Origin of the sequence: Nocardia yamanashiensis, assembly GCF_021183565.1 — a bacterium.
Lineage (GTDB): Bacteria > Actinomycetota > Actinomycetes > Mycobacteriales > Mycobacteriaceae > Nocardia > Nocardia yamanashiensis.
The window spans coordinates 341,913-803,285 of the sequence record NZ_CP089226.1; the positions used below are offsets into that span (position 1 = coordinate 341,913).

General features: G+C 68.5%; 420 protein-coding genes, 5 tRNA genes, 3 pseudogenes and 1 riboswitch (1 of these 429 cut by a window edge). Of the genes and pseudogenes, 244 read left to right on the forward strand and 184 right to left on the reverse strand.

Annotation, left to right across the window (positions count from 1 at the left end):
• The 5 genes from LTV02_RS01650 to LTV02_RS01670 all read right to left on the reverse strand — a co-directional run.
• Positions 1-139: the 5' portion of a helicase HerA domain-containing protein gene (locus LTV02_RS01650; RefSeq protein ID WP_233037372.1), read on the reverse strand. 3,011 nt of this gene lie to the left of the window's left edge; only the first 139 of its 3,150 coding nucleotides appear in the window; the start codon lies at positions 137-139; its stop codon lies off the left edge, out of view.
• A complete protein-coding gene (locus LTV02_RS01655) occupies positions 136-744 on the reverse strand; it encodes a hypothetical protein (protein WP_233037374.1) in 609 nt (202 codons plus the stop codon). The genes LTV02_RS01650 and LTV02_RS01655 overlap by 4 nt, the downstream gene beginning before the upstream one ends.
• Before the next feature lie 26 nt (positions 745-770).
• Positions 771-1,832, reverse strand: a complete 1,062-nt coding sequence (locus LTV02_RS01660; RefSeq protein WP_233037382.1) for a hypothetical protein — start codon at positions 1,830-1,832, stop codon at positions 771-773.
• 9 nt (positions 1,833-1,841) lie between these two features.
• Positions 1,842-2,354, reverse strand: a complete 513-nt coding sequence (locus LTV02_RS01665; protein WP_233037389.1) for a DUF4365 domain-containing protein — start codon at positions 2,352-2,354, stop codon at positions 1,842-1,844.
• Positions 2,355-2,554: 200 nt separating this feature from the next.
• The gene (locus LTV02_RS01670) at positions 2,555-2,992 is read right to left on the reverse strand and encodes a hypothetical protein (protein ID WP_233037391.1); all 438 of its coding nucleotides are present in this window, start codon (positions 2,990-2,992) and stop codon (positions 2,555-2,557) included.
• A gap of 132 nt (positions 2,993-3,124) precedes the next feature.
• Here LTV02_RS01670 and LTV02_RS01675 point away from each other — a divergent pair, with 132 nt between their 5' ends.
• The 4 genes from LTV02_RS01675 (at position 3,125) to LTV02_RS01690 (ending at position 7,245) form a co-directional block, all read left to right on the forward strand.
• Positions 3,125-4,288 carry a low temperature requirement protein A gene (locus tag LTV02_RS01675; protein WP_233037392.1) on the forward strand — a complete coding sequence of 388 codons (1,164 nt, stop codon included), beginning with the start codon at positions 3,125-3,127 and terminating at the stop codon, positions 4,286-4,288.
• 140 nt (positions 4,289-4,428) lie between these two features.
• Positions 4,429-5,325, forward strand: coding sequence for an SMP-30/gluconolactonase/LRE family protein (locus LTV02_RS01680; protein WP_233037394.1), 897 nt, complete (start codon positions 4,429-4,431; stop codon positions 5,323-5,325).
• Positions 5,326-5,569: 244 nt separating this feature from the next.
• Positions 5,570-6,307 carry a hypothetical protein gene (locus LTV02_RS01685; protein WP_233037396.1) on the forward strand — a complete coding sequence of 246 codons (738 nt, stop codon included), beginning with the start codon at positions 5,570-5,572 and terminating at the stop codon, positions 6,305-6,307.
• Between the two features lie 266 nt (positions 6,308-6,573).
• Positions 6,574-7,245: a hypothetical protein gene (locus LTV02_RS01690; RefSeq protein WP_233037398.1), complete on the forward strand. Its 672-nt coding sequence runs from the start codon at positions 6,574-6,576 to the stop codon at positions 7,243-7,245.
• 81 nt (positions 7,246-7,326) lie between these two features.
• Here the strand turns inward: LTV02_RS01690 and LTV02_RS01695 are convergent, their stop codons facing one another.
• Entirely contained in the window at positions 7,327-7,611 is a 285-nt protein-coding gene (locus LTV02_RS01695; RefSeq protein WP_233037406.1) for a DUF2631 domain-containing protein, read from the reverse strand.
• A 314-nt stretch (positions 7,612-7,925) separates the two neighbouring features.
• On the opposite strand from LTV02_RS01695, the gene dxr reads away from it, so the two are divergent.
• The 3 genes from dxr to LTV02_RS01710 all read left to right on the forward strand — a co-directional run bounded on the left by dxr (position 7,926) and on the right by LTV02_RS01710 (position 12,282).
• A complete protein-coding gene (dxr, locus tag LTV02_RS01700) occupies positions 7,926-9,065 on the forward strand; it encodes a 1-deoxy-D-xylulose-5-phosphate reductoisomerase (RefSeq protein WP_233037408.1) in 1,140 nt (379 codons plus the stop codon).
• Positions 9,066-9,088: 23 nt separating this feature from the next.
• Positions 9,089-10,294, forward strand: coding sequence for a M50 family metallopeptidase (locus tag LTV02_RS01705; RefSeq protein WP_067711609.1), 1,206 nt, complete (start codon positions 9,089-9,091; stop codon positions 10,292-10,294).
• Between the two features lie 200 nt (positions 10,295-10,494).
• The gene (locus LTV02_RS01710) at positions 10,495-12,282 is read left to right on the forward strand and encodes a TerD family protein (protein ID WP_233037410.1); all 1,788 of its coding nucleotides are present in this window, start codon (positions 10,495-10,497) and stop codon (positions 12,280-12,282) included.
• A 3-nt stretch (positions 12,283-12,285) separates the two neighbouring features.
• On the opposite strand, the gene LTV02_RS01715 is transcribed toward LTV02_RS01710, so the two are convergent.
• Positions 12,286-12,963 (reverse strand): endonuclease V, encoded by a 678-nt coding sequence (locus LTV02_RS01715; RefSeq protein ID WP_233037412.1) that lies wholly within the window; start codon positions 12,961-12,963, stop codon positions 12,286-12,288.
• Positions 12,964-13,168: 205 nt separating this feature from the next.
• On the opposite strand from LTV02_RS01715, the gene ispG reads away from it, so the two are divergent.
• The 3 genes from ispG (at position 13,169) to LTV02_RS01730 (ending at position 17,118) form a co-directional block, all read left to right on the forward strand.
• Entirely contained in the window at positions 13,169-14,302 is a 1,134-nt protein-coding gene (gene ispG / locus LTV02_RS01720; protein WP_408639382.1) for a flavodoxin-dependent (E)-4-hydroxy-3-methylbut-2-enyl-diphosphate synthase, read from the forward strand.
• A gap of 68 nt (positions 14,303-14,370) precedes the next feature.
• Positions 14,371-15,234, forward strand: a complete 864-nt coding sequence (locus LTV02_RS01725; protein WP_233037416.1) for a GNAT family N-acetyltransferase — start codon at positions 14,371-14,373, stop codon at positions 15,232-15,234.
• Between the two features lie 96 nt (positions 15,235-15,330).
• Positions 15,331-17,118 (forward strand): penicillin-binding transpeptidase domain-containing protein, encoded by a 1,788-nt coding sequence (locus tag LTV02_RS01730; protein ID WP_233037426.1) that lies wholly within the window; start codon positions 15,331-15,333, stop codon positions 17,116-17,118.
• 3 nt (positions 17,119-17,121) lie between these two features.
• Here the strand turns inward: LTV02_RS01730 and LTV02_RS01735 are convergent, their stop codons facing one another.
• The 8 genes from LTV02_RS01735 to LTV02_RS01770 all read right to left on the reverse strand — a co-directional run bounded on the left by LTV02_RS01735 (position 17,122) and on the right by LTV02_RS01770 (position 37,289).
• A complete protein-coding gene (locus tag LTV02_RS01735; RefSeq protein WP_067711405.1) occupies positions 17,122-17,340 on the reverse strand; it encodes a hypothetical protein in 219 nt (72 codons plus the stop codon).
• A gap of 213 nt (positions 17,341-17,553) precedes the next feature.
• Complete coding sequence (locus LTV02_RS01740; protein WP_067711616.1) at positions 17,554-18,063, reverse strand: peroxynitrite isomerase; 510 nt, start codon at positions 18,061-18,063, stop codon at positions 17,554-17,556.
• Between the two features lie 121 nt (positions 18,064-18,184).
• Complete coding sequence (locus LTV02_RS01745; RefSeq protein ID WP_408639325.1) at positions 18,185-19,006, reverse strand: ABC transporter permease; 822 nt, start codon at positions 19,004-19,006, stop codon at positions 18,185-18,187.
• 1 nt (position 19,007) lies between these two features.
• Positions 19,008-19,838, reverse strand: a complete 831-nt coding sequence (locus LTV02_RS01750) for an ABC transporter permease (protein WP_233037428.1) — start codon at positions 19,836-19,838, stop codon at positions 19,008-19,010.
• A complete protein-coding gene (locus LTV02_RS01755) occupies positions 19,835-20,827 on the reverse strand; it encodes an ATP-binding cassette domain-containing protein (protein ID WP_233037430.1) in 993 nt (330 codons plus the stop codon). The genes LTV02_RS01750 and LTV02_RS01755 overlap by 4 nt, the downstream gene beginning before the upstream one ends.
• Positions 20,824-35,778, reverse strand: coding sequence for a non-ribosomal peptide synthetase (locus LTV02_RS01760; protein ID WP_233037432.1), 14,955 nt, complete (start codon positions 35,776-35,778; stop codon positions 20,824-20,826). Before LTV02_RS01760 ends, LTV02_RS01755 begins: the two co-directional genes overlap by 4 nt.
• Before the next feature lie 33 nt (positions 35,779-35,811).
• Positions 35,812-36,276, reverse strand: coding sequence for an AMP-binding protein (locus LTV02_RS01765; RefSeq protein ID WP_067721936.1), 465 nt, complete (start codon positions 36,274-36,276; stop codon positions 35,812-35,814).
• Positions 36,277-36,425: 149 nt separating this feature from the next.
• Positions 36,426-37,289 carry a helix-turn-helix domain-containing protein gene (locus LTV02_RS01770; protein WP_067721935.1) on the reverse strand — a complete coding sequence of 288 codons (864 nt, stop codon included), beginning with the start codon at positions 37,287-37,289 and terminating at the stop codon, positions 36,426-36,428.
• Positions 37,290-37,467: 178 nt separating this feature from the next.
• Here LTV02_RS01770 and LTV02_RS01775 point away from each other — a divergent pair, with 178 nt between their 5' ends.
• Positions 37,468-37,911, forward strand: a complete 444-nt coding sequence (locus LTV02_RS01775; protein WP_067827400.1) for a DUF4254 domain-containing protein — start codon at positions 37,468-37,470, stop codon at positions 37,909-37,911.
• A gap of 278 nt (positions 37,912-38,189) precedes the next feature.
• The gene (locus tag LTV02_RS01780) at positions 38,190-38,558 is read left to right on the forward strand and encodes a hypothetical protein (protein WP_233037434.1); all 369 of its coding nucleotides are present in this window, start codon (positions 38,190-38,192) and stop codon (positions 38,556-38,558) included.
• A gap of 69 nt (positions 38,559-38,627) precedes the next feature.
• Here the strand turns inward: LTV02_RS01780 and LTV02_RS01785 are convergent, their stop codons facing one another.
• The 7 genes from LTV02_RS01785 to LTV02_RS01815 form a co-directional block, all read right to left on the reverse strand.
• A complete protein-coding gene (locus LTV02_RS01785) occupies positions 38,628-39,185 on the reverse strand; it encodes a hypothetical protein (protein ID WP_233037436.1) in 558 nt (185 codons plus the stop codon).
• 45 nt (positions 39,186-39,230) lie between these two features.
• Entirely contained in the window at positions 39,231-40,028 is a 798-nt protein-coding gene (locus tag LTV02_RS01790) for an ABC transporter permease (RefSeq protein ID WP_233037438.1), read from the reverse strand.
• 2 nt (positions 40,029-40,030) lie between these two features.
• The gene (locus LTV02_RS01795) at positions 40,031-40,921 is read right to left on the reverse strand and encodes a 2-aminoethylphosphonate ABC transporter permease subunit (protein ID WP_233037440.1); all 891 of its coding nucleotides are present in this window, start codon (positions 40,919-40,921) and stop codon (positions 40,031-40,033) included.
• A complete protein-coding gene (locus LTV02_RS01800) occupies positions 40,918-42,102 on the reverse strand; it encodes an ABC transporter ATP-binding protein (protein WP_233037442.1) in 1,185 nt (394 codons plus the stop codon). Before LTV02_RS01800 ends, LTV02_RS01795 begins: the two co-directional genes overlap by 4 nt.
• A gap of 34 nt (positions 42,103-42,136) precedes the next feature.
• Positions 42,137-43,204: a 2-aminoethylphosphonate ABC transporter substrate-binding protein gene (locus LTV02_RS01805; protein ID WP_067721926.1), complete on the reverse strand. Its 1,068-nt coding sequence runs from the start codon at positions 43,202-43,204 to the stop codon at positions 42,137-42,139.
• A 91-nt stretch (positions 43,205-43,295) separates the two neighbouring features.
• Positions 43,296-43,949, reverse strand: coding sequence for a phosphonatase-like hydrolase (locus tag LTV02_RS01810; protein WP_233041436.1), 654 nt, complete (start codon positions 43,947-43,949; stop codon positions 43,296-43,298).
• A 63-nt stretch (positions 43,950-44,012) separates the two neighbouring features.
• Entirely contained in the window at positions 44,013-45,125 is a 1,113-nt protein-coding gene (locus LTV02_RS01815; protein WP_233037444.1) for a TIGR03364 family FAD-dependent oxidoreductase, read from the reverse strand.
• Between the two features lie 160 nt (positions 45,126-45,285).
• Between LTV02_RS01815 and LTV02_RS01820 the strand changes: the two genes are divergently transcribed.
• Entirely contained in the window at positions 45,286-46,005 is a 720-nt protein-coding gene (locus LTV02_RS01820) for a GntR family transcriptional regulator (protein ID WP_233041438.1), read from the forward strand.
• 54 nt (positions 46,006-46,059) lie between these two features.
• Here the strand turns inward: LTV02_RS01820 and LTV02_RS01825 are convergent, their stop codons facing one another.
• Positions 46,060-47,073 (reverse strand): LLM class flavin-dependent oxidoreductase, encoded by a 1,014-nt coding sequence (locus LTV02_RS01825; RefSeq protein ID WP_233037446.1) that lies wholly within the window; start codon positions 47,071-47,073, stop codon positions 46,060-46,062.
• Positions 47,074-47,235: 162 nt separating this feature from the next.
• Here LTV02_RS01825 and map point away from each other — a divergent pair, with 162 nt between their 5' ends.
• The 3 genes from map to LTV02_RS01840 all read left to right on the forward strand — a co-directional run bounded on the left by map (position 47,236) and on the right by LTV02_RS01840 (position 50,321).
• Entirely contained in the window at positions 47,236-48,099 is an 864-nt protein-coding gene (gene map, locus LTV02_RS01830) for a type I methionyl aminopeptidase (RefSeq protein WP_233037448.1), read from the forward strand.
• Between the two features lie 49 nt (positions 48,100-48,148).
• On the forward strand, positions 48,149-49,666 hold the full coding sequence (locus tag LTV02_RS01835) for a cobyric acid synthase (protein ID WP_233037450.1): 1,518 nt from the start codon (positions 48,149-48,151) through the stop codon (positions 49,664-49,666).
• A 91-nt stretch (positions 49,667-49,757) separates the two neighbouring features.
• Positions 49,758-50,321: an alpha/beta fold hydrolase gene (locus tag LTV02_RS01840; RefSeq protein ID WP_067721918.1), complete on the forward strand. Its 564-nt coding sequence runs from the start codon at positions 49,758-49,760 to the stop codon at positions 50,319-50,321.
• Here LTV02_RS01840 and LTV02_RS01845 read toward each other — a convergent pair.
• Positions 50,301-51,353, reverse strand: a complete 1,053-nt coding sequence (locus LTV02_RS01845) for an alpha/beta hydrolase (protein ID WP_233037452.1) — start codon at positions 51,351-51,353, stop codon at positions 50,301-50,303. The genes LTV02_RS01840 and LTV02_RS01845 overlap by 21 nt on opposite strands.
• 230 nt (positions 51,354-51,583) lie before the next feature.
• On the opposite strand from LTV02_RS01845, the gene mqo reads away from it, so the two are divergent.
• From mqo to LTV02_RS01880, 7 genes are all read left to right on the forward strand, one after another.
• Positions 51,584-53,050 carry a malate dehydrogenase (quinone) gene (mqo, locus tag LTV02_RS01850; protein WP_233037454.1) on the forward strand — a complete coding sequence of 489 codons (1,467 nt, stop codon included), beginning with the start codon at positions 51,584-51,586 and terminating at the stop codon, positions 53,048-53,050.
• A gap of 18 nt (positions 53,051-53,068) precedes the next feature.
• Positions 53,069-53,518, forward strand: coding sequence for a GNAT family N-acetyltransferase (locus LTV02_RS01855; RefSeq protein WP_067721914.1), 450 nt, complete (start codon positions 53,069-53,071; stop codon positions 53,516-53,518).
• 203 nt (positions 53,519-53,721) lie between these two features.
• Positions 53,722-55,869 (forward strand): magnesium chelatase subunit D family protein, encoded by a 2,148-nt coding sequence (locus LTV02_RS01860; protein ID WP_233041440.1) that lies wholly within the window; start codon positions 53,722-53,724, stop codon positions 55,867-55,869.
• Between the two features lie 89 nt (positions 55,870-55,958).
• Positions 55,959-56,117 carry a hypothetical protein gene (locus LTV02_RS01865; RefSeq protein ID WP_233037456.1) on the forward strand — a complete coding sequence of 53 codons (159 nt, stop codon included), beginning with the start codon at positions 55,959-55,961 and terminating at the stop codon, positions 56,115-56,117.
• A 98-nt stretch (positions 56,118-56,215) separates the two neighbouring features.
• Complete coding sequence (gene cobO, locus LTV02_RS01870; RefSeq protein ID WP_233037467.1) at positions 56,216-56,836, forward strand: cob(I)yrinic acid a,c-diamide adenosyltransferase; 621 nt, start codon at positions 56,216-56,218, stop codon at positions 56,834-56,836.
• Positions 56,830-58,443, forward strand: coding sequence for a cobyrinate a,c-diamide synthase (locus LTV02_RS01875; protein WP_233037469.1), 1,614 nt, complete (start codon positions 56,830-56,832; stop codon positions 58,441-58,443). Before cobO ends, LTV02_RS01875 begins: the two co-directional genes overlap by 7 nt.
• A complete protein-coding gene (locus tag LTV02_RS01880; RefSeq protein WP_233037471.1) occupies positions 58,440-58,898 on the forward strand; it encodes a cobalamin biosynthesis protein in 459 nt (152 codons plus the stop codon). Before LTV02_RS01875 ends, LTV02_RS01880 begins: the two co-directional genes overlap by 4 nt.
• A gap of 109 nt (positions 58,899-59,007) precedes the next feature.
• Here LTV02_RS01880 and LTV02_RS01885 read toward each other — a convergent pair whose 3' ends face one another.
• Positions 59,008-60,108: a hypothetical protein gene (locus LTV02_RS01885; RefSeq protein WP_408639383.1), complete on the reverse strand. Its 1,101-nt coding sequence runs from the start codon at positions 60,106-60,108 to the stop codon at positions 59,008-59,010.
• A 14-nt stretch (positions 60,109-60,122) separates the two neighbouring features.
• Positions 60,123-61,250, reverse strand: a complete 1,128-nt coding sequence (locus tag LTV02_RS01890; RefSeq protein ID WP_233037482.1) for a phosphotransferase family protein — start codon at positions 61,248-61,250, stop codon at positions 60,123-60,125.
• A 329-nt stretch (positions 61,251-61,579) separates the two neighbouring features.
• Here LTV02_RS01890 and LTV02_RS01895 point away from each other — a divergent pair, with 329 nt between their 5' ends.
• Positions 61,580-62,932, forward strand: coding sequence for a DoxX family protein (locus LTV02_RS01895; RefSeq protein ID WP_233037492.1), 1,353 nt, complete (start codon positions 61,580-61,582; stop codon positions 62,930-62,932).
• A 17-nt stretch (positions 62,933-62,949) separates the two neighbouring features.
• Here the strand turns inward: LTV02_RS01895 and LTV02_RS01900 are convergent, their stop codons facing one another.
• On the reverse strand, positions 62,950-63,915 hold the full coding sequence (locus LTV02_RS01900) for an alpha/beta hydrolase (protein ID WP_233037494.1): 966 nt from the start codon (positions 63,913-63,915) through the stop codon (positions 62,950-62,952).
• Between the two features lie 196 nt (positions 63,916-64,111).
• Between LTV02_RS01900 and cobA the strand changes: the two genes are divergently transcribed.
• Both cobA and LTV02_RS01910 read left to right on the forward strand, forming a co-directional pair.
• A complete protein-coding gene (gene cobA / locus LTV02_RS01905) occupies positions 64,112-65,368 on the forward strand; it encodes a uroporphyrinogen-III C-methyltransferase (protein WP_233037496.1) in 1,257 nt (418 codons plus the stop codon).
• Between the two features lie 150 nt (positions 65,369-65,518).
• On the forward strand, positions 65,519-67,000 hold the full coding sequence (locus LTV02_RS01910; protein ID WP_233037505.1) for an MFS transporter: 1,482 nt from the start codon (positions 65,519-65,521) through the stop codon (positions 66,998-67,000).
• Positions 67,001-67,048: 48 nt separating this feature from the next.
• On the opposite strand, the gene LTV02_RS01915 is transcribed toward LTV02_RS01910, so the two are convergent.
• Entirely contained in the window at positions 67,049-67,969 is a 921-nt protein-coding gene (locus LTV02_RS01915; protein ID WP_233037507.1) for an SMP-30/gluconolactonase/LRE family protein, read from the reverse strand.
• 154 nt (positions 67,970-68,123) lie between these two features.
• Here LTV02_RS01915 and LTV02_RS01920 point away from each other — a divergent pair, with 154 nt between their 5' ends.
• From LTV02_RS01920 to LTV02_RS01930, 3 genes are all read left to right on the forward strand, one after another.
• A complete protein-coding gene (locus LTV02_RS01920) occupies positions 68,124-68,759 on the forward strand; it encodes an HD domain-containing protein (RefSeq protein WP_233037509.1) in 636 nt (211 codons plus the stop codon).
• A gap of 20 nt (positions 68,760-68,779) precedes the next feature.
• Entirely contained in the window at positions 68,780-69,292 is a 513-nt protein-coding gene (locus LTV02_RS01925; protein WP_233037518.1) for a nitroreductase/quinone reductase family protein, read from the forward strand.
• A gap of 114 nt (positions 69,293-69,406) precedes the next feature.
• Complete coding sequence (locus tag LTV02_RS01930) at positions 69,407-70,099, forward strand: hypothetical protein (RefSeq protein WP_233037520.1); 693 nt, start codon at positions 69,407-69,409, stop codon at positions 70,097-70,099.
• Between the two features lie 3 nt (positions 70,100-70,102).
• On the opposite strand, the gene LTV02_RS01935 is transcribed toward LTV02_RS01930, so the two are convergent.
• Positions 70,103-70,579: an Lrp/AsnC family transcriptional regulator gene (locus tag LTV02_RS01935; RefSeq protein WP_233037522.1), complete on the reverse strand. Its 477-nt coding sequence runs from the start codon at positions 70,577-70,579 to the stop codon at positions 70,103-70,105.
• A gap of 92 nt (positions 70,580-70,671) precedes the next feature.
• Between LTV02_RS01935 and LTV02_RS01940 the strand changes: the two genes are divergently transcribed.
• On the forward strand, positions 70,672-71,799 hold the full coding sequence (locus LTV02_RS01940; RefSeq protein WP_233037524.1) for a metallophosphoesterase: 1,128 nt from the start codon (positions 70,672-70,674) through the stop codon (positions 71,797-71,799).
• A gap of 121 nt (positions 71,800-71,920) precedes the next feature.
• Here the strand turns inward: LTV02_RS01940 and LTV02_RS01945 are convergent, their stop codons facing one another.
• The 8 genes from LTV02_RS01945 to LTV02_RS01980 form a co-directional block, all read right to left on the reverse strand.
• On the reverse strand, positions 71,921-73,339 hold the full coding sequence (locus LTV02_RS01945) for an NAD(P)/FAD-dependent oxidoreductase (RefSeq protein ID WP_233037526.1): 1,419 nt from the start codon (positions 73,337-73,339) through the stop codon (positions 71,921-71,923).
• 184 nt (positions 73,340-73,523) lie between these two features.
• Positions 73,524-74,330, reverse strand: a complete 807-nt coding sequence (locus LTV02_RS01950; RefSeq protein WP_233037536.1) for an ABC transporter permease — start codon at positions 74,328-74,330, stop codon at positions 73,524-73,526.
• Between the two features lie 88 nt (positions 74,331-74,418).
• Complete coding sequence (locus tag LTV02_RS01955) at positions 74,419-75,318, reverse strand: ABC transporter permease (RefSeq protein ID WP_067721887.1); 900 nt, start codon at positions 75,316-75,318, stop codon at positions 74,419-74,421.
• Positions 75,318-76,403, reverse strand: a complete 1,086-nt coding sequence (locus LTV02_RS01960; RefSeq protein ID WP_233037538.1) for an ABC transporter ATP-binding protein — start codon at positions 76,401-76,403, stop codon at positions 75,318-75,320. The genes LTV02_RS01955 and LTV02_RS01960 overlap by 1 nt, the downstream gene beginning before the upstream one ends.
• Position 76,404: 1 nt before the next feature.
• On the reverse strand, positions 76,405-77,598 hold the full coding sequence (locus LTV02_RS01965) for an ABC transporter substrate-binding protein (protein WP_233037540.1): 1,194 nt from the start codon (positions 77,596-77,598) through the stop codon (positions 76,405-76,407).
• Between the two features lie 212 nt (positions 77,599-77,810).
• On the reverse strand, positions 77,811-79,298 hold the full coding sequence (locus tag LTV02_RS01970) for a gamma-aminobutyraldehyde dehydrogenase (protein ID WP_233037542.1): 1,488 nt from the start codon (positions 79,296-79,298) through the stop codon (positions 77,811-77,813).
• Between the two features lie 112 nt (positions 79,299-79,410).
• Positions 79,411-80,775: an aspartate aminotransferase family protein gene (locus LTV02_RS01975; RefSeq protein ID WP_233037544.1), complete on the reverse strand. Its 1,365-nt coding sequence runs from the start codon at positions 80,773-80,775 to the stop codon at positions 79,411-79,413.
• 11 nt (positions 80,776-80,786) lie between these two features.
• A complete protein-coding gene (locus LTV02_RS01980) occupies positions 80,787-82,277 on the reverse strand; it encodes a CoA-acylating methylmalonate-semialdehyde dehydrogenase (RefSeq protein ID WP_233037546.1) in 1,491 nt (496 codons plus the stop codon).
• A 332-nt stretch (positions 82,278-82,609) separates the two neighbouring features.
• Between LTV02_RS01980 and LTV02_RS01985 the strand changes: the two genes are divergently transcribed.
• Positions 82,610-84,202 carry a PucR family transcriptional regulator gene (locus tag LTV02_RS01985; RefSeq protein WP_233037548.1) on the forward strand — a complete coding sequence of 531 codons (1,593 nt, stop codon included), beginning with the start codon at positions 82,610-82,612 and terminating at the stop codon, positions 84,200-84,202.
• Positions 84,203-84,344: 142 nt separating this feature from the next.
• Positions 84,345-84,542 carry a hypothetical protein gene (locus tag LTV02_RS01990; protein ID WP_067721869.1) on the forward strand — a complete coding sequence of 66 codons (198 nt, stop codon included), beginning with the start codon at positions 84,345-84,347 and terminating at the stop codon, positions 84,540-84,542.
• A 12-nt stretch (positions 84,543-84,554) separates the two neighbouring features.
• Here LTV02_RS01990 and LTV02_RS01995 read toward each other — a convergent pair whose 3' ends face one another.
• On the reverse strand, positions 84,555-85,013 hold the full coding sequence (locus LTV02_RS01995; protein WP_233037557.1) for a cupin domain-containing protein: 459 nt from the start codon (positions 85,011-85,013) through the stop codon (positions 84,555-84,557).
• A gap of 73 nt (positions 85,014-85,086) precedes the next feature.
• On the opposite strand from LTV02_RS01995, the gene LTV02_RS02000 reads away from it, so the two are divergent.
• The 5 genes from LTV02_RS02000 (at position 85,087) to LTV02_RS02020 (ending at position 91,212) form a co-directional block, all read left to right on the forward strand.
• A complete protein-coding gene (locus LTV02_RS02000; protein WP_233037559.1) occupies positions 85,087-85,671 on the forward strand; it encodes a TetR/AcrR family transcriptional regulator in 585 nt (194 codons plus the stop codon).
• Positions 85,672-85,746: 75 nt separating this feature from the next.
• Positions 85,747-87,645 (forward strand): glycoside hydrolase family 5 protein, encoded by a 1,899-nt coding sequence (locus tag LTV02_RS02005; RefSeq protein ID WP_233037561.1) that lies wholly within the window; start codon positions 85,747-85,749, stop codon positions 87,643-87,645.
• Between the two features lie 190 nt (positions 87,646-87,835).
• A complete protein-coding gene (locus tag LTV02_RS02010) occupies positions 87,836-89,353 on the forward strand; it encodes an APC family permease (protein WP_233037563.1) in 1,518 nt (505 codons plus the stop codon).
• A gap of 15 nt (positions 89,354-89,368) precedes the next feature.
• On the forward strand, positions 89,369-90,757 hold the full coding sequence (locus LTV02_RS02015; RefSeq protein WP_233037571.1) for a purine-cytosine permease family protein: 1,389 nt from the start codon (positions 89,369-89,371) through the stop codon (positions 90,755-90,757).
• Between the two features lie 5 nt (positions 90,758-90,762).
• Positions 90,763-91,212, forward strand: a complete 450-nt coding sequence (locus tag LTV02_RS02020; RefSeq protein WP_233037580.1) for a nucleoside deaminase — start codon at positions 90,763-90,765, stop codon at positions 91,210-91,212.
• Positions 91,213-91,311: 99 nt separating this feature from the next.
• On the opposite strand, the gene LTV02_RS02025 is transcribed toward LTV02_RS02020, so the two are convergent.
• Positions 91,312-91,791, reverse strand: a complete 480-nt coding sequence (locus LTV02_RS02025) for a nuclear transport factor 2 family protein (protein ID WP_233037582.1) — start codon at positions 91,789-91,791, stop codon at positions 91,312-91,314.
• Positions 91,792-91,861: 70 nt separating this feature from the next.
• Between LTV02_RS02025 and LTV02_RS02030 the strand changes: the two genes are divergently transcribed.
• The 3 genes from LTV02_RS02030 to LTV02_RS02040 all read left to right on the forward strand — a co-directional run bounded on the left by LTV02_RS02030 (position 91,862) and on the right by LTV02_RS02040 (position 94,256).
• Entirely contained in the window at positions 91,862-92,614 is a 753-nt protein-coding gene (locus tag LTV02_RS02030; protein WP_233037584.1) for a sporulation protein, read from the forward strand.
• Between the two features lie 80 nt (positions 92,615-92,694).
• Entirely contained in the window at positions 92,695-93,768 is a 1,074-nt protein-coding gene (locus LTV02_RS02035; protein WP_233037586.1) for an NAD(P)H-dependent amine dehydrogenase family protein, read from the forward strand.
• A complete protein-coding gene (locus LTV02_RS02040; protein ID WP_233037588.1) occupies positions 93,765-94,256 on the forward strand; it encodes a carboxymuconolactone decarboxylase family protein in 492 nt (163 codons plus the stop codon). Before LTV02_RS02035 ends, LTV02_RS02040 begins: the two co-directional genes overlap by 4 nt.
• 82 nt (positions 94,257-94,338) lie before the next feature.
• On the opposite strand, the gene LTV02_RS02045 is transcribed toward LTV02_RS02040, so the two are convergent.
• Together LTV02_RS02045 and yaaA are read right to left on the reverse strand one after the other, a co-directional pair.
• Positions 94,339-94,713: an ankyrin repeat domain-containing protein gene (locus LTV02_RS02045; RefSeq protein WP_067721852.1), complete on the reverse strand. Its 375-nt coding sequence runs from the start codon at positions 94,711-94,713 to the stop codon at positions 94,339-94,341.
• A gap of 27 nt (positions 94,714-94,740) precedes the next feature.
• Positions 94,741-95,484, reverse strand: a complete 744-nt coding sequence (yaaA, locus tag LTV02_RS02050) for a peroxide stress protein YaaA (RefSeq protein ID WP_233037590.1) — start codon at positions 95,482-95,484, stop codon at positions 94,741-94,743.
• A gap of 58 nt (positions 95,485-95,542) precedes the next feature.
• Here yaaA and LTV02_RS02055 point away from each other — a divergent pair, with 58 nt between their 5' ends.
• From LTV02_RS02055 to LTV02_RS02070, 4 genes are all read left to right on the forward strand, one after another.
• On the forward strand, positions 95,543-97,300 hold the full coding sequence (locus LTV02_RS02055) for a proline--tRNA ligase (protein ID WP_233037592.1): 1,758 nt from the start codon (positions 95,543-95,545) through the stop codon (positions 97,298-97,300).
• 229 nt (positions 97,301-97,529) lie between these two features.
• Positions 97,530-99,554 carry an NACHT domain-containing protein gene (locus tag LTV02_RS02060; RefSeq protein WP_233037594.1) on the forward strand — a complete coding sequence of 675 codons (2,025 nt, stop codon included), beginning with the start codon at positions 97,530-97,532 and terminating at the stop codon, positions 99,552-99,554.
• A 94-nt stretch (positions 99,555-99,648) separates the two neighbouring features.
• A complete protein-coding gene (locus LTV02_RS02065; protein ID WP_233037596.1) occupies positions 99,649-101,085 on the forward strand; it encodes a DHA2 family efflux MFS transporter permease subunit in 1,437 nt (478 codons plus the stop codon).
• 82 nt (positions 101,086-101,167) lie between these two features.
• A complete protein-coding gene (locus LTV02_RS02070) occupies positions 101,168-102,133 on the forward strand; it encodes a sigma-70 family RNA polymerase sigma factor (protein WP_233037598.1) in 966 nt (321 codons plus the stop codon).
• On the opposite strand, the gene LTV02_RS02075 is transcribed toward LTV02_RS02070, so the two are convergent.
• Positions 102,116-102,565, reverse strand: coding sequence for a MarR family winged helix-turn-helix transcriptional regulator (locus LTV02_RS02075; protein ID WP_233037600.1), 450 nt, complete (start codon positions 102,563-102,565; stop codon positions 102,116-102,118). The genes LTV02_RS02070 and LTV02_RS02075 overlap by 18 nt on opposite strands.
• A 69-nt stretch (positions 102,566-102,634) precedes the next feature.
• Here LTV02_RS02075 and LTV02_RS02080 point away from each other — a divergent pair, with 69 nt between their 5' ends.
• The gene (locus LTV02_RS02080; protein ID WP_233037602.1) at positions 102,635-104,206 is read left to right on the forward strand and encodes an MFS transporter; all 1,572 of its coding nucleotides are present in this window, start codon (positions 102,635-102,637) and stop codon (positions 104,204-104,206) included.
• Here the strand turns inward: LTV02_RS02080 and LTV02_RS02085 are convergent.
• From LTV02_RS02085 to LTV02_RS02105, 5 genes are all read right to left on the reverse strand, one after another.
• Positions 104,199-105,650, reverse strand: coding sequence for a three-helix bundle dimerization domain-containing protein (locus LTV02_RS02085; protein WP_233037604.1), 1,452 nt, complete (start codon positions 105,648-105,650; stop codon positions 104,199-104,201). The genes LTV02_RS02080 and LTV02_RS02085 overlap by 8 nt on opposite strands.
• Before the next feature lie 90 nt (positions 105,651-105,740).
• Complete coding sequence (locus LTV02_RS02090) at positions 105,741-106,556, reverse strand: endonuclease/exonuclease/phosphatase family protein (RefSeq protein WP_233037606.1); 816 nt, start codon at positions 106,554-106,556, stop codon at positions 105,741-105,743.
• A gap of 60 nt (positions 106,557-106,616) precedes the next feature.
• A complete protein-coding gene (locus LTV02_RS02095; RefSeq protein WP_408639384.1) occupies positions 106,617-107,270 on the reverse strand; it encodes a Uma2 family endonuclease in 654 nt (217 codons plus the stop codon).
• 136 nt (positions 107,271-107,406) lie between these two features.
• Positions 107,407-107,841 carry a ferritin-like domain-containing protein gene (locus LTV02_RS02100; RefSeq protein WP_233037608.1) on the reverse strand — a complete coding sequence of 145 codons (435 nt, stop codon included), beginning with the start codon at positions 107,839-107,841 and terminating at the stop codon, positions 107,407-107,409.
• Entirely contained in the window at positions 107,838-108,488 is a 651-nt protein-coding gene (locus LTV02_RS02105) for a hypothetical protein (protein ID WP_233037610.1), read from the reverse strand. The genes LTV02_RS02100 and LTV02_RS02105 overlap by 4 nt, the downstream gene beginning before the upstream one ends.
• Before the next feature lie 311 nt (positions 108,489-108,799).
• On the opposite strand from LTV02_RS02105, the gene rimP reads away from it, so the two are divergent.
• The 7 genes from rimP to LTV02_RS02140 all read left to right on the forward strand — a co-directional run bounded on the left by rimP (position 108,800) and on the right by LTV02_RS02140 (position 116,087).
• The gene (rimP, locus tag LTV02_RS02110) at positions 108,800-109,426 is read left to right on the forward strand and encodes a ribosome maturation factor RimP (RefSeq protein WP_233037612.1); all 627 of its coding nucleotides are present in this window, start codon (positions 108,800-108,802) and stop codon (positions 109,424-109,426) included.
• Positions 109,423-110,451 carry a transcription termination factor NusA gene (nusA, locus tag LTV02_RS02115; RefSeq protein ID WP_233037614.1) on the forward strand — a complete coding sequence of 343 codons (1,029 nt, stop codon included), beginning with the start codon at positions 109,423-109,425 and terminating at the stop codon, positions 110,449-110,451. Before rimP ends, nusA begins: the two co-directional genes overlap by 4 nt.
• 123 nt (positions 110,452-110,574) lie before the next feature.
• Positions 110,575-110,928 carry a YlxR family protein gene (locus LTV02_RS02120; RefSeq protein WP_408639326.1) on the forward strand — a complete coding sequence of 118 codons (354 nt, stop codon included), beginning with the start codon at positions 110,575-110,577 and terminating at the stop codon, positions 110,926-110,928.
• A gap of 106 nt (positions 110,929-111,034) precedes the next feature.
• On the forward strand, positions 111,035-114,145 hold the full coding sequence (infB, locus tag LTV02_RS02125) for a translation initiation factor IF-2 (RefSeq protein WP_233037622.1): 3,111 nt from the start codon (positions 111,035-111,037) through the stop codon (positions 114,143-114,145).
• Positions 114,146-114,268: 123 nt separating this feature from the next.
• The gene (locus LTV02_RS02130; protein WP_067706285.1) at positions 114,269-114,559 is read left to right on the forward strand and encodes a DUF503 domain-containing protein; all 291 of its coding nucleotides are present in this window, start codon (positions 114,269-114,271) and stop codon (positions 114,557-114,559) included.
• A gap of 19 nt (positions 114,560-114,578) precedes the next feature.
• Complete coding sequence (gene rbfA, locus LTV02_RS02135) at positions 114,579-115,028, forward strand: 30S ribosome-binding factor RbfA (RefSeq protein ID WP_067706288.1); 450 nt, start codon at positions 114,579-114,581, stop codon at positions 115,026-115,028.
• 54 nt (positions 115,029-115,082) lie between these two features.
• Positions 115,083-116,087 carry a DHH family phosphoesterase gene (locus LTV02_RS02140; RefSeq protein WP_233041446.1) on the forward strand — a complete coding sequence of 335 codons (1,005 nt, stop codon included), beginning with the start codon at positions 115,083-115,085 and terminating at the stop codon, positions 116,085-116,087.
• A 4-nt stretch (positions 116,088-116,091) separates the two neighbouring features.
• Here the strand turns inward: LTV02_RS02140 and LTV02_RS02145 are convergent, their stop codons facing one another.
• Positions 116,092-116,778 carry a nucleotide exchange factor GrpE gene (locus LTV02_RS02145; RefSeq protein ID WP_233037624.1) on the reverse strand — a complete coding sequence of 229 codons (687 nt, stop codon included), beginning with the start codon at positions 116,776-116,778 and terminating at the stop codon, positions 116,092-116,094.
• 435 nt (positions 116,779-117,213) lie between these two features.
• Between LTV02_RS02145 and LTV02_RS02150 the strand changes: the two genes are divergently transcribed.
• On the forward strand, positions 117,214-118,605 hold the full coding sequence (locus LTV02_RS02150; protein WP_233037626.1) for an MATE family efflux transporter: 1,392 nt from the start codon (positions 117,214-117,216) through the stop codon (positions 118,603-118,605).
• A 21-nt stretch (positions 118,606-118,626) separates the two neighbouring features.
• Here LTV02_RS02150 and LTV02_RS02155 read toward each other — a convergent pair whose 3' ends face one another.
• From LTV02_RS02155 to grpE, 3 genes are read right to left on the reverse strand one after another with little or no spacing between them, the layout of a single operon-like run.
• A complete protein-coding gene (locus tag LTV02_RS02155; RefSeq protein WP_067706301.1) occupies positions 118,627-119,769 on the reverse strand; it encodes a Rieske 2Fe-2S domain-containing protein in 1,143 nt (380 codons plus the stop codon).
• On the reverse strand, positions 119,766-120,554 hold the full coding sequence (locus LTV02_RS02160; RefSeq protein WP_067706304.1) for an SDR family NAD(P)-dependent oxidoreductase: 789 nt from the start codon (positions 120,552-120,554) through the stop codon (positions 119,766-119,768). Before LTV02_RS02160 ends, LTV02_RS02155 begins: the two co-directional genes overlap by 4 nt.
• A 45-nt stretch (positions 120,555-120,599) precedes the next feature.
• Positions 120,600-121,172, reverse strand: a complete 573-nt coding sequence (grpE, locus tag LTV02_RS02165; protein WP_233037635.1) for a nucleotide exchange factor GrpE — start codon at positions 121,170-121,172, stop codon at positions 120,600-120,602.
• 50 nt (positions 121,173-121,222) lie between these two features.
• Between grpE and LTV02_RS02170 the strand changes: the two genes are divergently transcribed.
• From LTV02_RS02170 to LTV02_RS02185, 4 genes are all read left to right on the forward strand, one after another.
• On the forward strand, positions 121,223-122,905 hold the full coding sequence (locus LTV02_RS02170) for an Hsp70 family protein (RefSeq protein ID WP_233037637.1): 1,683 nt from the start codon (positions 121,223-121,225) through the stop codon (positions 122,903-122,905).
• A 10-nt stretch (positions 122,906-122,915) separates the two neighbouring features.
• Positions 122,916-126,155: a hypothetical protein gene (locus LTV02_RS02175; protein WP_233037639.1), complete on the forward strand. Its 3,240-nt coding sequence runs from the start codon at positions 122,916-122,918 to the stop codon at positions 126,153-126,155.
• A 346-nt stretch (positions 126,156-126,501) separates the two neighbouring features.
• Complete coding sequence (locus LTV02_RS02180; protein WP_067706332.1) at positions 126,502-127,458, forward strand: metallophosphoesterase family protein; 957 nt, start codon at positions 126,502-126,504, stop codon at positions 127,456-127,458.
• Between the two features lie 79 nt (positions 127,459-127,537).
• Positions 127,538-128,614 carry an XdhC family protein gene (locus tag LTV02_RS02185; protein WP_233037641.1) on the forward strand — a complete coding sequence of 359 codons (1,077 nt, stop codon included), beginning with the start codon at positions 127,538-127,540 and terminating at the stop codon, positions 128,612-128,614.
• Positions 128,615-128,623: 9 nt separating this feature from the next.
• Here the strand turns inward: LTV02_RS02185 and LTV02_RS02190 are convergent, their stop codons facing one another.
• The 3 genes from LTV02_RS02190 to LTV02_RS02200 are packed head-to-tail and all read right to left on the reverse strand — an operon-like array spanning position 128,624 to position 132,422.
• A complete protein-coding gene (locus tag LTV02_RS02190) occupies positions 128,624-130,870 on the reverse strand; it encodes a xanthine dehydrogenase family protein molybdopterin-binding subunit (protein ID WP_233037643.1) in 2,247 nt (748 codons plus the stop codon).
• Positions 130,867-131,877, reverse strand: a complete 1,011-nt coding sequence (locus LTV02_RS02195; RefSeq protein ID WP_233037645.1) for an FAD binding domain-containing protein — start codon at positions 131,875-131,877, stop codon at positions 130,867-130,869. Before LTV02_RS02195 ends, LTV02_RS02190 begins: the two co-directional genes overlap by 4 nt.
• On the reverse strand, positions 131,874-132,422 hold the full coding sequence (locus LTV02_RS02200) for a (2Fe-2S)-binding protein (RefSeq protein WP_332909554.1): 549 nt from the start codon (positions 132,420-132,422) through the stop codon (positions 131,874-131,876). The genes LTV02_RS02195 and LTV02_RS02200 overlap by 4 nt, the downstream gene beginning before the upstream one ends.
• A gap of 237 nt (positions 132,423-132,659) precedes the next feature.
• On the opposite strand from LTV02_RS02200, the gene npt reads away from it, so the two are divergent.
• The 5 genes from npt to LTV02_RS02225 all read left to right on the forward strand — a co-directional run bounded on the left by npt (position 132,660) and on the right by LTV02_RS02225 (position 137,148).
• Positions 132,660-133,337, forward strand: a complete 678-nt coding sequence (npt, locus tag LTV02_RS02205) for a 4'-phosphopantetheinyl transferase Npt (RefSeq protein ID WP_067706344.1) — start codon at positions 132,660-132,662, stop codon at positions 133,335-133,337.
• Positions 133,337-134,272, forward strand: coding sequence for a tRNA pseudouridine(55) synthase TruB (truB, locus tag LTV02_RS02210; protein ID WP_233037646.1), 936 nt, complete (start codon positions 133,337-133,339; stop codon positions 134,270-134,272). Before npt ends, truB begins: the two co-directional genes overlap by 1 nt.
• A gap of 359 nt (positions 134,273-134,631) precedes the next feature.
• Positions 134,632-135,198 carry a hypothetical protein gene (locus tag LTV02_RS02215; RefSeq protein WP_233037647.1) on the forward strand — a complete coding sequence of 189 codons (567 nt, stop codon included), beginning with the start codon at positions 134,632-134,634 and terminating at the stop codon, positions 135,196-135,198.
• A gap of 35 nt (positions 135,199-135,233) precedes the next feature.
• Positions 135,234-136,109, forward strand: coding sequence for a LysR family transcriptional regulator (locus LTV02_RS02220; RefSeq protein WP_233037648.1), 876 nt, complete (start codon positions 135,234-135,236; stop codon positions 136,107-136,109).
• A gap of 307 nt (positions 136,110-136,416) precedes the next feature.
• Positions 136,417-137,148 (forward strand): SDR family oxidoreductase, encoded by a 732-nt coding sequence (locus LTV02_RS02225; protein ID WP_233037655.1) that lies wholly within the window; start codon positions 136,417-136,419, stop codon positions 137,146-137,148.
• Here the strand turns inward: LTV02_RS02225 and LTV02_RS02230 are convergent.
• Positions 137,145-137,810, reverse strand: a complete 666-nt coding sequence (locus LTV02_RS02230; RefSeq protein ID WP_157575230.1) for a metal-dependent transcriptional regulator — start codon at positions 137,808-137,810, stop codon at positions 137,145-137,147. The genes LTV02_RS02225 and LTV02_RS02230 overlap by 4 nt on opposite strands.
• 248 nt (positions 137,811-138,058) lie before the next feature.
• On the opposite strand from LTV02_RS02230, the gene LTV02_RS02235 reads away from it, so the two are divergent.
• The 6 genes from LTV02_RS02235 to LTV02_RS02260 all read left to right on the forward strand — a co-directional run bounded on the left by LTV02_RS02235 (position 138,059) and on the right by LTV02_RS02260 (position 146,871).
• Entirely contained in the window at positions 138,059-139,015 is a 957-nt protein-coding gene (locus LTV02_RS02235) for a bifunctional riboflavin kinase/FAD synthetase (protein WP_067706357.1), read from the forward strand.
• A gap of 92 nt (positions 139,016-139,107) precedes the next feature.
• On the forward strand, positions 139,108-139,377 hold the full coding sequence (rpsO, locus tag LTV02_RS02240) for a 30S ribosomal protein S15 (RefSeq protein ID WP_067706360.1): 270 nt from the start codon (positions 139,108-139,110) through the stop codon (positions 139,375-139,377).
• Positions 139,378-139,778: 401 nt separating this feature from the next.
• Complete coding sequence (locus tag LTV02_RS02245) at positions 139,779-142,040, forward strand: polyribonucleotide nucleotidyltransferase (protein WP_067706363.1); 2,262 nt, start codon at positions 139,779-139,781, stop codon at positions 142,038-142,040.
• 113 nt (positions 142,041-142,153) lie between these two features.
• Positions 142,154-143,431 (forward strand): M16 family metallopeptidase, encoded by a 1,278-nt coding sequence (locus LTV02_RS02250; RefSeq protein ID WP_233041448.1) that lies wholly within the window; start codon positions 142,154-142,156, stop codon positions 143,429-143,431.
• 76 nt (positions 143,432-143,507) lie between these two features.
• Positions 143,508-145,436, forward strand: coding sequence for a serine/threonine-protein kinase (locus LTV02_RS02255; protein ID WP_233037664.1), 1,929 nt, complete (start codon positions 143,508-143,510; stop codon positions 145,434-145,436).
• A 91-nt stretch (positions 145,437-145,527) separates the two neighbouring features.
• Complete coding sequence (locus LTV02_RS02260) at positions 145,528-146,871, forward strand: VWA domain-containing protein (protein ID WP_233037666.1); 1,344 nt, start codon at positions 145,528-145,530, stop codon at positions 146,869-146,871.
• 9 nt (positions 146,872-146,880) lie between these two features.
• Here LTV02_RS02260 and LTV02_RS02265 read toward each other — a convergent pair whose 3' ends face one another.
• Entirely contained in the window at positions 146,881-147,387 is a 507-nt protein-coding gene (locus tag LTV02_RS02265) for a GNAT family N-acetyltransferase (RefSeq protein WP_233037668.1), read from the reverse strand.
• Positions 147,388-147,424: 37 nt separating this feature from the next.
• A complete protein-coding gene (locus tag LTV02_RS02270) occupies positions 147,425-147,799 on the reverse strand; it encodes an ArsR/SmtB family transcription factor (protein WP_233037670.1) in 375 nt (124 codons plus the stop codon).
• A 92-nt stretch (positions 147,800-147,891) separates the two neighbouring features.
• Here LTV02_RS02270 and LTV02_RS02275 point away from each other — a divergent pair, with 92 nt between their 5' ends.
• The 4 genes from LTV02_RS02275 to LTV02_RS02290 all read left to right on the forward strand — a co-directional run bounded on the left by LTV02_RS02275 (position 147,892) and on the right by LTV02_RS02290 (position 152,681).
• Positions 147,892-149,097 carry an MFS transporter gene (locus LTV02_RS02275; protein ID WP_233037672.1) on the forward strand — a complete coding sequence of 402 codons (1,206 nt, stop codon included), beginning with the start codon at positions 147,892-147,894 and terminating at the stop codon, positions 149,095-149,097.
• Positions 149,098-149,243: 146 nt separating this feature from the next.
• Positions 149,244-150,581 (forward strand): pentapeptide repeat-containing protein, encoded by a 1,338-nt coding sequence (locus LTV02_RS02280; RefSeq protein ID WP_233037674.1) that lies wholly within the window; start codon positions 149,244-149,246, stop codon positions 150,579-150,581.
• A gap of 189 nt (positions 150,582-150,770) precedes the next feature.
• Positions 150,771-151,520 (forward strand): hypothetical protein, encoded by a 750-nt coding sequence (locus LTV02_RS02285; RefSeq protein WP_233037676.1) that lies wholly within the window; start codon positions 150,771-150,773, stop codon positions 151,518-151,520.
• A 45-nt stretch (positions 151,521-151,565) separates the two neighbouring features.
• Positions 151,566-152,681, forward strand: coding sequence for an alcohol dehydrogenase catalytic domain-containing protein (locus LTV02_RS02290; protein ID WP_233037678.1), 1,116 nt, complete (start codon positions 151,566-151,568; stop codon positions 152,679-152,681).
• Here LTV02_RS02290 and LTV02_RS02295 read toward each other — a convergent pair whose 3' ends face one another.
• Positions 152,682-154,244, reverse strand: a complete 1,563-nt coding sequence (locus LTV02_RS02295) for an esterase-like activity of phytase family protein (RefSeq protein ID WP_233037680.1) — start codon at positions 154,242-154,244, stop codon at positions 152,682-152,684.
• Positions 154,245-154,437: 193 nt separating this feature from the next.
• Between LTV02_RS02295 and dapB the strand changes: the two genes are divergently transcribed.
• Together dapB and LTV02_RS02305 are read left to right on the forward strand one after the other, a co-directional pair.
• Positions 154,438-155,178: a 4-hydroxy-tetrahydrodipicolinate reductase gene (gene dapB, locus LTV02_RS02300; protein ID WP_233041449.1), complete on the forward strand. Its 741-nt coding sequence runs from the start codon at positions 154,438-154,440 to the stop codon at positions 155,176-155,178.
• On the forward strand, positions 155,175-155,660 hold the full coding sequence (locus LTV02_RS02305; RefSeq protein WP_233037682.1) for a hypothetical protein: 486 nt from the start codon (positions 155,175-155,177) through the stop codon (positions 155,658-155,660). Before dapB ends, LTV02_RS02305 begins: the two co-directional genes overlap by 4 nt.
• A 120-nt stretch (positions 155,661-155,780) precedes the next feature.
• On the opposite strand, the gene LTV02_RS02310 is transcribed toward LTV02_RS02305, so the two are convergent.
• The 8 genes from LTV02_RS02310 to LTV02_RS02345 all read right to left on the reverse strand — a co-directional run bounded on the left by LTV02_RS02310 (position 155,781) and on the right by LTV02_RS02345 (position 163,840).
• Positions 155,781-156,908: an HNH endonuclease signature motif containing protein gene (locus tag LTV02_RS02310; RefSeq protein WP_233037684.1), complete on the reverse strand. Its 1,128-nt coding sequence runs from the start codon at positions 156,906-156,908 to the stop codon at positions 155,781-155,783.
• Between the two features lie 208 nt (positions 156,909-157,116).
• Positions 157,117-158,034: an allantoinase PuuE gene (gene puuE, locus LTV02_RS02315; protein ID WP_233037708.1), complete on the reverse strand. Its 918-nt coding sequence runs from the start codon at positions 158,032-158,034 to the stop codon at positions 157,117-157,119.
• Positions 158,035-158,040: 6 nt separating this feature from the next.
• Complete coding sequence (gene alc / locus LTV02_RS02320) at positions 158,041-159,063, reverse strand: allantoicase (protein ID WP_233037710.1); 1,023 nt, start codon at positions 159,061-159,063, stop codon at positions 158,041-158,043.
• Positions 159,060-160,274: a DUF6986 family protein gene (locus tag LTV02_RS02325; protein ID WP_233037712.1), complete on the reverse strand. Its 1,215-nt coding sequence runs from the start codon at positions 160,272-160,274 to the stop codon at positions 159,060-159,062. The genes alc and LTV02_RS02325 overlap by 4 nt, the downstream gene beginning before the upstream one ends.
• The gene (locus LTV02_RS02330) at positions 160,271-161,017 is read right to left on the reverse strand and encodes an aspartate/glutamate racemase family protein (protein WP_067706403.1); all 747 of its coding nucleotides are present in this window, start codon (positions 161,015-161,017) and stop codon (positions 160,271-160,273) included. Before LTV02_RS02330 ends, LTV02_RS02325 begins: the two co-directional genes overlap by 4 nt.
• A gap of 5 nt (positions 161,018-161,022) precedes the next feature.
• Positions 161,023-162,516, reverse strand: a complete 1,494-nt coding sequence (locus LTV02_RS02335; RefSeq protein ID WP_233037714.1) for an NCS1 family nucleobase:cation symporter-1 — start codon at positions 162,514-162,516, stop codon at positions 161,023-161,025.
• Positions 162,517-162,606: 90 nt separating this feature from the next.
• The gene (locus LTV02_RS02340; RefSeq protein ID WP_233037716.1) at positions 162,607-163,341 is read right to left on the reverse strand and encodes a GntR family transcriptional regulator; all 735 of its coding nucleotides are present in this window, start codon (positions 163,339-163,341) and stop codon (positions 162,607-162,609) included.
• Positions 163,342-163,399: 58 nt separating this feature from the next.
• Positions 163,400-163,840 carry a MarR family winged helix-turn-helix transcriptional regulator gene (locus tag LTV02_RS02345; protein ID WP_233037718.1) on the reverse strand — a complete coding sequence of 147 codons (441 nt, stop codon included), beginning with the start codon at positions 163,838-163,840 and terminating at the stop codon, positions 163,400-163,402.
• An 86-nt stretch (positions 163,841-163,926) separates the two neighbouring features.
• On the opposite strand from LTV02_RS02345, the gene LTV02_RS02350 reads away from it, so the two are divergent.
• The gene (locus tag LTV02_RS02350) at positions 163,927-165,354 is read left to right on the forward strand and encodes a DHA2 family efflux MFS transporter permease subunit (protein WP_233037725.1); all 1,428 of its coding nucleotides are present in this window, start codon (positions 163,927-163,929) and stop codon (positions 165,352-165,354) included.
• Here the strand turns inward: LTV02_RS02350 and LTV02_RS02355 are convergent.
• The 5 genes from LTV02_RS02355 to LTV02_RS02375 all read right to left on the reverse strand — a co-directional run bounded on the left by LTV02_RS02355 (position 165,332) and on the right by LTV02_RS02375 (position 168,036).
• Entirely contained in the window at positions 165,332-165,856 is a 525-nt protein-coding gene (locus LTV02_RS02355) for a hypothetical protein (RefSeq protein ID WP_233037727.1), read from the reverse strand. The genes LTV02_RS02350 and LTV02_RS02355 overlap by 23 nt on opposite strands.
• A 99-nt stretch (positions 165,857-165,955) precedes the next feature.
• The gene (locus LTV02_RS02360) at positions 165,956-166,327 is read right to left on the reverse strand and encodes a hypothetical protein (RefSeq protein ID WP_067706418.1); all 372 of its coding nucleotides are present in this window, start codon (positions 166,325-166,327) and stop codon (positions 165,956-165,958) included.
• An 11-nt stretch (positions 166,328-166,338) separates the two neighbouring features.
• Positions 166,339-166,809, reverse strand: coding sequence for a roadblock/LC7 domain-containing protein (locus LTV02_RS02365; protein WP_233037729.1), 471 nt, complete (start codon positions 166,807-166,809; stop codon positions 166,339-166,341).
• Complete coding sequence (locus LTV02_RS02370) at positions 166,806-167,630, reverse strand: hypothetical protein (protein WP_233037731.1); 825 nt, start codon at positions 167,628-167,630, stop codon at positions 166,806-166,808. Before LTV02_RS02370 ends, LTV02_RS02365 begins: the two co-directional genes overlap by 4 nt.
• Positions 167,620-168,036 (reverse strand): roadblock/LC7 domain-containing protein, encoded by a 417-nt coding sequence (locus tag LTV02_RS02375; RefSeq protein ID WP_233037733.1) that lies wholly within the window; start codon positions 168,034-168,036, stop codon positions 167,620-167,622. Before LTV02_RS02375 ends, LTV02_RS02370 begins: the two co-directional genes overlap by 11 nt.
• A gap of 371 nt (positions 168,037-168,407) precedes the next feature.
• Here LTV02_RS02375 and LTV02_RS02380 point away from each other — a divergent pair.
• Positions 168,408-169,435, forward strand: a pseudogene (locus tag LTV02_RS02380) (methionine--tRNA ligase); the annotation flags it as partial.
• A 3-nt stretch (positions 169,436-169,438) separates the two neighbouring features.
• Positions 169,439-169,894, forward strand: a complete 456-nt coding sequence (locus LTV02_RS02385) for a hypothetical protein (RefSeq protein WP_408639385.1) — start codon at positions 169,439-169,441, stop codon at positions 169,892-169,894.
• On the opposite strand, the gene LTV02_RS02390 is transcribed toward LTV02_RS02385, so the two are convergent.
• Entirely contained in the window at positions 169,891-170,346 is a 456-nt protein-coding gene (locus tag LTV02_RS02390) for a hypothetical protein (RefSeq protein WP_233037734.1), read from the reverse strand. The genes LTV02_RS02385 and LTV02_RS02390 overlap by 4 nt on opposite strands.
• A gap of 67 nt (positions 170,347-170,413) precedes the next feature.
• On the opposite strand from LTV02_RS02390, the gene LTV02_RS02395 reads away from it, so the two are divergent.
• The 5 genes from LTV02_RS02395 (at position 170,414) to LTV02_RS02415 (ending at position 174,582) form a co-directional block, all read left to right on the forward strand.
• Positions 170,414-171,010 (forward strand): hypothetical protein, encoded by a 597-nt coding sequence (locus LTV02_RS02395; RefSeq protein ID WP_233037736.1) that lies wholly within the window; start codon positions 170,414-170,416, stop codon positions 171,008-171,010.
• Positions 171,011-171,070: 60 nt separating this feature from the next.
• A complete protein-coding gene (locus LTV02_RS02400; protein ID WP_067707711.1) occupies positions 171,071-171,472 on the forward strand; it encodes a flavodoxin family protein in 402 nt (133 codons plus the stop codon).
• A gap of 98 nt (positions 171,473-171,570) precedes the next feature.
• Entirely contained in the window at positions 171,571-172,269 is a 699-nt protein-coding gene (locus LTV02_RS02405; RefSeq protein WP_233037738.1) for a response regulator transcription factor, read from the forward strand.
• Positions 172,266-173,552 (forward strand): sensor histidine kinase, encoded by a 1,287-nt coding sequence (locus LTV02_RS02410; protein ID WP_067706427.1) that lies wholly within the window; start codon positions 172,266-172,268, stop codon positions 173,550-173,552. Before LTV02_RS02405 ends, LTV02_RS02410 begins: the two co-directional genes overlap by 4 nt.
• Positions 173,539-174,582, forward strand: coding sequence for a hypothetical protein (locus LTV02_RS02415; protein WP_233037741.1), 1,044 nt, complete (start codon positions 173,539-173,541; stop codon positions 174,580-174,582). Before LTV02_RS02410 ends, LTV02_RS02415 begins: the two co-directional genes overlap by 14 nt.
• 6 nt (positions 174,583-174,588) lie before the next feature.
• Here LTV02_RS02415 and LTV02_RS02420 read toward each other — a convergent pair whose 3' ends face one another.
• Complete coding sequence (locus LTV02_RS02420; RefSeq protein ID WP_233037743.1) at positions 174,589-175,074, reverse strand: hypothetical protein; 486 nt, start codon at positions 175,072-175,074, stop codon at positions 174,589-174,591.
• 146 nt (positions 175,075-175,220) lie between these two features.
• On the opposite strand from LTV02_RS02420, the gene dapA reads away from it, so the two are divergent.
• Both dapA and LTV02_RS02430 read left to right on the forward strand, forming a co-directional pair.
• Positions 175,221-176,129 carry a 4-hydroxy-tetrahydrodipicolinate synthase gene (gene dapA / locus LTV02_RS02425; RefSeq protein WP_233037745.1) on the forward strand — a complete coding sequence of 303 codons (909 nt, stop codon included), beginning with the start codon at positions 175,221-175,223 and terminating at the stop codon, positions 176,127-176,129.
• A complete protein-coding gene (locus LTV02_RS02430; RefSeq protein ID WP_269821602.1) occupies positions 176,126-178,198 on the forward strand; it encodes a ribonuclease J in 2,073 nt (690 codons plus the stop codon). Before dapA ends, LTV02_RS02430 begins: the two co-directional genes overlap by 4 nt.
• A 195-nt stretch (positions 178,199-178,393) precedes the next feature.
• Here LTV02_RS02430 and LTV02_RS02435 read toward each other — a convergent pair whose 3' ends face one another.
• Together LTV02_RS02435 and LTV02_RS02440 are read right to left on the reverse strand one after the other, a co-directional pair.
• The gene (locus LTV02_RS02435) at positions 178,394-178,939 is read right to left on the reverse strand and encodes a hypothetical protein (protein ID WP_067706443.1); all 546 of its coding nucleotides are present in this window, start codon (positions 178,937-178,939) and stop codon (positions 178,394-178,396) included.
• A gap of 32 nt (positions 178,940-178,971) precedes the next feature.
• Positions 178,972-179,373 (reverse strand): DUF4189 domain-containing protein, encoded by a 402-nt coding sequence (locus LTV02_RS02440; RefSeq protein ID WP_233037748.1) that lies wholly within the window; start codon positions 179,371-179,373, stop codon positions 178,972-178,974.
• Positions 179,374-179,644: 271 nt separating this feature from the next.
• On the opposite strand from LTV02_RS02440, the gene LTV02_RS02445 reads away from it, so the two are divergent.
• The 3 genes from LTV02_RS02445 (at position 179,645) to LTV02_RS02455 (ending at position 186,256) form a co-directional block, all read left to right on the forward strand.
• Positions 179,645-180,262 carry a TIGR03085 family metal-binding protein gene (locus tag LTV02_RS02445; protein ID WP_233037750.1) on the forward strand — a complete coding sequence of 206 codons (618 nt, stop codon included), beginning with the start codon at positions 179,645-179,647 and terminating at the stop codon, positions 180,260-180,262.
• Positions 180,263-180,389: 127 nt separating this feature from the next.
• Positions 180,390-183,512 carry an AfsR/SARP family transcriptional regulator gene (locus LTV02_RS02450; protein WP_233037752.1) on the forward strand — a complete coding sequence of 1,041 codons (3,123 nt, stop codon included), beginning with the start codon at positions 180,390-180,392 and terminating at the stop codon, positions 183,510-183,512.
• A 134-nt stretch (positions 183,513-183,646) separates the two neighbouring features.
• Positions 183,647-186,256, forward strand: coding sequence for a DNA translocase FtsK (locus tag LTV02_RS02455; protein ID WP_233037753.1), 2,610 nt, complete (start codon positions 183,647-183,649; stop codon positions 186,254-186,256).
• A 3-nt stretch (positions 186,257-186,259) separates the two neighbouring features.
• Here the strand turns inward: LTV02_RS02455 and LTV02_RS02460 are convergent, their stop codons facing one another.
• Positions 186,260-187,447, reverse strand: a complete 1,188-nt coding sequence (locus LTV02_RS02460) for an ABC transporter permease (protein WP_233037755.1) — start codon at positions 187,445-187,447, stop codon at positions 186,260-186,262.
• The gene (locus tag LTV02_RS02465; protein ID WP_233037757.1) at positions 187,444-188,322 is read right to left on the reverse strand and encodes an ABC transporter ATP-binding protein; all 879 of its coding nucleotides are present in this window, start codon (positions 188,320-188,322) and stop codon (positions 187,444-187,446) included. The genes LTV02_RS02460 and LTV02_RS02465 overlap by 4 nt, the downstream gene beginning before the upstream one ends.
• Positions 188,323-188,419: 97 nt before the next feature.
• Here LTV02_RS02465 and LTV02_RS02470 point away from each other — a divergent pair, with 97 nt between their 5' ends.
• Both LTV02_RS02470 and LTV02_RS02475 read left to right on the forward strand, forming a co-directional pair.
• Positions 188,420-188,914, forward strand: coding sequence for a hypothetical protein (locus LTV02_RS02470; RefSeq protein WP_233037759.1), 495 nt, complete (start codon positions 188,420-188,422; stop codon positions 188,912-188,914).
• 20 nt (positions 188,915-188,934) lie between these two features.
• Positions 188,935-189,420: an FKBP-type peptidyl-prolyl cis-trans isomerase gene (locus tag LTV02_RS02475; protein WP_067706467.1), complete on the forward strand. Its 486-nt coding sequence runs from the start codon at positions 188,935-188,937 to the stop codon at positions 189,418-189,420.
• A 35-nt stretch (positions 189,421-189,455) separates the two neighbouring features.
• On the opposite strand, the gene LTV02_RS02480 is transcribed toward LTV02_RS02475, so the two are convergent.
• Positions 189,456-189,528, reverse strand: a tRNA-Arg gene (locus LTV02_RS02480).
• Positions 189,529-189,960: 432 nt separating this feature from the next.
• On the opposite strand from LTV02_RS02480, the gene LTV02_RS02485 reads away from it, so the two are divergent.
• A complete protein-coding gene (locus tag LTV02_RS02485; protein WP_233037768.1) occupies positions 189,961-191,205 on the forward strand; it encodes a sigma 54-interacting transcriptional regulator in 1,245 nt (414 codons plus the stop codon).
• Positions 191,202-192,464: a vWA domain-containing protein gene (locus LTV02_RS02490; protein WP_233037770.1), complete on the forward strand. Its 1,263-nt coding sequence runs from the start codon at positions 191,202-191,204 to the stop codon at positions 192,462-192,464. Before LTV02_RS02485 ends, LTV02_RS02490 begins: the two co-directional genes overlap by 4 nt.
• Before the next feature lie 7 nt (positions 192,465-192,471).
• Here LTV02_RS02490 and LTV02_RS02495 read toward each other — a convergent pair whose 3' ends face one another.
• On the reverse strand, positions 192,472-193,080 hold the full coding sequence (locus LTV02_RS02495; RefSeq protein WP_233037778.1) for an ankyrin repeat domain-containing protein: 609 nt from the start codon (positions 193,078-193,080) through the stop codon (positions 192,472-192,474).
• Between the two features lie 197 nt (positions 193,081-193,277).
• On the opposite strand from LTV02_RS02495, the gene LTV02_RS02500 reads away from it, so the two are divergent.
• The 3 genes from LTV02_RS02500 to LTV02_RS02510 are packed head-to-tail and all read left to right on the forward strand — an operon-like array spanning position 193,278 to position 195,554.
• Entirely contained in the window at positions 193,278-194,201 is a 924-nt protein-coding gene (locus LTV02_RS02500) for an LppP/LprE family lipoprotein (protein ID WP_233037780.1), read from the forward strand.
• A 49-nt stretch (positions 194,202-194,250) separates the two neighbouring features.
• On the forward strand, positions 194,251-195,093 hold the full coding sequence (locus LTV02_RS02505) for an acyl-CoA thioesterase (protein ID WP_233037789.1): 843 nt from the start codon (positions 194,251-194,253) through the stop codon (positions 195,091-195,093).
• Positions 195,094-195,140: 47 nt separating this feature from the next.
• Positions 195,141-195,554: a PPOX class F420-dependent oxidoreductase gene (locus tag LTV02_RS02510; protein ID WP_233037791.1), complete on the forward strand. Its 414-nt coding sequence runs from the start codon at positions 195,141-195,143 to the stop codon at positions 195,552-195,554.
• Here the strand turns inward: LTV02_RS02510 and LTV02_RS02515 are convergent.
• A complete protein-coding gene (locus tag LTV02_RS02515; RefSeq protein ID WP_233037793.1) occupies positions 195,551-196,147 on the reverse strand; it encodes a TetR-like C-terminal domain-containing protein in 597 nt (198 codons plus the stop codon). The genes LTV02_RS02510 and LTV02_RS02515 overlap by 4 nt on opposite strands.
• Positions 196,148-196,261: 114 nt before the next feature.
• On the opposite strand from LTV02_RS02515, the gene LTV02_RS02520 reads away from it, so the two are divergent.
• From LTV02_RS02520 to LTV02_RS02530, 3 genes are all read left to right on the forward strand, one after another.
• A complete protein-coding gene (locus tag LTV02_RS02520) occupies positions 196,262-197,455 on the forward strand; it encodes an alpha/beta hydrolase family protein (protein WP_233037795.1) in 1,194 nt (397 codons plus the stop codon).
• Between the two features lie 43 nt (positions 197,456-197,498).
• Positions 197,499-198,422 carry a D-alanyl-D-alanine carboxypeptidase family protein gene (locus LTV02_RS02525; protein WP_408639327.1) on the forward strand — a complete coding sequence of 308 codons (924 nt, stop codon included), beginning with the start codon at positions 197,499-197,501 and terminating at the stop codon, positions 198,420-198,422.
• A gap of 1,313 nt (positions 198,423-199,735) precedes the next feature.
• Positions 199,736-199,996: a hypothetical protein gene (locus LTV02_RS02530; RefSeq protein WP_233037799.1), complete on the forward strand. Its 261-nt coding sequence runs from the start codon at positions 199,736-199,738 to the stop codon at positions 199,994-199,996.
• An 8-nt stretch (positions 199,997-200,004) separates the two neighbouring features.
• Here the strand turns inward: LTV02_RS02530 and LTV02_RS02535 are convergent, their stop codons facing one another.
• The 5 genes from LTV02_RS02535 to LTV02_RS02555 all read right to left on the reverse strand — a co-directional run bounded on the left by LTV02_RS02535 (position 200,005) and on the right by LTV02_RS02555 (position 204,752).
• Positions 200,005-201,141, reverse strand: coding sequence for a S1 family peptidase (locus LTV02_RS02535; protein WP_233037808.1), 1,137 nt, complete (start codon positions 201,139-201,141; stop codon positions 200,005-200,007).
• Between the two features lie 117 nt (positions 201,142-201,258).
• Positions 201,259-201,750: a nuclear transport factor 2 family protein gene (locus LTV02_RS02540; protein WP_233037810.1), complete on the reverse strand. Its 492-nt coding sequence runs from the start codon at positions 201,748-201,750 to the stop codon at positions 201,259-201,261.
• A gap of 36 nt (positions 201,751-201,786) precedes the next feature.
• Positions 201,787-202,875: a TIGR03857 family LLM class F420-dependent oxidoreductase gene (locus LTV02_RS02545; protein WP_233037812.1), complete on the reverse strand. Its 1,089-nt coding sequence runs from the start codon at positions 202,873-202,875 to the stop codon at positions 201,787-201,789.
• A gap of 40 nt (positions 202,876-202,915) precedes the next feature.
• Positions 202,916-204,049: a phosphotransferase family protein gene (locus tag LTV02_RS02550; protein WP_233037814.1), complete on the reverse strand. Its 1,134-nt coding sequence runs from the start codon at positions 204,047-204,049 to the stop codon at positions 202,916-202,918.
• An 88-nt stretch (positions 204,050-204,137) separates the two neighbouring features.
• Complete coding sequence (locus LTV02_RS02555) at positions 204,138-204,752, reverse strand: TetR/AcrR family transcriptional regulator (RefSeq protein ID WP_233037816.1); 615 nt, start codon at positions 204,750-204,752, stop codon at positions 204,138-204,140.
• 166 nt (positions 204,753-204,918) lie between these two features.
• Here LTV02_RS02555 and LTV02_RS02560 point away from each other — a divergent pair, with 166 nt between their 5' ends.
• The gene (locus LTV02_RS02560; RefSeq protein WP_067706503.1) at positions 204,919-205,782 is read left to right on the forward strand and encodes an SDR family NAD(P)-dependent oxidoreductase; all 864 of its coding nucleotides are present in this window, start codon (positions 204,919-204,921) and stop codon (positions 205,780-205,782) included.
• Between the two features lie 249 nt (positions 205,783-206,031).
• On the opposite strand, the gene LTV02_RS02565 is transcribed toward LTV02_RS02560, so the two are convergent.
• Positions 206,032-206,910 (reverse strand): DMT family transporter, encoded by an 879-nt coding sequence (locus tag LTV02_RS02565; RefSeq protein WP_233037818.1) that lies wholly within the window; start codon positions 206,908-206,910, stop codon positions 206,032-206,034.
• A gap of 276 nt (positions 206,911-207,186) precedes the next feature.
• Between LTV02_RS02565 and LTV02_RS02570 the strand changes: the two genes are divergently transcribed.
• Genes LTV02_RS02570 through LTV02_RS02585 form a run of 4 tightly spaced genes read left to right on the forward strand, consistent with a single transcriptional unit; the run spans position 207,187 to position 212,294 of the window.
• Positions 207,187-208,389 (forward strand): MFS transporter, encoded by a 1,203-nt coding sequence (locus LTV02_RS02570; protein WP_233037820.1) that lies wholly within the window; start codon positions 207,187-207,189, stop codon positions 208,387-208,389.
• Positions 208,390-208,427: 38 nt separating this feature from the next.
• The gene (locus tag LTV02_RS02575) at positions 208,428-209,732 is read left to right on the forward strand and encodes a TetR/AcrR family transcriptional regulator (RefSeq protein ID WP_233037822.1); all 1,305 of its coding nucleotides are present in this window, start codon (positions 208,428-208,430) and stop codon (positions 209,730-209,732) included.
• Positions 209,729-210,670 carry an SDR family NAD(P)-dependent oxidoreductase gene (locus LTV02_RS02580; protein ID WP_233037824.1) on the forward strand — a complete coding sequence of 314 codons (942 nt, stop codon included), beginning with the start codon at positions 209,729-209,731 and terminating at the stop codon, positions 210,668-210,670. Before LTV02_RS02575 ends, LTV02_RS02580 begins: the two co-directional genes overlap by 4 nt.
• Positions 210,660-212,294, forward strand: coding sequence for an AMP-binding protein (locus LTV02_RS02585; protein ID WP_233037826.1), 1,635 nt, complete (start codon positions 210,660-210,662; stop codon positions 212,292-212,294). The genes LTV02_RS02580 and LTV02_RS02585 overlap by 11 nt, the downstream gene beginning before the upstream one ends.
• Positions 212,295-212,304: 10 nt before the next feature.
• Here the strand turns inward: LTV02_RS02585 and LTV02_RS02590 are convergent, their stop codons facing one another.
• Both LTV02_RS02590 and LTV02_RS02595 read right to left on the reverse strand, forming a co-directional pair.
• On the reverse strand, positions 212,305-213,765 hold the full coding sequence (locus tag LTV02_RS02590; protein WP_233037828.1) for a hypothetical protein: 1,461 nt from the start codon (positions 213,763-213,765) through the stop codon (positions 212,305-212,307).
• Positions 213,758-214,750 carry a hypothetical protein gene (locus LTV02_RS02595; protein WP_233037830.1) on the reverse strand — a complete coding sequence of 331 codons (993 nt, stop codon included), beginning with the start codon at positions 214,748-214,750 and terminating at the stop codon, positions 213,758-213,760. Before LTV02_RS02595 ends, LTV02_RS02590 begins: the two co-directional genes overlap by 8 nt.
• 145 nt (positions 214,751-214,895) lie before the next feature.
• Here LTV02_RS02595 and LTV02_RS02600 point away from each other — a divergent pair, with 145 nt between their 5' ends.
• Positions 214,896-215,897 (forward strand): TY-Chap domain-containing protein, encoded by a 1,002-nt coding sequence (locus tag LTV02_RS02600; RefSeq protein WP_233037833.1) that lies wholly within the window; start codon positions 214,896-214,898, stop codon positions 215,895-215,897.
• Positions 215,898-215,939: 42 nt separating this feature from the next.
• On the opposite strand, the gene LTV02_RS02605 is transcribed toward LTV02_RS02600, so the two are convergent.
• Entirely contained in the window at positions 215,940-216,527 is a 588-nt protein-coding gene (locus LTV02_RS02605) for a TetR/AcrR family transcriptional regulator (protein WP_233037835.1), read from the reverse strand.
• A 69-nt stretch (positions 216,528-216,596) separates the two neighbouring features.
• Here LTV02_RS02605 and LTV02_RS02610 point away from each other — a divergent pair, with 69 nt between their 5' ends.
• Positions 216,597-217,490 (forward strand): NADP-dependent oxidoreductase, encoded by an 894-nt coding sequence (locus LTV02_RS02610; protein WP_233037836.1) that lies wholly within the window; start codon positions 216,597-216,599, stop codon positions 217,488-217,490.
• 55 nt (positions 217,491-217,545) lie between these two features.
• Here the strand turns inward: LTV02_RS02610 and LTV02_RS02615 are convergent, their stop codons facing one another.
• The 7 genes from LTV02_RS02615 to LTV02_RS02645 form a co-directional block, all read right to left on the reverse strand.
• Entirely contained in the window at positions 217,546-218,088 is a 543-nt protein-coding gene (locus LTV02_RS02615; protein ID WP_233037838.1) for a Uma2 family endonuclease, read from the reverse strand.
• A gap of 107 nt (positions 218,089-218,195) precedes the next feature.
• Complete coding sequence (locus LTV02_RS02620; protein ID WP_233037840.1) at positions 218,196-218,576, reverse strand: hypothetical protein; 381 nt, start codon at positions 218,574-218,576, stop codon at positions 218,196-218,198.
• Positions 218,577-218,646: 70 nt separating this feature from the next.
• Positions 218,647-219,075, reverse strand: a complete 429-nt coding sequence (locus LTV02_RS02625) for a DUF4189 domain-containing protein (protein WP_233037842.1) — start codon at positions 219,073-219,075, stop codon at positions 218,647-218,649.
• A gap of 130 nt (positions 219,076-219,205) precedes the next feature.
• Positions 219,206-219,276: transfer RNA gene (locus tag LTV02_RS02630), tRNA-Gln, on the reverse strand.
• An 11-nt stretch (positions 219,277-219,287) separates the two neighbouring features.
• Positions 219,288-219,361: transfer RNA gene (locus tag LTV02_RS02635), tRNA-Arg, on the reverse strand.
• 12 nt (positions 219,362-219,373) lie between these two features.
• Positions 219,374-219,447, reverse strand: a tRNA-Leu gene (locus LTV02_RS02640).
• A gap of 212 nt (positions 219,448-219,659) precedes the next feature.
• On the reverse strand, positions 219,660-220,433 hold the full coding sequence (locus LTV02_RS02645) for a DUF3558 domain-containing protein (protein WP_332909555.1): 774 nt from the start codon (positions 220,431-220,433) through the stop codon (positions 219,660-219,662).
• Between the two features lie 61 nt (positions 220,434-220,494).
• Between LTV02_RS02645 and LTV02_RS02650 the strand changes: the two genes are divergently transcribed.
• From LTV02_RS02650 to LTV02_RS02665, 4 genes are read left to right on the forward strand one after another with little or no spacing between them, the layout of a single operon-like run.
• The gene (locus LTV02_RS02650) at positions 220,495-220,896 is read left to right on the forward strand and encodes a TOBE domain-containing protein (protein WP_067707725.1); all 402 of its coding nucleotides are present in this window, start codon (positions 220,495-220,497) and stop codon (positions 220,894-220,896) included.
• 11 nt (positions 220,897-220,907) lie between these two features.
• Complete coding sequence (modA, locus tag LTV02_RS02655) at positions 220,908-221,690, forward strand: molybdate ABC transporter substrate-binding protein (protein WP_233037844.1); 783 nt, start codon at positions 220,908-220,910, stop codon at positions 221,688-221,690.
• Positions 221,691-221,721: 31 nt separating this feature from the next.
• Positions 221,722-222,546, forward strand: a complete 825-nt coding sequence (gene modB / locus LTV02_RS02660; protein ID WP_233037860.1) for a molybdate ABC transporter permease subunit — start codon at positions 221,722-221,724, stop codon at positions 222,544-222,546.
• Positions 222,543-223,592, forward strand: a complete 1,050-nt coding sequence (locus tag LTV02_RS02665) for an ABC transporter ATP-binding protein (protein WP_233037862.1) — start codon at positions 222,543-222,545, stop codon at positions 223,590-223,592. Before modB ends, LTV02_RS02665 begins: the two co-directional genes overlap by 4 nt.
• 17 nt (positions 223,593-223,609) lie before the next feature.
• Here the strand turns inward: LTV02_RS02665 and mgrA are convergent, their stop codons facing one another.
• Positions 223,610-224,653, reverse strand: a complete 1,044-nt coding sequence (gene mgrA / locus LTV02_RS02670) for an L-glyceraldehyde 3-phosphate reductase (RefSeq protein WP_233037864.1) — start codon at positions 224,651-224,653, stop codon at positions 223,610-223,612.
• A 104-nt stretch (positions 224,654-224,757) separates the two neighbouring features.
• On the opposite strand from mgrA, the gene LTV02_RS02675 reads away from it, so the two are divergent.
• From LTV02_RS02675 to LTV02_RS02705, 7 genes are all read left to right on the forward strand, one after another.
• Positions 224,758-225,210, forward strand: a complete 453-nt coding sequence (locus LTV02_RS02675; protein WP_233037866.1) for a MarR family winged helix-turn-helix transcriptional regulator — start codon at positions 224,758-224,760, stop codon at positions 225,208-225,210.
• Positions 225,203-227,008 carry an AMP-dependent synthetase/ligase gene (locus LTV02_RS02680; RefSeq protein WP_233037868.1) on the forward strand — a complete coding sequence of 602 codons (1,806 nt, stop codon included), beginning with the start codon at positions 225,203-225,205 and terminating at the stop codon, positions 227,006-227,008. The genes LTV02_RS02675 and LTV02_RS02680 overlap by 8 nt, the downstream gene beginning before the upstream one ends.
• Positions 227,009-227,073: 65 nt before the next feature.
• A complete protein-coding gene (locus LTV02_RS02685) occupies positions 227,074-227,553 on the forward strand; it encodes a GtrA family protein (RefSeq protein WP_233037870.1) in 480 nt (159 codons plus the stop codon).
• Between the two features lie 141 nt (positions 227,554-227,694).
• On the forward strand, positions 227,695-228,549 hold the full coding sequence (locus tag LTV02_RS02690) for an alpha/beta fold hydrolase (RefSeq protein ID WP_233037872.1): 855 nt from the start codon (positions 227,695-227,697) through the stop codon (positions 228,547-228,549).
• Positions 228,550-228,582: 33 nt separating this feature from the next.
• Positions 228,583-229,029: a VOC family protein gene (locus LTV02_RS02695; protein WP_233037874.1), complete on the forward strand. Its 447-nt coding sequence runs from the start codon at positions 228,583-228,585 to the stop codon at positions 229,027-229,029.
• The gene (locus LTV02_RS02700; RefSeq protein ID WP_408639328.1) at positions 228,977-230,524 is read left to right on the forward strand and encodes a dihydrolipoyl dehydrogenase family protein; all 1,548 of its coding nucleotides are present in this window, start codon (positions 228,977-228,979) and stop codon (positions 230,522-230,524) included. Before LTV02_RS02695 ends, LTV02_RS02700 begins: the two co-directional genes overlap by 53 nt.
• Positions 230,525-230,664: 140 nt before the next feature.
• Complete coding sequence (locus tag LTV02_RS02705; protein ID WP_233037879.1) at positions 230,665-232,260, forward strand: ABC-F family ATP-binding cassette domain-containing protein; 1,596 nt, start codon at positions 230,665-230,667, stop codon at positions 232,258-232,260.
• 3 nt (positions 232,261-232,263) lie between these two features.
• On the opposite strand, the gene LTV02_RS02710 is transcribed toward LTV02_RS02705, so the two are convergent.
• The gene (locus tag LTV02_RS02710; RefSeq protein WP_233037880.1) at positions 232,264-233,304 is read right to left on the reverse strand and encodes an alpha/beta fold hydrolase; all 1,041 of its coding nucleotides are present in this window, start codon (positions 233,302-233,304) and stop codon (positions 232,264-232,266) included.
• Between the two features lie 152 nt (positions 233,305-233,456).
• On the opposite strand from LTV02_RS02710, the gene LTV02_RS02715 reads away from it, so the two are divergent.
• Positions 233,457-233,888: an SRPBCC family protein gene (locus LTV02_RS02715; protein WP_233037881.1), complete on the forward strand. Its 432-nt coding sequence runs from the start codon at positions 233,457-233,459 to the stop codon at positions 233,886-233,888.
• Between the two features lie 269 nt (positions 233,889-234,157).
• Positions 234,158-234,730 (forward strand): DUF308 domain-containing protein, encoded by a 573-nt coding sequence (locus tag LTV02_RS02720; RefSeq protein ID WP_233037885.1) that lies wholly within the window; start codon positions 234,158-234,160, stop codon positions 234,728-234,730.
• Here LTV02_RS02720 and trpA read toward each other — a convergent pair.
• From trpA to trpM, 3 genes are all read right to left on the reverse strand, one after another.
• On the reverse strand, positions 234,723-235,541 hold the full coding sequence (trpA, locus tag LTV02_RS02725) for a tryptophan synthase subunit alpha (protein ID WP_233037887.1): 819 nt from the start codon (positions 235,539-235,541) through the stop codon (positions 234,723-234,725). The two genes, LTV02_RS02720 and trpA, sit on opposite strands and share 8 nt — an antisense overlap.
• Positions 235,541-236,779, reverse strand: coding sequence for a tryptophan synthase subunit beta (gene trpB / locus LTV02_RS02730; protein ID WP_233037888.1), 1,239 nt, complete (start codon positions 236,777-236,779; stop codon positions 235,541-235,543). Before trpB ends, trpA begins: the two co-directional genes overlap by 1 nt.
• Before the next feature lie 146 nt (positions 236,780-236,925).
• Complete coding sequence (gene trpM / locus LTV02_RS02735; protein ID WP_233037890.1) at positions 236,926-237,090, reverse strand: tryptophan biosynthesis modulator TrpM; 165 nt, start codon at positions 237,088-237,090, stop codon at positions 236,926-236,928.
• 255 nt (positions 237,091-237,345) lie between these two features.
• On the opposite strand from trpM, the gene LTV02_RS02740 reads away from it, so the two are divergent.
• Positions 237,346-238,356 (forward strand): ATP-grasp domain-containing protein, encoded by a 1,011-nt coding sequence (locus LTV02_RS02740; protein ID WP_233037892.1) that lies wholly within the window; start codon positions 237,346-237,348, stop codon positions 238,354-238,356.
• A 31-nt stretch (positions 238,357-238,387) separates the two neighbouring features.
• A complete protein-coding gene (locus LTV02_RS02745) occupies positions 238,388-239,608 on the forward strand; it encodes an acyl-CoA dehydrogenase family protein (protein WP_233037894.1) in 1,221 nt (406 codons plus the stop codon).
• 18 nt (positions 239,609-239,626) lie between these two features.
• On the opposite strand, the gene LTV02_RS02750 is transcribed toward LTV02_RS02745, so the two are convergent.
• The gene (locus tag LTV02_RS02750) at positions 239,627-239,956 is read right to left on the reverse strand and encodes a hypothetical protein (protein ID WP_233037902.1); all 330 of its coding nucleotides are present in this window, start codon (positions 239,954-239,956) and stop codon (positions 239,627-239,629) included.
• A 400-nt stretch (positions 239,957-240,356) separates the two neighbouring features.
• Between LTV02_RS02750 and LTV02_RS02755 the strand changes: the two genes are divergently transcribed.
• Complete coding sequence (locus LTV02_RS02755) at positions 240,357-257,276, forward strand: amino acid adenylation domain-containing protein (protein ID WP_456299811.1); 16,920 nt, start codon at positions 240,357-240,359, stop codon at positions 257,274-257,276.
• 7 nt (positions 257,277-257,283) lie between these two features.
• Here the strand turns inward: LTV02_RS02755 and LTV02_RS02760 are convergent, their stop codons facing one another.
• The 5 genes and pseudogenes from LTV02_RS02760 to LTV02_RS39165 all read right to left on the reverse strand — a co-directional run.
• Positions 257,284-259,545, reverse strand: coding sequence for a serine/threonine-protein kinase (locus LTV02_RS02760; protein WP_233037906.1), 2,262 nt, complete (start codon positions 259,543-259,545; stop codon positions 257,284-257,286).
• A 90-nt stretch (positions 259,546-259,635) separates the two neighbouring features.
• On the reverse strand, positions 259,636-260,754 hold the full coding sequence (locus LTV02_RS02765) for a serine hydrolase domain-containing protein (RefSeq protein WP_233037908.1): 1,119 nt from the start codon (positions 260,752-260,754) through the stop codon (positions 259,636-259,638).
• Positions 260,755-260,761: 7 nt separating this feature from the next.
• Positions 260,762-261,631, reverse strand: a complete 870-nt coding sequence (locus LTV02_RS02770) for a helix-turn-helix domain-containing protein (RefSeq protein WP_233037910.1) — start codon at positions 261,629-261,631, stop codon at positions 260,762-260,764.
• 46 nt (positions 261,632-261,677) lie between these two features.
• Entirely contained in the window at positions 261,678-262,133 is a 456-nt protein-coding gene (locus LTV02_RS39160) for an SDR family NAD(P)-dependent oxidoreductase (protein ID WP_332909556.1), read from the reverse strand.
• Positions 262,134-262,185: 52 nt separating this feature from the next.
• Positions 262,186-262,380: pseudogene (locus LTV02_RS39165) on the reverse strand (SDR family NAD(P)-dependent oxidoreductase); the annotation flags it as partial.
• Between the two features lie 110 nt (positions 262,381-262,490).
• Here LTV02_RS39165 and LTV02_RS02780 point away from each other — a divergent pair.
• Positions 262,491-263,318, forward strand: a complete 828-nt coding sequence (locus LTV02_RS02780; RefSeq protein ID WP_233037912.1) for a helix-turn-helix domain-containing protein — start codon at positions 262,491-262,493, stop codon at positions 263,316-263,318.
• Between the two features lie 10 nt (positions 263,319-263,328).
• On the opposite strand, the gene LTV02_RS02785 is transcribed toward LTV02_RS02780, so the two are convergent.
• Positions 263,329-263,616: a YciI family protein gene (locus tag LTV02_RS02785; RefSeq protein WP_233037914.1), complete on the reverse strand. Its 288-nt coding sequence runs from the start codon at positions 263,614-263,616 to the stop codon at positions 263,329-263,331.
• Positions 263,617-263,654: 38 nt separating this feature from the next.
• Positions 263,655-264,197: an amino-acid N-acetyltransferase gene (locus LTV02_RS02790; RefSeq protein WP_233037924.1), complete on the reverse strand. Its 543-nt coding sequence runs from the start codon at positions 264,195-264,197 to the stop codon at positions 263,655-263,657.
• Between the two features lie 75 nt (positions 264,198-264,272).
• Between LTV02_RS02790 and pgsA the strand changes: the two genes are divergently transcribed.
• From pgsA to LTV02_RS02860, 14 genes are all read left to right on the forward strand, one after another.
• A complete protein-coding gene (gene pgsA, locus LTV02_RS02795; protein WP_233037926.1) occupies positions 264,273-265,022 on the forward strand; it encodes a CDP-diacylglycerol--glycerol-3-phosphate 3-phosphatidyltransferase in 750 nt (249 codons plus the stop codon).
• 19 nt (positions 265,023-265,041) lie between these two features.
• On the forward strand, positions 265,042-265,572 hold the full coding sequence (locus tag LTV02_RS02800; RefSeq protein WP_067706613.1) for a CinA family protein: 531 nt from the start codon (positions 265,042-265,044) through the stop codon (positions 265,570-265,572).
• A gap of 81 nt (positions 265,573-265,653) precedes the next feature.
• Positions 265,654-266,010, forward strand: a complete 357-nt coding sequence (locus tag LTV02_RS02805; protein ID WP_067706616.1) for a helix-turn-helix domain-containing protein — start codon at positions 265,654-265,656, stop codon at positions 266,008-266,010.
• 192 nt (positions 266,011-266,202) lie between these two features.
• On the forward strand, positions 266,203-267,030 hold the full coding sequence (gene pspA, locus LTV02_RS02810; RefSeq protein ID WP_067706618.1) for a phage shock protein PspA: 828 nt from the start codon (positions 266,203-266,205) through the stop codon (positions 267,028-267,030).
• A 30-nt stretch (positions 267,031-267,060) separates the two neighbouring features.
• The gene (gene pspM, locus LTV02_RS02815) at positions 267,061-268,485 is read left to right on the forward strand and encodes a phage shock envelope stress response protein PspM (RefSeq protein ID WP_233037928.1); all 1,425 of its coding nucleotides are present in this window, start codon (positions 267,061-267,063) and stop codon (positions 268,483-268,485) included.
• Positions 268,486-268,684: 199 nt separating this feature from the next.
• On the forward strand, positions 268,685-268,906 hold the full coding sequence (locus LTV02_RS02820; protein ID WP_067706621.1) for a hypothetical protein: 222 nt from the start codon (positions 268,685-268,687) through the stop codon (positions 268,904-268,906).
• 122 nt (positions 268,907-269,028) lie between these two features.
• Entirely contained in the window at positions 269,029-269,979 is a 951-nt protein-coding gene (locus LTV02_RS02825; RefSeq protein ID WP_233037930.1) for an NADP-dependent oxidoreductase, read from the forward strand.
• A 120-nt stretch (positions 269,980-270,099) separates the two neighbouring features.
• Positions 270,100-271,263 (forward strand): sugar ABC transporter substrate-binding protein, encoded by a 1,164-nt coding sequence (locus tag LTV02_RS02830; protein WP_233037940.1) that lies wholly within the window; start codon positions 270,100-270,102, stop codon positions 271,261-271,263.
• Between the two features lie 11 nt (positions 271,264-271,274).
• On the forward strand, positions 271,275-272,048 hold the full coding sequence (locus LTV02_RS02835; RefSeq protein ID WP_067706627.1) for an ATP-binding cassette domain-containing protein: 774 nt from the start codon (positions 271,275-271,277) through the stop codon (positions 272,046-272,048).
• Positions 272,045-273,478, forward strand: a complete 1,434-nt coding sequence (locus LTV02_RS02840) for a sugar ABC transporter permease (protein ID WP_233037942.1) — start codon at positions 272,045-272,047, stop codon at positions 273,476-273,478. The genes LTV02_RS02835 and LTV02_RS02840 overlap by 4 nt, the downstream gene beginning before the upstream one ends.
• A 45-nt stretch (positions 273,479-273,523) precedes the next feature.
• Entirely contained in the window at positions 273,524-274,675 is a 1,152-nt protein-coding gene (locus LTV02_RS02845; protein ID WP_233037944.1) for an ROK family transcriptional regulator, read from the forward strand.
• A gap of 311 nt (positions 274,676-274,986) precedes the next feature.
• Positions 274,987-275,700, forward strand: a complete 714-nt coding sequence (locus LTV02_RS02850; RefSeq protein WP_233037946.1) for a PIG-L deacetylase family protein — start codon at positions 274,987-274,989, stop codon at positions 275,698-275,700.
• 360 nt (positions 275,701-276,060) lie between these two features.
• Entirely contained in the window at positions 276,061-277,224 is a 1,164-nt protein-coding gene (locus LTV02_RS02855) for a glycosyltransferase (protein ID WP_233037948.1), read from the forward strand.
• A 93-nt stretch (positions 277,225-277,317) separates the two neighbouring features.
• On the forward strand, positions 277,318-277,509 hold the full coding sequence (locus LTV02_RS02860; protein ID WP_067706639.1) for a DUF3046 domain-containing protein: 192 nt from the start codon (positions 277,318-277,320) through the stop codon (positions 277,507-277,509).
• Position 277,510: 1 nt separating this feature from the next.
• Here the strand turns inward: LTV02_RS02860 and LTV02_RS02865 are convergent, their stop codons facing one another.
• Together LTV02_RS02865 and LTV02_RS02870 are read right to left on the reverse strand one after the other, a co-directional pair.
• Entirely contained in the window at positions 277,511-278,023 is a 513-nt protein-coding gene (locus LTV02_RS02865) for a CGNR zinc finger domain-containing protein (protein WP_067706641.1), read from the reverse strand.
• A 294-nt stretch (positions 278,024-278,317) separates the two neighbouring features.
• Complete coding sequence (locus LTV02_RS02870; RefSeq protein ID WP_233037950.1) at positions 278,318-279,724, reverse strand: MFS transporter; 1,407 nt, start codon at positions 279,722-279,724, stop codon at positions 278,318-278,320.
• Positions 279,725-279,820: 96 nt separating this feature from the next.
• Here LTV02_RS02870 and LTV02_RS02875 point away from each other — a divergent pair, with 96 nt between their 5' ends.
• The 6 genes from LTV02_RS02875 (at position 279,821) to LTV02_RS02895 (ending at position 285,034) form a co-directional block, all read left to right on the forward strand.
• Positions 279,821-280,843, forward strand: a complete 1,023-nt coding sequence (locus LTV02_RS02875; protein WP_233037952.1) for an Lrp/AsnC family transcriptional regulator — start codon at positions 279,821-279,823, stop codon at positions 280,841-280,843.
• Between the two features lie 166 nt (positions 280,844-281,009).
• Positions 281,010-282,044: a recombinase RecA gene (recA, locus tag LTV02_RS02880; RefSeq protein WP_067706651.1), complete on the forward strand. Its 1,035-nt coding sequence runs from the start codon at positions 281,010-281,012 to the stop codon at positions 282,042-282,044.
• Between the two features lie 960 nt (positions 282,045-283,004).
• Complete coding sequence (gene recX / locus LTV02_RS02885; RefSeq protein ID WP_233041452.1) at positions 283,005-283,628, forward strand: recombination regulator RecX; 624 nt, start codon at positions 283,005-283,007, stop codon at positions 283,626-283,628.
• Between the two features lie 74 nt (positions 283,629-283,702).
• Positions 283,703-283,825 (forward strand): hypothetical protein, encoded by a 123-nt coding sequence (locus LTV02_RS39170; RefSeq protein WP_269821603.1) that lies wholly within the window; start codon positions 283,703-283,705, stop codon positions 283,823-283,825.
• Between the two features lie 157 nt (positions 283,826-283,982).
• Complete coding sequence (locus LTV02_RS02890; protein ID WP_233037954.1) at positions 283,983-284,414, forward strand: hypothetical protein; 432 nt, start codon at positions 283,983-283,985, stop codon at positions 284,412-284,414.
• The gene (locus tag LTV02_RS02895; RefSeq protein ID WP_233037956.1) at positions 284,387-285,034 is read left to right on the forward strand and encodes a hypothetical protein; all 648 of its coding nucleotides are present in this window, start codon (positions 284,387-284,389) and stop codon (positions 285,032-285,034) included. Before LTV02_RS02890 ends, LTV02_RS02895 begins: the two co-directional genes overlap by 28 nt.
• A gap of 2 nt (positions 285,035-285,036) precedes the next feature.
• On the opposite strand, the gene LTV02_RS02900 is transcribed toward LTV02_RS02895, so the two are convergent.
• The 8 genes from LTV02_RS02900 to LTV02_RS02935 form a co-directional block, all read right to left on the reverse strand.
• Positions 285,037-285,987: an SDR family NAD(P)-dependent oxidoreductase gene (locus LTV02_RS02900; RefSeq protein WP_233037958.1), complete on the reverse strand. Its 951-nt coding sequence runs from the start codon at positions 285,985-285,987 to the stop codon at positions 285,037-285,039.
• A gap of 63 nt (positions 285,988-286,050) precedes the next feature.
• Complete coding sequence (gene kstD, locus LTV02_RS02905) at positions 286,051-287,742, reverse strand: 3-oxosteroid 1-dehydrogenase (RefSeq protein ID WP_233037960.1); 1,692 nt, start codon at positions 287,740-287,742, stop codon at positions 286,051-286,053.
• A 45-nt stretch (positions 287,743-287,787) separates the two neighbouring features.
• Positions 287,788-288,375 (reverse strand): TetR/AcrR family transcriptional regulator, encoded by a 588-nt coding sequence (locus LTV02_RS02910; RefSeq protein ID WP_233037963.1) that lies wholly within the window; start codon positions 288,373-288,375, stop codon positions 287,788-287,790.
• 181 nt (positions 288,376-288,556) lie between these two features.
• Positions 288,557-290,107, reverse strand: coding sequence for a bifunctional phosphatase PAP2/diacylglycerol kinase family protein (locus LTV02_RS02915; protein ID WP_233037964.1), 1,551 nt, complete (start codon positions 290,105-290,107; stop codon positions 288,557-288,559).
• Positions 290,108-290,289: 182 nt separating this feature from the next.
• Positions 290,290-291,189 (reverse strand): amino acid ABC transporter permease, encoded by a 900-nt coding sequence (locus LTV02_RS02920; protein ID WP_233037966.1) that lies wholly within the window; start codon positions 291,187-291,189, stop codon positions 290,290-290,292.
• Positions 291,186-291,866 (reverse strand): amino acid ABC transporter permease, encoded by a 681-nt coding sequence (locus LTV02_RS02925; RefSeq protein WP_067706672.1) that lies wholly within the window; start codon positions 291,864-291,866, stop codon positions 291,186-291,188. Before LTV02_RS02925 ends, LTV02_RS02920 begins: the two co-directional genes overlap by 4 nt.
• Before the next feature lie 70 nt (positions 291,867-291,936).
• Entirely contained in the window at positions 291,937-292,770 is an 834-nt protein-coding gene (locus LTV02_RS02930) for a glutamate ABC transporter substrate-binding protein (RefSeq protein WP_233037968.1), read from the reverse strand.
• Between the two features lie 34 nt (positions 292,771-292,804).
• A complete protein-coding gene (locus tag LTV02_RS02935; RefSeq protein WP_067707743.1) occupies positions 292,805-293,533 on the reverse strand; it encodes an amino acid ABC transporter ATP-binding protein in 729 nt (242 codons plus the stop codon).
• Between the two features lie 281 nt (positions 293,534-293,814).
• On the opposite strand from LTV02_RS02935, the gene miaB reads away from it, so the two are divergent.
• Both miaB and LTV02_RS02945 read left to right on the forward strand, forming a co-directional pair.
• The gene (miaB, locus tag LTV02_RS02940) at positions 293,815-295,290 is read left to right on the forward strand and encodes a tRNA (N6-isopentenyl adenosine(37)-C2)-methylthiotransferase MiaB (RefSeq protein ID WP_233041453.1); all 1,476 of its coding nucleotides are present in this window, start codon (positions 293,815-293,817) and stop codon (positions 295,288-295,290) included.
• A 251-nt stretch (positions 295,291-295,541) separates the two neighbouring features.
• Entirely contained in the window at positions 295,542-296,126 is a 585-nt protein-coding gene (locus LTV02_RS02945; protein WP_233041455.1) for an Rv2732c family membrane protein, read from the forward strand.
• A gap of 75 nt (positions 296,127-296,201) precedes the next feature.
• Here the strand turns inward: LTV02_RS02945 and LTV02_RS02950 are convergent, their stop codons facing one another.
• Both LTV02_RS02950 and LTV02_RS02955 read right to left on the reverse strand, forming a co-directional pair.
• Positions 296,202-297,002: a phosphatase gene (locus LTV02_RS02950; protein ID WP_233037970.1), complete on the reverse strand. Its 801-nt coding sequence runs from the start codon at positions 297,000-297,002 to the stop codon at positions 296,202-296,204.
• A gap of 152 nt (positions 297,003-297,154) precedes the next feature.
• Positions 297,155-298,597, reverse strand: coding sequence for a DUF349 domain-containing protein (locus LTV02_RS02955; protein WP_067706684.1), 1,443 nt, complete (start codon positions 298,595-298,597; stop codon positions 297,155-297,157).
• 176 nt (positions 298,598-298,773) lie between these two features.
• Here LTV02_RS02955 and LTV02_RS02960 point away from each other — a divergent pair, with 176 nt between their 5' ends.
• The 5 genes from LTV02_RS02960 (at position 298,774) to LTV02_RS02980 (ending at position 303,127) form a co-directional block, all read left to right on the forward strand.
• Positions 298,774-299,649, forward strand: a complete 876-nt coding sequence (locus tag LTV02_RS02960; protein ID WP_233037977.1) for a class III extradiol ring-cleavage dioxygenase family protein — start codon at positions 298,774-298,776, stop codon at positions 299,647-299,649.
• Positions 299,646-300,578, forward strand: coding sequence for a tRNA (adenosine(37)-N6)-dimethylallyltransferase MiaA (miaA, locus tag LTV02_RS02965; protein ID WP_233037986.1), 933 nt, complete (start codon positions 299,646-299,648; stop codon positions 300,576-300,578). The genes LTV02_RS02960 and miaA overlap by 4 nt, the downstream gene beginning before the upstream one ends.
• Complete coding sequence (locus LTV02_RS02970) at positions 300,579-301,400, forward strand: TrmH family RNA methyltransferase (RefSeq protein ID WP_233037988.1); 822 nt, start codon at positions 300,579-300,581, stop codon at positions 301,398-301,400.
• A 14-nt stretch (positions 301,401-301,414) separates the two neighbouring features.
• Positions 301,415-302,359: a diaminopimelate epimerase gene (gene dapF / locus LTV02_RS02975; RefSeq protein WP_233037990.1), complete on the forward strand. Its 945-nt coding sequence runs from the start codon at positions 301,415-301,417 to the stop codon at positions 302,357-302,359.
• A gap of 75 nt (positions 302,360-302,434) precedes the next feature.
• Positions 302,435-303,127 carry a nucleotidyltransferase domain-containing protein gene (locus tag LTV02_RS02980; protein WP_233037992.1) on the forward strand — a complete coding sequence of 231 codons (693 nt, stop codon included), beginning with the start codon at positions 302,435-302,437 and terminating at the stop codon, positions 303,125-303,127.
• A 4-nt stretch (positions 303,128-303,131) separates the two neighbouring features.
• Here the strand turns inward: LTV02_RS02980 and LTV02_RS02985 are convergent, their stop codons facing one another.
• Together LTV02_RS02985 and LTV02_RS02990 are read right to left on the reverse strand one after the other, a co-directional pair.
• The gene (locus LTV02_RS02985; protein ID WP_233037994.1) at positions 303,132-303,632 is read right to left on the reverse strand and encodes a hypothetical protein; all 501 of its coding nucleotides are present in this window, start codon (positions 303,630-303,632) and stop codon (positions 303,132-303,134) included.
• A 117-nt stretch (positions 303,633-303,749) separates the two neighbouring features.
• Complete coding sequence (locus LTV02_RS02990) at positions 303,750-304,856, reverse strand: alkene reductase (RefSeq protein ID WP_233037996.1); 1,107 nt, start codon at positions 304,854-304,856, stop codon at positions 303,750-303,752.
• A gap of 60 nt (positions 304,857-304,916) precedes the next feature.
• Here LTV02_RS02990 and LTV02_RS02995 point away from each other — a divergent pair, with 60 nt between their 5' ends.
• The 17 genes from LTV02_RS02995 (at position 304,917) to LTV02_RS03075 (ending at position 325,743) form a co-directional block, all read left to right on the forward strand.
• Positions 304,917-305,288 (forward strand): MerR family transcriptional regulator, encoded by a 372-nt coding sequence (locus LTV02_RS02995; protein WP_233038006.1) that lies wholly within the window; start codon positions 304,917-304,919, stop codon positions 305,286-305,288.
• 42 nt (positions 305,289-305,330) lie between these two features.
• Positions 305,331-306,818, forward strand: a complete 1,488-nt coding sequence (gene hflX, locus LTV02_RS03000) for a GTPase HflX (RefSeq protein ID WP_233038008.1) — start codon at positions 305,331-305,333, stop codon at positions 306,816-306,818.
• 115 nt (positions 306,819-306,933) lie between these two features.
• Complete coding sequence (locus LTV02_RS03005) at positions 306,934-308,268, forward strand: helix-turn-helix domain-containing protein (RefSeq protein ID WP_233038010.1); 1,335 nt, start codon at positions 306,934-306,936, stop codon at positions 308,266-308,268.
• Positions 308,269-308,385: 117 nt separating this feature from the next.
• Positions 308,386-308,934: a nuclear transport factor 2 family protein gene (locus tag LTV02_RS03010; protein ID WP_233038012.1), complete on the forward strand. Its 549-nt coding sequence runs from the start codon at positions 308,386-308,388 to the stop codon at positions 308,932-308,934.
• A gap of 36 nt (positions 308,935-308,970) precedes the next feature.
• The gene (locus LTV02_RS03015; RefSeq protein ID WP_233038014.1) at positions 308,971-310,626 is read left to right on the forward strand and encodes an AMP-binding protein; all 1,656 of its coding nucleotides are present in this window, start codon (positions 308,971-308,973) and stop codon (positions 310,624-310,626) included.
• A 116-nt stretch (positions 310,627-310,742) separates the two neighbouring features.
• Positions 310,743-311,612, forward strand: a complete 870-nt coding sequence (locus tag LTV02_RS03020) for a lysophospholipid acyltransferase family protein (RefSeq protein ID WP_233038016.1) — start codon at positions 310,743-310,745, stop codon at positions 311,610-311,612.
• A 167-nt stretch (positions 311,613-311,779) separates the two neighbouring features.
• The gene (locus tag LTV02_RS03025; protein ID WP_067707757.1) at positions 311,780-312,925 is read left to right on the forward strand and encodes an acyl-CoA dehydrogenase family protein; all 1,146 of its coding nucleotides are present in this window, start codon (positions 311,780-311,782) and stop codon (positions 312,923-312,925) included.
• A 123-nt stretch (positions 312,926-313,048) separates the two neighbouring features.
• Positions 313,049-314,305: an acyltransferase family protein gene (locus LTV02_RS03030; RefSeq protein WP_233038018.1), complete on the forward strand. Its 1,257-nt coding sequence runs from the start codon at positions 313,049-313,051 to the stop codon at positions 314,303-314,305.
• A 65-nt stretch (positions 314,306-314,370) separates the two neighbouring features.
• The gene (locus tag LTV02_RS03035; protein WP_233038020.1) at positions 314,371-317,124 is read left to right on the forward strand and encodes a tetratricopeptide repeat protein; all 2,754 of its coding nucleotides are present in this window, start codon (positions 314,371-314,373) and stop codon (positions 317,122-317,124) included.
• 23 nt (positions 317,125-317,147) lie between these two features.
• On the forward strand, positions 317,148-317,525 hold the full coding sequence (locus tag LTV02_RS03040) for a hypothetical protein (RefSeq protein WP_233038022.1): 378 nt from the start codon (positions 317,148-317,150) through the stop codon (positions 317,523-317,525).
• Positions 317,525-320,017, forward strand: a complete 2,493-nt coding sequence (locus LTV02_RS03045; RefSeq protein WP_233038032.1) for an Hsp70 family protein — start codon at positions 317,525-317,527, stop codon at positions 320,015-320,017. Before LTV02_RS03040 ends, LTV02_RS03045 begins: the two co-directional genes overlap by 1 nt.
• A 66-nt stretch (positions 320,018-320,083) precedes the next feature.
• Positions 320,084-320,461 (forward strand): cupredoxin domain-containing protein, encoded by a 378-nt coding sequence (locus tag LTV02_RS03050; RefSeq protein WP_233038034.1) that lies wholly within the window; start codon positions 320,084-320,086, stop codon positions 320,459-320,461.
• A gap of 100 nt (positions 320,462-320,561) precedes the next feature.
• A complete protein-coding gene (locus LTV02_RS03055) occupies positions 320,562-321,908 on the forward strand; it encodes a cytochrome P450 (RefSeq protein WP_233038036.1) in 1,347 nt (448 codons plus the stop codon).
• Complete coding sequence (locus LTV02_RS03060) at positions 321,905-322,816, forward strand: alpha/beta fold hydrolase (RefSeq protein ID WP_233038038.1); 912 nt, start codon at positions 321,905-321,907, stop codon at positions 322,814-322,816. Before LTV02_RS03055 ends, LTV02_RS03060 begins: the two co-directional genes overlap by 4 nt.
• Positions 322,800-323,657: an SDR family NAD(P)-dependent oxidoreductase gene (locus LTV02_RS03065; RefSeq protein ID WP_233038040.1), complete on the forward strand. Its 858-nt coding sequence runs from the start codon at positions 322,800-322,802 to the stop codon at positions 323,655-323,657. Before LTV02_RS03060 ends, LTV02_RS03065 begins: the two co-directional genes overlap by 17 nt.
• Positions 323,654-325,138 (forward strand): flavin-containing monooxygenase, encoded by a 1,485-nt coding sequence (locus LTV02_RS03070; RefSeq protein WP_233038042.1) that lies wholly within the window; start codon positions 323,654-323,656, stop codon positions 325,136-325,138. The genes LTV02_RS03065 and LTV02_RS03070 overlap by 4 nt, the downstream gene beginning before the upstream one ends.
• Positions 325,135-325,743, forward strand: coding sequence for a TetR/AcrR family transcriptional regulator (locus tag LTV02_RS03075; RefSeq protein WP_067706737.1), 609 nt, complete (start codon positions 325,135-325,137; stop codon positions 325,741-325,743). The genes LTV02_RS03070 and LTV02_RS03075 overlap by 4 nt, the downstream gene beginning before the upstream one ends.
• A gap of 3 nt (positions 325,744-325,746) precedes the next feature.
• Here the strand turns inward: LTV02_RS03075 and LTV02_RS03080 are convergent, their stop codons facing one another.
• On the reverse strand, positions 325,747-326,355 hold the full coding sequence (locus LTV02_RS03080; RefSeq protein WP_233038051.1) for a TetR/AcrR family transcriptional regulator: 609 nt from the start codon (positions 326,353-326,355) through the stop codon (positions 325,747-325,749).
• Positions 326,356-326,481: 126 nt separating this feature from the next.
• Between LTV02_RS03080 and LTV02_RS03085 the strand changes: the two genes are divergently transcribed.
• Positions 326,482-327,972, forward strand: a complete 1,491-nt coding sequence (locus tag LTV02_RS03085; protein ID WP_233038060.1) for an amidase — start codon at positions 326,482-326,484, stop codon at positions 327,970-327,972.
• Here the strand turns inward: LTV02_RS03085 and LTV02_RS03090 are convergent.
• Positions 327,959-328,420: an NUDIX domain-containing protein gene (locus LTV02_RS03090; RefSeq protein WP_233038062.1), complete on the reverse strand. Its 462-nt coding sequence runs from the start codon at positions 328,418-328,420 to the stop codon at positions 327,959-327,961. The two genes, LTV02_RS03085 and LTV02_RS03090, sit on opposite strands and share 14 nt — an antisense overlap.
• A gap of 10 nt (positions 328,421-328,430) precedes the next feature.
• Positions 328,431-329,048, reverse strand: coding sequence for a VC0807 family protein (locus LTV02_RS03095; protein WP_233038064.1), 618 nt, complete (start codon positions 329,046-329,048; stop codon positions 328,431-328,433).
• A 127-nt stretch (positions 329,049-329,175) separates the two neighbouring features.
• Here LTV02_RS03095 and LTV02_RS03100 point away from each other — a divergent pair, with 127 nt between their 5' ends.
• From LTV02_RS03100 to LTV02_RS03110, 3 genes are read left to right on the forward strand one after another with little or no spacing between them, the layout of a single operon-like run.
• Positions 329,176-329,478, forward strand: a complete 303-nt coding sequence (locus LTV02_RS03100) for a hypothetical protein (RefSeq protein WP_233038074.1) — start codon at positions 329,176-329,178, stop codon at positions 329,476-329,478.
• Positions 329,475-329,882: a hypothetical protein gene (locus tag LTV02_RS03105; protein ID WP_233038076.1), complete on the forward strand. Its 408-nt coding sequence runs from the start codon at positions 329,475-329,477 to the stop codon at positions 329,880-329,882. Before LTV02_RS03100 ends, LTV02_RS03105 begins: the two co-directional genes overlap by 4 nt.
• Positions 329,872-330,459, forward strand: a complete 588-nt coding sequence (locus LTV02_RS03110) for a TetR/AcrR family transcriptional regulator (protein WP_233038078.1) — start codon at positions 329,872-329,874, stop codon at positions 330,457-330,459. Before LTV02_RS03105 ends, LTV02_RS03110 begins: the two co-directional genes overlap by 11 nt.
• Positions 330,460-330,466: 7 nt before the next feature.
• Here LTV02_RS03110 and LTV02_RS03115 read toward each other — a convergent pair whose 3' ends face one another.
• Positions 330,467-331,363 carry a serine hydrolase gene (locus tag LTV02_RS03115; protein WP_233038080.1) on the reverse strand — a complete coding sequence of 299 codons (897 nt, stop codon included), beginning with the start codon at positions 331,361-331,363 and terminating at the stop codon, positions 330,467-330,469.
• 235 nt (positions 331,364-331,598) lie between these two features.
• Between LTV02_RS03115 and LTV02_RS03120 the strand changes: the two genes are divergently transcribed.
• A complete protein-coding gene (locus LTV02_RS03120; RefSeq protein WP_233038082.1) occupies positions 331,599-332,078 on the forward strand; it encodes a hypothetical protein in 480 nt (159 codons plus the stop codon).
• On the opposite strand, the gene LTV02_RS03125 is transcribed toward LTV02_RS03120, so the two are convergent.
• A complete protein-coding gene (locus tag LTV02_RS03125) occupies positions 332,079-332,735 on the reverse strand; it encodes an SDR family oxidoreductase (RefSeq protein ID WP_233038091.1) in 657 nt (218 codons plus the stop codon).
• Positions 332,736-332,814: 79 nt separating this feature from the next.
• Here LTV02_RS03125 and LTV02_RS03130 point away from each other — a divergent pair, with 79 nt between their 5' ends.
• The gene (locus LTV02_RS03130) at positions 332,815-333,720 is read left to right on the forward strand and encodes a LysR family transcriptional regulator (protein ID WP_067706761.1); all 906 of its coding nucleotides are present in this window, start codon (positions 332,815-332,817) and stop codon (positions 333,718-333,720) included.
• A gap of 187 nt (positions 333,721-333,907) precedes the next feature.
• Here LTV02_RS03130 and LTV02_RS03135 read toward each other — a convergent pair whose 3' ends face one another.
• Positions 333,908-334,300 (reverse strand): DoxX family protein, encoded by a 393-nt coding sequence (locus LTV02_RS03135; protein ID WP_233038093.1) that lies wholly within the window; start codon positions 334,298-334,300, stop codon positions 333,908-333,910.
• A gap of 117 nt (positions 334,301-334,417) precedes the next feature.
• On the opposite strand from LTV02_RS03135, the gene LTV02_RS03140 reads away from it, so the two are divergent.
• The 5 genes from LTV02_RS03140 (at position 334,418) to LTV02_RS03160 (ending at position 338,867) form a co-directional block, all read left to right on the forward strand.
• The gene (locus LTV02_RS03140) at positions 334,418-335,608 is read left to right on the forward strand and encodes an MFS transporter (RefSeq protein ID WP_233038095.1); all 1,191 of its coding nucleotides are present in this window, start codon (positions 334,418-334,420) and stop codon (positions 335,606-335,608) included.
• A 78-nt stretch (positions 335,609-335,686) separates the two neighbouring features.
• Positions 335,687-335,799: riboswitch (SAM riboswitch) on the forward strand.
• 14 nt (positions 335,800-335,813) lie between these two features.
• Positions 335,814-336,602 (forward strand): AfsA-related hotdog domain-containing protein, encoded by a 789-nt coding sequence (locus LTV02_RS03145; RefSeq protein WP_233038104.1) that lies wholly within the window; start codon positions 335,814-335,816, stop codon positions 336,600-336,602.
• A complete protein-coding gene (locus LTV02_RS03150; RefSeq protein ID WP_233038106.1) occupies positions 336,599-337,321 on the forward strand; it encodes an HAD family hydrolase in 723 nt (240 codons plus the stop codon). The genes LTV02_RS03145 and LTV02_RS03150 overlap by 4 nt, the downstream gene beginning before the upstream one ends.
• Positions 337,315-338,157 (forward strand): hypothetical protein, encoded by an 843-nt coding sequence (locus LTV02_RS03155; RefSeq protein ID WP_233038108.1) that lies wholly within the window; start codon positions 337,315-337,317, stop codon positions 338,155-338,157. The genes LTV02_RS03150 and LTV02_RS03155 overlap by 7 nt, the downstream gene beginning before the upstream one ends.
• 50 nt (positions 338,158-338,207) lie before the next feature.
• The gene (locus LTV02_RS03160) at positions 338,208-338,867 is read left to right on the forward strand and encodes a hypothetical protein (protein ID WP_233038110.1); all 660 of its coding nucleotides are present in this window, start codon (positions 338,208-338,210) and stop codon (positions 338,865-338,867) included.
• A 10-nt stretch (positions 338,868-338,877) separates the two neighbouring features.
• On the opposite strand, the gene LTV02_RS03165 is transcribed toward LTV02_RS03160, so the two are convergent.
• On the reverse strand, positions 338,878-339,483 hold the full coding sequence (locus LTV02_RS03165) for a class I SAM-dependent methyltransferase (protein WP_233038112.1): 606 nt from the start codon (positions 339,481-339,483) through the stop codon (positions 338,878-338,880).
• A 73-nt stretch (positions 339,484-339,556) separates the two neighbouring features.
• Between LTV02_RS03165 and LTV02_RS03170 the strand changes: the two genes are divergently transcribed.
• Positions 339,557-340,414: a helix-turn-helix transcriptional regulator gene (locus tag LTV02_RS03170; protein ID WP_233038114.1), complete on the forward strand. Its 858-nt coding sequence runs from the start codon at positions 339,557-339,559 to the stop codon at positions 340,412-340,414.
• Between the two features lie 13 nt (positions 340,415-340,427).
• Here LTV02_RS03170 and LTV02_RS03175 read toward each other — a convergent pair whose 3' ends face one another.
• Positions 340,428-341,441: an NADP-dependent oxidoreductase gene (locus LTV02_RS03175; protein WP_233038116.1), complete on the reverse strand. Its 1,014-nt coding sequence runs from the start codon at positions 341,439-341,441 to the stop codon at positions 340,428-340,430.
• A gap of 221 nt (positions 341,442-341,662) precedes the next feature.
• Between LTV02_RS03175 and LTV02_RS03180 the strand changes: the two genes are divergently transcribed.
• The gene (locus LTV02_RS03180) at positions 341,663-342,928 is read left to right on the forward strand and encodes a lipopolysaccharide biosynthesis protein (protein ID WP_233041457.1); all 1,266 of its coding nucleotides are present in this window, start codon (positions 341,663-341,665) and stop codon (positions 342,926-342,928) included.
• A gap of 1 nt (position 342,929) precedes the next feature.
• Here the strand turns inward: LTV02_RS03180 and LTV02_RS03185 are convergent, their stop codons facing one another.
• The 3 genes from LTV02_RS03185 to LTV02_RS03195 all read right to left on the reverse strand — a co-directional run bounded on the left by LTV02_RS03185 (position 342,930) and on the right by LTV02_RS03195 (position 347,078).
• The gene (locus tag LTV02_RS03185) at positions 342,930-344,153 is read right to left on the reverse strand and encodes a L,D-transpeptidase (RefSeq protein WP_233038118.1); all 1,224 of its coding nucleotides are present in this window, start codon (positions 344,151-344,153) and stop codon (positions 342,930-342,932) included.
• Positions 344,154-344,425: 272 nt separating this feature from the next.
• A complete protein-coding gene (locus tag LTV02_RS03190) occupies positions 344,426-345,583 on the reverse strand; it encodes a TDT family transporter (protein WP_233038120.1) in 1,158 nt (385 codons plus the stop codon).
• A gap of 97 nt (positions 345,584-345,680) precedes the next feature.
• Complete coding sequence (locus tag LTV02_RS03195; RefSeq protein ID WP_233038122.1) at positions 345,681-347,078, reverse strand: ABC1 kinase family protein; 1,398 nt, start codon at positions 347,076-347,078, stop codon at positions 345,681-345,683.
• Between the two features lie 148 nt (positions 347,079-347,226).
• On the opposite strand from LTV02_RS03195, the gene LTV02_RS03200 reads away from it, so the two are divergent.
• Together LTV02_RS03200 and LTV02_RS03205 are read left to right on the forward strand one after the other, a co-directional pair.
• Positions 347,227-347,994 (forward strand): GntR family transcriptional regulator, encoded by a 768-nt coding sequence (locus LTV02_RS03200; RefSeq protein WP_233038132.1) that lies wholly within the window; start codon positions 347,227-347,229, stop codon positions 347,992-347,994.
• Positions 347,995-348,087: 93 nt separating this feature from the next.
• A complete protein-coding gene (locus tag LTV02_RS03205; RefSeq protein ID WP_233038134.1) occupies positions 348,088-349,425 on the forward strand; it encodes an ABC1 kinase family protein in 1,338 nt (445 codons plus the stop codon).
• Position 349,426: 1 nt separating this feature from the next.
• Here the strand turns inward: LTV02_RS03205 and LTV02_RS39175 are convergent, their stop codons facing one another.
• Together LTV02_RS39175 and LTV02_RS03210 are read right to left on the reverse strand one after the other, a co-directional pair.
• Positions 349,427-349,549, reverse strand: a complete 123-nt coding sequence (locus tag LTV02_RS39175) for a hypothetical protein (RefSeq protein ID WP_267888388.1) — start codon at positions 349,547-349,549, stop codon at positions 349,427-349,429.
• 6 nt (positions 349,550-349,555) lie between these two features.
• Complete coding sequence (locus LTV02_RS03210; RefSeq protein WP_233038136.1) at positions 349,556-350,536, reverse strand: SDR family NAD(P)-dependent oxidoreductase; 981 nt, start codon at positions 350,534-350,536, stop codon at positions 349,556-349,558.
• A gap of 104 nt (positions 350,537-350,640) precedes the next feature.
• Between LTV02_RS03210 and LTV02_RS03215 the strand changes: the two genes are divergently transcribed.
• On the forward strand, positions 350,641-351,558 hold the full coding sequence (locus LTV02_RS03215; RefSeq protein WP_233038144.1) for an SDR family NAD(P)-dependent oxidoreductase: 918 nt from the start codon (positions 350,641-350,643) through the stop codon (positions 351,556-351,558).
• A gap of 56 nt (positions 351,559-351,614) precedes the next feature.
• On the opposite strand, the gene LTV02_RS03220 is transcribed toward LTV02_RS03215, so the two are convergent.
• The 3 genes from LTV02_RS03220 to LTV02_RS03230 all read right to left on the reverse strand — a co-directional run bounded on the left by LTV02_RS03220 (position 351,615) and on the right by LTV02_RS03230 (position 354,023).
• Positions 351,615-352,805, reverse strand: a complete 1,191-nt coding sequence (locus tag LTV02_RS03220; RefSeq protein WP_233041459.1) for a KasA/KasB family beta-ketoacyl-ACP synthase — start codon at positions 352,803-352,805, stop codon at positions 351,615-351,617.
• Between the two features lie 163 nt (positions 352,806-352,968).
• Positions 352,969-353,565 (reverse strand): SRPBCC family protein, encoded by a 597-nt coding sequence (locus tag LTV02_RS03225; RefSeq protein ID WP_233038146.1) that lies wholly within the window; start codon positions 353,563-353,565, stop codon positions 352,969-352,971.
• Between the two features lie 14 nt (positions 353,566-353,579).
• Positions 353,580-354,023, reverse strand: coding sequence for a hypothetical protein (locus LTV02_RS03230; protein WP_233038148.1), 444 nt, complete (start codon positions 354,021-354,023; stop codon positions 353,580-353,582).
• A gap of 118 nt (positions 354,024-354,141) precedes the next feature.
• Between LTV02_RS03230 and LTV02_RS03235 the strand changes: the two genes are divergently transcribed.
• Positions 354,142-355,125, forward strand: a complete 984-nt coding sequence (locus tag LTV02_RS03235) for an oxidoreductase (protein ID WP_233038150.1) — start codon at positions 354,142-354,144, stop codon at positions 355,123-355,125.
• Position 355,126: 1 nt separating this feature from the next.
• Here LTV02_RS03235 and LTV02_RS03240 read toward each other — a convergent pair whose 3' ends face one another.
• Complete coding sequence (locus LTV02_RS03240; protein WP_233038152.1) at positions 355,127-355,639, reverse strand: mycothiol transferase; 513 nt, start codon at positions 355,637-355,639, stop codon at positions 355,127-355,129.
• 325 nt (positions 355,640-355,964) lie between these two features.
• Between LTV02_RS03240 and LTV02_RS03245 the strand changes: the two are divergent.
• Positions 355,965-357,083: pseudogene (locus LTV02_RS03245) on the forward strand (transcription termination factor Rho, short form); the annotation flags it as partial.
• 9 nt (positions 357,084-357,092) lie between these two features.
• On the forward strand, positions 357,093-357,758 hold the full coding sequence (locus tag LTV02_RS03250; RefSeq protein WP_233038154.1) for a DNA alkylation repair protein: 666 nt from the start codon (positions 357,093-357,095) through the stop codon (positions 357,756-357,758).
• Here LTV02_RS03250 and LTV02_RS03255 read toward each other — a convergent pair.
• Entirely contained in the window at positions 357,755-358,030 is a 276-nt protein-coding gene (locus tag LTV02_RS03255) for a YggT family protein (protein WP_233038156.1), read from the reverse strand. The genes LTV02_RS03250 and LTV02_RS03255 overlap by 4 nt on opposite strands.
• Positions 358,031-358,184: 154 nt before the next feature.
• Here LTV02_RS03255 and LTV02_RS03260 point away from each other — a divergent pair, with 154 nt between their 5' ends.
• Complete coding sequence (locus tag LTV02_RS03260) at positions 358,185-358,433, forward strand: hypothetical protein (protein WP_157575176.1); 249 nt, start codon at positions 358,185-358,187, stop codon at positions 358,431-358,433.
• A gap of 4 nt (positions 358,434-358,437) precedes the next feature.
• Here LTV02_RS03260 and LTV02_RS03265 read toward each other — a convergent pair whose 3' ends face one another.
• From LTV02_RS03265 to LTV02_RS03285, 5 genes are all read right to left on the reverse strand, one after another.
• Entirely contained in the window at positions 358,438-359,544 is a 1,107-nt protein-coding gene (locus tag LTV02_RS03265) for a lysylphosphatidylglycerol synthase transmembrane domain-containing protein (RefSeq protein WP_067706824.1), read from the reverse strand.
• 294 nt (positions 359,545-359,838) lie between these two features.
• Positions 359,839-360,891 carry a hypothetical protein gene (locus LTV02_RS03270; RefSeq protein WP_233038159.1) on the reverse strand — a complete coding sequence of 351 codons (1,053 nt, stop codon included), beginning with the start codon at positions 360,889-360,891 and terminating at the stop codon, positions 359,839-359,841.
• Positions 360,892-360,970: 79 nt separating this feature from the next.
• On the reverse strand, positions 360,971-361,384 hold the full coding sequence (locus LTV02_RS03275; protein WP_233038161.1) for a hypothetical protein: 414 nt from the start codon (positions 361,382-361,384) through the stop codon (positions 360,971-360,973).
• The gene (locus LTV02_RS03280; RefSeq protein ID WP_233038170.1) at positions 361,381-363,579 is read right to left on the reverse strand and encodes an MMPL family transporter; all 2,199 of its coding nucleotides are present in this window, start codon (positions 363,577-363,579) and stop codon (positions 361,381-361,383) included. The genes LTV02_RS03275 and LTV02_RS03280 overlap by 4 nt, the downstream gene beginning before the upstream one ends.
• Positions 363,580-363,603: 24 nt before the next feature.
• On the reverse strand, positions 363,604-364,095 hold the full coding sequence (locus tag LTV02_RS03285; protein ID WP_233038172.1) for a hypothetical protein: 492 nt from the start codon (positions 364,093-364,095) through the stop codon (positions 363,604-363,606).
• A 147-nt stretch (positions 364,096-364,242) separates the two neighbouring features.
• Here LTV02_RS03285 and LTV02_RS03290 point away from each other — a divergent pair, with 147 nt between their 5' ends.
• The 16 genes from LTV02_RS03290 (at position 364,243) to LTV02_RS03365 (ending at position 379,562) form a co-directional block, all read left to right on the forward strand.
• Positions 364,243-364,851: a hypothetical protein gene (locus tag LTV02_RS03290; RefSeq protein WP_233038175.1), complete on the forward strand. Its 609-nt coding sequence runs from the start codon at positions 364,243-364,245 to the stop codon at positions 364,849-364,851.
• Positions 364,852-364,947: 96 nt separating this feature from the next.
• Positions 364,948-365,841 carry an MlaE family ABC transporter permease gene (locus LTV02_RS03295; RefSeq protein ID WP_233038178.1) on the forward strand — a complete coding sequence of 298 codons (894 nt, stop codon included), beginning with the start codon at positions 364,948-364,950 and terminating at the stop codon, positions 365,839-365,841.
• A gap of 1 nt (position 365,842) precedes the next feature.
• The gene (locus LTV02_RS03300) at positions 365,843-366,703 is read left to right on the forward strand and encodes an ABC transporter permease (protein WP_067706840.1); all 861 of its coding nucleotides are present in this window, start codon (positions 365,843-365,845) and stop codon (positions 366,701-366,703) included.
• Between the two features lie 3 nt (positions 366,704-366,706).
• Complete coding sequence (locus LTV02_RS03305) at positions 366,707-367,855, forward strand: MlaD family protein (protein WP_233038198.1); 1,149 nt, start codon at positions 366,707-366,709, stop codon at positions 367,853-367,855.
• The gene (locus LTV02_RS03310) at positions 367,852-368,856 is read left to right on the forward strand and encodes an MlaD family protein (RefSeq protein ID WP_233038200.1); all 1,005 of its coding nucleotides are present in this window, start codon (positions 367,852-367,854) and stop codon (positions 368,854-368,856) included. The genes LTV02_RS03305 and LTV02_RS03310 overlap by 4 nt, the downstream gene beginning before the upstream one ends.
• Positions 368,853-369,917 (forward strand): MCE family protein, encoded by a 1,065-nt coding sequence (locus tag LTV02_RS03315; protein ID WP_233038202.1) that lies wholly within the window; start codon positions 368,853-368,855, stop codon positions 369,915-369,917. The genes LTV02_RS03310 and LTV02_RS03315 overlap by 4 nt, the downstream gene beginning before the upstream one ends.
• Before the next feature lie 3 nt (positions 369,918-369,920).
• Complete coding sequence (locus LTV02_RS03320) at positions 369,921-371,093, forward strand: MlaD family protein (protein WP_233038210.1); 1,173 nt, start codon at positions 369,921-369,923, stop codon at positions 371,091-371,093.
• Between the two features lie 5 nt (positions 371,094-371,098).
• On the forward strand, positions 371,099-372,247 hold the full coding sequence (locus tag LTV02_RS03325; RefSeq protein WP_233038237.1) for an MlaD family protein: 1,149 nt from the start codon (positions 371,099-371,101) through the stop codon (positions 372,245-372,247).
• Positions 372,244-373,197 (forward strand): MlaD family protein, encoded by a 954-nt coding sequence (locus LTV02_RS03330; protein WP_233038239.1) that lies wholly within the window; start codon positions 372,244-372,246, stop codon positions 373,195-373,197. Before LTV02_RS03325 ends, LTV02_RS03330 begins: the two co-directional genes overlap by 4 nt.
• A 22-nt stretch (positions 373,198-373,219) precedes the next feature.
• Positions 373,220-373,852, forward strand: a complete 633-nt coding sequence (locus LTV02_RS03335; RefSeq protein WP_233038241.1) for a hypothetical protein — start codon at positions 373,220-373,222, stop codon at positions 373,850-373,852.
• 13 nt (positions 373,853-373,865) lie between these two features.
• Positions 373,866-374,483, forward strand: coding sequence for a hypothetical protein (locus LTV02_RS03340; RefSeq protein WP_233038243.1), 618 nt, complete (start codon positions 373,866-373,868; stop codon positions 374,481-374,483).
• A 109-nt stretch (positions 374,484-374,592) separates the two neighbouring features.
• Entirely contained in the window at positions 374,593-375,213 is a 621-nt protein-coding gene (locus LTV02_RS03345; RefSeq protein ID WP_233038250.1) for a hypothetical protein, read from the forward strand.
• A gap of 149 nt (positions 375,214-375,362) precedes the next feature.
• The gene (locus LTV02_RS03350; protein ID WP_233038252.1) at positions 375,363-376,322 is read left to right on the forward strand and encodes an acyl-ACP desaturase; all 960 of its coding nucleotides are present in this window, start codon (positions 375,363-375,365) and stop codon (positions 376,320-376,322) included.
• 110 nt (positions 376,323-376,432) lie between these two features.
• Positions 376,433-376,741, forward strand: coding sequence for a type VII secretion target (locus tag LTV02_RS03355; RefSeq protein WP_233038254.1), 309 nt, complete (start codon positions 376,433-376,435; stop codon positions 376,739-376,741).
• Between the two features lie 411 nt (positions 376,742-377,152).
• A complete protein-coding gene (locus LTV02_RS03360; RefSeq protein ID WP_233038256.1) occupies positions 377,153-378,721 on the forward strand; it encodes an alpha/beta hydrolase in 1,569 nt (522 codons plus the stop codon).
• A 160-nt stretch (positions 378,722-378,881) separates the two neighbouring features.
• The gene (locus LTV02_RS03365; RefSeq protein WP_233038258.1) at positions 378,882-379,562 is read left to right on the forward strand and encodes a hypothetical protein; all 681 of its coding nucleotides are present in this window, start codon (positions 378,882-378,884) and stop codon (positions 379,560-379,562) included.
• A gap of 7 nt (positions 379,563-379,569) precedes the next feature.
• On the opposite strand, the gene LTV02_RS03370 is transcribed toward LTV02_RS03365, so the two are convergent.
• The gene (locus LTV02_RS03370; protein ID WP_233038260.1) at positions 379,570-380,274 is read right to left on the reverse strand and encodes an NAD(P)-dependent oxidoreductase; all 705 of its coding nucleotides are present in this window, start codon (positions 380,272-380,274) and stop codon (positions 379,570-379,572) included.
• A 101-nt stretch (positions 380,275-380,375) separates the two neighbouring features.
• Here LTV02_RS03370 and LTV02_RS03375 point away from each other — a divergent pair, with 101 nt between their 5' ends.
• Complete coding sequence (locus LTV02_RS03375; protein WP_067706885.1) at positions 380,376-381,089, forward strand: TetR/AcrR family transcriptional regulator; 714 nt, start codon at positions 380,376-380,378, stop codon at positions 381,087-381,089.
• 78 nt (positions 381,090-381,167) lie between these two features.
• Entirely contained in the window at positions 381,168-381,629 is a 462-nt protein-coding gene (locus tag LTV02_RS03380; RefSeq protein WP_233038262.1) for a DUF2231 domain-containing protein, read from the forward strand.
• A 111-nt stretch (positions 381,630-381,740) separates the two neighbouring features.
• On the opposite strand, the gene lexA is transcribed toward LTV02_RS03380, so the two are convergent.
• Complete coding sequence (lexA, locus tag LTV02_RS03385) at positions 381,741-382,442, reverse strand: transcriptional repressor LexA (RefSeq protein ID WP_233041461.1); 702 nt, start codon at positions 382,440-382,442, stop codon at positions 381,741-381,743.
• Between the two features lie 311 nt (positions 382,443-382,753).
• Between lexA and LTV02_RS03390 the strand changes: the two genes are divergently transcribed.
• The 3 genes from LTV02_RS03390 to nrdR all read left to right on the forward strand — a co-directional run bounded on the left by LTV02_RS03390 (position 382,754) and on the right by nrdR (position 385,250).
• Positions 382,754-383,206, forward strand: a complete 453-nt coding sequence (locus LTV02_RS03390) for a hypothetical protein (RefSeq protein WP_233038264.1) — start codon at positions 382,754-382,756, stop codon at positions 383,204-383,206.
• A gap of 206 nt (positions 383,207-383,412) precedes the next feature.
• Positions 383,413-384,654, forward strand: a complete 1,242-nt coding sequence (locus tag LTV02_RS03395; protein ID WP_233038266.1) for a hypothetical protein — start codon at positions 383,413-383,415, stop codon at positions 384,652-384,654.
• 119 nt (positions 384,655-384,773) lie between these two features.
• On the forward strand, positions 384,774-385,250 hold the full coding sequence (gene nrdR / locus LTV02_RS03400; RefSeq protein ID WP_233038275.1) for a transcriptional regulator NrdR: 477 nt from the start codon (positions 384,774-384,776) through the stop codon (positions 385,248-385,250).
• A 64-nt stretch (positions 385,251-385,314) separates the two neighbouring features.
• Here nrdR and hrpA read toward each other — a convergent pair whose 3' ends face one another.
• The gene (gene hrpA / locus LTV02_RS03405) at positions 385,315-389,316 is read right to left on the reverse strand and encodes an ATP-dependent RNA helicase HrpA (RefSeq protein WP_233038277.1); all 4,002 of its coding nucleotides are present in this window, start codon (positions 389,314-389,316) and stop codon (positions 385,315-385,317) included.
• Between the two features lie 109 nt (positions 389,317-389,425).
• Between hrpA and LTV02_RS03410 the strand changes: the two genes are divergently transcribed.
• Positions 389,426-390,064, forward strand: coding sequence for a Pr6Pr family membrane protein (locus LTV02_RS03410; protein WP_233038279.1), 639 nt, complete (start codon positions 389,426-389,428; stop codon positions 390,062-390,064).
• Here LTV02_RS03410 and LTV02_RS03415 read toward each other — a convergent pair whose 3' ends face one another.
• The gene (locus LTV02_RS03415) at positions 390,065-390,523 is read right to left on the reverse strand and encodes a GNAT family N-acetyltransferase (protein ID WP_233038281.1); all 459 of its coding nucleotides are present in this window, start codon (positions 390,521-390,523) and stop codon (positions 390,065-390,067) included.
• Positions 390,524-390,532: 9 nt separating this feature from the next.
• A complete protein-coding gene (locus tag LTV02_RS03420; RefSeq protein ID WP_233038283.1) occupies positions 390,533-391,201 on the reverse strand; it encodes a TetR/AcrR family transcriptional regulator in 669 nt (222 codons plus the stop codon).
• 97 nt (positions 391,202-391,298) lie between these two features.
• On the opposite strand from LTV02_RS03420, the gene LTV02_RS03425 reads away from it, so the two are divergent.
• Positions 391,299-391,697 carry a nitroreductase family deazaflavin-dependent oxidoreductase gene (locus tag LTV02_RS03425; protein WP_233038285.1) on the forward strand — a complete coding sequence of 133 codons (399 nt, stop codon included), beginning with the start codon at positions 391,299-391,301 and terminating at the stop codon, positions 391,695-391,697.
• A 5-nt stretch (positions 391,698-391,702) separates the two neighbouring features.
• Here LTV02_RS03425 and LTV02_RS03430 read toward each other — a convergent pair whose 3' ends face one another.
• Positions 391,703-392,038, reverse strand: coding sequence for a hypothetical protein (locus tag LTV02_RS03430; protein ID WP_233038287.1), 336 nt, complete (start codon positions 392,036-392,038; stop codon positions 391,703-391,705).
• A 123-nt stretch (positions 392,039-392,161) separates the two neighbouring features.
• On the opposite strand from LTV02_RS03430, the gene LTV02_RS03435 reads away from it, so the two are divergent.
• From LTV02_RS03435 to LTV02_RS03445, 3 genes are all read left to right on the forward strand, one after another.
• Positions 392,162-393,220: an AAA family ATPase gene (locus LTV02_RS03435; protein ID WP_233038289.1), complete on the forward strand. Its 1,059-nt coding sequence runs from the start codon at positions 392,162-392,164 to the stop codon at positions 393,218-393,220.
• Between the two features lie 2 nt (positions 393,221-393,222).
• Positions 393,223-395,055 carry a vWA domain-containing protein gene (locus LTV02_RS03440; protein ID WP_233038291.1) on the forward strand — a complete coding sequence of 611 codons (1,833 nt, stop codon included), beginning with the start codon at positions 393,223-393,225 and terminating at the stop codon, positions 395,053-395,055.
• A gap of 109 nt (positions 395,056-395,164) precedes the next feature.
• Entirely contained in the window at positions 395,165-396,964 is a 1,800-nt protein-coding gene (locus LTV02_RS03445) for an LVIVD repeat-containing protein (RefSeq protein ID WP_233038293.1), read from the forward strand.
• 2 nt (positions 396,965-396,966) lie between these two features.
• On the opposite strand, the gene LTV02_RS03450 is transcribed toward LTV02_RS03445, so the two are convergent.
• Both LTV02_RS03450 and LTV02_RS03455 read right to left on the reverse strand, forming a co-directional pair.
• Positions 396,967-398,019, reverse strand: coding sequence for a DNA polymerase III subunit beta family protein (locus tag LTV02_RS03450; RefSeq protein WP_233038295.1), 1,053 nt, complete (start codon positions 398,017-398,019; stop codon positions 396,967-396,969).
• Positions 398,020-398,052: 33 nt separating this feature from the next.
• A complete protein-coding gene (locus tag LTV02_RS03455; protein WP_233038297.1) occupies positions 398,053-398,232 on the reverse strand; it encodes a hypothetical protein in 180 nt (59 codons plus the stop codon).
• Positions 398,233-398,435: 203 nt separating this feature from the next.
• Here LTV02_RS03455 and LTV02_RS03460 point away from each other — a divergent pair, with 203 nt between their 5' ends.
• The 4 genes from LTV02_RS03460 to LTV02_RS03475 all read left to right on the forward strand — a co-directional run bounded on the left by LTV02_RS03460 (position 398,436) and on the right by LTV02_RS03475 (position 403,318).
• Positions 398,436-399,044: a DUF5134 domain-containing protein gene (locus tag LTV02_RS03460; RefSeq protein WP_233038302.1), complete on the forward strand. Its 609-nt coding sequence runs from the start codon at positions 398,436-398,438 to the stop codon at positions 399,042-399,044.
• Between the two features lie 222 nt (positions 399,045-399,266).
• A complete protein-coding gene (locus LTV02_RS03465) occupies positions 399,267-400,496 on the forward strand; it encodes an aminotransferase family protein (protein ID WP_233038304.1) in 1,230 nt (409 codons plus the stop codon).
• 167 nt (positions 400,497-400,663) lie between these two features.
• Entirely contained in the window at positions 400,664-402,076 is a 1,413-nt protein-coding gene (locus LTV02_RS03470; RefSeq protein ID WP_233038306.1) for a DUF1254 domain-containing protein, read from the forward strand.
• 81 nt (positions 402,077-402,157) lie between these two features.
• A complete protein-coding gene (locus LTV02_RS03475; RefSeq protein ID WP_233038315.1) occupies positions 402,158-403,318 on the forward strand; it encodes a hypothetical protein in 1,161 nt (386 codons plus the stop codon).
• A 16-nt stretch (positions 403,319-403,334) separates the two neighbouring features.
• Here LTV02_RS03475 and LTV02_RS03480 read toward each other — a convergent pair whose 3' ends face one another.
• The gene (locus LTV02_RS03480; RefSeq protein WP_408639386.1) at positions 403,335-404,876 is read right to left on the reverse strand and encodes an MFS transporter; all 1,542 of its coding nucleotides are present in this window, start codon (positions 404,874-404,876) and stop codon (positions 403,335-403,337) included.
• A 220-nt stretch (positions 404,877-405,096) separates the two neighbouring features.
• Here LTV02_RS03480 and LTV02_RS03485 point away from each other — a divergent pair, with 220 nt between their 5' ends.
• Entirely contained in the window at positions 405,097-406,116 is a 1,020-nt protein-coding gene (locus LTV02_RS03485) for a M48 family metalloprotease (protein ID WP_233038337.1), read from the forward strand.
• A gap of 202 nt (positions 406,117-406,318) precedes the next feature.
• A complete protein-coding gene (locus LTV02_RS03490) occupies positions 406,319-407,542 on the forward strand; it encodes a hypothetical protein (protein ID WP_233038339.1) in 1,224 nt (407 codons plus the stop codon).
• On the opposite strand, the gene LTV02_RS03495 is transcribed toward LTV02_RS03490, so the two are convergent.
• The 4 genes from LTV02_RS03495 to LTV02_RS03510 form a co-directional block, all read right to left on the reverse strand.
• Positions 407,469-408,164, reverse strand: coding sequence for a PhzF family phenazine biosynthesis protein (locus LTV02_RS03495; protein ID WP_233038341.1), 696 nt, complete (start codon positions 408,162-408,164; stop codon positions 407,469-407,471). The genes LTV02_RS03490 and LTV02_RS03495 overlap by 74 nt on opposite strands.
• 21 nt (positions 408,165-408,185) lie before the next feature.
• Complete coding sequence (locus tag LTV02_RS03500; protein ID WP_233038343.1) at positions 408,186-408,932, reverse strand: HNH endonuclease family protein; 747 nt, start codon at positions 408,930-408,932, stop codon at positions 408,186-408,188.
• Positions 408,933-409,116: 184 nt separating this feature from the next.
• Positions 409,117-409,656 (reverse strand): carboxymuconolactone decarboxylase family protein, encoded by a 540-nt coding sequence (locus LTV02_RS03505; protein WP_233038355.1) that lies wholly within the window; start codon positions 409,654-409,656, stop codon positions 409,117-409,119.
• 28 nt (positions 409,657-409,684) lie between these two features.
• Positions 409,685-410,272, reverse strand: a complete 588-nt coding sequence (locus tag LTV02_RS03510; RefSeq protein WP_233038364.1) for a peroxiredoxin — start codon at positions 410,270-410,272, stop codon at positions 409,685-409,687.
• A 107-nt stretch (positions 410,273-410,379) separates the two neighbouring features.
• Between LTV02_RS03510 and LTV02_RS03515 the strand changes: the two genes are divergently transcribed.
• From LTV02_RS03515 to LTV02_RS03530, 4 genes are all read left to right on the forward strand, one after another.
• The gene (locus LTV02_RS03515; RefSeq protein WP_233038365.1) at positions 410,380-411,288 is read left to right on the forward strand and encodes a hydrogen peroxide-inducible genes activator; all 909 of its coding nucleotides are present in this window, start codon (positions 410,380-410,382) and stop codon (positions 411,286-411,288) included.
• 66 nt (positions 411,289-411,354) lie between these two features.
• Complete coding sequence (locus tag LTV02_RS03520) at positions 411,355-412,131, forward strand: MBL fold metallo-hydrolase (protein ID WP_067706946.1); 777 nt, start codon at positions 411,355-411,357, stop codon at positions 412,129-412,131.
• Positions 412,128-412,592, forward strand: a complete 465-nt coding sequence (locus LTV02_RS03525) for a gamma-glutamylcyclotransferase family protein (RefSeq protein WP_233038367.1) — start codon at positions 412,128-412,130, stop codon at positions 412,590-412,592. The genes LTV02_RS03520 and LTV02_RS03525 overlap by 4 nt, the downstream gene beginning before the upstream one ends.
• A 34-nt stretch (positions 412,593-412,626) precedes the next feature.
• Positions 412,627-414,234 carry an acyl-CoA synthetase gene (locus tag LTV02_RS03530; protein ID WP_233038369.1) on the forward strand — a complete coding sequence of 536 codons (1,608 nt, stop codon included), beginning with the start codon at positions 412,627-412,629 and terminating at the stop codon, positions 414,232-414,234.
• A gap of 5 nt (positions 414,235-414,239) precedes the next feature.
• On the opposite strand, the gene LTV02_RS03535 is transcribed toward LTV02_RS03530, so the two are convergent.
• Positions 414,240-414,605 (reverse strand): DUF6223 family protein, encoded by a 366-nt coding sequence (locus LTV02_RS03535; protein WP_233038371.1) that lies wholly within the window; start codon positions 414,603-414,605, stop codon positions 414,240-414,242.
• Positions 414,606-414,829: 224 nt separating this feature from the next.
• On the opposite strand from LTV02_RS03535, the gene LTV02_RS03540 reads away from it, so the two are divergent.
• Together LTV02_RS03540 and LTV02_RS03545 are read left to right on the forward strand one after the other, a co-directional pair.
• Positions 414,830-416,047 carry a sensor histidine kinase gene (locus LTV02_RS03540; protein ID WP_233038373.1) on the forward strand — a complete coding sequence of 406 codons (1,218 nt, stop codon included), beginning with the start codon at positions 414,830-414,832 and terminating at the stop codon, positions 416,045-416,047.
• Positions 416,044-416,724 (forward strand): response regulator transcription factor, encoded by a 681-nt coding sequence (locus LTV02_RS03545; RefSeq protein WP_233038375.1) that lies wholly within the window; start codon positions 416,044-416,046, stop codon positions 416,722-416,724. Before LTV02_RS03540 ends, LTV02_RS03545 begins: the two co-directional genes overlap by 4 nt.
• Here the strand turns inward: LTV02_RS03545 and LTV02_RS03550 are convergent.
• The 4 genes from LTV02_RS03550 to LTV02_RS03565 form a co-directional block, all read right to left on the reverse strand.
• Entirely contained in the window at positions 416,714-417,160 is a 447-nt protein-coding gene (locus LTV02_RS03550; protein WP_233038377.1) for an RpiB/LacA/LacB family sugar-phosphate isomerase, read from the reverse strand. The genes LTV02_RS03545 and LTV02_RS03550 overlap by 11 nt on opposite strands.
• Positions 417,161-417,170: 10 nt before the next feature.
• Positions 417,171-417,431, reverse strand: a complete 261-nt coding sequence (locus LTV02_RS03555) for a hypothetical protein (protein WP_233038379.1) — start codon at positions 417,429-417,431, stop codon at positions 417,171-417,173.
• A 148-nt stretch (positions 417,432-417,579) separates the two neighbouring features.
• A complete protein-coding gene (locus tag LTV02_RS03560; RefSeq protein WP_233038381.1) occupies positions 417,580-418,563 on the reverse strand; it encodes an aldo/keto reductase in 984 nt (327 codons plus the stop codon).
• An 84-nt stretch (positions 418,564-418,647) separates the two neighbouring features.
• The gene (locus LTV02_RS03565; protein WP_233038383.1) at positions 418,648-419,313 is read right to left on the reverse strand and encodes a TetR/AcrR family transcriptional regulator; all 666 of its coding nucleotides are present in this window, start codon (positions 419,311-419,313) and stop codon (positions 418,648-418,650) included.
• 103 nt (positions 419,314-419,416) lie between these two features.
• On the opposite strand from LTV02_RS03565, the gene LTV02_RS03570 reads away from it, so the two are divergent.
• Positions 419,417-420,199 (forward strand): hypothetical protein, encoded by a 783-nt coding sequence (locus LTV02_RS03570; RefSeq protein WP_233038384.1) that lies wholly within the window; start codon positions 419,417-419,419, stop codon positions 420,197-420,199.
• A 6-nt stretch (positions 420,200-420,205) separates the two neighbouring features.
• On the opposite strand, the gene LTV02_RS03575 is transcribed toward LTV02_RS03570, so the two are convergent.
• From LTV02_RS03575 to LTV02_RS03600, 6 genes are all read right to left on the reverse strand, one after another.
• Entirely contained in the window at positions 420,206-420,724 is a 519-nt protein-coding gene (locus tag LTV02_RS03575; protein WP_233038393.1) for an SRPBCC family protein, read from the reverse strand.
• A gap of 56 nt (positions 420,725-420,780) precedes the next feature.
• Complete coding sequence (locus LTV02_RS03580; RefSeq protein ID WP_233038395.1) at positions 420,781-421,098, reverse strand: hypothetical protein; 318 nt, start codon at positions 421,096-421,098, stop codon at positions 420,781-420,783.
• A gap of 196 nt (positions 421,099-421,294) precedes the next feature.
• The gene (speD, locus tag LTV02_RS03585; RefSeq protein WP_233038405.1) at positions 421,295-422,509 is read right to left on the reverse strand and encodes an adenosylmethionine decarboxylase; all 1,215 of its coding nucleotides are present in this window, start codon (positions 422,507-422,509) and stop codon (positions 421,295-421,297) included.
• Between the two features lie 8 nt (positions 422,510-422,517).
• Complete coding sequence (locus tag LTV02_RS03590) at positions 422,518-423,618, reverse strand: type III PLP-dependent enzyme (RefSeq protein ID WP_233041463.1); 1,101 nt, start codon at positions 423,616-423,618, stop codon at positions 422,518-422,520.
• A gap of 226 nt (positions 423,619-423,844) precedes the next feature.
• Positions 423,845-426,352: a DEAD/DEAH box helicase gene (locus LTV02_RS03595; protein ID WP_233038407.1), complete on the reverse strand. Its 2,508-nt coding sequence runs from the start codon at positions 426,350-426,352 to the stop codon at positions 423,845-423,847.
• Positions 426,353-426,424: 72 nt separating this feature from the next.
• Entirely contained in the window at positions 426,425-427,375 is a 951-nt protein-coding gene (locus tag LTV02_RS03600; RefSeq protein WP_067706974.1) for a proteasome assembly chaperone family protein, read from the reverse strand.
• A 309-nt stretch (positions 427,376-427,684) separates the two neighbouring features.
• Here LTV02_RS03600 and LTV02_RS03605 point away from each other — a divergent pair, with 309 nt between their 5' ends.
• Entirely contained in the window at positions 427,685-428,419 is a 735-nt protein-coding gene (locus tag LTV02_RS03605; protein ID WP_233038409.1) for a sensor domain-containing protein, read from the forward strand.
• Between the two features lie 54 nt (positions 428,420-428,473).
• Here the strand turns inward: LTV02_RS03605 and LTV02_RS03610 are convergent, their stop codons facing one another.
• Positions 428,474-428,983 carry a hypothetical protein gene (locus LTV02_RS03610; protein ID WP_233038411.1) on the reverse strand — a complete coding sequence of 170 codons (510 nt, stop codon included), beginning with the start codon at positions 428,981-428,983 and terminating at the stop codon, positions 428,474-428,476.
• 242 nt (positions 428,984-429,225) lie between these two features.
• Positions 429,226-430,188, reverse strand: coding sequence for a helix-turn-helix transcriptional regulator (locus tag LTV02_RS03615; RefSeq protein WP_233038413.1), 963 nt, complete (start codon positions 430,186-430,188; stop codon positions 429,226-429,228).
• A gap of 96 nt (positions 430,189-430,284) precedes the next feature.
• Here LTV02_RS03615 and LTV02_RS03620 point away from each other — a divergent pair, with 96 nt between their 5' ends.
• Positions 430,285-430,692, forward strand: coding sequence for a VOC family protein (locus LTV02_RS03620; RefSeq protein WP_233038415.1), 408 nt, complete (start codon positions 430,285-430,287; stop codon positions 430,690-430,692).
• Positions 430,693-430,776: 84 nt separating this feature from the next.
• On the opposite strand, the gene LTV02_RS03625 is transcribed toward LTV02_RS03620, so the two are convergent.
• A complete protein-coding gene (locus tag LTV02_RS03625) occupies positions 430,777-431,190 on the reverse strand; it encodes a hypothetical protein (RefSeq protein WP_233038417.1) in 414 nt (137 codons plus the stop codon).
• A gap of 596 nt (positions 431,191-431,786) precedes the next feature.
• On the opposite strand from LTV02_RS03625, the gene LTV02_RS03630 reads away from it, so the two are divergent.
• On the forward strand, positions 431,787-432,890 hold the full coding sequence (locus tag LTV02_RS03630; RefSeq protein WP_233038419.1) for a DUF4192 domain-containing protein: 1,104 nt from the start codon (positions 431,787-431,789) through the stop codon (positions 432,888-432,890).
• 4 nt (positions 432,891-432,894) lie between these two features.
• On the opposite strand, the gene galE is transcribed toward LTV02_RS03630, so the two are convergent.
• Positions 432,895-433,875, reverse strand: coding sequence for a UDP-glucose 4-epimerase GalE (gene galE / locus LTV02_RS03635; protein WP_233038421.1), 981 nt, complete (start codon positions 433,873-433,875; stop codon positions 432,895-432,897).
• A 3-nt stretch (positions 433,876-433,878) separates the two neighbouring features.
• Positions 433,879-434,565: a metal-dependent transcriptional regulator gene (locus LTV02_RS03640; RefSeq protein ID WP_233038437.1), complete on the reverse strand. Its 687-nt coding sequence runs from the start codon at positions 434,563-434,565 to the stop codon at positions 433,879-433,881.
• Between the two features lie 204 nt (positions 434,566-434,769).
• Between LTV02_RS03640 and LTV02_RS03645 the strand changes: the two genes are divergently transcribed.
• The 5 genes from LTV02_RS03645 to LTV02_RS03665 all read left to right on the forward strand — a co-directional run bounded on the left by LTV02_RS03645 (position 434,770) and on the right by LTV02_RS03665 (position 442,678).
• Positions 434,770-436,008, forward strand: a complete 1,239-nt coding sequence (locus LTV02_RS03645) for an acetoin utilization protein AcuC (protein ID WP_233038438.1) — start codon at positions 434,770-434,772, stop codon at positions 436,006-436,008.
• A 157-nt stretch (positions 436,009-436,165) separates the two neighbouring features.
• A complete protein-coding gene (locus LTV02_RS03650) occupies positions 436,166-438,847 on the forward strand; it encodes a bifunctional acetate--CoA ligase family protein/GNAT family N-acetyltransferase (protein ID WP_408639387.1) in 2,682 nt (893 codons plus the stop codon).
• Positions 438,848-438,929: 82 nt separating this feature from the next.
• Positions 438,930-441,698, forward strand: a complete 2,769-nt coding sequence (gene ppc, locus LTV02_RS03655) for a phosphoenolpyruvate carboxylase (RefSeq protein WP_233038440.1) — start codon at positions 438,930-438,932, stop codon at positions 441,696-441,698.
• Between the two features lie 171 nt (positions 441,699-441,869).
• On the forward strand, positions 441,870-442,238 hold the full coding sequence (locus LTV02_RS03660; RefSeq protein ID WP_233038442.1) for an ArsR/SmtB family transcription factor: 369 nt from the start codon (positions 441,870-441,872) through the stop codon (positions 442,236-442,238).
• On the forward strand, positions 442,235-442,678 hold the full coding sequence (locus LTV02_RS03665) for an SRPBCC family protein (protein WP_233038444.1): 444 nt from the start codon (positions 442,235-442,237) through the stop codon (positions 442,676-442,678). The genes LTV02_RS03660 and LTV02_RS03665 overlap by 4 nt, the downstream gene beginning before the upstream one ends.
• Positions 442,679-442,687: 9 nt before the next feature.
• Here the strand turns inward: LTV02_RS03665 and LTV02_RS03670 are convergent, their stop codons facing one another.
• Positions 442,688-443,554: an NAD(P)H-binding protein gene (locus LTV02_RS03670; protein WP_233038446.1), complete on the reverse strand. Its 867-nt coding sequence runs from the start codon at positions 443,552-443,554 to the stop codon at positions 442,688-442,690.
• Between the two features lie 86 nt (positions 443,555-443,640).
• Between LTV02_RS03670 and LTV02_RS03675 the strand changes: the two genes are divergently transcribed.
• Positions 443,641-444,459: a helix-turn-helix domain-containing protein gene (locus tag LTV02_RS03675; RefSeq protein ID WP_233038447.1), complete on the forward strand. Its 819-nt coding sequence runs from the start codon at positions 443,641-443,643 to the stop codon at positions 444,457-444,459.
• 124 nt (positions 444,460-444,583) lie between these two features.
• Here LTV02_RS03675 and LTV02_RS03680 read toward each other — a convergent pair whose 3' ends face one another.
• A complete protein-coding gene (locus LTV02_RS03680; RefSeq protein ID WP_067707005.1) occupies positions 444,584-445,552 on the reverse strand; it encodes a sigma-70 family RNA polymerase sigma factor in 969 nt (322 codons plus the stop codon).
• 423 nt (positions 445,553-445,975) lie between these two features.
• Complete coding sequence (locus LTV02_RS03685; RefSeq protein ID WP_233038449.1) at positions 445,976-447,511, reverse strand: DUF7782 domain-containing protein; 1,536 nt, start codon at positions 447,509-447,511, stop codon at positions 445,976-445,978.
• Positions 447,512-447,723: 212 nt separating this feature from the next.
• Between LTV02_RS03685 and LTV02_RS03690 the strand changes: the two genes are divergently transcribed.
• The 7 genes from LTV02_RS03690 (at position 447,724) to LTV02_RS03720 (ending at position 452,391) form a co-directional block, all read left to right on the forward strand.
• On the forward strand, positions 447,724-448,062 hold the full coding sequence (locus LTV02_RS03690) for a DUF485 domain-containing protein (RefSeq protein ID WP_067707011.1): 339 nt from the start codon (positions 447,724-447,726) through the stop codon (positions 448,060-448,062).
• On the forward strand, positions 448,059-449,672 hold the full coding sequence (locus LTV02_RS03695) for a solute symporter family protein (protein WP_233038451.1): 1,614 nt from the start codon (positions 448,059-448,061) through the stop codon (positions 449,670-449,672). Before LTV02_RS03690 ends, LTV02_RS03695 begins: the two co-directional genes overlap by 4 nt.
• 116 nt (positions 449,673-449,788) lie before the next feature.
• Positions 449,789-450,217: an ATP synthase subunit I gene (locus tag LTV02_RS03700; protein ID WP_233038453.1), complete on the forward strand. Its 429-nt coding sequence runs from the start codon at positions 449,789-449,791 to the stop codon at positions 450,215-450,217.
• The gene (atpB, locus tag LTV02_RS03705; RefSeq protein ID WP_233038455.1) at positions 450,214-451,005 is read left to right on the forward strand and encodes a F0F1 ATP synthase subunit A; all 792 of its coding nucleotides are present in this window, start codon (positions 450,214-450,216) and stop codon (positions 451,003-451,005) included. The genes LTV02_RS03700 and atpB overlap by 4 nt, the downstream gene beginning before the upstream one ends.
• Positions 451,006-451,049: 44 nt before the next feature.
• Positions 451,050-451,301 carry a F0F1 ATP synthase subunit C gene (locus LTV02_RS03710; protein WP_067707019.1) on the forward strand — a complete coding sequence of 84 codons (252 nt, stop codon included), beginning with the start codon at positions 451,050-451,052 and terminating at the stop codon, positions 451,299-451,301.
• Positions 451,302-451,309: 8 nt separating this feature from the next.
• Entirely contained in the window at positions 451,310-451,816 is a 507-nt protein-coding gene (locus LTV02_RS03715; protein ID WP_067707022.1) for a F0F1 ATP synthase subunit B, read from the forward strand.
• The gene (locus LTV02_RS03720) at positions 451,813-452,391 is read left to right on the forward strand and encodes a F0F1 ATP synthase subunit B family protein (RefSeq protein WP_233038464.1); all 579 of its coding nucleotides are present in this window, start codon (positions 451,813-451,815) and stop codon (positions 452,389-452,391) included. Before LTV02_RS03715 ends, LTV02_RS03720 begins: the two co-directional genes overlap by 4 nt.
• Before the next feature lie 11 nt (positions 452,392-452,402).
• On the opposite strand, the gene LTV02_RS03725 is transcribed toward LTV02_RS03720, so the two are convergent.
• Both LTV02_RS03725 and LTV02_RS03730 read right to left on the reverse strand, forming a co-directional pair.
• Positions 452,403-453,131, reverse strand: coding sequence for a VOC family protein (locus LTV02_RS03725; protein WP_233038466.1), 729 nt, complete (start codon positions 453,129-453,131; stop codon positions 452,403-452,405).
• Between the two features lie 36 nt (positions 453,132-453,167).
• Positions 453,168-454,172, reverse strand: a complete 1,005-nt coding sequence (locus LTV02_RS03730; RefSeq protein WP_233038468.1) for a GlxA family transcriptional regulator — start codon at positions 454,170-454,172, stop codon at positions 453,168-453,170.
• A gap of 257 nt (positions 454,173-454,429) precedes the next feature.
• On the opposite strand from LTV02_RS03730, the gene LTV02_RS03735 reads away from it, so the two are divergent.
• The gene (locus LTV02_RS03735) at positions 454,430-455,689 is read left to right on the forward strand and encodes an MFS transporter (protein WP_233041465.1); all 1,260 of its coding nucleotides are present in this window, start codon (positions 454,430-454,432) and stop codon (positions 455,687-455,689) included.
• Here the strand turns inward: LTV02_RS03735 and LTV02_RS03740 are convergent.
• Positions 455,660-456,097 (reverse strand): DUF3099 domain-containing protein, encoded by a 438-nt coding sequence (locus tag LTV02_RS03740; RefSeq protein ID WP_084534522.1) that lies wholly within the window; start codon positions 456,095-456,097, stop codon positions 455,660-455,662. The two genes, LTV02_RS03735 and LTV02_RS03740, sit on opposite strands and share 30 nt — an antisense overlap.
• A gap of 76 nt (positions 456,098-456,173) precedes the next feature.
• On the opposite strand from LTV02_RS03740, the gene LTV02_RS03745 reads away from it, so the two are divergent.
• Both LTV02_RS03745 and LTV02_RS03750 read left to right on the forward strand, forming a co-directional pair.
• On the forward strand, positions 456,174-456,404 hold the full coding sequence (locus LTV02_RS03745; protein WP_067707030.1) for a DUF3039 domain-containing protein: 231 nt from the start codon (positions 456,174-456,176) through the stop codon (positions 456,402-456,404).
• A 416-nt stretch (positions 456,405-456,820) separates the two neighbouring features.
• Positions 456,821-456,894 (forward strand) — tRNA-Met (locus tag LTV02_RS03750).
• Between the two features lie 379 nt (positions 456,895-457,273).
• Here the strand turns inward: LTV02_RS03750 and LTV02_RS03755 are convergent.
• The gene (locus LTV02_RS03755) at positions 457,274-458,584 is read right to left on the reverse strand and encodes a YhgE/Pip domain-containing protein (protein ID WP_233038470.1); all 1,311 of its coding nucleotides are present in this window, start codon (positions 458,582-458,584) and stop codon (positions 457,274-457,276) included.
• 108 nt (positions 458,585-458,692) lie between these two features.
• A complete protein-coding gene (locus LTV02_RS03760; protein WP_233038472.1) occupies positions 458,693-459,280 on the reverse strand; it encodes a TetR/AcrR family transcriptional regulator in 588 nt (195 codons plus the stop codon).
• A 245-nt stretch (positions 459,281-459,525) separates the two neighbouring features.
• On the opposite strand from LTV02_RS03760, the gene LTV02_RS03765 reads away from it, so the two are divergent.
• Positions 459,526-460,872 (forward strand): amidohydrolase family protein, encoded by a 1,347-nt coding sequence (locus LTV02_RS03765; RefSeq protein WP_233038474.1) that lies wholly within the window; start codon positions 459,526-459,528, stop codon positions 460,870-460,872.
• 55 nt (positions 460,873-460,927) lie between these two features.
• Here LTV02_RS03765 and LTV02_RS03770 read toward each other — a convergent pair whose 3' ends face one another.
• Positions 460,928-461,359, reverse strand: a complete 432-nt coding sequence (locus LTV02_RS03770; RefSeq protein ID WP_233038476.1) for a type II toxin-antitoxin system Rv0910 family toxin — start codon at positions 461,357-461,359, stop codon at positions 460,928-460,930.
• Positions 461,360-461,373 lie beyond the last annotated feature (14 nt).

Genomic DNA, 461,373 nt, shown 5'->3' on the forward strand with positions numbered 1-461,373 from the left:
GCACCGCGTGGGTGACCACTCGCACGGCGTTCGTGTGCAGTCCGTCGACGTGGTAGCGCATCGGGCTCCACACCTGGTCGGGGCCGAGCACACTGCTGAACTGCACAGCCGCGAGGGCCTGATACTGCTCTTCGTTCACCGTGACACCTCGATCATGAGCAGATGTCGTGGCGTGCCGCCCAGTACCAGTGCGGCCTCCCGATCCCGGTCGGTCAGCGTCTTCTGATCCGATTCCGCGCGGATATGGACGTTCTCCCGGCGGGCCAGCTCCTTGAGCGCGTGATCGACCTCCGCACGTGGCATTTCGCTCAGACGATCCCGGAGATCGGTCAGTCGCAGCGCGGTGCCACGGCCGCGCGTCAGTTCCGCGTAGGCGGCCTCGACTTGACCGGCCACGTCCGGCCGGAAGATTTCGGCGAGCGTGTGCCCGGTGTCGTCGAGATGTCGGCCGAGACCGGCCAGCACCGAGTACAGGGCGCCGCCCGCGCTACCGGATCGCGGCGGGCGTTCCGCTGCCAGCTCCGCCCGGCACCACAGTGCGCCGCGATCGGTGAGTTCGTGCACGTAGGCTCGGCGCACCAGGATGCTGGTAACCAGTTCGAGGTCGTTGAGGCGCCGGCGATTCCGGCCGTCGAGCCGAAGGCCTGCGATGGTGTACAGCTCGACATTGGTCAGCTCGCGCGCCTCTGCCATGAGGATGAAGAGAACGCAGCGTTCATTGAGCGTGAGCTGGTCGTCGGACATAGGGTCGTCTTGCCTTTCTCTGGATGTCAGATTCGGTGTTCCACGGTGAAGCTGTCCGGAGCGACGGTGATCTTGGCTCGTCGTCCCTTGAACGAAACGGTGCCCGCCGCGCGGATGCGATGTCCTTCGAGGTGCGCTGCCAGCGCTGTCGCGTAGTTCCGGCTGTCGCCGAGCGTGACCGTGACGGTGCGGGTCGGGGTGCGGTCGGCGCCGTCGGCCAGGAGCGTCCCGCGCACCTTCGCCTGCCAGCGAGCCCCGTCCGGGTCGTCGTGCAGCCCGACGATGGTTCCGGTGACCACACCCGCGGCCGAATAGTCGCGCTGCTGTTCGCTTCTACGTCCCAGGTATACGAGCCGCCCGCCGGCCCCGGCCGGGTATTCGATCGAGGTATCGGTGCGGGGTGCGGACCATGACCAGCGAAAGCCGAGCTCGAATCCGTGACCGTGATCGGGCCCGGCCAATCGGGCCAGCGCGGTGCATTCCGGCGCCGAGATCTCTTGTCGGGCAATGTTTTCCACGGCGATGGCATCGGCGGCGTCCAGTGCTTGCCTGAGCGTGGTGCAGGTCAGCTGCAAACGAGTCGCCGTCAGGCGGGCCAGAGATTCCGGATCGCCGGCTTCGATCGGGAGCGAAATCTCCAGCGCCGGAGCGTCATCACGCAGGGTCAGTGCCGCACGCTCGAGTAGTCGCTGGACCTGGCCGGGGACCGGCGTGCCACCGGCCGCGGTGGTCGCCCCGAGCGCGGTGTGCGCGGACGTCGCGATCAGGTCGTGTACGGCCACGATCGAATGGGTCATTGCGGCCGCGTTGCCGGGTATTCCGTCTGGCAGCCGCCGATAGGCGATGGTGTCGGCGGGTGCTGTCAGATCCCGCCAAACGGACTCGGGTGAACGATCCTCCGCGTCGGCGACGCAACGAGTGAGTTCCCGCAGCCGCGTCGTGAAGTCCGCGACCGTCGATGTCGGTGGCACCAGTACATCGAATTCCCGCAATGTCCATACGCTCGCGGTGCGCCATGTCCCGGTGGGGGACCATCCGCGTGCCCGCAGATAGCCGATCACCACTGCGATGTCGGGTGGAATGGTCATGGCGTCCCCCTATCCGGTGGGTAGCGCGGCGCTATCGACGACGAGCGCCCTAAGACTCGCGGCGGTGAGGATATTGCCGATCGGGACCTTCACCCGCACATGTCTTTTCCGGTCCGGTGCTGGCAGCGGCGTCTGATCCGCGAGCGACAGGTAGTACCCGATATGGCGCAGCAGCAGTCCCGCGGTGCGCAGGTCCGCGTAGTCGGTTGCGCTCGAGGGCACATGAATCAGGAAAAGATACCGCGGAACTGTGAAACCTGGTCCGGCCAATTTGTTGAACTGCACTTGGTCGAGATTGTCGAATGCGATCGTGCCCTGTCGCTCTCGAAGGGTTGCGACGGTCTTGACCTGGACATCGATGCGCGGTGAGAAGCCGCGGTCGGTGCGACCGGGTAGTTTCAGGCATAGGTCGACACCATCGAGGTCGACATCGTCCTGCATCCAGATGAGGCCCGCGGCGGACGCCAGCACGCGAACATAGTCGGCACCGAATTTTCCTTGATGATTTCGCGCGTCGAGCACGACCCCTCCCGACCGCATCAACTCCCACCACGACTGTCGGCCAACTTTAGGGTGGACGACTATGCGGCACACCGGTTTTGGGGAATTCGGCAGCGCGTCCGCTAGTTACCGTCCGGTATTCGGTGCGGTCGCTGCGGACCCGCGATGCTTCGGTTTCGCGGGCCCGCGCTGTTCGGTCGGGGTGGATCGAAGTCCGGAAATCAGACCGGCGTGATGGTCGCTTCGATGGTTTGGATCAAACCGTCTCGGACGACGAAGGTTTCGGTGATCTCGACCGTCGTGAGTTTGACGCCCGCGATGCCGGAGTCGAGTAGGTAGCGGGTGCTGACCAGGTCGCCGGATTCGGACATCTGGAGGTCGCGGATGGTTTGGATGACGCGGTATTGGATGCCGTGTTCGAGGTCGTAGGCGAGTTGGGGGCCCGAGTAGCCGGTTTTGAGGCCGGCTTCTACGCGGGTGGCGTCGGGGGCGAAGGGGACGGCGGAGGCGTCGTGGGTGACGAGGGCGTCGATGTAGGCGCGGGCGATGGCCGTGCGCGGGGTGTCCGCCGGGTTCGGCGCCGCGGAGGCGGAAGCCGAGCCGAGGCCGATCGCCGCGGCGGATGCTGCCGCGACGATTACGGCTTGTTCGATTCTCATGGGGTGCATGTTCTCGCGAACTGGACAGTCGCGCAGCGGAATCCGGCGGGCGGTGGTGCTGGGCGGGTCGGGGGTGGCGGTTGGCGCTACAGTTAGCGCCGCAGTTGGCGGGCTAGGCAGGGATTTACGGGTGTGACGGAACCTCTTCACGAGGCGCATGAGCGGGCCAGTTGGGCCGAGTTGTTCTTCGATCTGGTGCTGGTTTTCGCGGTGACGCAGGCGGCGCATCTGCCTATTTCGCATGAGGGGTGGGGGGCGGTCGGGCAGACCGTGCTGTTGCTCGCGGTCATGTGGTGGTCGTGGGTGGGGACCACGCTGGCGGTGCACGGGGTGGAGGATTCGAACAAGCAGCGGATATTCCTGTTCGCTTGCGGGTTGTGCATGTTCGCGATGGCTATTACGGCGGCGCATGCGTTCAGTGGGCATGGGCAGCCGTTGATTTTCGCGGTGGCGCATCTGGTGTTGCGGGTGCTGCTATGGGAGGAGATGCGGCGCAAGCGGGCGTTCTCGGAGGCCGGGACCTTCGCCAATTGGGTGAATCCGTTCACGGTGACGCTGGTGGCCGCGGTGCTGCTGGTGGTGGCCGCGGTGGCGCCGGAGGGCGCGGTGCGCAATTGGCTCTGGATTGTCGCGGTGCTCTTGGCTTTCGGCGGTCCGGCGGTGCTGGCGCCGCGGATGCGGAGCGTGCAGTTCGGGGCCTCGCACCTGCCGGAACGCTTCGCCACGTTCATCATCATCGCGCTCGGTGAGACGGTCGCGTCCGTCGGATCCGAAGCGGCGGCAGCGCATCTCGGCGTGCTGTCCTGGATCGCCATCGGTTTGATCTTCGTGCTCGGGTGCGGGCTGTGGTGGCTGTACTTCGCCTTCGGTTTCTCCGCCATCGAACATTCGCTGCGCACCAACCAGGTTCGCGGCGCGGTCGTCCGTGACGTGCTCAGCTACGGCCACATCCTGCTGGTAGTCGGCCTGGTCCTGGTCGCGGTCGGCGCGCGCAGCCTGGTCGAGCACCCGGCCGAAGTGCCGCACGGCGTCAACGGCTACCTGCTGCCGATGGGCGCGGCGCTGTTCGTCTCCGCGTTCTGCTACACCCGCTGGCGGATGTTCGGCGCGCCCACGGTCGGCCGGTTCACCGTGGCCGTGACGCTGGCCGCGCTCACCCTGATCGCGTTGCACCTCCCCGGTATCGCCACCCTCGCCATCGTGACCGCGCTGCTGATCGCCTTGAACGGCTACGAGCACTGGTCCGTCTCGACCGGCCGCCCGCTCCTGCTGGTCAAGGTTCCGGGCCGCGCCTGACCGCCGGCGAGCAGCCGAGTAGCGATTTCGGCCCGGCACCCCGATGCGCTACTGTCTGGGCCAGTACTCGGTCAAGTGGAAACGGGGGAATCGTGCCGAAGGGTCTGTCGTGCGTATCGGGTTGGGGTCGAGCGGGATTCGTGATTGCGCTGGCCGCAGCAGGCGTGCTGACGCCGGCCGGTGCGGTGGTGCACGGTGAGACCGTGAACTGCCCCGCCGCCGCGGTGCGCACCGTGATCGCGGCACCGGCGCCGCTCCTGGACTGGACCGAGAACGCCGGGTTCGACGCCACCGGTGCGCTCTGGGTATCGCGCCCGGGGCGGGGCGTGGTCGAGCGCTACGACGCCGCCGGGACCCTGACCGGGTCGGTGCCGGTCGAGCTTCCCGGCGCCGTGCGGCTCGGGCCGGACGGCCTGCTCTATGTCACCACCGGCAACTTCCCGACCAGTGCCCTGGTGGGCCGCGGCGGCGTGATCCGCTTCGATCCGGCCGCCGCGCAACCGATTCCGGAGACGGTGATTTCGGGGCTCGGCATGGCCAATGGCGCGGACTTCGACTCGCACGGGAATCTGTACGTGGGGGTGACCTATGCCGGACCGCTGCGGGTGCGCCCGGACGGCAGTGCCGATACCGCATGGACGGCGGCGGCGCGCGGCGCGCTGGGCTTGGACAATCTCGGTGTGGGCGGCCTCGCCGTGCACGGGGATTCGCTGTACGTGGCGCTGCTGCACAGCCCGACCGGGCGGATCATGCGGATTCCACTGGACGATCCGGGGCACCCGGTGGTGGCGGCGGACCTGTCGCCCGCGCTGTTCACCGCGCCCGCCCTGCCCGACGATCTGGCGGTCGGGCCCGATGGGCGGCTCTATGTCGGTACCGTGACCGGCCAGTTGGTACGCGTCGATCCTGAGACGCATCTGAGCTGCACGGTACTGACGGGCGAACCCGTTACGGCCGTGGTGGCTGTTCCCGGATCGCCGGATGAGCTGTATCTGACCTCCGAGGCAGGCGATCTGCGCCGGGTGCGGTTGCGCTGATCGGATTGCTGAGCGGCCCTGGTGTGCTTCGTGAGTTGCCCCGCGGACAACTCGGCAAGAGTCATACGTCCCGTGGCCCGATAGTGTGCTGGGCGACATTTACCGGCCGGTAAGTGAGATGCGCTATGAAAACGCATTCTTAGCTACCCTTCAGTAACACCTTTGCTGGACACTTGACTAGGGCGCTTGAGAAGCCTCCCACTCTGAACCCGGAGTGCCCTCGCAAGACAGCAAAGAAGTGGCTATGAAGTTGAAGAAGGCTGCCGCGACCTCGGCTTTGGTCATCGCGGCTCTCGGTATCACCGCCGGCACCGCTTACGCCGATCCGGCTCCCGCCGCTCCGTCGGCCCCCGGCGTCATCCCCTCGCTCCTCGACGGCATCAATCAGGGTGTCGGTCAGGTGCTGCCGAGCATTCACTGGAATGTGGCGCAGGAGGGCGACTCGGTCGTGGTCACCACCGATCATGGCTCGATGACCACCGACGACGGTCTGCTCCAGATCCGCGACGACGCGGGCACGGTGCTCGTCGGCTTCCCGCTCAACTACTCGCTCGGCGATCTCGAGTACCCGATCCAGGCCGGTGTGCAGGGTCTGCGCGCGGTGCTGACCCCGAGCACCAACCCGGCCGATGCCAAGCCGGCCTCGGACGCGTTCCGTCACGATGTGGTTCGTCAGGACGCCTTCGACGACGCGGTGTCCGCCGCGGCCACCCAGTTCGGCATCATCACCGCCATCGGCACCCTGGTCGGCACCATCGTCGGCGCGGGCGCGGGCTGCGTGCTCGGAATCATCGGCGGCGCGACCCTGAGCCTGCCGGTGTTCGAGGCCGCCGGTCTCGGCCCGATCCTGGGCTGCCTGGCCGGTGCGGGCATCGGCATCCCGCTCGGCGCCGCCGCCGGTCTGATCCTGACCGGTATTCCGGCCGCGATCATCGTCGGCATCGGTTTCGCGCAGCGGATCAACGCGCCCGAGAACCAGTAGTCGCGCGCATTCGCAAGGTCAAAGCCCGCTTCCGGTGGACGGAGCGGGCTTCTTGCTATCTAATGGCTACAGGGATTCGGTCTTGTTTCTGCAGGAAAACAGACTCCAAGAACATGAAATGTAACGAAATCATGCTTGATGAATCCTGATAGCCACGAATTGGCAACATTTTGGCAACAGGCGCTGACGACTCTATTCACGGGTGCTCGATGAGGACCTGCGATCCCCGCAGAGGACGCATCCGCTGAAGAAAGCGACGAGAAGTTATGCGTATCAAGAAGTTCGCCGCCACCTCGGCTCTGGTCATCGCGGCGCTGGGCGTCACCGCCGGCACCGTCAACGCGGCCCCGGCGCAGGCCGAAGCCACGGGCATCCACTGGAACACCGAGCTGGCCGGCAACTCCGTCATCGTCAAGACCGATATCGGCTCGCTCACCACCGAGGGCGACCAGCTGCAGGTGCGCGACGATGCCGGCACCATCGTCACCGCGTTCCCGCTGACCTTCGTCAAGAACGACGGCATGGCGGTTCCGGTCGCGGCGGCCATCGACGGCAATACCGCCACGCTGACCCCGAACCTGGATCCGTCGGCGCTGCGCCCGACCGGTCTGCTGCACGACGTGGTTCGTCAGGACGCCTTCGATGACGCCGTGTCCGCCGCCGCCACCCAGTTCGGCCTGGCCACCTCGGTCGGCACGCTGATCGGCACCGTCGTCGGCGCGGGCGCGGGCTGCGTGCTCGGTCTGATCGGTGGTGCGACCCTGAGCCTGCCGCTGCTGGAAGCCGCCGGATTCGGCCCGATCCTGGGTTGCCTGGCCGGTGCGGGCATCGGTATCCCGCTGGGCGCGGCCGCCGGTCTGATCCTGACCGGTATCCCCGCCGGTATCGCGGTCGGCATCGGGTTCTTCAACCGGATCAACCTGCCCGAGAACCAGTAGGGCACGGGCGAAAACAGCAATCGGGCCAGGTCATCGGAGGTGACCTGGCCCGATTTCTGTTGTCTCGGAGCTACATCCGCATCAGCGCGGCTTGCGCTGCAGGATGGAGTCGCGGATCAGGACGAACGCGAGGCCCGCCGCGAACAGGATCAGGAAGATGTAGCCGACATTGCCGGAACCCGAGGAGCTGCCCTGCTGGTTCTCGAAGAGCATGGCGAGCAGGATGACGACGACGACCCAGCCGGCCGCGCGGGCGGTACGACGGGATTCGCCGCTCCAGCCCCAAGCCGCGGAGGGAACCTCGGCGGTGTCGACCTTGGTGACGACGTCCGAGGGATGTGCGGCGTCCAGTTCCGACGAGGCCACTTTCGCTCCTTTATGGCTCGAATCCGATTGCTGGGTCATATCGTGACATACGACTCCACGTCGTAGCCAGCAGGGGCACGCCCAACTCTCGGGAGCTCTCAGGGGCAAGCCCCTGAAACCCCGAAGGAAGAGGGCAGCCCGAAACTCCCGGGTGGGGGAGTAGCGGTGGAACCGGAAGGGGAGGGCAGCCCGAAACTCTCGGTTGGGGAGTGGCGGGGAACCCGATGGCCGGGGCGGTCTGAAACCCCGGGCGGGGAAGTGGCGGGGAAACCCCGCTGGCACGAGTGGTGGGCCGCGCAGGAGAGAATGGGCTTGTGTCCGACGTTGTGAGAGTTCTGCTGCTGGGCAGCACCGGTTCCATTGGCACCCAGGCGCTCGAGGTGATCGCCGAGAATCCGGATCGGTTCGAAGTGGTCGGGCTGGCCGCGCGGGGCGGGAATACCGAACTGCTGGCGGCGCAGATCGCGGCTACCGGGACCGCGAACGTGGCGATCGCGGATGAGGCGGCTGCGGCGAAATTGGGTGTGGGGCTTGCGGGTCCGGGGGCGGCTACCGAACTGGTGCGGCGGACCGATGCGGATGTGGTGCTGAACGCGCTGGTGGGGTCGCTGGGGTTGGAGCCGACGCTCGCCACGCTGGAATCGGGGCGGCGACTTGCGCTGGCCAACAAGGAATCTCTGGTGGCGGGCGGGTCGCTGGTGACGCGGGCCGCCAAGCCGGGGCAGATCGTGCCGGTGGATTCGGAGCATTCGGCGCTGGCGCAGTGCCTGCGGGGCGGGCGGGCCGAAGAGGTCGACAAGCTGGTGCTGACGGCGTCCGGCGGGCCGTTCCGGGGGTGGACCGCGGAGATGCTGGAGTCGGTGAATCCGGCTGAGGCCAAGGCGCATCCGACCTGGTCGATGGGGCTGATGAACACGCTGAATTCGGCTTCGCTGGTGAACAAGGGCCTGGAGCTGATCGAGACGCATCTGCTGTTCGGGGTGCCCTACGACCGCATCGACGTGACCGTGCACCCGCAGTCCATCGTGCATTCGATGGTCACCTTCACCGACGGCTCCACCCTGGCCCAGGCCAGCCCGCCGGATATGAAACTGCCCATCGCGCTCGCGCTCGGCTGGCCCGATCGGGTGCCGGGCGCGGCGGCCGCCTGCGATTTCTCGACCGCCTCCACCTGGACCTTCGAACCGGTCGACAACGAGGTGTTCCCGGCGGTCGAGCTGGCCCGCCGGGCCGGTCAGGCGGGTGGTTGCGTGACCGCGGTCTACAACGCCGCCAATGAGATCGCGGTGCAGGCGTTTCTCGACGGGATCGTCAAGTTCCCGGATATCGTGCGCACCGTGACCCGGGTGGTGGAGTCAGCCGACCGCTGGACCGCCGAACCCGGTAGCTTGGACGAGGTGCTCGCGGCTGATGCGTGGGCGCGCGAGACCGCCGCCACGATCGTGCGCGGCTGATTCCAGGAGGGTTCGTAACCGGCATGGTGTACGCGATCGGCTTCATCCTGTTCGCCCTCGGCATCACGTTCTCGGTGGCCCTGCACGAATGCGGCCATATGTGGACGGCGCAGGCGACCGGCATGAAGGTGCGGCGTTACTTCATCGGCTTCGGCCCGAAGGTGTTCTCGTGGAAGCGTGGTGAGACCGAATACGGGTTGAAGGCGCTGCCGCTGGGCGGTTTCTGCGATATCGCGGGCATGACCGCGCTCGACGAACTCGAACCCGAGGAAGTCGATCGCGCCATGTACCGGCAGGCCACCTGGAAGCGCCTGCTGGTCATGTCCGGCGGCATCCTGATGAACTTCGTGCTCGGGTTCATCCTCATCATGATCCTGGCGGTGGCCTGGGGGCTGCCGCGTTTCGATCAGCCGCCGGAGACCCAGCTCAGCACCCCGACCTGCGTGTCGAACCAGGGCCCGGATCTGAAAGCGATCCCGTGTGAGGGTGAGGGCCCGGCGGCTAAGGCGGGCCTGAAGCGCGGCGATATCGTGACCGCCGTCAATGGCACCAAGATCACCACCTGGGCGCAGTTCCGCGAGCAGACCGAGAAGCAGACCGGTCCGTTCACCTACACCGTCGAACGCGACGGCAAGGTGCTCGATCCGATCACCGTCGTCCCGCAGCAGGCCACCGTCTACACCGAGAAGGACGGCAAGCCCAAGACCGTCTCCAAAGTCGGTGTCGGACACGACGTCTACGGCCCGGTGCAGTACAACGTGCTGGCCGCCATCCCGGCCTCGGCCGCCTTCACCGGCGATATCGCGGTCCGCACCGTGCAGGCCCTCGCGCAGATGCCGTCCAAGGTCGCCGACCTGTGGCACGCCATCACCGGCGGCGAACGCGATCCGGAGACCCCGGTGTCGGTCTACGGCGCCAGCCGGATCGGCGGCGAGACCGCCGAGCACGGCGCCTGGCCGGTGTTCATCCTGACCCTGGCCAGCCTGAACTTCTTCCTCGGCGCGTTCAACCTGCTGCCGCTGCTGCCCTTGGACGGCGGGCACATGGCGGTAGTGATCTACGAGAAGATCCGCAACACCCTGCGCGGGCGCAAGGGCCTGCCGGCGGGCCCGCCGGTCGACTACCTGAAGCTGTTGCCCGCCACCTACGTGGTGGTGGTGCTCGGCGGCGCGTACATGGTGCTGACCCTGGTCGCCGATATCGTCAACCCGGTCAAGCTCTTCCCCTGACCCACCGGATCCGGCAAACCGAACCGCGCCGACCGACAATGCGTGCCGCGTGAGCGCTCGGGCTCGCCGAGTGTCGGTGGCGCTCGGTAGTGTTCCGCATACGGGGCGTTGCTGAGCGCGGGTGGGGATTTCGGATCCAAAGTTCCTGGCGCGGTGGCGCTCTCACGGTCTCTGGCGTGAGAAGGAACGGTGTTTGCGTCGTGGAATTGACGCGGGGCGCGAACGCGCCGGTAGCGGCTTCGGCGGTATCGCTGGTGGTGGAGTGGAGTTCGGGCCGCGAGGTCGATCCACAGGCGCTGTTGCTGAACGGGACGGGGAAGATCCGGTCGAACGACGACTTCGTGTTCTTCAACGCGCCCCGGCATCCCTCCGGTGCGGTGGCGCTGGAGGAGGCGGGCGGCGGGCGGGCCACGATTCGCCTGGGGCTCAACGTGATCGAGCCCGGGGTGGACAAGGTCGTCATCACCGGGTCGATGGACGAGGGCTCGTTCCGGGACCTGCCCGGGCTGACCGTCTCGGTGCGCGATGGCGGCCGGGAACTGCTGCGCTATGTGGTGCAGCGGTCGGAAGCCGTGACGGCCATGGTGCTGGGCGAGTTCTACCGGCGCGGCGCGGAGTGGAAGTTCCGGGCCGTGGGCCAGGGCTGGGACAGCGGATTGCGTGGCCTGGCAGAGGAATTCGGCGTCGAGGTGGACGACGAGCCTGCCTCGCCCGCATCGACACCGGCTCCGCCGCCCGCACCTGCCCGGACTCCGGTCCCCGAACCGGCTCGGAGCCCGTCGTTTTCCGGAGCTCCCGCGCCGGCACCCGCTCCGCCGTCCGGAGCGCCCGTGCCCGTGCCCGATGTGACCTTGGGCGGCGCGCCGCGCTCGCCACACCTGGACCCGCCTGCGGCGTCAGCGCAGCCGGCCGGCTGGTATCCCGCGCCCGCCGATCCCAACCGCCTGCGCTGGTGGAGCGGGACCGGTTGGTCCGAGGACTATCGAAAGGCGTTCCCCGCCAACGATCCCGCTCATTGCGCGCGATGCGGCCGGCCGAAGAGCGTGCCGCGGTTCGGGGGCTACGGCGCGCCGCACGCTTGCCGCTGGTGTGAGAACGAGGTCGCCGAGCTGCTGGAGACGTGGCGGCAGCAGGCGTGGCAGGTGCTGGGCAGTACCGGTCCGGACGGTCCGCGCTGGGACGAACTGTGGGTCATGCTGCGGTTCCACATGATCAGCGAATCGACGGGGCGGGAAGCCTTGCAGCCCTTGGCGGTATCGCATCTGGAGCGGGTAGTGGCGTTCGCCTTCGCGGACGGTGAGATCGATCAGCAGGAGCTGGACAATTTCGAGCGCACGGTCGCCGCTCTGCGCGCCGCCACCGATCTGTCGCTCGCGAGCCAGCACATCGAGGGACTGCGCCAGCGCATGCTGCGCGGTCGCTCACTGACCCAGGTGAAGGTCGGCGAGCTGCCCCGGATCGAACGCGCGGACCTGCATCTGGAGGCCGACGAGCTGCTGTACGTGGACGTCAACTCGACTCAGATCAAGTACCTGGCCAGCGGGCCCAAGCACACCGGCGGCCGGCTCATCGGCAGCAGCAAGAAGCTGCGGTTCGTCGGCACCGGCGCGGGCACCGAGCTGACCTGGGCGAAGATCGTCTCGGTGCGCCACGAGTACGACACCGTGGTCATCTCCGCCACCACCGCGCGGGGCGGCGGCACCTATCGCGTGCCCGATGCCGAATACGTCGCGGCGGTGCTGGAGGGCGCGCTGCGGGTGGCCAAACGCCTGGTGCTCGCACCCGGCCAGCGCGATTCCCGGGCCATCCCGCAGGATGTGAAATCGCAGGTGTGGCAGCGCGACGGCGGCAAATGCACGGAGTGCGGCTCCAGCGAATACCTGGAGTTCGATCACATCATCCCGTGGAGCCGCGGTGGTGCGACCAGCGTCGACAATCTCCAGATCCTGTGCCGCCGTTGCAATCTGGCCAAGGGCGCGCGGATCTGAACGCTAAGCCGCCAGCTCCTTGAGCAGCTGGCGGCACAGCTGATCGGCGCGTCGCGTGGTCTCCGGCTGCCGGAACTCCGGCGTCAGCGAAAGCACCTGCGCGCACGCGGTTTCCAGATCGATGAGATGCCCGACCGACACGAACACCGGCTTGACCCCGGTCCGGGTGCGCAGTGCGCGCCCGACCGGATCGCCGTCGATGGTGATCTCCGAAGACGATCCGCGCTCGTCCCCGGGCGTCTCGTACCGCCCCCACGCGTTCTTGGCGACCCCGAACGTCGGCGTCTCGGTCACCAATCCCAGATGGCAGGCGAACCCGAACCGCCGCGGATGCGCCAGCCCCTGACTGTCGCAGACGAACAAATCGGGTGTGACGGTGAGCTTTTCGAGCGCCAGCAGCGTCGTCGGCAGTTCCCGGAAGCTCAGCAGCCCGGGCACGTACGGGAAATCGGTGCGCCCCCGCGCGGTCGCGATCTCCACGGTCTCGAGGGTCTCGGTGTCCAGCACCACGATGGCCGCCACCACATTGCCGTCCTCGTCATACGCCGAGTCAAGCCCCGCTACCGTGCGAAAATGCGGCGGCCGCGGATTGCTCGCCAGCACCCGCGAGCGCAGCCGATCCTGTAGCGCGATAGCCTCCTCGGGGCTGTCCGGCCACGGATCGGGATTCGCTACCTTCACATTTCGCTCCGTATACCTTCGCGCCATCTGCAACGAATAAGAACTGTAGGCCCCGGCCGGTTCCGGCCCGCGCACCCAGCACGGGTACCCTTGTCGCCGCCGTCACAGGGCGACCGGTATACGAGCGTCGGTAAGCTCGGGACCGGATGGGTGAGGACTTGACGAAAGAAGGCAACCGATCGTGAGCAGTGCCATCACATTGGGCATGCCGTCCGCACCGGCGGCTGTGCTCGCGCCGCGTCGTAAGACCCGTCAGCTGATGGTGGGCAATGTGGGCGTCGGCAGTGATTTCCCGGTGTCGGTGCAGTCGATGACGACCACCAAGACCCATGACGTGAACGCCACCCTGCAGCAGATCGCCGAACTCACCGCCTCGGGCTGTGACATCGTGCGCGTGGCCTGCCCGCGTCAGGAGGACGCGGACGCGCTGCCGATCATCGCCAAGAAGTCCGGCATCCCGGTCATCGCCGATATCCACTTCCAGCCGCGCTACATCTTCGCCGCCATCGACGCGGGATGCGCTGCGGTGCGGGTGAATCCGGGCAATATCAAGGAATTCGACGGCCGCGTCAAAGAGGTCGCCAAGGCGGCCGGCGCGGCGGGCATCCCGATCCGCATCGGCGTGAACGCGGGCTCGCTCGACAAGCGCATGATGGAGAAGTACGGCAAGGCCACCCCGGAGGCGCTGGTGGAGTCGGCGCTGTGGGAGGCGAGCCTGTTCGAGGAGCACGGCTTCGGCGATATCAAGATCTCGGTCAAGCACAACGACCCGGTGATCATGGTCGAGGCGTACCGCCAGCTGGCCGCGCAGTGCGACTACCCGCTGCACCTGGGCGTGACCGAGGCCGGTCCCGCCTTCCAGGGCACCATCAAGTCCGCGACCGCGTTCGGCGCGCTGCTCTCGCAGGGCATCGGCGACACCATCCGCGTCTCGCTGTCCGCGCCTCCGGCCGAGGAGGTGAAGGTCGGCGGTCAGATCCTGCAGTCGCTGAACCTGCGCCCGCGCAAGCTCGAGATCGTCTCCTGCCCGTCCTGCGGGCGCGCGCAGGTCGATGTGTACACCCTGGCCAACGAGGTCACCGCCGGTCTGGAAGGCATGGAAGTGCCGCTGCGGGTGGCCGTCATGGGCTGCGTCGTGAACGGTCCCGGCGAGGCCCGCGAGGCCGATCTGGGCGTGGCGTCCGGCAACGGCAAGGGGCAGATCTTCGTCAAGGGCGAGGTCATCAAGACCGTGCCCGAGCACCTCATCGTGGAGACGCTGATCGAGGAGGCCATGCGCCTCGCCGAGGAGATGGGCGAGGACACGCCCAGCGGAGCGCCGGTCGTCACCGCCGGATAAAACCTGGTCGGCATGTGGTCCGAGGCGATAGTGCGGCGCGTTTTCACTCTTTCTGGCAGGCTGTGAACGTGCGGAGTGTGCTGGAGCCGACTCGCCGGACCAAATCGTCCGGAACCCGTCAGCTCGCGAACCGCGATCTGACACATGTTTTGCGCGTGCTCGACACCGACCCGGTGGCGAGCTGCATGGTGGCCGCGCGCCTCCAGGAGTACGGGCTGGATGCGCGCGGCGTCTACGGCGAGCTGTGGAGCCGGGGCGGTCCGGAGGACTCGCTGTGCTTCTCGGGCGCCAATCTGGTGCCGTTGCGCGGCGGTCCGGAAGACCTGCGTGCCTTCGCCGATCGGGCCGTGCGCGGGGCGCGGGTGTGCTCGTCGGTGGTGGGCCGCCGCGAACTCGCGCTCCCGCTCTGGGAGTTGCTGACCGAGCACTGGGGTCAGCCGCGCGAGCTACGCGACGATCAACCGCTGCTGGCGCTGGAGAAGACCGCGGGCATCGCGCCCGATCTGAAGGTGCGCCGGGTGCGCCCGGAGGAGATCGACCGCTATCTGGTCGCCGCCGTCGCCATGTTCACCGAGGAGATCGGCGTCGATCCGCGCGCCGGGGACGGCGGGCGCAGTTACCGCCGCCGGGTCTCGAGCCTCATCGAATCCGGCCGCGCCTGGGCGCGATTCGAAGACGGTGAAGTGGTGTTCAAGGCCGAGGTCGGCGCCCTGTCCCGGCGCACCGGCCAGATCCAGGGCGTCTGGGTGCATCCCGAATATCGCGGCAAGGGCTTCGGCACCGCGGGCACGGCGGCCGTCGCGAACGTCGTGGTGGCCTCGGGCCGCACCGCCAGCCTGTACGTGAACTGCTACAACGAGGTCGCCCGCCGCGCCTATGACAAGGTCGGCTTCCAGCAGGTGGCGACCTTCGCGACGGTGCTGCTGGACTGACGCCGCGCCGGAACCGGCTGTGAGTTCGGCGTGAAATCCGTTCCGGCGCAGTGTGTCGCCGATGTTTGCCGGTAGTTGGCTCTACCATGTGTGCCGATGTCCACACGGGGTATGACCTTGCTGATCGCCGTCGCGATTTCGATAGCCGCGGCCGGGTGCGCCACCGGCCCCCAGGGCCCGGCGCAGGCCGCCGACGCTTTCGTCACCGCCTTCGCCGACCATGACGCCCAGGCGGCGGCCGACCTGACCAATCAGCCCGAAAAGGCCGCCCCCGCACTGAATTCCGCCTGGGAGAACCTGCAGGCCGAGAAACTGGTCGCGCACACCGGCGACGCCCGCGTCACCGGTGACACCGCCATCGTCGACTACAACTACGAATGGCATCTGCCCAAGGAACGGGTGTGGACCTACAAGGGCCAGCTGCAGATGGGCCGCAGCGACGGCAAATGGACGGTGCGCTGGAACTCGGCGAACATCCATCCGCAGCTGGGCAATACGCAGACCCTGCAACTGCGCTCCAATCCCGCCCCGCGCGCCCGCGTGAACGAGCGCTCCGGCAGCGATGTGCTGGTGCCGGGACCCATGTACCGGGTGACCTTCAAACGCGTCGCAGGGGCCGATACCGGCGCGGTGGCGCGGGCGCTGGCGGCGGCGCTGCAGCCCATCGACGAGAAGTTCACCGCGGACGCCATCTGGTCGGCGGTGCGCAAGGCCGACGGCCCGGTGACCATCGCCCAGCTCTCGGAATGGGAGTTCGGCCAGGTCGGTTCGGATCTGCTCGGGCTGGCCGGGGTGACCTACAACAAGGAATGGGACATGGTCCCCACCGATCGCCGCTTCGCGCCCGACCTGCTCACCCAGGTGCGCAAGACGGTGATCGACGAGGTGGACGGCAAGGCCGGCTGGAGCGTCGTCACCGTGAACTCCAACGGCGCGGATACCGACGTGCTGAAAGAGGTTGAGCCGCAGGCCTCCCCGTCGTTCTCGCTGAGCGTCGACCGCTTCGTGCAGAATGCCGCGCAGCGGGCCGTGGACCTGCGCCAGGAGCAGGCCATGATGGTGGTGATCCAGCCGTCCACGGGCGCCATCCTGGCCATCGCGCAGAACGCGGAGGCGGACAAGGACGGTCCGGTGGCGGCCTCGGGCATGTATCCGCCGGGTTCGACCTTCAAGACGGTGACCGCGGCGGCGGCCATCGCGAACGGGCTGGCCACCCCCGACACCGTGGTGCCGTGCCCGAGCCGGATCGTGGTGGGGGAGCGCACCATTCCGAACTACAACCTCTTCACCGTCGGTGACGTCCCGATGGCCACCGCCTACGAGCGCTCCTGCAATACCGCCTTCGCCAAGATCGCCTCCGAATTGGACGGCGCGGATCTGCGCACCGCCGCGGCGGCGCTGGGCATCGGCCCGGACTACACGATCGTGGGCCTGCCGACGGTGTCGGGTTCGGTGCCCGAGGACGACGATCTGGTGCAGCGCGCCGAGGACGGGATCGGCCAGGGCAAGGTGCTGGTGAGCCCGTTCGGGCTGGCGCTGGTGGCCGCGACGGTCGCCAATGGCGCTGTGCCGGTGCCGTTCCTGATCTCCGGCCATCCCACCAAGGTCGACGGCGATCGCCCGGCGCTGTCGCCGGAGGTGATCGACGGCCTGCGCATGATGATGCGCAAGGTGGTGCTGGGCGGCACCGCCGAACGCATCGCCGATCAGGGCGAGGTGTACGGCAAGACCGGGGAGGCCGAGGTGGACGGCGGTTCGCACTCGTGGTTCGTGGGCTACCGCGGCGATATGGCCTGGGCGACGCTGGTGGTGCGCGGGGGGAGTTCCGACAATGCGGTGGCGGTGACGCGGGATATGGTCACGGCATTACCGCCGGGGTACTGAGGGTCAGCGGTCGGCGGGGAACTGCGGGACGAAGGTCGATTCGCGCACGCAGGCCGCGGGTTGGATACCGCCGGTGAGGGATTCGTCGGAGACGTAGCGCTGCTGGGCCAGGGTCCGGGACGGCGGTCCGGCGCTGGACGCGTCGCCGAGGATCTCGGTGACGCCGGCGCCCGCGAGGATCATGCCCGCGGTGGTGAGTAGCAGTAGGGCCGAACGCTTCATATCCTGCTCCCTTGTTCGGGGATGACTCAGGAGACCCGAAAGGTCTGTTTCGGAGGACCAATGCTCATTAGGGTTGGCTGACTGTTTGCCGCCGGAAACAAACGGTAAACCGGGCCTCATGCCCCAGGCAAGGCCCGAGTGTGACCCCGCACACTCGTAGAACGAGAGTGGCGCAGGTCACAGCGGAATTCGGGCTCGAAAAAAAGAGACCGGTCAGTTCGACCGATGCAGGGTGGCGGCCAGGTGATGCTGCAGCGGCTGCTCCACCGCGGCCATGCGCAGCGTGTAGCCGAGGGTGTCCCCGGACAGGTCGAAGGTGCGGCCCAGTGCCGTAACCGATTTCGCGCTCGAGCTCAGGCCGATCGCGGTCGAGTCCAGTTCCAGGCGTAGATCCCCGCCCTCGGTGACCAGCCGCCCCTCGCAGATCTCGGTGATGCCGGTCGGATGCGCCAGGATCAGCTCCACCCGATCCCCGCCGATGGCCCGCAGATACCCGGTCTCGCTGTGCATGGGCCGGCTGCCGTCGGCGGCGCGGGTGCGCTGCCGGTAGGTCAGGAACGGCCGTCCGACGTGACCGAAATGCACTTCCTCCAGGTATTCGAAGGAGTCGATGGTCGGGTATTCGCCCTGCCCGCGCCCCTTCCAGGTGCCCAGCAGCGGGGCCAGATGAGCGATGTCGGGGTGGGGCGCGACGGCGGTTTCGGGTTCGAGCACGGCGGCCAGCTTAGTTCGCCGCCGGGCATCCGGCGGCGGGACGACGCGCCGTTGTCCCGGTATTTCCGGAAAGGGGGCTGGATCGGGGGTTTGTGATCTTCGGGTGGGGGCAAAGCGGGGAGTTCTGTGGTCAGCGGCGGCTCGCCCGGCGGTAGCCGTACGCGGCGGGCAGGGCGAAGACCGCGATCGCGCCGACCGACCACAGCACGGTGTGCACGAACGGTCCGGCGATCGGCCCGCCCTCGGCGAGCGCGCGCATGGTGTCGACGGTCACCGACATGGGCTGGTTGCGGACCACCGGCTGAATCCAGCTGGGATACGCGGCCAACGGCACGAATCCGGTGCTGAAGAACATGAGCAGCGAGGTCAGGATGGCGATGGCCTCCACCAGCGTGGACTTGGCGGTGAAGACGGCGATGGCGGTGACGATGGTCGCGAACGCCAGCCCGAACAGCACCGGCAGCCAGAGGAAGGCGAACGCGGCCAAGGGGCCCTGCTGGAACCGGAAGCCGAGCAGCATGCCGAAGCCGACAATGATCAGCGTTCCAGCGAATATCCGGCAACCTTCGGCGAGGATGCGGGCGGCCAGTCCGGAACCGCGGTGCACGGGCAGCACCCAGAACCGCGCGAGCAGTCCGGCATCGCGTTCCCGGCCCAGCATCACCCCGCTGGCCACCGTGCCCGAGAGCGCGCCGACCAGGGTGACCATCGGCACCGAACCGTAGAGGGCGCTGTGATGGGAGAACTTCTCGATCTGATTGCCCACCACGATGTCCAGCATGAGCAGCAGCAGGCACGGGACGATCAGCGTCTCGAGCAGCGTGATGGGATCGCGCACCCAGCGCAGCAGCAGCCGCTGGGTCTGGATCCAGGTGTGGCGCAGCAGGGCCGGGGCCGAGGCCTCGGGCATATCGATGGTGTCGGTGGGCGCGGTGGCGTCGAGGGTGGCCATGTCACGACCTCTTCATGTTCAGCCGGACGGTGAAATACAGCGACACCGCGATGATGGCGGCGCACCAGAGCAGCGGCGGGATCAGCACCGCGTCGGTGACCACGGTGAAGCGCGGCGGCTTGTCCCCGCCGAGCGCCCGTATCCCGTACGCGAATTGCGAGACCGGCTGATTGCGCACGAAAGCCTGCACCCAGTGCGGGAATTGCGAGGCCGGAGCGAGGCCGGTGGAGAGCATGCCGAGAATAAGCGGCGGCAGCACCAGCATCTGGGTGGTGGCCTCGGGGCTCTTGGTGACGGTGCCGATGACGTCCGCGCCGAGGCAGAACGCGATGCCGATCAGCATGCCCAGCGCCACGAAACCCACGGTGTGCGACCACGGTCCGTAGAAGCGGAAGCCGATGACGTGCACGCAGACCAGTGCCGTGATCATGGCGATGGTGAGCCGGAAGCCGTTGGCGGCCATGCGCGCCGCCGTCGGCACCAGCGGATGCATGGGCATGGCGTCGAAGCGGCGGTCCAGGCCGGACACCATATCGGTGGCCGCGCGGAACGCTGCGGAGATGGCGGTGAAGGCCGCGGCCTGCAGGATCACGATCGGGGCCATGAACTGCGCGTAGCTGCTGAATCCGGTGCCGGAGAACGACATCACGCGATTGAGCGGAATGTAGAAGCTCGCGGTGAACGAGATCGGCGCCAGGATCGAGGTGAGGATTTCGCCGGTGGTGATGGACGGCACGATGAGCCGCACCGTCAGCACCCACCACTGCTGCAAGGTGCCCGGGGCGGCGCGGGTGCTGGTGAGCCAGCCGCCCGGGGCGGTCGTGGCGGTCACGGCCGGACCTGCCCGTTGACCGGTTCCTTCTCGGTCATATGCCCGGTGAGGGTGAGGAACACGTCGTCGAGCGAGGGCCGCCGCAGGGCGATGTCGACCAGTTCCAGTCCGGCCCCGTCGAGCCGGCGCAGCGCCTCGGCCAGGGTCTTCGCGCCCTCGGGGGCCGGGATGGCGATGCGGTCCGAATCACCGGTCAGCGCTTCCCGATTGGCGGCCGGCAGCAGGTCGCCGAGCGCGGCCACGATGGTCGGCAGTTCCTCCATACGCAGCGGCACCACCTCGCAGTAGCTGCCGCCGGTGCGCGCCTTGAGTTCGTCGGCGGTGCCGTCGGCGATGACCACGCCCTGATCGATCACGATGATGCGGTCGCACAGCGCGTCCGCTTCCTCCAGGTACTGGGTGGTGAGCAGCGTGGTGATGCCGTGCTTGCGGAATCCGCCGACCAGATCCCAAACCCCTTGGCGGCTACGGGGATCCAGCCCGGTGGTGGGTTCGTCGAGGAACACCACCTCGGGCCGCACCACCAGCCCGCAGGCGATGTCGATGCGCCGGCGCATACCGCCGGAATAGGTGCCGACCCGTCGTCCCGCGGCCGCGGTGAGATCGAATTCGCCGATCAGTTCGTCGGCGCGGGTCTTGGCGGCGCGTTTGCGCAGCCCCATCAGCCGCCCGAACATGACCAGGTTCTCGTAGCCGCTCAGGGCGTCGTCGAGGGCGGCGAACTGCCCGGTCAGCATGATGCTGCGCCGCACCGCCGCCGCCTCGGAGGTGACGTCGTGTCCGGCCACCAGGGCGCGACCGGTATCGGGGGCGATCAGGGTGGACAGGATATTGACGGTGGTGGTCTTGCCCGCGCCGTTGGGCCCGAGAATGCCGAGCACCTCGCCGGGCGCGGCCTTGAAGGTGATGCCGCGCAAGGCCTGTACCGCACCGAAGGATTTCTCGACGCCTTCGACGACCACGCCGTCCACGCCGCTGCCGGGTTTCACTGTGTCTCTCCCAGATATTCGTCGAGGAGTGCGGCGATGGCCGCCAGCGCATCGGGCGCGGTGAGTTCCTCGTGGGTGGCTTCGATGTCGTGGCTGGTGATCTCGCCCGTGATCCAGGGGTGCCAGCCCTGCGGTCCGAAGATCTCCTGACGGTCCACGGTGGCGCTGAAATACAGTGCGTCACCGTGGTATACCGGCCGCTGGTAGCCGGTACGGGTGCGGGCGGACGCGTTGTAGGAGGCGGCCATGCGCTCCAGCGTGGTCGCGTCCACCAGGGATACGCCGCCCATGCGATCGCGGATCAGGTCGGCGGCCTCCTCGGCGGTGGCGTCCTCGGGCATATCGGTGATGCCGAAGACCGAGCCGAAGGTGGCGACGAACGAACCGGCGCTGAGCTTTTCGATGCTGTTGCCGTCGATATCGGTGCTGTCGGCGTCCAGCAGCACCAGCGCGCCCATGTCCGCGCCCTGCTCCTGCAGCTTGACCGCGACCGCGTGCGCGATGAGGCCGCCGAAGGACCAGCCGAGTACGTGATACGGGCCCTCGGGTTGCAGGCGGCGGATCTCGCGGACGTAGCGGTCGGCGAAGTCCTCGATGCTGTCGGCGTGCGCTTCGCCGGACAGGTCGGGAGCCTGCAGGCCGTAGACCGGACGCCCAGGACGCAGGTTCTCGGCGAAACCGAGGTAGGTCCAGGCGATTCCGGAGGAGGGGTGGATGCAGAACAGGGCGGGCTGATCGCCGCCGACCCGGATCGGCAGCACCACGTCCAGGCCGAGTCCGGGCGAGGAATCCGCCTGGGCGGCAGCGAGTTCCGCTTCCGCGGCGGCCCGGGCCCGCTCGGCCATGAACTCCGCCTCGGCGGCCGAGGCTTCCTGCGCCGCCGGTGACGCCGCGAAACTCGCTGCCGCGGTGAGGGTTTCCACCCACAGCCAGGCCAGCGCCGCCACATCACCGCGTCCCAGCAGGGTGCCGGGATAGGTGAAGGTGGCCTGCATGCGGTCGCCGACCACCACGGCATTGATCTCGACCTCGGCGGTCACCGGGACGTCCGGGCTCTCGGGGGCGTGCAGATCGCCGAGTTCGTCGGTGGGCAGCCAGCCCAGCCCCTCGAGTCCGGCGGGGATATCGGCGGCGGCATAGCGGCCCAGATAGTTGAACCCGATCCGCCCGGGCACCCGGTGCGGCAGTTGCGCGCCGGTCTCGGTGTTCAGGTAGCGCAGCAGCCCGTACCCGATGCCCTTGTCCGGTACATCGAGCAGTTGGTGCTTGACCGCGCGGATCACCTCGCCCATGCCGGGTCCGCCGACGCGCGCCGCCTCCAGATCGATGCCCGGCAGGTCCAGGCGCACCGGATACACGGTGGTGAACCAGCCGACGGTGCGGGACAGGTCCGCGCCCGGCACGATCTCCTGCTGTCGTCCATGTCCTTCCATACGGATCAGCACCGAATCGGGTTCGTCGCCGCTCGCCCCGCGCCAGCGCTGCACCGCCAGGGCCAGGGCCGCGAGCAGGGCGTCTTCCACGGTGCCGTCGAACAGGCCGGGCAGGGTGGTGAGCAGCGCCGTGGTGACCTCCTCGGGCACCGTGATGTCGATGGCCCGCACCCGGGCGGCGGTGTCGACGGCCGGATCGAGTTCGCGCGGGCCGATGGCCGGATCGGGGGTGGCGGCCACGGTGCGCCAATAGTCCAGCTCGGCCGTGCGCGCCGGGCTGTGCGCCTCCTCGTGCAGGGCGTGCGACCAGCGCCGCATCGAGGTGCCCGGTTCGGCGAGCACGGGATCGGCGCCGCCGGACAGCTGCGCCCAGGCCGCGATCAGATCGGGCACCAGGATGCGCCAGGAGACGCCGTCGATGACGAGATGGTGGGCGACCAGGATGAGCCGGCCGGTGCGCTGGGCGTCCACCGGGTCTAGCCACACCAGTTGCAGCATGACGCCCTCGGCCGGATCGAGGCGGTTGAGCGCCGAATCCAGTTCGGTGGCGGCGTATTCGCGCAGTTCGACGGTGCTGGCGGTGCTGAACTCGATGCGGTTGAGCACCTTGTCGACGTCGACGGTGCCGGGTTCGCCGGTGTGCAGCCGCCAGTCGCCGTCCTCCTGCCGCAGCCGCGCGCGCAGGATGTCGTGCCGGTCGACCACGGCGGTGACGGTGGCGACGATCTGCTCGCGGGTGATGCCGCGCGGCATCTCGAGTACCGCGGTCTGTGCGAACCGGCCGAAGTCGCCGCCGCGTTCGAGCATCCAGGACACGATCGGCGTGAGCGGGATGTCGCCGACGCCGCCGCCCGGGAGTTCTTCCAGCACAATGGCTTCCCCGGCGTCGTCGGCGAGGGCGGCCATGGCGGCGACGGTGCGATGTTCGAAGACCTGCATGGGGCTGAGTTCCAGGCCGTGCAGGCGGGCGCGGGACACCAGCTGGATGGCCAGGATGCTGTCGCCGCCGAGCGCGAAGAACGAATCGTGCACGCCGACGCGATCGCGGCCCAGCAGTTCGGCGACGATGGCCGCCAGGGCCTTCTCGGTCGGGGTTTGCGGGGCGCGGTAGTCGGTCTCGGCCTCGAACACCGGTTCCGGCAGGGCTTTCCGGTCCAGCTTGCCGACGGCATTGAGCGGTACGGCATCCAGTACGACGAACGCGGACGGGACCATATAGCCCGGCAGATTGTCGGCGGCGTGGGCGCGGACGGCGGCCATATCCAGTTCCCGTCCGTCCTCTGGCAGCAGGTAGGCGGCCAGCGCGGTGCCGCCGCCGGGTCCGGGAACACCGAGCGTGACAGCGAATTCCACGCCTTCGGCCCGGGCCAGCACCGCGTCGATCTCACCCAGTTCGATGCGCTGGCCGCGCACCTTCACCTGGAAGTCGGTGCGGCCCAGGTACTCCAGGGTCGGCAGATCGTGATCCCCGGTCCACCGCACCAGGTCGCCGGTGCGATACATCCGCTCGCCCGGTCCGCCGTACGGATTGGTGACGAACCGTGCGGCGGTCAGCGCGGCCCGCCGGTGATACCCGCGCGCCAGTGCCGGACCGGCCAGATACAGCTCGCCGGCGACGCCCATCGGCACCGGCCGCAACCGGTCGTCGAGGACCAGCGTCGCCGCCCCGCGAATCGGCCGCCCGATGGTGACCGGCTGTCCCGGCCGCAGCGGTGTGGAAGCCGTTGCCCAGATGGTGAATTCGGTGGGCCCGTACAGGTTCACCAGCATCCGTCCCGGAGCCCACTTCTCCACCAGCTCCGGACCGATCGCCTCACCGGCCACGGCCAGCACCCGCACACTGGTCACCGCGGCCGGATCCATGGTCGCCAGCGCCGACGGCGTGATCACCAGGTGCGTGACCTGGTGTGCCGCAATGAGATCCGACAGCGCCTCGCCACCGAACACGTCCGGCGGCGAAATCACCGCCGTCCCTCCGGCCCCGAACGCCATGAGCGCCTCGAACGCGGAAGCGTCGAAACTCGGCGAAGCCACCTGCAACACTCGCGAATTCGCATCCAGCCCCAGCAATTCCTGCTGCGCGGCGACCAGATCCGCGATCCCGGCATGCGATACCGACACGCCCTTCGGCATCCCGGTCGACCCGGACGTATAGATCAGCCACGCCGGATGTTCGGCCGCCGCGGTCCGTGGCCCGCGCATGCGCGGCCCATTCGGCCCGAGCCCGGATTGTCCGGTCCGCGTGACGAACTGCGGCGGCCGAGCGCCACCCAACGCCCGCGGCGCAGCCTGCGGCGGCCGCGGTCCCGACTGTGGTACCCGTGGCCCCGCTTGTGGTGCCCGTGGTTCTGGCTGTGCCCACCGGAACCCGCGCATCCCCGCGCGCGGTTCGAAATGCGGTGCCCGCGCACCGGACCCCGAGGGGCGAGGTCCGGTGCGCGGCGTCCCCGCCTGCGGCCGCATGGGCCGCGGCGGTGGGCCTGCGGGCGAATCGGGACCGAGGGGAGCGGACCCCCGCGGGTACGGCCGCGGCTCGGGGCGTGCGGAAGACTCTGGCATGTCGGGAGCGGACCCGCGGGGATCGGACTGTGGCCCCGCAGCCGGCTGCCCGCGCCGTCCCGCATCCGCCTGGGATTGCGCGCCTCCGGATTCCGGGGGCGAGTCCACCGGATGCGCATCCGCCGGTTGTGGTGACGCAGGTTGCGCATCGGGCCGGGCCGCAACCTGGGGCGATCGGAATTCCACGGACCGGGGTTGGTGGGCGGAATGCGGGCGGGGTTCGGGTTGGGTGTCGCGGCGTTCCGGCTGTTGGGTCCGGAGGGCCGGCGGCGGGGTGAGGGACTTCTTGTCGTCGAGGACCAGCCAGGTGACGGCGTCGGGCAGGGCCGCGCGGTGGGCGCCGACGGTCAGGCCCAGCAGGGCGCCGGAGTCGGAGAGCATGTGTTCGATGCGATCCTGTGGGTAGCGGGGATCGACGGGGACGAAGGCGGCGCCGACCTTGGCGGTGGCCCAGATGGCGGTGATCAGTTCGACGCTGCGGGAGAGGGCCAGTGCGACAACGGTTTCCGGGCCTGCTCCGGCGGCGGTGAGGTGGCGTGCGAGGCGGGCGGAGTCGGCGTCCAGGCGGCGGTAGGACAGGCTGCGGCCCGCGGCGATGACGGCGGTGTGGTCGGGTCGGGTCGCGGCAGCTTCCTTGAGGACATCCGCGAGGGTGCGGGTGCCGGTGCTGCGCGGGCCGCGGCGCGGGACCAGTGCGGCGCGTTCGGAGTCCTCGAGGAGGTCGATATCGGAGATCCGGATGTCCGGGTTCGCGGTGATCGCGGTGAGGATCCGCCGCCACCTGGTGAGCAGCAGGGCGGCTGTGGATTCGTCGAACAGGTCCACCGCGTAGGTGAGGGTGCCGTCCAGGCCGGTCGTCTCGCCGGGGGCGGGTTCGCGCAGGTCGAAGGTCAGGTCGAATTGTGAGGCGTCGCGCACGATCGGCTCGACCTCCACCCGCAGGCCGGGGAATTCGAGCACCGGCGCCGTGAAGTTCTGCAGCGACAACGACACCTGGAACAGCGGATGGTGCGCGGTCGAACGCGGCGGATCCAGCACCTGAACGAGGCGCTCGAACGGCACGTCCGCATTGGCGAACGCGTCGAGGTCGGTGGTGCGCACGCCGGTCAGGAACTCCCGGAAACCCAGACTCGGGTCCACGGTCGTCCGCAGCGCCAGGGTGTTGACGAACATGCCGACCATCTCGTCCAGCGCCGCGTCCCCGCGCCCGGACATGGCGGTGCCCACCAGCACATCCGGCGATCCGGACAGCCGCGCCAGCAGCACGGCGAGCGCGGCGTGCACGACCATGAACAAGCTGCTCTCGGTCCGCGCCGCCAAGGCGCCCAGCGCCCCGTGCATCTCGCTGTCGATCCCGAACGCCAGATCCGCGCTCCGCATGGTCTGCACGGCCGGCCGCGGCCGGTCGGCGGGCAGCTCCAGTGCGTCAGGGGTGCCGGCCAGCCGTTCGGACCAGTACCGAACCTGCTGCGCGGCAGCCGAATCAGCGTCCCGATCATCGCCCAGCAGCTCGCGCTGCCACAGCGAGTAATCGGAGTACTGCACCCGCAGCTCCGGCCGCACCGACTCGACCCCGGCGGTCCGCGCCAGATACGCCCCGACCAGATCGGCGGCTAGCGGCGCCATGGACGCACCATCGGCACTGATGTGATGCACCACGAGCACAACTACGTGCACGTCGTCCCCGCCCGAACCGTTCTCGGCCGTAATGGAATTCAGCCGACGCCGCTCGAATTCGCTCATGACCGACGCCCCGGGCGGGTTGTCGGCGGCGTGAGCGTCCGAACGAGACGCACTCGCACCAACCGTTTCCGGAGTGGCCGACCGGCCGAGACCCACCGCCTTACCCGGACTTGCCGCGCCGCGCCCAGCAGGCGCAGATGTGACGCCGGTGGAACCACGGAAATCGGCTGATTTGCCGGTGGAACGTGATCCCGCCTGGCCTGATGCCCGCCGCGATCCGAAATCGATGGTGGGTTCTGCCGCGCTGTCGGCAGCGTCGCGAGCAGGACCGGCAGCAGGTCCGATGGGGTCCGTGCCGTGTCGGGCGGAGTCGGGACAGCGTCCGCTGGAATCGGTTGTGTCCTTGGCGGATTGTGCCCGTCCGGCTCCGCGCGGCGACCCGAAATCGACCGTGGCATCCGCCTCGTCGTCGGCCGGGCCGCGCCGCGTGAAGCCCGGAGCGCGTCCACCGGCATCCGCCGGAGATCCGGCACGGGGCGTGGGATCGGCGGTGTCGCGAGCGGTGCGCTTGCCGGTTCGCCGGGCCGCCGCCGCGCGTTCCATCTCGGTGCGGGCGAACGACGCCGTGGCGGCCGCCCGATCCGCTTCGCTGAGCGCGAGTTTCACGGTGGACGATTCGGGGACGGCCGACGGCCGGACCTTGCCGCCGGGTGGCGGCGGGGGCGGCAGCATATCGACGAAGGTGCCCGGCTGGAGCGTCGCGTCCGGATCGTCGGCCGGAACATCGTGGGGTACAGCCGGTTCGGTCGATTCGACGATGCGCAGCAGGCCGACCCGGAGCGGGGATTCGCGGGTGAGGTCGAAGCCGGCGCCGGTGAGTTCCTCGATGCGTTCGCGCAGCGGGGCGCCGTCTTCGGTATCCAGCACTCGCAGATCGGGGATCGCCGCCTCGGCATTGAGCACGACCTGGCGCGGGCCTTCGGCATCGGCCGGGTAGATGGTGCGCAGGGTTTCGTGCCGGGCCACCACATCGGCGATGGCGAGGCGGAGGGCTTCGAGATCCAGTGCGCCGGTGAGGCGCAGGGCCGCGGTGATGTTGTATGCCGCCGAGCTGGGGTCCATGCGGTTGAGGACCCACATGCGCTGCTGGGCGGGGGAGAGGGGGACGCGATCGGGGCGGATGCGGGGTGCGAGGGCCGGACGGCCGGGCAGGTCACCGGCGGGGGTGATGCGCGCCGAGAGTTGCGCGACCGTCGGCGCGTCGAACAGGTCACGCAGGGCGATGGTCGCGCCGAGCGCGGCATTCACGCGCGCGACCACCTTGGTGGCGCTGAGCGAGTTGCCGCCCAGTTCGAAGAACGAGCGGTCGATGCTGACCTGGTCGGTGCCGAGGATTTCGGCGAACACCCCGGCCACCGCGGTCTCCACCGCGCTGCGCGGCGCGAGATAACGCTCCTGCAGGCTGCTGAAATCCGGTGGGGTAAGCGCGTTCCGGTCGAGTTTGCCGACCGGCGTCAGCGGGACGTCCTCGAGTTCGATGATGTAGCTGGGCACCATGTAACCGGGCAGCGCCCCCGCTACCCGGGTGCGCAGCAGTTCGGTATCGAGGTGCTCTCCGGCGACCGGCACCACGTAGGACACCAGCACGGTCTGCCCGCCGGGTCCCGGGCAGCCCAGGGTGGCGGCGTATTCGACCTGCTCATCGGCCGCGAGTACAGCGTCGATCTCCCCGAGTTCGATCCGCAACCCGCGGATCTTGACCTGGAAGTCGCTGCGCCCCTGGTATTCCAGCTCCAGCCGGGTCTCGTCACCGCTCTTGGTCTCGACCCAGCGCACCATATCGCCGGTGCGATACATGCGCGTCCCAGGCGCCCCGTACGGATTGGTCACGAAACGTGTTGCGGTGAGCGCGAATCGGTTGAAGTATCCGCGTGCCAGCGCCGGCCCCGCCAGATACAGCTCACCGGTGATACCCACCGGCACCGGCCGCAGCCAGGTGTCGAGCACCATGGCCTGCGCACCGCGAATCGGCGCGCCGATGGTGATCGGTTCCCCGGACCGCAGTTCGCCCGGCCCGGTCGCCCAGATGCTGAATTCCGTTGGCCCGTACAGGTTCACCATGCGCCGGTCCGGCGACCACGCCGCCACCAGTTCCGGTCCGGCCGCTTCGCCCGCGACCGCCAGATTGCGCAGATACGGCAGCCCGGCCGGGTTCATGGTGGCCAGCACCGACGGCGTGATCACCGCGTGCGTGACCCGCTGTTCGCGTAGCAGTGCTTCGAGTTCGCTGCCGCCGTACACATCCGGCGGCGAGATGACCAGCCGCCCGCCCATCGCATGCGCCATCAGCAGTTCGTGCACCGAGGCGTCGAAACTGGGCGAAGCCACCTGCAAAGGGCTGGAGGTCTCGTTCAGATCGAGCGCGGTCTCCTGCGAGGAGATCAGGTTCGCGATCCCGCGATGACTGAGCAGCACCGCCTTCGGCTTGCCGGTCGACCCGGAGGTGTAGATGAGATACGCGGTCTGGCTCAGGTCGATCGGCCCGCCGCGTTCGGCATCGGTGATCGGCGCGTCCGACACCGTCATGACCCGCCGGATGGTGTTCAGATCGTCCAGCAGCAGCCAGTCGATGGTGCCCGGCAGCGATTCGCCGACCGCGCACACCGTCACCCCGATCGGCGCCTGCGAATCGGTGAGAATGTGCTCGATGCGCTCCACCGGATAGTTCGGATCCAGCGGCAGGAACGCCGCACCGGTCTTGGCCAGCGCCCACACCGCCACCACCGATTCCACCGACCGGGTCAGCGCCAGCACCACGAATACCTCGCGGCCGACGCCGCGGCTCAGCAGCAGTCGCGCGAACCGGTTGGACCAGGCGTCGAGGTCGCGGTAGCTCATGCTGAGCGCACCGGAGCTGATGGCGATGGCGTCCGGGTTCACGCTCGCCCCGGCGGCCAGGATCTGCGGCAGGGTGCGCATGGGCACCGGGTCGCCGCCGCGCACCGGCAGCAGCGAACGCCGCTCGGACGGTTCGCAATGCTGCAGGTGGGCCACCCGGCGGTTCGGGTGTTCGGCGATCTGGTCGAGCAGGAACACGAAACGTTCCAGCAGCCGCCGCGCCGCCGCCTCGGGCAGCTGATCGGCCATGAATTTCACGCTGATCTGCAAGCTCTCGGCGCCGTCGGCGTCGCGCTGCGGGATCACCATGAGGTTGAGCGGGTACGGGGTGGCGTCGGTGCCGCTCACGTCCAGGATCCGCATGCCGGCGATATCCATTGCCCGCGAGAGGGTTTCGCGGTCGATGGGATAGGACTCGAACACGGTGAGCGTGTCGAAGAGCTCCGGCAGGCCCACCGCCTGGTGAATGGCGGCCAGCCCGACATGCTGATGGTCCAGCAGCCGCGCCTGCTCGCCCTGCACCCGGGCCAGCAGTTCGGATACGCGCTCACCGGGATCCAGCCGCACCCGCACCGGCAGGGTGTTGATGAACAGGCCCACCATTTCCTCGACGCCGGTCAGCTGCGGCGGGCGGCCGGAGACGGTGCCGCCGAACACCACGTCGGTGCGGCCGGTGAGCATGGTGAGCAGCAGCGCCCACGCGGCTTGCACACCGGTATTGACGGTCGCGCCCGCCGCGCGCACGGCCGCTTCGAGGCGGGTCAGGTGCGCGGTGCTGAAATCGGCTGTCACCATGCCGGATTCGGTGGAGGTGAGACCGGCCAGCGTGGGGATCGCGCGGGTGGGCGAGTCCACTCCGGCGAGGGCTGCGGTCCAGGCGGCGATCGATGCCGCATCGTCCTGTTCACCCAGCCAGGCCAGGAATTCCCGATAGGAATGCGCCGGCGCGGAACCGATCTCGTGCCCGGTGACGGCGGCGAGATATCCGGACAGCAACTCGCGCACCACCAGCGGCGTGGACCAGCCGTCCAGCACCAGATGGTGATTGGTCATGAGCAGCGTGTAGGTGTCCGCGCCGGAGCGGATGAGCGTGAACCGCAGCAGTGGCGGACGGGCCAGATCGAAGCGGGTGCCGCCGTCGACCGCGACCAGGCGCTCCAGTTCCCGCTGCCGTTCCGCGGCTTCCGGGATCTGGCTCAGGTCGAGTTCCTGCCACGGGATCTCGGCCGATCCGAGCACCAATTGCCGTGGCCCGTCCGAGGTTTCGGTGAACGCGACCCGCAGCACCTCGTGCCGGTCCAGCAGGGCTTGGGCGGCGGCCCGCAGCCGGGGCGCGTCCACCCGGCCGGCCAGCGACAGCCGGGTCTGCACCGTGTAACCGTCGGCGGTGTCGTTGTCGTAGCGGGCATGGAACAGCAGCCCGTATTGCAGCGGTGACAGCGGCCAGATGTCGGCCAGCGACGGGTAATCCCGCTCCCAGCCGTCGATCTGCGCTTGCCGCACCGGGACCAGCGCGAAATCGGACGGGGTATGCCCGCCCGCCTCGGCCGACCGGGCGTGGGTGACGAGCGCGGTCAGCGCCTGCGCCCAGAGCGCGGCGAACTCCCGCACCCGATCCTCGGTGAACAGCCGCGAGGCGTACGCCCAGGTGACCTCGAGCCCGGCATCGGTGAGGAAGGCGTTGATGTCGACGGCCGCGGCCAGGGGCGCGCGATCGTCATTGGTGGCGGTGAACCGTGCGGGCAGCCAAGGCGTTTCGGTGCCCTCGCCGCCGGTCCCGGTCCGCCCCAGATAGTTGAAGCTCAATTGCGGGGTGGGCGTGTGCCCGAGGCCGGAATCCGGGTCGAGATATCGCAGCATCCCGTACCCGACGCCCTTGTCCGGAATCTCCCGCAGCTGTTCCTTGACCGCCTTCAATGCCGCCCCGGCCGCCGCGCCGCCCCGGAACGCCTCATCGAGATCGATGCCGCCGAGGTCGAGGGCCACCGGATACACGCTGGTGAACCAGCCGGCCGTGCGTGAGACGTCCGCCCCGGGGAGCAGCGCTTCCTCGCGCCCGTGGCCTTCCAGGGTGAGCAGCGTGCGCGCCGTGCCCCGCAACCGTGCCGTGGCCATGGCCAGCGCGGTCAGCAGTGCGTCGTCCACGCCGCAGTGGAACCGCTCCGGGATGAGTTCCAAAGCCGCCGAGGCTGTTTCGGTGTGGATGACGGTCCTGGTCTGCCCCATGGTGGCGACGGTGTCCCGCCGCGGATCCAGCGGATAGGTGTCCAACGGCGGATCCGGCGTCGCCGAAATCCGCTGCCACAAAGCGATTTCGCCCCTCCGCTCCGCGACCTGCTCGGCCTGCCCGTGCGCCCACCGCCGGAACGAGGTCCCCACCGGCGGCAACTCGCCTCCGGCCCAGGCGGTAGCCAGATCCGGCAGCAGAATCCGCCAGGTGATTCCGTCGGTCACCAGGTGATGCAGCACCACCCACAGCAACGGCCCCGCCCCGTCCCGCTCCACCAGCACGAACCGCGCCATCACCCGCCCCGCCGGATCCAGTCGATCCGCCGCCCACTGCAACTCCGCCTCCACATCGGAGTCACCCGCCATCCGCACGACCTCGACCAGGTCCTCCGCCCGTACCGAGCCCACCGCTCCGACGGTCCACTCCCAGCCGCGGTCCGCGTCGATACCCGCAGATGTCGCTGCCGGGCCGAACGCCCCGACCATGCCCGCCGCGCGCCGGCCGGGGGCGGCGTCGTACCCGGCACCCGGCGCGGTCGTCGCGGACGGTCCCGTTTCCGGCCGGAAGTCCGCCCCGGCCGCGGCGGCAGGGCCGATCTCGGCGTCCTTCTCGCGGCCTGCGGTCTGCCCGGCCGCTGTCCCGGCGGTCTGCTTTTGGCCGGAACCCATGCCCTGTGCACCGCGAACCAGTTTGCTGCGCAACACATCGTGCCGGTCCAGCAGCGCCTGTACCGCAGGAACCAACCGGTCGCGATCCACAGCCGCCGGGAGCGGAATCAAGGCCGCCTGCGCATACCGCCGCCAGGTGGGCCCGTGCTCGAGCATGGCGTGCACCACCGGCGTCAGCGGAATCGGCCCGATTCCGCCGCCCGGCAATTCGTACACCTGCGGCCCGGTCGCATCCGTGGCCACCGCCGCCAGCGCGGCAACGGTCTTGTGCTCGAACACATCCCGCGCTCGCAACCCCAACCCGGCAGTCTTGGCCCGCGCCACCAACTGAATGGCGACGATGCTGTCCCCGCCGAGCGCGAAGAAATTGTCGTCCGCGCCGACCGCTTCCACGCCCAGCACCTCGGCAAACACGCGCGCCAAGAGCTGCTCCCGCTCGGTCACCGGCATTCGCCCGGTCGTGGCGCGGGCGGTGAAATCCGGCTCCGGCAACGCCCGCCGGTCCACCTTGCCCGCCGGAGTCAGCGGCAGCGAGTCCAGCACCATGACGACACTCGGCACCATATGCGCCGGAAGCTGCCGTGCGACAGTGGCTTTCACTGCTTCGGGGTCGATCGACGCCGAAGTGAGAGCGGCCGGAACAGCCGATCGGCTCTCCGCGCCGCCGGGTGTTGCCGGTGGCTCGACCGCGTCGGTCGTCGGCATCGGGGCCGAATCAGCGGCTGCGTCGGGTGCCGCTGTCGTTCCCGGCGCATCGAATTCGGCTGCATCCGGTCCCGCGAGTACGTAGGTCACCAGGGCGGTCGCGCCGCCCGGAGTGGTCGCGCCGACGGTGATGGCCACCTGGACGCCGGGGTGGCGGGCGACGGCGGCGTCCACTTCGCCGAGTTCGATGCGGAAGCCGCGGACCTTGACCTGGGTGTCGCTGCGGCCGCCGAACTCCAGTTCCCACTGGCTGTTGCGACGCACCCAGCGGACCAGATCGCCGGTGCGGTAGAGCCTTTCGCCCGCTGCGAAGGGGTTCGCGACGAAGCGTTCGGCGGTGAAGCCGATGCGCTGGTGATAGCCGCGGGCCAGGCCGTCGCCGCCGAGATACAGTTCGCCGGTCACGCCCGGCGGTACCGGGCGGAGCCAGGGATCGAGGACCACGGCGCGCGCACCGCGGGACGGGCCGCCGATGGTGATCCGGTCACCGGGTGCGAGCGGAGCGCTCAGCGTGGCTGTGACGGTGGTTTCGGTGGGGCCGTAACCGTTGAGGACGGTGCGGCCGGCCCAGCGGACGGGGAGTTCGGGCGGGCAGGCGTCGCCGCCGACCACCACCGTGCCGAGGCGGGGGAGGGTGTCGGGGTCCAGGGAGCCCGCTACGGCGGGGGTCACGTTCAGGTGGGTGACCTCGAGGGTGCGCAGTACCCGGGCCAGTTCGTCGCCCGCGTAGGCGGCGGGCGGCACCACCGCGACCGTCGCGCCGACCGCGAACGCGATCAGCAATTCCTCCACGGAAATGTCGAAACTCGGCGAAACGGCGTGCGCGACAACGGCGTCGGAGCCGACGCCGAACGCCGCCCCGGAGCCGGTGGCGAGGTTGGCCAGGCCGCGATGGGTCACGCCGACGCCCTTGGGCAGGCCGGTGGAACCCGAGGTGTAGATCAGGTAGGCGAGCTGGCCGAGGTGGACCGGCGTGATCCGGTCGGCGTCGGTGACCGGAGCGGGGCTCGCGGCGTCGAGCTGCCGCTGGGTATCCGGATCGTCGAGCACCAGCCATTGCACCCGGTCCGGCAGCGCCGCCCGCGATCCGGCGACCGTCACGCCCGCGACCACGCCGCTGTCGGCGATCATGTGCTCGATCCGGTCCGTCGGATAGCCGGGATCGATCGGCACGAATGCCGCACCGGTCTGCGCCACGGCCCAGGTCGCCAGCACCGACTCGGCGGAGCGGGGGATCGAAATCGCCACCGGCCGTTCGGGTCCCGCGCCGGAGGCGATCAGCACCCGGGCGAGCCGATGGCAGTATTCGCTCAGTTCCCGATAGGTGTACGCCTCCCCGTCCGCACGCAAGGCAATGGCCGAGGGCGCGTGCAGCGCTCCGGCCGTGAGGATCTCGGGCAGCGTACGAGGCTGCGCCGGGCTTCGCCCGTAGGCGGGCACCAGCTCGGCCCGTTCACCTTCCGACACCGCCGCCACCCCGGTCAGCGGTCCGTCCAGGCCCGCCGCCAGGAATCGGTGCAGGAAGTCCAGGAACCGCGCGTGCAATGCCGTCAGCTCGGCGTCGCCGTAGCGGTTCGGGTTGGCCTGGAAGTCGATGTGGGTGCGTTCGCCGCCGACGCCGGGATACACATTGACGAACAGGTCGTCGATCAATCCCGAGGTCAGCACGTTCAGCCGCCCGGTCACCTCGCCCAGGCGGATGCGGGTGTCGGCCAGCATGAGGTTGACGGTCGGCCCGAACCCGGCCATCTCGTCCATCGCCCAGCCGAGATCGCGGACGATGTCCTCCTGCCGGTACCGCTGCCGGCGCAGCGCCGCGGTCAGCTCGTTCTGGGTGGCCCGGATCAGCATGCCGACCGTGGCGGTGGGCATGGGGTGCAGGCGCAGCGGCACCACATTGGCCACCATGCCGCCCGAACGGCGCAGGGTGGCGGTGGTGCGGCCGGACACCGGCAGGCTCAGCACGATCTCGCCGCTGCCGGTCATGGCGCCGACGAACGCGCCGAACGCGGCCACGATGATCGGCGCGGCGCTGGTGGACAGTTCGGCGGCCACCGCGTCCAGCAGGGCGGCCGTCGCGTCGGGCAGCGCGCCCGAGAGCAGCCGCGGATGCGCGTCCACCGCACCGGTGCGCCGGCCCAGGAACGCCGGCTCGGCCATCCCCCGCAGATGCTCGCGCCAGTACTGCCGGTCCGCCGCCAGCTTGTCCGAATCCCGGTATGCCGCATCGGCTTCCACGATGTGCTCGAGCGGCTGCGCCTTGCCTTCCGGGATCTGCTCGTCGCGCGCGGCCGCGTTGTAGATCTCCCCGGTGCGCTGCAGCATGGTCAGCGCGCCCACGCCGTCGAGCAGGATGTGGTGGAACCGCGAATACCACCACCAGCGGTCGGCCCCGAGCCGCAGCATGGCGACCTTGCACAACCGGTCCCGCGTCATATCCAGCGGCGCGGTGTACTCGGTGCGCATCCAGGCCCGCGCCGCCGCCTCCGGATCGGCCTCGGACCGGAAGTCCACGGTGTCGATGCGATCGTCGAGGCTGGTGTCCACGAGTTGCCAAGGCAGCTCGTCGATTTCGAGCAGCCTCAGATATCCGGTGCCGAACTCGCGCCCGGCCCGGCGCGCGGCGTCGGCGAGCAGTTCGATGTCCACCGCCCCGTCGAACTCGACGTACTGGGCGATGGAAATCGGGGTCTCACCGGCCAGATGCTGCGCGAACCAGATGCCGCGTTGCGCCGCGGACAGGGCGAAGGCCGACGTGGGGGAGCTGGAAGCCATGTAACGTCCTGCGTGCTGGGGATATCGGGCGGGTCAGGAAGCCATCCGCGCCGTATGGAGCTCCGCGTCGGTGAGCGGTGCGTCGGAGCCGGTGAGGTACTGCAGCAGGGTCGAGCGCTCGTCCAGCACCAGCCAGTGGCTCGCATCGGTCAACCGGTCGCGGCCCGCCTTGGTGGTGATGCCGAAATCGACTCGCGCGGAGGTGGTTTCGGACAGCAGCGGCACGGGGGTGGCGCCGGTTTTGGTGATCGCCAGCCGGGAGACGACGGCCTCCAGTTGCGGCGTGTCGGCGATCGCGACCCGGGTGCCGGGGCGGGCTCCGAGCACCAGCAGCATGCGGGCCAGGCGATTGCTCCAGCGGTCGAGCTCGGCGTAGGTGAGGGCGCAGTCGGGAGCGGTGGCGGCCACGTCGGCCGGACCGGTCTGATGTGCAGCAGGTGACGCGCTGCCCCGCAGCGGAACGAGGGTGGCGGCGGTGGAGGTAACCGGCTTGCACATCGAACATCATCCTCTCGGAAGTGCGGCTTTGTGGTGCTGTTCGGGATGTATTCCACTGTCGCCGCATTCGGTTCACCTCGACAGCGACCTCAGTGCTGCCGATCTCCGATCCGAGGGTGAGGGTTTGCCCACCTAGGGTGGGTGGATGATCATTTGTCCAGTTCGATCATGGTGGCGTCGATCATTTCCAGGGAGTCGCGGGGGCTGAGCGCCATGGCGCGGAGTTGGTCGAACATGACGCCGTAGCGGCGGACCTCGGGGTGGCCCTCGATCAGCTCGTCATTGGCGATGCCCTCGACGTAGACCAGTTCCGGGTCGGCCGGATCGGGGAAGTCGAGCAGGGTGAAGGAGCCCAGCATGCCCGGGTGCGCGCCGGCGTCGAAGGGCAGGATCTGCAGGATCACGTTCCGCTTCTCGGTCTCGTCGCGTAAGCGCTGCAACTGTTCCCGCATGATCTCGCGGCCGCCCACGTTGCGGCGGATGACGGCTTCGTCCAGCACCACCCACAGTTCCAGGGCGTCCTCCTTGGTGAGCACCTTGGAGCGCTGCACGCGGGCCTGAATCCGTTGCTCGCGAACCTGTTCCGAGATTTTCGGCATGGTGGTCTCGTAGACGGCGTTGGCGTACGGCTCGGTCTGCAGCAGGCCGGGGATGAAGGTGGACTGGAAGAACCGGGCCGAGAGCGCCTCGGCTTCGAAGTTGATGTACGCGCCGTAGACCTCCGACACGGCGTCCTCGAAGGAGCGCGCCATGCCGGGGCGGAGCGCATCCACCAGCAACTGCAAGGCATCTGAACGTTGCGGCTCGCCGATGCCGTAGAGATCCAGCATGGCCGTGAGGGTTCGGCGCTGTGGCCTGGCCTGGGCCGTCTCGATCCGGTACAGGGTGGTGACATTGATCCCGGTTTTGGCGCTGACCACCTCTTTGCTGAGGTTGGCGCTCTCCCGCATCTCGTGCAGCATCGCCGCGAGGCGGCGCAAACGGACGGTGAGCACAGTGCGCTTGCCTGCCATGACATCCCTTTCGCTTGGCGCACTTGCTAGAACGCAGTATTGCGTTCTTGCATTTGTAAGAGCATGATCCAGCTAGCCTATTCGTGTTGAACCGATCCGTAGACCGGTATAGCTGAATCCGGAGACCAATCATGTTGGTGCGATTAGTGATGCTGTCTCGTGCGTTTGGGGAGTCGCGATGACCATGTCGATAGCCGGCGTGCTGCCGACAGCTCCGCAATTGCTCTGCGCCTTCCAGGGCCGCCGATTTCAAGATCGAGTTTTACTGCGATCGGCACATGCGCTCGCGGAGTTGCACGAACGCCGGGGGCAGGTCCGCGATCCGATGTTGATCACCGAGATCGATTGCCGCCGCGACGAACTCGTTGACGATATCAATGATTGGGTGGAGCAGGAACTCCCGCAACACCGCAACGGAGCTGCGCTACACACCGAAAGTCTGGGGGCCGTGGTCGACCGCATGGCCCGGAGCTGGGTGGAAGCGAATCAAGTGATAGACCACGAGGGTGCGGCCAGCGATAACACCCATAAACACTGGTACCATCTTGCCGAACTCGTTGACGGTTACACTGATCTCGTAATCGACGTGGCCGGAGGCCGTCGCCGTTTACCAGAACAATGATTCGAAATGCATTGACACAATTGATGCATTGCTACAGTGTCATTGTCGCCAGCGGTGACGTCATTCGATGCGCGGCTATCCGACCAGTAGCCCGCACGAACCCTAGGACGTCGCCCGCCACAAGACGGCGGGCGCAACGGGGCGCCCCGCCCGGCGTGCCGCGTGGTCGACTGGCGCGGCACGCCCGCCCCTGATCTCCCACGGCGGGGCGCCCGATCACACTTTCGCGAAATTGCAGGCGTAAAAAAGCATTTCACAATCCTCCCTGGAGTGCGTCCATGACCACGCCCAACCCCCCGGCCCCGCACCTCTACACCCAAGCGGCCGCCGGCACCTTCCACATGGACCCCGCGGCCGCCCGCAAGTGCGCCGCAACCTACCTGCGCTTCGCCGACTCCCTAACCCCCCAAATCCACCAAACCACAACAACTCACGCCCTAACCGGCTTCGGCGGCTTCGACTCGGCCCACCAACTCCAGTCGGGCTTCGAACGCAAAGGCCACCACCTGACCGCCACCCTCAGGGCCCTCCACCAATCAGCCCTCCACCTGGCAGCCGCCCACCTCCTGGCCGCCGGCCTGATAGAGGCCACCGACACCCACACCGCCCGCCTCCTCGCCGCCGCCACCCAGAACTCTCCGAGCTGATCCCTCCTCGGAGAAACCAGTTGGGCCGCTACCCACCCGGGTACCGGCCCAACTGTCATGCCCGGACGGCTACACCGGCGACCCGCCGATTCCCGGCGGCGCGAGCCAAGCCTGATCGCCGGGTGGCAGCGCGCCACTGGTGACGGCCAGATCCGCTCGCGCACAGAGGTAGAAGCGATCTCGCCGCCGGCCGGTTTCCTCGAACAGCCGGACATACGCGTCGTGGTCGGCGTGCAGCCCCCGCGCCACCAGACTGAGCTGCCAGGCCGCCTCGGTCCAGTTCCGCGCGGCGGCAACGGCTTCGGGGGAGCCGAGCAGCAGAACCTGCTCCCACTTGGTCGTCTTCGCCGTATCGGCCTCGGCCAGCGCCCGCAAACCTTCGTCGATGTCGATCGGCTGCGCGGCGGTGGGATACCCACGGGCAGCGGCGATTCGGACGGCCAACGTGGCATAGGTCCTGAGCGCGTTGGCGTACTCGCTATAGGCGGCCAGGCGCTTCTCGTCCCAGCGGGCGGTCAGGCCACGCCGCCACTTGGCCCGCTCGTGCAGCGCGGTGCCAGAGAAGGTCGCCGCCGCACCCAGGATGACCCCGGCCAGCGGAAGAAGTTGAATAACGATCGCCCCCACGAATCGCATTGTCCCAGTGGGGGCGATCGCGGGGGCGAGGTTCGGTCAGCGGAGGGCGGCGCGGCCCTTGAGGCGGCCGAGGATTACCAGGGCTAGGAGGGTTACCAGGACCAGGAGGGTGGTGCTGGCGGCGGCGTCGAAGACTTCGCCTCGGTCGGTGGCGGCGAAGATGCTGACGGGGAGGGTTTTCCAGGTGGCGGGGTAGACCATGATGGTGGCGCCCAGTTCGCCCATGGAGAGGGCTATGGCCAGGCCGGCGGCGGCGCCGAGGGCGGGGAGGAGGAGGGGGAGGGTGATTCGGGTGAGGACTCGGAAGGGGGAGGCGCCCAGGGATTCGGCGGCTTGCTGGTAGCCGGGGTCGAGGCGGTCGAGAGCGGCTGAGACGCCGGAGAAGGCGTAGGCGAGGACCAGGACGGTGTGGGCCAGGATGACTATCCACTTGGTGCCGCCGAGGAGGAGGGGGCGCTCGTTGAAGGTGATGAGGACGCCCAGGCCGATGGCTACCGAAGGGACGGCTACCGGGACGTGGAAGACGGCGTCGGTGGTGCGGCGCAGCCAGGCGGGGGTTTCGCGGGAGGCCAGGGCGGCCCAGGTGCCTAGGACGAGAGCGATGAGGCTGGCCAGGAGGGCGGTTTGCAGGCTCACCGAGAGGCTGGCGGATTGTTCGCCGGAGAGGGCGCGGTCGAAATTGGCGAAGCCGAGATCGGAAGGGAGGGGGCCGGTCCAGCTGCCGGCCAGGGCGGCGGCGACGACCGTGGCGATGGGGGCCACGAAGACGATCGCCACCACCAGGGCGAAAACGGCCAGGACGGCGAGGCGGCCGCGGCGGGTCCAGACGAGCATGGTCAGGCCTCCTTGCGGGTGCTGGTGAGGCGGGAGAACAGCAGGCGGTAGCCGAGGTAGAGGCTCAGGGAGAGCAGGACCTGGATGGAGGCCAGGACCGCGGCGCCGGGCAGGTCGAAGGTGACGATGCCGCGCGTGTAGATCAGCGCGGGCAGGGTGATCACGCCCTTGGCGCCGGTGAACAGGACGATGCCGAACTCGTTGAGAGTCAGCAGGAGTACGAGGCTGCCGCCCGCCGCGAGAGCGGGCCAAGCCTCGGGAAGCACCACCTGCCGGAAGACACGCCACGGCGACGCGCCGAGGCTGGAAGCGACGTCGAGTTGTTCACGGGGCAGCTGCGCGAAGGCGGCCAGCAGCGGCCGCACCACGAAGGGGGTGAAGAAGGTGATCTCGGCGAGAATCACGCCCCAGGGGGTGGCCAGGAAGTTCAGCGCTGGTTCCTTGTCCCCGGTCAGCTGGGTGATGAAAGCATTGACGGCACCGGCGGTTCCGTAGAGGAACGTGAACGCGAGCGTCACCAGGAACGACGGCAACGTCAGCACCGTGTCGATGAGCCGCCCGACCAGCTGCGAACCGGGGAACGGGATGAACGCCAGCACCACCGCGAGGAAAGTCCCGAGGATCAGACAGCCGAGAGTGGAACTGACCGCGATGGAAACGGTGCGCCACAAGGCATTCCGGAACGATTCCTCACCCAGCACCTTGCCCCAGGTGTCCGTCCCGCGCCCGGATTTCGTCTTGGTGGACTCCAGCAGCACCCGCACGATCGGATACACGGCGATGAGCAGCACCACCAGCACCGGCGGCAACGTCCACAGCACGGGCCGCAGACCGCTCCGGGCGGACGGCGGCTCGGCGGCCGGTTCCGCGGGCGATTCGAGCAGGGCGGTCATGCGCGCACCTCGGAATCGTCTGCGGCGGAATCGGTTCCGGGCGCGGGCGGAATCAGCACGCCCGCCGGATCAGGGAAGCGCACACCGACGTGATCGCCCGCCACGAGCTCGCTGTGCCCGGGCACATCGGCGGTGAACTCGCCGGGAATCCCCGGCACGGTCAGATGCAGGCGCGTCGAAGCGCCCTTCCAAACAGCGGTGATCACGGTGCCGCGCAGCACATCTCGCTCGGTGAGCGCAGCGATCGCGATGGTGTGCGGCCGGACCACCAGCTGCGCCTCGGCATTCACCGCCCACTCCGGCCGCCCGACCCCCGGCCGCGGCGCCTCCGCCCGCAAGGTGTGCTCACCCACGCTCACCAGCGCCGTCGTCCCCGAAACCCGATTCACCGTACAGGGCAGCAGATTCGCCCCACCCAGGAACGACGCCGTGAAATCGGTCGACGGCTGCTGCCACAACTGCTTGGCGGTATCGATATCGACCAGCCGCGCATCCCGCATGACCGCGATCCGGTCCGCCAGCGCCAGCGCCTCGGACTGATCGTGCGTCACATACAGCATCGCCGTGTCCGGCAACGCTTTTCGCAGCTGCTGCAACTCCCCGAGCATGTTCTGCCGCAACTGCGCGTCCAGCGCCGCGAGCGGCTCGTCGAGCAACAGCACCTTGGGCCGGATGGCCAGCGCCCGCGCGATCGCGACCCGCTGCTGCTGCCCGCCGGACAGTTCGCGCGGCAGCCGCTTGGCGTACGCCCCCATCCCGACCATCTCGAGCGCTTCGGCGACCCGATCGCCGATCTCGTTGCGCGGCACCCGATGCGCCTTCAACCCGAACGCCACATTGTCATGCACTCGCATGTGCGGGAACAGCGCGTACGACTGCACCACCACCCCGATCCCGCGCTTGGCGGGCGAGAGATGGGTGACGTCGCGCCCGGCCAGCCGCACCGTGCCCGAGGTCGGCTGGACGAATCCGGCCAGGGCCTTGAGCGCGGTGGATTTGCCGGACCCGCTGGGGCCCAGGAGCGCGACCGTTTCCCCCGCGGCGACCCGCAGGTTGAAATCGGCCAGGGCGACGGTGGTTCTGCGGCCGCGGCCGTAGGTGACACCCACCCGGTCGAACACGATGGCCGGTTCGGTGGTGGCGTGGTCGGCCACCGTGTTCGTCGTCAACGCGGAAGACATGGTTGCTGCTCCTGGGCTCGATGCGAAAGGGCGACTAGCTACCGGTGGCCTTGTTGTAGGCGGCCACGTCGGCATCCAGCTCGTCGAGCACCTTGTTCCAATCGGGATGCACGATCTCGACGTTCTTGATCAGCGAGGCCGGCGATACCGCACCGGCCGGGGCGGGCGTGCCCGCGAGGTCGGTGCGGGCCGGGACGGCATTGGCGTCGGGCAGGGTCTTCTGCGCCTCGGCGGACAACAGGAAGGTCATCAGCTTCTTGCCGGCGTCGGAGTGCGGCGCACCCTTGGCCAGGCCCATCAGGTACGGCAGGGCGACGGTGGACTGCTTGCCGTCGGCGGCGGCCGGGAAGAAGAGGCTGAACTTGGAGCCCTTCTCCTTGATGGTGGCCAGGTTCATCTGGATGTCGCCGTTGGCGACGACGATCTCGCCCTTGTCGACCTTGGCCTGCAGCTTGCCGGTGGAGGAGGACGGGCCGACATTGTTGGCCTGCAGTTTGGCCAGGTAGTCCAGCGCGCCCTGCTTGCCGTAGAGCGACTGCAGCAGGATCAGCACCGCGGTGCCGTCACCGGCCTGGCCGGGGGTGGAGTACTGCAGCTTGCCCTTGTACTCCGGCTTCAGCAGGTCGTCCCAGGTCAGCTTGGCGGCATCGACCGACGGGTTGGCGATGAAGCACAGGTAGTTGCCGGCCAGCGTGACCCAGTTGCCCTTGGCGTCCTTGTCGGCGGCCGCGACGGCGCTGAAGTCGACGCCGCTGGACTGCAGCAGGCCCTGCTTGTCGGCCTTCTGCATGAACGGCGGCAGCGTGACGATGACGTCGGCCTGCGCGTTGGACTGTTCCTTGTCGACCCGGTTGACGACCTCGGCGGAGCCGGCCTCGACCAGGTTGACCGAAATCCCGGTCTGGTCCTTGAATTTCGCGAACTGGGTCTTGTACCAGTCGCCGACGCCGTCGGCGGAGTAGACGGTGACCGTCTTGCCGTCGGCGGAATCGCTGCCGGTACCGCCGCACGCGGTCAGGCTGAACGCGACCGCGGTGGCGGAGGTGAGGATCAATGCGGTGCGGGCGATGGTGCGTGCGAGGCGGTTGTTCGGATTACGCACGGTGCAAGCAACTTTCAGTTCGTGGGACGAGAAACTCGAAGGGATGGGGGATATCCGCCGGTCCGGCCGTGGGCCGCGCCGGCGGAATTCTCTAGGCGCGTTCGGCCAGCAGCAGCCGCGCGAACTCGGTGACGGTCGGCACCACGTGGGTGGCGCCGGCCGCGCGCAGCTGGTCTTCGTCGTGCGCGCCGGTCAGCGTGCCCGCCACGATGCGCGCCCCGGCGGCGAGCCCGGTGCCGATATCGCTGGCGGTATCGCCCAGCACGGCAACGCGATCCACCGCGTCGATGCCCAGCCGCAGCACGGCCGCCAGCACCATGTCCGGGTAGGGGCGGCCGCGGCCGGCGTCGGAGGGCGCGAGGGTGAGGTCGGCGATCTCGTTCCAGCCCAGCGCGTTCAGCAGCTTGTCCTGGGTCTCGCGGCTGAACCCGGTGGTCAGCGCCACCTTGATCCCGGCGGCGCGCAATGCCGAAATGGCTTCGGCGGCACCGGGAATCGGGGTCACTCCGGCGTCGGCGAATTCGGCGTAGGCGGCCTCGAACGCGGCGTTCCCGGCCTGGGCCCGCTCCTCGTCGCCGCCGGTCAGCGCCCGGAAGACGACGATCTTGGACTGGCCCATGGTGTCGATGACGTACTGCCGCGCGGCTTCCCGCTCCGGACCCTCGGCCGGGATTCCGGCGGCGGTGGCGGCCACTTCGAACGCCTTCAATACGAGCCCGTCGTCGGCGACGGTGGTACCGGCCATATCGAGGACGGCGAGGTCGATCTGCTTGTCGGACACAGCGTTTCCTTCTCGATCGGTGGTCGGTCAGAGGTTGAGCAGGTCGGCGGTCTCTTCACCGAGCGCCGGGCCGAGGGTCATGCCGCGCCCGCCGGGACCGGTGATGACCCAGACGTCGTCGGCGGCCTGCGCACGGGTCACGATGGTGCCCGGATCGATGCTCTGGCTGTACACGCCCGCCCAGCGCCGCACCACCTGCGGCAGCTTGCGCCCGAGCAGTTCCTCCATCACGCCGATGAGGTGCTCGTACGGGGCTTCGTCCACGTCGAAGTTGAACGGTTCGTCGTATTCGTGGGTGTCGCCGATGGTCAGGCCGCCGTGCAGGCGCTGCACGGCCAGGAGCTGCATCTTGTGCTGGGCGGCCGTGAACGGCTGCGCCTCTTCGGCATTCAGCTTGTCCAGTTCCGGTCCCGCGAAGAATGGGTAGTAGCGGAAGCTGTCGCCGTCGGCGATGGCGGTGGTGAGCGCCTCGCCCAGCGGCGCGGTCTGCATCATCTGCAGCCGCACCCGGCGCACCGGGATATCGCCGACGAGTTCGCGGGTCAGGCCGGAGTGCGCGGCGCCCGGGCAGACCAGCACCAGGTCGCCTTCGTGGCGGCGGCCGCGATCGTCGACGACAGTGGAGCCGGTGATGGTGCGCGCCTCGGTGCCGCTGAAGAAGGAGTAGCGCCCGCTGGCCTCCATATACCGGCGCAGTGCGGGCAGCGCCTGCCGTGATTCCACCGCGGCATCGGCCGAACAGTGCAGTCCGGCAAGGAATTTGCCGCGCAGCGCCGGGTTGAGGGCGCGCACCCGGTCGGGATCGAGCAGTTCGAAACCGCGTTCCGGATCGGCGCTGCGCGCGGCGGCTTCGGCCACCGCGAGCTCGTTCTCGGTGCGCACCAGGGTGATCGAGCCGGCGGGCCGGAAGCCGACGCCCGGCACCTTGCCGCCGATCTCTTCCCACAGCTGCCGCGACTTCAGGGTGAGGTCGAGTTCATTGGCGCTGCGCCCGGAAACCCACACCAGCCCGAAGTTGCGGACGGTCGCGCCGCGCGCTTCCACCTCGCGTTCGAGATGGACCACCTCGTGTCCGCGTCCGATGGCGGCCAGGGCGTGGGCGGTGCCAAGGATGCCGCCTCCAATGATGACCAATCGCATGCCCAACATGGTGGCCAATGGTCTAGACCTACGAGTGTTTCGTACGCTAACGCTAGGTTAACAATTGGTATAGACCAATCTTGTGTACATTGGGGGCATGGACACAACGGACGTTGCCGGGGTGGGAACCCGGCGCGCGGGGGATGGCGTGGCGGACGAAATGTCCGGCGCGGGAACCGATCCCGCTCGAATGCCCAAGTCTTACCGGGTGCGCGCGGAACTGGAATCGCTGCTCCGCGAACTCTCCGAGGGTGATCCGCTGCCCTCGGAGCGCGATCTGGCGGTGCGGTGCGGGGTGGCGCGCGAGACCGTGCGGCAGGCGGTGCGGGAGCTGCTGGTGGAGGGCCGCATCCGGCGGCAGGGGCGCGGGACGGTGGTGTCGCGTCCGAAGATGGTGCAGCCCATGACTTTACGGTCCTACACCGAGGGGGCGATCCGGTTCGGGCGGGTGCCGGGGCGTTTGCTGGTGCGCTGGCCCGACGAGCCCGCCGATCCGGATACGGCGCGCGATCTGGGCATCGAGCCGGGCACGCTCGTCATGCATCTGGAACGAATCCTGCTGGCGGACGGCGAGAGAATCGGCCTGGAAAGCACTTTCATGCCGCTGCCGCGGTTCGCCGCGCTGCGCGACACGTACAACCCGGAGACGTCGCTGTACGCGGCGACCCGGGCGATGGGTGTGGTGTACGCGAACGCCACCGAACGCGTGGAGACGGTGCTGGCCTCACCCCGGGAGGCGGCGCTGCTCGAGTGCACGACGGCGCTGCCCATGCTGCTATTGCATCGCCGCAGTGTGGGGCCGGACGGTGTGCCCATCGAACGCGTGCGATCCCTCTATCGCGGCGATCGCATTGCGTTCCAAGCGAATCTGCACGACTGATCTGCCGAAAGCGCGCCGCGATGACGGCGCGCTTCTGGTCGGAACAGCGGGGTGTCAGCGCACCTGCGGGGCGACCTTCTCGCCGAGCAGTTCGATATTGCGCAGCACCTTCTCGTGCGGCAGCGTGCCCACGCTGGTGTGCAGCATGAAGCGGTCCAGGCCGAGCGTGTCGCGAATGTCGGCGATCTTGCCCGCCACATAGTCGGGCGTGCCGACGAACAGCGATCCGCTCTGCGATCGCAGGGCGTCGAACTGCTCGCGGGTCATCGGACCCCAGCCGCGTTCGCGCCCGATGCCGGACATGGCCGCCGCGTACGGCTTGTAGAAGTCGTTCACGGCCTGCGAATCCGTTTCGGCCACATAGCCGTGCGCGTGCACCGCGACCGGCTGCGGTTCGTGCCCGCCCTGTTCGAGCGCGCGATGGTAGAGGTCCACCAGCGGCTTGAACCGCGCCGGCTGCCCGCCGATGATGGCGATGGCCAGGGGCAGGCCCAGCAGGCCCGCGCGCACCACGGACTCGGGCGATCCGCCCACCGCGATCCACACCGGCAGCGGCCGGTTCTCGGTGCGCGGGTACACGATCGCGTTGTCGAGGGGCGCCCGGAACTTCCCGGACCAGGTGACCGGTTCGTCCTCGCGCAGCTTCAGCAGCAGCGCCAGCTTCTCCTCGAACAGTTCGTCGTAATCAGCCAGGTCGTACCCGAACAGCGGGAACGATTCGATGAACGAACCGCGCCCGGCCATCAGTTCGGCACGGCCATCGGACAATCCGTCCAGTGTCGCGAAGTCCTGGTACGCCCGCACCGGATCGACCGAGCTCAGTACGGTGACCGCGCTGGTCAGCTGAATCCGCTCGGTCCGCGACGCGATGGCCGCCAGCACCACGGCCGGTGAGGAGGCGGCGAAGTCCTTGCGGTGATGCTCGCCCACGCCGTACACGTCCAGCCCGGCCCGCTCGGTCACCACGGCTTCCTCGACCACCTGCCGCAGGCGTTCACCAGCGGTCGGCACCGGTCCGTCGCCACCGACCGGGTGCGTCTCGGCGAATGTCGTCAGTCCCAATTCCACGGCTCGCGCCCTTCTCTCACGTTGTTTCCAAGTCAACTACAGGGCTAAACGGACCACGGTCCGGAAAGATTCCCGGAGGATGGAGACCCTGGTCCGGGGCGGATCGGGGGCGAGGCCCCCGAGACTGCGAAGCGCGCCGCGCGGGCGGATAGTCTTGTTCGCATGTCAGTGCGCACCCGCAAACCCCTCGTTCCCGGCACCCAGTCGCCCATTCGTGAGGTGCCGAAATCGATCGAGCGACCCGAATACGCGTGGAAGAAGACCGCCAACGAGGGGCACGAGCCGTGGGTGCAGACCCCGGAGACCATCGAGAAGATGCGGCTGGCCAGCAAGCTGGCCGCGCAGGCGATGGAGGAAGCGGGCAAGGCGGTCGTGCCCGGTAATACGACCGACCAGCTCGACGCCATCGTGCACGAGTACCTGATCGACCACGGGGCCTACCCGTCGACCCTGGGCTACAAGGGTTTCCCCAAGTCCTGCTGCACCTCCATGAACGAGGTCATCTGCCACGGCATCCCGGACTCGACGGTCATCGAGGACGGCGACATCGTGAACATCGATGTGACGGCCTATATCAACGGCGTGCACGGCGACACCAACAAGACGTATCTCGCGGGCGATGTGGACGAAGAGGTGAAGCTGCTCGTCGAGCGCACCCACGAGGCCACCATGCGGTCGATCAAGGCCGTGAAGCCGGGCCGGGCGCTCAATGTCATCGGCCGCGTGATCGAGTCCTATGCCAATCGCTTCGGCTACGGCGTGGTCCGTGACTTCACCGGGCACGGCGTCGGCCCGACCTTCCACAGCGGACTGGTCATCCTGCATTACGACAACCCGGCGGTGGAGTCGGTGATCGAACCGGGCATGACCTTCACCATCGAGCCCATGATCAACCTCGGCGGCATCGATTACGAGATCTGGGACGACGGCTGGACCGTGGTCACCAAGGACAAGAAGTGGACTGCCCAGTTCGAGCACACGCTGGTGGTCACCGAGGACGGCGCAGAGATCCTCACGCTGCCGTGAGCAGGGGAGAAAGTGGGGGCCACGCCCCCACGCCCCCGATGGGCGAGCTGTGAAAGGCGCGCTGCTCATTGCCGGAACCACGTCCGACGCGGGCAAAAGCGTTGTCGTGGCCGGGCTCTGCCGGCTGCTGGCGCGACGCGGGGTCCGCGTCGCGCCGTTCAAGGCGCAGAACATGTCCAACAACTCCGTCGTCACCTTGGACGGCGGGGAGATCGGGCGTGCCCAGGCTTTGCAGGCGCGCGCCGCGGGTCTCGAGCCGAGCGTGCGATTCAATCCCATCCTGCTCAAGCCGGGCAGTGACCGCCGCTCGCAACTGGTGGTCCGGGGCAAGGCCGTCGACACGGTCGGGGCCAAGGACTACTTCCGGCACCGTCAGGCTCTGCGCGCCGTCGTCGCCGAGGAATTGGCCGCGCTGCGTGCGGAATTCGATGTCGTCATCTGTGAGGGCGCCGGATCACCCGCCGAAATCAACCTCCGGGCAACCGATCTGGCCAATATGGGCCTGGCCCGCGCCGCGAACCTGCCCGTGCTCGTGGTCGGCGATATCGATCGCGGGGGCGTGCTGGCCCACCTGTTCGGCACCGTCGCCATCCTGGAACCCGAAGACCAGCAACTCATTTCGGGCTTCATCGTCAACAAATTCCGCGGCGACGTGGACCTGCTGAAACCCGGTATCGATCAGCTGACCGCGCTCACCGGCCGCCCCACCCTCGGCGTCATCCCCTTCGCCGAGGACCTCTGGATCGATGCCGAGGACTCGCTCGGCACCGTCGCCGACGCCCCCGTCGGCCGCCCGCAACCCCCGCGCGGGACCGAATGGCTGACCGTCGCCGCCGTCCGCCTGCCCCGCATCTCCAACTCCACCGATGTCGAAGCCCTCGCTTGCGAACCGGGCGTCGCGGTGCGCTGGGTGCGCGATCCGTCCCGCCTCACCGGCGCGGACCTGGTCGTCGTCCCCGGCAGCAAATCCACCGTGAGCGATCTGGAATGGCTGCGCCGCACCGGAATCGCCGACGCCCTGACCGCCCGCGCGGCCGCCGGCGGACCCATCCTGGGCATCTGCGGCGGCTACCAGATGCTCGCCCGCACCATCACCGATCGCGTGGAATCGGGCGCGGGCACCGTCCCCGGTCTCGGCCTGCTCGACCTCGACATCGAATTCGGCGAGCCGAAGGTGCTGCGCCGCAACGCCGGTCACGCCGGACCGATTCCCGTGCACGGTTACGAGATCCACCACGGCCGCGTCACCCGCACCGGCGACGCACCCTGGCTGGAACTCGACGGCGTCCCGGAAGGCAGTGTGCGCGACGCCATCTGGGGCACCCATCTGCACGGCGCCCTGGAATCCGACGCATTCCGCCGCGCCTGGCTGGCCGAAGTCGCCGAACGCGCCGGCCGCACCGGTTTCCGTGTCGCCGAGGACGTTTCGGTCGCCGAAATCCGCACCGCCCAGCTGGACCTGCTCGCCGATCTACTGGACAAGCATCTCGACGCCGAAGCCCTGGACCGTCTCATCGCCACCGGCGCTCCCGGAAATCTCCCCGTCCTCACCGTGAACACACGTTGAACAGTGAACGCCCGGTAAACAAGTGACCCTGCTCACAGCAATCTGACCGAGACGCCGCGAGCGGTTTCCAGCGCCCTGTAGCGTGATCGCTATGGAATCTCGGCGGATCACGGTCGGTGACCGCGTGTGGACCGTGCGAGTCGGAGGACCCGAATCGCGACACCACGTGCTCCTACTCCCAGATGTGGGCGATCCGGCCGACGTATACGACCAGGTCTGCGCGCGTTTGCAGACCTCGGACCTGCACACCATCGTCATCGAACCCGGCGCCGGGCTCGACAGCGCCACGGTGCTGGCCATCCTCGACGAGCTGAAAGTGCCGTGGGCCAATCTGGTCGGCTGCGGCAGCGGCGCGCAACTGGCCTGGCAACTGGCCGCGCGCGGCTTCGGCCGTTTCATGAGCCTGATCGCCGCGGGCCACGGCCACCCGGCCGCCGCGGGCGCGGACGGCCAGGTCGCCGACCCGGGCTGCCCGCCGGTGGAGATCCCCACCACGCTGCTGGCCACCAAGAGCCTGCCGCGCGCCGTCGCCGAGGCCTCCGGGCGCTTCGTCTACGGCGAATTCCGGCTCGTCCCGGTGGATGTGGCGGACGTGGCCGGGGAAGCCGGCCACGAACTCGCCACCGAGGTAGTGCTACGCACCAGCTTCTGGTGAACCGGTGGCCGCGAGCCACGTCAGCCAGGAATCGAGCTCGGAGAACGCCTGTGCGCGAGGCTTTTCCGAGGACAGGAAGACATCGTGGCGGGCGCCTGAGATGGGCACGATATTGGTGCGATCGCCCAGGCAGCCCGCCCATTTCTGAATCTGCCGCACATCCAGCACCAGATCCGCGACATCGGCGGCCGGGCCGTACTCACGCATGAACTTGGTCACCTTGGACCGCAGGATCAGCGCGGGCACGCCGATGTCCAGGCCCCGGTGCAGCCGGAAATGCCCGCGCCGGATGGCCCGGATCCAGCCCGCGTGCACCGGGAAACCGGTCAGCGGCTTCCAATCCAGGTTGTAGTCCCACTCGCCGGACACGGTGCGGTGCAGGCTGTCTCCGTAGGCGGTGGACACGCCCAGCGGCAGCTTGGTGAATGCGCTCAGCCGGCCCAGGCCCTCCAGCAGCGGGGTGCCGATCGACCGGAAGTAGGCGGGGCCCTGCAGGTCGAACCACGGGCTGTTGAGCACCAGGCCCGAAATGCCCTGCGCGCCGCTGCCCTCGGCGGCATTGAGCCGGTGCAGCCACAGCGCGGTCACCAGGCCGCCGGTGGAATGCGCCATGACCAGGACCGGCAGCCCGGTCTCCTGGCGGATGATCTCCAGCGAGCGATTCAGTTCCGCGTCGTAGAGCGCCAGATCGCTCACGTAGTGCGGGGTCTGCCCGGGGCGCGTGGAACGACCGCACTTGCGCAGGTCCAGCGCATAGAAGGCATTGCCCTGCGCGGCCAGGTGCTCGGCCAGGTGTTCCTGGAAGAAGTAGTCGGTGAAACCGTGCACGTACAGCACGGCTTGGGTGGCCGCGGGCGCGGCGGCGGGCTGATAGCGGACCAGCGTGCCCACCACCTCGCCCTCGCCGTCCGGATCGGGCCCGAGCGGGATGGTGAGCTGCTGATAGTCGGCCCCGAGGACATCGGGTTGCCAGTCCCCGGCGGCCGGGATCGAGGTGGGCGAGACGGCTGCGGATGACGTATCAGAGGTCACATGCTCAATCTAAACGCCACCACTCCGCTTGAAAACCGCGAGGCATCTCTCACATTCGGGCTTTTCGTTGCGGGAAATCGTCGTGTCCAGGGGCACAATCGGACATAGGTGAACGACGGGTAACCTAACCGCTGCTGGGTTGCCCTACACAGACAAGGAAGTCGATCAACGCCGTGTCGAATGCTGCCACGATTGAAAAGACCGATGTAGTCCTCATCGGAGCCGGCATCATGAGCGCCACGCTCGGTGCCCTGCTGCGTCAGGTGCAGCCGGATTGGTCGATCACCGTTTTCGAGCGGCTCGAGGCCGCCGCCGCCGAGTCCTCGGACCCGTGGAACAACGCCGGCACCGGCCACTCCGCGCTCTGCGAGCTGAACTACACGCCGCAGAACGCCGCCGGTGAGGTGGAGATCTCCAAGGCCGTCGACATCAACGAGCGTTTCCAGGTGTCGCGCCAGTTCTGGTCGTACGCGGTCGAGAACGGCGTGCTGGCCGCGCCCTCGCACTTCATCAACCCGATTCCGCACGTGAGCTTCACGCACGGCGCCCATGGCGTCGAGTACCTGCGCAAGCGGCACGCGGCGCTCTCGCGGCACCCGCTCTTCGAGGGCATGGAGTTCATCGACGATTCGGCCGAGTTCGCCTCGCGACTACCGCTGATGGCCAAGGGCCGCGACTTCTCCGATCCGGTCGCCCTGAACTGGACCGACTACGGCACCGATATCGACTTCGGTGAGCTCACCAAGGAGCTGCTGGCCTACCTCGGCGCGTCCGGCGCGGATATCGCCTTCGGGCACCAGGTGCTGAACCTGACCAAGCAGTCCGATGGTTCGTGGCTGGTGAAGGTCCGCAACGAGCGCACCGGCAAGGTGCGCGTCGTGAACGCCAAGTTCGTGTTCGTCGGTGCGGGCGGCGGCGCGCTGCCGCTGCTGCAGAAGTCGGGCATCAAGGAGATCGCCGGCTTCGGCGGCTTCCCGGTGTCGGGCCTGTTCCTGCGCGCCACCAACCCGGAGCTGGTCGCCCAGCACGAGGCCAAGGTGTACGGCCAGGCGTCGGTCGGCGCGCCGCCGATGTCGGTGCCGCACTTGGACACTCGCGTCATCAACGGTGAGCGCGGCCTGCTGTTCGGCCCGTACGCCGGCTGGACGCCGAAGTTCCTCAAGGACGGCAAGTACACCGACCTGATCAAGTCGGTGAAGCCCAACAACCTGTTCTCCATGCTGGGCGTCGGCGTCACCGAGATGGGTCTGGTCAAGTACCTGGTCGAGGAGCTGCTCAAGTCGCAGGCCGGTCGCGTGGACTCCATGGAGGAGTTCATTCCGCGCGCCGACGGCAAGGACTGGGAGCTGATCATCGCCGGTCAGCGGGTGCAGATCATTCGCCGCAAGGGTGCGGGCGGTGTGCTGGAACTGGGCACCGCGGTCATCGCGGCCGAGGACGGCTCCATCGCCGGTCTGCTCGGCGCCTCCCCGGGCGCGTCGACCTGCGTGAGCGCCATGCTCGACGTCATGCAGAAGTGCTTCCCGCGCGAATTCGGTTCCTGGGAGCCGAAACTCAAGGAGATGGTGCCCTCGCTCGGCGTCAAGCTCTCGGAGAACCAGGCCCTGTTCAAGGAGGTCTGGGACTGGTCGCAGCAGGCCCTGCGGCTGGACGGCAACAACACGCCGAAGCACTCGGGGGTCGCTTCTCACGCGTAGTTGTGATAGCAAGACTCGATGATGTCAACGGTTGCTCTCAAACGGTCGTGGGCCGAGGATCTCGATACCGCGACGCTGTACAAGCTGTTGAAACTTCGTGTCGAGGTGTTCGTCGTCGAACAGAAGTGCGCGTACCCCGAGCTCGATGGTCTCGATCTGCTCCCGGAAACCCGGCACTTCTGGCTCGACGACGAGGGTGACGTGATCTGCACCCTGCGCCTGCTGGAAGAACACAACGACGGCGTGAAGTCGTTCCGCATCGGCCGCCTGTGCACCGCCCCCGAGGCACGCGGCCACGGCTACACCACCCGCCTGCTCCAGGCCGCCCTGGCCGAAGCCGGTTCCGCGACAGTGCGTTTGAACGCCCAGACCTACCTGGTCGACATGTACACCAAGCACGGTTTCAAGCTCGACGGCCCGGAGTACATCGAGGACGGGATCCCGCACATCCCGATGCGTCGCGGCTGACAACTGTTGTCCCGCAGCCCCTGGCCGATTGCCAGGGGCTGTGTTGTTTCCGGCGCCAGTCGCCGCGCGCAGGCGCCGTCGATCATGGAGCCGGGCGGAGCGCCGGGGTGCTGGTGCGGGGTGGATCTTCGGGGCGAGGAGGGCGGGCCTAGAGTTGGGGCGTGTCCGTTTCCTCTGCGACCGCGCATTTCGAATCCGCACAGCTGACCGGTTCCTCGGGTGAGGAGGCGGGGTTTCCGTTCTCGGCGGTGGTCGGGCAGGAGCGATTGCAGCTGGCGCTGGTGCTGAGCGCCGTGCACCCCGGTATCGGGGGCGTGCTGGTGCGGGGCGAGAAGGGGACGGCGAAATCCACGGTGGTGCGCGCGCTCGCGCAGCTGCTGCCGCCGGTGGTGGACGAGAGCGGCGCGCGCCCGGCGCGGCTGGTGGAGCTGCCGGTCGGCGCGACCGAGGATCGGGTGGTCGGATCGCTGGATCTCGAACGGGTGCTGCGTGATGGGGAGCAGGCGTTCAAACCGGGGTTGCTGGCGGCCGCGCATCACGGTGTGCTGTACGTGGACGAAGTGAACCTGCTGCACGATCATCTGGTGGACGTGCTGCTCGATGCCGCGGCCATGGGGCGCGTGCACATCGAGCGCGACGGCGTATCCCACACGCACCCGGCGCGATTCGTGCTCGTGGGCACCATGAACCCGGAGGAAGGCGAGCTGCGCCCGCAGTTGCTGGACCGGTTCGGCCTGACCGTGGACGTGGTGGCTTCGCGGAATGTGGACGTGCGCATGGCCGTGGTGCGGCGGCGGCTCGATTACGAGGCCGATCCCGCCGCCTTCGCCGATCGCTACGCCGCCGCGGATCGTGAAGTGGCCGAACGGATTCTGACCGCGCGCGACCGGCTCGCCGAGGTTGCCCTCGACAATGTGGAGCTGCGGCGGATCGCCGCCCTGTGCGCGGCCTTCGACGTGGACGGCATGCGCGCCGACCTGGTGGTGGCGCGCACCGCGACCGCGCACGCGGCCTGGCGGGGAGCCGCCGAGGTGACCGAAGCCGATGTGCGGATCGCGGCGGAACTCGCACTGCCGCATCGGCGTCGGCGAGACCCGTTCGATGAACCGGGCATCAGTCAGGAACAACTCGACGACGCCATGCGGCAGGCCGACGAGCAGGCGCGTCAGGGTGGTGACGACTCGGGAAAAGGTGACGCGGTCCCGCAGGACGAGACTGCGGGACCGCTGAACGAGACCGGGAACGGATCGGACGACGATCCGGACGGCGGGCCGGATTCGCCCGGGGGCGGACAGGATTCGCCGCAGGACGGCGGTTCCGGATCGGGCGAACAGGCGAACCCGCCGGGGACGGAGATCTCCGGATCCGATGCCCCGGAAACGGATTCGGCCCCGGAAGGCTCGGCCGACTCCGCCGAAACGCAAGACCCTCGCGCCGATTTCCTCGATCCGCGTACGGAAGAGGAACTGCTGCGCGGGTTGCAGTCGGAATCCACTGCTTCCGAAGGCGGCCGAGGCGGAGCGCGCGAAGGTCAGGTCGCGGCCCCGACCGGCGTCCTGCCCAAACCGCCGCGCTGGGAAGTCCCCGGCGTCGGCGAAGGCGCGTCCGGCCGCCGCTCCCGCGCCCGCACCCGTCAGGGCCGCGTGGTGCGCGCGACCGAAGACCACGGCACCGGCCTGCACCTGCTCGGCACCATCTTCGCCGCCGCCCCGCACCAGTTCTCCCGGGGCCGTCTCGCCGGCCCCCTCGCCTTCGAAGCGGACGACCTGCGCGGCGCGTATCGCGAAGGCCGCGAAGGCAATCTGATCGTCTTCGTCGTCGACGCCTCCGGTTCCATGGCCGCCCGCGACCGCCTCTCCGCCGTCACCGGCGCCATCGTCGCCCTGCTGCGCGACGCCTACCAGCGCCGCGACAAGGTCGCCGTCATCACCATGCGCGGCGCGGAAGCCACCCTGGCGCTGCCGCCCACCAACTCCATCGACATCGCCGTCCGCCGCCTCACCGATATGCGCACCGGCGGCAAAACCCCGCTCGCCCAAGGACTTCTGAAGGCCCGCGAGATCATCCACCGCGAACGCGTCCGCGACCCGCACCGCCGCCCCATGGTCGTCCTCCTCACCGACGGCCGCGCCACCGGCGGCACCGACCCCGTCCCGCGCGCCCGCGCCGCCGCCCGCCTGCTGGCCCGCGACTCCGTCACCTCGATGGTCGTCGACTGCGAACGCGGCATGATCCGCCTCGGCCTGGCCCGCGATATCGCCCGCGAACTCCGCGGCGGCTACCTGCAACTCGGTGAACTCACCGGCGAAACCGTCGCGGGCGTCGTCCGCGCGGGCGTGCGTGCGGCCTGAGCTCGTTCGGTGCGCTCGTGCGGTGAGTCCGCGGAATGAGTCCGCGTCCAGGCGCGGAACCGGCGCGGCGGCAGCGCCGTTGATACGGCATGGGGATATTCCGTCGCAAGAAGAACAAGCAGCGCGCGAACAACGAGCCGAGCCTGGCCGCCGAGGCCGGAATGGAAGTGGCCGGTGAGGGGATGTTCTGGTTGATCGCCGCGGGCATCCGCAAGCTGCTGTCCGCCGTGGCACACGCGCTGCCGTGACGCCGCGCTGCTGATCCGTGCCCGGCTTCGAGGCCGGTGGGGGCATGTGGCACCGTGGATCGGACGGCCGATCGGCCGGGCGCGAAAGGAGCTCATCGATGCCTCAGGGTGTTCCGCTGCCGGAGAGCATTCCGGACGACGGATTGACGACTCGGCAGCGGCGGAATCAGCCGGTGCTGGCCGTGCACACCGGGCCGGGCAAGGGGAAGTCGACCGCGGCGTTCGGGATGGCGTTGCGGGCCTGGAACCAGGGCTTCGATGTGGCGGTGTTCCAGTTCGTGAAGAGCGCCAAGTGGAAGGTGGGGGAGGAGGCCGCTTTCCGTACCCTCGGCGCGCTGCACGAGGAGAAGGGGCTCGGGGGCGCGGTGGAATGGCACAAGATGGGGGAAGGGTGGTCGTGGACCCGTAAGCAGGGGAGCGACGAGGATCATGCGGCCGCCGCGCTCGCGGGCTGGCAGGAGATCGCGCGCCGCCTGGCCGCCGAACAGCACCGCTTCTACGTGCTCGACGAATTCACCTATCCCCTGAAGTGGGGCTGGGTGGACGTCGACGAGGTCGTCGAGACCCTGCGCGACCGGCCCGGCAATCAGCACGTGGTCATCACCGGCCGGGACGCGCCGCAGGCGCTGATCGACGCCGCCGACCTGGTCACCGAAATGACCAAGGTCAAGCACCCGATGGACGCGGGCCGCAAGGGCCAGCGCGGCATCGAATGGTGACCACCCCCGCCGTGGTCATCGCCGCGCCCGCCTCGGGCAGCGGAAAGACCACCGTCGCAACCGGTTTGATCGGTGCGCTCCGCCGCGCCGGTCACCGCGTGGCCCCCTTCAAGGTTGGCCCCGACTACATCGACCCCGGTTACCACGGCCTCGCCGCCGGCCGCCCCGGCCGCAATCTGGACCCCGTCCTGGTGGGCGCGGACCGCGTGCTGCCGCTGTTCCACCACGGCAGCCGCGGCTGCGACCTCGCCGTGGTCGAAGGCGTCATGGGCCTGTTCGACGGCCGCATCGACGAGAACAACACGGCCCCCGTGGCCGAAGGCTCCACCGCCCAGATCGCCGCCATGCTCGGCGCGCCCGTGATTCTGGTGGTCGACGCGCGCGGCCACAGCCAATCGCTGGCCGCCCTCCTGCACGGTTTCGCCACCTTCGACACCGGAATCCGTTTGGGCGGAGTCATTCTCAACCGCGTCGGCAGCGAACGTCACGAACAAGTCCTCCGCGCCGCCTGCACCCGGGTCGGCCTCCCGGTCCTCGGCGCACTCCCGCGCCTGGCCGAACTGGAGGTCCCCTCCCGCCACCTCGGCCTCATCCCCGCCGTCGAACACGGAGCAGCCGCCCGCTCAGCCGTCGACGCCATGACCGACCTGGTCGCCGCGCACATCGACCTCGCTGCAATAGCGGCGTTGGCCGCACCGAGTGCCCTCGGTGCGTCATGGGATCCGGTTGCCGAAATCCACACCGCCGCAGAGACTGCCGGTCTCATTCATCGAATCCCGGCCGCGAGCGCGGTGGTGCGGGATCTGTCCGACGGAGGTCTCGACGGTTCGGGTTCGCCGGCTGCCGGCGTAGCCGGGCGGACTGGCCTTACGAACGATGACCGCGGTGTGGATTTGCCGAGCGGCGAGGCGTGGGCGAACGCAAACCTCGCGGGTGCCGGCCTGCCGGACGGTGCCTCGGCGACGGTGCTCGCCGGATCCGGTCCGGTGGTGGCCGTGGCGGGCGGCGCGGCATTCACCTTCGGGTACGCCGAACACCGTGAACTGCTCGAGGCGGCAGGCGCACAGGTCGCCGTCTTCGACCCGCTGCGCGACGAACTCCCCACCGGCACAGCCGCTCTGGTCCTCCCCGGCGGCTTCCCCGAAGAACACGCCGCCGGACTGGCCGCGAACACCGCCCTTCTCACGGCGATCGCCGAAGGCGCGGCGCGGGGCCTGCCCATCCACGCCGAATGCGCGGGCCTGCTCTACCTCACCCGTTCTCTCGACGGCCACCGCATGGCCGGAGTCATCGACGCCGAAGCCGAATTCGGCCCCCGCCTCACCCTCGGCTACCGAGACGCCGTGGCCCTCACCGATTCCCCGCTCTGGTCGGCAGGCGAACGCGTACGCGGCCACGAATTCCACCGCACCCGCCTGACCGCCGTCGGCACGGACCCGCTCGCCTGGGGCTGGCGCGCACCGTCCGGCGAAACCGTCCGCGAAGGCGCGATCCGCAATCGGGTCCACGCCTCCTACCTCCACACCCACCCCGCCGGCAACCCGGCCGCCATCGCCCGCTTCGTCACCGCCGCAGTCGATTTCGCCCGCGACCACGTCCCGGCATGAATCGCGATCCGGTGCTCGGCAGCGGCGGCGCCACACGCGAATGGGAGTCGAGTCGCGGCGCTCCGGCCGTCACCTTGCCCCCCGGTGAGTATGCCGTCGGGGTGGGACTGCGCCCGGGCGTCGCTGCCGATTCGGTGCTGGCGGCGATTCTGGAAGTGCTGGGGGACAGCAGGGTTCGTGTTCTGGCGACGGTTGATCGGCGGGCCGGGGAACCCGGGTTGACGGCTGCTGCCGCTCGGCTGGCGGCGCCGATCGTCGCGTTCACGCCGGAGCAGCTGGCCGGGGTGGTGGTGCCCAACCCCTCGATGCGCACCACCGCCGCCGTGGGTACCGCGAGTGTCGCGGAGGCTGCCGCCCTGCTGGCGGCGGAGGGCGGATCGCTGGTGGTTCCCAAACGGGTGGTCGGTGGAATGACCATTGCCGCAGCGATTTTCACGGGGAAGCAGGGTTCATAGCGGGGCAGGTCCGGAAACGAGGACGCCGCACCCGCCCACTGGTTGGGTTGTGGGCGGATGCGGCGGGGCGGGCCTCCTGCGCGTGGGTTGGAGGCCCGCTGATCGGGGGTTACGGCGCCACGGAGCCCCAGTCGGCGAAGCCGGTGGGATCGTGGCGGCCCAGGGAGCCGTGTTCGAAGAGGCCGTAGCCGATGTCGTCGCCGCAGCGGGCCTTGCCGACGTGGTCGATGACGCCGAAGGGGATACGTCCGGCGATGGCGGGGTCGGTGAGGTCGTAGAGCTTGGACTCGGACCAGTTGCGGCCCTTCCACTGGCCGTGCAGCCAGTCGGGGTCGCCGCCGTAGCCGCAGCCGACGTTCAGGGCGATGAAGGTGCCGGCCTCCACCTCGAGCTCGAGCGGCTTGCCGTCGGCGGCGGTGAGGTCGACGCGGACGCCGGTGGGGATGCGGGTGCCCGACTTGTAGGTGAAATGGGTTCGGGGCCAGCCCAATTGCTCCACGCGGCCGTCGTTCCAGACGCGGGTGGCGTCGTTGAGGGTGCGGAAGCCGTTGGGTTCTTCCTGCAGGATCACGATGATCGAGTAGTCGTCGAAGCGCAGCGGCAGATACAGCCACCAGAAACCTTCGGACGGCTCGTCTGCCACCCGGCCGGCGGGATCGGAGTCGCCGACGGGACGGATGCCCCAGGAGCGGTCGCGGGTGCCCATCCAGCTGGCGGGGTCGACGGTGAAATCGGTGCCGTCGACCTGCAAAGTGCCCGCCCAGGAACCGGTCTGGGCGAAGCGCTGCGCGTCGATCAGCGCCTTCTTCATCCCGGTGATGATGGTGTGCGGTTCCTCCTGGATGGCGGGGCCGGAACCCTCCCAGGTCAGGTCGAACGACAGGTCGTCGTGTTCGCAGACGACGCGCAGCTTCCGCAGCGGTTCGATCACCTCGATGCGGTAGCCGCCGACCGCCAGGTTCAGCGAACGCTGTTCGAGCGCGTCCGAGAACCGCACGGCGCGTTGGGTATCGCCCTTGCGCACGGTGGCGAAGGCATCGACCACACCCAGGTTCGGGTACACGCCGAACCCGGTGATGAGCATGGTCTCACCGGTGGTGTCGATGGCGTTGAAGTAGCTGCGATCGTAGAAGTTCTTGTCGCTGTGCACGACCCGGTTCACCGGCAGCGGGGCCTGGTGGATGGGGTATTCGTCCAGCGGTCCGATCAGGGAGTTCATCTCTCTCAATCCCAAGCGTAGGTGCCGTCGAGCAGAGCCTCGAGGAGCTTGCGGTGCATGACGTAGTCGTCGCGGTCGTCGGTGTCGGTGGCCTCGCCGAAGTGGATCATGCGGCGGCGGATGCGCGCCATCACGATGCCGTGCCGCAGCGCCGCGTAGATCAGGTACCAGTCCAGGTCGCGCACGGCGTGCCCGGTGGCTTCCTCGTACAGCTTCTCGACGTCGCTGCGCCGCAGGAAGTCCGGCAGCCCGGCCTGATCGAAGGTGGTGGCGATGTCCTGGAAGAACCGGTGGATCAGGATCGGCCAGGCCACATCCATCTCGCGCGGGCCGAGCGCGGCCATCTCCCAGTCGAGCACGGCCGAGGGCTTCCCGTCCTCGAACATGATGTTGCCGGGGCGGGCGTCGCCCCAGTTCAGCACGTCCGGTTCGGTGTCGTCCGGCCAGTTCGCCTCGAGCTGCTCGAAGGCCCGCTCCAGCACGGGAATCCGGAATCCGTCGCGCGCCAGCGCCCAGTCGTACCAGTCCTTCTGCGCCTGGAAATGCCGCCGCAGCGCCGAACCCTCACCATCGAGCATCGGGAATCGCTCGGCCGGCTTGTCGATCCCGTGCACCTTGGCGATGGCGTCCACGGTGTGCCGGGTGATCTCGAGCCGCTGCTCCGGCGTGGCGTCGAACACCCATCCGAAGAACACGTAGGGCGGATTGTCCTCGCACACGATGCCGTTCACCCGCCGCATGACGATGAACGGCGCGCCCAGCACGGACGCGTCCTCCTCCAGCCAGCACAGCGGCGGGATCGGCAGGTCGGTGTGCTCGGCGACCCCGGCCATGATCGCGTATTGCGTTGCCAGGTCGTACTTCTCGAAGACCGGGAAGGAGCTCTCGGTCGGTGGCATCCGGGCCACGAACGAACCGCCCGCGGGTTCCCCGTGCTCGGTCCATTCGGCATCGAAGAGCAGGGTGGTGCTGGACATGCCGCCGGTGGACGGTTTGGTCAGCGAGGTGACCCGCGGCGGTTCGTCGGCATCGACCCGGGTCGCCAGCCATTGGGCGAGTTTGCTCGCCAGCTCGGCGTCGTCGCCGTCGGAGACGGTGAGTTCCCATCTCTGGTTGGGGTCGTCGGCCGACATTCGGTTGCCTCCTGCGCACTGATGAGTCGAGCGTGTAGCGGCGGGCCGCAGTGGTATCGGGCCTGGTCCAGCCCGCTGTGACCCCGGTTACACGGGTGTGAGAAATGTAACTTGTTCCAATTCGAAAATGCAGGGATTCGGGCTTTCAGTACCGGTCACCGAGACGTGGTTTTTTCCGGGGTATTTCGACTAGGCACAGGACTCCGGTAGGGCTGGCACGTAGTCCTTGCGAGGTATGCGCGCCCGGAAAAACCAGGGCTACGGCCTGATGTGCCGCGCCGCGCCGCTTTCTACCGTCGAGTCAGTGAAACGGTGAGGGAGAGGACGGGATGAGTACACAGGTGATCGCCGATCCGGGCGACGATCTCGGCGTGCCGGAGCAGGATCCGAAGCCGGTTTGGAATCCCTTCGCGCGCATCGGATTCCGCTTCGTGGTCAGCTATCTGACCTTGTTCTGCGTCATCTACCCGCAGCCCATCTTCGCCTTCCTGGGCGTCATCGCCCGATGGTTGCCCGAGGGCGCGCAGGTGAAGATGGTGGCCTGGCCGGGCCCGCTGGTGGAATGGGTGGGCCGCACCGTCTTCGACGCGGACGCGACGCTGCGCTCGGATTCCGGCAGCGGCGATCAGACCTATCTGTGGGTGCTGTGCTTCTGCATTCTGATCACCGCCGTCCTGGTGACCGCGGTGTGGAGCGTGCTGGATCGCAAGCGCACCGAATACCGGCGGGTGGCCGCCTGGTTCCTGCTGTTCCTGCGCTTCGTGCTGGCCGGGCAGATGCTGGGTTACGGCTTCGCCAAACTGGTTCCGCTGCAGATGGCCGAACCGGGCCTGACCACCCTGCTCACCCCGTACGGCGACCTGACCCATATGGCGGTGCTGTGGAACCAGGTCGGCACCTCGCCGGTCTACGAAATGCTGCTCGGCGCCGCGGAAGTGCTGGGCGGCCTGCTGCTCCTGCTGCCGCGCACCGCGCTTGCCGGAGTATTGCTGAGCCTGGTGAGTATGGCCCAGGTGTGGGTGCTGAACATGACCTTCGACGTGCCGGTGAAGCTGCTGTCGTTCCATCTGCTGCTGATCAGCCTGGTGCTGCTGGCCCCGGACGCGCGCCGGTTGTTCACGGTGCTGAGCGGGCGCGCGACCGGGCCGTCGACCACGCCGGAGGTGGGACGCACCCAGCGCGGCAAGCGCATCGTGGCGATCGCGGGTGCGGTGCTGGCGGTCTGGTTCGTCATCGCGAATGTGGCCGAATGCTGGGAAGGCTGGCACAAGTGGGGTCCGGGGCAGCCGAAGTCGGAGCTGTACGGGATCTGGGTGGTCGGTGAATTCACTCGCGACGGGCAGCCGGTGCCGCCGTTGCAGACCGATGAGACCCGTTGGCAGCGGGTGGTTTTCGAGCGGCCGGAGATGGCGTTCTATCAGCGCATGGATGGCACGCTGGTGCCGATGCTCAGCGATCTGGACGCGGGCGCGCACCGGATCACGCTGAAGGCGCCGCCCGAAGGCACGCAAACCCTGGGCTCGTTCACCTTCGAACGCCCGTCGGAGGATCGGCTGATTCTCACCGGCGAGCTGGACGGGCATCCGGTGGTCGTCACCCTGACGGCGACGGATCTGAGCAAGGTGCCGGTGCGGCAGGGCGGCCTGCATCTGGTGCAGGACTACCCGAGGGGCGTGAGCTAGCGTCCGACCGCGGTGGGTCAGCCGATCGATCCGATCTGGTTGGCCCACTGCGGATTCGGCGCATAGAACTCGCCGCCCGGCGCGAAGGCTCGCCGCGCGTCGGCATCGCCGAGCAGGCGGCCCGCCAGCCAGGCGGTCGGGTAGCCGAGATAGCCGTAGACCCCGGTCGTGCAGGGCCAGGACGCGGCGGCGCAATCCGGCGCGCCTTGGACGTCATTGTGATTCGGCCCGACCAGGGTGCCCCACACCTTCGGGATGCCGCCGGGGATCGCCTCGTAGTACGCCCGCACCGACTGCAATCCGATGGTCTGCGCCGGCAGCCCCTGCTCCGACGGTGAGATGAACACGTCCTGGGAACCGTTGATCAGGAAGACCGATCCGGTGGTGAGGCGGCCGGTGTCCGGGCACCACGCTCCGGTGCCGCACAGCACCTGCATGGGCAGTTCGATCGGAATCGCCGTGCTGATCCGGCCTCCGGAGTTCAGCATGGCATTGAGTGCGCCACTGGCGCCCTGTGAATGTCCCACCGCGCCGACCGCTCCGGTGTCGAGTTTGCCGTGGAACACGCTCGCCGGATCGGCGGCCAGTGCGGTCAGCTTGTCCACCGCCCCCGCGATATCCACCCCGGACCCGGTCGAGGAACTCTCGGTCGCGATCACCACGAAGCCCCAGGACGCCAGATGGCCGAGCAGGTACTCGTATTGATTCGGGTGTGCGTTGGTCCCGTCGCCCCAGGTGAGGATCGGATGCCGGAACCCGCCCGCGCCCAGGTCCGCCGGATACCAGATGTCGTAGGCCGCCCCCGTCGAATCGCAGCAGGTGAAGGCCTGTTCCGCGGTGACGCTCCACGGGCCCGGTCGCGAGTACTTCGACTCGGTCCCGGCGGCGGCGAGATAGGACTCGGCGTGTGCCGGCGGAGTCACGGTGATCGAGAGAAGCAGCGCGAAGAGGGCCGCGAGCAGGACGAGAATGCGACGAGCCATAGCGGAAAAGCATAAGTACGTCCGGTCGGTATGTCCGGTAACCGCGCGCGCACGGCGAGAACCCGCGCGCTGCGGCCATTTCCGTGTTTCCGGCCGTGCGCACCCGGGCGGCGGCCGTCGTGAGCTCGATATCAGTTGCTGAACGGACGCCGGGCGATTGCGGCGCGCCCGGCGCCACGCCGTAGTCTCGAACCTTGTGCAGCACACGTCAGTCCCCTCCGAGGAACAGCCCGCCGGCGACCCGAACTACCTGGTCGGCCTGGATCTGAACGGCCGCCGCGTCGTCGTGGTGGGCGGCGGTACCGTCGCCCAGCGGCGGCTCGGACTGCTCATCGCCTCCGGTGCGGACGTCCACGTGATCAGCCGCGAGGTCACCCCGGCCGTCGAGGGCATGGCGACCTCCGGCCAGCTCACCCTGGAACTGCGCGAGTACGCCGACGGCGATCTGGACGGCGCCTGGTACGCCATGGCCTGCACCGACGAGACCGCCACCAACGAGGCCGTGGTCGCCGAGGCCACCCGCCGCCGCGTGTTCTGCGTGCGCGCCGATATCGCCCGCCTGGGCACCGCCGTCACCCCCGCCACCGCGCGCTACGACGGCATGAGCCTGGGCGTGCTGGCGGGCGGCCAGCACCGGCGGTCGGCCGCGGTGCGCAATGCGCTGCTCGAGGCGCTGCAATCCGGTGTGGTGACCGATGATTCGGCCCCCGTGGTCCCCGGCGTCGCGCTCATCGGCGGCGGCCCGGGCGATCCGGATCTGATCACCGTGCGCGGCCGCCGGCTGCTGGCGCGCGCGAATCTCGTTGTGGCGGACCGGCTCGCGCCGCCCGAACTGCTCGCCGAACTCGGCCCCGACGTCGAGGTGGTGGACGCCGCCAAGATCCCCTACGGGCGGGCGATGGCGCAGGAGCACATCAATGCCGCCCTCATCGAAGGGGCGAAGGCGGGCAAGTTCGTGGTCCGGCTCAAGGGCGGCGACAACTACGTATTCGGCCGCGGCTACGAGGAATTGGAAGCCTGCGTGGACGCCGGTATCCCCGTGACCGTGGTCCCCGGCGTCACCAGCGCCATCTCGGTCCCCGCCCTGGCGGGCATCCCGGTCACCCACCGCGGCGTCACCCACGAATTCGTGGTGGTCAGCGGCCACGTCGCCCCCGACCACCCGGACTCCCTCGTCGACTGGCCCGCGCTGGCCAAGCTGCGCGGCACCATCGTCCTGCTGATGGCGGTCGAGCGCATCGAGAAGTTCGCCGACGCCCTCATGACCGGGGGCCGCGCCGCCGACACCCCGGCCACCGTCATCCAGGAAGGCAGCCTGCGCACCCAGCGCATCCTGCGCGCCGATCTGGCCACCATCGCCGAACGCGTCCGCGCCGAGGGCATCCGCCCGCCCGCGATCATCGTCATCGGCCCGACCGCCGGATTCACGGCGGGCGCGCCGGATCTCGCCTGACCGCGCCCGATCGACCAGTCGCGCGCGGGCGGGACCGGATCTCGCTGCGGCGAGCGGAATCCCGCCCCGGCGACCGCGTGCACGCTGGGATGATGGGGCGGTGGATTCGGCGGGAGGGGGTTCGGTGAGACCATCCATTACAGTGGCTGGGTGCTCGAGAACCCCGCTGCGACGATGCAGTATCCGGTGACCAAGCGGGCGTTCGGGCTCGCGATTCTCGTTTTGAGCGGGTTGCAGCTGATGGTGGTGCTGGACGGCACCGTCATGATTCTGGCGCTGCCGCGGCTTCAGGAGCAGCTGGGCCTGTCCAGTGCGGGCAGTGCGTGGACGGTGACCGCCTACGGGCTGCCGTTCGCGGGGCTCATGCTGCTGGGCGGGCGGCTCGGCGACTCGTTCGGGCGGAAGAAGATGCTGATCTACGGCGTCGCCCTGTTCACGCTGGCGTCGGCGCTGTGCGGCACCGCCCAGAACGAAGCCTGGCTGATCGCGGCGCGCGCCCTGCAGGGCACCGGCGCCGCTATCGCCGCGCCGACCGCATTCGCTTTGGTGGCAAGCACTTACGCGCCGGGACCCGCGCGCAATCAAGCGGTCGCGATCTTCGGTTCGATGGTGGGCGTGGGCTCGGTGGGCGGCCTGGTGGTCGGCGGCGCGCTGACCGAAGTGGATTGGCGCTGGATCTTCTGGATCAACGTCCCGATCGGCATCCTCATCGTGCTCGGGGCCATCTATCAGCTGCGCGATACCGAGCACCACCGCATCAGCCTGGATATCCGGGGCGCGGTGCTGGGCACGCTCGCCTGCGTGGCCATCGTGTTCGGTGCGACCGAAGGCCCCGAGCTGGGCTGGGACAACCCGATCATCCTCGGTTCGGTGATCGGCGGCCTGCTGCTGCTGGTGGTCTTCGTCTTCGCCGAACGCGATGTGGAGAATCCGCTGCTGCCGTGGTCGCTGTTCGACAGCCGCGACCGGGTGATCACCTTCGCGGCGATCTTCCTGCTATCGGGCGTGCTCGGCGCGACCACCTTCTTCGTCGCGCAGTTCCTGCAGAACGTGCTGGGCTACAGCCCGCTCATGGCCGGTCTGGCCAGTATTCCGTTCACCCTCGGCGCGGGCGTCGGCACCGCGGTCGCCTCCAAGGCGGCCATGGTGGTGCGGGCCCGCTGGCTGCTGTTCGGCGCCGCCCTGCTGCTGGCCGCCGGCCTGTTCTTCGGCTCCACCCTGGATCGTTCGGCCGAATACTTCCCGACCCTGCTGATCCTGCTGTCGGTGGTCGGCTTCGCCGTCGGCATCGGTATCTGCGTGCTGCCGCTGTGCGTGCTGGTCGGCGTGGACATGGCGCATATCGGCCCGCTCTCGGCGGTCGGGCAGATGTTCATGAGCATGGGCACGCCGTTCGCGGTCGGCCTGCTCAGTCCCGTCGCGGCTTCGCGGACGCTCGCGGTCGGCGGCAGCACCAAGATCACCGATATGTCGCCGCTCCAGATCGACGCGCTGAGCAACGGGTACACGCTGGTGCTGTTCGTCTGCGCGATCGGCACCGCGGTGATGGGTTTGATCGCGCTCACCCTGCGGTACACGCCCGCGCAGCTGGCGCAGGCGCAGCACGCGCAGGACGAGGCGCAGAAGTCCTGACTTCGCTGCGACGACGCCCCCTTCCGGAAACGGAAGGGGGCGTTCGCTTTATCGGGGCAGGTGCGTGACCGCGATCGCCGATTCGCTGAGGCTGCCGAGATACAGCATCCCGTTGTGTTCGGCGACGGAGGTGACCATGGCGTAGTCGGTGCCCTCGCGTTGCAGGTCGTGCACGGGCGTGCCGTCCAGGCCGAACGCCATCGCCCAGACGGTGCGCTCCGGCTTCGGTTGCAGCGCTTCGGGAATCGTCCAGGTCAGCTGCCGCAGTAGGCCCGGGAGCGGAAGCAGCAGGTCCAGCAACGGTTTACGCGGCGAGGTGATCGAAACCCACACCAGGCCATCGCTGCCGAGCAGCATATTGTCCGGGAAGCCGGGCAGGTTCTCCACCAGCGGTTCGGCGGTCCCCGCGCGCGGTCCGGTCAGCCAGTACCGGGTGATGCGGTAGGCCCCGGTCTCGGCGACCAGCACGCTCGCGCCATCGGGTGCGACGACCAGCCCGTTCGCGAAATTCAAGCCGTCCAACAGGATTTCGATCCGCCCGTCGGCGGTGCGCCGCAGCAGCCGCCCGGTGCCGGAGTGCTCGAGGATGTCGCCCATCCACTGCTCGAGCGGCCAGCGGCGCGAGGACTGCGTGAAATAGACGACCCCGTCGGCGGTCTCGACCACATTGCTCGGGAATTCCAGCGGCTCGCCCTCGATCTTGTTCACCAGGGTTTCGAGCTTGCCGCCCGGCTTCTCCAGCCGCATCAGCCCGCCGACCGTATCGCAAATCAGCACGGACCCATCCGGATTCGCGTGGAGCCCGAGCGGCCGTCCGGGTGTCCGCGCGAGCTGCTCGATGGTGCCCAGCGCCGGATCCACCGCCAGTATCCCGCCGTCGTCGATACCGGTCAGCACCCGCCCGTCCGCCGCTATCACCACATCCTCCGGCCCGCGCCCGGGCAGTTCGATCCGCCGCAATTCCGGCATGGCCGGCACACTGCGCTTTTCCCGGGCGCGTGACGTGGCGCGCGGGGGCGTCCATCGGCGTGGCTGCATAAACATGCCTCACCGTAGCGCCGGTGTCGAATCACACGCCCCCGAAAGCCTGTTGTCCGCGACCGGGATTCGGCACACTGCCTGGATGGGGAGAAACACCGCCGCGGAACTGCTGGAGCGCTGGATCGAACTGGCCGGTCCCGACGCTCGCGAAATCGGGGAGGACCTGATCCACCGGTATCAGGAACCGCACCGCCGCTATCACACGGTCGACCATCTGGCCTACATGCTCACCGTCATCGACGATCTGGCCGCCGATGCCGAGGACCCGGACGCGGTGCGCTACGCGGCGTTCTTCCACGACGCCGTCTACGCGGTGGATCGCGGCGAAAACGAAGAGCGCAGTGCGCGATTGGCCGAATCGGTGCTGCCCGGCCTGGGCGTGGATCCGGCGACGGTGGCCGAGGTGGGCCGTCTGGTGCGGCTCACGGCGGGCCATCATCCCGACCCCGCCGATGCCAACGGCGCGGTGCTCTGCGATGCCGATCTGGCCATCCTCGCCGCCGACGAACCCACCTACGCCGCCTACGCCGCGGCCGTCCGCGCCGAATACGCCCATGTCCCGGACGAATTCTTCCGGCCCGGCCGCGCCGCGGTGCTGGAGGGGCTGGCCGGTCAGGAATTCCTGTTCCGCACGCCCACCGCCCGCGCCCGCTACGAATCGGCGGCCCGCGAAAATCTCGCGCACGAACTCGCCGAACTAGGACACGATCTGACCTAGTCCCCGGAAATACTGATCTCATGAGCGAAACGGAATTCACCGCGGCACAGTCGAATCGGACCGATATCACCAGCTACGACGATCCGAAAGCGCCCTGGAACCAGGCGTGGGACGAAGCGGGCAGCATCAACGGCTGGAACGACGGCGTGATCAAGGAGTTCCGCGAGAACGCGGGGCAGGTCGGCGGCGCGTACGCCGGCGGCGATCTCATCCTGCTGACCACGACCGGCGCCAAGAGCGGCAAACAGCACACGACCCCGCTCGGTCCGCTCTACCGGGGCGACACCCTCTACGTGAGCTCCTTCATCGAGGACAAGTACCCGGCCTGGGTCCACAACATCAAAGCCCACCCGCAGGTCACCATCGAACTGCGCGACAAGACCTACCAGGCCACCGGCAAGGTCCTCGAAGGCGCCGCCTACGACGAGTTCGCCGCCTGGGTTCTGGCCGACAATCCCCTGCTCGCCGATTACCAGTCCAAGGTCGACCGCCCGCTGCCGCTGGTCACGCTCACCCTCGATCGCGAAGCCTGATCGCACCCGGCGCCTGGGTGATGTCAGTAACGAACTGGCTAACCCAGGTGTCGAGTGGGTACCAGTACCGATGTGCACGCCTATGGTCGGACGGGTCGAGCGAAGGGGCTGGTGATGTTCGAGAAGATGCTGCAGAAATCCGTCGAGGTCGTACTGCGGGGCGGAACGAGCGTGCAGGTGCCGCTGGCAACCCGGTATGTGGGTCGGCTACGCCGAAAGCATCCCGACCGCACTCCCGCCGATCTCGCCGGCGGTTTGGAAACCCGCTACCTGACGGTGGTCACCGTCAGCGGTGCCCTGGCAGGTTTGAGCGCGGCGGTCCCCGGTGTGGGAACCCTGATCGGCTTGGTGGTCAGCGGCTTCGAATCGGTCTTCTTCCTCGAGGCCTCCGCGATGTACGCGGTATCGGCGGGCACTGTGCACGGCATCGAGAACCTGCCGCCCAAACAACGCCGGGCCATGGTGGTGACCGTCGTCCTCGGTGAAGCCGGCGCCGAGATGCTCGGCAAGAACGCCAGTCAATCCGCCCGCGATTGGGCGAGCGTCGTCGCCGACCATCTCCCGGTGATCCGCAATATCGACAATGCGCTGGCCCGCAAGTTCATCGTGTCGTTCCTGGCCAAACGCGCCGTGCTGCTGTTCGGCAAGACCCTGCCCGCCGGCATCGGCGCGGTGATCGGCGGCGTCGGCAACCGGGCCATGGCCAAGACCGTTGTCGCCAACGCCCGCAACAGTTTCGGGCCGCCGCCCGCGCGGTGGGGACAGGCCGATGATGCATCGGCCGCCGTGCTCACCGCCGGGCGCTGAGGCTCAGCGGGTGCCCCACTTGTAGGTCTGCTTGCGGAGTTTCAGGTAGACCATGATCTCGGCGTGCCGGACGCCCGCGAGGGCGCGGATGCGGGTGGAGACCAGTTCCAGCAGGGCTTCGTCGTCGGGGCAGACGGCTTCGCAGAGTATGTCGTAGCGTCCGGCCGCCACCACCACGTAGTTGATCTCGTCGATGGCGGCCAGCGCGTCCGCGACCGGTTGCACGGGGCCGTCGACGGTGATGGCGATCATGGCCTGGCGGAAGAGCCCGACCTGGAGGGGGTCGGTGACGGCGACGATCTGGATCACGCCGGCGTCGGAGAGTTTCTGGACGCGTTGCCGGACCGCGGCTTCCGACAGGCCCACCGCCTTGCCGATGGTGGCGTAGGCGCGGCGTCCGTCTTCCTGCAGCTGCGCGATGATGCGCTTGGAGATGTCGTCGAGCAGCGGGCCGCCCCGGCTGGAAGTCACATCGGTCACGCTGGCAATCCTCGCATCCGGATCGGGGGTTTGCTGGTTCGCCCACAGCGAGACGGGCGGCCGGGCGCGCCGGGAATCCCTAGGATGATCTGGTGAAGCATGTTCCACGGGCGGCATTCGTTCTCGCGATTCCGGCCCTGCTGTTCCTGGCCCCCTGGTTCGTACTCGTCGCGGGACCCCTGCACGGGGCGGCGTTCTGGGCCGGAACCGCCTTGTTCGTGGCCGGCTACCTGGCGCTGCCCGCGGGCATGCTGCTCGGGCACGGGCCGCCCCAGTCCGATGCGGCGTCGATCTTCGGCGACACATTGCTCGGCGTGATGTGGGTGCTGTTCAGCTGGTCGGTGCTCGGCGCGGTGGCGCGGGGCGTGCTGCGGCTGGCGGGCGTGCCCGGTACCGACGCGGCGCGGATCGCCGCGATCGGCGTACTCGGTATCTCGGCCGTCCTGGTGACCTGGGCGATCTACGAAGCCCGGCGTGTTCCCCGGGTGAAGACCGTCGAGGTCACCATTCCTGGCCTGGGCAAAGGTCTGGACGGACTGCGCATGGTGGTCGTCACCGACACCCACTATGCCGCGCTGAACCGCCTGCGCTGGTCCGAGCGGGTGGTCGATATCGTGAACGAACTCGAGCCCGATATCGCCTGCCACGCAGGCGATCTCGCGGACGGTTCGGTAGCGGCCCGGCATGCCCAGGTCGATCCGCTGGGCAAGGTGAACGCCGAATACGGCCGCTTCTACATCACCGGCAACCACGAGTACTTCGGCGATGCCCCCGGCTGGATCGAGCACATGTCCGGCCTCGGCTGGAAGCCCCTGCACAACGAGCACCAGGTGATCTCCCGCAACGGCGACAGCCTGATCATGGCCGGCGTCGACGACCCCACCGGCCGCGCCCTCCCCGGCCACGGCCCCGACCTGCCGGCCGCCCTCTCCGGCGCCGACCCGTCCCTCCCGGTGATCCTGCTCGCCCATCAACCCAAACAAATCCCCGACGCGGTGAAAGCCGGTGTAGCCCTGCAAATCTCGGGCCACACCCACGGCGGCCAGATCTGGCCCTTCCACTACCTCGTCCGCCTGGATCAACCGGTAGTAGCGGGCCTGAGCCGCCACGGCGCCCACACCCAGCTCTACACCAGCCGCGGCACCGGCTTCTGGGGCCCCCAACTACGCCTCTTCGCCCCGAGCGAAATCACCGTCCTGATATTGCGCAGCCCCGCCTGACAATTCGGCAAACGCCGATGGCCGCCACCGTCAGAGCCCGGCGGCCCGCGCCCAGGACGCCCACCGCGCCATCCGAACCCTGAAGCGCCCGCGCGCATTTCGATGCGCGCGGGCGCGCCGGTCAGCTGTCGAAGCCGAGGCCGGTGGCGTCCATTGCTTTCAGCCAGAGGTTGCGCCGGCCCTGGTGGGTGTCGGCGCGGGCCAGGGACCAGCGGGTCAGGTTGATGCCTGCGGAGCGGAGGGGCTCTGGGGGGAGGGGGAGGGGGCGGGAGCGGACCATGCGGAGGCGGGTGCGTTCGGTGTCGAGGCCGTAGAGCTGGTCGAGCATTACTTCGGCGCCGAATCTTGTTGCGCCTACGCCTAAGCCGGTGTAGCCGGCGGCGTAGACCAGGCGGCCTTTGTAGGCCGAGCCGAAGAAGGCGCAGAAGCGGCCGCAGGTGTCGATGATGCCGCCCCAGCGGTGGGTGAAGCGCAGGCCGTCCAATTGCGGGAAGGTCTGGAAGAAGTGCTGGGAGAGGGTTTCGAAGGTGGCTTCGTTGTACTCCAGACTCGGGGAGACGCGTCCGCCGAAATGGTAGATGGCGTCGTAACCGCCGAAGAGGATGCGGTTGTCGCCGGTCAGCCGGTAGTAGTGGAACCGGTAGGAGGCGTCGCCCAGGCCCATGCGATGGCGGCCCCAGCCGATGGAATCGAGCTGCTCGGGGGTGAGCGGCTCGGTCATCAGGGCGTAGTCGTAGACGGGGACCACGTGCCGCGACACCTTGGCCAGGGGGCCTTGGAAAGCGCTGGTGCACAGGGCGACCCGGGGCGCGCGGACTTCACCGTGCGGGGTGTGCAGGGTCAGCGCGCCGCCGTGCGACTTCGAGATGCGCTGCACCGGAGTGCCTTCGTAGATGCGCACCCCGGCTTCCAGGCAAGCCCGCCGCAATCCCCACGCCAGCCGCGCCGGATCGAGCATGGCGACGCCGTCGCGATCCCACCAGCCGCCGAGATAGGTGGGGGAGTGCACCATATTCTGCACCTGCCCGGCATCGAACAGCTCACTGCGATAACCGAGTTCGGCCGCCCCTTCATGGCTTTCCTGCAGCCATTCGAGTTCGTGCGGCGCGGTGGCGACTTCCATTTCCCCGGTGCGCTCGAAATCGCAGTCGATGCCGTAGCGGCGGATCGCGTCCTCGATATCGTCGAGGTTGTCCCGGCCCATGCGTTCCAGCTGGGCGATCTCGTCCGGGAACCGTTCCATGCCATTGGCCAGCCCGTGGGTGAGGCTGGCGGCGCAGAATCCGCCGTTGCGGCCCGAGGCCGCGTGCCCGCACAGGGCGGACTCGACCAGCACCACATCGGTGTCGGGATCGCGTTCCTTGGCCAAGAGCGCCGTCCACAGTCCGCTGTAACCGCCGCCGATGACGGCCAGATCGGCCTGGGTCGCGGTGGTCAAGGGGTCCGTGGGGGTCGGCCGCTCGGGCCGGTCGGTCCAAAACGGCGTCGGCGCTGCATCGTTCAGGGCCGACGCCCACAGTTTGCTTCCTTTAGCCTGCATGGCCGATCTCCTCCTTCTCTCTTGCCGGACGGTCCAGCCGATCCGGCCCAACTACTGACGTGTTGGTCTGTGATGTTTCCGGCCGGGCGGCCGGTGCGCGGATACGCGAAAGCCCCGAGTGGGTATGGCGAAAAACCGCCGGTCGATCCGCGCATGGGGCGACGACCGGCGGCTGCCGGGGGAATCAGCTGGTGGCGGCGCGGTCGTCGGAGCGGCGGCGCATGCGCAGCTGCCCGGCGATGACGAAGACCAGCGAGATCAGGAAGGTCGCGGAGGCGACCGCGTTCACCTGCGGCGGGATACCGCGCAGATTGATGCCCCAGACGTACATGGGGAAGGTCTGCGCCTGTCCGGCGGTGAAATTGGTGACGACGAGATCGTCGAAGGACAGCGAGAACGCGAGCAGCGCCGCCGCCATGATGCCGGGCCAGACCAGGGGGAGCACGACGGACCGGAACGCCTGGAAGGGCGTCGCGTAGAGGTCCATCGCGGCCTCCTGCAGCCGGGGGTCGAGTCCTGCCAGCCGGGCCTTGACGGTCACGACCACGAACGACAGGCAGAACATCACGTGTGCGATGAGAATAGCCCAGAAACCCAGCGGGATCCCGAACCCGATGAACAGTGTCAGCAGGGACGAGCCCATCACGATCTCGGGCGTGGCCATCGGCAGGAAGATCAGCGCCTGCACCGTGGAGCGCCCGCGGAAGCGATACCGCGCCAGCGCGAAGGCGATTCCGGTGCCCAGCACGGTGGCCACCAGCGCGGACAGCGCGCCGATCAGCAGGCTCATGCCGAGCGCGTCGCGCAGCCCGGCCGGGCCGAACATATCGGTCCAGTTGTGCCAGGTGAAATGGAAGTCGTCGAAATCCAGGATGTAGGTGGTGTTGCGGCTGCCGGGCTGATTGAACGACAGCAGCAGGATGACGGCGATGGGCGCGAGCATGTAGGCCAGCACCAGATAGCCGAGCAACAGCACCCAGTTGGTGCGCAACCACCGAACAACCCGCGGCTGTTGGGGTTTCAGGGGCGAAGCCCCGCCGCGGGGAGGCGGAGGCGCGAGTTCCGAGAGTTGGTCCATGTCACACCACCTCGTCGGTATCGGTCTTGCGCAGGTACAGGATGACGAGAACCAGGATGGCCACCATCAGCACCACGGACAATGCGGAACCGGTCGGGATGTCCTTGACGACCAGCAACCGCGATTGAATCACATTGCCGATCATGGTCGTATTGGTGTTTCCCAGTAGCTGGGCATTGACGTAATCACCGGTCGCCGGCACGAAGGTGAGCAGCGTGCCCGCCACGATCCCGGGCATGGTGAGCGGCAACGTGACCCGCCAGAACGTCCGCACCGGCCCGTGCGCGAGATCGGCCGACGCCTCCAGCAGTTTCGGATCCAGCTTGTCGAGACTGGTGAACAACGGCAGCACCATGAAGGGCAGGAAGTTGTAGACCAGCCCCGCGATCACCGCGAAAGGCGTTGCCAGCAACCGCCCGTCCGGCCCGAGCAGATGAATGGCGCGCAAGAACCCCACCAGCTCACCGGTATCGGCCAGAATCGCTTTCCACGCGAAGGTGCGCACCAGGAAACTGGTGAAGAACGGCGCGATCACCGCCACCAGCATGAGGTTCTTCCACCGCCCGCCCTTCAAGGCGATCGCATAGGCGAGCGGATACCCGATGACCACGCACAGCACGGTGCAGATCAGCGAATACCCAAGCGACCGCAGAATCTGCGGATGATAGGTCTCCCAGGCATAGCTGAAGTTGTCCAGCGAAAACGTCTGCGCGTACCCGGTTTCGATCGACCCGGACCGGTCGTACATGCTCGCCGCCAGCAATTGCACCGTCGGCACCGCGAAGAACACCAGCAGGAACAGCATGCCCGGCGCGAGCAGCAGATATGGCGCGAGACCGCGTTTGCGGCCGGGTTCGGTGACCGGCGCGCCGGTGGCGGCGGCCGGTAGCAGCGCGGGCATCACGACCTCCCGAGCAGGAAGGCGTGATCGGGATTCCAGTGCAGCGCCACTTGCGTTCCGGGGCCGATGATTTCGCCGTGACCCGCATTGGGCACGTGCGCGGTCAGCTCCTGCCCCCAGCTTGCCTGCACCAGGTACTGGGTGGACACGCCCAGGAAGATGGCGTCGGTGACCACGCCGGACACGCTCGCCCGCCCGTCCGGCACCTGCTCGGGATCGGTTGCGATACCGAGCTTTTCGGGCCGGATGCCGAGCAGCGCCGCACCGCTGGTGATCCGGCAGCGCGCCGCGGGCAAGGCCAGCCGATGCCCTTGCGCCTCGAGGCTCACCTGGTCCCCGCTCCCGGTGACCGTGGCCTCGATCAGATTCGACTGCCCGAGGAAATTCGCCACGAAAGCGCTGGCCGGGAAATCGTAGATGTCCTGCGGCGCACCGAATTGCTCCAGCTTGCCCCCGTTCATCACCGCCACGGTATCGGCCATGCTCATGGCCTCTTCCTGATCGTGCGTGATGTGCACGAAGGTGATCCCGACCTCGGTCTGCAACCGCTTGAGCTCGAGCTGCATCTGCCGCCGCAGCTTGAGATCCAATGCGCCCAAAGGCTCGTCGAGCAACAGCACTTCGGGATGGTTGACCAGCGCGCGGGCCAGGGCGACGCGCTGCTGCTGCCCGCCGGAGAGCTGGGCGGGCTTGCGGCTCGCGAAACCCTCCAGCTGCACCAGTTTCAGCATCTGCGCGGCCTGCTGCCGCGCCTGCGTCTTGCCGATGCCCTTGCGCCGCAACCCGTATCCGACATTGTCCTCGACGGTCAGATGCGGGAACAGCGCGTAACTCTGGAACACCGTATTGATCGGCCGCCGATACGGCCGCAGATGTGTGATGTCCTTGTCGCCCAGCGTGATCCGGCCGGACGACGGCTCGTCGAGTCCGGCGATCATGCGCAGCGTGGTGGTCTTCCCACAGCCCGACGCGCCGAGCACGGCGAAGAACGAGCCGTCGGGAATGGTCAATTCGAGGTTGTCGACCGCGGTGAACGCACCGAAACTCTTGGTCACACCCTCCAGGCGCAGGTCCTGCGTGGTCATATCACGCTCCCGTCAGGGCCTGGAACTTGCTCTGGTAATCCTTCTCCTGGGCCTCGGTGAGCGACATGAAGATCTCGAGCTTCTTCTGCATCTCGAGGCTCGGGAAGATGAGCGGGTTCTGGGCGAGTTCGGGATTGAACTTGGCCATTTCCTCCTGCGCGCCGGCGACCGGGCACACATAGTTCACGAAGGCGGCCAGTTTCGCGGCGACGGCGGGATCGTAGTAATAGTCCAGCAGCGCCATGGCATTGGTGGCCTTCGAGGAGGTCACCGGCAGCAGGGCATTGTCGGAGAACAGCATCGGGCCTTCGGCCGGGCTGATGAACTTGATCTTCGGATTCTCGTTCTGCAACTGGATGACGTCACCGGACCACGCCATACAGGCGGCGATATCGCCCTTGGCCAGATCCTGGACGTATTCGTTGCCGGTGAATTTGCGAATGTGCCCGGAGGACACCGCCTTCTGCAGCCGGTCCAGGGCATTGGCGTAATCGTCGTCGCTGAACTTGGCGGCGCTCTTGCCGATGGCGTGCAGCATCAGGCCCATGGTGTCGGGCATCTCGGTGAGGGCGGTGACCTTGCCCTTGAGATCGGCCCGGGTGAGCAATTCCTCGATGCTGCGGACCTCGCCGGTCACCTCGGTGTTCACGCCGATGCCGACCAGCCCGGACTGCCACGGCACCATGCGGTCGTTGGCCGGATCGATATCGTGCCCGCGCAGCATGGGATGCAGATTCTTGACGAAGTTCGGCATCTTGGACACGTCCAGCTTCTGGAAGTAGCCCTGCCGCACGATGCGCACCGCGGTCGAATCGGAGAACACCGTGATATCGCGGTCGATGCTCTTACAGGAGCTCAGCTGCGCGCCGACCTTGCCCCAGAATTCGTTGTTGTCATTGATATCCGCCACATAGTCGACCTTGATGCCGGTCTTGGCGGTGAATTCGGCCATGGTGGGATGCACTTCGGCATTCCCGGCGGCTTCGTCCATGTAGCCGGGCCAGTTGGAGAAGTTCAGCGTCTTGTCGGTCGCCGAGGTGTCGGCGGGGACGCTGCAGGCCAGGTCGCCGGTCTTGGTGGAGCCCTTGGTGCCGCAAGCGGCGAGGGCACCGCCTACCGCGAGCATTGCGCCGGCCTTGAGGAAGCCGCGACGGCTGGAGCGCAGGCCGCGCATTTCGGGGGGTGGCATGTTCATGGGGGTTCGCACCTTCACCAGACTGAGACGGGGAGCGCGGCGGGCGGTGCCGCGGCGTCAAGAAGATATTCCCACAAAGTTCTTTTCCGGCAAGGGATTCCATTGAAAAATTCGTGTTACGCGACGGATTTAGTTGTTTCACTTGAGAATTGCTGCGGGCATGCCAATGCGGGCGGATGCCGGATGGCATCCGCCCGCGCGGGTGCGGAACGCTACTGAGCTCGGAAGACCGTGTCGTGCCACGGTTTGTGCGCGGCGGCGGTGATATCGAACATCACGTGCTTGATATTGGTGTACTCGTCGAATGCGTAGGTGGACATGTCCTTTCCGAATCCCGAGGCTTTGTAGCCGCCGTGCGGCATTTCGCTGATGATCGGAATGTGATCGTTGATCCACACGCAACCGGCCTGGATTTCGCGGGACGCGCGGCCGGTCCGGTACACATCACGGGACCAGGCCGAGGCGGCCAGTCCGTAGGCGGTGTCATTGGCCAGGGCGATGGCCTCGTCATCGGTGTCGAAGGGCAGCACGACCAGCACCGGGCCGAAGACCTCCTGCTGCACGATCTCCGAATCCTGGGCGGCGCCGGTGATGAGCGTCGGCTCGTAGTACGCGCCGCCGGGATCGGTGTGCTCCGGAATCCGCCCGCCGCGTACGACTTTCGCCCCGGCGTCGCGGGCCCGGTCCACCATGCCGCGCACCTTGTCGCGATGCGATAGCGAGATGAGCGGGCCCAGATCGGTGTCCGGATCCTCCACCGGTCCCAGCGTGACCTGGTCCATGAGATCCGCTACCCGGCCCACGAATTCGTCGAAGAGCGGGCGCTGCACGTAGGCGCGGGTGGCGGCGGTGCAGTCCTGGCCGGTATTGATCAGCGCACCGGCCACCGCACCGCGCGCGGCGGCTTCGGGGTCGGCGTCGTCGAAGACCACGAACGGGGCCTTGCCGCCCAATTCGAGATGCACCCGCTTCACCGAACCCGCCGCGGTGGCGGCGACCCGGCGGCCCACGAGCGTGGAACCGGTGAACGACACCATGGCCACGTCCGGGTGCTCCACCAGCGCCTGGCCCGCGGTCGCGCCGAGCCCGGTCAGCACATTGATCACGCCCGCCGGAACACCGGCCTCGGTGGCGGTCTCGGCGAACAGCAGTGAACTGAGCGGCGTGAGCTCGGAAGGCTTGAGCACCACCGTGTTTCCGGCGGCGATGGCGGGCAGGATCTTCCAGGCCGCCATCTGGAGGGGATAGTTCCACGGCGAGATGGACCCGATCACGCCGAGCGGCTCCCGGCGGATCGAGGAGGTGTGATCGCCGGAGTACTCCGCCGCCGCCTTGCCCTCCAGATGCCGGGCCGCCCCGGCGAAGAACGCCGTGTTGTCGATGGTGCCCGGCACGTCGAATTCGCTGGCCAGCCGAATCGGCTTGCCCGCGTTCAGGCTTTCGACCGCCGCGAACTCCTCGGCGCGCTCGCGCAGCAGCTGCGCCCAGCGGTGCATGATGTCGGATCGGGCGCCGGGCGTCGCGCCCGCCCACCCCGGGAAGGCCGCGCGCGCGGCGGCCACGGCGGCCGCCACATCGCCGGCGTTCGCACCCGCGCCGGCGGCGATGACCGCGCCGGTCGCGGGGGCGGTGATCTCCAGCGGGTCACCCGACCCGGCGCGGCGCTCACCCCCGATGAATTGCAGATCTTGGGGACTCACTGCGCTCCTCGTGTTGTGTCGTGTTCACCGGCTGTGCATGAGACGTTCGCATCCTTTCCGCTACCGCGCATCCCGAGGAGTGCCCGGTGAGCGGGAAGGATGCGGATCTCATTCAGGCCAGATGGCTATCGGCCACGGTCAGCGCCTGATCCAGGATGGCCAGGCCCTCCTTGGCCTCGGCCTCGGAGACGGTGCACGGCGGCACCACGTGCAGGCGATTGAAATTGACGAACAGCAACAACCCGGCAGCCTTGGCGGCCGCGACCGTCTCGGCCATGGCCGGGCTGGTGCCGCCGTACGGGGCGAGCGGTTCGCGAGTGCCGCGATCCTTCACCAGTTCGACCGCCCAGAACACCCCGAGCCCGCGCACCTCACCGATGCTCGGATGCTGTTCGGCCAGTTCACGCAGGCCCGGACCGATCACCTCGGCGCCGATCGCGGCCGCGTTCTCCACAATGCCCTCCTCGGCCATCGCATTGATGGTCGCCACCGCCGCGGCCGTGGCCAGGGGATGCCCGGAGTAGGTGAGCCCGCCCGGATAGACGCGATCGTCGAAGGTGGCGGCGATATGCGGCGCGATAGCCACACCGCCGAGCGGCACGTAACCGGAGTTGACGCCCTTGGCGAAGGTGATGAGGTCCGGCGCCACCCCGAAATTGTCGATGGCGAACCACTTTCCGGTCCGCCCGAACCCGGCCATCACCTCGTCGGCGATGAACACGATCCCGTACTTGTCGCACAGTTCGCGCACTCCGGCCAGGTATCCCGGCGGCGGAACCATGATTCCGGCCGTGCCCGGCACCGATTCCAGAATGATGGCGGCGATGGTGCTCGGCCCCTCGAACTGGATGGTCTGCTCGAGATGTTCGAGGGCGCGCTGCGATTCCTGCTCCTCGTTCTCGGCATAGAACCGCGAGCGGTACAGGAACGGCCCGAAGAAGTGCACGATTCCGGCATTGCCGTGATCGTTCGGCCAGCGCCGCGGATCACCGGTCAGATTGACCGCGGTCTCGGTGCCGCCGTGATACGAGCGGTAGCGCGAGAGCACCTTGTACCGCCCGGTGTGCAGCCGCGCCATCCGCACGGCGTGCTCGACGGCGTCCGCGCCGCCATTGGTGAAGAAGATCTTGTCCAGCTCGCCGGGCGTGCGCTCGGCGATCAGCCGGGCCGCCTCCGACCGCGCGTCATTGGCGTGCGGGGGCGCGATGGTGCACAGCTTGGCGGCCTGCGCCTGAATGGCGGCCACCACCTTCGGATGCTGGTGCCCGATATTGGTGTTCACCATCTGCGAGGAGAAGTCCAGCAGCCGGTTGCCGTCCCCGTCCCACAGGTAGGAGCCCTGCGCGGCGGTCACCACCATCGGCTTCAGCGTCGCCTGGGCCGACCAGGAGTGGAAGACGTGCTTGCGATCCAGTTCGTAGGCGCGGGCCGCTTCGTCGCGCGCCACCTCGGGGGTCAATCCATTGGGCAGGGTCATCGCAGGTCCAATCAGTTGTTCTGCGGGAAGCCGAGATTCAGGCCGCCGTGGCTGGGGTCGAGCCAGCGGGTGGTGACGGCCTTGGTGCGGGTGAAGAAGTGCACGCCGTCGATGCCGTGCGCATGCGAGTCGCCGAAGAGCGAGTTCTTCCAGCCGCCGAAACTGTAGTAGGCCATGGGCACCGGGATCGGGACATTGATGCCGACCATGCCGACCTCGACCTCGTTGTGGAAGCGCCGGGCCGCGCCGCCGTCATTGGTGAAGATGGCGGTGCCGTTGCCGTACTGATTGGCGTTGATCAGTGCGAGGGCGTCGTCGTAGCTCTCCACGCGCACCACCGACAGCACCGGGCCGAAGATCTCGTCGGTGTAGACGGTCATCTCGGGGGTGACATTGTCGAGAATGGTGGGGCCGAGCCAGAACCCGTCCGCCGCGCCGTCGGCGTCCACGGTGCGGCCGTCGAGCACGACCTTCGCGCCGGCCGACTCGCCCGCGTCGATGTAGGACGCCACCTTGTCGCGATGCTGCTCGGTGACCAGCGGGCCCATATCGGTGCCCTTGGTGCCGTCGCCGGTGCGAATCGTCCTGGCGCGCTCCGCGATCCGGGCGACCAGATCGTCGGCGATATCGCCCACCGCGACCAGCGCGCTGATCGCCATGCAGCGTTCGCCCGCCGAACCGAAGCCCGCGTTCACCGCCGCGTCGGCGGCCAGATCCAGGTCGGCGTCCGGCAGCACCACCATGTGGTTCTTGGCCCCGCCGAGGGCCTGCACGCGCTTGCCGTGCGCGGTGCCGCGCTCGTACACGTACTTGGCGATCGGCGTGGAGCCCACGAACGAGACCGACTTGATGGCCGGGTTCTCCAGCAGTTCGTCCACGGCGACCTTGTCGCCCTGCACCACATTGAACACGCCGTCCGGCAGTCCGGCCTCGGCCCACAGTTCGGCGATCCACAGCGCGGCCGACGGATCCTTCTCACTCGGCTTGAGCACCACGGTGTTTCCGGCGGCGATGGCCAGCGGGAAGAACCACATGGGCACCATGGCCGGGAAGTTGAACGGCGAAATGATCGCCACCGGTCCCAGCGGCTGCCGCACCGAGAAGATGTCCACCTTGGTGGAGGCGTTCTCGGTGTACCCGCCCTTGAGCAGATGCGGTACGCCACAGGCGAATTCGACGACCTCCAGGCCGCGCGTCACCTCGCCCAGCGCATCCGCGAGCACCTTGCCGTGCTCGGAGGTGATGATGGCCGCCAGTTCTTCCTTGCGCTCGTTGAGCAGCTCCCGGAACTTGAACAGCACCTGCGTGCGCTTGGCCAGCGAGGCGTCGCGCCAGGCCGGGAACGCCGCCGCGGCGGCATCGACGACGGTTCGCACGTCGGCCACATTCGCCAGCGCGACCTGACCGGTCACCACCCCGGTGGCGGGATTGGTGACGGGCGCGGTAGCGGCGCTGGAGCCGGCAAAGGACTTCCCGTCGAGCCAGTGTGCGATGGTCGCCATATCTCCTCTGTTCCGCCGCTCCGCCTGGTCAGCGGGCGGCTGCGAGCCGTTGCGAATTGGGCACCCGTGCCGGCGGCCGGATGCCGAGACTTTTCTGGGCGTACCCGGGGAGTCACCCCGACCTTGCGAAATCAGTTGTCACGTGCGGCTACTCGCCTCGATCCGCCGAGTGGTCCGTCCCGTCGCCGGCACGAGGGGACGGACCGAGGAGGGCGTGCTGCGGCACCCGCACGGCGGGACTGCGGTGGCCCGGCTACTACTCTGCACCTCTCAGTCTCGTTTGCGTCCCGACGATCTGTACGCGATTCGCGATTTCGTATTACGATTCGTCGGTGCTCCTGTCTGTCGCCGAAATTCTGGCGATGCCCGTGGTGCGCGCCGGGCAGCCGGAAGTCGTCGGCGGCGGATCCTTGGATCGGCCGGTGCGGTGGGTGCACGTGAGCGAACTGCCGGACGTCGCGAAACTGCTGGTCGGTAGGGAATTGATTCTCACCACCGGGCAGGCGCTGGCCGCCGGGGACGCGGCCAGCGTCGAGTATCTGGAATCGCTGTCCGCCGCCGGGGTTTCGGGGCTGGTGATCGAATTGGGCACCTATGTGCGGGAATTGCCGCCGGTGGTGGCCGAGACGGCCGATCGGCTCGCGCTGCCCGTGGTCGCGCTGCGGCGGGTGGTGCGGTTCGTGGAAGTCACCGAGGCCGTACATCGCGTGATCGTGGCGGACCAGTACGCCGAGCTCGAATTCGCGCGCACGGTGCACGAGACGTTCACCGCGCTGAGCGTGCGCCGGGCCTCGCTGGCCGAGATCGTCAAGACTGCGGCGGGCATGCTGGACGCGTCGGTGGTGCTGGAGGACCTCACCCATCGGGTGCTGGCCTCGACCGCGCGCCACACCGCCACCTCCACGCTGCTCGAACACTGGGAGACCACCTCCCGGATGCTCGCCGATCACGATGCGAATGTGGTTCCGGTGGGCCCGCATACGCAACGCTGGGGGCGGCTCATCCTGCGCTCCAGCCGCGTCCCGAACGCGCGCGCCCGCATGGTCCTGGAACGCGCCGCGCAGACCCTGACCCTGCATCGCATGATCGAACGCGACCGCTTCGGCCTGCACCGGCAGGCCCAGACCGGCCTCATCGACGACATGATCACCGGGCGGCTCACCGACGAACGCGATGCCGTCGCCCTCGCCGCCGCCCTCGGGCTGGCCCGCCGCTCCCGCTACATTCCGCTCACCATCGACGTGCGCGCGCCCATCGAATCCGATCCGGTGGCCCATCAGCGCCGCACCGCCGCCATCCTGGACGCCGCCATGCACGGCGTGCAGCTGGCCCGCGTAACCGCTTTGGCCGCACCCGATCACGGCAATCGGGTCAACCTGGTCCTGGCCGTCTCCCGCACCGGCGAAGTCGACGAAACCCTCACCGTCGTCTGCACCGCCATGCTCGGCGAGATCCGCCGCGTCGCCGGCGTCGAGCACGCCGTCATCGGCGTCGGCGCCGACTCCGATTCCCTGCTGGACGCCGCTCGCGAACTCGCCCAAGCCGCCCACGTCGCGGAAGTCGCACTCGCCCTGGGCACTTCCTACCCTCGCCCCTACTACCGCAGCGGGGACGTCCGCCTGCGCGGCCTGCTCGCTCTCATCCGCGACGAACCCGGCGTGCAGCGCTTCGCCGAGACCGAACTGAGCGCCCTGCTCCGCCACGACATCCGCCAGGCCGCCGACCTCACCCGCACCCTCCGCCACTTCCTCGACCTGGCCGGCAACAAAACCGAACTGGCCAAACGCCTCAATATCAGCCGCCCCACCCTCTACGACCGCCTCTCCCGCATCGAACGCATCCTCGACGTGGACCTCGACGACGGCGAAACCCGCACCTCCCTGCACACCGCCCTGCTCATCCGCGACCTCACCGCCAACCTGTGAGCGCCGCGGGATCTTGACGGATCTCACACGACTTCCGCCGAAAGTCACTCCCGGCCCGGCGGCTTTGGAAACTACTCTATGTAGTAATCGTGCGACGGCGTGTGATCGGCCCGCCGTCGCACCCGTCGAGAAGAGGCTGGCGATGAATGACTTCGAGCGTGAGGTCCGGCTGTCCGCCGTGCATGTGCACTGGTCCGACCTGGACGATGCGTTCGTCGCGCACTCCGATCAGTATCCCGGCGTGGTGCATCACGACCACTGGTCCTCGCTCGCCGCGGTCAACGGCCTGATCGATCGCATCCGCGAGGGCCTGTTCGCGGTGCAGCCCAAGTCCGCCTGAGCGGCGGCGGCGCTACTCCTCGTAGCGAATGCCGTATTTCGCGGCAATCGGATTGATCTTGGCCGGGTCCAGCGCGCCGGCGGTCAGCACCGCCGGGCCCGCCTCGAACAGGTCCTCCAGATAGCACTCCCAGCCGCCCGGCGAGGAGATCTGCAGCACCCGGGGCGGTGGGGTGGAGGCGCAGCGCAGGGCGTGCGGAATGCCTTGCGGCAGTAGGACGAACATGCCGGCCGTGGCCCGCTCGACCCGATCGTCGAACTCCACCTCCAAGGTGCCGTCGAGCACGTAGACGCATTCGTCGGCCAGCTGGTGGGTGTGCCGCGGAATGTCGCGCGCCAGCGTCACTTCCAGCAGGGAGAAGCGGCCGCCGGTGTCGGCGGTGGTGGCTTTGACGGCGAAGGCGGGCGGCAGCGGGACGCGGCCGGGGCGGACGTCGCTGGGGGAGAGGAACAGGAAGCGATCATGGGTCATCGCTGATATCCTTTCGAAGGAAACGGAACCGGAATCCGACTCCGTTTAGAGTGTAGGACGAAAGGCGATCGCAGTGTCAAGACCGGATTCGGCGCCCCGGCGGGCGCGGGCCGATGCCTCGCGGAATCGGGATCGGATTCTCGAGGCGGCGCGAAACCTGTTCGCGGAGCGGGGAAGTCAGGTGCAGCTGCCCGAGGTGGCGCGCGCGGCCGGGGTCGGCATCGGCACCGTGTACCGGCATTTCCCGGCGCAGTCCGATCTCATCGAGGCCGCCGCCGAACAGCGCTTCGCCGAGATCGAATCCTTCGCGCGCACCGAATGCCTGCGCGCCGCACCGGGTCACGCCGTCCGCACCTATCTCACCCATGTCGGCGAACTCCTGGCCACCGATCGGGGCCTGTCCGCCGCCATCGAATCCAGCCGGCGCACCGCCACCAGCGAACCCCGCGGCGACACCCTCGCCCGCCTCGCCGACGCCCTCGCCCTGCTCATCGAATCCGACCGTGCCGCAGGCGCGCTCCGCTCCGACCTCACCCCCGCCGACGTCTACCTCCTGGTCGGGGCGCTCTCCGCTGCGATTCGCACCGGCTCCGGTGACTGGCGGCGTCTGCTCGAGCTGACGCTCACCGGCATTCAAACCCCTACTCGTCTCGAGTAGTGCAGCCGAGGCGAATTACCGGTTATCTGGAATTAACATGTTTCAGATCGCGATTCGGCCCTAAACTGCCGCGGCATGGACATGCATCCCCGGCGGCTCCGGCACTTCGCCCGTGCGACAACGGTTCTCGCCATTGCTTCGGCACTCGCCTCCGGTCTGCTCACCGTGCCCGCCGTCCACTTCACCCCCGCAGCCCGCGCCGATCCGGCCGGCCTCCACGGACCGCTGAGCACCCGCGGTCGCTACATCGTCGATGCCGCCGGCAATCGGGTGAAACTGAAATCCGGTAACTGGCACGGCTCCAGCGGCACCTGGAACGGCAGCGGCGACGACGAGGATCCGGCGAACAATTTCGCCCAGGAGACCGGTCATCGCGCCCCGCTGGGTCTGGACCGGGTGCCGATGACGAAGCTCATCGCCGACTTCAAAGCGCTGGGGCTCAACAGTATTCGGCTGCCGTTCTCCAACGAGATGATCACCGACAGCCGCCCGGTCCGGGGACTCACCGCCAACCCGGCATTGAACGGCCTGAAACCCCTGGAGGTCTACGACCGGGCCGTGCGGGCGCTCACCGGTGCCGGTCTCGGCGTCATCCTCAACAACCACACCACCTCCACCCGCTGGTGCTGCGCGGTGGACGGCAACGAGCGCTGGAACTCCGGTCAGGACACCGCGAAATGGGTGTCGGACTGGGCGTTCATGGCGGCCCGCTACCGGGACGACCCGGGCGTCGTCGGCGCGGACCTGCGCAACGAGGTGCGCCGCGACACCTGGAACGACCCGAACTGGGGCTGGGGCGACGAACACGACTGGGAGGCCGCCGCGCAGCAGGCCGGGGATCGAATCCTGAAGGACGCCAACCCGAACCTGCTCGTTATGATCGAGGGCATCAACTGGCAGGGCATCCCGACCGACCTGACCTCGCACAGCCGCCCGATCCTGAAGCCCGCGCGCACCTTGACGCCGACGCTGGTGCGTTCGCACAAGGTCGTCTACGCCGCGCACTTCTACGGCTACATCGGCCCGAACCACACCGGCGCGGACGGGCTCGGCGAAACCCACGATCCGCGCTTCCGCGATCTGTCGCGCCCGGACCTGTTCAAAGCCATGGACGAACTGGCCGGTTTCGTCGCCACCACCCCCGACCGCCACTTCACCGCGCCGGTCTGGGTGAGCGAGTTCGGCATCGGCAAGGACGCCGGCGACAAGGACCGCGCCTGGTTCCCGAACATGATCGACTATCTGATCGAACGCGATCTGGACTTCGCCTACTGGCCCGGCGTCGGATTCCAGCACGGAGACCAGGGCAATCAGTGGGCGCTGCTGCGCTACGACACGGACGGCAGCCTCCGCGGCATCGCCGATGCCGATGACTGGCGCGGCCCGCACTTCCAGCGGCTGCTGGCGGCGAACGGCCGTACCGGACAGGTCGATTCGGTGCGCACCTGGTCCGCGCTGGACGGTAAGCACGGCACGCACAATGCCTCGCTGCGCGCCGCGGGTGATTGGGATGCCCGGGCGAACAAGGTGGTCTGCCCCGATGATCAGCGGCTGATCGGCATCAGCTCCCGCGATCTCCGCGGCCTGTGCACCGATGCGGGCATCGCGGACCTCTGGCAGTCCGGAACCACCGCGGTCAAGGTCGACAAGGAGCAGGTCACCACCGACTGGGCGGGCGGCTTCACCAAATATCAGTGCGCCGCAGGCCAGTTCATGATCGGTTACAGCCTGCGCGGTGAGGCCATGTCCGCGATCCTCTGCGCCACCGGTCGGGTGCCGCTGGCCGGGGCGGGCCGCACCCTCTGGGATGACAAGGGCGACAACCGTCCGGCCTCCGGCGAAGGCGGCGACTACGCCGAGGGCTTCTACAAGGCCCAGTGCGAGGCCGATGAATACGCCGCGGGCATCGCCTTCTCGCGGGTCTGGTACCGCGGCGGCCATCCGGACGCGCTGTACTGCCGCAAGCTCGGCTGAGCGGCCGTGCGGGGCGGACGAACTGTAAAGCCGGGCACCGGATTTTCCGAGAAATGTAAGAATAGTGACCTGAGTCACAATTCTGGTTCCTGCTGGTAACTCCGTTTCATATCCAGGCAACAAACCGCCCCGCACAATCCCTCACAGGTCATGCGACCAAGTGTCATGCGACCTAGATGAGGAGTGACTTATGGAACCGGGTACGTCGACCGTACTTTCGGGGGGATCCGAGCCGGCCGGCAGCGATGTCTCGCGGCTCAAACCCAATGTCGTCGGCTTGCTCGGCGTGGTGTTCATGGCTGTCGCGACGGCAGCGCCCATTACGGCCATGACCGGCAACGTGCCGTTCATGATGTCGTCGGGCAGTGGAATCGGCACGCCCGCAGCCTTTCTGATCGCCATGGTGGTGCTGGCCATCTTCTCGGTGGGCTTCACCACCATGTCCAAGCACATCACCGCGACCGGCGCCTTCTACGGCTTCATCTCGTTCGGGCTCGGGCGCACCGCGGGCCTGGCGGCCGGACTGCTGGCGACCTTCGCCTACATGGTGTTCGAGCCGTCGCTGATCGGCATCTTCTCCTATTTCGCGCACACCACGGTGCTCGATCAGCTCGGCACCGACGTCCCCTGGTGGGTGTTCGCGATCCTCATGCTGGCGGTCAACGCGCTCGGCACCTGGTTCGGTATCGCGGTCGCCGAGCGGCTGCTGATCGGCCTGCTGGTGACCGAGGTGACGGTGCTGGCCATCATGGCGGTGTCGGTGCTCTTCCACGGCGGCGGCCCGGACGGCATCACCCTGGAACCGGTCAATCCGGTCAATGCCTTCAGTGGTGCGGCGTCCGCGGGCCTGGGTCTGTTCTTCGCCTTCTGGTCCTGGGTCGGCTTCGAATCGACCGCCATGTACGGCGAGGAGTCCAAGGACCCGAAGCGGATCATCCCGCGCGCCACCATGATCGCGGTGCTCGGCGTGGGCGTGTTCTACGTCTTCGTCTCCTGGATGGCCATTTCCGGCAGCGGTAGGGACAAGGCCCTCGAATACGCGGGCTCGGCCAATCCGATGGACGTCTTCTTCGCGCCCACCGAGTCCTATGTCGGGCACTGGGCCGTCACCACCATGCAGTGGCTGATGATCAGCGGATCGCTGGCCTGCGGCATGGCCTTCCACAACTGCGCCGCCCGCTATCTGTACGCGCTCGGCCGGGAAGGCGTCATCCCCGGCCTCAAGAACACCGTCGGCCGCACCCATCCCAAGCACGGCTCCCCGCACATCGCGGGTTTGGCGCAGACCGGCGTCGCCGCGGTGCTGGTGCTCGCGTTCGCACTGGCCGGCAAGGATCCGTACGCCGGCCTCTACACCCTGCTCGCCGTGCTCGGCACCATGGCCATCCTGGTCGTGCAGGCCGTCACCTCGTTCGCGGTCATGAACTACTTCCGCCACAACCACCCCGAATCCCGGCACTGGTTCAAGACCTTCCTGGCTCCGCTCATCGGCGGCGTCGCCATGCTCGGGGTGGTGCTGCTGCTGGTCACGAACATGGACACCGCCGCCGGAACCGAGGCCGGATCGCTGATCCTGAAGGCGACCCCGTGGCTGGTGGCCGCCGTCGCCGCGGCGGGCCTGGGTTACGCCACCTATCTGAAGAAGACCGATCCGGACCGTTACGCCCTGCTGGGCCGCACGGTGCTGGAAGAGACCCACGAGCGCTGAGAGGGCTGAGAAGCATTGACGGACAGCGAGACCCGGACCACCTACCGTGATCGAGTGATCGCCGTCGAACCCGGCGGCGACGACTACATCCCCGAGGACGCCCGGCACGGCACGCCACGCACCCTGTTCTGGACGTGGATGTCACCGAACCTGGAGTTCGCGACCATCTTCGTCGGCGTGCTCGCCGTCAGCGTCTACGGGATGAACTTCTGGCAGGCGAGCCTGGGTCTCGCACTCGGCATCGGCGTCGGCGCGGCGGCGCACTACCTGCTGTCCGCGCGCGGCCCGCTGCACGGCGTCCCGCAAATGGTGCTGGGGCGCTTGGGCTTCGGCTATCGCGGCAATGTGCTGCCCGCCGGGTTCATGTCGATCATGTGCGGGGTCGGCTGGTTCGCCACCAACAGCGTGAGCGGCGCGTTCGCCTTGAACTCGCTGACCGGGCTGCCCAAGGTCCCGGCGCTGCTGGTGATCGTGGTGGCGCAGACGGCCTTCGCCTTCTTCGGCCACAATCTGGTGCAGGCGTTCGAGCGGATCGCCTTCCCGCTCTTGGCGATCGTGTTCGCCATCGTCACGGTGGTGATCTTCAGCAAGGCCGATCCGGGCGCACCCGCACCGGCCGGCGGCATCGGCGGGATGGGCGGGTTCCTGCTCACCGTCGGCACCGCCTTCGGGTACGCGGCGGGCTGGAATCCCTACGCGGCGGACTACTCCCGCTATCTGCCGTCCTCGGTCTCCAAGACCGCCACCGGGCTGTACGCCTCGGCCGGGCTGTTCCTCTCCTGCCTGTGGCTGACCGTGCTCGGCGCGGCCTCGGCGACCGTGGCGAGCACGGTGCAGGGCAGCCCCACCGACGTGTTCACCGCCAACCTTCCCGATCTGCTGGCGAAGCTGACGCTGCTGGCCATCGCGGTCGGCGCGGTGGCGGCCAATGCGCTCAATGTCTATTCCGGCGCAATGGCTTTCGTGACCATGGGCTTCGAGCTGCCGGTGCGGACACAGCGCGCGCTGGTCTCGATCGCCTTCGGCGTGATCGGTTTCCTGGTCGCCTGGTGGGCGCTCGCCGATGCGGCCGCCAGCTACGAGGCGTTCCTGCTCATCGTGGCGTACTGGATCGGCCCGTGGCTGGGCGTGGTCTTCGCCGACGAGTTCCTGCGGCGCGGGCAGCGGGTGGACCATCTGCTCTACGACAAGACGTATTCGAACTGGAGCGGCGTAGTCGCCTTCGGTCTGGGTCTGATCGTGTCGGTCCTGTTGTTCTCCAACCAGGCCAAGTTCGTCGGCTATGCCGCGAAACAGGTCCCCGAACTCGGCGACATCACCTTCTTCGCCGGTTTCCTGATCTCCGGCGCGGCCTACCTGCTGCTCGCCCGCGCCCGGATCGCCCGGGAGGCGGTGCCAGCATGATCACCATGATCACTGCCGAGGAAATGTTGACCACCGCCTACACGGAAGCTCAGCTCGGCCTCGCCGAGGGCGGAATCCCCATCGGCGCGGCCCTGTTCGACAGCGCCGGCAACCTGCTCGGCCGCGGCCACAACCGCCGCGTCCAAGCCGGTGACCCCAGCCTGCACGCCGAGACCGACGCCTTCCGCAATGCCGGCCGCCGCCGCGACTACCGCGACACCATCATGGTCACCACTCTGTCCCCCTGCTGGTACTGCAGCGGCCTGGTCCGCCAGTTCGGCATCGGCGCGGTGGTGGTGGGGGAGGCGCGCACCTTCAGCGGCGGCCACGAATGGCTTGCGGAACACGGTGTTTCGATCACCCTGCTCGACGATCAGGAATGCGTCGACATGATGACGAAGTTCATCGCCGAACGGCCCGAGTTGTGGAACGAGGACATCGGCGTGGCGGAGTAACCCCCACGCCTACCGGCGCTCACCTGGACCATCCGGCGGGTTCCCGCGGCCGTCGCAATGCCGGCGGCTGCGGGGACGAATGCCGCTCGGCGGTGCGGGTCAGTGCGGGGCGGGTTCGGCCCAGCGGTTGGCGGTGAGGGTGAAGCCGGGGAGGGCGTCGGTGCCCATGACGGCTTCGAAGATGCGCTGGTAGCCGGTGGTGGCGATGCGCCAGACGCCGTTCTCGCGGCGGTAGGTGTCGTGGTAGTAGGCCGCGCCGCGGATGACCCGGTTGTAGTCGGGGATCATGACGGTGTCCTCGAGCAGCCAGCTGCCGGTCGCGGTGTCGCCGTCCACCTGGATCTCGGGGTGGGTGGCCACGTGCACGGTGATGATGTTGCCGCTCAGGGCGTTTCGCATGTACTCGGCGACCGCCTCGCGGCCGTGGAATTCGGGCGGCAGGTCACCGGAGGGGGAGCCGTAGGAGGCGACGACATCGGCGGTCAGGGTGTCCGCGAACTCCTCCCACCGCTTCAGGTCGAGGGTGCGCAGGTAGCGGTGCTTGAGTGCGCGGATCTGTTCTGATGCAACGACGTCCATACCGATGAATTGGACCACAGCGGCGAATAATCCGGAATCACATCGTCCGATCAGCGGCCAGACTGGGGGGATGTTCAGAAAATTGCTGGCAGCCGTCGGGGTGGGCGGGGCCGAGGTCGACACCGACCTCCACACGCCGGGCGTGCAGCCCGGCGGCACGGTGCACGGTGTGATCCGGTTACGGGGCGGCGATGTGCCGCAGGACATCTCCCGCGTGGCCTTGGAATTCGTCACCCGGGTCGAGTTCGAGCACACCGAGGACGAGTACCAGCGCGACCGCGGTTTCTACCTCACCGATATCCACGGGCCCTTCCAGCTGCCCGCGCACGCGCACTTCGACATTCCCTTCGCCCTGTACACGCCGCTGGAAGCGCCGATCACTTTCTTCAACGGCCGCCAGCTGCCGGGGATGCACGTCGCGATCCGCACGGTGGTGGAGATCGCCGGCGCGGTCGACGCCGGGGACAGCGATCCGGTCGGCATCGGCGCGCTGCCCGCCCAGCACGTGATCCTGGCTGCCATGGAGCAGCTCGGCTTCCCGCTGCACGCCGCCGATTGCGAATGGGGCAGGTTGCGCGGCATCGAGCACGAGCTGCCGTTCTATCAGGAGATCGAGTTCGGGCGTTCGCGCAACTATCCGCAATTCGATTCCGTCGAGATCACTTTCGTGGCCCACCCGCAGGGTGTGGAAGTGCTGCTCGAGATCGACAAGAAGCGGGGCGGCGACGGCTATCAGGTGCTGAGCGTGGGCCATCACGAGGTGGATCACGTGGACTGGACCGACGTGCTGCACCGGACCCTGATCGGCTTCGTTTCGCACTGATCCGGCGGCCGCTGGAATGGTGTCCGGGCGAGTATCCGAATCTCGCCCGGAACCTACCAAGCACTTGCTACCCTCCCGCCATGATTTCCACCGTGGTATGGGGGACCGGCAATGTCGGCCGGGCCGCCATCCGTGCCGTCACGGCGCATCCCGGCCTCGAACTCAGCGCCGTACTGGTCAGCAATCCCGCCAAGGTCGGCCGCGACGCCGGCGAACTGGCCGGGCTCGACACCGTGCTGGGCGTGGCGGCCACCGACGATATCGCCGCCGTCCTCGCCGCCGGGCCGCGCGCCGTGGTGTACGCGGCCTCCGGCGATATCCGTCCCGACGACGCGCTCGCCGATATCGTGCGCGCGGTCGGCGCGGGCGCGGTGGTGGTGACCCCGGCGCTCTACCCGCTCTACGACCAGCGCAACGCCCCCGCCGAAATGCGCGAGCCGGTGCTGAAAGCCGTTGCGGAGGGCGGTGGTTCGCTGTTCGTCTCCGGTATCGACCCGGGCTGGGGCAATGACGTGCTGCCGCTGCTGATGACCGGGCTGGGCAGCACCGTGGACGTGGTGCGGTGCCAGGAGATCTTCGACTACACCACCTACGATCAGCCCGATTCGGTGCGCTGGCTGGTCGGCATGGGCCAGCCGATGGACTACGAGCCGCCCATGCTCGCGCCCGGTATCCCGACCATGGTGTGGGGCGGGCAGATTCGGCTCATCGCGCGCGGTCTCGGCGTCGAGGTGGAGGAGATCCGCGAGGTGGTGGAACGCCGTCCGCTGGAAACCACCGTCGAGACCGAGCTGATGGGCAAGTTCGAAGCCGGCGGTCAGGGCGCCATCCGTTTCGAGGTGCAGGGCATCGTGGACGGCCGGGCCCGCATCGTCATCGAGCACGTCACCCGGATCCACGCCTCCTGCGCCACCGATTGGCCGCTGCCGCATTCCGGCGCGGGCGCGCATCGCGTGATCATCGAGGGCAATCCCCGCATCGAGGTCACCATCCAGGCCACCGCGGAGGGCGGCAATCACTCCGCGGGCGGAAACGCCACCGCCGTAGGCAGATTGGCCGGGGCCATCCCCTGGCTGACCACTGCCGAACCAGGGCTCTACGACGCCCTGGACGTTCCACTGCCCTTCGGCACACTCGACAGGAGCCACCCATGATCATCGACATTCCCGAGGGCAAGGACCCGATCGGTTACGTCTGGGGCGAAATGGTCCCCGGCATCGGCGTGGCCGCCGCGGGCTTCTCCCTCGCCGTCTACGAGCACACCACCCTCGGCCTGCGCGAATTCGAAGCCGCCCGCCTGCGCATCGCCCAGATCAACGGCTGCCTCTTCTGCCTCGACTGGCGCACCGACCGCAACGGCGAAAAGGTCGAGGAATCCTTCGAAGAAGACGTAACCAACTGGCGCACAACGGAGAACTTCGACGACCGCACCCGCCTGGCCGCCGAATACGCCGAGCGCTACGCCACCGACCACCACTCCCTCGACGACACCTTCTTCGAGCGCATGCTGAAGCACTACACCCAAACCGAGGTAGTCGAACTCTCCATGTGCCTCGGCTCCTGGCTGGCCTTCGGCCGCCTCAACCACGTCCTCGGCCTGGACGCCGTCTGCGTCCTGCCGAGCCACGCCGCCGGCAAATAACCGGGGCCAGATTCACATTGTTGGTGACACGCGGCGGATCGATGAAAAGCCGCGTGTCACAGGCGATCCGGCCGGATCGTGGCTAGCCGAAGAGCTTCAGGTATTTGGTTTGGCCGAACATTTCGGCGGCATCGCGGGCGGAGGGGGCGCCGGCGTTCGGGTCGGCGCCGGCGGCGAGGAGGGCGTTGACGATTTCGTCTTCGCCCTTGAAGACCGCGCCCGAGAGTGGGGTCTGGCCCTTGTCGTTGCCGAAGTTCGGGTCGGCTTTGTGCTCGAGGAGCACGTTCACCGCTGCGGGGTGGGCGTAATACGCCGCCAGCATGAGGAGGGTGTCGCCGTTCTCGTTGGTCAGGTTCACCGGTACGCCGGCGTCGAGGTATTGGGCCAGGGTGACCGCGTCACCGCTGCGAGCCAGGTCGAAGATCTTGCTCGCCAGCTCGACCAGTTCAGGATCCATGGGTTCCACCCTTCACTTCTACCAGGCTCAGGTGAGGATGAGGAGCTCGGTGGGGGAAGCGATCTCGGTGCGGAGACCGGATTTTTCGGCGATCTTGGCCAGGCCCTTGATATCGGCGGGTTCGCTGCGGGACAGCACCAGGGCGCGGGCCAGCAGGCCCTTGTGGTGTTTGTTGAAGTGGCTCACCACGGTTCGCGAACCGTCGGGGCGTTCGGTGAGCACGGTCGCGGTCACCGCGCCGGGGATGCGGCCCAGGTTCTGGTAGGTGCCCGAGCGCAGGTCCACGGTCAGCTCGTCGCCGGTCTCGGTACGCAGCGCTTCGGGCAGCACTTCCTTCCAGACCGCCTGCAATGTGGGCAGACCGGGCAGCTTCGAGCCGCCGGACAGGCGATACGCCGGGATCGGATCGCCCGCGCGGACCACGCCGAACAGCGCCGAGCCGATGCCCAGCCGCGCTTCGGCCTTGGCGCGCTGCGCCTTCGTGAACGAGGCGGCGTCGAGGGCGTCGTAGAGCACCCCGGTATAGCGATCCAGCGCCGGGCGGGTCGGAGAGGAACGCAGTGCGGCATTGCGCGCGATCTCCGCGTCAGCCCCCTTGCCCAGACCCAGCGCGGTGCGCGAGGCGCCGGGATCGGCGGCGAGTTTCGTCAACTGCGTGACGAGTCTCTCGCGCACCGCCGTGAGCTGCGGCATCGACAGCGAATCCAGATCCAGCGGACCGCCCGAGCCACCGTCGGACTTGGTTTCGGAAGGAGGCAGCAGCACCAGCACGAGGCGAAACAGTAATGCCTTTCGGATATGCCGCGAACAGCGGCTACGCTGTTCAGCCGTGATCACCCGTCTCTCGCACCTGTTCCTGCGCACCCTGCGTGACGACCCCGCAGACGCCGAGGTGCCCAGCCACAAGCTGTTGGTCCGCGCCGGTTACGTGCGTCGCATCGCCCCGGGCGTGTACTCGTGGCTGCCGCTCGGCCTGCGCACCCTGCGCAAGGTCGAGGATGTCGTGCGCGCCGAGATGAACGCCATCGGCGCGCAGGAGATCTCGCTGCCGGCGCTGCTGCCGCGCGAACCGTACGAGACCACCAACCGCTGGACCGAATACGGCGACGGCCTGTTCCGCCTGAAGGACCGCAAGGGCCAGGACTACCTGCTCGGCCCCACCCACGAGGAGCTGTTCGCGCTCACCGTGAAGGGTGAGTACAACTCCTACAAGGACCTGCCGGTCACGCTGTACCAGATCCAGACCAAGTACCGCGACGAAGGCCGCCCGCGCGCGGGCATCCTGCGCGGGCGCGAGTTCATCATGAAGGACTCCTACTCCTTCGACCTCGACGAAGACGGCCTGAAGAAGAGCTACAACGCCCACCGCGAGGCGTACCAGAAGATCTTCGATCGCCTGGGCGTGAAGTACGTGATCGTGGCCGCTACCTCCGGCGCCATGGGCGGTTCGGCGTCCGAGGAGTTCCTGGCCGACAGCCCCGTCGGCGAGGACACCTACGTCATCTGCCGCGAATCCGGTTACGCCGCCAACGTCGAAGCCGTGGTCACCGCCGCGCCGCCGGAGATCGCCATCGAGGGCCAGGCCGAGGCCGTCGCGCACGACACTCCCAACACCCCGACCATCGCCACCCTGGTCGACTGGGCCAATGGCGCGGGCATCGACAAGGTGCTGGGCCGTCCGGTCACCGCCGCCGACACCCTCAAGAACGTCATGGTCAAGCTGCGCTACCCCGACGGCAAGACCGAGATCCTCGGCATCGGCGTCCCCGGTGACCGCGAGGTCGACGACAAGCGCCTGGGCGCCTCCGTCGAACCGGCCGAGGTCGAACTGCTCGACGAAGCCGACTTCAAGGCCAACCCGTGGCTGGTCAAGGGCTACATCGGCCCGAAGGCGCTGCAGGCCAACGGCGTTCGCTACCTGGTCGATCCGCGCGTGGTGTCCGGCACCGCCTGGATCACCGGCGCGGACGAGCCCGGCAAGCATTACGTCGGCCTGGTCGCCGGTCGCGACTTCACCCCCGACGGCACCATCGAGGCCGCCGAGGTCCGTGACGGCGATCCCTCGCCCGACGGCCGCGGCGTGCTGGAGGCCGCCCGCGGCATCGAGATCGGCCACATCTTCCAGCTGGGCCAGAAGTACACCGACGCCTTCGAGGTCGACGTGCTGGGCGAGAACGGCAAGCCGGTCCGCCTCACCATGGGCTCCTACGGCGTCGGCGTCTCCCGCATGGTCGCCGTCCTCGCCGAACAGATGCACGACGAGAAGGGCCTGCGCTGGCCCCGCGAGGTCGCCCCGTTCGACGTCCACGTGGTCATCGCAAACAAGGACGAAGGCGCTCGCGCGGGCGCCGAACAGGTCGCCGCCGAACTCGACGCCATGGGCCTCGAGGTCCTGCTCGACGACCGCACCGCCTCCCCGGGCGTCAAGTTCAAGGACGCCGAACTCCTCGGCATGCCCTACGTCGTGGTCGTCGGCCGCGGCTGGGCCGACGGCAAGATCGAACTCCGCGACCGGTTCGCCGGCACCGCCGAGGAACTTCCCGCCGAGACGGCCGTCGCCGACGTGGTCGCCAAGATCCGCGGCTGAGGCGACCTGTCCAGACGGCAAACCTAGCCGGGCGTCTCGATCGGGGCGCCCGGTTTGTCGGGGCAGTCTCGAAAATGGCCGTTACACAGCTACTTCCGGGCTCCCGCTCTACTGTTGTCCGGCGGTATCCTTGCTGCGGGGATGATCGTCCCCGTCACCTCGGCGCGAAGGATGAGAGCGCTTGCGGCAAGGCGGAAAGTGGAGTTCTTGGTTCTCGGCCGCTGCTGCAGTGACGGTACTACTGTTCGCCCTACTCGTCGGTTTCCTGCAGTTGCCGGGAGCCGGGCGAGGTGAGGTGGATCCGGCATCTCTGGTGGTGGCGCTGACCTCCTTGGCTGTTTCCGGATGGTTCGGCTGGCAATCGGTGCGGTTCTCGAAACAGGCACAGCAGTGGAACGACACCGAGATCCCCGGTCTAGCCGAGCGTCTGGCCAACGCCGTCGCAGCGGAAGAACTCGACGCGCGGGCTGAACTGCTCGGCGGAACCAAGCTCGTAGACATCGACTTTCGATTCCGGGCCGCGCCCGCGCACAATGCCGAGAGCCCAGATATTGGCGGGGTGCTCACCGAGGTCGTGGCGGTTTACCAGCGGCTGCGACCGCAACGGCTGGTCATCACCGGCGCGGGTGGAGCCGGAAAGACCGTGCTGGCGCTGGAATTGTCGCTCGGTCTGCTCGCCAGCCGCGCTGCCACCGATATCGTGCCGGTTCGGATAAGCGCCCCTACCTGGAGTCCGGACCAGTCCATCGATGACTGGCTGGCCCGCTATCTGAGTGGCAACTATGGGCTCGGACCAATCGCCGCGCGAACACTGGTTCGGGCCCGGAAGATTCTGCCGGTGATCGATGGCGTCGACGAGATGGACTTCGATGAACCCGGCTTCTCCTCTCGGGCTGCCCGGCTGCTGCTCGCGCTCAATGGCTATCAGGATCTGCGTGGCAGGGCCCCAGTTGTGATCACTTGCCGGACCGAACAGTTAGAAGCGCTGGAAGGCGTCCGGGTTTGGCTGCTCGACGCCGCGACAATCGAGATCGACCCTGTCTCGACCATGAAAGCCGAAGCCTTCCTGCGGGACTGTGTCGGCGACGTCGGGCGGTGGCAACCGATTTTCACCAAGCTGCACTATCAACCGACGGGGGCACTCGCCACTGCATTGTCGACGCCGTGGCGCTTAGCGCTCGCGCGTACTGTCTACGAGCGGCGGGATTCCGAATCCGGTGTAGAGGAGCATCATCCGCCCCAACTGGTGTCAATCGCGTCGGCGGGCGCTGACCATGTTCGCGATCATCTGTTGTCGTTGCTTATTCCTACGATCGCGGCTGACGCCGGGACCATTCGATATCGGCCGGAGGACGTGCATCGTTGGCTGGCTACCTTGGCCAACGATTATCTGCACCGCCACGGTGGGACAAATGTGGGCGGGGTGTCGATCTCGAATACAGACCTGATTCTGCATCGACTGTGGCCGCTGGCCGGCGTGATCAAGACCCGTTTGGTCACAGTATGCCTGGCCTGGCTGTTGATGAGTGCTGCGCTGGCTGGTGAACTGGCTCGTGCACACGCAGATGTGCTGACGCCAGCCGCCGTTGTCGTGATCAGTGCGGCGACCGGCGCGCCTCTTGCGCTGATCACCCTTCTCTCGTTCTGGACGCATTCAGAGCCGTACCGAGTCTCATGGCCGTCGCCGCGACAGGTGGGAACCCAAAAGACGTTTCGACGTTTCGTCAAGCTCTCGCTACTGCTGTCGGGCGGGATCGCGGCGGCAGGGTATGGGGTGGCTGCACTGGCAGGGTGGTCGGGCGTGGGGTGGCAACTTTGGGCGATACCTTTGTGCGGCGTCGTCTTCGGCGTGATCGCGCTGGCGCGTGATGATGCTGGGGTATCCGCGCGGCATCCGAACGAGCTGCTGGCGGCGGACCTGCGCTCAACGTTGCTGCTTACCGCGGTGAGCGCTGCGTTCATGGCGGTCTTGGTGCGGACTTTTCCTCCGCCGGGGGCTCCGGCATTCGGGCTGTTCGTAGGACCAGCGCTTGGGGCGCTTGTCGCGTGCACTCTGGCTCCTACGTCGGTTCGGTATCTCTGCCTGTTGCTGGGTACCCGACGTGGATCCGGCAAGCCGTTGCCATGGAGGCTGTGCGCATTCATGGCCTGGTGTCAGGCACGGGGCCTGCTTCGCGCGGCCGGGATCGCCTATCAATTTCGGCATAGAGAGATCCAGGATTACCTGATCCGGAACCCGGTCGCGGATAGCTGATCAAAACACCACCGAAGGATTTCGCCGGCGGCGATGAATCGCGGCGGGGTCGCCGGTATGTACCTCCGACACCTTTCGGAGGAGGGCTTGCGATATGGCCATGACCGCTACGCAGCGCTGGGTGCTGGCGCTGACTTCACTCGCCGGGTTGATGATCGTGCTCGACGCACTGGTCGTCACCACGGCTACGCATGCCATTCAATTGGATTTGGGCGCTTCGCTCGGGGAGCTGGAGTGGACCGTCAATGCCTACAACTTGAGTTTCGCGGTGCTGCTGATGGCCGGGGCGGCGCTGGGGGATCGGTACGGGCGCAGGCGAATACTCGCGGGTGGGCTCACGTTGTTCGCCGCCGCTTCGGCGGGCTGCGCGCTGGCTCCGAGCCTGGGCTGGTTGATCACCGCGCGGGCCGTGCAGGGGATCGGCGCGGCCGCCGTCATGCCGGTGGCCATCGCCGTGCTGTCGGCGGCGTTCCCGCCGGAGCAGCGGACGCGGGCGCTCGGCATCTTCGCGGCGGTCACCGGATTGGCCACATTGGGCGGCCCGCTCGTCGGCGGCGCGATCACGCAGGGGCTGGCTTGGCAGTGGATCTTCTGGTTGAACGTGCCGATCGGGGCGGTGCTGGTGCCTTTGGTGCTGACTCGGCTCTCCGAAAGCTTCGGGGAGGCAAGGCGATTGGATTACGCCGGGATCGCGCTGGTGAGCATCGCCGCCTTCGGTGTGGTGTGGGGCCTGATCAGGGGGAACGAATCCGGTTGGGGGAGTGCTGAAGTCGTGGCCGCGTTCGTTCTCGGTGCAGCGGCGTTACTCGGATTCGTGCGCTGGGAACTGCGCACCCCCGCGCCGTTGATTCCCATGCGCTTCTTCGCCTCCCGCGCCTTCTCGGCGGGCAATGCGGCCGGATTCCTGCTCGCCGCATCGATTTTCGCGGGCGCGTTCTTCTTCGCCCAATACCTCCAGGTGGTGCTCGGCTACGGTCCCCTCGGCACCGGCCTCTGCCTGGCCCCGTGGACGGTGACCCTGTTCCTGGTCGCGCCGATCGCGGGCCGGCAGGTCAATCGCTTCGGCGAGCGCCCGCTGGTCGTGCTCGGCCTGCTCATGCACGCGATCGGCTACGCCTGGATCGCATTCATGGCCCGCCCGGACCTGCCGTACCCGGCCCTCATCGCCCCGTTCGTGCTTTCCGGCGTCGGCGTCTCCATGGCCATCCCGGCCGCGCAGAGCGCGGTCCTGCGCGCCGTCCCGATGCCCGCGGTCGGCGCGGCCTCCGGCACCTACAGCGCCCTCCGCCAGCTCGGCGGCGCTTTCGGAATCGCGGTACCCGCAGCGGTTTTCGCCGCCGTCGGCACCCTGTCGTCGCCCGCCGGATTCACCGACGGCTTCGCCGCCGCCATCGGCGCCGCCGCCCTGCTCGCGCTGCTGGGCGCACTCCTCGGCGCCCTGATCCCCTCCGGCGCACCCGCCGCCGCGAACCCGCAAGCAGCAGCTCCGCCGACACCGGTCGCGGCGGAGCAGCCGAGTGTGACCGCATGAGCTTTCGCCGAGACCCCCTAGGAGCTTTCGTATGAGCGCCACCGACCCCCACTCCGCAGCACTATCGGTAGATTTGCGAACCATGAGCGCCGGTACCGACTTCACCGCCCGCACCGAGGTGCATCGGCCCGAGCTGCTCGCACACTGCTATCGCATGCTCGGATCCATTCACGATGCCGAGGACCTGGTGCAGGAAACCCTGCTGCGGGCGTGGCGAGCCGCGGACAAGTTCGATGAGAGCCGCGCATCGCTGCGTACCTGGCTGTACCGCATCGCGACCAATGTCTGCCTGACGGCGCTCGAGCAGCGTGGGAGGCGGGCGCTGCCGACCGGGTTGGTCGGACCCAGCGAAACCATGATCGAACGTCCGCAGAAGCATCCCGAGATCACCTGGCTGGAGCCCATTCCCGATGCGCTGCTGGGCAATTCGGCCGATCCGGCGGCGGTGGTGGCGGCGCGCAGCGGAGTGCGGCTGGCATTCGTCGCCGCCCTGCAACTGCTCCCCGCCCGGCAGCGCGCCGTGCTGATCCTGCGCGATGTGCTCGCCTGGTCCGCCGCCGAGGTCGCCGACCTGCTGGAAACCTCACCCGCCGCGGTGAACAGCGCACTGCAACGCGCGCACGCGCAACTCGACAAGGCGGCACCGATGCTCGATCGCATGACCGAAACCCTGAGCCCTGCCGAGCGGACCGTCGTCGACCGGTACATGGACGTGTTCGGCAAGGCCGATATGGACGAACTGGCCGCCCTGCTGCGCGATGACGCCGTGCTCGAGATGCCGCCCGCCCTGGTGTGGTTCGCGGGTCGCGACGATGTCATCACCTTCTTCGCGTCCAAGATCTGCTTCGATCCGGACCGCTGGCGCAGCGTGCCCACGGCCGCCAATACCCAACCGGCCGTGGCCTTCTACCTGCGCGACGAGGAGGGCGTGCACCGGCCGCACTCGATTCACGTCCTGACCCTGGACGGTTCGTCCATCGACAAGGTCACCGTGTTCCTGGGTGGCCCGGACCTGTTCCGCCCCTTCGGTTTACCGCCGGTTTTCTGAGCTCGCGCAGGCCGCCGCGATCCCGGTCATCCAGGACCGGACGGCGGCCTGCTGCTCGGGCGCCAGTCCGGCTTCCAGCTCCGCTTCGCGGCGCGTCACCGACACCTGTGCCGCGGCGAACCGTTCCCGGCCCGCCGCGGTGAGATGGATCTGATGACTGCGTTTGTCGGCGGGGTTCGGCCGCCGCTCGATCAACCCCTCCGCCTCCAGGCCGCCGAGCATCTCATTGGCGGCCTGCCGGGTGCTGCCCACCTCGCGGGCGATATCGGACACCGACATGCCCGGGTGTTTGGTGACCATCATCAGGGTCGCGAACTGCGAGGTGGACAGCCCGAATTCGGTGAGCACCTCCGCGATGGCCGTGCGCATGCCCAGCCACACGCTGCGGACCAGGAAGGTCAGCGAACCGATCTCACCACGATGGGACCCCAACGCGCGCAACCTCTCTCCAGGGAATTGACAGGTACCTGACAATCATCCATGCTGTGGATTGTCAGGTTCTTGCCAATCATATCGAAGGTGCTCATGACCGCGCCCGCGACGCTGCCCAAATCCCGGCAGCAGCTCATCCTCGCCGTCCTCCTGCTCTCCTCCCTGCTCATCTGGCTCGACAACACCATCCTCGGCACCGCCCTGGAAACCCTCGCCGATCCGGTGCGCGGACTCGGCGCCGGACCCGCCGAATTGCAATGGGCCACTGGCTCTTACACGCTCGTCTTCGCCGCGCTCATGTTCGCGGCCGGCGCGCTCGGCGACCGGTTCGGGCACCGCAGCGTGCTCGCCGCCGGGCTGCTGATCTTCGCCGCCGCCTCCGTATGGGCGGCCTACGCCGGGGACGCCGGGCAGCTCATCGCCGCCCGCGCCGTCATGGGGGCCGGCAGCGCGCTCATCATGCCGCCGACCATGGCCATCATCACCTGGACCTTCACCGGGCCCGCGCGAGCCACCGCCATCGGATTGTTCTCCACCTCGGCCGGGGTCGGGCTGGCCGCCGGGCCGCTGCTCGCGGGACTGCTGCTCGATCACTTCTGGTGGGGCTCGGTGTTTCTCGTGAACATTCCCGTGGTGGCGATCGCGCTGGCCGGCATCGCCGCGCTGGTGCCCAACTTCCGCAGTCCGGTGCGGCGGCCGCTCGATCCGGCGGGGTTGCTGCTGTCCATCACCGGGCTGGGCGCGCTGGCCTACGGGTTGATTCGCGCCGGCCAGGTCGCCGACTGGGGGCGCGCCGATGTGTGGCTGCCCATCGCGGGCGGGCTGGTCGCGCTCGCCGCGTTCGTGATCGTCGAATTGCGCAGCGCCCAGCCGAGTTTCGATCCGCGACTGCTCGCCGACCGGGTCTTCGGCGGGGGCAGCGCGGCGCTCGGGCTGCTGTTCCTCGCCATGACCGCGGCCGGGTTCTACGGTGCGTTCTATCTGCAAGGCGCGCGCGGATTCTCGGCCCTGCACGCCGGGCTCGCCACCGCGCCCAGCGCCCTCGGCGTCATCATCGGCGGACCGCTGGGGGTGCGGCTGACGCGGCGGTACTCGCTGCGGCCGGTCACCGCGACCGCGCTCACCGTGGCCGCGCTCGCCATGGGCAGCTACTTCTTCATGGGCCTGGATACGCCGATCGCCTGGCTGGAAGTGGTGTTCATCGTGCAGGGTTCGGCCATCGGCATGGTGATCGGCGCGCTGATGGCGGCGCTCATGGGCACGCTGCCGCTGGAACGCGCGGGGGCCGGGTCGGCGGTCACCAATACCGTGCGGCAGACCGGCAGCGTGCTCGGCATCGCCGTCGGCGGCACCATCATGTCGATCGTGTACCGGCGCGCCATCGAACCGGCGTTGCCCGGATTGCCCACGGCTGCCCGCGATCAGGCCGCGACCTCGGCCGAACTCGCGCGGCACACCGCCGCCGCCCTGCACCGCCCCAACCTGGCGGCCGCGGCCGATGACGCCTTCATCCACGCCCTGCACGTCGGCGCGCAGTGGACCATGGCCTTCGCGCTGACGGGTGCGGCGGTGCTCGCCGTGGCCTTGCGCCCCGAACGAGTCACCGCCGCAACCGAACCCGAACCGCTACCGGTCAGTTGAAGGCTATCGCCACCCCGTCCAGCAGGTGCTCCAAGGTGTCGTAGTTCGGCGCGTCCACCACGTCGATCAGATTCGGCACCACGGGCACCTGCGCCTGGGCCGCCACCTTGGTGAACAGGCTCGCGTCGTTCGGGCGGAACCCGTGCTCGGCGGCCAGCCGCTGCAGGTCGGCGTCGGTGGCGAGCAGCTTGCCGAGGCGGTCGCCATTGCCGTTCAACGGCACCACCGTGTGCTGCGACAGCACGGTCGGCGACGGATACATCAGCACCATGTCCGGCTTCAGCTGACCGTGCGCGGCGGCGTCCACGTACTGGGCCTCGTAGATCCACACCATCGGCGTCGGGCCCATGCCGTTGGCCAGGTACTCCTTGAACGGGCCGTCGGTGCTGTTCTCGGTGTAGCCCTGCCGGGTGAACAGGCGCGAAACCCGGGCCACCGCATGGTCTTCCGCCGCCGTGCCGCGCACCATCGCATTGTCATTGGCGACGTAGGCCGCTACCGCCAGGTACATGGCCGCCGAGTTCGAGGTGCGGGGATCGGTGGTGGACACCAGCACGTTCTTCTTCACCGGGTAGCTGGTGTTGCCCTCCAGCTGATCCCACTGCACGCCCCGCTCGGCGAGCGCCAGGTATTTCTCCACATCGAGGGTCGGTGTGGCTCCGGGCTTGACCACACCGGCCGCGGTCAGCAGTTCCACGATCGGTTTGAAGGTGGCGACGGCCATGGGGGAGGAGAACGGCGTGTACTTGGCGCTCACATTGCGCTGCCGCTGAATCCGTTCCGCGGCCGAAGCACTCGACGGGAACGCGAAGTCGTACTTGCCGAGATCGACCGTGGTGGCGATTTGCCGTGACCCGGCCGGTTCGACCGCCACCTTCAGGCCGTGCTTGGCCAGCGCCTCCGCCACCTTCGGATCATTGAAGAACGCCAGCTTCTCCGAGCCGACGACCCCCTGCACCGTGGTGAGCGCCGTGGACCCCGCGACCGGCGCGGGCGTCGAATCCGACCCGCCGCCCGCGATGGCGAGCCCCGCCACCACCAGCACCACGACGCCGCCCGCCAGCGCCGGCAGCGCCCACTTCCGCCGCGTCAGCGCCTCCGGAAGATACTGCCGCGCAGCCAATCCCATCCGGCCGAAGGTTGCGTCCAGGTGACGAGAATTCGAATTCGAATCGTCCCGCGCAGGAATTGTTTCCGAATTCACGGAATCGACCTGCGTCACAACATTATCCGTACCGCCCGGTTCGAGTTCCCGGCGCACAATCCGCTCCACCAGAATCGGAATGAATTCCCGAATCTTGTGCCCGTCGAACCGCTTCCGAGCCGCCCCGAAAACCGCCTCCACCTGCTCCGTCGTATGCGCCTCCGCATAGGCGTCCACCAGGCGATCCTTCGCCTGCGACAGTGCTTTTTCCTCCCGGGCCGCATCGACAGCCACCAGCATCTCCTCGAATCACACCGGAATTGACTGCGCACCAGAACAATCCGCTCGCCGATGCGCCGAACCAACCATACCGGGAATTGCGAAGAGAATTCAGCCGAGCAATCCGATATCCAGATCTGCCAGCACGCCGAAATGGTCACTGGCCCAAACCCCGTCGCCGGGCGCGTCGAAAACCAGCTCCGCCGCCCGCACCCGCGCATACGCCTTGGGATGCGCCCACGGCGCGCCCACCAGGACGTAGTCGATCCGCCGCCGATGCCGCGGCTGCCGCGCCAGATACCCGATATCGGCTGCCGCATTGGGATTCTCGTCACTCCAGGTGAACCCGTCTCCCGCCCCGGCGATCTCCCACGCATCGTGGAACCACGTGCTGCGCCCGCTCAGGGACTGCTTCCCCGTCAGATACCGCATCGACCCCGCCTCCGGCCCCGCATTGAAATCCCCCGCGATTACCGTCGGCAACTCCCTCCGATGCCGGGACTCCAAATCACTCAAAGCCAGCACCTCCCGCTCCCGCTCGGCCTCCGCCTCCAGCCGAAATGCCGTGGTAGGCGCGATGAACAACAACTCACCCACCCCCGGCACCCCCACCGTCACCGCCAAAGTCCCCCAGGGCACATCCGGAGCCCCCACCCCTCGCAAATCCAGCGCCTCCACCACCCGATGCGGAAACCGCACCCCCACAGCGTTCCCCCCGTACGTCTCCACCCCCGGCGCCCGCACGCCCATCACTTCCTCTTGATGGGTAACCCGCAATCCCGTCCCCGCCAGCAACCGCGCCGCATGCTCCGTCGAAAGCACCTCCTGCAACGCCACCAGATCCGGCTCCAACCGCCGCAACCCGGCATTGATCACCCCGATCCGAGCCCCCGAATCCCCTTGGTCGTTCCAGACATTCAGCGTCACCACCCGAATCCGCATACCCCACGAGTGACCCCGGGCCAGCCCCCGAAACGGCAGACCGCCTCAGAATTCCAGCTCGGTCCACGGGATGCGGATGGGGAATGGGTGGTCGATGCTGATGCCTTCGGCAATGGCATGCTGCCATTCGCCCGCGATGATGTAGTTCGCGGGGCGCAATGGCGCAACGCCTTCGGGGAGTCGGCCGTGGCCGACCTCGAGGGCGTAGGCACGGATGTTCGCGATCCGTCGTGGATTGCGGCCGAGGGCGACCTCCCAGTACCAAGGGATACCGGCAGCAGCGTAGCGAGCCTTCTTCGCCTCTACGTCGCGCTCGGTGTTCGAGGGCGACAGCACCTCGCCCGCCAGGATGACGTCGGCGGTCCGAACATCTGCGTACTCGTGCTCCAGGCAGCGGAATACGAGAAAGTCGGGGGTCACGAAGTCGGACTTGCCGGTCGTGCCGAAGAAGATATTGGTCTCGGTGGATACCCGCCAGCAACGCTCAGGATGGCCGGACATCTCCTGTCGCGCGCAACGACGCAATGCGGACCACAGCAGGTTCGAATAGTCCTGGTGTTCCGCCGGACCGCGTCGTACCCACACCACCCGCCCCTCCCACAGCTCGATCTCCCCGGCGATCTCCTCCGGCAGTTGCTCGAGTTGCTCCCAGGTCATGTGCTCTGGAAGGTCGGGACGCTCGACAGGTGGGGTCGGCATATCGGTCATGCTACCCAGGCCGAGCGCTGCATCGGCCTGTCGTTCGCCGCTCGTCATCGAATCCCCCTCGGAGTGGACGGAATGTCTTGGGAGGGGGATTCGTCACCTGGGATCCGGCGGATGGGATCCCGACCGGTCAGGCCTTTCCAGGGAAAGCGATGGTGGCGGGGTTGGTGCCGAGGATGGATTGCCAAGTGGCCAGGCGCAGGGCGCATTCGGTGAGGGCTTCGACGGCGGTGCGGCGGAGGGCGGGGGAGTCGGCGCGTTCGGCGAGGGAGTGCCAGGCTACGGCGGTGTCGGATTCGACGGTGACCGCGAGTTTGGCGGCGGGGATGGGGTCGTCGACGGCGAAGGGGGTGGTGTAGGCGGCGTCGGGGGCGGGGATGGGGGCGCCGAGGTTCTTCAGGGCGTCGATGGTGGCGTCGCGGCGGGCGCGGTGGGCCGCGGTGTATTCGGCTACCAGGCGGTCGCGGTCGTGGTTGGCGTAGGCGGCGATGACGCCGTAGGCGTAGACCGCGGCGTATTCGGCGCTCAACGCGTCGGTGAGCGCCTGCTGATCGGTATCGGTCATGCGAGCAGGACCCCCGCGTGGGTGGCGCAGGCGGCACTGATCGAACCGAGCAGGCCGGCGCGGTAACCGGAGAGCTGGACGGCCAGGTCGGTGGCGGAGCGCTGGGCGGTGGTGAGGCGTGTGCGCAGATCGGCGACCGAGGGCGGGGCGGTGATGACGGGGGTGACCGGCGCGACACGGTAGCTGGGGGTGGTGCCGTCACCGTAAACGCCGATGGCGCGGTCGATTTCGGTGCGCAGCGCGTCGGCGTGCGCGGTGCGCTGGGTGGCGATGGTCTGCAGCGCGCCCGCGCGATCGGGGGTGGTGGCGATGGCGGCCGTCGCGGCGGCCGCGTCGTAGCGCGCCGACTCCTCTTGCGCGAGAAGGGGATCCGGGGTGTCAGGCGTGTGATCCTCGGTGCAGGCGCTCAGAGCGCCGGCCGCGGCGACGGCGAGCACGCCCCCGCCGGCCAGCCGGAACATGCCCCGGCGATCGACCGCGTGACCCGAGCCGGCGGCGCCATACGCACGTCCGGTCGCCCGGCCGCCGCCATGCGCTCGCCCGTCGGCCCGCCACGCGGCGCCCGCCACGGTGAGCGTCCCGCCCACCCCTGTTCGGTCCCCGGGGACCCCGACACCGGCACGCTGGCCGCTCTGCACGCTGGACACGGCTACATCGTGCCAGCCGTCGCGACCGGTTCGCCGCGTCAGGGCCGTCGGATAGGCTGTGATCTCGGTCGATGCCCCGCGCCCTGGGCGCGTCGCCGCTGGACACGCCGCCGGGGCCGCCGAGCCGACCATGCGGAACTCGAGCAGGTTGGCTGGTCCTTTACACTCTTTCAGCGCGTTACGCTAGACCTTCGGACCGGTATTTCGCCGACCGTGCCCGGCAACGGGTGCGTCCCGGCCCGCCGACCGTGCCCGACCAGGATCGATACCGACAACTCAACCCGTCACAACTGAACCAGGAGCCGCCCCACATGCCGATGCCGACCGAGGAAAGGGTGAGCCAGCTAGTTGCTGAGCTCGTCGAACGCCGAGGATTCGACCTCGAAGGCGTCGCGATTTCGGCTGCCGGTACCGAGCATGCCAAGGTGAAGGTGACGGTGGACAGTGACGGCACCGCGAGTTTGGACGCCGTCGCGGATCTGAGTTCGGATATCTCCGAAGCCCTCGACGAGGCCGGTGATTTCGGTGAGACCCCCTACCTCCTGGAGGTCACCACCCCCGGCATCGATCGCCCCCTCACCCTGCCCCGGCACTGGCTACGCGCCCAGGGCCGCAAGGTGAAGATCGTCCTACGCCCCGGCGCCGAATCACCGGAGGAGAAGGGCAAACCCGCGTTCGAGGCCCGGGTGGGCGTCCTCTCCGAGGCGGAGGTGGCGCTGGTCCTCGGCGGCAAGCGGAAGCCACACCGGGTGACGGTGCCGCTGGCCGACATCCAGTCCGCGGTGGTGCAGGTGGAGTTCAATCCGCCCGGCGCCGCCGAACTGGAACTGGCGGGGGGAGTGGCGCCGGGCCGCCCCCAGCCGGGCGCTCAGGAGGTTCCCGGAGCAGAAGAAGTTGACGCAGCGTCCGATTCACCGACCGAAGGGATCGTGGAATGAACATCGAAATCGAAGCCCTGCGCGCGATCGTCGCCGACAAGGGGATCTCGATGGAGACCGTGATCTCCGCGATCGAGTCCGCCTTGCTCACCGCGTACCGGCACACCGAGGGGCATCAGCCCAACGCGCGCATCGATATCAACCAGAAGACCGGCACCGTCCGGGTGATGGCCCGCGAGGTCGACGCCGACGGCAATGTCATCTCCGAATGGGACGACACGCCTGAGGGTTTCGGCCGTATCGCCGCCACCACCGCCCGCCAGGTGGTGCTGCAGCGCCTGCGCGACGCCGAGAACGAGAAGAGCTTCGGCGAATTCTCCACGCACGAGGGCGATATCGTCGGCGGCGTCGTGCAACGCGACGCCCGCATGAACGCCCGCGGCACGGTCGTGGTGCGCATCGGCTCGGAAGCCCATGGGGCCGAAGGCGTCATCCCGCCCGCCGAGCAGGTGCCGGGTGAGACCTACGAGCACGGCGATCGCATCAAGTGTTATGTGGTCGGCGTCAGCCGGGGCCCGCGCGGTCCGCAGATCACCCTGTCGCGCACCCACCCGAACCTGGTGCGCCGCCTGTTCGCCCTCGAAGTCCCCGAGATCGCCGACGGTTCGGTGGAGATCGTGGCGGTGGCGCGCGAGGCCGGGCATCGGTCCAAGATCGCGGTGCGGTCCACGGTGCCGGGCGTGAACGCCAAGGGCGCCTGCATCGGCCCGATGGGCCAGCGCGTGCGCAATGTGATGAGCGAACTGGCCGGCGAGAAGATCGACATCATCGATTACGCCGAGGATCCGGCCGCCTTCGTCGGGAATGCGCTGTCCCCGTCGAAAGTTGTATCCGTCACGATCGTCGACCCCGAGGCGCGCGCCGCGCGCGTCGTGGTGCCGGACTTCCAGCTCTCGCTGGCGATCGGCAAGGAAGGGCAGAACGCCCGGCTGGCGGCCCGGCTCACGGGCTGGCGGATCGACATTCGCAGTGATGCGGCCCCCGATGTGGCCGGTTCCGTACGCACCGAAGCGCATCGGAGCTGATCCACCGGCTCGGGGCTGATCTTGCTGAAAAGGTCCGCCCCGGTCGGTCCCGAAATTTGTGAAACAGACCCTTCGGATGACAGCTTGGTAACTTCCAATGGGTACGGATGCGGAGATCGGGACGTGGGAGCGGTAGAGTGGACGCAGGCTCAGCGCGAGTCTCCAGATTCTCTGCGCGCCGAGCGGGTGCAAACAAGATCAGCACCCGTCCGGACCTGCATAGGATGTCGGAAACGCGAGCTGACCGCCGATCTGATGCGGGTCGTGGCGCAAGGTGAAGCCGAAGGGCAGAGCATTGCGATCGTTCCGGATCCGCGGCACAGACTTCCCGGAAGGGGTGCCTGGTTGCACCCCACTTCGTCTTGTCTGAGCCAAGCAGTTCGGCGCCGAGTATTCGGCAGAGCACTACGAGTGTCCGGACATCTGGATATCTCAGCCCTGGAGCATTACGTAGAGAACAGGCACGAGCACTCATGAGCAAACCGTGAAGTCCAAGCGATGATCGGCCATCGGAATTAGTCGAGGTCGTGCGGGTAACCCTTCCTCAGGGGCTGCCACGCTCGACCTCTGAGTGAGGAGAGCAGTGGCAGGCAAGGCCCGCGTGCACGAGTTGGCAAAAGAACTCGGTGTCACGAGCAAAGAACTACTCGCGCGGCTCAAGGAGCAGGGCGAGTTCGTGAAGTCGGCGAGCTCGACGGTGGAAGCACCCGTCGCGCGTCGTCTGCGGGAGTCGCTCGCACCCAAGAGCGCCCCGTCCGGTGCCGCCAAGCCGGCGGCCCCCAAGTCCAGCGGTGACAGCACCCCCCGTCCGGCCGCCAAGCCGGCCACCCCGGGTGCCGGTCCGCGTCCGGGTCCGCGTCCGGCGGCTCCGGCCCCGGCCCCCGCGACCCAGGCTCCGGCCGCCGCGGCTCCGGCCCCGGCCCCGCAGGTGGCTCCGGCCGCCCGCGCCGAAGCCCCCGCAAGCCCCGCGTCCGCAGCTCGCCCGGGCCCCGCGCCCAAGCCCGCTGCCCGCGAAACCGCCGCTCCCGCAGCGGCTTCCGCTCCGGCGGCCTCGTCCGCTCCGGCTCCGCAGGCCCCGCGTCAGGATGCTCCGCGTCCGGGCGCTCCGGCTCCGCGTCCGGCGCAGCCGCAGTCCGGCGCTCCGGCCCAGGGCGGCGCGCCCGCTCAGGGCGGTCCGCGTCCGGGTGGCCCGAAGCCGGGTCCGAAGCCTCCGCGTGTCGGCAACAATCCCTTCTCGTCGGCCCCTGAGCGTCCCGCTCCGCGTCCGGCTCCCCGTCCGGGTCAGCAGCAGGGCGGTCCGCGTCCGGGTGCCGGCCAGGGTGGTCCGCGTCCGGGACCGCAGGGCGGTCCCCGTCCGGGTGGCGACCAGCGTGGTCCGCGTCCGGCCCCCGGCCAGGGCGGTCCCCGTCCCGGCCCGGGTCAGGGTGGTCCGCGTCCGGCCGCTGCCGGTCAGGGCGGTCCCCGTCCCGGTGGTCCGCGTCCCAGCCCCGGCTCCATGCCGCCGCGTCCGAACCCGGGTGCCATGCCCGCTCGTGCGCAGCGTCCGGCCGGTCCGGGTGGTGCGGGTCGTCCCGCGCGTCCGGGTGGCCCGGGTGGTCCCGGTGGCGGCGGTCGTCCCGGTGGCGGCGGCGGCGGTTACCGCGGTGGCGGTGCTCCCGGTGGCGCTCCCGGTGCCGGTGGCGGCGCGGGTGCGGGTGCCGGTGCACCCGGTGGTTTCCGTGGTCGTCCCGGTGGCGGCGGTGGCGGTCGCCCGGGTTCGGGTGGCGGTCGCGGCGGTGCCGCGGGTGCCTTCGGACGTCCGGGTGGCGCTCCTCGCAAGGGACGCAAGTCGAAGCGGGCGAAGCGCGCCGAGTACGAGAACCAGCAGGCTCCGATCGCCGGTGGCATCCGCCTGCCGCGCGGTAACGGCGAGGTCGTTCGCCTCGCCCGTGGCGCCTCGCTGTCCGACTTCGCCGAGAAGATCGGCGCCAACCCGGCCTCGCTGGTGCAGGCGCTGTTCAACCTCGGTGAGATGGTCACCGCCACCCAGTCGGTGAACGAGGAGACCCTCGAGCTGCTGGGTTCGGAGATGAACTACGTCGTGCACGTGGTCTCCCCGGAGGACGAGGACCGCGAGCTGCTCGCCAACTTCGACCTCACCTACGGCGAGGACGACGGCGACGAGGAAGACCTGCAGGTCCGCCCGCCGGTCGTGACCGTCATGGGTCACGTCGACCACGGTAAGACCCGACTGCTGGACACCATCCGTAAGGCCAATGTCCGTGAGGGCGAGGCCGGCGGCATCACCCAGCACATCGGCGCCTACCAGGTGCTGGCCGAGGTCAACGGTGAAGACCGGCTCATCACCTTCATCGATACCCCGGGTCACGAGGCGTTCACCGCCATGCGTGCCCGTGGTGCGAAGGCCACCGATATCGCGATCCTCGTGGTCGCGGCCGACGACGGCGTCATGCCGCAGACGGTGGAGGCCATCAACCACGCGCAGGCCGCGGACGTGCCGATCGTGGTGGCGGTCAACAAGATCGACAAGGAAGGCGCGAATCCGCAGAAGATTCGCCAGCAGCTGACCGAATACGGTCTGGTGGCCGAGGAATACGGTGGCGACACCATGTTCGTCGACATCTCCGCGAAGCAGGGCACGAATATCGAATCGCTGCTCGAGGCGGTCGTCCTGACCGCCGACGCCTCGCTGGATCTGCGGGCGAACCCGGATATGGACGCGCAGGGTGTGGCCATCGAAGCCCACCTCGACCGTGGCCGTGGTCCCGTGGCGACCGTGCTCATCCAGCGCGGCACCCTGCGGGTCGGCGACTCGATCGTGGCGGGTGACGCCTACGGCCGCGTCCGCCGCATGGTCGACGAGCACGGCGACGACGTCGTGGCGGCGCTGCCGTCGCGGCCCGTCCAGGTCATCGGTTTCACCTCCGTCCCCGGTGCAGGCGACAACCTGCTCGTGGTCGAGGAAGACCGGATCGCGCGTCAGATCGCCGATCGCCGCAACGCTCGCAAGCGCAACGCCCTGGCCGCGCGCAGCCGCAAGCGGATCTCCCTGGAAGATCTGGATGCCGCTCTGAAGGAGACTTCGGAGCTGAACCTGATCCTCAAGGGCGACAACTCCGGTACCGTCGAGGCCCTCGAAGAGGCGCTGCTCGGTATCGATGTCGGCGACGAGGTGCGCCTGCGCGTCATCGACCGCGGCGTCGGTGGCGTCACCGAGACCAACGTCAACCTGGCGTCGGCCTCGAACGCGATCATCATCGGCTTCAACGTCCGTGCGGAGGGCAAGGCCACCGAGCTGGCCAACCGCGAGGGCGTCGACATCCGGTACTACTCGGTCATCTACCAGGCCATCGACGAGATCGAGAAGGCCCTCAAGGGTCTGCTCAAGCCCATCTACGAAGAGCACGAACTGGGTCGGGCGGAAATCCGCCAGATCTTCCGCTCCTCGAAGTTCGGCAATATCGCCGGTTGCTGGGTGCTCTCGGGCTCGGTCAAGCGCAACGCCAAGGCGCGCCTGATCCGCGACAATGTCGTGATCGCCGAGACCATGACCATCGCGTCGCTGCGGCGTGAGAAGGACGACGCCACCGAGGTGCGTGAAGGGTACGAGTGCGGTATGACCGTCACCTTCAACGACATCAAGGAAGGCGACATCATCGAGGCCTACGAGCTGCGCGAGAAGCCGCGCGACTAGTAGTCCCGTAAGTGCACGACCTGCCGGGTCCGGGGTGACTCGGACCCGGCAAAGGTCGTGTATCCCAATCCCTTCCGGGTAACAGACGCGCATTTCCCGGGGCGCGTTCATATGAGCGAAAAGATGTTTGTCGGAGCGCTGGAGTTCGACATACTGCTCGGCGATGTGCATTCGCTGAAGGAGAAGCGTTCCGTCATCCGACCCGTCCTCGCCGAATTGCAGCGCTACGGAGTGAGCGCCGCGGAAGCCGGGGAACAGGATCGTTATCGGCGTACGTTGCTGGGTGTAGCCATGGTCAGTGCCGGAATGGCGCATTTGACCGAAGTGCTGGACCGTTGCGAACGGCACGTCGCAGCGCGTCCGGAGTTACAGTTGCTGGCGGTGCGCCGCCGCGTCTTCGGACCGGAAGACTAACTGAGAGGAGGGCTGGGCAATGGTCGACCAAGCCCGAGCACGCCGACTCGCCAAGCGGATCTCCTCGATCGTGGCTACCGCGATCGAGTACGAGATCAAGGATCCGCGACTACGGTTCGTCACCGTCACCGATTCCAAGGTGACCGGCGACCTGCGAGAGGCGACCGTCTACTACACGGTCATGGGTGAAACCATCGACGCCGAACCCGACTACGCGGAGGCCGCGGCCGGTCTGAAGAAGGCCACCGGCATCCTGCGTTCCAAAGTCGGCGCGGGCACGGGCGTGAAATTCACCCCGACCCTGTCGTTCGTGCTCGACACTGTTCCGAACGCCGCGCGGGAAATGGAGGATCTGCTGGCCAAGGCCCGCGCCTCCGACGCCCGGGTGGCGCAGGTGGCCGTCGGCGCCAATTACGCCGGCGACGCCGACCCATACAAGTCGGACGAAGACGAAGACGACGAAAACTGACGCATAGTGACCACCGAGCACCGGCGGGCGGACCCCGAGCACGAAGGAGGCTCGGTGCTGCCTGCCGGGACTCAGGTCGACCTCACCCCGGCGGTCGAGATTCTCGACAGCGCCCGGTCGGTGACGATTCTCTGCCACGTCCAGCCCGACGCCGACACCCTCGGCAGCGGGCTGGCCTTGGCTCAGGTGCTGGATCGGCGCGGGGTGCCCGTGGTGGTGTCCTTCGCCGAACCCGCCGAACTACCGGTCTCCATGCGCTCGCTGCCGGGGACCGGTTTTCTGGTTTCCGCCGATCGGGTGCCCGCCGAGGTCGATGTGCTGGTGGCGGTGGACTGCGGCAGCGCCGGGCGGCTCGGGGCGCTGCGGGATCGATTGTCCGGTGCGCGTATCAGTCTGGTGCTCGACCATCATCGATCCAATACCCGGTTCGGAGCGGTGAACGTGGTCGACGAGACCGCCGACTCCACGGCGGGATTGATGGCCCGGGTGCTGGACGCCTGGGGTGAACCGCTGGATCGCGGTGTGGCGCACTGTCTTTACGCCGGGCTGGTGACCGATACCGGTTCGTTCAAATGGGCGCGGCCCGGATCGCACGCGCTGGCCGAACGGCTGCTGGCCACCGGGATCGACGGGGCCGCAATCACGCGCACGCTCATGGACACCCATCCGTTCGCCTGGTTGCCGATGCTCTCGCGGGTGCTGGGCTCGGCGCGGCTGGATCGGGACGCGGCCGGGCGGGCCGGGCTGGTCCATGTCTTCGTGCGGCAGGAGGATCTCGCGCGGGTGCGTTCGGAAGAGGTCGAGAGCGTGATCGACCTGATCCGGACCACGGCCGAGGCGCAGGTCGCCGCCGTGTTCAAGGAATCCCGGCACCAGGCCGGACAGTGGACGGTCTCGCTGCGCTCCCACGACAATGCCGACGGCACGCTCGGGGTGGACGTGGCGCGGGTGGCCATGGCGCTGGGCGGCGGCGGACACCGTTATGCCGCAGGGTATTCCACCGCCGGCACGCCCGAGCAGCTCATCGCCGCCCTCACCGCGGAACTCGCGCGCCCCTGATCCGCTATGCCGAGTATCGGGTCATCGGCCTGCGGTAGCGGCGAATGACGACCTTCGCGGGCCGCAGCGACAACGTTCCCACGGTGAGGCCGGGCTGAATCACCGAACCGACGGTCCGGTCGGCTTCCGGATCATCGGTATCGGAGAGCTCGACGGCCTGCATGGTCTCCGGATCGAACGGCGCACCCCGGAACGGCGTGACCAGCTGTCCGCCACGATCGGTCAGCATGCGCTCCACCCGCCGGGTGATTGCCTCGAATCCCGGTCGGTCGGCATCGGATTCGGTGGTGGTGACGAAGGTCTGCGCCAGCGCGTGCAAGGCGAAAAGATCCCGAATGAGCGGTTCATCCGTTTCGCCGGACGGCGCGGCGGCGAGCTCGGCGGCCGCACCCGCGGCTCCCCGCGGGCTCCCGGACTCCGACGTACTCGGCTCCGGCACGCTCCGGACCGCCGCGACGGTCCCCGGATTCACTTCGACAGGTGTTGCGGGCCCGGCGTTTTCGCCCGGCACACCGCCCTCGGTCCTGTTCAGGTAGGCCTCGGCGAGGCGCTCGACGGTTGCGGCCTGACGGGATAGCAAGCGCGTGAGATCGTCGATGCGCTCACTCATCCGGTCCACTGCCGCGCCGAGCATCGCGGGGTCGGCGGGCGCGGGCTCGGCGCGTTGATCGGTGGCTGGAGAATCGGTCATGAATGAACCATAGAGCCCGGTCGGCACCCGAGTCCGCGCTATCGCCACCGTGATTGCTGGATCGCTCGAGAATGCCGCCGAGCTGGGGATGTGCCGTTCGCCGGGCCCTGCTGCTCAATGCGACTGGTCGGAATCGATTGTCCGATGCGCGGCGACGGGCGATGGTCACGACAGCGCGCGGACGGGCGTTCTGTGAGATGCACGCCCGGCGGTCGACCGCGGCCATTGGGCATGCCGGGGGCTTTTGCGTACCGACTGACCTGAATTGTCCGCGCCGCCGACCCTGAATCATGTCGCGGGAGTGATCAATCCGGCTTCGAAGGCGGCAATCACCAGCCGCGGTCGGTCGTGCCGGTGCGCCGGCCGGCTGGCCGTCGGACGCGCGGGTCGTACGGACTGGGCGGAATCGTCTGCGGGGTGTGCGATGGTGGGCGGATGAGCGGTGACGTGGGCGGGGTGCCGGAGGGGGCGGGGGTCGCCGGCGGGGTGGCGGAGCGGGACGCGGTGCAGGCGGGGCCGCGGCGAATTCTGGGGATCGCGGTGCCGACGTTGGGGGTGCTGGTCGCGGAGCCGATCTATCTGCTGTTCGATATGGCCGTGGTCGGGCGGCTGGGGGCGCTGGCGCTGGCGGGGCTCGCGGTGGGCGGATTGATTCTGGCGCAGGTGAGTACGCAGTTGACGTTCCTGAGTTATGGGACGACGGCGCGGGCCGCGCGGCGGCACGGGGCGGGGGACGAGCGCGGGGCGGTCGGGGAAGGGGTGCAGGCCAGCTGGATCGCGGTGGGCTTCGGGCTGGTGATCGTCGCGGGGGTGCAGGCGCTGGCCGGGCCCATCGTGCGGGCGATTTCCGGCGGGGCGGATATCGCGGGGGCGGCCGAGCCGTGGTTGCGGATCGCCGTGTTCGGGGTGCCGTTGATTCTGCTGTCCATGGCGGGGAACGGATGGATGCGCGGGGTGCAGCAGACTCGACGGCCACTGGTGTATGTGGTTGCGGGACTGCTGGTTTCGGCGCTGCTGTGCCCGTTGCTGGTGCACGGTCTGCTGGGTGCGCCGCGGCTGGAACTCGAAGGGTCGGCCATCGCGAACCTGGTGGGGCAGTCACTGACCGGGGCACTGTTCCTGAGCGCGCTGGTGCGAGCCCGGGTGCCGCTGGCGCCGCATGTCGAGATCATGAAGGCGCAGCTGGTGCTGGGCCGGGATCTGATTCTGCGCAGCCTGGCCTTCCAAGCCTGTTTCGTCTCCGCCGCGGCGGTGGCCTCCCGGTTCGGCGCGGCCTCGGTGGCGGCGCATCAGCTGGTATTGCAGCTGTGGAACTTCCTGGCGCTGACGCTGGATTCGCTCGCGATCGCCGCCCAGACCCTGGTGGGTGCGGCGCTCGGCGCCGGGAACGCCCGGGGCGCACAGGGCCTGGCGCGCCGGATCACGCTGTGGTCCACCGTATTCGCCCTCGCGCTGGCGCTGATCTTCGCTGCCGGACACGAGGTCGTCCCGCGCCTGTTCACCGATGACCCGGCGGTGCTGGACCGGACACATGTGGCGTGGTGGTTCTTCGTGGCCATCATCCCCGTGGCGGGTGTGGTCTTCGCCCTCGACGGGGTGCTGCTCGGCGCGGGCGACGCCGCGTTCCTGCGCAACGCCACCCTGGGATCGGCCCTGCTCGGCTTCCTGCCGCTGATCTGGCTGTCGCTGGCCTACGACTGGGGCATCGCCGGAATCTGGACGGGCCTGGTCTGTTTCATGCTGCTGCGCCTCGTCGCCGTCGCCTGGCGCGCGCTATCCGGGCGGTGGGCCACCGTCGGCGCGGAGATTCCACGCCGCGCCGCCTGACCCACCGCGCCCGGCGTCCGCCTAGGACGCCTCGGATTCCCGTGCCGCCGCCTGCTTTTCGAGGTTGGCCGCCACCTCCGCCTGCCAGTTCTCATTGGCGTGCGTGGTGTCCACCTCGAATTCGAAGCGCTGCGTCATATCCGGGGTGATATCGGCGACGTCCACATAGAACTGCTCGTACCAGCGGCGGTGCTGATACACCGGCCCGTCCTCCTGGGTGAGCAGCGGATTGTCGATGCGCGTCTTGTGCTTCCAGATCTCGACGTCCTGCAGGAACCCGACCCCGAAGCTCTTGCCGAACGCCGCCGCCAGCTTGCCCGACTTCTCCGGCGGCAGCCCGGGGATGCGCTGCACGCTCACGCCCCACTGCAGCATGAACGAGTTGTGCGTGACCGGATAGTGGCAGTTGATCAGCGCCACCTCCACCGTGTGCTCGCCGAAGTCGTTGTGCAGGTAGTTGATCATGTACGACGGCCCGAAATACGAAGCCTCCGAACGCAACAGCTGCATCTCGGTCGAGTAGTTGGACTTGGTGTGCACGTCCGGCCGGCCCTTGGAATGCAGGAACTGGGTCGCCACATGCCCTTCGAAGACATTCTTGAAGTACACCGGGTACGCGAAGTGAATGTAGAAGAAGTGCGCCATATCGACGTTGTTGTCGATGATCTCGCGGCAGTGCGCGCCCTCGATGAGCAGCGAGTTCCAGTTCCAGTCGCTCCACTCGTCGGTCTCGATGCCCTCGATGTGCGGGATCGCGACCTCCGGCGGCGGCGGATTGCCCTCCGGATCGTTCCACACGAAGAACTGCCCGTTCTCCTCGCAGGTGATCCACGAGCGGGTGCGCGCCAGCGGCGGAACGCGTTTCGCGTAGGGGATGCCCGCGCATTTGCCGTCCCCGCGCCAGCGCCAATCGTGGAACGGGCAGGCGATATTGTCGTCCTTGACCGTGCCGTAGGACAGGTCCGCGCCCATGTGCCGGCAATACCCGTCCAGCGCATGCAGTTTCCCCGCGCTGTCGGACCAGATCACCAGCTTGGTGCCGAACGCCTGGATGGAATGCGGCTCCCCGTCCCGGAACGATTCCGCCAGCCCGAGACAGTGCCAGCCGCGCGCGAAACGCGTCATCGGTTCGCCGACATCGATGGTGCGAATCTGCTGACTCATTTGCGTCCTCCACGATTGATGATCGGAGCCATCACGTTCGGCAGCATCCGATTGAGTCCGATGATGATCCGGTTGTAGGCCGGAAAGGTGATGAACTGCTTGTTCTTCGAAACGCCGTGCAGGATGGCGTCGGCGGCGTCGATGGGCCGCACCTTCGCGAACGGCAGCTTGTCGATCGAGGCGCGATAGTCGTAACCGCGCAGATTGACCGCGCTGTCGAAGATTCCGGTATCGACCACACCGGGGAGTACCACGCTCACCCGGATCCCGAACTCGGCCGCCTCCACGCGCAGCGAGGTGCTCAAGCCGACCACCGCGTGTTTGGTCGCGGCGTACGCGGCCGACCGCGCGACGGGCATGACCCCGGCGCTGCTGGCGGTGTTCACGATGTGCCCGCCGCCGAGCTTGCGCATGCGGGCGTAGCCGAGCTGGGTGCCGTGTACGACGCCCCAGAAATTGACGCCCACGATCTTCTCCCAGGCGTCCTCGGTCATTTCCGCGAAGTCGCCGCCGACCACGATGCCCGCATTGTTGAACAGATAGTCCAGGCGGCCGGATTCGGCGGCGGCGCGATCGATGAACTCCGCGACGGCGGCGCGCTGCGAGACATCCGCGGTGATGGTGGTGAGGCGGCCGGTGCCGAAGGGTTCGAGCGCGTCCAGGCCCGCGGCGTCGCGGTCGACCGCGTAGACCCGGGCGCCCTGGGCGAGCAGCCGGGTCACCAGGGCCCGGCCCATGCCCGACGCCGCGCCCGTCACGACCGCGGTCGCGGAGGAATACGTCATGGGCCGAGATTAAGCATTAATGCTTAAGTGGACAAGCGTTTGTTCTTATTCGTCCGATTTCGGGACGGGCCGATGCCGGTGCACGACCACCTTGGCGGGACGCACCGAACGCCCGGCGACGGTGAGGCCCGGCTGGACGACGCTGTGCACGGTGCGGTCCGCGTCCGGGTCGCCGGTCGGCCGGACATCGGCGGCTTCCATGGTCAGCGCGTCGAACGGCGCGCCGGGCTCGGGCTCCACCATCTGACCGCCACGGCCGGTGAGCAGTCGCTCCAGGCGGTTCGCGAAGGTCTCGAAAGCCGCGCGCTCGGTATCGGATCCGGCGGTCGCGGCCAGCGTGCGGGCATCGTCGAAGAGGGCGAACAGCTCCACCACCAGGGGCACGTCCGCGCCCGCGCGCTCCCGGCGGTCGCGCGCCTTGGCATCGTCGGCCAGGCGCTCGATGGTGGCGGCCTGCCGGGCGATCACCCGGGCCAGATCCTCGATGCGCTCGGTGATGCGGTCCGTCGCGAGGTCGGTCGCGGGGGCCGGGAGAGCGGGGCCGGGCGGGCTGCCGCCATCGCCGCCGGGATCGTCGGTACGGTCGAAATTCCCGGTGGCCGCGGCTGGTTCGGTCATGCTCCGAACCATAGTCCCGGGTGTCGGTTCCGGCTGCTACGATCGCCGCCATGGGGGTCTTCGGAATCGACCTGGGCACAACGAATTCGGCTATCGCGCGGATCGACGCGGACGGCCGCCCGGAAGTATTGGTCGGAATGAACGGCGAACCGACGGTTCCGTCGGTGGTGCTGTTCGCCTCCGCCGACGATCACGTGGTCGGCGAGGGTGCGCGCCGGCAGGCCCGCCTGGACCCCGAACACGTATGCGCCCTGGTCAAACGCCGGATGGGCGATGCGGAATGGCGCTTCGGCGCGCACGGGCAGCGCTGGTCCGCGCCCGCCGTCTCGTCGCTGATCCTCAAGAGCCTGGCCGCGGACGCCGAATTCGGCGGCGGCGGCACCGTGCGGCGGGTCGTCATCACCGTGCCCGCGTATTTCGGTGACGAGGAACGCCGGGCCACCATCCAGGCCGGCACCTACGCCGGGTTCGATGTGGCGGGCGTACTGTCCGAGCCCATCGCGGCGGCGCTGTCCTACGGGTTCGGGCGGCTCGACGGCAGCATCGAGATCGGCAAGGGCGGGGCGCGGGAAACCGTGCTCGTCTACGACCTCGGCGGCGGCACCTTCGACGCCACCGTCATCGAACTGTCCGACCGGCGCATCGCGGTGCTCGCGGTCGAAGGCGACCATCAGCTCGGCGGCGCGGACTGGGACGAGCGCATCGCGCTGCATCTCTCGCAGCAGTTCTGCGCGGCCAACCCCGACGCCGAGGACCCGCTCGACGACTCCGCCGGATCGCAGATGCTGGTACTGGCGGCCGAACGCGCCAAACGTGAACTCAGCGATGCCGAGAGCACCGAAGTGGTTGTCGCGCACGACGGTGCGCGCGCGGTCATCACGCTGACCCGTGCCGAACTCGAGGCCATGACCGCCTCGCTCATGCGCCGCACCCTCGACCTGACCAAGGCGTGCCTGGCGGCGGCCGGTGAGCGCGGGGTGCATCAGGTGGATCGGGTGCTGCTGGTCGGCGGGTCCTCGCGGATGCCGATGGTGGCGCGGGAACTGCATCGCGAACTCGGGCTCACCGGTGAACTGCGCGACCCGGACCTGTCGGTGGCGCGCGGGACGGCGCTCTACGGCGAGAAGCTGGAGATGGAACGGCTGGTGGTCGCCGACTTGGTGACCCGGGGCCGCCTGCGCGACGGGGCCGAGCTGAAGGACGCCGATCCGCGCGAACTGGAACAGTCCCTCGCGCGCGTCGCCTCCTCGTTCGGGCAGCCGGTGAGCCTGGTGCGGCGCATGCTCGAGATCCAGGTGGACACCGTGGTGTCGCGCGGGTTCGGGGTGCTGGCTCTCGATCCGTACAACGGGCTCGCGGCGAGCTGGCTGGTGCATCGCAATCAGACGCTGCCGATCAAGGTGCGGCGGTCCTACGGGACGGTGCGCGCCGATCAGGATCAGATCGAGCTGACCATCGTCGAACAGCAGGGGCAGGCCGCCTCGACCCGGCCCGAGGATACGAAAGTCCTGGTGGAAGGGAAGATCCGGGATATTCCGCCCGGGTACGCGGCGGGCAGTGAAGTGCGGGTGACCTTCGAGATGGGATTCGACGGGGTGCTGCACGTGACCGCCTACCACGTGGACGCCGATATCCCGCTGACGCTGTCGGTGCAGACCGGGGCCACGCTCTCGCAAGCCGATGTGGCGCGTGAGCTGGACCAGTTGCAGCGCACCCGGCGCCGGTCCGCCTGAGCGAGCACCCATGCACGCCTTCGATCCCAACGACTATCGCAAACGGGTGCTGGCCGCCGTCGAGAAGCGCGGGGGTATCGAGCATTCGGATGCGTTCGAGCTGTACGACATTCCGCTCGAAGCCGCGGGGCAGGTCAGCGATGCCGAGGTGCGGGCGCGCGTGGACGAGGTGTGGGCGTTCTGGCAGAAGCAGCGTGACCATCCCAAATACCGGGTGCTGGTCGGGCTGCTCGTCGACGAACACGACGAGCTGAGTTCGCCACTGCTGCAAGCCGCTTCACGGCGGATCGAAGCCGAACGCGTGGGGCGGTTGCGCGAACGCCGCGACGGCGAACGGTTCGAAATGCTGGACACCGCCATCGAACGCCTGGTCGCGCGCTACGGCGGGGTGCCGTCGAGCAAGCTTCCCGGGCTCGAGGACATCGGCAAGATGAGCGGTCTCACCCCCGCCGATATCGCCGCCCGCGTGCGCCGCCACCGCATCCTGGACGAACCGGCCGCCGCCGACCCCGCGCCCGCCCCCGAAGGCGTGAGTCCGCAACGCCGCCAGCAGATCCGCAAACTGCTCGCCGAATACGAACGCCTCCTGCCCGGCGATCCCGTCCCCACCCTCCTGGTCCTGCTCGGCCTCGACTACACCAAAGCCCACCAGACGGGCGAGATCCGCCTGCGCGCCGACGCCCTGCGCGCCCGCACCCGCGAACTCCCGCCCGGCCGCATCCGCGTGGTCCTGGACGAACTCCTCGTCCACATCAGCGACCTCCTCGAATCCGGTGGCGCGACGGTGGACGACTACCGCCAGGCCGTCATCGACGACGCCACCGACCTCCTCCGCCCCCAGCTCCGCGCCGCCGTCCTCGTCGAAGACCGGCTGGTGGCACCGGATTTCGACTTCCTCATCGGCGAAGGCATCGCCGCCGGCCTCGACCGCGCCACCGCCGAGGAGATCATCTTCTTCCTCGCCAACGAACTCGGTACCACCGTCGAAGGCCACGAGCACAAAGCCGGACCCGCCACACCCGTCCGCGCGACCGGCGGAACCCGCCATCCGGGTCGCGGCGGTTCAGCACGCGGTGGCTCGTCCGGGCAGGGTAGGTCGTCCGGACCGGGTGGCTCGTCCGGACCGGGTGGTTCGGCTGTGCCGCAAGGCGGTTCATGGAGCGGGTCCACATCCGGCCACGGCGCTACCCATACCGGCAGCGGTTCTCCCGCCGGAACTTCCAGTGGATCGCAATGGGGCGGAAGCACTTCGCACGGTGCATCTGGCCATACCGGCGGATCTGGCCATACCGGCGGATCTGGCCATACCGGTGCATCTGGCCATACCGGCGGATCTGGCCATACCGGCGCGTCTGGCCAAACCGGCGGATCGGGCTGGAGTGGAAGCACTTCGTACAGCGGGGCGTCCGGTGGCGGCGGTGCGGGTGGATCAAGTTGGGGCACTGGCTCTTCCGGTGGCGGCGCGAGCCATGGCGGTTCTTGGTCGGGTGGTTCGTCCCGCGAATGGGAGGAGCCGCTGAAGGCGGCGCGTGCTGCGTTGCGGCGTGGCCGCCCCAACGAGGCGGCGCAGCACGTGGACCGCGCTCAGCGAAACCTGTACGGCGACAGCGCCGGTCTCACTTCGGTCCGCTCGGTCTCCGACCAGGTCGATCAAGTGCTCAAAGAGGCCGCCCTGCACTGGCGCACCGCCATGTCCGCCTGCGCCGCCCGCCGCTTCACCGAAGCGATATCCGCCCTGGAACACTTGCAGCGCACCGCCTCCGACGTCCCCAACCCGGCTCCCCACGGCCCGACCCTCGAAGCTCTCCTGGCCCAGGCCCGCACCGCCCTTACCGAAGCCGACCGCCAATTCGCGGCCGCTCCACCCGCCCCACCGGCCGTCCGCATGCGCGCCCTGCTCGCCGTCCTCGACATCTGCGCCGACCACCCCGGCACCACCGCCGCCCTCGCCACCGTCGCGGTCAGCCCACCCGGCCGGGTAACCGCAGCCCGCAAACCCGACGGCACCGTCGTCATCAGCTGGACCCCGTCCCCGACCGAACAAGCCGAATACCGCGTCACCCGCCTCCAGCCCGACGGCTCCTGGCGCGTCGTCGGCCGCACCCGAGGCACCGCCCTCGAAGACGGCGGCGCCACCACCGGCCCCCTCCCCGTCTACGGCGTCGTAGCCTCCGTCTCCGGCCAAGCCTCCGAAACAAGCCGCTCCGACGCCCCCACCCCCCAACCCGGCCAAGCCCACCCCGACCGCTCCGCACCCACGCGCACCGGCGCTCCGGCAACCAGCTCACCGACCGGCGTTCCGGTGACCGGCTCACCGACCGGCGTTCCGGCGACCGGCTCACCGACCGGCGTTCCGGCGACCGGCTCACCGACCGGCGTTCCGGCGACCGGCTCACCGACCGGCGCTTCGGCGACCGGCTCACCCACTGGGGCTCCGGCAACCAGCTCACCCACCGGCTACGTCCACCCCGGCCGTACCCCAACGGGTTTCGGGTCCGCGACCACCACCGGCGGCACGCGCCCCGACGAGGCTGCCGCCGGCTACCGCCGTGGCCACGCGGGCAACACCCCCGAAACCTCGAGCCCGGCCGCCGGTGCCGGTACTTCAACCGGAGCGGCCACCAGCCCCACCTCCGCGCCCCACTCCTATCCCGGCCGGGACGCTGCCCAGCCCACAGCCGACGCGGCCCCCAGCTCACCCACCGGCTACGTCCACCCCGGCCGCACCCCAACGGGTTTCGGGTCCGCGACAACCACCGGCGGCACGCGCCCCGACGAGGCTGCCGCCGGCTACCGCCATGGCCACGCGGGCAACACCCCCGAAACCTCGCGCCCGGCCGCCGGTGCCGGTACTTCAACCGGAGCGGCCACCGACCCCACCTCCGCGCCCCACTCCTACCCCGGCCGGGACGTCGCCCAGCCCGCAGCCGACGCGGCCCCCAGCGGCATGCCGGCCGTCCGCACTCTCGCGGTCAGCGCCGGCCTGCTCACCTTCGACTGGCCCACCGGCATCACCGAAGTCATGGTCGTAGCCCGCCCCGACGCCCCGCCCATCGACCCCAAGGACTCCCAGGCCCGCAGCTGGAAGGTCACCAACACCCGCTACCAGATCGACGGCGGCGTGAAACTCCCGCCCGACCTCCCTCGCCCGTGCCACCTGGCCATCGCTTCGTGCCGCCGCGACCAGTCCGGAACTCTCACCGTCGCAACCGGTTTCGCCCCGACCGCCCACATCCACTGGGTCGGCTGACCGCGGCCGGTCCGGCGGGTCGGGGGCCGGGTCTGTTGCATGGCGCTGGTGCGTCTGTTGCCCGGGTGGGCAGCGGTGCCGGGCTCGGTAGGTCGTTCGTGATCGGCCGAACGTGCTTCGGGCCCCGGCGGTGGCGTGTACCGCAGTCGGCGAGTGGGGTGAGCACGGTGTGGTTGTCGCCGCGCCTTGGTTGACCTGAAACGGGGCGCGGGGAAATGTTTCTTCCAGCCCGGTCGCGGCGTGGTTGTGCGGGGTGGTGCGGGGGCGGGGGAGGGGGCGTGGGAATCTGGGGGAAGCCGGGGCTGTTGGTGCGTAGTCCGGGGCGAGAGCAGAGAGGCGGAGCCGAGTGGTTGCGAAACTGGTGGCGGTGAGCGACATTCATGTCGGGCATCAGGGCAATAAGCCGGTGGTGGAGGCTATTCGGGCGGATTCGCCGGAGGATTGGCTGATTCTGGCGGGGGATGTGGGGGAGAAGACCGACGATTTCCGGTGGGCGCTGGAGACTTTGCGGGGGCGGTTCGCGAAGGTTATCTGGGTGCCGGGGAATCACGAGTTGTGGACTACCGCAAAGGATCCCGTGCAGATGTTCGGGGCCGCCAGGTATGACTATCTGGTTTCTATTTGCCGGGATCTGGATGTGCTGACGCCGGAGGATCCGTTTCCGGTGTGGACGGGGGCGGGGGCGGAGCAGTTCGGCGGGGCGGTGACCTTGGTGCCGATGTTCACGCTGTACGACTATTCGTGGCTGCCGGAGGGGGCGCGGAACAAGGCCGAGGGGCTGGCCATCGCCAAGGATCGCAATGTGGTGGCGACCGACGAGTTCCTGCTGTCGTCCGAGCCGTATCTGACCCGGGATGCCTGGTGTCACGCGCGGGTGCAGTACACGCAGCGGCGGTTGGACGCGCTCGCGCCGGAGACTCCGGTGGTGCTGATCAATCATTGGCCGCTGGTGCGCAAGCCGGTGGACATGATGTGGTACCCGGAATTCGCGCTGTGGTGCGGCACCGATCTGACCTCGGACTGGCACACCAGCTACAACGTCGTGGCCATGGTGTACGGGCACCTGCACATTCCGCGGACCACCTGGTACGACGGGGTGCGGTTCGAGGAGGTTTCGCTCGGCTATCCGCGCGAGTGGCAGCGGCGCGGGCTGCCGGACCAGTTGCTGCGGCAGATCCTGCCGGTGCCGGATTACGGGGATTCGCTGAACGAGTGGGGCGGGCACTTCAAGATCACGCCGGAGATGGCGGCCGCCGCGGCGCAGATGAAGGCGCAGATCCAGAAGCGGCGCGGGGTGGAATGAGCCCGGCGGCAGGTTGCTGCTGCATTGCCACATTGGGGCGAAACGTGCATATCGGACGCTGACCTGTGATGATGGGGTCGTGCGTGATGTGCTGCCCCAGTTGATCGATCGGGTCCGCCGAGGCCCGGTCGCGCTGGCGCGCATAGTCGCGGTGAGCGGGGCCGGCCCGCGTGAGGTCGGCGCGGCCATGGTCGTCACGAACGCGCACGAGGTCATCGGCTCCCTGTCGGGCGGATGCGTGGAATCGGCCGTGGTCGATGCCGCGACGACCGTGCTGACCACCGGCGAGGCGGTGCTCGAGCATTTCGGCATAGCCGACCCGGACGGCCTGGCGATCGGCCTCACCTGCGGCGGCGAACTCGAGGTCTTCATCGAACGCGTGGATGCCGCCCACCTGCCCGCACTCGAAGCGCTCGCTTGCGATATCGCGGCCGCCCGCCCGGTCGCCCTGAGCTCGACCTTGGCCGCCGCCCCGCAATGGCGGCTCATCGGGTCACCCGAGCCGGGTCCGGATCCGAGCGTCGTGAGCCGCGATGCCGTGCATATGGCCCAAGCCGGGCGCAGCGGCCTGATCGGATCGGACGAGTGCGAGGGGACCGCGTTTCCGGCGCGGGCGTTCGTGCAGAGTTTCGGCCCGCCCGCGCGCATGATTCTGGCGGGTGCGAACGATTTCGTGCGTGCGTTGAGCAGGCTCGGCGCACAGCTCGGATATCACGTCACAGTGGTCGACGCGCGTGAAACCTTCACCACCGCAGCGCGTTTCCCGTCCGCCGATGCGGTGGTGGTGGATTGGCCGGACCGGTATCTGCGTCAGGAGCAGCTGGCCGGTCGCATCGACGCGCGCACGGTGGTGTGCGTCCTCACCCATGACACGAAGTTCGATGTTCCGACGCTGGCGGTGGCGCTGGGCATCGAGGAGATCGGGTTCGTCGGTGCCCTAGGTTCTCGCCGCACCGACGCGGATCGGCGAGAACGTTTGCGCGCGAGCGGAATCGGCCCGGAGCAGTTGCGGCGGTTGCACAGCCCGGTCGGGCTGGACTTGAACGCCTCGACCCCGGATGAGACCGCGGTCTCCATCGCGGCACAGGTCATCGCGGAGTCCGGCGGTGCGTCGGGCCGCCCGCTGAACACCACGGACGGCCCGATCCATCACTGAATGCCGTTGTCAGAGCAGGTGTTCGATCCGCACCGGTATCTCGCGCAACGTCTTGCCGGTGGCATGCCGGATCGCATTGACGATGGCCGCCGCCGCACCCACCATCCCGAGCTCGCCGAGCCCCTTCACACCCAGCGGGTTCACCACCGAGTCCTCGACCTCCACGAACGAGATATCCACTTCGGGCGCATCGGCATTCACCGGCAGCAGGTATTCCAGCAGTGAGGCGTTCGACCACCGCCCGTCCCGCGGATCGCCGATGCTGCCCTCCATCAGCGCCTGCGACAGCCCCCAGTTCAGCCCGCCCAGCACCTGACTGCGCGCCAGCTTGGCATTGAGCACCCGCCCGGGCGCGAACGCGCCCACCATCCGCCGCACCCGCACCAGTCCGAGGTCGGCGTCCACCGCCACTTCGGCGAACTGCGCCCCGAAACTCATGCACCCGTACGGCATGTCCTGCGCGGGCGGATACCAGGCTCCGATGGCATCCAGATCGATGAGGTGGTTGCGGCTCAGCAGCTCCGAATACTCCTCGCCCACAAATGGATTCAGTCGCAACCGCAGCGCCCCGTCCCGGGCTTCGATCTTGTCGACGGTGTGATCGTGCAGCGGCGACCCGGAATCGGCGAGCGCCAGCCCGATCAGCTGCCCGCGCAGATCCTCACACGCCGTGTGCACCGCCGCACTGATGATCCCCGCACCCATGGACCCCACGGCCGCGGCGATATTCGGATAGTCGGTGTCCCCGATATCCACCCGGATGCGCTCGAACGGAATCCCCAGCACATCCCCGGCCACCTGCGCCATGGTGGTCGCCACCCCGGTCCCGAAGTCCTGGGTGCCCGCCTGCACGATCAGCGACCCGTCGGCCAGCAGCCGCACGTGCGCCCGCTGCGGCTGCCCGGGCTGATACACCGGATACCCGGCCGTCCCCATCCCCCAGCCGATCAGCCAGTTCCCGGACCGCCCCGGCCCGGCCCGCCGCTGTTCGGCCGACCATCCGAACCGCTGGGCGGCCTGCCGCACACACGCGGCATAACCGTCCGAACTCCACGGATGCCCGCTCTCCGGATCGATGACCGCGTGATTGCGCAACCGCAACTCCACGGGATCCATACCGAGCTGATCGGCCATCTCCTCCACCGCGCATTCCATGGCCACCATGCCGGACGCCTCACCCGGCCCGCGCATGAACGTCGGCGTCATGGTGTTGCCGCGGACGAGGCGATATCGCCCTTCCCAGTTGGGAATTCCGTACGCCTGCCCGGCGACGCTGAGCGACAGTTCCGCCCAGTCGTCGAAAGTCGAAGTGACGGAGAGCTTGTGATGCCGCAACCCGGTGAACGTGCCGTCAGCGTCGGCGGTGAGGGTGACCCGCTGTTCCTGTTCCTCGCGTAATCCGGTGCCGTAGAACATCTGCTCCCGGTTCAGCACCACCTTCACCGGCCGCCCGAGTTCGCGCGCCAGTATCGGCGCGAGCGTGACGTGCGGCCACATCATGGCCTTGCCGCCGAATCCGCCGCCCACATAGTGCGCGATCACCCGCACATTGCTGGGCGACATGCCGAGGTAGGCGGCCACGGTGGCCTGGGTGGCGGTGACGCCCTGGGTGGCGTCGTAGATCGTGACGGTGTCGCCGTCCCATTCCGCCGCGGTGGCCGAGCATTCGATCGGATTGTGATGGTTGGCCGCGAAATGGAAAGTGGCGTCGACGGTGTGGGCGGCCGCCCGCGCCGCCGCTTCGAAGTCGCCGCGCGCCTGCACCGCCGGAACCAGGCCGCAGAAGATCTGGTCCGGCTGGTATTGCGCAGCGCGCCCGTCGTCCAGCCGGATCACCGCCTCGCGCGGGTCGTAGCGCACGTCCACCAGTTCGGCCGCCTGCTGCGCGGCCTCGAAGGTGTCGGCCAGCACCACCGCGATCGGCTGCCCGTAGTAGTGGATCGTGTTGTCCTGCATGGGAAAGAACGTCTGACCGGGTGCGGGCCCGCCGTACGCGGATGGGAAAACCGGCGGCACGGCGGTCACCTCGGGCAGGTTCTCGTGCGTGTAGACGGCTACCGCGCCGGCCGCCAGGGCCGCGCTCGTATCGATGGAAACCACTGTGCCGCTGCCGATCCGCGCCCCGACGAGCACCGCGTGCGCGATCCCCTGCAACGGCACCTCCGCCGTGTACCGCGCCGCCCCGGTGATCTTGGCGCGCCCGTCGACCCGATCGAAGCCCCGCCCGACCAGCAAGCCCGGAACCGTGGCGGTCATCGCGCACCGCCCAGCGGATCGACGCGCGGTCCGACGGTCTCCAGCGCCCGCACCAGGGTCCGCTGCGCCAGCACCACCTTGAAGGCGTTCATCGGATGCGACCCGTCGGCCGCCTCCAGCTCCGCCGCCGCGGCCTTCGCGAAATTCGCTGTGGTGGCAGCCTTCCCGATGAGCTGCGCCTCGGCCGTACGCGCCCGCCACGGCTTCGTACCCACCCCGCCCAGCCCGATCCGCACGTCCACCACCGTCCCGTCGGCCACGTTCAAAGCCACCGCCGCCGAGGTGAGCGCGAACTCGTAGGACTCGCGATCCCGCACCTTCAGATAGTGCGAATTCTTGGCGAACGGCAGGGCGGGCACCTCGATTCGCGTGATCAGCTCGTCCTCCGCGATCGGATGCTCGAGCTGCGGCGTGCTGCCCGGCAGCAGGAAGAAGTCGTCGAAGGCGACGGTCCGCTCACCGCGCGGTCCCCACACCGTCACCGTGGCGTCCAGGGCCACCAGCGGAATCGCCACATCGGACGGATGGGCGGCGAAGCAGGACGCACTGGTGCCGAGAATCGCGTGCCCCCGGTGCATTCCGTCCACCGCCGCGCACCCCGACCCGGGATCCCGTTTGTTGCACGCGTTTCCGGGCTCCCGGAAGTATGCGCACCGCACCCGCTGCATGAGATTGCCGCCCAGGGTGGCCATATTCCGCAGCTGCGCCGACGCCCCCTTCTCCAGGGCGACCGAGAGGAACGGATACCGTTCCCGCACACCGGCTTCCGCCGCGACCTCGCTCATGGTGGCCAGCGCGCCGATCCGCAGGCCGCCGTCGGCCGTATGTTCCAGCCCGCCCAGCGGCAGCCAGGTGATGTCCACGACATTGTCCGGTTCCATCGCCCCGGTGCGGAGCATGTCCACCAGCGTCGTCCCGCCGGCCAGGAAAACCGTGCGGGGCCGCGCGGTCACGGTGCTCACCGCCTGCTCCACGGTGCTGGGCCGGGCATAGGAGATGGGTTTCACGGCAGCTCACCGTCCTTGCGCGCCATGGCATCTCGTCCGCCGCATACCGCCTCGCGAATGTTCTGGTAGGCCGCGCACCGGCAGATATTGCCGCTCATCCACTCGGCGATCTCGCTCTCGGACCCCGCGTGACCCTCCTCGACGCATTTGATCGCCGACATGATCTGCCCGGGAGTGCAATAGCCGCACTGGAATCCGTCCGCCGCCAGGAACGCCTGCTGCACCGGATGCAGTTCGTCACCGTCGGCCACGCCCTCGATGGTGGTGACCTCGCGTCCCTCGGCGGCCAGCGCCAGGGTCAGGCAGGCCAGCACCCGCCGATTGTCGATCCACACCGTGCAGGCTCCGCAACCGCCCTGGTCACAGCCCTTCTTGGTACCGGTCAGGTGCAGGTGTTCGCGCAGGGCGTCCAGCAGGCTGGTGCGGGGTTCGAGCACGGTGAAATGGTCGTGGCCGTTGACCCGCAGCGTGGTCATGATGCGCGACGGCCCGATGAATTCGGCGGGCGGCGCACTGCCGCGTCCCGTCGAGGGTTCGACTGTCATACCTCGCCTCCTGCCTCGCGAAGCCACGATGGGCCGCGATATGTGTGCTGGACCGCGTTCGGATATGAACCAGCAAAAGACTAGCAACCATCGCCGGGGTGCGCGCGGCGAAGGCTGGACCCGAACACACCGGCGAACCGGGATCCGCCCGGCCGGTAGGCTCGTTGCGGCAAGTGGCGGTGCGATCAGGAGGCGGTCATCGAGGAGCGGGCAGTCGCGGCGACGGAGTCGGCGCGCATGATCGGCAGAATTCTTCCCGAGGGTGTGGCCGCGGCCGAACTGGTCGCCTACCCCGAGGGCCTGCAGCCGCACCCCGGCGAAGCGCATCTGATCGAGCGTGCGGTGGAGAAGCGCCGCCGCGATTTCATCGGCGCGCGGCACTGCGCGCGGCAGGCCCTGACGCAGCTGGGGGAGCAGCCGGTCGCCATCGGCAAGGGCGGGACGGGCGAGCCGTTGTTCCCGCGCGGCATCGTCGGCAGCCTCACCCACACCGCCGGCTATCAGGCCGCGGTGCTCGGGCACCGGCTGCGGTTCCGGTCCATCGGCATCGATGCCGAACCGCACGAAGCCCTGCCGAACGAGGGCGTGCTGGAGGCGACGAGCCTGCCGGAAGAACGCGAATGGCTCGCCGCGGTGCTCCCGGAAACCGGTCTGCACCTGGACAAACTGCTGTTCTGCGCCAAAGAGGCCACCTACAAGACGTGGTTCCCGCTGACCGGCCGCTGGCTGGGGTTCGAGGAAGCGCACATCACCTTCACCGTGGACGAGGAGTCCGGCACTGGCGGTGCGGGCACGTTCCACAGCCGGTTGCTGGTGCCCGGTCACGTCACCGACGGCGGCGCGCCGCTGACCGCGTTCGACGGCCGCTGGGTGATCACCGACGGCATCATCCTGACCGCGATCGTGGAGGCCTGATGCGAGAGAAGCGGACACCCCTGGTCGATGCCCTCGGCGGCCTGCTGATCATCGACAAGGACGGCGGCTGGACCAGTCACGATGTGGTGGCGAAATGCCGCGGCATCGTGCGGACCAAGAAGGTCGGGCACGCGGGCACCCTGGATCCGATGGCGACCGGCGTGCTCGTGCTCGGCGTGGAACGAGCCACCAAGATGCTCGGGCAGCTCATCCTCACCACCAAGGCGTACTCGGCGACCATCCGGTTGGGGCAGGCCACCGTCACCGACGATGCCGAGGGGGAGACCACCGCCACGACGGCCGCCGGACATCTCACCGATGCCGAAATCGCCTCGGGCGTAGCCGAATTGACCGGCGACATCATGCAGGTGCCCGCCACCGTCAGCGCCATCAAGATCAACGGTGAGCGCGCCTACGCCCGTGCCCGCGCCGGCGAGGACGTGGAGCTGGCCGCCCGCCCGATCACCGTGAGCCGCTTCGATATCCTGGCGCGCCGCGACATCGACACCGGCACAACCACTTTCGTCGATCTGGACGTCGAGGTGGAATGCTCCTCCGGCACCTACATCCGCGCACTTGCTCGCGATCTGGGCGAAAAGCTCGGCGTCGGAGGCCATCTCACCGCCCTGCGCCGCACCGCGGTCGGACCCTTCACACTCGAGCACGCCCGCACCCTCGAACAGCTGAGCAAGGCCGCCGAAGCCGGTGACCCGCTGCTCAGCCTCGATATCGACGAGGCCGCCCGCGCCGCCTTCCCGACCCGCGACATCACCGACCAGCAGGCCGAGGACCTCCGCAACGGGCGGTGGCTGGACCCCATCGGCATCAAGAGCGTCTATGCCGCGATCGATTCCGAGGGCCACGCCATCGCCCTGCTCCAAGAGAGCGGCAAGCGAGCCGCCTCCGTCATGGTCGTCCGCCCCGCCAATCTCTGAGCGCCTTCTCGGAACCGCCATGACCCTGGTTCTGGGGGCGTAATGGCCTTCTGCCGCATCGCGATACGTACGTACCGGAGCATTCGGCATGGAGGTAGATGGTGATGCGTAGGTGGGGGCTGTGGCGAACCGGGATCGCACTCGGTGCACTGGCATTGGTGGCGGCATGTGAACCGGCCGAATCGAACTCGGGCTCCGCAATCAGCTCGCCGAGCGCGTCTCCGAGCCGTCCCATGGTCGCGGTGCTCCCCTCGGGAGAGGTGATGGTCCCGGCGCGAGGAGCTTCGACGACGTCGTTGTCGGCCATCAAGCCGCCCATCGCTACCGAGCCGGCGTCGAGACCGGCAGGCAACGGCACGGTGACCATCAAGACCGCGTCGTTGCAGGGCGTGGCGATTCCCTATGTGCCGGTGCATCTTCGGCTATATCAGCCGTGCGATCCGGCCGGGCACGATCGGGCCGAGGGCACTCCGGAAGTGCAGCGGTTCGACGGCGTCACCGGGCTCGACGGTCAGGCGGTATTCACCGTTCCGGTGGGCTGCTACGGGTTCGACATGGACGCTGTGCCGGGCACCAACCCGGTGCCCGAGGGCATGCACACCCTGTTCGTCGAGAAGGACGGGCAGCAGGTGGCGGGCAATCTGCGCTTCCAGGACCCGGCTCCCGAGCCGGTGTGCGCGCAGCAGACCATCGGTCACGATCTGAAGGTCGAGTCCCGGCTCAGCAGCGCCACTGCCAAAGTGACCGGATGCGACGGGAACTGGTCGGTCATCGCCTGGGATGTGCAGGGCGACAGTCAGCGCATCGTCAAGCACACCGCGTCCGGGTGGACCACCTATGTCGGATTCCCGCACGATGTCTGCTGGGCGAAGGCGCGGAAAGACGGTGTGCCGGACCGGTTGAAGGAGTACTTCACCAGCTGTTGAGTGACCGGGCGCGCGGACCCGCCTACAGTTCGAGGGTGGAATTGCGGCAGTTGCGGTACTTCGTGGCGGTGGCGGAGGAGTTGCACTTCCGCCGCGCCGCGGAACGCTTGTTCATCTCGACGCCGACGCTGAGCCAGCAGATTCGGGCCATCGAACGCGAAGTGGGTGGGCCGCTACTGATCCGCGGTACCCAGGGGGTCGAATTGACCGCTGCCGGTGAGGTTTTGCTGAAGAACGCGCGCACCGTCCTGGACGTGGCGGACACCGCGCTGCGCGAAACCCGCGCGGTCGCCCAGCCGGGCCGCTCCGTGTTCCGCCTCGGCGTCGTCAACGGGGCCCCGTCCTGGCTGCCCGCCCGCATCGAAGCCCTGCTGAAGTCGCGGCAGCCCGGGGCGCGGGTGATCCTCACCGGCGGCCCGAGCGCGGACCAGGTGCGGCTGCTCGATCGTGAGGAAGTGGATCTCGCGGTATTGCGCATGCCGGTCCGCCTGCCCGACCACCTCGCGCACACCCCGGTGGCGGACGAGGAACTCGGCGTGGTCATGTCCCGCGAACACGAACTCGCGACCCTCGAGGCGATCGCCCCCGCACACCTGAAGGGCCGCGAACTGATCATGTTCGCCCGCGACGCCGCACCCGACCTCCACGACTCCCTGCTCACCCAGCTCCGTCAGCGCGGCGCGGCGATCTCCCTGAGCGACAGCGCCATGAGCCACGCCCAAATGCTCGCCCTGCTCCCACTCCGCCCCGCCGCCGTCGGCCTCGGCTCCGCCCGCACCGCCACCACCCCCGGCCTGGTCTGGCGCCCCCTGCTGCCCACGCCCCTCGTGGTCACCTACATCGCGGCTTGGCGAGCCACCGCCCGCAACCCCGTGCTACGCGCCGTCGCCCAGGTACTGACTACTGGTTGAACAACTCTCGTGACTCTCAGGGGCAAGCCCCTGAAACCCCGGTGCGAGAAGGTGGGGCGAGCCCCTGACAGCCCGGCACGAGGGGGTGGTCAAGCCCTGGAACGCCACTGCGTGACGAAAGTGGGGCGCGGCCTTGCACACCGGAGGGCTGCCGGAGGCCGACCACGGAACGGCGGGGGAGCGGTGTGCCGGAACGGCAGGGAGCGGCGTGCCGGAGTGGTGGTGAGCTGGGTTGTTAGGTTCGGCCACATACGGGTTCGATGACGCGTCGTGGACCGGGGGCGGCTGTCGTTGTTGGCTGAAAGGCATGACGGACAACGGAATTCGGGAAATCGGGCGGGCGGTCGTGGTGGGCGGCGGGTCCGGGATGGGGCAGGCTATCGCCGACGCGTTGCTGGCGGCGGGCGGTGAGGTGACCATCGTGGGGCGATCTCAGGCGCGGTTGGCGGATGCGGTGCGGGAGCTCGGTGACGGCAAGCTGAGTGCCGTTGCCGCGGATGTGAGTGACGAGGCGCAGGTGGCGCGGCTGTTCGAGACGGTCGGCGAAGTCGATCATGTGATTACGACCGCCGCGCATGTCGCCGGGGCGTACGGGCCGGTCCGGGAGTTCGACTTCGATACGGGGAGAGGGTTTCTGGAGTCCAAGTTGATCGGCTCGATGCTGCTGGCCAAGCACGCCCGCATCGCGGCAGGCGGCTCGCTCACCTTCACTTCCGGAATCGCCGCGTACCGTCCGGCGGCGGGCGGTGCGATGGTGGCCTCGGTGAATGCCGCGCTGGAGGGGCTGGCGCGGGCGCTGGCCATCGAGCTGGCGCCGAACCGGGTGAACGTGGTTTCTCCGGGCTGGGTGCTGACCGGGGTATGGGATCAGATGCCCTGGCCCGACAAGGACGAACGGCACCGGGCGATGGCCGAGAAGCTGCCCGCCGGTCGCCTGGGCCGCCCGGAAGACATTGCGGCGGCGGTGCTTTCGCTGGTGCGCAATCCGTTCATCACCGGCACCGTCCTGCATGTGGACGGCGGGCACCGCCTGGTCTAGACCTCGGTCAGCCAGATGGCCTCGGCGGCGATGCTGCCGAGGTCCACGGTGCGCTCGTCGAGGCGGATGGCGATGGTGCCGGCGAAATCGCGGCGCTCCTCGACCGTGATCGGCGTATCGAGCGCGATGCCGAGCGAATCGAAGTACCGCAGCATGGCCGGATCCGAATCGGAAATCCGTGCCACCCTGCCGGTTTGGCCGTCGTTGAAATCGCTGAGCTGCTTGGCCGGCGGCGTCGGCACCGCACCGTCCACCGACGGGATGGGGTCGCCGTGCGGATCCCGGTCCGGGTAGCCGAGTTTGGCGTCGATGCGCGCCATCAGGGTCTCGGAGACGGCGTGCTCCAGAACTTCCGCCTCGTCGTGCACCTCGTCCCAGCCGTAGCCGAGCTCGTTGACGAGGAAGGTCTCGATGAGCCGATGCCGGCGCACCATGGCCACGGCGGCGCGGCGGCCGTCCGCGGTGAGCGTGATGGACCCGTACCGGGCGTGCTCGACCAATCCCTGATCGGCGAGCTTGCGGACCGCCTCCGACACCGTGGAGGCCGAGACGCCGATCTTCTCCGCGAGCAGTTTGGTGGACACCTTCTCCGGCGACCATTCCTGCGCGGTCCAGATCACCTTCAGGTAGTCCTGGGCGACCGAGGACAGCACCGGCGCCATGTTCACGCCATCGGGCGCGGAGTCTCCGTCGGGTGCGGAAGCGGCGGACGGATCGGCCAGCTCGCGGCGCGTGGCGATGTCTCGTTTTCCGGGCACATACCCGAGCTTAGGCACAGTACGTCCGGTTTCCCACATCGGCGCGCGTGCTGGTAAGAGCACGTGAACACGGGGTGTCGGGTGTGCTTCTTCTGTGCGAGATCCGCACCGCCGAATATTGTCCGTGATGCGGTTTGCGTAGGCTTCCCACTGTGCAGAGATGGCGAAGTCTCGATGAGATGCCCGCGGAGTGGGGCCGGTGTGTGCTCACCATCGGCGTGTTCGATGGCGTACACCGCGGTCACGCGCAGCTCATCAGCCGTGCGGTGAAATCCGCTGCGGTGCGGGGCGTTCCGTCGGTGCTCATGACATTCGATCCGCATCCCCTGGAAGTGGTGCGGCCCGGTTCGCATCCGGCGCAGCTGTCCACCCTGGACCGGCGCGCGGAACTGGTCGAAGAGCTCGGCATCGACGTGTTCGTGGTGATGCCGTTCACCCGCGAGTTCATGAAGCTGACTCCGCAGGAATACGTGCAGGAACTGCTGGTGAACCGCCTGCACGTGGCCGAGGTCGTGGTGGGGGACAACTTCACCTTCGGCAAGCAGGCGGCGGGCACCGTGGACACCATGCGCGAGCTCGGCCGCGAACTCGGCTTCGACGTGGACGGGGTGCAGTTGCTCGGCGAGCACGCGGTCACCTTCTCCTCCAGCTACATTCGCCGCTGCCTGGCCGATGGCGATATCGCCGCCGCGGCCGAAGCGCTGGGCCGCCCGCATCGCCTGGAGGGCGTGGTCGTGCACGGCGACGGACGCGGCAAGGGGCTCGGCTTCCCGACCGCGAACGTGGCGCCGACCATGCACGCGGCGATCCCGGCCGACGGCGTCTACGCGGGCTGGTTCACCGTGCTGAACGAGGACGACCCGCTCGCGGGCCGGCAGTTCATGGCCGCCATCTCGGTCGGCACCAACCCCACCTTCGACGGCCGCAACCGCACCGTCGAACCGCATTTGCTGGACTTCGACGCCGACCTCTACGGCAAGCGCGTAGCGGTCGATTTCGTCGATCAGCTGCGCGGCATGCGCAAGTTCGAATCCATCGACGAGCTGGTGCAGGCCATCGCGAGAGACGTGGACCAGGCCCGGAAAGTCCTCACTCCGGACGACGTGTAAACTGGCCCGTCGGGTTTGCTGCGGTTCGCGGCGGCGCCCAACCGGGTCTCCCGGTCAATTCCGAGCGCGGACTGAAACAACAGGAGTTATCTGTGGCTCTCACCACTGAGCAGAAGAAGGCGATCCTCGCCGAGTACGGCGTGCACGAGAAGGACACCGGTTCCCCGGAGGCCCAGATCGCGCTGCTGTCGAAGCGTATCGCCGACATCACCGAGCACCTCAAGAAGCACAAGCACGACCACCACACCCGCCACGGTCTGATGGCGCTGATCGGTCGTCGCAAGCGGCTCTCGAAGTACCTGCAGAACAACGACATCGAGCGTTACCGTTCGCTGATCGAGCGTCTCGGCCTGCGTCGCTGATCGCAGCGACACACTCCGACTGCCATAGGTAGTTGACGAACCAGCCAACGAGGAGGCTTAGAATCTCCCCGTTGGCTTTTTCGCGTATCCGGCCGAAGTCCCCAACACAGGGGGAATCCAGCCGGATACGCGGCAACGAACAAGCCGTATGCACCCGCCGCGTGGCGTCGGTCTTCGGTAGTGGCTTTTCGGCAAGCGCGCAGTAAAGAGGACATTGCGCTGCCGGAGGGCTTCGATCGATGACCGCCTCCGCGTCGCCGTACCCAAGGGGGTTCGGCCGGGTGTGCTGACAGCGACCACGAGGGTCGCCGTTCGCCCATGCCGGGTACGGCTTGACGAGCCGGATTGCGCGCACACCGTACGTGCGCAGCCGGCGAAGACGAGAGGTTGAGAAGAGAAAAATGTCTGACACAGTGACGTCGTCGGCCGTAGAGGTCGAGCCCGGCGTTTTCGAGTCCGTGGCCCTGATCGACAACGGCGCCTACGGCACCCGCACCATCCGGTTCGAGACCGGCCGCCTGGCCAAGCAGGCCGCGGGTTCGGTCGTCGCCTACCTGGACGACGAGACCATGCTGCTGTCGGCGACCACCGCCGGCAAGCACCCCAAGGACCAGTTCGATTTCTTCCCGCTGACGGTGGACGTCGAAGAGCGCATGTACGCCGCGGGCCGCATCCCGGGCTCGTTCTTCCGTCGTGAGGGCCGCCCCTCCACCGACGCCATCCTGACCTGCCGCCTGATCGACCGGCCGCTGCGCCCGTCCTTCGTCGACGGTCTGCGCAACGAGATCCAGGTCGTCGTGACCGTCATGTCGCTGGATCCGCAGGATCTGTACGACGTGGTCGCCATCAACGCGGCGTCGGCCTCCACCCAGATCGCCGGTCTGCCGTTCTCCGGCCCGGTCGGCGGCGTGCGCGTCGCCCTGATCGAGGGCCAGTGGGTCGCGTTCCCGACCGTCGAGCAGCTGGAGAAGGCCGTGTTCGACATGGTCGTCGCCGGTCGCGTGGTCGACGGTGACGTCGCCATCATGATGGTCGAGGCCGAGGCCACCGACAATGTGCTGGCTCTGATCGCCGACGGCGCCTCGGCGCCGACGGAAGCCGTTGTGGCCGAAGGCCTCGAGGCCGCCAAGCCGTTCATCGCCCGCCTGTGCAAGGCGCAGCAGGACCTGGCCGCGCTGGCGTCCAAGCCCACCGAGGAGTTCCCGCTCTTCCTGCCCTACGAGGCCGACGCGTTCCAGGCCGTCGAGGGCACCGCGAAGGCGGAGCTGAACGAGGCGCTGTCCATCGCGGGCAAGCAGGAGCGCGAGGAGAAGATCGACGAGATCAAGCTCTCCGTGCTGTCCTCGCTCGCCGAGTCCTTCGAGGGCCGCGAGAAGGAACTGGGCGCGGCGTTCCGTTCGCTCACCAAGAAGCTGGTGCGCCAGCGCATCCTGACCGACAGCTTCCGCATCGACGGCCGTGGCCTGGCGGACATCCGCGCGCTCTCGGCCGAGGTCGCGGTCATCCCGCGCGCCCACGGTTCGGCGCTGTTCGAGCGTGGCGAGACCCAGATCCTGGGCGTCACCACCCTCGACATGGTCAAGATGGCGCAGCAGGTCGACTCGCTCGGCCCGGAAACCTCCAAGCGCTACATGCACCACTACAACTTCCCGCCCTACTCCACCGGTGAGACCGGTCGCGTGGGCTCGCCCAAGCGTCGCGAGATCGGCCACGGCGCGCTCGCCGAGCGCGCCCTGATGCCGGTGCTGCCGTCGCAGGAGGAGTTCCCGTACGCCATCCGCCAGGTGTCGGAAGCGCTGGGCTCCAACGGTTCCACCTCGATGGGCTCGGTCTGCGCCTCCACCCTGTCGCTGCTGAACGCCGGTGTGCCGCTGAAGGCCCCCGTCGCCGGTATCGCCATGGGCCTGGTGTCGGACACCGTGAAGAACGACAAGGGTGAGGACGAGGTCCGCTACGTGGCCCTCACCGACATCCTGGGCGCCGAGGATGCCTTCGGCGACATGGACTTCAAGGTCGCCGGCACCCGCGAGTTCGTGACCGCGCTGCAGCTGGACACCAAGCTCGACGGCATCCCGTCGCAGGTTCTCGCCGGTGCGCTGAACCAGGCCAAGGACGCTCGCTACACCATCCTCGATGTGATGGCCGAGGCCATCAACACCCCGGACGAGATGAGCCCGTACGCTCCGCGCGTCACCGCCATCAAGATCCCGGTGGACAAGATCGGCGAGGTGATCGGGCCCAAGGGCAAGGTGATCAACCAGATCACCGAGGACACCGGTGCGAACATCTCCATCGAGGACGACGGCACCGTGTTCGTCGGCGCGACCGACGGCCCGTCCGCGCAGGCCGCCATCGACGCCATCAACGCCATCGCCAACCCGCAGCTGCCGAAGGTCGGCGAGCGCTTCCTGGGCACGGTCGTGAAGACCACCGCCTTCGGCGCTTTCGTCTCGCTGCTGCCGGGACGCGATGGCCTGGTGCACATCTCGAAGCTGGGCAACGGCAAGCGCGTCGCCAAGGTCGAGGATGTCGTCAACGTGGGTGACAAGATCCGCGTCGAGATCGCCGATATCGACAACCGCGGCAAGATCTCCCTCGTCCCGATCGACGAGGATGCGGACAACTCCGACGCCGCAGCTGCGGTCGAGGCCGCTGCCGAGTAGAAACTGTCTGTGTGACGAAGAAGAAGTCGGAATCCCCCTCGCTCCGCAATTCGGAGCAGGGGGGTTCCTCTCTTGTCCAGCATTCCGCCGACCTCCCGTCCGCCGATACCGGCGTGCGGAAAACCGTGCTGCCCGGCGGACTACGGGTAGTGACCGAACATGTGCCGGGCGTGCGCTCGGCGTCCGTCGGCGTCTGGGTGGGCGTCGGTTCGCGCGACGAAGGCCCGACCGTGGCCGGCGCCGCGCACTTCCTCGAGCATCTGCTGTTCAAGGCGACGCCGACGCGGTCCGCGCTCGATATCGCCGAGGCCATGGATGCCGTCGGCGGTGAACTGAACGCGTTCACGGCCAAGGAACAGACCTGCTACTACGCCCACGTCATCGACGAGGACCTGCCGCTGGCGGTGGATCTGGTCTCGGATGTGGTGCTGCGCGGGCTGTGCCGGGCCGAGGACGTGTCGGTGGAACGCCAAGTGGTGCTGGAAGAGATCTGCATGCGCGACGACGATCCCGAGGACATGGTCGGGGACGCGTTCCTGACCGCGCTCTTCGGCGATCATCCGATCGGGCGACCGGTGATCGGCAGCGTCGAGACCATCGAATCGATGCAGGCGCACCAGCTGCGGTCGTTCCATCTGCGGCGCTACCGGCCCGACCGGATGGTGGTCGCGGTGGCCGGCAATATCGAACACGATCACGTGGTCGAACTGGTGTACCGGGCCTTCGCCGATCGCCTGGACAGCGGGCAGGAACCGGCGCCGCGCCGGGAAGGCAAGTTCCGGCCGCGCACGAATCCGGAACTGCTGCGCATTCACCGCGACAGCGAACAGGCGCACCTGGTGTTCGGCACCCGCGCTTTCGGCCGCCACGAAGGCGAGAAGCGGTGGCCGCTGTCGGTGCTCAACACCGTGCTCGGCGGTGGACTGAGTTCACGCTTGTTCCAGCGCATCCGGGAAGAACGCGGCCTGGCGTACTCGGTGTACTCCAGCGTCGACACCTTCGCCGATACCGGCGCGTTCTCGGTCTACATCGGCTGCCAGCCCGAAAACCTCGGGCGGGTGGCGACTTTGGCGCGCGGCGTGCTGGAAGAAGTGGCCGCCAATGGCATCACCGATGCCGAATGCGCGCGTGCCAAGGGCTCTTTGCGCGGCGGACTGGTGCTCGGGCTGGAGGATTCCGGCTCCCGCATGAACCGCATCGGGCGCAGCGAACTCAGCTACGGCAACCATCGCAGCGTGTCCGAAACCCTCGCTCGCATAGACGAAGTCACCACCGCGGAAGTCTCGAAAATCGCGGCCGCGCTGCTCTCCCGCCCCTACGGGGTCGCGGTCGCCGGACCCTACCGGCGCACGCGTGACCTGCCCGCGGCGGTCCGCCATCTGGTGGATTGAGCGAACACCTGTGTGCTGACCGCCACCCCTCGGCCGGTCATGGCTATGATCGCCGTGGCCGGTTGTTGGAGGGGATGTGCTCGAACCAGGTGAGAAGTTCGCCGGGTATGTGATCGAACGTGAGTTGGGTCGTGGCGGTATGGGTGCGGTGTACCTCGCCCGTCACCCCCGGCTGCCGCGTTGGATCGCCTTGAAGCTGCTCAACGCGGAATTCCACGGTGACAGCGAGACTCACGCGCGCTTCGAGCGCGAAGCCGATCTAGCCGCGCGCCTGAACCATCCCGGCATCGTGACCGTCTACGACCGCGGGGTCGAGAACGGGCGGCTGTGGATCGCCATGCAGTACGTGGACGGGGTCGAAGCCGAATCCGTTCCGGTGGAGGAACTGCCGCCCGCGCGGGCCGTGGAGATCGTCACCGCCACCGCCGAAGCCCTGGACTACGCGCACCGGGTCGGCGTGCTGCATCGAGATGTGAAGCCCGCCAATATCCTGCTGGCCCGCGAGACCCGGGAGCAGCAGCCGGGCGTGCTGCTCACCGATTTCGGGATCGCCCGCCTGCAGGAGGACAACGCCCAGCTGACCGATTCCGGCGCGGTCATGGCGACCCTCTCCTACGCCTCGCCCGAACAGCTGTCGAACCAGCCCGTCGATTCGCGCTCCGACCAATATGCCTTGGCGTGCACGCTGTTCCGGCTGCTCACCGGATCGATGCCGTTCCCAGCCACCGATCCGGGCGCGATCGTCAAGGCGCACCTTTACGACAGTCCGCTGCCGATCGCGAGCCTGCGGCCCGGATTGCCCGTCGGGCTGGATCCGGTGCTGGCGCGCGGGCTGGCCAAGAAGCCGGACGAGCGGTACCGGACCTGCGCCGAGTTCGCGGCAGCCGCCTGGCGGGCCATGGAGGCCGCGGCGGGCTTGCCCGGGCCGCCGCGGCCGGTCGAAACCGCCACCCGCAGTTCGGGTGTGCACCATCGGGCGCCGGACTCGGCGCGGCAGCGCTCCGGTGCGAACGGCGCGCCGCGCTCCGGTGGAAGTGGCGCCGGGCAGCGACCCGGCGGGAATTCGGTCCAGCGAGCCGGCGGGACCGGATCGGTCCGAGTTCCGGAAGGCCCGAACGTGCCCCGCCGCGGCGCCGCACCGAACGGCCGCGCCGCCGCGAACCCCGAAACCGGTGCCGCGCACCGAAGACCGGGCCGGCCCCCCACCCCGGGTCGACCGGGCACCGATCCCGGCCGCCGGGCGGAAGCGTCCGGCCGCACCGGTACCACCGGTACCGTCACCCGAACCGGCACGACCGGCGGCGCCAGACGCCGCCCGTCCACCGGCCGCACCGGCATGGTCAATATCGCCCAGCTGTTCGCCCCGCGCTCCGGCCGCCACCTGAAAGTGACTGCCGCCGAACCCGAACGGGCCCGCCGCGCCCGCCTGTGGGCCATCGCGGTAGCCGTCACCTGCCTGGCGGCTGTCCTCGGCCTCACCATCCTGTTGACGTCCCCGTCCGGCCAATCCGCGAAAACGAAGTCCGCGCCCCCCGAAATCGTCGAAATGTCGGCCGCTTTCCCCAAGGTCGTCCCCCGCGAAGGCACCGCGGGCACCGGCTTCGCGGGCGCCACCTGCCGTGTGGTGGACCCCGAAACCGCCGACTTCAAAGCCCGCGTGGCCTTCGACGGCTGGACCTCCGCCTGGCAGTGCACCTACACCGCCGGCCACGACGTCCAGGAGTACGCCCTCTTCGCCTACCGCAATGTGGCTGCCGCCCAATGGGCCTCCAGCCAGGCCCGCCTCACCTCCTCCACCGTCGACGAGCCCACCTTCACCGAAACCAACAACGGCAAGACCTACACCAACCGCCGCTTCGACCGTTCCCCCGACAAACCCTCCACCGTCTTCCTCACCTCCTTCTTCGACGACCCCAAACGCGAGAAGTTCCTCCTCTTCACCAAGGGCGACCCCGCCACCCCCAGCGGCGTCGTCGACTGGTGGAAAACCCTGCCCCTCGGCTGATTTACGCCGCCGGCGGCCTCGATCCGGTCGTGTGGTGGCGATTCATCCCATTGGGAAAGACCTGAGGCGGGAAGTGGGGGAGACTGGCAGCGTGAATCTGAGCAAGGGTGCCAATGTGCCGGTTGCCGCCGCTGCTGTGCGGGCGGTGCTCGCGTGGTCGGGTGGGCCGGGGGTGCCGGGGATCGATGCGTCGGCGTTGCTGCTCACCGCGTCCGGGAAGGTGCGGTCGGATGCGGATTTCGTGTTCTACAACCAGCCGGGGCATCCGAGTGGGGCGGTGCGGCATGCGGGGAAGCAGGGGACCGCTGATGCCGTTGATGTGAATCTGGCTGGGCTGGAAGCGGATATCGACCGGGTCGCGTTGTGTGCTTCCGCCGACGGCGGGACGTTCGGGCAGGTGCCCGGGCTGCATCTGTTGTTGCTGGATGCGGCGTCGGGGGCGCAGCTGGCGCGGTTCGATATCGCCGCCGGGCCGGAGACCGCGATGCTGGGTGGTGAGTTGTACCGGCGGGGCGGGGCGTGGAAGTTCCGGGCGGTCGGGCAGGGGTGGGCCAGCGGGCTGGCCGGGCTGGCAACGGATTTCGGCATCACCGTGGACGATGCGCCTGCGGCTCCACCTGCCACGCATGCGCCGGCGCCGGGCCAACAGCCTTCGGGTGCGGGCAATATTCGCCTGACCAAGGGCGAGGAGCGGCTGCCCATCGATATGCGGAAGCGGTTGTCGCTGCGGAAGGAACAGGTCGCGGTCAGCCTGGCCAAGCAAGGGGCGCAGGGGCTGACGGCGCGGGTGATTCTGGTGCTGGACGCGTCCGGGTCGATGACGATGCTGTACGAGAAGGGCGTCATTCACCGCGTGGTGGAGCGAATGGCCGCTGTCGCCGCGCAATTGGACGAGAACGGGTCGATGCAGGCGTGGACCTTCGCCAGTAATCCCGCCCGGCTGCCTGATCTGACCATCGCCGAACTCCCGCAGTGGATGCAGCTGCACGTCCGCTGCGGTCAGCTGAAGCTGTTGCCGGGGCGCGCCCGCAATCTGCAGCCGGGGCAGGTGGATATGCGTCAGGTGGGCATCCAGAACGAGGAGCAGAAGGTGATCCAGGAGGTGCGCGGGTACGTGCACGCCACACCGCAGCGGTCCGCGACGCTGGTGCTGTTCTTCTCCGACGGCGGCGTCTACAAGAACCGGGAGATCGAGCAGCAATTGCGGGCCGCGGTCGAGGAGCCGATCTTCTGGCAGTTCATCGGACTCGGCAGCCGCAACGGGTACGGGGTGCTGGAACAGCTCGACACCATGGCGGGCCGCCGCGTCGACAATGTCGGCTTCTTCGCCGTCGACGATATCGACACGGTCAGCGACGCCGAGCTGTACGACCGCCTGCTCTCGGAATTCCCGTCCTATGTGCGGGCCGCGGGGCAGGCGGGCATCCTGCGCTGAGCGCCGGGCTCAGAGCTCCAGACGCATGGCCGTGCGCGGCCAGCGATCCAGGCCCAGTTCGGCTTCGTGCACGCGGATCTTGTGCAGATCCGGGGTGAGTTCGTCGTCGGCGAGCCGCCGGAACCCCAGACGCTCGTAATACGGTGCGTTCCACGGCACTTCGACGAACGTGGTGAGCGACAGCGCGGGCAGCCCGGCGGCGCGGGCGCGGTCCGCGAGATGCTCGATCAGCGCCCGCCCCAGCCCGCGATGGGCGGCGTCCGGATGCACCGACACCTGGGCGATGTGCTCGGTGTCATCGGCGGGCTCACTCACCAGATAGGCCAGGGGCGTGTCGTTTTCATCGACGCTGACCCAGGCCCGGCCCGCACGCCGGTACTCCTCGAGCCGCTCCAGACTCGGCGGTTCATCGTCGGCGATCTCGAGCATGCCGATGGCGCGGAACGGTTCGCCGGCGGCGACCTCGATATCCTGCAGGGCGGTCAGATCCTCGGCGGTGGCGGCACGAATGCGCATGGGCTGACGGTAGCGCTCCGCCGCCCGCCGCGGCTGCCTATTTTGCCGCGCGATTCGCGCCGGCGGGCTCGGTGTCGGGCCGGGCGCGATTGGCGGCGTCGATGACCGCGTCCAGCAGCCCGGGCAGGGCGCGGCGGACATCCTCGGCACGCAGCGAGACGTAGGTATTGCCGTCGGTGGTGAAGCGGGAGGTGATCCCGGCCTCGCGCAGGATCTTGAAATGATGCGCGGCGGTGGACTTGCTCACCGAGTCGTAGAGCGAGGAACAGCGCTGCGGCCCCTCGGAGGCGTCGAGCCGGCGCACCATCTCCAGCCGGACCGGGTCCTGCAGGGCGGCCAGCACGGCGGGCAGCGGAGCCACTTCGGGCAGCGCATCCCCGGTGGCGGCCTGGGCGGCGGCCGGTTCGGTCATGACTTACCTCACTCGACTAGTGGTTTGACGATCATCGAACCTGGCGTAGGGTCAGGTTCGATAACAGTCAAACTTACCTGATGGAGGATGGGATGGCAGCGCCTGCGACGGTCGCGGCTGAATCCGAGCAGGGCGCCCAGACCTGGGCCTACGCGCTGGTGCTGGTCGCCAGCGGCGTGGCGCTCGGCGTTTCCGGCGCGCCCGCTCCGCTCTACGGGCTCTACCAGCAGGCGTGGCACTTCTCGCCGCTCACCACGACTTTCGTCTTCGCCGTCTACGCGGTGGCGGCGCTCGGCGCGGTGCTGGTGTCCGGCCGCATCTCCGATGTGGTGGGCCGGAAGCCGGTGCTGCTCGGCGCTTTCGCGATCATGATCGCCGGGCTGGTGGTGTTCCTGCTCGCCGACAATGTGGCCATGCTGCTGCTGGCCCGCGCCCTGCACGGCGCGGCCGTCGGCGCGACCGTGGTGGCCGGGGCGGCGGCGCTGCTGGACCTGCGGCCGGCGCACGGCGCGCGCTCGGGGCAGCTGTCCGGCGTGGCCTTCAATGTCGGTATGGCCGTGGCGATCCTGGGCTCGGCGGTGCTGGCGCAGTACGCGCCGCATCCGCTGCGCACGCCGTACGTGGCTATCACCATCGCCTGCCTGGCCATCGCGGCCGGGGTGCTGCTGCTGCGCGAACCGCACACCGCGCGCGTGCGGGCCCGCATCACCATCGCCAAACCGGCTGTGCCGCACGAGATCCGCAGCGACTTCTGGTTCTCGGCGCTCGGCGTGATGGCGGCCTGGTCGGTGCTGGGCGTGCTGCTGTCGCTGTATCCGTCGCTGGCCGCGCAGGAGACCGGCATCCACAATCTGGTCTTCGGCGGTGCGGTGGTGGCCGCGACCGCGACGGCGGGCGCGTTCGCGCAGGCGTTCGCGGGCGGCATTCCGGCGCGCCGGGCCGCCATCATCGGCGATGTGGGCATGGCGGCCGCCCTGGTGCTGACCTTGCCCGCGCTCGCCACCGGCAACTGGGTGGTGGTGCTGATCGCCGGGCTGGCGCTCGGCGCGACCTTCGGCCTCGGCTTCGGCGGCTCCATCCGCCACCTGTCCAATGTTGTGCCACAACACAAGCGCGGCGAGACCATGTCGGCCTACTACCTGCTCGCCTACACGGCGCTGGCGCTGCCGACGGTCGTCGCGGGCTGGGCGGCCACCACCTGGGGCCTGACCACGGTGTTCCCCTGGTTCGTGATCGCCGTGGCGGTGGCGTGCCTGATCGCCGCCGGACTGGGACTGCGCCGCAAGGCCACCGCCTGATCTCCTCGGCCGCGCGGTCGGATGACGAGGCCGCCTCCCGGGCGCGTCGCGGTGTGGCGATCGGCGAGTTGCAGTGAAAGTCCTTGTACGCAGGGAAAATACGTGCATGCGATGCGCCGGCGGCGCGCTGTCGCTATCCTTCCGCTATGCGTGTGGGGAGGTTCGGCTCGACGCTGAACCGTAGGCTCGAGCGGTCGGCGCTGTTGCTGTCGGTGCTGGCGGCGGTGCTCGGTGGGTTGGTCGTCGGTTCGCTCACCTGGTGGGGGCTGTGGCGACTATTGGGCGCCCGGGCGGAAACGCCGAATCAGCTGGATCTCACCAAGATCGCGCTATGGGTGACCGCGGGTGTCGGCGGCGCGGTGGCGCTGGTGGTGGCATACCGGCGGCAGCGCGACACCGAACGCGGGCGGTTCGCGGAACTGTTCGGCGCGGCCGCCCGGCAGCTCGGCGACCCGGATGTGGCGGTGCGTGTCGCCGGGGTCTACGCCATGGCCGGTGTGGCGGACGAGTTCTCGGTGCGGTCACGGCGGCAGCAGTGCGTGGACGTGCTGTGCGGCTACCTACGCCTGCCCTATCTGCCGGAGGAGGGCGCCAGCCATCTGAGCTCCAAATCGCAGCGGGTGGAGGACTCCGGCACCGCCGTCGAACGCATCTACCACTACCGCCAGAACGACCGGCAGGTCCGCGACACCATCGTCCGGGTGATCGGCGCCAGACTCCGGCCCAGTGCCGAAATCTCCTGGTCCGGCTGTGATTTCGACTTCTCCGACGTACTGTTCGAAGACGCCGACTTCCACGAAGCCGTCTTCGCCGGCCGCGTCACCCGCTTCGCGGGCGCCCAGTTCATCGGCATCCGCGGCACCAGCTTCGAACGCACCCGGTTCCTCGGCGACCGGACTTCCTTCCAGGGCGCGGTCTTCCGCAATGCCACTACGTTCGAAGCCGCCCACTTCGCCGGCGCCCGCACCGAATTCGTCCGCACCAACTTCAACGGTGAACGCACCACCTTCGCCAACGCCAGGCTCACCGCCGACCTGACCTCGTTCGAATCCGCGCTCTTCGACGGCGAACGCATCACCTTCACCGGCGCCGAATTCCTGGGCATCCGAATCACTTTCACCGGCTCGCGCTTCTACGCCGGATCCAGTTCCTTCGACTGCGCGCACCTGGGCGCGCCCGCCCGCTGGCGTTCCGGCCGCACCTTGGAAGCCAATTTCTCCCGCGCCGACTACCACGGCAAGGTCTCCTTCGCCGATGTGGTCTTCAGCGGCCGTTCGGTGAGTTTCACCGGCAGCGACTTCTTCGGCGACATCTCCTTCCGCCGCGTCTCCTTCGACGCCCGCACGATCAGCTTCGAACGCCCGCGCGCCTGGGTCGGCATCCAATTCGACTGGGATGCCTCGCCTTCCACCAAACCCGCCAATATCGAACCGACGGCCTGGCCGCCCGTCCCCGCCGAGACCGCGCCCGAGCTGACCGGCTGATCCCTTGTGCCACTTGCGCTCCGGCATTGAAATCCGGTGCGCGGCCCGGTGTACTGATGCGGTGAAAGTGGCGACCGGTGTGGATTCCTGCGCGGCCCGCGCGCGTTCGACAGGTGGGATTCGCTCTGCTGTCGCCTTCCCCGTCTAAGGTGCAATAGCTCGCAAAGGTAACGAGGTAGGGGTTCGTCGGTGGGGTGGCAGTACGTGCACTGGGGCGTCGTCGGGGTGGCGATCGCACTGCTGATCTTGGCCGTGCTGGCGGCGGGCGGAGCCGTGCTGCGCAAGCAGCGCGTCTGGACCGTGCTGGTCACCGTGCTGGCCGTGCCGGGCTGGCTCGGGCTGGCCGGGGGACTGCTGCCCGCCGTGGAAGGCATCGCGGGCGACACGATCGCCGGCACCGCCGTCGCGCCCCCTCCGGGTCTCGTCCAAGCGGGCCTGCCGCTCCCTTCCACCAGCGCCAAACCTGCCCCTCCGGACCCGTTGTCGCTGCTCAAACCCGGCGACTGCGTCTCGGTCCCGATGGAACGCACCACCGATGCCACCGGCGCTCCCACCTGGAAGGCCAGCACCCCCGAACCCGCCGATTGCACTGCGCTGGAAGCCAATTACCGCGTCGAGCAGACCGGCCCCGACGCCTGCACCGGCAACCTCTACAAACTGGAGTCGAGCCGCAAGGACCGCAGCGGCAAGCTGGTCTACCACCTGTGCATGGCCTTCGACTGGCGCGTCGGCGTCTGCTACGACACCACGCACATGGACGAACCGTCCAAGGTCGACTGCGATACCTCCGGCCGGCACATCGTGCAGGCGACCGCGGTCCTGACCGACACCGTCGACGGCAGCCGCTGCCCGCGCGACGGCCGCGGCGCGGTCTGGGTGGTGTGGGACAAACGGCACATGACCGTGTGTTTCCGCGGCGGCGACGATCCCGGGCGCTGAAAGACGCCGAGCCCGCCCCCGGGTCGATGGAGTAGCGTCGGGCGCATGAGGATTCGTGGTGCTGTCCTGGAGCGAATCGGGGCCGAAACCCCCTTCGCCACGTCGAAGCCGATCACCGTCAGCGAACTGGACCTGGGTGAACCCGGTCCCGGCGAGCTGCTGGTCCGTATCGAAGCGGCCGGACTGTGCCATTCGGATCTGTCCGTGGTGGACGGCAATCGGGTGCGCCCCGTGCCCATGCTGCTCGGTCACGAGGCGGCCGGCATCGTCGAAGCGGTGGGGGAGGGCGACAACGATCTCGAGGTCGGCCAGCGCGTGGTGATGACGTTCCTGCCGCGCTGCGGTGAATGCGCGGGCTGTATGAGCGAAGGCCGCACCCCGTGCCTGCCGGGCAGCCTGGCCAACAATGCGGGCGAATTGCTCAGCGGCGGTAGGCGATTGCTGCGCGACGGTTCGGAGGTGCACCATCACCTGGGCGTCTCCGGGTTCGCCACGCACGCGGTGGTGGATCGCCGTTCGGTGGTCCCGGTCGACGCCGATGTCCCGCCCGACGTGGCGGCCGTGCTCGGCTGCGCGGTGCTGACCGGCGGTGGGGCGCTGCTGAATTCGGCGAAACCCGGTCCGGCCGATCGCATCATGGTGGTGGGTCTGGGCGGTGTCGGCATGGCCGCAGTAATGGTCGCCGCCGCTCTCCGCGCGGGCACCGGTCGCGAGGTCATCGCCGTCGACACCGTGCCCGAGAAGATCAAAGCCGCTCTCGAATTGGGCGCGACCTCGGCCTACACGCCCGCCGAAGTGGCCGAACAGGGCATCCTCGCCGAGGTCGTCATCGAAGCCGCGGGCAATGTGCGCGCCTTCGAAACCGCGGTGGCCGCCACCGCGCCCGGCGGCACCACCGTCACCGTCGGTCTGCCCGCCCCCGACGCCCGCGCGAGCATCTCACCGCTGGGCCTGGTGGCGCAGGGCCGGGCCATCATCGGCAGCTATCTGGGTTCGGCGGTCCCGTCGCGCGACATCCCGCAGTACGTGGAGATGTGGCGCGAGGGCCGCCTGCCCGTGGAGCGGCTGGTGTCCTCGCGAATCCGCCTGGAGGACATCAATTCCGCCATGGACGAGCTGGCCGCAGGGCATGCCCTGCGGCAGGTCATCATGTTCGACTGATCACTTCACCTGCAGCGTGACGGTCTTCGTGGCCGTCTCGGCGGGCAGCTTGGTGGTGTCGACCAGCAGGATCTCGCCGGTGTCCTGCACGCCGTTCGGCAGGGTCTTGGCCTTGAGGGTGAAGGGCGGCTGTTCGCCGTTCGCACCCTCGAGCCCGAAGTCGGAGTCGTTGGCGATGTACAGCGTCTTGCCGCCGTCCACCGTCGCGACGCCTTCGACCTTGTCGTGGCCGAAGAACTTGCCGTCGGCGTTGAGCGTCGCGAGCAGTGCGCTCAGATCGAGGTTGGACTTCTTGGTGACCGGGGTGATCCCGGCCTTCTTCAGCGCGGCCACCCCGTCGGCGGTCGGCACCGCGCCCACATAGGTCTCGAGCGGCTTACCGTCGACCAGCAGACCCTTGTCGGCGTCGTAGGTCGCGCCCGGAACCTGCGCCTGCGGGCCGATATCGGTGGCGCCGGAGATATCGATGGTCCACAGCTTCTTGTTGGACTTCGGGGCCTTGTTGCCGTCCCGCTCGTCCACCACGAACGTGGTGTTGCTCAGCGCGGTGATCTCGGAGACGGCGAGCTTCTCCTTCGGATCCTCCAGCGGATACGCGAATTCCTTGACGGCGCGGGTCTTCAGATCCACCGTCACGATGCGGGTCATCGGCACCTCACGCGCGGAGCTGACACCCGGCAGGTTCAGCCCGCTCTGCACGATGCCGACCAGCGTGCTGCCGTCCGGCGTGACCGTCAGCCCTTCCATACCCTGATTGGGGGTGCGCGCCGAGATCTCCTTCGGCAGTCCGCGACCCGGCGCGAGCCGTTCCAGCTCGGTGCCCTTGGCATCGAAATGCACCAGGAACGGGCCGTATTCGTCGGACACCCAGAAGGTGCCGTCGGCCAGCGCCACCAGGCCCTCGCTGTCGAGGCCGTGGTCGGTCGGCGGCAGCACATTGCCGTTGAGATCCTTGATGGTCTCTCCGGTCGGCGCGGAGGAGTCGACCAGCCCGTTGAACGGCTGCCCGGCCGGATTCTTCAGCGTGATGGTCGATTCCAGCACCGCCTTGTTGCCCACCAGCTTGAACTTGGCGATGGCCGGGGTGAAATCCGGTATGACGGAAAGCTTCTCGTTCTTGCCCTTGCCGTCCACGTTCGGCCCGCGGTCGGTCATGCCGTAGAACTCGTCCTTGCTGCCGGGCACCGGGGTGAAGGCCGAGCCGAACGCGCTGCCCTGCACGGTGACTCCGCCGAAGTCGCCGAGCGGCTTGATATCGGTGGTGTACAGCCGTACCGCGTCGGTGGTGGTGACTTTGATGGAATCCGCGCCGGTGTACCCGGCGGCCGGGGTGTACACCACCGAGCCGTCGGTGCGCCGGGTGATCTTCCCGTGCTCCGGATCGGCGACGGCCACCGCCGCGCTGCCGCCCGTCTTGGCCAGCAGGTCGTCCAGCGAGATCACCAGCGGCTGGTCCTTGGTCGCGGTGAAATCGGCGGAGGAATCGGAAGAGCAGGCGGACAGCACGGACGCGCACGCGGCGGCGACGGCGAGTGCGCAGGTGGTGGTACGACGAATTCTCACCAGCGATGCCTACCGCCCGGATCCGACGCTCAGCTGTCCGGCAGCTGAACAATCGCTCGCCGCACTATGAACCAGCTCACCGCGTTTGCTCGACGCCAGGTCAACGGGCTCGGACAGGGTGGCGGGGCGACCCGATAGGCTCTCGGGGTATCCGTGACGAAGTAGGTGAGGAGACCAGGTGACCACGAACCGGATCCGGGTGGGTGTGCTCGGAGCGCGCGGCAAGGTCGGGCAGGCGATCTGCGCGGGTGTCGAAGCGGCGCCGGATCTCGAACTGGTGGCCCAGGTCGACAAGGACGACTCGCTCGAGGCGTTCACCGAATCCGGCACCGAGGTCGTGGTCGACTTCACTCATCCCGATGTGGTCATGCCGAACCTGAAGTGGCTGGTGGAGAACGGCATCCACGCGGTCGTCGGCACCACCGGGTTCGACGCCGAACGCCTGGACCAGGTCCGCGGCTGGCTGGCGGCCTCGCCCGAGACCGGCGTGCTGATCGCCCCGAACTTCGCCATCGGCGCGGTGCTGTCCATGCGTTTCGCCGAGCAGGCGGCGCGCTGGTTCGAATCGGTCGAGGTCATCGAGCTGCATCACCCCAACAAGGCCGATGCCCCCTCCGGCACCGCCTACCGCACCGCCGGGATCATCGCAGCCGCTCGCGAGAAGGCCGGCGTGGGCCGCAGCCCGGACGCCACCAGCACCGAACTCGAAGGAGCGCGCGGGGCCGACGTGGACGGCGTCCGTGTCCACTCGGTGCGTCTGGCCGGTCTGGTCGCCCATCAGGAAGTCCTGTTCGGAACCCAGGGTGAGACGCTCACCATCCGCCACGACTCCATCGACCGCACCTCGTTCGTGCCCGGTGTGGTGCTCGGTGTCCGTAAGACTCCGCACCGTCCCGGCCTCACGGTCGGCATCGACGCGCTGCTGGACCTGTGAGCGCGCCCGCCGAGAACAACGGCCGCGAGGTGGCGAAGCGGGTCGGCTTCATTGCTGCCCTGGTCCTCGTGCTGGCCTTCTACTTCGTGATCCTGGGGCGGATGGCGTTCAGCCTGATCTCCGATGGGTCCATCCCCGCGGCTGTGCTCGGCGTCGGCATTCTCATTCTTCCGGCTGTCGGGATCTGGGTGGTCTACAGCAGCGTGCGGGCTGCGTTCGCTCATCAGCATCTGGCTCGGCGGATTCATGAGGAGGGGCTGGAGCTCGATATCTCCGACCTGCCTCGGCGGCCTTCTGGGCGGATCGAGAAGGCTGCTGCGGATGAGCTTTTCGAGAAGGTGAAGTTGGAGTTCGAGGCTGATCCGGAGAATTGGCGGTCGTCTTATCGGGCTGCTCGGGCTTATGACTATGCGGGGGATCGGACTCGGGCTCGGGAGATGATGAAGCGGGCTGTGGAGTTGGAGCGTCAGGAGCGGGGGTAGAGATTAAGAGATCAAAAGCCGGAAGTGTGGTTGCGTCGTGTGCCCTGCCGGGCTTTAGCTCACGCGACTTGGGAGCCTCTACCTGCGGTTTTCGACGGTAGTGGCTGCACGCATCACCTTTTAGAGATTTCCCGGTTCCGGGATTTTCCGGGTTGGTTCCGGGATTTTCCGGGTTCCGGGGATTTCCCCGTTCCGGGAATTTCGGGATCTCGGGATGAAGGGGCGGGGGTGGGAGCGTGCCAAGGCGCGTTCCATCATTTCTCCGGCGTGGTGTCGGTGATTCACCTTCGGTGTCCCGGTGGGGTCGATGTGGGCAGGGGCTATCCAACCCGTTCGTCCGGGGTAGCGTGAATCTTTCGGCATCACAACGGTTTTCCAACCGCAGGGGCCGTCATGGACCAGGGCATGACAACGATCGCAAGCCAATGTCAGGTTGTCCAGGTCGGTCTTGCCGCCTTTGGACCATTCGGTGACGTGGTGGACGGCGGTCATCGAAGCGGGAGCGTCGCACCCGGGACGGGTGCAGCCCTTCTCGGCGGCGATGAGCGCCATCCGCTGCGCGGGGCTGGCCAGACGGCGAGAACGCCCGAGGTACAACGGCATTCCCGCCGGATCCACCACGGCCAGAAATCGCGGCCCCTTCGCAGCAGCAAGCTTGACCGCCTGCGCGACCGGAACGGTACCTCCGGTAGCAGTGGTCGCCACACCGGCGACAGCTTCGAGCTGCTCCACACTCATCGTGATCACGGTGGCTACAGGCAGTCCACGGTGACTACCGAGCCCGTCCAGCGACACGCTCGAACCCAAAAGCGCCAGCAGCGCATCATGATTGCGCTGTCCGCCGGTGCGAGTGTCTCGCGCCGCGGCAGCATCGAGCACCGCCCGATCCACAGTCCCGTCGGCATCCGCGGCAGTCGGGCTTTCCGGGTCGGCCGGATTGCACATACCCGGCCGCGCGTACTTCGCCAGCACCGGTTCGAGCAGGGCACGGAGCTCGGGGACGATTTCCCCTTTGAGCGTAGACATCCCGTCGATCCGCTGCTTGCCCAGCGTCAGGTCTCGCACCCGCGCGCGATCACGTTCGCCGCTCAGCGTGCCGTCGGGATCGAGCCGCGCCAGAATGGCCTCGCCGATCTTCGGCAGATCATCAGGCGACCCGCCGGACCGAGCATGAGCGACCAGAATCTCTTCGGCCTCACCCCTGGCCCCCGCGGGCGCGGCGGCAGGAATCCGGTTGAGCACCTTCACGATTCCCCGCACCTGATCCCCCGAGATGTCCCCCTCGGCCTGCGCGGCACCACCGTCGAAGACCGCAGGTCGAGGCTCCCAAGTCGCGTGAGCTAAGGCCCGGCAGGGCAGGCGACGCAACCACACCTCCATCTTTTTTCTTTTGTCTTCGACTGCGGCCCGAAACCAGTCAAGGTTCCGGGCCGCAAGTCCTGTACTACAAGCTGTTTCAGCCAGCCGGATGCACCTTGCGCCAATGCTCGGCGATGTCGATGCGGCGGGTCAACCACACCTTCTCATGAGATTGAACGTAGTCGAGGAAACGCTCGAGAGACTTGGCGCGGGCGGGCTTCCCGACGATTCGGCAGTGGAGGCCGACCGAAAGCATTTTGGGAGAGCCGGATTCGCCTTCGGCGTAGAGGATGTCGAAGGCGTCCTTCAGGTAGGTGAAGAACTCCTCGCCGTTGGCGAACCCCGCCGGGGAGGAGAAGCGCATATCGTTGGTTTCGAGGGTGTAGGGAAGCACCAGATGGTCCCTGTCGCCTACCTTGACCCAGTACGGAAGGTCATCGGCGTAAGAGTCGGAGTCGTAGCTGAAGCCGCCGTGCTCTACAACCAATTCCCGGGTTTGCGGCGAGTCGCGACCCGTGTACCAGCCTTTCGGAGCCTCACCGAAGAGCCGGGTGATGATGCCCACCGCCTCTTCCATGTGCTTGCGCTCGGTAGCGGCGTCCACCGACTGGTAGGAGATCCAGCGGAGGCCGTGGCAGGCGATCTCATGGCCCAGACGCTTGAAGGCGGCTACGGCTTCGGGGTTTCGCTCGAGGGCTCGGGCTACGCCGAAGATGGTGAGCGGGATGTCGCGCTGTTCGAAGAGGCGCAGGACTCGCCACAGGCCGGCGCGGGAGCCGTATTCGTAGATGGATTCCATCGACATGTGGCGGTCGGGGAAGGCCGCCGCGGGGACGATGTCGGAGAGGAAGGTTTCCGAGGCCGGGTCGCCGTCGAGGACGTTGTTCTCGCCGCCTTCTTCGTAATTGAGGACGAAGTTGACGGCGATATTGGCGTCACCGGGCCAGTGCGGGTGCGGTGGGTTGGGGCCGTAGCCCACCATGTCCCGGGGGTAGGTGGGGTCGAAGTCGCTCATCGGAGATCACGCTTCCTGGGCGGCGCGCAGGCGGTCGCGGGCCGCGTCGGTGAGGGTGCCGATGACACGCAGGCGGGCCAGGCCGCCGTCGGGGTAGGCGTCGAGGCGGACCTGGACGACGGGGGCGTCGACGGAGATGCCGAAGCGGTGCCGGGTGTCCGGTTGCAGGACGGTGCGGGGGAGCAGCTCGACCTCGGTGCCGTCGGCGCGAATTCCGGTGAGGGAGGCCGCACCCGGGCTGTTGAACAGGAAGTAGGAGGTGTCGATCTCGACCATGTTCAGGACACCCTCTTCGACGAGCTGGACCAGCACCCAGTCGTTGGTGTTCTTGTTGCGGCCGCGAGCGGTTTCCCAGCCGTCACCCATGACACGGGCGCGACCGGGCATCAGGACGTTCTGCGGATGCGAGTAGAAGCGGTTCGAGCAGTCGGCGACCAGGCCGCCGTTCTCCAGCGCCGCCAGGTCGAACGGGCCCGAATCGAGCAGGCGCAGATCGGGTTTCGCCACCCCGTGCACGCGCAGCCGAGCCACGCCGCCGTCGGGGAACATGCGCAGGCGGACGTGGGTCCAGCGCTTGTCGGAATCGACGCCGAAGGGGTTCTTGGAGTCGCCTTCGACCTTGGCGCGATCGACGATGGTGGTCCAGCCGTCGAGGGCGACCAGTTCGTCGACCGACGGATACCCCTCCACCGCAATGGCTTCCACCGAAACCTCGGGCGGGTAATTGCCCTTGAACCACGCGGTGTCCACCACCACGCCCTTGATCACACCGGGCACGCCCAGCCGCACGATGGCGGTGTCGCAGTCGTCGTCGGCGGGAAACGCGCCCACCTCGCCACGGCGGCGGCGGGTCTCCCACCCGTCGTACACCTGACCCTTGTGCCCGAACGTGGCGGGCGAGTACTCCGATTCCTCGGGGCGGATCAGGTTCTCCTTCTCGGCGAAGGATTCGTCATTGGCCCACACCACCGCGCCCCCGAGGGTGCGGACGGCCAGGTCGGGAAGCAGCGTGAAATCGACGTCGCTCATAGCGCCGGAATCTTCCTTTCTCGCAATTGATGCAATACCTCGACGGTGGCTTTGGGGGCGAGGGCGGTGACCTCGTCGGATCCGAACGCACCGCAATCCAATCCGCGCAGCACCACGGTGGCGAGGGCTTGCGCGGTGGCGGGTTCGTCCATGACCGCGCCGCCCTGGCGATCCAGGTAGCGGCTGATGCGCGGCGCGGCGACGCCCAGCGCGTTGCGGAAGAAGTTGAAGGTGGCCAGCCAGCGGGTGACCAGATGCCCGGCTCCCATGTCCCAGCCCTGGTAGTAGCCGCGTTCCAGGGAGCGGGTGACGAGATGGAAGTGCCGCGAGACCGCCGCCCGCACTTCGGCTTCGGTGCCGATGGGCAGCACCTGCGTGGACCCGTCGCACACCCACACCCCGGTCTGTGCGGCGGCGGCCTGCATGACGGCCTTGGCGTGATCGGCCACCGGATGCTCCAGCGACTGGAACTGCGGCGAGATCCCGCAGGCGGCGCTGTAATCGTAAGTCCCGTAATGCAATCCGGTGCAGCGCCCGGCCGACCGGTGAATCGCCCGGGCGACCGGCGCGCTCCCGTCCGCGGCGATGATGGCCTGCGGGCTCTCGATCTGCAGCTCGAACTTCAGCGAGCCGGCGGCCAGCCCGTGCGCGGATTCCATTGCGTCACAAAGCTCGACCGCGATATCCACCTGCGAGATATGCCGGATCTTCGGCACCGTGAACACGAACCCGTCCGGCACCCCGCCCGCACCTTCGAGAACCTTCTCCAGCGTCCGCACGGCCCGCGCCCATTCGAGCGTGGTGAGCCCCTTCATCCGGATGCCCCGCGAGATCACCTCGGCCGGCAGCGCTTTCAACGCCGCTCCGGCCCGCAAAGCGTCGGCGTCCTCGACCTCGTCCCCGCGCGTCCCGTACCCGTCCTCGAAGTCGAAGCGCAGATCCTGGATCGGCCGCTCCCGCAGCACACGCAGCACCCGCCACACCACTTCGGCCCCGGCCAGCTCGCCCAGCAACTCCCGATGCGTCTCGGCGAGCTGCACCGCCGCCGCACCCCACACCGCGGGCATGTCCGGCGCGGCATCGGCACCGCTGATGTACGCGGTGTGGATCGGCTGCCCGGGCCGGTCACCCGGATAGTCCCGCGCCAGTTCCGCGTCCACGCCGGTCAGCCGAGTTCCCAACCCGGCCAGCACATCCGGTGACAATGTCACGCCCGATCCTCCTGCTCGTCGATCCCGAATCCGGTCAGCAATCCCACGTACCGTTTGGGCAGCGGAGCCGCGAACTCCCCGCGCCCGGACTTGCGCAAGCCCATGGTCACCAGCGATTGCACGGTCAGCGTGGCGGCGGCGACCCCGTCCACCACCGGCACCCCGACCTCCTCGGTCAAGTATTCGCACAGATCCGCCATGCCCGCGCACCCCAGCACGATGGCATCGGAATTGTCGGCGTGCACGGCGTCGCGGCAGGCGTCGGCGATGACCCGGCGCGCCTTGGGGTCCTCCAGTTCCAGCACCGGGATCTCGCAGGCGTGCACGCCCGCGCAGAACCGTTGCATCCCATAGCGTTCCGCCAGATCGTGCGCCCGTCCGGCGGTCCGCGCCAGGGTGGTGACCACGCTGAACGACCGCCCCAGATGGCTGGCCGCGTACATGGCCGCCTCCGCGATCCCGATGACCGGCCCGCGCGCCAGTTCCCGCGCCGCGTCCAGCCCGGGATCGCCGAAGCACGCGATCACGTATCCGTCCACGCCCGCCGCCTCGCCCGCGGCGATCTCGGCGAGCAGCCCGGGCACGGCCAGCGCCTCGTCGTAATGGCTCTCGATGGACGCAGGTCCCATGCTCGGCGTGATCCCCTCGATCAGCACCCCCGGCGCGGCGACCGATTTCGCGCATTCCTCGATCACCGCGGTCATGGCGGCGGTGGTGTTCGGGTTGATGACTCGAATTCGCATGTTCCTCACCGATTTCCGGCGACGGACAGCTTCAGCGGTCCGCGCGTGGCCAGCAGGTAGTAGCAGATCAGTCCCAGCCCGCAGCCGATGAACCAGCTGTACTGCGCGGCGGTGTACATGCCGGTCAGGGTGCCGGATGTCATGACGGGGAAGACCGCGGCGGCCGCGCCGATCACCGTGGCGAGCACGGCGGCCGGGTTGTAACCCTTGCGGTACCAGTAACTTCCGCGCTCGCTCATGGTGAACAGGTCGTCCACGATGATCTTCTGCTTGCGCACCAGGTAGTAGTCGGCGATCAGGACGCCGAACAGCGGGCCGATGAACGCGCCGAGGGTTTCCAGCGTGTAGTGGATGACGTCGGGGTTGTTGTACATGTTCCACGGCGTGATCACCACGGACCCGACGGCGGCGATCATGCCGCCCATCCGCCAGCTGATCTTCTGCGGGTTCACGTTCGAGAAGTCGAAGGCGGGCGAGATGAAGTTGGCGACGATATTGATGCCGATGGTCGCGATGGTGAAGGTCAACGCCCCCAGCACGATCGCGAAGGTGTTGTCGATGCGCGCCACCGTCTCCACCGGGTCGGTGATCAGCTCCCCGTACACCGGAATGGTCAGCGACGCCGTCACCACCACCAGCAGCGAGAACACCAGGAAGTTCACCGGCAGCCCGAGCAGATTGCCCCGCTTGACCGCGGCGAAGGACTTGCCGTAGCGGGAGAAGTCACCGAAGTTCAGCATCGGCCCGGAGAAGTACGACACCACCAGCGCGATGGCGCCCAGCATGACCGGCACCGCCGACCAGCCGCTCAGCGTGGCCTGGCCCAGGTTCAGGTCGATGCCGCTCCAGCCGGCCTTCCAGATCAGGTAGCCGCACAGCACGAACATGACCACGTACACCGCGGGCCCGCAGAAGTCGATGAATTTGCGGATCGATTCCATGCCCCGCCAGAACACCGCCGCCTGCAGCACCCACAGCAGCAGGTAGCTGGCCCAGCCCAGCGCCGACAGTCCGAGGAAGCCGTAGTCGCCGACCACCGCGTACTTGCCGAGGCTCGGGAACAGCTTGATCAGCACCACATCGAGGGCCGCCGAGGCCAGGAAGGTCTGAATGCCGTACCAGGCCACCGCGATCAGGCCGCGGATGATGGCGGGCACGTTCGCGCCGAGCACGCCGAACGAGCTGCGGCACATGACCGGATACGGAACTCCGGTCACCTGCGACGGCTTGGCGACGAGATTGCACAGCCCGTACACGATGGTGATGCCCACGACCAGGGCGATGAGCACCTGCCAGGAGTGCAGGCCGAGCGCGAAGAGACTGCCCGCGGTTACATACCCGCCGACGCTGTGCACGTCGGACATCCAGAACGCGAAGATGTTGTAGGTGCCCCAGGTCTGCTTGCGCAGCGGGGCCAGGTCTTCGTTCGTGAGCCGGGGATCGTAATCCGGCGCGTTGGTCGCCGGCAGCGCTGCCGACGGCGCAACGGTTTCGGTCATCTCGCACATCCGATCTCGTCGGGTCCCGGTCATCGGAACCACAGGTGTGCGCGACGCTATCGAGTCGGTATTGCCCGGATATTGCTGAAACTATATATCTTTTACATCGTCAGGTTCCGCAAAAAGTCCGGTATCGGTAGGTAGGCGCGACACTACTCCGTTCAGCCGCAGGTGGTGCTCATCGGTTGCCAGCAGCAGCGCTTCGGCGTCGCGGGCGAGGAAGGCGGCCAGCTGTTTGGAGTGGTCGGCGTGCAGCACGATGCGGTCCGCGGTGCTGGCGTGCACCATCGGCTGCACGGGTTCGGTGATGTTCCAGGCGTATTCGAGCATGTGCACCACGCGCGCCATCCCGGATGGGCGCACCAGCGCCAGATGGAAGTTGCGGGTCTCGCGGTGATAGGCGAGCGCGTTCTCGGTCAGGATGGCCTGTTCGAGTAGCGCGTGGGTCTCGCGCGCGAGGTCGTGATCGGCCGCGGTGGCCCGGTCGACGGCGGCGGCGAGGGCCGCTGATTCGAGGCGTTCCCGGACCACGTACAGCTCCCGCAGCTCGCGCGTGGTCAGCAGAGTGACCTGGTATCCGAGATTGGGCTTGTGCTCGACCAGCCCCTCGCCGATCAGTGTCTGCAACGACTCGCGCACGGGGATGGCGCTCACCCCGAAACTGCGGGCCAGCTCGCCCAGCGGCATACCGGTCCCGGGCGGCAGATTGCCTTCCATGATCAGTCGCCGCAGCTCGTTGAGGATTTCCGCCTGGTGGTAGCCGCGCCGGGCGTCCAGGGGCGGGGTCAGCGCGGGCAGGCGGGGGAGCCGGGGTCGAGAAGGCACGTGCACACGGTAGCTGTTCGCGGCGCGGGCGCAATGGGTATCCAGACCGCCGGGTTCGTTACGGTCCGGCCTCGTCCGGTTCGTAGCCGAGGGCCTTGAGCGAAAGCCGGTGCAGGGTGGCGCGTTCCGCCGGGGTCAGGCGGTGCAGTAGCCGATCGGTGGTCTCGGCGAGCTGCGCGTCGGTCTGCTCCCGCAGCCGGTTCCCGGCCGCGGTGATGACCAGGAAATTCCGCCGCCGGTCCGCGGGATCGCGCTGCCGGGTGACCAGGCCGGCCTTCTCCAGGCTGTCGACCAGGCGCACCACTTCGCTGCGATCGATCTCCATGGCATCGGCCATGGCCTGCTGGGAGATCTCGCCCTCGTCGGCGAGATAGGTCAGCACCCAGTGTTCGCGCAGGTTGGAGTCGACTTCGTTGTGCACCTTCTTGTGCAGCTTGCCGAGCGCGTAGGTGGGAAAACGCAGCAGGCCCCGGGGGTGGTACTCGCGGTCCTCGATCACCTGTTGATTCTACCTATTGTTGAGCTACTCAATCATTGTTAAGCTCAGCAATTGTAGTGCTCAACAACAACTGAAGGAGGGGTCCGATGTCGCGGACGCGCACGGACAACGCCACCCCCATCGCTCCGAACCCACCCGCCGACTCCGGCAAGATTCCCGCGCACGTCTGGCGCACCGCGGGCGTCGTCGTCTTCGGCGCGGTCATGGGCATGCTGGACACCTCGCTGGTGAATATCGGCCTGCACACCATCGGGGCCGACCTGCACGCCTCGCTCGCCACGATTCAATGGGTGGCCAGCGGTTATCTACTCGCCCTGGGCGTTTCGCTCACCGTGGTCGGCTGGCTGGCCCGGCGCGTCGGCGTGGGGCGGCTGTGGCTGCTGGCGCTGGCCGCCTTTACCGTGGTCTCGGCGGCGTGCGCCTTCGCGCCGACCGCGAATTGGCTTATCGCACTGCGGATTCTGCAGGGCCTCGCCGCCGGGCTGATGATCCCGGCGGGGCAGACCATCCTCGGTCAGGCGGCCGGACCGCAGCGCATGGGCCGGGTGATGGGCGTGGTCGGCATCGCGGTGGTGGGCGCGCCCGCCATCGGCCCGACCATCGGCGGGCTCATGCTCGCGCACTGGAGCTGGGAATGGCTGTTCCTGATCAATATCCCGTTCGGGCTGATCGGCCTGGCGCTGGGCATGCGGTATCTGCCGCTGGACCGGGGCACGGCCACGCAGCCCCTGGACGTGTTCGGGCTGGTGCTGGCCGGCGGCGGGGTGTCGGCGGTGGTGTACGGGCTTTCCGAGATCGGTGAGAAGGGTTCCACCGCAGCGCTTTCGGTGTGGCTGCCGATCGTGCTCGGCCTGGCCGGTATGGCCGGATTCGTGGTGCGCGGCCTGCGCATGAACGCTCCGCTGCTGGAGCTGCGGCTGTTCGCCAATCGCGCCTTCGCCACCGCGAACACCGCGGGATTCTTCGCGGGCGGTTCCATGTTCGGCGCGATGGTCTTGCTGCCCTTGTACTTCCAGATCCTGCACGGCGACGGCCTGATCCGGACCGGCGTGGAGCTGATCGCGTTCGGCGCGGGCGGCGTGATCATGCTGCCGCTGGGCGGGCGACTGTCCGACCGCTTCGGCGGCGGCCGGGTCGCCATCGCCGGAAATCTGCTGGTGGCGTTGGCTTTCCTGCCGTTCGCGCTGCTGCCCGTGAACGCGAACGTGCTGCTGGTGGAGGTGCTGCTGTTGCTGGCGGGGATGGCGACCGGCGTGGCCGCCATGCCGCTCGTCTCGGCCGCCTACGCCTCGGTGCGGCGCGAGCAGCTGCCCGACGCCACCGCGTTCGTGAATATCGTGCAGCGCATCGGCGGTGCGGTGGGCGTCGCGGGCATCGCGGTGATCCTGTCCCGCGCAACGGCTTCGGGCTGGGCTCCGGTATCGGGCTACCAGCTGGCCTTCGCCGGGATCACCGGGCTGTCGCTGCTCGCGGCGGTGCTGTCGGTGCTGCTCAGGAACGCGTCCGCGCGGTGAGATCGTCCAGCAGGATCATCACCTCGCCGGAGGTCTTGACCACTTCGGTGAGGCGGATGGTGAAGCCGGTCAGGGTGGCGCCGGTGATCGGCTCGGCGGGCTGCGCGCCGATCCGCTTCCATTCCGGATCGCAGGACACCTTGCCCAGCAACAGCTCCCGGGTCTGCCCGGCGGTATCGCGCAGGTGCGCGTAGACCGAGAGCGCGGCGTGCGGTGAACGGATCCACAGGTTCACCGCCGCCAGCTCACCGGCGATCGGGTAGTCCGCGCCCGCGGTGCGGACGAGTTCCACCTCGAAATCGTCGGTGGCCGAACGCACCAGCAGCACCAGAGCCCGGATGTCACGCCCGGCAACACCATCCGCGTAGACTCCGGGCTCCTTGTTCGGCGCGCCCTCCACGAAAGTGGTGAGATGCGTGCGGGCCGCGCCCGCTCCGCTCACCTCCCACTCGTCCTTCTTCTCGAAGTCGTCCAGTAGTACTTCGAACGGCTCGTCCGACATCCTCGGCCATCCCTTCATCCCGCAGGTCACCGGAGTCGTCCGGTGTCCCCGAAACCCTACAAGCCGACGGATTCCGTTGTGGCGCTGTGCGCGCCTGGCTCAGACCTCGAGTTCCTCTTCGATGGTCTTGAGCCGGTGCCGGGCCAGCGCCAGGTTCGCGCGATCCCGGTCCAGGGCCAGGTAGAGGAACAGGCCCTTGGATTTGCGCCCGGTCATCGGGCGGATGATGTGGTACTGGCTGGAGAGGGTGATGAGAATGTCCTCGATGGTCTCGCCCAGCGCGAGCTGTTCGATGGTGCGCATCTTGGCGCGCACCACTTCGGTATTGCCGGCGGCGGCGACCTGCAGGTCGAGCTGCTTGGAGCTGCCGAGCATCCCCAGCGCCATGCCGCTGTTGTAGTCGACGACAGCCGCGCCTATGGAGCCGTCTATCACCATCATGTCCTTGAGTGCGATATCCATGCTGGACATGCGTTTTCCTTTCATTCGGTTTTCGTTGCCGGGTCCTTGGTGCCGTTCTTGGCGGTGACGGCCAGATGGTCGGCGATGGCGCGGGCCACCGGGCGCGACTCCAGATGCAGACGGCCGATATTGATCTCGGGTTCGGCGAGTACGGTCAGCGAGGTCCAGCCCGCCGCGTAGATGACCACGTGGCCGCCGGTGCCGCGCACCACCACCTCGTGGAAGCCGCCGCCGTGCGCGGTGACGGTGAGCCGGTGCGAGAGGGACAGATGGGCGGCCGTCATGGCGGCCATGGCGGTCGGTTCGATATGGGTGGGCAGATCGTGCGCGATGAGCAGTCCGTCATTGGACGCCACCAGCGATCCGGTCACCTGGGGCACCCGCTCGCGCAGGGCCTTCAGCTCCGCCAGCACCTGCGTATTCGTTTCGGGCATCGGCACCTTGGTCAACCTTCCCATCAGATCGCCGAGCTTCTTCTTCCGCGTGATCACGCGAGCTCCTTCAAAGCCGCACGCAGGCGGACGAGTATGTCCCGGTCCACCGGTTCCCACAGCTCCGGCACCGGCAGCGGCGCGGGCGGCGCGACGGCGGTCGCTTGTCCACGGCGGCGGCGGGGCAGCGGTACCGGACCGGTGACGGCGGGGGCGACCACCGGTTCGGTGATCACCGAGTCGGTCATCACGACCGGGGTGTGCGGGGCGGGCGGTTCGATCAGGCCCGCCGCGGTCAGCTCGCGGACCGCCACCAGGCAGCCGTAGGCGGTGCGGCCCAGGTCCTGAGCGATCGCGGTGATGCTGCGGCGCGCGTCGGCGGCGGCGAGGATCTCGGCCTGCCCGCCGGTGAGCACCACGCGGCGGCATCGGGTACGGCGGACCGGGACCACCGGGGCCCGGTCCACCAGGCTCGCGGACCAGGGGCCCGAATCGCCGCGCCGGGCGCATTCGTGGATCAGGGCCCGGGGCGCGACCTGGCAGACTCCGGCCAGCCAGTGCGGGGGCGCGGGCTGGAATTCCGCGAGCGACGGGGCGGACAGCAGGAAGTAGGCGGCGTCGAAGATCGACAGCACCGCAAGGGCTTCCAGGCGCGGCCGCTGCAGCACCTGTCCCGGATCGCCGAGGCCGGCGCGCTGCCAGTCCGCGGCGGTCGCCACCCCGGCCTCGATCACCATGCGATCCAGGCCGGGAGTGCGGCGGCAATCCGCACCGGCGACGACGCCCTCGATGAGGTGGAAGGCGCCGTCACCGGTTCGCAGGACTCCGGTTAGCCGTTCGGATTCCAGCCGGGCCAGTTCGGCCGCCAGTTCACCGCGCATGCCGGCCCTCAGCAAATTCGACGGGCCCGCCAGCAAATTCCGCAAGAATGGTGCGGAGCTGGAATCTGGCGAGGGCCAGATTTCCGCCGTCCTCGTCGCAGAGGACATGAACGAACAGTCGTCCGTCGAAGTCGCCGTCGATCAAATTCAACAGGTGATAACCACGCGGGCCGCACACGATGATCTCGGTGATCTCGTCCCCGTCCACCCCGCTGGCCAGCGCCGGGCAGGCCAGCACGGCGCGCACGACATCCGTTGTGGCAGCGGCGTCTTCGTCCGGATCCACCAGTTCGTGCCGACCGGTCGCCGCTATCGCCAGGCCACTCGCGCCATCTACCAGTGTCACGCTGCGGGCGCCGGGAATTTCCCCGATGCGTTTCAAGCAGCCGTCAATACCGAGCACCACGCCACCACTTGTTCAATGTAGGTCTTCGAGCAAGCCCGACGCTACACACGCTTCATGATCAATGTGCGGCGTTTGCCCGAGAATTCCGCGCACCCAATGTCTTTCCTGCGGAAGGCCGAAAAGAATACCTATTGGTATTCGAAAGGTGGCACGGAATGACAGTGCGGGCGTTGCGGGCCGCATGAAAAACTCGCTGTCGCACCCTCGGTTCCACCGGTAGCATTCCGGGTGTGAACACGTCCGCGCACACCGACATGATGCCCCGCACCCGGGGCCACTGACGCTGCGCGACAACCGTTTCGAGGCCCTGACCACCGGGGCCTCGATTCGTGTTCGGGGTCGGAGCCCCCGCCATACCCATGGAGGATCCGATGACCGTCTACCTCACCACCACGCTGCCGTTCGTCAACGCGCGCCCGCACCTGGGGTTCGTGCTGGAGTTGGTGCAGGCCGATGTGCTCGCGCGGTATCTGCGCGGGCGCGGTGCCGCGGTGCGGCTGCACACCGGAACCGATGACAATTCGCTCAAGAACGTGCTCGCGGCCGAGACCGCCGGAGTCGGGGTGCGCGAGTTCGTGGACGCCAACGCGGCGGCATTCACCGCACTCGCGCAACCACTTTCACTGTCGATCGACTCGGTGATCCGCACCAGCGCCGATCCGCGCCATCGTCCGGGGGTGGAGCGGCTGTGGCGGGCCGGGGCGGCGGCGGGCGACCTGTACCGGCGGCATTACGAGGGGCTGTATTGCGTGGGATGCGAACAGTTCTATACGCCGGGGAACTGGTGGACGGGCGATGTCCCGACCACGACACCGCACCGCAGCCGGTGGCGGAGAACAACTGGTTCTTCCGGTTGTCGCGATACCGGGGCGAGGTGCGGCGAGTACTGACCGACGGCACGGTGCGGATCGAGCCGATCGAGCGGCGCAACGAGATCCTCGCGTTTCTCGACGCTGGGCTGGAAGACCTTTCGATCTCGCGGTCGGTGGCGCGGGCACGGGGGTGGGGGATTCCGGTGCCTGGGGATCCGGCGCAGGTGGTCTACGTGTGGTGGGACGCGCTCGCCAACTACATCACCGCGCTCGGGTACGGGACCGACGAGACGGAGCTGCGGCGCTGGTGGATCGGCGCGGATCGGCGAATTCACCTGGTAGGCAAGGGGGTACTGCGATTCCACGCCGTGTACTGGATCGCGGCGCTGCTGTCGGCCGGCTTGCCGCTGCCCACCGAGATCCTGGTGCACGACTATCTCACCCTGGACGGCAAGAAGATCAGCAAGTCGACCGGGAACGTCATCGATCCGCTGGATCTGGTGGAAAAGTACGGTGTCGATGCGGTGCGCTGGTGGTTGCTGCGGGAACCGCCGCGGCTCGGGGACGCCGATTTCACTGCGGCGCGGCTGGTGCATCGTGCCGACGACGAGCTGGCGAACGGGCTGGGAAACCTGGTGAACCGCACCGTGAGCCTGATCCACCGCGCGCTGGACGGCAGGCCGCCGGTTGCGGATTCTCCTGGGCCCCAGTCGGAGAAGTTGTCCGAGACGCTCGCGGCGGCCGATGCCCGCATCGAATCCGCACTGGGTGATTACGACTTCCGGGCGGCGACCGAGGCGGTGCGGGCGATCGTGGTGGCGGCCAATCGGTACGTCAATGACATCCGCCCTTGGGAATTCGAGGCCGGGCATCGCGATCTGGAACCGGTGCTGGCGACGCTCTGGGAAGCCTGCCGCGCCATCGCCTGTCACCTGACGCCCTTCCTCCCCGATCTGGCCGGCCGCATCACCGACCAGTGCACGCCCACCCCGACCGGCCGAGTGCCATTGCCCCGGCCGGTGCAGCGCAGGCTCGGCGCGGCCTAAGTGCGCTGCGGCACCTCACCGTTCGTCGCCGCCGCTTCGGGTTCGATTGCGGGCAGCAGGGATTCGCGGGCCATCGAGGTGAGGGTGCCGGCCTGCTGGGCGATCACCGCCTCCTGGTTCTTGCTCATCGCCTCCGCGCGCTGCTGGATGCCCGCGGCTTCGGCGGCCATCCGGGCGCGGACCGTCTCGGCTTCGGCCAGGCCCCGCGCCTGAATGGCATCGGCTTCGGCCTGCCCGGTCAGCCGGGTCGCCTCGGCCTGGGCGGCGGCGCGCAACTTGATCGCCTCGGCCTCGGCTTGCGCCTGCAACTTCGTCTGCGCTGCAGCGGCTTCGGCGCGCAACCGGGTTTCCTGCGCGTCCGCCTCGGCCTGACTGATCCGGGCATCGCGTCCGGCGGTGGCGAGCGTGGTCTGCCGATAGGCTTCGGCATCCGCCGGTTTGCGGATCTCCACCTGGAGCTGCTGTTCCCGCTGTCATACGGCCGCCGCGCTTGTCGGACCTCTGGCTTACCCTCGGCTCGTGACGGACAGTTTCATGGTGGCGGCTCGAATCGCTGTGAGCCGGGCTGGATTCGAGGAATGGCTCGATACGGCGATTCCGGGGGTGGAGGTCGTCGGGAATCCCGGCGCGGTGTTCGACGGGTGGTTCTGGGATGGGAAAGGGGCGGATTCGGCTTGGGGGCGGGTCGAGACGGGGGTGACGCCCAGGGAGTTCTTCAGGAAGCGGCGGGAGGTGGGGCGCGGGGGTTTGCCGATGGTGACCGTGCTGATTCATCGAGATGATGCGTTGCACGTGTACATGTTCGATCTCGGATATATCGAATCGGATGTGTTCACCGCGTTTCTCGCGCTGGCCGGGGCCGGACGATTCAAAACTGCGGATGCGCCGGAGACCGCGCTTTTCTGGGCCGAGACCAGTGGCGGGTTGTGCGGGGCGGACTGGGACGGATGGCTGGCGGCGCTCGAGGTCGGTCGGGAGTCGGCGCGCTTCGTGCACGGCGTGAACCTGGGGTCCACCATCGAGGGCCTGCGGGTCGGGGAGTCGATGTTCTACGAGCAGTTGGAGCGAGGGCTCGCCGGGGAAGAACGCTTCGACTGGGAAACCGTGACGTCCTAGGCTCGGGTGGTGCCGAAACTGCTGCTGATCCATCACACGCCGTCGCCGTTCACGCAGGCGATGTTCGAGGCCGTGGTCTCCGGCGCGACCGACCCGGAGATCGAAGGGGTGGAGCTCGTCCGCCGGGCCGCCCTGGCGGTCACGCCGACCGACGTGCTGGAAGCCGACGGATATCTCCTGGGCACGCCCGCCAACCTCGGATACATGAGCGGCGCCCTGAAACACGCCTTCGACGTCATCTATTACCCGTGCCTGGATTCGACGCGCGGCCGCCCGTTCGGGCTCTACATCCACGGCAATGAAGGCACCGAGGGAGCGGAAAAGGGCGTCACGTCCATTACGACGGGCCTCGGATGGGTGAAAGCGGCCGACTATGTGACGGTTTCGGGGAAACCGGGTAAGGACGATATCCAGGCCTGCTGGGAATTGGGTGCGACGGTCGCCGCCCAGCTCATGGCATGAACTTCGTGTGCCGTGACCACGCGGGACGCTCGACGCCCTGAATTCTGGTGGCTGACAGATCGGGGGCGATCACCGGCATACTGCTTGGCAAGTGATTCGTGGGAGTGTGGGAAGAGGTGACGGCCGCCGTGCAGGGGCAAGAGTCGGGGATTCGTCGTATCGGGCTGGTCGAGGACCACGAGTCGGTTGCCATCGGGTTGAGTGCGATGCTCGCGCCCGAGGCCGATCTGGAGTTGGTCACCACCGCGGGGACGGTGGCGGAATTGCTGGCCGCTGCCCCGCGGCTGGATTTGGTGGTGCTGGATCTGCGGCTCGCGGACGGGTCCTCGCCGGAAGACAATGTGCGGGCGCTGCGGGCGCGGGGGATCGAGGTGCTGGTGTTCACCGGGGCCGACAATCCGTTCATGGTGCGGGCCGCGGCCCGGGCGGGCGTGCTGGGTGTGGTGCGCAAGTCCGAGGACGCCAAGACCGTGGTCAGTGCGGTGCGGCGGGCCGCGAGCGGGGAGCAGGTGGTGACCACCGATTGGGCGGCCGCCATCGACGGGGATCCGCAATTGTCGAATGTGGGGTTGAGCCCGCGGCAGCAGCAGGTGCTGCAGTTGTACGCGTCGGGGGAGAAGGCTTCGCGGGTGGCCCGGATGACGGGACTGTCCGAGCAGACGGTCAATGATTATCTGGGGCGGATCCGGCAGAAGTACGCCGATGCCGGACGGCCGGCGCCGACCAAGACCGATCTGTACAAGCGTGCGGTCGAGGACGGGTGGCTGCCCGTTCCCGAGCGGCATCCTCGCGCATGACCGCATCGGGCACTCTCGACTCCGCGCCCGCCCGGCGCGCACTGCCCGCCATGTCCCAGTTCGTGCAGCGGGTGACCGGCGGCCTGACCGTGGCCGACGATCCCGCCACCGCCGCCTACGACCGGATCATGCGGCGGCTCGGGATTTCCGTCGGCATCGCCGGAATCCTGGTGTGCTGCTTCGAATTACCCGAGATCGCCGAACAGGGCCGGCTGGCCTCGCCCTGGTGGGCGGTGGTCTCGACGGCGCTGGCCTTCGGCTGGTATCCGATCATCGCGGTGGTGTCGGCGTTCGCCGGATCCCGGTACGTGCGGGTGGTGTCCGGTTGCGCCGCCGTGAGTTTCCTCGGCGCGCTCGCGACCATTCCGTTCGCCCTGGACCCGCACAGCGTCGATGCCACCACGGTGTGGCCGTATCGGGTGACCGCGCTGGCGGTGGCCGCGGCGGTGCTGGCCTGGCCGACCCGGCTCTCGATCACCTATCTGCTGGTGACCACCGGGTCCGCGGCCTTGTCCACCGTCTACACCGTCGCGCACGTGACGCCGCTGCTGGTGGCCGAGAACTTCCTGCGCGCAGCGGGATTGGCGGCGCTGTTCGTCTGGTGCGGCACCGCCGCGACCGGAGCGGCGGCGCGGGTGGACCGGGAATCCGCCATCGCCAGCCGGCGCGCCGCCGCCGCTGCCGCCGCGCAGGCCCGCGACCGCGAGCACGCCCGCTTCGCCGCGCTCATTCACGACGCCGTGCTCTCCACGCTGCTCGAAGCCTCCCGCGCGGGCGCGCAATCCGATGTGCTGCGCCGCCAATCCGAGCGCACCCTGGAACAACTCGACGAATACAGCACCGAACGCGATCCGGATCTGCTCGACGCCCGCTCGGCGGTGCTGTTCCTGCGCACCGCCGTGCACGAGGTCAATCCGAGCATTCGCTTCGCCACCCGCACCTGGCCGGGCTACGACGACCTGCGCATGCCGGTGCATGCCGCCAGCACCATCGCCGCCGCGCTCAGCGAAGCCGTGCGCAACAGCCTGCGGCACGCGCACGTGACCGGGCGCGAAGTGCGCCGCACCGTCACCACCACGGTGTCGGCGGGCAGCATCCGGATCGTATTCAACGACGACGGTGCGGGATTCGACCTGGCGGCCGTCTCGGCGGACCGGCTCGGGGTGTCGATGAGCATTCTCGGGCGCATGCGGCAGCTGGCCGGCGGTTCCGGATTCGTGGAATCCGCGCCCGGCGAGGGCACCACGGTGACTCTGGTGTGGGGTGGCGATGGCTCCCGCTGACGTGCGCGTACCGGAACTGGATCCCCGGTTCGGGCTGCGCGATCTGCTCGGCCTGCGCGGGCGGGCCGCCTGGCTGTTCCTGGTGATCCTGCAGGCCACCATCGTCCTCTATATGGTCCGCAATTTCGGGGAGTCGCCGACCTGGGCGGCGCTGCTCGGCACCCTGCTCATGCTGGGCGCGGCCGCGCTGCTGCTGGTGGTGCCGGTGGATCCGCTGCCGCTGCCCATCGCGGTGTTCACCGCGGCCGCGCCGCCCGTGGCCACCGCCCTGACCACCATGTTGCCGGTGCATCCGCACGGGCAGCAGTCGGTGTGGTCGGCGTTCGCGTCGTCCTATGTGTTCGCCGTGCTGGTGCTGCGCGGGCGGGTGCGCACCGCGTGGGTCGGCGTGATCGCCACCGCGGGCGTGCTGCTGCTGGCCGGGCTGGGCGACAATCTCGAATCCAGAACCATTGTCGGATCGCTGATTCCGGTCGGCACGGTCACCGCCATCACCGTGTTCGCGGCGGTCATGCGGCCCATGCAGCGTTCACTGCGGCTGCTGCGCGAGGACGCCATGCTGCGCGCCGCCGCCGAGGCGACCATGGCGGCCGCCGACAACGAACGCACCCGGCAGCTGTCCCGGCTGGACCGGGTGGCGCGGCCGATCCTGGAACGCATCGCCGAGGGCGCGGAACTGTCCGCGGTCGAACGCGAGGAATGCCGGTTGCTGGAAGCCGAACTCCGCGACGGGCTGCGCGCGCCGCAACTCGTCACCGACGAGCTCAGCGGTGCGGCGCGGGGTGCGCGCTCGCGCGGCGTGGAGGTCGTGCTGCTCGACGACGGCGGCTTCGGCGGGGTGCCGGAATGGGTGCGTAAACGGGTGATCGATGCCGCCACAAGGGAATTGGACGCGGCGAATTCGGGATCGATCACCGTCCGCGTACTGCCGCTCGGCCGTCGCGTGCTGGCGACGGTGCTGGCCGACGCGCCCGACAACGATCACCGCACCGAGATCGACACCGACGGTCGCGTCACCGTCATCGATTGACAGTCTTCACTCGCCGCTGCTCGGCTTGTCCCAGTTGTTCGGCCGGTCCCAGCGCGGGCCGTTGGCGCGCTTCATCTGATCGCGGAGCGCGCCCTGTACGGCGGCGCCGAGCCAGGAATTCAACGACTGTCCCGACTGGGCGGCCGCTTCCTCGGCGCGGGATTTGATCTGCTCGACCAGGCGCAGGGTGACGCGGCTGATATCGCCGGTCATCTCCTCGAAGGTGGGTTGCTGGGGCTCCTCCTCGCCAGGGGTCTTGCGCACATCCACGTGCGCGTCGGTGCCGTCGACCGAGACGTGCACGGTGCGGTCGGGAAGCGTGGCGGTGACTTCGGCGGCCAGGTCCGAGAGCGCGGCCAGCAGGACCAGGCGGGTGGAGTGTTCGGTCGCGGCGGCCAGGGCGGCGGCGGTGGCTTGGGTTTTCTCGTCACCGAGCGCGGCCGCGGCGATCAGATTCTCGCGCAGCTGGGCGGTGTACTTGTCGAGGTTCATGACACCAGTGTGCTGTCATTTCTGACGTCATACAAGGAGAATATTGGCGTCAGTAGCAGGCGCGTCGCGCGAATCACCGTCGCCGAGGGCACGGTTCGGGTATAACGGTGCAAAAGTCGTTCCGGTGACGCTGTAGCCTTCTGACTATGACGAACGGTGAATCGACGCGAATCGAGCTGCACGCGTCCGGCACAGTAGGTGTCGCGATGGTGACCCCCTTTACCGCCGAAGGCAAGCTCGACGTCGATGCCGGTGTCGCCCTCGCTGCCCGTCTGATCGACGGCGGCGTCGACCTGCTCGCCATCTCCGGCACCACCGGCGAGTCGCCCACCACCACCGAGTCCGAGAAGTTCGATCTGCTGCGCGCCGTCGTCGACGCCGTCGGGGACCGCGCCACCGTCATCGCGGGCGCCGGCACCTACGACACCGCCCACAGCATCGAGCTCGCCCGCAACGCGCAGCGCGCCGGTGCGCACGGTTTGCTCGTCGTCACCCCGTACTACTCGCGGCCCACCCAGGACGGGTTGCTCGCGCACTTCACCGCCATCGCGGACGCGACCGACCTGCCGGTCACCCTCTACGACATTCCGCCGCGTTCGGTGGTGGCCATCGCCCCGGACACCATTCGCAAGCTCGCCGAGCACCCGCGCATCGTCGCGGTCAAGGACGCCAAGGGCGACCTGAACGCCGGCGCGGAACTCATCGCCGAAACCGGGCTCGCCTTCTACTCCGGTGACGATGTGCTCAACCTGCCTTGGCTGTCGGTCGGCGCGACCGGATTCATCTCCGTCATCGGTCATCTCGTGCCGGATCGGCTGCGCGCGCTCGTCACCGCCTACCAGGCCGGCGACGTGGTGCGTGCGCGTGAGATCAATGCCAGCATGATTCCGCTCAACCGGGCTATGTCCCGCCTGGGAGGTGTCGCTATGACCAAGGGCGCACTGCGTCTGCTCGGCGTCGAGACCGGCGAACCCCGCCTGCCGCAAGTGATGCCGACGCCCGACCAACTCGACGAACTCGCGGTGGACCTCCGCGCTGCGGGGGTGCTTGCATGAGCGACCCGGTAGCCCGCCGTCCCCGTCGTACCGCCTCCCGCGCCGCGGGTGCGCCCGCACCGGCTCCCGAGCCGCCCGCCACCCCGGTGGCGCCGCCGGAACCCAGATCCGTCCAGACGCCCGCCGAGGCGCCGGCCGCCAAAGCGGAACCGGCTGCGGCGCAGTCGGGTTCGAGCCGCACCGCGCGCGGTGAGCGCCGCAATGGCACGGTCGGCGGCCGTGGCGGCCGCGCCGCCGCTGCCCAGGCCGAGGAAGCGCCCGCGCGTCAGGACGAGTCCCGTTCGCGTCAGGACGATTCCGGTTCCGGCCGTCCGCGCCAGGACCGCAATCGCCGCGGTGGCGGTGGTGGCCGCGGCCGCCCTGGCCAGCAGGACGCCCCGATCCGCCGCGATCCGCACGCCATGGGCACCCCGCCCGCCGCGCCCAAGGGCGGGCTGCGGGTGTTCGCGCTCGGCGGCATCGGCGAAATCGGCCGCAATATGACCGTTTTCGAATACGGCGGCAAGCTGCTGATCATCGACTGCGGCGTGCTGTTCCCCGAGGACCAGCAGCCCGGCGTCGACCTGATCCTGCCGGACTTCGGTCCCATCGAGGACCGCATGGACGATGTCGCGGCCGTCATCCTCACCCACGGGCACGAGGATCACATCGGCGCGGTGCCGTTCCTGCTGCGCCTACGCCGGGACATCCCGGTCGTCGGCGCCAAGTTCACCCTCGCGCTGGTCGCGGCCAAGTGCCGGGAACATCGCCTGCAGCCCAAGCTGATCGAGGTCGTGGAGGGGCAGCGCACCCAGCACGGGCCGTTCGACTGCGAGTACTTCGCGGTCAACCACTCCATTCCGGATGCCATCGCGGTGGCGATCCGCACGCCCGCGGGCATCGCGCTGCACACCGGCGACATCAAGCTGGATCAGCTGCCCCTCGACGGCCGCCTCACCGACCTGGCCGGGTTCTCCCGCCTGGGCGACGAGGGCGTGGATCTGTTCCTGGTGGACTCCACCAATGCCGAGGTGCCGGGCTTCGTCACGCCGGAACGCGAGATCGGCCCGGTGCTGGACAGCGTGATCGGCAAGGCCAAGGGCCGGGTCATCGTGGCGTCGTTCGCCTCCCACGTGCACCGGATCCAGCAGGTGGTGGATGTGGCCATGCGCTACGACCGCCGCATCTGCTTCGTCGGGCGGTCCATGGTGCGCAATATGCAGATCGCGCAGGATCTCGGCTACCTGAACATTCCGGACGGCCTGGAGGTCGATCTGGATCAGGCCGCGAACCTGCCGGTGCACAAGCTGGTGCTGATCTCGACCGGGTCGCAGGGCGAGCCGCTCTCGGCGCTGTCGCGGATGGCGCGCGGCGACCATCGCCAGATCAATATTCGCGAAGACGATCTGGTGGTGCTGGCCTCCTCGCTCATCCCGGGTAATGAGAACGCGGTGTTCACCGTGGTCAACGGCCTGGCGCGGCTGGGCGCGACCGTGGTGACGCAGGCCAGCGCGAAAGTCCATGTGTCCGGGCATGCTTCGGCCGGTGAGCTGCTGTACCTGTACAACGCGGTGCGGCCGACCAATGCCATGCCGGTGCACGGTGAATGGCGGCACCTGCGGGCCAATGGCGCGCTCGCGGTGGCGACCGGCGTGCCCGAGGAGCGAGTGGTGCTGGCGGAGAACGGCGTCGTGGTCGATCTCGTCGACGGCATCGCGACCATCACCGGGCGGATGCCGGTCGGCCAGGTCTACGTCGACGGCCTGTCCGTCGGTGACGTCGGCGAGTCCACCCTCTCGGATCGCCTGGTGCTCGGTGAGGGCGGGTTCATCTCCATCACCGTCGCGGTCGACTCCTCCACCGGAAAGGCCGTCAGCACACCGGAAGTCCACGGTCGCGGTTTCTCCGACGATCCGGACGCCCTGTCCTCGGCCCAGCAGCTGGTCGAATCCGAACTGCACCGCCTGGCCACCGAGGGCGTCAGCGACACCCACCGCATCGCCCAGAGCGTGCGCCGCGTGGTGGGCCGCTGGGTCGCGGAAACCTACCGCCGCCGCCCGATGATCATTCCGACGGTGATCGGCGTCTGAGGTAAAAGCAGAAGAGGGCCCCGCAGCAGTAGCTGCGGGGCCCTCTGCGGTAAGGGGTGGGGAAGGGCACCCCGCCGAATGGTTGCCAGGCGAGCTGCGTGTCACCCCGTCGTTTCGGGCGTTGCGCCCTTCCCCCCCCACACACACAAGCGCCCCGCGGCATCAGCTGCGGGGCGCTTCCTGTCTTTTACTACCTCAGTCCTGGCAGGCTGCCGAGTCCAGCTTGGCGGTCTTGACGATGCTGCAGGCGTAGTTGTGGTCGATCTTCCAGTCGGTGCCGGACGCCACGAAGGTGACCTTGGCGTCGTCGACATTGCTGCCGTCCATGGTGACCTTGGCCTTGGCGACGAGTTTGCCGTCGGAGGGTTCGCCGACCTCGGTGATCTCGATCTTGACCTTGTTGGCCTTGGCGGCGTCGACGAGTTTGACGGCCAGGTTGGGATCCAGGTCCACGTTTTCGATCATGGCGGCCTTGGACTTGGCGTCGACCGAGGGATCGAAGGCCTTGGTGATCTTGTCGTTCAGTTCCTGCACGGTGGGCTTGGGCAGGTTGGGCACCGTGGTGGTGGTCGGCGCCTCGCCCTCGGCGTTCTCACCCCCGCCGCTCTCGAACTGGGCGGCGGCGGACGAGGTTGCGGCGGACTTGCCGGACTCGGCCTCGCTGGTGCTACAGGCGACCAGGCCGAAGGCCGAAGCGGCCAGTGCGAGCGCGGCGGTGGCGCGGAATACGGTGTGCTTCAACGAATTTCTCCCCTGATTTCGGAAGGCCCGGCCTAGACCTGGTGATTGGACGTGCACGCCCATTTGACGATGGTGGCGTCATTGCCCCGGTTCGCGGCCACCGCCGCGGACCGCGCCGCGCGCACGTTCGCCGCGGCTCCGCCCGTGTACTGGCGGGCGGACCGGGAGTAGGCGACCGCGCCGCACCCGTTGGACCAGGACGCGAGCGTCTTGCAGTCGCTGGGACCGCAGGTCGACTGGGAATTGCTGCGTGCCTGCCCCATGGACGAGTAGTCCAGGCTGGTCCCGATATTGCCGGTCGACGGCGAGACCGAGATCGCGCCGAAATAGACCGGAGCCGCGCCGGCGGAGCCCGCGCTGACCAAAAGTGAACCGGCGGTCGCGGCGATCGCGACCGCGCCGGTGACGAACTTCTTCAAGATATTGCCCTTCATGTACACACGATCCACGACCCGATGGACCGACTGATCAAGCTACCGATATGAATTGGCCGATGCCAATTCGAAACGGCGCTCTTAGAAGAGGTTTTCGCGATCCGTACCCGGATACGCCTACCCCCCTGCCGATTTCATGATCGGAGTCCCGACTTGTCGTTCATGGGGTCGTTCGCTTAACGGCGACGGATCCGGGGCATTTCCATTCGGAAGCAGGCGCTTCGAAAACCCGTGCTGTGCACCGCCGGTGGTGTCCGATTAGGGTGACTTCATGAGCATGGCGCAACGGGAACGGCAAGCCCTGGTGCAGGCGATGGCCGCCACCGGTCCGGACGCCCCCACCCTGTGCGGTGAGTGGACGACCCGCGACCTGGCCGCCCATCTGATCGTGCGCGAACGCCGCCCCGATGCCTCGGCCGGCATCCTGGTCAAACCCCTCGCCTCCTACCTGGACGGCGTGCAGCGGCGGGTGGCCCGGCGTCCCTACCCGCAGCTGCTGGAGGTGGTGAGCAGTGGCCCGCCCTGGTACCTGCGCCCGGTGGACGCCCTGATGAACACCACCGAGATGTTCGTGCACCACGAGGACGTGCGCCGCGGCGCGCCCGGCTGGGAGCCGCGCGAACTGCCCGCCGCCGACGAGGCCCAGCTCTGGAAGATCCTGAAGGGCCTGGCGCGCATGGCATATCGCAAATCACCGGTTACCGTCGAGCTGGCCACGCCCGATGGTGATCGCACCGTCGCGCACCGGGCGGGTGACCGCACCGTGGTGCTGACCGGCCCGCCGTCGGAGCTGCTGCTGCACGCCTTCGGCCGCAACGAGGTCCGCTTGACCGCCGCCGGTGATCCGGCCGACGTCGACATCGTGCACGCGCTGGACCGCAGCGTCTGACCGTCCACCAGGCGGGATCGGATTCCCAATCCGGTTGGCGGCGCGAACACCGATCATGAAACGATCACGCGACGAACGGTAGCTTTCGTGATCGGCAGGAAGCCCGTGCTGTGATGAGGTGGTCGCAATGTCTTGGCAACTGACGGTTCTCGGACCGGTCGAGTTGAGGTGTGCCGGCGCGCCGACCGCGCCCATGCCGCCCAAGCAGCAGGCCGCCCTGGTCATGCTGGCGTGCGCGCGCGGGCGCACCGTGTCGGTGGAGGAACTGGTCGACGGCATCTGGGGTGCGGATCGGCCGTCCTCGGCGGTGGGCGCCCTCCGCAACTACGCGTGGGCGCTTCGTAAACAGCTCGCCATGCGGCCGGGCACCCTCGAATTGACTTCGGAGACGCGCGGATACCGGCTCTCCGGTCCCGTCGAACTCGATATCGACCGGGTCGAGAGCCTGCGCGCCGAAGTCGAACACACCCGCGCCGCAGGACATCTCGATCATTCCGAGGCCGCGATCCGAGCCGCCCTCGACCTCTGGCGCGGCGACCCGCTGACCGGCGTACCCGGGCCGTGGGTGGCCGCCGAACGCGCCCGCCTGCGGCGGCTGCGCCTCAGCCTGGAAGAGGATCTCCTCGAAATCGCCGTCCGCCGCGGCGACTACTCGCGCGCCATCGCCGACCTGACCGCCCTGATCGCCGCCGACCCGCACAGCGAACGCCTGCGCGGCCTCCTGATGACCGCCCTGTACCGAGCCGGCCGCCGCACCGAAGCCCTCGAGGAGTACCAGCGCATCCGCCGCCTCCTCGTCTCGGAACAAGGCATCGAACCCGGCCCGGTCCTCCTGGAACTGCACCGTCAGATCCTGTCCGACGAACTCCCCGCCACCGACACCGCCCCGGCAACGGTGAGCGCGCCCAAGCCCGCGCAATTGCCCCCGGACGCAGCCGATTTCACCGGCCGCCAGGATATGGTCCGCGAGCTCTGCGCCCTGCTGACCGCCGGGCCTATCGCACCGACCACCGCGCCTGCCTCGGAACCGACTGTCGCGCCCGCAGTTGCGTCCGCGTCGGTGGCCAGCGCCGCGTCGGTCGCGGGGCCTGCCGCTACGTCTGCGGCCGTGACGGCGTCTACCGCCACGTCTGCCATAGCGTCGGCCCGCATCACTGAGACCGCATCCACGGCTGAGCCCATCGCCGTGGGCGACGGGCGCGGGTGGCGGGACGACCGGGGCGGGCAGGCCGGTGCGCCGCCGATCGTTACCATCTCCGGGATGGGGGGCGTCGGGAAGACCACGTTGGCTTTGCATGTGGCGCATCGGGTTCGGGACCACTACGGCGACGGGCAGCTTTATGTGGATCTGCAGGGCGCGGGGGAGGAGCCTGCCGATCCGGAGCACGTGTTGGGGGCGTTTCTGCGGGCGCTCGGTGTGCCGCAGCGGGAGGTGCCGGGGGGTGTGGCCGAGCGGGCTGCGTTGTTCCGGTCCGCGATGAGCGGGCGGCGGATGCTGATTCTGCTCGACAATGCCGCTGACGCGGCGCAGGTGGTGCCGTTGTTGCCGGGGGAGCCGGGGTGTGCGGTGCTGGTTACGGCGCGGCGGCCGCTCACGGCGTTGCCGGGGGTGCGGACGGCGGCGCTGAAGGTGCTCGATATCGCCGAGGCGGTGGAGCTTTTCACTCGGATCGTCGGATCGGATCGGGTGGCGGCGGAGCCGGAGGCGGCGCGGCGGATCGTGGAATTGTGCGGGTTGCTGCCGATGGCGGTGCGGATCGTGGCGGCGCGGGTGGCGGCGCGGCCGCGGTGGACGCTGATTTCCGAGGCGGATCGGCTGGCCGCGGATCGGCATGATCTGGATCGGTTCCGGGTGGGGGATCTGGCATTGACCGCTGCTTTCCGGGCGGGGTACGCGCAATTGCCCGCCGATGCCGCGCGAGCGTTCCGGCTGCTGGCCATGGCGGATCTGCCGGATCTGTCACTGGCGGCGACTTCGGCGGTGCTCGATACCACCGAGCCGATGGCCGAGGACCTGTGCGAGGAGCTGGTGGATCGCGGCATGCTCGAGAGCGTGGGGCGCGGGCGCTACCACTATCACGATCTGATGCGGCTTTTCGCGCTCGGGCATCGCGCCGACGCGGGGGTGGATGTGACCGCGCGGCTGCTCGACTACTACCTGGCCACCATGAAAACCGTGCTGCGCGTGCGGCATCCGGGACTGCGGATCGCGCTCGCGCCGACCGGGCATCCGGGCACCCGGCTGGTCGGTTTGGACGCCACCTGCGATTTCCTGCACGTGGAACGCCGCAATCTGATCGCGCTGTACCGCCTCGCCGCCGCGGGCGCACCGCATCACCGCACGCTCGCCGCGGATCTGGCGCTGGCGGTGGGGGAGACCATGCTGGCCGGGGATTCCACGGTCGATATCGAGAAGGCCCTGGAAGAACTCATCCACGCCGCCGAACTCGACGGCAATGTGGTTGCGGCGCAGCGGGCCCGCCTGGCCCTGGTTTTCGCCCTGGTCGCCGAACTCGGTGAACCGCAGCGCGCGGACGCGCACGTGCAGCGGCTCCTCGCCGAGGTGAACCCGGACGCCGAACCCTGGGTCGCGGGCTGTTCACACCTGTTCGCCGGTGTGATCGCGCTGCACCAGCACGATCCCAACCGCGCCGCCACCCATTCCGCCGCCGCGCTCGGCCTCTACCGCGCCGGCGCCAGCCCCGAATGCGTGCGCGTCGCGTATTCCTTCCTGGCCCAGGCGTATTCGGCCGCCGGCCGCAATCGCGATTCCCTGGCCGCCGCCGCCCGCGCGGTGGTCGGCGACAGTCACCCCGGCACCCGCCGCAATGTCATGTGGGCGCTCACCGAAGCCGCCTGGGTGATGAGCAGCGAAGGCGAAGCCGAACTCGGAACCCACCTGTTCGATCTGGCCCTGCACGCCGCCCAGCGCGCCGGTAGCAGCCGTTTCGAATCCACCATCCACACCCGCGCCGCTCTCGCCCACCTCAGCGCCGGCCGCCTCTCCCAAGCCGCCGAACAGGCCGAACGCGCCGAAGCCACCCGCGATTCCGGTCGCATCGACCACCTGCACACCTACAACATGCTGGTCCGCTACACCGCCCTGCGCAGCCTCGGCCGCAATGTCGATGCCGCCGAATGCTATCGGGCCGCCACCAGCGAAATCCCCGACTTCGACGCCGCCCTCACCCGCTGGACGGCCATGGCCCGCAAGCCCGAACGCGCCCCGCGCCTCCCCGCCGTCCACTGACTCACCCGCCCGGTCACAGGCCGAAAGGTCATTGTTTTCGGGCTGGGGGTGTGGCCGGTTCGACAATGTCTGGAATGGGTGGGTCGTGTGTTGCGGATGGTCCGTATGGGGCGGTTGCGGCTAGCCTGGACCGCATGGCAGGTAAGGCCCGCGGCACCGCAACGTCACGTTCGCGCGGGGGATCGGCGCGGGGGCAGGCTCCGGCACGGTCCCAGGCGCGGGGTCCACGCACGCCCGCGAAGGCTCCGGCGCGTAAGCGCGCTCCGGCGGCGGGGAGGTCCGCGGCGGCGCGGCGGCCGGCGCCGCGACGGCAGTCGAACACCGCGCCGTTGGCGGTGGTGCGGCGGGGCGTGACCAGCGGATGGAACATGCTGGCGCGCGGGCTGGGGGCGAGTACGCGGGCGGTGAGCCGGGCCGGGGAGATCGAGCACGGGCATCGGCGGGACGGGATCGCGCTGGGGCTGGTGGCTTTCGCGGTGGTGATCGCGGCGGCCGTGTGGTTCGCGGCGGGCGGCCCGGTCGGCGGCTGGGTCGACACGGTGGTGCGGTGGGTGGCCGGATCCGCTTCGGCGGGGCTGCCTTTCGTGGCGGTGACCATCGCGGTGATCCTCATGCGCACCGAACCGCAGCCCGAGATCCGGCCCCGATTGATTCTCGGCGGCCTGCTGATGGGCCTGCCCGTGCTGGGGCTCTGGCATCTGGCTGCCGGGGCGCCCACCGACTCACACGGCCGCGCCCATGCGGCCGGATTCGCCGGTTACGTGATCGGCGGTCCGCTGCGGGACGGCCTGAGCGGCTGGCTGGCCGTGCCATTGCTGCTGCTGGCCATCGGTTTCGGCATCTTGCTGGTCACCGGCACCACGGTGCGCGAAGTACCCGAGCGGCTGCGCGAGATCTTCGGCACCGGCGCGGGCGGCGACGAATACGAACGCTATTCGGACGAACCGGGCCTCTACGACCCCGCCAACTACGACGCGGACGGCTTCCCGCTGCACCGTCCCGAGGTGCGCCGACGCGGGCGCACCCCGAAGGAGAACTACCCGCCGGACGAGTTCGGCGGTTCCGACGCGGCCACCGAGGTCATCGGCGAACCGCCTTTGCAGGACGCCAAATCCATTGCCAAGGAGACCGCTCCGGAACCGGAGCAGCCGAAACCCAAGCCCCGCAAGGCCCCCAAGGTCATCGATCAGACCCCGCCGCCGCCGGAGCCGCAGCAGCTGGAGTTCGTCACCGAACGCGAGGTGGAGGGCGACTACCATCTGCCCCCGCTGACCCTGCTCACCGACGGCGATCCGCCCAAGAAGCGCAGTGCGGCGAACGAATCGATGATCGAGGCCATCACCGAGGTGCTGGTGCAGTTCAAGATCGACGCCGCGGTCACCGGTTTCGTGCGCGGCCCGACGGTCACCCGCTACGAGGTCGAGCTGGGCCCCGGCGTGAAGGTCGAGAAGATCACCGCCCTGGCCCGCAATATCGCCTATGCCGTGGCCACCGAGAACGTCCGCCTGCTGGCTCCCATCCCCGGCAAGTCCGCGGTGGGCATCGAGGTCCCGAATTCCGATCGCGAACTGGTGCGCCTGGCCGACGTGCTCAAGGCCCCGTCCACCCGGAACGACCATCACCCCTTGGTGATCGGCCTGGGCAAGAACATCGAGGGCGAGTTCGTCTGCGCCAACCTGGCCAAGATGCCGCATCTGCTGGTGGCCGGTTCCACCGGTTCCGGTAAGTCGAGTTTCGTGAACTCCATGCTGGTTTCGCTGCTGCAGCGCGCGACGCCGGACGAGGTGCGGATGATCCTCATCGACCCCAAGATGGTGGAACTCACCCCGTACGAAGGCATTCCGCACCTGATCACCCCCATCATCACCCAGCCCAAGAAGGCCGCCGCCGCGCTGGCCTGGCTGGTGGAGGAGATGGAACAGCGGTACATGGACATGCAGGCCAACAAGGTCCGCCATATCGACGACTTCAACCGCAAGGTCAAGTCGGGGCAGATCACCGCGCCGCTGGGCAGTGAACGGGTGTACAAGCCGTACCCGTACATTCTGGCCATCGTCGACGAGCTCGCCGACCTCATGATGACCGCGCCGCGCGACGTCGAGGACGCCATCGTCCGCATCACCCAGAAGGCCCGTGCGGCAGGCATTCACCTGGTGCTGGCCACCCAGCGCCCGTCGGTGGACGTGGTCACCGGTCTGATCAAGACCAATGTGCCGTCCCGCCTGGCCTTCGCGACCTCGTCGCTGACCGACTCGCGAGTCATTCTCGATCAGCCGGGCGCGGAGAAGCTGATCGGTATGGGCGACGGCCTGTTCCTGCCCATGGGTGCGAACAAGCCGACCCGTCTGCAGGGCGCGTTCATCTCCGACGAGGAAATCCACGCCATCGTGGAATTCACCAAGGAGCAGAAGGAACCCGACTACCAGGAGGGCGTCACCGCCGCCAAGGCCGGGGAGAAGAAGGACGTCGACCCGGATATCGGAGACGACCTGGACCTGCTGCTGCAGGCCACCGAACTGGTCGTCACCTCCCAGTTCGGCTCCACCTCCATGCTGCAGCGCAAGCTGCGGGTCGGCTTCGCCAAGGCGGGCCGCCTGATGGATCTGATGGAGACCCGCGGCGTGGTGGGCCCGAGCGAAGGCTCCAAGGCCCGTGACGTGCTCATCAAACCCGATGAGCTGGACGGGGTCTTGTGGTCGATCCGCGGCGGCGGCGAACCGTCCGCCGCGGATGACGAGGACTGACGCTCAGTCCTCCAGCGCGAGCGCCTGCCGGATGCTGATGCGGCCCTGGGTCTGCATCAGCGAACGGCGGTAGATCTTTTCGGCGAGCACCACGGTGCCGTAGGTGGCGGCGGCCATGACGGCCAGCGCGAGCAACGGCTCCCACCAGGCGGCGGTACCGGCGGCCAGGCGGCTGGGCATGGCCACCACCGAGACGATCGGCACATACGACGCGATGGTCAGGGCCGTGCCGGACAGGAAGATTCCGGCGAACAGCACCGCCATCAGGAACATGGTCAACGGCGTCGAGGTGGCCTGCAGATCCTCGTTGCGGGTGGCCACCGCGCCCGCCACCGCCCACAGGCTGGCCAGGGCGAGGAAGCCGACGACGAAGAACACCACGAACCAGCCCGCGGCCCCGCCCACCTGGCGGATCTGATCGGCCTTGCCGGTGGCGGCGAGTCCGGCCAGGCCCGCGGCGACGAACAGCAGCAGCTGCCCGAACGCCATCACCGCATTGCCGATGACCTTGCCGACCAGCAACTGCCGCAGCGGAATAGCGCTGGCCAGGATCTCCACGATACGGTTCTGCTTCTCCTCGACCACGCTCTGCGCGATGGACAGGCCGAACAGGATCGAGGCCAGATAGAACAGAAAACCGAAGACCAGCGTCGCGATCTTGGCGACCCCGGCGTCCACCGAATCCGGTTCCAGCACCGTGTAATTCACTTCCGCGCCCCGCGAGAGCTGTTCCAGCGAGATACCGGCGGCCGCGGCATTGCGCTGCACCGCGAGTTGCCCGGCGGCGGCGCTCACGTACGTGTTCACCGTGTCGTTCTCACCGGTTTTACCCAGCAGCTGCCAGCCGTTCGACGCCCCGGGCATCAGTCCGGCGTCGGCGTCGCCGTCCCGAACCTGCTGTTCGACGGCGGCCGCGTCGCCGAGCTCGTGGATGGCGAAAGCGGTTTTGGCGTCGGCATTGTCGGCCAGTTTGCCCGCCAGCTCGACCACCTGCACCGCGCCCGGCCCGGTGACGGCGATGTCCACGGTCTCGGTGCGGCCGCTGACGAACGCGCTGACCACCAGCGAGGCGATGAGCAGCAGCATGGTGATGCCGGTGGAGATGAGGAAGTTGCGGTCGCGCAGCTTGACCAGGATTTCGCGCCGGGCCACGATGCGCCAGACGCCGCGCGGGGTCGCCGTGTCGTTCATGCCGTCACCTCGCGGTAGATGTCGGATACCGAGGGGCGCACTTCGGCCAGCTCCCTGATCGATCCGAAAGTCATTGCCTTGGACAGGAGTTCGTCGGTGGTGGTGCCGGTCAGCTCCAGCAGCGCGGTGTGGTCGGCGAGCTCGAGCACCTCGACGCCGTCGAACGCCCGCAGCCAGTCCAGGTCGCCGTCCAGGCGCAGCCGATAGCGTTGCGGCCCGCCCGCGGTCAGTTCCGCCGCCGATCCGGCCGCCACCACCCGCCCCTGGGCGAGGATGACCAGCTGATCGCACAGCCGTTCCACCAGATCCAGCTGATGGGAGGAGAACAGGATCGGAACGCCCTGGGCCGCGAACTCTTTCAGCAGCGAGGCCATCGAATCGACCGCGCCGGGGTCCAGGCCGGAGAACGGTTCGTCGAGGATGAGCAGTTCGGGCCGGGCCATCACCGCCGCGGCGATCTGCACGCGTTGCTGATTGCCCAGCGACAGCGATTCCAGTTTGTCCTTGCCGCGCGCCCCGAGATCGAATCGGTCCAGGAGCTCCTGCGCGCGCTGCTTGGCCGCCTCGGCGCTCATCCCGCGCAAGCGCGCCAGATACACCAGCTGATCGGCGACCGGCTGCTTGGGATACAGCCCGCGTTCCTCGGGCATGTACCCGAACCGCCGCCGATCCGCGATGGTCACCGGCCGCCCGGCCCAGCGCACCTCCCCGCCGTGCACGGCCAGCACCCCCATGATCATCCGCATGGTGGTGGTCTTGCCGGCGCCGTTGCCGCCCACGAACCCGGTCAGGGCGCCGTCCGGCACGGTGAACGACACATCGTCCACCGCCGTCTTCGCACCGAACCTGCGCACCAGATGCGCGACTTCCAGCATCGAACCTCCCCTAGCGTGGACAATCCGAACCCCATCTTGCCCCAGTACCGGTCATTTGCCCGGGAGGCGACGGCGAGATCGGAGGGCACAATGAGGCATGGCCGCAATACGTTTCGTGAGCGGGGTGGCGCTCGCCGTCCTGCTGGTGGCGACGGGCTGTTCCTCGCCCGACGACCCGGTGCGGGCGACGCCGCCGCCGGCTTCGGCGGAATCCGCGACGCCGGAGACGTCACCGACCACCTCCGCGCCGGATACGACCGCCGCGCTCGGCAGCCGCTTCACCCTCGCGCCGGGCATTCCCGTCCGCTTGGACGACGGCCGGCTGACCTTGCGGCTGGTGGAGGTTCCCTCGGACAGCCGCTGCCCGGTCGACGTCACCTGCGTCTGGGCGGGTGAAGCCACCGTCGTGCTGACCGCCACGATCGCGAATGCCGACACCCGGCTCGAACTCCACAGTCCCGCCAATGCCACCCCGGACGCCGCGGTCGGCGACTACCAGGTGCGATTGCTCGCCCTGCATCCCGAGCCGCGGTCCAAGCAGCCGGTCGCGCAATCGGAATATCGGGTGGACCTGATCGTCACCCGGGGCTGATTGCTGGCTAGGCTCACCTCATGCAGATCGCAACCGACAAAGTCGTCTCCATCGACTACACGCTGACCAGCGACGATGACGAGGTGCTCGACACTTCGGTGGGCGAGGCCCCGCTGGTCTACCTGCACGGCGCGGAGAACATCGTCCCCGGTCTGGAACAGGCCCTGGAGGGCAAGTCCGCCGGTGACGAGCTCGAGGTCGTCATCGAACCGGAGGACGGCTACGGCGAGTACCTGGCCGAACTGGTCAGCACCGTGGATCGCGACATGTTCGAGGGGGTCGACGAGCTGGAGCCCGGGATGGAATTCCATGCCGAGGCTCCGGACGGCGAATCGCAGATCGTCACCGTCGTGCAGGTGGACGGCGATGAGGTCACCATCGACGCCAACCATCCGCTGGCCGGCCAGCGGCTGCATTTCAAGGTGAAGGTCGTCGAGATCCGCGATGCCAGCGAGGACGAGCTCGCCCACGGCCACCCGCACGGCGAGGACGACCACGATCACTGAGCGGTGATCACCGAGCAGTGATCATCGAAGAACGGTATGCCCGGGAAGAATCGAACTTCCAGTCTCCTCGTTCGTAGCGAGGCGCTCTGTCCATTGAGCCACGGGCATTCGAACCCCGCGCGGATGTCGGCTTTGACATCTACTCGGCACTGAGGTGCGCGGGGTTGTCGGGGGTGTCGGTTTCCCTGGGGGAGGAACGGCGTTCACACGCGCGATGGCCGGTCGTGCCGTGTGAATTTCGCCTGCGGTAAAGGTGATCCGGCGTCCGCCGAAACCTTCAGAAAACGTTCCGTACGCCGACGCGGAGGCGGCGGACGATATCGAACGGGAGCTGTACGAGCTCGGTCACTGGGCCACCTTTCCTGTTCGTCGGGGGAGGCGTTGAAATCACGGTAGCAGCGGCTTCCACAGCGGTAAAACGAATTTCGCCGCCCCGCGCATCAAGCCCCCTGACGCATCGCCCGCGCCGCCCGTGAACAGCGGCCGTGGGCAGCCGCGAAATCCTCTGGCACAGTGGGGAAACGGAGGGAGGATCCGAACATGGTCGAGCAGCTGGACGGGCATATCGGTGACGGGGCGGGGACGAACGGCGCGGGGGCGGCCGGGGTGAACGCGCTGGCGGTGGCGGACGCGCTGCTGGCGCGCTGCACCGACTATCGCTACGAGCCCTCGGAGAACACGGCGGTGTCGGCGCTGGCGCTGGCGGTGGGGGCGAACCTGCCGGTGCTGCTGTGGGGTGAGCCGGGGATCGGGAAGACGGCGGCGCTGCGGCAGCTGGGGGTCGGGCTGGGGGTGAGCGTGGAGACGGTGATCGCGAGCGTGCACGAGCCGTCGGACTTCTCGGGCCTGCCGATCGTGGGGGCGGATCCGACGGTGAACGGGGTGCCGATGGCGCCGCCGGACTGGGCGGTACGACTGGCACGCGCCGGGCACGGGCTGCTGTTCCTGGACGAATTGTCCTCCGCGCCACCGGCGGTGCAGGCGGCGCTGCTGCGGGTGGTGCTGGAACGGCGGGTGGGCAGTCTGGATCTGCCGCCGCCGGTGCGGATCGTGGCGGCGGCGAATCCGGCGGCGAGTGCGGCCGACGGCTGGCATCTGAGCCCGCCGCTGGCGAACCGGTTCGTGCACCTGGACTGGGTGCACGATCCGGCGGTGGTGTCCAGGGGGCTGGCCGGTACCTGGCCGGCCGTGACGGTGCCGCAGGTGGATCCCGCGGCGGGCCCGTCCGCGGTGGCGCGGGCGCGGGGCCTGGTGGCCGGATTCCTCTCCGCGCGACCGGTGCTCACTCATCGGCTGCCCGCCGAAACCGAGGACCGCGGCCGCGCCTGGCCGTCTCCGCGCACCTGGGAGATGGTGATGCGCCTGCTCGCCTTCGGTTTCGCCGCGGGCACGGACCGACAGGCGATCACCCTGGCCGTCTCCGGCGCGGTGGGTCCGGGCGCGGGGCTGGAACTGCTGGCCTTCATCGACGAGCTGGATCTGCCCGATCCGGAAGCGGTGCTGGCCGACCCGGCGGCGTTCGCGCTGCCCGCGCGCGGCGATCGCCAATTGGCCTTCCTCACCGCGGTGGTGGCGGCCGTGCAGGGCCGGGTGACCCGGGCGCGCTGGGAGGCGGGCTGGGAGGTGCTGGGCAAGGCGGTGCACGCCGGTTCCCCCGATGTGGCCGCCCGCGCCGCCTTCGATCTGGCCGCGCTGCGCGCCGGAAACGATTGGCCCGCACCGCCGGTGCTGGACGCCTTCATCGAGGTGCTGCGCCTCGCCGGGCGAATGCCGTCCCGGCCGTGACCGCCGCGGCCGAGGTGGATCGCACCAAACTGCTGGCGGCCCGATTCCGCGCCGCCACCGATCGCCCGTACCTGGCCACGGCGCTCTACGCCTTGACCTTCGTGCCCTCGAACCTGGTGCCGACCATCGGCGTGGACGCGAAATGGCGCTGCTATGTCGGTCCGGAATTCGTTGCGCGCAACGAGGTTCCGGCGCTGGCGGGCGTGCTCATCCACGAGGTCTCGCACCTGCTGCGCGCGCATTTCGAACGCGCGGAACAGCTGCCGGAACCGGTGCATCCGATGCTGGTGAACATCGCCCAGGACTGCGAGATCAACGATGATCTGGTGGCGGACGAACTGGTGCTGCCGGAGGGCCCGATGCTGCCGGGCCTGTTCGATCTCCCCGAAGGTCGCATGTTCGAGGAATACGTGCGAACCATCCGCGCTGCGCTCGAAGAGCAGTTCGGTTCCAGCGCAGGAGATTTCGGCGACGACGAAGTCCCGGGCCGTTTGGCGCGGCGCTTCGGATTCGATGCCGCCGCACCCGACTGCGGCGCCACCCCGGGCGGCCGTCCTTGGGAGGCCGACGCCGAACGCGACACCCCCGCAGTGCATCCCACCGAGGCCGCCGCCCTGCGCAAAGCCACCGCCGAAGCGGTCCGCGCCCACGAACGCACCGCGGGTTCGGTCCCCGAAGGCTGGCTGCGCTGGGCCGAGCACACCCTGGAACCGGTGGTCGATTGGCGCCTGAAGCTGGGCGGCGGTCTGCGCGAAGCGATTTCGTGGGCCAGCGGGGCCGTCGACTACACCCGCCGCCGTCCCGCCCGCCGCGGCGCGGCCGTGCCCCAGGTGATCCTGCCCGCCCTGGCCCGCCCGCTGCCCCGGGTGGCCGTGGTCATCGACACCTCCGCCTCCATGAGCCCCGACGATCTCGCCGTCGCCTACGCCGAGATCACCGGCATCCTGCGCGGCGTCGGCTTGGGCGCCGAACGCGTCACCGTGCTCACCTGCGACGCCGCCGTGCACACCGTCCGCAAGGTGACCCGGATCGAGGAGATCGAGTTACGCGGCGGCGGCGGAACGGATCTCACCATCGGCATCGACGCCGCCCTACGCCTGCCGCAGCGCCCGCAGGTGATCGTCGTCCTCACCGACGGCTACACCGATTGGCCCGCCGTCACCCCCGGCGCGCGCGTGATCGCCGTCCTCATCGGCGAGAACCCGCCGCGCCCGCCCGGCTGGATCGAAGCCGTCGAAATCGAAACCAGCTCGGAATGAACGGAATTCAGCACAGCCACACCACAAGATCGAAGTGGGCGTGCGCCATGGCCTCTTGCCACGGCGTCTCCCCGCGCTTGTTCACCCGGTCCCGGTCCGCCCCCGCTGCGATCAGGAACTGCACCACCCCGGCCTGCCCGTTGGCGGCCGCCACGTGCAGGGCTGTCCGCCCCGCCGCATCCGCGTGATCGACCGCCACCCCCGCGTACAGCAGGATCCCCACCACCTCCCCGAACCCGTGCGTGGCCGCGACGCGCAGCGCCCGAGCGCCATTGGCCTGCGGATCCGCCCCCAATCGCAGCAATCCGCGCACCGTCTCCGAATGCCCCACCGCGCAAGCCACTTCCAGCGGCGTGTACCCGTCCCGCGCCGCCCGCGTATCCAATCCGCCACCGCACCGCACCAATTCGATCAGCTCCGCCACCGACCCCGCTCCCCGCGCGTGCCGGTTCTCCATCACCATCTGCATCTGCCGCTGAATCCAATCCCGGTAGGCCCCGAACAACTGCTCGAAGCACCCCGTCGCCCGCCCGCCGAACGCGAGCAGCGCCTGCTCCCGCTCGATCTCGGCCGCATCGTGCGCGGGCGCGCACAGCTCCCCGTTCAGATACCCCACCGCATGTTCCGTACCCCCGCAGGAAACCGTTCTCGGCATCAGCATCATGGTCTTCACTCCCCGCGCAAACGTCCCTGATCCATGATCTCCGAGAACCCCGGCTGCCGGTCGGATGATTCGATGCCCATGAAAGCTGGGGCGCAACGAACTTCACCCGGGGTACGACGTGTTCGTCAGGACGAGGGAAGGGGATCGACATGAAGAGGATCGTCGGCATCGTGATGGCGGTGGCCGCGCTGACCTTGGCGGCGGGCTGTCAGGACGACGGGTCGCCGCAGTCGGGCGGCACATCGTCGGCGGCGACGACTCCGGCCGGTACCGGCGGGACGTCGTCGGAACCGGGCCCCGGCACGCAACAGCCACCGGCCACCACTTCGACCGGTGACAGCGCGCCTGCCACCGCCGGAAACGGCAAATGCGTCGACCTGAGTTCGCCGGTGGTCACCGCGGCGCTGGCCAAGCTCGGCGCGAACGTCGGCGGTGACGGCTTCTACGCGGACAGCGGCACCGATGCGGCCGTCGGCTCCTGCCCGGCCCTGCTGTGGGTGCTGGCCGGCACGCCGCGCGGCACCGCCAGCTCGCCGTGGCACGTGATGTTGTTCAACCACGCCGGCTATCTGGGCACGGCGACCAAGAAATCGACCTCCTACACCGCGGTGACCGGATCCTCCGATCGCAGCGTGCAGGTCCGATACCGTTGGCTGACCGGCCAGGACGCCAGCTGCTGCCCCTCGGGCGGGCCGGTCGTCGTCACGCTCACCCTCGGCTCGGACGGGCGCACGGTGACCCCGGATCGCGATTTCCCGACGCAGGTCACCGATCCCAGCCCCACCGGCGGATCGGCCTGCCCCGTCACCAAGGCCAAGCTGCTGGAAGCCTTGAGCGGCACCGATGTCGAGTCCCGCCTGGCCAAGCCGATCGAGCTGGAGGACGGCATCGAATGCGCGGGTGACTGGGCCATCGCGCACAGCGGCACCCACAACAACACGGTCAACCGGGCGCAGGTGCTGTTCCACTATGTGGCGACGAGCGGCGGCTGGCAGCCGGTGGATCTCGGGAGTGCCCTGCGCTGCACCGAACTCGGCGTTCCGGCGGACGTCGCGAGCAAGATCTGCCACTGAGCGAACCCTCGGCTACAGCGAAACCGCCGCGGTGTGCGAGCATTTCGCGATGGCTGGTGGTACCCGAATGTGGCCGGTGGTCGACCTGACCGACCTGCTCGACGTGCTCGATCTCGAGGAGGCCGGTCCGGGCCGGTTCCGCGCCCGCAATGTGACTTCGACGCTCCCGACGACGCTGGGCAGCCAGACCCTCGCGCAGACGGTGGTGGCGGCGGAGCGCACGGTGCCGAATATGACCGTCCAGTCCCTGCACGCTGTGTTCCCGCGCGGTGGATATGCCGATCGCCCGGTGGATGTGGAGGTCGAGGTCGTGCAGTCGGGCCGGGCGCTCGCGACCGTGCAGGTGAGTTTCCGGCAGCAGGAGCGCGAACACGCGCGCGCCTTGGTGATGCTGAGCGCCGGGGAACCGGATTTCATCGCCCACGACGCCGACCTGCCGCCCGAGGTGCCGGGGCCCGAGGACTGCGCCGAACTGCCGTGCGCACTGCTGCCCTGGGAGGTCCGGACCCTCGGCGGCGCGGACGCGCTGGGGCCGGACGTGGCGGGCCCGCCATCGCTGGATGTGTGGATGCGCTGCGGCAAAGCGCCCGAGCAGCCCGTCGTTTCGCGCGCCCTGCTGGCTCACGCCAGCGAGGCGTTCCTGGGGCCGGTCGCGCTGCGGCCCTATCCGCAAGCGGAGATCGACCGGCTCGGCGGCATCGGCATCTCGGCCATGCTGGCCCAGACCGTCACCGTGCATCGCCCGGTCGACGTGCGCGATTGGCTGCTGCTGCGCTGCCGCAGCCCGTTCGCCGGCAGCGGCCGGATGTTCGGCCGGATCGAGATATTCACGCGGACAGGCGATCTGGTGGCCTCCGCGAGCGCCCACGGGCTGATGCGGGCGGCGGGCTGAGCGGTCGGCTTGACCTCAACCCAGCTCGAGCTTCTACGGTGAGCAGTATGCCTTTTACCGAAGTGGAACGCAGCTACCTCGCCGGTCAGCGGCTGGCCCGCCTGGCGACGGTCACCAAGGACAACCGGCCGAATATCGTGGCGGTCGGTTTCCGGCTCAATGCCGACGACACCATCGATATCGGCGGCCCGAACCCGAATGCCCAGCGGTATCGGAATGTGAAGGCCAACCAATACGTGAGCCTGGTGGTGGACGATATGACCCCGGACGATCCGGCCGAGGTGAAGCCGGGGTGGGGGCGCGGCATCGAGATCCGGGGGCGCGCGGAGATCATCAGCGTGGAGGACATTCCGGTGGCTCCGCAGTGGTTCTCGCACGAGATCATTCGCATTCACCCGGAGCGCGTGCACCAGTGGCATATCGATCCGGCGAATCCGGATGGGGGAGCGCGGAATCTCTAGGTGGCGCGGAAGGCCGTGAGCAGCATGGTGATCAGCTCGTCGAGATAGCCGGGTTCGAGCGGCGCGGCATTGACGGTGAGCCGCCAGTAGAGCGGTCCCGCCAGGAAGTCCAGGGCGAGTGGGATGTTCAGGTCGGCCGGGAGTTCACCGCGGGCGATGGCCCGGCGCAGCAGGTCCGCGGCGCGTTCCCGGCGCGCGCCGCCCACGCCCTCGGCGAGGCTCTCGGCCAGGGCCGGTTCGCGGCCGGCTTCCGCCAGCAGATCGGGAATGATCTTCGACGCCAAGGGGTGCCGGAGCCCGTCGGCCGCCGCGCCGAGGTAGGCGCGCAGGTCGCCGCGCAGGGTGCCGGTGTCGGGCGTCTCGGCGGCCGCCACCGCGACCTTGGTGATGAGGTCGGTGGCCATGGCCTGTTTGGAGGGCCAGCGGCGATACACCGCCGCCTTGCCCGCGCCCGCCCGCCGCGCGACCGCCTCGATGGACAGCCGCCCGTAGCCGACCGCCGCCAGCTCCTCGAAGAAGGCGCTGGTCAAGGCGTCGGTGAGGGCGTCCTGTAGGACCGGGCCGCCGGCTGCGCGGCGTACGGGGTTGGCCATGCCGCCCAATCTAGCACGAGACGGAACGGTTGCGTCTCGACTGATCCGGCGCTACAGTTCGAGTCATAGCCGAGACGGAACCGTTCCGACTCGATAAATGGAAGCGTCGAACCCATGAAATTCCTCTTCGATGACGAGTCCTTCTCCTTCGAGACCCTGCGCACCGCCTGCTTCGCCAACTACGACGGCGCGGACCTGGGGGAGGTGCTGGTAACAGCCCGCGCCATCGCCGAGGGCGACGAAGCGTCCTGGTACCGCGAGTGGAAGGCGACCGCGGCTCGCGTCGAGGCCGCCGGGCAGGCCGCGCTCGCCGCCGGGCATCGCGTCAGCGCCCGTGAAGCCCTGCTGCGAGCCTCCAACTACTACCGCACCAGCGAGTTCTACCTGCGCGACAATCCATTCGACGACGCCGACGCCAAGGACTCGTCACAGCGCGCCCGCGCCACCTTCGCCGCCGCGGCGGAACTCATGGACACCCCGGTGCGGGCCGTGGAGATTCCCTACGAGGACACCGCGCTCCCGGGCTATCTGTTCCTGGTCGACGATTCCGGAATCCCGCGTCCCACAGTCGTTTTCACCAGCGGTTTCGATTCCGTCGTCGAGGAGGCGTATTTCGCGATCGCCGCGGCGGCGCTGCGCCGGGGCTACAACTGCCTGGCCTACGACGGCCCCGGCCAGGGCGCGGCGCTGCGTGAACAGCACCTGTTCTTCCGTCACGACTGGGAGAACGTGCTCACCCCGGTGATCGATTACGCGCTCACCTGCCCTGAGATCGACCCGGCTCGAATCGCCGTGCACGGCTACAGCCTCGGCGGTTACCTGGTCGCCCGCGCCGCCGCTTTCGAGCACCGCATCGCCGCGCTGATCGCCGACGGCGGGCTCTACGACTACCACGCCTTCCATCTGCGCGCGGTCCCGCCGTTCCTGGCCGAATGGGTGATGGACGAGCGCGACGAGCTGTCCGAGCCGGTCATCGCGCTGATGATGGCCCACAACACCAGCATTCGCTGGGCGCTGCGCAACGGGCGGTGGACGTTCGGCGCGGACTCCTGCTCGGACTATGTGCGCCGTACCAAGGATTACAGCCTGGTCGGCATCGCGGACCGGATCGTGGCCCCGACCCTGATCTTCGATCCCGAGGACGATATGTTCGCGGGCGAGCCGAAGCTGCTGCACGCGGCGCTGAAATGCCCCGCCACGCTGGTGGAGATGCCGGAAAACGAAGGCGGCGGCGCACATTGCAGCTACGGCGGCCGAGCCACCCTGCACCGCCACCTGTTCGATTGGCTGGACGAGACACTGGCGTGAATCCGCTCGTGTCGGCCGGGCGGCGGCGGGATCGGGAGGCAGAATGTGGCGCGTGCCGACATTCGCGAAGTTGCTGCAGGTAGCCGTCGCCGGGGCGTTGCTCGTCGGAGCCGGCCAGACCGTGACCGCCGCACCCGCCGAGAGCGCCCCGATCTTCCCGCTGCCCTGGGTGGGTTCCGAGCCGGACGGCGTGCGGGCTCCGGGGGCGGCGCTGGCGGACGGGATCACCGGCACCATCCTGTGGTCGCGGGAACTGCACACGCAGTTGCCGATCGCCAGCATCACCAAGGTGATGACCGCCCTGGTGGTGATCAATGCCGGTGACCTGGAGCGCGCGGTCACGGTCCCCGCGGCGAGCATCTCCTACTGCGTCAGCAATGACGGCAGCAGCGCCGGGCTGTCCGCCGGTGAGGTGCTGACCACGCGCCAACTGCTCTACGCGATGATGCTGCCCTCGGGCTGCGACGCCGCCTACACCCTCGCGGAGGCGTACGGGCCCGGGCAGGGCGGCTTCATCGCCCGCATGAACGACACCGCCCGCCAAATGGGATTGGCCGCAACCCATTTCACGGATCCGAGCGGGTTGCCCATCCCCGACGACTACTCCACCTATTCCACCCCCGCCGACCTGATCGCCCTGGGCGTGCGGGCCATGGTGCTGCCGGTGTTCCGCGAAATCGCCGGTGCGCGAAGCTATCACCTGCCCGCGGGCCCCGCGAACCGCGACCACGTCTGGGAGACCACCAACCTCCTGCTCCACGACTACCCCGGCGCGATCGGCATCAAGACCGGTTCCACCGACGCCGCCGGCGCCTGCCTGCTGTTCGAGACCGTCCGCGCCGGGATTCCTATGATCGGCGTTGTCCTGCACAGCTCTTCCGGCAGCGGCGCGGCCGCCCGAGACGATGCCCAGCGCATGCTGAACTGGGGCTACGGGCCGATCCTCGCGGCCTTGCCGATCGGCTGACCGCCCCGACCAAGATCTCTCCGCCTTCGCCGATCCGGGTCCACGCGTGTCCGTTTTGCCTATACTGAGCGCCAGTCTGACGATCGTCCAGGAGGCGCGTGGTGGCAGGCGAATGGCTACTGGGCATCGGCTTCGGTCCAACCGCGACAGCCGCCGCAACCCTGGATCTCGCTGTGCAACAGGTGATCCCGCTCGAACTCCCCCTCGACGTCCCCGCCGTCCCACCCGACCCGGAAATAGCGATCCGCGTCCTCCGCACCGCCCTGCAAGCCGCCTGGTCCACCCGAGGCGGCCCGCCGCCATTGGGCCTGGTCCTCGCCTACCCGGACAACTGGCTACCCCACCAAGCCGGCCTGCTCACCCACGCGGCCGCCACCGTCGGATACACCGCGAATACCCTACGGCTCCTACCGATCTCGACAGCCACCGCCCACAACCCCACCCGCCTGGGCGACGGCCCCGCCCTGGCCGCCGCCCGCGGCGCACTACTGGCCATGCTCGCCCCACCACCACCCCGCCCCCTACGAACCGACCTCCTCCGCTGGAACCCGCGCCCGAACCCAACCCCACCCCCTTCGCAGTCGGAACCGCCCGCCCGGCAGCCCAATTCGCAACCGATTGCGCGGCGCCCCGATTCGGAACCGATAGTGCGGCAGCCCGATTTGGGATCTACAGCGAGGCAGCCAAATTCGGAACCTTCAGTGAGGCAGCCTCATTCGGAACCGTTGATGTGGCCTCCCCCTGCGGAATCGGTAGCGCGGCAGCCGTACCCGGCTCCGTTGGCGCGGCCGCCATATGTGGAGCCGTCGGCGCAGCGTGGACCGGATTCCTCGGCGCAGGATCAGCGGCCGGATTCCTCGGCGCGGGGTCAGCGGCCGGATTCTTCGACCGAGGATCAACGGCCGGAGCCCTCAGCGCGGGGTCAGCGGCCGGATTCCTCGGCAGGGGATCGGCGGTCGGAGCCCTCGGCGCGGCATCGGCAATCGAAACGCTCGGTGCGGGTTCCGTCGACGCTCAGTCCGCAGCCGCCGGTCTTTCGTACCCCGCGCATTTGGGCTGCTGCTCTTGTTCTCGGCGTGGTGATCGCCGGTGGGACAACCGGAGTCGTGGTGCTCGCTGCGAAGGATGATGAGATAACCCCGGCCGCGGCGACTGTCGGCACCACGTCGCGCCCGGTCAGCTCGGCCCCGGCTACGACCACGGCGATCACTACCAGCGTCGCCACGTCGCTGACCACGAACCCGCCTGCGCCTCCGCCGCCGCCCGAACCGCCGCCGCCGGAGCCCCCGGCGCCGACCCCCGAACCGCCACCGGTGACGACGCGACCCGCTCCTACGACGGTGCAGCCCGCTGAGCCCGAACCCGCACCCGCGCCGCCGGATCCGACGACGCAAGCGCCCCGGGACATGCACGATGCCACTGTCCGGGGCTATTGCCAGGGCCTGCTCAATCAGGCCGACAAGTTCCCGGGCGGGCTCGCGGCCATGCGCGCGCAGGTGCCGCCGCCGTTCCTCAGCTCTCCGGCGGATTGGTCGGAAGCGTTCGACCGTGCGGAAAGCGGTTCCTGCCAGTAGTTTTCGCGCTACGCGCCGGCGATCTGGATCGCATTGCCCGCACCGGCCGTGCCGCCGTCGTTCTGAACGGTGACAATGCAGCCGACGGTCGCGCCTGCCGCCTCGGCCGGGACGGTGAACCGGGGGTGGTCGGTCGCACCCGGTACCGGGATGTCGATCGCCCGGCCTTGCTCGTCGACGCGGGTGACCAGCCACTGGTAGGCGACGGCGTCCGGGTGTCCGTCCCATTCCGGCGCACGGCAGGTCAGGATGCTCCCGATACGCGGATCACCCTCCAGCGCAACCTCTCCGAGCGGGGCGGGCGCCCAGACAGGGGTGGGCGACAGGGCCCAATCACGGAAGTAGGCGGCGTCGGCATAGGCGACCAGTCGCGCGTCGGGATCGTCGCAGGATTGCTTGCGATCGAGGTAGCTGGCGACTCCGGCCAGCCGAGCATCGCTGCCGGTACCGGTGACGAGCGGACCGCCAGAGTCGCCGCTGCACGGTTTGACCGCGGCCGGCGCGGCCGTCCCGACGCAGAGTTGCTGATCGCTCTCGAACCGGTAGTTGCCCTGCATGGTGGTCTGGCAGGCGATAGGCGGGAGCGTGACCAGCTCGGCTCGCAGCAGCGGCTCCGATTTGTCGGCATGTGCTCCGGTATTGCCGTGCCCGAGCGCGGTGACCGGCGTGCCGACCGGATCGGCAACGGTGGCGATCGGAAGGACCGGTCCGGCAACGGGTTTCGACAGTTCGACAATCGCGACGTCGTTGTGGACCCGGCGGACACCATCGGCGGCATCGGCGATCTCGTAGCCCGGATGAATCGCGATGCGCCTGATCGGCACCTCCTCGCCCCGGCCGCTGAGCAGGTCCGCGTCCGTCCGGACGGAGAGATCACCGGGCGCCGAGCCCGCCACACAGTGCGCGGCCGTGAGCACCCGATCGGGGGCGATGAGCGTGCCGCCGCAGACCAACCGGCCGACGGCGGACCCATCGCCCGTCATCAGAATCCCCGTGTACCAGGGTTGTTCGCCCGCACTCGCCCGCACCCCGCCTTCGACGGCCCAGGCCGCGCCCGAGCCCGCGGCGAGCCCGGCGACAATGACGGCAAGCGCGCTCAGACCGCGCCCGGCCCGCCGATACGTGTTTCGGTGACTGGGGTGCATCTCATCCGCTCGGTAGATTGGCTATGTATCAGCAACTACCGTAGAAGCCTCGGCGCACCGCAACATCAGCCGCGAGCCCAGCACCGCCTAACACTTTCGATGTACCCGCCGGCTGTCCTACACGGACGGCTTGACGATGTACTTCATCTCCACCTGCGGCGCACACGACATGACGCCGCCGGCCTTGATCCACTCGCCGATCACCCGGGCCGCATCCCGCGCGGGGTTGTAGATGTCCTCCTCGCTCGCGAACAATCCGTTACCCGCGTAGACCAGCCGCGTGGTGTTGGGGAACCAGAACTCCACGCCCGGCTCGGTGGGGTGATCCAGGAGGTTCTTGATGCCGACCACGATGGCGTCGTTGTCCTCGTCGTAGGCCACCCACTCGTGCGGAAACCGCATGTGCGGGAACGGTTTCATGACCTCGATGATCCACGTCCGCACCTCCTCGCGATGGTGGAACGTCCCGTAGGCGTGCTCGATGTACTCGACGTCCTCGACGAACAGATCCGCGAACGGACCCCAATCACCGGTCTCGGAACAGCGGTCGACGACCTGGCTGTAGTGATGCAGCGCCTCTTCCAGCTCGGTGCGACTGAATTTGCCCATGATGCAATACCTTTCGTTAATAGTCCGCGCGAAGTCTCACGCGAACTTGCCCGGATTGGCCGCCACCGCCCGGCGCAGCACCGGCCGGTTGGCGCGATAGTGCTCGACCACCGATTCCAGTTCGTGCGGGCTCGCGCCGTGCATGATCACCGAATGGCAGCCGAGGTCGTATTCGCGGGAGATCTTCTTCACGCACTGTTCGGGCGTGCCGTAGGCGGCGGAGGCGAGCCATTCGTCGGGGATGAGCGCGTCGATCTGCTCCAGGGTCTCCACCGACGCGGAGGCGTCGATGGGTCCGGCCGCCGCCGCGTTCTGGTACAGCTCGGTCGCCCGAATCCGTTCCCACACTTGCGGATCCCATCCGTTGGCGGCGATCAGAATGTCGGCGTACGCCTGCAGGTAGGTCACCAGCCGACCGGTGCGGCGGCGCAGCTGATCCTCGGGGGTGAGGGCATCGCTGGCGGTCGCCAGGCACGACCAGATGCGCACGCTGTCGGGGTCCTTACCCGCACGTTCCGCGCCCCGGCGCACGGCCGCAACGGAATTCGCGGTCGCCTCGTCGGAGAAGAAGGTGTGCAGCACCACGAAGTCGCCGATCGCCCCGGCCAGCTCCATGGTTTTCGGCCCGACCGCCACGAAGCCGATCGGCGGGGCGTCGTCCAGGCCGTTCTGGTGGTAGAGCACCGGCCAGGACCCCGCGGGCCCCTCGTGATTCAGGATGGTCTCGCCCGCCCAGAGCCGCCGCAGAATGCCCACGAAATCGCGCAGCTGCGCCTCGGTGACGGCGGGCAGGCCGATCGCCTTCCAGTTCGCCGCCATGCCGCGCCCGAACGCCATGGCGAACCGGCCCTCGGTGACGGCCTGCATGGTGGACCCCATGGTGGCCGTCACCATCGGATGCCGGGTGTGGTGATTCGTTGCGGCGGCGGCGATTCCGAGCTCGGTGGTGCATCCGGCCAGGCCGCCGGACAGCACCGCGGAATCCTTGACGGTCATCCGCTCGCCGATCATGCACGAGCCGAGGCCGAGGCGTTCCGCGTCCCGGGCCTCCGGCAGCAGCACGCGCGCGTCGGCCGGATGCCGGGTAATGCAGTAGTAGGCGAGTTCGTTCAATTGTTCGAGCATGAGAGTGCTACTTCTCCAATGGATTTCGAGAGGGGAGGGCTCAGGCGCCGAGCTCGGCGAGCATCGTTTCGACGATCGCCTTGTGATGGAGGAAGACCTCGACATCGTCGGGCCGCTCCATCTCACCGAAGTGGACCTGGCGGCCGCCGGCGCGCATGAAGACCACGGCGTAGTTCAGCGCGGCGAACATGGTGTACCAGGTGAGATCGCCGAGCTGCACACCCGAATGCTCGGCGTAGGCGGCCCGCACATCCGCCTCGCGGAAGAAGTCCGGCATGCCGGGGAAGCCGAAATTCTCGGCGATGCCGTGGAAAACGCGGTGCCCGAACAGGATCCACGCCACATCGAGCTCGCGGGGGCCGATCGTGGCCATCTCCCAGTCGAGCACCGCCACCGGCGTGAAGTCCCGGTACATGATGTTGCCCAGGCGCGCGTCGCCCCAGGACAGCACGGTCTCACCGGCTTCCGGGATACTGGTGTCGAGCCATTTCAGGATCCGCTCCACCAGCGGCGACGGCCCGGTGTCGCGGGCCGCGAACTCGTACCACGCCCGCGCCCGGTTCAGGTTCTTCTCCAGCAGCGTGGCGCCGGGATACGGCGGCTCCAGGAACGCGAAAGTCGTTGCCGCGTCCGGTATCGCGTGCATCTTCGCGAGCGCCTCGACCGTGCCGTCCTGCACCCGCCGCTGCTGTTCGGGATCGGCGTCGAAGAGCCAGTTGTTGCCGAACGTGTACGGCATGACGTCCGGCGGCACCAGTCCGTCGATGCGATCCATCAGCAGGAACGGCGCGCCCAGTACCTCACCGGTCGGTTCCAGGAACCGCACCCGAGGCACCTCGACCCGGCTCGTCTCGGCCACGATCCGCATCACCTCGAACTGCCCGCGCAGGTCGTAGTGCTCGTACACCGGGAAATCGCCCGCGGCCGGCGCCACCCGCGCGATCAGCTCGGCGGTCCGCGCGACCCCGTCCTCCTGCCAATTCAGGGTCAGGGTCAGGGTTTCCGCCGACATGCCGTTGCTGTCGATGCCCGATCCCAGCGTGAGTTGCGGCGCGGCGTGCGCGGGCAGCTGTTCGGCGAGCCATTCGGTCAGTCGCGGGAGCAGTGTGGCGGAGTCGCGGCTGCTGCGCTGTAGGCGCATGCCCTGCTCGTCGGGCGTAGGAGATGGAGACATGAATCACCCTCGGCTCATTGATCGAAACTGGGGGTAACCATGAACCTCCCGCCTCAAATTGTCAACGAGGGTTCTCAAAGAATCAAAGTTATTGCAGGTAAACGGCTATCGCATCGACCAGGCAATGGCGGGCTCCGGTCACTTCGGCGGCCGGGGACAGCCGGCGCTCGTTATTGATGCCGCGCATGGCCATAGGGATCAGGCATCGCACCCGCGACACCTTGTCCGCGTCCAGCGACAGGTCCGCCAGCGCGTATTCGAAGGCTCGCAGCCAGGCATCCTCGTACTGCGCGAACGCCGCCGCGGTAAGCGGGAAAGTAGCCAGCCGCTCCGCCTGATCATTGGGCAGCCCGGCCCGCAGCGTCTCCACCGCCCGCCCCTCGGGGGTATCCAGAATCGTCCAGATGGCATCCACCATCTCCCACACCCGATCTCGCACCGACCCCGTGATCGCGGGCCACACCTCGGGACTGTTGGCTCCGGTCCGATCGGTCAGCTCGGTCAGCACCGCCGCCCACAACCCGTCGATATCCCCGAATTGATGCTTGAGCGTCCCCCAGCTCACGCCCGCCTCCCGCGCGACCCGATTGGCCGACAACGGTTCCCCCGGCCCGTCCGCCAGGCACCCGATGGCAACCTCCAGCAACCGCTGCCGGGTCTCCCGCCCCTTCCGGTTCAGGCGAGTCCCGGCCGCAGACTGCATAGTCGAACCCACTTCGGCCACCGACGCTTCCATCCCGCGAGCCCCGCAATCCCGGAATCTCCGGCAGTTGTCCCGCCTGTAGACGATAGCTGTGCGTGGGCGGTGATTGACCCGGGCAGGTTCCTGCACTTATATCGAGGCCGGAAACCAGAGCGTAAGGAGAGTCATGCCGGGAGTAACCGATCGGGTCGTCGTCGTCACGGGTGCGGGTGGCGGCCTGGGCCGCGAGTACGCCAAGCTGCTGGCCAGCGAGGGCGCGCTGGTCGTGGTCAATGACCTGGGCGGCGCGCGCGACGGCTCGGGCGCGGGCACCGCCATGGCCGATGCCGTGGTCGAGGAGATCCGCGCCGCCGGCGGTACGGCGGTCGCCAACTACGACAGCGTCGCCACCGAGGAAGGCGCGGCCGCGCTGATCAAGACCGCGATCGACAATTTCGGGGCCGTGCACGGCGTGGTCAACAACGCGGGCATCCTGCGCGACACGTCCTTCCACAAAATGACCACCGATCAGTGGAACGCCGTCCAGCAGGTCCACCTGTCCGGCGGCTACCACGTCACCCGCGCCGCCTGGCCGTACTTCCGCGAACAGGGTTTCGGCCGCGTCGTGGTGGCCACCTCTACCTCCGGCCTCTACGGCAACTTCGGCCAAGCCAATTACGGCGCCGCCAAACTCGGCCTGGTCGGCCTGATCAACACCCTGGCCATCGAGGGCCGCAAATACGACATCACCGCGAACGCCGTCGCCCCCCTTGCCGCCACCCGCATGACCGCCGACATCGCCCCCGCCGAGGTCCTGGAACACCTCGCCCCCGCCCACGTGGCCCCGGTGGTCGGCTACCTGGTCAGCGAGGAATGCACCGACACCGCCACCGTCCTGGTCGTCGGCGGCGGCTCCGTCCAGCGCGTCCAGCTCTTCGCCAACAAGCCGGTCTTGTTCGCCCAGCCACCCACCATCGACGAGGTAGCGGCGAACTGGGACCGCATCACCGACATGACCGACGCCGAACCGGGCCGCAACCCCCTCGGCTGAAACACCTTGGAGCGCTGCGCTTTCCGCAGCGCTCCAAGCTCGCGGGCGCTACCCCCGCCAAACTCCGCCGTCGATGAATTCACTCCACGCAGCGGCCGGAAAGCTGAACGCATACATCTCGAGCCCCGGATGCGGCCCCGCGGGGGCAGGACCACACTCGTCAATCTTGCAGCGCGCGGCGGCAACTCGTGCTGATCGCCCGGCGGAACACGTGGCCGTTGCCTGCTCGCTATAACGACGAGTAGCGGTTCATGCCAGGACCATGACGGCGATACCGGCCGTCACCGCGATGGTGGCGAGGATGCGGGCGCGGCCGAAGCCTTCCTTGAACCAGACCGCGCCGATGACCGCGACGAGGATGATGCTGGATTCGCGCATTGCGGCGATGGAGGCCAGGGCGCCGCGGGTTTGGGACCACAGGACCAGGCCGTAGGCGGTGACGCTGAGTGCGCCGCCGAGGAGGCCGATGTGCCAGACGGGGCGGAGTTGGGGCAGCAGGGACGGGCCGCGCCAGGCGAAGACCAGGATGGGGACGGTGATCTCGCCGAGCAGCATGAGCCAGGCGATGTAGCCGAGGGTGCTGTGCGATTGGCGGATTCCGATGCCGTCGACGACGGTGTAGGAGGCGATGATCAGGCCGGTGGCGATGGCCGCGCCGATGGCGGCGGGGCGGATCGGGTTGGTGCGGTGGCCCCAGAAGACCAGGAATGCCAGGCCCATCGAGATGAGCAGGACGCCGGCGAGCTGGGCGGGGCGGGGTGTTTCGCCGAGGATCGTGGCCGCGACCAAGGCCACGACCAGCGGGGCGGTGCCGCGTGCCAGGGGATAGGTCTGGCTGAAATCACCGAATCGGTAGGCCAGCATGAGCAGGCCGTTGTAGAGGACGTGCAGGACGGACGAGGCCGCGAGATACGGCCAGCTCGCCGAATCCGGCGGTGCGGCAAGCCATATCAGCGGCAGCGAGCACAGCGCGCAACCCAGCGGGACCAGGGTCATGGCCGCGACCTTGTCCGGAATCCAGTGTGCGATGGCATTCCAGCTGGCGTGCAACACCGCGGCAATGAGGGTGGCGATGACCACGGCTACCGGAACAGTGGAGACGGCGGAGACGGACGACGCGAAAACCATTGCGGGACTCTCTAGTCGGTGCCCTGTTTCAGGGCAGCGTGATAGGAGTCCTCCAGGCTTTTATCCCGTCAGATGTCGGTGTCCGGCCCGTTGCCGGCCACCGAGGCGTAGCTCGGTCCAGTCCACGCACACCTGATTGTGTTGTCGCTCGGGCGGTATGCGCGCGGAACCCTATACGCTGTCGCCTCCGACCCTAGCGGTAACCGTGCGATTGCGCGAACGGTGATGTCCGATTGCCGCCAGCTCCCGGGGAGCGGCGTTCATAGCGTCGGAGTCATGAAGACGGAACTGGTTAGCGTTGAACGGATTCCGGTGTTGCGGACGCCGGTGGTGTGGTTCATGGCTGTCGCCGCGGCGTTGGGGACCGCGAGTATCTATCCGCTGCAACCGGCTATCGCCGAGGTGGCGGGATCGCTGGACGTGTCGCTGGCGGAGGTAGGGGCGGCACTCGCGTGCGGACCGGTCGGTTACATGCTGGGGCTGGCGCTGCTGGTGCCGCTGGTGGATCGGGTGCCGCCGCGGACCGTGGTGGCGGCGCAGTTCCTGGCATTGGGGATCGCGCTGGCCGTTTCGGCGGCGGCCGGGTCCCCGTGGCTGCTCGGACTGTCCATCGGCGTCATCGGCGCCGGGTCCTCGGTCGGTGCGCAATTGAGTTCGGTGGCAGGGCGATTCGCGGAACCGGCGCGACGGGCGACGGTGCTGGGCGTGGTCACCGCGGGGATATCGGCGGGGATCCTGCTGGGGCGCATCGTAGGTGGATGGCTCGCCGACGCGATCGGCTGGCGCGGCATGCTGCTCCTGCTGGCGGTGGCGTGCGTGGTCGTCGCCGGCGCGGCGCGTGCGGTGCTGCCTGCTGAGGCGGGGGAGGACCGCACCGGCTATCTGGGGCTGCTGCGCGGACTGCCGGGTCTGTTCGTCCGGTTCCCGGTACTGCGGCTGGCGGCCGGTCGCGGCATGCTGTGGTTCTTCTCGTTCTGCGCGATCTGGGCGGGGCTGGCGGTGGCACTGTCCGAGCCGCCGTACTCCTACTCCGCCGAACGCATCGGCCTGTACGCCTGCGCCGGGCTGCTGGGCATCGTGGCGACGCGCATCGCGGGTTCCTGGACCGACCGGGTAGGCGCGCGCCGGGTGATCCTGACGGGCTTGGCCTTGGCGTTCGCGGCGACCGCGATCCTCGCGACCAGCCTCTCGAGCACCGTCGTCACGCTGCTGTGCCTGGGCTTGTTCGACGCCGGACTGTTCGCCGCACAGGTCGCCAATCAGAGCACCGTGCTCGCCATCTACCCGGCCGCGACGGCGCGATTCAACAGCGCCTACATGCTCGTCTACTTCGTCGGCGGCAGCGCGGGCACCGCGTTCGGTGCGGCGGCGGTGCTCTGGTTCGGCTGGGCGGCAACGGCTCTCCTCGCCACGGGCGCTATCGCTCTCGCCGCCGCGATCACCGTCTATGCGCGCGTCCCGCGAGCCGCTCAGAACTGAGTCTACCGGTATTCGAATACCAGTGGTATCTTCGGCGCATGGCACGCATGAGTCGACCGGAGAGCAAGGCCCGCACGCGCGACGATCTGGTGCGCACGGCCCGCGATCTGTTCATCGCCGATGGGCTGGACCGGACGTCGCTGGCCCAGGTGGCCGAAGCGGCCGGGTACTCCAAAGGCGCCGTCTACTCGAATTTCCGCAGTAAGAACGACCTCTGCCTGGAGGTTCTCGAGCTGATCCACGCCGAGAACCTCACCCGGATCAAGGAATTGCACGCCGGACCGGGGACGACCGAGCAGCGGGTCGCGGCCGTGCGGGAGTGGGCGCGCACCCGGGTCGAGGACGTTCGGTCCACCCGGCTGGAGTTCGAGCTCAGCCTGGCCAGCCGGGACGATGCGCGATTGCGGGCCCAGCTGGCCGCCAACCTGGCCGCCCTGCGCGCCGCGATCGCCGAACTGCTGGCCTCGCTGCTGGGCGCACCCGGCTCGGAACGCACCGCGCGAGCGGGAGAAGTGCTGTTCAGCACCGCTTACGGGGTGAGCATGCAGCGCGTGGTTGACGAGACCATCTCGGTCGATCTGATCGCCGATCTGATTCCCGCCCTGCTGGCGGCCACGGGCGCATCAGCCGCATTGAAAGATGTTCAAGACGTCCCGGCCGCAGCCAGAACTGAAAAGCTTTCAAAGTCGAAACCGGTGAGCACGCGCAGCGACGAATCGCGTGCCGCGCTCGTGCACACCGCCCGCGCGGTCTTCGGCGTCAAACGCTTCGACGAGGTATCCACCACCGAGATCGCACAGCGCGCCGGCACCGCCATCGGCTTGATCAACTACCACTTCGGCGGCAAACGCGGTCTGTATCTGGCTGCGGCCGAAGCCGAATACGCCGAGTTCTGGGATGCCCTGCAAGCCCTGCGCGGACCGGCGGTCGCCCGCCTCATCCAGGGTCTGGATCTGTTCATCGACCAGGCCGAAGCCAAAAACGGTTCCCCACTGGCGCTTTCGACCCGCGTCGCCGACCCGGAACTGCGCGCCCTGCACGAACAGCATTTCGACCGGCTCATCACCGCCATGCTGCAGGAAACCACCGGCGGCCCCGGAACCGCCCTGGCGCGCACCGCCGTATCCGGCTGGATGGCGTACGTGGAAGGCGCGGTCGCCGACTGGCTGCGCCACCGCGACCTCACCCGCGTCCAATTGCGCGAACTGCTGCTGGCCGGGCTGTTCTCGGCCGCGCAATCGGTGCTGGCCATGGACCCCACCACTCCACTGTCCTCCCGGGCGATCAACGCCCTGCTCGAACAAGTTCAACCCCAAGCCAATCGGAAATCGGAGCACCAATGACCACGTCACTCGACGCCGGGCCCAACAACCGGCTCGCGGCCGGACCGCTGGGTCGCGGCATCGCCTGGCTCATCGGCCCACGCGGACTGAAGGATCCGGACCGGCTGCGCCGCGAAGTGCAGGGCAAGATCGCGGTCGTGACGGGGGCGTCCTACGGCCTCGGTGAAGCCACCTCGCGCATGCTGGCGGCCGCGGGCGCGACCGTGGTGCTGGGCGCGCGGTCGGTCGAACAGCTGGAGCTCATCGTCGCCGAGATCGAGGCGGAGGGCGGCCGGGCGGTCGCCGTCCCGCTGGATCTGGCATCCGAGGAATCCATCGAAGCCTTTGCCGCACAGATCCTTTCGCGCTTCGGTCAGATCGACTACCTGGTGCACAATGCGGGCAAGTCGCTGCGCCGGTCGATTCACCTGTCCTATGACCGGCCCAAGGATCTCAACAGCACCACCTCCGCCAACTACATCGGGCCGATGCGGTTGACCCTCGCGCTGCTGCCCGCCATGCGAGAGCGCGGGTCCGGGCACATCGTGAATGTCTCGACCGTGGCGGTCATGTTCCCGGTCGCCCCGAAATGGGGGTTCTATCTCTCGTCGAAGGCCGCGTTCGATATCTGGATGCGCGCGGTCGGCATGGAGGCGCGGCCGGACGGGGTCACGTTGACCACGTTGTATGCCGGATCCATGTTCACCCGGATGAGCGCGCCGAGCGGGTGGATCTCGGCGCTGCCCGGGCAATCCGCGCGGGAGGCGGGATATGTGATCGCCAAGGCGATCGTGCGCAAACCGCGAGTGCTCGCGCCCGCCTACGGGCGGCCGTCGGCGGTGCTGGTGTCGTTGCTGCGGACGACCCTGGAGGTGCTCACCACCCAGCTGTACCGGTACCTCGGCGATACCCAGGCGTCGCTGGCGCGGATCGAGAAGGGGAATCGTAATGTCGCCTGAGACTGCGGGGTTCCGGTGGCGGGACGCGGTGGTTCCGCTGGTCGGATCGGGGGCGTTGCGGCCGGTCGGGATCGGGGGAGCGATGCGGATCATCAAGTCGCTGTACCAGTTCGGGCCTTCCATGGCCATGGTGGTGGCATTGTCGGCGGCGCGCTATCCGAATCGGATCGCGATCGTGGACGAGCGCGGGCCGGTGAGTTACGCGGAGCTGCAAGCGCGTTCGGAAGCGATCGCCGCGGCACTGCACGCCGTGCAGCCGGAGGCGCGGACGCTGGCCGTATTGTGCCGCAATCACCGGGGTTTCGTGGAGGCGGCGCTGGCGGGAGCCCAACTCGGTTGTGAGCTGGTGTTCCTCAATACCGATCTGCCCGCCGCGCAATTGACTCAGATTCTCGAACGGCATCGTCCCGACATTCTGGTGTACGACGAGGAATACCGGGAGATGGTGGCGGGCGCGCCCGAGGTGCATGTGCTGGCCTGGCAGGAGAACGCCTCCGGACCATCGCTGGATTCGCTTGCGCGGCAGTCGCATCCGGCTCCGCCGCCGGTGCGCGGACCGGTGAAGATCACGCTGCTGACCTCCGGCACCACCGGCCTGGCCAAGGGCGTGTCCCGGCCATTGCCGGCGAACGCCATCGCGGAAATGACCGCCACCGCCATGTCGGCGACCCGGTTCAGCCGCCGCGATGTGCTGGTGGCCGCGCCGCCCTTCTTCCACGGTTTCGGTCTCGCGATTCTCGTCGGGGGTCTCGCGCTGGGCGCGACCGTGGTGATGCGCAGGCGATTCGACCCGTTGCAGACCCTGGCCGATATCGAACGCCACCACGCCACCGTCTTCGTCGGCGTGCCGGTCATGCTGCAACGCCTGATGACGGTTCCCGCCGCCCGCCGCCGCGAATTCGACACCCGCTCATTGCGTTTGGCGGTCACCGGCGCGGCCCCCATCTCCCCGGCGACGATCAGCGCGTTCATCGACGCTTTCGGCCCCATCCTGATCAACGGCTACGGTTCGACCGAAGCGGGCGTGGTGGCATTGGCGACCACCACCGATCTCGCCGCCGCACCCAAGACCGTCGGCCGTCCCGCCATCGGGGTATCGGTGCGGATCCTGCGCGCCGACCGCACACCCGCGCCGACCGGCGAAACCGGCACCATTTTCGCCCGCGGCGGCATCGGCTATCACGGCTACGTAGCCGACCGCTCCGCCCCGACCCCGACCAAGGAAGTGGTCGACGGTTACGTGAACACCGGCGACATGGGCCATTTCGACGCCGCCGGCCGCCTCTACATCGACGGCCGAGACGACGACATGATCGTCTCCGGCGGCGAGAACATCTACCCCAAAGAAGTCGAAGACGTCCTGGCCGACCACCCCGCCATCGCCGACGCAGTCGTAATCGGCGTCCCCGACCAGGAATACGGCCAGGTCCTCCGCGCCTACCTGGTTCCCGCCCCCGGCGCGGAAATCCCACCCGCCGACACCCTCAAATCCCACATCCGCGCCCGCCTCGAACGCTACAAGGTCCCCAAGGAATTCCTGGTACTGGAAGAGATCCCCCGCAACCCCAGCGGCAAGGTCCTGCGCCGCGAACTCGACACCCGAGCCCGCCGCGCGGCCGGCTGAACCCCTCCCGCTAATCGAGGAAGTAGGCGTCGACCTTCTCAGCGGAATCCAGGATCTCGTTCGAAGCCACGCCGAGTTCCACTGCTAGCTCGACCGATCCGACGAGCGCGACCTGTACGTCTGGCGAGAAGGCTCGTTCCAGCAGTCCGAGATAGCCCGACATGCTCTGGTCCAGCTTGTCGAGAATCGCCTGGTACTCGGTGGCGAGTTGCTCGTCGAGAGTGCGCTGCTCGTCGAGGTAACGCTCGATCAGCGCCGCCTCTCGTCTCGTCAACGACGATGCCACGGTCTTGTACATCACTGTGCCGACCGTGGTGCCGATGACGGCGCCGAGAATGGGAATGGGGATGGTCGCTTGGCCGACGAAAGCGGACAGGGCGCGTACCGCGGCCTCCAAGGCGATGAGCTCGGAGGTCTCGATGAACGCGAGTTCGTCGATTTCTTTGCGGCGGAGCTTGTTCGCTTGCTCGGCGATGCTGAAGGAGGTGGTCACGATCGATCCGGCGACGGCTGCGGAGGTCGCGGTGAAGTTCGTGAGCGTGTAGATGCTCAGTCCTCGGACAGCGCCTTCGCCAAAACCCGAGCCGGTCTCGCCAGCGATGTCGATCCAGTCGCGCCCGCTGAACTCATTGAGCCGCTTGCCTTCCCGGCGCTTGGCGACCACGGCCTGTACGAAAGTGGTCCCGCCCGCCGTCGCGGCGGCCGTGAGTGCGGCCGTGCCTCCTTGCCGCAGCGTCGGTCGACTGCGCTGGTAGGCGGCATCGCGCAGGGACCGGTCCGTGGCTCGGAGCGAGTCCTTTTCCGCCGCCATGGTCGAGGCGTAGACACCGCGCTGGACCTCGTCGTACTCGAGCGCCGAGGGTTCGAGCGAATCGAACCGGACCGATCCGCCTTGGAAGAACAGCTGGACTCGCTGCCAGTCTCTGAGCGAAGGCCCATCGCCACTGCGGGACAGCAGCTTGCTCGCTTCCTCGGGCGACAAGGCGTGCAGCCGCTGGATCACCTCGAAGTGATCACGGGGGATCTGGTACTTCCCACCGTTGCGCACGTATTCGGGATATTTCTGGAGGTGCTCGGTGATCGCTCCCAGTGAGAAGCGGCCACCCGCGGCAACGAATTTCTGCTGGATCTCGACACTTCCGCGCATCAGGTCGACGGGTCCGTTGTCGTTGACCCACCGGTAGACGGTCTCTTGACCGAGGATCTGCTTGCGCGCGTTGCCGATTCCGACCTCGGCGATCTCGGCGATGAAGCCGTGCATGCCGTGCTTTCCGCCGCGGTTGGCGGCGACCACTTCGAGATCTATTTTCCTGACGGCCTCATCGACACTGGCCAGCGCCTTCCCAAGGTGCTCGTCCCGCTGTTCGAGCGCACTCAGGAAGGTGTCTACGCGGAGCTGGTTGAGGTAATTCACCCAGGAAGCAACAGCCTGTTCCTGCGTGTTCGTGACGAATCCGGCTGCGTCACTCACTATCGGCATCCTGTTCGATGCGCATGCTCAGCAAGGTCGCGCACGACTTCGTGTTGTTCACCAACGCGGCCAGTGTCGACCGCTCGGCAGGGGCGAGCGTCTGGAAATCGGCGCGGAAGTGCACCAGCGCATCTCCGTAACTCTTCACCAGCTCTTCGCGGAGCAAGGTTGTTCGCTGCAGCAGTTCGTCGATCCGGGCATCTGTGCCTTTGACGAGGGTGGTGTTGCGCTTGATCGCTGCCAGCGCCTCGTGTTTCGCCTCTCGATTCTCGAACTTCTTCTTCGCGAACAGCGCGATCGACGCGAGCAGGGTTGCGCCCGCGATGGTCCAGCCGATCGGGCCGGCAAGCGCGAGCAGTGTGGTACCTGCCGCAGTGCCACCGCCACCGGCGGCCACCGCACCTCCACCGAGCCACGCCAGTGCCGCCTGGCTGGCCGCCGCCCCGGAAAGAGTGGAGATCGCGGTGCCGGTCGAAGCTGTCCCGAACGTGGTGGCAACCCACATCGCCGCCGACGGCGCCAGGCTCGCTACCGCGGTGCCCGCCGCGAACCCGGCCCCGGCGCCGGCGGCCGACAACCGCGCCGCTTCCAGCTCCTGCTGCGCGAAATCCTCCGCGTTCAGGAACCTTTTCCGATGTACCTCGATCTCGTCGAAGTCGGTGTCGAATGATTTCGGGGTATTGGCGATGCTGTTCACCAACTGCTCGATCAGCTCGATCACGTCCGTCGAACGTTCGCGCTGACGCAACAGCGACAAGCCCCTGTCGGCCATCGCCGTGAAGACGCCGTTGTACTCCGCTACGGCCACTTCATAAGGGTCCGGCACTTTCGCGGTCAGCTTCTCGACCCTGCCCCTGGCAACGTCCTTGACATTGCCGACCTGCCCGGCGAGCTGGGATGAAGCGGTCCGCGCCGCCTTGCCGAGACTGTCGACGGTCCTGCCGAAGCCCTCCTTGGCGTTGCCGACGTCGAGCTGTTCTACCATTCCACCCCTCCAAGACCATTGCGGCTCAACAACATAACGGAGAATATCGGCCACCTGCGGCAGATCGGACTGGATTCGCTGTCGGTCGGCATCGTTATGTTGTGGGTAACCGAAGGGCTCGGTGGCCGGAGAACTATGGGGAGACGTGGTCGACCACAATTGGGAGCAGTTGCTCGAGGAACTGCCGTTGTATCTGTATCCATACCCGCCGGATGAGCATGAGGGTGCGATCCTTCAGATCCGTGATGCCGAGACCGGTAACCGAGTGCTGTTCCGCGACAACGGCGGCGTCGAGGTCAAGGTCCCGCTACCCGAGAAACCGGAAGCGAGGCGGGAATTGGTGGAGATCCTCCGACGGCATCGCACCACCAATGTCGGCACGCTGTTTCTGGCCACCGGTGAGGTGATTCGCGCCGATGACAGACCGATGTGGGGTCCCTCCTCAGTGTTCGAAGATCCGACTGACCTTGCGGTGCGCGAAGTCTCGACCGCATGGACCAACGTGGACCGGTTCCGCCAGGAGGTGGCCGCCGCGCTGGTGGAGATCTTCCGCGCTGGCTGGGGCGCGTCCCCGCAGCGACTTCGCTACACAGTGGGGAACGACAAGGGCCCCGAGGACGCCCTGTACGGGATCGGCACGAAGCTGACAGCGGTTGCTCCGGACCGCCCGACTCACCGGGGCGCGGCAGAAAACATCACGAGCTGGGGCGATTTCGCTCAACGGCTGGAATGGGCGATCAACACCCTGCCATACGGGGCGATCCTGAGTCTGTTTGCGCCCCATGTAGATCCCGACTACACCATCGTCGAGTTCACCAACGAGTTCAGAATCCACAGCGTGTGTCTGGTGGGCCCGACATCGACTCGCGATTGTACGCAATTGCGGGAAGACATGGGCAAGCTCGGATGGGAGTGGGATCCGCTGGATGGTCAGGGCGTCGAGTACCCGATGTGGCATGGCCCGGTCGTGCGAAACTTGCAGGACTCCACATTGGGCAAGCTCGTTCCGTGCGTGGTCACCACGTTTCAGGAGATTTTCGGCGTAGCCCATCCGAACGAATTGACCTTCACCGCAGAGGCTTTGACCGACGACCCAACCCTGTCCTACCTCGATGCCGAACTGGGTCTGACACGTCGAACTAGATAACCGGCGCCGTCGCACCTCGCTCTGCCGCTGTGACCTCGTCAGTCAGCGCCCTGTGGCGAGCGGGGTTGCCTCCCAGGCTGCCTCGATCATCTGGAAGATCTCGTTCACCGCGGCTTGGGGGTCGGGTGCTTCGCGGGCCAGGGAGTAGGCGTCGATTACGAAGCGGGCGATCGCGCGGCATGTCGGCTTGGCGGGAGGCTGGTCGAGATCGGTGGCGATGGCGGTTGCGAGCGAGTTCGCGTGGCGTAGGCGCATCGACTCCTCGTATTCGCGGAGGGTGGGGGTTTGGCTGATCAGGTGCCAGATGGGGGCGGCCGAGTCGGTGGTGCAGTGTTGCACCATGGCGTGGATCTCGCGGCGCAGTGCGGGGATCAGTGGTTCGTCGGCTGGTCTGTCGGTGACTGCGCGGGCGAGGCGGTCCTCGAAGTTTTCGTCCTGGGCGAAGACGAGGGCCTCTTTGGAGGCGAAGTGTGAGAAGACGGTGGTGACGGCGACATCGGCTTCGGCGGCCACGTCGCGGATGCCGACTGTGTCGTAGCCGTGTTCCAGGAACAGCGTGAGGGCAGTTTCGGCGATCTTCTGGCGGGTCGCGGCCTTCTTGCGCTCGCGACGCCCGGTCGGGACGGTCACCTCGTGAGGCTATCAGTCGCAAAGATGCAACGGTTGCAAAACACTAACCGTTAGTCCTAGCGTGGAGTCATGAAGGCAATACGCTTCGCCGAGTACGGCGGCCCGGAAGTGCTGGAACCGGCAGAGGTGGGCGTACCCCGGCCCGGTCCCGGTCAGATACGCATCGCTGTGCGAGCGGCGGGGGTTAATCCGCATGATTGGCGGGTTCGTGAGGGGCAGTTCCGGCGGGTTCGGCCGATTCCGCTGCCTGCCGGGGTCGGGCAGGACGCGGCGGGTGTGGTGGACGAGGTCGGCGACGGGGTGGTCGGTATCGAGGTGGGAGAGCCCGTCTTCGGGCGGGGGTCGAACACGTACGCGGAGTTCGCCGTGCTGTCTTCGTGGGCGCGCATACCCGAGGGATTGAGCTTCGCCGAAGCGGCGGGGTACCCGTCGGTGGTCGAGACCGCGCTCCGGGTCATCCGCCTGGTCGGCGTCCGGCCCGGACAGACGCTGCTGGTCAGCGGCGCAGCGGGTGGAGTCGGGTCGGCGGTCTTGCAAATCGCCCGTGATCGCGGAATCAAGGTGATCGGCACCGCCGGGCCCGCGAACCAGGACTACGTGCGAAGCCTCGGCGCGACTGCCCTGACCTACGACGCCAGCTGGCCGGATCGAGCCCGTCGGCTCGGCCCCATCGACGCCGCCCTGGACCTCAACGGCACGGGCGTCCTCCGCGAACTCCTCGACCTGACCGGCAACCCGGACACCGTGGTCACCATCGCCGACCTCGAGGCGTCCCTGCTCGGAATCCGTTTCGCCGGCGTCGGCGGCAACATGCCCGAAGCCCTCGCCGAAGCCGCCGAGCTCATCGCACGCGGCAAACTCCACATCCCGATCGCCCGCTCATACCCCCTCGCCGAAGCCGCATCCGCCCACGCCGACAGCCAAGCCGGACACACCCGCGGCCGCCGAGTCCTGCTCGTCTGAACCGATCATCCGAACCTTCTCGATCGCTTCCACAGCCACCCGCCGAGCAGGCCCCTCAATCCCTCGGCCAGCTCGACGAGTCGACGTCGATTCCACTCATGGGCAACGTGAACCGAACGCCGAAAGGGTAAGTGGCCTCATCGGAATACTCGCCGTCCTTCGGCTTGCTCCGGACCCAGACCAGGCCGGTCTTGGGGTCGATGATCAAGTACTCCGGAATGCCTGCCAGTGCATAGGTTTTGAGCTTGGCGTCGTAGTCGTCGCGCCGACTGCTCTCGGATACGACCTCCGCGACCAACTCGACATCCCGGTAGCTGAACCGGCCCTTCTCATCGGCCTCGGCGCCGGCAGACACCAGGTAGACGTCCGGGGCGAACCCGTTGTCCACACCGGGAAGGTCCAGACGCACATCAGACAGGATGATCGCGTCTATACCGCGAGCATCCTCGATCGTCCGCGTCATGCGTCGGATGATCGTCCAGTGAACCTGCCGCTGCGGATTGATGACGATCTCCCCGTTGATGATTTCGGCACGAAACCCGGCCGGGATGTTCATGCGCTCCACGACCTCGAAAAGGTCGTCTAGAGATCGGGTCATGACACTCCTGGACGAGAGAATGGGGCCGGGCGAGGACCCGGCTCACCACCTAGGTTAGGTCATTCACCGACGGAGAGTTCGGACTGAATACACAAGCTCGGGCATCGTCAGGACAATCGGATGCAGGAACTGCCGGCGTTGAGACCATCGCCTACGACTTGGAACGGGATGCCCCGGCCGCTCGCCAGGCCGCCGGGTTCGAGCTGAATGGCGGCGATCATGTGTTCGCCTTTCCAGTTCGGCGTCCAGGTCGTGGTGACGGTGCGGGTGTCGGGGTGGTAGTCGCCGAATCCGGGGATCTGGGTGGCGTGGTCGTAGAACGTCACCGCGCCTGGAACGTTCGGTGGCGTGGTGACGGAGGCGGCGATCGTGTAGGGGCAGCCGGTCAAGATGCCTTCCGGACCGGCGAGGACCTGGATGCCGGTCAGTTCGGCGGTGGCCGTCGGCGCGGAGATTGCCGGCATGGCCGCCAGGACGGCGGAAAGCATTGTGCCGGAGCAGATTCTGGTTGTTCTCGCGGGCACCCGGGGCGCGGTCCGGTGTCGGGTAGAGGTCATGTCAGCTGGCGTTTCCGGTGCATTCGGTGTGGGCGATCGAGGCGGGAGGGTTGCCGGCGCTGAGGGAGATGGGGTCGGGCGGGCCGAAGGCGTCGAGGGCGGCCCGTTCGGCGTCGGCTCGGGTGGGGCCTACGCCGCCCAGCAGGCGATGGTTGTGCTGGGCGATGGATCCGCAGCCGTCGACGAAGCGGGCCAGGACGGTGCAGGTGCTGGATTCGCAGCGGGAGAGAGCCGAGTTGTCGGAGTCGGCCCAGTTGGGATAGTTCAGTGCCCAGGTGACCTGGAAGCGGTCGCCGAGGTCGCCGGCGGCGAGGGAGCCGTAGTAGCGGCCGTCGGGGCCGGGTTCGGCGGTGGCGGTGCCGATTGCCGTGGCGGTTGTCATGAGTGTGGTGAGTGCGAGGGTGGCGAGAGTTTTCGGAATCTGAACCATTGCCGTCACCTCCTGGTGGGAGAAACGATCGACAATCAGTCTGGCTATCGGACAGCTAACCTGGTGGGTGGCGGTTTCGTTCCGGAATTCGATAACGATCTTGAATCAGCGGCCGGAGGTGCCGTTTTTGCTGAAGCGCCAGGATTCGAACCTGGATTGACGGAGTCAGAGTCCGCAGTGCTGCCGTTACACCACGCTTCATCGGTAATCGGTATGCCCGGGAGGAATTGAACCCCCAGCCTTCTCCTTCGAAGGGAGTTGCTCTATCCGGTTGAGCTACGGGCATTTGTTGTGTTCGTTCCCTCGGCGAGAGTCGAACTCGCACTGGCCGATATCTGAGACCGGTGCCTCTGCCAATTGGGCTACGAGGGAATGGGTATGAAAAAGGGCCGCTCCGTGGGGGATTCGTGGGAGCGGCCCTGGGGTCTGGGGTGGTCAGACCTGGGGGTCGCTGCGAAGCCGCTGGCGGATAGGCGAGGTGAGGGTGAGGGTCACTGGGCTGGCCTTCCGTGAGTGGTTCGGTGGTTTGTTGGGATTACGGTAGCAGCGGGAAAAGTGTTGGGAAACTGAATTAATCAGGCGGGTCAGTTGAGGTAGGGGGACAGGCCGTTCACTACGCGGAGGGTGGCTTCGCAGGGTTCGGGGGCGTCGGATTTCAGGTTGCGGGTGACGAAGAGGGTTTGGCCGCCGGCTACCGGGAAGGAGATGTAGCAGCCGGTTTTGTTGGTGTCTTGGGCGGCGCGGTATTGGGTGGCGGAATGGCCGCCCGCTTGGACCTGGGTGAATCCGACGTAGCGGCCGGACTGTTCGAATTCGTCGAGGGTCTGGCGGGTGGAGCCGATGGTTATCTCGGACTTGCCGGAAGCGGACTGCCAGCGGCAGTTTCGCTCGCCGTCGGCGCCGTCGATCACCTGCTTGCTGCCGGCCTGGAACCCCAGCCGGGTGATGTCCGCGTCGGCGATGCCGCACGCGTCCCACATCGCGGCGGGCTTGCCCGATTCGGTCTTCGCGGGGCTGGTCGTCGCCGGCGTGAGTTCCGGTGTGACCGTGGCGTTTCTGCCGCCGGGGTTCGATTCGCTCCCGCCGGTGCTCGACCCGGCGGTCGTGGTGGTCGGCGGGGCCGCGGACGTGCTCACCGAACTCTTCGTCTCGCTCGCCCCTTTGTCGTCGGAGCTGGAACACCCGCTGAGTACGAGCGCCGCTCCGAGCACGGAGATCAGGACGCCCTTCGACTTCGCATGACGCATCACTCGTGAAATCCCTTTCGCTGCGGCGCGTTTCGGACGATCGCGACCCGTCCTGTCTATCTCTGAGCCCCGCAGTCCGTTACGCAACCTAACGAAAATGATCATGGCCATATCTGCTGTTGCCGGTATTTCGGGCTTTGCAAGCCGCTTTCGCGGCAATATGCTCCCTCTCGTGACGAACTTGCGGATCAGTGAGGCGGCGGGGCTGCTGGGGGTCAGCGATGACACCGTGCGCCGCTGGATCGACCAAGGGCGGCTGGCGGCGATCAAGCTCGACAACGGCCGGATGGGTGTGCGCGGGGAGGACCTGGCTGAGGTGCTGCGCAGTAACCATGCGGAGGCCCCGGAGCCGGGGCTGACCGTGGCGGTGTCGGCGCGCAATCGGATGCGCGGGATCGTGACGCGGATCGTCAAGGACACGGTGATGGCCCAGGTGGAGATGCAGGCCGGTCCGTTCCGGCTGGTGTCGCTGCTGAGCCGGGAATCGGTGGACGAACTCGGTCTCGAGGTGGGCAGCATCGCCGTCGCCTCGGTCAAATCGACCCATGTCGTGGTCGAGATACCAGAAAGTTGACGATGATGAAAATGTTCCGCTCGCTCGGCGCGATCACGGCCGTGCTCGCGGTGACCGCCGGTCTCGCCGGATGCGGTTCCGACGACAAGACGGAGCCGGCCGGCGCCGACCGGAAGATCAGCGGCACGGTCACCGTGTTCGCGGCGGCGTCGCTGACCGAGACGTTCACCAAGCTGGGCAAGGACTTCGAGGCCGCGCACCCGGGCGTGAAGGTGGTCTACAGCTTCGGCGCGAGCTCCGCGCTGGCCGAGCAGATCAAGCAGGGCGCCCCGGCGGATGTGTTCGCCTCGGCCGCACCGGCGAACATGCAGCAGGTCGTGGATGCCGGCGCGGTGACCGGACAGCCCGCCACCTTCGTCAGCAATCGGCTGGAAATCGTGGTGCCCAAGGGCAATCCGGGCCATATCACCGGGCTGGCCGACTTCGGCAAGGCCGATCCCAAGCTGGCATTGTGCGCCGAGCAGGTGCCGTGTGGCGCGGCGGCCAAGAAGGTGTTCGAGAGCGCCGGCATCACCCCGCAGCCCGATACCCGCGAGCAGGATGTGAAGGCGGTGCTCACCAAGGTCACCCTCGGTGAGGTCGACGGCGCGCTGGTGTACCGCACCGATGTGCAGGCGGCCGGTGACAAGGTCGAGGGCATCGACTTCCCCGAATCGGCCAAGGCGGTCAACACCTATCCGATCGCCCCGCTGGCCCAGGCCCCGAACTCGGCCGCCGCGGCCGCGTACGTCGACTACATCAAGTCCGCCCAGGCGAAGCAGGTCTTCGCGGCCGCCGGATTCGAAACCCCGTGAACCGCATGCCGATCCACGCCGAGGGCCGCCGATGAGCGGCGCCTCGGCCCGGCGGCGGGCAGCGCGCGGACGACGGCCGATCGTCCTGGTGCTGCCCGCGGTTTGCGCACTGGCCTTCCTGATCGCCCCGCTGATCGGGCTGCTGGTGCGCGCCCCCTGGCCCACCCTGGGCGATCGGCTGTTCAGCCCGGAAGTCGGTCAGGCGCTGCGGCTTTCGCTGCTGTGCGCCAGCCTGGCCACGGTGATCTGCCTGGTGCTGGGCATTCCGCTGGCCTGGCTGCTGGCCCGCGCGGAAGTGCCGGGCCGGGGCCTGATCCGGGCGCTGGTGACGGTGCCGCTGGTACTGCCGCCGGTGGTCGGCGGCGTCGCGCTGCTGCTCGTGTTCGGCCGCCGGGGACTGTTCGGCCAGTACCTCTACGGCTGGTTCGGGATCTCGCTCCCGTTCACCACCGCCGGCGTGGTCGTCGCGGAAGCCTTTGTGGCGATGCCGTTTCTGGTGATCTCGGTCGAGGGCGCCCTGCGCGCCGCCGACACCCGCTACGAGGAAGCCGCCGCGACCCTGGGCGCGTCGGCCTGGTACACCTTCCGCCGCGTCACCTTGCCTTCGGTGCTGCCGGGCGTGATCGCGGGCGCGGTGCTGTGCTGGGCGCGGGCGCTGGGGGAGTTCGGCGCCACCATCACCTTCGCCGGTAATTTCCCCGGCAAGACCACCACCATGCCGCTGGCCGTCTACCTGGCCCTGGAAACTGATCCCGATGCCGCGATCGTGCTGAGCCTGGTGCTGCTGGTGGTGTCGGTCGGCGTGCTGGTCGCCTTGCGGGAGCGCTGGATTCGGGGATCGCGAGGAGCGCTGTGACCCTGCACGCCCGATTGCGCGTCGATCGTGGAGCTTTCCGCCTCGACGTGGACGTCACCGCCGAACCGGGGGAGGTGGTGGCGTTGCTCGGCCCCAATGGCGCGGGCAAATCCACCGCCCTGCGCGCCTTGGCCGGACTGCTCCCGCTCACGGCCGGGCGCATCACCGTGGCGGATCAGGTCTGGGATGCCCCGCCGGAAGTGTTCGTCCCCGCCGAACGCCGTCAGGTGGGCGTCGTCTTCCAGGATTACCTGCTGTTCCAGCATCTTTCGGCGCTGGAGAACGTGGCCTTCGGCCTGCGCGCCCGGGGCATGCGCCGCGCCGCCGCCCGCACCCGCGCCGCGACCTGGCTCGATCGCGTCGGCCTCACCGAACACGCGAACCGAGGTCCACGCGCGCTGTCCGGCGGCCAAGCCCAGCGGGTGGCTCTGGCCCGCGCTCTGGCCACCGACCCCCAATTGCTACTGCTGGACGAACCGCTGGCCGCGCTCGACGCCAGCACCCGCCTCCAGGTCCGTGCCGATCTCGCCCACCATCTGCGCGACTACACCGGCCACACCCTGCTCGTCACCCACGACCCCCTCGACGCGATGGTGCTGGCCGACCGCCTGGTCATCCTCGAACAGGGCGCGGTGGTGCAGCAGGGCGCACCCGCCGAGGTCGCCCGCCGACCCCGCTCCGAATACGTCGCGAACCTGGTGGGCCTCAACCTGTTTCGCGGCACCGCCACCGGAACCAGCGTCGCCGTCGACACCGGCGGCACCCTCACCGCCGCCGACGCGACCTCGGGCGCGGTCTTCCTCGCCTTCCCGCCCACCGCCGTCAGCCTGCACCCCGAACAACCCTCGGGCAGCCCGCGCAATACCTGGCCCGTCACGGTCACCGGCCTGGAACAGCACGCCAACACCACCCGCGTCCGCCTCGACGGCGCGCCGCCAGTGCTGGCGGACATCACCCCTGCCGCCGTCGCCGAGCTACGCCTGGAACCCGGCATGCGATTGTGGGCGGCGGTGAAGGCCACCGAAATCCACTGCTATCCGGCCTGATTCGGTGATCACCCGGCTCAGAGCGTCCCTTCGCGCGCCGCCCGCCACAGATCGACCTCGCCGTCGTCATCGAGCAGCGCATCGATCTCGCTCAGCTCGTCCGCACCGAAATCCAGCCGATCCAGCGCCGCGACGTTCTGCTCGAGCTGCCCGGTCGAGGACGCCCCGATCACCAGCGACGTCACCCGCGGATCCCGCAATGCCCACGCCAGCGCGAGCTGCGCCAGGGTCTGCCCGCGCCGCTCGGCGACGGCATTCAACTTTCGCAGCCGATCGAGCATCCGGTCGGTCAGCCATTCGGCCTGGAACGATCCACCGCGCGTAGCCCGCGAATCGTCCGGCACCCCGTCGAGGTACTTCCCGGTCAGCAACCCCTGCGCCAGCGCGGTGAACCCGATGACCCCGAACCCCTTCGCGTCGGCGGTATCCAGCAGCCCCTCGGTTTCGATCCACCGATTGAGCATCGAATACGACGGCTGATGGATCAGCAGCGGCGTCCCCAGCTCCCGCAGCAGCCCGGCCATCCGCGCCGAATGCTCCGCGTCGTACGAGGAGATCCCGACGTACAGCGCTTTTCCCTGCCGCACCGCCGTATCCAAGGCCGCCGCGGTCTCCTCCAGCGGCGTCGTCGGATCGAACCGATGCGAATAGAAGATGTCCACGTAATCCAGCCCGAGCCGCGTCAGCGACTGATCCAGCGAGGCCAGCACATACTTCCTGGACCCGCCGCCCTGCCCGTACGGCCCCGGCCACATATCCCATCCGGCCTTGGTGGAAATGATCAGCTCGTCCCGATACCCGCCCAGATCCTCGCGCAGCAACCGCCCCGCATTGCGCTCGGCCGAGCCGTACGGCGGCCCGTAATTGTTCGCCAGATCGAAATGCGTCACCCCGAGATCGAAAGCGCGCAAAGCGATCTCGCGCTGCGTCGCGTACGGCCGGTCGTCCCCGAAGTTGTGCCAGAACCCCAGCGACAGCACCGGCAGATCCAGTCCGGACCGCCCGCACCGCCGATACCGCATGGTCCCGTCGTACCGCTTCGGTTCGGCTCGATAGCTCATGGACAACCAACCTCCCGCACCTCGGCTCGCGCACCGTCCGTTGCCCCGACTCTAGAACAGCGCCCTTGGCGCAGGCCCCGCCGATCCGGGGTTATAGTTGCGCTATGCAACACCCACCCGGGCGGTCGCCGGAGATCGCCGCGGTCCACGACGAGCTGACGCAGATCGTCCGCGAGATCATCGCGGGCCGGCCCGCCGTCGAGGGCATTCCGTCGTTCACCCAGCAGTCCACGCTGTCGTTCATCGATCGCCATCCCGGCTGCCGCGCCACCGAGATCGCCGAGGCCTTCGGGGTGCACCGCTCGACGGTGTCGCGGCAAGTGCGCGGCTGTGTGGACGCGGGCTGGGTGGCCGCGGGCGAGGGCACGCTGCACGGCGGCTATCCCCTGACCCTGACCGGCGCGGGGCGGCAGGCCCTGGACGCCGCCACCGGACGTGACCTCACCCAGCTCGCCGAGCGCATGGCCGGCTGGACCTCCCGGGAGATCGCCGAATTCGCCCGGGCCCTGAAGCGATTCCGTCACCTCGACCCGACGACTGGAGCTGACCATGCGTGAATACACCGCGGTAGACACGTTCACCATCGAGCCGGACGAGACCATCGTCCGCTCGGTGTTCACCCAGGCGGCCGACGCGCCGGAGCGGGTGCTGTTCTCGCGGCCGATCGGCGACCGCTGGGCCGACGTCACCGCGGCGGAGTTCGCGCGGCTGGTATCGGATGTCGCGAAAGGGTTGCTCGCCAACGGGATTCAGCCCGGTGATCGGGTGGTGCTGCTGTCGGCGACGCGGTTCGAGTGGACGCTGCTCGACTTCGCCATCTGGGCGGCGGGCGCGGTCACCGTGCCGGTCTACGATTCGTCCTCGGCCGAGCAGGTGCGGTGGATTCTGGAGGATTCCGGGGCGGCGCTGGCCATCGTGGAGAAGGCGCGGCAGAAGGAATTGCTCACGGGCGCACCGGAATCGCTGCGGCGGTCGCTGGTCATCGACGATGCCGCCGAGACCACCCTGATCGCCGAGGGCGCGGAGGTGGCCGACGAGCTGCTGCAAGAACGCATCGACGGCCTGCGCGCCGACGGCCTGGCCTCGCTGGTCTACACCTCCGGCACCACCGGCCGCCCCAAGGGCTGCATGCTCACCCACCGCAATTTCCTGTCCGAGGTGCGCGGCATCCTGACCGCCAGCATCGGCGAGGTCGCCCGGCCGGGGCAGCGCATGCTCACCTTCCTGCCGCTCGCGCACGTGCTGGCTCGCGCGGTCTCCCTCGCCGCGTTCGAAGGCGGTATGACACAGGCACACTGGGCCGATTTCAAGACCATTACCGGGCAGTTCGCGCGCTTCGCCCCGCACACCATTCTCGGCGTGCCGCGGGTGTTCGAGAAGGTGCGCGACGGCGCGGACAAGAAGGCGCGCGGGGGCGGCAAGGTCAAGGGTTCGATCTTCCGGTTCGCCGAGCGCACCGCCATCCGATGGAGCGAAAACCTCGACCACACCGGCGGATTCGTGCGGCCGCCGAGCCCGCTGCTGCGCGCGCGGTACGCGCTGTGCGATCGGCTGGTGTACGGGCCGCTGCGCGCCGCGCTGGGCGGGCACTGCGAGTTCGCCATCTCCGGCGGCGGTGCGCTCGCCCCGCGGCTCGGGCACTTCTTCCAGGGCCTCGGCGTGCCGATCTACGAGGGCTACGGGCTCACCGAATCGACCGCCGCGCACTGCGTCAATGTGCCCGGCGCGATCAAGATCGGCTCGGTGGGTAAACCGCTGGGCGGCAATGGCGTGCGGATCGCCGAGGACGGTGAGATCGAGCTGCGCGGCGGCGTGGTGTTCGCCGGGTACTGGCACAATGACGACGCCACCGCGGCCGCCATGGACGACGGCTGGCTGCGCACCGGCGATATCGGCGAACTGGACGCGGACGGCTTCCTGTCCATCACCGGCCGCAAGAAGGATCTGCTGGTCACCGCCGGCGGCAAGAACGTCTCGCCCGGCCCGATGGAGGACCGGATCCGCTCGCACACCCTGATCTCGCAGGCCGTGGTGCTCGGGGACGGCCGCTCCTTCATCACCGCGCTGATCACCATCGATCCCGAGGCGTTCGAGGCGTGGAAAGCCGACCACGGCATGCCGGCGAGCGCGACCATCGCCGGAATGCGGGACGATGCCGCGCTGCGGGCCGAGGTGCAGCTGGCCATCGACGACGCCAACAGCGCTGTCTCGCATGCCGAATCGATCAAGAAGTTCGTGATCCTCGACCGCGACCTCACCGAGGAATCCGGGGAGCTCACCGCGACCTTGAAGGTCAAGCGGCACATCGTGGCCGAGCGTTTCGCCGACGCCATCGAGGGCATGTACCGGCACTGACGCCCGCAACTGTTTATTGGGCCGGTGATCACCTGCGGGTCATCTGCCGATGACACGGTGGTGGGGTGCGGATCGAGACAGCGACCATCCCGGCCGGCCCCTGGCCGGTGCGGTGGTTCCACCGTTTCTGCGAACGGTTGACCGCACTGCTGCCGTTCGGGCTGTCGCGGATGGTCGCGCCGACCTTCGTGGGCTATCTGCTGTTGAGCGCGTGCACGTTCGGGCTGGATCTGGTGCTGCTCACCGCGTTGCACGGCGGGCTCGGGCTGCCGGTGCCGGTCGCGGTGACGGTGGCGTACGTCAGCGCGTTCGCCACCAGCTTCCTGCTGAACCGCACCCTGAACTTCGTCTCGCATGCGGCGGTGGGCCCGCAGCTGGCGGTGTATGTGCTCGTGGTCGTGATCAACTATGTGCTGTTCATCCTGGGCGTGACCAGCGGTTTGGCGGCGCTGGGCCTCGACTATCGGCTGGCTCGCATTGCCGCCGGTTTGGGCGAGGGGCTGTATCTCTACGTGTCGATGCGCCGGCTGGTCTTCCGGCGCTGACGATTCCCCGGTCACCGGGGCGACGCCCGATGGCGTAAGCGGTGACTACGTCATGGTCGGCGTCAGTTGACAGATGTGGCGGCAGGTCCGTGCGGACGAATGTGGGTACCGCACCACCTGCTTCCTCGAAAGGACAACGACATGGCCGAGATTCGACGTCACGGTATGCGCCGCGCGGGCCGGGCGCTCGCCACCCTCACGGCCGCGGTGGCCGCCGGCAGCCTCGCGGTCGCCTGCACCGCGAGCAAGACCACCAATGCCGGGCCGGCCGAGGACGCGCCGCGACCCACCATCGTGCTGGTGCACGGGGCGTTCGCGGACGGGTCCAGCTGGAACGACGTCATCGAGAAACTGCGCAAGGACAAGTATCCGGTGGTCGCGGCGGCCAATCCCTTGCGCGGACCGGCTTCCGACGCGACCGCGTTGAAGGGTCTGATCAGCCACATCAACGGACCGGTCGTACTGGTCGGGCACTCCTACGGCGGATCGGTGATCAGCACCGCGGCGGCGGGCAGCGACCAGGTCAAGGCGCTGGTCTACGTGGCGGCCTTCCTGCCCGCCGTCGGTGAGACCGCGCTGGACCTGACCAACAAGTACCCGGGCTCCACACTGCCCGGCACCCTCGACCCGGTGCCGTTCACCAACCCGGACGGCAGCACCGGCACCGACCTGTACATCCAGCAGGCCAAGTTCCGCGACCAGTTCGCCGCCGACGTCCCCGCCGACCAGGCCGCCCTCGCCGCCGCCGCGCAACGCCCGATCCTGCAATCCGCCCTGGCCGAACCGGCCACCGTCGCCGCCTGGACCGACAAGCCCAGCTGGGATGTCGTCACCACCCAGGACCTCAATATCCCGGTCGCCGCCCAGCGCTTCATGGCCGAGCGGGCGCACGCTCAGGTCACCGAGGTCGACGCCTCGCATTCGGTCGCGGTCTCGCATCCCGACCTGGTCGCGAACGTGATCGAGCAGGCCGCCCGCTCCACCGCCGCCCACTGACCGCTCGCGAAAGACCCTGGAGGAGAACACATCATGGATCTGAAACTGGAAGTCGTCGTCCTGCCCGTCGCGGATGTGGACCGCGCCAAAGCCTTCTACACCGAACGCCTCGGATTCCGTTTGGACGCCGACTTTCCCGTGGACGCGAGCTACCGCGTCGTCCAGGTGACCCCGCCCGGCTCGGCGTGCTCGATCATCTTCGGCACCGGCGTCAGCGCCGCCGCACCCGGCTCGCTTCAGGGCCTGCACCTGATCGTCACCGATATCGAGCAGACGGTTGCGGAACTGACCGGGCGCGGCGTCACCGTCGAAGGCCCGTTCCGCGACGCCACCGGCGTCTTCCATCACGCCGGCGCCGAAAGCCGGGTGCCCGGCGTCGATCCGCAGCGGCGCAGTTACGGTTCTTTTGCCGCTTTCACCGATCCCGATGGCAACGGCTGGTTCCTCCAGGAGATCACCCAGCGCGCACCCGGCCGCTGACTCGCGAGAAAGTGAATCCATGTCCGACAACGAAATTCGTACCTACGACGTCGTGGTGATCGGCGCCGGGCCGGTCGGTGAGAATGTCGCCGACCGGACCCGGGCCGCCGGGCTCAGCACCGTGATCGTCGAATCCGAACTGGTCGGCGGCGAATGCTCGTACTGGGCTTGTGAACCCAGCAAGGCGCTGCTGCGCCCGGCGCTGCTCTACCGCGAGGCAGCGCGCTTCCCGGGCGTCGCGGACGCGGTGACCGGGCCGCTCGACGCGCAGGCGGTGCTGAAACATCGTGACCGCATGGTGGCCGACTGGAACGACCACGATCAGGTCGCCTGGCTGGAATCGGTTGACGTCGAACTCATTCGGGGGCACGGCCGCCTCGACGGCCCCCGCCGGGTGACTGTCGAAACCCCGTCCGGTGAGACCGTGCGGCTGGCCGCCCGGCACGCGGTGGCGGTGTGCACCGGCACCTCCGCTGTCCTGCCGCCGCTGCCCGGCCTGGACGCGGTGCGGCCGTGGACCAGCCGCGAGGCCACCAGCGCCCGCGAGGTCCCGGACCGGCTCGCGATCCTGGGAGCGGGTGTGGTCGCCACCGAAATGGCCGCCGCCTGGCAGGCGCTGGGGTCGCGGGTCACGCTCATCGCCCGGGGCTCGAGCCTGCTGGGCCGGGTGGAACCCTTCGCCGCCGACCTGGTCGCCGAGCGGCTCCGGGAAGCGGGGGTGGACCTGCGTTTCGGCACCACCATCAGCGCCGCCGAACGCGCCGGCGGGCCCGATGACGCCGTCCACCTCACCCTCGCCGACGGCACCCGACTGGTCGCCGACGAACTGCTCCTGGCCACCGGACGCGCGCCCCGCACCGCCGACCTCGGCCTGGAAACCATCGGCCTGCACCCGGGGGAGTGGCTGCCCACCGACGACACCTTCACCGTCCAGGCCGTCGAGGGGGACTGGCTGTACGCGGTCGGCGACGTGAATCACCGTGCGCTGCTGACCCATCAGGGCAAATACCAGGCCCGTATCGCCGGCGCGGTGATCGCCGACCGGGCGCGCGGCCTGACCCTCGACACCGCGCGCTGGGGCCGCCACGCCGGCACCGCCGACCTCGAGGCCGTGCCGCAGGTGGTGTTCACCGATCCGGAGATCGCGGCGGTCGGGCTCACCACCGAGGACGCGGCGCGCGCCGGGCGGGCGGTGGACGTGGTCGATTACGAGATCGGCCGGGTCGCCGGTGCGCTCCAGTACGACCCGGCCTATCGCGGTCGCGCCCGGGTGCTGATCGATCCGGAACGCCGGGTGATCGTCGGCGCCACCTTCGCCGGGCCGGGTGTGGCGGAACTGCTGCATTCGGCCACGATCGCGATCACCGGCGAGGTGCCGATCGACCGCCTCTGGCATGCGGTGCCGTCGTTCCCGACCATCAGCGAGGTGTGGCTGCGCCTGCTGGAAACCTATCGCGATCAGGCGGCCCGTCCGGGCGATCGGACCGGGATGTAGGCTGGACGGGTGATCATGGAGGAAGTCGACAGACTGTAGCCGCCCGGCCGAAGGCGGCGCCCCCTGTGCCTTCGTCTGTCTCAGCGACTTCCGAAATCACTTGCGCTTGCTCGTTTCGAGCAGGAAAGAGTCGACGAACCATGTCCACATCCAGTCAGGCTGCGATCATCCTGCGGCAATTGTCCTTCGAATGGCCCGACGGCAGCATCGCGCTCGCCGGGGTCGACGGCGCCTTGACCGCCGGGCGCACCGGATTGGTCGGCCGCAACGGCGTCGGTAAATCGACGCTGCTGCGGCTGATCGCCGGAATATTGAAACCGACGTCCGGCAGCGTCGAAACCAGTGGCGCGGTGGGGTATCTGCCGCAGAACTTGACACTCGGGCATTCGGACACCATTGCCCGGCTGCTCGGGATCGAGGAGAAACTCGCCGCCCTGCGGGCGATCGAGGCGGGGGAGACCGACGAGCGGTATTTCGAGACTATCGGCGACGATTGGGATATCGAGGCTCGCGCCGATCAGGCATTGCACGACATCGGTTTCGGCGCGGCGGATCTCGATCGCAAGGTGGGGGAGATCTCCGGCGGTGAAGCCGTGCTGGTCGCCATCACCGGGCTGCGGGTGCGGCGGACGCCGATCACCCTGCTGGACGAGCCGACCAATAATCTCGACCGTGAAACCCGGGCCAAGCTGGCCGAATTCGTCGATACCTGGCCCGGCACCCTGGTGGTGGTGAGCCACGATCTCGAACTGCTCGAACACATGGACGCGACCGCGGAATTGCACGGCGCGAGGCTGGAGGTGTTCGGCGGGCCGTACAGCGAATGGCAGCGGCATATCGAACAGGAACAGGCCGCGGCGGCGCAGGCGGCACGGACGGCCGAGCAGGCGTTGAAGGTCGAGAAGCGGCAGCGGATCGAGGCGGAGACCAAACTGGCCCGGCGGGAGCGCACCGCGCGATCGACGCAGCGAGACGGTGGAATTCCACGGATTCTGGCGGGCAATCGCGCCAGCAAGGCGCAAGCCTCGGCCGGCGCCATGCGCGGCACTATGGACGCGAAAGTCGTTGCGGCGCAGGATGCGCTGACCGCGGCGGAATCGCGGGTGCGGCGGGTGGAGCATATTCATCTGGAATTGCCGGATCCGGATGTGCCGCGCAGCCGGCGCATCGCGGAATTGCGCGATGGTGACCGAAGCATTGTCATTCAGGGGCCGGAACGGGTGGCCCTGATCGGCCGGAACGGCGCGGGCAAGTCGACGCTGATCGAGCAGCTCCTGGACGGGCGGCATCCGGAACGCGGCACCTTGCTCACCGACCGCATCGGGTATCTGCCGCAACGCCTGGACAATCTGGACGAGCAGGCCAGCGCGCTCGACAATGTGCACGCGGTGGCCGTCACCACGCCGCCGGCCGAGATCCGCAATCAGCTGGCCCGGCTGCTGTTGCGCGGCAACAGCGTCGAACGCCCGGTGTCCACGCTGTCCGGCGGGGAACGGTTCCGGGTCGCGCTGGCGCGCCTGCTGCTCGCCGATCCGCCGGTGCAATTGCTGATTCTCGACGAGCCCACCAACAACCTCGATATCGCCAGCGTCGACCAGCTGGTGGAAGCGCTGGGCGATTATCGAGGCGCGGTGCTCATCGTCAGTCACGATTACCCGTTCCTGGAGCGGATCGGGCTCGATACCGTCCTGGAATTGGCCGCGAACGGCGGTATCCGGCAACGCGCCTCGTTGTGATCGTCAGAGGCGATCCGCGTCCATGATCGCCCGGGCGAACGGGCGCGGCGCCTCCTGCGGCACATTGTGACCGATGCCGTCGAGGACGCGATGCTCGTACTTTCCGGTGTATTTGCCGCGGTACGGCATTCCGTCCTTGGCGGCGCCGTCGAAATCGCTCGCGATGGTGATGGCGGGCACGGTGATCGCCGGGCCGGCCGCGAGCCGCTGTTCGTATTCGTCGTACTGCGGTTCGCCCGGAGCCAGGCTCAAGCGCCAGCGGTAATTCGAGATGACGATATCGACGTGGTCGGGATTGTCGAAGGCGGCGGCGCTGCGATCGAAGGTCGCATCGTCGAATTGCCAAGTGGGGGAGGCGCGCTGCCAGATCAGCCTGTTGAAATCGTGCCGGTTCTTCGCGTACCCGGCCCGCCCGCGCTCGGTGGCGAAATAGTACTGATACCACCAGCCCAGTTCGGCTTCCGGCGACAACGGCAGTTGCTGCGCCGCCTGCTGCGTGACGATGTAGCCGCTCACCGCCACCATCGCCTTGACCCGTTCCGGCCACAGCGCCGCGATGATATCGACGGTCCGTGCGCCCCAATCGAATCCGCCGAGCACCGCCTTGTCGATGCGCAGGGCGTCCATGAAATCCACGATGTCGCGGGCGATCGCCGACTGCTGACCGTTCCGGATCGTCTGCGGTGCACGGAAAGTCGTGGAACCGTAGCCGCGCAGGAACGGCACCAGTACGCGATATCCGGCCTCCGCGAGGATCGGCCCGACATCGGCATAGCTGTACGGGTCGTAGGGCCAGCCGTGCAAGAGAATCACCGGTTGCCCCGTGCCGGGCCCGAATTCGGCGTAGCCCACATTCAGCACACCCGCATCGATCTGTTTGATAACGCCCAGTGAGGTATTGGCCCCCGCTCCCGCCCGGAAGTTCTCCCCGGCGGCCGTAGCCGCGGTCCCGGAATCCGTACCGCACCCGCTCATTGAAGCCGCCGCCAAACTCGCCGCCCCCGCCGCCAGCGCGCCGCCGAAGAATCGTCTGCTGATTTCCATGCCTTCGACGCTAGGCAGCGCCCCCGGGCACTCACGACCGTCGCATGACGTAATCGGTGACGCCGTCGGCCGTCCGGCCGCGAACCGGATTACGTCACCCCAGCGTCATCCGACAGATTCGGCGCGGGCGCCCCGAAAGCGAAGGTATTCCCATGCCTACCGTTCGCTTTCATCTCCAGTCCACCCTGACCCCCGCCGAGGTCGTGCGAGTACTCACCGACTTCGGCCCCACCCGTACCGAGTCATGGCCGACCATCGACGCCGACCACTTCACCGTCCACGCCCGCGGCGAGAACTGGGCCGAGGTCACCGAGGGCACCGCCGCCGCCTGGGAACGCGCCCGCTACGACTGGGACCCGGCCGGCGACACCGTCACCATCACCACCCTCGATTCCAAACTCTTCGGCCCCGGCGGCGGCTGGATCTTCCGCGCCACCCCCGACACCTCCGGCACCCGCGTAGACGTCGAACTCACCCGCACCCCGGCCACTTTCAAGGGCAAGCTACTGGCCGCCCTGCTCCCACTGGTCGGCCCGTCCTCCCTGCGCAAGTCTTTCGCGGGCCCGCTGCGGGCGGCGGCGTAATGGCGGCCCCATACGCGTTCCGGGAACTCGTTCTCACCCACAGAAGGTAATCGTCATGCCCTCGTTCGCCGCGTTCCGAAGAGCCGATCAGCGCAGCACGACAACGGTTTTCGCCGGTCCCGTCGCCCTGTGGATCTGGGCTGAGCTCGCCGTCCTGCACGGGCGAGGGCCCTCCGTTCGGGATCTGCTCGGTTAGCGATCCGCTGTGAACAACCACCGGCCACGGGCTTTCGTGGCCGGTGCGCGTCGAATCCGATGAAAGGCTCGAAATGAATTCCGTCGCCGTGGCACCGGCCTCCACCTCCGAACGCTCGTCACTGGTCCGCCTCTATCTGATTCGCGGCCTGGTGGCGCTGGGGTGGGCCGCGGCTTTCGCCGCTGCCCATGATCCATTGGACGCCGTCGCGCTCACCCTGCTGGTGATCTACCCGCTCATCGACGCCGTCTCATGCGCCATCGACTATGTCGCAGTGCCCGACGGTTCCGAACGCCGGATCACCGCGCTCAACGGCATATTGAGCACGGTCGCCGCTGTCGCGGTGGGCGTCGGCGGTACGGCGGGTGGCGTCCCCGCGGTGCTGGCCGTATTCGGGGTCTGGGCCAGTCTTTCCGGCGCGACCCAGCTGGCCGTCGGCATCTATCGGCGCGGACCCGTCTTCGGCAAGCAGTGGCCGACGCTGATCTCCGGTGGCCTGTCCTTCCTCGTCGGCGTCACCTACGTGGCACAGGCCACCGGAGCCGCGCCGTCCCTGGCGGTGCTGGCCGTCTATGCGACCGGCGGCGGCGTGTTCTTCGTCGTCCAGGCCGCCCTGCTGGCCTGGAAGTCCCGGTCGGTCAGCTGACCGGGGTGCGGACGGCGGCGGCCAGTTCGGTGCTGCGGGCGCGCACCGCCGCCAATCCGGTTGCCGGGTCCGGCGCTTCCAGGAGGTCGCGGACCAGGCGGGAGCCCACGATGACGCCGTCGGCGAAGCTCGCCACCTGCCTCGCTGCGGCGGCGTCGGAGATTCCGATGCCGACGCAGACCGGGAGCTCGGTCAGTGCGCGCAGGCGCTGGACCAGGGTGTGGGCGGCCGCGTCGAGCGTGGCTCTGGTGCCGGTGACGCCCATGGTCGAGGCGGCGTACACGAAACCGGTGCCCGCCGAGGTGATCTCGGCCAAGCGCTCCGTGGTGCTGCTCGGGGCGACCACGAAGACGGTGGCCAGCTCGTGGGCGGCGGCGCTGCGGCGCCACGCTTCGGACTCCTGTACGGGGAGGTCGGGCAGGATGCAGCCCGCACCGCCCGCCGCGGCGAGTTCGGCGGCGAAACGTTCGACGCCGTAGCGCTCGACCGGATTCCAGTACGTCATCACCAGAATCGGTTTGCCCGTGGCCAGATACGCCTCCCGGACGGTGCGCATGACGTCCGCGATTCGTACTCCCGCTCGCAGTGCGTGCCCGGCGGCGGTCTGCACGACGGGGCCGTCGATCACCGGATCACTGTGTGGCAGGCCGACTTCCACGATATCGGCGCCGCCCGCGACCACCGCTTCGACGGCCGCGATACCGCCGTCCACGCTGGGATATCCGGCGGTCACGTAGGCCACCAGCGCGGCTCGGCCTTCGCGGCGGGCGGTCTCGAGGGTATCGGTCAGCAGTCGCAGGTTCCCGTTCATCACGCGCGCACCTCCGCATCGCGACCGGTGAAATACGCTGCGGCCGTTTCCATGTCCTTGTCGCCGCGCCCGGACAGGTTGACCAGGATCAGTCCCTCCGGCCCCAGTTCCCGGCCGACCTCGAGCGCCCCGGCCAGGGCGTGCGCGCTCTCGATCGCGGGAATGATGCCCTCGGTCCGGGACAGCAGCCGGAAGGCGTCCATGGCCGCCGCGTCGGTGATCGGCCGGTATTCGCCGCGGCCGCTGTCGTGCAGATACGAATGCTCGGGGCCGACGCCCGGATAGTCGAGTCCCGCCGAAATCGAACAGGCTTCGATGATCTGGCCCTCGTCGTCCTGCAGCACATAGGACCGCGACCCGTGCAGGATCCCGGGCTCGCCCGCCGACAGCGACGCCGCGTGCTCCCCGCTCGCGATGCCGTGCCCGGCCGCCTCACAACCGATGAGCCGCACCCCGGGGTCGTCGAGGAAGGCGTGGAACAACCCGATCGCGTTCGATCCGCCGCCCACGCACGCCACCGCCGCATCGGGCAGCCGCCCGGTCCGCTCCAGCAGCTGCCGGCGCGCCTCCACCCCGATCACCCGCTGGAAATCGCGGATCATGGCGGGGAACGGATGCGGCCCGGCCACCGTCCCGAAGATGTAATGCGTGCTGTCGGTATTGGCGACCCAATCGCGGAAGGTCTCGTTGATGGCGTCCTTGAGCGTGCGCGATCCGGATGTGACCGGAACGACCTGTGCGCCCAGCATTTCCATGCGCGCCACGTTCAACGCCTGCCGCTGGGTGTCCACCTCGCCCATGTAGACCACGCATTCCAGCCCGAACAACGCGCACGCGGTGGCGGTGGCGACGCCGTGCGAACCCGCGCCGGTCTCGGCGATCACGCGCGGTTTGCCCATGCGCTTGGCCAGCAGCGCCTGGCCCAGCACATTGTTCACCTTGTGCGAGCCGGTGTGGTTGAGGTCCTCGCGCTTGAGGAAAAGCCTTGCGCCACCGGCATATTCGGCGAAACGGGAGGCCTCGGTCAGCGCGCTGGGCCGACCGGCGTAGTCGGTGAGCAGCGCCTCGAGTTCCGCGACGAAGGCGGGATCGGTTTTGGCTTTGTCGTAGGCGGCGGCCACCTCGTCCACGGCAGCGACCAGCGCTTCCGGGATGAATTTACCGCCGTACCCGCCGAAATATCCTTCCGGATCGGGTAATTGGCCCTCGGGGGCCGGGACGAAGAAATGATCGGTCATGGTTCGGCTCACTGTGCGGCCGGGGCGTGCCCCGGCGACCGGACTGGGAGAAGTCACGACGAGCACGCACATACCGCACGCGGAATCCGCTGTGGCAGCGGTCATCCCGATGCGGGGACGACGAGGACGGACCGCGCGCGGCGGTCTCAGTCACCCCGGACGATGTGCGGCTCGCGGAGCCATCGCATCCCGTTCACCTGACCGGGTTCGGAGCCGATCACGTACCGCACCCGGCGGCCGTGCACGCGTCGCGCCGGCGCGCGGCAGCCGCGCGGGCGGCAACCGGGTGCGAGACGGACGGCGATCGACATGAGCGCACTATAACCGGTTTGCCGCGAGGCGTCCGCGCAAGGGTTCTACGCTGGGTGAATAGGGCTGGGCGGCAACGAAACCGGGGTGCCTTCCGCCGGCCACGCACCCGTCACAGAACCGGGCTAAGATCCGCGCACCACTGGATCGCGCCAAGGTTTGACACCGCTCGGCAGCATGGAGGAGAGAGGAGCGTTGTCATAACGCTTCGGATTTGGCTGAGCAGCGCCGGCGCGGCGTCTGCGCAGGTTATGCGGTTGTTGCGGGAGAACCCCGATCAGGTCGACGTCACCGTCTACGCGAGCAATATCGATCCCGGGGCGGTGGCGCTGTCGGTGTGCGATGTGGCCGAGCTGGAACCCCGGCACGTCAGCGACGAGGAGTACGCGCGCTTCGCGCTCGACTTCTGCCGCCGCCATCGCATCGACGTGCTCATCCCGCCCCGCCGCCTGACCGCGCTGGCGGGCCGGGAAATGGATTTCGCGGCGGTCGGCACCGCCGTCATGTGCTCGCCGCGCGCGGCCGTGACCGCGCTGACGAGCAAGGTCCGCACCTACGAAATAGCCGGTGCGGCAGGCATTCCGGTGCCGCCCTGGCGGGTGGTCTCGACCGCCGACGCCTTCCGCGCCGCGGTCGCCGAACTGTCGCTCACCGACGACAAACTCTGCATCAAACCCAGCGGCGAGTACTCCGCGTTCGGCTTCCGCATCCTCGACGACGGCCCGCTCTCCATGGCCACCCTGCTCGCTCCGCCGCTGCCCGTGGCGTCGGTGGACGCGGTGGCCGGGGCGCTCGCCCGCGCCGCCGAACAGGGCGGCCCCGTCCCCGAACTCCTCGTCATGCCCTATCTGGACGCCCCCGAGATCAGCATCGACTGCCTCTCCGCTCCGGGCGGTGAACTCCTGATCGGCATCCCGCGCTCCAAACAGGGCCGCTTCCGCATGCTCCTGGACAATCCCGCCGCCCTGGACATCGCCGGACGCCTCGTCAAACACTTCGAACTCGCGTATCTGACCAATATCCAACTCCGCCACCGCAAGGGCGAACCCGTCCTCCTGGAAGCCAACCCCCGCCCCGCCGCCGGCCTCTTCCAATCCGCCCACGCCGGCGTCAACCTCCCCTGGGCCGCCGTCCGCCTGCTGCTGCAAGGCGATCCGGGCATCCGCCGCCCACCTCGGCTCGACGTTCGCCTCGCGGTGGCCGAAGCCGTCATGGAAGTACCGAGTCGAGCCCGGGCCGAATTAGAACCTGTTCTATATTCGGGGTAACCGTTCCGGCGATCCCTCGGGAGTTCAGTACATGTACCAGTGGTCCGACGAAGACCTGATGTTCCGTGACGCGGTGCGCGGGTTCATCGACAAGGAGATCAAGCCTCACGTCGAACAGCTGGAGAGCGGAGCGCTGCCGCCGTTCGACATCATCCGCAAGCTGTACGCCACCTTCGGGCTGGACGAGATGGCGCGCGAGGGGCTGGAGAAGGCGTTCGCGCGCGAGGAGGCCGGCACCACCGGCAGATCGGGCGGCGGGTTCAGCGGGTCGGGCAGCATGGGGGTCATCCTCAACAGCGAACTGGCCGGCGTCAGCCTCGGCCTGGTCGCGTCCATGGGCGTGAGTCTCGGACTGACCGTCGGCACCATTCGCACCCGCGGCACCCTGGCCCAGAAGAAGCGGTGGCTGCCCGAGCTGGTCACCATGGAGAAGGTCGGGGCCTGGGCCATCACCGAACCGGATTCGGGCTCCGACGCTTTCGGCGGCATGAAGTCGTATGTGCGGCGGGACGGGGAGGACTACATCCTCAACGGTCGCAAGACCTTCATCACCAATGGGCCCTACGCCGATGTCACCGTCGTCTACGCCAAGCTGGACGAGGAGGACGGCACCGATCGGCGCGACCGCAAGGTGCTGACCTTCGTGCTGGACAAGGGCATGCCCGGATTCGTGCAGAGCCCGGCGTTCAAGAAGATGGGCATGAACTCCTCGCCCACCGGCGAACTGTTCTTCGACAATGTCCGCATCACCCCGGACCGGCTGCTCGGCGAGACCGAGAACCCGGCCAAGGGTGACGGGAAGGACAGCGCCAAGGAATCTTTCGCGGCCGAACGCATCGGCATCGCGTCGCTGGCGCTGGGCATCATCAACGAATGCCACCGGCTCAGCGTCGATTACGCCAAGTCGCGCAAGCTGTGGGGCAAGGAGATCGCCCAGTTCCAGCTCATCCAGCTCAAGCTGGCCGAAATGGAGATCGCGCGAATCAATGTGCAGAACATGGTCTTCAATGCCATCGAGCGCACCGCGGCGGGGGAGAAGGTGTCCCTCGCCGAGGCGTCGGCCATGAAGCTGTACTCCTCGCGCGCCGCCACCGAGGTCGCCATGGAAGCCGTGCAGCTCTTCGGCGGCAACGGGTACATGGCCGAATACAAGGTGGAGCAGCTGGCCCGCGACGCCAAGTCGCTGATGATCTACGCGGGCAGCAATGAAATCCAGGTCACCCACATCGCCAAGGGCCTGCTCGCCCGTTAGCGGCGGACCGGCACGGCATCAGCCGCAGCTGGTGCCGTTCGCCGCGTCCTTGATGCCGGCCTCGGTGGCGGTGCGGTCCGCTTCGGAGGTGGACGCCCAGCTCGGGGACTGGCGCATGGTCGACAGCAGTTCCTCGGCGCCCTGCTCCGGGGTCCAGCCGGACCCGGAGCTCTTGGCCTGTTCGCGCAGCGAGGTGAAGAAGGCCGTGAACTGCTGGCACGCCTTGGTGCGGGCGGGCGAGGCGGGCCCGGCGGCCGTCGTCGCGGTGGCCGGTGCGGCGGTCTCGGTCTTCGAGGCGCACCCGGTGAGGGCGGCGGCGAGCAGCAGTGTGGCGACGAGCCTGGTCATTATCGATCTTTCCCCTTGATGGCGGCTGCGGGTCACGAGCCGGACCGCGCCGGATCAGATTGCGGCACAGTGCGTGTCGGTCGATGGCCGCCGCGTTTCCAGTGCGTTTCGAAGCGCTCGAATCGCCGATCCGGTGCTGGTGAGCGGGATTCCGCGAACTTTTCTGTTACTCCTGGTAGCGACAAAAATCACGCCGGTCCTTCCGATTCGCGAAGGTGGCTACATTCCGGCTATCCATGGGCGTCTGACCAGGAGTGCGGTACGCCGACATCACATGCCGTGCCGACCTGTGGTCTCATATGTGCTCAACGCCCCGAAGATCGATGTCTTCTCGACCGTCGGTTTCCGTGCCAGAGCGGCGCAACCCGCGGGCTTGTGATGAGAGGACCGCAGTACCCGGATGGATAGAGCTCGTCGTACCGTCCGAGATCGTGGCCGTCGCAAGGCGGGTAACCCACTACTGGTGCAGTTACTGACCGGCACGGTCGAGGCGTCGGCGGATTCGATTGCCATCAGCTATGACTCGACCGGGCGGGCGGGTGATCGGCGCGAGCTGACCTATCGGGAACTCGACGAGCGGTCCTCGCGGCTGGCGCGGGAGCTGATCGCCCGCGGCATCGGTCCCGGCGCGGTGGTCGCCATCGGTTTCACGCGGTCGATCGAGTCCGTCGCGGCGGTGTGGGCCATCGCCAAGACGGGTGCGGCGTACGTGCCCATCGATCCGAACCTGCCGGCCGAGCGCAGCGCGTACATCGCGACCGACTCACGGGCGGTGCTCGGGCTCACCGATGCGGCCCAGCGGGAGCGGTTCGGTTCCGATATCGACTGGCTCGAACTCGACGACCCCGACGTGGCGGCGGCGATCGCGGCCCGGCCCGCGCATCCCATCTCCTATCTCGACCGGGTGCGCGCCCTCAACGATCAGCATCCGGCCTATCTCATCTACACCTCCGGCTCGACCGGCCGCCCCAAGGGCGTCGTGGTCACCCACGCCGGGCTGGCCGCGCTGGTCGCCGCCACCCGGGAGCGCTACGGCGTGCACGCGGGCGCGCGGGTGCTGCACGTGTGCTCGCCGAACTTCGACGTCTCGGTGCTGGAGTTGCTGCTGGCCTTCGGTTCCGGCGCGACCCTGGTGATCGCACCGCCGACTGTGTTCGGCGGGCCGGAACTCGCCGACCTGCTGCGCCGGGAACGCGTCACCCACATGCTCATCACGCCCGCCGCGCTGGAGACCGTGGAACCGGACGGCCTGGACGCGCTGCGGGTGGTGGTCGTGGCGGGCGACGCCGTCGGGCCGGGGCTGGTCGAACGCTGGTCGGCGGGGCGGTCCTTCTTCAACGGCTACGGGCCGACCGAGGCCACCATTCTGGCGACCACCAGCGCCGAAATGGTTGCGGGAGAACCGATCACGATCGGCACGGCGCTGCCGGGCATCGGCGCGATGGTGCTGGATACCCGCTTGCGGCCGGTGCCCGCGGGCGTGATCGGCGAGCTGTATCTGTCCGGACCCGCACTGGCGCAGGGCTATCTGGGCCGGCCGGGGCTCACCGCGGAGCGCTTCGTAGCCGATCCGCACGGCGGTGGGGCGCGCATGTATCGCACCGGTGACCTGGTGCGCCGCCGGCCCGACGCCGCGATCGAATACGTGGGGCGCTCGGATTTCCAGGTGAAGATCCGCGGTTTCCGGATCGAACTCGGCGAGATCGACGCCGTGCTGGCCGCGCATCCCGATATCGAATTCGCCGCCACCCTCGGCCGGGTCGCGCCGTCGGGTGCGACCGCACTCGTGTCGTACGTATTGCCGCGCAACGGGATCGAACTCGATGCCGCGGAGCTGACACGGTATGCGGGCGCGACGCTGCCGGGTCATATGGTGCCGTCCGCCGTCATCGCGCTCGAGGCGATCCCGCTGACCCCCAACGGCAAGCTCGACCGGCAGGCGCTGCCCGAGCCGGTGTTCGAGGCGGCGGCCTCGCGCGCTCCGGAAGGCCCCGTCGAAACCCGGCTGGCCGAGCTGTTCACGCAGGTCCTGGGCGTGGAGGTCGGGGCGGAGGATTCGTTCTTCGCGGTCGGCGGGGACAGCATCCTGTCGATTCAGCTGGTGTCGCGGGCGCGGGCGGCGGGAATCCTGTTCACCCCCAAAGACGTCTTCGAACATCGCACCGTGGCCGGGCTGGCGCGGGTCGCGGCGATCGGTGGCGAACCCGTGGCGAACTTGACGGAGCTCGCGGGCGGCGGGGTCGGCGACATTCCGTTGACGCCGGTGCTGGCGGGTCATCTGGCCGGTGGGCGATCGTTCGGGCGGTTCACCCAGCAGATGGTGCTCGCATTGCCCGAGTCGATCGAGCGGGCGCAGGTGCTGACGGTGCTGCGCGCGGTGCTGGATCACCACGACATGCTGCGTGCCCGGCTGCGATTCACCGGCGAACCGGGGGATGGGGCCGGGGGCGACGGCCGCTGGGAGCTGCTCGCGCTGCCGCCGGGCGCGGTCGATATCGACGAGCTGCTGGTGCGAGTCGAGGTCCCGGCCGGGCGAACCGTCGACGAGCTTAGTGAACTGGCCGGTGCCGCCATGGATTCCGCCGTCGGTGCGCTGGATCCGGCGGCGGCGCGCATGATCGCCTTCGCCTGGCTGTCCCGCCCGGACGGCCCGGACGCACTACTCGTCGCCGCGAATCACTATGTGATCGACGGTGTTTCGTGGCGGGTGCTGATCTCGGATCTGGTGACGGCCTGGGCGCAGCTCGCCAGCGATCAGTCGATCGCCCTGCCCGCGGTCGGCACGTCGTTCCGGCGGTGGGCGCACGGTCTGCGCGATGCCGATCGCAGCGCCGAATTGCCTTACTGGCGTGAGGTTTCGGCCGTGCCGGACCCGGTGCTGGGTGCGCGGGCCCTCGATCCGGTCATCGACACCGCGGCCACCGTGCGCCATTTCAGCGTGGCGGTGACCCCCGAGATCACCCGGGCCGTACTCACCGAGTTGCCGGCGCTGTATCGCGGCGGAGTCAATGACGCCCTGCTCGCCGCCCTCGCCATGGCCGTGCGTTCGTGGCGCGCGGACCGCGGCATCGACGCGGCGGCCACGCGAATCCGCTTGGAGGGCCACGGTCGTGAGGAGCAGGCCGTGCCCGGCGCGGACCTCACCCGCACCGTCGGCTGGTTCACCACCATGTATCCGGTGGCGCTCGACCTGACCGGCCTCGATACCGCCGCCTGGGACGGTGGCGCCGGAACGGCCGCGGTGCTCAAGCGGGTGAAGGAGCAATTGCTCGCCGTGCCGGACAATGGCATCGGATACGGCATCCTGCGGTATCTCGACGACGCGACCGCCGGGGAACTCGACGGTTCACTCGGCCAGATCGGGTTCAACTATCTCGGCCGGATCGCCGCCGGGGGCGTGCCGGAGGAGCTGACCGACGGCGGCTGGCTGCCCACCGGCGAATGGGGCGAGCCGGCGGCCGGACAGGATCCGGCGCTGCCCGCCGCGGCCGTGGTGGACATCAATGCGATCGTCACCGAAACCGAATCGGGCGCACGGCTTTCCGCGTCCTTCACCTACGCCGGTGAGATCCTCGGCGAGGACGAGGTGCGAGCCCTGGCCGACTCGTGGACGTCCGCGCTGGCGCTGCTCGCCGGGCACGTGCGGCATCCCGCGGCCGGTGGTCTCACCCCCGCCGATGTGCCGCTGATCCGGACCACCCAGGCGGAACTGGACTCCTGGCACCTGGACCATCCCGGCCTGACCGACGTCCTGCCGCTGTCCCCCCTGCAAGCCGGATTGCTGTTCCTGGCCCAGGTTTCGGCGGAATCCGACCCGTACCTGCTGCAGTGGGCGATGGAACTGTCCGGGGTCGTGGATCTGGATCGGCTGCGGCGGGCCGCGCAGGGCATGCTGGACCGGCACGCCATCCTGCGCACCGCGTTCGGTTCCGCGGCCGACGGCACCCCGGTGCAGCTCGTCACCGACCGGGTGCCGGTGCCGTGGCGGGTCGTCGACATCCCGGACACCGATCCCGCGCCGTTGCTGGCGGCCGATCAGCGCACCGGATTCGATCTCGGGATCGCGCCGCTGCTGCGATTCACGGTGTACCGCACCGCATCCGGGCGCACCCATCTCGCACTGACCGCGCACCATCTGCTGCTCGACGGCTGGTCGATGCCGCTGCTCATGAAGGAAATCCTGGTTTCCTACGCCATGGACGGGGACGCGCTGCCGCGCACCCGGCCCTACCGGGACTACCTGGTGTGGCTGGCGGGTCAGGACCGGGACGGCGCGCTCGGTAAATGGCGTGCCGCGCTGACCGGGATCACACCGACCCGGCTGGCCGCCGCGCTGGTCCCGCCCGCACTGCCGGAAACCGGGCACGGCATTCGCACCGTGGAGCTCTCCGCCGCCGAAACCGAAGCGCTGCTGGCCTTCGCCGGTGCGGCCGAGGTCACCGTCAATACGGTCGTACAGGCGGCCTGGGGTCTCACCCTCGCGGCAGGCACGGGTGGCTCGGACGCCACCTTCGGCGCGGTGGTGTCCGGACGGCCGCCGCAGCTCGACGGCGTCGACGATATGGTCGGCCTGTTCGCGAACACCATTCCGGTGCGGGTGCGGTTCGCGGCGGACGAGCCGGTGCGGCAGCTGGTGAAACGGATTCAGGCCGAACAGGTTTCGCTGCTCGACTGCCATCACCTGGGCTTGGCCGATATTCAGCGCGCGGCCGGTGCGGGCGAGCTCTTCGACACCATGCTGGCGTTCGAGTCCTATCCGGTCGATACCGAGGGGCTGCGGGAGGCGTACGGCACCATCGACGGCCTCGAGATCAGCGATGTGCAGGCCGTCAACTTCACGCACTATCCGGTGGCGGTCGAAGTCGAGCTGGGTGCGCGGCTGCGGATCGCGGTGCAGCATCGGCGCGATCTGGTCACCGGCGCTACCGCGCAGGCGCTGGCGGAGCGGGTGCGGGCGCTGATCGGCGAATTCGCCGCCGCGCCGGAGCGCACGCCGGCGCACCTGAACGGGATTCTCGACGGGCGTAATGACCTGATCGCGCAGACGCGGTATTGGCGTAATGCGCTGGCGGACTTGCCGGATGGGCTGAATCTGCCGGTGGATCGGCCGCGATCGAGTGTTTCGGACCGGTCGAAGGTTGAGCGCGTCGCCTTCTCGCTCGACGGCGAACTGGCCGACCAGGTGCGGGAGTTCGCGGGAGCCCGGGACACCACCGTATTCGCCATCGCGCATTCGGTGTTCGCGGTGCTGCTGGCTCGGCTGTCGGGTACCGGCGATATCGCCGTCCGCACGTACTCGGATACCGTGAATACGCTGGTGCTGCGGCTCGCCGTGACGGGGGATGATTCCTTCGAGAATCTGGTCGCGCAGGCGAAAGACGTTGCGCGGCAGGCATTCGAGCGTGCGGATCTGTCCTACGAGGAGCTGTCGGCACTGCTCGGCGCGCGGGACGGGCACCCGATGGTCCGGACCATGCTGACCGTCGGCACGCGCTCGGACCTGGAGCCCGGGGTGCTCGATCTCGCTCTGCACATCCAACCCGACAGCGGCGCAGCGGAATTCAGCTATGCGGCCGAACTGTTCGACCGGCGCACCGTCGCGGTGTTCGCCGAACGATTCACCCGACTGCTGGCCGCCGCCATGCAGCGCCCGCAGCGGCCGATCGGCGATCTGCCCCTGCTCGGTGACGACGAACTCGCACAGCTGACGCGGGTCTGCCCCGATGCCGCCATGGCGACCGGAGTGCTGCCGGACCTGCTGTCCCAGGGCGTCGCCGCCGACCGGAACCGGGTGGCGGTGCGCTATCGCGGCCAATCGATCACCTACGGCGAACTCGATTCGCGCAGTTCGCAATTGGCCCGGGTGCTGATCCGGCGCGGCGTCGGCCCGGAAACCCTGGTCGCCGTCGGGCTGCCGCGCTCCTATGAACTGGTGCTCGCGGTGCTGGCCATCGCCAAGGCCGGCGGCGCGCACGTCCCGATCGATCCGGGCTACCCGGCCGAACGGATGCGGCACATGGTCGCCGATTCCGGTGCGGCACTGGGCATCACCGATACCGAATACGCCGAGCGGCTGCCCGGCGGAACCGACTGGCTGCTGCTCGACGACGCCGCCACCGCCGAACTCTGCGACGCGCAGCCCGACGCGCCCGTGACCGATGCGGAACGCCTTGCGCCCCTGCGCATTCAGCATCCCGCCTATGTCATCTATACCTCCGGTTCGACCGGGCTCCCGAAGGGCGTCACCGTCACACACGGCGGCCTCGGCGGGCTCGTGGCCGAAGCCGTCCGCCGCTACCGGCTCGAACCGCACCACCGTTTCCTGCACATCTGCTCACCGAGTTTCGATCCCTCGGTACTGGAATGGCTGTGCGCCTTCTCCGTCGGCGCGACCCTGGTCATCGTGCCGCCCGCGATCGTCGGCGGCGCCGAGCTGGGCGATCTGCTGCGCGACGAGGCCGTCACGCACGCCATCATCACCCCGGCCGTGCTCGGCACCGTCGACCCGGCCGGACTCGACCACCTCGAGGTCGTCTCCGTCGGCGGCGACGTCACCACCCCCGAACTGCTGGCCCGCTGGCAGCCCGGCCGCAGCTACTTCAACGCCTACGGCCCCACCGAGACCACCATTATCTCGACCTACGCGGAATTGACCGCCGGGCAACGCATCACGATCGGCGAACCCGTCACCGGCATGTCCGCACTGGTGCTCGACGCCCGCCTGAACCCGGTCCCGCCGGGTGTCGCGGGCGAACTCTATCTGGCAGGCGGCGGCTTGGCCCGCGGCTACCGCAACCGCGCCGGGCTCACCGCCGAACGCTTCCTCGCCGACCCTTGGGGTGCACCCGGTGCGCGCATGTACCGCACGGGCGATGTGGTGCGCTGGATCCCGGCACCCGCCTCCGCGGACGCGAATGCTGCTGTACCCGAAGGGATCCCGAAGGTAACCGAACCCGCTGCCGCAGGCGCGGATGCCCTCGTTTCCCACGCCGAAGATGTGAGCGCTGCCGCGAGCGGGAATCGCGTTGCCCCGGCGGCACATTGGCGGCTCGATTATGTGGGCCGCAGTGACGCCCAGGTGAAGGTGCGCGGTTTCCGGGTCGAACTCGGTGAGATCGATGCGGTATTGGGTGGTCACGAGGACGTCGGTTTCGCCGTCACTCTCGGCGCGACGCTGCCGTCCGGCGCGGCCGCGCTGGTGTCCTATGTGCTCGCGGCACCGGGCGAACAGGTAGATACGGCCGGTCTCGTCCGGTACGCGGAGGGCATCCTGCCCGCGCATATGGTGCCGGCGGCCATTGTTGTTCTCGACGAGCTGCCACTGACGTCCAACGGCAAGCTGGATCGAAAAGCTTTGCCGGAGCCGGTTTTCGCGACAACGGTCAGTCGTGCTCCGCAGGGCGCGGTCGAATCGCAGCTGGCCGCGTTGTTCGCGCGGGTGCTCGGGGTGCAGTCGGTGGGCGTGGACGATTCGTTCTTCGCCGTCGGCGGCGACAGCATCATGTCCATCCAGCTGGTGTCGCTCGCCAAAGCGGCCGGGATCGCCTTCACGGCGCGCGATGTGTTCGAGCAGCGGACGGTCGCGGCGCTGGCCCGGGTCGCGTCGGTGGGGGAGAGCGCGAAGCCGATCGTGTTGGCGGAGTTGCCGGGTGGCGGTGTCGGCGAGGCGCCGCTGACGCCGGTGCTCGCCGAGTTCCTGGCGACCGGTTCGTCCGATCGGTTCGCGCAGACCATGGTGCTGGCGCTGCCCGAAGGCATCGACCGGGCCGGGCTGATCGCGACGATTTCGGCGGTGCTGGATCGGCACGAGGTGCTGAATTCGCGAGTCCGGCGGGACGGGACCGGGTGGCGATTCGAGGTGCTGCCGCGCGATCCCGCCGAGACCGGCGATCTGATCGCCGAAGTCGAGATCGCCGAGGGGGTCACCGGCGCGGAGCTGTCTCGAATCGGCAGCAGCGCAATGGATTCCGCTCTCGACCGGCTCGACCCGGCCGCCGGCCGCATGATCGCCTTCAGCTGGCTGCGCCGGGCCGGCGCACGCGATGTGCTGATCGTGGCCGCGCACCACTATGTGATCGACGGCGTCTCCTGGCGCATCGTGATCCCGGATCTGGCCGTGGCGTGGGCCCAGCACGCGGCGGGAGCGCCCATCGCGCTGCCGCCGGTCGGCACCTCGTTCCGGCGGTGGGCACACGGCCTGGTCGAGACGGCGGCGCGGCGAGCCGGCGAAATCGGCTACTGGCAGCGCATTCTCGCCACCCCGGACCCTCGGCTCGGCAGTCGCGACCTCGATCCCGCGCTCGACACCCACGCGACCGTGCGATCGGTCTCCGTGCGGATTCCGGCCGAGGACACCGAGGCCGTGCTGACGCTGCTGCCCGCGCTGTATCGCGGCGGCGTCAACGACGGCCTGCTCGCGGCGCTCGCACTGGCGGTGCGGATGTGGCGGTCCCGGCGCGGAATCGACGCCCCGGTCACCCGTATCCGGCTCGAAGGGCACGGGCGCGAGGAGGCCGCGGTGCCCGGTGCGGAGCTGACCCGCACCCTCGGCTGGTTCACCAGCATCCATCCGATCGCGATCGACCTGTCGGCCGCGCCCGCCGCTGCCGTGGACTGCGACGGCACCGCCCTCGCGACGGTGCTGAAGTCGGTCAAGGAACAGTTGATCGCGGTGCCGGACAAGGGCATCGGCTTCGGCCTGCTGCGTCACCTCCATCCCGAATCCGCCGGCCTGCTCGCCGGTGACATCGCGCAGATCGGCTTCAACTACCTGGGCCGCACCGGCGTCCCCGCCGACCTGGCCGACCAGAGTTGGCTGCCCACAGCGGATCTGGGCGAACTCGACTACGAATACGATCCGGCGCTGCCCGTCGGCGCCGTGCTCGACATCAACGCGATCACCGCCGACACCGCCGCCGGACCGCAACTGGAGTTGTCCTTCGGCTACGCGAGCGGCATTCTCGACGAGGCCGCCGTCCGCGAACTCGCCGACGATTTCACCACCGCGCTCACCGCCCTCGCCGCGCACGCTCGCACCCCCGGAGCGGGTGGCTTGACCCCGTCGGACGTCCCGCTCGTCAAGGTCTCCCAGACCGAGCTGGACGGTTGGCGGCGCACCTATCCCACGCTCGCCGACGTCCTCCCGCTGTCCCCGCTCCAGGATTCCCTGCGCGTGCTGATGGAACTCCTGGACGGTTCGGTCGACGCCTACATCATCCAGCTGGCCGTCCAGCTCACCGGCGCTCTCGACCTCGAGCGCCTGCGCCGCGCGGCCCGCGCCCTGCTGGACCGGCACGCCAACTTGCGCGCCGCCTTCGTCCCCGCCGCCGACGGCACCGCCGTGCAACTGTTCCTGGACCGCGTCGAAATCCCGATCGAACTCCTCGAGGTCCGCGCATCCGAGCTCGCCGATATCGCCGCCGCCGAACAGCGCCGCGGCTTCGACCCCGCTGTCGCACCGCTGCTGCGCATGACGGTGTGCCGCACCGAGACCGGCCGCGTCGACCTGCTCCTCACCGGCCATCACATGCTGCTCGACGGCTGGTCGATGCCGCTGCTGATGAAGGAACTCCTGGTCCTGTACGCGACCGGCGGCGACGCCGCGCCGCTGCCCGCCGTGCGCCCCTACCGCGACTACCTGCACTGGCTGTCGCGACAGGATCGCGCGGCCGCGACCGGGGCATGGGCCGAGGTTCTCACCGGGGTCACCCCGACCATGCTCGCCCCCGGCCTGGCCTGGCCCGCCCCGGACGGAAACGGCTTCGGCCGCTACGACTTCGAACTCACCCCCGCCGAGACAGCGGCCCTCACCGCGCATGCGGCCGCCGCCGAGGTCACCGCGAACACCCTGGTCCAAACCGCGTGGGGCCTGACCCTGGCCGCCGCCACCGGCCGCGACGACATCGTGTTCGGCGCGACCATCTCCGGCCGTCCGGCCCAGCTCGACGGCATCGGCGAAATGATCGGCCTGTTCGTGGACGCCATCCCCGTCCGCGTCCGGTTCGCCGACCAGCCGCTGCCCGCCGTCATCGCCGGCCTGCAAGCCGAACAGGCCGCCCTCCTGGATCACCACCACCTCGGTCTCGGCGCCATCCAGCGCGCCGCCGGCCTCGGCGAACTCTTCGACACCATGCTGGTTTTCGAGTCCTACCCGGTGGACGCCGAAGGTCTCCGCCAGGCCGGGACGGCGATCGACGGCCTCCGTATCGAAGACGTCCGCGGTGACGACTCCACCCACTACCCGATCACCGTCATGGTGTTCCTGAACGCCACCCTCCTGGTCCAGGTGAAATACCGCCGCGACCTGGTCGCCGACGACACCGCCCGCGCGGTCGGCGAACGCTTGCGCCGCGCTCTCGCCGAACTCCGCACGGCGACAGGTGCCGCCGTCGATATCCCACGGCGACTCGACACCGAATCCGGCGACTCGATCACCCGCACCCGCTACTGGCGCACCGCCCTGTCCGGCTTGCCGGAGCGGCTCGAGCTACCCTCGGGCCGCGCAGGCGGAGTGGTCCTCGATTCCCCCGGGCGACTGGCTTTCTCGATTCCCGGCGAGGTGCGGCAGGGCTTGCGGCGGCTGGCGGATGCGGCCGATGTCAGCTTCACGTCGGTGGTTCGCACCGCGCTGGCGGCACTGCTCGGCCGACTATCCGGTACCGACGACATCGCCATCGGCACCCCGATCTCGGGTGACCAGGCAGAACTGGTGCTGCGAACCCGCGTGGATCAGCACGCCCGCTTCATCGACCTGCTGCCGGCGGCCCACGACATCGAACGTCGCGGATTCGCCCACGCCGGAATTCCTTTGGACGACCTGGCATTTCTGCTGGACGCCCACCGGCCACTCGATCGGCATCCCCTCTTCCAGGTGTCGCTCGCCTTCCCGAACCAGCCGGGGCACGCGCAGCAGGTGAACCGCCCCGCCTCGGCCACTGCTCGTCCGATCGAAGCGGCACTGTCCGTCGATATGGACCGGCTCGCTTCAGCCGCGGCTGTTCCGGTCGAGCCGGCACTGTCCGTCGGTGTGGACCGGCTCGCTTCAGCCGCGGCTGTTCCGGTCGAGCCGGCACTGTCCGTCGGTGTGGACGGGCTCGCTCCAGTCGCGGCTTCTCCGGTCGAGCCGGCACTGTCGGTCGCTGTTGTCACAGACGAAGCGTCTGGCGTGTGTGGCCGGATTTCGTACGCGCGCAGCCTGTTCGGCGACGCCGAGGCGCAGGCGTTCGCCCGGCGCTTCGTGCGTGTGCTGGCGGCGGTTGCGGACCGGCCTGACACTCGGGTGGACGAGCTGCCGTTGCTGGGTGCGGATGAGTACCACCGGCTCACCCGCATGGGCGGCGGTCTCCCGGCCGAAACCGGATTCCTGCCCGACTTGCTCACCTGCGGCGTCGATTTCGGCCGCGACCGCATCGCCGTCCGCGACGCCGGCCGCACCCACACCTACGGCGAACTCGACGATTTCTCGAGCCGCCTCGCCCGCGTCCTGATCGAACGCGGCATCGGCCCGGAAACCGTAGTGGCACTGGCCATGCGCCGCTCCTACGAGATGATCGCCGCCATCTGGGCGGTCGCCAAGACCGGCGCGGCCTACCTGCCCATCGACCCGTCCTATCCGGCCGATCGCGTCCGCTACCTGCTCGCCGATTCGGCTGCGGCAGTAGGCATTACCGTCACCCGGCACGCGGATCTGCTGCCGGGCAACCTGGCCGCGGCAGATGAGGCGATCGACACCGCCGAGCGGTCCTGCGGATCCGACGGAAATGCCTGCGCGGCGGCGGGTTCGGCGGGCGAGACCGTGCGGCGACCCGATCCGTCCGGCGCGGCCGCCGGGGCCGGTGGTTTCCCCACCCCCGCGGATACCTCCGCGGACGGGCCGGCGGGCGGGGTGGATTGGCTGCTGCTGGACGCACCCGAGATGCTCGCCGACTGTGCCCGGCGCTCGCCGGACGCGGTGACAGATGCGGAACGCACTGCGCCGGTGCGTGTGTCGAACCTGGCGTATGTCATCTATACGTCGGGTTCGACCGGTATGCCGAAGGGCGTCACCGTCACCCACGCGGGTCTGGCCGGGCTGGTCTCTCATTCAGCCGAGTTGCTGCGGCTCGAGCCGGATTCGCGGATGCTGCACGTCTGTTCGCCGAGTTTCGACCAGTCCCTGGAAGAGATCGCCACGGCCGCGTACCGGGGGGCGACGCTGGTGATCGCCGATCCCGAGATCGTCGGTGGCGCAGAACTGCACGACCTGCTGCGGCGGGAGCGGGTGACGCACACCATCATCACGCCCGCGCTGCTCGGGACCATCGAGCCGGGTGGGCTGGATGATCTGCAGGTGGTTTCGGCGGGCGGCGAGGCCACCACGGCCGAGCTGCTGGCGCGGTGGCAGCCGGGGCGGCGGTTCATCAACGGGTACGGGCCCACCGAGGCGACCATCGGGGCCACCTATACGACTTTGGTCGCGGGACAACAGGTCTCGATCGGACGACCGGTGCCGGGTGGATGGGCGCTGGTGCTCGATGCCCGGTTGCGGCCCGTGCCGCCGGGGGTCGTGGGTGAGCTGTATCTGTCCGGCCCGGCGCTTGCGCGGGGATATCACCTGCGCACCCGGGCGACCTCGGAGCGGTTCGTCGCGAATCCTTGGGGGCCGCCGGGCGACCGCATGTACCGGACCGGCGACCTGGTCCGGTGGGCCGCCGGTTCGGCCGGTGAGACCCTGGAGTACCTGGGGCGCACCGACTTCCAGGTGAAGATCCGGGGCTTCCGGATCGAACTCGGCGAGATCGACGCGGTGCTCGCCGCCCATCCGGCCGTCGAGCAGGTGGTGACGGTGGGGCGTGAAAACCCCAGCGGCGTCACCGTCTTGGTGTCGTATGTGGTCGGCGAAAACCTCGAACCGGCGGATCTGACCCGGTGGGCGGCTCGTACGCTGCCGACGCATATGGTTCCCGCCGCCGTCGTGCTGCTCGACGCGCTGCCGTTGACGGCGGTGGGCAAGCTCGATCGAAAGGCGCTGCCCGCACCGGAATTCGCGGTGCGGCCGTTCCGTGCACCGTCGACCGACGCCGAGCGGACCGTGGCCGGTGTCTTCGCGGACGTGCTCGGATTCGGCGATGCTGCCGGGTCGCATGCGGTCGGCGCCGACGACGACTTCTTCGCGCTCGGCGGCAATTCGCTGCTCGCCACCCGGGTGACCGCACGCCTCGGCATGGCGGTCGGCGCCCAGGTACCCGTGCGGATGCTGTTCGCCGCACCCACCGTCGCCGGATTGGCCGGTGAGATAGCGGAACTCGGCGGCGAGCGCGGCCGCCCGGCCCTGGTGGCGTGTGTGCGGCCGGAGCGGATTCCGCTGTCGCCCGCGCAACGGCGGATGTGGTTCCTCAACCGGTTCGACACCGGCTCCACGGCCTACAACATTCCGGTGGCCATCCGGCTGACCGGCGCGCTCGACGTCGAGGCGATGCGGCTGGCGTTTGCCGACCTCGTCGAACGGCACGAGATCCTGCGCACCGTGTACCCGCAGACCGACGGCGGGCCGGTACAGGTCGTCTTGCCGCCCGGCGACCCCGAGGTTCCCGCGCTCACCGTGGACACGGTCGGCGAGGTGGAATCGGCCGTGCTCGCGCTGGCGTCGACGACCTTCGACGTCACCGCCGAAGTGCCGGTGCGGGCCGCACTGTGGCGAATCGGCGACGACGATTTCGTGCTGGCCATGGCGGTCCACCACATTTGCGCCGACGGCTTCTCCGGCGGACCGCTGACCCGGGACCTGGTGTCCGCGTACGTGTCTCGCGCGGCCGGGCACGCTCCGGCCTGGGCGCCGCTGCCCGTGCAGTACGCGGATTACGCGCTCTGGCAGCACACCCTGCTCGGTGACGAGGACCAGCCGGGCTCGATCGCGGCCGCGCAGATCGCCTACTGGCGCGAAGCGCTCGCCGGCCTGCCCGATCAGCTGGAGCTGCCGCGCGATCGGCCGCGACCGGCCGTGCAGTCCTACGCGGGCGGCCAGGTGGAACTGGGCATCGACGCGGCCACCCAGGCGGCGCTGATGGAATTGGCGCGGGCGCACGGCGCGACGCTGTTCATGGCGGTGCACACGGCGTTCGCCATCACCCTGGCCCGGCTCTCGGGCAGCAACGACATCGCCATCGGCACACCCATGGCGGGGCGCGGCGCGGCCGAACTGGACGATCTGATCGGCATGTTCGTCAACACCCTGGTGTTCCGGACCCGGGTGGACGCGGCGGCCGGATTCGCGGAACTGCTGGAACGCCAGCGCGATACCGATCTGCAGGCGTTCGCGCACGCCGACGTGCCGTTCGAGCGACTGGTCGAGATCCTGAATCCGGCGCGTTCGACGGCCCGGCATCCGCTGTTCCAGGTCGGCCTGTCCTTCCAGAATCTGGCGCCGGTCGCCCTGGACCTGCCCGGATTGAACGTGGCGGGACTGTCGCTGGATCGGCAACTGTCGCAGTTCGACCTGCATCTGATCGTCGCCGACGCCTACGACGAACAGGGCGCGCCGACGGGAATCGGCGGGTACCTGACCTATGCGACGGACCTGTTCGACGACTCGACGGTGCGCGGCTTCGCGGACCGGTTCCAGCGGGTGCTGGCGGCCGTCGTCGCCGATCCGCGGCAACCGGTCGGTGCCATCGAACTGCTCGCGCCCGCGGAACGGGAACGAATCCTGCTGGCGTGGAACGACACCGCGCACCCGCTGCCCCGAGCCGACGAGACCACGCTGGTATCCCTGCTGGACGCCACCGTCGCCGCCACGCCCGACGCGGTCGCGCTGATCGCCGCGGACGGCAGCCGCCTGAACTACCGGGAACTCGACGCCCGGGTCAATCGCCTCGCCCGCGCGCTCATCGACCTCGGCGTCGGACCGGAATCGCGAGTCGCGCTGGCCATCCGGCGATCGGTGGACCTGGTCGTCGCCATGTACGCGGTGAGCCGGGCCGGTGGCGCGTACGTCCCGGTGGACCCCGATCAGCCCGCCCAGCGCTCCGGGCACATTCTGGATACGGCCGCGCCGATCTGCGTATTGACCGACACTGCAACGAATTTCGTGACCGAAGCGGTGACGGTGCTGAAACTGGAGCGACTCGATCTCGAGCGGCTGGACTCCGCTCCGATCACGGACGCCGACCGCCGTGCGCCCTTGCGCGCCGCGCACACGGCCTACGTGATCTTCACGTCCGGATCCACCGGCCGTCCCAAGGGCGTCGCGGTCTCCCACGGTGCGATCGTGAACCAATTGCTCTGGAAGACAGCGGAGTTCGGCCTCACCGGTGACGATGCCGTACTGCTGAAAACAGCGGTGACCTTCGACCTGTCGGTCTGGGAATTCTGGTCCGCCGCGACCTGCGGCGGCCGCCTGGTGATCGCCGCACCGGACGGGCACCGTGATCCCGCCTATCTCAACGCCCTGATGGCCCGCGAATCGGTGACCACCCTGCACACCGTGCCCGCCATGCTCGATGCCCTGCTGACCGGCCGGCTCCCCGATTCGCTGCGCCGGGTGCTCGCCATCGGTGAAACCCTGCCCGCCGCCCTGGCCCGCCGATTCGCCACGGCCGCACCGCACATCGAACTGTTCAACCTGTACGGCCCGACCGAGGCCGCGGTATCGATCACCGCCCAGCGAGTACGCGATACCACCGCACCCGCCGTGCCGATCGGCGGCCCGGTCTGGAACAGCCAGGTCTATGTACTCGACGCCCGCCTGCGACCGGTCCCGGCCGGCGTCGCGGGGGAGCTGTACCTGTCCGGTGCGCAGCTGGCCCGCGGCTACTACGACCGCGCCGACCTCACGGCGGAACGCTTCGTCGCCAATCCGTTCCAGCCCGGCGCGCGCATGTACCGCACCGGTGACGTCGTCGCCTGGAATGCCGACGGCACCCTCGACTACCGGTGCCGCACCGACTTCCAGGTCAAGATCCGCGGCTTCCGTATCGAACTCGGCGAGATCGACGCGGTGCTGGCCGCCCACCCGGCCGTCGACTTCGCGGTCACCGTCGGCCGCGAGAACAGCGCGGGCGCAACCATACTGGTGTCCTACGTGGTGGCCGCGCCACACGCCACCGCCGACCCGGACCGCCTGCGCGAGCACGCCGCCCGGGCGCTGCCCGCGCACATGGTGCCCACCGCGATCGTGGCCCTGGACGCGGTCCCGCTGACCCCGGTCGGCAAACTGGACCGCGCCGCGCTGCCCGCACCGGCGCTCGCGGCCCGGTCCTACCGCGCGCCGCGCACCAGCCTCGAGACCACGGTCTGCGAGATCTTCGCCGAGGTCCTGTGCGTGGATCGGATCGGCTTGGACGACAACTTCTTCGAACGCGGCGGCAACTCGCTGCTGGCCACCAAGCTGGTGGCGCGCTTCAGCGCGGCGATCGCCGAACCCGTGCCGGTCATGTGGGTGTTCACCGCACCCACCCCGGCCGCGATCATCGGCGAACTGCGCACCCGCGGCTCCGAAAGCACCGGCCCGGACGCGGCTTTCGACGTGCTGCTGCCGTTGCGCGCCGGGGACGGTACCGTACCGCCGCTGTTCTGCGTGCATCCGATCGGCGGCATCGCCTGGTCCTTCGCGGGCATGGCCGCGCACCTGCCGCCGGGGCAGCCGCTCTACGGCCTCCAGTCCCCGGCGCTGAGTTCAGCTGCGCCGCTGCCGGATTCGATCGAGGACTGGGCGCGCCTGTATGTGAAGCACATTCGCTCGGTGCAGCCGGAAGGCCCCTACCATCTGCTGGGCTGGTCCCTCGGCGGCATTCTCGCGCACGCCATGGCGGTGCAATTGCAGAGCGAGGGTGCGGAAGTGGCCGTGCTGGCCCTGCTGGACAGCCGCCTGCCCGGCACCGGCGCCGGACCGGTCCAGGCCGCCGCCGTCACGGTCGCCGACCTGCTCGGCGGGCTCCTGGGCGAGCAGGCCGCCGCGCTGGGCCTGGACGACATCGCGGATCTCGATCAGCTGCCGCAGCGATTGAGCACGCTGCCCGAGCCGTTCGCCGCCTTCGGGCCCGCCCGCATCGAGCGGGTGGTCGCCGCCGCCGTCGCCTCGGCCGCCCTGGCCGCGGACTACCGTGCCGAACCGTTCGCCGGCGACATCACCTTCTTCACCGCCGCCGCGGACGATCCGACCGGATCGGTGAACGCCGACACCTGGACCGGCGCCGTCACCGGGCGCATCCACAACCATCCGGTCCCGGTGACGCATTGGCAGCTGACCAGCGACACCGCGCTCCGGCACATCGCGCGCGTTCTCGGCGAGCAACCGGCCGTCGAAAGCCTGTGCGCGGGAACGGAGTCCAACCTGCCCGGCTGACGGACCGTCAGGCCTGCGTCAGCCAGGCCGCCCGGATATCGCGCGGCACCCGCCCGTGCGGCCCGGCCGACATCATGGTCCAGCGCAGCGCCACCAGATCCGCCTGCAGGATGCGATACAGCCCGAAGGACAACCCGAACACCACCGCGCCGATGGCCGTCAGCGCCAGCACCGGGCCGATCACCCGGTGCAGGTCCGCCGCATCGAGGAAGATCGCACCGGCCACCGCGCCCAATGGCGGAATCACGGCCGCCAGCAGCAGTTTCCGCGTCGTCCGCCGGGACAGCGCGGCCAGCTGCCGGGTGTCGGTGTCGCCGCTCGTCCCGTACAGCAGCAGGCCGGGGTAGTACCAGCGCACCACATGGAAGGTGACCAGGAAGTACGGGAACACGGCCGCCACCGCGCCGCTCACCAGGTGCGAGGCGAAGATATCGGCCAGCAGCGGCGGGGGCAGGTCGCCGATCACCAATACCGCGCCGCCGAGCGGGATCAGCGCCAGCACCCAGCCGGTCATGACGATCACCGCGATGAGATCGCCGCAGCGCAAGGTCAATTCGCGGGTGTGGGTCACCCGGGCCGGGTCGTAGCGGATACCCCGGCGCATACCGCGCGGCACGATGATCACATCCCGCGCCAGATACAGCACGAGCCCGGTGAACACCGTCTGGATGATGCTGCCGGCGATGAAGGCGAAGGTCATGTACCCGGAGCGCCGCGCGGCGGGCAGGTGAATGTCCAGCAGCACCTGATTGTGCGCGTACAGGTAGAGCACCGCGAGCAGCTGCCCGCACAGCAGTGCGGCGCTGGCGATCGGCAAGGGCGCCAGGCGTTCTCGCGCACTGCCGCGCGGCGGATCGACCAGATCGCGGGCGCGGGTGTCGAGGCAGAGTTCGAACTGCTGCACCAGTTCGGCGCTGCTCGCCCAGCGCTCCTCGCGGTCGGGCGCGAGACAGGTCCGCAGCACGCGGCGCAGCGTCGCCGGGCAGTCGGCCGGCAGTTCGGCGAAGGCGTGCTCGTCGAGTCCGTCGTGTCGGCGGCGCAGCATGCCGTCGAGCGAATTGGCGGTGTCCCCGGCATTGATCTCGTCGGCGAAAGGCCGGTGGCCGGTGAGCAATTCCCACAGCAGCACGCCGAGGGAATAGATATCGCTGCGCTGATCCAGATCCTCGGCCCGCTCCGGCAATTGCGGATGGCAGGCCGCCAATTGCTCGGGCGACATATACGCCAGCGAACCGCCGAAATACGCGATCGGGCTGACCCCGGCGATGTGATTGCTGAATCCCACATTGAAGTCGGCCAGTTTCGGCACGCCCTCGGCCGTCAACAGCACGTTCGCGGGTTTGATATCCCGGTGCAGGATGCCGTGCTCGGCCGAATAATCCAGGGCGTCGGCCAGTCCGCGTCCCAGCCAGGCCACGGTTTCCGGCCAGGACAGCGCCGCGATTTCGTCCCGCACCCCGGTGTCCGCAGGATGCACGCCCTTCGCTTCGAGCACTTCGTCGATGGCCGTCAGCAAGGTCCGCCCGTCGCGTTTCTCCGGCGGAATATCCCCGCACCGGCGCAGCACGTTCAGCAGCGTCCCGCCGGCCACGTACTCCATGTACATGAGCTTGAGATCGCGGTCCGCGAGCAGCCGCATATCGTAGACGCGCACGATATGCGGATGGTCGAGCTGCGCGAGAATCTGCGGTTCGACGCCGTGATTGTGCGAGATCTTCAAGGCGACCAGCCGCTCCATCGAGCGCTGCCGGGCCAGGAAGACCCGCGCGAACGCCCCGGAACCGAGCATCAGCAGCAGTTCGAAATCGTCGACGTTCTCCCCGGCGGCCAGCTGCTCCATCTCACCGAAGGCGCGCGGCTGGGAAATGAGCGTGCTCCGATAGTCGCCGGTCGCGAGGTCGACCCGGATGGACTCCGCGTACTCGGTCGCATCGACGGTCACGCCGCTGTGCAGCAGGCAGTGATATTCCTCGTACAGCAGATCCGGCGGCAGCGAAATACGCTGCAATTCCGGGAATTCCGCCACGTACTCGGACAGTCGTTTGACCGCCCCGCGCCGCCCGCGCTGCTGGAGATCCACCTTGATCAATTCGATCAGCACCGCGGTCCGCAGCCCGGCCGTCTCCGGCAGGAACGCGGCCGGATCCGGCATGCCCGGACCCGTTTCCCACGCCTCGGCGTAGCGCGCCACCGCCACCGCCAGCCCGGTCCGTGCGCTGATAACCCCCTGGTCGGCGCGGCCTGGCCGGAGCGGAGAATCGTGCCACATCACAATCCGCCCTCCCCTCGTGCGTGGGTCCATGGTATTTCCCCGGCAACCGGAAGGCGACGGAATTGCGCAGGTGAAGATCACCCGGGGTCAATCGCCCAGCGCCACCCGGATGAATGACTGCAGCGCATTGTCGATGGGATGGGGTTGCGGCACGCCGATGCCGTCGAGGCGGTTCCAGCGTTGCAGGTTCACCGCCAGCGATACCTGGCGTTCGCCATTGTCGCTGATCAGCGCTATCGCGCCGCCGCCCCATACGGAACCGTCGTGGCCCCAATGGATTCCGAGCCCGGGCAGGTGCTGTTTGTGCAGGCCGAGACCGTATTCGATGGACTTCAGTTCGAAGGAGATGACCGGGACGGCGGTCTGCATCGCGGTCAGGGCTTCGGGGCTGACGATCTCGCCCGCGAGCAGCAGGCCGAAGAAGGTGTTCAGGTCCGCGACGGTGGAGATCAGCGAGGCGGCCGGGCCCACGAACGACATGTCGTAGACGCTGAAGTCGCGCGGCGGGTCGATCATGCCGAACCAGGATTCGTAATGGCGGGAATGCGGGCCGTGGATATCGGGCTCGGTGGGGAGTTCGGTATCGCGCAGCCCGGCGCGTTCGATGACGTCGCGGGTGATGTGTTTCTCCGCCGAAGTGCCGGTGATCAGCTCCAGGAGCCGGCACAGGAGCAGGTAGTTGGTGTTCGAATAGATGCCGGGGGAGCCGCCCGGGACGCCGACGGCGGGCGCGGCCACCCCGAGGGCGATCAGCTCCTCGGGGTCGAACCGGGTGAAGCGGCTGTCATCGAGGCTGGCCGGGGTCGTTTTCGCCACCATCGGGAAGGCCGCCAGGGACGGGTAGGCCTGAGGGAGATACTCGGCGAGACCGCTGGTGTGGTTGATCAGCATGCGGACCGTGATCCCCGCGCCCCGATCGCCGGGCACCAGCTGCGGCAGGTAGCGGCCGATCGGATCGTCGAGGCCGATCTCCCCGGCATCGACCAGGCGCAGTACGGCGGCGGCGGTGAAGGTCTTGGTGATACTGCCGACGCGGTGCCGCATCTCCGGGGTGACGGGACGCCCGGTGTCCAGATCGGCGACTCCGCTTGCGGCACTCCAGATTTCACCACCACGGCGGACCTCCGCGAAGGCTCCGGGGACGCCCGCGTGATGGATGGCGTCGAGCGCGGACTGTAGCTTTTCGGGGTTCAGGTTCTCGTTCACACACCGACTATCGGGCGCGCGCGGGCTCCGGGTATTGGAAGAATTTTCCCCACGCCCGATACCGGTACCGGGCGATATCGGGCAGGTAATGGGTGGCCAGCACGCCGGGGGAGCGGTTCGCGAACAGCGCCACGTCACGGCACAGATGCGCTTGATCGGTATAACCGCAGTCCAGGGCCACGTCGACGGCCCGCCGACCCGCCAGCAGACCATCCACCGCGGACCGGAAACGGACCAGCATGGCGGCGCGTTTCGGGGTCAGCCCGATCTGAGATTCGAACCGCGACCACAATCGCTTATGGCTCCAGCCCACGTAGTCGGCGAGCTCACCGATCCGCACCTGACCCCCGGACCCGAGAATACGATTCCAGCCCGCCAGCACCTCCGGATCGATCGCGGGCGCCCGGTCGCCCTGTGCCAGAAACGATTTCGTCACCGCGAACCGTTCCTCCCAGTTCCGCCCGGCCGCCAGCCGCTCTCGCAGTTCCCGGGCATGCCCGCCCCAGACCTCGTCCAGGTCGAGCGCAGCCCGGCCCAAATCTCTCGGGGCGATACCCAACAGCGCATACGCCTGGATCGGCGACAGCCGAATCTCGACGCACTCCGCGTTTCCGGCGCGAATCCGCATCGGCTCGACGGACAGCCCGGCCACGAAACCACCGAGGTCGCGCCGGCCGTCCGCATCATCGACGCGCAGCCCGCGCCCGCCGAACTCGATCAGCACGGTGACCGCCGCGGTCCCCGCCACCCGCAGATCCACCCCGGCCCCGCTCGTATCGCGATACCCGATGATCGTGGTCCCCGGCGCCGCGTCCGCGACCGGCCCCGCGAAGTCCCAGCCCGCCCGCGGGTCGCGACCCAAGTCCTCGATGCTCACCGGTCCAGGCTACGACCCTCACGAGTACCACCGCACGGTGTGCTCTTCACCAGGGCAGGGCGCCGGCGGCGTCGAAATAGCCGCCGGTCGGGCCGTTGCGGTCCAGTTGCGCCATTCGCACGATGATCTCGGCGCCTTCGCGCACGGTCTGCCGTCCCGCGTGGGCGTTGAGATCGGTTGCGGTGTAGCCGGGTTCGACCGCGTTGATCCGGATATCGGGGAACGCCTTCGCGTATTGCACGGTGATGCGATTGACCGCGGTCTTCGACGCGGGATAGGACAGGCCGGGATAGGCGTGGGCATTGGTGCCCGGGGTCGTGCTGCGGGTCATCGAAGCCAGGGAACTGCTGACGTTCACGATGCCCGGTACGGGTGATTTCCGGAGCAACGGCAGGAAGGCGTGCACGACGCGCACTATGCCGAAGACGTTGGTGTCGAACACCGTTCGCATCATGTCGGCGGTGAAGTCGGCGAGATCCCACCGCGCCGTTGCCCTCGACATCGATGCCTGCATTGTTGATGAGCACGTCCAGACCGCCGTCCGCCGCAACGAGTTTCGCCGCCGCATCCACCGATGCGTCGTCGGTGACATCCAATTGCACTGCGCGCGCGCCGATTCGGGCGGCGGCAGCCTGTCCGCGTTCGGCGTCACGGCTGCCCAGATAGACGGTGTGACCCGCCTCGATGAGCCGCCTGGCGGTTTCGAATCCGAGGCCTTTGTTCGCGCCGGTGATGAGTGTCGTCGTCATGAATTCAGACTTGTTGCGGACCGGCGGATCAACCAGTCGACCGATCTTCCTGGGACTGCCGATACCAGGCAGTGCGATCTGCTGCTGCGCCGCGCGGGCACAATGAACCCATGGCTACGGCGGAATTCGGTATCGCGCTGCGGCGCTGGCGTGATCAGGCATCGCCCGATGCCGCCGGACTGCCCGCGGTCGGCGCCCGGCGCGCGCCCGGATTGCGGCGCGAGGAATTGGCGCTGCTGGCCGGGATCTCGGTCGACTACGTCACCCGGCTCGAACAGGGCCGCGCTTCCAATCCCTCGCCGCAGGTCGTCGAAGCGCTGGCGCGGGCCCTGCGGCTGTCACCGGACGAGCGCGGCCACCTGTACCGGCTGGCCGGACTCGTCGTGCCGGAACCCGGCACCGTGCCCACCGCCATCCCGCCCGCCGTGCAGCGCATGCTGGATCGGCTGGCGGGCATCCCGGTCGCCGTCTTCGACGCGTCCTGGACACTGCTGCAAGCGAATCCGGCCTGCGCGGCGCTGCTGGGCGATCCGGCGGACTGGCAGGGCCGGGCCCGCAATCGCGTCTGGCGGCATTTCGTCGGCCCCGGCTCGGTGGGCCGGTACGCCCCGGAAACCCTCGCGGCCCTGGAAACCGCGCTCGTATCCGATCTGCGCGCGGCGGAACTGCGCTATCCCGCCGATCGCCGGCTGGGCGAACTCGTCGCCGACCTGCGCACGCACAGCGCCCGCTTCGCCGCGCTCTGGGAAGCCGGCACGGTCGCCGGTTACGACGTCACGGTCAAGACCATCGACCATCCGACCGCCGGTGAGCTCACCCTGGACTGCGCGGTGCTGACCGTCGCGGGCTGCGATCTGCGGATCATGATCGACACCGCCGAGCCGGGCAGCGCGGACGCCGAACGTCTCGCGCTGCTCACCGCGGTCGCGGTCGGCTAGCCGGGCCGGTTCACTCCTCGGAGAAGGTGCCCATCACCGGAAGCCACTCGACCACGCGCTTGGCCTCGATCAGGCCGAGGGTGGCGAACGGGTCCTCCGGCAGCAGCTTCTCCACCACCTCGATGTTCTCGGCGCGGAACAGGATCAGCGCGCCGGTGCCGTCGGTGTACGGGCCGCTGGTCAGGATGGTGCCCTGGTCGACGAGGTTGTTGAGGAAGGCGCGATGGGCCGGGCGGTTCTCCAGGCGGGCCGCGGCGGTGGCGTCGGTGTAGGTGTAGTGGACGGCGAAGATCGGCACGATGCGAACTTTCTGATCGGTGGAGTGATGCGAAGAAGTCAGAGCGTCAACAGCATTCGAGTATTCCCGAGCGTATTCGGCTTGACGTAGCTCAAATCCAGGAACTCCGCGACACCGGTGTCGTACGAGCGGCACATCTCGGCGTAGACCTCGGCGGTCACCGGGGTGCCCTCGATCTCCACGAACCCGTGCCGGGCGAAGAAATCCACCTCGAAGGTCAGCACGAACAACCGCTTCAGTTCCAGCTCCCGCGCGACCGCCACCAGCTGTTCCACGATCAGGCGGCCCGCGCCGGTGCCCTTGATGTCCGGGTGCACCGCCACGGTGCGCACCTCGCCCAGATCCGCCCACAGCACGTGCAGCGCGCCGCAGCCCACCAGCGTGCCGTGCTGCTCCGCGACCCAGAACTCCTGAACCGCCTCGTACAGCGTGACCAGGTTCTTTTCCAGCAGGATCTTGCCGGCGTAGATATCGATGAGGTTCTTGATCTGCGGCACATCCGAGGTTCGCGCGCGGCGCACGAGCGGCCGCGCCGTCGTCTCGCCGTCCGCTGAACCGCTGTGAGGTGCCCGTGTTGTCATGGGGTGCACAGTAGTCGGCCCTCGTACCGATAGGCTTGGTGGTGTGTCGTACATCCAGTCCCCTCGCATACCGGAATGGTCCGGAAACCATGGCCGGTGCCGCGGCCGGTGGGGGCGCTGGTGACGGTGCAGCGTGACGAGGTGGAAGGTCGCTGGGCCGATGCCGGTCCGAGCCGGCCGGGGTTCGTGCCGATCACCCACGGTGAGCCGGGGCCCCGGGTGGAGCCGGCGGCGACCCAGCAGATAGAGCCGGCGGCGGTGCCGCTGATGAATATCGCCAATGTGCTGACCGTGCTGCGCATCCTGATCGTGCCGCTGTTCCTGATGGCGTTGTTCGCCGGCGGCGGGCACGATCCGGGCTGGCGCTGGGGCGCGGCCGCGCTGTTCGGCATCGCGGCCATCACCGATCGCATCGACGGGCAGCTGGCCCGGAAGTACGGTCTGGTCACCGATTTCGGCAAACTCATGGATCCGATCGCCGACAAGGCCCTGATCGGGGCGGCGCTGATCGGGCTGTCCATGCTGGGCGATCTGCCGTGGTGGATGACGCTGGTGATCATCGCCCGGGAAGTGGGCGTGACGCTGCTGCGGCTGGCGGTGGTGCGCCGCGGCGTCATCCCGGCCGGACGCGGCGGCAAGCTCAAGACGCTGGTGCAGTCGGTGGCGATCGCCGCGCTGTTGCTGCCGCTCTCCGGCGGATTCGCCACGGCCGGAATGGCATTGATGTACGTGGCGGTGGTGCTCACCGTCGGCACCGGGCTCGACTACGTGGGCCAGGCCGCGCGGCTGTGGTTCGGTTCGCCCGGCGGCCGCCGTGCCGCCTGAACAGGTACCCGCCCCGCACATGGCGACCGCACCGGACGCCAGGCAGTTACCCGTTCACCGTGACCCGTTGCTCGATGACGTGCCCGAGGCCGCCGAGCTGGTCGGCGCGCTGAAGGCCGCCGGGCAGACCGTCGCCACCGCGGAATCGCTGACCGCCGGGCTGCTGTCAGCCACCATCGCGGGAATTCCGGGGGCGAGCGCCGTGTTGCGGGGTGGACTGATCGTCTACGCCACCGACCTGAAAAGCACCCTCGCCGATGTGAGTGCGGACACGCTGACCAGCGACGGAGCGGTGGCGGCGAGTACCGCCGAGCAACTGGCGGTGGGCGCCCGCAATCGCTGTGGCGCGGACTGGGGTTTGGGACTCACCGGCGTGGCCGGACCCGAACCGCAAGACGAATGCCCGGTCGGCACGGTATTCCTGGGTATAGCCGGACCCGAGGGAACCGAGGTGATCCGGTTGAAACTGTCGGGAGACCGGTGGACGATCAGGGTGGGTGCGGTCCGTGCCGCGGTCACCGAGCTCGTCCGGGGAATTCGGGGCGGGTGAGCAGGCCGGGAACGCGCGGCCGACGCCGGACGTTGTCCAGTCAGACGCTGGGTCCGGCGAGACGAGTGTGAGGAGAACGAGATGACGCTGCTGCGAGAAGCCATCGGGGAAAGTCTGCGGCGCGCTCGGGTCGCCCAGGGCCGGACCTTGCGCGAGGTCTCCACCTCGGCGCGCGTGAGTCTGGGGTATCTGTCCGAGGTGGAGCGCGGGCGCAAGGAGGCTTCCAGCGAACTGCTGGCCGCCATCTGCCAGGCCCTGGACGTGCCGCTGGCCCAGGTGCTCTTCGACGTCAGCTCCGCCATGGCGGACGCCGACCGCAAGGCGAGTGTGGCTGCGGCCAAGGCGAGTACGCCCGCGGTCGCGGCCCTGTCCGCCGCGCCCCGGATCGTCATTCCGGCGCCCAAGTCGGACCGGCTGGTGCTGGTGGCCGCCAAGTGAGCGCTGTGCGGTGGATCCGAAAGGGATAAATTCTCTGTAGGCTTCGTGCCGGAGACGTCGTGCAGCCGCAAAAGTCTCCGGCACGGCTGCTGAGCAACAGTTGGACAGGGACAACAGGGATGCGTGAGGGTCGCGCATCATGCCGCACACCACGACGGCGCGCGGCACGTCACATGGAGGCGGGATCAATCGATGGCTAATCCGTTCGTCAAGGCCTGGAAGTACATGATGGCCCTCTTCGATTCCAAGATCGAAGAGCATGCGGATCCGAAGGTGCAGATCCAGCAGGCCATCGAGGAAGCCCAGCGGCAGCATCAGGCCCTGTCGCAGCAGGCCGCATCGGTCATCGGCAACCAGCGGCAGCTGGAGATGAAGCTCAACCGCCAGCTGGACGAGGTCGAGAAGCTCAATGCCAATGCGCGCCAGGCGGTCATGCTGGCCGATCAGGCGGCGGGCGCGGGCGACACCGAGAAGGCCATCCAGTACACCAATGCCGCCGAGGCGTTCGCCGCGCAGCTGGTCACCGCCGAGCAGGCCGTCGAGGACCTGAAGGTGCTGCACGATCAGTCGCTGCAGGCCGCCGCGCAGGCCAAGAAGGCCGTCGAGCAGAACGCCATGCTGCTGCAGCAGAAGGTCGCCGAGCGCACCAAGCTGCTGTCCCAGCTGGAGCAGGCCAAGATGCAGGAGCAGGTCTCCGCCTCCTTGCAGCAGATGGACTCCACCCTCTCGGCCCCCGGCACCACCCCGAGCCTGGACGCGGTGCGCGAGAAGATCGAGCGCCGCTACGCGAACGCCCTCGGCGCCGCCGAACTGGCCCAGAACTCGGTGCAGGGCCGCATGATGGAAGTACAGCAGGCCTCCATCCAGATGGCCGGCCACAGCCGTCTCGAGCAGATCCGTGCCTCCATGCGCGGCGACACCCTGCCCGCCGCCGGCAACCAGCAGCAGCTGAACCAGGGCCAGACCGCCGCCAACCCGGCTCAGCCCCAGTTCGACAAGGGCCAGGCCGCCCAGCAGTAAGCTCGGCAGTTCTCGAAAGGCGTTGCACTGATGGGGAGATCGCGGGCCGACAACGACCCCGCGGTCTCCCGCGCGCGTTTCCGCCGCCGCCCGCGCCCCGAACCGCAACGCCCCGAGCCGATCCCCGGCCTCCCCACCGTCTTCCCGGCCGCGAACCCCGCGCCCGAGGTTTCTGTCGTACCCCCGCGCGATACTGCCCGCATGCCCGCGGACCCGGCTCGCCCGCCGAACCACACCGCGCCGCTCCCGAATCCGGCGCACCTGACCGACCCGATGCCGAATCCGGCCGCCGCGCCGCGCTATCCCGACCCCGCGGGGGACGAACCAGACCTTCACGGAGCGGGTTTCGCTGCAGCACAGGTCAACTCGCCGCCACCTGCGGACGCTCCTCGGGGACGGGCAGCGTCGAGCCCGCGCGTCGCACGGCCGTACGGAACTCCCGGCCGGACGCCTACCGGTGCTTCGGCGCCCACCGGCTATCCGGTTGACCAGTCCATCGCGGGATCGCCGTCCGCGAGTGCCGCCTTCAATGATCCGAGCGCCACCGGCCCCGAGCCGTCGCGCCGCCGGAAGGCGAAGAAGTCGCGGAGTGCGCCGCCCCCTCCGGCCGAACCCAAACGGCGGGAGCGGGCCACGCAGGTGGTGCGGGAGATGCTGGCGCCCAGCGGTGTCGAGCCGGAGGAGTTGGCGCGGCGGGTGCCGGACACGCTGCGCGAGGTCGGTGAGCATGCTCTGTTCGCGGTGCGGAAGTGGGCTGATCCGCGGGAGCGGGAGTTGCGGAAGCGGCGGCGTACGCGGCGACGGAGTCTGCGGCTCGGTACCGCCGGTGGCTTGACCACCGCTGGAACCGTTGGGCTGGTGTTGATCTCGGCCCCGGCATGGGCGGTCATCGTGGTCGGCGGTGGTGCGGTCGCGCTGGTCACCGGCACCGCGGTCACGGCCAAACGGTATCTGCAACTGCGTAAGGAACCCCTGCCGCAGGCGTCGTTCGCGCCCCGGAAGCTGCCGCCGCTGCGGTCGGCGGCCCGCGCGTCCATTGCCCGGCTGGTGCGCGCCGAACGCGCCCTGCACGGCCTCGGCGACCAGATCTCCCGATCGGGGCGGCTACCCGAAGACGACTTGAACGACACCCTCGAGACCGCGGCCTCGGGCGCGGCCGCATTGCACGCCCTGGCCGCCGACATGGTGGCCATGGAGCGGGCGGCGGGTGCGCTCGGTGGCCGGGATTCGATTCTGGTGGGCCATGTTCAAGCCGTCGCCACCCGGCTCGACGGCGGCGTGGTCGAGTTCGAGGGTATGGTCGCGGCGGCGGCCCGGGTACTCGCGGTGCCCGAGAGTGCCGCTATCGCAGATGATCTCGGCTGGGCCATGGTGCATCTGCGCGACGCCGCCGACCGCCTGGACGGCTGGGCGCAGGCGCTCACCGACCTGGCCGACGAGCGCTACCGCGCGTAGCCCGCGACCATTGCCGAGCATGGCCGACGAGCGCTACCGCGCGTAGCCGACGACCGGTACCGGGTATGGATCCTGCCCTCGGGGTTGTTGTGCGAAATGCTCGCGCACGCGGGATCGGCCCCTCAGGGTCTACCCTGAACTTTCCCCGATATCGGTGCTGACCTGGTGATTTCCCGGCCGGGAGCGGTCAGGATGGTAGGTGTCGGATCGCGCGGACGCCGGTTCGGAAACCTTCGGGAGGATTGTCATGCTGTGGAAGATCATCGGCGTTGTCGCGGTCATCTGGATCGCGCTCGCGATCATCGGCGCACTGATCAAGGGTCTGTTCCCGATCCTGGTGATCAGCGCCGTCGTCTTCGGCCTCTACCTGCTGTACAAGGCGCTGTCCGGCTCGGACAAGTCGCCCATCGGCAAGCTGTAGCGCAGGCCGCGCGACCGGACATCGGAAGCCCGGGCCGCCCCCGAGAGTGGGGGTACCCGGGCTTTTCGCTGCGTGCGGCGAATCCCGGGAATCGGATCGTCCGCCCGTTCGTTGTCGGCGGCATGGCTACTGCTGTTGTCGCCACCTCCTACGGTGGCCCGGAAGTGTTGTCGCTGATCGATGTCGATGTCCCCGACCCGGGCCCCGGTCAGGTCACCGTGGAAGTCCGTGCGGCGGGCGTGAACCCGTTCGACTACAAGCGTTACAGCGGTGCGTTCGGCACCGATCCGAACGCCCTGCCCCTCCGGCTCGGCCTGGAATTCTCCGGCGTGGTCACCGCGGTCGGCCCCGACGCCGAAGGGCCCGCCGGTCCGGTGCGCGTCGGTGACGAGGTCATCGGCAGGGCCGAAGGCGCTTACGCCGGTGTCGTCACGCTGCCCGCCGCCAAGACCGTGCCCAAGCCCGCCGAATTGAGCTGGGAGGTGGCGTCCGGTCTGCTCAGCACCGGCGGCACGGCGGTGCACCTGCTCGCGGCCACCCGGGTCGCGGCCGGTGACACGGTCCTGGTGCACGGCGCGGCGGGCAGCGTCGGCGCGCTGGCCGCGCAGCTCGCGGTGGCCCGCGGCGCGCGCGTGATCGGCACCGCGTCGGCCGGACGGCACGAACGTCTGCGCGGTTACGGCGTGGAACCGGTCGAATACGGTCCGGGACTGGGCGATCGGGTGCGGGCGCTGGCCCCCGGCGGCGTCGACGTCGCCATCGACACCGTCGGCAGTGACGAGGCCGTCGACGTCTCCCTCGAACTGGTCGCCGACCGTTCCCGCATCGCCACCATCGTCGCCTTCGGCCGCGCCGACACCGGCATCCAGATCCTCGGCGGCGGCCCCGGCGCCGACCCGGGCACCGAGATCCGCGGCAATGCCTGGCGCGAACTGGTGCCGGCCGCCGCCGCGGGCAAGCTCGAGGTCACCATCGCCGCCACCTACCCCCTGGACGAAGTCGCCGCCGCCCACGAATTCGTGCGCGACGGACACGCGGGTGGAAAGGTCGTTCTACTGCCGAAGCGCGGATAGCCGAGGCGAATTCGGTGAATCGTCCCATCAGGGCGGACCGAGTCACATATGTTGTCGGGCACAACATATTGATCGGTGTGCGGCCGCAAGCCGGTGGCCGCCGCTCGAAAGGTCACCCTGATGAGGACGAAAACCCCCTTCACGCAGCATGATTCCGCCCGCACCCGGCGCGGCGCGCTGTTCGCGGGCTGCGCGCTGGCACTCACCGGACTGCTCACGCTCACCGCCTGCGGTTCCAACTCCAGCAATACCGACACGCCCGGAACGTCATCCGGCGGGGGAGGCGGGAAGGGAACGGTCGGCGTCATCCTGCCCGAGACCGCCACCTCGGCCCGCTGGGAATCCTTCGACAAGCCGATGCTCCAGGAAGCCCTGCGCGCCGAGGGTTTCGACGCCGACGTGCAGAACGCGCAGGGCGATGTGCAGAAATTCAGTACCCTCGCCGACGGCATGATCGCCAAGGGGGTGAAGGTGCTGGTCATCGCCTCGATCAATAGCGAGGTGGGCAGCGCCGTCGCGGCCAAGGCCAAGAAGTCGGGCATTCCGACCATCGACTACGACCGGCTCAATCTCGGCGGATCCTCGGACTACTACGTGTCTTTCGACAATGTGAAGGTCGGCGAACTCCAGGGCCAGGCCCTCGCCACCGCGTTGAAGGACAAGCCCGCCGCCTCGGTCATCGAGATCGAGGGCGCGCCGACCGACAACAACGCCACCCTGTTCCATCAGGGCCAGCAGAAGGTGCTGCAGCCGCTCTACGACGCGGGCACCCTGAAACTGGTGCGCAGCCAGGCCATCGACGGCTGGGACAATCAGAAGGGCGGCAACACCTTCGAGCAGATCCTGACCGGCAACGGCGGCAAGGTCGACGGCGTGGTGGCGGCCAATGACGGGCTGGCCGGCGCGGTCATCACCGTGCTGAAGAAGAACGGCCTCAACGGCAAGGTGCCGGTGACCGGACAGGACGCCACCGCCGACGGGCTCAAGGCGGTACTGCGCGGCGACCAGTACATGACGGTGTTCAAGCCGATCCGCGAAGAGGCGCAGGCGGCTGCGAAACTCGCGGTGGCGCTGGCCAAGGGCGACAAATCCGCCGCGGACGCGTTGGCCACCGCGGTGAGCCAGGATCCCAAGGGCAAGCGGGACGTGAAATCGGTGCTGCTGCCGCCGCAGACCATCCTGCGCGCGGACGTCAAGCAGGTCACCGACGCCGGTTTCGTGAAGGCCGGCGATCTGTGCACCGGTGACGTCAAGTCCGCCTGCACCGAGCTCGGCATCGCCTGAGGGGTAGGGCCATGAGCGAGCCGCTGCTGCGAATCACCGGGCTGAACAAGAGCTTCGGCCCGGTGCACGTGCTGCACGATGTGGATTTCACCGTGCCCGCCGGGCAGGTCACCGCACTGGTCGGGGACAATGGCGCGGGCAAGACCACCTTGGTGAAATGCGTTGCCGGAATTCATGATTCGGATTCCGGCGAGGTGCGATTCCGGGGCGAACCGGTGCACCTGCGCGGACCCAAGGACGCGGCGGCGCTCGGGATCGAGGTGGTCTACCAGGATCTGGCGCTGGCCGACAATCTCGACATCGTGGCCAATATGTTCCTCGGCCGCGAACGCGGGAAACCGTGGCTGCTGGACGAGGCGAGCATGGAGGAGGCGGCCCGCCGCACCCTCGCCTCGCTCGGCGTGCGCACCGTGAAATCGGTGCGCACGCCCGTGGCCTCGCTGTCCGGCGGGCAGCGGCAGACCGTGGCCATCGCCAAAGCCGTGCTGTGGAACAGCAATCTGGTGCTGCTGGACGAGCCGACCGCCGCCCTCGGCGTGGCGCAGACCCGGCAGGTGCTCGACCTGGTCCGGCGGCTCGCCGAACAGGGCCTCGGCGTGGTGCTGATCAGCCACAACCTGGCCGACGTGTTCGAGGTCGCGGATCGCATCGCGGTGCTCTACCTGGGGCGCATGGCCGCCGAGGTGCGCACCGCCGACGTCACGCACTCCCAGGTTGTGGAGCTGATCACCGCCGGCCGTTCCGGCGACCTCGGCCTCGCCCGGCCCGAGGCGGTGGTCCTGTGAGCGACGATCTGGCGAACAAGACCGGCGAATCCGAAAGCAATACCGCGGTAACCGATTTCGGGATCGACACCACGACACTCTCCACGCGGGAAGCCTTGCGCGACTATGTGATGCGGTTGCGGGGCGGGGAGATCGGGTCGTTGCCGGCGCTGCTCGGGCTGGTGGCGCTGGTGGTGCTGTTCTCGATCATGTCGGATGTGTTCTTCTCGCTCAACAACATCGCGAATCTGCTGGCGCAGGGTGCGGGGCAGACGATCATCGCCATCGGGATCGTGTACGTGCTGCTGATCGGGGAGATCGATCTGTCGGCGGGGACCGCGTCCGGGGTGGCGGGGGCGGTGCTGGCCATGCACTACGTGAAGGACGGAAACCTGCTCGACGGCATGGGATCCACGGTGTTCTTCGTGTTCAACGCGCTGCTGGTGCTGGGCGCGGTACTGGCGGCGCTGCTGCGGATCTGGCCGGGGGTGGCGTTGTCGCTGCTCGGGGTGGCGGTGACGCTGATCGGGTTCAAAGCCAATCCGTGGGTGGAGATGCTGCTGGCGGTGTGCGTGGGCGCGGCCATCGGGTGCATCACCGGGTTCCTGATCGCGAAGATCGGGATGCCGTCGTTCGTGGTGACCCTCGCCCTGTTCCTGACCTGGCAGGGCGTGATCCTCCAATTGATCGGGGAGGGCGGGGTATTGGGCATCAGCTCCTCGCACGTGCTCGATCAGGTGGCGAACGGGAATCTGTCCACCGCCGGCAGCTGGATCCTGTGCGTGGTGGCCGCCGGCGGCTATACGGCGGTCACGCTGGGCGGGCATCTGCTGCGCCGGCGGCGGGGCCTGGTCACCGCGCCGACGCCGCTGGTGGTCGCGAAAGTGGTGGCGCTCAGCGGTTTCGCGATCGTGGTGACCGCGCTGCTCACCGTGAACCGGTCACCGAACTCGCTCATCGTGATCTCCGGCGTCCCGTACGTGGTGCCGATCGTGCTGGTGCTGCTGGTGGCGGGCACCTACGTGCTCAACCGCACCACCTACGGCCGCCACATCTACGCGGTCGGCGGCAATGCCGAAGCGGCGCGCCGGGCGGGCATCGACGTGACTCGTTTGCGCGCAAGCGTTTTCGTCATCTGCTCCTCGTGCGCGGCGGTCGGCGCGATCGTCTACTCGTCCAAGGTCGGCTCGGTCGATCCGCAGGCGGGCGGGCTCAACACGCTGCTGTTCGCGGTCGGCGCGGCCGTGATCGGCGGGACCTCGCTGTTCGGCGGGCGCGGGCGGGTGGCGGACGCGGTGATCGGCGGCGCGGTGCTGGCCGTGGTGTCGAACGGGCTCGGCCTGCTCTCGCAGCCCGCCGCCGTGGTTTCCATAGTGACCGGTCTGGTGCTTTTGCTGGCCGCCACGGTGGACGCGCTCTCGAGACGCCGCGCGGCGATCGCGCAATCGTGAGCGCCGCAATGGTATTCCTGAGTCCATGACCGTCCCGCTGCACTCATGACCGTCGCACGCCCGGACGAGGTACGCCGTTTCAATCGCGCCAGTCTGCTGCGCCTGCTGCACGCCGGCGGCCCCGCCACCCGGGCCGCCCTGGCCACCGAGCTCGGCCTGAACCGTTCCACCATCAAAATGCTGGTGGACGGGCTGGCCGAGGCCGGACTGGTGGAGGAGAAGGTGCCGCGGCTGGCGCGCGGCGCGGGCCGTCCCTCGCTGCTGGTGCTGCCGCAGCCGCAGGCGGCGGTGGTGCTGGCGGTGGATGTGACGGCCGAACACGCCGGGATCGCGCTGGTCGGGTTCGGCGGGCAGATCCTGGGCCGCAACAGCTGGAATCTGCATGGGCGGCAACGGGAACCCGACGAGGTCATCACCCATGTCGCGGAATCGGCGGCGCTGCTGGCGGGGGATCTGGGGCTGCGGCCGGTGGCGGTGGGCGTGTCGGTGCCCGGCGTGGTGCGGCGCGCCGACGGGCTGGTGCACACCGCCGCCAATCTGGCCTGGGGTGATGTGGCGCTCGGGCAGCGCATGCGGGCGGTGCTGGGGGTTCCGGTGGTGGTCGGCAACGATGCCGAATTGGGTGCGCTCGCAGAGCATTTGCGCGGTGCGGGGCAGGGCGCGTCGGACGCGGTCTATGTGACGGCCGACATCGGCGTGGGCGGCGGGCTCATCGCGCAAGGCTCCCCGCTGCGCGGTTCCGCCGGATACCTCGGCGAGATCGGCCATATGACGGTGCGGCCCGGCGGTCGTCCCTGCCACTGCGGCAATATCGGCTGCTGGGAAACCGAGGTCGGCCAGGCCGCCCTGTGCCGCGCCCTCGGCCTGCCCGAACACGCCCCCCGCGGCGCGATCGTCGCCGAACTGCGTACCCGGCACGGCGATCGCACGCCCGAACTGGCCGACTACCTCGAATGGATGACCCTCGGCCTGGTGAACGTCGTGAACATCCTCGGCCCCGAACTCCTCGTCCTCGGCGACCTCTTCGCCGCCCTGCCCGATCCGGCCATCGCCCAGGTGGCAGACGAGGTCCGCCGCCGCAGCATGGTCAGCCGCGCCCTCGGCGGCATCCGCCTCGAGAAGTCCACCCTCGGCCCCGACCTCAAGCTCCTCGGCGCAGCCGAAGCCGCCTTCGAAGACGTCCTCGGAATGCTCTGAGCCGCAGCGGATTCGGATTAGCTCACAGCCAACGCGCCTGGCGGAGTCGCGAACCGCGCGGCCGGGGTGAATGGTGCGCGCGGCCTGGGTGAATGGTGCGTGGGTCCGGGGTGAATGGTGCGTGGGGCCGGGGTGGATGGTGCGTGGGGGCCGGGGTGAATGGTGCTTGGCCTCGCCGGAGCGGATGGTGCGTGGCCGCGCCGGGGTGAATGGTGCGCGGCTGCTGGACGAACGGGGGTGCGGATCCGGGCCGCTTTTCCGATGCGGTGGACGGCGGTGCCGCCTTGCCCGGTGGTGGTTGAATTTCGGGTATGGAGCAGCTTCCCGAGGACTGGCAGCGTGGACTGATCATCGTCGCGCACCCTGACGACATCGAGTACGGCGCGGCCGCCGCGGTGGCCCGCTGGACGCGGCAGGGCAAGGACATTCGCTATCTGCTGGCCAGTCGCGGTGAGGCGGGTATTGCCGGCATGCCGCCTGCGGAGGCCGGGCCGCTGCGCGAGGCCGAGGAGCTGGCCAGTGCCAAGATCGTTGGGGTGAGCGAGGTCGAATTCCTCGAGCATGCTGACGGCCGCATCGAGGAATCTCTGGACCTGCGCCGCGATATCGCGGGTGCCATCCGCCGCCATCGCCCGGAAATGGTGGTGCTGTTCAACTTCGGGGACGTCTGGGCCCGCGGCTACGCCAACAGCGCCGACCACCGCGCTGTCGGCCGCGCGGCCCTGGATGCCGTCTCCGACGCCGGTAATGAGTGGATCCACCCCGAACTCGCCGACCTGCCCCCGCACTCCCCGCGCTGGGCCGCCGTCTACGGCGTCCCCGACGGCAGCCACGCCGTCGACGTCTCCGCCACCATGGATACCGCCGTCGAATCCCTCACCGCCCACCGCCGCTACCTCGAAGCCCTCAGCGACGAGCCCGTCGAATCCCAAGCCCGCGCCGTCCTCGAAATGAGCGCGGGTCCGAAGGAAGGCTTCGACGCCCCGAACGCGATCAGTTTCGAGCTGTACTACTTCGCCGGCTGAGCGCACCACCGGCAGTGCCATTCCGCCATCCCGGAGCACCGTCGGCCGGGAACTCACCTGCCTCGGCGACGAGCCCGCCGAATCGCAGACCCGCGCTGTCCCCGCGATGAGGGTGGTCTCCAGCCCGCGAAACGCAGCAACTGATCGCGCGAGCTGCGGGTAACTCGCCGGGTACGCCCAAAGTGGATTCGGCTCCCAACCGCCGGCACGCGTCTTCAACGGTGAACGGCACCCAAGCCGCGCGCCGAAGTCGCGGGGAGGCGGGTTAGCCTCCCAACCGCCGGCACGCGTCCCCAACAGCGAACGGCTCCCGGGCCGGGCGCTGAAGTCCCGGGGAGGCGGGGGAGTTAGCCTTCATGCGTGCGTGTAGCTGTGGTGGCCGGGCCTGATCCGGGACATGCCTTTCCGGCGATCGCGTTGTGCCTGCGGTTTCTTCAGGCGGGCGATGATCCGGTGCTGTTCACCAGTCCGCGCTGGTTCGACGCGGCGCGCGATGCCGGGATCGGGGTGCGGCGGCTGAAGGGGCTGGCGCCGCGTGCCGAGGACGATGACGCCGATGCGGGGGCGCGGATTCATCAACGCGCGGCGCATATTTCGACCGAGATCCTGCCCGATTTGAGCGCCATGCTCCCCGAGCTGGTCGTCTCGGATGTGCTGACCGCCGGGGGCGGGATGGCGGCGGAGCGGCTCGGCGTGCCGTGGGTGGAGCTGTCACCGCATCCGCTGTATCTCCAGTCGAAAGCCCTGCCGCCCATCGGAAGTGGGCTCGCGGCGGGGGAGGGCATGCGTGGCCGGGCCCGCGATTCCGTGCTGCGCGGTTTGTCCTCGCGTGCCGTGCGACGCGGCGAACTGCAACGTGAGCAGGCCCGGGTGAGCATCGGGCTGCCCGCCGAGGATCCCGGACCTGCCGCCCGGCTGGTAGCCACGCTCCCGGCGCTCGAGGTCCCGCGTCCCGACTGGCCGGACAATGCCCACCTGGTCGGTCCCCTGCTCTGGGAGCCCACCGATCACATCCTGGACCTGCCGCCCGGCGACGAGCCCCTGATCATGGTGGCCCCGTCGACCGCGCACACCGGCGTCACCGGCATGGCCGACCTCGTATTGGAAGCCCTCGAGGGCGCGAACGTCCGCGTCGCCGTCTCCACCCTCGACACCCCGCCCGCGCATCTGCCGCCCTGGGCCACAGCGGGTTTGGGCCGCCAGGACGAACTACTGCGCCACGCCGCCCTGGTGATCGGCGGCGGCGGTCACGGCCTGCTGGCCAAATCCCTGCTGTCCGGCGTCCCCATCATCACCGTCCCCGGCGGCGGCGACCAGTGGGAACTGGCGAATCGCGCAGCCCGCCAAGGCAGTTCCCTCTTCATCCGCCCCCTCACCCCCGAAGCGGTCCGGGAAGCGGTGTCCCGCATCCTCACCGAGGACTCCTTCACCACCGCCGCCCGCTCGGCCGCCGCCGGCGCGTCCGTGGTCTCCGACCCCATCCAGATCTGCCACGAAGCCCGCGCCGCGACCCGGGCCGGCTGAACGAGTGGCACACCAGCGCGGAGAATCCGGGCATATCCCCGCCGTCATGTGCCACTCGTGGGCTGATCACGTCGGTGGCGTAGGCTCGCGGCCGTGCGATTGACGGTGTTCCAGGAGCTGTTGCATGGCGAGTTCGGGACGGCGCGGGGTGATGCGCTGCTCGCCGATCACGTATTGCCTTCGATCGGGAAGACGGGGGCGGCCGCCATCGAGGCGGGGGTGGATCCGCGGGACGTGTGGCGGGCGCTGTGCGCGGAATTCGATGTGCCGCAGTCGCGCTGGTGATTCAGGCGTTGCGGGCGTAGTGGCGGGCGGCCTTCGCGCGATTGCCGCAGGTGGCCATGGAATGCCAGCGGCGGGTGCCGTTCTTCGAGGTGTCGTGGAACCACAGCACGCAATTGGGGTGTGCGCACTGCTTGATCCGGTCGGGGGCGTCGGCCAGCAGTCGCAGCAGATTGTCGGCGGCCAGCCAGCCCGGTAGCCATTCCGGCTGCCGCACGTCGGGGGTGTCGGCGGGGCCGGTGGCGGTGAGGGTGCGCCGGATGCGGCCGTGGTCCAGGACGGCGTTCAGCTCGTCGCTCGATTCCCCGCGCACCGTGCGCAGAATCGCCTCGCGCGCGGTGACCACGGCCCGCAAGGTCTGCTCGTCCGCGGGCAGGGCGAGGTCGTTGTCGGCCAGCCAGGCGGCCAGTCCATCGGTGTCGATGAGCAGATCCTGGGGTCCCTCCGCCGTGATGTAGCGGGTGTTGAGCAGGTCCAGGGCGAGTGGTTCGCCGAGGTGAGGGCGTGGATCGGGCACGCCTGAGGGTAACCGTCGCGGGCTCGGCATCGGCGCAACGCCTCCTTTCTAACCTGTCAAACACATTATGAAGGTTGACAGTCGTATCCGTGTGTGGGTAACTTCTAACCTGTCAAACAAACCGAATCGGTTATATCTTCCCTGCGGTCCGCATTCGACGATGTGGGCGGCGGCCGGGTTTGCGGCGGTGGACGACTCGACGATCCTGCGCAGGTGTGTCAGGTAGGGCCGCCGCAAAGCGGAATGCCTGCCGGAGAACCTTCTCCGGCAGGCATTTCCGTTGTTCCACCGTCTTCAGCCGACCAGCGCCGGACTCGGCGGTGATTCGGGAGCATCGGTGCGCGGGCGGCGCAACAGGGCGAACGAGGCCAGGCCGAAGGCGATGCCGACCGCGCCCGCCACCGCGACGGCCGCGTCCAGGCCGCTCACGAAATCGGGCAGCGGCAGGGGCTGGGCGGTGCCCGCCACATCGCGGAACACGGTGCCCAGCACCGCGACTCCGAGCGCGATGCCGAGCTGACGGGCGGTGTTCACCGCACCGGCCGCGACACCGGACTGCCGGGGTTCCACGGCCGCCATGCCGGTGGAGACCAGGGCCGGGGCATTGACGCCGATGCCCGCACCGATCACCACGAAACCGGGAACGATTGCCGCCCACGATGATCCGGCGTCGATGAAGGTGAGCAGCGCCGAACCCGCGCCGACCACTACCAGGCCCAGGCCGACCGTGTACGCGGCGGGCACCTCGTGCAGGAGACGACCGGCCAAGCCCGACACCAGGAATGCGGTCAGCGCCATCGGCAGCATGGCCAGGCCCGCGCGCAGCGGCGACAGGTGCAGCTGCTGCTGCAACCACAGCGACAGCAGCGGGGAGGAGGCGAAGGCGGCGAAAGTCTGGCCGGAAGCGTTCAGCAGGGTGCCGCTGAACACGCGATTGCGCAGCAGTGCGAGGGGGAACATCGGTGCGGCGCTGCGAGATTCGATCACCACGAACACGGCGACGGCCAGCGTGCCCGCCGCCAGCGCGGTCAGCGCGCCACCGTCGCTCCAGCCGTGCTCACCGGCCCGGATGATGCCGAAGGTGACGCCGGTCGCGGCGGCCGCGAAGGCCAGCATGCCGGGCAGATCCACCTTGCTGCCCGCGTGCCGGGGCGAAGCCGGGAACACCAAGGCGGACAAGGTGATCGTCACCGCCGCGAGGGGCAGATTGACGAAGAAGATCCAGCGCCAGGACAGCAGATCGGTGAGCACGCCGCCGAGCACGGTGCCCAAACCCGCTGCCACACCGGCGATCGCGCCCCATGCGCCGAACGCCACCCCGCGATCGCGGCCGGTGTAAGCGGCGTGCAGCAGGGACAGGGTGGTCGCGAACATGGCCGCGCCGCCGATGCCCTGCGCGATCCGGGAAGCCACCAGAACGCTTGCGTCACCGGCCATTCCGCAGGCCAGGGAAGCGGCGGTGAACACTGCCAGCCCGGCCAGATAGACCGGTTTCGCGCCGACACGGTCGGCGAGTGAGCCCAGCACCAGCAGCAGGGCCGCCAGTGCGAGGGCATAGCCGTCCACGATCCACTGCAGGCCGGACATGCCGGTGCCGAGATCGACGGCGATATCGGGAAGCGCGACATTCACGATGGTGACGTCGATGAGCAGCATGAGCGTGCCCAGGCACGCCGCGAAGAGGGGAAGCCATTTCCGCATGGGAACCTCCGGCAGAGACGAACGATTTCGTCACCAAGCTTCGGGTGTCCGGCGGTATCCACATAGCTGGAACCTCTTTTGCGGTAGATTCCTCCTATGGTCGGCGAAGCTGTGGAGAATTCCGCCATCATGGATCTGCTCGACAAACAGATCGTGCACGGGCTGGTCACCGACGCCCGCATCTCGTTCGCCCGGCTCGGAAGCATTCTCGGCGTCTCCGAACAGACCGTGGCGCGGCGATATCGGTCGCTGCGGCAGCGCGGCATCATCCACGTGTCGGGGCAGGTGAACATGACGCCGCTCGGGCACGCGCGCTGGCTGCTGCGGATCCGGACCACGCCCAGCCGGGCGGTCGCCCTGGCCGAATCACTCGCGCGCGTACCGGATTTGAGCTGGGTGTCACTACTGTCCACCGGGTTCGAGGTGACCTGCGTGGGGCGGCCGCGCTCGATCGAACGACGCGACGAACTGCTGCTGCGCCTGGTGCCCAATGCCGGTCAGGTGCAGAGCATGAACATCTACGAGGTGATGCGGGCGTTCCCGTTCGCGGAGGAATGGCCGCGCTACGGGCGGTTGCTCAGCGCCGAACAGCTGCGGGAACTCGGTCCGCGCCGGTCGGCCCGGGAACCCGGCGGGCCGGACGCGCCGGTCGCGCTGTCCCGGGAGGACGAGGCCATGCTGGCCCTGCTGGCTCGCGACGGGCGCGCGCCCTACGCGCAGATCGCCGACGTCACGGGGTGGAGCGCGAACCGCGCGGCGCGCCGGATGAACGAACTCACCGAAGCCGGGGTGCTGTACTTCGATCTCGATTTCGCCTTGGAGCGCATGGGATTTCAGACGCGCGGGATGCTGTGGCTGCGGGTGCGGCCCGCGCATCTGGAGGCGGTCGGTCTCGCCGTGTCCCGGCACCAGGAAGTGGCGTTCGTGGCGGCGACCACCGGCATCGCGAACATGATCGTGTCGGTGGAATGCGTGGATATCGCGCACCTCTACCGCTATGTGACCGATGCGCTCGGACCCCTCGAAGGCATCGAGGATATCGAGGTGTCCCTCGCGCTGCGGATGTTCAAACAACAGCAGACGCTGCTGACCTCGAAGCGGATCGCGGTCGGGCGCTGACCCGGAATTGCCGCGCGCCGGCCGGGTCGGCCCGCGTGTCGGAGGGCGCGTCGCTTGCCTCGAACACGTGTTCGTTTATGCTCGTCGTCGGAACTTGTCGGTGCGGCCCTCTAACGTGGGCGCCAACCACAGCACGAGACACACCCGTCGAGAAGGGGAACCAGCGATGGCACCACAGGCTTTCGATCGCGACAAGGCGCTCGAACTGGCATTGGCGCAGGTCGAGAAGAGCTTCGGCAAGGGCGCCGTGATGCGCCTCGGCGAAGAGGCCCGCCAGCCCATTTCGGTCATTCCGACCGGCTCCATCGCGCTCGACGTAGCGCTCGGCCTCGGCGGTCTGCCGCGCGGCCGCGTCGTCGAGATCTACGGTCCGGAATCCTCCGGTAAGACCACCGTCGCCCTGCACGCCGTCGCGAACGCGCAGGCCGCGGGCGGTGTCGCCGCCTTCATCGACGCCGAGCACGCGCTCGACCCGGACTACGCCCGCAAGCTCGGCGTGGACACCGACGCGCTGCTGGTCTCGCAGCCCGACACCGGTGAGCAGGCGCTCGAAATCGCCGACATGCTGGTGCGTTCCGGCGCCATCGACATCATCGTCATCGACTCCGTGGCCGCCCTGGTGCCGCGCGCGGAAATCGAAGGCGAGATGGGTGACAGCCACGTCGGTCTGCAGGCGCGACTGATGAGCCAGGCGCTGCGCAAGATGACCTCGGCGCTCAACAACTCCGGCACCACCGCCATCTTCATCAACCAGCTGCGCGAGAAGATCGGCGTCATGTTCGGCTCGCCCGAGACCACGACCGGTGGTAAGGCGCTGAAGTTCTACGCCTCCGTGCGCCTGGACGTGCGCCGTATCGAGACCCTGAAGGACGGTTCCGACGCGGTCGGCAACCGCACCCGCGTCAAGGTCGTCAAGAACAAGGTCTCCCCGCCGTTCAAGCAGGCCGAGTTCGACATCCTCTACGGCGTCGGCATCTCCAAGGAGGGGTCGATCATCGACATGGGCGTCGATCAGGGCTTCATCCGCAAGTCCGGCTCCTGGTACACCTACGAGGGCGACCAGCTCGGCCAGGGCAAGGAGAACGCCCGCAAGTTCCTGCTGGAGAACACCGACGTGCGCGACGAGATCGAGAAGAAGATCAAGGAAAAGCTCGGCATCGGCGCCGATGTCACCGCCGACGCCGGAGCCGCCGACTTCTAACCGATGACCGATCGGGAAACCGCAGGGCCCCGGCAGGATCCGCCGGGGCCCGCCCCCAAACTCGAAGCCGTCGAACGCCTCCGCCGCCAACTCGACGCCCTGGAGTCGAAGTCCCGCCGCCGCACCGAGCCCCGCGCCCCGCGCAGCTCGCCCCGCGGCGCCGACTCGACCCAGCTGTTCGGCTCGGACCCGTACGCCAAAGCCGCCTACGACTCCCACCCGAACTCCCACGAACCCCGCAACACCTGGTCTACCGCCGACCCCTACGCGAACCCGTCCCGCGACACCTGGTCGACCCGACCCACCGACCACGGCCGCGATGGCTATGACGGCCGATACGGCGACGCTTTCGAATCGAACGACGCTGAAGACAACCCGACCGACGATTCGTATGACGAGCCGCTCAGCCGGCTCCGTCGACGCCGGACAGCCACACCCGACTCCGACGCCGACTCCGCCCTGGAACCCGACGACGACCCCGAGTCCGCCGAACCACCTACGAAACCCGTTCGCGCCCAACGCAATGTGACGCGAACCCAGCACACCACCTCGCCCGACCAGAGCCGGTCGACATGGGGTCGGCGGCGGGAGGAAGCGCCGCCGATCCCCACCGGCGCGGACGAGTTCGACGCGCCGGAGGGCGCCAGCTCTCACCCGACGCGCAGCGGACGTCCACCAGCGAACGCGATGTCGCGGAATCATGCGGAGGGTCTCGTATCGCATCGCGCCGATGACGAATCAGACCGTGCTGCCGACGATTCCGCCGCGCGGTCCCGCAGGACCACCCGTCGCGGGCGCGGCTCCGGCTCCGGCGACCCCGCCGCAATCGATGACACTGTGCCCGACTTCGGCGAATCCTCGGATATTCCGAAGGGATTCGCTTCGCGGTCCGGGCGGCGTGGCCGCGGTGGCGCGGTTGGCGGGGACCACGGTTCGGAAGCGGACGGCGAATCGCCGGGTATGGGGTCACGCGACGATTCGGATGACGCGACCGGGCGCGAGCCCGGCCGGCGTGCACGGGGTAGGGGCGGACGGCGCGGATATCGTGCCGGTGGCGTCGAATCCGGGGATGCTGGGCTGCCCGGTGGCGGGACCGAGGCGCAGGCGAAGGAAGTTTGCCTGCGGTTGCTGACCGATCGTGCGCGTAGCCGGGCGGAGCTTGCTACGAAGCTGGCCGATCGGGGGTATTCGGAGGCGGTGGCGAACAAGGTGCTGGATCGGCTCACCGAGGTGGGGCTGATCGACGATGCCGCTTTCGCGCAGCAGTGGGTGCAGTCCCGGCATACCTTTTCCGGTAAGGGGAAGCGCGCGTTGGCGCAGGAGTTGCGGCGCAAGGGGGTGGGGCAGGAAGAGGCCGAGGAAGCGCTGTCCGCCATTACCTCTGATGACGAGCAGGAGCGGGCCGCGGATCTGGTCCGGCGTAAGTTGCGTACGTTGCCGCGGGATCTGGACCGGGAGAAGGCGATTCGTCGTTTGGTCGGGATGCTGGCTCGTCGCGGATACAACTCGGGGACCGCGTACGCGGTGGTGAAAGCCGAACTCGCGGCCGTCGGCGACGACCTCGATGGCGGCGCATTCGACTGACGAAGAGACGATGCCCGTCGCTGTCTCCATTGCGAGAGGCGGCGGCGCGTCCTGAGACGGGCGATCGGGTTGCGGTGGCCGGTGGTGCCGTCTGGCTCGATCCTGGCGAACTGGCGGAGTTCCTCGCCGACCTGCGCCGGGTGATCCTGCCCGGTCTGGCCGATCAGCCCACCCGGACCGTATCCGCTACCTGCTGAGCCCCATCCATTTCCCCGGCGAAGCGGCTACCGAATCTCCGGGCCGACCGCATCGATCAGGAATCGAGAAGCATTGTTCGCGGACCGGTAACTAGCGTTCTTCTCAATCGCCCGATCGGCGCAATCGCCGGGGCCGGAGCATTCGAGAGGGGTTTCGATGAACTGGAGTATGCGGATCCGCCGGGCGCATCGGTGGCTGGCCATCGTCTTCGCCGCGAGCGTGGTCGTCACGATGGTCGTGCTGGCGCTGTCCGGCCCGGTCTGGTTCTCCTATCTGCCGCTGCCGTTCCTGGCCTTGCTGCTGTTCTCGGGCCTGTATCTGCTGGTCCGGTCGTACACGAGACCGGCCACCGCGTCGGCGTCCCCGCTGCGGCGCACGCATCGCTGGTCCGGCGTCGTCTTCACCCTGACCGTCGTCGCGACCTTCATCGCGCTCGCGCTGCCCGATCCGCTGATCTGGGTGTCCTATCTGCCGCTGTTCCCGCTCGCGTTGTTGCTGGGCACCGGCCTCTACATGTTCTTCCGCTCGAAGCCCGCCCGCTCGACTGCCAGAATCGGAACATGGACCGTGTCGTCGCAGCGGCCTTGACCGAGCTGAACCGGGTCTTCGCGAACTATCCGCGCCGCCCGGTCCTGGACCGCTGCCCGCATTGCGGCCCGCCCGTGCCGGTCGACGAAATCGATCTGTTCTCGCTCACGCTGAAACTGGGCAACACCATCGGCACTCGCTCCGATGTGAAGGCCCTGCTGCCGATGCTGCTCGAATGCCTGGTCAATTCCACGGAATTGGACACAGACATGGTGTTCGGCAAACTGCCGCAAGAGGATTGGCATGCATGGCCGCCTGTGGAACAGCGCGCCATCGACCAGTACTGCGACGCGGTATGGCAAGCGATACTGGCTGAATTCCCCTCCCGGCTAGGTGCTTTCGGGCAGGCTGAAGACTTCCTCCGCCCGGCGGCAGCGGCAGGCATACCCCTCGATCGGTTCCTCACGGTCTGGGACAACCGCGCCGGCAGCGCCGCGGATCGGCATCTGGCAGCCCTGGTCTCCGGCCCCCTGCCCTCGGATCGAGACGCCACCGCCGTCCGCGCCTGGCTGGCCCGAGATGACCTGCGCCACCGCCTCTTCCGCGCCTACGAACGCGACCACGACCTGCCCTGGGCCGACGAGCTGGCCCTGGCCCACGATATCGCCGGCTTCTGGTGACCTCAGCTCGGCCGCTTCGTCCACCACGGGGCGGTTTCGTCACCATGCGAGCCGGTCACGGTATCGAGGTAGTCGAAGAGCTCCAGTTCGCGCTGCTCGTCGTACGACTCCGCCGAGGACCTGACGGGATGGTCGATCTCGATGTACGCGCCACGCAATTCGGCCGCCGGGATCGAAGACGCCCCGGTGGCGAGCGCCGCCAGCTGGACGGCGGAACGCCGCGAGGTGGAGACGCCGGGCACCGCGCGCAGGGCGGGCAGCAGGTACTTCCAGCCGAAGCGTTCGATCGCGCCGCGGTCGCGCGCCAATCCGGTACCGGGCATCATGCCGGGGTCGTAGCAGCTGACCTCGACGAATTCCGGTGCTCGCCGGGCGAGTTCGTGGACGAGGTAGAGCGTGCCGAGCTTGCTCGTGGAGTAGGCGCGAATGCCGTCCCCGGCGCGCGGCCGCGCGAGAGCCTCGGGATGCTCCCAGCGTGGCCTGGGAACCATGCCGTAGGAGCGCCGGAACTTGCCGTAGTGCGTGCCCGAACCCAGCCACAGCACCCGCGCCGGGCCGACGAGTTCGGGACTGAGCAGGGCGAGCAGCAAATGCGGTCCGGCCAGGTTGGTGCCGAAGGTGAGCTCGAATCCGTCCACCGTCGCCGAGTCGGTCGAACCGGTTTGGATGCCCGCATTGAGGACGATGCCGCGCAGTGGTGGAATGTCCTGCGCGGCGAGCAGTGCGCGGACCCGAGCGGCTGCCTTCCGTATCTCGCCGAGGTCCGATTGATCACCCGCGAGATAGCGGAAGTTGCCCGGATCGCCGAGCATCTCCCGCAGCGTCTCGCCGCGTTCCCGCGATCGGGCCAGGGCCACGACCGTCCAGTCGGCGGAACCCGCCAGCAGTTTCGCCACTTCGAGACCCAGCCCCGAGGTGGCACCCGTCAATAGCAGGGTGCCACCGTTCCCCATTGGATCCATGGTCGCCATCTTGGCAGGCGATCGGTCAAAGGTGTTGCGGGTGACCGGTTTCCGCTATCTCGGTGTGTTGACGCCCGCGGCGTCGAGGGCGGCCAGGTAGCCGAAGACCAGCGCGGGGCCGATGGTCGCGCCCGGGCCCGCATAGGTGTAGCCCATGACCGGTGAGCTGGTATTGCCCGCGGCGTACAGCCCATCGATGACCGACCCGTCGGCGCGCAGGGCGCGGGCGTGGATATCGGTGTCGATGCCGCCCTTGGTGCCGAGGTCGCCGGGGACCATGCGGGCGGCGTAGAAGGGAGCCTTGGTGAGTTCGCCGAGGCTGGGGTTGGGTTTGTTGGCGAGGTCGCCGTAATAGTGGTCGTAGGCGCTTTCGCCTCGGCCGAAATCGGGATCACTGCCGCCGCGCGCGTGACCGTTGAACCGGCTGACCGTGGCCTCGAGCGCCGCGGCGGGAATACCGATCCGCTCGGCCAGCTCGGTCAGCGTGCCGGCGGTGGTGATCGCGCCGGAACGCATCCACGATCGCGGAAGACGTTGCCGGGGAGGCACTCCCGCGAAGACATACCGATTGCGATAGGTCTGGTCGAAGATCAGCCACGCGGGCAGGTTCTCGGCCGGCCCGTCGCCGATGCCGTGCTCGCCGCCGAACATCCGATGCGTGGCCTCGACGTAGGGGAGCGATTCGTTCATGAACCGCACGCCGCGGTCGTTCACGATGAGGCTGCGGGGGAGCGACCGTTCGGACAGGGCGAACCAGGGGCCCTTGGGCATCGGAATGGACGGCGCCCACCAGGCATCGGACATGAAAGACACCGTGGCGCCGACCCTTTGGGCCGCGGTGATGCCGTCGCCGGTATTGGTGGGCGCACCCAGGCTCAGATCGGCGGTCACCGGTTCGCGATGGTATTTCTCGCGCATCTCGGGATTGTGATCGAACCCGCCACTGGCCAGCACCACGCCGCGTCGAGCGCGCAGGGTGGAGCGAATACCGTTGTGCTCCACCACGATCCCACTGACCCGCCCGCCTTCGAAAACCAGCTCGACCATCCCGGTGTTCAACCGCACCGGCACCCCCGCCGCCCGCACGCCCAGCATGAGCGGCCCCATGAGCGCCGACCCCAGCCCGAGCAGCTTCTGCCCGCGAATCCGGCCCAGCGCCGTCCGCATGCCGACCCGCAGCATCGTGCGCGGACCCCGCCAGTTCCGCAAACCGGTGCTCATCCAGCGATATTCGCCCTGCTTGAACACCACCCCCGCCGGCCCTTCGGCATACGGCGGATGCAACGTCTCGAGATCGGCCCCAAGTGCCCGGCCGTCGAACGGCAGCGGTTCACACGACCGCCCACCGGCCCGCCCGCCCGGCGCTTCGGGAAGATAGTCCGAATACCCCTGCACCCATTCGAGTTTCAGCGGCGAATGGTCGAGCAGGAACTCCAGCGCTTCCGGCCCGCGATCGAGATAGGCGTCGATCCGCTCGGATGCCACCTCCGTGCCGATGATCGCCGCCAGATACCGCCGCGCCTCCTCGATATCGTCGGCCGGGGCCTCCCGCCGCAGCACGGAATTCCCCGGAATCCACACCCCGCCACCGGATCGCGCCGAGGACCCGCCCCAGTACCGCGACTTCTCCACGATGACCGTGGACAGCCCGTGCCGGGCCGCGGTGATCGCCGCCGCCATCCCGGCCGCCCCCGACCCCACCACGATCAGATCGAAGATTTCGTCATTGCCGTTGTCGTACCGCATTTTTCATCACTCCGATGTTCTGTTGTCGCCCGATCGCCGCCGCGATCAGTCCCGCCAGCGCTCCCCGCGCACCGCGTCCACCGCGCCTTCGACGCACACCCGCAGCGAGGCCCCCGGCTGATCGGGCCGCCGCAGCCATTGCAGATAGCCGAATTCGGCCGCGGCCAGCATGAGATGCACCAGCAGCCCGGGATTGCCGTCGGTCTCGGGATCGCGCGACATGCGTTGCGCGACCAGCTCGACCAGGCGTTCCCGGTGCTCGACGGTGACCAGCGCGACCCGATCGAGCAGATGCGGCGCGGTCCGGAAAGCGGCCCGCCACTGCTCGAGATCCGCGGGCGTGAGCGTCGCCGATCGCGTCAGAATCGCCTGTGCGAGCGCGATATCCGCGGGCTCGTCACCCGGCCGCTCCTCCAGCAGCAGCGCCAGCCCGGCCCCGCCCTCGCGCACCGGATCCAGCAGCAGATCCTCCTTGCTGCGCACATGCCGGAAATAGGTACTCGCCGACACCCCCGCCGCGGCCGCGATCTGCTCGGTGGTCACCTCGTCGAATCCGCTCCGTGCGAACAGCTCGAATGCCGCCCGCTGGATCTCCGCCCGGATCTGCCGCCGCTGTCGTTCCCGCAGTGACATGGACACTCCCTCTCGTAATACGAACGCGCCGAGCCGTTCTCGCGGCATCACAACGCTTGTGGAGAGTGTCTATCTATGTGACAGTTACTGTCAAGAAGAAATGCACACGCGATCGCGGCCCGCGGGGCGGCGGGTTACGGAGGTGCCGAAACGCCCGCCCCGGGCGCGATCGATGCGAATATCAGCGCGAGCGGAAGACCTCGCCGAGCCACGGCGCGCGCCGGTGATGCGGCCGAATCCGGTCCGACCAGCGCGGATTGGATTCGTCACGGCGGTAGACCGCGATCCGGCCCGCCATGGAATAACGCAGGTGGGTGGCCTTGCCGACCACCTCACCGTCGGTGGCGAGCGCCTCCGGCGCGGGCAATTGCACTGCCAGCTCGGGCATCTGGCGTTCCCCGTACACCCGGCTGTGCCCGATCGCCGCCAGCAGCATCGCCACCACCGCGCGGGTCCGCGACCAGCGCAGATCGGCGCGCAGCCAACGTACGTCCAGCAGGCCGGAATCGAGCCGGTCGCGGAAAGCGGGCACCGCGCCGTGCGGGTGATACGGGCCGTTGCCGACGAACAGGAACCACACCCGCTGCCAGCGCCCGTCCAGGGAGATCTCGACCGGTTCGGCCCGCCGCAGCGTCACCACGAGGGCGGCGGCGAAAGCGGGCCACTTGCCCCATCGCTGCTGCCACTTCTCACGCAACTGCACCAGATCCGGGTAGGTGCCGAGGCTGGAGGTATTGATCAGATGCCGCACGCGCGAACCGGTTCCGTCGTCGAACTCCACGCACGCGATATCGACGGACACGGCTTCGCCCGCCCCGGTCGCATCGACCACCTCTTGCAGGTCGTACACCCCGAGATCGCGCGCGAAATGGTTCAGCGTCCCGGTCGGCACCACCACCAGCGGCAATTCGTGCCGCAGGGCCACCGCCGCGACCGCCGCCACGGTGCCGTCGCCGCCCGCGACGCCGACGGCCAGGACGGGTTCGGCCGGATCGGCGAGCAATCCCTCGAGCTGGTCGGCCACGTCGATATCCGGCCGCGTCCGCAGTACGGTCGCGGCGGGCAGCGCGGCCGCGATATCGAAGGTCGGATCGTAATTCGGGTCCCCGGACACCGGATTCACCATGACCAGCAGCCCTTTGCCGTCCGGCATGGCGGGCGCTTCCAGCGCGAGTCGTGCCAGCGCCTCATCCGATTCCCGGACCGGCCACCACCGCCGGGTAGCCAGCGCGACCCCGGATCCGACCGCCGCCCCGACCAGCACATCGGAGGTCCAGTGCGCGCCGGTGTGCACCCGCGAATAGGCGACCGTGGCCGCCAGCGGCGCGATAGCCAAAGCGGTACGCGGACTTTCGAGCGCCACCGCGGTCGCGAACGCGGCCGCGCACGCCGCATGCCCGGACGGGAACGACGACGAGGTCGGCACCGGCACCAGCTGCCGATAGGCGGGCAGCACTTCCGCCGCCGGCCGCCGCCGCGCCACCAGCGATTTCAGCCCGGCGTTCACGACCAGGCTCGCGCCCCCGACCGACGCCACCCCGCGCATGGCCGCCCGCCGCGTAGTCCCCTTGTTCGCGGCCAGCACCCCGGCGATGACCAGCCACAACGCACTGTAATTCGCGCTCTCGGTGAGCCGCAGCAGCCCCCGATCGACCACCGAGGCGGGCAATCCGCCCACGCCGCGTTCGATCGCCCGATCGAATCGCCCGACCCGCTGAAACTTCCGTCGCACCCAGCCACTCACCCGATCGACCCTACCGACATTCCCGCCGATGCCAACCGCCCCAGCGGCTTTCGCCCCGGCCGCGAAACGACGAACGGCACACCGGCGCGCAGCTCCTTGCGGTCTTGCGCGCCGATGTGCCATTCGATCTCCGATCTGCCGCGGGGTCGTCGATCAGGTGCGGTCGGGCGTCAGGCGCTGCCGTCCTTGGCGGTGACCACGTTCATGCCGGGCGGCGGCGGCACATTGCCCGCCGGAACCACCGTGCGCCCACCGCGTTTGCGGGTGCGCAGCCAGCGTTCCACCACGGTCGCGAACACGCTCAGCGCGTAGTTCAGGGCGATCATGATGATCGCGATCACCAGCAGCGCCGGGATGGTGTTCTGTTCGGCCGCACCGAGCTGCTTACCGGCGCGGACCACTTCGGGATAGGTGATCGCGTAGCCGAGCGCGGAGTCCTTGAGCGCCACCACCATCTGCGAGATCAGCGCCGGGAGCATGGCGGTGACGGCCTGCGGGAGCAGGATGAGCCGCATCAGCTGACCCTTGCGCATGCCGAGGGCCACCGCTGCTTCGGATTGGCCGCGCGGGAGCGAGCGGATGCCCGAGCGCACGATCTCGGCGATGACCGAGCCGTTGTAGATGGTCAGCGCCGTCACCACGGCCGCCAGCGCGAGCTGTTCGGACGGGAAGACGTTGTACTGGGCGTAGATCGCGAAGAGGAAGATCATCAGGATCAGCACGGGAATCGCCCGCGCTACTTCCACGATGGCGCCCGCCACCGCCCGCACCACCCGGTGCTCGGACAATCGCAGAATGCCGAAGATCATGCCGATCACCAGCGCCAGCACGATCGACAGCACCGCCGCGACCACCGTCCCGCGCAGACCGGGCAGCAGATAGGTGGTCCAGATCTGCCCTTCCAGGAACGGCTTCCACTTCTCGGCGGTGAACTGTCCCTTCTCGTCCAGGCCGTGGTACAGGAACCAGCCGACGGCCAGCACCGCCGCCAGCACCAGCACCGTGTAGAGCCGGTACCGCAGTTTCGCCTTGGGCCCGGGGGCGTCGTAGAGAACCGAAGCCGTGCTCATCGCGCCACCTCGTATCGTTTGGCCAGCCAGCCGAACAGCAGACCGGTGGGCAGCGTCAGGATCACGAAGCCGGCCGCGAAGATGGCGCCGATGGCCAGCGGCATGGCCTCGTTCTCGGTCATGGTGTCCATCAGCAGCGCGGCCTCGGCCACGCCGATCACCGAGGCCACCGTGGAGTTCTTCGTGAGCGCGATGAACACGCTGCCGAGCGGGCCGATGACGGCGCGAAACGCCTGCGGCAGCACCACCATCCGCAGATTCTGGCCGAAGGTCAGGCCGAGTGACCGGCCCGCCTCGGACTGGCCCAGCGGCACCGTATTGATGCCCGAGCGCAGCGATTCACATACGAAAGCCGCCGTGTAGACGCTCAATCCGATGACCGCGAACCGGAAGTTGTTCTCCGCCAGGTCGTTCGGTCCGGCGGGCGCGAGCCGCAGGCCCAGCGTCTGGTAGAGCCCCAGCGAGCAGAACACGATGATCAGCGTCAGCGGGGTATTGCGGAAGATCGTGACGTACATCGTGCCGACCCACCGCGCGACGGGCACCGGCGAGACCCGCATGGCGGCCACGATCGTGCCCAGGATCAGCGCCAGCAGCCCCGAATACAGCGTCAGTTTGATGGTCACCCAGAACGCGTCGAGCAACTGGGTGTGATAGTTCGAAAGCAAGTCGGTCACGGTGAACGCGTCCCTCCGATCGAAAAGCGAAGCGCGCCGGGGCCTGTCGGACCCGGCGCGCGACGTCAGCTCAGTAGCGGTCCACCGTCGGCGGCGCGGGGATGGCGAAGCCCGTGCCGGCGAAGTTCTTCTCCAGCGCGGCCTTCCAGGCGCCGGAGGTGATCATGGCCTCGATGGCGTCGTTGATCTTGCCGCGCGATTCGGAATCGCCCTTCTTCACGCCGATGCCGTACTTCTCGGTGGAGAACGGCGCGCCGACGACCTTCAGCGCGCCCGGCGACTGCGCCGCGTAACCGCGCAGGATGATGTCGTCGGTGGTGACCGCGTCGACGGAACCGGACTTCAGCGCCTCCACGCACAGCGAGTAGGTGTCGTACTCCTGGAGCTGAACTTCCTTGGCGTACTTGTCCTTCACGTTCTGCGCCGGGGTGGAGCCCTTCACCGAGCACAGCTTCTTGTTGCCGGTCAGCGATTCCACGCCGGTGATGTCGGCATTATCCGAACGCACCAGCAGCGACTGCCCGGTCTGGAAGTACGGGCCCGCGAAATCGACCTTCTCCTTGCGCTTGTCGGTGATCGAGTAGGTGGCGACGATGAAATCGACCTGCCCGTTCTGGATCAGCGTCTCGCGCTGCCCCGACGGCGACTCCTTGAACACGATGGCGTCCGGCTTCACGCCCAGCTTCTCGCCCACGTACTTCGCGACGTCCACATCGAAACCGCTGTAGGAGCCGTCCTTGTTGCGTAGGCCCAGGCCCGGCTGATCGAACTTGATGCCGACCGTCAGCTTGCCGTCGGCGGCGTGCTCGCTGGCGGTCTTGTCGCTGCCGCCGCCGCAACCACTCGCGACGACCGCGAGCGCGACCGCTCCGACAGCGACGCGCAGCGCCTTGTTGAACCTCATCGAAAGTCCCTCTTCTCTCGTGAAAAATCGAATGTCAGTGGCTGAGGATCTTGCCGAGGAAGTCCTTGGCGCGATCGGATTTCGGGGCGGTGAAGAAGGCGTCCGGGTCGGTGTCCTCGACGATCTGGCCGTCCGCCATGAACAGCACCCGATTGCCGGCCCGGCGCGCGAAACCCATCTCGTGGGTGACCACGACCATCGTCATGCCGTCCTTGGCGAGCTGCACCATCACCTCGAGCACCTCGGACACCATCTCCGGGTCGAGCGCGGAGGTGGGCTCGTCGAACAGCATCACCTTCGGATTCATGGCGAGGGCGCGGGCGATCGCCACGCGCTGCTGCTGCCCGCCGGACAGCTGGGCCGGATACTTGTCCGCCTGATTCGCGATTCCGACCCGCTCCAGCAGTTTCATCGCCTCTTCGCGGGCCTTGGCCTTGTCGAGCTTGCGCACCTTCACGGGGGCGAGCATGACGTTCTCGACGATCGTCTTGTGCGCGAAGAGATTGAAGGACTGGAACACCATGCCCACATCCGCGCGCAATTTCGCCAGGGCCTTGCCTTCGGCGGGGAGGGTCACCCCGTCGATGGCGATCTCTCCGGAATCGATGGTCTCCAACCGGTTGATGGTGCGGCACAGGGTCGACTTGCCGGATCCGGACGGTCCCACCACGATCACGACCTGCCCTCGGGGCACTTCGAGATTGATGTCACGCAGAACGTGCAGCGAGCCGAAGTGCTTGTCCACATTCCGCATCGAGATCATCGGCGCGGATTTGTCCATGGATACGGCAGCGTCGGTCATGACCAGTGAACTTAGCCGCACCGTGCCCGAAATGCTCGTCTTTGGTCGCTCCGGGCATCACTGTGCCGTCACTCGACACCCGCTCGTAACCGGGGATTGACGCGGCGGAGATCGCCGAGACCCAGGTCACGCGGAGCCTATGGGGTGGATGGGCGCTCGGGGGCAGCCATTACCCTGGTTGGGTGAATTCGTCAGGGCAGGTTTCAGCACGTAGCTACGAGGTCCGCACCTACGGCTGTCAGATGAACGTGCACGACTCCGAACGACTGTCGGGCCTGCTCGAGGACGCCGGATACACCCGCGCCGAGCCCGGCGCGACCGCCGACCTGGTCGTCTTCAATACCTGCGCGGTGCGCGAGAACGCCGACAACAAGCTCTACGGCACGCTCGGTCATCTCGCGCCGATCAAGGCGGAACGGCCCGGCATGCAGATCGCGGTCGGCGGCTGCCTGGCGCAGAAGGATCGCGACACCGTCGTGAAGAAGGCGCCCTGGGTGGACGTCGTCTTCGGCACCCACAACATCGGCTCGCTGCCGGTGCTGCTGGAACGCGCGCGGCACAACGAGCAGGCGCAGGTCGAGATCATCGAAGCGCTCGAGGCGTTCCCGTCCACCCTTCCCGCGAAGCGCGAATCCGCGTACGCCGGCTGGGTGTCGATCTCGGTGGGCTGCAACAACACCTGCACCTTCTGCATCGTGCCGTCGCTGCGCGGCAAGGAAGTCGACCGCCGGCCCGGCGACGTGCTCGCCGAAGTGCAGGCGCTGGTCGAGCAGGGCGTCAGCGAGGTGACCCTGCTCGGGCAGAACGTGAACTCCTACGGCGTCTCCTTCGCCGACCCGAACGAGGAACGCGATCGCGGCGCCTTCGCGAAACTCCTGCGGGCGTGCGGGAATATCGAAGGGCTCGAACGGGTCCGCTTCACCTCCCCGCATCCGGCCGAATTCACCGACGACGTCATCGAGGCGATGGCCGAGACGCCGAACGTCTGCCCGCAGCTGCACATGCCGCTGCAGTCCGGTTCCGATCGGGTGCTGAAGGCGATGCGGCGCTCCTACCGCAGCGCGAAATTCCTCGGCATCATCGAGAAGGTGCGCGCGGCCATGCCGCACGCGGCGATCACCACCGACATCATCGTCGGCTTCCCCGGCGAGACCGAAGAGGACTTCCAGGCGACGCTCGACGTGGTCCGGCAGGCGCGGTTCACCAGCGCCTTCACCTTCCAGTACTCGATCCGCCCCGGCACTCCCGCGGCGACGATGCCCGATCAGCTGCCGAAGGCGGTCGTGCAGGAACGCTACGACCGGCTCATCGCGCTCCAGGAGCAGGTCTCCCTGGAAGGGAATCAGGCGCTCATCGGGACGACCGTCGAACTCCTCGTCGCCGAGGGCGCGGGCAAGAAGAACGCCGCGACCGCGCGCATGTCCGGCCGCGCCCGCGACGGCCGCCTCGTGCACTTCCGCCCGCCCGCCGGCCTCGCCCCCGGCAGCGAGATCCGGCCCGGCGACGTCATCACCATCGATGTCACCGGCGCGGCCCCGCACTACCTCATCGCCGACGGGGCGGTCCTGTCCCACCGCCGTACTCGCGCCGGCGACGCGCACGAGAAGGGCATCACCCCGAAGACCGCCCCGATCGGCGTCGGCCTCGGCCTGCCGAGCATCGGCGTCCCGGCCCCCGCCCCCGTCGCTGCCGGTTGCGACGTAGGCTGCGGGGCATGAGCGATCCGGACAACGTAGATCGCGCACGCCCCGGCGAGGAATCGCCGAATCCGCGTGCCGCTCATACACCCGCCCCGACCGGCGACCCCGGCGCGGCCGATTCACCCACCGCGCCTGGCGAATCCGGCGCGGCCGAGTCGACGGCGGCCGCGGCGAACCCCGCCCGGGGGCGCGACGCCGACTCCGAAAAGGTTCCGGTGCAAGACGATACGGAGCGCGACCCGGCGACTCCCGAGGCGAACGAGGAGAGCATGAAGGCGGCCGAGCACGACAGTCAGGACTTCGAGCAGTTCCGCACCGAGCTCGAGGCCGTGGAGCGGAAGATCGCCGGGGAGATCGATCCGGGCGTGCGCGCCATGGTCGTCGCCGGATCGGTCTTCGTCCTCCTCCTCTCGCTCGTCCTCCCGCACGCCGGCACCGCGCGCGGCTTCGACGTCCTCCTCTACGACGCCGCCGCCCAGACCGAGCACATCGGCCTCCCCTCGCGCGTCTTCGAATGGTTCGTCGTCGTCTTCGGCATCGGCTTCTCCCTCGCGGCCCTGATCACCCGCCGCTGGGCCCTCGCCTGGATCGCCGTCGCCGGCTCCGCGATCGCGAGCGTCTTCGGCGTCTTCTCGATCTGGCACCGCCAGACCCCCGGCCTCGGAAACTACGAAGGCGCGGGCCCCGGCGTCGGCCTGATTCTCGCGACGATCGCCGTCATGGTCCTCACCTTCCACTGGATTCGCGTCGTCTGGAGCCGCACCGCCGTCCACCTCGCCGCCGAGGAACAGCGCCGCATCAACGCCGCGAAAGCCGAAGCAGCCGACCGCAAGAAGCTCTTCGGCGACAAGTAGCCGCCGCAACAGTTGACCTTGGTACCTCACCGTGAGGAATTCGGACGAATTCCACGGTGGTGTACCAAGGTCGACTTATTTGCCGGTGGCGAACTCGCGGCCCAGGACGTAGGCGGCGAGGAGGTCGTACTCTTCGGCGTCGATGCCGTCGTCGATCGGGACGGCGACGCGGACCGTCCCCTCCTCCTCGCCGACGAAGAGGGCGGGGTCGTTGCAATCCGCGAACCCGATCGCGTCGATTCCGGCCCGGGCCGCGCCGCCGCACCAGCCATGGTCGGCGACAACGAGATCGGGCGCCGGCTCGCCCGCCTCGTTCAGGGCGGAGAGGGCGAGCAGGATCGGGGCGGGGGAGTGGGTATGGATCGAACCGCCCGCGTCCGCCGCCGTATGCACGCCGAGGAAGAAGTCGATCTCGAGGCGCTGGTGGCCGTACTTCGTGAAGCCCTCGTAGGTCCGGCCCACCCCGGCCTCGAGAACCGTGCCCCCGGCCTCGGCGAGCGCCGTCGCGAAATGCTGGTAGAGCCGGGCGAGAGTGCGCGGATGACCGGTCGCGAACAGCACCCGCTGCTTCTCCCGGAGGGCGGTGTCGAAGCGGGCGGCGTAACGGTCGAGCGCGTCCGCGGTCAATTCCGGATCGATCGTGTCCACGCCGAATCGGTAGTTCGGGCTCGGATTCACACCGACCTTCCGGACCATCAGGTCCAGGATCGTGTCCGGGGTCCAGTGCCTACCGGGATCCAGCCCGAAGAGGTAATGCGGATCCCGCGCGGCCAGACGCCGGAAGTGCTCGAGGTTGTTCTCGCGGGGCGTAGCGACTCGCCCCGCCATTCCGGTCGCGAGCAGATGCGCGATCAAGGTTTCCCGGCTCGGTCCCATGCATCGACATTAACCGCGATCGCCGGTACGTGTCGGCGGTCCGATTGCGCCGCAAGCAAACTCGCGGGCTTCCTACCGCGGCGGAGGGTTCGGAACGCGCCCGGCAGGGACGGGTGGTCCGGCTCGATTCGCGCCGGACCACCCGGTACCGCTCAGCGCTGGCTGACCGCGCCTTCGGCGGCCTCGGCCCATTCCCGCCACTGCTTCGCCTGCTCCAGGGCCTTCTCGGCATCGCGAGTCTTGCCCGCCGCCTGGGCTTTCGCGGCCTGCTCCTCGAACTGCGCCACCCGCTCCCGGAACTGCGCGGCGCGGGCCATCGCCTCGGGATCGGTGCGCCGCCACTGCGCGTCAACGGCTTCCCGGACCCGCTTCTCGATCGTCCGCAGGCGCGCCTCGAGATCGTGGATGCGTTCGCGCGGGACTTTACCGATCGCGTCCCACTTCTCCTGGAGTTCGCGCAGGGCCGTACGCGCGGCATCGAGTCCGGCTTCCGGATCGATGTTCTCGTAGGCGAGGAGCAGTTCTTCCTTCGCGGTCGCATTGTGCTCGAATTCCGCGTCCCGCTCGGAAGCGGCCGAATTACGCGCCGCGAAGAAGACGTCCTGCGCGGCCTTGAACCGCCGCCAGAGCTGTTCGTCGGCCTCGCGCGGGGCGCGCCCGGCGGCCTTCCATTCGGTCAGCAGATCCCGGAAGACGGCCGCGGTGCCCGACCAGTCGGTCGAACCGGACAGTTCCTCGGCGCGTACGCACAGCTCCTCCTTGCGCGTCTTCGCCGAGGCCCGCTCGCGGTCGAGTTCGGCGAAGTGCGCGCCCCGCCGGCGATTGAACGCCTCGCGCGCCTTCGAGAAGCGCCGCCAGAGCGCGTCGTCGACCTTCCGATCCACGCCGCGGATCGTCTTCCACTCGTCGAGGATCTCGCGGAGGCGATCCCCGGCGGCCTTCCACTGGGTGGATTCCGCGGCGATCTGCTCGGCCTCGGCGGCGAGCGCCTCCTTCCGCTCGGTCTGCTCGTGCCGGGTGCGCTCCTTCTCCTCCTTCGCGTGCGCGGCCGCCTCGTCGGAGTGTTCGATGATGGCGCGTAGCCGGGCGGCGAGACCGTCGAGATCGCCGATCACCGCGGCGGTCGGCAATGTCTCGGCAAGCGCGGTCGCGGCGGCCTTCGTCTTTCGCGCATCGGTGCCGGCGGCGAGGCGGGCCTCCAGCAGCGCCACCTCGGTGGCCAGATCGTCGAAGCGGCGGCCGAAATGGGCCAGTCCTTCGGCGGCGTCACCGGCCTGCCAGGAGCCGATCTCCCGTTCGCCGTCGGCGGTTTTCACCCACGCCGTGCCGTCCTCGTCGACCCGGCCCCAGCGGCTCGGATCGCTCACGGTGGGCACGACCACCGGATGCGGGTGCGGGGTGGCCGGGCCGGGTGCGGGTTTGACGGCGTGTGGTTTGGGAGACTCCGGTTTGCGGCCCTGGGCGCCCGGTCGGGGACCGGCGGCGGCTGCCGGTGACGGTCGCTGGGCGGCGGCTGCCGGTGACGGACGCTCGGTGGCCTCCGGGGTCGTCGACTCCGGCTGGGTGGCCTTCTCGGTTCCGTTGTTGTCGGTCATTGCTCCTCGTCCCTGCCGCGCGTCACGGCTGCCTGGTTACGCCCTAGCTCATCGGTCTAGCTGCATCCCATTCAACCAGGCTGAGATGGGAAATGCTGTCTTTGAGCCAGCTTCGGCGGCGCGGCGACCCAGGTGGGGTGGGGCTGGTGAGGTGCGTTAGCGCTACGGTTGACGGCGTGTTCCGTGTTGCGTCGCTGGTCCCCTCACCGCCCGTCCTGGTCCCCGAACTCGGTGGTGCGGCGGGTGCGGCGGCGTCCGGCGAGGTGGCGGGGTTACGGGCCGCGGTGCTGGGTGCGGGGGAGGCGCTCGCGAGCCGGGCGACGCACTGGATCGTGGTCGGGGTGGATGCCGAGGTGACCTCGGAGTTCGTACCGGTCGGTGTGTCCAGTGGACATGAAGTGGAGGCCGCCGGCCCCGGGCCGGTGCGGGCCTTCGGTCAGGAGACCGTCGGTTCCTTCCGGGGATTCGGCGTGGATGTGCGTGTCGGATTAGCCGGCGCGGCCGACCGGGATACCAGCAAACTATCCGCCAACGGTGCGGGCGCGACGCCGGGAGAGAATGGCGAGCCGCTCGCCGACCCGAATCTGCCGCTGCCGGTGCTGATCGGCGGCTGGCTGCGCGCAGCCGTCGCGCCGCAGGCCACTGCCGAGGCCCGGATCCTTTTCGCCGATGCCACTCCCGCCGACTGCCTCGAATACGGCAGGCGGCTGCGCGCCGAACTGGACGCGCGGCCCGAAGCGTGCGGAGTGCTCGTCGTCGCCGACGGCGCCGCCACCTTGTCACTCGCCGCCCCGCGCTATTTCGACGAGCGCGCGCAGGAGGTGCAGGACGGGATCGAGCGGGCCCTGTCGGCGGGCGATCGGCAGGCCCTCGCCGCGCTGGATGCCGGACTCTGCGCGGAGCTCGCCGTCGGCGGCCGCGCCGCCTATCAGGTGCTGGCCGGGCTGTTCGCCGCCGATGCCGCCGGTCCGCGGGTCGAAACCCGTTACGCCGCAGCTCCGTTCGGCGTCGGATACCACGTCGGCGTCTGGCGGCCGGGGGAGCGCGCGTGATCACCCCCGTCGCCGTCGTCGGCCCCACCGCCACGGGGAAATCCGATCTCGCCCTCGAGCTCGCCGAGCGCCTGCACGGGGAGATCGTGAACATCGACGCCATGCAGCTGTATCGCGGGATGGACATCGGCACCGCGAAGCTGCCGCTCGCCGAACGCCGGGGCATTCCGCACCATCAGCTCGACGTTCTCGACATCACCGAGACCGCCACGGTCGCGTCGTATCAGAGCGCGGCGCGCGCGGATGTCGAGGCGATTATGGCGCGCGGGCACACGCCGGTCATCGTCGGTGGTTCGATGATGTATGTGCAAGCGCTGCTTGATGATTGGGACTTCCCGGCCACCGACCCGTCGGTTCGCGCGAAATGGGAGGCGGTGCTCGACGAACGCGGCGTCGTGGCCGTGCACGAAGCGCTGAAACAGGCCGATCCGGTCGCCGCCGCCACCATCCTGCCGACCGACGGCCGGCGCATGGTGCGCGCGCTCGAGGTCGTCGAGATCACCGGGCAGCCGTTCGCCGCGTCCGCGCCGCAGATCGGCGAACCGCGCTGGGGGACCCGGATCATCGGGGTCGATCGCGAGACCGCGGAACTCGACGCCAGAATCGAACTACGCACGGCGCTCATGTTCGAATCCGGGCTGGTCGACGAGGTGCGCACGCTGATCGGGCAGGGGCTTCGGGACGGTCAGACCGCCCGCCGCGCCATCGGTTACGCACAAGTCCTCGACTATCTCGACAACGAATACGACCTGGACGAAGCGCAGGAGCGTACGTTCATCGGCACCCGCCGCTATGTCCGGCGGCAGCGCTCGTGGTTCCGCCGCGATCAGCGCGTGCGCTGGGTGAACGGCGCGGACCCGGAGCTGGTGGCGACCACACTCTCGCTCATCGGCTCCCCGACGACGAGGGACGAACAGGAAGTCGGCTGAGTGACACGCCGCGTGAACACCCGCACCGCCGCGGTTCAGGTATGGCAGGCATATCTCAACAATCGCGCCACCCGGCTGCGTGACGGCCGGTTCCTGGTGCACGGACGCCAGGCCATCGCCCGCGCGCTCGAATGCCGTTGGCCGCTGGAAACTCTCGTCTATCGCCTGGGCGCGCCGGAACCGCCGTCCTGGGCGCGGGAAGTGCTCGACACCAGCGGCGTGCCGAGTGTCGGGCTGGTGCCGGAGGTGATGGCGGAACTGGCCGAACCCGCCGGACCCGTGCCCGATCTGGTCGCGGTGGCGGTCACCCGGCGGATGGAGCTCGACGATTTCACGCCCGGGACGCCGGAGCGGCCGATTCCCGTCGTGGTCTTCGACCGGCCCTCCTCGGCGGCCCGGCTCGGCGCGCTCATCCGTTCGGCGGCCGCGTTCGGGGCGGGCGGCGTCATCGTGACCGGTACCGGCGCAGACCATTACGATCCGCAGAGCGTGCGCGCCTCCGAAGGCGCGCTGTTCGCGGTGCCCGTGCTGCGCGCCCCCGGGCCCGCCGCCGTCGGCGCTTTCCGAACCCGGCAACACGCCCGCGGCATCGCCACCCGTATCGTCGGCGGTGACGATCACGGCGGCATCGCCCTCGACGAGCTCGACTTCGACGGCGCCACCGTCCTGGTCCTCGGCGACGACAGCGAATCACTCGCCCCCACCTGGCGGCAGGTGTGCGACGAGCTGGTCTGCATCCCGACCGACGGCACCCTCGGTGCGCCCTCGGCGGCGGCGGTGGCCCTGTACGAAATAGCCCGGCAGCGCCGGGCGTTGCGGTGAGGACTATGAGGCGCATGGACAACGGCACGGTAAGCGACGGCTCGCCCCTGACCGGCGAAGCCGATATCGAGTACACCAAGGGTCACGGCACCCAGAACGATTTCGTCATCCTGTCCGATGCCGACGCCTGGCTCCAGCTCACCGAATCCCGCGTCGCCGCCCTCTGCGACCGCCAGCGCGGTCTCGGCGCGGACGGCGTGCTGCGGGTGGCCCGCGCGGCCGCCCTCCTGGAAACCGGTGTCCTGCAAGCCCTCCCCGACGGTGTCGCCCCCGCCGACTGGTTCATGGACTACCGCAATGCCGACGGCTCCATCGCCGAAATGTGCGGCAACGGCGTCCGCGTCTTCGCCCACTACCTGGCGGCGACCGGCCTGGAAACCCGCACCGAGTTCGTCGTCGGTTCCCGCGCCGGCGCGCGGCCCGTGGTCGTCCACCACGCCGACCCCGTCCACGGCGAAGTAACGGTCGCCATGGGCCGGGTCCGCGTCCTCGGCGAATCCGCCGGCTCCATCGACGGCCGCCAGTTCACCGGCCTCGGCATCGACGTCGGCAACCCCCACCTCGCCTGCGTGGACCCGACTCTCACCCTCGAAGCCCTCCGCGAACTCGACTTCACCCACGCCCCCGGCTTCGACCACACCCTCTTCCCCCACGGCGTCAACCTCGAAATCCTCACCCCCCTCCACGTCGACTCCGACGGCCGGAAGGCCGTCAACATGCGCGTCTACGAACGCGGCGTCGGCGAAACCCGTTCCTGCGGAACCGGAACCGTAGCAGCGGCCGCCTCGGCTCTGGCCGGTACCGGCTTCGACCTCGCCACCGACACCGGCCACATCCAGGTCCACATCCCCGGCGGCACCGTCACCGTCACCATCGACCAGGGCGCCGCCACCCTCCGCGGCCCCTCCGTCCTGGTCGCCTCCGGCCGTATCGCCGCCAAGTGGTGGCAGGACGCCTGACCCGAATATTCGCTGTTCTCGGTCGCATCCGCCAGCGATACTTCCTGCACTCGGAAGGCGGGGAGAGGATGCGCGATGACCGACCGAAGTGACCTGTTGCTCGAAGGCGTGGTCGGTTCGCACGCCTACGGCTTGAACACGCCCACAAGCGATTTCGACTACCTGGGCGTGTACGTCGAACCGACCCGGACCTTCCTCGGCCTGCACCCCCCGACGCGGGATCGCGGCACCCGGCAGGGCCGGGACGGCGCCGACGCGACGTATCACGAGGTCGGCAAACTGATGGGCCTGGTGCTGTCGTGCAACCCCACCGCCAGCGAGATCCTGTGGTTGGACGAGTACACCGTGACCACGGAGTTCGGGCGGGAGTTGATCTCGTTGCGGTCGAATTTCCTTTCGGCGCAACGGGTCCGGCATTCCTACTTCGGATACGCCATGGCGCAGTTCCGGCGGATGCTGAATCGGCGTGAGACCCAGGGCCTGGGAGATGTGCGCCTGGCCAAGCACGCCCGCCACGTGCGGCGACTGCTCTGGCAGGGCTACGAGCTGTACACGACCGGCGTACTGCCGATCCGATTGCCCGATCCGGAGCCGTATTTCGAATTCGGACGGCAGATGATGACCGAGTCGGGCGAGACCGCCGCCAAGGCGTTGATCGCGGAGTACGAGGAGAAGTTCGACGCCGCTACGACCGCGCTGCCGCAGCGGGCGAACGAGGCTCCGCTGGAGGACTTCCTGCAGCGGGTACGGCGGGCCAATCTCGATTAACGGGCTAGCGCGAGCCGATGCTGGGTTCGAGCTTGGCGGCCACCCGTTCGGCGGCGGGGCAGTCGGAGCTGTGGTGGTCGCTGACGGTGAGCGACAGGGCGCTGGTGGCGGTACGCAGTGTGATGGTGCAGCCGAGGAGGCCCTGGCCGCTGAGGTACGCGTCGCGGCCGTTCACCTTGGTCACGGTCGCCGCGGTACCGCCGGATTGTGCCGACGCCAGGAAATAGTCGTAGGTCAGGCCCACCGTCACCGTGTTCGGATGTTCGAGCATCAGAGATCCGTGATCGCTCGCGGTGGTGCCGGAGAGTGTGCAGCGTGATTCGCGACCGGTGACCGTCTGAGTCGTCTTCTTCGATGCCGGGTCGTAGCGCGCGTCCTTGAACACGGCGTCCGAGATCTCCGTGCACGGATCGAACGGGCCGGTGCGCGCGGGCTCCGAGCTCGAGCAGGCGGTGAGGGTGAATGCCGCGAGCGCGACGACGAGAACGGCGCGATACGCCCGCATGAAATGTGCCCCCAGGGTCGAGACTTCGAACGAGTGACCTGACGGGTATGGCCGGGCCGTCGATACTGTAGCGAGGGGTGGCTCGCGAACGCATCTCGGCGGTCCGGCCCGGAGCGGTCATGCGGCGGAGGGGATTCGGTCCAGGACCGGGTAGTCGGTGTAGCCCTCGGGGCCGCCGGTGTACATGAGGTGGGCGTCGCGGACCGGGTTCAGGGGAGCGCCGGTTTGCAGGCGGGTGATCAGGTCGGGGTTGGCTAGGAAGGAGCGGCCGAGGGAGATCAGGTCGGCGCCGGCGGTGAGGAGGGATTCGGCGGCGGCGCGGCCGCCGTCGGCGGGGAGGGGGACGCCCCAGCCGAGGTTGGGGTTGGCGATGAGGGTGGTCGGCCAGAGAGCGCGGAGCTGGTGGAAGAGGGGGCTTTCCGGGTCGGCGAAGACCAGGTGGAGGTAGGCGAGGCGGCGTTCGGCCAGGGCGGCGACGAGGACGGGGTAGAGGGCTTCGGTGTCGGTTTCGGCGATGCTGTTGGCGGTGACGCCGGGGGAGAGGCGGATGCCGACGCGGTCGGGGCCGATGGCGGCGGCTACGGCGTCGACGACGGCGAGGGTGAAGCGGATGCGGCCCGCGATGGAGCCGCCGTATTCGTCGGTGCGGTGGTTGGTGTTGGCGGCCAGGAACTGGTGCAGGAGATAGCCGTTCGCGCTGTGGATCTCGACGCCTTCGAAACCGGCGGCGACGGCATTGCGGGCGGCGGTGACGAAATCGGCGATGGTGGCCTCGATGTCGTCGGTGTCCATCGCCTTCGGAACGACCGAGTCCTGGTGGCCGGCGGGGGTGTGGATGCCCTCGGGCAGCGGGATGGCGGAGGGCGCGATGGGGTGCAGGCCGCTGTTGTCGGGGTGGCCGACGCGGCCGCCGTGCTGGAGCTGGACGAACATGCGGCCGCCGGCGGCGCGCACCGAATCGGTGACCGCGCGCCAGCCCGTGACGTGCGCGTCGGTGTAGAGGCCGGGGATGTCGGCGTAGGTCTGGCCGACCCGGTTCGGGGTGGTGGCCTCGGCGATGATCAGGCCCGCCCCGGCGCGCTGGGTGTAGTACTCGCTCATCAGGGCGCTCGGGGTGCCGTCCGCGGCGGCGCGATTGCGGGTCATCGGCGCCATCACCAGGCGGTGGTCGAGGTCCCGTCCGGCGAACCGGTAGGTGCTGAAGAGAGCGGCTGTTTTCGTCATGCCGGTAAGGTAAAACCTGACATTGATGTGAGCTGCAAGTGCTGAGTTTCGGAGTGCCCCATGCGAATCGGTGAGCTGGCAAAACGTACCGGTGTGAGCGAGCGGTCCCTGCGGTACTACGAGGAGCAGAACCTCCTGGTGGCCGCGCGGACCCCCGGCGGGCAGCGCGACTATCCGGAGCTCGCGGTCGATCGCGTCATTCACATCCAGGAACTGTTCGCGGCCGGCCTGAACAGCAAGAAGATCTTCCAGATTCTGCCCTGCATGCGCGATACCGACGGCGGCGCGAACGAGCGCGCCACACCCCAGCTGGTCGAGGAATTGCGATTCGAACGCGACCGCATCGATCGCACCATCGCCGACCTGCTGCGATCCCGCGAAGTGCTCGATGATGTGATCGTGCGGGCGGGCGAACGCTTCGCCCGGAAATAACCGAATGCGGGCGCTCGGCGGTCCGTGGGACCATGGAGGCGTATGAGTAAACAAGAAACCTACGAGTTCACTCCCGCCGAGGAGATCGACGACGCCCAGGACGGTGCGCAGGACGGCTGGTCCGCCGCGCCGACCGTCGGTGAGCTGCAGCTCGAGGAACGCGCCTCGCTGCGCCGCCAAGCCGGTCTGTCCACCGAGCTCGAGGACGTCACCGAGGTCGAGTACCGGCAGCTGCGACTGGAACGGGTCGTGCTGGTCGGCGTCTGGACCGAGGGCACGGCCGCGCAGGCCGAGGCGAGCATGGCGGAACTGACCGCACTCGCCGAGACCGCCGGTTCCGAGGTGCTCGATTCGCTGGTGCAGCGCCGCGACAAACCGGACAAGGCCACGTATATCGGTTCCGGTAAGACCGAGGAACTGCGCGCCATCGTGCTCGAGACCGGCGCGGATACCGTGATCGCCGACGGTGAGCTCTCGCCCGCGCAGCTGACCGCGCTGGAGAAGGTCGTCAAGGTCAAGGTCATCGACCGCACCGCCCTGATTCTCGATATCTTCGCCCAGCACGCCACCTCCCGCGAGGGCAAGGCGCAGGTGTCCCTCGCTCAGATGGAATACATGCTGCCGCGACTGCGTGGCTGGGGTGAGTCGATGTCCCGGCAGGCCGGTGGCCGCGCCGGCAGCAATGGCGGCGTGGGTCTGCGCGGTCCTGGTGAGACGAAGATCGAAACCGACCGTCGCCGGATTCGCGAGCGGATGGCCAAGCTGCGCCGCGAGATCCGGGAGATGAAGACCGCGCGCGATACCAAGCGCGCCCGGCGCACCTCGAGCGGTATCCCGCAGGTCGCCATCGTCGGCTACACGAACGCGGGCAAGTCGAGCCTGATGAACGCGCTGACCGGTGCGGGCATCCTGGTGCAGGACGCGCTGTTCGCCACCCTCGACCCGACCACCCGCAAGGCGGCCCTGGAAGACGGCCGCGAGGTGGTGTTCACCGACACCGTCGGTTTCGTGCGTCACTTGCCCACCCAGCTGGTCGAGGCGTTCCGCTCCACCTTGGAAGAGGTGACGGGCGCGGACCTGCTGCTGCACGTGGTGGACGGTTCGGACCCGCTGCCGGATCAGCAGATCAAGGCGGTGCGCGAGGTCGTCACCGACGTGCTGCGCGAGACCAAGACTCCGGCCCCGCCGGAACTGCTGGTGGTCAACAAGATCGACGCCCTCGATCCCATGGAACTGACCCAGCTGCGCGGCTGGCTGCCCGACGCGGTCTTCGTCTCCGCGCAGACCGGCCAGGGTCTCGACGATCTGAAAGCCCGCCTGGACACCGTGCTCGGCGGCCTGGACGTGGAGGTCAGCGTGCTGCTGCCCTACACCCGCGGCGATCTGCTGGCCCGTATCCACGCCGACGGCAAGATCATTACCGAGGAGCACGTGGAAACCGGTACGCGCGTGCGCGCCCGGGTGCCGAACGCCCTCGCCGGCCAGCTCACCGAATTCGCGCACGCCGGAGCCGAGTCCACCGAGGAGTAAGACCCCGAATCAGCCGAATGATCCCGGTCAGTCGGCTGATTCGGGCGATCCGCCCCGCACCCGCACCCTCCCTTGGCACTCTGATCGGACAGTTCCGCCGGAGTGAGGTTGTCGAGTGAGCGAGCAAGCGCCGAACCAGCTTTCGATCCGCCTGTCCGCCCTGGGCTCCGACCCGTCCTCGGTGCTGCGCGTCATCGCCTACTTCGATCGTCTGGACGAATCCGCCGCGGATGCCGCCGCAGCCGTGCGCGGTGCGGCGCGCCTGGCCGAATGTGTGGTCACCGCCACCTGGCCCAGCGGCACGGTCATTCGTTTCGATGCGATCGGCGCGCCGGTGCCACGCCACACCTCGGCCTCCGCCGCGGATTCCGGTGCGCAGTCGCTCGCCGAGGCGCACCCGCGTCACGACGGCGAGGTGGGTGCGGAGCAGGGCCCCGAGCCCGGATTCCCGCTGAAGGCAGTTGTGGCCGATTTGCCTGGCGACGCCGCGCCGAACCGGGCCGCCCGGGCGGGTGGTGGTGTCGCCGTAGGTACCGCCACCCATTCGCCCGCGCACCTGGATCTGGGCGCGGAGCCAAAGGTGTGGCTCGAGCGGCGCGGGAGTGAGCATCCACTCGATGCGGTGGTGTTGGATCGGCTGCGGCATTGCCTGCGGGTGGTCGCCGCGCGGCAAGCCGCGAACGGTCCACTGCGGCTGGGGGATCCGGCACTGCTCGAGGTGGTGTTGTCGGAGAAGGAGCGGGCCGAGGATCGGGTGCGGGCCATGCGATTGCTCGGGCTGGATCAGGCGCGTGAGGTGCGGGTGGTGGCGGTGACCGGGCCGTGCGCGCAGGACGCGGTGCGGATGGTGGCCGAGCGGGTGCCGGTGTGCCGGGTGGCGGTGATCGGGGAGATCACGGCGGTGCTCACCCAGGATTGGCTGGATGGGCGGGCGTTCTCGGACACGGTGAATGCCGCTATCGCCGAGGCGTTTCCGGCATCGCGGTCGGGCGGCGGCGGGCCGTGGATGGGGATCGGGGCGCGGATGCCCGCACTGGCCGCGCCCGCGTCGTGGGATCAAGCCTGCCGTGCTCTGCGGTTCGCCTCGTCCACCTGGCACGGTCGCCGCGCCGTCGCCTTCGATCGGCTGGGCTCGCTCGAACTGCTGGCCGACGTCCCGGTGGAGCGCCTGCTCGCCACCCCGGATGTACTGCGACTCAACGAATTCGCGGCCACCGAATCCGGTGCGCTGGCCGTCGACACCCTGGAAGCGTTCTGCGTCTACGGTTCGCTGCGCCGCACCGCCACCGAACTGCACCTGCACCACAGCACCGTGGCGGCCCGCATCGCCCAGGTGGAATCGCTCATGGGCTGGGATATCGACGAGGCCCTGGATCGCTTCCTGGCGACCCTGGTGCTCACCGTGCGCCGCATCGCGCTCTCCTCGGCCGAACTGGCGCGCGAGCGCTGACGGAACCGACACCCGTCGGATCGTCGCCGGATTCGCCCGACGCCCGGCGGCTGCCCCGCCCCGCGCCCGCTCGTGAAGATCGATGGGCAATTCCCCTGCTCGAGAAGGAGTCTCGCCATGAGCATCATCGATCCCGCCAATACCTGGCGGCTGCTGGAAGAACGCCTCGCCGCCACCACGAACCCGCGTCACCGCGTCGTCCTGGAGATCGTCATCCAGCACATGAAGGCCGAATTCGCCACCGACCTGGACGGTCTCATGGCCACCCTGGCCCCGAACCCCGACTACCACTTCTGGATGCAGGGACAGGACGTCGGGCCGAAGACCACGCAGGGCGTGCGCGACTACTACGCCGCCTTCGTCGCCAGCCGCTCCAACTATCTCGAATTCGCGCTGGACCGCCTGGTGGTGGACGACTACTGCGTGGTGACCGAGGGTTATCTGCGCCAGCTCTACCCGGGCGAATACGCCGCCGCGCTCGGTTTCGTCGACGATCCCGACGGTGACTACCTGATCGTCATGCGCCAGCTGCTGCTGTGGCCGATCGACGCGGACGGCCTGATCCTCGGCGAGGACTCCTACCATTCCGGCCCGGTCGAGGTCACCAAGCTGACCCGCGACCAGTTGCCCGCCGCGTATATCGCCCTCGTGCACGCGGACGCGTGACGATACTGGAACCTGTTCGGGGAGAGGCGGAATGACATGACCGACCGGCGCACGGATATCGCGACCATGTTGCTCGACCGGCGCGGCGACGACCGGGCCGGACTGCGCACGCGGGACCGGGATTGGACCTGGGACGAGGTGGTGCGCGAGTCGGCGGCGCGGGCGGCGCTGGCCCGGAAACTGCGGCGGGACGGACCGTTCCATATCGGCGTGCTGCTGGAGAACGTGCCGGATTTCGTGTTCTGGCTGGGCGGCGCGGCGCTGGCCGGGGCCGTCGTCGTCGGGATCAATCCGACGCGCGGGGACGCCCAGCTGGCGGCCGATATCGCCTACACCGACTGCCAGTTGATCGTCACCGATGCCGCCGGGCTCGAACGGCTGCGCGGTCTGGAGCCGAGCCTGGAGCCGGATCGCCTGCTGCTGGTGGACGATCCGGCGTACTCGGCACTGCTGGACTCCCATCGCGGCGAACCGGTGACGGCTACCGCCACGCCGCAGTCGCTGCTCCTGCTGCTGTTCACCTCGGGCACCACCGGCACGTCGAAAGCGGTCAAGTGCAGTCAGCAGCGACTGGCTTTCATCGCTTACGGCGCGACCGACAAATTCGGGCATGTGCGCGAGGATGTCGATTACTGCTGTATGCCGTTGTTCCACGGCAATGCCATCATGGCGCTGTGGGCTCCGGCGCTGGCCAATGGCGCGACGGTCTGCCTCACCCCGAAATTCTCGGCCTCGCAATTCCTTCCGGATATCCGGTTCTTCGGCGCGACCTTCTTCACCTATGTCGGCAAGGCGCTCGGCTACCTGCTGGCCACGCCGGAAACCGAACTCGATTCCGACAATCGCCTCACCCGCGGTTTCGGCACCGAGGCCTCGGTGGAGGATCAGGCCGAATTCCGGCGGCGGTTCGGCGCGCCGCTGTTCGAGGGGTACGGCTCGAGCGAGGGTTCGGGTTCGGTGGCGCTGGCCCCCGGCGCCCCGCCCGCCGCGCTGGGCCGGCCCGCGCATCCGGGCGTCGCCGTGGTGAATTCCGACACCCTCGAAGACTGTGCTCGGGCGGTGCTGGACGAGCACGGGCGGGTGCTGAATCCCGACGAGGCCATCGGGGAGATGGTCGACAAGGCCGGAGCGCTGATCTTCGAGGGCTACTACAAGAACGATGCCGCCGATGCCGAACGCCTGCGCAACGGCTGGTATTGGACCGGGGATCTCGGCTATATCGACACCGACGGGTTCATCTATTTCGCGGGCCGCCAAGGCGATTGGATCCGGGTGGACAGCGAGAACATCTCCGCGCTGGTCATCGAACGGGTGCTGCGGCGCTATCCGGAGGTGGTGGCGGCCGCGGTCTACGCGGTGCCCGATCCGCGCTCCGGCGACCGGGTGATGGCCGCGATCGAAGTGGCCGATCCGGCGGCGTTCGACCTGGTCAAGTTCACCGAATTCCTGTGCGCGCAAGCCGATCTGGGCGCCAAGGATATGCCCCGCCTGCTCCGGGTCTCGGCGAGCCTGCCGGTCACCGGCTCCAACAAAGTGCTCAAACGGGAATTGCGTGAGCAGGGCTGGCGCACCGATGAGCCGGTCCACCAGTGGGCCGGGCGCGGGAATCCGGACTACCGGCCCATGACTGAAACAGACAAAGCGGACTTGGAGCGGGAATTCGCCGACCACGGCCGGCGGCGCTTGCTGTGAGTTGCCTGCTCCGGCGGCCGGGCATCCTCCCGCCGCCGGGGCAAGCCCCGCGCCCGGTGACCGGAACTGAAACTCGTTACGATGCCGTTATCGCAGTTCTGGCAGGGAGGGTTGTTGTGTCTCGTCATGGCACGGATAGTTCCGAAAACGAAGTACTCACCGACGGCGCACCGCTGCACGTCGATTTGACCGATACCGATCGCCGCGTGATCGATCTGCTCACCGCGCCGCAGCGCGCCTGGTTCAGCCCGCGCTTCTACGGCCTGGACAATCTGCCCGCCGAGGGGCCGGTGCTGCTGGTCGGCAATCACACTCTCGCCGGCGGCACCGACGCGCCGCTGCTGGCGCACGAGATTCTGGTGAAGCGCGATCGGCTGGTGCGGGGACTGGCCGAGAACGTGCTCATCGACGTTCCGGTGCTGCGAGATGCGTTGCACCGCTTGGGAATCGTGCGTGGGAACCGGCACAACTGCCAGACCCTGCTGCGCAAGGGCGAAGCCGTGGCGGTGTTCCCCGGGGGCGGGCGTGAGGCCATGCGCGGCAAGGGGCAGAAGTATCAGCTGATCTGGGAGGGGCGGACCGGGTTCGCGCGGATGGCCATCGAGACCGGGGCGACCATCGTGCCGATGGCCATGGTGGGCGGCGACGACATCTTCGACATCGTCTTCGACGGCGACCATCCGGTCATGGCTCCGGTCAAGCGCCTGGTGGTCGGCATGGGCCTGCGCGCCAACCTGACCCCGCCGCTGATCCGCGGCGTCGGCCCGACCCTGCTGCCCAAGCCGGAGCGCTTCTACTACTCGCTCGGCACGCCCATCGACACCGCGGCCTGGCAGGACTTCGAGGACGTCGAAGAGGCCGCGAGCGAACTGCAGACCGTGGTGAAGAAGGAGCTCGAAGGCGAACTGGACTTCCTGCTCGCCGAGCGCGCCAAGGATCGCGGGCGCAGCCTGCTCGGCCGCACGCTGGGCTCACTGGGGCTCTGACGTCACGGTAACGTTCACCCGGGTTCATCCGGTCCGTACCGCGGCATATCCGCAGTCTGCCGCAGTTCGGACCGGTTTCCCGGGGTCGGAAGTTAACAGGGATTCGACTTCCGGGTACTGTATTGAGCACAGGCGATGTGCCGATGTGGTCACTCATGGAGGTTGGCGTGGAACGCACCCTTTTCGAACCCGAACACGATTTGTTCCGGGAGTCGTTCCGAAAGTTTCTGGATCAGCACGTGGCGCCCCACCACGAGGAGTGGGAGCAGGCCGGCGTCGTCGACCGGTCGGTCTGGCTCGAGGCCGGCAAGCAGGGCTTCCTCGGCATGGCCGTGCCGGAGGAACTCGGCGGCGGTGGCGTGAAGGACTTCCGCTACAACGCGATCGTGACCGAGGAGGTCACCAAGGGCTTCTACTCGGGCCTGGGTTTCGGCCTGCACAATGATGTCATCGCGCCGTACCTGCTGGATCTGGCCAACGATGAGCAGAAGGCGCGCTGGCTGCCCGGCTTCTGCTCCGGTGAGATCATCACCGCCATCGCGATGACCGAGCCGGGCACCGGTTCGGACCTGCAGGGCATCAAGACCCGCGCGGTCCGCGACGGCGACGACTGGATCCTCAACGGCGCCAAGACCTTCATCACCAACGGCATCAATGCCGACATCGTCATCGTGGTGGCGCAGACCGATCCCGAGAAGGGCGCGATGGGCTTCTCGCTGCTCGTCGTGGAGCGCGGCATGCCCGGCTTCGAGCGCGGCCGCAATCTCGACAAGATCGGCCTCAAGGCGCAGGACACCGCCGAGCTCTCCTTCACCGATGTCCGCGTGCCCGGCAAGAACCTGCTCGGTACCGAGGGTCAGGGCTTCATCCACCTCATGCAGAACCTCCCGCAGGAGCGCCTGTCCATCGCCGTCATGGCCGCCGCCGCCATGGAGAGCTGCCTGGACCTGACCTGCCAGTACGTCCGCGACCGCAAGGCGTTCGGCAAGCCCATCGGCGCCCTGCAGAACACCCGCTTCGTGCTCGCCGAACTCGCCACCAAGACCACCGCGGTCCGCGTCTTCGTCGACAAGTGCATCGAATTGCTCAATGCCGAAAAGCTTTCCGTCGAAGACGCCGCCAAAGCCAAGTGGTGGAGCACCGAAGAACAGCTCGACCTCATCAACCGCTGCCTGCAACTGCACGGCGGCTACGGCTACATGCGCGAATACCCCATCGCCAAGGCCTACATGGACGCCCGCATCCAGACCATCTACGGCGGCACCACCGAAATCATGAAGGAAATCATCGGCCGCAGCCTGAAACTGTCCTGACCGCAGGCGGTTTCCGGCGGGTGGGCTGATACTCGCTGCGGGCCCGGGGGATACGTTCCGGCGTATCCCCGCGGTCCCGGATCGTTTTGCCGGACCTGGGCGGGCGTGTTAGAAGTCTGAGCTGTGCAACCCCAGATCTTCAGCTCGACGAGTCGAGGCCCCCGGCTGGAATTCCTCGACGCCCTGCGCGGGCTGGCGGCATCGGCGGTCGTCGTGCAACACGCGTCGGAGCGGCTCTGGCCCGGCTATTTCCGGTTCTCGCAACAGCATTTCGGGCTCGGGCAGTTCGGTGTGTTCGTCTTCTTCCTCGTCAGCGGTTTCATCATTCCCGCGTCATTGGAGCGCGGGCGCTCGCTGGGTGCGTTCTGGGTGGGCCGGTTCTTCCGCTTGTACCCGTTGTTCTGGGCCGCCTCGGTCGCGGCGATGCTGCTGTACGCGGTGCACCGCTACGAACTGCCGAGCGCTTTCCTCGACGATCCCGTCCTCGATTTCGCGACGAACCTCACCATGGTGCAGTTCTTTCTGGACGGACCGGACGCCGAGATAATCGGCGCCGCTTGGTCATTGTCGTACGAGTTGACGTTCTACCTGTTTCTGTCGCTGCTGTTGATCGCGCGGCTCAACCGCAGCTCGGTGCCGCTGGCGGTGCTCGCGATCGGACTGATCGGCCCCGGCGCGTTGCTGCCGGTCGCACTGCTCACCGGCGCCGGGGCGAATACCGGCACGCGGATCCTGGTGGCGGCCGTGACGGTAGCGGTGGCGCTGGCGTTCGCGCGGCGGGCGGCGGATCGGCGCTCGGCGGTGATCGCCGTACTGCTCGCGTGCGTCGCGGTGCCGTTGGTGCTCAACCAACCCGGGCCGTCGGTGCTGACCATGGGGTATTTCGCCACCATGTTCGTGGGCACGGTGCTGTACCGGATGACGGCCGGTGAGATCTCCGTGCGGCGCGGCTGGGCGGTGTTCTGGTTCGCGGTGTGCGTGATATTCGGGATCAGCCTGTTCGTGGAGCCTTATCGGGATCCCGCGTCCGGGTATTGGGTGACGTGGGTGAAACAGCCGCTCACCATCATTCCCGCGTACCTGCTGTTCGCGGCGGCATTGTTATTGCGCGACCGCGGTTTCGCGCGACCACTGCTGTTCCTGGGCCGGATCAGCTACTCGCTCTACATTGTTCACGCCCTGGTGCTCGACGCCCTGCCGCGCTGGAGCGCGGGATTCGCCGGGGCGCCCGCCGCCTGGCTCACCTTGGGCACCTGGCTGATCGCCGCGGCCGGGATCGCGACCGTGACCTATTACGGGATCGAGAAGCCTTGTCACAAGCTCGGTCACCGTCTCATGAACAGAATCGACGCGCCGCGGCGAGTTCCCATTCCTGTGTAATTGCTTAGCCACGTTCACGTTTGAGCTGCTTGCTCGGTAGCATGTGCTCGCGAAGGAACGGGGGCGTGATCGTGGGGACCAGGGAAGAGCTCGAGCGGGCGGCGATCGATGGGGATGCGGGGGCGATGTACGAGTTCGCCTACCATCTGGCGACGTCGAGTCCGGCCGATGTGGCGGGGGCGCGGCAGTGGTATGAGAAGGCGGCCGCGGCCGGGCACGTGAATTCGATGAACAATCGCGGCGTGCTCGCCATCAATGAGAATCCGCCGGATGTGGCGGGGGCGCGGCGGTGGTACGAGCAGGGGGCGGTCGGCGGCGATTCGCTGGCGATGTTCAATCTGGCCGGGCTGCTGGCGGATCGGGTCGATCCGCCGGAAATTCCGGCCGCGCGCTATTGGTACGAGCGGGCCGCGGAAGCGGGGTATACGGAAAGCTACTTCAAGCTCGCGTACCTGCTGGCCGTACGTTCCGATCCGCCCGATTACCACCGGGCCAAGGGGTGGTACGAGAAGGCGGCCGAAGCGGGAAGCAAGGTCGCGCTGCACAATCTCGGCCTGCTGCACGTGTATTCGCTCGAACCACGGGATCGGGCGGCCGCGCGGCGCTGGTTCGAGCGCTCCGCGGCGGCCGGGGACGCCGACTCGGCCTACGAGATCGGTCTCATGGACGAGGACGACGGAGACCGTGCGGCCGCGGTGCTGCGATACGAGGAGGCCGCCGCGGCCGGTGTCGGATTCGCGATGAACAACCTCGGCCGGATGATCGAGGCCGAGCTGGGGACGGCGCCGAATGTGCCGGCGGCGCGTGAGTGGTACGAGCGCGCCGTCGTGTTCGGGAGCAATAACGCGAAGATCAATCTCGCGAGATTGCGCGGCATCGAAGAACTTCCGGTGCGGCCCGAGGTCCCGCGGCTGGTGGATGCCGCGCGGATCGGCTGGGCGGGCGCACCGCCGGCGGCCGATGCGACGACCCCGGTGGGGACGGCGCTCGCCGTGCTGTTCGACGATTCGCCGTACGGGCGCAACCCTTTCCGGCTCGCCGGCCTGTCCGCCGACGCCGATGCCCGGCAACTGCGCAAGCGGACCACCGAGCTGGAAGCCAGTGAACGGCTGGGCGCGCCGCCCACCTTCCGGGTGTCGCTGCCGGTGACGCCCGCCCCGGAGATCGCCGATGTGAAGGCCGCGCTCAACCAGCTGCGGGAACCGGTGCAGCGGCTGCTGCACGAGCTGCTGTGGGTGTGGCCGATCGACGCCACCGATGCCGCCCTGCTCGCGGGCAACGACCTCGACGGTGTGGAGCGGCACTGGCTGGAACTGTTGTACGGCAAGGGAACCGACGCCGGTATCGCCGCGCGCAATATCGCGGTGGTGCGGCACGTTCGCGCGCTCGAGGGCTCGCGCGGGGCGGTGCCGGAGACCTGGCTGGATGCGCTGACCGCGTGGGATGCCGCATTGAACCATCCGGCCGTCTGGAGCCGATTGCTCGCTCGCGGAACCGATATCGACGATCGCCGCCTCGGCGCGCCGGTGATCGGCCAGCTGCGCCGCGCCCTGCCCGCCGCGCTGCTGCGCCTGCACACCGACGCCATCGTGCGCGCCGCCCGAGCCGACGATATCGACACCGCCGAAATCCATCTGCTCGTGCTGGATCGTTTCGCCGAACAGCTGCGCGGCTATCCGAGCGCCTTCACCGCCGCCCAGCTCGGCGAGGCCCGCGCGGCCGCCGTGCGCACCCTGGCGGCCTGGGTGAAAGAGATTGCCGCCGAAGAGTTCTCGGTGGTGGCGAAGGATCCGAAGCAGGGATCGGCCGCGGCGAATCGCATGCTGGACCGCACCCGCATCGCCTTCCAGGTGATCGACCGCCTGGTCCCGTGGACCGATCCGGTGGCGGCGGGCGCACACGACGATATCGTCCCGTCCGCGCTCGGCTGCGATATCCGGCATTTCAACGAGACCAAGGACGTGGCCGCCACCGAGGCGCTGCTGCAACGCCTCGGCCCGCTCGCCACCACCCCGGCGACCCGCGACCGGCTGACCCGGGAATGGTCCGGCATGGCGGGCGCGCGCATCGAAAAGCTCTGTGACGAAGCGCAGGAGGTGACCGACCGGGACGCACGGCAGTCCTTGACGGCGGCGCGTGACCTGCTGTCCGCGGCCCGGGTGCCCCTCTCGCGCCTGCGCGCGGCCGGGACCGAGGCCGAGCGGCTCGCCAAATTCCAGGACATCGTGGCCCGCGTCGCCACCAACTGCGCGGTGGCCTATTTCAACGAGACCGGTGAACTGGATCCCACCGGCGCGGTGCTGACCGACACCGCCGCGCTGGCGGTGGGCCAGGAGGCCAAGGACTTCATCGGCAAGCAGCAGACCACTCTCGCCGGTATCCGCCGCGACCGCGAGGCCGCCACCCGGATGCGCGAAACCTGCTGGTTCTGCGGCCGTAATCAGGCCGCGCAAGGACAGCACAAAGCCGTCCCGATGTACGGCGAGGTGGTGCGCACCGGCAATCACACGCAGTGGAAGTCGATGACCATCGAGGTGCCCCGCTGCGCCGGCTGCCGGCAGACGCAACTGCCGAGCGAGGAAGCGCGGTCCAAATCCGATGGCGCGGCGGTGTTCTGCCTGATCGTCGGTTTGATCTCGCTGTTCATCGGATTCGCGGTGCACGCGGTGTTCGTGGTCACGGCACTGTGCGTCGTCGGCCTGATCGCGTTCGGCACGAACGCCTCGATGAAGAACGAAGAGGGCCACGAACAGGCGCTGCGTTTCCCGCCGGTGGTCGAATACCTGGACAAGGGCTGGAAATACGGGCAGCGGCCCTGACCGGCCGAGGAGGGGAGCAGGGCATGGACAAGGATTTCCGGCCGGTACTGGCCGAACTGGCGACCGGGGTGTGGCGGCTGCGCGGCAAGCTCGACGGCGCGCGCCCGGACGAGGATGTGCGCAAACTGCTGAGATCGGTGGCGCGGCAATTGGATTCGATGACGGACGCGCTCGCCGACGCGGGCGTGCAGGTGCAGTCGCACACCGGCGAATTCTTCGACGCCGGGCAGTCGGTGGAGGTGATCGCCTTCGAGGCCTCCGAGGCGGTGCAGCGGGAGACGGTCGCCGAGACCGTCACCCCCACCGTGTACGTGGACGACCGCATGGTGCAGATGGGCCAGATCATCGTGGCCACGCCCGCCGATTCGACGGCGGCGCAGGAACTTTCGGAAGGACGCTGATGGGCCGGGCGACGGTTGACTTCGGTATCGATCTGGGCACCACCAACAGCGCCGTGGCGGTGCTGCGTGGCGTCGACGCCGAGGTGATCAAGAACAACGAGGATGCCGATACCACCCCCTCGGCGGTGTGGATCGACAAGCGCGACCGCCTGCGGGTGGGCCGGGCGGCCAAGGAGCGCGGCGAATCCGATCCGGACAACACCGCCGCCGAGTTCAAACTGCGCATGGGCACCGCGGGGGAGTCGGTCCGATTCGCCGCCGCCGGACGCGAACTCACCCCGCAGCAGCTGTCGGCGGAGGTGCTGAAGTCCTTGCGCGCGGATGTGCAGCAGCGTCTGGGCGAGGAGATCGAAGCCGCGGTGGTGACCGTCCCGGCCGCCTTCGACATGAGCGCCTGCGATGCCACCCGCGCCGCCGCCCAGGCCGCCGGACTGCGCTTCTCGCCGCTGTTGCAGGAGCCGACCGCCGCCGCCCTGGCCTACGGTTTCCAATCGGCCGGCGACAACGAGCGCTGGCTGGTGTACGACTTCGGCGGCGGCACCTTCGACGCCGCCATCATCCAGTTGCGCGACGGCGAGTTCACGGTGCTCAACCATCGCGGCGACAACTATCTGGGCGGCAAGCTCATCGACTGGGCGATCGTGGACGAGCTGCTGATTCCGGCCGCCCGCACCGAATTCGGGCTGCCGGACCTGTCCCGGGGCAATCCGCGCTGGCATGCGGTGGTGAGCAAGCTCAAGCTCAATGCCGAGAAGGCGAAGGTCGCGCTGTCGCGGTCGGCGTCGGCGGATATCGAGATCGAGCTCGAGGACGAGAGCGGGAAGCGGTTCGAGTTCTACTACGAACTGAAGCGCGCCGATGTGGAGCGCCTGACCGAACCGCTGCTCACCCGCTCGGTGAACCTGTGCCGCAAGGCGCTCGACGAGGCGCATCTCGCGCCCGGCGATATCGGCAAGCTCATTCTGGTCGGCGGGCCCACCCTGTCGCCGACCTTGCGCGAGCATCTCGCGGATCCGGCGCGCGGGCTGGGCATTCCGCTCGACTTCAGCCAGGACCCGTTGACCGTGGTCGCGCGCGGGGCCGCCATTTTCGCCGGGACGCAACGGATTCCGCAGGAATCCGCGCCGGTGGCCGCGCCCGGCGGGTTCACCGTGCAATTGGAATACCAGCCGGTCGGACCCGACCGGGAACCCCTGGTGGTCGGCCGGATCGCGGGCGCGGACGCCACCGTGCCCGCCGGACTGAGCGTCGAACTGGTCAATGCCGCCGCCCGCCCGCCGTGGCGCAGCGGCAAGGTGCCGGTCGCCGACACCGGCGTCTTCGCCACCACCCTGTGGGCGGATACCGGGCGCGCCAACACCTTCGACATCGAACTCACCGACGCCTCCGGACTGCGCCGCGCGCTCACCCCCGACACGCTGACCTATACCGTGGGCGCGGTCGAGACCAATCCGCCGCTCATCCACACCATCAGCGTCGGGCTGTCGGATAACACCACCGTCCCGCTCATCGAGCGCAATACCCCGCTGCCCACCCGGGCGCGCAAGCGCCTGCGCACCGCGGTGCCGCTGAACCGGGGCACCACCCGCGCGGGCGTCATCCGGATCCCGGTGCTGGAGGGCGAATACGCGCGCGCCGACCGCAATCGCACCATCGGCCGCCTCGACATCACCGCCGACCAGATCGAGCGCAATGTACCGGCGGGCAGCGAGATCGAGGTGACGGTGGAGATCGACGCCTCCCGGCTGATGATCGCCCGCGCCTACCTGCCCTACCTGGACGCCGAATTCGAGGACGTCATCGACCTGCACACCGAAACCCGCCCGGACGCCGCCGAATTGCGCAAACTGGCCGCGGTCGAGGCGGAACGGCTGGCGGCGGTGCGCAAACGGCACGCCGAGGTCGGCAATCCCACCTCGGAACTGCTGTTGTTCCGGCTGGAACAGGAGAAGACGGTCGCCGACACCGAGCAGCTGATCGCCGCGGCGGCCACCGACCCGGATGCCGCGGTGGCCGCCGATCAGCGGCTGCGGGATCTGCGCGCCACCATCGACGAGGCCGAGGACGAACTGCTGTGGCCGAGCCTGGTGGCCAAGGCGAACGAGATGCTCGATTACATTCGCCGCCGGGTGGACCGGATCGGCGAGGAGATGTACCGGCTGGAACTCGACCAGCACGAGGTCTCGGTGCGCAGCGCCATCGAGGCGCACGAACCGGATCTGCTGCGCCAGCGCACCTCCGAACTGTCCGGGCTGCTGCGGCGGATCCTGGACTACACCGGTGAGCTGGAGGTGATCGTCTTCGACAGCCTCTGCGAGCACCGGCACGCCATGGTGGACATCGTCGCCGCCGACGCGCTGATCGCGGAGGGGCGGGACGCCGCCACCAACTACGACTACAGCCGGCTGCGCGGGATCAATACCCGGTTGCGGCAGTTGCTCTCGGAGCTGCCGCCCGAGCCGGATCCGTTCAGCACCATCCGGAAGGCGTAGCGCGCATTGAACTCCGGCCCCCTCGTCGTGCGTGGATGGGGCGGAGGGGACTCGCAGGAGGACACTATGCGCACCACGCCCATTTCCCGCCGCCGCCCGCTGTTCGGCTCACTGCTCGCACTTCTGCTGTTACTGGCGGCCGTCGCGTGCGGCGGCTCCGGCGGCGGCGACAGCACCGAGACCAGCGCCGCCGCGGGGACCGTGCAGATCGTCATGAGCGGCAACCAATTCCAGGTGCCCGCCACCGTCGCCCCGGGCGCGACGGTGACCCTGGTGAACAAGGACAAGGTGGAGCACAGCGTCACCTCCACCCAATCCGGGTTGTTCGACGTCGAAGTCGAAGGCGGCGAGACGAAGACGTTCACCGTGCCCGCCACGGCCGGCAGCTACGCCATCTACTGCCGCTACCACTCGGGCATGACCGGGACGCTGGTGGTCGGCTAGCCGACGGGTTTCGGACCGATCCCGGAGTGACCCTTGCCACAGTTGGTACGTCGGCGTACCGTGAGGGCGGTACATAGGGGTACCAGGCTGGGAGTGGCTGATGACCACAGTGAAATTGCCCGCGGGACCGTCGACGCCGGGAATCGTTCAGGCCGTGGAGATTCTCGCGGGCCGGACGCGGGCGTGGCGGCGACTGCATCGGAAATACGGGTCCGCGTTCATGATCCGCATGCCGCGGTTCGGGCCGACGGTGGTGATCTCCGAACCGTCGGAGGTGCGCACGCTGTTCACCGCGAGCAGCGACCTGGCGGACAATATCGACGTCAATCTCGGCCAATTCCTCGGCCCGGGTTCGCTTTTCGCGCTGCGCGCCGACGAGCACAAGAAGGAGCGCAAGCTGCTCGCCCCGCCGTTCCACGGGCGGCGGCTGGCGGTGTACGAAGAGCTCATCGAGGCGGAAGCCGTCCGGGAAATGGCGACCTGGCCGTCCGGGCGCGAATTCGCGACCATGGATTCGATGATGCGGATCACCCTGAACGTGATCCTGCGCGCCGTATTCGGCGCCGAGGGAACCGAATTCGAGCAATTGCGGACGCTGCTGCCGAAACTGGTGCTGATCGGGTCGGCGCTGGCGGCCATTCCGGTGCCGCGGCGATTCCTCGGGCGGTACGGGCCGTGGGGGCGGTTCGCGGAGTACCGGCGGCAGTACGACGAGATCGTGGCGGGCCTGATCGCGCGCGGCGCGGCCGATCCGGCGTTGAGCGAACGGCACGACATCCTCGCCATGCTGTTGCAGGCGCGCTACGACGACGGTTCGGCCATGACGCGGCAGGAGATCGCCGACGAACTGCTGACCCTGCTGACCGCCGGGCACGAGACCACCGCCACCTCGCTGGCCTGGACCGTCGAGCGGCTGCGGCGGCATCCCGAGCTGCTGAATCGGCTGGTCGCGGAATCCGATTCGGGCGGGTCGGCGCTGCGCGAGGCCACCCTGCTGGAAGTGCAGCGGGTGCGGCCGGTGATCGATTCGACGCTGCGCAAGGTGCGCGCCGAGACCATGCAGCTCGGCCGGTGGACGCTGCCGCGCGGGCAGCACGTGATGGTCAGCATCCGGCTCATGCACGACAACGAGGAACTGTTCCCGAACGCGCAGGCCTTCGACCCGGATCGGTTCGTCGGGGAGCGGCCGGGAACGTTCAGCTGGATTCCGTTCGGCGGCGGTGCGCGGCGCTGCATCGGGGCGTCGTTCGCGACCATGGAGATGAACATCGTCCTGCGTACGCTGCTACGGGATTTCACCCTCGAGCCCACCGACGCGCCGGACGAACGCGTCCACTTCCGGGGCGTGGCCCTGGTGCCCGCGAAGAAGGGCCGCGCGGTGGTGTACCGCCGGGCCCCGAAACCCGTGGTGGACACCGAGACTCGCGCCGAGGAAGTGAACGCATGAGCAACGACCGCTTCGCCGACGTCGGCCGGGGCATCACCCTGGCCTACGAACAGCTCGGCGACGACAACGGCATCCCGCTGCTGCTCATCGCCGGACTCGGGCAGCAGCGTCACGAATGGCACGACGGCCTGGTGCGGCTGCTCACCGGCCGCGGCTACCAGGTGGTCCGCTTCGACAATCGCGATGTGGGCGCGTCCACGCACGCCACGTTCCGGCCGCCGGGCGGACTGGATCTACTCCGGAAGCGCTGGCATCCGGAGCAATACGATCTCGGCGCGATGGCCCAGGACGCCACCGGACTGCTCGACGCGCTCGGCTGGGACTCCGCGCACCTGGTCGGCATGTCCATGGGCGGCATGATCGGCCAGACCGTCGCCGCCCGGCAACCGCACCGGGTGCGGTCGCTCACCTCGATCTTCTCCACCAGCGGCGCCGCCCGGGTCGGCCGTCCGGCACTGTCCACCTGGCTGCGCATGTTCGCCAAACCGTCCAGTACCCGCGAACAGCACCTGGACGCGGCCGTGCGCATGTACCGCCATATCGGTTCCGCCGGTTACCCGTTCGACGAAGCCCTGGTGCGCGCCGTCGCGGGCGAGACCTGGGATCGCGACCCGCGCCCGTCGCCCGGCGTGGGCCGCCAGCTCGCGGGCATCCTGAAATCCGGCGACCGGACCCGCGAACTGCGCACCATCACCGCGCCTACCCTGGTCCTGCACGGTGACCGTGATCGAATGGTCGACCCGACCGGTGGGGTCGTCACCGCCCAGGCCGTTCCGGGTGCGCGGCTGCACACCCTGCCCGGGATGGGGCACGATCTGCCGGCCGCGCTGTGGCCCACGCTCGCCGAGCTCGTCGACACCCACATCCGCACCGCCGAATCCAGGAGCACCGATGCCCCGAACCACTAGGCCCCTGTCCGGACGTCCGGTAATGATCACCGGGGCGGCCTCCGGCATCGGACGCGGACTCGCCCAACTGCTTTCGCGCCGGGGCTCGCCGGTGGCCATCGCCGATATCGACGCCGACGGGCTGAAGCAGACGGCGGCCGCACTGCACGGTCCGGTGCTCACCCGGGTGCTGGACGTGCGCGACGCCGCCGATCAGCTTGCCTTCGCGGACGAGGTACAGGACTGGCTGACCGCGCCACTGGCGGCGGTGTTCAACAATGCCGGGGTCGCCTTGGCATCGTCGGTCGTCGACGCCGTGCCCGAGGATGACGAATGGCTGCGGCGGATCAATTTCGACGGCGTGGTGAACGGTACCCGGGCCTTCCTGCCGATCCTGATGGCGCAGGGCAGCGGCGCGATCGTGAACACCTCCAGTGTGTACGGGCTCGCCGGAATCCCGTACCAGAGCGCCTATTGCGCGGCGAAATTCGCGGTGCGCGGTTTCACCGAAGCATTGCGGCACGAACTCCGCGGCACCGGGGTTTCGGCGGTGACCGTGCATCCCGGCGGCATCACCACAAATATCGCCCGCAATGCCCGGATGCGGACGGACCCCGAGGGTCGCGGGCGCACCAGGGACCAGCTGGCCGACGAATTCGAGGCCATGACCATGACCTCGCCGGAGAAGGCGGCCGAAATCATCTGCGGCGGCGTCGAAAAGGGCAAAGCCCGGATTCTGGTCGGACCCGACGCCCACCTGTTCGACATTCTCACCCGGGTGACCCCCACCCACTACTACGACGTGCTCGGCTTCGTCATGGCGCGCGCACGGGGCCGGGCGGCGAAGGGAGCCGGGAAGTGACCGAACATGTGGACGTGGTGATCGTCGGCGCCGGACTCTCGGGTATCGGGGCGGCGCATCACCTGCAGTGCGCGTTCCCGCAGCGCAGCTACGCCATCCTCGAGGCCCGCGAAACCAGCGGCGGCACTTGGGATCTGTTCCGCTATCCGGGGGTGCGCTCGGACTCCGACATGCACACCCTCGGCTATCGATTCCGGCCGTGGGTGGCCGCCGAGGCCATCGCGGACGGGCCCGCGATTCTCGGCTACATTCGCGATACCGCCGCCGACGCGGGCATCGACAAGCGAATCCGGTACGGGCACAAGGTGATTCGGGCAACCTGGTCGAGCGCGGATACGCGCTGGACGGTGGAGTTCGAGCACGGCGGCGTGCGCTCGCAGCTCACCTGCTCGTTCCTGTACGTGTGCAGCGGCTACTACCGGTACGACCGCGGCTTCACCCCCGAATTCGACGGAATCGAGGATTTCCGAGGGCGACTCGTGCATCCGCAGCAGTGGCCCGAAGACCTCGACTACGCCGGGAAACGGGTGGTGGTGATCGGCAGCGGGGCCACCGCGGTCACCCTGGTACCGGCCATGGCCGAAAAGGCCGCACGGGTCACCATGTTGCAGCGGTCCCCGACCTACATCATGTCGCTGCCCTCGGTGGACGCCGTGGCGACCCGGTTGCGGGAACTGCTCGGCCCCCGCCGCGCCTACGCCGTCACCCGGTGGAAGAACGTCGCCGTCGGCACCCTCATCTATCAGCTCAGCCAGCGGCGACCGGCCATGATGCGCAAGTTCATTCGCGATCAGACGGTCAAACAGCTGCCGGCCGGATACGACGTGGACACCCACTTCAATCCCGTCTACGACCCGTGGGATCAGCGGCTGTGCCTGGTGCCGGACGCGGACCTGTTCAAGGCCATCCGGGCGGGCAAGGCGGACGTGGTCACCGATCGCATCGAGAGGTTCACGCCCACCGGGCTGCGGCTGGAGTCGGGCGCCGAGCTCGCGGCCGACATCGTGGTGACCGCGACCGGGCTCGACATGCTCGCCTTCGGCGGTATGACCCTCGAAGTCGACGGCCGCACCGTCGAACTGCCCGAGACCATGGCCTACAAGGGCATGATGCTCAGCGGCGTCCCGAATTTCGCCTTCACCATCGGCTACACCAATGCCTCCTGGACGCTGAAGGCCGATCTGGTCGCCGAATTCGTCTGCCGCATGCTGCGCCATCTGGATCGCAACGGCTACAGCCACTTCACGCCCTGGCCCGACCCCGCCGTCACGCCCGCGCCGCTGATGGACTTCCAGGCCGGATACGTGCTGCGCGCCATCGACCGCTTCCCGAAGGCCGGATCGCGGGCCCCGTGGCGGCTGGGCATGAACTACGCGCAGGACGTGCTCACCCTGCGGCACGGCCGCATCGAGGACGGCACCGTCCGGTTCGCACACCGGACCGCGGTCCCGGAAAGGGAGAAACTACCCTGGTCGTCGTGACCCGAGCCGAGCCGATCAGCAACGCCGTCGCCGAATCCGCTTTCCGGCGGCGGCTGTTGGAAGGCATGGCCGAGGCGGTGCGCGAACGCGGCTACAAGGACGCCACGGTCGCCGACGTGGTGCGGGCCGCCCGCACCTCGCGGCGCACCTTCTACGAGCACTTCGCCGACAAGCAGGCCTGTTTCATCGCGCTGCTGGGCGAACGCAACGGTGACACGGTGCGCGAGATCTACGCCGCGGTGGATCCGTCCGCGCCCTGGCGCACCCAGATCCAGCAGGCGGTGCAGGCGTGGATCGGGGCGTCCAAACAGGACACCTCGATCACCCTGGCCTGGATTCGCGACACCCCGGCGCTGGGGGAGCGGGCCAGCCAGCTGCATCACGAGGCCGCCGACGCGTTCATCGACCTGATCCAGAACCTCACCGCCACACCGGCTTTCCACTCCGCCGGACTGCATCCGCCGACCCGGCAGATGGCGACCATCCTCTACGGCGGGTTCCGGGAACTGATCGCCTCCACCGTGGAGGCTGGGCGCGATATCGACGAGATCATCCCCGTCGCGGTGGAAACCGCCATCGCGCTGGTCGGGCCGCGCCCGGAATAGCCCTCACCCCGCCGATGCGGTGAGCAGGTCGATGGTCAGCTCGAAGGCGGCGTCCACCCGCTCCCGGTCGCCGGTGGTGAGCAGATCCAATTGCAGCCCGCGCACCTGGGCGAGCACGAAAGTCGCGGTGCTGGAAACGGATTCGGCGGGCCAGCCGTAACGCTCCAGCTCGGTCTCGATTAGCGTGAGCCAATCGGTGGCCAGCCGGGCCAGCGGACCGGCGGGGGTGTGGGCGCCGGCCGCGACCAGTTCGAACAGCACCAGGAACTGGCGTTGCTCACGCGGCTGGCACAGCAGCCGCCAGGCGGCGCGCAGCAGCTCCTGGGCGGATTCGGCGGTGCGGATCTCCGGGGTGAACAGGCGGCGCTCGAAATCGACGCGAATGTTCTCCAGCACCTCGGCGATGAGCGCGTCCCGGGTCGCGAAATGCCGGATCAGGGTGGCGTGGCTGACGCCCAGCGCCTGCGCGACCGGGCGCAGCGAGAAATCCCGCACCCCGTTCTCGAGCACGTATTCGGTAGCGGCGGCGAGCAATTCGGGGCGGCGATGCTGGAATCGCAGCCTGCGGCCGTCGATTCTGGTTTCGGGATTCGCCGCCGGTTCCGGGGTCACGGGTGGAAGCCTAGTGGGATCGGGGTGCGTGGCGAAATTTTCCGTTCCAAACGGTTACGTAACCGATCGGTATGGCTATCGTGGTCGGTGCGGGAGCAAACGGGACCCGCGCGTGAGGAGACGACGATGAGGTACGACGAGTACCGCGCCCACGATGCCGTCGGACTGGCCGGACTGGTCGCCCGCGGCGAGGCGCACCCCACCGAACTCTTGCAGGCGGCCCTGGACCGTCATGCCCAGGTCGGGCCGGCCATCAATGCGGTGAGCCTGCTCATGGACCAGGTCGGCAAGGAACTCGCCGATCGCCCCGAGCGGTCCGGGGCGTTCGCGGGCGTGCCGTTCCTGATCAAGGACCTGGTGCAGGACTACGCCGGATACCCGACCTCGGCGGGAACCGGTCCGCTGCGGCGCATTCCGGCCGAACGGCACAGCGTGGTGGTGCGGCGATGGCTGGACGCCGGGCTGGTCGTGTTCGGCAAGACGGCGACGCCGGAATTCGGCAGCAAGGGCATCACCGAGACCCGGACCTTCGGGGCCACCCGGAATCCGTGGGATCTGGGGCGCACGCCGGGCGGGTCGTCCGGTGGTTCGGCGGCGGCGGTCGCGGCCGGGATCGTGCCGGTGGCGGGTGCCAGCGACGGCGGCGGGTCGATCCGGATTCCGGCCGCGCACACCGGGCTGTTCGGGCTCAAGCCCGGACGCGGCCTGGTCTCCAGCGGGCCGGTGCTGGGTGATCCGCTGTTCGGGGCGGCGTCGGAGGGCGTGCTGTCGCGGTCGGTGCGCGATACCGCCCGCATGCTCGACATTCTCGCGGTGCCGGACGCGGCCGCGCCGTTCCATATCGAGCGGCCCGAGCGGCCCTACTTCGATGCGGTCGGCGATGCGCCGCGCCGGCTGCGGATCGGGTTCGGCCACGAATCCCCGCTGGGCACGCCGGTGCACGCGGAAGCCGTTCGCGCCGTGGAGAATACGGCCGCACTGCTCGAATCCCTCGGGCACCGGGTCGAAGCCGCGACGCCGCGGCTCGACGGCAAGCAGATGGCCATGGACTTCATGACGGTGTGGACCGCCGTGGCCGCCGCGGAACTCGCCGAAGCCTGCCGCCGGACCGGGGCGCGGCCGGGCGAATTCGATGTCGATACCCAGGTGCTCGCGGCGGTCGGCCGGGCGGTGTCCGCGCCGGCGCTGGTCGAAGCGCAGGCGCGCTGGAATGTGTACACGCGGGCGCTGGCGGAGTTCCACGAACGGTTCGACCTATTGCTGACCCCGACCTTGGCCGAGCCGCCCTTGCTGATCGGGCAGAACCGGACGCCCGCGGCGCTGGAACGGGCGTTGCCGCCGCTGCTCAAGCTCGGGGCCGGAAACGTCTTGCCGCGCACCGACTTCTATCGCGAGCTGGTGACCGCGAACCTGGCGGCGGTTCCGTTCACGCAGCTGGCCAATATCACCGGGCGGCCCGCCATGAGCGTCCCGACGCATTGGACGGCTGCGGATCTGCCGCTGGGGACCCAGTTCGTCGGACCGCCGGGGAGCGAATACCTGTTGCTGCAATTGGCGGCCGAGCTGGAAACGGCGGTGCCGTGGGCGGATCGGCAGCCGCCGCTCACCCGGCGCTGAACGGCGCGCCGTATTCGAGGTAGCCGGGCGCGTCCTGTTCGGCCGCCCGGAACGCCTCGCGCAATCGGCGCGCCAGGCGGGGGATCAGGTAGTCGCCGACCTGCTCGATCGGCACCCAGGCCCAGTCGTCCAATTCGCTGGCCTGCAGCACGATTTCGGGTTCGTCGGCGGGTTCGATGGTCCCGCAATCGAAGACGTAGAGGATCTTGTCGCCGTCGGCGTCGCTGGGCGCCCAGTCGTGGACCAGCAGGCGGCGCGGCGGCCGGTCCAGGCCGAGCTCCTCGCGGAGTTCGCGCCGGCACGCGGCGGAGGGGGATTCGCCGCGATCCACGCCGCCGCCGGGGATGTCCCAGCCGTTGCCGTAGGTCTTGTGGACCAGGAAGACGTCGCGGCCCCGGGTGAACAGGGCCCCGGCGGCCAGGCGGGCGCGGGCGGGGTCATCGGTCATGGGCTGATTCTCATCGAGCCGGGACCGGTTCGGCCATTTCCGCCACGGGGTTTCGGTGGCGGCGGTGCTGACGGTAGGCGTAGCCGCCGAGGGCGGCCAGCACGACCAGCTCCAGCAATGGGGATATACCGGCCACGACCGGGATCGGGAGCGCGAAGACGAGGGCCGCGCGCACGGCCGACTCGGCGGTGAGGACCGCGCCCCAGAGCGCGGACCGCTGCCGGTGGGTCCGAATTTCCCCGGGGGACAGGGTTTCCGCGCCGTGCAGGCGCTGGGCGAGATAGGCCGTGACCGGCACGGCCGTGCGCGTGCTGGCCAGGAAGATCAGGCCGGTGATCGCGCTGATGGCGGGGTCGCGCAGCAGCACCAGGCGCGGATCGTGGGTGGCGAGCGCCATGGCCAGCATGAGCGCGTACGTGACGATCATGGTCAGCGCCACGGCATCCAGCCGCCGGGTGCGGAGGGTGCCGACGGCCAGCCAGCAGGTCGCCACGGTCGCGGCGGTGATCAGCGCGCGGACCACGCCGAAACCGGCGGCCTGGGTGAGGTAGAAGGCGGCGGGGGAGACGCCGAGATCCAGTGCGAGCCAGAGGAACCGGAGTCCTCTGCGGGGGACGGGGAGCATCATGATCGGCTCGGATCGAGGTCGGGGACCGGTCGGATCGGGTCCGTTGGAATTCAAGCTACCATACGAACGTATGAGGGATTAAGGTGTGAATATATGTAGATTCTATACGAACGTATGAGGAGCGACCGTGTTCAGGTTATTGGAACTGCTGGGCCTGTGCGCCCCACTCGCCGGCGCCGGACTCGCCGTCTACTACCGCCGCCGCCTCGCCACGGCCTTCCCGTTCGCCCTCGGCGCTTCGCTACTTGCCCTCATCGCCTCCGGCATCGCCCTCGCCGCCGACCGGCTGCGCTGGTTCGGCGGCGACGCGGAGGGCATCGTCGAACACATGGAACTGGGTGCGGGACTGCGCAATCTGTTCCTGATCGGCGCCTGGGCGCTGCTGCTCGTCGCCATCGCGCGCACCCGGGGTGCGGAGGTCCGGGGATGAGCGCCTTGTTTCCCGCCACCGAGGCCGTGGTCGTCGTGCTCGCGGTGGGTACCTCCGCGTTCGGATTTCGTCTGGCGCGGCGGCATCGAACCGCTGGGTATTGCACGGCCGCGGGCGCGTTCGTGTGGCTGCTGGCCGAGGGGGTGCACTGGGTTCAGGGGGTGGTGATCGCGCCGCGGGTGGCGGGGGAGGAGCACGGGTTCCTGCGGGTGCTGGTGACCATGCTGGGTGAGGCGGTGTATTTCGGACTGGGTGGTCTGGGCATACTGCTGTTGTTCTTCGCCGCCGTGGCCGACCGGCCCGCCCGCGACGACGAACGTCCCGAACCGACCGCCTTGGCGCAGCGACTGATCGGCGCGGCCTGGCGTTACTACTCCAGCCAGAGGGGCCGACATGCGCGATAGCCGCACCGCCGCCGACAGCACCGACCGGCGCGGGCAACTGCTGGACCGGCTGGCCGACGCCATTGCCGAAGGCGGGATCGAAGGGGTGAGCATCCGGGATCTGGCGCAGCGGGCCGGGGTGTCCATCGGGACCGTCCAGTACTACTTCTCCACCAAGACCGATCTGCTCACGGCCGCTTGGTATCACGTGCGCGATCAGGCGCTGGAACGGTTCCATCAATCCGGGATCGGGGACCTGGAGCCGCGCGAACAACTACTCGGCGTCACCGAGTTACTGCTCACGCCGACCCCGGAGCATCGGCTCTCGCGCATGTGGCTGGCGCTGGTGGCGCGGGCCGCCCACGATCCGGGAATCGCCGCCCTGCACCGCGAGCAGTGGGCCGATACCGCCGGGCTGCTGGCCCGCCTGCTCGCCGCGGCCAATCCGGCGCGCGCCGGTGAATCCGCCGATGCCGCAACCGAACTGCTGGGGCTGCTCGACGGTCTCTCCATCGCCGTCCTCACCGAACCCGATCGGGTGTCGCCCGAACGCGGCCGGCGCATCGCCCGCGCATGGGTGCGGCGCTGGCTGGCGTGAGGGCGGTTCAGGTCAGGGCGGGCCGCAGCAGGGTCACGGCGGCCGTGAGCGCGGATTCGGCATCGGCCCAAGGGGTTTCGACCGGCTGGGTGGTGAGGACGACGACCGCGTAATGCAGCGGGCTGTCATCGGCAGGGGCTACCAGACCGGTGGTGGCCAAGGTGAGCGAGTCGTCGAGATACATCCAGCCCTGCTTGACGGCCCACGGATGACCGGACAGCGCACTCGGGATGCCGAAGTACTGGTCGGTGCCGTCGGCCGAGATCTCCTCGGTGTCGCGCAGCGCCGCGAGGATGAGATCGCGTGCCGACGCCGGGACCCGGGTGGTCAGATAGGTCAGCATCGCCACCACATCCCTTGGGGTGGTGCGGGTTTCGCCCCACTGATCAAGATCCTCGGGCGGCACCGTGCCCGGCAGCCCGATCAGCGTCGTCATGCGGGTGATGATGGCCTCGCGCCCGCCCTCGTCCCAGAGCGCGTCGGCGATATCGTCGTCACTGGTGGCCAGCATGGCGGTGAGCAGGTCGGCCGCGCTCGAATCCGGTTGCCAGTCAGCGCGTTTCAGTGCGTCCAGGGCGATGAGCACCTTCACCACCGAGGCGGTGTAGAACTGGCTGCCCGCGTTCACGGTCGCGATCACCGTGCCGGTCGCGATATCGACCACGTCGATCCCGGCGGTGGTGCCGGGGGCGATCGTCTCGATCGCCTCCTGCATGCGCCGCGCCAATTCGGCCGCCGCCGGCGCGGCCGGGGCGATGGTTGCCGGAGGTTTGATCAATAGCGGAACCGGTCCGGTCGGGTTGTTTCCCGTCGCGGCGGCCCGGGCCGCCAGTAGCGCCACGATAGCGGCGGCCGCCAGCCACAGCCACCGCATACGCGCCGATCCCGGCCCCTTCGCTTGCATGTGTCAACTATCACCGGGCTCGCCGCCGCGTGGTATGCCATGCGGTTGCCTCGCCGGTCTCGATTCGGTGTCGGCCCGGCTCGATCCATCGTGTGCGATCTACCATCGCGATAGGTCGGGGTTCGTCCGATGGAGGCCCCAGATGCAGATGAATTCTGAGTTTCTCCGGAACACGCTCGCCAGGTGTGTGCTCCCGCTCGCGCTCGGCGCAATATTTTTATCCCTACCGGTCGCCATGCCCGCCGCGCAGGCCGACGCCGACTACGGCGGCGGCTGCGTGCTCTACTCCGGCAATCGCGCCGCCACCGTCGACTCACTACGCTTCCGCTGCTCGAATGCCCAGCAGGACAGCATCTTCCGCGATGCCCCGCGCGGTGCGGTGCCCATGGGCGTCAAGGACGGGTGGGTGGCGCGGGGCGATGTGAAGCCCATCGCCCCGGCACTGTGGATCGGCAAGACCTTCTACACCGGGCCGGACGGCGGGTACCTGCTGAACCGGTTGACGCCGGCCGGTATCGAGGCGATACAGGCCAACGTCTATCCCGGGGCGGCGGTGCTGGACGGCGGCCCGACCTGGGCCATCGACTACGCGCCGTCACCGGTCCCGCAGGTCTACGACGAGATCCGCGAGGTCACGCCCGGCGTCTGGTTCGGGTACTCCTGGTGGCGGGAAGGCGGGGGCATCTCCCAGACCCTGATGTTCATCCTCGCCTGATCAGACCAACCGGCCGCCACCGTCCACGTGGAGGGTGGCGCCGGTGAGGAACGGGTTGGTCAGGGCCAAGAGTGCGGCCGCGGAGACATCGGCGGTGCTGCCGACCCGGCGGGCGGGGTTGCGGGCCGCGACGCCTTCGAAGAACGCGGCCTTGCCCGGGCCGTCCCACGCCCCGGAATCGATGATGCCGGGGGACAGCGCGTTCACGCGCAATGGCGCCAGTTCCACCGCCAGGGCTTCGGCCAGGGTCGCGGCGGCGGCATTGGTGGCGGCCATGACCGAGCGGCCCGGGGCGGGACGCCAGGCGGCGACGCCGGAGAACAGCAGGATCGAGCCGCCGGGCCGGAAGTGCGGGGCGAAATGCTTGGCGAGCAGGATGGGGCCGATCACCTTGGCGTCGAAGGCGCGATGGACGGCGTCGCGATCGAGTTCGGTGACCGGGCCGTTGGCGTGATCGGCGGCCAGCGAGACGAGGTGATCGAGTTGGCCGACGCGCTCGGCCAGGGCGCGGAGGGAATCCTCGTCGGTCAGGTCGACCTCCGGGCGGCCGACCGAAATTACCTGTGCCCCTGATTCTTTCGCGTCCTGCTCGATCTGCTGCGCGATGCCGGAGCCCGCGCCGATGATCAGGACCTTCGTGTTCTGCAAAGTTGTCATGACTCGCTCAGCGTTCCCGGCCGCTCGTCTCATCCCATCGCGATGCGAATGTTTTCGATGGAATCCATAGAATCAGCGAATGCCTACCTTGCGCGCGCTGGAATGCCTGGTCGCCGTCCTGGACGCCGGTTCGATCACCGAAGCCGCGGCGGCGCTGCACCTCTCACAGCCCGCGCTGTCGCATCAATTGGCGGCGCTCGAGAAGGAGATCGGCGCGCCCGTGGTGGAACGCCTGCCGCGCGGCGTACGCGCCACCCCGGTCGGCCGGGCGATCGAAGCCGATGCCCGCGCCGCGCTGGCCGCCGCCGATCGCGTCGTCGGCACCGGCAAAGCCACCGCCCGGGGCGCTGGAGGTCAACTGCGCGTGGCCTGTGCGGAGAGCTTGACGGCCGGTCTGCTCGCCCCTGTTCTGCGCACTTGGATCCGCCGAAATCCACTGGTGCGCTTGCATATCGCCGAAGCGACCAGTGCCGACGAATTGGCAGCGCTGGTGGAATCGAATGACGCGGACGTGGCGATCTGCCCGCGCCCCACACGCTGGACCGGGGCGGAGGAGCTCATCGGAACCGAAGAAATCGTCGCCGTATTCGCTCCCGGACACCCACTCGCCGACCGCCCCCGGCTCACAGTCGCCGACCTGACCGGCGAACCGCTCGTCCACTACCACCCCGGCAACGGCCTCGCCGCCTGGCTCGACACCGAATTGGCCCGCGGCGGCCACACCCCGAGAATCGCCATGCGCACCCGCCAGGCCGTCACCGCCGCCCAGCTCGCCGCGGCGGGCGTCGCCCCCGCCCTGGTCCCGGCCACCGCCATCCCCAGCGGGCTGTCAGCCGCCCTGTCCCGTCTCACCCCGCCCCTCGAACGAGACCTGGTGTGCCTGCTCGGCAATCCGAGCGACCCCCTGGTGCGCCGATTCACGGCCGATATCGCCAAACGCGGCGTGCCTGTACCCGCCTCGATCACCGCGAAGCTCGACAGATAACCGGCCCACAGATCCGCCTGCCCAGCATCCTGACGAAGACGGGCGCGCTCGGCATCCCGGAGTGGACGCACCCCCTTCGTCCTCCCGGAGCGGCCGCACATCGTTGGTCGTCCCGGAGCGGCCGCACGAAGGAGGAGGCGGGGTTTCGGCAGGGAGATTGCCCGGTGTCCGGATCCCCGGTAGCTACCTACGCGGCGGAGCGGGCGACCTTGCGGGCCGTCGTGATCATGGGCACCTGGAGCGGCAGGCGGAGGAGGGCGCCGGCCTTGAGGGGCAGCGGGCGGTCGCTGGCCAGCCAGTCCCGGGCCATCTGGACATTGCCGGGGAAAACCGCGATGAGCAGCAGGACCGCCAGGCGCGCGCCCAGGCGGCGGGTGCGCGGCACCGCTACCAGCGCGCCGATGCCGAGCTCGGCGACGCCCGAGACGTAGGTGTAGGTGCGGGGTTCGCCGGGGAGCTCCGGCGGGATCAGGGCGTCGTAGAACTTCGGCGCGGCGAAATGCGTCGCGCCCGCGCCGAGTAGGGCGGCGGCGAGCAGGAAGGCGCGGCCGCGGCCGGACGGAGTAGCGGTGGTCGTCATGGTCGCAGCTTATGCCGACCGGTCCCGTTGTGGGATTTCCTCAGGCCGCGCCTAACCCTCGTTGGACCGGTGCGGTCGTTGATAGACGTGGACCTCGTTGCCTGCGAAAGGGATTCGATGACCACCGAAATTGAACGCGCTCCCGCCTGGGCGCCGACCGGGCGGACGGTCGCGGCCGTGTGTGCGGTCGGGATCCTGGTGGTGGGGCAGCTGTATGTGGTGCTGCCGGTATTGAATCGGCTGGCCGGGGACTGGGATACCTCCAAATCGGCGGCCACCTGGACGACCACGGCGTTCGGGCTGGCGTACGGGGCCGGGTTCCTGGTGACCGGTCCGCTCTCGGATCGATGGGGGCGGCGGCCGGTGATCGTGGGCGGGTTGCTGGCCACCGTGGTCAGTTCGCTGATCGTCGCGGTCGCGCCGGGATTGGGGACCGGGCTGGCGGCGCGCGTATTGCAGGGGCTCACCGCGTCGTTCTTCGCGCCCGCGGCGTTCGCGTATCTGAGCGAGCGCATCGCACCCGAACGGCGGGTGTTCGCGTTGACCTGCTTGACCAGTTCATTCCTCGGGGCGGGGGTGGTGGCGCAGGTGCTGGCGCAGCTGATCGGCAATGCGCTGGGGTGGCATGCCATCTTCGTCTCGGGCGCGATCGCGTTCGGGTTGTCGGCGGCGCTGCTGCGAATCGTGTTGCAGGACGGGCGTTCCGGCGCTGCGGGACCGGCGCCGACGGTCCGGGCGGTCTTCGCGCCGTTCGGGCACTTGCTGCGGCAGCCGAAACTGGTGCTGCTCTATCTGAGCTGCCTGGCGGTGCTGGGGTCGTTCGTCGGCATCTACACCGGCATTCAGCTGTCGCCGCCGGACGGCGTCGGATCGGGCAACGGTGCGCTGCTGGCCCTGCGCGCCAGCGCGATTCCCGCCATGATCGCCGTGCCCGTCCTGGCGAGCCGATTGGGGACCATCGATCCGAATCGCCGGGTGATCGTCGCCCTGGCGACCGCCGGGGTCGCGGCCGGTATCACCGCCGTACCCCTCGGCGGTATCTGGGTCGCGGCATGGTTGTTCGTACTCGTCACCGCCATCGCCGTCGCGGCCCCGGCGGCCGTACAGGCCATCGCCGCACAGGCCGGACCGGCCCGGGGCGCGGCCACCGCGCTCTACACCTTCGCCCTGTTCGTCGGCGCGAGCGCGGGCCCGCAATTGGCGAATCTCTTCGCCCACTCCGGATATCCGGCCATCGCGGCGGCCATCGCCGTGCTCGCGCTGACCGGTTCCGCGCTCGCCTACGCCTCCACCATCCGCCCACGCTGAACCCCGGGCGGCGAGTTTTCTCCACCCTGGTTTGAACTGTTGCTCGTAAACAACTGTCCCGCATAACTTTTCGATCACGGTCATGAGTTCCAGCGTCAAGCCCCGGCTGGCTGGGCGGCAACCCTCCACGACGGCGGGGTGCTCCGGGTGACGACCGGATGGCGGCGAACGCGTCGCCATAAGCGTCATTCTCGCGGAGGAATCAATGTCTGTAGCCCAACTCTCTTCGGCGTACCCGGCGGCGGAAACCACGGTGATCAGCGAGCTCGTACTGGTCGCCGATCGATTCCGGGGCATTGCCGAAGACGACCGGGCCTTCACCGTCTCCGGGCTGGTCGCCGCCTTGCGCGGCGGCCGGCTGCGGGAATCCGAGCAGCCGGTCACGGTGCGGCTCGGGCAGGGCGTGACCCGGCACGATCTCGACTATGTCGAGCATGTGGCGGCCATTCACGCCCCGGCGGGATTGCGGGTGCTGGGTGAGGTGCCCGAACCGGCGCCGCGGCACCAGGTGCACAAGTATCAGAACTCGAATGTGCTGCTGGCCAACCTGATCCGGGAATCGGCGACCGAGTTCTCGGCGGATCTGCGGATCCACGGGGACAACGAACTGCTGCTGGATCATCAGACCGGCGAGCACGTGCAGGGCATCGTGATCGTGGAAGCCGTACGGCAGCTGTTCCTCGGCGCGTTCGAATTGGAATACGGGCGGCGCTGGCCGGAGCAGCACTTCTACATCGTCTGGAACAGCATCGAATTGGAGTTCAAGTCGTTCCTGTTCCCGCTGCCCGCCAGCGTGCACGCGGTGCTCACCCCGGTGTCCATCGAGGATCCGGCCAAGCTGGAATTCGCCATCGAGGTGGAGGTGCGGCAGGCCGGGCAGGTGGTGGCGACCACGCGAATCTCCTACGCCGCCTTGCCGAACGAGCGCATCTCGCAGATCGAACGGCACAAGGCCGCCAAGGCGATCGCGGCGTACCTGGGCGTCGCGGCATGAGCGGGGCCGCGTTCTTCGACGTCGACGAGACGTTGATCACGGTCAAGAGCATGTTCGCGTTCCTGCGGTTCTGGCTGGCCGAAAACGGCGACGACGGAACGGAATACGCGCGGGCGACCGGGGAGATCAAGGAGCGGGCGGCCGGCGGGCTGGCGCGCGAGGAGGTCAACCGGCTGTACTACCGGAATTTCCGCGGGGTGCGGGCCGAGGACCTGACCGCTTCCGGGCAGCGCTGGTTCGAGCAGTTCGTGGCCGGTGGCGCCGCCTACTATTCCGATGCCGTGGAAGCGCTCGAAGCGCACCGTGATTCGGGCGACCGGGTGGTGTTCCTGTCCGGTTCGTTCGCCGCCGCGATCGCGCCCGTCGCGGCGGTGCTGGGGGCCGACCAGGTCATCGCCACCACCCCGGTGACCGATGAGAACGGCGTGCTGACCGGTGAGGTGTGGCGGCCCATGATCGGGGCCGCCAAGGCGAGCGCCGTCACCGAGTTCCTGCGCGAGCACGATATCGCGTTCGAGAACACCTACGGCTACGGCGATCACGCCAGCGACCTGCCGTTCCTGGAGGTCGTCGCGCAGCGGGCCTTCCGGGGCGACGACCCGGTGCTGCTGGCGCGCGCGGCCGCCGAGGGCTGGACCCATTTGAGCGATCGGGTCGCCGCCACACCCGGCGCACCCGGCCGCATCCTGACCGAGAAAGAGGCTGTCTCCGTATGGTGAACCAGCGCTATGACCTGACCCCGACCACCCAGGGGCCGCTCTATCCGCCGAGCGAAGCCGTCGACGCGGAGGGGAATTTCATCGTCGCCGGCTTCCTCAACGAGGCCGGGCCGGACGGGACGGTGACGCGGCGCTGGGGCAATGCCCTCGTCGCCGCGGACACCCCGCTGCCCAAGTTCGGGGAGAACCTGCCGTACACGGTGGTGCGTGAGCTGGGCGCGGAATTGTCGGAGGCGGATGCGGCCATCGAGCTGTACACGCTCCCATTGCCGTTGCCCGCCAACAACTATCCGATCGTGTTCGCCCCCGATCAGGCGCCGGACGCGCATTCGGTGGAGCGGCCCAGCTACCCGTTCCACGCCACCCCGATCCCCGATCTGCGTCCCGAGGACGGGCGCAAACTCACCACCCCGGTCACTCTCGGCGACTGGCTGAAGGCCCGCGGCACCCTCGAGGTGAGCGTCGCCGACGATGCCCGCACCGCCGAATTCCGTTTCGAATTCACCGATCTCATCCCCGATTCCCTGTACACGGTCATGTCCCTGCGCGCCAAGGATCTCGACCCCGATGCCCCCACCCGGCCCGGCCCGCTCGGCGTCCCGAACGTGTTCGTCACCGACGAATCCGGTCGCGCCGCCTACCGCGCCGTGCTGCCCAACCCGTTCCCGGATCCCGCTCTGCCGGGCGCGAATCGGATCATCAGCGTGGTCGTGCTCTGGCAGAGCTACCAGCAGAACTACGGCGGCGCCATCGGCCATCACGGCCTCGGCGGCGACATCCACGCCCAGCTGAAGATCCCGACCCCGGCCTTCGCGGAATTCACCACCCACGACTGACCACCGGAAAGCACCGCTGTGGCCGTCCCGTCGGGCCTACCATCTACCGCATGTCGGACCCACGGGACGGCTCCACCATGATCGAAGGCCGAGTCGTGCACTCTGTCTCGAACGCCCTGCGCATCACCTTCCGCAGCGGCCCCGGCGACCCCCTCGCCGTCGGCGTCCAGGGCGCGGGCGACGGTTTCACCGCCAAACTCGGCATCCTGTTCGGCTTCAAGAACGGCGGCACCGGCCGTCACCGCATCACCTACGCCGACGGCTCCAGCATCTGGGTCCACTCCAAGGACGGCGCCCCCACCGTCCTCACCCGCGCCGACGGCACCGCCATCGGCACCATCCAGCGCGCCGACACCTCCACCGCGGTCGCCTCCACCGCGGGGACCCTCTTCCATTTCGTCCCCCTCCCCGATACCGCCCCCGCCCCCGACCGCTACCGCCTGCGCATCCTCGACCGCATGGGCGAGGAAGCGGGCCGCCTCGACGTGATCCGCACCCCCGACGGCTGGACCCCGGGCCACCTGGCGAACGACCTGGCGGACACCTATATCTGGTGGGACCGCGCCGGCCAGCCCCTCCCCACCCCCATTCTCGGCACCCGCCTGGTCACCCGCCGTCCCCTCGATCCCGATGAACGCGACATCTTGCTGGGCGTCTGCGCGGATATCGCTCTCGGCCTGCGCCCCTACATCGCCACCATGAAGCACTGACCCGCTTGCGTTATCGCGGCGATCGGGCGCGAATGTAGGTGACCGTGCCGAGGTGGCCCTGGCGGACGTGGGTGATCTCGTCACAGATCAGGCCGGCGTCCTCGAGCAGGCGGGGGAGCCGGTCGGCGTGCACGTCGGCGATGTGGAGGCCGCCGCCGGGGCGGAGGATGCGGCGCATCTCATAGGCTGCGGCGGCTTGGGTTTCGAGGTCCAGGTGGTGGAGCATCAGGGCGGTCAGCACCTGATCGAAAGCGGCGTCGGGGTAGGGGAGGTCCTGGGCGTAGGCGCGGTCGAAGCGAATGCCGTTGGCGGGGTGGGCTTTCCGGTGGGCACGGGCCAGGGCCAGCGCGTCGGGATCGCAGCCGGTCAGGTCGGCGTCGGGGTGGGCGTTCTTGGCCAGGAGGGTGAGATTGCCGGTGCCGCAGCCGATATCGAGAATCCGCTGGCCGGGAGAGATGGCGGCGCCGGCGATCACTTCGGCGTGGACGGCGGGTGCGCCCAAGATGCGGGTGAGCAGGTCGTAGGTGGGGAGGAGGAAGTCGAAGCCGGCGGCGGGGATGTAGTCGTGGCGGTTGCCTAGGCGGCGGCTCAGCGTTTGAGGATCAAGTTTGGGCATGTATTCATGGTGATCGGGCCGGTGCCTGCGTAGTTGGGGGATCGTTCGCGGTTCTTGGACTATCTTTGGTCGGATGGAGCACGCGGCGCGATTGGTGCGGCACGAGCGCGGGGTGCCGGTGTACGAGTATCGGACCGCGTTCGGGACGCCGCCGGTGTCCGTGCTGCATATCGCCGGGCACGAGCGGGAAGGTGGCGACCGGCCGCACATTCATGCGTTCCCGGTGCTGATGTATGTCCCCGACCCAGGTGCCGTCTACCTGGTCGCACCGGGACAGTCCGTCGAATCGCCTGCCCTGCACGGGATTCGGCACGGGCTCGGCGTGTACTTCGATCCCGCCGCGCTCGGTTCCGACACCCGATCCCCGTGGCCCGCCTGGCGCAGCCACCCGTTGCTGTTCCCCTTCGTGCACGGCAGCGCCGACGGTCTGCTGCGCCTGGAAGTGCCCGGCTCCCGCCGCCGGTTCTGGTCCGCCACCGTCGAATCCATCGAATCCGAGCTCGCCCACCGTGCCGACGGCTACCAGCAGGCCGCCCTCGCCCACCTGACCCTGCTGCTCATCGAGGTGGCCCGGCTGGCCGCCGACGTGGTCGGCGACCTGCGCCGCAGCGGAGAACCCTTGCTGGCCAAGGTCTTCGAGGTGATCGACGAGAAATACGCCACCCCGCTCTCGCTGCGCGACGTAGCGGCGGCGGTCGGCCTCACCCCGGGCCATCTCACCACGGTCGTCCGCCGCCGCACCGGCCGCACCGTGCAGGACTGGATCACCGAACGCCGGATGGCCGAAGCCCGCCGCCTGCTCGCCGACACCGACCTGCCGATCGCCGAGGTCGCCCATCGCACTGGCTTCCCCGACGCCGGCTACTTCACCCGAATGTTCCGCCGCCACAACGGTATTCCGCCCCGCCGGTGGCGCACCGGCGACGCCTGAGACGCCCCGGCGGTCAGTCGGCGACCTTGATCACCAGCTTGCCCAGATTCTTGCCGGTCAGCAGACCGCGGAACGCTTCGGGGGCATTGTCGAGACCGTCGACGACATCCTCGAGATACGCGATGCGCCCCTCGGCCATCCAGCCGCTGACATCCGGATAGAACTCGCCGAACTGGTCCAGGAACTCGGTCTGGATGAAACCGCGCAGCTGCAGGCTCTTGCGCAGGATCAGCGACATGAGCAGCGGCATCCGGTCGGGGCCGGGCGGGAGTTCGGTGTCGTTGTACTGGGCGACCAAGCCGCACACCGGGATTCGGGCGAACTTGTTGAGCCGGGGGAGTACGGCGTCGAGGACCGCGCCGCCCACGTTCTCGAAATAGACGTCGATACCGTCGGGGGTGGCGGCGGCCAGCTGTTCGGCGAAATCCGGCGCCCGGTGATCGAGGGCGGCGTCGAAGCCGAACCGATCGCGCAGCAGCGCCACCTTCTCCGGCCCGCCCGCGATGCCCACCGCCCGCGCGCCCTTGATCTTGGCGATCTGGCCCACGGTGGCGCCGACCGGACCGGTCGCCGCCGCGACCACCACCGTCTCACCCGGTTGCGGGCGGCCGATGGTGAGCAGCCCGGAATACGCGGTGAACCCGGGCATGCCGAGCACGCCGAGGGCCGTGGTGAGCGGCGCGACCGCGGGATCCAGCTTGCGCAGATAGCCGGTGTGCTCCACCGAATGCGTCTGCCAGCCTCCGTAACCGAGCACGAAGTCACCGGGTTCCAGCGCCGGATCGGTGGATTCGAGGACCCGCGACACCGTCGCGCCGCACATGGTGTCGTCCACCTCCACGGGCGGGGCGTAGGACGGCGCATCGCTCATGCGCCCGCGCATATACGGATCGAGGGACAGATAGACCGTCTGGAGCAGGGCCTCACCGGGATTCGGCGGCGGCAGTTCCACCGTCTCGGTACGGAAGTTCTCCGGCTCGGGCATACCGGTCGGCCGGGAGGCCAGCACGATGCGGGTGCTCTTCATCGGTGATGAAACCTTTCGGTGGGCGACGAGGACATTGTGGACCGCCATCGGCGCCGGCCGGGCGGAACCGCGCGCGTGTCCCACTCAGCGGCAACCGGTGACTTCCGGCCAAGGCGGGCGTTCGGGTGGCGGGAAAGCGGTGGCAGGGCGACAATTTCGGCGTCGGCAGCGGGAACCGGCGCGGGTTGTCATGCCGGATCGACGACGGGTCGTGGGGTGCGATGCTGGAACGGGTGCGGGCGCGGCGCGGCGCGGGCGGGGTCGCCGGGGTGCTGCGGGATATCGGGTACGTGAGCCTGGGCAAGTACGGGCAGTATCTGGTGACCGCGGTGACGGTGCCGTTGACGGCGCGGGTGCTCGGGGTCGGCGGGGTCGGGTTGCTGGCCATCGGGATGTCGGCGTATTTCATCGGATCGCTGCTGGTCGATCTGGGCATCAATGCCTTCCTGGCCGCCCTGCTCGAGGAAGAGGGCCTGGACGAACTGCGCGGCAGCTATCTGGTGGTGCGCGCCGTCATCCTCGGCGCGCTCGCGGTTGCGCTCGGCGCTGGGTGGTCTTTCCAAGCGGGCGAACACGTGTGGATGATCCTGCTCGGCATGTTCGTCGGCGGCTTCCTGTCCATGTCGGAGGACTGGCTGCTGATCGGCCAGGGCCGTTTCGCCGCCTCCATGTCGTATCAGATCGCCGGCCGGGTGGCCTATCTCGGCCTGCTGGTCGGTCTGCTCGCCCATTTCCCGAGCGCGAGCACCGTACTGCTGTGCCTGTTGCTGTCCTCGGCGCTGACGGTCGGCCTGACCTGGTGGGATGCGCTGCGCCACTTCGGCAATCCCGGCCGCCCGGCCCGGGTCCGGCTCGTCCTGCGCAAGGGCGCCCCGGTGCTGGCCTCCCGCCTGCTGGTCACCAGCTACGGCCAGGGCACCGCCACCGTCTACTCCTCGGTCCTGAACGCGGCCTCGCTCGGATTGTATTCGGCGGGAGACAAATTGGTTCGTGCCGTGCAATCGCTCCTGGACCCGATCGGCCTGGCGCTGCTGCCGCGCATGGCCCACGAACGCGCCAACGCCCGGTTCTGGCGGCACGAGATCATCGCGCTGGCCGCCTGCGTCACGGTCGCCGGTATCGCGGTGGCCGGCATCTGGGTGGCCGCCCCGTTCGCGGTGCAGCTCATCTACGACGACGATTTCCGCGGCGTGGTCCCGTTGCTGCGGGTGGAGGTGTTCATCCTGTTCGCCACCGCCACCACGTCTTTCGTCACCACCGCGATCCTCCCGGTACGCCAGGACACGGTCGGCATCATGATCGGCGGGATCATCGGCACCGCGGTGGCGGCCGGCGCGCTCGGGCTGACCCTGCGCACCCATTCGGTGTGGACCCTGGTCTGGGGCGCGGTGGCGGCCGAATTCACCGTCGCCGCCTGGTATCTCGCCCGCACCGCGCATTTGGCGGCCCGCGAACGCGCGCACCGCCAGGCGGTACCGGTCGGCTGAACTACCGCAGCGCGCTACCGGCGATCCACTGCTCCCACGGCACGCTCCAGTCGCCGTTCTGCCACACCTCGAGGGGCGCACCGCCGGTATTGCGGATCTCCACCACGTCCCCCGGCACCGCGAAATCGAAGAACCAGCTGGCGTTCTCGGTGCTCAGGTTCAGGCACCCGTGCGACACGTCGGTGCTGCCCTGCGCCCAGATGGTGGAATCCAGTGCGTGCAAATAGATTCCGTCGGTGCTGATCCGGGTGGCCCAGCCGATGGCCTCCTTGTACCCCAGCCGCGAATTGACCGGCAGCCCGTAGGTGGAGGAGTCCATGATCACCGGATTGGCCTTGTCCATCACCGTGTACACCCCGGGCTGGGTCCAGAAGGTGATGGTCTTCCCGGCGACGGTGGTGCTGCCGCCCATCCCCATCGACGTGGGCATGGTGCGCACCAGATTCCCGTTCTCGAACACCTCGATCTGATGGGTGTTGTCATCGGCGATGGCCACGTGCGAGTCGCCGATGACGAACGAGGTCCGGGAGTCCTCCTGCCCGTACAACCCCGGCCCGACGGCCGCGCCGAATATATTGGCCGCCACCGTGACTCGCGTCCCGGGCTTGTAGTACTCGCGTGGCCGCCAGTGCGCGTTGCGATTGTCCATCCAGTACCACGCGCCCTCCACCTTCGGTTCGGTGGTGACCACCAGGCGTTTCTCGGCCGCGGCCCGGTCCGGGATGTCCTCGTCGAAATGCGCCGCGACGACCGTACCGACCCCGTAGGTCCCGCCGTCCGCGAGTGCCGCGCCGCCGGTGGTGTTCAGGTACACCTTGGTCTGATTGAACGGCGTGAGCGTGCTGAAACTGCTGGTCACCGGCCCGGTGGCGCCGGTCATGCCGAGGCCTTCGGCGGTGACGGTATAGGTGTGGCCGTAGCCGAGCGGGATATTCGGCTGCCATCCGGTCTTGTCCGGGGTGAGGCTGCCGTCGATGACCCGGCCGTCTTCATTGGTCATGGTGACGGCGCTGAGGATGCCGCTGCTGGTCTTCACCGTGACGGGTGCGGCCGGATCGACGTCCGCGGCGCCCTGGGCCGGGCTCACGGTGATGACGGGCGCGGCGGGCGTGGACTTGCCGGGCTCGCCGCCGGTGGTGGGGGAGGAGGAGCAGGCGGCCAGGACGACGATGAGCACCGCGAGCAGACTCGTCGCGGCGGCTGATCGAAAACGGCGGGGTGGCATAGGCTTTCCCTCCTGTTCACCGTGCGCCGCGCTGCTGCACACCATCGTGTTACTGCCCAGGTTAGTAGGTTACCGCCATTTTCGTTCGAAACGTGGTTGCGCCGTTTCGCTTTGCTATCTACTATCTACGAACGTAGATAGTAGATTGATACTTGCGCCGGTCGACCACCCCGGCGCGGGCGTCATCCACCTCATCGGATGACGAGCTCAGGGAAACTGGGGCGTGCCTCCCCCTCATCGGCACGCCCCAGTGTGGGTTCCTTCGGAGTCGATCAGCGCACGCGCAGCAGGTCTCCGTACAGCACGCCGCGCACGGTCTTGGCGGCCACCACGGTGAACGCGGCGAGCAGCAGGGCGTACAGCGCCACCGCGATCACGGCGAACAGATCGGCCCCGGTGTGCAGGTAGAGCGCGCTGCTGCCGGTGACGCAGGTGCCGAGCGGGAAGGTGAAGCCCCACCAGGTCATATTGAAGGGCATCCCGCGCCGGAAGTGCCAGGTCACCGCGATCGCCAGGGCCAGCCACAGCATGGCGAAACCCCAGGTGGGAATGCCGAACAGCACCGAGAACACCTCGAATCCGGCGGCATAGCGATCGGGCACCGCGCCGGGGGCCACATTGGCCAGCGCGCCGGCGGCGGTCACCGACTGGCCGAGCGGGCCGAGCACCAGCCACACGGTGGCGACCATGCCCATGGGCAGCGGATCGTGGTGCAGCAGCCGCGACCACAGGATGGTGACCAGCACGAAGGCGGCGATCAAGCTCAGGCCGAACATGGCCAGGCACGCGACCAGCATGGTGAGCCGGGGCTGACCGGCGGGGATATGGGGAATCAACAGGGCGCCCAGGGCGGCCGACACCATCGGGGGCACCACGGGCATGAGCCAGCCGCCGAACGCGGCGTCCTGGTCGAAGCTGTGCCGGGTGAACATGCGGTAGGGAATCGCGGCGGCGGTGAGCAGGCCGAGCACGGTGCCGGTGGACCACAGCACCCAGTCCACGGCCACCGCCGCCCGCATGCCGATCACGTCCGAACCCAGCAGCAGCGCACCCGCGCCGATGGTCATCAGGGCCATCGGGGGAGCGCCGTAGAACTGCATCATGACCGGATTCATGCCGTGGGCGCGGGCCTCGTCGGGATAGCGCCGCCAGTGCAGCGCCCAGGCGACGGCCAGCACGGTCAGCAATGCGGCGGCCAGCGCCCAGACCAGGGTGGCGGCCCCGCGCATGCCGGGCAATCGCAGGGGCAGGGTGGCGGCCGCATTGGCCACGATCCCGGTGCCCATGACCACGGCGAACCAGTTCGGCGCCAGCTTGGCGAGGCTGTTCGAACCGGCGGCGGCGCCTCGGGGTGCGCGGTGCAGCGCCGCCGACGTCCCGCTGACCGATCGGGTGGAATCGGAGTGATTGCGGAAGGTCACAGTGGTCATGAATTCAGCATCGCGACCTCACCGCGCCCCCGGTAGCCACTGTGAGCCGATGGGTACATAGAGCCGTTCTATGGCCGGAGCGCCGGGCCGGGACGCCTCAGGAGAGCCGCCGCGCGGGCAGCCGCACCACCGCCGCCGACCGCGCCTGCCGGGCGATGGCCAGATCGGTCGGCTGCCCGTGCCGGGCGTCGAAGCGCTCGAACACCGCCGCCAGCTCCGGCGCCCAGTGCGCGACCTCCTCCCGGATCGCCCCCTCGGTCTCGAGCTGGCACAGCACCGCCAGCCCGGTGAGGAACGCCCGCGAGAACGGCGTGACGTAGGCGGGCAATCCCACCTGCCGGTGCACGTTCGACAGCCGCGGCTCCAGCACGTACCGCACCCGTCCGCGCAGCCACTCGGTGGTGAGCCGGAAATGCGGCTGCGCCAGCGGTTCACACGCGATGGCCAGGCCCTCGGCCAGCGCTTCGACATCGTAGGCGCGCCCCGGCGCCACGATCCCGTGCCGGCGCACGGCCGCGTCCAGCGCCGGAATGCCGCCGTTCAGCGCGGCATCCAGGAAATCGACCATGAGCTCCTCGAACCCGGCTTCCGGCCAGGTCACGCACGCCCCGAAGTCCACGATGCCGAGCCGCCCGTCCGGCAGGATCCGGAAATTGCCCGGATGCGGATCGCAGTAGAGCAGTTCGGTGCGCTCCCAGGTGGACACGATGAACCGCAGGATCAGCATGCCGACCCGGCTGCGCTCCGCCGGCGCGCCGGCTTCGATGATGCGGGAAACCGGTGTGCCCGTGAGCCATTCGCTGACGATCACGTCCTCGCGCTGCAGGATCACCGCGGGCACCACGAAGTCCGGATCGCCAGCGTACGCGCCCGCGAACACCTGCTGATGCCGGGCCTCGGCCGCGTAGTCGAGCTCCCCGGCCACGCACTTGCACAGCGCCTCGGTGACCGCGGGCACATCGGTGCCGGGTGCGAACACGCTGGCCAGCACCGAGATTCGGCGCAATTGCCGCAGATCGTCGAGCACCGCGGTGCGCCCGCCGGGATACATCACCTTCACCGCCACCGACCGGCCGTCGTGCCAGGTGGCGCGATGCACCTGCCCGATGGAGGCGGCCGCGGCGCGCCGGTCGTCGAAATCGAGGAAATAGCGCCGCCAGTCCGGTCCCAGCGCCGCCGCCATGGCCGTGTGCACCGCGGCGGGCAGCATGATCGGCGCGGAATCCTGCAACTGGGTCAGGGCGGTCCGGTACGGCTGCGCGAGATCGCCGGGCAGCGCGAGTTCGTAGAGCGAGAGGATCTGCCCGAGCTTGGTGGCGCAGCCCTTGAGTTCGCCGAGCACCTCGAAAATATGCTGGGCCGTGCGCATCTGGATCTCGAGGTCGATCTCGGCGGGGGAGCGCCCGAGTGCGCGTTTGCCGACGCCCGCGGCCTGCCGCCCGGCATAGGCGATGGGCAGTCCGGCCAGTTTGGCATTGCGGGCGACCCGGCCCACGGGTGGTGCACCCCCGGTTCCCCCGGTGCGAACGCCGGTCCACCGCTTCGACATTGTTCACCTCATCGTCGAGTGCGCCACGTGCAGTTTGGCATACCAGAGCTTAAACTGTCTGGGACGTATCCGATAGTTGTCGAAAGGTGACGGGATGGGTGCCCAGACGGTCGTCGCCGATGTGGCGGACGAGCTCGCTCGCCGCGTCGTGACCGGAGAGTACGCGCCGGGTGACCTGATGCCCTCCGTCCGGCAGGTGGCCGAGGAATTCGACATGAACCGGGCCACCGCCCAATTGGTGCTGGGGCGGCTGGAGTCCTACGGCTTCGTGGACGCGCACCGCGGCCGCGGATTCACCGTGCGCGATGTGCACCATGCCGGGGGCGTGGACGTGTATCGCCGCCTGTTCCGGCTCGCCGGGCCGGAGGCGGCCGCGGAGATGTTCGGCAATATCGTTGCGGCGGAACGGGCCATCGTGCTCGAGGCGCTGCTCGACTACACCGATGCCGGTCCGGCCGCCGAGCTGGACGCGGTGCGGGCCGCCATCGGCGAACTGGAAAACCTGGCGCGCGCGGATGCCCCCGAGTACGCGCGGCTGCTGGCAGTCGAGCTGGAGCTGGTGCGCACGCTGCTGGGCGCGCTCGGGCACACCATGCAGCGGGCGGTGCTGAACTCGGTGGGGGACATGCTGTTCGAGGTGCCGGCGGCGGTGGAGGCGTATTTCGCGGCCTCGCCGGATCTGCACGTGCTGGTCTGGCAGGCGCTGCTGGCGGTGTGGGAATCGGAGGCCGGACCCTCCCAAGCGCAGTTGTCGCTGTTCGAGGACCTGTTCGGGCTCTACCACGAGAAGGTGGTGGCGCGGTTCGGCGAATTGGCCGGCCTCGGGCGGGGCGCGTCCGGCCGCCGGGCGGCGACCGCCTGATCGATTGCCTCACAACCGGATTGACCAACTGTCTGGGACAATCTAGGTTCAGGGTGTGCCCGCTCGGGCACCCGGAACGAAGCGAGGCACACCATGGCGGGGAAGAGGCGTACGGGTCTGGCGCGATCGGCGAAACTGGCCGCGTTGCCGATGGGCATCATGGCCCGGCGCGTGACCGCCACCGGCAAGGCCATTCTCACCGGCGCCGAGCGGGGCGCGGTCGACGAGGCGCTGATCGACAAGGCCGCCGAGGAAGTCTTCCGGGTGCTGGGCGAACTCAAGGGCGGCGCCATGAAACTCGGCCAGGCGCTCAGCGTCGCCGAGGCCGCCGTGCCGCCCCGGTTCGCCGACCGCTACCGGGACGCCCTGGCCCGCCTGCAGAATCAGGCCCCGCCCATGCCCACCCACCAGGCCCACCGGGTCCTCGACGAGCAGCTCGGCACCCGCTGGCGGGACCGGTTCGAGAGTTTCGAGGACCGGCCGGTCGCCGCCGCCAGCATCGGCCAGGTGCACCGGGCGGTCTGGAAGGACGGCCGGGTGGTCGCGGTGAAGATCCAGTACCCGGGCGCGGACGCGGCGCTCATGTCGGATCTCAAACTGCTGCAGATGCTGTCGAGCACCTTCGGCGTCTTCCTGCCCGGGGTGAACGTGAAGGCGCTGATCGAGGAGTTCGTCGAGCGCACCGCCGATGAACTCGACTACCGCATCGAGGCCGGGCATCAACGCCGCTTCGCCGCCGCCTTCGCCGATGATCCGCGCTTCTTCGTGCCGAAGGTCGTCGCCAGCGCGCCCAAGGTGATGGTCACCGAATGGATGGACGCCACCCCGCTGGCGCGTGTCATCGCCGAGGGCACGGCCGCCCAGCGGAACCGCGCCGGTGCGCTGCTGGCCGAATTCGCGCTCAGCTCACCGCGACTGGCGGGGCTCATGCACTGCGATCCGCATCCCGGCAACTTCCAGCTGCTCGCGGACGGCCGGCTCGGCGTCATCGACTTCGGGGCGTGCATCGCACTGCCCGACGGCCTGCCGCCGGTGGTCGGCGAACTGGCCCGCTACGCGGTCGAGGAGGACTACGACGCGCTGCTGGGATGCCTGCGCGCCAACGGTTTCGTGCGCCCCGGCCACGAACTGGACCTGGATCCGATCGTGAACCTGGTCGCCCCGGTGATCGCGGAGTTCGACGGCGATCGCCTGCACCTGAGCCGAAGGCTGTTGCAGGACAATATGGCTCGCGCCATGGACGTGCGGAACATGTCCGTCAACAACACTTTCGCCGTCCGGGTCCCGCCCGAACTGCCCGATCTGGTGATGCTGGGCCGGGTGCTGGGTGGGATCGTCGGGGTGGCGGCGCAATTGGACGCCGAGATCGAGATTCTGGGCCTGGCGCGCTGCTGGCTGCCGGGCTACCTCGAGGAAGGGGAAGCGGCCTGAGTCAACCGCCCACCATCATGCTCGCCGCGACCAGCGCGCCGATGATGGCCAGCGCCATCATGGCCAGGATCAACAGGTTCTTGCCGGTGGGCGGTTCGGCGGGGGCGGGTGGGCGATCGGCCATCTGGCGTCATCTCCTCAGCGGTATCGGTGGTGGCGGCGGGTCGTCGTATTCCGGTGGTTCCCAATAGGTTTGCAGACCCGGTCGTTGCGGCATGCGTTCGGCCGCCTCCCGCGCGACGCCGATGACGGCCGGGTGGTCGATCACGAACCGCACTACTTTCTCGACTTCCGGCCCGGTGGTCAACCGCATGAATGTGCGGCTGGTGCGCGGGAAGGCCCGTGTCAGGCGGTGGACCAGCCACGATTCGAATCGCAAGGCCAGCAAAGCCCGATTGCGCGCCACCGCGTCGAGGATCCGGCGCGCCGCCTTGTCCGGGTGCATGCCGAACAGGGTCATGGCCTTGACCACGATCTTGCGGGTGATGGCCACCTGTTCGGCGCTGAGCGAGGCCAGGGTGGCGGTGGCGGCCAGATTGGTGGCGATCAGCCCCGGGCAGATCACGGTGACGCCGATGCCCTCGGAAGCCATTTCGGCGCGCAGGGTTTCGCTGAAATGCTTCACCCCGGCGGAGGTGAAGCTGTAGGGGACGCCGAGCCGGACGGGCGAGAAGGCCGCGATGGAGGAGACATTGACCAGTTGCCCGCCGCGCCCGCGTTCGACCATCTGCGCGCCGAACAGACGGCAGCCGTGCACCACCGCCATCAGGTTCACGTCCACGATGCGGCGCAGATCGCCGGCGCGAATATCGAACAGCGGTCCGCCGACCACGATTCCGGCATTGTTGACCACGATGTCCGGTACGCCGTGCGCGGTGCGCACATAGTCCGCGAAGGCTTCCAGGGACGGCAGATCGCCGACGTCCAGGGCGTACGGGTGGGCGTTGCCGCCCGCGGCGCGGATCACCGCCACGGTGTCCTGCGCGGTGGCGAAATTGATGTCGGCGACGATCACCTCGGCGCCGCGCGCGGCGAGTTCCCTGGCCAGTCCGCGGCCGATGCCGCTGCCCGCGCCGGTGACCACGGCGAGCTCCGGATGGAAGGGTTTCATCCCTCGTCCGCTCCTCCCTCTGGAGAGTCAGAGTGTACACTGTCTGGGACAGTAAACACCAATTACAGACTACCGCGTCGCAGCCGCGGATTCAGGGAGACCTCATGGCAGGCTTCGAGAACGAGGTCGTCGTCATCACCGGAGCGGGCGGCGGGATCGGCAGGGCGGTGGCGCAACGGTTCGCGCGCAAACGGGCGATCGTCGTCGCGGCCGATATCGACAAGCGGCGGGCGCAGCAGACCGTCGAGAGCATCGAGGAGTTCGGCGGGGACGCAACGCCTTTCGCGGTGGATGTGGCCGACTCGGTGGCGATGGAGAGCTTCGCCGAGGACGTGCACGCCGAATTCGGCACGCCGCGGGTACTGGTCAACAATGCCGGATACACCACGGCCGGGCCGTTTCTCGAGCACACCACCGAGGACTGGGAGCGGTTGCTGGGGGTGAACGTGTGGGGGCTGGTGCACGGCTCCACGTATTTCGGGCGGCAGATGGTGGATTCGGGGCGCGGCGGGCGGATCATCAATGTCACCTCGGTGGCCGCGTTCACCCCGATTCCGCTCAGCACGCCCTACTGCACCACCAAGGCCGCGGCCCAGATGCTCACGGAGGGACTGCGATTGGAGTTCGCGGGCACCGGGGTGGGCGTGACGGCGGTGTGCCCGTCGCTGGTGTCCACCGGCATCTACGACGACGGCGACGTGGATGCGGAGGAGGCCGCGGCGGCCGCGCGCACGCTGAGCGTGGCCGCGCTGGCCGAGCGGTTCGTGGCGCACAATCCGGACAGCATCGCGCGCACCATCGTCCGGGTGGCGGCGCGCAATCCCGCGGTGGTGCCCACGCCGATCGAGGCGCGGGCCTGGTATCTGGCCTCGCGGGTTTCGCCCGGCGGGACGCGGCTGGCGGCGCGGGTGCTGAAACCGCACCGGCTGACCGGATTCCGGGAGAAGGTGACGCGGCAGGCCGTGCTCACCCGTATCGACGACTATCTGGCCCGCAAGCTGGAGCGGCTCGAAGGCAGGTGAGATGTTCCGTGGCGGCGGGGGATCCACGGAACTCCTCGCTCGCGGGTGGGCGCGGCTCAGTAGCGCCCGAACAGCACGGCGGCATTGTGGCCGCCGAAGCCGAAGGAATTGTTGAGCGCGAATTCGATATCGCCGTAGCGGGGTTTGTCGTGCACCACGTCGAGATCGACCTCGGGGTCCAGGTTTTCCAGATTGAGCGTCGGCGGAATCACCTGATCGCGCAGGGAGAGCACGGAGATGATGGCCTCCAGCGCGCCGACCGCGCCCACCGAATGGCCCAGCGCGCCCTTGGGCGCGTACACCGACGGATGATTGCCGACGGCCGCGGCAATGCCCTTGGCCTCGGCCAGATCTCCGATGGAGGTGCCGGTGGCGTGCGCGTTGACGTGATCGACCTCGGCGGGGCCGACGCCCGCGGTCTGGATCGCCCGGCGCATGGCCCGGGCGCAGCCCAGACCCTCGGGATCGGGTGCGACCATGTGGTATCCGTCGGCGGTCAGGCCCGCGCCCAGCAGCCGGGCGATGGGTGTCGCGCCGCGCGCCAGGGCGTGGTCCTCGGCCTCGATCAGCAGCAGCGCCGCGGCCTCGCCGAACACGAATCCGTCGCGGTCCTTGTCGAACGGCCGGGAGGCGCGTTCGGGTTCGTCGGCGCGGGTGCTGAGCGCGCGGGCCATGGAGAACCCGGCGATGGCGACCGGATTGATGTAGCCCTCCACGCCGCCGGCCACCACCATATCGGCCTCGCCGAGAATGATGGAGCGCCAGGCGTGCACCAGCGCCTCGTTGCCGGAGGCGCACGCGGACACCGGGGTGACCAGGCTCGCCCGCGCGCCGATATCCAGGCCGACCACGCCGGACACGCCGTTGGGCATGCTCATCGGCACCGCGAACGGCGACACCTTGCGGTAGCCGTGATCGCGCATGGCGTCATTGGCGTCGACGATGCTGTCCGCCCCGCCCAGCCCGGTGCCGATGCACACGCCCAGCCGGTCCTTGTCGACCTCGGGCGCACCCGCGGTCTCCCACAGGCGTTTTCCCATGACATATGCCATTTGCTGGACATAACACATGCGCCGTTTCTTGACCCGGTCCACTTCCAGGGTCGGATCGGCGACGAGTTTGCCGCCGATGGTGACGGGCAGGCCCAGTCGCGTGATTTCCGGGTCGGTCAGGGTTTTGATGCCGCTGGCTCCGGAAAGCAGTCCCTGCCAGGTCCCTTCGGTGTCCGGTGCGATCGACGTGGTCATTTCCACGGCCGTCACCACCACATTGCGGAATCCGCCTGCGCGGGTGGAGAAGCTTTCGAGCGTATGCACTTTTTCGTCCTTTTCGACCAATTGGCAAGCACTGGTGAGAAATTGGGAGCGCCTGCGAGGCTAACCCGAAAGTGCCGACAGGTCAGGACGACACTCAGATACGCGCGGCCAATCCGCGCAGTGCGAAGCCCGCGAACGGGCGCACGAAAGGGGCGGCCCACCGCAGCGGCAGGAAGGCTCCGAAGCGCGGGCGGCCGGCAATGGTCCAGGTCAGCTTGGTGCCGCCCGCGGTTTCGGTGAGCCGGTAGTCCTCGGTGAAGCTGCGCACCAGCAGTGGAATCGAGATCTTGGTGCCGGTCACGGTGAGCCGGGAATGTTGCGCCAGCACGATGACTCGTTCCTCGGCGGCGACAAGTAGACCGTCCAGGGTGCGCAGGGCGCCTTCCCGGCGGTAGTCGTCGCGATAGCGCACGCCGTTGATCAGCGGAATCCAGGAGAAAGTGCCATTGAGCTGCAAGGCATCCCACACCTTGGGCGGCGGGTGGGGGAATTCGCGTTCGGCGGTGACGACGAAGGTGGCGCCGCGCGTGCGGAATTCGTCGTAATTTCCGGCGGTGAGCGGCCGCAATTCGAAACCGCGACCGGCCAGTACGTCTTTTGTCCATTTGCGTCCGATGAGCGCGGCGATACCGGCGCCTATCGCGCCCAGCACCGCGGCGATCGCCGCGATGGTGAGGATCGTGGAGAGCATGCTGCGATATCCGTTCAGAATTCGGCCGGGGCGCCGCGGGTTTTGCGAATGAAGGTGCGGGCCGTGACGCCCGCGTAGGCGGCGCCCGCCACGGTGGCGCGCACCGTGCGCATCTTGTAGAGCTGCCACAGCGCGAACAGCGCGGCCAGTCCGGCCGGAATCAGCATGCCGCCGGCGGTGATCAGCAGGGCGGCCCAATGCGGCAGGCGCATATCGAGGACGTCGACCAGGAAGGAGAAGAAGTAGGCGAGCCCGTAGGCGGCCGCGATCACCGCGAACAGCAGGGCCGCCGCCGCGACCGCGCCGCGGACGAACTCCTTGAACAGGAAGCGTGCCGCCTTCTCGACTTTCGGCCCGAGCCAGGCCAGCAACAGTGCGCCGAGGTAGCGCAGCAGCCGTTCGAATGTGCCCGGCCGGAGTTCGACCGTTGTGCTGTAACCGGATTGGTAGCTCGCCACCCGCGGCCCCCTCGTTCGATCTCGGATTCGGCGGCCGGGGGCCGCCGGAACTGTCGCATCCTAACACGACCGCGTAGATTGTCTGAGACGGTAGATTCGAACCGAGGAGCGTGCCCGGATGTCCCAGCCGACACCGAATTCCATCCCCATCCTGCCGCGTCGCTGGACCGCCGCCGATATTCCGGACCAGCGCGGGAAGACCGCGGTGGTGACCGGAGCCAATAGCGGACTCGGCCTGCGTACCGCCGAAGCGCTCGCCGCCAAGGGTGCGTATGTGCTGATGGCATGCCGCAACGAGCACAAGGCGGCGGTCGCGCTGGAGCGGGTGCGGGCGGCGGCGACCGGGCCGAAACCCGAAGTGCTGCCGCTGGATCTGGCCGACCTGACCTCGGTGCGCCGGGCGGCCGACCATCTCGATGTGCGCGGCGCGGCCATCGATGTGCTGGTGAACAATGCCGGGGTGATGGCGCTGCCGCGAAATTCGCGCACCGCGGACGGGTTCGACGCGCAGTTCGGCACCAACCATCTGGGTCACTACGCGTTCACCGGACTATTGCTGCCCGCCCTCTTGCGCGCCGCCGCCCCGCGGGTGGTGACGGTGTCCTCGATCGCGGCCTGGGGTGGAGCGATCAACTGGCTCGATCCGAATTGGAATGTGCTGTACCAGCGCTGGCTGGCCTACAGCCAGTCGAAGCTGGCGAATCTCATGTTCACCGCCGAACTGGATCGGCGGGCGCGCGCGGCCGGAACCCTGCTGACCGCGGTGGCCGCGCACCCCGGACTGTCCGACACCAACCTCTACGACTCCGACGGTGAGAAGGGGGTGGGCGCCCGGCTGGCCGCGCTGCAGCAGCGCATGATTCACGCCTTCTCGCAATCCGACCGGATGGGCGCGCTGCCGCAGCTCTATGCCGCCACCATGCCGGAGCTGTCCGGCAACGCCTACCTCGGACCCGGGTTCGAGACCTTCGGCTATCCGCGCCGCACCCTGCGTAATCCCTTGGCCTACAGCCGTTTACAGGCCGCCAATCTGTGGCGGCTGAGCGAGCGGCTCACCGAGGTCCGCTACGAGTGGCCGCGGCAGCGGGTGTCCACGGTCTGATTCACCTGCGGCGCAGCAGCAATCCGCGGATGAACGCCGCCTGCCCGGAATGCTGGATATCGTCGTCGACCACGCTGATCAGCCGCACACCCAAGGTCACCGGCGGATCCCAGCGGGTGTCGACGATGCGCGGCAGGTCCGCGTCCACCAGCTTCGACACGTAGTCGACGGTCTGCGCGTGCACCGCGTCGAAGTAGCCGATCAGCAGCTCCGCCGACACGCCGCCCAGCTCGGCCACTTCCGCCGAACCGTGCCCGTAACCGGTCGCGGCGTCGTCGAACGGCAGCTCGAACCGCTTCGCCCAGCCCGCCGCGGTCCACACCTGCTCGATTCCCGCCACCTCCGCGACGTGATCGTCCTGCACCCGCGTCAGATGCCAGATCAGCCAGGCGATCGAATTGGCCCCCGGCTCCACCCGGGCGGCCAGTTCCTCCTGGCTCAGGCCGGCCACCGCCCCGTGCACGTTCTCCCGTACCCGCCCGAACGCGTCCACCAACAGCTCAGCACTAGTCATACCGTCCTCCAACCTCCGGCATCCACAGGTATTCCACCCTGCCTTGAGGCGGCGGCCGACGCGGCGGAATAGACCGGGATGGTTGCGTGTTGCCAGAGTTGCGGTTACCGTAAGTGCGGTATCCAGCTCGTGGATGTAGGTGTCGACTCCCTCCCGCGAGAATCCTTTCCTCACGGTGGCCTTGCTCCCGTGTTCGCTATCTCGCGTACGGCCCGGACGGATACCCGGCCACGCATCCGAGCCTGCTCGCGCTGCGAGCGGCAACTCATCCCAAGGGGGAAAAATCATGCAAGACAAGACTGTTCAGAATCAGAACCATTCGATCGAGGACGGCTCGGGGACCGTGGTCACCGGGATCCTCGATCTGAAGGACAACCATGCGACGCTGCGGGTCGACGGGTATCTGCCCGGACCGCACGACGCCCACGTGCCCACCCGCCTGGTGCGGGAATTCGGGCTGCGGCGCGGCGATACCGTCACCGGCACAGTGGGATTCAAGAAGGAAGGCGTCAAACTCGCTCCGCTGACCGAGATCTACCTCGTGAACGGGCTCCCGGCCGGTAATGCCAAGGCGCGCCCGCACTTTCAGGATCTGGTGCCCATCTATCCGGACGAGCGGCTGCGGCTCGAGACCGAACCGCACAACCTGATCACCCGCGCCACCGATCTGGTGATGCCGATCGGCAAGGGGCAGCGCGCCCTGATCGTCGCCCCGCCCAAAGCGGGCAAAACCTCTGTGCTGCAATCGATCGCACACGGCATCGCCAAGAACCACCCGGAATGCCAGCTGCTGCTGGTGCTGGTGGGCGAGCGCCCCGAAGAAGTGACCGATCTGTCCCGCGCGGTGCCCGCCGAGGTCGCCGCCGCCACCTTCGATCTGCCAGCCCACGACCACATCGCGCTGGCGGAACTGGCCATCGAGCACGCCAAGCGCCTGGTCGAAGCAGGCCGCGACGTGGTCGTGCTGCTCGATTCGCTGACCCGCCTGGCCCGCGCCTACAACCTCGCGGCCCCCGGCTCGGGACGCACCCTCGCCGGCGGCGTCGACGCCGCGGCCCTCGCGCCGCCCAAGAAGTTCCTCGGCGCGGCCCGCAATATCGAAGACGGCGGTTCGCTCACCATTATCGCCACCACCCTGGTCGAGACCGGTTCGGTCGCCGACACCCTGATCTTCGAGGAGTACAAGGGCACCGGCAATGCCGAACTCAAACTGGACCGGCACCTGGCCGACCGCCGCATGTTCCCGGCCATCGACATCGATCGATCCAGCACCCGCAAGGAAGAATTGCTGCTGACCGCCGACGAGCTGACCGCCACCCGCTCACTGCGCAAGACCCTGGCCGGTCGCGAACCCCAGCACGGCCTCGAACTCCTGCTCACCGGCCTGCGGCAGACCGATTCCAACACCGAGTTCCTCACCCAGATCCGCACCGCCGGCCAGTAAGGTGGCGGGATGCCCGAGACGACGGTGGCCGAACTGCTGGCCGAGCTGGCCGCGCTCGAGGAACCCAAGGTCCGCGCGGTCAACGAGAAGCACGGCGACGATCACGGCGTGAACCTCACCAAATTGCGCGCGGTGGCGAAACGGCTGAAAACCCAGCAGGACCTGGCCCGGGAACTATGGCGCACCGGTGACAGCGCGGCCCGGCTGCTGGCCTTGCTGATCTGCAAGCCGAAAGCGTTCGAGCGGGACGAACTGGACGCCATGCTGCGGCAGGCCCGCACCCCGAAGGTGCAGGACTGGCTGGTGAACTACGTGGTGAAGAAGAACCCGCACGCCGAGGAACTGCGGCAGGTCTGGTTCGCCGATCCCGATCCGGTGGTCGCGAGCGCCGGTTGGGCCTTGACCGCCGAACGCGTGGTCAAGAACCCGGAGGGCCTGGACCTGCCCGGCCTGCTCGACCGCATCGAAGCCGATATGAAGGACGCCCCGGAACGCCTGCAATGGGCGATGAATACCTGCCTGGCACAGATCGGCATCACACACCCCGAATACCGTGCCCGCGCACTCGATATCGGGGAACGCCTGGAAGTGCTGAAGGACTATCCGACCGCACCGGGCTGCACCTCCCCGTTCGCGCCCATCTGGATCGCCGAGATGGTGCGCCGGCAGGGCTAGAGGCTGAAAGCGATCGCCCGCAACACCAGCACCACGATGAACACGGCGGTGAAGGCCAGATCGATGGAGACGTCGCCGAGGCGGATGGGCCGCAGCACTTTTCGCACCGGTCCGATCACCGGTTCGGTGAGGCGGTAGACGACGGGGCGGGCGCGGTCGGCCCAGGCGGGCGAATTGCCGAGCACGCCGATCCAGTCCAGGATCAGGCGCACCAGCAGGAGCAGCAGGAACAGGGTCAGCGCGTAGCCGAGCAGGATGCCGATCGCGTGCAAGGGGGACTCCTTCGTGGGCGTCCATTCCAACCTACCGGCGTACCGGTGCGGGGCAGCGCAGGCGCGGGGAGATCGGATGAGTGTCGGGCGCGAGCGCCGCGAGCGTGCGAGAATCTGGCGCTATTGGCCTGCTCACCCGAGATGAGGAGCTGTAGTGCGCTCGAAGTTCTTTATTGGCTTGCCCGTCGCCGTCATGGCGATGGCGCCCATGTACGCGGTCGTCGCCGCGCCCGCCCAGGCGGGAGCGCAGATCTTCACCTGCACCGCCCAGACCTGGGCGGGCGAGGAACTGCCCGCCGTGACCGTGGAAGCGCCCAAGGGCAAGCGCCAGGCCGTGGGCCTGGCCAAGGTCGAATGGCGCGGGACCGCCAAGTTCGCGACCATCGACTGCAAGAAGAACTGACCGGCTAGATCGCGCGGCGGTGGCTCAGCCAGGCGAAAGAGGCCACCCCGAGCGGGATCTGGCACCAGAAGGTGAGTAGGCGGAAGCCGAGGGCCGCGGCGACCGCCACTCCGCCGGACAGGCCCGCCACGGCGGTGAGACCGGCGGCGATGGTGATCTCCTTGCTGCCGACCCCGTTCGGCGAGGGCAGCAGCGGGGCCAGCGCGACCGTCACCAGTTCGACCACGAAGGTGTCGGCGAGGCTCAGATCCGCGCCGACCGCGTGCAGCACCGCCCACAGCGCGATCACCATGAGCAGCGGCTGAGCCAGCGCGCACAGCCACAGGGCGGCGGCGCGGCGCGGCCGGAAAGCGGTGCTCGCCACCGATTTCCACGCGTGCGCGGCGTCATGCCGGGCGTGCCGCAGGCGGGCGAACATACCGCGCCAGCCGCCTTGCGCCGCGATGCGGCGGCGCAGCATCAGGGCGCCGGTGACGAACAGACCGGTCGCGACCAGCACACTCACGGCGACGAACGCGGCGGTGCGCCACGGATTGTCGATCACCGAATGCCACAGCCCGGACGGTTTCGAACCCAGATCGTGCCAGGGGGCTTGCGCGCCGGTGCGATCGATCAGCGCCGGGGTGGCCAGCAGCGCCACGACGACGAGCGGAATGCGCACCGCGAAGGCCGCGAAACCGAACAGCGTCATCGATGCCACGGCCGCGGTGTGGCTGAGCCCGGCCCGGCGCAGGAAGCGCAGCCGGATGAGGAGCGCGGCGGCCGGAATCAGCCCGATGGCCGGCACCGCCAGCTGCAAGGCGAACAGCCGTCGCGAACAGGTCTGGGCGGGAATCGAACCGCGCAGCATGAGCACCGACGTGGGCCACAGTCCCAGCGTGGCCAGCAGCGCCACGACCAGCCATTTCGGGTCGGCGGTCAGGAGCGTGTGAATGCCGGTGCCGACGGCGTCGCGCTGCCACACCACGGCGGCGGCGATGACGGCCGTGCACACCACGGTCGGCAGCGCCTTGCGCAGGGCTCCGGGCGCGGGCGCCGCGGCGGCGGGAACATCACTGGCTGGGCCTTGCAGCTCACTGCCGGGAACAGGAACGGCGGGAACTGCCGCCATCGACTCTCCTTGTATCGCGGACATGCTGGGGTCCGCGGCGCTGCGGATCGGTTGAGATATGAATCGCGAAGGTGCCGATCGACATTAACCCGGATCCCGAGGAGGCGACCCGCGTTCCGGCACAACAGTGGGCACTTTACCGGAAAACAGGAGGGTTGGGTGCGGGCCGCCTCGGAGGGCTCGTTCCCCCGGTGGGGTACGCATCGGGGGAACGAGCCACGGTCAGACTATATGTGTCTCAGACGGATTGCAATGAAGGCTGGGCAATTGCGCTGTGCCCGGCCGTATTTCGTTTCACGCGCCCGTGAGAATTTCCCGGACGGTCTCGGAACGGAAGAACGGCTCCACGCGCAGCCGGATCAGTCCGGCCAATACGCCGTCCCGCGCGGCGATTTCGATGACCGGCGGCGCGTGCCGGACGAATTCGTCGCGCAGCAGCTGGGGCGTCACCCCGACTTCTTTCCACAACCCGGCCACGGTGTAATCGCCGTAGTATTCCAGGAGAATTCCGGCCGCGTCGCCGATCAATTCCGCCAGATAATCCCGGTTCTTGACGGTGGTGACCAGATCGAACACCGCGCCGATGAGCGCCCGCAGTTCCTCGACCTCGATGAACTCGCGCAGGTCGCTGACCGGTTCGCCGGCGAACAGGTCGTACACCTCGAGCGCCGCATCGGTCAGCGGCGTCTCCTTGATCACCGTCAGGATGGCGTGATTGGTGCGCTTCACCGCGTACTGCGCCGCCGCCGCGCCGGCCTCGCCGAGCCGCTCGCCGAATGCCTTGTCGCCCGCGCTGAGCACCTTGCCCACGGTCCGATCGCCCAGTGAGAGCGCGGATTTCACCACCGGTATGCGCTCGGCCCGGGTGCGGGCGGCGTCGGCCGCGCCGGAGACGATGCGATTGACGAAGGTGGCGGCGACGGTGCCGACCAGCGGGCTCTGGGCGAAACGGTCGAGACCGCGCTCGAACATGGTGTGCATGCCGAGCACGGTCGCGATCAGCTTGGCGACGCCGTCGCGGTCCACCACATCGCCGAGCCGGAATTCGTCATTGGCGGACAGATCGTAGACCGCGTCCGCCAATGCCTCGAACAACTGCCGGTTCAATGCGCTGCTATTGAGTAATTCGATGATCGACAAGGCGGTCTGCTGCACCGCTTCCGGCGCCAGCACATCGGCGACCTTCATGGTCTCGGCGACCTCGAAGGTATCGCGAAGAATCGAATCCGTGTGCTCGATCAGTGCTTCACCGGTGATCTGATCGACGATGTACGCGACCGCCGCCTCCGTCAGTCGCCCGGAAACGGCGTCCACGTCGATTTCGCCCGCCGCCACATGTTTCGCCATCGCATGTCCCCTTTTCCCGCTCGTCCGCGACGAGCAACAGGAAAAGTGTCCCAGACACTGAATGGCTGCGCAAAGCGAACTACCTACCGGCCGCCTGGTCTCTTTTCTCTCGAATCTGTTGCTGCCGTTGGGACATGTCGTCGCGCTGGAACTCGGTGTAGCCCTGCACCTGGTAGGTGATCACCCGCTGCTGCTCGCCGCAGTCACGCGCCAGGATCAGCATCGAACCCGCCGCGATGTAGTTGCCGGGTTCGTCGAACACGATCCGCCGATCGAAATCCAGGGGTGTGCTGCACACGTAGAACACGTCGACCACGCCCGCCGCCGAATCGGGGTTGTAGCAACTGACTTCCAGTCGCGACCCGTAGGTACGCGTGCCCGTGCAGTCGACCGTGGCGGCCGAATCCGGCGCGGCCGCGGCGGGTGCGGCGAGCAGTCCGGTCGCGGTCAGCAGCGCCGCCGCGGTCATGACGAGCCAACCGGTGCGTCTCATACCGTCACCTCTCGGGTAGTGGTGGTTTCGTCCGGCGCCGGCTTGCCGGTCTCGTATTCGGCCAGCCCGATCCGGGCGTGCAGCCGCTGCGCCCAGCGCGGGGCCCACCAGCACCGATCGCCCAGGATGCGCATGATCGCCGGGACCAGCAGCAGGCGAATCACGCTGGCGTCCAGGACGAGCGCGACGATCATGCCGTAGGCGATGTATTTCATGAGCACCAGCTCCGAGAGCCCGAACGCCCCGGTCACCACGATCAGCACCAAGGCCGCCGCGGTGATGATGCCGCCGGTGTGCGCGGTCCCGTACCGGATGGCCTCCGGGGTGTGCGCGCCCTTCGCCCGGGCCTCGGCCATGCGGGACATCAGGAAGATCTCGTAGTCGGTGGAGAGCCCGAAGATGATGGCGATGATGATCACCAGCACCGGGAAGCTCAAGGGCTGCGGCGTGAAATCCAGCAATCCGGCGCCGTGCCCGTCGTAGAAGACGAACGACAGGAAGCCGAGGGTGGCGGTCAGGCTCAGCGCGCTCACCACCACCGCCTTGAGCGGCAGTACGAAGGAACCGAAGGCCAGGAACATCATCAGGAACGAGGCCAGCACCAGAATGGCCAGCAGCCACGGCAGCCGGTCGAGCACGCCGTGGATCGAATCCCGTTCCAGCACCGGCAGTCCCGTGACGTACATGCGCACCCCGGCGGGCGGGTCGATGGCGCGCAGCCCCGCGATCACCTCGTCGGCGTTCTCCGGATCGGCCAGCCCCGATTGGTACACCTTGACGTTCACGCCGTCCTCGGCCACGCCATTGGAGAACGGTTTCTCGAAATCGCCGGTGCGGCCGGGCACCCGGTTCGCCGCCTCGACGATGGCGCCGAGCACCGCCCGGTCCGCGCCCGCGATCACCAGCTTCACCGGCGACACCCGTTCCTTCGGGAACACCGCGTCGAAATCCTGCTGCGCCGTACGGGTTTCATTGCCCGGCGGCAGATACTTCTCGGTCAGCCCGGCGAACTCCACGTGCAGGAACGGCAGGATCAGCCCGAGCAGCACCAGCATGATCGGATACGCCAGCAGTGCGGGCCGCTTCATCGCCCAGGTGGCCAGCCGCGACCAGAACGAGGCATCGATCCGCGCGGTCGTCCTGGTGCGCGAAAACGCTCTCAGGCCGAAGGCATCCACCCGCTTGCCCAGCACCGCCAGCATGGCCGGCAGCACCGTGACCGACAGCAGCGCCGCCAGCACCACGGCGGTCAGCGCTCCCAGGGCCACCGAGCGCAGGAACGTCATGGGGAAGATCAGCACTCCCGCCACGCACACCACGATGATGGTCGCCGAGAACACGATGGTCCGCCCGGCCGTCGAAACCGTCACGCGCACCGCCTCTTCGGTGGATTTCCCCTCCGCGATCTCCTCCCGGAACCGGCTCACCATGAACAGCCCGTAGTCGATGGCCAGTCCCAGCCCGATCAGCGAGATCACCGCGTCCGCGAACTGATGCACCTGCATCACCCCGGTCAGCAGGCGCATCACCCCCCACGACCCGGCGATGGTCAGCCCGCCCACGATCATCGGCAGCGCCGCCGCGACCACGCCGCCGAAGACGAAGAACAGCACCACCGCCACCACCGGCAGCGCGATCAGGTGCATGCGATCGATATCGGCCTGCATGGTCAGCCCGACCGCGTCGGCGACCGGCACCCGGCCCGCGATCTGCAGCGACAGCCCGGGAATCGCCAGCTTGTCCGCGATCTGGTGGTAGAAGTCCACGCTGTCCTGATCGCCCTCGCCCTGCAGGCCGATGGACAGGAACACCCGGGTCTTGGACTCGTCCAGGAACCGGGTCTTGCCCAGGCTCCCGTTCCAGTAGCCGCTGACATCCTTGATCTGGGTGCGATAGTCGGTGAGCAGGGTCTGGGTGAGCCGCTTACCGGCCGCCTCGATATCCGGGTCGGTGATGTGCCTGCCGGCGGGCGCGGTGTACAGCGCGATCACATCGCCGTCGAAATCCCGCCCGAAGGTGTCGTCGGCGAGTTCGGTGCCCGCCACCGATTCACTGGTGTCGTCGAAGAATCCCTGTGCGGTCAGCTCGTCTTGATATCCCAGCCCCAGAAACCCCGAAACCCCCATGAGCGCAACGAATCCGGCGATGACCGTATAGCGGGCGCGATATGTCCAGCGCCCTATCCAATGGAACATCGGATCTCCCCTCCGACGAGCCGCCTAGGACGTGCAGGCCGGCGACTTGTAGTCGGTCTGGGCCAGGATTCCGCAGATCTCGCTGACCGGAATCTTCCACTCCCCGTTCACCGGGGTGAGATTCAGCGGCGCGGAACGGCGATTGCCATTGCCGTCCTTGTCCAGCCAGAATTCGGCCTCGAGCACCTCGCCATTGATCACCACCGAACCGGCCACCACGCCGAATTTCGCATTCGGGTTCTCCGACAGCGCCTTCGACAACTCCGGTAGATCCGAACGGAATTTCTCCCCGCCCGCCACGATGGACAGCCGCTGATCGTCGCTGACCTGCTTGCCCTTGCCGAACAGGTCCTGCAATTTCTTGTCGAGCTGCTCGGCGGTGAGCGCCTCCGGGATCTTCCCGTTCGCCACGGTGGACGCGGCCGCGCTGGTCGGCGCGACGGTGATGGTGACATCACTGCTGCGGACATTGCTGCCGCCGCACGCGGTGAGTGTCAGGGACAGTACGGCCCCCATTGTCGCAAGTGAAATAGCCGCTCTCATACGTACTTTCATGTCCCCTCCGGTGTGATCGTGATCGCAAGTTGCGTTTCATTGGGTCTTGGGTCACAGTATGCTAACAACTGTCTGAGTCGGTAGGCGTGGTTTCTGGAGGAGGTGCCGGTGGGGGACTCGCGCAAGCCGCCGGGGCCGGGGTTCGCGTACGGCGCGGCCTTGGTCATCGCGGCGGCCTTGATCGGCGGGGGAGCGGGTCTGGTCGCCTGGTTCCGCACCCACGAGAGCGGGCCGCCGCCGATCATCGTGGTCGCGCCGGGGCCCGAGACGAGTACCTCGCCGCCGGTGCCGACCACCCGGCCCGCGGCCACCACCACGGCGCGGCCCGTCGTTGCGCCGGAACGCATTCCGCCGACCGGTCCGGACGCGTCGGCCTACACCGCCGCGCCGGGCAGCGCCATGCCGGACTTCGTCAACAAATCGGCCAACCATTACGGCTGGTTCGGTGGTGACGGGGTTTCCGCGCGCTGTGACGAGTGGAATCGAGCCACCGTGGTGGGCTCCACGGTGCAGACGCTGTTCGTGGTGTGCGGAACCTATTTCAAGGCTTACGAATTGGCTTCCGGCGCCCCGATCCGGACCGGTATCGCCGGGGGCGGCGGCAGCTGGACCGGTGCGGGCGAGGGGATTTCGATCCGGCTCACCCGCGACGCCCTGACCCTGGAGCGCGGCGGCGATCCCGTCGTGCAGCCGGTGGTCGAGTGGTGGCAGCCGTAATCGGCTGCCCTTGATCGAATCGGCGGACAGCGCGGTCCGATTCCGATACAGTTCGACGCATTGTCTGTCTCAGACAATGTTCTGGGGAGGACTATTGTGCAGCTGGAAACAACCGTGCCGGAGCCCGATCTCGAAGCCGAATTCGCAGCCGGCTTCCGCGATACGGTCCCGCCGATTCTGCGCCCGTTCGTCGATCTGGCGCTGTGGGCCTGGAATACGCTGATCGGCTCCATCGGCACCTTCGGCCGATTCGTGCTGCTGGCCGCCGATGCCCTGTACGGGCTGGTGCGGGATACGGTGAAACTGCGGCATCCATGGCGCGAAACGCTCACCCAGGCCTGGTTCATGATGAGTGTGTCGGGCTGGCCCGCCATTCTCATCTCGGTGCCGCTGGGCGCCATCATCCAGATCCAGGCCGGTTCGCTCGCCGCGCAGGTGGGGGCCACCTCGCAGGCCGGCGCGGCGGGCGGCCTCGGCGTCATCCGGCAAGCGGCCCCGATGATTTCGGGCATTCTGATGGGCGGCGCGGTCGGTGCGGCGGTGGCGGCCGATCTGGGCGCGCGTAAGATCCGCGAGGAGATCGACGCCATTCGCACCCTGGGCATCAATCCCAATCACCGCCTGGTCGCGCCGCGTTTGGCCGCCATGTTCCTGGTCGGCCCGCTCATGTGCGTGCTGGTGGTGTTCGTCGGCATGTCGACGATCTACATGATGACGCTGGTACAGGGCGGCGTGCCGGGCGCGTTCTTCAATTCCTTCGCGGCCTTCTCGAGTACCACCGATCTGATCATCGCCGTCGTCAAGACCGTCGTCTTCGGAATTCTGGTGGTGCTGGTGGCGAGTCAGCGCGGCTTCGAGGCATCGGGCGGGCCCAAAGGGGTGGCCGACTGCGTGAACGCCACGGTGGTGCTGGGCGTCATGACGACTTTCGCCGCCAATGTGCTCATCACCCAGCTGCTCACCATCTGGTTCCCGGATCAGGGGATCTGACATGGTGATTCCGTCGAAATACCGGGCGCTGGGCCTGCATTCGGCACAGCGGGCCGCCGATATCGCGGTGCCGCTGGTGGGACTCGGGCATCAATTCGCCTTCGCGTATCACGTGCTGCGCGCGGTGCCGCGCACCCTGCACCGCTATCGCCGCCAGATCGGCGTGGTGTTCATGGATATCGGCTGGGGCAACGGCCGGGTCATCGTGGGCGGCGGCACCGTCGGCGTGGTGGTGTTCATGGGCCTGATGACCGGAGCCATGATCGGCATCGAGGCCTTCCGGCTCCTGGACATGCTCGCCATGGGCCCGCTCACCGGTTTCATCTCCTCCTTCGCCAATACCCGCGAGCTGGCGCCGCTCATCGCCGCCATCGCCTTCGCCGCCCAGGCCGGCTGCCGGATCACCGCCGAGATCGGTTCCATGCGCATCTCCGAGGAGATCGACGCGCTGGAAGCCACTGCGGTGGAACCGATTCCGTTCGTGGTGACCACCCGCGTCATCGCCGGGGTGCTGATCGTGGTGCCGGTCTACCTGGCCTCGCTGGCGTGCAGTTATTTCGCGACGGCGTTCTTCATCAAGGTGGTGCACGGCCAGGCCGGCGGCACCTACGACCACTACTTCCAGGCCTTCCTGAACCCGAAGGACGTGTTCCTGTCGCTGTTCAAGGCGGTGGTGTTCGTCATCGTCATCATCCTGGTGCACTCCTACTACGGCTTCTACGCCTCGGGCGGGCCGGAGGGGGTCGGGGTGGCCTCCGGGCGCGCCATTCGCGCCAGCCTGGTGCTGATCATCGTGCTGGATCTGACGCTGACCACGGCGCTGTGGGGAATGCTCGTCAGCGATATACGAATTACGGGATAGCGCATGGGAACTGCCAGATACCAGGCCATCAACGGGCGCGGTCCCAAACCGTGGCAGCTGCTGCTCACCGGAGTGGCCGGCGGTGCGGTGCTGCTCGCCGTATCGCTGCTGTTCACCACCGCGGTGAAGGGTGGATTCGCGCCCGAGTTCATCGTCAATATCCAGGCCGAGCAGGTCGGCGAGGGCATAGTCGAGGGCGCGGACGTCAAAATGGACGGGCTGCGCATCGGACAGGTCAGCCGGATCGAAAGCCGCGGCGCGGAACGCCAATTCGTGCAATTGTCGCTGGCGCCGGAGAACGCGAAATTCCTCGCCGATAACGTGCGCGCCCGGTTCGTCTCCTCCAATACGCTCGGCATGACCGCGCTGGAACTGTTCTATCTCGGTCCGCGCGGCAAGCAGCTGGAGGCCGGGGCCACCATCACGCTGCCCAAGGACAGTCAGACCGTCACCGTCACCACCGTGATTCGCGCGGTCGGCGAACAGCTCGGCAAGATCGATCCCGCGCCCGCCGGCCGGATCGGCCAGGTGCTGGCGTTCGAGGGCAGCGCCGACGGCATCGGCAAGATGATCTCCACGGCAATCGAAATGGGCCGGATGAAGGTCGGCGACGAGATCCTCGTGGGGCTCGACGTGCGACCGGGATTGACGCAAGGGGCCGAGGCCAGCGCCGATCTGGTGCGGCTCTCGCACGACGTGCTCACGCTGTTCCGGGCGCAGGCCGCCCGCATCGCCTTCCTCACCGGCCGGCACGAAGACCTCGAGGCCATCGTGACCCTGGTCGCCCAGGTCATCGGAGACGCTCTGCAGATCTTCCCGCAGCCGGGCACCGACTCGGTGCTGGACGCCCTGATCAGCGCGCTGACGCCGGTGGGCGGCGCGGCGGGCGGTCTCACCAGCTTCTACACCAGGATTCCGCAATTGCTCGAGCAGATCGACAAGTCCTTCGTCGCCAATCCCGACGGGACGGTGTCGATGAAGATCCAGCTGCTGCTGGCCGGGCTGCCCTATCTCGCGGGTGACCCCAAAGTGGTTGCGGCCGCACCGGTTTCGGGAGCTCCCGTGCTGCCCGGGGTGCCGCAGATACCCGGCCTGCCGATTCCGGCCGGACTCTTCGGCGCGCCCGCCCCGGCCGACGGGGGACAGCGGTGAAATCGGTTCGTACCGCGGCTGTTCGGCTGATCGTCGTCGGTCTGGTCATCGCCGTCATGGGCGCCATGATCTGGACCGCGCTGCAGACGCCGGTGAAGGGCGGCACCCGGGCCTTCGCCGCGCACATCAGCGATGTGTCGGGCCTGAAACAGGGTTCGGACGTGCGTATGGCGGGCGTGCAGGTCGGCAAGGTCACCACCATCGCCCTCGACGGCGCGGTGGCGTATGTGGAATTCACCGTGGCCGAGGGGCAGGAGGTCTACGACAATACCGAGGCCGCGGTGCTGTTCTCCTCGCTCATCGGCGACCGCTACCTGGCCCTGCAGCAGAAGGTCGCGCCGGGGCGGAAACTGCCGTCCGGCAGCACCATTCCGGTCGAGCGCACCCACGGCTCGTTCGACATCTCCGAACTGTTCGACGCCGTACGGCCCATCTTCGAGACGCTGTCCACCGGATCGGTGGACAAATTCCTGGAGAACCTGCTGCTGGTCGCCTCCGGGGACGGGCGCGGGCTGGGGCCGGTGATGGACAGCCTCGACAAGATCATCGCGGTGGCCTCCGCTCAGGAGCCGGTGGTGATCCTGCTGGCCGACAACCTGTCCGGGCTGCTCAATCGCTTCGAGGGCCAATCACCCAAGATCGACCTCATGATCGACCAGGTGCTGGGCCTGGTGGACAGCATCTACGCCAAGCTCGACACGCTGAACAGCCTGATCGAGAAGGCGATTCCGGGCCTGAACGCCGCCATGCCGATGTTCGACCGCCTGGTCGGCATCTACTACGACAACTTCCCCGGCATGGAACGTCTGTACAACACCCTGCTCGGACCCGACATGGTGACCTTCATCCGGCAGGTGCTGGCCGCCGTGCCCACCGCCATGCAGACCGTCAATGGCCTCATTCTCGAGCCCCAGGCGGGCGAGCGCTGGAGCTGCCTGAGCGGACTGCCGATCCCGGTCACCGTCGTCATGGGCGTCGAGCGGATGGAGAGCTGCAAGTGAACCTGCCAACGCCTGGCTTCGCCTTCGAAAGACTGCCCGTACCGCGAATCAAGCTGCCTCGCTTCACGGTTCGCAGTGCCGCGGCGCAAACCAAGTTCGAGTTCCGGATCGGCATCGCCGCCATCCTGGTCACCGTCGCGGCCCTGATCGCCGCCGTCGGAGCCTTCGTGATCCCGTTCGGGGAGACCGTCTATCGCGCCGAATTCGGCAATTCCGGGGATGTGCGCAGTGGCGACGACGTGCGGGTGGCCGGCATCTCGGTCGGCAAGGTGCGCAGCGTGACCCTGGTCGGGGACCATGCCGAGATCGCCTTCGGGCTCGACTCCAAGGTGCGCGTCGGCGTCGACTCGCGGGTCACCGTCCGGCTGCTCACCCCGATCGGCGGGCGCTTCGTCACGGTCGAGCCGGCCGGGCCCGGCACCGCGGCCGGGAAGATCATTCCGCGCGAGCGCACCAAGACGCCCTACGACCTGTCCGCGGCGCTGGAGCAGGTGACCCCGGCGCTCTCGGCCCTCGATACCGGGAAGCTGCGCGAGACCATCGCGAAATTGGCGGGGGCGTTCGAACAGCAGCCGGCCGCGCTGAACGGAATCCTCAACAGCGTCAACAGTCTGTCCGCGATCATCGTGCAGCGGCGCACCGAATTCGCGCGCACCCTGGATGTGGCCAAGGAGTACTTCGAGACGCTGATGAACAAGCTGGACCGGCTGCAATTGGCCGGGCAGCACGTGCTGGATCTGTACCGGGTCATCGCCGCCAATCGGGACGGGCTGGTTAATCTGGCCGCGCAGATCCGGCGCGCGTTCGATTACGTCACACCGATTTTCGACGCGGCCCAGAATCAGCTCGGGCCGGCGCTGGAACCGCTGTACGACACCATCGACAAATCGGTGGCCGATCTGGTCGGCAACAAGGACGCGCTGGCGAGCATGAACCAGAACCTGGCGCGGCTGCTGGAGTGGTTCGCGCGCAACAGCGACAACCCGTACGTCAAGGTCGACCATTCGGGAGCCATCGTCACCGATACGCCTTTGTGCCCGGCCGGGAAGCAGGGGTGCTGAACCGTGAACACGCCGAATCCATTGCGCGCCTTCCGCGGTCGCGTGCTGCCGCGTACCCGGACCGGGCGGCTCACCGCCGGGGTGGGGGTGGTGGCGCTGGTCATGGGGCTCATCGTGGCCCTGACCGGCAAGCAGTACTACGACACCACGCAGGCGCCGTTGAGCATCTGCGCCGAATTCCGGGACGCCGTCGGGCTGTACGAGGGCAACAAGGTCACCATGCTGGGCATCCAGATCGGCAATGTGGAGTCCATCGAACCCAGTGATCAGGGCGTCGTGGTGCGCATGACGGTGGATCGCAAGGTGCGGCTGCCGCAGCAGCTCGGCGCGGTCACCGTCGCCAATTCCATTGTCACCGACCGGCGGGTCGAGCTCGGGCCCGCGTACACCAGCGGCGGGACCTTCGACTACCGGAACTGTATTCCCAAGGACCGCACCAAAACTCCGGTCGGCTTCACCGAGGCCATGCGGGCCGTCGCGACGCTGTCGGAGGATCTCACCGGCAAGGCGCACGACGCGCCGCTGCAGGAAGCTCCGCCGAATGTGCTCGGGGATTCGCTGGCGCGGATCGCGCAGCAGGTCGACGACAGTGCGGTCCCGTTGAACGGGGCGATTCGCAATGTGTCGGAGATCCTGGGTGATTCGGCGGCGGGCGCGAACTATCTGCTCGGGGCGATTCTCAAGGAATTCCGGAAGATCAGCCAGAACCTCGATCAGGGGGTGTCGGATTCGGAATTCCTGCTCGACGCCGCCACCGACGCGCTGAATATCGCCAATCGGATCGCGCCGGATCTGACCGCCATCATCCGGGACATCTCGATCTGGATGCCGCCGCTGGCAAATCTATTGGGGTACAAGTGGATTCGCACCATCATGCTGGGCTTGGACGGGTTCATGCCGGTGCTGTTCCAGATCCTGGATCACACCCAGGGCTTGGTGGATTTCGCCAAGAGCGTCCCGGACGCATTGCAAGGGGCGAAGAACCTGTTCGATCAGAATCTCGGGGCGGGCAAGTTGCAGTACGTGCCGCCGAGCTTCCGTATCGATCCGGCGCTCGCGCGTGATGTGTGCTCCATGGTCAAACCCTGGTATCAGCCGTGTGATCGCGACTTCGCGGCCGGGGAAACCGTGGACCTGGGACTGGTGCAACTGCTGCTGTCGGCGGGTGGGAAATGAGCGCGATGAACCGGAAACCTTGGCGCACAATCACTCTCGGTGTGCTGACCGTCGCCACCGTCTCGGGCTGTGCGGTGCGGCCGCTGGATCTGCCGCTGCCGGGCACGCAGTACGGGAAGCCCACCTACGAGGTGCGGGTGGAGTTCGGCAATGTGCTGTCGCTGCCGCTCAAGACCAAGGTGGAGCTCAACGGTGCGCAGGTGGGCGTAGTCGAAGCGGTGAGTGTGCGGCCGCGGCCGGACGCGAATGTGCCGTCGCTGGCCGCCGATCAGCAGCCCTACTATCAGCCGACCGCCATCCTGGCCATCGACGAGGATGTGCGGCTGCCCGTGGAGACCAAGGTCGAGATGGCGCAGACCACCCTGTTCGGCGACACCTTCGTCAAACTCACCATCCCGCAACAGACTTCGGGCCGCGAACTCGGGCAGGGCGGTGTCATCCCGATCGTGCAGACCAAACAGGCCACCAGCGTCGAGCAGTACATGACGGCCGTGGTCGGGTGGGTCACCGGCGGCAATGTGCCGTTCGTGCAGAGCTTCGTCAGCAGCGTGAACCAGGCGTTCCCGGCCGATTCGGGGAACCTGCGGGAGTTCATGGCGAAACTGTCGGTGTCCATCGAACGGATCGGGCAGAGCACCGGGCAGCTCAGCGCCATCCTGAACAATGCCACCGCGGCGCTGGAGGTGTTCCGGCAGGCGGAAGACGTGTGGCGCTTCGTCTTCGACCAGGCGCCGGTGCTGCTCGGGGTGGTGCAGAAGGTGCTGCCGGAGATCATGTACTTCGTCGATTCCATTCGCGATCTCGCGGCCTGGGCGGGGGATTACCTGATCGATCCGGCCAATCCGAAATCGGCGCCGCGGGTGGCCAAGATCGACCGGTTCCTGGATGTGTGGACGCCATTGGCGCAGGCCATGATCGCCACCCCGAACCAGGTGCCGCGCACGCTGGAATCGGTGAACGCGCTGCTGGCCAACAAGATCGTGCCGTTCCTGTCGGCGCGCGGGCGCATCGAACTCTCCGACGTGGTCCCGCAGACCCCGGCGAGTGCGCTCACCGGGGATCCGGAGGCGGACGCGCGCATCGTCGCGGCCAATGAGCAGGCCTTCCGCGATCGGGTGAGCCCGGTCCTGAAACTCGTGGGGTTGATGCGATGACCCGCAAGATCATGGTCTCGGCGCTGGCGATGGTGCTCATGGCCGTCAGCGCCACGCTGTACCTCACCTACGGGGTGTTCGGGTTCGAACCCGGGGCGCGGGTGTACGGGATCAGCGTGGTGCTGCCCAATTCCGGTGGGCTCATGCAGACTTCGCCGGTCACGCTGAACGGCCTGCAGGTCGGGCGGGTCACGGCGCTGGTCAAGGCCGAGAGCGGGGTGCTGGCGCGGCTGTCGGTGGAATCGGAGTACCGGATCCCGATGGACGCCGCCGTGACGGTGGCCAATCTGTCGGCGGTGGGGGAGCAGTACCTCGACTTCGCGCCGAAATCGACCGCGGGGCCGTACTTCTCGGACGGTGCGGTGGTGCCGGCCGCGCAGGTGGTGCAGCCGCTGACCATCGCGCGGGCGCTGGGCGGGCTGCAGGGGGTGATGGCGCAGCTCGATCCCGACAGCATCAACACCATTCTGCGCGGGGCCGACGTCGCCATCGCCGGGGTGGGGCCGAGCATCGAGAAACTGGTCGGCTCCGGCAGCATGTTCTCCACCACGCTGCGGCAGAACCGGGAGCTGATCCAGCGGCTGCTGAGCTTCGTGGCGGGCGCCGCGACCGAATCATCCACCGAGAAGATGACTTTGCTGCGCAGTTCCGCGCAACGGCTGGGCGCGACGCTGGCGCCGGAACTGCCCGGGCTGCTCGACCAGTTCATCTCCATCACCGTCGATTCCGGTGGCACCCAGGTGATTCCGCTGATTCCACTGCTGAAACGGCTGATGAACTACCTCCAGTTGTTCATGCAGAAGGGCGGGCCGGCGCTGGAGATCATCCGGCCGTATGTGCTCGACCCGCTCGAGCACGCCGAGGTCGATCTCGGCAAGACCATGGACGGGCTGCTCGCGGCGTTCCCCGAGGGCAAGGGATTCCGGCTGCTCGTGGACATACCGCACTGATCCGGCTTCGGAAGGGGTACAGATGAAGTCACGTTGGGTAGAGATGGACGCCGGCGGAATCCGGATTCCGCTGCTCGGTCTGGCGGCGGCCGTGCTGGCCGTCGTCACGCTGGCGGGGGTCATGGGGTATCGCAACTGGGACCTCGCCGCGCGCAATGACGATCTCGGCGCATCGCTCGCGGATGCGCGGCGCAAGGAAGCCGATTGCGTGGCGGCCATTCGGGCGGGGACCGATTTCCTGCTGGCGGCCAATAACTTCGACTATCGCAAGCCGGAGGAATGGACCGCGCGGATGGCGGCGCTGACCACCGGGCCCGTGCACGACTATTTCGCCACCGACAAAGTGGCACAGGACAATTCGGCTCTCATCACGGCGGGGAAGCTGCGCAAGACCAGCACCGTGGCGGATGCGGCGTGTGCGCTGCAGACCACCAATGGGGTCAGGGTGATCGCGCAACTCGACGAGAGCACCCAGAATTTCCAGGTCAGCGACCCGGTCAAGACCACGTCGGCGGTGTGGGCGGAACTCGGGAGGGTCGACGGGGCTTGGAAAGTCATCGACTCGGGGCGGGGGGATCAGGCGCTCAAAGGCGATCTGACCGCCGCCCAGCCCGCGGGGCCGACCGCCACCACTCCGGCCGAACAGCCGCGATAAGGAGGGACCGATCATGGAGAAGACGGCGAAAGAGCGGTCCTGGCGGGACCGGTCCCTCGTGGTGACGGCGCGGCGGCGAATGGCCGCGGGGATCGCGGCGGCGGTGCTGCTCGGCGGAACCGGCTCGGCGCTGGGATATTTCGCGTACCAGCACGGGAGGGCCGCGGACCAAGTCTCGGCCGCCCGGGCGCTCGCGGCCGACCGGGACTCGGCGGCCAAGGCCGGATCCGAATTCCTCACCACCATGTTCACCGTGAACAGCGGCAGCCTCGAACATTGGGACAGCGCGGTGCTGGCCGGCACCACCGACTCCATGCACGCGCAGCTGGCGCAATGGAAAACCGTGCTGCAGAAGCTGGTATCGGCCAATATGGAAATGAGCAGCACGGTCAAGGACGTGGGCGTGGTGTCGCAAGCCGGGGACGCGTTGACGCTGCTGGCGGTCATCGAATCGACCGGTCGCACCAGCCCCGACAGCGCCGCACCGAATATCACCACCAGTTCGGCGCTGATCGACCTGCGCCGGATCGACGGGAAATGGAAGGTACAGGGCTACGGCCCCGCCGGCGGCATGCCGCCCGCCGCACCGGCCACCAGCGCCGCCCCCGCCCCCGACCAGACCCCGCGCTGACCGCGAAAGAACTCGAGATATGAAGACCACAGCAGACCAGCCCGAGACCGCGACTGAAGCTGAGACCGCGACTCGGAGTGAGGCCGCGTTGGACACCGAGGAGCCGAAGTTGTCGGAAGCGACTCGGACCATGACCGAGCCGCGGCGAATCGGCATGCCGGTCGTGGCGGCCGTGGCCGCGGTGATCGCCGTCCTGGCGGCCGGAATGGGTATCGGCGCATGGCATTACGCCGCCGCGCGGCACGATCTCGAAGTGACCGCGCGCGGCTTCGACGCCCAGGCCGGTGATCGGGAGGCCGCGCTGAAGGCCGGCGCGAGCTTCCTCGCCACCGCCTATACGGTCGACGCCGCGGGCGACAAGAGCATGGCGAAATGGAATACCGCCATGCTCGCCGCCACCACCGATACGCTGAAAGACCAAGTGCGGCAGACCAAAGCGCTGCTGAGCCTGCTCGCCGAGGCGAACGCCAGCATGACGGGCACGGTCTCCGACTCCGCGGTCATCAGCCAGAACGACACCCTGATCCGCATGCTGGCGGTGGTGAAGCTGACCGGCAGCGCCCCGGGGCAGACCGAACCCACCACCGGATCGGTCACCGAATACGTCGACCTGATGAAGGTGGACGGACAATGGAAGGTGTTCAGCTACAAGGACATCGGCACCAAGTCCGGTACCGGTGAGCCCGGGGCCGGACTGCCGGGACTGCCCGCCACCCAGCCCACGAAGTAGTCCCGGCGCCGTCGGCGGGTTCGGTTGGGGGCCCGCCGGCGGAAGCCTGCGGAACGGTCGTCTTGCTGCGGGTACGAGCTGACCACCCGATCACGGGCGTAGGCTCGTCAACAGGGATACGGCCGTCGACGTGAAGGCAGGACCCGACTGTGGGCAAGACCATGACTCCCGCGCAGATACTGCGTGAACTCGAGCCGGTCGCGGAAGCCAATCTGAACCGGCACCTCTCCCTGGCCAAGGACTGGCACCCCCACGACTACGTGCCCTGGAACGAGGGACGCAATTTCGCCGCCATGGGCGGAACCGACTGGAGCCCGGAACAATCCGGGCTGTCGGAGGTGGCGCGCGCCGCCGTGGTCACCAACCTGCTCACCGAGGACAATCTGCCCTCGTATCACCGGCTCATCTCCACCGCGTTCTCGCGCGACGGCGCCTGGCGCACCTGGGTGGATCGCTGGACCGCTGAGGAGAACCGGCACGGCATCGCGTTGCGCGACTACCTGGTGGTCACCCGCGGCGTCGACCCGGTCGCGCTGGAACAGGCCCGGATGGCGTGCGTCTCGCAAGGCGTCGACAACCCCAACGGCACCGGCGACCACTCTGTTCTCCCCGGCGTCGCCTACGTGACCTTCCAGGAACTGGCCACCCGGGTCTCGCACCGCAATACCGGCCGCGTCTGCGCGGACCCGGTAGCCGATCGGCTGCTGTCGCGCATCGCCGCCGACGAGAACCTGCACATGGTCTTCTACCGCAATATCTGCGGCGCGGCCCTGGACCTGGTTCCCGACGCGGCGCTGTCGGCCATCGCCGCGGTGATCCGCAACTTCCGCATGCCCGGCGCGGGCATGCCCGACTTCCGCCGCAACAGCGTCCTGATCGCCAAACACGGCATCTACGACCTGCGCCAGCACCTCGACGAAGTCGTCCTCCCCGTCCTGCGCAAATGGAATATCTTCGACCGCAACGACTTCGGCCCCGCCGGTGAGCAGACCCGCGACGCCCTGGCAGCGCACCTCGATGCCCTCGCCAAGGATGTCATCCGTTTCGAAGAGCAACGCGACCGAGCATTGGCCCGAGACGCCGCCCGCGCCGCCCGCAATTCCGGCTGAGCCCCGCGCGGCCCGCTTCCTCCACACCCCCGGAAGTTGTCCACAACTTCACTTCCCGCCCTGCCGCCGAGCCCCGCGCCGACTAATCTCGCGGAGGAAAGGGGGCTCGCATGGGGGACATGCTGCACACCGACCTGGACGCCTTACGCATAATGGCGGCCCGCATCCGCAACGAAGCCGACACCATCACGGCCATAGACCCGGTGGCCCTGATAGCCGAAGCCGCCGGCGCCATGCCCAATTCCGCCATCGGCGCCGCCGCCTCCGGAGCCGGAGAACCCCTCCGCGCCCTCCTCACCCGCATGGCCACCCACCTCCAAACCCTGGCCGCCACCACAGATTCCACCGCCCACACCTACGAGGCCACCGACCACGCCTACCGCACCCAACTCGACGACTACCTAACCGGCACGGCATGACCGGCACGGCTTGACCGGACGGCTTGACCGGCACGGCTTGACCGGCACGGCCTGACCGGCACGGCCTGAGCGGCATCGCGCTTACCCGGAGCGGCGGATACCGTCCCTCCCCTCATCATCCCGGCATGCTTTCGGCCGGGATCTCACTTGTGGCAGTGAGATTCCGGCCGGAAGCGCGCCGGAATGACGAAGGCGTCGGATTCGCTGTCAGCGGGCCGCCGGGTCGGCGCTCGAGGCGGTGGCGGCTGCTTGTCGAGGTGCAAGGGGTCTACAAGTCACCGCTTTCCAGGTCGGATTCGGGTGGGAGACAGGATGCGCGCGAGGTTGTCGCAGGTGCGGGAGTGGTTTCCCTGGCGTGCGGGGGACGCTAGCGAGGCGGTCGTGGTGGCGGCGAGGGAGTTTCGTGCCGCCATGGACGAGGTTGGGCGGGCCGTGGATCAGGCGATGGCGCAGTGGAGTGGGGATGCGGCCACGGCGGCTTCGTTGCGGGCGTTGGAATCACAGTTGGCGGCCAATCACATCGGGGCGGCGGTGGTGGACATCGCGGATGCGCTGGCTGATGCGGCGGGACTGAGTGAGGTGTGTGCGCTGGTGCGGGGGATCGAGGCGGAGGCGGTGGCCGGTGGGTGTGTGGTCGAGGAGGACGGGACCGTGGTGCCGCCGCGGGTACAGACCGGAAACGCGGCGGCGGACTCGACCCTGCAGTGGCATTTCGACGAAACGGCGGCGACCTTGCAGGCGCGGCTGGTGCCATTGCTCGAGACCGCGGGGGATACCGACCGCGAGGTGGGGGAGCGGTTGGCCGCTGGCGTGACGGCGTTGGGGGAGCTCGCGGGTGCGCCGCGGGGCGGAACCTTGCGGAGGCGGGTGGCGGGGATTCTCGACGGAACCGACATGCTGCCGGAGGATCCGCAGGCATTGTGCGCGTTCTGGGAAACGCTGTCCCCGGCCGAGCAGGACGCATTGTTCGCATTCGACCCGGGGATCGGGAATCGGGACGGGATTCCCGTGGTGGCGCGGGACTATTACAACCGGGCGGATCTCGAGCGATTGCGCACCGCCGCGCTGGGAGATCTCGCGGCGCTCGACGCGCAGCATCCCGGCTGGGCCAGCCGCGAGGAGCTGCCCGACACAGTGCGTGAATGGAATCATTTGCAGCGCTGGGAGTCTCAACGAGTGGAGCTGCGAACTCGGCTCGCCGACTATCAGGCGGTTGCGAGTGAGATAGGTGCGGACGCAGGAAGCCGGTATCTGCTCGCGGTCGATGATCGCGGGCGCGGAGCCATCGCGGTCAACAATCCCGACGCGGCACGCAATATCGCGACCCTCGTCCCCGGGACCGATTCCCCGCTGCGGAATATCGGGTGGGGGACGGCCCGGGCCGCGGCCCTGGTCTCCGCCGCCGGACGGGCGGACGCGTCGGCGCGTACCGCCGCCGTTGCCTGGTACGGATACCAGGCTCCGCCGGATTTGGCTGCGGCAACCCAGGATCGGTACGCGGACGACGGCGCACCGCTGCTCGACCGCTTCCAGGACGGTTTGCGCGCAACTCACGACGGTGCGCCGTCGCACAACACCGTGGTCGGCCACTCCTACGGAACCACGGTGATCGGGGTAGCCGCCGAGTCCGGACCGCTCGCGGCGGACGCCGTCGTCTTCGCGGGCAGCCCCGGCGTCGAGGCCGAGCGGGTTACCGAACTGCATCTGGACGGGGTCGCGAGCGAGCACATGCACGAGCGCGTGTTCGCCACCGCCGATCCCGGCGATCCGATTCCGGTATTGGGTCCGTTCGTACACGGACCGGACCCGGCCGACCCGGACTTCGGGGCGCGGGTTTTCGAATCCGCGGCCCCGACCCTCGATCTGCCGTTGCTGCGCGGCGTCCCACTCGATCCCTGGGTGCACGGAAGATATTGGGAATCGGGCAATCCGGGCTTGTATACGCAAGGGCGAATTATTGCCGGAACCTATGACCGCTGAATACAGGGCCGCGAGCTGCGGCCGCCCGTAGTCCACCTATGGGTAACGGGTTCTTTGCGGGACGCTCTGTAGCACCTAAATGGCCCACTGATCAACGTGGTTTGAAACGGTTGGCTTCATGCTACTGTTCGGTGAACAGAGGTTGGGAAGTCGGAGATAAATGCGCACAGAGAACATCAATAGGAAGTTCAAACTGCATGACGAGCGCAGGTTAGCCGCCCAACTTCCGGAGCAATTGCAGGGTCTCGACGTTGTAGGTTTCGTCCGGGTCGACGAGTTTCCGGAAGAGTTGCTGAAGTCCTTCGACGAATTCGCGTCGGGCTCGGTGGCGCCGCACGCCCGTATCTATCGCAACGCACAGCCCAATAGCATCGACGCGTGGGTGCTGGACCTGTTGCGCCAGGCCGATATCAGCGATCGCTTCTACCTGCGCACCGGCCTGGAGTACTTCCCGTGGGCGGATTGCCGGGTGCTCGATCACCGCTGGCTGGAGTCCCTGCGCCGCGTGATCGGCCCGAACCAGGGCTTCATCTCGCAGCGCAAGTCCTCGGCCGCGCTGACCATCGGCGCTCAGTACGAGGTCCTGGGCTTCATCGCCCCGGCCTCGCTCGCCCCGTCGCTCCCCGCCCCGGCCCCGGCCGAGCAGTCCGCCGCCGCCTCGGAATCGTTCGATCCGGACGGCCCGACCCGCCGCATCGTGCACGCGCCGCCGGTCGCCCCGGAACCCGCCGCCGCTCAGCCGGTCGATCGGGGCGACGACGAGGCGCCGACCCGTCTGCTGCAGCGCATCGTGGAGCCGATCGCCGAACCGGCGCGCCCCGCCGAATCGAGCGAGCGCTAGGCGTCGGTCAATATCCGATGGTGAAGCGGCGCTGGACGAATCGTGGTAGTTCCGCCTCGTCGACCAGCGCCACCGCCGCGTCCGCATAGGACACGCGGCTCAGTCCGTCGGCGTCCCGGACCGGCTGATCGGTGCCGATCCGGAACCGTCCGGTGCGCTCGCCCGGGCCGATCTGCTCGGCCGGGCTGAGGTAGGTCCACAGCCGATTCGACGTGCGCAGCGTGTCGAGCGCCGCGCGATGCCCCTTGACCGCCACCGCGTATTCGCGTGGCAGGCCGAGTCGTTCGAGTCCGTCCCCGAGTTCGTCGAGGTCCAGATCGGCGGGCGTGCGCCCGGGCGCGGATTCGAGACTGCCCGCGCCGCCGACCACGATCAGCCGGGTGCGCGGCCGGGTCTCCAATGCGCGCAGCAGCGACCGCGCCACCGTGGCGTACGCGGTCGGATCGGCGATCGACTGCGCCACCGTCGCCGCGAAATCCTGTGCCGCGTTGCCGGGTTGGTAGCAGCTGATCAGCACGTCCAAGCCCGGCAGCTCGGCGGCCACGGCGGCGCTGTCGAACACGTCCAGCGCCCGCCATTCGACCTCGGGCCCTTTGTCCTTCGCGCCGGCGAGGTTCCGGGTGAAGGCGTGTACCCGATGGCCGCGTCCCACCGCCTCCGCCACTACTTCGCGGCCGATATTGCCGGTGGCGCCGATGATTCCGATGAACACGAGACTCTCCTGAGATCCGAACGGATGCGGTGTGAGAAAACTACACGGTGTGAAGTTTTGTGACAATGATTAGTAATCTCACACTGTTGTAGAGTTGCGCCGTGAGCAGTGCGGTGCCGACCAGGCGGGAGCGACGGCGTTCGGAGACGACGGCCGAGATCAAGGCGGTCGCGCTGCGGCTGATGGCCGACGGCGGGCCCGGCGCGATCACCCTGCGCGCCATCGCCCGCGAGATGGGGATGACCGCCAATGCGGTCTACAGCTATTTCGCCACCCGCGACGACCTGGTGACGGCGCTCATCGCCGATGTGTACGGTCAGCTGGCCGATGCGGTGGAAGCCGCCCGCGACGCCCGCCCCGCCGATGATGCCGCCGGGCGAATCCTGGCTTGGGCGTGCGCCTTTCGTGAGTGGTCCCTGGCGAACGAACAGGGTTTCCGGCTCATCTACGGCGATCCGGTCCCCGGCTATCAGCCCCCGCCCGGCGGTCCCGCGCCCGAAGCCGAGCATCGCGCCTGTACCGGGCTGACCGGATTGGTGGCCGGAGCCTGGCCCGGGGCCGAGCGGACCTATGCCGAAGGCGATTTCGACTGGGCGGACTTCGGCCCGGAACTGGTCGCCACCATCCGGGCGGAATTCCCCGGCCTGCCACCGGCGGCGGTCGCGATCGCCCTGCGCCTGTGGGGTCGCATGCACGGCCTGGTCGCGCTGGAAGTGCTGGGCCGGCTGGGAATCCAGACCGCGAACGCCGGCAAGCTGTATCGCGCCGAGATCACCCACCTGATCCGTTCCCTGGGCTTGACGCCGCCGGATTGATCGAGGTTCGCCGCGAACCGGACACGCACGGCATACGTTGTTCTCGTATCGCCCACGTGACGGATCGAAGGTGCCGATATGTCCACGTTGAACGGATTGCCCGCGCATGTACTGCTGGTGCACGGCATCGTCGTGCTGGTGCCCTTGACGGCGGTGCTGCTGATGGTGAGCGCGGTCTGGCCCGCGGCGCGGCGGCGCTTGATCTGGCTCGCGGCCGTGCTCGCGGTGGTGGTGACCGTGCTGACGCCGTTGACGACGGAGGCGGGGGAGTGGCTCGAGCATCGGCTGGGGGAGAGCCCGGCCATCGAGAAGCACGCCGATCTCGGCGATCAGATGCTGTACTACGTTGTGCCGCTGCTGATCACGGCCCTGCTGCTACTGGCCGTGCAGGTGCTGGAGGGGCGCGGCAAACCGGTGGGGCGCGCGGCGCTGGCGGTGGTCGCGGTACTGGTGGTGGCGGCGGGAGCCGCGGCTACCGTGCAGACCTACCGGGTCGGCGATTCCGGATCGCAGGCGGTCTGGGGCGGCGTCGGGGGTTGAGTCCGGCCGCCGCGGGTGGCCGAACCGTGGTGCCGGCCGGGTGAATCCATGACTGTCGTGACCCGACGCCCGGTCTGCGGGCGGCCGCCGGGTCACGACAGTCCGGCACGGTCAGATCTTGCGGATGACCGTGACGACCTTGCCGAGGATCTGGGCGTCATTGCCCGGAATCGGCTCGAAGAGCGGATTGTGCGGCATCAGCCACACCTGGGAACCGGTGTGCTTGAACGTCTTCACGGTGGCCTCGCCGTCCAGCATGGCCGCCACGATGTCACCGTTCTCGGCCACGTTCTGCTGCCGGACCACGACCCAGTCGCCGTCACAGATGGCCGCGTCGATCATGGACTGACCGACGACCTTCAGCAGGAACAGCGAACCCTCGCCGACCAGTTCGCGCGGCAGCGGGAAGACGTCCTCCACCGCCTGCTCGGCCAGAATCGGCCCACCGGCGGCGATCCGGCCCAAGACCGGGACGTAGGTGGGGACGGGGTGCTCGCCGGAGTCGGCTTCCGCGCCCACCGCGCGCAGCTTGGCGACGCCGGAGGTGGCGCGCACCGCCGTCTCGTCCAGCCCGCGCACGTCCACGGCGCGTGGCCGGTTCGGGTCGCGGCGTAGGTAGCCCTTGCGCTCGAGCGCGCGGAGCTGGTGCGCCACAGAGGAAGTCGAGGTGAGCCCGACGGCGTCCCCGATCTCCCGGATGCTGGGCGGATACCCGCGGTCGCTCACCGAAGTGCGGATGACCTCCAGGACCTTGCGCTGGCGGACCGTGAGATCCGTCCCGGTGCCGGAGATTTCGGTGCCCTCGCCGGGCAGGCCGAGCGGCCCGTTCTCACCGTCCACACCACCGTGTTCGCTCACCGCCGCTGTCCTCCCGTTCACTGCTGTGTCTCACCGGAATTCGTTCCCGGGGCGGTTGCTGATCGGTGTCGATCACGCCGCCGGTGAACTCGTGCCTCGACTGTAGTCCGAGGCGGCGCTGTGATCAAACATCTGTTCGACGCATGTCGGCGTGGCGGATGACATTGTCGGTGGGCCGTGGTAGAAATTCGAACATCAGTTCTTCGAACACATGATCGAGTCAATCGTCCAGCATCATCCGGTCAGTCCACTTGGAGGTTTGTTCGATGCGTACGGTGGTCAGCGAATTCGATGCCCCGCTCGGCCGGGAACTCGGCTCTGCCGCAAGCGATCTCGGCTATGACAGCCTTCCCGCCGAGCTGCGTGGCACCCGCGCCCCCGCGGCCGTCGCGGGCGCGGCCTGGCGTCCCGCGGTCTACCGCCGCCCCTGCCCGGCCCGCGTGCAGTCCGGCGCGCGCACTCGCGCGAATGTTCGAAGCGGCCATGTCGTCGCGCGCCGGGTGGCGGGACGCGCCGCCGGCCCGCATCCCCTGCATCGCGTGCACCGTGCCCAGCTGGGTTTCGCCGCGCTCGCCCTCAGCGCCCTGCTCACCGCCCTGGCCGTCACCGGCCTCATCGCCCTCGCCCAGCTCCGCGCCGGTGATTTCGGCACCGAAACCACCCCGCCCGCAGTCGAACTCGTGCACGCGCCCGCCCCGGCGCCCGCTCCCGCGCGCTGAGGCGGCGCTGAAATCGCTCCTCGTGCGGTCGGCCGAAGTCGTTAGCCGGAATGTAGCGATCGCATTCATGCCTCGCGCCCGGCCGAAACTGCGGCCGGAAATGTTGATTGATAACTGAAACGCGTTGCTAGCGTGCCCGAGGTGTGACAGTGGGTACATTCGCGCCGGTCCGGAATGGGTCGGCGCGCTTCGCAACAGGGGGCGCGATGGCGCAGGGCAGGAACCGGCGCGGCATCGCGGGCCGGATCATCGGTACGGCCGCGGTGGTGACCGGCCTGATATTCGGCACGGTCTCGATACCGGTCCACGCCGAATCCGCCTACACCGCCTATCTGGATCTCCCCGCGGTGAACGGCGACGGCGCCGGCGGCGGCGGACTCAATCCCGCGCTGCCGCTCGATCCGGCCGAATTACGCACCGCCCTGGACCAAGCGCGCGCCGCGGGCATCGCCCCGCGCCGATACGCGACGCTGCTGCACCAGTATTGGCTGGTGACGGCCACCCGCAATGCCGAGATCGACCTGTCGGCCTGGGACCCGAACCGCGGCGTCACCGCCAACAGCGCCACCTTCACCCAGGTGTACGTGAACTATCTGCGCCTGAACAACCAGCACCCCGACTTCTACTGGGTCGGCCTGGCCGGGCTGGCGGGCGGCTCGTTCGCCTCGGGCTTCTTCGATATGGGCGACGTCTCGGCCGTCATCAGCGTGCCGGGCGTGCACCAATTGGGCGGCGCCGTCGCCGACCTGCTCCGCGGCACCCCGGCCGAGCTGCTGAACCTCCTCCCCGAGGACATCCGCCTGCTCGGCACCGAAGGCGAACGCCTCACCGCCGAGGACCTGATCTGGTACCAGACCCGCCTGCTGATCATGCAGAAGCACATCTTCATCGACCAGGTCCCCATGCACGAGGCCTATGTGAGCGATGGCCTGGCCGGCGTCGAGGAGATGTACCAGGCCGGCGTGCTGGACGAGAACGCCGTCACCGCCTGGCGCGAGATCGCCGCGGGCACCCCGGCCGGCCGCGCCGACGCCGCCGTCCGCATGACCGACCGCGAACAGAACCAGATCATCGCCGACCAGTGGGACGTGACCTCGGCGGGCCGCGGCGTCATGGGCCGGGTGATGACCTACGTCAGCACGGTGGCCGGCAAGGCGGCGGTGCCGGGCGTGCGCGCCCCCGGCGTCTTCGCCCCCACCACCCTCACCGCGGGCGCCATGTCGCTGCGCACCCCGCTGCCCGATTTCAACTGGGCCGACCGCGACACCCGCTGGAACTACATCACCAATGACCTGCTGCCCCGCTACCTGGAACTGTGCGCGAACGAGGCCGTGGCCAGACCCGTTCTGGCCGAACCGTTCTCGGTGAAACTGGCCAACGGCCGCCTGCTGTCGCGGCTGCCGGATCTGCTCGCCGACCTGACCGCGGAGTGGCGCCTCACGGTTTGAGTCGTCACCCATTGACGACCCGATTCCGGCCTGGTATCCGGGCGGGCGCAACCGAACTGCGACCGCCCCGGTATCCTTGTGGTTGCTGAGGAGCTCGAGGCATCGACGAAGGATTCCGGATGCATTGCCCGTACTGTCGCCACCCCGATTCGAGGGTGGTCGACTCGCGTGAAGCCGAGGAAGGCACCGCCATCAGGAGGCGGCGTGCCTGTCCGGAGTGTGGGCGACGGTTCACCACGGTCGAGAACGCGGTCCTGTCGGTCGTGAAGCGCAGCGGCGTGACCGAACCGTTCAGCCGCGAGAAGGTGATCCGCGGGGTGAGCCGCGCCTGTCAGGGCCGCGAGGTGGATTCGGACGCTCTGAACCTGCTGGCCCAGCAGGTGGAGGATGCGGTGCGCGCCAAGGGTTCCCCCGAGGTGCCCAGCCACGAGGTCGGCCTGGCCATTCTGGGCCCGCTGCGGGATCTGGACGAGGTCGCCTACCTGCGCTTCGCCTCGGTCTACCGATCTTTCTCCTCCGCCGAGGATTTCGAACGCGAGATCGCCGAGCTACGTAAGCACCGCGAAGAGAACGCGGTCGGGGCCACCGTCGAATAACGACGAGCACAATCATTTACGGCCCGGAAGCGCGACCACTCGCGCTTCCGGGCCGTTCTCGTGATCAGCGGCGCGCCTGCTGCGGCGGCCGCCGGGCCGCGTCGATGGCCTTCTCGATGCGCTTGGCCGACACCGGGAACGGCGTCCCGAGCTGCTGCGCGAACAGGCTGACCCGCAATTCCTCGATCATCCACCAGATTTCGACCACATCGCGCCCGCCCTTGCGCCCCTCGGGCAGCTGATCGACGAGCCGGTCGTAGGCGGCGTGCACCCGATCCAATTCGACCATGCCCGCCTGATCGCGATTGGCCGACGCGGGTAGCGCCTCCAGTCGCAGGCGCGCGGCTTCCAGATACCGTGGCAGTTCCCGCAATCGGGCGCTGCCCCATTCGGAGATGAAGCCCGCGAACACCAGATCGTCGAGCTGATGCCGCACATCCTGCACCGCATCGCGATCGCGGGTCTCGGTGAGCGCCGCCCGCACCCGATGCGCCTCGGCCAGCACCGGCACCACCGCGCGCACCACATTCGCCACCGCCGTGGTGAATTGCGGCCGCACCTTCTCCACCAGCGCCTTGAACTGCTCGGGGCTGCGCACCGGCCCGCCATTGGCCGCGATCAGCTCATCGGCGGCGCACGCCCGGCAGTCCTCGACCAGGGCGTCCAGCGATCCGTACGGATTCTGGCTCAGCGCAAGCCGATCCGCCGGTTTCAGGCTCGCGGTCACCGCGCGCGGACTGGTCGGTATCGCATTGAGCAGCAGTGTCCGGGTCCCGACCCGCATGGCCGCCGCCTGGGCGCCGGGCGAGCTGAGCACCCGCACCGCCACCCCGTCCGGTTCCGCCACCAGCGCCGGATACCCGGTAATGGTCTGCCCGCCGACCTGGCGCTTGACCGAACTCTCCAGCGTTCCCAGCGATTCGGAGGTCCACACGGCGGCCGGGGCGCGCTCGGCGGCATTGTTGGCCCGCGCCACCGATTTCGACACCTGGGTGGCCAGCCTCGCCTTCAGCTCCGCCAGATCCTTGCTGCGCGCAACGATTTCCCCGCCCGCGTCCACAGCGGCATAGGTCATCCGCAGATGGTCGGGCAGCCCCGCCGGATCCAGCTGACCGGCGGTAATGGTCACCGACCCGAGCTGCGACAGCTCCCGCGCCAGCCCGATGCGCAGCGGTTCGGCCCGCGGCGTCAGTCGCGCCAGCGCCGCCTGCGCGAAGTCCGGCGCGGGCACCACCATGCGCCGCAACTGCTTCGGCAGCGTTTTGATCAGCGCCGCCGCCAGCTCCTCGCGCATACCGGGCACCAGCCAGTCGAAACCGACCGCCCGCACATGCGCCAGTTGCGCGATCGGAATGTGCACGGTCACACCGTCATCGGCCTGGCCGGGCTCGAATTGATAGGTGAGCGGGAAGGTCAGCTCACCCTGCCGCCAGCTGTCGGGGTACGCGGTCGGATCCAGCAGCGCCGCATCCTCGTTCACGATGGTGGACGCGGTGAAGTCCAGCAGCGCCGGTTCCTTGCGCTGCGTCTTCTTCCACCAGCTGTCGAAATGCCGCACCGACACCACATCGGCCGGAATCCGCTGGTCGTAGAACTCGAACAGCACCTGATCGTCGACCAGGATGTCGCGACGGCGGGCCCGATGCTCCAGATCGGCCACATCGTCGAGCAATTCGCGATTGCGCGCGAAGAACTCGTGCCGGGTCTGCCATTCGCCCTGTACCAGGGCGTGCCGGAGGAACAGTTCGCGCGACAGTTCCGGATCGATCCGCCCGAAATCCACCCGCCGCTGGGTGACCAGCGGAATCCCGTACAGCGTGACCCGCTCGTAGGCCAGCGCCGCGCCGCGCTTGGCCGACCAATGCGGTTCGGAGTAGGTGCGTTTCACCAGATCGCCGGCCAGCCGCTCGGCCCATTCCGGTTCCACCCGGGCCGCGGTGCGACCCCACAGCCGGGAGGTCTCCACCAGTTCGGCGGCCATCACCCAGCGCGGCGGCTTCTTGGCCAGCGACGAGCCGGGGAAGATCATGAACTTGGCATTGCGCGCGCCCAGGAATTCCCGGGTCTCGGCCTCGCGGACGCCGATATGCGAGAGCATGCCGGCCAGCAGCGCCTGATGGATCGAGGTGATGTCCCAGGGCAGCGCGTCGGAGTCGAGGGTGGAGCGCTCGGTGTTCGAGGCGTCGGTGTTCCAGCCCAGCCCGCGGGTGATGGTGCGTAGCTGCCCGTGCAGGTCCTGCCATTCCCGGATGCGCAGGTAGTGCAGGAATTCGTCGCGGCACATGCGCCGGAACTGGTTGGACGACAGGGCTTTGCGCTGATCGCCCAGGTAATCCCAGAGCCGCAGGTAGGCCAGGAAGTCCGAGCCCTCCACGGTGAACCGCGCGTGTTTGGTGTCGGCTGCCTGCTGATGCTCGACCGGGCGTTCCCGCACATCCTGGATGGACAGCGCCGCCACGATGACCAGCACCTCGGCCAGGCAGCCGCCGCGCTGCGCCTCCACCAGCATGCGGGCCATGCGCGGATCGACCGGCAGCTGCGCCATTTCCCGGCCGATGGCGGTGAGCACCAGTCCGGCGTTCGGGATATCTGCCCCGCCGTCCTCGGCTTTGCGGCCCAGTGCGCCGAGCTCCTCGAGCAGGGCGATGCCATCGCGAATGGCGCGATTGTCGGGGGCCTCCACGAACGGGAAGCTCTCGATATCGCCCAGCCCGAGCGCGGTCATCTGCAGAATGACCGCGGCCAGGTTGGTGCGCAGGATCTCCGGTTCGGTGAACTGCGGCCGGGATTCGAAATCGTCCTCGGAGTACAACCGGATGGCGATGCCGTCCGCGACACGACCGCAGCGACCGGACCGCTGCCGCGCCGAGGCCTGCGACACCGGTTCGATGGGCAGCCGCTGCACCTTGGTGCGCATGGAGTAGCGGGAGATTCGCGCGGTGCCCGGATCGATGACGTAGCGGATGCCGGGCACGGTCAGCGAGGTCTCGGCCACGTTGGTCGCCAGCACCACCCGCCGCCCGGTGTGAGCCTCGAACACCTTGTGCTGTTCGGCCGCGGACAGCCGCGCGTACAGCGGCACGATTTCGGTGCGCGGCAAACGCAAATCGCGCAGCGAATCGGCGGTATCGCGGATCTCGCGCTCGCCGGAGAGGAACACCAGGATGTCGCCGTCGCCCTCGGCCTGCAGTTCGCGCACCGAATCGGCGATGGCGTCGGTGGGATCGCGGTCGACGATCTCGGTGTCCTCGTCGTCGGGATCCTCGGAGGTGACCGGAAGTTCCAGCGACAGCGGGCGATACCGGATCTCCACCGGATACGAGCGCCCCGACACCTCGACGATCGGTGCGGGCGAGCCCTTTTCATCGCTGAAGTGCCGCGCGAACAGTTCCGGATCGATGGTCGCCGAGGTGATGATCACCTTCAGATCCGGCCGCTTCGGCAGCAACTGCTTCAGATACCCGAGCAGGAAGTCGATATTGAGACTGCGCTCGTGCGCCTCGTCGATGATGATGGTGTCGTAGCGCCGCAGCATGCGATCGCGCTGGATCTCGGCCAGCAGAATGCCGTCCGTCATCAGCTTCACCAGCGTGCGATCGGAGGCCTGATCGGTGAAACGCACCGTATAGCCGACCACATCGCCCAGTTCGGTGCCCAGTTCCTCGGCGATCCGCTCGGCCACCGTGCGCGCGGCCAGCCGGCGCGGCTGGGTGTGCCCGATGGTCCCGCGAATCCCGCGCCCCAGCTCCAGGCAGATCTTCGGAATCTGGGTGGTCTTGCCCGAGCCGGTCTCACCGGCCACGATCACGACCTGGTGGTCGGCGATCGCCCGCGCGATATCGTCCCGGCGCGCCGAAACCGGCAGCTGCTCGGGATAACTGATCGCGGGTACGGCGGCGCGGCGGTTCTCCACCCGTTGCCGGGCGGCGTCGATCTCGCGCTCGAGATCGGTGAGGTCTGCACCGCGGGCCTTGTCGAGCCGCCGACGCAAACGGTGTTCGTCGCGGATCGAGAGATCGGCCAGGCGGGTTCGAAGGTCGCGAAAGGTGGCGGCGGTCCTGGTCATTGCACCGTCAAGCCTAGCGAAGTCGTTGCCGCGCCGGTCGGGGCGGTGGGCGACACCACGCCGGAGCGATATTCGCTCGGTGTTCGCCGCGGCATGCGACCATCGGCGGATGGGCGAGCGAGCGGTGCATCCGTGGTGGGGCCGGCTTCTGCTGCTGGCGTTCGGAATCCTGGATATCGCGGCGGTGGTGTGGACCGCCACCCATCTGCGGCCGGCGGTGGCCGGAAACGCCGTGGTGAACTTCTTCAGCTACTTCACGATTCAGTCGAATCTGCTGGCTATCGCGGTATTGCTGATCGTGGCGCTGCGGGATCCGCAGGGGATCGGCTGGCAGCGGGTGCGGGGCGCGGGCACGCTGTACATCTGCATCACCGGCGTGGTCTACACCGTGCTGTTGCAGAACATCGACGTGGACATCGCCTATCCGTGGACCAACAATGTGCTGCACCGGATCACGCCGCTGGTCCTGTTCGTGGACTGGCTGCTGGTGCCGGTGGCGCTGGGCGTCTCGGCCAGGCTGATCTCGATCTGGCTGACGTATCCGATCGCGTACGGGGTGTACACGCTGATTCGCGGCCCGATCGCGGACTGGTATCCGTACCCGTTCATCGACCCGCGCACGCAGGGCTATCTCTCGATGGCCATCGGCCTGGTCGTGCTCGTGATCGCCTTCGTGATCCTGGCGGTCGCCGTCATCGCGCTGGGCGAGCTGGCCGCCCGGTGGCGTGAGCGCCGCCAGGCGGCCTGATCACGGCAGCGTTCTGGTCATGAACACGCTGTGCGGGTCGTCGGTGTACTCGGCGAACGGCCCGGTGTGCTCGAATCCGTACCGCTCGTAGAGCCGCACCGCCGGCCGATAGAACTCCGACGATCCGGTCTCCAGGCTGACGCGCTGGTAACCGCGCTCCCGCGCCTGCTCCAGCAGATGCGCGAGCAGCCGTGACGCCACCCCGCGCCCCCGGAAGGCCGTAGCCGTCCGCATCGATTTGATCTCCGCGTGCGCCGGATCGAGTTCCTTCAGCGCCCCGCATCCGGCGAGCTCGGCGCCCTCCCAGGCCGACCAGAAGGTGATGTCCGGCTTGCGCAGCGCCGCCACGTCGAGCGCGTGCATGCTCTCCTCGGGCGAATTGTCCAGCATCTCCGCCACATGGGTTTCGAGCAGGCCGATGACTTCCGGGCCGGTGAGATCGTCGAGCACGATGCGCATGCGGTGAGGTTAGCGAGGACCTTGCCCGCGGTCGCGGCGAGCTTCGAGCGCATCCAGGATCAGGTCCAGGCCGTAGCCGAATTCGGTGGTGTGGTCGTAGTCCGCCCGCAAGGCGAGCCCGGTGATCATCTCGTGCAGATGCGGCAACCGGTCCGCCGGCACTCGCTCGAGCACATGTTCGGCCACCGCTTCGGCCTCGGCCGGGGTGCTCGCGGGCAGATTCGCCTCCTGCAGCACGTACCCGCCGATATAGCTGTCGAGGAGCGAGACCGCGTGCGCCGCATCGGCCAGCCCGAACCCCGCCGCTTTCAGCACGCCGAGCACCGCATCGTGATGCCGCAGGGTCGCCGGTCCCGGGTCGCGCCGCGAATCCAGCAGCCCGAGCGCCCACCGATGCCGCGACAGCACGGCCCGCGCCGAATACGCCCGCACCCGGAGGGCATCGCGCCAATCCGCCTGTTCGGCGTCCGGCAGTTCGATCGCCGCGAACACCGCGTCGACCACGCCGTCGAGCATGGCGTCCTTGTTCGGCACGTGGTGATAGAGCGACATGGCCTCCACCCCCAGCTCCTGCGCTACCCGCCGCATCGAGATCGATTCCGCGCCACCGCGATCCGCGACCCGGACGGCGGCCGCCAGGACGCGTTCCCTGCTGAGCGGTTGCGGTGGACGTGGCACGGCGGCTCCCGGTTCGACGACGGTTGACAGGCTTACACTCGTAAGCCTACCTTACAGCTGTAAGCCACACTTACACCCGTAAGGGAAGGGGATTCCGATGCCGATGCCGAAATGGTGGGGGCACGTGAACAAGCGAGTGTTCAACCCGCGCGCCCTCGCGGCCGGGAAATGGCCGGTGCTGACCCACACCGGCCGTACCTCCGGCGCGACCTACCGCACCCCCCTCGACGCCTATCCCGTCGATGGCGGCTACCTGTTCGTCCTCGTCTACGGCTCGCGCGCGGACTGGGTCCGCAATGTGCTGGCCGCGGGCGGCGCGGCGCTGCGCATCGACGGCCGCGATATCGAACTGGCCGCCCCGCGCCTGATCGGACCCGGCGAGGCGCTGCGCCTGCTACCCGCCGCGGCCCACCCGCCGAAACTCTTCCGCATCACCGAGTTCCTGCGCATGGACGTGGGCGGCACGGTGACCTTCAGTTCCGAATCCGGGCGCTGACCGCTTCAGCCGGCCTGGGCGCGCGCCGCCAGTCCATCCAGCACATTCACGCGCCGGTCGGGGACGCTGATCTCCATCCACACCGAACCCGTTGGGCCGGTGGTGAATTCGAAGCCGAAGAACCCGCAGCAGGCCGTCTCACCCTCCGCCAGGTCGCGGGCCTGCGCCTCGGCGGCGGGATCGAGTTCCAGCCGCAGCCGGGTCGGCGAGAGACGGTCCACGCCGCGCAGCGCGGTCGCGAACAGGTCGTCGAATTCGATGACCCGCAGGGGTTGTTGCGCGGTGGGCAGGGTGCACGCGTCGATCGCCACCCAGTTCGGGGCGGGCGCTTCACTGGCCATGCCTCGATGTTATGCCCGAGTGGGCCGCCGGGCCATCGGGCGAAAATCGCTGGCGGCGCACCGGTTCGGCTTCCTACCCTGAATTGCCCGCCGGAAATGGCGGCGGGGGAGGGAAGGAAGCATTTGGAAGCGACTGTCGCGGTGACCCCGGATCAGTTGCCGGAGTTGTTGCTGCACGTCGCGGTGGTGCGTCCGGTATTTCTGTGGGGTGCGCCCGGAATCGGGAAGAGTTCGCTGGTGCGCGCGTTCGCCGATGCGCTCGGAATGGATTGCGTGACGTTGCTGGGCACGCAGCTCGCGCCCGAGGATCTCATCGGGGTGCCGCAGATCGTGGACGATCGCAGCCGGTTCGCGCCGCCGGAGATGATCGCGCGCCCGCACCCGTATTGCTTGTTCCTGGACGAATTGAACGCCGCGCCCGCCGAGGTGCAGAAGTCGTTCTATTCGCTGATTCTCGATCGCCGGGTGGGGAATTACGAACTGCCCGCGGGATCGGTGGTGATCGGGGCCGGAAATCGCGCCACCGACAATGCCCTGGCCCGCCCGATGGCCTCCGCCCTGGTGAATCGCATGGTGCACGTGCATTTGCGCGCCGATGTCGACGATTGGCTGAAGTGGGCGGCGGGCAACGATATTCACCCGTGGGTCATCGAATACCTGACCCAGCGCCCGGATCACCTGTGGTCCGCGCCGCCCAAGACCGAGCAGCCCTTCTCCACGCCGCGCGGCTGGCACATGCTCTCCGACGCCCTGCACTCCTACGGCGAGCACATCGCGGACGAGGCGCTGTGGGTGCTGGCGTCCGGAACCCTCACCACCGCACACGCTTCCGCGTTCCGGGCGTTCGTGAAGACGGTGCGCCACGCCTTCGATCTGGAGACGGTGCTCAAGGGTGACGCGGGCTGGCCGCGCGATCCGGCGGACCGGGATCTGCTGTACTTCCTGTCCGAGACCTTCCGCGCCCGGCTGATCAAGGAGCTGCCCGCCTCCCGCGAACACGCCTCGGCGGGTCTGAAGCGTTTCGTGCTGCGGGCGAAGACGATGCTCACCGAACTCGCCGAGATCTCGGTGGAGTGTGCCCAGCTGGTCATCGCCGCCGATGACGACGGCGCGCCGGTGCTGCCGTCCTGGTTCCTGGTCGAGGTGACCCGGGATCTGCCGCGGCTGGCGGCGCGGCGGTAGTCGTGGCGGGGCGTGCGACGCGCAAGCGCCGGGCGGCGGCCGATCCGTGGGTGGAGCATCGTCGCGCGGGTTGGGCGCTGGTGCAGGGCAATCCGATGTTCCGGCGGCTGTGGAACGGCCTGCACGAGGCGCACGACGATTGGCTGCCGCCGCGGACCTGGGCCGTCATCGATCCCTTCGGCAACCTCCACTACAACCCGAAAATCCGTGGCGCCACCGAGGAATGGGCCTGGGTGTTCGCGCATCTGCTGCTGCACGCCGGATTCGGGCATCTCGATCCGCGTGAGCTGCCGCCGCGGGTGCTGGAGGAGAACGGTTTCGCGCGCAGCCGGCTCACCGCGCCGCATCAGCCGCATCCGATCTACCGGGCGGCCTGCTGCGCGCTCATCGACCAGTATCTGCTGACCTTGAAGTTCGGCCGCGCACCCGAGGTGCTGCCGCCGCCGCCCGGCGGGACCGACGAGCACGCCCTGACCGAACGCTGGTGGACCATCGGCGTTCCCGAGCCTTACCGTCGCGAGGAGTACCCGGACTTCTTCATCGGCACCGGCGAGACCGCGAAGCGCCTGGACCATCGCACCTGCTTCGCGACCGGTATCGGCGAGGCCGCCCGCGCCGCCCTGGAAGCCGCCGGCCGCGACGTCACCCGGGGCCGGCAGCAGACCATGCAGATCTGGGATCGCGCCCTGAACTGGTTCGTCTCCTCCTACCCGCTGCTCGGCGCGCTCGCCGCCGGCATGCGGATCGTGGCCGACCCGGACGTGGCGCGCGGCTGGAACATCTCGATCGCCGCCGTCAATGCCGAGGCCGCCGAGATCTACATCAACCCCTTCGCCGGTCTCTCCGACGAGGAATGGCGTTTCGTGCTCGCCCACGAAATGCTGCACGCCGCGCTGCGGCACGGGGAACGCGCGGGCTGGCGCGACCATTACCTGTTCAATGTCGCCTGCGACTACGTGGTCAACGGCTGGCTGGTCGAAATGGGGGTGGGCGAACTCCCGTCGGGTCTGCTCTACGACCCGCAGCTGAAAGGTCTTTCCGCCGAACAGATCTACGACCGCATCGCCGGTGATCTGCGCCGCCTGCGCAAACTCGCCACCCTGCGCGGCCGCGGCGCGGGCGACATCTTCGGCGAACCGCTGCCGCACGGCAATGCGCCCGGCCGCTACCTGGATCTGGACGACTACTACCGCAATGCGCTCGCCACGGGCCTGGTCTACCACCAGTCGGGCGGCCGCGGATTCCTTCCCGCGGGACTGGAACAGGAGATCCGCGCCCTCGATCAACCGCCGCTGCCGTGGGATGCCCGGCTGGCGCAATGGTTCGACGAGCATGTGCCCGCCGTGGAGAAGCACCGCAGCTACGCCCGCGCCTCCCGCCGCCAATCCGCCACACCCGACATTCCGCGCCCCGCCTGGACCCGCCCCGAGGAATCGGTCCGCCTGCCCACCTTCGGCGTCGTCCTGGACACCTCCGGTTCCATGTCGCGCGAACTCATGGGCAAGGGCCTGGGCGCCATCGCCGCCTACGCCCGCGCCCGCGACGTCCCGCGCGCACGCGTGGTGTTCTGCGATGCCGCCGCCCACGACGCCGGCTATCTCCCCGTCGACGAAATCGCTTCCCGGGTAAGGGTTCGCGGGCGCGGCGGCACCATCCTGCAACCCGGCATCCGCCTCCTGGAACGCGCCGACGATTTCCCCGCCGACGCGCCCATCCTGGTCATCACCGACGGCGAGTGCGATGTGGTCCGCATCCGCCGCGAACACGCTTTCCTCATCCCCGCCGGCGCGGGCCTGCCCTTCCGACCCCACGGCCCGGTCTTCCGCATGCGCTGATATCAGCCTTCCGGATCTTCCGCAAGATCCCGGCGGTCCGTATTCGGCCCGGTGAGAGCGGCTCGGGGGAGGGGTCGCGCCGGGCAGCCGCCGACCAGACTCGGCTGCTGTGAAATCGCGAAAGATGTGGATCGCCGGGCTGGCGGTCATGGTGCTGGCGGGCGGGGTGACGGCCGCGCGGGTGGCCGGGGAGCGAAGCGCCGCCGCGGCCGCGGATCCCGATGTGGCGATGGTGTGCGACGACCGGCGACCGTCCACGGTCGATCCGGGTAGTTACGGCATGCAGAACGACGGCTCGTTCCTGCATCCGTCGGCGACCTACGTGAACGAGGACGAACAGCATCCGTTCCCGGGTGGCGGCAAGGACATGTTCCCCGCGACCGGCGGCTACGACCCGAACACCTACAAGTCCGCCGATGTGACGGTGGAGGCGCATTACGGGGGTGAGCGATTCACCCCCGACCCCTTCCATTCCTGGCAGAACATCGTCGACTTCGACGGCCGCCGCTACATGTTCCAGTACGACCGCAGCGAAGCCCGCGTCTACGACATCACCGACGTCCAGAACGTGCAGGTCGTCGAATCGCTGTCGCGCGCGGACCTGGCGGGCGCGCCCGGCAATGACGAGGCCGTCGCCGGAAAAGACTGGGCCGCAGGTGATTTCTGGGGCGCATCCACCATTCAATGGAGCCCCCGCTACAACGGCTACATCATGGTGCAGAGCTTCGAGATGCGCCGCCAGGTGCCCTTCTGGATGGGCGACACCCCCGACAACAGCAAGTACGCCGCACCCGAGGGCGTGGCCGCGGCCCGAGCGGACAAGCAGCTCAAGGGTTTCAAGGTCTACAAGCTCAACGGCCCGCGCAAACGCGACTGGCAACTGCTGGCCACGGTGAGCACCGATGAACACCAGCGGGATCCACTCGCCCCGGATTTCACCGCACCGCAACAGGGTTCGGGTTCCCTGGACGTGCCGCACTGGGACGGCGGCCGCTACCTGTTCGTCTCGACCGCTCCCAGCGACGACTGGTCGCTGACCGAATACCCGACCTACCTGTACGCCAACGGTTTCCAGGTGTGGGACATGGCCGATCCGGCCGCACCGCACCTGCTCGACACCTGGCATCGGCAGGGCATGGTGCGCGGCGAGGAAGCCGCCTACCGCGCCAATCCGCGCTGCGGCAACCGCACTTCGTGGATGGGCTCGCGCAATCCGCTCTACATCCCCACCCCGATCGAGCAGGGCGGCAAGTACGGCTTCGCGGCCATGGGCGGGTTCGGCATGTCCATCATCGACATCTCCGATCCATCGAACCTGCGCGAGGTCGGCCATCTGGACGTCCCGCCCTCGGTCTCCGGCACCGAGGCCGACAACGTCGATGTGTCCCAGTTCGAGCGCACCGGCATGGTCTACCTGAGCGGCTACCCGCTGTCGGAGGACTGCTACGAGCCGTACAAGGACATCTTCCAGGTCGACGCCACCGATCCGGCGCACCCGCGCATAGTCGGCCGCCTGCCCCGGCCCACTCCGCCGAAAGACTCGGCGCTGACCGACTTCTGTCAGCGCGGCGGCAGTTTCGGACCCAAGCGCAGCGGCTACTACACCTCGCCCGGCGATCCGCGTGACGGCCTGCTCGTCTACGACTTCTACAACGCGGGCGCCCAGTTCTTCGACGTCAGCGACCCGAAGCGGCCGAAGATCGCCGGCTACTTCGCCCCGCCCACCTTCGGCCCGGAGACCGCCGACTGGGCGCGCAGCAATCCGACGCACGGCGTGTACGTGGAATACGACCGCAATATCGTCTGGCTGCTCACCAATGACGGCATCTACGCGCTGTCCTCGGAATCCCTTTTGGGCGCACCGAATCTGCACGCTCCCGCCGCGCCGTTCCGGACCAGCGCCCGCTGAGATCAGGCGGTCGGCATCGCCAGGGTGGTGAGGTCGCCGTTGTCGGCGGAGCGGATGGTGGCGGGCTGATCCGGGCCGCGCAGATCGATCATGAGGTCGGGCCCGAGTGCGGTGCTGATCGCCGGGTACAGCGTGATCATCTCGAATCGCACGTCCAGGTCCGGGCCGGTGCTCGTGACGGGCAGCGCCGGACCGGCGGCGTCGGGGCTCGCGATCACGCGCAGCTCATCGCCCCTCAGCCGCAAGAGGATTCGATCGCCCGGGTGCTCCTCCAGCGCGCGCAGCAGGACGTCCTTGGCGATCGTGACGCGCGTGCCGACCGCCGGCAGCGCCCGCAGCATCGCGCGAAAGTCGGGGAAGGTCCCGGGCAGCAACCGGCAGTGCCGGACCGCGCGATCCTGCGGGAACAGGGCGAGCCCGTGCCGGTTCGCTTCGAGGTGAACCACTGTGCCCCGGCGGATTTCAGGGATCGCGCCCCGCAGTTCGTCGCCGTCGACGGTGGCCGACCAGGTGGCGCTCGCGGGTTCGACCGGCGCCAGGGTGCGGGTGGCGAGCCGGTAGCGATCCGTGGCGGTCAGCGTGACCGCCTCGGGTGTGACCTCGAGCAGCAGTCCGCCCAGGACCGGGAATTCGGCGTCGAAAGCCGTTGCGGTCAGCACCTGTTCGATGGCCGCGGCGAGCACCGGCCCTTTGAGCGTGGCCAGGAACCGGGCCTGCTCCGGCAGCAGCCCGGCCTTGATGTCGGCGGCGGTGCGCCGGGCCCGGGCGGCGTCGTCGGCGACCTTGGCGACATGCTCGTCGATCAGCCGGACGGCCTCGTCCGCGCCGGCCGCCAGCACGGTTTCGACCGCCGTCAGCGGCATGGCGATGGCGCGTAACCGGCGCAGCGTGACGGCCCGCTCGAGTTGATCGGGACTGTAGTAGCGGTAGCCGGAGACCGCGTCGGTCTCGGCGGGCGGCAGCAGCCCGGAGTCCGCGTAGAAGCGCAGGGCGCTCGCGGTCAGCCCGCTGCGCTGGGCGAACAGGCCAATCGGCAGCAATTCGGAATCGGTCACCCGAAGATCATCGGGCTTCGAGCAGGTCGAAGGTCAAGCCGCGCCCGGGTCCCGCGGCGCGTTCTTCCCCTCCAGCGCGCGGATGCGGGCCTCGAACACCCGCATCTCCTGCAGCACGCCCTTCATCGTCGAATTCATGGCGTCCATCGAGAAGCGCAGCAGATCGATACTGGCTCGCAATTCCGTGAACGGGTCATCGGCATCGTGGGTCACAGGTCCGAAGGCTTGCAAGGGTTTCCGGGCCGCGAATCGGTCGGTTTATCTGTCACCACCGGTGCCACCGTCCCGCGGCGGGCGCGGCCGGGCCCGGAGTGGCGGTGTCACGGAGTGCTTTCGGCAGGGAAAAGGCGGGCCCCGGCGAGCCCGGGCGATGCGAGCATGGAAGGGTCCGGTCGCCGCGCGGAGAGGTGGTGGGTGTGGCGGTATTCCTGCAGGAGTACGGGGTATTGCGCTGGGTGGCGGTCGCCGCCTTCGGGGTCGCGGCGATGATCGTGCTGGCGCGGCTCGCGGCGGTGCGCGCGAGCGTGGAAGTGGTGGGTGGCGGGACCCGGGTGACCGACCGGGAGTCGGATGCGGCGCATCTGATGATGTGCCTGGTGATGGTGGCGATGCTGGTGTTTCCGGCCACGGCGGACCCGCACGCGGTGCGCGGGGTGCTGACCGCCATGACCGTGGTGTACGGGACGTTGCTGCTGGGCCGGATCGTGCAGTGGCGCAACGCGGTACGGATGCCGGGCGCTGGGGTTGCGGCATTCGGATACCACGTGCTGGCGGCTGCCGCCATGTGGTACGCCATGAGCGGGCACGGCGCGCACGGGCATTCCGGCGGGCCCGCACCCGGCGTCATGCTGGCGCTGGCGGGCGTTTTCGCGGTCGACGCGGTGGTGATGGCGGTGCCCGGAGCGCGCCGGGCACTGCGCCATCTGTTCCCGCACCCGGTGGGCGCGGGACCCCTCGCCGTGGTCCCGCACGTCGTGATGGACCTGGGCACGGCGCTCATGCTGGTCGCGGTGGCGATCGGATGAATCGGACGAAAGACGCGCACTCGGCCGCGCGGTGATCCGGGGCGGTTAGGCCGGGTGCGGGGGCGCGGTTCCGACGGGAGGCGGAACCGCGTTTCGCGCTGCCCGCCGCGCGAGCAGCCCAGACGGGGGTCCGTTAGGGCTGCTCACGGTCGTGATGGTGTGATGGTGATAGGTCGGCCCGCGTGACAGGGCGGGCTGGTGTCGGTGTTACGGAGGTGCGGGATGGGTTCGCTGTGGCATGGCTTCGCGGATATGGGTGCGGTGGAACGCGATGGCGCGTTCGTCGTCGCACGCGGTGAAGGCGCGTATATCTGGGACGAGGGTGGCGCCCGCTACCTGGATGCCACCGCCGGGTTGTGGTTCACCAATGTCGGGCACGGCCGCCGCGAGATCGCCGACGCGGTCGCGGCGCAGCTGACGAATGTCGCCCACTACTCCAACTTCGGTGACCTGGCCTCCCCGGTGCTGCGCGACCTGGCCGAGCGGCTGGCGGGCATCGCGCCCGTGCCGGGCAGCAAGGTGCTGTTCACCTCCGGAGGCTCCGACGGCGTCGATACCGCCGCCAAGCTGGCCCGCCGCTATTGGAACGAAATGGGCAAGCCGGACAAGACGCTCATCGTGGGTCGTCAGAAGGCGTACCACGGCATGCACGTCGCGGGCACCGCGCTGGCCGGCATCCCGGTCAACCGCGAGGGCTACACCGGCGAGTTCATGGCCGACGCCCGCACGGTGGCGTGGGACGACGCGGCCTCGCTGCAGGCGTTGATCGACGAGGTCGGCGCGGGCCGGATCGCCGCCTTCTTCGCCGAGCCGATCATCGGCGCGGGCGGGGTCTACCTGCCGCCGCAGGGCTACCTGACCGAGGTGCGCCGCATCTGCCGTGAGAACGACATCCTGTTCGTCGCCGACGAGGTCGTCACCGGCTTCGGCCGCATCGGCGGATCCTGGTTCGCCTCTTCGCGATTCGACCTGGAACCGGATCTGATGACCACCGCCAAGGGCCTCACTTCCGGATACGTGCCCATGGGCGCGGTGTTCGTGGCCCCGCGCGTGGCCGAGCCGTTCTTCGCCGGCGGGGTCTGGTTCCGGCACGGCTACACCTACGGCGGGCACGCCGGCGCGGCCGCGGCGGCCATGGCGAACCTGGACATCATCGAGCGCGAGCATCTGCTGGACGCCAGCAAGAACCTGGAATCGCTGCTGCACGAGCACTTCTCGCCGCTGGCCTCGCATCCACGCGTCGCCGAGGTGCGCAGCGGGCTGGGCGCGGTCGCCGCGGTCCAGCTCGCCGATCCGGCCGAGGCGCTGCCGTTCGTGAAAACCCTCCGCGCACACGGCATCTCGACCCGCGCCGCCGGGCAGGGCGCACTGCAGATCTCGCCGGCCTTCGTCATCACCGAGGAGCAGGTCGCCGAGATGGCGGCGGGCTTCGCGCGCGCGCTCGACGCCTAGCGTCACGCGCCGCAGGCGCACAGCGGCCCGGACACCTTGTGTCCGGGCCGCTTCCGTTCTCACGCCACGCCGTGCGGATATTTCACGCCGCGGTTATTCCGATCGGTACTGTCCCGAATGCCGGACTCCAGTCCGGCGAAATCGGAGCGTGACAGGTGGGAGAACTAATGCGGTTCTGGAAGGTCTCAGCTGTTCTACTCGTCGCGGCGGTCGCCGCGACGGCCACCGCGTGCGGAAGCGGGTCCGATGAGGGATCCCGGCGTTCGGACGAAGTGCGCAAAATCGCCAAAGAGGCTTATGTCTACGGCTTTCCGATGGTCGACATGTACCGTATCGAGAATTCGTATGTGGTGGACAAGAACAGCAGCCAATACATGGGCGACTGGAATCAGATCCACAGTATCGCCCGGGTCTTCACGCCGGCCGACACCGCCGTCCAGACGCCGAACTCGGATACGCCCTACTCCTTCCTGGTAGCGGATCTGCGAACCGAGCCGCTGGTGCTGACGGTGCCGCCGATCGAGGAGAAGCGGTACTACTCGGTCCAGTTCATCGACAACTACACCTATGTGTACGACCTGATCGGGAGCCGGACCACCGGAAACGGCGGCGGCACCTATCTGCTGGCCGGACCCGGCTGGAAGGGCGACAAGCCCGCCGGAGTGGACAAGGTCATCACCTCGGCGACGGATTTCTCCATGGTGCTGTATCGCACGCAATTGTTCGATCCTGCGGATCTGGACAATGTCAAGCAGATTCAGTCCGAATACCGGGTGAAACCGCTGTCGGAGTTCGAGCACAAGCCCGCCCCGTCGCCCGCGCCCGCGGTCGATTTCATCGCGCCGCTGACTCCGGACGCGGAGCGGACCTCGCTCGATTTCTTCAAGGTCCTCAACTTCACCCTGAAATACGCGCCGGTGTTGCCGGACGAGCGGGAAATGCGCGCACGGTTCGCGACGATCGGCATCGGACCCGACAGTGATTTCGATCCCGCGAAACTGAGCGACGAGGAGCGTAAAGCGTTCCAGGACGGCATGTCCGATGCCTGGGCGGAGCTGCACACCTTCCAGCAGAACGAATTGCAGACCGGCAAGGTGAATTCGGGTCAGCTCTTCGGATCCGCCGAGCAGTTGAACGGAAACTACCTCTACCGCTTCGCCGGCGCGGTCATGGGCATCCTGGGTCTTCCCGGCGCGGAGGCCATGTACTTCCCGCTCACCAACGACTCGTCGGGCGCGAAGCTCAACGGCGGCAGCCAGTACACCCTCACCTTCCCCGCGGGACAGCTCCCGCCGGTGAAGGCCTTCTGGTCGGTCACCATGTACAAGCTGCCGGAGATCCTGCTGGCGGCGAATCCGATCGATCGGTACCTGATCAATTCGCCGATGCTGCCGAACCTGGTCCGCAACCCCGACGGCGGCATCACCCTCTACCTCCAGCAGACCTCGCCGGGACCGGACCGGGAAGCCAATTGGCTCCCCACCCCGCCCGCTGATTTCGAGATGATCCTGCGCACCTACTGGCCGGAACAGGCCATCTCCGACGGCAGCTGGACCCCGCCGAAGGTGCAGAAGGCCTAGCCGCCCACCCCGGACCGCGTCCCGTGCCGGTGGCCGGGACAGGTGGGGGCGGTTGCGCCGCGGGCACGGTAAGTCCGACTCATGAGTGAATCGATCGGCCCCCTGCTGCCCGCGGACGAGGGTTTCCACCATCAGATCGCCGACACCTTCGGGACGGTTTCGAGCAGCGATCTGTCCTGGACGGAGAAGGTGTGCGCCATGGCGGAGGCCCGGGACGGCAGCCTGCAGTTGGGTTTCGGGCTCGGCAAATACACCAATCGCAATGTGATGGACGGCTACGCGGGCGTCTCGCGCGGCGTCGAACAGCTGACGGTGCGCGCCAATCGCGAACTGCAGCCCGAACCGGATCTGACCGTCATCGGCCCGGTTCGCTACGAGGTGGTCGAACCGCTGCGGCAGATCCGGTTCGTGCTGGAGCCCAACGATATTCAGCCCATCGCCTTCGACTGGCTGTTCACCGCCGAGTTGCCCGCGCACCTGGAGGACCGCACCCATATGCGCGGCATGTACCGGGTGAACGCGGATCTGGTGCGCTATCACCAGATCGGCACCGCCTCGGGCTGGGTGGAGATCGACGGCGTCCGCACCGAGATCACCCCGCAGGACTGGGTTTCCACCCGCGACCACTCCTGGGGCGTGCGCTATGACGTCGGCCGGCCCCGCACCGATGTGCAGGCCGTGGAATTGCCGCCCGAGGTGTCGTTCCGCATGATCTGGTCCCCGCTGCTGATGGAACGCCCGGACGGCACCCGTTACGGCATGCACCTGCACTATCAGATCATCGAGGTCACCGGTTACTCCTCGAAAACGGTCATGGGCGGTCTGCAATACCCCGACGGCCGGGCGGTCCGCTGGCGTGACCTCACCCCCGAACTGCGCTTCGACCCGGACAATCGGCGGCTGCTCGGCGGCCGCATCCACGCGCTCGACGTCGACGGCGTCGCCCGCACCCTGGAGGTGGAGGTGGTCTCCGACACCGGGTTCCATCTCGGTGCTGGTCTCTACCACGGGTTCGAAGGCCGCTACCACGGTGAATGGCGCGGCCCCGGAACCCATTTGGACGGTGAGCGCATCGAGGACTGCTCGACCTACGACAATGCCCGCCGCCTGCACCAGATCCGCGACACCGTCGTGCGCGTCACCGACCCGGTCGGGGGCGGCGTCGGCTACGGCAACTGCCAGCCGATCATCACCGGCGGCGACGACGCGCTGGGCCTGACCAAGGAGAGCACCTTCATGTGACTCCGGCCGGGGCGGCTCAGTGCTCTTGCGTTCCGGTCAGCTCACCGGCCGGGATGGACCGTAGTTTCACCACGGCGAGCACGGCCAGCAGTGCCGCTGCGACGGCCGCGATACCGGAAGTGATGTGCACGCCGTGCACGAAGGCCGCCCGGGCGGCGTCCAGAACGGCGGTCCCGAGCGGTCCGGGCAGCGTGCTCGCCGTCTCCACCGCCGCACCGAGGGTGTCGCGGATGGAGTCGGCCCCGGGTAGCCCGTGCGGCAGGGTGTCGTTCAGGTCGCCGCGGTAGATGGCGATGCTGATGCTGCCCAGGATCGAGATGCCCAGCGCGCCACCGAGTTCCGCCCCGGTCTCGGACAGTCCGGAGGCCGCACCGGCCTGTTCGGGCGGTGCGGAACCCACCACGAGTTCGGTGGTGATGCCGAAGACCGGTGCGGTGCCGAGCGCCACCAGCAGGGCGGCGACCATCGCGAGCGCGAGCGAACCACTCGTGGACAGCAGGGTCAGCATGGCCAATCCGATTGCGGCGAGGGCGGTTCCGCCGCCGATCAGGTAAGCCGGGCGGATCACCCGCACCAGTCGCGGGGCCGCCTGCGAGCCGATGATGAATCCGAGGCTGGACGGCGCCATGACCAAGCCGGCCTGCATGGGCGATAGGCCGAGCACCAGCTGAAAGTACTGCGCGACGAACAGGAAGTATCCGAACATCACGAACACCGCGAGCACGTTGATGGTCAAACCGATCCGGAAGGTGCTCAGCCGGAACAGCCGCAGATCGAGCATCGGATCCGGCCGGTGCAGCTGCCGCCGCGCGAACACCGTCCCGGCGGCCAGGCCCACGATCAGCGCGAGCAACGGCACCGTCCCGAACCCGTCCTGCGCCGCCTTCTTCATGGCCAGCACCAGCGCCACCATGGTCACCACACTCAGTGCGGCGCTGACCAGATCGAGCCGTCCCGCGTTCTCGTCCCGGAACTCCGGCAGCACCCGCGGCCCGAGCACCAGCAGCAGCACCATGACCGGCACGGCCAGCAGGAACACCGATCCCCACCAGAAGTGCTCGAGCAGCAGCCCGCCCAGCAGCGGCCCGACCACGCCGCCGGCGGAGAACGCGGTCACCCAGGTGCCGACCGCCAGGGACCGCTGCCGCGCATCGCGAAACATATTGAAGATCAACGACAAAGTGGACGGCGCGATGGTCGCACCCGCCACCCCGAGCAGCGCCCGGCACAGGATCAGCAATTCCGCGCTCGGCGCGAACGCCGCCAGCACCGACACCACCCCGAACAGCGCGGCCCCCAACATCAGCAGTCGCCGGCGCCCGATCCGATCCCCGAGGGTGCCCATGGTGATCAGCAACCCGGCCAGCATGAACCCGTAAACGTCGATGATCCAGAGCAACTCGGTGCCGGTGGGGTGCAGGGTGGCGCTGATCTGCGGTACGGCCAGGTGCAGCACGGTCAGATCCATGGCGTAGACCAGGCAGGCCAGGGCGAGCACGCCGAGCCCGATCCACTCTCGCCGCCCGGCGAGGGGTTCGGTGGAAAGCCCGGACGACACGGGTCCGGTGGTGGTTTCCACGGCAGGTTTCCTTCCGATCGGGAATGCGGGCAACTGCCGGTGAAGACGTCGCGGTATCCAGAATCTCATCGCCCACCGACAGAAACGGCAACCGATTTTCCGCCCGCAACCATTCCGCTCATCCCGTTTCCGGATTCGCGCCGAACCGTTACGCCTGCCCTCGGACCCCGTGGCAACCTGGAATCCAGGGGGACCGCTCATGTTTTCACCACGGCTCGCATCAGCGCCGCGGCGGCGCCGCGCCTATCGCACCGCCTTACGGGCGCGCGGCTACCTGCTGTCCACCCTCACCCTGGTGATCGCACTGCCCGCCGCCGCCCTCGCCATCCTGCTCATCCACCGGCTCGACGCCCGCCTCGGCTACGGCATCGCCTACGCGCTCTTCGCCCTCTGGGCACTGGCCGGACTCGCTCTGCTGCTGATGAATTCGCGCATCGCCGCCAAAGCCGTCCTGCGCCCGCTGCGCGACACCGACCCGGCCAAACTGTCCAAGGTCTGGTCGGAAGTCCTCACCGCCGCCGGCCTCGCCCCGACCCGGCGGCACGCGCTCTGGGTGAACGAACAGGACCGCGGCGTCGAAGCCTTCGTGGTCGGCGGCGTGGTCGCCATCGACCACGCCGCCGCTCGCACCCTGCGCGCCCGCGACCTGCGCGGCGTGCTCGCCCACGAACTCGGCCACGCCCTCAGCAATAGCGGCAATCCCCTCCGCATCCTGGCCTCGGCCTTGAAGATCCCGCTGAAAACCCTACTGAGACTCCTCTTCTCGGCCATCGATCTACTCGAACACCTGCGCATCCTCCCCGACGCCGGCGTCTACACGACCGAGGTAACCCTCTTCCGCAAAGCAACCTGCTGCGCCGCCCTGGCAGCCGGCTCCGCCTACCTGATCGGCCCGCTGCCCACCCTCGCCCTCGCCGCGCCCATCGCCCTCGAACCGGTCCTGCACCACGCCCTCCGCCGCCAGGGCGAACGCCTCGCCGACCGCGTAGCCACCGACCTCGGCTACGGCCCGAACATGATGTCCTACCTGGAAATCCGCTCCGCCGACCACGCCGCAGCGCACCGGCTCCCCCTGCACGTAACCGGCCCCACCGCCCGCGCCCTCCACCTCCTCGCCGCCTCGACCGCAACCCACCCGAACCCCCAAGCCCGCATCGCCGCCATCGAACGCCGAATTCGCCACCGCGAGACCCGATCCCCGGGCACAGTGACCCCATGACCCCACCCCGGCTCGAATCCGCGAGCCCCGCATCGCGGCCATCGAACGGTGGATACTTCGTCGCGAAGGGCGCGTGGACCGAGTAGCGTCGGGCTGATCGTGCCGGGGGAAGCTGACGGGGTGGGTTGTGGGCGGGCGAATTGTGCGGGGGCTGTTGCGGTGTTGCGGGCTTGTGGTGACATTGGCGTTTCTCGTGGGGGTGATGCGGTTGGTGTGGCCGCAGCCGGGGATCGATGAGCAGCCGGGGGATACCGGGCGGCAATTGTCGTTTCTGCGATCGGCATTGGACGCGGGGGCGGGGGAGTCGGCGCAGGCTCAATTTCCCGAGGGGTATTTCTTCAGTCATGCGCTGTATGGGTTGGCGTGGGTGCAGGCGGGGGCGAGCGATCCTGGACATCGGGAAGAGGCGTTGCGTGAGGCGCGCTGGGCGTTGGGGCGGATCGAATCCGACCGGGGGCGAGCGCCTTTCAGTGCGGGGCTGCGACCGGCCTATGGCGTGTTCTGGGCGGGGTGGACGAATTGGCTGCGCGGTGCCGTCGTGTCACTGTCCGGCGCAAGCGATATCGATGAAGTTCGGCGGTTCCGGGAGGCGAGCGCCGAGATCGGGGCGGCCTTCACGGCTTCTACGAGGACGCCTTTCCTACAGGCGTATCCGGGGCAGGCCTGGCCGGTCGATTCGGTGGTGGCCATCGCTTCCCTGCGCCTGCACGACCATCTGCTGGGGGAGCGGTTCGAGCAGGTGACCGCGGACTGGCTCGAGGCTGTGCGGGCGCGACTGGATCCGGCCACCGGGCTTGTGCCGCATCAGGTTTCGGCGACGGACGGCAGCGGGATCGAAGGTGCGCGGGCGACGTCGCTCGCGGTGATCAACCGGTTCCTGCCCGAGATCGATTCCGGGTTCGCTCACGACCAGTATCGCGGCTTCCGAGACCGATTCCTGTCCTACCCGGGCGGTTTCGGCCCCGCCGTCCGTGAATTCCCGCGAGGCCGGGACGGCTCCGGCGATGTCGATTCCGGCCCGCTGATCGCCGGCATCAGCCTGTCCGCCACGGTGGTGGCGTTCGGCGCGGCGCGCGTCAACGGGGACCGAAGCCTGGCCGCGGCAATCGGTTCGGAGGGTGAGCTGCTGGGGTTGCCGATCACGCTGCCGGGTACCAAGCGTTATGCCTTCGGGCTGCTGCCCATCGGCGATGCGTTCCTGGTGTGGTCCGCGACCGCCCGTCCGCTCACCACCGAACCGATCACCGCCGATGTGCCGCCGGTGCGGTGGTGGTGGCGTGCGCCTTGGCTGGCCGTGCTGCTGTTCGGCGCATTCCTGCCGTGGACCCGCGCGCTGATTCGCCTGCGGCGCTTCAGATCACGACGGGATGATCGGCGACCACGCGTCCGCCCAAGCGCACCCAGCCGTCCGAATCCCATTGCGTGAAGATCTGCGACCCCAGCCCCTGGGTGATGTGCAGTCCGCGCCGCAGCCGTGCGGTGAGCGCGATGGCCGCCGCGCCGGTGGCCTGGTCCTCCGCGATTCCCATGGCGGGCGCGAACATTCGGGTCCGCACCGCGCTGCGCGATTCGTCGGTCCAGGTCCACACGTAGTGCGCGCCCTCCGGGAAATCGGCCGGGTCCAGGGTCGCCATCTCCTCGCCGCTCGCGAATTCGTGGAACTCGAACGCCGGCGCCCACTCCGCGCGGGCGCGCGCCCAGGTCAGTCCGCTGTCGTCGGTCGAGACCTCCACCGGCCCGGCCGGTACGTCCAGCACCCGGACCGGCGTGCGCTGATCGCTGAGCCACCACGCGGTGCCGACGCTGGGATGCCCCGCGAACGGCAGTTCCACGGTGGGGGTGTAGATGCGCATGCGGGCGCGGTCCTCGGCGGGCGGGTCCACCACCACGGTTTCGCTGTGCCCGACCCGGGCTGCGAGAGCCTGGTGATCGATGTCCGCCACCTCGCCCGCGCGGGCGATGCCGAGCGGATTACCGAACCGTCCCGCGGCATCGGTGAATACACGAACCACTTCGACCTGCGCGCCGTCGCTCTCCGGGGTGCCCATGACCCCCGAGCTTACCCACGGTTACCGGATCGCGCGCGGAGTGCAACTGCCGAGCATGTCGGCCAGGGCGCTCTTCTCGGTGGGCTGCACGGTGAGCTGCCAGCGCGCCTTCACCGCCACCCAGCGCCGCGCGTAATCGCACCAGTACCCCGCGCGCGGCCGCCACTGATCGGGCGTCTTCGACCCTTTGTCCTGATTGGCCTGCTTCTGCACGGCGAGCAGATTGCCGAGATCGTTGGCGAAGCGCTCACGCTGTTCGGCGCTCCAGCCCGACGCGCCAGAACGCCAGGCGTCGCCGAGCGCCACCACGTGATCGATCTCGATCTCCGAGGCCTTGAACCGGTTGTAGGGCAGCCGCTCGCCGCTGTACGGATCGAGCAGGGTGCCCGACAGCACCAGGCACGAATTGCTGTCCGCCAGCCGGACTTCCGTGAGATCCCGCTTCATCACGTCTTCGCGCGCGGTGCACCCGTCGGACAGTCGCGGTTCCCCGCCGCGCCCGGACCAGCCGGGGCCGAAGGCAGTGCGGTCGTAGGATTCCCAATTGCGATTCCAGGCCACCGTGAGCCGTTCCAGATCGGCGCGCGCGAGCTCGGCGTCCGGGAGCGCCGTACCGGTGGGATCGGGTCCGGCGGGTGGTTCGGCGCGCTGCGGTTCGGTGTGATTCAGCCACAGCGCCATCCCGGCGGCGCCGATCGCGATGACCACCACCGAGGTGGCGAAGAGCTTGTTCCAACGGCGGCGGGAAGCGGTCCGGGAACGCGGCATGCGGGGGAGTCTAGGGGCGGATTCCGGACGAACCGGGCATTGTTGCCGAGCGGTGACCCGATTGCCGCTAACCATTGGCTAATGCTGTCGCCGGGGGCCCGTCGCGTCGTGGGCCCCGGGCACGCGAAAGGGCCGCGCACCCGAAGGTACGCGGCCCCTTTTACACTCTGCCGGGAACGGCCGGTCAGACCGCCGCGGTGGCGAGCGCCTCGGTCGAGACGACGGCCTGGCCGACACCCGCCACGATGGCCGCGACGCGCAGCGATTCGAAGATCACCTCACGCGACACGCCCGCCTCGCGCAGGGTGTTCTCGTGCGCCTCCAGGCAGTGCTGGCAGCCGTTGATCGAGGAGACCGCGAAGGACCACAGCTCGAAATCGGCCTTGTCGATGCCCGGGTTGCCGATGATGTTCATCCGCAGCCCGGCGCGCAGGTCGTCGTAGCGACCCTCCAGGAACGCCTTGCCGCGGTAGAACACATTGTTCATACCCATGATCGAGGCCGCGCCGAGGGCGGCGTTGTACGCCTCCGCCGACAGGGTGTCGGCGGCCTCCTCCGCGATCTCGCGCAGCGTGGTCGCCGACTTGGTGGCGGCGGCCGACGCGAGCAGGGTGCCCCACAGCTGCTGTTCGTTCAGCACGGTGGTGCGCGCGATCGAGGACAGATTGAGCTTGAGGTCCTTGGCGTACTCGGGCAGCGAGTTCTTCAGGTTCTCGATGGTCACAGCGAAACAGCTCCTCTTAGAACGGGACTCAGACCGACGCGGTCAGCAGTTCGCCGGCGTTGATGGTCGGGTCGCCCTTCTTCCAGTTGCAGGCGCACAATTCGTCGGACTGCAGGGCGTCGAGCACGCGCAGCACCTCGTCGACATTGCGGCCCACGGAACCCGCGGTCACGGACACGAACTGGATCTCGTTGTTCGGGTCGATGATGAAGGTGGCGCGGTCGGCGACGCCGTCGGCATTGAGAACGCCGGTGGCGGCGGCCAGTTCACGCTTCAGGTCGCTCAGCATGGGGAAGGGGAGGGTCTTCAGATCCTCGTGCTGGGCCCGCCACTGGAAGTGCACGAACTCGTTGTCCACGGAAGCGCCCAGGACCTGCGCGTCACGATCTTCGAACTCCTCGTTCAGCTTGCCGAACGCGGCGATCTCGGTCGGGCAGACGAAGGTGAAGTCCTTCGGCCAGAAGAAGACGATGCGCCACTTGCCGGCGTAGTCGTCGCTCGAGATCTGGGTGAAGTAATCGTCGGGCTGCTGAGCGTTCACCTTCGAGAGATCACCGCCGATGACAGCCTTCAGGTTGTAGGCGGGGAACTGGTCGCCGATGGTCAGCAGGGCCATGCTTGCTCCTCTTCGTAGTCGATTCGATCGTGTCGTGACTTCTGCAAACGATCATGCCCATACCTCGGTAAAAGGTAAAGGTGATCGGTCGCACTATACTGATAGGCGTGACTGATCAAACTTATCAGCCGACCCTGTCGCAGCTGCGTGCGTTCGTAGCGATCGCGGAATACCGTCACTTCGGTACCGCTGCGGCTCGGCTGAGCGTGAGCCAGCCCACGTTATCGCAGGCCCTGGCATCACTGGAAAACGGACTCGGGCTCCAGTTGATCGAACGCAGCACGCGCCGGGTATTGGTCACCCCCGCCGGGAAACGGCTACTGCCGCAGGCGATGGCGACGCTCGAAGCCGCTGACCGATTTGTCGCATCCGCGGCGGGATCCGGTTTGGGCGGCACGCTGCGCATGGGCATCATCCCCACCGTCGCCCCCTACGTGCTGCCCGCCCTGCTCCCCGAATTGCGCACCCAGCTGCCCGCGCTGGTGCCGCACGTCATCGAGGATCAGACCGCGCGCCTGCTCGACGGATTGCGCTCGGGCGTCCTGGACGTGGCGCTGCTGGCACTGCCCACCGACGCCTCCGGCCTGATCGAAATCCCCTTGTACACCGAGGAATTCGTGCTCGTCGTCCCGCGCGGGCATCAGCTGGCCGGCCGCGAGGACCTGAAGGCCGCCGACCTCGACGCCCTGCCCCTGCTGCTGCTCGACGAAGGCCACTGCCTGCGCGACCAGACCCTGGACCTGTGCCGTTCCAACGACGCCCACCCGAGCACCGTCGGCGACACCCGCGCGGCCTCCCTCGCCACCGTCGTGCAGTGCGTGGCGGGCGATCTCGGCGTCACCCTCATCCCGGAAATGGCCGTCCCCGCCGAAACCTCCCGCGGCACACTGGAAATCGCCCGCTTCGCCACCCCCGCCCCCGGCCGCACCCTCGGCCTGGCCTTCCGCGCCTCCACCGCCCGCACCGAAGACTACGAACACCTCGCCAAGATCTTCCGCACCCACCGCCCGCAGTAGTCCCGGAGAGACCCACGAGAGTTCCGGTGAATTGACCGGCTCGGCACCTTCTGAGACGCTCGGGCCATGCGGATTCACCATCTGAACTGCGGCAGCATGTCCTTCGGCGTGGTCGACCACTGCCTGCTCGTCGAGACCCGTGACGAACTCGTCCTGGTGGACACCGGATTCGGCCTGGGATGCGTGCGGCAGCCGGGAAAGATGGTGGGTCCGAGCCGTTTCCTGATGGGCGCGCGCCTGCTCGAATCGGAAACCGCGGTGCGGCAGATCGAAGCGCTCGGCCACGATCCGCGCGATGTGCGGCACATCATCCTGACCCACCTGGACCTCGACCACTCCGGCGGCCTCTCCGACTTCCCCGAGGCCACCATCCACGTGCACGGCCCGGAATTCCGCGCGGCCACCGCGACACCGTCGCTGTCCGAGCGGATGCGCTATCACGCCGCGCAGTGGGGTCACGGCCCCAAGTGGATGGTGAACGAGGCCACCGGCGGCGAGGAATGGTTCGGCTTCCGCGCGGTCCGCGACCTGCCCGGCCTACCGCCGGAGATCCTGGTGATCCCGCTGCCCGGCCACACCCGCGGGCATGCGGGCGTGGCCGTCGATACCGGCGACGGCTGGCTGCTGCACGCCGGTGACGCGTTCTTCGTCGAGAGCTCCATCGATCCCGTACAACCGCGCACGCCGTTCTGGTGGCGGGTGTACGAGACCAATGCCGTTGCGGGGGAGACGTATCGGGAGAACCAGCGGCGGCTGAGCGAACTCAAACGACTGCACGGGCATCAGGTCGAGATCATCAATTCGCACGACGGCGCGATCCTGGCGCGGGCGGTCGCCGAATGAGCTCCGCACCACGCTGGGGCCGCAGGCTGCCCCGGGCCGAGGACGCGCTGTTCGTGTACGGCACGCTGCAATTCCCCGAGGTCCTGGTCGAATTGCTCGGGCGCGCACCGGATCTCACCCCGGCGGTGCTGCCGGGCCGGCGCGCGGCGGCATTGCCCGGGCGGGCGTATCCGGGACTGGTCGCGGCTCCGGCCGGGGCGGCGTCGGGCTTCCTCATGACCGGTCTCACCGCCGCGGAATGGCGGGTGCTGGACGCGTTCGAGGACGACGAGTACGACCTGATCCCGGTATCGGTGCACGCGGGCGACCGCGAGGTGTACGCGTGGACCTATTCCTGGCTTTCCGCGGTCCTGCCCGGAGAGTGGTCGGCCGCCGCCTTCACCGCCGACCACCTGCCCCGATACGCGCAGCAGTGCGCCGCCTGGCGCCGGGAGTTGGTCCTGCTGACCGAGACTGCGTGACACGGGACACACTCCTGCGGTAGAACGTGATCGCATGGACACCGCAGTCTCCGCGCACCCCGATCCCAGCGATACCGTCGCGGTCGCGCGCCGCCAGGCCCTCGGGGATCTGCTGCGGCGCACCGCCGCCCGGCAACCGGACAAGCTCGCGCTGGTGTGGCGGGAACAGCGGGAGACCTTCGCCGAACTCGATGCCGCCGTGAACCGCGTCGCGCACAGCCTCGCCGATCGCGGTGTGACGCAGGGCGATCGGATCGCGCTGTACTCGCACAACTGCCGCGACTACGTGCTGTTGTACTTCGCCCTGGCCCGCCTCGGCGCCATCTCGGTGCCCATCAACTTCATGCTCACCGCCGACGAGGTCGCCTACATCCTGGGCCATTCCGGCGCGATCGGCCTGATCACCGAGGACGCCCTGGCCGGTGAGGCGGAAGCCGCGCTGAAGCAGCTGGACGGCAACGCGGTTCGGCTACGCGGCTGGATCGGCCTCGCCGGTACACCCGCCGCCACCGGCTGGGAAGACGTGTCCGCCTGGGAATCCCACCCCGACGCCACCGAACCCGAGGTGCACGTCGGCGACGACGACCCGATCCAGATCATGTACACCTCCGGCACCGAATCCCGCCCCAAGGGCGCGACCCTGTCCAGCCGCAGCCTCATCTCCCAGTACGTGACCACGGTGATCGACGGCCGAATGAGCCCCGGCGACATCGAGATTCACGCCCTGCCGCTCTACCACTGCGCCCAGCTGCACTGCTTCCTCACCCCCGATATCTATCTGGGCGCGACCAGCATCGTGCTGCAAGGACCCGATCCGGCCACCATCCTGCGCACCATCCAAGCCGAACGCGCCACCAAACTCTTCTGCCCGCCCACCGTCTGGGTGGCGCTGCTCCGCCACCCAGACTTCGACACCTACGATCTGTCGTCCCTGCGCAAGGGCTACTACGGGGCCAGCATCATGCCCGTCGAGGTCCTGCACGAACTGGCCGAACGGTTGCCGGGCGTGGCGCTCACCAACTTCTACGGCCAAACCGAATTGGCCCCGCTGGCAACGATTCTCGCTCCGGAAGACCAGCTCGCCAAGCCCGGCTCGGCCGGCCGCGCGGGCCTGAACGTCGAAACCCGCGTGGTGGACGAGGACGGCATCCCGGTCCCTCCCGGCATCGTCGGCGAGATCGTGCACCGTTCCCCGCACGCCATGCTCGGCTACTGGAACGACCCGGCCAAAACCGCGGAAGCCTTCCGCGACGGCTGGTTCCACAGCGGTGACCTGGGCGTACTCGACGCCGACGGCTACCTCAGCGTGGTGGACCGCAAGAAGGACATGATCAAGACCGGCGGCGAGAACGTGGCCAGCCGCGAAGTCGAGGAGATCCTCTACCAGCATCCCGACGTCTCCGAAGCCGCCGTGGTCGGGCTCCCGCATCCGCATTGGATCGAAGCGGTCACGGCCATCGTCGTGCCCCGGGACGGAACCGCGCCGACCGCCGAATCCATTGTGGCGCACTGCAAACAGCGTATGGCAGGCTACAAGGTCCCCAAACACGTAGCCTTCGCCGCCGCCCTGCCCAAGAACCCCAGCGGCAAGATCCTCAAGCGCGAACTACGCACCGAGTACGCGCATCTGGCCGAGGAGTAGCCGGGTCATCGCGAGCCGACCGACCGAGCGCCGCCGCGCGCCAGCGTGAGCCCGCCGAGCACGACTCCGGCGGCGCCCAGCCCGACCGCGAAAATGGCGCCCGCCACACCGTTTCCGGTGCCCAGACCGCCGGCGGCATTGGCGCCGTGGACGGCGCCGACGCTCGCGCTGAGCAGCCCCAGCGTCAGGGCGGCGACGGCTCGCGCCGGTGTGCCCGGGGTGTGGCGAGCACGGAATGCCAGGATGCCCACGACCACGCTGAGCAAGCCGATCAGGGCGGCGGTGGTGGGCACCGTGCGGCCGACGCCGAGTTCGTAGCCCGCGGCGAGCACCGGGGCGTGGGTGGCGGCGGCCAGGTCGAGGACAGACATGGGAATCCTTCCGATCGAAGGACCTGTGCCGCCGGGTGATTCGCGGCGGCACCGGGTCGCTACCGCAGATCGTCCCGCTGCCGGGCAGCGGTCGGCGACGGCCACCAAGCGGCAGCCGGTGGGCGGTTCGGCGTACCCGGCCGGCGGCGAACCGCGCGTTTCGACGTAGGCGGTCGCGCGCTGCGGCGTACGTTCTCGCGGGCCGGGAAACCTATGATCGGCACATGCAGGATCGCGTGCCCCGGTTCCGCCCCGCGACCTGGATCCAGGACGTGCTGCTGGCGGCGTTCATCACGGTGATGCAGGTGCAGGGCACCGTGGTCCGCCATGCCGGGCAGCCCGAAGCGGTGCTGCGCCCGCTCTCGGAATTCGGCGGTCTCGGCTACCTGCTGCTGGTCGTGCCGGGCGTGGCGCTGGTGCTGCGAAGGCGGCTGCCGGTGCCGGTGTTCGCGGTGACCGCGCTGGCCAGCGCGGGCTACTACCTGCTGGACTTCCCGGACGGACCGGGCTGGTTGAGCCTGTTCGTCGCGATCTACACGCTGACCGCGCACGGGGACGGACGGCGGTCGCTGTTCACGGCCGGTGCGGGCATTGTCGTGCTGGCCGGCATCTGGCTGGCCGCGGCCACCGATGTCGAACCGCCGGCGGCGATCGGCTGGGTGTACTTCCGGATCGGCGCGTCGATCATGAGCGCCGCGCTGGGGGAGAGCGTGCGGTCCCGGAAATACATTGCGGCGCAGGCGGTGGAGCGCGCCGAGGCGGCCGAGCGGACCCGGGAGGAGGAAGCCCGGGCCCGGGTCGACGCGGAACGGCTGCGGATCGCGCGGGAGGTCCACGACACCGTCGCGCATGCCATCGCCATCATCAATGTGCAGGCGGGCGTCACCGCGCACGTCCTCGACAAGCGGCCCGAACAGGCTCGCGAGACCCTGCGGACCATCGAGCGCACCAGTTCGCGGGCCTTGTCGGAGATGCGCGCCATCCTCGGCGTGCTGCGCGACGACAGCGACGGCCGGGTACCGCATCCCGGGCTCGAGCAGCTCGGCGAACTGGCCGTCATGGCGCGCGAGGCCGGACTCGAGGTCGAACTCGATCTGCCCGCACCGCCGCCCGCACCGAGCGCGGTCGGCACGGCCGTGTATCGCGTGGTGCAGGAGTCGATCACCAATGTCATCCGGCACGCCGGGCCGACCCGGGTCTCCATCGCCCTGCGGCAGCGGGAGGACGGCCTCGAGGTGCGGGTCACCGACGCGGGCCGAGGGGCGAAAACCGTTGCGGCAGCGCATCGTGACACCGACATCGGACCGGCGGCCGGCCGCGGCATCACCGGCATGCGGGAACGCTGCCGGCTGCTCGGCGGCGACCTCGACGCGGGACCGCTACCGCACGGCGGGTTCGCGGTCACCGCGCGGCTGCCGCTGACCGGAACGAGCACCGAATGAATCCCGCATCCGGCAGCGCGCCGATCAAGGTCCTGCTCGCCGACGACGAACGCTTGGTGCGCTCGGGGTTCCGGCTGCTGCTCGACACCGAGGAGGACATCACCGTGGTCGGTGAAGCCGCCACCGGCGTGGAGGCCGTCCAGCAGGCGCACGCGCTGCGCCCGGACGTCGTCCTGATGGATATCCGCATGCCGAAACTCGACGGGATCGAAGCCACCCGCGCCATCGTGGAAACCGCCGGCCTGCACGATGTTCGGGTCCTCATCCTCACCACCTACGACACCGACGCCCACGTCTTCGAGGGTCTGCAGGCCGGAGCCAGCGGCTTCCTGCTCAAGGACGCCGGTCCCGCCGAACTGCTGCACGCCATCCGCGTCATCGCCGCCGGCGAAGCCCTGCTGGCCCCGCGCGTGACCCGCCGCCTCATCGCCCGCTTCGCCGCCATGCAGCACGCGAACACCGCCGCCGCCCAGCAACTCTCGGCCCTCACCGATCGCGAACGCACCGTGCTGGCCCTGGTCGGCCAGGGCATGAGCAATACCGAAATAGGCGCCGAACTGTTCCTCAGCCCCGCCACCGCCCGCACCCACGTCAGCCACGCCATGACCAAACTCGGCGCCCGCGACCGCGCCCAACTGGTCGTGATCGCCTACCGCACCGGCCTGGTCACTCCTTGACCCCGATCCCGTTCACATGCGCGATATTCGCCGCATCCACCGGATCCGCACTGACCACACCCCCGAACCAAGCATCCAGAATCTCCCCCAACAGCGCCCGCGAAGTAAGCCGCAAACTCAAAGCCAGCACATTCGCGTCATTCCACTTCCGAGCCCCCTCAGCCGTATACGCATCCACACACAACGCCGCCCGCACCCCCGGAACCTTGTTGGCCGCAATAGAAGCCCCCGTCCCCGTCCAGCAACACACCACCGCCTGTTCCGCCCGCCCCTCCACCACATCCCGAGCGGCGGCCTCGCTCGCCCAGGCCCAGTCATCGCGTTCCGCGGCGGCGAGGGCCCCGTGCACGACCACCTCGTGCCCCCGCTCCCGCAACTCCGCCACCACCGCCCCGGCCACCCCGGTGTCCTCGTCCGCCGCAACCGAAATCCGCATGGCCGCAGGATCAGAGGACTTCGGCGATATCGACGGCAGCCACGGCCAACCTGAGCCACTGCTCCAATTGATTTACATCGGAACAGTTCTCGATCTTCGACATAACCTCGTCGGTCACGTCGAACCCACGAGCCTCGAGCACCGTGATCAGAGCCCGGGCCGCTTCGGTCGTGCGGCCTTTCGCTTCCCCTTCGGCGAGGCCTTCAGCGTGTCCCTTGGCGGCCAGCTCTCGGAAGGTATCGCTCAGATATTCACGCTGTGAGGTAGTCATCAATGCCTCCAATGTGGAACGAGCACCCCGGGACAATGTGGAGAGGACGAGGTCGTAATACATGTTAGCCCGCTCTGAACTGCGGCTACCCGGTTCGGACGCGAGTCCGTCCAATGCGGCCGGCCGGGGGCGTGTCGGCGGGCAGGGGTCAGTTGTTGGCGGCGCGGGCCAGCTCTTCGGGGTAGCGGGCGCCCGCTACCGCGGCGGCGGGGGCGGCGGCTTCGATGCGGGCGAGATCCTCGGGGGTGAGGGTGATTTCGGTGGCGGCTACGTTCTGTTCGAGGTAGGTGCGGCGTTTGGTGCCGGGGATGGGGACCACGTCGGCGCCGCGGCTCTGGACCCAGGCGAGGGCCAATTGGCCGGGGGTGATGTCTTTTTCGGCGGCGATGATGCGCAGGGCCTCGACGATGGCGAGGTTGGCGTCGAGGTTGCCGTCGGTGAAGCGGGGGAGGCGGCGGCGGAGGTCGTCGGCGGCCAGGTCGGTGGTGGAAGTTATTGCGCCGGTGAGGAATCCGCGGCCCAAGGGGGAGAAGGGGACTATGCCGATGCCGAGTTCGCGGCAGACCGGCGCGACTTCGGCTTCGATATCGCGGGTCCACAGGGACCACTCCGATTGCAGGGCGGTGACCGGGTGGACGGCGTGAGCGCGGCGGATGCTGTCGGGGGAGGCTTCGGAAATGCCCAGGTAGCGGACCTTTCCGGCCTGGACCAGTTCGGCCAGTGCGCCCCAGGTTTCCTCGACGGGCACGTTCGGGTCCACGCGATGCTGGTAGTAGAGGTCGATGTGGTCCACGCCGAGCCGCGTCAGGGATTCGTCGGCGCACTGCTTGACGTACGCCGCGTCGCCGCGCGCGCCCATGGAACCGCCTTCGCCCCAGACGATTCCGAACTTGGTGGCCAGCACCACCTCGTCCCGCCGCCCGGCGATCGCCTTGCCGACCAATCGTTCATTGGTTTCCGGGCCGTACACGTTCGCCGTATCCAGCAGCGTCACACCGAGATCCAGCGCCCGATGGATGGTGGCGATCGATTCGGCCTCGTCGTCGTGCGCCCCGTACGCGTGACTCATGCCCATGCAGCCGAGCCCCTGGGCGCTCACGGTCAGCTCGCCGAGTTTCCTGGTCGCGATCATGCGGGAGATCCTCCTGATAGAGCCGGATGTCTGTGGTGAGCCGTGCTCACCCCAGCGACGCTACGGCTTGGAGCGCACTCCAAGTCAAGCGGCGGCGAGCCCCAGCGAGGCGACCAGCGCGCGCAGCTCGTCCAGGTACAACGCCGCGGGATCGGTGATCTGCGTGCCGAGCACGCCGTCGAGTTCGAGAATGACGAGGCCGTGCATGCGGCCCCAGATGCGCAGTGCCACAGCGAGAGTCGCCGGCTCGAGCCCGGGGAAGCGTTCCCGCGCCACAGCGGTGAAGGCCGGATCCATCTCCGCCCAGGTGTAGGTGTGACCGCTGCCGTCGACCTGCGCCGCCGCTGCCAGGCCGACCAGTCCGAGGCACAGCTCGTAATCACCGGTCGCATCGACGTGCTGGGCCGCGGCGCTGAAGACCAGCCGGAACTCGTGCGGGTGCGCCAACGCCCAGGCGCGATACGCCAGCCCGTGGGCGATGACCTGCGCACCGGGCGTCGCGGCGGTGGCGCGGGCCGCGGCCAGTTCCCGGCTCAACTCGGCACGCAACTCGCCGGCCAGGGCGGCCAGCAGCGCCTCGCGGGTGGCGAAATACGTGTACGCACTCCCCGACGCCATACCCAGTTCCCGGGCGATGGCCCGCAGCGACACCGCGTCCACGCCCTCGGCGACCAGATGGCGCAGCGCGGTGTCCTTGATCTCCGCGGTGGTCTCGGCACGACGGCGTTCACGGCGGGTGGCGGGCGGCATGTGCTCGAGCATACAGTGCCCGAACTTCGATCGCCGGTTGAAACTTGAGCGGTGCTCAATTATTGTTCAGTCGTCAGTCAGTTCTAGGAGAGTTGAGATCGACATGGATATTCGTGGCTACGAGCTCGGCCCGATCACGGCCGAAGCCGCCTTCACCTCCGATTTCGCCGTCGCACCCGAGGTGCCGATGGCCGATCTGGTGAACAAGCAGGAGATCGAACGCCGGATCATGGACGACCGCCCCGGCATGCTCATGAAGTACATGCCCGCCCGCTACGACGCCGTCACCGGCCGGATCCTCACCGGCGGCCGCTACCTGTTCGACACCTGGGCGAATGTCGAGGAGTACCGCCGCTTCACCGCCGAGGAACTCGAGTTCGAACCGGGCGTCAAGTTCTGGAGCCGCCCCTTCTTCCTCGGCGTGGACCGGCACATCTGGCGCGTCGCCGGCGCGCACAACTTCAGCCCGATCGGTGATCACGCCGTCGACCGCTTCGAGCGCTTCACCTACGCCGGCGGCGACCCCCGCGCCGTGCTAGAGGAAGCCTGGCCGCAACTGCGCGACGCGGCCGAGGAGCAGCGGCTGGGCGCCGCCTGGCTGCTCTACCAGCCGCAGGAGCGGCAGATCGCTATCCACGCCGTCGCCGCCGCCGCACCCGGCCCGGACCCGGTGGCCGCGGCCGAATCCGCGATCGCCGACCTGGCCGCCCGGCCGTCCTTGGGTGCCCTGCTGCCGTCGAACCTCAACGCGCACAAGGTCTTCGACCGCACCGCACTGGTCGTCTCGCTCTGGCTGCCCCGCTCCCGCCGCGCCGGCGGCGTACCGACCGCCAACCCGATGACGCCCCCGCTGCCCGCCTGGACCGTGCCCCCGCAGCAGTCCTGAGCCGCCCTACCGGGCGGCGCGTTCCTCGGCGATCACGCGCAGCCGCCGCAGCGATCGCGACATCCCGTCCAGCGCGAGATTGTCCCGAGGCTTGCCGAACGGCCCCGACCAGCGCAGCAGTTTCGACAGGAACGCGGCATCGGGCCAATCCCGGTACTCCGTCACCATCGTCCCGCCGTGCTCCGGACGCAACCGGTACCCCCATCGAGTGCCGATGAGATGAACGCGGAATTCGAAGTGCCGCAACGGATCCACCACCGTCACCTCGCACGGCGTGGCCCACGGCACCGGCCCGATCCGGTTGAACCCCACGAACCACCGGCCGGATTCCGGTGCGCCGGACCATGAAATACGCAGTGCCGCACGGTTTTCCGGACTCCATCGCCCCATGCGGGTGACATCGGAGACCATCGCCCACACCGCGTCCACGGGCGCCTCGACGAAGGTCGAGCACTCGTCCCGGATCCCGTCCGCGATCCGGCTGCGGGTCACATCACCGGGTCGTCGCGCCAGCGCACGCCACATGCCCTCAGTGTCTCAGACGGATCCATCGAGGGCTAGTGGCGTGCGCGCAGGGCGGTTCAGGCCTGGATCACTTCGACGTTGACCAGGGCTCCGAGGGAATCGCAGCTGGCCCAGGACTGGTTCTGCCCGTACTGCACCGGGCCGTACTTCCAGTAGGTGAAGGGCACGGGCCAGGCCACGCAGGTGAGTTTCACCTGATGCCAGGTCGGCAGCTCGCAATTGGCCATTCCGCCGGTATTGAAGATGTTGTAGACGTGGCAGTTGGCTTGCCATACCGGAACATCGGCCTGGGCGGCGCCGCCGCCGGCGATTACGAGACCCGCGGTGGCAGTGGCGGCGAATACGCCGGCAGCAAGCCGCTTCGCAGATAGCATTTCGACCTCCTGAATTGGATGTTGTTGTGGAAAACATCGGACACCGGTCGCGCTTGTTACTCAGCATTCAGGTTTTCCGGGAATCGCGGAAGTAATCGCCTGATTTGCCGGACCGGAATTTATTTCAGGAAGTTCCTCGAAAATGCGAAAACGCCCCGCACGAATTCGTGCGGGGCGCTCCGGGTATTGCGATCGACTAGACGTTCACGCCGACCCGCAGCGCGTGCGGTTCGATCGCGCCGCGGACCAGGGCCCGCTCGTCGATGGTCTCGGCCCGGTACGGCAGGGCCGGGAGCGTGGCGGTCATCTTCGCGACCGGATCCTCGATGGCCTTCGGCGTGCCGAAGATGAAGGTCCACTCGTGCTCGTCCGACACGTAGGGGACGACGGTCTCGAAGAGGTTGTGGAACCGGGTCCACGACCGCTTCAGGGTCTCGTTGCGCCACATGGTCTGACAGCCGGCCTGGGCGGCGAGCACGCCACCCTCGGCCAGCAGCGCCTTACAGCGGTTGAGGAAGTCGTCCTCGTACAGGCGGTTGTGCTGGGCATCCTCGACGCGTTCGTCGGGGAGGTCGATGCAGATGAGGTCGTAGCGGGTGCCCGCCGCCTCGGCCTGGGCCAGGAAGTCCCAGCCGTCGGCGTAGTGCATCTTGATCGGACCGGTCTGCGCCACGGCCTCGGCGAGGTCGGCCTGGCTGTAACCGTAGGGGAGGTGCTCGGCGCACATCTCCACCTCGAGCTGGTCGATGTCGACGTGATCGACGAGCGAAGCGCCCGCGGCCACCGACATCTGCGAGGCGACGCCCTCACCGGAACCGATGATGAGCACCTTCTCCAGCTTCTCGGCCAGCGCGTACCCCGGGACCAGCATGGCCTCGTGGTAGGTGAGCTGCGAGAACTCGGTGGACTGGCGATCGTCGTCGGAGAACAGGGACCGGCCCTGCTCGGTCTCCGCGATCACCATGTGCTGGTACGGGGTGTTGGTGTCGACGATGACCTCGGACATGTTCCACACCCGGGTCAGGCCCTCGCCGACCGGCTCGTGGATCCGGCGGGCGCTGTGGCCGCGCTGGATGACCTCCATGTTCACCGACTTCGGCGAAAGCTCCTGCTGCAGCAGCTCGACGGCCTTGGTGGCGCCGGCTCCGATACTGCCGCAAGTGAATACGTCGACGAAGATGTCGCCCGATTCCGGGTAGGTGTGAATCGAGGCATGCGACTCGGAAAGCAGAGCCAGGATGGTGGCACCCTGCGGCTCGAACTTCTTGCGCACGACATCGCAGATGGTCACCCCCGCGGCGACCAACGATTTTCGAAGCGCGGTTTCGAGTCGTTCGATGTCATCGCAGAGATCAGCGTCGACACCACCGAACTCGGCCAGCACGTGCCAGCCGGTGAATTCTGCCGTCATGGCTAAACTCACTCTCGCTCAGCGCCAATGACATGAACAGTCAGAGGCGGAAAACCGTTGAAGGACACCGACGAATAGCTCGCCGTATAGGCGCCGGTTTCGAGGATTCGAATGGAATCACCGGCTCGCAACGTGGTCGGAAGAAGGACCCGCGTGCGTTGATAGAGTACATCGTCGCCATCGCACGTCGGTCCGGCGACCACCGCCTCGTCCACCGGATCGCCATCGCGATCGGTCTGGAAACGGTATGCGATGTACTCGTTCTCGGTTTCGGCCATGCCGTTGTACCGGCCGATGTCGAGGTATATCCAGCGCCGCCCGTCCGGCGCCACACGAACATTCACCACTTCGCCGTGGATCACGCCGGTATTGCCCACCAGGGCGCGACCGGGTTCCACGACGAGCGAGGTGTGTTCCGGGAGGTGCGCGGCGGCCGCAGCCGCGATCACCGCACCGAGTTCGCCGACGCCGGGAGCCGGGTCCGCGTACGAAATGGGAAGGCCGCCACCGATATTCACGGAGGTGACCGGAATGTCCTTGACCGCCAACGCTTCTGAGATGGCGCCGGCCTGCTCGATGCCGATCTGCCAGGCGATGGGATCGAGCTGCTGCGACCCCACATGGAAGTACGGCCCGGCGACCCGCAGTCCGAGATCACGCGCCCGCACCAGCAGGTGCACGGCTTCGCCCGGCGCACAACCGAACTTGGTGCCGAACGGCGTCTGCGATTGCGGCGCGGAGGCCAGGAACCGGCATTCCACTTCGGACCCGGGCGCGTGCTCGGCGATGCGCTGCACGTCGTCCTCGGTGTCGAAGGCGTAGCGCCGCACGCCGAGCGCGTACGCGGTGGCGATCTGCGAGGCCTTCTTGATGGGATTGTCGTAGCACATGGCGGCCGGGTCGACGCCCTGCGCGAGGCAGAGCTCGATCTCTCCGATGGACGCGACGTCGAACTCTGCGCCCTCGTCATTCAGTAGCCGGATGATCTCCGGGACGGGACTCGCCTTGACGGCGAAGCGAATTCGCGCGGTGGGTAGCGCGGCTTGCAGGGCGCGGTAGTTCGCGCGCACCCGGTCCAGGTCGATGACGAGGCAGGGCGATTCGGGCAGGTTTCGGCCGGTCAATCTAAGGGAACTCTTTTCGATCGGGCGCGCAGGCGGCGATAGGCAACAGGGGGCGACACTACACGTGATGGGCCGCGGAAAACTAACCGATGGTCGGTCGACTTCGTCACGGTACCGCCCGGACGGTGCAGTAATCGGGTCCGAATCCTGACAAAAGGGTGAACGACGAACGCCGCCCCGGTGGGACGGCGTTCGAGGGGAATCGGGCGAATCAGCCCGCGCTGATGCTCAGTTCGTCGAAGACGACCTCACCGGCGGCATCGGATTCGGCCAGGTCGACGACCGCGTCCAGGGACCAGCCGTGATCGCCGGCCGGGTCGTCGAGCACCTGGCGCACATGCCAGAAGCCAGGGCGTTGCTCGACCTGGAACAGCTTCGGGCCGCGCGCGTTCGGGCCGGTGCCGATGGACTCGTACTCGGCGAAATAGGGAGCCAGGTCGGTTTCCCAGTCCAGGTTGTCCTCGTACTCGTCGAGGGCCGCCCAGCGGTGTAGCGCGGCCAGTTCGACGCGGCGGAACATGGCGTTGCGCACCAGCACCCGGAAGGCGCGTTCGTTGGCGGAGATGGGCCGCACGGTCTCGGCGCCGAACGCGATCTGCTGATCGTCGGATTCCGCGCCCGGATTGGTGAGCTGTTCCCATTCGTCCAAGAGGCTCGAATCGACCTGGCGGATGAGCTCGCCCAGCCATTCGGTGATGTCGTCGAGTTCCTCGGTGCGGGCCTGCTCGGGCACGGTCCGCCGCAGGGCGCGATAGGCGTCGGCGAGATAGCGCAGCACCACGCCTTCCGAGCGCGCGAGTTCGTACTGCGAGACCAGTTCGGCGAAGGTCAGCGAGCGCTCCACCATTTCCCGCACCACGGACTTGGGCGACGGCTCGAATTCCGAGACCCACGGATGCCCGCCCTTGTAGGTCTCGAAGGCGGGTTCGATGAGTTCCGCCAGGGGTTTGGGCCAGGTGACCTCTTCGAGGAGCTCCATGCGTTCCTCGTATTCGATCCCGTCGGCTTTCATTTCCGCGACGGCCGCCCCGCGCGCCTTGTGCTGCTGGGCCATGAGCAGCTGGCGCGGATCCTCCAGGGTGGATTCGATGAGCGAGATGACATCGAGGGTGTAGGTCGGCGATTCCTTGTCCAGCAGTTCGAACGCCGCCAGCGCGAAGGGGGAAAGCGGCTGGTCGAGGGCGAAATCGCGTTGCAGATCCACCATCAGCCGGGCGTGCCGGCCGAATTCGTCGGGCTCGTCGAGCTGCTGCACCACACCCGCGTCGCGCAGCGCCCGGTACAGCTTGATGGCCTTGAGAATGTGTTTGCGCTGCGCCGCCCGCGGTTCGTGATTCTCTTCCAGCAGGTGCCGCATGGCGTAGAAGCAATTGCCTTTGCGCGCAATCACATTCAGCAGCATGGCATTGGTGACATTGAACCGGGATTGCATGGCCTCGGGGGAGGCCGCGACCAGCCGGTCGAAAGTCTCCTCCGACCAGGACACGAATCCTTCGGGCGGCTTGCGTTTCTGGACTTTCTTGAGCTTCTTGGGATCGTCACCGGCCTTGGCGATGGCCTTGGCGTTCTCCACTTCGTGTTCGGGCGCCTGCACCACGACGGTGCCGAGGGTGTCGTATCCGGCGCGACCGGCCCGCCCCGAGATCTGATGGAATTCGCGGGCGTTCAAGCGCCGGGTGCGCACCCCGTCGTATTTGGTGAGCCCGGTCAGCAGCACCGTGCGAATGGGCACATTGATGCCGACGCCCAGGGTGTCGGTGCCGCACACCACTTTCAGCAGCCCGTCCTGCGCGAGTTTCTCCACCAGCCGCCGGTATTTGGGCAGCATGCCCGCGTGATGCACGCCGATGCCGTGCCGGATGAAACGCGAGAGCGTCTTGCCGAAACCGGTGGCGAACCGGAATTCGCCCAGCGCCTCCGCGATCGCCTCCTTCTCGGTCTTGGAGGACATGTTCACGCTCATCAGCGCCTGGGCCCGCTCCATGGCCGCGGCCTGGGTGAAATGCACGACGTACACCGGCGCGAGACTGGTGGTGACCAGATCCTCGAGGGTCTCGGTGATGGGTGTGCGGACGTAGGAAAAGCTCAGCGGCACCGGACGTTCGGTGCCGGACACGATCGCGGTCGGCCGTCCGGTGCGTTTCGTCAGATCCTCGGCGAAGAAGTCGACCTCGCCGAGCGTGGCCGACATGAGCAGGAATTGCGCGTTCGGCAGTTCGATCAGCGGCACCTGCCACGCCCAGCCGCGATCGGGATCGGCGTAGTAGTGGAATTCGTCCATGATGACCTGGCCGACCGGTGCGCTCGCGCCTTCGCGCAGCGCCAGATTCGCCAGGATCTCGGCGGTCGCGCAGATGATCGGCGCATCCGGGTTGACCGCCGCGTCGCCGGTCACCATGCCGACCTTGTCCGCGCCGAACACCTCGCACAGCGCGAAGAACTTCTCGCTCACCAGGGCTTTGATCGGCGCGGTGTAGTAGCTGCGCTCACCTTTGTTCAGCGCCGCGAAATGCGCGCCCAGGGCGACCATCGACTTACCCGAACCGGTCGGGGTGTTGAGGATGACGTTCGCCCCGGTCACCAGCTCCAGCAGCGCCTCTTCCTGCGCCGGGTACAGCGAGAACCCTTCCCCGGAAGCCCAATCGGCGAATGTCTCGTACAGCCACTCCGGATCCACATCGGGCACGGCACGGTCGGGAACCAATTCGGACAGCTGCACGGCGACCAACGTTACCGGTCCGCCCGGGAGCGGCCGGTATCGGTGCGCCGCGCGTCCGGCGACGCGACGGGACTAACGCAGCGGGTTGTCGCCTTCGCCTTCGCTGAAACCGCCCTGCTCGGCGAGGAACTTCTCGAACTCCGCGCCCAGCTCGTCACCGGTGGGCAGTTCGTTCTCGCTGGCCAGCAGGCTGGACTGGCGCTCCTGCGCGGTGACGAAGCTGTCGTACTGGCGCTCCAGCGCCTGCACCACGGTCTCGACCTCGGAATTGCCGGCGATGTGCTCGTTGACCTGTTCGCGCACCTTCGCCGCCTCGATGGTCAGGGCGGCCAGCGGCAGTTCCAGGCCCGCGTTCTCGGCCACGTTCTCCAGCAGCGTCTGCGCGGCCTCGGGGTAGGCGGTCTGGGTCAGGTAGTGCGGCACGTGCACCGAGAAGCCGACCGATTCGTGGCCGTGCTGGGCCATCCGGTACTCCAGCAGCGAGGACGCGCTGCCCGGCACCTGCAGCTCGCCCGGCCAGCGCTGGTGGTCGCCGATCAGGTCACTGTCGCTGGCGTGCGCGGTCACCCCGAGCGGGCGGGTGTGCGGGATCGCCATCGGGATCGCGCTCAGGCCGATGGTCCGGCGCACCCCCAGCTGCTCGGACAGCAAACGCACCGCGGTGACGAACTTCTCCCACCGCAGGTCCGGTTCCAGTCCGGACAGCAGCAGGAACGGCGTCCCGGCGGTGTCCTTGAGCGCCCACAGATTGAGCTCGGGCTCGGTGTAATCGGAGAAATGATCGGTCTTGAACATCATGAGCGGACGGCGCGACCGGTAGTCGAGCAGTTCGTCCATATCGAAGGAGGCCACCAGTTCGGCCTCCAGGCTCTCCCGCAGGTGGGTGGTCGCCAGCCGGACCGCGTGCCCCGCGTCCGTGAAACCTTCCAGACCGTGCACCAGCACCGGGCCGGCGCCGTCCTCGGACGACAACTGGGGAGCCGGGAACTCCAGTTCATACATGCGCGACTCATAGTCCGCCATCGCGTACTCCTCTCCTGCGTGGTCCGCCTCGCGGTGCGAGGAACGCGGCGACCCATCTGCCGCGACTGCCAACTCGCTCTCGGCGCGGTACCGGACCATTCATATTGTCCCTCATGCGTCGGCAGCACGTGCACTGCCCGCACCCCGGCTGCAACACGCCGTGGGGTCACCGGCATTCCCGGGTGTCGTGAGACACGCATTCCGGGGACTCGCCGCGCGGCGTGGCATTCGGTGTGAACAGCCGAAATTCGGCATAGTGGACGCGTGATCGCGCCCGATTCGCCGGGTCCGCGGCTTGTCTCAGTACTCGTGCCGAGGTGTTCCACGCCCGCGCCGGAACCGAGCCGCACACCCGCTCGCAGCCTGTCCCGCAAACCCGTCCGCGCCGTGGGCGCCGCCGTGCTCGGCTGTCTGCTCGCCGCCTGCGGGACCGAGGTGTCGGGCCAGCCGGTCTCGGCGCGCGGTCCGGTGACGAGCGCGCCCGTGGACGACTCGCTGTCTCGATTGCTGCCCGACGCGGCGAAATTCCCCAAGAAGTACGCGGCGATCACGCTGCCGGCCGATACCGCCACCCAGGCCGCCAACGACCTCGACGGCATACTGCCGGGCGCACAGGTGGATCCGAGCGCGTGCGCGCCGAGCGCGCCGACCGCCGGGCCCGCGGTCATGGTCGGCACCGACGATGCCACCCGAGCCACCCTCACCGTGGAGCTGACCCGCAGCGATCAGCCGCTGTCGGGGCTGCGAGATCAATTGCAGCGCTGCGGAACCGTGCGGGTGGGGCATTCCGGCACCACCGCCACCATCACCACCGAACTCGATCCGCCGCCGCCGCTGGACGCCGACGACACCTTGGCGCTGCGGCGCACCGTGCGCTCCGGCACCGGCTCCGCGGGCACCACGCGCAGCATGCAGACGCTGCTGGGGCAGGTCGGGGATGTCCGGATCAATGTCACCTACATGTCTTTCGCCGACGGCAGAACCGATGCCGAGGCCCTGGATTCGCTGTTCACCACCGCGGTGAGCAAGGTGCGCAAGGGCTGAGACCGCCGGAAGGGAGCCGACCCCTATCACCTCTCGGCTCCCGGCCATCCGCAATCAGCAGAGCGATCCGGTGGACGAACCCATATTGAAGGAGCCGGTGCCCGAACCCGAGTTCGCGGAACCGCTTCCGGCCGAACCCGACCCGGCCGAACCGGAACCCGCGGAGCCGCTGGGCATCCACCAGCAGCCGCCGCCGTTGCCCTTGCCCACGTAGTAGGTGACGGTCGAGATGGAGCCGCTCTGCTTGACCTGCACCGTGTACAGCTTGGCCTCGGTCGGGCTCCACGGCTTGGTTGCCGTGGTCTTGCCGAGCAGATCGGTGACGGCCGGGGCGGTGCCGAGCGAGACGCCGTCGACGATGAATTCCGCGTCGGCGTACTTGGTGGAACCGCTCAGCTCGACCACGATCGAGCAGCCGCCGCTGTCGGTCTTGCACCAGGAACCGGAGCCCTGGCCGATGACCGCGATGCTCTCGATGGCGGCCGACGCCGGGGCGGCCGCGAGCGCCGTGGCGGCCAGCGCGCCCAGCACGCTCGCGCCGAGGGTGAATAGGGACTTCGTCATTACCAACTTCCTTCCGGCGCCGGGGGAGGGCGCCGGGGCGGACGGTACCAGCGCTGGACCAGGCATTTCGGCGAATTCGGAAGTGCTGCAAGGCGATTCGGTTTGGGTATGAATAGGCAGCGTTAGCGGTGCGGGTCACAGACCGCAAGCCGGTGGAATCAGGGGCGGAGAAAGCGGTGGTCAGCGGCGTGCGGAGCGATATTCCGGGCGTGCCGGGGCCGGATTCGCGAGCGGGGTGCGGCTCAGGGCAGCCGGTAGCGGTCCACGAGTTCGGCTCCGAGCCGGGCCAATTCGGCGCGGACGGAATCGGGTCCGGTCACCTCCAGCGCGGCGCCCCAGCCGGCGAGTTGCTGGGCGATCATGAGCGGGGTCGGGGCGGTGATGCGGACCAGGATGCGGCCGTCGGGAACCGGGCCGTCGACCTCGCAATGGCGGCCCTGCTGATGGCGCAGGACGGGCAGCAGTTGCGCCGGAACCAGTACGGTCGCCGCCAGCAGGGCGCGCTGCCCCTCCACCTGCTCGACCACCGCCGACCAGGCTGCCGCGAGATCGAAATCGGCCGGGCGTGACGCGGTTTCGGCGGTGACCTCCACCGCGTCCATCCGATCGACACGGAAAACCCGCTGACCGTGGTCCGTTCCGGCGACCAGATACCAGATGCCGTCCTTGTCCACCAGCCCCCACGGATCGGCGCTTCGGCTACCGCGCGGGCCGTTCGCTCTGCCACGCGCGGCTCCCCGATACTCGAATCGGATTCTGCGGCGGCGCACCACGGCTCGTTGCAGCTCGGCGACCAGCGGCGGCGGCTGGTCGTCGTGCGCACCCCAGCGGGCCGGATCGACCACGACGGCGTCGGCGGCGGCCTCGGCCTCGGCGCGGAAGGTCTGCGGCAAGGCGCGCAGCAGCTTTCGCAGTGCCGATTTGGTGGCGGGTGCGGCGGTTGCGACCGGGCCGAGCAGCAGGAACAGCGCTTGCGCCTCGTCGGCGTTGAGACCGCTGAGATCGGTTCGCGCGCCGCCCACCAGCTGCCACCCGCCACCCCGGCCGGGCTGCGGGTACACCGGAATCCCGGCGGCGGACAGGGCTTCGAGATCGCGGCGCGCGGTGGCCACCGAGATTTCCAGTTCGGCCGCGACCTCGCCCGCCGTCACGCGTCCGCGCTGCTGCATGAACAGCAGCGTCGCTACCAATCGATCCGCTCGCATAATTCGAAATTCTGCCCGGAAAAGTGCTCATTCGGTGAGCACTTTGGGTGCGAGACTGGATACATCCACAACGGAAGAGCTTGAAGGAGAACGACGATGCTGCGTGGCATGGCGACCGTGAACTACTACGCCGACGACCTCGAGGCCGCCAAGGACTGGTACGCCGAATTGCTGGGCGTGCAGCCGTACTTCCAGATGCCCGGCGGCTACTACGAGTTCCGGATCGGCGACTACCAGGCCGAATTGGGCATCATCAACGGGAAGTACGCGCCGAGCCGGCCGGATCAGCCGGGCGGGCAGATCCTCAACTGGCACGTCGAGGACATCGAGGCCGCGTTCGCGCGGCTGCTGGAACTGGGCGCTAAGGAATTCGAGCCGATCACCGAGCGCGGCACGGGGACCGGATTCGTCACCGCATCGGTGGTGGACCCGTTCGGGAATGTGCTGGGCATCATGTACAACCCGCACTATGTGGAGATCCTCGCGCAGACCCGCCCCGCCTAGGGGTGGCGATCGGGGAGCGGGATGCGAAGGCAGGGCCCGGGGTACGCGGAACTCGGGCTCTGCCCAGCCCGGTTCCGGCTGGGATCAGCCCAGCCCGAACGACCCGGTCGACGGCGCGTTGGACTGCGGCCGCTTCAATTCGAAGTTCACCGACGCCGACGAACTACCCTGCTTGGCGATGATCGTGAAGTTGCCGTAGTCCGACGGCACCCAGGTGACCTCGGCGGTGGCCGCCGCGGTGTCCCAGGTCTCCTGCTGCGGCACGGCATAGCCGATCACATTGCCGTTCACCGTGATCGTGACGTCGTCGAGCCGGTTGTCGCCGGTCAGGCGCACCCGCACATAGCAGGCCTTGCCCACCGCGCAGGTCTCGCTCGCGGACACATTGTCGACCCGGACCTGTTCGGTATTGGCCGCAGCCGACGGGGCCAGGGCGACGGGCACGGCGACCGCTGCCAGTGCGGCCGCCGCGACGCCGGTGAATGTCGTGCTCTTCATCTGCGTGTACTACTTCCTTCCGGCACTCCCGATGAGCGCCAGGCCGGACTGTAACAGCGCGGAAGCGACCGCTCGGGCGAAATGAAAACCGTTGCATAGCCATGCATTTCGCGCATGACCTGCGGCAATCGCGGAGCGCGCAAAATAGCACCGCCCACCGACATCCCCGGCTCCCGGAGATCAACGCCACGCCGAGTTGTCCCCACCGCGCCCGCCCCTCCACAGCCGCCGTGAAACCCCAGGTGAGCCGGCCGGCCACCACCACGCTCCGGCGCACCCTCGATACCATGACGACACCGACCGAACCCACCCCCGACCCCGGCTACCGGACAACCGAATCACCCAACCCGGCAACAGCATCCGGGCGTGATCGGCAGACCGAGAACAACATCACAGCCGCGAGCCCTGCGCCGACCGCGTCGCCCGGCACGTGGCGTTGTCCAGTTGCCGGAGGTGATTCCGGAGCGGCGGAGCAGGTTTCGGATGCCGGCCCCGCCGCACCGGGCGGATATGACGCGTGGTCGGGCCGGCCTGTCGAACCGCGCCTGCGGGATCCGGGGGAGTTCATTGCGGCTGTGCCGGCCATGCTCGGGTTCATGCCGGAGCGATCACTCGTGGTGACCGTCCTGCGGGCGAGTCCGGAATCGCACTGCCTGACAGCCACGGCAGCGGCAGCGCAGGAATGTTTGTCCGAGTCCGCGGTGGGTGGCGGGGACGGATGTTCGGCGAGCGTGGACGTGGTGGCGCGGGTGGATATGGACGGTTCGGGGCGGGCGGCCACGGCGGAGGTGGTGGATCGGGTGGCGCGGTTGTGCGTGCAGCGGCGGGCGGTATCGGCGATCGCGCTGATTGTCGATGATCGGGCCACCGTGCCGGGGCGGCGGCATCGCGGAGTGCGGTCGCGGCAGCACGGGAATCTGATTGCGGCGCTGGAGCATCGGCTGGACGCGGAGGGCGTGCCGTTGGCCGGGGCTTGGGCAGTGCGGGAGATCGGTGCCGAGCAGGAATGGTGGAGTGTCGCGGGGCAGGCGCGGCGGGGAGTTCAACCCGATCCGGCGGCGTCGCTGGTCACCGTGCGGCAGGTGCTCGAGGGGCGGCCTATGCGGGGGTCGCGGGACGAACTCACCGGCTTGGTCGCGGTCGATGCCGAGTTGCGGGAACGGGTTTCGAGTCGGTTGGAGCGGGCCGGAGCGGACGCGGCGGAGAGGCTGGCGGGCGCGTTGCGATGCGGCGATCCCGAGCTGTTCACCCGGGGCGCGTTGCGGTGCGTGATGGAGGGGATCGGCGCGGTGGGGGCCGGTGCGCTGCTGGGGCCCGATGAGCTCGCGGAAGTGGCTGTGGCGCTGCGGGATCCGGCGGTGCGGGACATCATGTTCGCACTCACCGAGGATCCGCACGCGCAGGCGGCCGAAGCATTGTGGTTGCAGCTCACGCGTGCCCTGCCGGACGAGGACCGGGCGGATGCGGCGGCGCTGCTGGCCTATCACGCGTATGCGCGCGGGGACGGGCCGCTGGCGGGGGTGGCGTTGGAAGTCGCCCTGGGGTGCGATCCAGCGCATCGGGTGGCGATGCTGCTGGATATGGGCCTGCAATCGGGGATGCGGCCCAGCCGCCTGCATCGGCTCGCCGAATCGGGTCGCGAGGCCGCCGCCGAACTCGGCGTCAACCTCGCGACCTGTTTCGACCGGAAACAGCCGTGAGAACTCAGCGGGCGCTGTGCGCCCGGTCGCCGAGCATGCGCAGGAACTCCCAGGCATCGGAGACGATCTCGTCGAGATCGGTGTGCTCCGGCCGCCAGCCGAGGTCGGCGATGGCGCGGTCGCTGGCGGCGACGAGCACCGCCGGGTCACCGGCACGGCGCGGTGCGTCCACGGAGGCGATAGGCAGCCCGGTCACGCGCCGGCAAGCCGAAATGACCTCGCGCACCGAGAAACCGGTGCCGCTGCCGAGATTGAAGATGCGGTGCACGCCGGGCTGCGACTGGGCCAGCGCGAGCAGATGCGCCTGCGCCAGATCGCGAATGTGGATGTAGTCGCGTACCGCCGAACCGTCCGGCGTCGGGTAGTCGGTGCCGAACACCGAGATCGACTCACGATGGCCCAGCGCCGTCTGCAGCACCAGGGGGATGAGATGGGTTTCCACCACGCGGTTCTCGCCGAGCCCGGCGTACGCGCCCGCCACATTGAAGTAGCGCAGGCTGGTCGCCGCCAGCCCGTGCGCCGCCGCGTACGAGGTGATGGCGTAGTCGATCGAAAGCTTCGACGCGCCGTAGGGATTGGTCGGCAGCTTCGGCGCGGTCTCCACGATCGGCACCTGCTCCGGCTCGCCGTACACGGCCGCGGTCGAGGAGAACACCAGCCGCGGGGTGCCCGCGGCCCGCATGGCCTCGAGCAGCGCCAGGGTCTTCACCACATTGCCGTGCCAGTACTTCTCCGGCGCCACCACCGACTCGCCGACCAGCGACTGCGCCGCGAAATGCAGCACCCCGTCGAAGTTTTCGGCCGCGATGAGCTCCACGCCCGCGGTGGCGATATCGCCCTCCACGAACTTCGCCCCGGCGGGCACGCCGTCGGCATTGCCGGTGCTGAGATCGTCGACGACCACCACCTCGTGGCCGTCCTCGAGCAGAACCTGCGCGCAGACGCCACCGACGTAGCCCGCGCCTCCGGTAACCAGAAGCTTCACGTATCAGACCAACTTCACCTGGACGGCGTGCGCCATCTCGTCGGACAGTTCGAAGCCGTCGTGACCCGGCACCGAGATGATCACGGCGCCCGGCTTGGTCTCGACGGTGACGCGCGCGTCCGGCACCACGCCGGCCTCACGCAGCTGATTGATCACCTCGGGATCGGTCTGGATGTGCTCCGACAGCCGGCGCACCACGACCGCCGCGGTCTGCCCCGCGGGCAGGTCCGACAGCCGCACCAGCTTCTCCTCGCCGCCCGCGCTCGGCGTCACGCCCAGCTCGTCCAGGCCGGGAATGGGATTGCCGTAGGGGGAAGTGGTGGGGTTGTTCAGCACCTGGATCAGGCGCCGTTCCACCTCCTCGCTCATCACGTGCTCCCAGCGGCACGCCTCGGCGTGCACGTTCTGCCAGTCCAATCCGATGATGTCGACCAGCAGCCGCTCGGCGAGCCGGTGCTTGCGCATCACGGCCACGGCCATGGCGCGGCCCTTGTCGGTCAGTTCGAGATGGCGATAACCGGCAACGGTCAGCAAACCGTCGCGTTCCATCCGCGCCACCGTCTGGCTGACCGTCGGCCCGCTCTGCTCCAGACGCTCGGCGATGCGGGCGCGCAACGGCGTGACGCCCTCCTCCTCGAGGTCGTAGATGGTACGGAGATACATCTCCGTGGTGTCGACCAGATCCTTCACCTGTTAACCCCTTCGTCGGCACGAATTCTACCCATGCACGGCGGCTGCACCGGGCGACAGCATATTTCGCGAACGCAGAGACAACACCGAGGACGGCCTGCGTGTTCCCTTCGGGTTTCCCGGGTCACGCCGGCGCTGCCTCGCTATGACGGCGTCGCGGTGTCAACAGCCTACGAGCGCGGGGCACGCACTAGCGTGGCAGGTATGGCTGGCGCGGTGGGTCGAGACGGAACCGTTGTGTGGACCGACAGGTTCCTCGACTACACCTGGACCCCGGAGCACCCGATGCGGCCGGTCCGATTGCAGTTCACCATGGCTTTGGCGCAGGGATTGGGGCTGCTCGACGGGGTCGAGACCCTGGCGCCGGCGGCGGCCGGGGACGGCGAACTGCTGCGGGTGCACACCCACGACTACATCGAGGCGGTCAAGCACGCGGCGCCGCCGAACGGCGCGGTCCCGCTGAATCCGCCGCACGGCCTGGGCTCGGCCGACAACCCGGTCTTCCCGCACATGCACGAGGCGGCCTCGGTCATCGTGGGCGGCACCCTGGCCGCGGCACAGGAGATCGCGGCGGGGCGGACCCGGCGGGCGGTGAGCATCGGCGGCGGCATGCACCACGCCATGCCGGATGCCGCGGCCGGCTTCTGCGTCTACAACGATGTGGCGGTAGCGATCTCGTGGCTACTGGACAACGGCTTCGACCGCATCGCCTATATCGACGTGGACGTGCATCACGGTGACGGCGTACAGCGCATGTTCTACGGCGACCCACGGGTGCTGACGCTTTCGATCCACCAGCATCCGGCGACGCTGTGGCCCAATACCGGCTGGCCCGAGGAGACCGGCGGCGGCGAGGCCGAGGGCACCAAGCTCAACCTTCCGATCATGCCGGGCACCCGGGACCAGTTGTGGCTGCGCGGTTTCCACGCCGTCGCACCGGGTGCGCTGGCCGCCTTCCGGCCGCAGATCGTGATCAGCCAGTGCGGCGTCGACACCCACCGCGAAGACCCGCTGGCGGATCTGGACCTGAGCGTCGACGGCCAGCGCGCCGCCTTCATCGCCATGCGCGAGCTGGCCGACCGCTACGCCGAGGGCCGCTGGCTCGCCGTCGGCGGCGGCGGTTACGGCCTCATCCGCGTGGTCCCGCGCGCCTGGACCCACCTGCTGGCCGCCGCCCTGGACCGCGACATCGACCCCGACACCCCCATTCCGCAGGCATGGACCGACCAGGTCACCGCCTACGCCCCCACCGTCGCACCGCCCCGAACCATGGGCGACGGCGCACCGGTGGACTTCGACCGCTGGGACGGCCCCGGCGGCGGCCGCGAGACCGGCGACGAACGCTTCGACCGGGCCCGCCGCGCCCTCGACACATCCGTATTGGCTACCCGCCGAGCGACTTTCGGCCTGCTCGGCCTGGATCCGGAGGATCCCCGTGACTGAACCCACCGAGCCCACCCGCCCCTCGGGTAATGGCGAGCCCGCCGGTGGACCCGCGCCAGCACACCCCGATCGCACGGCCGCAGCGCACGACTCCAGCGGCGCGGCGGCGGCTTCCGCTCCGAAACCCGGTGGGTCGGTGTCGGTGGCGGGAAGTCTGGTGCCGACGGGGGACCTGCCGGGGACGCCGGTGAATCCGCCTCCGCCGCCGGAACATTGGTTCGCCGATGTGCTGGCCTCGGACGGCGGGGTGGTACGGCTGCGGCCCATCACGCCGGATGACGCGGAAGGCATGGAGCGGTTCCACTCCCGGCTGTCGGACCGCACGCGGTACCTGCGCTACTTCGGTCCGTATCCGCGGATGACGCCGAAAGACCTGTACCGCACCACGCATGTGGATTATCGGGACCGGGTCGGCCTGGTGATCGAGCTCGGAGACGAGATCATCGCGGTGGGCCGGTACGAGTATCTGTCCGATCGGCCGGGGCCGCGCGCCGCCGAGGTGGCGTTCGTGGTGGCGGACGAGCACCAGGGGCGCGGCCTGGGGTCGATTCTGCTGGAGCACCTCAACGGCGCCGCGGCCGAGAACGATATCGCGAGCTTCGTCGCCGAGGTGCTGGCCGAGAACAATGCCATGGTGCAGGTGTTCCGGGACGCCGGCTATCAGGTGGAGCGCAGTCGCGACGGGTCGGTGCTGCATCTGGAATTCGCCATCGACCCCACCGAAGCGCTGCAGTCGGTGCGGGATTCACGGGAACGCGCGTCCGAGGCGCGCAGTGTCGGGAATCTGCTGACGCCGAAATCGGTGGCGGTGATCGGCGCGACGCCGTCCACCGCGCGGGTGGGCGGTGCGGTGCTGGCCAACCTGCTGTCGGGATCCTTTCCCGGACCGGTGTTTCCGGTGAACCGCAATCGCACCTCGGTGCGCGGCGTGCGGGCGTATCCGACGGTGCGCGATATTCCGGACGAGGTCGATCTGGCCGTGATAGCGGTGCCCGCCACCGAGATCGGGTCGGTGCTCGACGACTGTATGGCCAAGGGCGTCAAGGGTTTGGTGGTGCTCACCGCCGGGTTCTCCGAGACCGGCCCGCGCGGCTGGGCCGCCGAACGCGAGCTGGTGGACGCGGCCCGTGCCCACGGCATGCGGGTGGTCGGCCCGAGCGCGCTCGGTATCGCCAACACCGATCCGGCGGTGGCCATCAACGCCACTCTCGCCCCGGTCCTGCCCGGACGCGGGCGCATCGGATTCTTCTGCCAGTCCGGACCTCTGGGCGCGGCCATCCTCGGCGAGGCCGCCGCCCGGCAGCTCGGGCTGTCCACCTTCGTCTCGGCCGGCAATCGCGCCGACGTGTCCGGCAACGACCTGCTCCAGTATTGGGACAACGATCCGGACACCGATGTGGTGCTGCTGTACCTGGAGACCTTCGGCAATCCGCGCAAGTTCTCCCGCATCGCCCGCCGGGTGGCGCACACCAAACCCATTGTGGCCGTGAACAGCGGCCGGCACGGCGTGCGGGTGGACGGGGAACCGGATCTGGATCGTTCGCTGGTGCGGAATCTGTTCGCGCAGGCGGGCATCATCCAGGTCGATTCCATCACCGAGCTTTTCGACTGCGCCATGCTGCTGGCCTATCAACCGCTCCCGGCCGGCCGTCGCGCGGCGGTGATCGGTAACAGCGCCGCGCTGAGCTGGCTCGCGGTGGACGCGGCTCGCGTCGAGGGCCTGGAGGTGGGCGAACCCATCGACCTCGGCCCGCAGGGCAGTCCGGCGGACTACCTCACCGCGGTCGCGGCGGCGGTCTCGGATCCGGACGTGGACGCCGTCATCGTCATCTACTCACCGCCCGTCCCCACCGCCGTCGCCTCCTTCGCCGAAGCCATCCGCTCCGGCGCCCGATCCGACCCGGACACACCGGTTCTCACCACCTTCGTGGCCGATCAGGGCATGCCCAACCTGCTGGCCACCCGCGGCCTCGGCGGCATCCTGGAACGCGGCTCCATCCCCGCCTTCGGCGACCCCGAACGCGCGGCCCGCACCTTGGCCCGGGTCCGCCGCTACGCCGACTGGCGCACCCGTCCCATCTCCCCGATCGCCCGCCCCGAGGGCCTCGACACCGCCCGCGCCCGGGAACTGGTGGGGGAGTGGATGTCCGAGGACGCGGCGCACTGGCTCACCGATCTGCAAGCCGCGGAACTGCTGGGCTGCTACGGCATTCGCGTCGTCGAATTCCGGGAGGTCCGCGACGCCGATGCCGCCGTCGACGCCGCGGAACACCTCGGCTACCCGGTCGCGGCCAAGGCCACCGGCGAGATCTGGCGCAACCGCCCCGATCTCACCGGCGTCCGCCTGGACCTGTGGCGCCCCGACGCGGTCCGCCGGGCCTTCACCGACCTGGCCGAGATCTCCGGCAACCCGGTGCACATCCAGCGCATGGCCACCAAGGGCGTCGGCTGTATGTTCCGGGTGCAGGACGACCCGTCCTTCGGTTCGGTCATCAGCTTCGGCCTCTCCGGCACCATCATCGACCTGCTCGGCGACCGCGTGTACCGCGCCCTGCCGCTCACCGAAGCCGAATCCACCGAACTCATCGACGCGCCCCGCGCCGCCCCGCTGCTATCGGGCACCGTCAAAGGCCGGGAGGTCGGCAAACCCGTCGATCGCGCCGCCCTGGCCGAAGTCGCACAACGCATCTCGGCCCTCTGCGACGACCTCCCCGAGGTCCGGGAACTGCTCTGCGAACCGGTGCTGGCCTCCGCCGAAGGCGCGGCCGTCCTCTACGGCCGGGTCCGCATCGGCCCCGAGCCCAGCCGCTTCGACCTGGGGCCGCGGCGTATGGGCTGAACTCGCTGAGATATCCGCCACGCGGGCCGCAATCGGCCCATCGGGATTGAGACAGTAGGACATTCGTCGGAACGGAGAGGTGATGGGATTGCGGGAAGACCAGATCGAGACGGCGACCGCGCCACTGCGCGACGATATCCGGTTCCTGGGCGGCATCCTGGGTGAGACCATCCGCGATCACGAGGGAGCGGATGTCTTCGACCTGATCGAACGCGTGCGGGTGGAGGCGTTCAAGGTGCGGCGCTCGGAGGTGGAGCGCGATGCCGTGGCCGGCATGCTGCGGGATGTGGACATCCGGACGGCGATTCCGGTGATCCGGGCGTTCAGTCACTTCCTGCTGCTGGCCAATCTGGCCGAGGATCTGCAACGGGATCGGCGGCGGGCGGTGCATATCGCGGCGGGGGAGCAGCCGCAGGATTCCAGCCTGGCCGCCACCTATCGCAAACTGGACGCCGCCGGGCCGGACGGCGCGGTGGTGGCGGATCTGCTGGCCGACGCGCTGGTCGCGCCGGTGATCACGGCGCATCCGACCGAGACGCGGCGGCGGACCATCTTCGACGTGCAGGCGCGGATCACCGAGGCCATGCGGCGGCGGCAGCGCTACGACGCGCACGAGCCGGAATTCGCGGAACTGGAGACCGAGATCCGGCGGCAGGTGCTGCAATTGTGGCGGGCGGCGCTGATCCGGTTGGCGCGCTTGCGGATTCAGGACGAGATCGAGGTCGGGCTGCGGTACTACGACCTGACGCTGTTCGATGTGATCCCGCGGATCAACGATCAGGTGCGGGCGGCGCTGCGGGCGCGCTGGCCCGAACAGGAACTGCTGACCCGGCCCATCCTGCGGACCGGCTCGTGGATCGGCGGCGACCGGGACGGGAATCCGTTCGTCACCGCCGACGTGGTGCACCGCGCCACCCATCGTGCGGGTGCGGTGGCGTTCGAGCGCTACCTGAAATCGCTGGTGGAGCTGGAGAAGTCACTGTCACAGTCGGCGCGGCTGGTGCCGGTCACGCCCGAGCTGGCCGCCCTGGCCGATGCCGGATTCGACGATTCGCCGCAGCGCGCGGACGAACCGTATCGCCGGGCCCTGCGCGGTATCCGGGCCCGGCTCAGCGCGGCCGCGCGTCAGGCCCTCGGTGAAATCCCCGTGGACGGCATCGATGTCGCCGCCACACCGTACGCCGGGCCGGGCGAGCTGCTCGCCGATCTGAATATCGTGGACGCCTCCATGCGCGCCTCCGGCGACGGCCTGCTCGCCGACGATCAGCTGGCCGCATTGCGCGCCGCCGTGGAGACCTTCGGATTCCATCTGCAGGGCCTGGATCTGCGCCAGAACTCGGAAATGCACGAACAGGTGGTGGCGGAGCTCTTCGCCTGGGCCGGAGTGCATTCCGACTACGCCGCGCTCGATGAGGCCCAGCGCGTCGAACTGCTGGCCGCCGAACTGTCCACCCGCCGCCCGCTGGTCGGAGCCAATGCGCGCCTGAGCGAACTGGCCACCAAGGAACTGTCGGTGGTGCGCGCCGCCAAGACCGCGCTCGACGATCTGGGCCCCGACACCGTGCCCAACTACATCATCAGCATGTGCACCTCGGTCAGCGACATGCTCGAAGCCGCACTGCTTTTGAAGGAAGCCGGCATCCTCGACCCGGGCGACGCCGACACCCCGCCGTCCAGCCCGGTGGGCGTCGTGCCGCTCTTCGAGACCATCGACGATCTGCGGCACGGTGCGGAAATCCTCTCCGCCGCACTGGAAGTCCCCGCCTATCAGCGACTGGTCCAGGCCCGCGGTATGCAGCAGGAGGTCATGCTCGGGTACTCCGATTCGAACAAGGACGGTGGGTATCTGGCGGCCAACTGGGCGCTTTACCGCGCCGAGCTGGACCTGATCGACACCGCCCGCAAGACCGGAATTCGCTTGCGGCTCTTCCACGGTCGCGGCGGCACCGTGGGCCGCGGCGGCGGCCGCAGCTACGACGCGATCCTGGCCCAGCCCGCCGGTGCGGTGCGCGGCTCGCTGCGCCTGACCGAACAGGGCGAGGTCATCTCCACCAAGTACGCCGACCCGGGCACCGCCTACCGCAATCTGGAAGCGCTGGTCGCGGGCACCCTGGAATCCACCCTGCTCGATGTGGAGGGCCTCGGCGACGATGCCGAACCCGCCTACGAGATGCTGGACGAGCTGGCCGAGCTGGCGCGCCGGGCGTATTCGCGCCTGGTCCACGAAACCCCGGGCTTCGTCGAGTATTTCCGCGCCTCCACGCCCATCGCGGAAGTGGCGGACCTGAACCTGGGCAGCCGCCCCGCCTCCCGCAAGCCCACCAACTCCGTCTACGACCTGCGCGCCATCCCCTGGGTGATGGCCTGGAGCCAATCGCGCGTCATGCTGCCCGGCTGGTACGGCACGGGTTCGGCGTTCGAGGAATGGATCGGCGACGACCCGGCCCGCCTGGCCGCCCTGGCCGACCTCTACCGGCGCTGGCCGTTCTTCCGCACCGTCATGTCCAATCTGGCGCAGGTCATGGCCAAGGCGGATATGGACATCGCCTCGTACTACGCCGAACTCGTTCCCGACGAAGCCTTGCGCGCCAAGGTATTCGGCATGATCTGCGCCGAGTTCACCCGCACCGCCCGCATGCACGCCGCCATCACCGGCACCGACGAACTGCTCGCCGACAACCCGGCCCTGGCCGAGTCCATTCACAACCGGTTCCCCTACCTCGAGCCCATCAACCAGCTCCAGGTCGAACTGCTGCGCCGCCGCCGCGCCGGAGACGACTCCGAACTCGTCGAGCGCGGCATCCTGCTCACCATGAACGGCCTGGCCACCGCCCTGCGCAACTCCGGCTAGCCCCGCATCCGGCGCGCCCGACCTGGGCGCGCCGGGTGGTGGGTGGCCGCTGCGGGCGGGGCTTCGAGATCCGGGGCCGCGCGGCACTTGCCGCGCGGCCCCTCTTCCACTCTTAAGGTAGGAAATCTCCTACGGTTGACAGGTAGGCAAAGTCCTACCTATTGTCGAGGCATGCCGTACCGCTTGAAATCCGGCACCGCCGACAAGGTGTTCGGAGCCCTGGCCAACCCCACCAGGCGCGACATCCTCGAACTGCTGCTCGAGGACGAGCAATCGGTGCAGGTCATCGCCGAACGCTTCGACATGGCCCGGCCGAGCGTCTCCGAACACCTCAAGGTGCTGCGGGACGCCGGCCTGGTCACCGAGGAGAAACGCGGCAGACAGCGCTTCTACCGCGTCGAACCCGAACCACTGCACGACCTGCAGTCCTGGCTGGACCCGTTCGAACGCTTCTGGCGGAAACGGCTGCACGCCCTGGGCGAGGTGCTCGACGCCATGCCCGACGAAACCGACGAAACCGACGACAAGGATCACCCATGACCGACGACCTCACCACCATCGAACTCGATCACTACTACCCGCATCCGCCGGCGAAGGTGTGGCGGGCGATCACCACCCCCGAACTCATGGGCAAATGGATGATGGAGCCGTTCGGCTTCGAACCCGTCGCGGGCAATACCTTCGAGATGAAGACCCAGCCCATGCCCGGTCAGGACTTCTCCGGCCAGATCCGCGGCACCGTCCTGGAAGCCATTGCGCCCGAACGGCTCAGCATCACCTGGGACGACGCCCAGGCCGCCGCCCCGACCGGCTGGGTGATCACCTGGACCCTCCGCCCCGAAGGCCACGGCACCCGAATCCTGTTCACCCACAGCGGATTCGACCCCGACAACGCCGTCATGCAGCGCTCCCGCACCATCATGGGCAGCGGCTGGGCTGCCATGCTCGACCGCCTCGCCGAGGTCGCCGCCACCGCCTGACCGTGCCGGTCAGCCCGCCACCGTGACGCCGGTGAACGCCTCGGCGTGGTCGCGCGCCCAGTCGGCGTAGGTGCGCGGCGCCCGGCCCAGCACCCGCTCGACATCGCCCGTCACGACGGCATTGCCGCCCGCGCGCACGAACGCCTGCCCCGCCAGGGAGCCGTCCGCGAATTCCTCGGACATCCCCGCGCCGAGCATGAATTCGCGCGCCTGCCGCTCCTCGATATCGAACACCTCGATCGGCCGCCCGGTGAGTTCGGCCAGCACCGCGACCTGATCGGCGGTGCTGAGCAGCTCCGGTCCGGTGAGGGTGTACACCTGCCCGGCGTGCGCATCCGACAGCAGCGCCGCGACCGCGACCTCGGATACATCACGCGGATCGATGACCCCCTGCGTGCCCGTGCCGGTCATGTTCGGCACCGGCTGCCCGGCCCGGACCATCGCGGCCCAGCTGCGCGTATTGGACGCGAAACTGCTGGGCCGCAGGATGGTCCAGGCCGCGCCGCTGTCCCGCACCGCCTGTTCGCCGGGCAGATGCCAGGTGCCGACCCGGCCCAATGCGGGATCGCCGGTGCCGATGGCCGACAGCTTCACCAGCCGCCGCACGCCCGCCGCCCGCGCGGTCTCGATCAACGCCTGTTCGGTCTCGAGGTAATCCGGCCCCAGCAGGCCGACCAGGAACGCCGCCTCGGCGCCCGCGAAAGCCGCTGCCATGGAAGCGGTATCGGTGTAATCACCACGCACCACCTCCACCTCGGCGGGAAACGCGGTTGTCTCCGGGTTCCGCGTCACCGCCCGCACCGGCACGCCCCGCGCGGCCAGGATACGAACCACCGCACTCCCGATGGTGCCCGTAGCACCCGTAATCACGATCATGCCGAGAACTCTGCCGCCGCCGGCCCCTCGCGTTATAGGAAAAACCGGCACAGACACCGACCGCCCGGGTTGCCTAGAGTGAACCGGTGACCACCGTGCTCGACCAGGCCCCCGACACCTCCGAACGCTACGAGCGCGCCCTGCCGCTCCCGGAGTCGTTGCGCCCCTGGATCACCGAGATCGGCCACATCCCCACCCTGCACGACCTCCCGCCGTCCTTCACCCATCTGCCGCGCGCGGTGACCACCATCGTGCTGCGCACCGAACTCTCCGGCCGCCGCGAGGCCCTGGTCCTCGGCCCGCACACCCAGGCCACCTACGCCGCCCCGGCCGAACCGGCGGGCTGTGTCCGCCTGCGGCTGGCTCCGGGCGCCACCCATTCTGTCTTGGGCGTCCCCGCCGCCGATCTGACCGATCGGGTGCACCGGCTGGCCGAGCTGCCCGGCCCCGCCGCCGCGCTCGCAGGCGAACTGACAGATCTCGATCCCGAGGACCTGCTCGGCTTCCTGGAAAACGCCCTCCCACAGCAGCTCCCGGACGATCCGACCCGCCGCGATCACCGCCGCCTGCTCGAGTCCGCCGTCGACGCCCTCACCACCGCCCCGGCCTCGATCACCGCGCTCGCATCCGAACTAGCCATCAGCGAACGCCAGCTCCGCAATCTCTTCACCACCGGAATCGGCGTCTCGCCCAAGCATTTCGCCCGCATCACCCGGGTCCGCCAACTGCTCACCGCAGCCGCCAACACCCCGTGGGCCGACCGGGCCACCGCCGCGGGCTATTACGACCAATCCCACTTCGCCGCCGACTTCCGCGCCATCATGGGCACCACGCCGGGCCGCTTCGCCAAGGGCGATCTCCCGATACCCACGCCGTGCCGGGCCATTGCGGGGAAGACCGCCTGAACACAGGAAGACGCCGGCTGGTTCGTGCATTCCGCAGGGGGACATGGAATGCGAGAACCAGCCGGCGCTGTTATCGGGCCGGCGCCTCGAGACGGCCCGACGCTGCGGGGCTGTCCGAGATCGGTCAGCTGGCGTAGGCGCGCAGGCGGTCGGCGCGCTCGCCCTTGCGGAGCTTGGACATGACCTCGCGCTCGATCTGGCGGACGCGCTCGCGGGAGAGCCCGAAGAGCTTGCCGATCTGGTCGAGGGTGCGCGGCTGGCCGTCGTCGAGGCCGTAGCGCAGGCGGATGACCTGCTGTTCGCGCTCGTCCAGGGTGGCCAGCACGGTGCGCACGTCGCGGTGCAGCAGACCGGCGATGACGGCCGATTCGGCGGAGGTGGCCTCGGAGTCCTCGATGAAGTCGCCGAGCGGGGCCTCTTCGTCATTGCCGACCGGCATGTCCAGGCTTACCGGGTCGCGGCTGTGATCGAGCAGATCGGCGATCTTCTCGACCGGGATGCCGGACTCGCGAGCCAGTTCCGCGTCGGTGGCCTCGCGCCCGAGCTGCTGATGCAGTTCGCGCTTGATCCGGGCCAGCTTGTTCACCTGTTCGACCAGGTGGACCGGGAGGCGGATGGTGCGCGACTGATCGGCCATGCCGCGGGTGATGGCCTGACGAATCCACCAGGTGGCGTACGTCGAGAACTTGAAACCCTTGGTGTAGTCGAACTTCTCCATGGCGCGGATCAGACCCAGATTGCCTTCCTGGATCAGGTCCAGCAGCGGCATGCCGCGACCGGTGTACCGCTTGGCCAGGGAGACAACGAGCCGGAGGTTCGCTTCGAGCAGATGCTGACGAGCGGCCTGACCCTCACGCACGATGATGGCGAGGTCTTTCTTCTTGGCCGCGGCGATGCGCTTGTTCGTCTCCAGCACGTGCTGCGCGTAGAGGCCCGCCTCGATGCGCTTGGCCAGCTCGACCTCGTCGGCGGCCGTGAGCAGCGCCGTCTTGCCGATCCCGTTCAGGTACACGCGTACCAGGTCGGCGGCGGGGCTCTGGGCGTCGAGGTCCTGTTCGCTGGTGCGCACGTCAGTGGTGGCGGGGCTTGTCATGACTTGCCTCCTGTCGGTGGTGTCTCGCTCCGTTCAACGGACCCGACATCAGGAAAGTTCCCCGCCGGGGCTTTCATAAACCGCATCTGAGCTGCGGTTTTTACGGCGCACGGCTGAGAAGTTCCTGAGAAGCGCGTATCCTTCGGAACACGCGCCACCGGCGAGCGGCCCTCGGTGTCCGGGTGGTTGCCACCGCCGGCGTCGAACTTCGGTTCACGGCAATCGATTACGTGTCATCGGGCCCGTGCCCTGCCGTATATCCATTCGAGTGCTGGTGTAACGACTGAGTGCCCAGCGTCATTCCGGGTGCAAACGCCGTCACGGGCATCGAGTGACCGGTATCACACGCCGGAAACCGTCCGGCGCACGAAAGAAACCGCCGGGCATGGACGCGCCCGGCGGTTTTCGATGGGTTCCGACAGCTCAGCGGGGATGGATGAGCCCGTGCCGGACCAGACCGACCACCACGCTCAGCACGGCCGCTTCGAACTCCGGGGTGGCGGCATCGCCGGTCTCGCCGAAGGCCAGCAGTTCCACCAGCTCTCGCAGCGGCAGGCCGTCGGGACGCATTCCGGCCAGCAGCGCGGCGGTGGTGTCGTCGACCTCGTGCTGCCAGCGCGGGCCGTCGCCGCGATGCAGCCGGGCCACCCGCTGATCCCAGCCGTCCGCGCCGGGCACGTACACCCGCTCGAGCGCGGTCGCCGGATCGACCTCGAAGCGGGAAGCCAGGATCAGGTCCGGGTCGGTGGCCACGGCGCGCAGCCAGGCCGAGCGCTCGAAGTACTTCAGGGCCTCGTCGCCCAGCGGATCGTCGAAGCCGTGGGTGAGGTCCTCGGCGAGCAGTTCGGTGGGCCCGTCGATGGCGCGCAGATAGACGAAACCGAAGCCGATGCCCTCGACCTCGTCGGCGGCGAAGGCATCGAGCCACTGTGCCGCGCGGGATTGCGCGGCTTCCTCGCGCGGATCCAATCCGGCATCGCGCAACCAGGTTCCGACATAGAGGGCGGGATCGGCGACATCGCGCTGCACGATCCAGGCGTCGATGCCGTGGTCGGGCAGCCAGCTCGCCACCCGGCTGCGCCAGTCCTGCCCCGCGATGTGCACCCAGGAGGCGAGCAGGGCCGCGGTGCCGCCCGGCGCGAGGAGCTCCGGAATGCCCGAGATGACCAATTCACTGGCCCCGTCGAGGTGCAGCCCGGAATCGCGATAGGTGTGCTCGACCCGCGCCGGCCCGACCACGAACGGCGGATTGGCGACGATCTGATCGAAGCGGCGGCCCGCGACCGGCTCGTACCAGGACCCTTCCAAGAATTCGATATCCAATTCGTTGAGCGCCGCGGTCGCCCGGGCCAGCCAGAGCGCGCGCTCGTTCACATCGGTGCCGGTGACCGCGTGGCCGTAGGAGGCCGCGTGCACGGCCTGCACGCCGCAGCCGGTGCCGAGATCGAGCACGGTGCCGGTCTTCTCGGTGGGCGTGGCGCGCAGCAGCGACAGTGAGGCCTGGCCGACGCCGAGCACATGATCGGTGTCGAGGGCACGGCGGCGCATGGAATCGTCGAGGTCCGACAGCACCCAGCGGGTGCCGTAACCGAGATCGAGCGGGCGCAGATCGAGCGCCGCGCGGACTCCGCCCCGGTGTCGTTCGAGCAGTTCGGCCGCGATCGCGGCGTCGATGCCGACCGGTGAGAGCGCCTGGGCCACTTCGTTTTCGGGCAGCGTGTCGCCGAGCAGCAGCAGTCGCACCAGGGTGCCGAGCTCGCCGAGCGCGGCGGCGGCGCGGCGCACCGGGACCGGTTCGCCACGGCCCAGCGCGGCGTGCGCCTCCTCGCCGAGCGCTTCCAGGAGGGTATCGGCGTCGTAGCCGACTCGCAGCAGCGCCGCGCGTAGCTCGGGCGCGAGCTCGGCGAGCGGGGACGGGGCGGTCGGCGAGCGCAGGTCGAGGGAGCGATTCGTCGGCATGACTGCGAACTCTGCCACCGCAACCTTCCGGCATTCGCCGCCGGGGCGGGTTCGGCGGTCCACGGCGTCGCGAAACCGGTCGGTTGCTGAGGATGAACCACGCGAACCGAGCCTCACATCGACGCCGAATCGTGGTCTCACCTGCGGTTATTTCGCCCGTTCGGCGGGGTGATCGTTGCTACTGTGACCTGGCTCACGAGGAGGTATCGCAGTTGACTACCGAAACCGAAACCGGCGGGCCGGCTCCCGACTGGTCACACACCTACGACAGCCCCGAATTCCAGCGACTGCGCCGCAGATTCCGCGTCTTCGTCTTCCCGATGACCGGTTTCTTCCTGGCCTGGTACGCGCTCTACGTCCTGCTCGCCGACTACGCGCACGAGTTCATGTCGCACAAGCTGGCCGGGAACATCACCGTCGGGCTGGTGCTCGGACTGCTCCAGTTCGTCTCGACCTTCGTCATCACCGGCCTGTACGTGCGCTACGCGGACCGGCGGCTGGATCCCATCGCCGACGAGTTGCGCGGTGAGCTGGAAGGACCGGTCCGATGAACGCGAACCTCGCCGCCGCGGTGGAAGGCAGCCGCCCGCTGCTCAATATCTCCATCTTCGCGGCCTTCGTCGTCATCACCCTGGTGATCGTGTTCCGCGCCAGCCGCGATACCCGCACGGCCGCCGACTATTACGCGGCCGGGCGGGCCTTCTCCGGACCGCAGAACGGCATCGCCATCTCGGGGGACTATCTGTCGGCGGCCAGCTTCCTGGGTATCGCGGGGGCCATCGCGCTCTACGGCTACGACGGCTTCCTCTATTCGATCGGCTTCCTGGTGGCCTGGCTGGTGGCGCTGCTGCTGGTGGCCGAATTGCTCAGGAACACCGGCAAATTCACGCTCGGCGATGTGCTGGCCTTCCGGATGAGACAGCGCCCGGTGCGGGCGGCGGCGGCCACCTCGACGCTGGCGGTCAGCCTGTTCTATCTGCTGGCCCAGATGGCCGGCGCGGGGGTGCTGGTCTCCCTGCTGCTGGGCGTATCCGGTACCGCCGGACAGAATCTGGTGATCGCGGTGGTAGGCGCGATCATGATCGTCTACGTGCTGGTCGGCGGGATGAAGGGCACCACCTGGGTGCAGATCGTGAAGGCGGTGCTGCTCATCGGCGCGGCCGGGGCGATGACCATCTGGGTGCTCGGGCGGTACGGATTCAATCTGTCGAGCCTGTTGCAGGCGGCGGTCGATCACGGCGGGAAGGTGGGGGAGCGGCTGCTGGAACCGGGTGTGCGCTACGGCAAGACCGGCACCACCAAGCTCGACTTCCTTTCGCTCGCACTGGCTCTCGTGCTCGGTACGGCGGGGCTGCCGCACGTGCTGATGCGCTTCTACACGGTGCCGACGGCCAAGGACGCGCGGCGGTCGGTGGTGTGGGCGATCGGGCTGATCGGGGTGTTCTATCTGTTCACGCTGGTGCTCGGCTACGGCGCGGGGGCGCTGGTCGGGCCGGACAAGATCGCGAAAGCACCGGGGAAGGAGAATGCGGCGGCCCCGCTGCTGGCCCTCGAACTGGGCGGGCCGGTGCTGCTGGGATTCGTTGCGGCCGTGGCCTTCGCGACGATTCTGGCCGTCGTCGCCGGGCTCACCATCACCGCGTCGGCGTCGTTCGCGCACGACGTGTACGCCAACGTGATCAAGAAGGGCGGCGGTGAGGGCAAGGACAGTGAGGTGCGGGTCGCTCGCATCACGGCGGTGGTGATCGGGGCGCTCGCCATCGTGGGCGGGATTCTGGCCAAGAATCAGAACGTGGCTTTCCTGGTGGCCCTGGCCTTCGCGGTGGCCGCCTCGGCAAACCTACCGACCATTCTGTATTCATTGTTCTGGCGGCGCTTCAATACCGCCGGAGCGCTGTGGAGTATCTACGGCGGGCTGACCATCACCATCGTACTGATCGTGTTCTCGCCGGCGGTCTCCGGCGCGCCCACCGCCATGCTCAAAACCGTTGACTTCCACTGGTTCCCGCTGGCCAATCCGGGCCTGGTCTCCATCCCCGCCTCGTTCGCCCTGGGCTGGCTGGGCACCGTGTTGTCCAGGGAGCGAAACGACGCCAAGTACGAAGAGATGCAGGTGCGTTCGCTGACCGGCGCGGGCGCGGAAAAGGCTGTCCAGCACTGATATCGGAAAATTGTCGCGGAAAATTAACTGAATGATCTTGATAAATATCAAGATCAAAAATTTGAAGATCAGAATTATTGCCGCGCAACGTGGTTGGGCTGTGTATGCTATTGATCATGCACGGCCCCACTACGAGGTGGGATGAGGGCGAGGCGGTGTCGCAAGTGGACGTCAACAGGCTCCGAATGCGCCGCGCGACTGCAATTGCACTCGCGATCGGCGTCCTGGTGTTGATGGCTGCTGGAGTGTTCGAACGATTGTTGCTGGGTGTTTTCATAAGCGCCGGTTTAGGACTCGGCTGGCTGAATGCCCAAGTGACGTGGATGTCCATTGTGCGCATCACGGATTCGGAAACACCCAGCAAACAGAAAATGGCCCTGTCGTCTGCTTCCCGTTTGCTACTGCTCACCGGCCTGGCCATCGTGATCGCCATGTTCACCCGGCCCTACGGCATCGGAATCTTCTTCGGCCTGGCGCTATTTCAGATCATCCTGGTACTCCACACCGTGGTGCCCGAGGTGAAAGGACTTCGGCAATCCTCATGACGCCTCCCATTGCTTCGTTAGCTCAGACGACTCTTTCCACGACTCTGGCCGCCGAAGGGGACTCGGAGCCGAAGATCCACGTGGGCGAGCACGCCACCGCCGAACTGTGGGGTCTCGAGTTCAACGTGGACACCATCGTCTCCACCTCGGTGGCCGCGCTCATCGTGCTCGGCCTGGCCTTCTACCTGCGGATCAAGCTCACCTCGGGCGTGCCCAACGGCGTGCAGCTGTTCTTCGAATCCGTCACGATCGCGATGCGGAATCAGGTCGAGGGCGCCATCGGCATGAAGGTCGCGCCCTTCGCGCTGCCGCTGGCGGTCACCCTGTTCACCTTCATCCTGCTGTCGAACTGGCTGTCCATCCTGCCGGTGCAATACGGCGACGGTGAACTCATCGCCCCGCCCGCCTCGGACGTGAATTTCGTCTACGCGCTGGCGTTGTTCGTCTTCCTGTTCTACCAAGGCGCGGGCATCTGGCGGCGCGGCGCGGGCAATCACGCCAAACAATTGCTCAAGGGCCACACCGGCTGGGGCCCCATGATTTTCATCAATGTGATCGAGGAGATCGCCAAACCGCTGTCGCTGTCCCTGCGACTCTTCGGCAATATGTTCGCCGGCGGTGTGATGGTCGCCGTCATCACCTTGTTCCCGTTCTGGATCAGCTGGGGTCCGAATGCCGTATGGAAACTCTTCGACCTCTTCGTCGGAGCCATTCAGGCGTTCATCTTCTCCCTGCTGACCGTCCTGTACTTCAGCCAGTCGATGTCGCTGGAGCATGAGAAACACTGAACGGCACAGTCGTTCGGGGATTAATTCCGATAAGGAAGTGAAAAATGGCAGCAGATCCGGCAATCGTCCAGGGCGCTCTCATCGGCGGCGGCATCATCCTGGCGGGCGGTGCCATCGGCGCGGGAATCGGTGACGGTCTCGCCGGCGCCGCGCTGATCAATGGCGTCACCCGGCAACCCGAGGCCGAGGGCAAACTGCGCGGCAACTTCTTCCTGACCGTCGGTCTGGTGGAAGCGGCGTACTTCATCAATCTCGCGTTCATGGCGTTGTTCGTCTTCGCCACCCCGGGAGCATAGGCGAAATCATGTCTCCAAGAACGGATGTGGAGGCCGCGGGGAACTTCCTGATCCCCAACGGCACCTTCTTCGCCGAGCTGGCGATCTTCCTGATCGTGCTCGGAGTCATCTGGTTCTTCGTCGTCCCGCCGATCCGGAAGGTATTGGCGGAACGGGAGGCACGGGTCGAACGCACGACGGCGACCGCCAAGGAAGCCAACGAGATATTCGGCGACGCGCAAGAGCGCTACCAGACCGCAATGGAGAAGGCCCGATCCGAGGCCGCCGAGATACGCAATCAAGCGCGTGCCGAAGGCCGGGCCATTCTCGAGGAATTGCGCGCCGAAGCGCAGCAGGAGGCCGACCACATCGTGGCCGAGTCCACGGCACACCTGCGTGCCGAGGCCGACCAGGTCGCCGCCGAACTACGCGAATCAGTCGAACCGCTCGCCCAGAACCTGGCCGATCGGATGCTCGGCGTGAACGACCGTGCCCGGACCAGTGCCGGCCACCAGAGAGGACGGGGGTCATCGTGATCCTCACCGACGACAGATATGTCGCCGAAGGACTGTACGACATCACCTTCGATTGGCCCGTCTTCTTCAGTCAGCTATTCGGGTTCGTCGTCATCGTCTGGTTCATCGTGAAATACGTTGCGCCCTTTGTCAGAAAGACGATGACCAAGTCCCAGGACATCATCCGCAAACAACTCGAGGAGAGCGCCGAAGCGGCGACCCGGCTGGAGAACGCCAAAGCGGCGTACGACAGCGCGATGTCGGAAGCGCAGGCCGAACTCGAGCGCATGCGGGAGGAGGCGCGCGTCGACGCCGATCGCATCATCGCTCAGATGCGGGAGGCCGCCGCCGCCGAAGTCGAACGGGTGCGCCGCCAGGGCCGCGATCAGATCCTGCAATTCCGCAGGCAGCTGATCCGGGACCTGGAGGTCGATCTCTCGGCCGCCATGCTGGCGCTCACCGAGGAGAAGGTGCGCGAGCACATCAGCACCCCGCAAGCCCGCTCCGAGAGCATCGAGAAATTCCTCGACGATCTCGAAGCCCTGGCCAATTCCGCTCCGGCCGTGCAACGTCCGACACAGCCGAAGCGCAACTGAACACGTAGGTGTCAGGCCGGTTCCCGGCCGGTCAGGCAATACGCCTGCCCGGCCGGATCAGCCATGACCAGCCAATGGCGACCGCGCTGCACCTGCCGCGCGCCCAGTTTCTCGTGCCAGGCGCCGGTGGCCTCGATATCGGTGCACGCCAGATCCACATGCGCCGACGTCGGCCGGTCCTCGGTAAGCCGTTGCAGCAGCATGCCGATGGGCAGCCGCGGATCGGCGGTGAGCCGGGTGAATTCGGGCAGGCTGCCCGGTGTCCGGTGCCAGCCGGTCACTTCGGTCCAGAACCGGACCTCGTCCTCGTAGTCGGACGTGCCGATATCCACGCACACCTGATCCAGCCGGCTGCGATCGCCCGCCGGACCGCGCACGGTCGGCGTGAGCTCACCCGCGCCGCGCCCGGACGGGGTGAAGCAGAACGTCATGCCGTGCGGCGATTTCAGGACCATGTAGTCCGGATGCTCCAGCACCAGCGTGGCCCCCAGGCCGATCGCCCGCTCGGTGGCGGCGGCGACATCGTCCACATCCAGGTCGAGGTGCACCCGGGCCGCGTCCGGCACCGCCTGCATCTTCACCGTCGCCCCACCCGAATCCGGTAGCAGCGTCACGAATTCGGAATTCTCGCCGCGTTTGGCCGAGACGGTGGTGCCGGTCACCGCCGACCAGAACTCGGCGCATTCGTCGAATTGCGCGGCGGGACGGTCCAGGAACGCCCACATCCAGCGAATCGTCATGCTGTCTCCCATCTTTCGCGGATAGCCGTATCGACGCTAATGCGCCCGGAAGGTCTTGCGGTAGACCTGCGGCGACACCCCGACCTCGGCGCGCATGTGATGGCGCAGCGAGGCGGCGGTGCCCATACCGGCCGACCGGGCCACGGCATCGACGGCCAGATCGGTGGACTCCAGCAGGTGCCGGGCGTGCCGCAGCCGCTGTTGCAGTACCCACGCGCCGGGCGCCATCCCGGTCTCGGCCTTGAACCGGCGGGTGAAGGTGCGCACGCTCATACACGCGTGCGTGGCAAGGGAATTCAGGTCCAGTTCGTGATCGAGATGGCGCAGCGCCCACATCCGGGTGGGCGCGGTGCCGTCGGCGCCCGGCTCGGGCAGATGCCGTTCGATGAACTGCGATTGCCCGCCCTCGCGCCACGGCGGCACCACGCAGTAGCGGGCCGAGCGATTGGCCACCGCGCTGCCGTGATCGGAGCGGATGAGATGCAGGCACAGGTCGATGCCCGCGGCCAGACCCGCTGCGGTCCAGAGATTTCCGTCCTGCACGAAGAGCTGGTTCTCATCCAGCCGCACCCGCGGATACAGCGAGCGGAACATGTCGGCGAACTTCCAGTGCGTGGTGGCGTGGCGACCGTCGAGCAGGCCGGCCGCGCCGAGCACGAACGCGCCGGTGCAGATCGAGACGATGCGGGCGTCGGGCCGGATGGTGGCCAGGGCCTCGGCGAGTTCCGGCGGCAGGATGCCCTGCGTGCGCGGGCCGGGGATCTGGGTGCCCGGGATGATCACCGTGTCCGCGTGGGCCAGCAGCTCCGGGCCGAAGGCGGGCACGATGCCGTAACCGGTGGTGGACTGGACGGTTTCGCGGCTGACGCCGCAGATGTGCACTTCGTACAGCGGATTCCCGTCGGCGTCCTTGGCCGAGCCGAGCACGGTGGGGGGAATCGTCATATCGAAGCCCACGATGGGCTCGAGCGCGAGCACGGCGACCAGATGCGGCACGGCGTCTCCTCGAATGGTTGGCCAGATCTTGACGCATTGTGGCATCCAGGCCACTCGATCGCCAGCGGCGGATGGGTCACGCTCTAGCGGTGAGCGAACTACGGACCGACCCGGCGGCCGGAAAACCGGCCCGCGCAGCATCATCGGCGGATGCGCCCGCAGTTGCCGCCTCGAGCGGAGGCGACCTGGACTCGCGGAGCGATCCGGCGCGTGGTGCCGCCGTCCGGCCGAGCCCGGCTGCCGACTCGGCGCATGACCACGGAACGGTTCCGGCGGACGCCGCGCGCTTCCCCGGTCGCAAGCTGCATCCGGCATGGATCGTCGCCGCGGTCGGCTTCATCGCCCTGATCGGCGCGGCCGGTTTCCGTTCGGTGCCGAGCGTGCTCATGGATCCGTTGCACCGCGAGTTCGGCTGGTCGCACGGCACCATCGGGGCGGCGGTATCGGTGAACGTGCTGCTCTATGGCCTGATCTCACCGTTCGCGGCCGCGCTCATGGACCGCTTCGGGATCCGCCGGGTGGTGGCGTGCGCGCTGCTGCTCATCGCCGCGGGCAGTGGGCTCACGGTGTTCATGACCCAGCCCTGGCAGTTGATGGCGACCTGGGGCCTGCTGGTCGGCATCGGCGTCGGATCGATGTCCATGCCGTTCGTGGCGACCATCACCGGGCGCTGGTTCGTGCGGCAGCGCGGCCTGGTCACCGGTGTGCTCACCGCGGCCGGCGCGACGGGCCAGCTGATCTTTCTGCCGCTGGTGGCGCGCCTGGCGAATGAACATGGCTGGCGCACACCGGCTCTGGTGGTGGCCGGGTTGGCGCTGGCCGTGGTGCCGCTGGTGCTGCTGTTCATCCGCGATTTCCCCAGTGATCTGGGCGTCACCGCCTACGGCGCCGAACCGGGCAGCCAGGTCGGGGTCCGCACCACCGCGAAAGGCGGCGCGTCGCGGGCGCTGACCGTGCTGTTCACCGTGGCCCGCAAGCCCGTGTTCTGGTTCCTGGCGGGCGGATTCGCCATCTGCGGCATGTCCACCAACGGTCTCATCGGCACCCATTTCGTGAGCGCCGCCCACGATCACGGCATGCCCGCCGCCACCGCCGCGGGATTGCTCGCCCTGGTCGGCGTTTTCGATGTGGCCGGCACCATCGCCTCGGGCTGGCTCACCGACCGCGTCGATTCCCGCTACCTGCTGGTCGGCTACTACACGCTGCGCGGCCTGTCGCTGCTGATCCTGCCCGCCCTGTTCGCGCCGGACGTGGAACCGAGCATGTGGGCGTTCATCATCTTCTACGGCCTGGACTGGATCGCCACCGTCCCGCCCACCGTGGCCCTGTGCCGCGAGCATTTCGGCGACGACGGCCCGGTGGCGTTCGGCTGGGTTTTCGCCTCCCATCAGGTCGGCGCGGCCGTCGCGGCCTTCGGCGCGGGCGTGATTCGCGACCTGAACGGCAGTTACACCCTGGCCTGGTACATCGCGGGCGCGCTGTGCGGGGTGGCGGCCCTCATGTCCGCGAGCATCCGCCGCAGGCCCGCGACCTCACCCGTCGATGGCGTTGTGCGGGCGTGACTCCAGTTCCTTCTGATTCCGCCGCCCGTCCCACCGGCTGGGCTCGTCCTTGGTCCGGGGCGGCCGGTCGTTCGCGATCAGCACCGCGATCCAGGGCAGCGGAATCGACACCCCGATGATCAGCAGCGAGATGACCCAGTTCCCCCACAGCGAGTAGGCCACCGCCGACAGCACCAGGCACGGAATCCGGAACGCCATAATGATCGTGTACCGCTTCACCCGGTCGTGATGCTGCTGCTCGAGCGACGTCGCGGCCTCGGTGATCAGCGCCGGGTGGTCCTTCTCACCCGGGAAATACCCCTGGGAAGGCCGCTCGGGCTTGGGAACCGAACCAGCCGGGCGGAATTCGAACTGTGGGCGATCGCCGCCACCTGGTACTTCGGCCTGGGATTCGCCGTCACCTTGCATACCCCCGAGTCTTCCACTACGACGCGTAGGATGCACATGCCGCCGGCGATCGCATCCCATTTGGCATCATGTACTGGTGAGCACAGACACCCTCGTACGCCCGGATACGACCACCGACGAGTCGACCGACAACGACACCCCCAAGGTCTTCCACTACGTCAAGAAGAACAAGATCGCCGAAAGCGCGGTCATGGGCACCCACGTCGTAGCCCTCTGCGGTGAAGTCTTCCCGGTAACCAAGTCCCCCAAGCCCGGCTCCCCGGTCTGCCAGGAGTGCAAGCGCATCTACGAGATGATGAAGAAGTGATGCGCTAGGACCAGGCATTTCGCCCGCTCGGTGGGCGTTTTGTGGTCGCGAAGTGCCACTTTGGCTGCCACTTTGAGCCTGTTCGGGAGTGGCCCTCTGCGGTTGAGTCCCGGCTCATCGCTGGGTGGATGAGGAAGGACTGACTGTTTCTGCTGGTCACCGGGCTGTGAACTACTGAAGTAGGCCGCAGGGTGCCATTTTGGTGTTCATTTCGAATGGATTCGGCGGTTCCGGGGTGACAGCGATGTCGACCGCGGTAATGCCACTCGTGAGGCTTGCTGATTCGACCGTCCGACGGACTGGTTTGACTGCGCGTGCAGCGAAGGTCATTCGGAATGCCCGCCTGAGCTGTCGAACCGCCGGTTCCTTCTTCATCATCCGGTGGATGAGGTGGGGCGGGCGGCCGTCGGGTGCTGGATGGGGTTGGGGGATGGTGGTCAACGCTGGGCTCATAACCCAGAGGTCGCAGGTTCAAATCCTGTCCCCGCTACTAATGAGGGCGGTCCTGACCGGTAGGTTTCAGGACCGCCCTCAACTTTTTAGAGGTTCGTGGCAACGGATTTGGCATCATCCCGATTCGACTGTGCTGATGGTCGCTCGAGGGCCAGTGAAATGCATCGCTACCAGCTGATATCGAGCGGAACGCAGCGGAACGGATGGGACTGTGATCGCTGGGTTGCCAGCCCATTGGTCCTAGACGGTTGCCCAGGTTGAGTTTCGTTGATGTCCATAATCTTTCGGGTCTGGGCGGCTTTCTGGTTGTCCCGCAAGGTCGGCGTGGTCCATGGTGCTGCAACTGAGCGATCGCGAGTCCCTGACGGCCTCGTAGATAACGACACGGCGGTAGCTGTTGATCAGCCGTTTTTCCGTCACTGCCCGGTGTTGGCGGGCTCGCTGTGCTTCCTGATCAGTCCCTTGAGGTCGTAGGTGCGAGTACCCAGGGTCCCGACGAGGAGGCCGAGGACAAGCGCGATCACGGCGGCCAATACGCCGCGCGTCAGTCCTGAATCCCTGGTGGCTCCGAAGTACAGGATCGAACGCGTACCCAGATAGATCTGGTGCATGGGCTCGAACGAGCTGAGGAAGCGGACGAAGGGGGGCATGGCTTCCGGTGGTGTCGTACCCCCGGAGCTGGGGATCGACAGCACGATGAAGAGGAAGAAGTTGACCACCATGCCGAGATTGCCCAGCAGGGCCAGAATCGACTGAGCGACCACCGCGACGGCTGTGATGCTCAGCACGCTGAACAGCCACAGCTCCCATGGATGGTCCAGCGGCATGCCGATCCAGTCCGCGATCCCCAGATAGACACTGCTGACGAGCACCGCGACACCCGTCATGATTCCCCACTTCAAAGCCAGGGTGGCCAGGCGGCTGTGACCCGAGCGCCTTTCCATGCGGTAGAGCGGACCGATCTCCGACGGAGTGAAACCGAGCTGGGCGTCGACGAGACTGGTCGCAATCATGGACCCCGTGAACCCGGCCAGTACCAGCAGAAGCGCGTAGTAGAAGGCCGAGAGGCCGGCGCCGGTCCCGTCGGGAACCTCCTTGAACGGCGTGACATGCACCAGCATCGGTTCGGACAGAACGATGCGTGCTGTTCCTGTGACGGACTGGCTGCCGGATGCCGCCTGGTCCCCAGCCTGTGTCGCAGTGGCGAGCAGCTGCTGGCCCACGGTTTGGTTCGCCTCGGCCAGCACACCGGACGCGAAGGAATCGACGATGGACGCGCCGTAACTGTTCGCGAAGGGATTGGTGTACACGGTGACCGCGGGTTGTGGTGCGGCCGCACCGGTCACCGCGCTCTCCGTGAGTGTCACCAGCTTCTGGCTCAGGTCCGAGGGCAGAACGATCGCACCATAGAGCTTTCCCTTGTCCATGTCCTCCTTCGCTGCGGCAAGGCTGACGAAGCGAAGGTCGAACTTGTCCGCATCGACCCCCTTGCGCAGGTTGTCGGAGATCTGTTCGCCGACGTTGAGGTGCTGTCCCGATGGGTCGGTGGCTCCGGTATCGGCGTTGACAACCGCTACGGGAAAGTCGTTCAGGTCTTGGGAGGAGTTGACCGTTCCTCCCAGATACAACGCTGCCAGGGCGGCCATAACCACGGTCACGATGACTGCCGGGGTCAGCCACAACCGCGGTCCCGGCCTGCTTCCTGCGGGCTTGATTTCGTTCGGCATGGTGTGCACATTCCTTCGGTGACCATTTTGGTTACTTGGTGACCAGTATGGTTACCACTTGGGGTGAAGTCAACTGCGCTCACCTGCGATTACAAGTGGTGTAGTGCCTCAATCACCCATGTCGACATCGCCGTCGCCCCGGTGGCCCAATGCGCCGAGGCCCGCCGCGATCACCACATCGGTACGCTCGGTCCACCTCGCCTCACGGTTCGCCATCATCGTGACGGTCACGGCACCGATCGCGGACACCACCCGCACATGCCGTCCCTCATCGGTCCAGACATCGGGGTCGAAGGCTTCCATCAGAGTGCGCTGTGCCCCGGAGAGGCGCTGCATGATCTCGGGCTCGCGCGTCAGCCAGAAGGCGCCGACGATGAGCGCACCGGTCCCTGGCCACTCCTTGATCAGTTCGACCAGTGCGCCGAGCAGGGCGGCGTCCCGCTCGACCCCGACCGCGAGGCCCGCGCCCGCGGCCGCCACGCGTGCGGCATGTTCCTCCGCGCGAGACACCACGGCGTCCTGGATCCGCTCCTTCGAGCCGAAGCGCTTCAGCACGGCCGCCTTGGAGTAGCCGGCGCCGTCGGCGATCGCCTGCACGGTCCCCTGGGCGAACCCGTGCTGCGCAAACACGAAGGCCGCCACGTCGATCAACGCGCGATCGATCTCTTCGCTGGTGGGTCTCACGGTCGACTTCATGACCAGAGGTTACCGTTTTGGTCAGCTACTGACCGAAACGGTCATGCTCGCAGCCCTCGGCCGCTCTGGCTGCCCGCTGCGGCGGTATTGACAGCCATCTGTAATAAAGGTAACACTGTTGCCGATAATATTCATACGGCTGATCCGTGTGGCGTCGGTCTCCTGTGCGCGGTTTCGTGGTCGATCCCGGCGGGCTTCGAAGCGGCGCTGCCGTTGGTGCCGGGGAGTGCGGAAGGGAAGCGGCGATGACATCGGAAGCGCAGTTGCTGCTGCGGGGCGGGATCGTCCTCACGATGGACGACGAGATCGGCGACTTCGACAAGGCCGACGTGCTGATCGACAATGGCGAGATTGTCGCGGTGGGTCGTGACTTGCACGGTGCGGCAAAGGTTGTCGATTGCGCGGGAAAGATCGTCATCCCCGGGTTCGTCAACTCGCACCATCACATGTTCCAGACGGCGTTGCGATCGTTCTGGTCCGACGCACTGGAGCTCGACTACTTCCTGCAGTCCCGAACGGGTGAGGATGCTCTGTTCCATCAGTACACCCCCGAGGACGTGTACTGGGGCGAATACGGTGGCGCCCTGGAGTGCCTCGCGGCAGGCACCACGACCGTTGTCGACACCTCACAGTGCTCCTACACCCCCGAGCACACCGACGCCGCGCTCGACGCCATCCGTCGAGCCGGAATCCGCTGCATGTTCAGCTTCTCGCCGGCGTTCGGTGATCACGAACCCGCGCCGACCTACGCCCACCCCGACGATATCCATCGGTTGCGCGGTGCCTACGACCCCTCTGATGCGGCCGGGCTGGTCCGGCTGGCACTCGGCTATCACGTCGACGAGGACCTCTTCCAGCTGGCGAAAGACCTCGAGTTGCCCGTCTTCGCCCATGTCAATGATGTCAGCTGGGGCCGGGTGCTCGAACAGTTCGAGGCCGAGGGCCTGCTGGGACCGTGGATCACCTACATCCATTGCCTCGGGCTGGAAGATACTGCGTGGAAGGCGATTCGGCGGTCCGGTGGCCGAGTATCGGTGTCCGTCAGTGCGGAACTTTCGCTCGGGATGGGGGTGCCCGCACTCCAGGCGGCGGTTGATCACCAGGTGCCGGTAAGCCTCGGAACCGATGCGGTCAGTACGGCGCCTGCCGACTTCTTCTCACAGATGCGGGCCGCCTTTCTGCTGCAACGTCACACCGCCATGGACGCTGCCCGACGCGGAAGGCCCGAAACCGCCGCTCCGCTCTCGACGCGTGACATTCTGCGTATCGCCACGGTCGGTGGCGCCAGGGCCGCTCATCTGGACCACCTGGTGGGAACCCTGACTCCCGGTAAGCGGGCCGATATCGCAATCCTGAACGCGCGCACGCTCAATGCGAGTCCGGTGAACCACGCGGCGGGTGCGATCGTCCAGTTGATGGACACCGGCAATGTCGACACGGTTCTGGTCGACGGGCGCATCGTCAAGCAGGGTGGGCGGATGCTCCACGCCGACATCGATGATGTGCTTTCGCATCTCGACCGGTCTGCGGCCGGCCTGCTCGAGCGGGCCGGCAAAGACGGCATCCTGCTCACCGGCTGTCGATCGTACTGAGCCGATCGCGGATTCGTCTCCCGTTGACGGCGCGGCCGTCAACGGGAGATCGCCATCAGGCGCTGAGCGCGCCCATTTTGGCCAGTGACTTGTCCAGTGCGCCCACGATGGATTTCGCGAACACTCCGCCCATCGGGCCGTCGATCATGCCCCCGTTGATCCTGGCGACCACATCGACTCCGGTGGTCGCACCCTGTGCGCGCAATCGGATATCGAGCGCGAGTGTTACTGCGGCACGGGTGGTTCCGCTCAAAGCGATCGAGCGGAACCGGTCGACTTCATCGAAGGTCCAGTCGATGGTTATCGGCATGTTCATCACGGTGGCTGCGGCGGTCGCGGTGACGCCCGTTTCGAGGGCTTCCGGGACGTCGGTCTTCCAGGATTTGTGGATGACGAGCCATTCGCCCCATCGCAGTGGATTGCCGATGACCTTCCAGATCTCGTCGGGTTGCGCGTGCAAGATGGCGCTGGTTTCGACGGTACGCATTTGACTCTCCTGCT

Coding starts and splice junctions, on each gene's coding strand:
- LTV02_RS01655 (WP_233037374.1), bottom strand. CDS start 744: ATGTCCGACGACCAGCTCACGCTCAATGAACGCTGCGTTCTCTTCATC.
- LTV02_RS01660 (WP_233037382.1), bottom strand. CDS start 1,832: ATGACCATTCCACCCGACATCGCAGTGGTGATCGGCTATCTGCGGGCA.
- LTV02_RS01670 (WP_233037391.1), bottom strand. CDS start 2,992: ATGAGAATCGAACAAGCCGTAATCGTCGCGGCAGCATCCGCCGCGGCG.
- LTV02_RS01685 (WP_233037396.1), top strand. CDS start 5,570: ATGAAGTTGAAGAAGGCTGCCGCGACCTCGGCTTTGGTCATCGCGGCT.
- LTV02_RS01690 (WP_233037398.1), top strand. CDS start 6,574: ATGCGTATCAAGAAGTTCGCCGCCACCTCGGCTCTGGTCATCGCGGCG.
- LTV02_RS01705 (WP_067711609.1), top strand. CDS start 9,089: ATGGTGTACGCGATCGGCTTCATCCTGTTCGCCCTCGGCATCACGTTC.
- ispG (WP_408639382.1), top strand. CDS start 13,169: ATGCCGTCCGCACCGGCGGCTGTGCTCGCGCCGCGTCGTAAGACCCGT.
- LTV02_RS01730 (WP_233037426.1), top strand. CDS start 15,331: ATGTCCACACGGGGTATGACCTTGCTGATCGCCGTCGCGATTTCGATA.
- LTV02_RS01735 (WP_067711405.1), bottom strand. CDS start 17,340: ATGAAGCGTTCGGCCCTACTGCTACTCACCACCGCGGGCATGATCCTC.
- LTV02_RS01745 (WP_408639325.1), bottom strand. CDS start 19,006: ATGGCCACCCTCGACGCCACCGCGCCCACCGACACCATCGATATGCCC.
- LTV02_RS01760 (WP_233037432.1), bottom strand. CDS start 35,778: ATGGCTTCCAGCTCCCCCACGTCGGCCTTCGCCCTGTCCGCGGCGCAA.
- LTV02_RS01765 (WP_067721936.1), bottom strand. CDS start 36,276: ATGTGCAAGCCGGTTACCTCCACCGCCGCCACCCTCGTTCCGCTGCGG.
- LTV02_RS01770 (WP_067721935.1), bottom strand. CDS start 37,289: ATGGCAGGCAAGCGCACTGTGCTCACCGTCCGTTTGCGCCGCCTCGCG.
- LTV02_RS01775 (WP_067827400.1), top strand. CDS start 37,468: ATGACCATGTCGATAGCCGGCGTGCTGCCGACAGCTCCGCAATTGCTC.
- LTV02_RS01780 (WP_233037434.1), top strand. CDS start 38,190: ATGACCACGCCCAACCCCCCGGCCCCGCACCTCTACACCCAAGCGGCC.
- LTV02_RS01790 (WP_233037438.1), bottom strand. CDS start 40,028: ATGCTCGTCTGGACCCGCCGCGGCCGCCTCGCCGTCCTGGCCGTTTTC.
- LTV02_RS01795 (WP_233037440.1), bottom strand. CDS start 40,921: ATGACCGCCCTGCTCGAATCGCCCGCGGAACCGGCCGCCGAGCCGCCG.
- LTV02_RS01800 (WP_233037442.1), bottom strand. CDS start 42,102: ATGTCTTCCGCGTTGACGACGAACACGGTGGCCGACCACGCCACCACC.
- LTV02_RS01810 (WP_233041436.1), bottom strand. CDS start 43,949: ATGGCCGGTACCACCGTCGCCGACGACGGGCTCGTATTGAAGGCGTTC.
- LTV02_RS01815 (WP_233037444.1), bottom strand. CDS start 45,125: ATGCGATTGGTCATCATTGGAGGCGGCATCCTTGGCACCGCCCACGCC.
- LTV02_RS01820 (WP_233041438.1), top strand. CDS start 45,286: ATGTCCGGCGCGGGAACCGATCCCGCTCGAATGCCCAAGTCTTACCGG.
- map (WP_233037448.1), top strand. CDS start 47,236: ATGTCAGTGCGCACCCGCAAACCCCTCGTTCCCGGCACCCAGTCGCCC.
- LTV02_RS01840 (WP_067721918.1), top strand. CDS start 49,758: ATGGAATCTCGGCGGATCACGGTCGGTGACCGCGTGTGGACCGTGCGA.
- mqo (WP_233037454.1), top strand. CDS start 51,584: ATGAGCGCCACGCTCGGTGCCCTGCTGCGTCAGGTGCAGCCGGATTGG.
- LTV02_RS01855 (WP_067721914.1), top strand. CDS start 53,069: ATGATGTCAACGGTTGCTCTCAAACGGTCGTGGGCCGAGGATCTCGAT.
- LTV02_RS01865 (WP_233037456.1), top strand. CDS start 55,959: ATGGGGATATTCCGTCGCAAGAAGAACAAGCAGCGCGCGAACAACGAG.
- cobO (WP_233037467.1), top strand. CDS start 56,216: ATGCCTCAGGGTGTTCCGCTGCCGGAGAGCATTCCGGACGACGGATTG.
- LTV02_RS01875 (WP_233037469.1), top strand. CDS start 56,830: ATGGTGACCACCCCCGCCGTGGTCATCGCCGCGCCCGCCTCGGGCAGC.
- LTV02_RS01880 (WP_233037471.1), top strand. CDS start 58,440: ATGAATCGCGATCCGGTGCTCGGCAGCGGCGGCGCCACACGCGAATGG.
- LTV02_RS01890 (WP_233037482.1), bottom strand. CDS start 61,250: ATGTCGGCCGACGACCCCAACCAGAGATGGGAACTCACCGTCTCCGAC.
- LTV02_RS01895 (WP_233037492.1), top strand. CDS start 61,580: ATGAGTACACAGGTGATCGCCGATCCGGGCGACGATCTCGGCGTGCCG.
- LTV02_RS01900 (WP_233037494.1), bottom strand. CDS start 63,915: ATGGCTCGTCGCATTCTCGTCCTGCTCGCGGCCCTCTTCGCGCTGCTT.
- LTV02_RS01915 (WP_233037507.1), bottom strand. CDS start 67,969: ATGCCGGAATTGCGGCGGATCGAACTGCCCGGGCGCGGGCCGGAGGAT.
- LTV02_RS01920 (WP_233037509.1), top strand. CDS start 68,124: ATGGGGAGAAACACCGCCGCGGAACTGCTGGAGCGCTGGATCGAACTG.
- LTV02_RS01925 (WP_233037518.1), top strand. CDS start 68,780: ATGAGCGAAACGGAATTCACCGCGGCACAGTCGAATCGGACCGATATC.
- LTV02_RS01930 (WP_233037520.1), top strand. CDS start 69,407: ATGTTCGAGAAGATGCTGCAGAAATCCGTCGAGGTCGTACTGCGGGGC.
- LTV02_RS01945 (WP_233037526.1), bottom strand. CDS start 73,339: ATGCAGGCTAAAGGAAGCAAACTGTGGGCGTCGGCCCTGAACGATGCA.
- LTV02_RS01955 (WP_067721887.1), bottom strand. CDS start 75,318: ATGCCCGCGCTGCTACCGGCCGCCGCCACCGGCGCGCCGGTCACCGAA.
- LTV02_RS01960 (WP_233037538.1), bottom strand. CDS start 76,403: ATGACCACGCAGGACCTGCGCCTGGAGGGTGTGACCAAGAGTTTCGGT.
- LTV02_RS01965 (WP_233037540.1), bottom strand. CDS start 77,598: ATGAACATGCCACCCCCCGAAATGCGCGGCCTGCGCTCCAGCCGTCGC.
- LTV02_RS01975 (WP_233037544.1), bottom strand. CDS start 80,775: ATGACCCTGCCCAATGGATTGACCCCCGAGGTGGCGCGCGACGAAGCG.
- LTV02_RS01980 (WP_233037546.1), bottom strand. CDS start 82,277: ATGGCGACCATCGCACACTGGCTCGACGGGAAGTCCTTTGCCGGCTCC.
- LTV02_RS01990 (WP_067721869.1), top strand. CDS start 84,345: ATGAATGACTTCGAGCGTGAGGTCCGGCTGTCCGCCGTGCATGTGCAC.
- LTV02_RS01995 (WP_233037557.1), bottom strand. CDS start 85,013: ATGACCCATGATCGCTTCCTGTTCCTCTCCCCCAGCGACGTCCGCCCC.
- LTV02_RS02005 (WP_233037561.1), top strand. CDS start 85,747: ATGGACATGCATCCCCGGCGGCTCCGGCACTTCGCCCGTGCGACAACG.
- LTV02_RS02010 (WP_233037563.1), top strand. CDS start 87,836: ATGGAACCGGGTACGTCGACCGTACTTTCGGGGGGATCCGAGCCGGCC.
- LTV02_RS02020 (WP_233037580.1), top strand. CDS start 90,763: ATGATCACTGCCGAGGAAATGTTGACCACCGCCTACACGGAAGCTCAG.
- LTV02_RS02025 (WP_233037582.1), bottom strand. CDS start 91,791: ATGGACGTCGTTGCATCAGAACAGATCCGCGCACTCAAGCACCGCTAC.
- LTV02_RS02030 (WP_233037584.1), top strand. CDS start 91,862: ATGTTCAGAAAATTGCTGGCAGCCGTCGGGGTGGGCGGGGCCGAGGTC.
- LTV02_RS02035 (WP_233037586.1), top strand. CDS start 92,695: ATGATTTCCACCGTGGTATGGGGGACCGGCAATGTCGGCCGGGCCGCC.
- LTV02_RS02040 (WP_233037588.1), top strand. CDS start 93,765: ATGATCATCGACATTCCCGAGGGCAAGGACCCGATCGGTTACGTCTGG.
- LTV02_RS02045 (WP_067721852.1), bottom strand. CDS start 94,713: ATGGATCCTGAACTGGTCGAGCTGGCGAGCAAGATCTTCGACCTGGCT.
- LTV02_RS02065 (WP_233037596.1), top strand. CDS start 99,649: ATGGCCATGACCGCTACGCAGCGCTGGGTGCTGGCGCTGACTTCACTC.
- LTV02_RS02070 (WP_233037598.1), top strand. CDS start 101,168: ATGAGCGCCGGTACCGACTTCACCGCCCGCACCGAGGTGCATCGGCCC.
- LTV02_RS02085 (WP_233037604.1), bottom strand. CDS start 105,650: ATGCTGGTGGCTGTCGATGCGGCCCGGGAGGAAAAAGCACTGTCGCAG.
- LTV02_RS02095 (WP_408639384.1), bottom strand. CDS start 107,270: ATGCCGACCCCACCTGTCGAGCGTCCCGACCTTCCAGAGCACATGACC.
- LTV02_RS02100 (WP_233037608.1), bottom strand. CDS start 107,841: ATGACCGATACCGATCAGCAGGCGCTCACCGACGCGTTGAGCGCCGAA.
- rimP (WP_233037612.1), top strand. CDS start 108,800: ATGCCGATGCCGACCGAGGAAAGGGTGAGCCAGCTAGTTGCTGAGCTC.
- nusA (WP_233037614.1), top strand. CDS start 109,423: ATGAACATCGAAATCGAAGCCCTGCGCGCGATCGTCGCCGACAAGGGG.
- LTV02_RS02130 (WP_067706285.1), top strand. CDS start 114,269: ATGTTTGTCGGAGCGCTGGAGTTCGACATACTGCTCGGCGATGTGCAT.
- rbfA (WP_067706288.1), top strand. CDS start 114,579: ATGGTCGACCAAGCCCGAGCACGCCGACTCGCCAAGCGGATCTCCTCG.
- LTV02_RS02145 (WP_233037624.1), bottom strand. CDS start 116,778: ATGACCGATTCTCCAGCCACCGATCAACGCGCCGAGCCCGCGCCCGCC.
- LTV02_RS02150 (WP_233037626.1), top strand. CDS start 117,214: ATGAGCGGTGACGTGGGCGGGGTGCCGGAGGGGGCGGGGGTCGCCGGC.
- LTV02_RS02155 (WP_067706301.1), bottom strand. CDS start 119,769: ATGAGTCAGCAGATTCGCACCATCGATGTCGGCGAACCGATGACGCGT.
- LTV02_RS02160 (WP_067706304.1), bottom strand. CDS start 120,554: ATGACGTATTCCTCCGCGACCGCGGTCGTGACGGGCGCGGCGTCGGGC.
- grpE (WP_233037635.1), bottom strand. CDS start 121,172: ATGACCGAACCAGCCGCGGCCACCGGGAATTTCGACCGTACCGACGAT.
- LTV02_RS02170 (WP_233037637.1), top strand. CDS start 121,223: ATGGGGGTCTTCGGAATCGACCTGGGCACAACGAATTCGGCTATCGCG.
- LTV02_RS02175 (WP_233037639.1), top strand. CDS start 122,916: ATGCACGCCTTCGATCCCAACGACTATCGCAAACGGGTGCTGGCCGCC.
- LTV02_RS02190 (WP_233037643.1), bottom strand. CDS start 130,870: ATGACCGCCACGGTTCCGGGCTTGCTGGTCGGGCGGGGCTTCGATCGG.
- LTV02_RS02200 (WP_332909554.1), bottom strand. CDS start 132,422: ATGACAGTCGAACCCTCGACGGGACGCGGCAGTGCGCCGCCCGCCGAA.
- npt (WP_067706344.1), top strand. CDS start 132,660: ATGATCGGCAGAATTCTTCCCGAGGGTGTGGCCGCGGCCGAACTGGTC.
- truB (WP_233037646.1), top strand. CDS start 133,337: ATGCGAGAGAAGCGGACACCCCTGGTCGATGCCCTCGGCGGCCTGCTG.
- LTV02_RS02225 (WP_233037655.1), top strand. CDS start 136,417: ATGACGGACAACGGAATTCGGGAAATCGGGCGGGCGGTCGTGGTGGGC.
- LTV02_RS02230 (WP_157575230.1), bottom strand. CDS start 137,810: ATGGCGCCGGTGCTGTCCTCGGTCGCCCAGGACTACCTGAAGGTGATC.
- LTV02_RS02245 (WP_067706363.1), top strand. CDS start 139,779: ATGTCTGACACAGTGACGTCGTCGGCCGTAGAGGTCGAGCCCGGCGTT.
- LTV02_RS02265 (WP_233037668.1), bottom strand. CDS start 147,387: ATGCGCATTCGTGCCGCCACCGCCGAGGATCTGACCGCCCTGCAGGAT.
- LTV02_RS02270 (WP_233037670.1), bottom strand. CDS start 147,799: ATGACCGAACCGGCCGCCGCCCAGGCCGCCACCGGGGATGCGCTGCCC.
- LTV02_RS02275 (WP_233037672.1), top strand. CDS start 147,892: ATGGCAGCGCCTGCGACGGTCGCGGCTGAATCCGAGCAGGGCGCCCAG.
- LTV02_RS02280 (WP_233037674.1), top strand. CDS start 149,244: ATGCGTGTGGGGAGGTTCGGCTCGACGCTGAACCGTAGGCTCGAGCGG.
- LTV02_RS02290 (WP_233037678.1), top strand. CDS start 151,566: ATGAGGATTCGTGGTGCTGTCCTGGAGCGAATCGGGGCCGAAACCCCC.
- puuE (WP_233037708.1), bottom strand. CDS start 158,034: ATGAGCGACTTCGACCCCACCTACCCCCGGGACATGGTGGGCTACGGC.
- alc (WP_233037710.1), bottom strand. CDS start 159,063: ATGAGCGACGTCGATTTCACGCTGCTTCCCGACCTGGCCGTCCGCACC.
- LTV02_RS02330 (WP_067706403.1), bottom strand. CDS start 161,017: ATGCGAATTCGAGTCATCAACCCGAACACCACCGCCGCCATGACCGCG.
- LTV02_RS02335 (WP_233037714.1), bottom strand. CDS start 162,516: ATGACCGAAACCGTTGCGCCGTCGGCAGCGCTGCCGGCGACCAACGCG.
- LTV02_RS02350 (WP_233037725.1), top strand. CDS start 163,927: ATGTCGCGGACGCGCACGGACAACGCCACCCCCATCGCTCCGAACCCA.
- LTV02_RS02355 (WP_233037727.1), bottom strand. CDS start 165,856: ATGTCGGACGAGCCGTTCGAAGTACTACTGGACGACTTCGAGAAGAAG.
- LTV02_RS02360 (WP_067706418.1), bottom strand. CDS start 166,327: ATGTCCAGCATGGATATCGCACTCAAGGACATGATGGTGATAGACGGC.
- LTV02_RS02370 (WP_233037731.1), bottom strand. CDS start 167,630: ATGCGCGGTGAACTGGCGGCCGAACTGGCCCGGCTGGAATCCGAACGG.
- LTV02_RS02400 (WP_067707711.1), top strand. CDS start 171,071: ATGTTCGAGGCCGTGGTCTCCGGCGCGACCGACCCGGAGATCGAAGGG.
- LTV02_RS02410 (WP_067706427.1), top strand. CDS start 172,266: ATGACCGCATCGGGCACTCTCGACTCCGCGCCCGCCCGGCGCGCACTG.
- LTV02_RS02415 (WP_233037741.1), top strand. CDS start 173,539: ATGGCTCCCGCTGACGTGCGCGTACCGGAACTGGATCCCCGGTTCGGG.
- LTV02_RS02420 (WP_233037743.1), bottom strand. CDS start 175,074: ATGAACCTCGACAAGTACACCGCCCAGCTGCGCGAGAATCTGATCGCC.
- dapA (WP_233037745.1), top strand. CDS start 175,221: ATGACGAACGGTGAATCGACGCGAATCGAGCTGCACGCGTCCGGCACA.
- LTV02_RS02430 (WP_269821602.1), top strand. CDS start 176,126: ATGAGCGACCCGGTAGCCCGCCGTCCCCGTCGTACCGCCTCCCGCGCC.
- LTV02_RS02440 (WP_233037748.1), bottom strand. CDS start 179,373: ATGAAGGGCAATATCTTGAAGAAGTTCGTCACCGGCGCGGTCGCGATC.
- LTV02_RS02445 (WP_233037750.1), top strand. CDS start 179,645: ATGAGCATGGCGCAACGGGAACGGCAAGCCCTGGTGCAGGCGATGGCC.
- LTV02_RS02450 (WP_233037752.1), top strand. CDS start 180,390: ATGTCTTGGCAACTGACGGTTCTCGGACCGGTCGAGTTGAGGTGTGCC.
- LTV02_RS02455 (WP_233037753.1), top strand. CDS start 183,647: ATGGCAGGTAAGGCCCGCGGCACCGCAACGTCACGTTCGCGCGGGGGA.
- LTV02_RS02460 (WP_233037755.1), bottom strand. CDS start 187,447: ATGAACGACACGGCGACCCCGCGCGGCGTCTGGCGCATCGTGGCCCGG.
- LTV02_RS02465 (WP_233037757.1), bottom strand. CDS start 188,322: ATGCTGGAAGTCGCGCATCTGGTGCGCAGGTTCGGTGCGAAGACGGCG.
- LTV02_RS02470 (WP_233037759.1), top strand. CDS start 188,420: ATGGCCGCAATACGTTTCGTGAGCGGGGTGGCGCTCGCCGTCCTGCTG.
- LTV02_RS02475 (WP_067706467.1), top strand. CDS start 188,935: ATGCAGATCGCAACCGACAAAGTCGTCTCCATCGACTACACGCTGACC.
- LTV02_RS02485 (WP_233037768.1), top strand. CDS start 189,961: ATGGTCGAGCAGCTGGACGGGCATATCGGTGACGGGGCGGGGACGAAC.
- LTV02_RS02500 (WP_233037780.1), top strand. CDS start 193,278: ATGAAGAGGATCGTCGGCATCGTGATGGCGGTGGCCGCGCTGACCTTG.
- LTV02_RS02505 (WP_233037789.1), top strand. CDS start 194,251: ATGGCTGGTGGTACCCGAATGTGGCCGGTGGTCGACCTGACCGACCTG.
- LTV02_RS02510 (WP_233037791.1), top strand. CDS start 195,141: ATGCCTTTTACCGAAGTGGAACGCAGCTACCTCGCCGGTCAGCGGCTG.
- LTV02_RS02515 (WP_233037793.1), bottom strand. CDS start 196,147: ATGGCCAACCCCGTACGCCGCGCAGCCGGCGGCCCGGTCCTACAGGAC.
- LTV02_RS02520 (WP_233037795.1), top strand. CDS start 196,262: ATGAAATTCCTCTTCGATGACGAGTCCTTCTCCTTCGAGACCCTGCGC.
- LTV02_RS02525 (WP_408639327.1), top strand. CDS start 197,499: ATGTGGCGCGTGCCGACATTCGCGAAGTTGCTGCAGGTAGCCGTCGCC.
- LTV02_RS02535 (WP_233037808.1), bottom strand. CDS start 201,141: ATGCACCCCAGTCACCGAAACACGTATCGGCGGGCCGGGCGCGGTCTG.
- LTV02_RS02540 (WP_233037810.1), bottom strand. CDS start 201,750: ATGGGCAAATTCAGTCGCACCGAGCTGGAAGAGGCGCTGCATCACTAC.
- LTV02_RS02545 (WP_233037812.1), bottom strand. CDS start 202,875: ATGCTCGAACAATTGAACGAACTCGCCTACTACTGCATTACCCGGCAT.
- LTV02_RS02550 (WP_233037814.1), bottom strand. CDS start 204,049: ATGTCTCCATCTCCTACGCCCGACGAGCAGGGCATGCGCCTACAGCGC.
- LTV02_RS02555 (WP_233037816.1), bottom strand. CDS start 204,752: ATGCAGTCTGCGGCCGGGACTCGCCTGAACCGGAAGGGGCGGGAGACC.
- LTV02_RS02560 (WP_067706503.1), top strand. CDS start 204,919: ATGCCGGGAGTAACCGATCGGGTCGTCGTCGTCACGGGTGCGGGTGGC.
- LTV02_RS02565 (WP_233037818.1), bottom strand. CDS start 206,910: ATGGTTTTCGCGTCGTCCGTCTCCGCCGTCTCCACTGTTCCGGTAGCC.
- LTV02_RS02570 (WP_233037820.1), top strand. CDS start 207,187: ATGAAGACGGAACTGGTTAGCGTTGAACGGATTCCGGTGTTGCGGACG.
- LTV02_RS02575 (WP_233037822.1), top strand. CDS start 208,428: ATGGCACGCATGAGTCGACCGGAGAGCAAGGCCCGCACGCGCGACGAT.
- LTV02_RS02580 (WP_233037824.1), top strand. CDS start 209,729: ATGACCACGTCACTCGACGCCGGGCCCAACAACCGGCTCGCGGCCGGA.
- LTV02_RS02585 (WP_233037826.1), top strand. CDS start 210,660: ATGTCGCCTGAGACTGCGGGGTTCCGGTGGCGGGACGCGGTGGTTCCG.
- LTV02_RS02595 (WP_233037830.1), bottom strand. CDS start 214,750: ATGGTAGAACAGCTCGACGTCGGCAACGCCAAGGAGGGCTTCGGCAGG.
- LTV02_RS02610 (WP_233037836.1), top strand. CDS start 216,597: ATGAAGGCAATACGCTTCGCCGAGTACGGCGGCCCGGAAGTGCTGGAA.
- LTV02_RS02615 (WP_233037838.1), bottom strand. CDS start 218,088: ATGACCCGATCTCTAGACGACCTTTTCGAGGTCGTGGAGCGCATGAAC.
- LTV02_RS02620 (WP_233037840.1), bottom strand. CDS start 218,576: ATGCTTTCCGCCGTCCTGGCGGCCATGCCGGCAATCTCCGCGCCGACG.
- LTV02_RS02625 (WP_233037842.1), bottom strand. CDS start 219,075: ATGGTTCAGATTCCGAAAACTCTCGCCACCCTCGCACTCACCACACTC.
- LTV02_RS02645 (WP_332909555.1), bottom strand. CDS start 220,433: ATGGCCATGATCATTTTCGTTAGGTTGCGTAACGGACTGCGGGGCTCA.
- modA (WP_233037844.1), top strand. CDS start 220,908: ATGTTCCGCTCGCTCGGCGCGATCACGGCCGTGCTCGCGGTGACCGCC.
- modB (WP_233037860.1), top strand. CDS start 221,722: ATGAGCGGCGCCTCGGCCCGGCGGCGGGCAGCGCGCGGACGACGGCCG.
- mgrA (WP_233037864.1), bottom strand. CDS start 224,653: ATGAGCTATCGAGCCGAACCGAAGCGGTACGACGGGACCATGCGGTAT.
- LTV02_RS02675 (WP_233037866.1), top strand. CDS start 224,758: ATGCAACACCCACCCGGGCGGTCGCCGGAGATCGCCGCGGTCCACGAC.
- LTV02_RS02680 (WP_233037868.1), top strand. CDS start 225,203: ATGCGTGAATACACCGCGGTAGACACGTTCACCATCGAGCCGGACGAG.
- LTV02_RS02690 (WP_233037872.1), top strand. CDS start 227,695: ATGGCCGAGATTCGACGTCACGGTATGCGCCGCGCGGGCCGGGCGCTC.
- LTV02_RS02695 (WP_233037874.1), top strand. CDS start 228,583: ATGGATCTGAAACTGGAAGTCGTCGTCCTGCCCGTCGCGGATGTGGAC.
- LTV02_RS02700 (WP_408639328.1), top strand. CDS start 228,977: ATGGCAACGGCTGGTTCCTCCAGGAGATCACCCAGCGCGCACCCGGCC.
- LTV02_RS02705 (WP_233037879.1), top strand. CDS start 230,665: ATGTCCACATCCAGTCAGGCTGCGATCATCCTGCGGCAATTGTCCTTC.
- LTV02_RS02710 (WP_233037880.1), bottom strand. CDS start 233,304: ATGGAAATCAGCAGACGATTCTTCGGCGGCGCGCTGGCGGCGGGGGCG.
- LTV02_RS02715 (WP_233037881.1), top strand. CDS start 233,457: ATGCCTACCGTTCGCTTTCATCTCCAGTCCACCCTGACCCCCGCCGAG.
- LTV02_RS02720 (WP_233037885.1), top strand. CDS start 234,158: ATGAATTCCGTCGCCGTGGCACCGGCCTCCACCTCCGAACGCTCGTCA.
- trpA (WP_233037887.1), bottom strand. CDS start 235,541: ATGAACGGGAACCTGCGACTGCTGACCGATACCCTCGAGACCGCCCGC.
- trpB (WP_233037888.1), bottom strand. CDS start 236,779: ATGACCGATCATTTCTTCGTCCCGGCCCCCGAGGGCCAATTACCCGAT.
- trpM (WP_233037890.1), bottom strand. CDS start 237,090: ATGTCGATCGCCGTCCGTCTCGCACCCGGTTGCCGCCCGCGCGGCTGC.
- LTV02_RS02745 (WP_233037894.1), top strand. CDS start 238,388: ATGTACCAGTGGTCCGACGAAGACCTGATGTTCCGTGACGCGGTGCGC.
- LTV02_RS02750 (WP_233037902.1), bottom strand. CDS start 239,956: ATGACCAGGCTCGTCGCCACACTGCTGCTCGCCGCCGCCCTCACCGGG.
- LTV02_RS02755 (WP_456299811.1), top strand. CDS start 240,357: ATGGATAGAGCTCGTCGTACCGTCCGAGATCGTGGCCGTCGCAAGGCG.
- LTV02_RS02760 (WP_233037906.1), bottom strand. CDS start 259,545: ATGTGGCACGATTCTCCGCTCCGGCCAGGCCGCGCCGACCAGGGGGTT.
- LTV02_RS39160 (WP_332909556.1), bottom strand. CDS start 262,133: ATGTCGAGGGCAACGGCGCGGTGGGATCTCGCCGACTTCACCGCCGAC.
- LTV02_RS02780 (WP_233037912.1), top strand. CDS start 262,491: ATGGCTACGGCGGAATTCGGTATCGCGCTGCGGCGCTGGCGTGATCAG.
- LTV02_RS02790 (WP_233037924.1), bottom strand. CDS start 264,197: ATGACAACACGGGCACCTCACAGCGGTTCAGCGGACGGCGAGACGACG.
- pgsA (WP_233037926.1), top strand. CDS start 264,273: ATGGTCCGGAAACCATGGCCGGTGCCGCGGCCGGTGGGGGCGCTGGTG.
- LTV02_RS02800 (WP_067706613.1), top strand. CDS start 265,042: ATGGCGACCGCACCGGACGCCAGGCAGTTACCCGTTCACCGTGACCCG.
- LTV02_RS02805 (WP_067706616.1), top strand. CDS start 265,654: ATGACGCTGCTGCGAGAAGCCATCGGGGAAAGTCTGCGGCGCGCTCGG.
- pspA (WP_067706618.1), top strand. CDS start 266,203: ATGGCTAATCCGTTCGTCAAGGCCTGGAAGTACATGATGGCCCTCTTC.
- pspM (WP_233037928.1), top strand. CDS start 267,061: ATGGGGAGATCGCGGGCCGACAACGACCCCGCGGTCTCCCGCGCGCGT.
- LTV02_RS02825 (WP_233037930.1), top strand. CDS start 269,029: ATGGCTACTGCTGTTGTCGCCACCTCCTACGGTGGCCCGGAAGTGTTG.
- LTV02_RS02830 (WP_233037940.1), top strand. CDS start 270,100: ATGAGGACGAAAACCCCCTTCACGCAGCATGATTCCGCCCGCACCCGG.
- LTV02_RS02835 (WP_067706627.1), top strand. CDS start 271,275: ATGAGCGAGCCGCTGCTGCGAATCACCGGGCTGAACAAGAGCTTCGGC.
- LTV02_RS02845 (WP_233037944.1), top strand. CDS start 273,524: ATGACCGTCGCACGCCCGGACGAGGTACGCCGTTTCAATCGCGCCAGT.
- LTV02_RS02850 (WP_233037946.1), top strand. CDS start 274,987: ATGGAGCAGCTTCCCGAGGACTGGCAGCGTGGACTGATCATCGTCGCG.
- LTV02_RS02870 (WP_233037950.1), bottom strand. CDS start 279,724: ATGCGGAAATGGCTTCCCCTCTTCGCGGCGTGCCTGGGCACGCTCATG.
- LTV02_RS02875 (WP_233037952.1), top strand. CDS start 279,821: ATGGTCGGCGAAGCTGTGGAGAATTCCGCCATCATGGATCTGCTCGAC.
- recA (WP_067706651.1), top strand. CDS start 281,010: ATGGCACCACAGGCTTTCGATCGCGACAAGGCGCTCGAACTGGCATTG.
- recX (WP_233041452.1), top strand. CDS start 283,005: ATGGGGTCACGCGACGATTCGGATGACGCGACCGGGCGCGAGCCCGGC.
- LTV02_RS02890 (WP_233037954.1), top strand. CDS start 283,983: ATGAACTGGAGTATGCGGATCCGCCGGGCGCATCGGTGGCTGGCCATC.
- LTV02_RS02895 (WP_233037956.1), top strand. CDS start 284,387: ATGGACCGTGTCGTCGCAGCGGCCTTGACCGAGCTGAACCGGGTCTTC.
- LTV02_RS02900 (WP_233037958.1), bottom strand. CDS start 285,987: ATGGGGAACGGTGGCACCCTGCTATTGACGGGTGCCACCTCGGGGCTG.
- kstD (WP_233037960.1), bottom strand. CDS start 287,742: ATGCGGTACGACAACGGCAATGACGAAATCTTCGATCTGATCGTGGTG.
- LTV02_RS02910 (WP_233037963.1), bottom strand. CDS start 288,375: ATGTCACTGCGGGAACGACAGCGGCGGCAGATCCGGGCGGAGATCCAG.
- LTV02_RS02920 (WP_233037966.1), bottom strand. CDS start 291,189: ATGAGCACGGCTTCGGTTCTCTACGACGCCCCCGGGCCCAAGGCGAAA.
- LTV02_RS02930 (WP_233037968.1), bottom strand. CDS start 292,770: ATGAGGTTCAACAAGGCGCTGCGCGTCGCTGTCGGAGCGGTCGCGCTC.
- LTV02_RS02935 (WP_067707743.1), bottom strand. CDS start 293,533: ATGATCTCGATGCGGAATGTGGACAAGCACTTCGGCTCGCTGCACGTT.
- miaB (WP_233041453.1), top strand. CDS start 293,815: ATGAACGTGCACGACTCCGAACGACTGTCGGGCCTGCTCGAGGACGCC.
- LTV02_RS02945 (WP_233041455.1), top strand. CDS start 295,542: ATGAAGGCGGCCGAGCACGACAGTCAGGACTTCGAGCAGTTCCGCACC.
- LTV02_RS02950 (WP_233037970.1), bottom strand. CDS start 297,002: ATGGGACCGAGCCGGGAAACCTTGATCGCGCATCTGCTCGCGACCGGA.
- LTV02_RS02955 (WP_067706684.1), bottom strand. CDS start 298,597: ATGACCGACAACAACGGAACCGAGAAGGCCACCCAGCCGGAGTCGACG.
- dapF (WP_233037990.1), top strand. CDS start 301,415: ATGGACAACGGCACGGTAAGCGACGGCTCGCCCCTGACCGGCGAAGCC.
- LTV02_RS02980 (WP_233037992.1), top strand. CDS start 302,435: ATGACCGACCGAAGTGACCTGTTGCTCGAAGGCGTGGTCGGTTCGCAC.
- LTV02_RS02985 (WP_233037994.1), bottom strand. CDS start 303,632: ATGCGGGCGTATCGCGCCGTTCTCGTCGTCGCGCTCGCGGCATTCACC.
- LTV02_RS02990 (WP_233037996.1), bottom strand. CDS start 304,856: ATGACGAAAACAGCCGCTCTCTTCAGCACCTACCGGTTCGCCGGACGG.
- LTV02_RS02995 (WP_233038006.1), top strand. CDS start 304,917: ATGCGAATCGGTGAGCTGGCAAAACGTACCGGTGTGAGCGAGCGGTCC.
- hflX (WP_233038008.1), top strand. CDS start 305,331: ATGAGTAAACAAGAAACCTACGAGTTCACTCCCGCCGAGGAGATCGAC.
- LTV02_RS03010 (WP_233038012.1), top strand. CDS start 308,386: ATGAGCATCATCGATCCCGCCAATACCTGGCGGCTGCTGGAAGAACGC.
- LTV02_RS03015 (WP_233038014.1), top strand. CDS start 308,971: ATGACCGACCGGCGCACGGATATCGCGACCATGTTGCTCGACCGGCGC.
- LTV02_RS03040 (WP_233038022.1), top strand. CDS start 317,148: ATGGACAAGGATTTCCGGCCGGTACTGGCCGAACTGGCGACCGGGGTG.
- LTV02_RS03045 (WP_233038032.1), top strand. CDS start 317,525: ATGGGCCGGGCGACGGTTGACTTCGGTATCGATCTGGGCACCACCAAC.
- LTV02_RS03050 (WP_233038034.1), top strand. CDS start 320,084: ATGCGCACCACGCCCATTTCCCGCCGCCGCCCGCTGTTCGGCTCACTG.
- LTV02_RS03055 (WP_233038036.1), top strand. CDS start 320,562: ATGACCACAGTGAAATTGCCCGCGGGACCGTCGACGCCGGGAATCGTT.
- LTV02_RS03060 (WP_233038038.1), top strand. CDS start 321,905: ATGAGCAACGACCGCTTCGCCGACGTCGGCCGGGGCATCACCCTGGCC.
- LTV02_RS03065 (WP_233038040.1), top strand. CDS start 322,800: ATGCCCCGAACCACTAGGCCCCTGTCCGGACGTCCGGTAATGATCACC.
- LTV02_RS03085 (WP_233038060.1), top strand. CDS start 326,482: ATGAGGTACGACGAGTACCGCGCCCACGATGCCGTCGGACTGGCCGGA.
- LTV02_RS03090 (WP_233038062.1), bottom strand. CDS start 328,420: ATGACCGATGACCCCGCCCGCGCCCGCCTGGCCGCCGGGGCCCTGTTC.
- LTV02_RS03095 (WP_233038064.1), bottom strand. CDS start 329,048: ATGATGCTCCCCGTCCCCCGCAGAGGACTCCGGTTCCTCTGGCTCGCA.
- LTV02_RS03105 (WP_233038076.1), top strand. CDS start 329,475: ATGAGCGCCTTGTTTCCCGCCACCGAGGCCGTGGTCGTCGTGCTCGCG.
- LTV02_RS03110 (WP_233038078.1), top strand. CDS start 329,872: ATGCGCGATAGCCGCACCGCCGCCGACAGCACCGACCGGCGCGGGCAA.
- LTV02_RS03115 (WP_233038080.1), bottom strand. CDS start 331,363: ATGCAAGCGAAGGGGCCGGGATCGGCGCGTATGCGGTGGCTGTGGCTG.
- LTV02_RS03120 (WP_233038082.1), top strand. CDS start 331,599: ATGCCCGCCGCGCAGGCCGACGCCGACTACGGCGGCGGCTGCGTGCTC.
- LTV02_RS03125 (WP_233038091.1), bottom strand. CDS start 332,735: ATGACAACTTTGCAGAACACGAAGGTCCTGATCATCGGCGCGGGCTCC.
- LTV02_RS03130 (WP_067706761.1), top strand. CDS start 332,815: ATGCCTACCTTGCGCGCGCTGGAATGCCTGGTCGCCGTCCTGGACGCC.
- LTV02_RS03135 (WP_233038093.1), bottom strand. CDS start 334,300: ATGACGACCACCGCTACTCCGTCCGGCCGCGGCCGCGCCTTCCTGCTC.
- LTV02_RS03140 (WP_233038095.1), top strand. CDS start 334,418: ATGACCACCGAAATTGAACGCGCTCCCGCCTGGGCGCCGACCGGGCGG.
- LTV02_RS03145 (WP_233038104.1), top strand. CDS start 335,814: ATGTCTGTAGCCCAACTCTCTTCGGCGTACCCGGCGGCGGAAACCACG.
- LTV02_RS03150 (WP_233038106.1), top strand. CDS start 336,599: ATGAGCGGGGCCGCGTTCTTCGACGTCGACGAGACGTTGATCACGGTC.
- LTV02_RS03155 (WP_233038108.1), top strand. CDS start 337,315: ATGGTGAACCAGCGCTATGACCTGACCCCGACCACCCAGGGGCCGCTC.
- LTV02_RS03160 (WP_233038110.1), top strand. CDS start 338,208: ATGTCGGACCCACGGGACGGCTCCACCATGATCGAAGGCCGAGTCGTG.
- LTV02_RS03165 (WP_233038112.1), bottom strand. CDS start 339,483: ATGCCCAAACTTGATCCTCAAACGCTGAGCCGCCGCCTAGGCAACCGC.
- LTV02_RS03170 (WP_233038114.1), top strand. CDS start 339,557: ATGGAGCACGCGGCGCGATTGGTGCGGCACGAGCGCGGGGTGCCGGTG.
- LTV02_RS03175 (WP_233038116.1), bottom strand. CDS start 341,441: ATGAAGAGCACCCGCATCGTGCTGGCCTCCCGGCCGACCGGTATGCCC.
- LTV02_RS03180 (WP_233041457.1), top strand. CDS start 341,663: ATGCTGGAACGGGTGCGGGCGCGGCGCGGCGCGGGCGGGGTCGCCGGG.
- LTV02_RS03185 (WP_233038118.1), bottom strand. CDS start 344,153: ATGCCACCCCGCCGTTTTCGATCAGCCGCCGCGACGAGTCTGCTCGCG.
- LTV02_RS03190 (WP_233038120.1), bottom strand. CDS start 345,583: ATGACCACTGTGACCTTCCGCAATCACTCCGATTCCACCCGATCGGTC.
- LTV02_RS03200 (WP_233038132.1), top strand. CDS start 347,227: ATGGGTGCCCAGACGGTCGTCGCCGATGTGGCGGACGAGCTCGCTCGC.
- LTV02_RS03205 (WP_233038134.1), top strand. CDS start 348,088: ATGGCGGGGAAGAGGCGTACGGGTCTGGCGCGATCGGCGAAACTGGCC.
- LTV02_RS39175 (WP_267888388.1), bottom strand. CDS start 349,549: ATGGCCGATCGCCCACCCGCCCCCGCCGAACCGCCCACCGGCAAGAAC.
- LTV02_RS03210 (WP_233038136.1), bottom strand. CDS start 350,536: ATGAAACCCTTCCATCCGGAGCTCGCCGTGGTCACCGGCGCGGGCAGC.
- LTV02_RS03215 (WP_233038144.1), top strand. CDS start 350,641: ATGGCAGGCTTCGAGAACGAGGTCGTCGTCATCACCGGAGCGGGCGGC.
- LTV02_RS03220 (WP_233041459.1), bottom strand. CDS start 352,805: ATGACCACGTCGATCGCACCGGACACCGAAGGGACCTGGCAGGGACTG.
- LTV02_RS03225 (WP_233038146.1), bottom strand. CDS start 353,565: ATGCTCTCCACGATCCTCACCATCGCGGCGATCGCCGCGGTGCTGGGC.
- LTV02_RS03235 (WP_233038150.1), top strand. CDS start 354,142: ATGTCCCAGCCGACACCGAATTCCATCCCCATCCTGCCGCGTCGCTGG.
- LTV02_RS03240 (WP_233038152.1), bottom strand. CDS start 355,639: ATGACTAGTGCTGAGCTGTTGGTGGACGCGTTCGGGCGGGTACGGGAG.
- LTV02_RS03250 (WP_233038154.1), top strand. CDS start 357,093: ATGCCCGAGACGACGGTGGCCGAACTGCTGGCCGAGCTGGCCGCGCTC.
- LTV02_RS03265 (WP_067706824.1), bottom strand. CDS start 359,544: ATGGCGGCAGTTCCCGCCGTTCCTGTTCCCGGCAGTGAGCTGCAAGGC.
- LTV02_RS03270 (WP_233038159.1), bottom strand. CDS start 360,891: ATGGCGAAACATGTGGCGGCGGGCGAAATCGACGTGGACGCCGTTTCC.
- LTV02_RS03275 (WP_233038161.1), bottom strand. CDS start 361,384: ATGAGACGCACCGGTTGGCTCGTCATGACCGCGGCGGCGCTGCTGACC.
- LTV02_RS03280 (WP_233038170.1), bottom strand. CDS start 363,579: ATGTTCCATTGGATAGGGCGCTGGACATATCGCGCCCGCTATACGGTC.
- LTV02_RS03285 (WP_233038172.1), bottom strand. CDS start 364,095: ATGGGGGCCGTACTGTCCCTGACACTCACCGCGTGCGGCGGCAGCAAT.
- LTV02_RS03300 (WP_067706840.1), top strand. CDS start 365,843: ATGGTGATTCCGTCGAAATACCGGGCGCTGGGCCTGCATTCGGCACAG.
- LTV02_RS03305 (WP_233038198.1), top strand. CDS start 366,707: ATGGGAACTGCCAGATACCAGGCCATCAACGGGCGCGGTCCCAAACCG.
- LTV02_RS03325 (WP_233038237.1), top strand. CDS start 371,099: ATGAACCGGAAACCTTGGCGCACAATCACTCTCGGTGTGCTGACCGTC.
- LTV02_RS03330 (WP_233038239.1), top strand. CDS start 372,244: ATGACCCGCAAGATCATGGTCTCGGCGCTGGCGATGGTGCTCATGGCC.
- LTV02_RS03335 (WP_233038241.1), top strand. CDS start 373,220: ATGAAGTCACGTTGGGTAGAGATGGACGCCGGCGGAATCCGGATTCCG.
- LTV02_RS03340 (WP_233038243.1), top strand. CDS start 373,866: ATGGAGAAGACGGCGAAAGAGCGGTCCTGGCGGGACCGGTCCCTCGTG.
- LTV02_RS03355 (WP_233038254.1), top strand. CDS start 376,433: ATGGGGGACATGCTGCACACCGACCTGGACGCCTTACGCATAATGGCG.
- LTV02_RS03360 (WP_233038256.1), top strand. CDS start 377,153: ATGGACGAGGTTGGGCGGGCCGTGGATCAGGCGATGGCGCAGTGGAGT.
- LTV02_RS03365 (WP_233038258.1), top strand. CDS start 378,882: ATGCGCACAGAGAACATCAATAGGAAGTTCAAACTGCATGACGAGCGC.
- LTV02_RS03380 (WP_233038262.1), top strand. CDS start 381,168: ATGTCCACGTTGAACGGATTGCCCGCGCATGTACTGCTGGTGCACGGC.
- LTV02_RS03390 (WP_233038264.1), top strand. CDS start 382,754: ATGCGTACGGTGGTCAGCGAATTCGATGCCCCGCTCGGCCGGGAACTC.
- LTV02_RS03395 (WP_233038266.1), top strand. CDS start 383,413: ATGGCGCAGGGCAGGAACCGGCGCGGCATCGCGGGCCGGATCATCGGT.
- nrdR (WP_233038275.1), top strand. CDS start 384,774: ATGCATTGCCCGTACTGTCGCCACCCCGATTCGAGGGTGGTCGACTCG.
- hrpA (WP_233038277.1), bottom strand. CDS start 389,316: ATGACCAGGACCGCCGCCACCTTTCGCGACCTTCGAACCCGCCTGGCC.
- LTV02_RS03410 (WP_233038279.1), top strand. CDS start 389,426: ATGGGCGAGCGAGCGGTGCATCCGTGGTGGGGCCGGCTTCTGCTGCTG.
- LTV02_RS03415 (WP_233038281.1), bottom strand. CDS start 390,523: ATGCGCATCGTGCTCGACGATCTCACCGGCCCGGAAGTCATCGGCCTG.
- LTV02_RS03425 (WP_233038285.1), top strand. CDS start 391,299: ATGCCGATGCCGAAATGGTGGGGGCACGTGAACAAGCGAGTGTTCAAC.
- LTV02_RS03430 (WP_233038287.1), bottom strand. CDS start 392,038: ATGGCCAGTGAAGCGCCCGCCCCGAACTGGGTGGCGATCGACGCGTGC.
- LTV02_RS03465 (WP_233038304.1), top strand. CDS start 399,267: ATGGGTTCGCTGTGGCATGGCTTCGCGGATATGGGTGCGGTGGAACGC.
- LTV02_RS03470 (WP_233038306.1), top strand. CDS start 400,664: ATGCGGTTCTGGAAGGTCTCAGCTGTTCTACTCGTCGCGGCGGTCGCC.
- LTV02_RS03475 (WP_233038315.1), top strand. CDS start 402,158: ATGAGTGAATCGATCGGCCCCCTGCTGCCCGCGGACGAGGGTTTCCAC.
- LTV02_RS03485 (WP_233038337.1), top strand. CDS start 405,097: ATGTTTTCACCACGGCTCGCATCAGCGCCGCGGCGGCGCCGCGCCTAT.
- LTV02_RS03490 (WP_233038339.1), top strand. CDS start 406,319: ATGCGGTTGGTGTGGCCGCAGCCGGGGATCGATGAGCAGCCGGGGGAT.
- LTV02_RS03495 (WP_233038341.1), bottom strand. CDS start 408,164: ATGGGCACCCCGGAGAGCGACGGCGCGCAGGTCGAAGTGGTTCGTGTA.
- LTV02_RS03500 (WP_233038343.1), bottom strand. CDS start 408,932: ATGCCGCGTTCCCGGACCGCTTCCCGCCGCCGTTGGAACAAGCTCTTC.
- LTV02_RS03510 (WP_233038364.1), bottom strand. CDS start 410,272: ATGGCCCTGCTGACCATCGGCGACCAGTTCCCCGCCTACAACCTGAAG.
- LTV02_RS03520 (WP_067706946.1), top strand. CDS start 411,355: ATGCGGATTCACCATCTGAACTGCGGCAGCATGTCCTTCGGCGTGGTC.
- LTV02_RS03525 (WP_233038367.1), top strand. CDS start 412,128: ATGAGCTCCGCACCACGCTGGGGCCGCAGGCTGCCCCGGGCCGAGGAC.
- LTV02_RS03530 (WP_233038369.1), top strand. CDS start 412,627: ATGGACACCGCAGTCTCCGCGCACCCCGATCCCAGCGATACCGTCGCG.
- LTV02_RS03535 (WP_233038371.1), bottom strand. CDS start 414,605: ATGTCTGTCCTCGACCTGGCCGCCGCCACCCACGCCCCGGTGCTCGCC.
- LTV02_RS03540 (WP_233038373.1), top strand. CDS start 414,830: ATGCAGGATCGCGTGCCCCGGTTCCGCCCCGCGACCTGGATCCAGGAC.
- LTV02_RS03545 (WP_233038375.1), top strand. CDS start 416,044: ATGAATCCCGCATCCGGCAGCGCGCCGATCAAGGTCCTGCTCGCCGAC.
- LTV02_RS03550 (WP_233038377.1), bottom strand. CDS start 417,160: ATGCGGATTTCGGTTGCGGCGGACGAGGACACCGGGGTGGCCGGGGCG.
- LTV02_RS03555 (WP_233038379.1), bottom strand. CDS start 417,431: ATGACTACCTCACAGCGTGAATATCTGAGCGATACCTTCCGAGAGCTG.
- LTV02_RS03560 (WP_233038381.1), bottom strand. CDS start 418,563: ATGATCGCGACCAGGAAACTCGGCGAGCTGACCGTGAGCGCCCAGGGG.
- LTV02_RS03565 (WP_233038383.1), bottom strand. CDS start 419,313: ATGCCGCCCGCCACCCGCCGTGAACGCCGTCGTGCCGAGACCACCGCG.
- LTV02_RS03570 (WP_233038384.1), top strand. CDS start 419,417: ATGGATATTCGTGGCTACGAGCTCGGCCCGATCACGGCCGAAGCCGCC.
- LTV02_RS03575 (WP_233038393.1), bottom strand. CDS start 420,724: ATGTGGCGTGCGCTGGCGCGACGACCCGGTGATGTGACCCGCAGCCGG.
- LTV02_RS03580 (WP_233038395.1), bottom strand. CDS start 421,098: ATGCTATCTGCGAAGCGGCTTGCTGCCGGCGTATTCGCCGCCACTGCC.
- speD (WP_233038405.1), bottom strand. CDS start 422,509: ATGACGGCAGAATTCACCGGCTGGCACGTGCTGGCCGAGTTCGGTGGT.
- LTV02_RS03600 (WP_067706974.1), bottom strand. CDS start 427,375: ATGGCGGACTATGAGTCGCGCATGTATGAACTGGAGTTCCCGGCTCCC.
- LTV02_RS03610 (WP_233038411.1), bottom strand. CDS start 428,983: ATGACGAAGTCCCTATTCACCCTCGGCGCGAGCGTGCTGGGCGCGCTG.
- LTV02_RS03615 (WP_233038413.1), bottom strand. CDS start 430,188: ATGCGAGCGGATCGATTGGTAGCGACGCTGCTGTTCATGCAGCAGCGC.
- LTV02_RS03620 (WP_233038415.1), top strand. CDS start 430,285: ATGCTGCGTGGCATGGCGACCGTGAACTACTACGCCGACGACCTCGAG.
- LTV02_RS03625 (WP_233038417.1), bottom strand. CDS start 431,190: ATGAAGAGCACGACATTCACCGGCGTCGCGGCGGCCGCACTGGCAGCG.
- LTV02_RS03630 (WP_233038419.1), top strand. CDS start 431,787: ATGCCGGAGCGATCACTCGTGGTGACCGTCCTGCGGGCGAGTCCGGAA.
- LTV02_RS03645 (WP_233038438.1), top strand. CDS start 434,770: ATGGCTGGCGCGGTGGGTCGAGACGGAACCGTTGTGTGGACCGACAGG.
- ppc (WP_233038440.1), top strand. CDS start 438,930: ATGGGATTGCGGGAAGACCAGATCGAGACGGCGACCGCGCCACTGCGC.
- LTV02_RS03660 (WP_233038442.1), top strand. CDS start 441,870: ATGCCGTACCGCTTGAAATCCGGCACCGCCGACAAGGTGTTCGGAGCC.
- LTV02_RS03665 (WP_233038444.1), top strand. CDS start 442,235: ATGACCGACGACCTCACCACCATCGAACTCGATCACTACTACCCGCAT.
- LTV02_RS03670 (WP_233038446.1), bottom strand. CDS start 443,554: ATGATCGTGATTACGGGTGCTACGGGCACCATCGGGAGTGCGGTGGTT.
- LTV02_RS03680 (WP_067707005.1), bottom strand. CDS start 445,552: ATGACAAGCCCCGCCACCACTGACGTGCGCACCAGCGAACAGGACCTC.
- LTV02_RS03685 (WP_233038449.1), bottom strand. CDS start 447,511: ATGCCGACGAATCGCTCCCTCGACCTGCGCTCGCCGACCGCCCCGTCC.
- LTV02_RS03695 (WP_233038451.1), top strand. CDS start 448,059: ATGAACGCGAACCTCGCCGCCGCGGTGGAAGGCAGCCGCCCGCTGCTC.
- LTV02_RS03700 (WP_233038453.1), top strand. CDS start 449,789: ATGCACGGCCCCACTACGAGGTGGGATGAGGGCGAGGCGGTGTCGCAA.
- atpB (WP_233038455.1), top strand. CDS start 450,214: ATGACGCCTCCCATTGCTTCGTTAGCTCAGACGACTCTTTCCACGACT.
- LTV02_RS03710 (WP_067707019.1), top strand. CDS start 451,050: ATGGCAGCAGATCCGGCAATCGTCCAGGGCGCTCTCATCGGCGGCGGC.
- LTV02_RS03715 (WP_067707022.1), top strand. CDS start 451,310: ATGTCTCCAAGAACGGATGTGGAGGCCGCGGGGAACTTCCTGATCCCC.
- LTV02_RS03725 (WP_233038466.1), bottom strand. CDS start 453,131: ATGACGATTCGCTGGATGTGGGCGTTCCTGGACCGTCCCGCCGCGCAA.
- LTV02_RS03730 (WP_233038468.1), bottom strand. CDS start 454,172: ATGCCACAATGCGTCAAGATCTGGCCAACCATTCGAGGAGACGCCGTG.
- LTV02_RS03740 (WP_084534522.1), bottom strand. CDS start 456,097: ATGCAAGGTGACGGCGAATCCCAGGCCGAAGTACCAGGTGGCGGCGAT.
- LTV02_RS03755 (WP_233038470.1), bottom strand. CDS start 458,584: ATGCCGAACGAAATCAAGCCCGCAGGAAGCAGGCCGGGACCGCGGTTG.
- LTV02_RS03760 (WP_233038472.1), bottom strand. CDS start 459,280: ATGAAGTCGACCGTGAGACCCACCAGCGAAGAGATCGATCGCGCGTTG.
- LTV02_RS03765 (WP_233038474.1), top strand. CDS start 459,526: ATGACATCGGAAGCGCAGTTGCTGCTGCGGGGCGGGATCGTCCTCACG.
- LTV02_RS03770 (WP_233038476.1), bottom strand. CDS start 461,359: ATGCGTACCGTCGAAACCAGCGCCATCTTGCACGCGCAACCCGACGAG.